This window comes from Synechococcus sp. CBW1107, assembly GCF_015841355.1.
In the GTDB taxonomy this organism is placed as follows: domain Bacteria; phylum Cyanobacteriota; class Cyanobacteriia; order PCC-6307; family Cyanobiaceae; genus Regnicoccus_A.
This window is the reverse complement of record NZ_CP064908.1, coordinates 1,657,932-2,101,705: the sequence shown is the minus strand read 5'-3', so window position 1 is coordinate 2,101,705 and position 443,774 is coordinate 1,657,932. Positions and strand designations below refer to the sequence as shown.

The following is a 443,774-nucleotide window of genomic DNA, read 5'->3' as shown; positions in this document are numbered from 1 at the left end:
CGGAAGTGGCCTGATCCAAGCAGGGGCCGTCTGCCCGGCTGGCTCGCTGAGCAACCTGTCCATTCCTTTCTCTCCCCTGACTTCAACTGTTTTCTCTTTGCCATGCCAGTGATCACCAGACAAGCAACAACTTCAGTGCAAGATTATGCCCATGCACAGATGGTGCTGCGCTCCGCCTACCGCCAGGTCTTCGGCAATGCCCATCTGATGGATGAGGAGCTGGTATCAACTGCTGAAAGTCTCTTCCTCCAAGGGGACCTCGCAGTCCAGGGACTGGTTGCAGCCTTGGCCTGCTCAGACACCTACCGCCGGCTCTTCCTCGACAAGAATGGGCCCTACCGCTTTGTGGAGCTCAATTTCAAGCATCTGCTGGGAAGGGCTCCCCGCGATCAGGCCGAAGTGAGCGAACATGTTCAACGCTTAGCCAACGAGGGCTATGAAGCCGAGATAGCCAGCTATGTTTACTCCCCGGAATACATAGGAGCCTTCGGCTTCGACACGGTGCCTTACTGGCGCACAACTCATACCCAAACCGGGGAAAGCAACCTCACCTATACGCGTTCATTAAAACTCAAGGGGGGAGAAGCTTCCTTTGACGGTAGCTCCTCTTCCAAGCTTCAGGTCAGTCTTGCCACAGGTGACGCCCCTTCCGTTGCCGTTCGCGGCGGCAGAGGCGGCAGCACGAACCGGAATGACAGACGCTTTCGGATCAACTGGACTACCGCCTCGCCTAGCGGACTCAACCGCAGGGCTGTGCAGGTCTCCATTGTTCCGTTTAGCAGTCTCACTTCAACGCTGCAAAGCCTGCAGCGACGTGGAGGTTCCATTGTATCTGTTACAAATGATTAAATGACAACCCCCGCCTCTGGCTAGAATAGATGGTGGCGGCGGCTCTGTGCCCAAGTGCCATGTGAGCATGCAGCTCCGAATCACGCCACCTTCCCCCCCATTCGTGCGCTCAACCTTCTCGCATGGAACAGCAGTTGAATCGCCAGTCAGCCCCTGTAGAGCGACAACCCTCTCACCAAGGTTCTTCCATTGACATGATGATTCATAGCCTGGTGAGCATGGTCCAGGCAGGCAGACCAAAACCTTCCGCAAGTCACGGATCGGGTCTCCTTGTTCATGACCATTGAGCGTTTTTTAACTCGATCGCAAGGCCAGTGGCGGTCGATGCGTTCAGCCCATTCGCTTGCCTTTCGACAGTTTGAAGATGTGCTCAGTCATATCGATATTGTACTGTTATCGGCAGACCATCCAGATGTAAGCGACATCCTAATCCGAGAATCCATAGACCCCGCCACTATCTTCTCTCCATTCCAGATGTCATGGGAGGCAGAATCGGACTGGGAACCAGACGACCCTTCCGCTACATCCAAGGGATCCTGTATTCTGATTCCCATCCCTGAAAATGATCGGGCTGGAAAGCTGATCCGTAGCGTTGGCTATGCTGAAACAGAGAGCGCGGCTTCAACCTATCACTTTCTTGACGACGATACCTTCGTCCTCCACACTGCTTATGGCCAATCCATTGCCGAAGAACGAATCTGGTTTATATCCGAACACGTCCGCTGTCGCTCCTCTGTTCTGCGTACATCAGCCGGGTCTGGAGTGCTGCAAACATCCTTTGCTTCTGAGGTAAGGCGGATAGCAACAGAATGATAGATGCCACACAAGCTGTCCACTTCGTAAAGACTCTCTCAGGCCGATTTAGCAATCATGAACAGGCCCAAGCAGAGCCTACAAAGTTTTCCCACATCAATATTTTTTTTAGGCCCCTTGCTTGGAATCTTTTTCAGGGCCCTTGGTTTTACTCCGAGCAAAGTTACGATTACGATCCTTGGAGGCCATACCGACAAGGGATTCATCACATGGTGGTATCCGCCGATCATATTCTCATGCTCAATTTTGGGCTCCGCAACGGCTTACGTTGTGCTGGCGGTGGTTCAAAACCCGATCTCTTGAATGGGTTAGAACGGGAGGATCTGCTGCCTCGACCCGGCTGCGCGATGGAATTCCGTGCCACGACTAACGATCGTTACTGCGGTGAAGTCGAGCCGGGCTGCCAATGTCTTATTCCGCGAGGAGGTCAAATGACCTATCTTGTGAGTGAAGTTGAGTTTGATGATTACCATTGGATCAGCAGAGATCGCGGCTTCGACCCTGCCACCCATACCTATCGCTGGGGCTCCGAACATGGCCCACTCCGCTTCAAGCGGCTGGAACGTTACGCTGATCATCTCGGCGCTGACTGGCTGAGGGACAATCAAGCTGCTCAAATCGAAACGGCATGAGCAAGCACAGCCCAGAAAAGCAACTTCAAACCTGGATTCGCTCCCAACACTTGATCTGCAATGGCACAGACTTCATTTTTGAAACGGTTGATCAGAGCTTGATTGATCGATTTGAATCGTGCTTGACAGCACTTGGTGGACAGGTCCTGTCTGTCAAGGATGTTGGCCAATGGCCTATGGGCCCACGCCGGAGCTTCAAAATCCTCAGAGCCGTTGCGAGAGTCCCACGGCCTATGTGCAATGAAACTGTCAGCTACTGGGCAAACCATGGAAGCAACAGAACCCGCTATTCAGAGATCAGCCAGTAGCGCACGGACTTGCTTTCTTTTGCTTTCTACGTAGAGATCAGGATCAGGACTCAGGATCATTTCCGCTAAGCCGGAAACGCCATTGACGGATCCCTGCTTGACTAATTCCTGCATAGCCATCAAGGCAGTATATCTACACTCCCAACTGGATTCCTCCTGCGCATCCAACAAATCTGGTAGATGTGATGACAGACGTTCAGGATTTAAACGCAACAGTGAGAGAATAGCGGCAGGACGAGACTTCACAAATTGTGGCCTATAATTTTGAATGGCGCTTTCACAAAGGTCCTCCACTCTATCCTGCGCATCTCCCCAGCCTGCAATCCGCCCGAACAGCCGCAGGAAGAAATAGTGGGCTCCATAATCGTTATGAGCTTCCTCCAGCCAACGCTGTTCTAGGAGATGCCAGAGTGACATCCCAGAATGAGTGCTCACGGCTTGAAGAGCAAGATAGCAACGACTGAAGTCGGTACCAAACAACTCATTGATCAGAAAGGAAATCTCTGGTACTTCGTCATAGCGATGAACAACCTGGACATCTTCCGGCTGATCCAAGAGCAACCTATCCAGCGTTTCCAGAAGCGACAGGCCCTGATGAAGTGGCTCAGCTTCCGGCCAAAGCAGCCGCAGAGCTCGAAGCCGAAAGACTGAGGAGACCGGCGCCTGCAGAACCTGGGGAAGCAGCTCTGCGGCCCTGGAATTGATCACATCCTGGATCGCCGACTGTCGATCCATCTGGTTGGCAAGAAACAAGTGCTCTGCCAGCTCACTGACTCTCTCATGGCTTCCCGAGAGGGTGGCGACGGCCGCCAGAGCAGCCCCACGCACTCCTGGTACTTCATCATCCTGAAGGAGTTCGATCGCCGGAAGGGCCTCAATCACCCCTAAGCCGGCCAGACTCTGAGCCAGTATGCGCCGGTTCTGCCCGGTATCTGACAACAACATGATCATCTGGTTCAGGATATGTTGATCCCGGCAACCCAGTTGTTGCAGGGCCCACGCTGCATTTTCTACCAGATAGTGATCCTCACTCAGGAGACAACTGCCGATGCTTGGAATGGCATCCTTACAGCCAAGGCGCGCCAGCACCTCCACAGCCTTACGCCTGGCCAAACGAGTGGGTTGACTGTCGTCGTCGTCGTCATCAAGTAGATTCAGCAATGCCTGCTCGGAACGCTGACCGGGAAAATTGATCATGTGGGCTGCCGCCATGTAGCGATCGCTGCCTGACTCAAGCTGCTCCACCGGCAAGGCAAGAATGCGCAATGCCTCATCGTGACTGAGGCCGGGATGGAGGTTGTTGAAGCGACCGGAATCGCCCATCATTGTCACCCAGATCTAGCGATACTCCATTGTCCCATTTACGCGTTCCCTTTCCCCGGTTTGTCCCCTAAAGAAGCGTGTTGTATACGATCATTGCGAAAGGAGGAACCAACGAGACTTTTCGGCATGATGCGATCCTCTCGCACAACATGCCATGGGACCATCTCTCACCGACGCACTCGTCGTCACCGTGGCCTATCCGCAGACTGCCCAACGCCTCTCCACCAGAGTTCTGAGGATTCCACTGCAAAGCCTCAGCAGCATGATGAATGGCCTCCACCAGCAAGGTGCCGTCGTCACCCATGTGGGCGCATCCATCGCCGAACATTCGGACTCTGCTCCCACAGCCGCAGAGAACACCCCGGAGGACAGGCCATCACGTAAACGTGCCAGCAACAAGAAGGGGTGAGGGGGGCTCTTCAAGCGAGCCCCTGGCCACTCACAAGCCCTCTGCAGGATCAAGCAGCAGCTCGAAGACACCATCGGCAGGTCGGCCCGCCTTCAGGGCTTGCCAGTTGATGGACGCAAGAAAAGCATCGGCATCCACCGTCTCCACGATGTCAACCCCCCAGGCACCCAGCTCCAGTGGAGATCCGGGTGCAGCTGGCATGTCCTTGCGGCCGCCCAGAGCCAGAATCGTATGGTTCGTATCGTGTCCGTGGTGCTGCCGCAGCAAGGCCCAGCCCTTCAAGAGTTCCCTGGCCAGCGCCGTCGAGTCTGCTGGGCTCTCGATCCTGATCAACCAGTGAGGATGGGACAGAGCCTCGGCCTTGGTGATGCTGGCGCAGTGAAGCGGCAGCCCCTCAGCCAGTTGTTTGGCATCCCATGGCGGCACAGATCCACTCTGAACCTGCAGGTTGTGGGACAGCAGAAATGTGGTCATGGGAGTGCTTGGAAGCTTGGCATGTTACTTGCCACGTCACCAGTCACCACGATGGCTTCCATGCTGAGACAATGACCCATGCTCCTCCCAGAAGCCTTGAGCAGCGAGCCCACCGGCGTTCCAGCCACACCTCCAGCCGTCTTCCTCAGCGAGTCAGAGGCCTCCATGCTGGCCGCAGATCTCAAGAAGCAACTTCGTTCAGGTGAACGCCCCCAAGGCGACGAGATTCTGATCGAAAAAATGGTGGCAGGGCTGGGAGATCCACGTGGCCTGATGCGTCTCACGTTCGCCGAAAGCCTTGGTGCGATCGGCACAGCAGCCGTACCGGCTCTCTGCCACGCACTGCGCACCCATGAGAATGTGACGGTTCGCCGTGCAGCCGCGAAAACCCTCACTCTGATCGCTGATCCTGAAGCTCTGCCTGTTCTGGTTGATGCCCTGCTGAACGATGGGGATCCAGTGGTGCAGGGATCGGCTGTCGGCGCAATGGCCGCCACCGGAGAGTGTGCCGTGGATGCGCTCATTGCTGTTCTCTCCAGCAGCGAGAGTAGCTCCATGCATCTGGGCCTGGCCAGTTGGGGGCTTGCCTTCGTTGGCGCCCAGGCACCCGCTGCCCTGCGACGCGCCGCACGGTCCTCCCACACCGAGGTGAGGATCGCAGCCATTGCTGCTCTTGGTGAGCAAATTCAGTCTCTCAATGACCAGGAAGCCCGAGAGCTGGTGATCGAGGCTCTTGGCGATTCCGCTGAACTCGTACGAGCCGAAGCCGTCATCCTGCTCGGGAAACTCCACGAGCCGACCTGGGCAACTCCTTTACTGAAACCCTTGCTCGGTGACAACTCGGCTCAGGTGCGCAAGAACACGGCCCTCTCTCTGATGAAACTAGGGGCGATTGACGCCCTACCAGATCTGGAGTCAGCTGCAGGCAGCGAAGCCAGCCCTGAAGTGAAACCCATCCTGAACCTCTCTATTCAGCAACTGAGGCAGCATCAAGAGGACAGCAAGGAAGGCTGACGCCCACGCAGATCCTCAACCCTTACCAGTGCGGAGGACACAGACTCCCGTACATACGCGTCGGTGCCCTCACAGGCTGCCAACTGGGTCAGGCAGATCGAAACATCGGGATGATCGATGTTGGCGAGGGCATTCACCGCTGCCACAGCTTGAGCCTCGTTGCTTCCCCGGCAGACTTGGATCAACAGCGGAAGGGCCTGTACCCCTACCTGGCCGAGGGCCATCACTGCTGCAATGGCCACCACAGGGGACTCGTCATCCAGGGCGGTCTTGAGGACAGCCATGGCCTCGCTATGGAATTGAAGGCCGGGGAGATTGGAGGCGATCTGGGCATAGGCCTTCACGCAACTGGCACGAACGGTGCCATCGCAGCTGGTCTGATATTTCTGTGCCAGCGGCAGCATCGCCTTCTCCCCGAAAGCACCCAGGGCTCGCACGGCAGCCCGCCGTCGAACAACGTCCTCATGATCGAGCAGGAGGATAAGACGCGGCAGGGAAGCCTCGGAGTGGTGGCGGACCATGGCCAGGAAGGCCTCGGTCTGCACGTAGGGATTGGGATGCGCGAGATCGACGAACAGCTGATCAAGCGCGGTGGCGCTGGTGGCAGGAGCCATCGAGAGGAGGCGTTGGGAGGAAGGAGTAGCCATAAACAGAAAAAAAGGGAGGCCCAAAGGCCTCCCCACTGCAGATCAGACCGACCTCAGGAGAGGGAGTTGATGGCGTAATCCAGGTAGCTCTTGAGCTCGTTGAGAGCCTGGGGGCTCATGTCGCGGGGGGAGCAGGCGCGGTCACGGGTGTAGGTGAGTGCCTCCACGTAGGCCGAGGTGGGCAGGTTGAGGGTGCGGTACACCTCACGAGCTCCTGCGATGCCCCACTCGTCGAGGGGGCCGGTGCCGCCCACCACGAGGCAGTAGTTGATCAGGCGCAGGTAGTGGCCCAGATCGCGGTAGCACTTGTCGACCTTGGTCTGGGTGCTGCCAGCTTCGCCTTGCTGCTTGAGGTAGGGGTACTTCTTAAAGCAGGCATCGCCGGCTTCACGGGTAACTTTTTCCCAACCATTCGCCAGCTTCTCAGCGGCTTCCAAGCGGGCCGCGGCGCGCTGGATGTTGCCCTGAACGGCCTCGAGGTCGTTCTGGCTGGGGAAGCGACCGGCGGCGTCAGCGGCGGTCACAACGGTGGTGACAACTGATTTCATCGAATGTTTCCTGTGTTGGAGGGTGAAAAAGTGAAAATGGACAACTCAGCCGATCAGGCGAGTGCGCTGGCCACGCGGTCAAAGTAGGAAGCAGCTTCGGCCACCAAGGCGGAGCAGTCACCCTGGATTGTTTCCATCTTGCGGAAACGGGTCTCGTCAGGATTGGTGCCGGTGGTATTGGTCTCGTTGATGTGGGCGGTGGAGGATGCCTTCATGATGGACACGGCACGAGCAGCCGACTGAAGGGGCACACCCAGAGCGATGTAGGTCTCCTTGAGGCCGTTCAGGCAGCGGTCATCCAGCACAGACGGATCACCAGCAAGGAGTGCGTAGCTGATGTAGCGCAGCACGATCTCTCCATCGCGGAGGCAAGCGGCCATGCGACGGTTGGGATAGCAGTTGCCGCCAGCCTGGATCAGACCAGTGTTCTCACAGATCATGCCAGTGACAGCATCAGAGACGATGCAGGAGGCATTGGAGGTGATGGCGTTAACGGCATCAAGCCTCTTGTTGCCCTCGGCAACGTAATTGCGAAGCGTGGCCAGTTCACCGCTGCCGATGGCAGCATTTTTGGCGTCAGCACTGATAACTGTGCGAGAAAAGGCGTCGAGCATGGGGGCAAACCCGGACTAGGGAAAAGTTGGAAGGAGCTTCGTGCATTACTCAAGCGGCTCTGATTGCTACAGGAGAAATCAGGAAACCATTGATCGCGCTAGTCCCGAGGACCGAAGCTCCATGAAGTTACGCGGAGCCCCTGGCAACCCTCCCTATTAAACGCGTCACGCAAGATTTCTTGATGCGAACCAGGCCGGCCATGCGCGCGATGGTGGCAGCCGACAAGACCCCACGCAGGAACAGGGGTCCCCAGAGTCATGACCCTGGTGCCGGGAAGAAGCAGGCCCTCACCGAAGAGCGTATTTCACATTTTCTTCTGCTTCGGATGGCGGCGGCGGGTGATCTGGCGCGCTGGTCATGGCACGCGTCAGCCGGCTTCGTACCCTGATCGGCAGGACTGCGCCACTCCATGTCAGAACCCAGCCTTCAGGAACTGAACGACTCCATCGAGGTCCTTGCCGCCTACAGGGATCGCCTAGTGGCTGATGTCACGGCCATGGGCCAGCGTCTCAAGCTCCCCCAGAAGAAGGTGGATGCCACCCTCGCCTCCCACGCCGAACTGCAGCGCATCGAGGCCGTCCTGACACAACTGCTCAGCCAACGGGACACCAGCTCTTCCACCTGATCCAACCCTGGGCTCAGCCGGCGGTGGCTGGATCAGTCGCGACACATCGCCACCGATTGTTTTCAAGAGTTTCCTTAAGGCCCTCCGGCTGATGGACGTATTCAGGGGGTGGGCACTTGTAGCGTTCAAGACTGCCCTCTTCCGCCTCCCTCCCCATGCCTGTCGCACTTGCTTCCCAATTGAGGGAGGGAACCAAAAAAGCCCACACGATGGCCGAGAACACCGGTTTTGTGAGCTGCTTCCTCAAGGGGGTGGTGGACAAGGCCAGCTACCGCACCCTGGTGGCCGACCTCTGGTATGTGTACAGCGCCATGGAAGAGGCGATCGGCAAGCTCACCTCTCATCCAGTGGTCGGGCCGATCGCCTTCGCCGAGCTCAACCGCCGCGAGGCCCTTGAGCAGGATCTCACCTTTTACTACGGAGGCGACTGGCGCCAGAAGATCCAGGCCACACCTGGAGCTCAGTCCTATGTGGCCCGTCTGCATCAGGTGGCCAAGGACGCCCCAGAGCTGCTGGTGGGCCATCACTACACCCGCTACATCGGCGATCTCTCCGGCGGCATCATTCTCAAGAACATCGCCCAGAAGGCGATGAACCTGAGCGAGCACGACGGCCTGCGCTTCTACGAGTTCGACGCCATCGCCGACGAGAAGGCGTTCAAGACCACCTACCGCGCCACCCTCGACGCACTGCCGATCGACCAGGCCACCGCTGATCGCATCGTGGCCGAGGCCAACGAGGCCTTCCACTGCAACATGAGGATGTTCCAGGAACTGGAAGGCAACCTGGTGGCGGCCATCGGAAAGGTGCTCTTCGGCTTCCTCACCCGTCGCCAGCGGGCCGGCAGCACCGAGGCTGTCGCCGCCTGATTCGATGCAGACCGCACCACCGTTGACCATGGCGGAGTTCCTGGCCGCCAGTGCCGGTACCTGGTTGACGCGCCGCGCCGTTCACCATCTCGATCATCAGGACGATGAAGCCGGCGATTCCAACCTCACAATCGAGCCATTCGAGGCCTCCGATGCGGTGGTTCAGCGGGTCTGCGACAGCCTTGGGCTGGCCTCAGCCCAAGTGGCGGGCGGAGCTCGCTTCTGGTGGGAAAGCAACCTCAAGGAGGGGAGCCGCAGTGACGAGCAGGCGGCCGTGCTGGTCGATGTGGTGGATGACCAGAATCCCCGCCAGGGATTTCTACTGCGCGACAAGGGCTACATCGAGAAGCAGCCGGTGATGAGCACCTACTCCTTTGCCGATGACGGCCTGTTGACGATTACCACCCGCTATGACACAAATGTCGGCGTGGAGCGTTGCTGGTTTGTGACCGAGGGGGTACGAATCCGTGTCAGCAGTGTGCAGTTTCTCGATGGCGTCAGCATGACAACCTATTGCACAGAGCTGCGCTGCCCCAGCACCGATCAGCTGGAAGCCATGTCTGCTAACGCCCAGAGTCGTTTCCACCTCTCCACCCCAGCGACTGGCCACTGAGGCCTGATCCTCCCCATGTTCGACTCCTTCCTCGATGAGCTCCATGCCGGGATCAAAGCCAGGGGGGCAGAGGCTCTGTCGATCCCGGACGGCTTGGCGGAATGCCGCTCTGCCAAAGGCAACAGCGTCATCCGCAGCTGGCTGTGGCACTTGCCCGGCATCCGCCGCTGGCGGGTGACCCGGCTCGATGCAGGGGACAGTCTGCAGGTGCTCAACTCAGTGGCCTATCCCGCCTTCAGCCGCGACCAGCCTCTGCTGGGGATCGATCTGCTCTGGTTCGGCACACGCCAGAAACTGGTGGCCGTGCTCGATTTCCAGCCCCTGCTTCAGACCCCGGACTATCTGGATCGGCACCTCCAGGGGCTGCATCGATTGCACGACCGGTTTCCTGATCTCAGTGGCGAGGAGACCATGCGCTCCTATGACCCGCACCAGTACTTCTCCCCCTGGCTGCTGTTCTGCCGGGGGAACGCTGAACAGGCTCAGGGAGCCTTGCCCGAAGCGTTCGGTGCCTTTCTCTCCCAGTACTGGGCCCTGCACGACAGCCCCGCCACCGGCCTTTCCCTGGAGCCTGAGGAGGTAGCCCGTCTGCAGAACGCTTACGACATCTACAGCGCCGAACGTGATCCAGCTCACGGTCTGTTCACCAGCCATTTCGGCAAGGCCTGGTCGGACCGTTTCCTGCATGAGTTTCTATTCCCCGGGAGCAGCCAGGCACCCGATCCGACCCCCGAGCTAGCCCCATGACTCCTTCCTTGCCGACCCACCCGTGCAGCCTTGATCCAGTCACCCTGCCCGGATGGAGATGGGGGCCTTTCCTGGATCACGCCGTGGAGGCCCTTCAGCCTCTGCGGCCTGAGGCCTACCCGATCGAGCCCCGTTTTCTGCGGCGTGAAGGTGTCACCGGTTCCAAAGCCCACCCCGTCGCTGTGACAACGTCCACCTGGGCGTGCAGAACTGACAAGCTCCGGCAGGTTCGGGCCGCGTGCGTGGAGGCCGGGGTGGCCGCCTCGGTGCTGAATTTCGTGGCCAATCCCTCCAGCAACTTCGATCTTCCCTTCTTCGGAGCCGATCTGGTCACTCTGCCCTCGGGCCATCTGATCGCGCTGGATCTTCAACCCGCACTCAAAAAGGATCAGGCCCACACCATGCAAGTCTGGGAGCGTCTGGTGCCGCTGTGGGAGAACTGGACGAAGCTTCTGCCTTCAGGGGGGCCGATTCCATCGGAAGCGGAGCCCTACTTCTCTCCAGGGTTCCTATGGACGCGCCTTCCCCTCGGCAAGCAAGGAGATGAGCTGATCCGCTCAGCCGTTTTTCCGGCCTTCGTGGCCTACTTCGATCTCTATCTCCAGCTGGTGGCGGAAGCCACTCCTGTGGAGGAGAAGCGCTGCGAAGAACTGCTGGCAGGCCAGCAGCGCTATGTGGCCTACCGGGCCGAGAAGGACCCAGCACGGGGCATGCTCACCCGTTTCCACGGGGCCGAGTGGACTGAGGCCTACATCCACGGGGTGCTCTTCGACCTCTGAGGTCAGCCCTGCCGGCAGAAAGGGGCGGCCGTGTCAGCCCCCACATCCCACCCATGCGATTGCGGGATCGTTTGTCTGGTTCGGGCTCGATCGCTCAATGGCTGCATCCCCGTAGCCCTATCACCGGGACAGGACTTCACTTCGGGCATGCTCCTTGGCCTGATGCACCACCGCCAGGGCATGCCATGAGCCTGTTCGCGGGTCAGGCCACTCCTCGCACCGAAGGGTGCTGGATCATGCGGAGTGGCGGCGAAATCAACTTGGCCGAAGCGCAGCTGCCTGCTCGCCATTCGCGCTTACGCCGGCAGCTCTCGCCTTTGATCAGGATGCTCATGCTGCGGTCCACCAATCGGCAGGCCGGAGCCACCGGCATGGCGCTGACGGGGAGGACGTTGTCTCACTCGCTCAACGGCTGGTTGCTGGGAACCAGCAGGGATTTCCGTCATCAGGAGTCGTGTGAGTGATCAGTGGTGTCAATCGCACCATCAATCTTCGATTCGATAGACGCTGAACTCCTTGGTGACAGACCTGTCTTCGCTGGCTCCAGTTCCTGCAGGGCCCAAGGTCACCTGAAACCACCATTGGCGACAGTCATCGCTGCGCCGCTTCACCTTATAGCTCCGCATCTCCTGGTCCTTGAGGGCCAGAACGAGGGCGTCGCCACTGCAACCTGAACAGGTCACCTGAAGTTCCTCAAGTCCCTCCGCAGTGATCCGGTAGCTGGGCATTGGAACGGCACACCTCAAACCATCATCTCAAGTGAGGCCGACCAGCAGACCACCTGCATGGTGACAAACAGTAGCCTTCGCCACACGTCCTCAACAACTCTAAGCTAAACTTTACGAAATGCAACAGTCGCGTGACTTCCTCTCCAGACCTGGCCTCGCTTTACCAGCTGCTGGCCAAGAAGCAGCGTCCCATCCTGCCCTCAGGTGAGCAAAGGGCCATCCTGGGCTGTGGCTACGTGGGTGAAGCGGTCGCCAAGACCTGGAGGCAGCAGGGACATGAACTCTGGGGAACCACAACCCGTCGTGAACGCTTGAATGAATTGGCTGAACTTGTTGATACGCCGGTTGTTTTTGATTCCTCGGACTCCAGCAGTAGCTTAGATTTTACCAAAAACCTTGATGGAGTACTAGTGTCCTTCGCTCCCTCAAAGAGTGCTCATGTTGACATTAATCAATATCGGAATACGTTCCTTGGAGGTTTAGAATTATTAATTGATGCGTTAAAGCGGCGGTCAAGCGAAACACCGCTTCAATTAGTCCACTTGAGCAGTTGTGGCGTTTATGGAAATCGACGCGGAGCAATGACTGACGAAAACGCCCAGCTCGACTGTCTTCACCCCGTCAATGAGGTTCTGGCAAGAGCCGAAGAAATGATTCAATCAGTCCGCTCAAAGACAGTCAACGTCTGCATTCTAAGACTAGGCGGTATCTATGGCCCAGGCCGTGATATTCCCGGCATGCTCCTTTCAGCCGCTGGCAGCACGATTCAGCGCAATGGCCAGAATGTGCCGTGCTGGGTCCATCTTGATGATATTGTTCGTGGAATAAATTTTGCTTTCGAGCACAAACTCAACGAAATTTACAATTTGGTGAATGATACTCAGTACACCGGTCAGGAGCTTACCGATCGCTTGTGCGAACTGGCTGGCCTGCCTACAGCAAAATGGCTGTCGGTGGACACGACCGATCGAGTGCTCAATGCGAGAGTGAGTAATGCCAAACTCAAGCGACTCGGCTTCACGTTGACTCAACCTTCCATGGTGGGCTGATAACGCCGTTCAACCCAACGAGTCAGCTGATGCTTCTCATCGTATTCAATGATCAGATGTACAAAGCTCTTGGCACTTAACATGCATCCAAAATTCAGATCAAATGGTCCTTGATGCAAGCTTCCTGGCACACTACACATTAGGTTGTCAGCAAAATAGCCGTTGACATCATGCTTTTGAAAGCTTCTGGAAGCGAACCCCGCGATCGGACGTTTTGGAGGTGCGTTCTCAGGCCACTTGCCGGGTCTTAATTCCTGCTCCATACCAGGCCAGCCTGCTATGGCCTGGAATAGATTTTGCTGAGAATCTGGACCGTCCCGAACGGGATCTACACAAGCTCGCTGGCAGCGAAAGGGTGTCGCGGCCAAGGATTGCAAGACCATACCATATTCTTCCTGCCATTGGTACAGAGCAATGATCATGGAGCGGGAGCGGGAGGTAAAAAAATTAATTTCATGCCCTGCACGGCCCGCACTTCCGTCCATTTCCAGACTTGACTGACCAGCTGTATCTTGAAAATGCCAACAGTTGTTGCTTAAGTTGTAATTATGTTTCTGCAAAGGAAACTTGCGTTCCCCGTTAGAAGCAAATCGCAAGCCTGTTCCATGCCAAAGTCCCGTGTTGGCATCTGAAAATGATATTGCATACATCGACCCAGCTGGATCTGATTGTCCACGGGTCAGATCCATTCCAGCGCTCTCTCGCCCGTACCAGGTCGTCACCCCCTGCCAGTCGCCATCGAAGCTGGCTCGCATCAGATCCCACTGATGCTCAGCTCCTGCGTTGCTCTGGTTGGTCGTGCTTGCCATGGTGCTCAGCCCAGAATCAGGATCCCCATCGCCTGATTCTCTCAGGACGCAGGAACGCCCAGCTGAAGGTGGACCTTTGGAGGTGACGTTCGGCACTACCGGCTTGGGGTGGCGGAGCTGCTTCTCATGTCTGAGCAGGCGAGAAGCCCCTTGCTCAGATCAGCCTGCAGTGCCCGTAGACGCAGTTTTTGGAAGGGCTGGGTGGGGCCCACCCGCTGGTGGTCTTAGACAAGAATGGTCATCAGATTATAAAAGGTACTGATTCCGAGTAGGGGGCGCCTAACGCATAAGATGCTCACCAGATCGCTGATAGACCAGGCAATTCAGGAGAAGACTTTGACCTTTCTACCCGCAAGAGCATAAGCCTCGCCAGCAAGCGGAAACACCTATGTTCAGCCAAGTAAGTAGCCACAATACCAAGCCACAATTACAGACGAAGTGCTGTTCTCCACTATGTTTGTCTGCATGGATGTCTTCGCATCAATGGCGATCTGCACCCTCTCCCGGCAGGTGTTGAAGCAGTGCCCCTCGAAGCAGGCGTCTGCTGACCCAGTGGCTGGGAGGGAGAGCATGGGCCTGGAAAAGCCGGATACCGGCGGTTTCTCCCAAGACCCAGCTCCAAAGAAGCGATCCCGCCGCCGAGTGCTCATCAGGGCATGGGGAGATCGGGCCCACCGGGTGGATGCAGTGGCAACATCAAGGGCTCCCCTCTCCACCGTGCGGGCCATGGCTGGCACTGCTGATCTGGATTCCGCCATGGCCACAGCCGGCGAACCCATCTCGGAGGAGGAAGCGTTGCAGCGCCTACGCCAGAGCGAGGATCAATCCCATCAGTACTACGCCGCCTGGTGGCTGGGCCGAATGCGCAGCCGCCATCCAGAGACAGTGCCCCTGCTTCGGGCGGCCTTGCGTCGGCGTCAGCCCCGTGCGGTTTCGTCCGGTGTGGAAGAGAACGCCGTGGCCCGCAATGCTGCCCGGGCGCTGGGGAAGCTGGGGGATCCACAGGCAATCCCCGATCTGCTTGCTGCCCTTGAGGACGAGGACGACGGGCTGAGGGAAGCGGCGGCGCGAGCTCTTGGGGAACTCCGTGCAAGCGAGGCCGTTTCGCCGATCTGTGCCCGCCTGGCCAGCGATCAGGCCGGGCAACCCCTTCCCAGCAGCCTGAGGTTACGAGAACCCTGCGAGGCCCTGATCGAGGCCCTCGGGGACATCGGCGTAGCCGCTGCCGATGTGGTGGCCGCGATCCAGCCTTTCGCCACCCACGAGCGGCCCCTGATCCGCAGCGCCGCCGCGAGGGCCCTGTTCCAGCTCACACAGGATCGGCGCTGGGGAAACAACCTGATCGAACTGCTTGAACATCCCCAGCTGCAGGTCCGACGTTCCGCCCTGATGGACCTGGGCGCCGTGGGTTGGCGAGCGGCGCTCGAGCCGATCCGGGACACCTTTGCGGAAAACAGCCTCAAACTGATCGCCCTGCGGGGGCTGGTGGAACGGGGCCAAGCCCCCCCTGACACCGAGACTGTGCTCCGGGCGATGGACGACTTGCTTTGAGTAAGACAGCAGCCGATGGGCTGGGCTTGATCAGGCCCTGGATCAGAGCCGTGGAGCGCGCCGACAGCGCGGAAGGGTTGCAGAAGGCGACCGAAAATCTGGCTGGAGCCCTCGCTGCTCTGGCGAAGGCAGATCATCAGGGTGAATCGTCCTGCGATCCCGAGGGCCTGGACGCGATTGATTGCCTGCTCCAAGTGCTTGGATTCAACAATCCTGGCGCCGCTGTGGCGGCTGTGGATGGGTTGATCGCGATCGGCCCCCCTGCTGTGGAGCCGCTACTGGGCAGCCTCGATGAACGGAACTACGGAGCTCGGGCCTGGGCGGTGCGTGCCCTCGCAGGTATCGGCGACGTGCGTGGACTCGACCTACTCGAGAGCGCCCTGGCCTGCGACATCGGGACCAGCGTGCGGCGAGCCGCGGCCCGGGGCCTGGGTCAGCTCCGCCTTGAGGCCCTGCCCCAGATCGATCAAATCAACGTAAGGCAGCGTTGCCTCGACGCCCTTCTGGGCGGTCGCGGCGATGGCGAATGGGTGGTCCGCTACGCCGTGGCGGTGGGACTGGAGCGACTGCTGCTCGGCATGGGCAGAGCAGAGCCTGGGCATCGCTCCGGACTGCAGGCCCTGCAGAAGCTGGCCGGCGAGCCCGGGGACGACACCCCGGTGGTGCGACTGCGGGCCGGGCTTGCCCTGAGCCGCCTCGCTGGCGGGGTGGGGGGCTGATGGAGCGCTCCCGTCTGTTGTTCGTCTGCCTGGGCAATATCTGCCGCTCCCCGGCCGCAGAAGGGGTGTTCCTGCACCACCTGCAGCTGCGTGGTCTGGAAAAATCCTTCAGTGTCGATTCGGCCGGCACGGGCAACTGGCATGCCGGTCAGCTGGCCGATGCCCGCATGCGAGCCGCGGCTGCCGGGCGCGGCATCCACCTGCCCAGCCGTGCCCGCCAGATCGTGGTCGCCGACCTTGATCAGTTTGATCACATCCTCACCATGGATGACGACAACCTGGCGGCGGTCCAGGCCATGACCCGGGGCCGTAGATCCAGGGCCCAGATCAGACCGATCACCCAGCACTGCCGCAAGCACCGGGTTCGTGAGGTACCCGATCCCTACTACGGGGGCGCCGCTGGCTTCGAGGGGGTGCTGGATCTGCTCGAGGATGCCTGCACCGGCCTGCTCGACGACCTGCTGGCCACCAGCTCCCCCTCGAAGCCAGCGGAACGATGAGCCGACGGCTGGCTGGAGCCCAGCACCGGTCTCCGCCACTCAGGCTGCTGTGCCCGCCTCCGGTGCTGGCCAGGCCTCCTCGGGAACGCGCTCACGGAACAGATCCACCAGGCTCGTGATCACCTCCTCGATGGTCAGGCCATCGGTGATCAGCTCCACGGCATCCTCGGCCTGGAGCAGGGGGGCCACCTCCCGGGTGGAGTCCTGATGGTCGCGCTCGGCGATCAGGGCCTCCAGCTCCTCCAGGGGCGGCACGGCAAACCCCCTCAGCTCCAGGTCCTGGGCCCGGCGTCGGGCCCGCTCTGCCACCGTGGCGGTGAGGAAGACCTTGAGATCCGCGTCGGGGAACACGGCCGTGCCGATGTCGCGGCCCTCGGCCACCAGCCGGCCCCGGGCGCCGAGGGCCCGCTGCTGCTGGGTGAGCGCCTCGCGCACGCAGGCGTGGGCCGCCACCTGGGACACCTGGGCCGTGACCTCGGGATGACGGATCGCCTGGCTCACGTCGTGGCCATTGACGCTCACCTGTTGATCGCCGCTGGCCTCCAGGTCGAGGTTCAGCTCCAGCCCCTCCAGCAGCGGCTCCACCTCAGCCGCCACGGCTGGATTCGCCCCGTGGTGAAGCACCCACCAGGTCACGGCCCGGTACATGGCGCCGGTGTCGAGATAGATCAGGCCGAGGCGACGGGCCAGGATCCGGGTGACTGTGCTCTTGCCAGCCCCGGCGGGGCCATCGATGGCGACGATCGGGGGACGGGTCATGAGAACGAGGTGATCGATCAGGCGGCTGGGGCCACAGCGGACGGCTGCCGCCAGCAGCAGCGGACCCTTGGATGGCGATGAGGAATCCAGAGGACGCAGCCGCCGGGCCTCCACCATCTCCACATACTCCACTGGCAGATTGGCTCGCTCCAGCTCCGTCTGAACCAACTGTTCCAGGCGGGAGGCATTCCTCTCTCCCTTCTCCCAGGCTCTCCGCCCCAGGGCCAGGGCTGCAGGCAGGGAGGCCGCCCGCCGTCGCTCCGGCCCGGAGAGGTAGCGGTTGCGGGAGCTGGCCGCCAGACCATCGCTCTCCCGCCAGGTGGCGCAACCCTGGACGCGCAGCGGCAGGGCCAGATCCGCCACGATCCGCCTGAGGATCACCAGTTGCTGCCAGTCCTTCTCGCCGAGCAGCAAACGGTCAGGACGGACGAGGGCCAGGAGCCTGGCGACCACCGTCGCCACCCCTTCGAAGTGGCCCGTTCGGGAGCGGGCACAGAGGCCCTGGAGGAGAGCGGGCGGAGGCAGGACCCGGGTCAGCTCGGCTTCACCGCCGGGAAACAGCTCCTCGACGCTGGGGACGAACAGGGCCGATGCTCCTGCCGCAGCAGCGAGAGCAGCATCCGCACCAGGATCGCGGGGGTAGCGCTCGAAGTCTTCCCCTGGGCCGAACTGCAGCGGATTGACGAACACGCTCACCAGCACCCGCGGCTGCGGCCCGGAGGGGAAGAGGGGGGCGAAAGCCCGCTCGATCAGACGGCGGTGGCCCTGATGAAGCGCGCCCATGGTGGGCACGAAGTGAAGAGCCGGGGCCGGAACCCCTGCGGCAGGCCTGCACCAACGCAGCAACTCATCACAGGTGTGCAGCAGCTGCATGGTGGCGGCAGAGGAAAGCCCACCCGGCAGAATGCCGGATGGGCTGAACCTGGTGGACGGGGTGCAGGCCTTCAGCCCTTACTGAACCACTTCCAGGCGGACCTGAGCGACGCCACTGGCGACAAGACCCAGGCTCTGGGCAGCGCCATGGGCCAGGTCGATGATGCGATTGCCGTGGAACGGACCGCGGTCATTGATGCGGACGATGGCACTGCGCCCGTTCCAGAGATTGGTGACCTTCACCTTCGTGCCGAAAGGGAGGGTGCGATGAGCCGCAGTCATGGTGCCGGGGCGGAAGACCTCGCCATTAGCGGTGCGGTTGCCAAAGAAACCGGGGCCGTACCAGCTGGCTTCACCGGTGCCTGCCAGCTTGAAGCGGCGGGGAGTGGGGGCCGGTGCGGTGGGTGCGACGGGTGCCTCCGTGGCCGGTGCCTCGCTTTCCTGCTGGCGGATGGCAACGGACTGGGGAGGCTGAACCGGCTCAGGTGACTGCTGGGCAGACACCGGAGCAGACTGAAGGGCCATGGCCATGCGGGAATCGGACTCCGAGCGAGCCGAGTCGGCAAGCACAGGAACGGCAACGCCGCTGCCAGAAAGCAGGAGGGCAAGGGCCCCCAGGGGGAAAGTGCGACGCATAACAGTCGAAACCCACCACGAGTAGGCAACGGTCTTCGGAATGAAGGGTCGTTACTTGATGGATCGCGCTGACGATTGGAAGAGCTGAAAGCGCGAAACCGGTGGTGGAGTCCCTGATGAAAAATCACGACCCCGGAAACTTACAGGAAGTCCGAGGAAGTGCGATGAGCAGCTTGGGCACAAGAATTGATCAGAAATAGTCATCTACGGAGAAATCCCTGTCAGCCACAGTGCAGAGAACCGCTTGAACCATGGATATTGATCAGTGACACCAATGACTGCCATCAGCAGGACTGATCAAATCTTGTGACAATCGATCAGGCGGCCCCTGCCAGGCCCCCGGTTGGCTGGACGGCGCTTCAGACGGATGGCGGCAGGAACGTCCTCCGGTCGGCTGGCGTCGGAGGATCAGCGGCGATGAGGATCAGCCCAGCAGGAGCATCGCCATGGATTACCGAACGGCCGGAGTGGATGTGGCCGCCGGCAGGGCCTTCGTCGAGCGGATCCGCTCCAGCGTCGAGAGCACCCGCCGGCCGGAGGTGCTCGGAGGCCTGGGGGGATTCGGTGGTCTGTGCCGGCTGCCCGAGGGGTTGCGGCGCCCGTTGCTGGTTGCCGGCAGTGACGGAGTGGGCACCAAGCTGGAGCTGGCCCAGACCTACGGGCGACACCACGCCGTCGGCATCGATCTGGTGGCGATGTGCGTCAACGACGTGATCACCAGCGGAGCCGAACCCCTGTTCTTCCTCGATTACATCGCCACCGGTAGGCTCGCGCCCGAGGCCATGGCCCTGGTGGTGGAAGGCATCGCCGACGGCTGTCGCCAGAGCGGCTGCGCCCTGCTGGGGGGCGAGACGGCGGAGATGCCGGGCTTCTACGCACCCGGCCGCTACGACCTGGCGGGCTTCTGCGTGGCCGTAGTGGAGGAGGAGGACCTGATCGATGGCCGGCTGGTGCAGCCTGGCGACCGGATCCTGGCCGTGGCCAGCAGTGGTGTTCACAGCAATGGGTTCAGCCTGGTGAGGCGGATTCTTGACAGCAGCGGCGCCTCCGAGAGAACACACCTGAACGGCGATGACCGGCCGGTCATTGAGGCGCTGCTGGAACCCACCCGCCTCTACGGCGACCTGGTGAAGGCCCTGCGCCAGCAGGCTGTTCCCCTTCATGCGATGGCCCACATCACCGGCGGCGGACTGCCCGAGAACCTGCCCCGCTGCCTGCCGGCCGGAACCCATGGCCGGATCGAGGCCAGCAGCTGGGAGCGGCCCGAGCTGTTCCGCTGGCTGCAGGAGGAAGGCGAGGTGCCGGAAGCCGATCTCTGGAACACCTTCAACCTGGGGGTCGGCTTCTGCCTGGTGGTGCCGGAGACTGCCGTCTCCCTGGCCCTGGAGGTGTGCGAACGCCTGGCTCATCAGGCCTGGCCCCTTGGGCTGGTGGAGGCCGGCTCCCCCGGAGCGGAGCCCCTGGCGGGTTTGCCGTACTGACCAGCCCATACCCGCTCCTGGCAGATTGCACCAGGCTTCGCTGCCTTGACCGCTGGCAGCGCACCCGGAAATTCATACGTCCCTAACCATGCACACCTCCAGCACCCGCATCACCCGACGGCGCAGTTCAGCGGGTCCCCAGCCGGTTCAGCCGCCGCGGCGGATGAACCTTCCCCCCCAGGGGCGAAACGTGAGTCGGCCCACGTATCTCACGCTGCGCGACCACGGCAAAGTCTTTCTGGCCGATCTGCCCCGGCTGTCCGAGGGTCAGCTCTCGCGGGTGGCCACAGAAGCGAAGGAGGTGCTGGACAGCCTCAACCGGCGTCTGGAGGAGCTGGACCAACTACCCACGCTTCAGCCTGCCGAGCAGGAGACCCAGATCAAGGCCAGCACGAAGCGGGACGTCACCGAACGCTTCCTGCAGGCCATCGAACAGGAGCAGAGCGAGCGGCGCAACAACCCGGCCCTGCTCGCCGCGGCAGGGGAATCGCTGGCCCGGGCCTTCCTGGAAATCTCACGCCATCGCCTGCCGGGTGCCACATTCGACTCTCTCCTGCAGGAAGCCCTGAGCGCCTGCGATGAGCACAGCTCCGGAGCAGACGGCCGTGACACGGATGCCGGAGCCGGCAGCGGATCCAGCGGCTCCCTGAGCGCGACTCCTCCGGTGATGGTGAGCATTCCCGTCATCAGGCCAGGTGCTCTGCCTGTGGTGCTCTCCCCCGACCCCACAGGCGCCTCTGCAGCGGCGAAACCCGCCTGGTCCCCGATCCCTTCTCACGATCCAGCTCCACTCAATCACTGAGAAAGGGGTTGGCGGGCATCCTCACCGCCAGGTCCAGGGCCTGCCGGTCGAGGGCGAGGCGCTCCTGCTCGTCGAGTTGCCAGGCCAGCGCCGCCGCCGCCGCCTCGGCCTGCTCGGGGGTGCGCAGGCCGGGAATCGGCATGGCCCCATGGGCCCTGCACCAGTTCAAGGCCACCTCAGACACCTGGGCGCCGTGCTCGGCCGCGATGTCCCGCATCAGCGCCAGCAACGGCCCGATCCTCGGCCGCAGCCGCCTGAACAGCAGCCCCCGGGGCCCCTTGGGCGAGCCTTGATCGGCCCGGTCGCTCAGCAGACCCAGGGCCAGGGGGCTGTAGGCGATCAGATCCACTCCCAGCTCCCGGCAACTGGCTGCCAGTTCCCCAGTGGTCACCGCCTCGGGAGCCAGCAGCGACACCTGCACCTGGAGGCTGTCCAGACGCACCCCTCGCTCGGCCAGGCGACGCTGCACCTGCCTCAGGCGTCGGGGTCCCATATTCGAGACTCCCAGGCTCTTCACCTCACCGGCCACCACGAGATCCGCCAGCCCTTCCAACAGGGGCCACTCCTGCCAGGGGGCGTAACGGGCCGTACTCCAGTGCAGCTGCACCCGATCGAGTCGGCCGCCCAGTCGCTGGCGGGAAGCCTGGAAGGCACGCTCGTAGCCCCGGCGGCCCAGGCGCCAGGGAAAAGGAGCCAACTTGGTGGCCACGCACAGGTGATCGCGTTGCTGAGGGGACAGGGTCTGAAGAAAACCACCGAGCAACTGTTCGCTGCGGCCGGTGAAGCGGCCGGTGCCATAGGAGTCGGCCGTGTCGAAGAAGCGAAGCCCCAGGGCCACCGCCCTGTTGAAGGTGGCCTCCAGGGCGATGTCGTGGAGATCGGGCCGGTAACCCCAGAGCAACTGGTTACCCCAGGCCCAGGTGCCCACGCCGATCGAGACGGACTGCGCCATGGAATCTCCGGGCTATGGGCGACCTCGCCATGATCGGAGCATGACGACACCGCCGCCCCGGAGCCAGTCGCCGGCACCCGTGACACAACCGGCATCACTGGTGCCGCAGACCACCCCGCCGCCGCAAGCTGATCCGGTGCTGTGCAACCACTGCGGCCGCACCTCCAGCAACGGCATCAGCTGTCAGGGCTTTTGTGTGGCTGATTCGGACTACTGAACCCGCGTCTCCCGGCCGTGGGCTTCAGGGGCCAGACGGTTCCACAATGGAGGGCCTGCGCGTGGGTTCCCTTGGCCGTCAGAACCACTTCCAGCCCATTCAGAAGCCATGCTTGCGTGGGGTCTGGTCCCCCCCACGCGGGCATCGTGCTGGCCGGAGCCCTGCTCAGCCTGCTGATCCCGGCACCAGGCGTGCAGGCGGATCAGAATCAGCCCACCGACTTCGGGCGGATGCATCGCGCCACCCGCAGCTGCGAACGCAACCTCGCTGCGGCCTCCCCAGGTCCCTGCTCGGAGTTGCGCTTCGAGCAGAACCAGAAGGGACTGCTGAACATCCGCTTTGTCGGACCCGGCAGCGGCGAGATCACCAGCAACCTCGTCACCTTCGTGGGGGTGGTCAAGGACGGTGCCCCCGGGCTGCTCTGCCGCGAGGGACACTGCCGCCTGGAGGGTCCGCTCAGCACCGAGATCATCAGCGTGAGTGAAGTGGGCTTCGATCAGCGGGGACTGCCCACCAGCCTGCCCAGCGCCTGGCCCGCCGATGGCACCTGCACGGTGCAGAAGAACGACGTGCGCTGCGAAGCCAAGGCACTCTCAGGCGAGCGCTGGGCAGCCACCGCCGAACTGTGAATGAACCCTCCGGCAGCCCGCCGGCAGGAGGAAGATCAGAGGCGGCACCCAGATTCGAACTGGGGGTAAAGGATTTGCAATCCTCTGCCTTACCACTTGGCCATGCCGCCATGTCAGGGGCGAACCCCCTTGCTGCGGATCGTATCAGCCGTCCTCGACACTCCCGGCTGCTGCTGCTGAGCAATGGCCATGGCGAAGATCTGATCGGTCTGCGCATCCTGCAGGCACTGCACCAGAGGCAACCGCAGTTGCTCCTCAGGGTCCTGCCGCTGGTGGGGGAGGGGGAGACCTACCGGGAGGCGGAGCAGAACGGCTGGCTGCAGCGGGTGGGTCCCCGCCAGAGGCTGCCCAGCGGCGGCTTCAGCAACCAGAGCGTCTCCGCACTCCTGCGCGACCTGGGGGCTGGGCTGGGTGGCCTGAGCTGGCGCCAGTGGCAGCTGGTGCGCCGCTGGGGTGCCGGTGGCGCACCGATCCTGGCGGTAGGGGATCTGCTGCCACTGCTGCTGGCCTGGGCCAGCGGTGCGCCCTACGGCTTCCTGGGCACACCCAAGAGTGATTACACCTGGAGGAGTGGACCCGGCCGCGCCCCCTTCGCCGACCGCTACCACCGCTGCAAGGGCAGCGAATGGGATCCATGGGAGTGGGCCCTGATGGCTGATCGCCGCGCCCGACTGGTGGCGGTGCGCGACGAGCTCACCGCCAGGGGGCTGAGGCGCCATGGGGTGGCGGCGCTGGCGCCGGGCAACCCGATGATGGATCAGCTTGAACGGTTGCCCCTGCCCGAGCCGTTGGGGCAGCGGCGGCGGATCGTGCTGCTCTGCGGCAGCCGTCTGCCGGAAGCCCTCGCCAACGCCCATCGGCTGCTGGCGGCCCTGGCTCTCTTGCCGGCAAGAGAGCCCCAGGTGGTGCTCTGCCCCACCGGCTCCCGCCCCAGCCGCCACGACCTGGAGCCGATCCTGGCCGCCCAGGGCTACCGCGAGGTGGCCCTGCCGGAGGGTTGCGGCGGCAGCTCGGCCTGGCAGCTCCAGCAGCGGCTGCTGCTGCTGGGGACTGGCTGCTTCGATCGTTGGGCCGGCTGGGGGGAGGTGGGCCTGGCCACTGCGGGCACCGCCACCGAGCAACTGGTCGGTCTCGGGGTGCCCGTGCTCTCACTGCCGGGGCCGGGTCCGCAGTTCAAGCGCGGGTTTGCGCGGCGCCAGAGCCGCTTGCTCGGGGGAGCGGTGCGGACCTGCACCTCAACGCAGGCCATGGCCGTCGAACTGGAGCGACTGCTGGGGGATGCCCAGCTCCGCCAGCACCTGGGGGCCATCGGCCGGCGACGGATGGGGCACCCAGGCGGCAGCGAGCGGCTGGCGGCCCTGGTGGACCGGCAGCTGCTGGCCCCGTCCCAGGGATGATGGGGCTTCTCCTCACTCAGGCGCGTCCCCGATGCCAGCACCGATCGACCGGGCCTACGCCACCGTCACCGGTCAGCTGGCCACCCTGCTGGGGGTGAGCATCGCCGCAGCCCGGCGCCGGGTCGACCAGCAGGCTGCCCGGGAAGGGACCCGGGCGCCAGGCGAACGCATCACCATCGCTGAACGCATGATCCAGGAGGCCCAGGGGGGGGCCAGGGCCCAGGGTCAGCTGCTGGATGCGCTTCTGGTCGCCGAAGACGACGAAAGCGGCTTCATGGTCGAGGACTGATCCTCGGCATCACTGATCGCCTGGACCGTCAGCGGGACTGCGAGGAATGCTCGAACACCGAGCCGAAACGACTGCGGTCGAGATCGGCAAACACCGGCAGACAGGCGAAGCAGCGGCGGGCCAGATCAAGGCGCTCCTCCCGCTCGAGGATGGCGGCCAATGCGTGACGAGCGGCCAGCAGGTAGCGGACATCGTTGGCGGCATACACCAGCTGGGCCTCGCCCAGGTCTTCAACCCGCCCCCAATCGCTGCTCTGCGACTGCTTGTCGAGTTCCACCCCCACCAACTCCTGCACCACCTCCTTGAGTCCGTGACGGGAGCTGTAGGTGCGGGCCAGGCGGCTGGCCACCTTGGTGCAGAACAGGGGCGCCACGGCGATGCCGAGGCCTTCCCCCAGAGCCGCCAGATCGAAGCGGGCGAAGTGGAACACCTTCTCGATCGCAGGACTCTCCATCAGTTCGCGCAGACGCGGCGCCTCCTGCTGGCCCCGGGCAATGCGGATGCAGCAGACGTTGTCGAGGTGGTCGGCGATCTGCACCAGGCAGAGACGGTCGCGTCCATGGACCAGCCCCATCGCCTCGGTGTCGACCGCCAGGGCCGGAGCCTGGGCCAGCAGGCTGAGCCATTCGGCGTCGAGATCCCCCTCGAACACTGCAAAACGATGGGGGGTTGAGGCAAGGGCCGGGGGCATGTGCGCAGGAGCAACCAACGCCATCGTGCCGAAAGGGGGAGAATGGGGCGCTTCCGCCCTGGATCGCCCGCGTGCCGTTGCCCCTGTCCCCCGCCCTGGGCTCCACCCTCCTGCTCACCCTGCTGCTGGCCATCGGCCTGGTGTTCTTCCTGCGCGCCGCCAGCAAGGACCGCACCACGGTGGTGGATGTGCAGTCACCGCGGCCGGCCCTGGAGGTGCTTGACGGCCTCAGCCAGTGGTTGAGGCAGCGGGGCTGGCAGGCGGAGGCAGGGGATCCCGAGCGGCGGGTCCTGCGCTTCCGCGGCCAGGTGGGAGCCAGTGGCAGCCTGGCACTGCTGCTCTCGTTTCTGGGAACGGTCGGGGCGGCCTGTCTGGGCCTGGTGCTGCGCCAGCTGCTGCCGGTGCTGGGCTGGTGGCCACTGCTGCTGGCCCTGCTCGGGCCGCTCGCCGGGCTGATCTACCGGCGGAGAGCAGCCCGCCAGGAACTGGTGGAACTGCGTCTGATCAGCGACGATGACGCTCCCCTCAGTCAGCTGCGGCTGCGGGCCCACCGCGACGAGCTGATCGCCCTGGAACTCGAACTCGGGCCCCGCCTGCAACTGGCCAGTGACGGAACCCTGCTGAGTTCCCCCATCTGAACCTGAGACCATGGCGCACCGTATCAACAGCCCATCTTCACAACGGTCCTCGACGCGCCCGCGCCCCCTGGGCTGGGCTCTGCTGGGGCTGGGCCTGGTGCTTGTGCTGGGCAGCACCGCCGAGGCCCCGGCGAGGCTCGCCATCGATCCACTCACCGGGCCCCGCACGCCACTCAACAAGGACTGGATCGGCCGCCGATCGCTGGCACCGGGCACACCGATCCTGGTGATGGCCGGCCACGCCGATTCCCAGGGCATGGCCGGATCAGGCACCAGCGGTGAAGCGGTGGATCGCTTCGGAGCCCAGCCGATGCTGGCCGGCATCCGCGATGAGCTGTACTGGAATCTGCTCACCGCCGAGAGGGTGGTGATGCTCGGACGCCAGCGCGGGTTGCCGATCAGCCTCTATGTGCCGGCCCAGCGCAGCATCGCCGACGGCGATGACCCCCGCACCAACTGGAGCGTTGGCAGGGAGCATGTGCGCCGGGGAGGGTATGCCATGGAGATCCACTACGACGCCTATGGACCTGACGGCTTCGGCTCGGGACTGATTCCGCCGCTGCACCAGGCCCCGAGCCTCCTCGACGAAAGTCTGGCCGCCTCCTTCGGCGCCTTCCCTGTTCAGTTCCGCGGCGGGCTGGGCGCACCTCGCCGGGGCATCGCCATCCTCGAGATCGGCAAGCTGGAGAGTCCACTGGAATCGGCCCTGAGGGATCCAGGCAGCCGGGATGCCGCACTCAACGCCATCGCCGAGCGGGTAGTGCTGGCCCTGGAACAGGGAGTCAGCCCCCGAACAGGACAACTGCCGGCCACCTCCCTGGGCCCTCCCGCAACGCTCCCCTGAGCAACGGGACGGCATTCTCAGGCAGGGGATCCGGGAGTAGTCAGTCGAACGCACCCCGGGATCGGCAGATCTCCTCCAGGGCTGCATCCCCGAACCAGTCCTGGGGCTTGGTGAACACCTCGGTGACCAGGGCTTCGCGGCTGCCGGGCTCGGGGCTGTAGCCGTACTCCCAGCGCACCAGCGGCGGCAGCGACATCAGGATCGACTCGGTGCGGCCGTTGGTCTGCAGACCGAAGATCGTGCCGCGATCAAACACCAGATTGAACTCGACATAGCGGCCACGGCGGTAGAGCTGGAACTGGCGCTCCCGCTCCCCGTAGGCGATGCCATGGCGCTTCTCCACGATGGGCACATAGCTGGGCAGAAAGGCATTGCCGCAAGCGCCTGCCAGCTGAAACAGCTGCTCCCAGGTGCGGGGCACCGCGCCTGTGGCAGCCGCCACGGCCGCGGCCGGGCCGCCGGGGTCCTGACCTTTGTAGAGCGCTCCGGCAGGATCCTGGTAGTCGTAGAAGATGCCGCCGACACCCCGGGTTTCACTCCGGTGCTTCAGAAAGAAGTATTCATCGCACCAGGGCTTGAAGACGGGATACAGCGCAGGATCGACGCTGTCACAGGCCCCCTGCAGGCTGCTGTGAAAGTGGCGGGTATCCACCAGGAAGGGGTAGTAAGGGGTGAGATCGGCGCCGCCGCCGAACCACCAGACCGGCCCCGCCTCGAAATAGCGGTAGTTGAGGTGCACCGTGGGCACATAAGGGTTGCGGGGATGGAGCACCATCGACGTGCCTGTGGCAAACCAGCGCTGGCCGGCGGCCTCAGGCCGCTGGCTGAGGATCGAGGGGGGCAGCTGATCGCCCTCCACCTCGGAGAAATTCACCCCGCCCTGCTCGAAGATCCGGCCGGCCTTCATCACCCGCGAGCGGCCGCCTCCCCCCTCCGGCCGCTCCCAGCTCTCCTCTTGGAACACCCCTTCGCCATCAAGGGCCTGCAGGCCGGCGCAGATGCTGTCCTGGAGACCCATCAGCAGGTTGCGGGCACGGGCGCGGGAGTCGGCCGGAGGATGCTCCAGGAGCCGGGCTCCCCCCGGGCCCTTCTCCCCGTCGGCCACGCCCGTCTGTCCCTGCTCCGCCACTGACGATCACGCCCCGCCGGACGCTCGAAACCTCTCCACCATTCCAGCCCGTCGAACCGGCGCACAACCCCTCGAGAGCCTCTGTCATGGGGGTGGCCCCTAGGATCGACCCTGATGCCGGCACCCACGGATGGCCACAGCTGAACAGGCTCTCGCCGCCCTCGAGCCCCTCTGCGACGCGGGCACGGGACGAAGTCTGCTCGAACTGGGCTGGATCCAGCAGGTGCGTCCCCAGGGGAGCCGCGTGGTCTTCAGCCTGGCGCTTCCGGGCTACGCCACCAGCCAGCGGGAGCGGATCGCCGCCGAAGCCCGCGAGGCGCTGATGGCCCTGGAGAGCATCAACGATGTGCAGATCGAGCTGGCCCAGCCCAGCGGTGGCGGCAGGTCCGAGGGATCACCGATCGGCGGTGCGGGGCACGGTCCCGGTGGCGGCGGCAACCTGCCCGAGCGCCAGGGCATCCCCGGCGTGGGTCGGATCATCGCCGTGAGCAGCGGCAAGGGCGGCGTGGGCAAGAGCACCGTGGCGGTGAACCTGGCCTGCGCCCTGGCCCAGAGCGGCCTGCGGGTGGGACTGCTCGACGCCGACATTTACGGCCCGAATGCCCCGACCATGCTCGGGGTGGCCGATCGCACCCCCGAAGTGCGCGGCAGCGGCAATGAGCAGGTGCTGGTGCCGATCGAGACCTGCGGCATCGGCATGGTGTCGATGGGGCTGCTGATCCAGGAGAACCAGCCTGTGGTCTGGCGGGGGCCGATGCTCAACGGCATCATCCGCCAGTTCCTGTACCAGGCCGACTGGGGTGAGCGAGACGTGCTGGTGGTGGACCTGCCCCCCGGCACCGGTGATGCCCAGCTCACCCTGGCCCAGGCGGTCCCGATGGCTGGCGTGGTGATCGTCACCACCCCCCAGCGGGTGTCGCTGCAGGACGCCCGCCGTGGCCTGGCGATGTTCCTGCAGATGGGGGTTCCTGTGCTGGGCGTGGTCGAGAACATGAGCATCTTCATCCCCCCCGACCGGCCTGACGCCAGTTACGCCATCTTCGGCAGTGGCGGCGGGGCCACCCTGGCGGCCGAGGCCGGAGTGCCCCTGCTGGCCGAGCTGCCCCTGGAGATGGCGGTGGTCGATGGGGGGGACCAGGGCTGCCCGGTGGTGATCGCCAGACCGGAGTCCGCCACGGCCCGCGCCTTCCAGACCCTGGCCCAGCGCATCAGCAGCCTCACCCTGGCCACAACCTGATCGCAATGGCCTTGCTGGGCAGCCGGCGCAGCATGTTCTCGGCGGCGCGGCCGGCCAGGCGGCGCCCGCTCGAAGGGGTGGATCTGGTGCTCTGGGGCATCCCCCTGGCGATGGTGGTGGTGGCTGGGATTCTGATCGCCAGCACCCAGCGCCAGGCCCCTTATGCCGTCTGGTATCAGCACTGGATCACCGCGGCTGTGGGGATGGGCCTCGCCCTGGTGCTGGCCCGGATCCCGCTGGAGCGGTACCAGCCGTTCCGCTGGCTGATCTACGGGGTCATGGTGGCGAGCCTGGTGGCGGTACGGGTGGTGGGGGTCAGCGCACTCGGCGCCCAGAGCTGGATCAACATCGCCGGCTTCAACGTGCAGCCCTCCGAGTTCGCCAAGGTGGCGGCCATCCTGCTGCTGGCGGGTGTGCTCGCCCGCCATCCTGTGGAGCGACCGGTGGACCTGATCCGGCCCGTGGCGATGATCAGCGTGCCCTGGCTGCTGGTGTTCGTGCAGCCCGACCTGGGCACCTCGCTCGTGTTCGGGGCCGTCCTGCTGGTGATGATGTTCTGGTCGGGCATGCCTGGAGCCTGGCTGATGCTCCTGCTGTCGCCACTGTTCACCGCCATCCTGGCGGGCACCATCCCCTGGGCCCTGGTGGCCTGGATTCCGGCCATGGGACTGATCGCCTGGCGTTCCCTGCCCTGGAAGGCCCTGGCCACGTCCTTGACCCTGGCCATTCAGGGCGTCTTCGCTTTGGGCACTCCCTGGCTCTGGTCCCACGGCCTCAAGGACCACCAGCGAGCCCGCCTGACCATGTTTCTCGACCCCTCCCAGGATCCTCTCGGCGGGGGGTATCACCTGCTGCAGAGCACGGTGGGGATCGGCTCGGGTGGGCTCTGGGGCACCGGCCTGATGCAGGGCCATCTCACCCTGCTGCGCTTCATTCCCGAGCAGCACACGGATTTCATCTTCAGCGCTCTGGGAGAGGAAACCGGCTTCATCGGCACCACCCTGGTGGTGGTGGGCTTCGTGGTGCTGATGTGGCGCCTGCTCCAGATCGCCGGACGGGCCCGCACGGATTACGAATCGCTCGTGGTGGTGGGCATCGGCGCGATGCTGATGTTCCAGGTGGTGGTGAACATCAACATGACCATCGGACTGGGGCCGATCACAGGCATTCCGCTTCCCTGGCTGAGCTACGGCCGCTCGGCGATGCTCGTGAACTTCATCTCCCTGGGGCTGTGCGCCTCGGTGTCCCGCCACGGCCGCCCGCCCCAGCGGCGATGGTGAGCCTGGCCGTCCTGAGAGCTCGGCTGGCCGAGGGGGTCCCGGCAGGCCGGAGCGATGAAGACACCGCAAGACGGCAGTGGTGGGCAGCTCTGGCCACCCTTCAGGATGACTTCCTGCCGCCTCTGCAACCACTGCGGGGGGTCTGGCTGGCCTCGCCTCTGCCGGCGCTCTACGAGCCGGAGCTGCTGGAGCCACTGCAGGGCTGGGTCTGGGCGCCTCCGCAGATCGCCGGTGGCCTCAGCCCCTCAGGCCCCCTGCTGCCTGGTACGGGCACAGCCGACACTGACGAGGCCCCAGGCCGCACCAGCCCCTTCGAACGTCTGGCGCTGGAGCCTGAGGACGGCACCGACCCCCTGCTGGTGCTGATCACACCCAGGCTGCAGCTGGCCATGACCCTGGAGGGCAGTCCACAGCAGCGGCAGCTGGTGCTGCGCTTCGATCCCACCACCCTCTCGGAAACGCTGGCTCTGGTGGATGAGCGCCTGCAGGCCACCGCCCCCCAGGCCGCCCTGCGCCTGCGCCAGGCCCTGCAGGCGCTCGGTCCACTGCGCAGTGAGGAGAGCATGGCACTGCAGTTCTGGCCGAAGCTGGCGGAGCGACTGGCGGCGATGGCCCCGAGCCTGACCCTGCAGCCCCTGATTCACGGCCATGAGGGCGACCAGGCGGAGAGCAGCGGCGAACTGGCCCTGCTCGAGGCCCTCACCCACGAGGTGCGCACCCCCCTGGCGACGATCCGCACACTGATCCGTTCGCTGCTGCGGCGCGCTGACCTCCCGGCGGTGGTCCGTCAGCGGCTGGAGCAGATCGACGGGGAATGCAGCGAACAGATCGACCGCTTCGGCCTGATCTTCCATGCGGCCGAGCTCCAGCGGCAGCCAAGGCCGCGCCAGACCCTGGCCCGCACCGACCTGGCCCAGCTGCTGCAGGGATTTGAGGAGCTCTGGCAACGACAGCTGGAACGCCGGGGTCTGAAGCTGCAGCTGGAGATCAGCGCTCAGCTGCCGGCTGTGCTGAGCGACCCGAACCGGCTAGAGACGATGCTGGGTGGCCTGGTGGATCGCTTCATCCGCAGCCTTCCATCGGGCAGCACGGTGCTGATCCGGCTGCAGCCGGCAGGGTCGCGCCTGAAACTGCAACTGCGCTGCGCCAATCCGCCCGGAAGGGAAACGGCGCTCCCCAGCACCCCCGAGGACGACACCGGCGCCGATGTGGGCCCCGTGCTGCGCTGGAATCCGCTCACGGGCAGCCTTCAGTTGAGCCGCCAGGCCACCCAGCGCCTGTTCCACAGTCTGGGGGGGCGTTTCACGGAACGGGCCGGTCAGGGACTGACGGTGTTCTTTCCTGTGGCGGGCCACAACACAGGCGCCGACGGGGACGTTTGTTGACGGGTGTGAAGAGAGCTCTCCGCCAGGGAGGACCCCCCAGATTGCAGTGCTAGCTTCCAGCCGACATGGTCCGCCGACTCACTGATGGGTCCGCCGACTCACCATCCCCAACAGCCATGACAGCAACGGCGCTGAGCGGTCAACTTCCCAAGTCCATCGGCAGCACGGGCGGTCTGCTCAACTCCGCCGAAACCGAGGAGAAGTACGCCATCACCTGGACCAGTGGCAAGGATCAGGTGTTCGAGCTTCCCACCGGTGGAGCTGCAGAGATGAACGAAGGCGAGAACATCATGTACTTCTCCCGGAAGGAGCAGTGCCTTGCGCTCGGCACCCAGCTGCGCACCAAGTTCAAGCCCCGGATCGAGGATTACAAGATCTACCGCATCTTCCCTGGCGGTGACACCGAATACCTGCACCCGAAAGATGGTGTATTCCCCGAGAAAGTGAACGAAGGCCGTCCGATCGTGGGCCACAACCCCCGCAGCATCGGCCAGAACCCCGATCCATCCACCCTCAAGTTCTCCGGACGCAACACCTTCGATTCCTGAGGTTCAGCTCCCGGGAGTCGCACCTGGGACCAGCCTGGAATCCTCTGAGGGAATCAGCTCCTGGGCCTGATTCCTCCAACCTTTAGAAAGGCGGGGCCGGGTGCCCCGTTTTTTTTGCCTGCCCGTTGCCGTGATGCCCTTACCCGATCGCGACGCGTTCCTCGCCCAGGCGGCGGACGGCAGCACCTACGTCCCCCTCTGGAAGCGCTGGCCCGCTGATCTGGAAACCCCGCTCACCACCTGGCTGAAGGTGGGTGCCGACAGCCACCATGGCGTGCTGCTGGAGTCTGTGGAGGGGGGCGAGCGCCTGGGGCGCTGGAGCTTCGTGGTGGCTGATCCGGCCTGGACCCTCACGGTGCGCGGCGAAGACGGCGTTCAATGCTGGCGCGATGGCCGTCAGGCCCAGTTGCGGGGCAACCCCTTCGAGCTGCTGGCCGGCTGCCTGGCCTCGCTTCGGCCCAGCACCATTCCCGGCCTGCCGCCCCTTGGACAGCTCTTCGGCTTCTGGGGCTACGAACTGATCCGCTGGATCGAGCCAAGCGTCCCCGTCCACCCCAGCGACCCGGAAGGCCCGCCGGACGGCTGCTGGATGCTGGCCGACAGCCTCCTGGTGTTCGACCAGGTGAAGCGCCAGATCACAGCCGTGGCCTACGCCGACCTCAGTGGCGATGCCGATCCCCTCAGTGCCTATGCCGAGGCCTGTGCCCGGATCCAGTCGCTGGAGGACCGCATGCACGGCCCGCTGCCGGCCGGCGTCACCCCCCTGCGCTGGGACGCTGAGCCCAGCGTGGACCTGGAGACCCGCAGCAACCGCACCCAGGCCGATTTCGAAGCCGCGGTGGTGGCGGCCCGGGAACACATCGCCGCCGGTGATGTGTTCCAGCTGGTGCTCAGCCAGCGCCTGGAAACCCGCATCCAACGGGATCCCTTCGAGCTGTACCGCAGCCTGCGGATGGTCAACCCCTCGCCCTACATGGCCTTCTTCAACTTCGGTGGCTGGTATCTGATCGGCTCCAGCCCCGAGGTGATGGTCAAGGCGGAGCCGGTGGCCGGCGGTATCCGGGCCTCCCTGCGTCCGATCGCCGGCACCCGCCCACGCGGATCCGATGAAGTCAGCGACCTGGCCCTGGAGCGGGAGCTGCTGGCCGACCCCAAGGAGCGTGCCGAACACGTGATGCTGGTGGATCTGGGCCGCAATGACCTGGGCCGGGTCTGCCGTCCAGGCAGCGTCGAGGTGACCGAACTGATGGTGGTCGAGCGCTATTCCCATGTGATGCACATCGTCAGCCAGGTGGAGGGCCTGCTCGATTCCAGCCACGACGTCTGGGATCTGCTCAAGGCCTCCTTCCCCGCCGGCACGGTCAGCGGCGCGCCCAAGATCCGGGCGATGCAGCTGATCCATGAGCATGAGCCGGATGCCCGAGGCCCCTACTCCGGTGTCTACGGGGCGGTGGATCTGGCCGGCGCTCTCAACACCGCCATCACGATCCGCACCATGGTGGTGCTTCCCGACGGAGAGGGGGGCTGGCGGGTGCAGGTGCAGGCGGGCGCGGGCCTGGTGGCCGACTCCCAGCCGGCCGCGGAATACCAGGAAACTCTCAACAAGGCCCGTGGACTGCTCAAGGCCCTGGCCTGCCTGCAGGGGAGCGGCACATGAGCGATCAACTGTTGCTCAAGGGCTTCGAGGTGGAGCTGTTCACCGGCCGGGCCGATGGCACCGTGGTTGGAGTGGCGGAGCAGGCCGCGGCCCAGCTGGAGGGGTTCGTCACCGAACCGGACCATCGCAACCTGGAATACATCACTCCACCGGATGCCGACTATGCCCACCAGCTGGAGCTGCTGCTGGAGCCGAGGCGACGCCTGCGCCGCTGGCTGGGCGAGCGGCAGCTGACCCTGCTCCCGGGGAGCACCCTCAGCCTGGGGGACAGCCGCCGCTTCGAGCGCTCCGACCCTTCGAACCCGTATCACGGCTTCATCGAGACCACCTATGGGACCCGGGTGGTGACCGCCAGCGTGCACATCAACCTCGGGCTCACCGAGATGGGTGCCCTGTTCGCCGGCTGCAGGCTGTTGCGCTGCGAAGGCGCTCTGCTGCTGGCGCTGAGTGCCAGTTCACCATTCCTCGATGGGGTCGCCACCGGCGCACACTCCCAGCGCTGGCTGCAGTTCCCGCTCACCCCGCCGACCGTGCCGCTGTTTCTCGATCATCAGCACTACATCCACTGGATGGATGCCCAGCTGGCGGCCGGGGCCATGCGCAACGTCCGCCATCTCTGGACCTCCGTGCGGCCCAACGGGGAGAACCGGCCCCACGACCTGAACCGGCTCGAGATCCGGATCTGTGACCTGATCAGCCAGCCCCGTCAGCTTCTGGCCCTGACGGTCTTCGCGGAGCTGCGCCTGCTGCAGCTGCTGGAGGATCCCCAGACCCACGATCCACTGCGAGCCAGCCGGCTGGGGCCGGATCAGCTCGCCGAGCTGGCCGACAGCAACGACCGCGCCGCTGCCCGAAGGAGCCTGAGGGCCACGCTCAGCGACTGGCGTACGGGAGAGGAGATCGAAGCCGGTGTCTGGATTCAGCGGGAGCTGGACGACATGGCGCCGCTCGCCTCCAGACTAGGCCTGAGCTCCTGGCTGGAGCCGATGCACACCATCCTGCGCGAGGGCAATGAGGCGATGCGCTGGCTGGAGCGGCATGACGCCGGAGTGCCGCTGCGCGAGATCCTGGCCGATGGAGCCACAGCCATGCAGCTGGCCGAAGTGGAACCGGCACCACGCAACACAGCGGCTTCTCACCCTTTGGGATGATCATGGAGCCTTCCTCGCCTGCGCCGGCTCCCATGCGGCAGCCCCTGTCCGCCCCATCCGCCGTTCTGGCCCAAGCCCCCCAGGCAGTACCCACGGCTCCAGCCCCCCGCGTCACCCGGCTGCTCGGAGAGCGGCTCGAACTGGTGGAGGATCTCTGGAAAACAGTCCTGCTCAGCGAGTGTCCGCCCGATCAGGCCGAGCGCCTGCTGCGACTCAAGCGGCTGAGCGACCCCCTGGAAGCCGCAGGCGGAGAGATCGACACCACGGCCGCCATCGTGCAGCTGATCCGGGAGATGGACCTCTCGGAGGCGATCGCTGCGGCCCGCGCCTTCTCGCTCTACTTCCAGCTGGTGAACATCCTCGAGCAGCACATCGAGGAAGACAGCTACCTGGCCAGCCTTCAGGAATCCTCCACTCCCGCCAGCCCTGATCCCTTCGCTCCACCGCTGGCCAGTCAGACCGATCCTGCCACCTTCCGTGAGCTGTTCACCCGCCTGCGGGGACTGAACGTTCCCCCCGCCCAGATCGAGAACCTGCTGCGGGAACTCGACATCCGGCTCGTGTTCACGGCCCACCCCACCGAGATCGTGCGCCACACCGTGCGGCACAAACAGCGTCGGGTGGCGGCCCTGATCCACCGCCTGCAGCAGGACAGCCCCACGGAGCTGCAGGACGAACGCAGCCTGCGCCTGCAGCTGGAGGAGGAGATCCGGCTGTGGTGGCGCACCGACGAGCTGCACCAGTTCAAGCCCTCGGTGCTCGATGAGGTCGACTACGCCCTCCATTACTTCCAGCAGGTGCTCTTCGACGCGATGCCCCTGTTGCGGCAGCGCATCATCAATGCCCTCGCCAGCAGTTACCCGGATGTGGAGCCGCCCCGGGATGCCTTCTGCACCTTCGGCTCCTGGGTGGGCTCCGACCGGGATGGCAACCCCTCCGTCACCCCCGACATCACCTGGCGGACCGCCTGTTATCAGCGCCAGCTGATGATCGAGCGCTACATCACGGCCGTGCAGGGACTGCGCGACCAGCTCAGCATCTCGATGCAGTGGTCGCAGGTGAGTGCCCCGCTGCTCGAGTCCCTGGAGATGGACCGGCTGCGCTTCCCGGAGATCTACGAGGAGCGGGCCGCCCGCTACCGACTCGAGCCTTATCGCCTCAAGCTCAGCTACATCGTCGAACGGTTACGCCTCACCCACCAGCGCAATCAGCAGCTGGCGGAGGCCGGCTGGGAATCCCCCTGCGAGAATGCCGGTCCGGCGGTGCTGAGCACGGGCACCGGACCGATGGCGGCCGCCCCGCCCGAACTGCACTACGGCTCGGTGAACGAGCTGCGCCAGGATCTCGAACTCCTGCGCGACAGTCTCCAGACCACGGGACTCAGCTGTGAACCACTGCAGACCCTGCTGAGCCAGGTGCACATCTTCGCGTTCTGCCTGGCCAGCCTCGACATCCGCCAGGAGAGCACCCGCCACAGCGATGCCCTCGATGAACTGACCCGCTACCTGCAGCTCCCCACGCCCTACGGGGAGATGGAGGAGGAGCAGCGCGTGGAATGGTTGCTCCAGGAACTGCAGACCCGCCGGCCCATGCTGCCGCCCGCAGCCCGCTGGAGCCCGGCCACGGACGAAACCTTCGCGGTGTTCCGCATGCTGCAGCGGCTGCAGCAGGAATTCGGCTCCCGGATCTGCCGCAGCTACATCATCTCGATGGCGCACACGGTCTCCGACCTGCTGGAGGTGCTGCTGCTGGCCAAGGAGGCCGGTCTGGTGGACCCCAAGGCGGTCCAGACCCAGTTGCTGGTGGTCCCCCTGTTCGAAACGGTGGAGGATCTGCAGCGGGCGCCGGCGGTGATGCAGCGCCTGTTCTCGGAGCCTTTCTACCGGACCCTGCTGGCCAGCAGCGCCGAAGCCGACAAACCCCTGCAGGAGGTGATGCTCGGCTACTCCGACAGCAACAAGGATTCCGGCTTCCTCTCCAGCAACTGGGAGATCCACAAGGCCCAGATCGCGCTGCAGCGGCTGGCCAGCGAGCACGATGTGGCGTTGTGCATCTTCCACGGCCGGGGCGGCTCGGTGGGACGGGGCGGCGGCCCGGCCTACCAGGCGATCCTGGCCCAGCCCAGTGGCACCCTCAACGGCCGCATCAAGATCACCGAGCAGGGCGAGGTGCTGGCCTCGAAGTACTCCCTGCCGGAGCTGGCGCTCTACAACCTCGAAACGGTCACCACCGCCGTGCTGCAGAACAGCCTGGTGAGCACCAACGTCGATGACACACCCGTCTGGAACGACCTCATGGGCCGCCTGGCGGCCCGCTCCCGGGTGCACTACCGGCGGCTGGTGCATGAAAATCCCGATCTGGTGGCCTTCTTCCAGCAGGTCACACCGATCGAGGAGATCAGCAAGCTGCAGATCTCCAGCCGCCCCGCCCGCCGCAAGAGTGGAGCCAAGGACCTTTCCAGCCTGCGGGCGATCCCCTGGGTGTTCGGCTGGACCCAGAGTCGCTTCCTCCTGCCCAGCTGGTTCGGCGTGGGAGCAGCCCTGCAGGAGGAACTCGACGACGATCCCGGCCAGCTCGAGTTGCTGCGTCTTCTCTACCAGCGCTGGCCCTTCTTCCGGATGCTGATCTCCAAGGTGGAGATGACCCTCTCGAAGGTGGATCTCGACCTGGCTCATCACTATGTGCAGGCCCTGGGTCGCCCCAGCCACCGTGAAGCCTTCGAGGAGATCTTCCAGGTGATCGCGGCCGAGTTCGAGCTCACCCGTGATCTTGTGCTGAAGATCTCGGGCCACGCCCGCCTGCTCGACGGTGATCCGGCCCTGCAGCTCTCGGTCGATCTCCGCAATCAGACGATCGTGCCTCTGGGCTATCTGCAGGTGGCCCTGTTGCGACGCCTGCGCGACCAGAACCGGCAGCCGCCGATGAGCGAAGCCGGCAGCGGTGATGGCCAGGATGGCCGCACCTACAGCCGCAGCGAACTGCTGCGCGGTGCCCTGCTCACCATCAACGGCATCGCCGCTGGCATGCGCAACACCGGTTGAACCCCGCTTGATTCCCTTCCGCAGCCAACCGCCCGCCCCACGCCTGCCCGAGGGCTACCGAACGGAGACCGAGCCCCCCCAGCCCGGGGAGTTGAACGTCCTGCTGATGGCCTGCGGAGAGTCGCGCCGGGATGAGCAGCGCCTGGCTCTGGTGCTGGAGCGCAGCGCCTGGCAGTTCTGCGTGCGTGATCCACAGGGGCGCCTGGTGGGCTTCGTGCGAGCCACCAGCGATCAGGCCCTCAACGCCAATCTCTGGGATCTCTCGGCCTCGCCACGGGATCCGCAGCGATCGACCGTGCTGGCGGTGCTGGTGCACAGTGCCCTCACCCGCCTGCGCCGTGAACTGAGTGGCTGCAGCATCTCGGTGGCGGCACCACCGGAGGCGCTTTCGGCCCTACAGCAGCACGGCTTCATGGTGGACCCAGGCGGAATCCGTGCCATGGGGCTGGTGCTCGCCGCAACCGAGGCGAGCCGGCCGGGGGAGCCGAATGAAACGAGCATGGAGGGACTCGAACCCCCGACATTCAGAACCGGAATCTGACGCTCTATCCAACTGAGCTACATGCCCGAGCGGGGAGGTCATCCCTGTCCCGGTGGTCGTAGCTTACCCGCACGTCGCTCCTGACCCATTCGGCTGCATCGCCTGGAGCTGCTCGATTTTCGCAACTACGCCCAGCTCTCGCTCGAGGTCGCTGAGCCGCGTCTGCTCGTGATCGGCGCCAACGGGGAAGGCAAGTCGAACCTGCTTGAGGCTGTGGAACTTCTCGGCAGCCTGCGCTCCCACCGCAGCGGTCACGACCGGGATCTGATCCGCCATGGCCAGAGCCGGGCGCTGGTGCGTGGCTGGTGCGGCGACGGCGACCCCTCAGGGGGTGGAGCGGCAGCGCCGGGGCCCGATCAGCTGGGACTGGAACTCGAGCTGAGACAGCAGGGGGGACGCCAGGCCCGACGCAACGGCAGGACCCTGGAGCGCCAGCTCGATCTGGTGGGCCCCCTGCGCTGCGTGGGGTTCAGTGCCCTCGACCTGGAGCTGGTGCGGGGGGAGCCGGCCCTGCGGCGCCAGTGGCTCGATCGAGTGGTGCTGCAGCTGGAACCGGTGTATGGGGAACTGCTGGCCCGCTACGGCCGCTTGCTGCGCCAGCGCAGCCAGTTGCTGCGCCGGGGGCTGGGCCAGGGGGAGCAGCAGCTGCACTCACTGCTCGACGCCTTCGATCAGCAGATGGCCCTGATCGGCACGCGCCTGCACCGCCGCCGCCGCCGTGCCCTGGCCCGCCTGCAACCCTTGGCCGCCGCCTGGCAGGAGAGGCTCAGTGGCGGCCGCGAGCAACTGGAGTTGCGCTACCAGGCCGGCAGCCAGCTGGAGGGGGAAGAAGCGGAGGCCCCCTGGCGCGAAGCTCTGCTGGAGCAACTCCAGCGGCAGCGGCCGGAGGAAAGCCGCCTGGGAGCCTGTCAGGTGGGCCCCCAGCGCGACGAGGTGGCACTGCTGCTGGGGGAGGAGCCCGCCCGCCGCTTCGGCTCCGCCGGCCAGCAGCGCACGCTCGTGCTGGCCCTGAAACTGGCGGAACTGGAGCTGGTGCAGCAGCTCTGGGGTGAGCCCCCGTTGCTGCTGCTCGACGACGTTCTGGCAGAGCTCGACCCGAAGCGGCAGGAGTTGCTGCTGGAGGTGGTGGGCACGGGCCACCAGTGCCTGGTGAGCGCCACCCACCTGACGTCGTTCAGCTCCGCCTGGCAAGGGGGGGACTCCCAGGTGGTGCGGATCTGCCAGGGGGAGGTGGTGGATTCGGGCGGTCACCCGTAGGAAACCTGAAGGGATGCGTAGGATGGGGGCTTGTTTGCACGCATTCGATGACCCAGACCCTGCCCTGCCTCCACCCCAACCCGGGATGGAGTGGAGCTCAAAGTCCTCAGAGCCTTCAGAGCCACCCCCCCACGACGACGACCACCGACATGGTGGGGAAACACTGCATTCTCGAGCTTTACAACTGCGATTCAAAGAAGCTCGACGACGAAGCATTTCTCAGGAACGCCATCACGATTGCAGCGAAACGTGCAGGCGCCACCCTCCTCAATCTGATCACCCACCGGTTTGAACCGCAGGGGGTCACGGGTCTCGCTCTGCTGGCTGAGTCCCACATCTCGATCCATACCTGGCCCGAGTCGGGCTACGCGGCCGTTGATGTGTTCACCTGCGGCGACCACACCATGCCGGAGCGGGCCTGTCAGGTACTGGCCGACGAACTCGAGGCGGCCAGCCGCAATCTCAAGAGTTTCCGCCGGGAAACCCCGGATTCGATCAGCGAGCAGATCAGGGAACCACTGGATCTGGCCGCCTGAGGCCGGGTGAAGCCAGTGGCCCCGGCGCTGCTGGCTTCAGGCTCGCCTCACGGTTGAGCCTGCCGCTGATCAACCCCTCCAGATCCAGGCTCACAGCGGCGAAGCCGAGGCTTCTGAACGCCTCCACTAGCTCCTGGCGCGGCAGCCAGCTGAACAGATCGTCGAGTTGCTCGGCAGGGACCTCCACACGAGCCGTCGCCCCCTGACAGCGCACCCGCAGCTGTCTCACTCCGCGCTGACGCAGCCAGTCCTCGGCCGCGGCGACCCGCTGCAGGCGTGAGGCCGTGACCGGCTCGCCGTAGGGAAAACGTGAGGCCAGGCAGGGCTGGGCCGGTTTGTCCCACCAGGGGAAGCCCAGGGCTCTGGAGATCTGGCGCACGGCCGCCTTGTCGATGCCGTGCTCGGCCAGGGGCGAGCGCACACCCCGCTCGCGGGCGGCCTGGATGCCAGGCCGGTGATCGGTGAGATCATCCCGGTTCACCCCGTCCAGCACCTGGCTCACTCCGCCCGTGAGGGATGCGAGCAATCCGTGCAGCTCGCGCTTGCAGGCGTAGCAGCGGTCGGTGGGATTGCTGCTGTAAGCGGGATCCTCCAGTTCGCGGGTCGTCACTTCCCGGTGGCGGATTCCCATCCAGGCCGCCTGGGAGCGGGCTTCCCGCAGCAGATGGGGTGCCAGGGCCGGCGAGACTCCCGTCACGGCTTCGGCGCCGGCGCCGAGTTGCTCAGCGGAGATCGCCGCCACCAGGGCACTGTCGACGCCACCGGAGTAGGCCACCAGAACGGCCCCCAGGTCCCTGACGCTCTGGCGCAGCTGGCCGAGGGCCTGCTCCAGCGGAGCTGGCAGGAATTCCACCAGCGGATGGAGGGCCGGTGGGGTCATGGCCTCGGACAGGGGTCGTTAGGATCCAACGGTAGAAGGCCAGGCCATGGCACCGACCTCAAGCGCGGCCTCCGGTGCGTCGTCCCGGGCGATCGGCATCCGCACGGCCTCCGACAGCCACGAGCGCAGCCACGGCCAGCTGCACGTCTACGACGGCGACGGCAAAGGCAAGAGCCAGGCGGCCCTCGGTGTGGTGCTGCGCACCATCGGCCTGGGGATCTGCGAGCGCAAGCGCACCCGGGTGCTGCTGCTGCGCTTCCTCAAGGGACCCGGCCGCGCTTACGACGAAGACGCGGCAATCGAAGCCCTGCAACAGGGCTTCCCCCACCTGATCGATCAGGTGCGCACCGGTCGGGGCGACTTTTTCAGCGCCCAGGAGGCCACCCGCTTCGATCGCCAGGAAGCCCAGCGAGGCTGGGATATCGCCAAGGGCGCCATCGCCAGTGCCCTGTATTCGGTGGTGGTCCTGGATGAACTCAGCCCGGTGCTCGACCTCGGCCTGCTGGAGGTGGACGAGGTGGTGCGCACCCTCGCCGACAAACCGGCGGGCATGGAAGTGATCGTCACCGGCCGTGGCGCGCCGCGGTCGCTGGTGCAGCTCGCCGATCTGCACTCCGAGATGAGGGCCCACCGGCGCGAGGCCAACGACAGCACCGGCATCGCCGGCATCGAGATCTACACCGGCGAAGGCAAGGGGAAATCCACCAGTGCCCTTGGCAAGGCCCTGCAGGCGATCGGCCGGGGCATCAGCCAGGACAAGAGCCACCGTGTGCTGATCCTGCAGTGGCTCAAGGGCGGAAGCGGTTACACCGAAGATGCGGCAATCGCGGCCCTGCGCGAAAGCTATCCCCACCTGGTGGATCATCTCCGCTCCGGTCGAGATGCCATCGTCTGGAGAGGACAACAGCAGCCTATTGATTATGTCGAAGCGGAGAGGGCCTGGGAAATCGCCAGAGCTGCCATTTCCAGTGGTCTCTATAAAACTGTGATCCTCGATGAGCTCAATCCCACCGTGGATCTGGAGCTGCTGCCCGTTGAACCGATCATGCAGACCCTGCTGCGCAAACCAGCGGAAACGGAGGTGATCATCACCGGACGCTGCAAGAATCCCCCCGCCTATTTCGATCTGGCCAGTGTGCACTCCGAGATGGTCTGCCACAAGCACTACGCCGAGCGGGGCGTCGACCTCAAGCGGGGGGTGGACTACTGAGGGCGTGAATCACCCAGGCACTCAGTAGAGCGGCACGGCAGGGTCCACCTGCTCACTCCACGCCTGAATGCCCCCAGTCACATTCACCCCTTCGATGCCATGGCGTCCCAGGGCCAGCAGGGCCTTGGCGCTGCGCCCGCCCAGCTTGCAGTGCACGTAGAGCCGTTTGCCCTCGGCCAGCCGGCGCACATCCTCGATGGCCTCACCGCTCTCGATCCGGTCGAGAGGCATCAACACGGAACCCGGGATCACGGCGATGTCGGCTTCCGGGGGGTTGCGCACATCCAGCAGCAGGATCTCCTCCAGCTGGCCGTCGATCACGGTCTTGAGTTCGGCCACGGTGATACTGGGCACACTGCCGGCCTCCTCCTGGCCCGGCGCCGTGCCGCCCACTCCGCAGAACTCCTGGTAGTCGATGAGCCTGTCGATCACCGGCCGCTCGGGATTGGGCCGCAGCTTCAGCTCGCGGAACTTCATGGCCAGGGCATCGAAGAGCAGCAGACGGCCGCTGAGGGTGGTGCCGATGCCCGTGATGATCTTCACGGCCTCGGTGGCCTGGATCACGCCGATGATGCCGGGCAGTACCCCGACCACACCGCCTTCGGCGCAGGAGGGCACCATCCCCGGCGGCGGCGGTTCGGGGAAGAGATCGCGGTAGTTGGGACTTTCAGCATCGAGGTTGAAGACCGTGGCCTGCCCCTCGAAGCGGAAAATCGAGCCATAGACATTGGGCTTGCCCAGCAGGACGCAGGCATCGTTGACCAGGTAGCGGGTGGGGAAGTTGTCGGTCCCGTCGCAGACCAGGTCGTAGGGCTCGATGATCTCGAGCGCGTTCTCGCTGGTGAGTGCCGTTTCATAGAGATCCACCTGGCAGTGGGGGTTGATCTCGAGGATGCGCGCCTTCGCCGATTCGATCTTGGGCTTGCCCACCCAGCTGGTGCCGTGGATCACCTGGCGCTGCAGGTTGGAGTGATCCACCACGTCGAAGTCGACGATGCCGAGTCGGCCCACTCCGGCTGCGGCCAGATAAAGCAGGAGTGGGGAACCCAGCCCGCCGGTGCCTACGCAGAGCACGGAGGCGGCCTTGAGACGCTTCTGCCCCGCCATGCCCACTTCCGGCAGGATCAGATGACGGGAAAAACGCGCCACCTCGTCGGGACTGAGGTGAACGCCGCTGATGTCAGGGGGAAGCATGGGCGAGAAGGCCGTGGGCCGCAGAAGGGACCGCGAGCGGCGGCCCTCTCCCTACTCTCCCAAATCCTCGCCCCCCTCTGCTGGAGGGGCAACCGGCGTGATCAGGGCCAGTTCCCGCGCAGCCGGCAGGGCGGAGGGATCAGCGGCCGACTCCGAGATCCACCAGGCCCGCACCTCCCCGGAGGAGCCGAGGATCAGCATCAAGGCCGGAGGGAAGGCCCAGGCGCGATCGGTGACGGAGGGGACCGCCGCCGTACTGGGATGGCTGTGGGCCGAGCCGAGCACCTGCCAGCCACGCCGCCGACCCCACTTCTGGGCCAGCAACTGCTCGCGGGGGTCAATGGCGAAACGCTCGACACGCTGCTCGCTTTCCGGCCAGACGTTCAGGCAAGGCCAGATCAGCCGCAGACGGGCGGGAGCCGGCACTCCGGGGGCCGAGGGCGCGGGGTCCCCCAGAAGCAGAGCACAGCCCTCCTGGGGCGCCACGGCAGCCAGCACGGCCCGCAGAACGGTCAGCTGATGCCAATCAACCGCAAACCTCTCTGGCCAGCCGCTGCCCATGCCGATACCTTGAGCCCTTGACTCTCACACCATCGCCACTCCATTGATGAGCGACGCAACCACCGAACAGGAGCCGACGACCAGCGAGGCCGGCACTTCATGGGCGGAGAGCGAAGCTGGCACCAACTTCAGCGAGCGCTACGGCGAGATCCTCTCCAAGGTCAACACGACCCTGGATCAGGTGGACTGGTCGCAGGTCAGCCGGATCGGCAAGGGTGTCGGCATCCTGCTGGCGGTGATCGTGGCCCAGGTGCTGATCAAGGGGGTGCTCGACACCATCAACCTGCTGCCAGTGGTGCCAGGCCTGCTTGAACTTCTCGGTCTGGTGGTGGTCGGCCAATGGAGCTGGAAGAACCTCAGCACCAGCGAGAAGCGCGCTGGTGTTGTCTCCCAGTTCCAGACCCTGCGTCAGGAATACCTGGGCTGAGAACAGGGGCCCATCCAGGAGACAGGCCGTTCAGGCCACCAGCTCGTCGATCAGGGCCTGGGCCTGTCCCCAGTACCCCCCGCCGAACAGGTTGGCGTGGTTCAGCAGGTGATAGAGGTCGTAGAGGCGGCGACGCCGGGAATGGCCGGCAGGCCTGGGCCATTCCCCCTCGTAGCCGCTGAAGAAGGCAGGCGGGAACCCACCGAAGAGCTGGGCCATGGCCAGATCGACTTCCCTGTCCCCCCGGTAGACCGCTGGATCAAACAGAGCCACCCCTGCCGAGCCCGGGGCGATCGAGCCGGGGGCCATCCGGGCGGCATTGCCACCCCAGAGGTCACCGTGGACCAGACAGGGAACGGCGCCATGGCCATTCAGCCACTGCGGGGTGAACTCCAGCAGCTTCCGGCTTCCCTTCAGACGCCGGCCCGAGCTCTCGGCGAACTTCAGCTGCGGTCCCAGGCGCTGCTCGGCAAAGAAGCGCCCCCAGTCCTGGCTCCAGCGATTGGGCTGAGGGGTGCTGCCGATGTAGTTGTCCCGCGGCCAACCGAAACCCTGGGAGCCGGAGGAGGCACTGCGACGGTGCAAGCGGGCCAGGGCCGCCCCGGCGGCCTCCCAGGCCAGATCAGACTCATCGGCCGCTGCTCCGGCAGCACCTGAGCCGGCTCCACCAGGGTTCAGGTCCAGCCAGTCGATCACCAGCAGGGACTGGGAGCCCGCCAGCGCGCAGTGCAGAGGCCTGGGCACCACCAGCTCCGCTGCGGCTGCCTCGCCCAGGGCCAGCAGGCCCTCCATCTCCGCCTCCAGCACAGGCAGGAGCCGGGCCTGGTTCGTCTTGACAAACACCCGACCGCCACCGGCGAGCTCCAGGGCCCAGGCGCTGTGACTGCAGCCGCCGCCCACGGGCCGGCAGCGCTCCACCTCCTCGCCAAGGGTCTCCTCCAGCCAACGCACCCAGGCTTCGCGCATCGCAGGCCATGCCACGCCTGCCAGCATGCCGGCCGCACCCGCCGCCCAGCGCTTGGCCGTCAGCTCCTCCGCCGCCATCTCCCCTGCCACGGATGCCGCGCGACTGGATGTGACGGTCATCGGCGGCGGCATCGCCGGGCTGAGCGCCGCCGCGCTGCTGGCCCGGGACGGTCTCTCGGTGCAGCTGCTGGAAGCCCACAGCCAGACGGGGGGCTGCGCCGGCACCTTTCGACGTGGGCCCTATGTCTTCGATGTCGGGGCCACCCAGGTGGCGGGGCTGGAGCCTGGTGGCATCCATGACCGACTGTTCCGCCATCTGGGGGTCGAAGCACCGGCGGCCACCCCGCTCGATCCAGGCTGCGTGGTGGATCTCTGCGACGGCCAGGCCCCCGTCCGCCTGTGGCGGGACCCTGAGCGCTGGCGCCAGGAGCGGCAGCGGCAGTTCCCCGGCAGTGAGCCCTTCTGGAGCCTGTGCGCCGCCCTGCATGCGGCCAACTGGTCCTTCGCGGGGCGCCATCCGGTGCTGCCTCCCCGCACCCTCTGGGACCTGGGCCAGCTGCTGAGGGCACTGAGGCCCGCCAATCTCGCCAGCGGGGCCCTGGCCCTCGCCAGCGTGGCCGATCTGCTGCGCTTGAGCGGCTGTGGAGGCAATCCTCGCCTGCGGCGCTTCCTGGATCTCCAACTGCGCCTGTACTCCCAGGAACCGGCCGAGGGAACCGCCGCCCTCTACGGCGCCAGCGTGCTGACCATGGCCCAGGCGCCCCTGGGCCTGTGGCACCTCCAGGGTTCGATGCAAGCCCTCAGCGCCACGCTCGAAACCGCCCTGGCCGCCCGGGGTGGTCACCTGCACCTCCGCCATCGGGTGACGAGTCTTCAACCGGCGCAACCGAAGGGCTGGTGCGTGAGGGGGGAGGGGCCGGACGGGGGAGCCTTCACCAGCCTCAGCCGTGATGTGGTCGTGACACTCCCCCCCCAGGCTCTGGCCGGTCTGCTGGGGGAGGCGATGCCCGAGACCTACCGCGAGCGGGTCAGCGGCTTCCCCGACCCCAGCGGGGCGCTGGTGTTCTATGGCGCAGTCGAGCGCTCCCTGCTGCCAGCGGAGTGTCCGGCCCATCTGCAGATCGACTGGGCGGACCCGGGATCGTTGTTCGTGTCGGTGAGCCGCGAGGGAGATGGGCGGGCGCCGGCGGGTCAGGCCACGGTGATCGCCAGCGTCTTCACCCAGGCACGCCCCTGGCTGGAGCTGGAAAGGGAGGCCTATGCAAAGGCCAAGGCGAAGGCCATGGCCGGGATTCAGGACGGCCTGGAGCGGAACCTGGGGCTCGACACCGCGGCCTGGCGCCACAGGGAACTGGCGACTCCCCGGGGATTCGCCCGCTGGACCGGGCGGCCCTACGGGTTCGTGGGCGGGCTGGGGCAGCATCCCTCCCGCTTCGGCCCCTTCGGCCTGGCCAGTCGCACCCCCCTCCCGGGGCTGTGGCTCTGCGGCGACAGCATCCACCCCGGCGAGGGCACCGCGGGGGTGACCCTTTCAGCATTGATGGCCAGCAGGCAACTGCTGCAGGCTCGTGGCAGAAGCCTGGCCCTGCCCTAGGCCGGGATTCAGAGAAACTCCGGCCGCAGAGCCCGGCAGCTCTCCAGCTCCCTGGCCAGCCCCTCCCAGTCGTGCCGCTCGAGCAGGCCCTCAAGGCCGTCAAGGGCCTGGCGGTACTGCCCGAGGGCCTCGACCACGGCGGCCCTGTTGCTCCGTGCCATCAGGGTGCCCAGCTCGGGATTGCCGCCACCCACCCGGGTGGTGTCCGCGAAGCCGCTGGAGGCCAGAGCACGCACCAGCTGAGGCATGGCCGCCCTGGGTGCCGCCTCCGCGCCCTGCTCCGCAGCCCGCAACAGGGCGGCGCTCACCAGCACCGGCAGGTGGGAGATCAGGGCCACGGCCCGGTCATGGTCCTGGGCGTCGCACTCCAGCCATCGGGCCCCGAGGTCGCGCGCCAGGTCGCGGATCTGTGCCATGGCCTCCGGGTCGGTATGAAGCGTGGGGGTGGCCACCCAGGGGCGGCCGCGAAACAGGTTCGGCTGGCCCGCCTCCACACCGGCCGCGGCTGTGCCGGCCATCGGGTGGGTGGCCACGAAGCGCGGAACAAGCGGCTCCCAGGCCGCCAGCACCGGCGCCTTCACCGAGGCCAGATCAGCGATCACCGCCTGCTTCGGCAAAGCCGCCAGCAGCTCCGGCGAGGGCGCCAGCAGCTGATCGAGCGGCAGGGCCAGCAGCACGAGCGCACAGCCCGTGAGCACCGCCGGATCCGTGCTCACCTGGCGGGCCAGGCCCCGCTGCCGGGCCCGCTCCACCGTGGCCTGGCGGTGAACGAGTCCACGCACATCCACGTCAAGGGCCATCAGGTCAAGCCCGATCGAGCCACCGATCAGGCCCAGACCCACCACTCCCACCGGTCGCTCACGCCAGAGGGTTGTCATCGCTGGTACGGCCCACTGGCCCCACCTTCCTACGATTCCGCGATGTTGGAAGCCCGCGCCCACCAGCAGCTCAAGCAGCTCCTGCTCAAGGAGGGCGGCATCCGCTGGCCGCACCACCTGACCATGAGTCGGCTGGTGGCACGCAGCCTGCGGCGCGCCGATCACACCCTGGTGCGCCTGGCCCCGGGCAGCGACCCCGACTGGCTGGTGGGGCTGCTGGTCCCCCTGGCCCTCGGGGAAGCGGCGATCGCCCTGGTGGTGAGTGACCCCCTGCGCCGCCGCCTGCAGCAGGTGGAGATACCCAGGCTGAAGGCCGTGGGCCTGCAACTGCCCTGCTGGGAAGGATCCACCGGCGCCCCCGCCGAGGCCCCCCTCTGGCTGCTCAATCACGCGGAGCTGGAGCTGGCCTGGCGCCAGGGCCAGCTGGGGGAGCGGCAACTCGTCGTTCCGGAGGCCGAACGGCTGCACCAGCAGTTGCGCCAGGCCCTCGATCGTCCGATCGAGATCGGCGACTGGGAGCGGCTGCGCCGGGTGTTGCCGAGCGCCGAACCCAGCCTGCTGGTCCTGCATGAGCGTATGAGCCGAAGAATCTTCGCTCATCCCGCCACCCCTTCCGGACTGGTGCCGATCAGTCCCGAGGAGGAAGCTCCTCTGCGGCACCTGCTGGCGCTGCTTGGGCCGTTGCCGGAGGTCTGGCAACTCTGGCGGTCAGCCGTCGGACCAGGCTGGGCCAGCTGGGCCAGCGTCGACCGGGAGCTGCTGCAGTGGCGCCTGCACCGCCAGCCACTCGAGCCGCTGGAGGCCATGGAGGGCCTGCTCCACAACCGCGGCGCCGTGCTGGTGGGCCAGTTCGGGCGCAGTGCCGCCCTGGCCGGCATCAACCCTCAGGTGAGCGTGAACCTCTCGGATCCGCCCCTCTCCGATCCGATGCCCCTGTACGCGCCCCTGGGCCAGCCCTTCCCCAACAGTCCGCACTTCGGCACCCATCTGCTCGATCACAGCCGGAGGCTGGTGCTGGGCCAGAGCGGCCTGACGATCGTGCTGGTGGATGAACACTCCCAGCGGCTCAGCCTCGCCAGCTCCCTGGCGGCGGAGTTCGGCCGCCGGGTGGGCCACGAAACCACCGCACCGGAGAGCAATGGGGTGATCTGCTGCGGCTGGCAATGGTGGCTGGATCACCAGGGTCGACTGCCCCTGCCGCGCCAGGTGATCGTCGGTCCACTGCCGATCGCCAGCCTCGAAGACCCGCTCACGGCCGCCCGGGTCAACCGGCTGCGCCAGGCCGGCCGCGACTGGTTCCGGGAGCTGCTTCTGCCGGAGGCCATGACCCGTCTCCAGCTGGCGCTGGCGGGGCTGCGCCGGAGCGGGGGGCGGCTGGCGGTGCTGGACGGACGCCTGCGCAGCCGCAGCTGGGGGCACCAGGTCCTCAGCGCCCTGGAGCCATGGGTGGCCCTGAACAGGTTGCTGCCGCTCTGAGCAACGGCCCGGATCAACCAGCCGAAGGGGAGCCCGTAGCCTGGTTGCCGCCAGGACATCGCCGGGACGCATGGGAGAGGCCAAACGCCGCTCGGACCAGGGATTGCCGCCCCGCGGTCCCCAGAAGAAACCCAGTTCGGCCAAGGATCAGTCTCCGCGGCTGGCCCCCTGGCTGCCCCTGACCCGCCACCAGGCCGACCGCTTCGTTCAGGTCTCCACCCAGGGAGCATGGGTGGGAATCGCAGCCCTGGTGCTGTTCTGGATCACCGTGCGCTTCATCGGGCCGGCCGTCGGCTGGTGGACGCTCTCTGATTGAGCGGGTGGCCGGTGCGCCTTTGACCACACCGGCCTGAAGCCGTGGCAGAAAGTGGAAGAAAACCTTAGGATCAACCCACATTCTGAGCTGGACGATGTTTCCCCGCCTCGCTGAGCAGTACCGCTCCGTGGTGCTGGACCTGGTGATGAGCCTGCAGGCCCTGGCCAACAGTCTGCAGCGCAAAGGCCTCGTGGCCACCTGCTACGTCTGCGGTGATGGCCGTGATGGCCACGGAGCTTCTTTCGTGGCCGACCTCGGGGATGCCCACATGGTGCGCTTTCTGGTCTCCGATTTCGGAATCAGCTGGGTGGAATCACGCAACGGCTGCGAACTGGTGAAACTTGAAGGCGCCGAGGCCATCCAGGAACTTCAGCGGGTCGCCACCTTCCTGCAACAGGCCCAGCCACCCGCGCGAGGTCCTACTGCCCCCGGGCACGAGCCCGAGGCCAGCAGACTGGAAGCGCCTCTGATCTGAGCCCGCTGAGCTGATCTCAGCTGGCGGCAGATTCCAGAGAGGCAGCCTCGGAGTCCAGCACTGACTCGCCTGATTCCGATGCCGACGAAGCGGCGGAACTGCTGGCGGCCAGCTTGGCGGCAGCTGCCGCCAGTGGCTTGAGCGAATTGGCCGTCACATCAGCTCCCTCAGTGAGCCTCCGCCGAACCTCGGCCTCGATCTGCTCCTTCTGCTCCGGGTTCTGCTCCAGCCAGTTGATCGTGTTGTCGCGGCCCTGACCGATGTTGTCCCCGCCGTAGCTGTACCAGGCACCTTTGCGGATCACCACACCGGTTTCCTCCGCCAGATCGATCACACAGCCCAGGGTGCTGATGCCACGACCGAAAAGAATGTCGAACTCAGCGATGCGAAAGGGCGGCGCCACCTTGTTCTTCGCCACCTTGACCTTGGCGCGAATGCCGTATTCCTCTGTGCCGCGCTTGAGGGTCTGAATGCGGCGGATGTCGAGCCGCACCGAGGCATAAAACTTGAGGGCGTTGCCGCCAGTGGTGGTTTCGGGATTGCCGTAGGTGACGCCGATTTTCTGACGCAGCTGGTTGAGGAAGATCACCGTGCAGCCAGACTTGCCGATATTGCCGGTGATCTTGCGCATCGCCTGGCTCATCAGCCGTGCCTGGCTGCCCACCGCAAGGTCCCCCATCTCCCCCTCGATCTCGGCGCGGGGAGTCAGGGCTGCGACCGAGTCGACCACAACGATGTCGACCGCGGCGGAGCGCACCAGCTGATCAACGATCTCCAGGGCCATTTCACCGGTGTCGGGCTGGGAAACCAGCAGGTTCTCCACATCGACCCCCAGAGCCGCGGCGTAGACCGGATCGAGCGCATGCTCGGCATCCACGAAGGCGGCCACACCGCCGCGGCGCTGCGCCTCGGCGATGGCATGGAGGGTGAGGGTGGTCTTGCCGGAACTCTCCGGCCCATAGACCTCCACCACCCGGCCCTTGGGATACCCGCCGCCCAGGGCCAGATCCAGGGTGAGGGCACCGGTGGGCATGGTTTCCACCCGCATCCGGGAGGCATCCCCCAGGCGCATGATGGAGCCCTTGCCGAAGTTGCGCTCGATCTGGCCCAGGACGAGGTTGAGGGCCTTGTCGCGCTCGGCCGCCCCGGCCGCCGTTGCGCTCGAGGAGCGGGGCTGGGCAGCCCTGAGGTCGGTGCTCTTGGAGTCGGCAGGCATGGTCAGAAGAGAACGAAGGAATGGACCGGAAGGGACGGACCCTGGGTGGGGATGTCGCCGTGCGGCCTCAGAGCTACAGGTGCCACCAAAGCCGCTGCATGTATCAAGGCGGTGGCGAAACAGCGGCAGCGCCACCTGGCGCCGGGCAACCCAGAATTAGTACAGGCGTACGCTAGCGGATCAGGGCCACGCCGCCAAGGGGGCCGAGAAGGTCGCCGGCTCCAGCAGGGCCAGGCCCTCGGGCAGGTCGATCAGGTCGTGGGGCCCCAGATAGCCCCAACTCACCAGGAAGCAGCGCACCGCCTCCAGTCCGGCCGTGGCGCGCACCGCCTCGAGGGTGGGTCGGCGGTCCTCGATGAACCAGAGCGGCCGCTGCATGGCACACAGGCGCAGCAGCACCTCGGGCTTGCTCCCATCCTCGTGGCCGTAGGTGTGCAGAGGGGTGAGGCCCTGGGCCTCCAGCAGCTCCCGGGCGAAGGCACCGCCCTTGGTGGTGAGCACGGCCCAGTCGGCCCCCTCGGCCGCCAGGGCCCGCAGCCGCTGCGGGACGTGGGGATAGGGGCGATGCAGGGCCAGCCAGTGGTGACGATCGGCCGCAATGGCCTCCCGACGCACCGCTTCAAGGCCGGCCTGCAAGGTCTCGGGACTCCAGCCCCAGTGCGCCAGCGCCGCAGCCAGGGACTGGTCGTAGGCCACCCCCGGAGCGGTGAGCTGACTGGAGCTGCGGGCCAGCTCCGCGGCCACCAGGACCATCTCCCAGCCCTTGTGGATCAGCGGGCGCAACCGGACGAACGCGGCGGGCGCCTGCTCGGGCAGGTTGAGATCCGGCCGCAGCCTCTGGGCCGCCTGGCGGGCCGCCCACCAGTACTCCGCCATGCCGTCGACGAGGACACCATCAAAATCGAACACCAGCAGAGGGCTGGGGGTCACGCAGGGATCTCTCAGAACTGGGCCGCTAGGATTCGAACCTAGGAATGGCGGGACCAAAACCCGCTGCCTTACCACTTGGCGACGGCCCAAAGCTCCAGCGGCGGCCTACAAACCCAGGCGATCCATGCGGTTGGATCCGGGTTGGTCGGGCGCTTGACCGGTTGCCCTGATAGTTACCCACAGCGGGACGTCCTTCGTCAATCTCTGGGTGGCCGAGGCGAACCGCCTGCCCCCGCTCGGAGCGATTCAGGGGGGAAAGACCCGCAGCCGCTGCTGGTCGCCGCTGCCGAATTCGGCACTGCGCAGCCCGTACCCGTTCACCTGATCGGCCTGGATGCGGCGCACCGACGGACTGCGGGGCAGGAGCTCCACCGGCCGCCCCTGGGGAAGCACCACCTGCTCCACCGCCAGACGGCATTCCTCCATGGCGCCATGGGCGTCATCGGGGGCGCTGGCAGGGCCCGTGGCGCCTGCTTCCCTGTCCCCGTCACCACCGCGACGACGCAACAGTCGCTCCACACCCCGCTGGATCTGGGGAAGGGTGTCGGCCTTGATCACCAGGATGGGCACATGCCGCTCAAGGGCCTGGCTGCGCACCTGGGGTTCACGGCCCAGCTGCTGACGCAGGCTGAGCACCGCATCGGCGTCCTCCACCAGGCTGGCGCGCTCCACCGGCAGCTGGCGGCTGCGCACCACCTGCTCCAGCAACTGGGGGCTGACCCCACAGCAGTAGAGGCGCAGGGGCGGGGCCGCAGGAGCCGGTGGTGCCGAACGGCGATGGGGCGGAAGCAGCTCCGGGTCGGGCAGCGGAACCGGCGCCAGGGACGGCCCTGGGGGAGGCCGATCCCCGGCCGCCACCAGACCACGTCGCGGCATCCGGGGGGAAGCAGGACCGGGCTCGGGATCATTGAGGCGCAGGAGGCCGTCGCTGCCCAGTTCGCGGACCTGAGGTCGGACCGGCTGACCCCGCAGCTGCTGGTCGACAGTGCGGGCCACATCGCGGTGCACCAGCCAGCGGCTGCGGCTGTGCATCTCCACCGCCAGGGGGAAGGTGGGGTCGGAGCAGCGCTCCAGCACCGTCTTCTGGGAGCCGCGCCGGCGGGCCTCCTCATCCCCCAGGGTGACCGACTGAATGCCCCCGATCAGATCCGCCAGGGTGGGATTCTTGATCAGGTTGGCCAGCTCGTTGCCGTGGGCCGTGGCCACCAGCATCACGCCGCGCTCGGCAATGGTGCGGGCGGCCTGGGCCTCGAGTTCGGTGCCGATCTCATCGATCACGATGACCTCGGGCATGTGGTTCTCGACCGCCTCGATCATCACCTGGTGCTGGTGCTCAGGCCGTGCCACCTGCATGCGCCGGGCCCGGCCGATGGCGGGATGGGGGATATCGCCATCCCCGGCGATCTCGTTGCTGGTGTCGATCACCACCACACGGCGCTCCAGGTCATCGGCCAGGACCCGGGCGATCTCCCGCAGGGCCGTGGTCTTGCCCACACCGGGGCGGCCCATCAGCAGCAGTGACTGGCCGCTGTCGAGCAGGTCGCGCACCATCGCCACCGTGCCGAAGACCGCCCGGCCGACCCGGCAGGTGAGTCCGACCACCTCCCCGCCGCGGTTGCGGATCGCACTGATGCGGTGGAGGGTGCGCTCGATGCCGGCCCGGTTATCGCCACCGAAGGACCCGAGCCGTTGCACCACCGCCGCCAGATCGGCCCGGTCAATGGGCCGCTGGTCCAGCAGCTGGGCACGGCCCGGGTAGCGCGCTTCTGGGGCACGGCCCAGGTCGAGCACCACCTCCAGCAGCTGCTCACGGCTGAAGGGGCTCGCCAGCGCTTCACCCACCCGCTCGGGCAGCACTTCCAGCAGACGGTCGAGATCGTCGGTGATCCGCTGGGGCGTGATCGGCCGGGCAGCGTCGGCAATGGAGGCAACGCTTGGACTGGGCATGGACATGGCCCCTCTGCTTCGACGTTCTAGCCATCGGCGGCCAGCCAGGGTGAGACGAGTTCCTGCGCCAGCGCCAGGGCCCTGGGCCAGAGGGCCGGTTCATCGAGCAGACGCCGGCCGCGACTCTCCGCCTCCAGCACCAGGGGGGAGAGCCGGCGGCGGGCCAGGCCACCGAAGGCCACCCCGGCGGCGGCCCTGCGGGCCATCCGGGAGCCGCCGCTGCGCTGGCGCAGCAGCTCCAGGCTGCGGCCGTTGGTACCGCCAGCCAGTTGCAGAGGTCCCGGGGGGGCCTGCTGGCGCAGGGCGAGCAGCAGGTTCACGGCGGCATGGGCCGTGCCATCGCCCACATCCCCGCTCATCGGGCGGCCATCGAGTTGCCAGAGGGGCCGGAAGCGATGGCGGCGCAGCAGGACGAACCGCTGCCAGAGCTCTCTGGCCAGAGCCGCCGGGGTCGCACCGGGGTGGGCCCCGCCAGCACCGGCACCGGCCTCGAGGCCACAACTCACGGCCAGACGCCGCAAGGGCAGGCCCGAGGCCACCACCTGCTCCAGCCTGCGGGCGAAGGCCTCTCCCCGGCCCAGACCGGTGTGGATCTCCACGGCATCCGGGCGCAGGCGGGCGAGAAGCTCCGGTACGGCCGCATCCTCGAGCCCATGGGTCTGGGCCTCGATCAGCCCGTGGGGACAGGCGGGCAGGCAGCGGCCACAGCCATAGCAGCGCTCTCTGATCACGCCGGTTCCGGGCGGGATCGCCTCGGCCGGACAGACGCGGGCGCAGGGCCTGGGGCAGTCCGCCGGACAGCGGCTGGGGTCAAACCAGGCTTTGCGGAAGTGGGGATCCTCGCCGTCACTGAGGCTGAGCATCAGCCAGGGGAGACGCAGCTGAGGGCGCTGAGCGAGGGCCCAGCGCAGACCTCGGCGGGCAGCGGCCACCACGGCTTCATCGGCGGCCATGTCGATGCAGTGGACTCCTGCGAGGGCATAGAGGCCGCAGAGATCTTCGATGGAGGCGAGGTCCTGGTTGCTGGCCCCGCAGATCAACTTGACCCAGCGACCACAGGCCAGAGCCTGCTCAGGCGGCAACCATCTGCTCCAGGGGCGTCCAGCGCAGGCTGCGGGAGCCGCCCAGCTCCGCCACGATCTTCAGCCGGGGCTCGCGCCTGGTGAGCGCGCAGAGCGACTGAAGCTCGGCCGACGAGAGCACCTGAGCTTCCAGCAGCCACAACACCATCGGCCTGACGCCCTCCAGCAGGGCCCCCAACTGGGGCATCACCCGTTGCACCTCGCCAACGGCGGCCCCTCGACCGACACTGTGGTGGCCGAGGTGAGGCGGCCGAACCCCGTGGCTCTGAAACAGGAAGGCCTCGGGGTCGCCCAGACCCCGGGCCGAAGTGATCTGGGCTCCGTAGCCGGCCGCACGCAGGCGCCGCAGCAGACGGGTCTCAGCACCTCCTTCCAGGGGGGCGTAGAGGGCCAGGGCGCCGGCCTTCTCCAGATCCTGACGGAAGCGACGACCGGAGAGCAGCAGAGGCATGGGGCGGCTTCAGAACTGGTGCGGGCAGTCTGACAGGGAGTCAGGGGGGTGGGTGGAGGCCGTGGGGTATGGTGGTCGCTTGTGCATCTGATCTGCGCCCGACCGCTAGCCGGGCCTCCGGACCACTGCACGGGATCGTCGCTGTCGACGATCTCTTCTGGCCGGTGCGGTCAGGCTTGCCGGTTCACTCCGCGCAACGCCCAGCCGCCGGGATACTGCCACCCTGCCCTGCAGGTGCGGACAAGTCCCAGCCAACTGTCTCGCCAACCGCTAGCCCAACCGAAACCGCCCCAGGAGGTCCTGCCTCCCGGTCGATTCGGAGCCAGGTTCCTGGCCCAGCGCGTCTGCACGATTCAGTTTCAAGTGGTTCGCACCCTCGTGCGCGCCTCTGTCCTGCTGGCGTTTCTCCCTCCTATGTCCTTCGGCATCCTTGGGAAGAAACTGGGCATGTCTCAGTTCTTCGACCCCAACGGCAAATCCATCCCGGTCACCGTGATCGAGGCGGGCCCTTGCCGCATCACCCAACTCAAGACTCCCGCCACTGACGGCTACAGCGCCGCTCAGATCGGCTTCGGCGAGACCCGCGACAAGCTCGTGAACAAACCCGCGGCCGGTCACCTGGCCAAGTCCGGGGACGAGCTGTTGCGTCACCTGCAGGAATACCGCCTCGAGTCCCTTGATGGGCTTGAGCTCGGTGCCTCCATCACTGTCGAGGCCTTCGAAGCCGGACAGAAGGTGGACGTGAGCGGCGACACGGTCGGCCGGGGGTTCTCCGGTTACCAGAAGCGTCATGGCTTCAGCCGCGGTCCGATGAGCCACGGCTCCAAGAATCACCGCGAACCCGGTTCCACAGGCGCCGGCACCACGCCTGGCCGCGTCTATCCGGGCAAGCGCATGGCGGGCCGCTACGGCGGCAAGCAGATCACCACCCGCGGCCTCACCATCCTCAAGGTGGACCAAGAGCGCAACCTGCTGGTGGTGAAGGGGTCGGTGCCTGGCAAGCCCGGCACCCTGCTCAGCATCCGACCCGCCCTGCGGGTCGGCGCCAAGGCCGCGAACTGAGGAGAAATCAGATGGTGAATTGTGTTGTTCGCGATTGGCAGGGCAAGGAGGCCGGCAAGGCCAGCCTTGACCTGAAGGTCGCCAAGGAATCCTCCGCAGCCGACCTGGTGCACAGGGCGGTGGTCAGGCAGCTGGCCAACGCCCGCCAGGGCACCGCCAGCACCCTCACCCGGGCCGAGGTCCGCGGTGGTGGTCGCAAGCCCTACAAGCAGAAAGGCACCGGCCGGGCACGGCAGGGCTCGATCCGCACCCCGCTGCGCCCAGGTGGTGGTGTGATCTTCGGGCCCAAGCCCCGCAGCTACACCCTGGCGATGAACCGCAAGGAACGTCGTCTGGCCCTGCGCACCGCGCTGATCAGCCGCGCCGCCGACATCGTGGTGGTGAAGGGCTTCGCCGCCGATCTTGAGGTCCCCAAAACCAAGGAGATCGTGGCGGCCCTCGATCGCTGGGACGTGCCGGCCGGCAGCAAGGTGCTGCTGGTGCTCGATGCCCCCGGCGACGTGGTGCGCCGCTCGGTGCGGAACCTTGAAAAGGTGAAGCTGATCGCCGCTGATCAGCTCAATGTGTTCGACCTGCTCCACGCCAATGTGCTGGTGTTGAGCGAAGAGGCACTGGCGAAGATTCAGGAGATCTACGGCGATGACTGAACGTTTCAATGGCCGGCTCGCGGACGTGATCCGCAAGCCGCTGATTACCGAAAAAGCCACCCGTGCCCTGGAACTCAACCAGTACACGTTCGAAGTGGATCCCCGGGCCGCCAAACCCGACATCAAGGCCGCCGTCGAACATCTGTTCGATGTCCATGTGGTCGGGGTGAGCACCATGAATCCCCCCCGTCGCAGTCGGCGGGTCGGCCGTTTCGCCGGCAAGCGCGCCCAGGTGAAGAAGGCCGTGGTGCGGCTCGCCCCTGGCGATGCCATCCAGTTGTTCCCAGAGGCCTGAGGGGTCTGAATCGTTATGGCAATCCGCAACTACCGCCCCTACACCCCCGGCACCCGCGGCCGCTCCTCCAGCGACTTCAGTGAAGTCACCGAGCGCCGTCCCGAGCGTTCACTGGTGGTGGCCAAACACCGCCAGAAAGGTCGCAACAACCGCGGTGTGATCACCTGCCGCCACCGCGGCGGCGGCCACAAGCGCCTCTACCGGCTCGTCGACTTCCGTCGCGACAAGACCGGGGTGGTCGCCCGCGTGGCCGCCATCCACTACGACCCCCACCGCAATGCGCGGCTGGCCCTGCTCTTCTACACCGACGGTGAGAAGCGCTACATCCTCGCTCCCGCTGGAATCACGGTGGGCCAGACGGTCGTCTCAGGGCCCGAGGCCCCGATCGAAGTGGGCAATGCCCTGCCGCTTTCGGCCATTCCCCTCGGCTCCAGCGTCCACAACGTCGAGCTGTACGCCGGCCGCGGTGGCCAGATGGTGCGCACCGCCGGAGCCAGCGCCCAGGTGATGGCCAAGGAAGGTGACTATGTCGCTCTCAAGCTGCCCTCCACCGAGGTTCGGCTGGTGCGTCGTGAGTGTTTCGCCACCCTGGGCGAAGTGGGCAACGCCGAAGTCCGCAACACCAGCCTCGGCAAGGCCGGCCGCACCCGCTGGCTCGGGCGCCGTCCCCAGGTGCGCGGCAGTGTGATGAACCCCTGCGATCACCCCCACGGTGGTGGTGAAGGCCGGGCTCCGATCGGCCGCTCCGGCCCTGTCACCCCCTGGGGCAAACCCGCTCTGGGCCTGAAAACCCGCAAACGCAACAAGCCCAGCAATCGGTTTGTGCTGCGGAAGCGTCGCCGCACCTCCAAGCGGAGCCGTGGCGGACGGGATTCCTGATGCTCAACACCGCAATGCTGTCTGCCTGATTCGTTATGGGACGTTCACTCAAAAAAGGACCCTTTGTCGCCGACCATCTTCTGCGCAAGGTCGAAGCGCAGAACAGCGCTGGTGACAAGACCGTGATCAAGACCTGGTCACGGGCCTCCACCATCCTGCCGATGATGATCGGCCACACCATTGCCGTTCACAACGGCAAGAGCCACGTGCCGGTCTACGTGACCGAGCAGATGGTGGGCCACAAGCTGGGGGAATTCGCCCCCACCCGCACCTTCCGGGGCCACATCAAAGACAAGAAAGGTGCCCGTTAAGGAGCGAATCACCATGGCCAACACCACCACCCCCAGCCAAGAAGCCCGCGCCCACGGCCGCTACATCCGCGGTTCCGTGTCCAAGGTGCGCCGGGTACTCGATCAGATCCGCGGCCGCACCTACCGCGAGGCGCTGATTCTGCTCGAGTTCATGCCTTACCGCTCGACCGGACCGATCACCAAGGTGCTCCGTTCCGCCGTGGCCAACGCCGAGCACAACATGGGTCTCGACCCAGCGTCACTCGTGATCAGCACCGCCAGCGCCGACATGGGTCCATCCCTGAAGCGCTTCCGGCCACGGGCCCAGGGCCGTGCCTACGCCATCAAAAAGCAAACCTGCCACATCAGCATTGCTGTGGCTCCTTCCGCCTGACCCCCGAGGACACCGCCCGATGGGACACAAGATCCATCCAACCGGCCTGCGCCTGGGGATCACCCAGGAACACCGCTCCCGTTGGTATGCCCCCAGCAAGACCTATCCGACCCTCCTCCAGGAGGACGACCGGATTCGCTGCTTCATTCACAAGAAGTACGCCTCAGCCGGTATCAGCGATGTGCTGATCGCCCGCAAGGCTGATCAGCTGGAGGTCGAGCTCAAGACGGCCCGACCCGGTGTGCTGGTTGGACGCCAGGGCAGCGGCATCGAGGAACTGCGCGCCGGAATTCAGAAAACCGTCGGTGATCGCAACCGCCAGGTACGCATCAATGTGGTGGAAGTGGAGCGGGTCGACGCCGACGCCTTCCTGCTGGCCGAGTACATCGCCCAGCAGCTGGAGAAGCGGGTGGCGTTCCGCCGGGTCATGCGCATGACCGTGCAGCGGGCCCAACGGGCCGGTGTGCTCGGTCTCAAGATCCAGGTGAGCGGGCGTCTCAACGGCGCCGAAATCGCCCGGACCGAATGGACCCGGGAAGGCCGGGTTCCGCTGCACACCCTCCGCGCCGACATCGACTACGCCACCAAGGTGGCCACCACCACCTACGGGGTGCTGGGTATCAAGGTGTGGGTGTTCAAAGGTGAAGTGCTTCCTGGTCAACAGGAAAAACTCCCGGTCGGGGCAGCACCACGGCGCCGTGCCAATCGCCGGCCCCAACAGTTCGAAGACCGCTCCAACGAGGAGTGAGCAGGAAGCCTGAACCATGCTGAGTCCACGTCGCGTCAAATTCCGCAAACAGCAGCGAGGCCGCATGTGCGGTGTCGCCAGCCGGGGCAACACCATTGCCTTCGGTCAGTTTGCGCTGCAGGCCCAGGAATGCGGGTGGATCACCTCCCGCCAGATTGAGGCCAGCCGCCGGGCCATGACCCGCTACGTCAAGCGGGGAGGAAAGATCTGGATCCGGATCTTCCCCGACAAGCCCGTCACCATGCGCCCCGCCGAAACCCGCATGGGTTCCGGTAAGGGCAACCCCGAGTTCTGGGTGGCCGTCATCAAGCCAGGTCGCATTCTCTTTGAAATGGGCGGTGCCGAAATCACCGAAACCATTGCCAAGGAGGCCATGCGCCTGGCCCAGTACAAGCTCCCCATCAAGACCAAGTTCCTGGCCCTTGACGAGCAGGAGAGCGCGGTCGAACCGGAGACCACCGTTCCTGTGGAGTCCTGAACCCATGGCCCGTCCTGACATCGCCGAGGTGCGCAAGCTCACCGACGCCGAAATCAGCGAACAGATCAACGCCTGCCGCCGCGATCTCTTCGATCTGCGCTTCCAGCAGGCCACCCGCCGCCTGGAGCACCCCCACCGCTTCAAGGAAAGCCGCATCAAGCTGGCCCACCTGCTGACGGTGCAGAAGGAGCGTCAGAGCTCCGCCCCCTCCGCCTCCTGATCCCCCCCACACCACCCATGGCACTCAAGGAAAGGGTCGGCGTCGTCGTCAGCGACAAGATGGACAAAACGGTGGTGGTGGCGGTTGAAAACCGCTTCCCCCATCCCATCTACCAGAAGACCGTCAGCCGCACCACCCGTTACAAAGCCCACGACGAAGACAACCGTTGTCGCGTGGGTGATCGGGTCCGCATCACCGAAACCCGTCCCCTCAGCCGCACCAAGCGCTGGGCCGTGGCCGAGGTTTTCACCACATCCGGCGCGAGCTGAGGAGATCCCACCATGATTCAGCAGGAAACTTTCCTCAACGTCGCTGACAACAGCGGGGCCAAGCGCATCCAGTGCATCCGGGTGCTGGGCACCAACCGTCGCTATGCCCACGTGGGTGATGTGATCGTGGCTGCCGTCAAGGACGCCATGCCCAACATGGGTGTCAAGAAGTCGGATGTGGTCAAGGCCGTGGTGGTGCGCACCAGGGCCACCCTGCGACGCGACACCGGCAATGCGATCCGCTTCGACGACAACGCAGCCGTGATCCTGGGTAACGACAACAACCCCAAAGGCACCCGGGTGTTCGGACCCGTTGCCCGCGAACTGCGGGAGCGCAACTTCACCAAAATCGTGTCTCTCGCCCCGGAGGTGATCTGAAATGGCCACAGCCACCCCAAAAGCCAGGCCCGTTCAACGGGTCAAGATGCGCATCCGCAAGGGTGACACCGTCAAGGTGATTGCCGGCAAGGACAGGGGCAAGACCGGTGAGGTCCTGCGCACCCTTCCCGACGAGAACCGCGTGGTGGTGCAGGGCATCAACCTGCGCACGCGCCACATGAAACCCACCCAAGAAGGTGAATCCGGCCGGATCCTCACGGAGGAGGCTTCCATCCACGCCTCCAACGTGATGGTGTTCTCCACCGCCAACAACGTTCCCAGCCGGGTGGAGCTCGTCGTCGAAGCCGACGGCACCAAGAAGCGCCGCCTCAAGAAGACGGGTGAAGTTCTTGCCTGAGGGTAAGGACGACCGCTCCCATCGCTGAACGCAACCCCGTCCGCTTTCTGACAACGCCCAGAAGCGCATTCCCCCATCCCCGCCATGTCACTCAAACAGCGCTATCGGGAGACGATCCAGCCCAAGTTGCTCAAGGATCTCACCCTCTCGAACATCCATGAAGTCCCCAAGGTGGTGAAGGTCACCGTCAACAGGGGACTTGGCGAAGCCGCCCAGAACGCCAAGGCCCTTGAAGCCTCGATCAGCGAGCTGGCCACGATCACCGGACAGAAGGTGGTGGTGACTCGCGCCAAGAAAGCCATCGCCGGCTTCAAGATTCGCCAGGGCATGCCGATCGGCGTGGCCGTCACCCTTCGGGGAGATCGGATGTATGCCTTCCTGGAGCGCCTGATCAACCTGGCCCTGCCACGCATCCGCGACTTCCGAGGGGTCAGCCCCAAGAGCTTCGACGGGCGTGGCAACTACACCCTGGGGGTGCGGGAGCAGATCATCTTCCCCGAGATCTCCTACGACAAGATCGACGCCATCCGTGGCATGGACATCACCATCGTGACCAGCGCCCGCAACGACGAAGAGGGCCGGGCCCTCCTCCGCGAGATGGGAATGCCGTTCCGCAGCAACTGAGCCCTCCCCGGATCCCAACCATGGCCAATCACGACCCGATTTCCGACATGCTCACCCGCATTCGCAATGCGAGTGAGAAGAAGCACCAGACCACCAAGGTGCCCGCTTCACGCCTCTCCCACAGCATCGCCAAGGTGCTGCAGCACGAGGGATTCATTGCCCAGATCAGCGAGGAGGGAGAAGGCGTCGAGCGCTTCCTCGTGCTCGAGCTGAAGTACAGCGGCAAGCATCGTCAGCCCACCATCCGCTCGGTGCAACGGGTGAGCAAGCCTGGCCTGCGCATCTACAAGAACACCCGTCAGCTCCCCAAGGTCCTCGGTGGCCTCGGTGTGGCCATCATCTCCACCTCCAAAGGGGTGATGAGTGACCGCGATGCCCGTAAGCAGGGCGTTGGCGGTGAAGTGCTTTGCTACATCTATTGATCAGGGAGTCGATCCATGTCTCGCATTGGTAAAGCACCGATACCCATTCCCGACAAGGTGAACGTCACCTTGGCCGGTCTGGCGGTCACGGTCAAAGGTCCCAAGGGTGAGCTCAGCCGCACCCTGCCCGATGGCGTGGTGGTCAGCCAGCAGGAGAACACCCTGCTGGTCACCCCCTCCAACGGAAGCCGCCGTTCCCGGGAGCGCCATGGCCTCTGCCGCACCCTCGTCGCCAACATGGTCGAGGGTGTGAGCCAGGGCTTCACCCGTAAGCTCGAGATCATCGGCGTGGGCTACCGCGCCCAGGTCCAGGGCCGCAAGCTCGTGGTCAGCGCCGGCTACAGCCACCCCGTGGAGGTCAACCCTCCCGAGGGCGTCAGCTTCACGGTCGAAGGCACCACCCAGGTGATGGTGTCCGGGGCCGACAAGGAGCTGGTGGGCAACGAAGCCGCCAAGATCCGCGCCATCCGCCCGCCCGAGCCCTACAAGGGCAAGGGCATCAAGTACGCGGGCGAGCGCATCCTGCGCAAGGCCGGCAAGACCGGTAAGAAATGAGGCCTGCCTGAGCGTTCCCACCCTGTACTGCCATGTCCACCCTTTCCAGAAAACAGCAGACCCAGAAGCGTCACCGCCGTCTGCGTCGCCATCTCAACGGAACCTCCGACCGTCCCCGGCTGGCCGTGTTCCGCTCCAACAACCACATCTACGCCCAGGTCATCGACGACGCGGCCCAGACCACACTCTGTGCGGCATCGACCCTCGACAAGGATCTGCGCAGCAGCCTCGAGTCCAGCGCCTGCTGTGACGCCTCCGTCGCCGTTGGTCAGCTGCTGGCCACCCGTGCCATCGCCAAGGGCATCCAGCAGGTGGTCTTCGACCGCGGTGGCAATCTGTACCACGGCCGGGTGAAGGCCCTCGCCGATGCCGCCCGGGAAGCGGGCCTTCAGTTCTGAACCGCCTCCAACCATGACCGAAACCAACGAACAGACCAGATCCAGCGACGTGCCCTCCGCGGCCGTCGGTGTTCCTGCCGCGGCGGAAGGCCAGCAGGAGCGCCGGGGCGGCGGCAACCGCGGGGGCAGCGGTGGTGACCGCCGCGGCGCCGGCGGTGGACGGCGGGGCGACAGCCGCCGCGGCCAGGAGCGCGACTCCGAATGGCAGGAGCGGGTGGTCCAGATCCGCCGCGTCTCCAAGACCGTCAAAGGCGGCAAGAAGATGAGCTTCCGCGCCATCGTCGTGGTCGGCAACGAACGCGGCCAGGTGGGTGTGGGCGTTGGCAAGGCCGGTGATGTGATCGGTGCCGTCCGCAAGGGCGTGGCCGATGGCAAGAAGCACCTGGTCAAGGTGCCCCTGACCCGTACCAGCTCCATCCCCACCGACGGCCGCGGTGTCGACGGTGCCGCCAGCATCCTGATGCGCCCGGCGGCTCCTGGTACAGGAGTGATCGCGGGCGGGTCGATCCGGACGGTGCTGGAGCTGGCCGGGATCAAGAACGTGCTGGCCAAGCGCCTCGGCAGCAAGACCCCCCTCAACAATGCCCGCGCCACAATTCAGGCGCTGCAGTCTCTGCGCACCCACAAGGAGACGGCCAAGGAACGGGGCATCTCCCTCGAGCAGATCTACTCCTGAGCCCCATGACCCTCTCTCTCAGCACCCTCACCCCCCAGACCGGTGCCAGGCGCCGCAAACTGCGCAAAGGCCGCGGCATCGCAGCCGGCCAGGGCGCCAGCTGCGGCTTCGGCATGCGCGGCCAGAAGTCCCGCTCGGGCCGCCCCACCCGCCCGGGCTTCGAGGGCGGTCAGATGCCTCTGTACCGGCGCCTTCCCAAGCTCAAGCATTTTCCCCTGGTCAACCCCAAGCACTTCACCGTGCTGAACGTGGGCCGGTTGGACGGACTCGAGGCCGGGAGCACCGTCACCCTCGACTCCCTGGTGGACGCCGGCCTGGTCACCAGCCCCAAGCACCCCTTGAAGATCCTCGGCAGCGGTGACCTGAGCGTCAAGCTCAGCGTCGAAGCGGCCGCCTTCACCGCCTCGGCCCGCGCCAAGATCGAGGCGGCCGGTGGCACCTGCGAGCTGATCGACTGATCGGCCAAGGCCTGACCCCTGTCCTTCAGGGATCCGCCAGGCAACCAGCCGTCTGCCGCCGTTCTTCGGATGCGCAGGCGGCTTTGCCGTCGTTGCCCCTTCCCCGCCAGTCCGTCCCTCGTCCCTTCTCACCATGCTCGTCAGCCGGGGCCGTAACCCCAGTGCCGCGGAAATCATCACCCAGGTGATCCAGTCCAAAGGACTGAGGGATCGGGTTCTCACCACCCTCGGCCTGCTGCTGCTGGTGCGTCTGGGGATCTACATCCCCGTGCCTGGCATCGATCGGGTGGCCTTCCAGCAGTTCATCCAGCAGGGCGGCCAGCTGATCGGTTTCCTGGACATCTTCACCGGCGGTGGCATCTCCACCCTCGGGGTGTTCGCTCTGGGGATCCTGCCGTTCATCAACGCATCGATCATCCTTCAGCTGCTCACCGCGGCCCTGCCCCAGCTGGAGGACCTCCAGAAGAACGAAGGGGAAGCCGGTCGGCGCAAGATCGCCCAGATCACCCGCTACGTGGCCCTGGGCTGGGGTCTGCTGCAAAGCACCGTTTTCGCACTGATCCTTCGCCAGTACGCCCTCCCAGGGATTCCCGTGCCGGTGTTCGTGATCCAGACCACCCTGGCGCTGGTCACCGGCGCGATGGTGGTGATGTGGATCAGTGAGGTGATCACCGAGCGGGGGATCGGCCAAGGAGCCTCCCTGGTGATCTTCGTGAACATCGTGGCCACCCTTCCCAGGGCGCTCGGCTCCACAGTGAAGCTGGCCGAAAGCGGGGATCGGGCCACCATCGGTGGAATCGTGGTGCTGGTGCTGATCTTCCTGGTCACGATCGTGGGCATCATTTTCGTGCAGGAGGGCAGCCGGCGCATCCCGATCGTCAGTGCCAAGCGACAGGTGGGGCAGGCCAGCCTCGCCAGCCGCCAGAGCTACCTCCCGCTCAAGCTCAACGCCGGCGGCGTGATGCCGATCATCTTCGCTTCGGCCGTGGTCTTCCTGCCCCTGACGATTGCCAACATCACCAGGGCCCCCTGGCTGATCCAGCTGTCCGGCTACCTCAACCCGAACAGCAGCACTCCCTGGCTCTACGCCCTGATCTTCTTCGCGCTGATCTGCGGGTTTTCACTCTTCTACGCGTCCCTCACGATCAATCCGATCGACATCGCCACCAACCTCAAGCGTGGTGGCGTGGCCATCCCCGGCGTCAGGCCCGGCTCCGCCACCGCCCAATACCTGAGCGGGGTGCAGAACCGGCTCACCCTGCTGGGTGGTCTCTTCCTCGGAGCGGTGGCGATCATCCCCTCGGCCGTGGAAGGCGCCACCCAGGTGCGCACCTTCCAGGGTCTGGGGGCCACCTCCTTGCTGATCCTTGTGGGCGTTGCCATCGACACCGCCAAGCAGGTGCAGACCTACGTGATCTCCCAGCGCTACGAAGGCATGGTGCGGGAGTAACCCCAGCCCACTGCCGCGCCCATCCCCGTCACCCCATCCCGCCATGTCCGACCGCCTTCTCTTCCTCGGCCCCCCCGGAGCCGGCAAAGGGACCCAGGCCCAGCTGCTGGCCGCTGAGCGCGATCTTCTCCACCTCTCGACCGGCGACTTGTTGCGGGCCGAAGTGCAGGCAGGCACGGAGCTGGGGGCGCAGGCCAAGGCCGTGATGGCCCGGGGCGAACTGGTGAGCGATGCCCTGGTCCTGGCGATCGTCAAGGCACGCCTGCTCAGCCACGACGGCGGCTGGTTGCTGGATGGCTTCCCGCGCAACCTGGCCCAGGCTGAAGCCCTCGCTGAGTTGCTCGAGGAGCTGAACCAGCCGATCGAGCATGTGGTGCTGCTGGAGCTCGACGACGGCATCCTGTTGCAGAGGCTGCTCAGCCGCGGACGCGACGACGACAACGAAGCGGTGATCCGCAACCGCCTGGAGGTCTACCGAGAGCAGACGGCACCCCTGATCGCCTTCTACCGCCAGCTGGGCCTGATCCGGGAGGTCGAGGCGGAAGGGGCCGTGGAGGCGGTGGCAGGCAGGATCAGCGACCAGCTTGGTCAAGCCCTGTGATACGTTAGCTGTTTGCAAAATGGAGAGCCACCGCCCATGAAGGTGCGTGCCTCAGTCAAGAAGATGTGCGACAAGTGCCGCGTGATTCGTCGCCACGGCCGGGTGATGGTGATCTGCACCAACCCCAAGCACAAGCAACGCCAGGGCTGACCCGCCCAGCGTTCGTCCTCCCCCAGTGCCCTTCGGGGCGCACCGCCCTGCCCTCACTGGCCGGGCTCCCTCTGCCCAACTGAATCGTTTTTTTCGTGGCTCGGATTGCCGGTGTCGATATCCCTCGCGACAAGAGGGTCGAGATTTCTCTCACATACGTCTATGGGATCGGGCTCAACCGGGCCCAGAAGATCCTGGCCAAGGCCGGCGTCAACCCCGACATCCGCGTCAAGGACCTCGACGACGGTGATGTCCAGAAATTGCGGGCAGCGGCAGAAACCTTCACCCTTGAAGGCGACCTGCGCCGTCAGGAGGGCATGGCCCTCAAGCGCCTGCAGGACATCGGTTGCCTCAGAGGCCGTCGCCACCGCATGGGTCTCCCCGTGCGCGGTCAACGCACCCGCACCAATGCCCGTACCCGCCGCGGCGCCCGCAAGACCGTGGCCGGCAAGAAGAAGTAATCCGCCCGCCTGAGCCCGTCTCCGCCGCTCAGCCCCACCATCCCTCCACCCCACCAGGCCCCCGTCCATGGCGAAGCCAGCCAAGAAAACCGGCGCGAAGAAAACCAAGCGCAATGTGCCCAACGGTGTGGCACACATCCAGAGCACCTTCAACAACACCATCGTGTCGATCACCGACACGGCCGGTGAGGTGATCTCCTGGTCGTCGGCCGGCGCCAGCGGCTTCAAGGGAGCTCGCAAGGGCACCCCCTTCGCCGCCCAGACCGCCGCTGAAGCCGCCGGCCGCCGGGCCCTGGAGCAGGGAATGCGTCAGATCGAGGTGCTGGTGCGCGGTCCTGGATCGGGCCGTGAAACCGCTATCCGGGCCCTGCAGGTGGCCGGCCTCGAGATCACCCTGATCCGCGATGTCACCCCCCTGCCCCACAACGGCTGCCGCCGCTCCAAGCGCCGCCGGGTCTGAGCATCCGTTTCCAGCCGCTCCTCGGCGTTCCTCTTCACCACCATCAGGCCGTGCATCAGTATCAGATCGATCGGGTCGAGCATCACATCGCCGACGACCGCTCCCAGACCGGTGTGTTCGTGATCGGGCCTCTGGACCGCGGTCAGGCCATCACCCTCGGCAACGCCCTGCGCAGGGTGCTGATGGGCGGCATGGAGGGCAGTGCCATCACAGCGGTGCGCATCGCCGGCGTGAACCATGAATACGCCACCATCCCGGGTGTGCGCGAAGACGTCCTCGACATTCTCCTGAACTGCAAGGAAGTCGTCGTCAACAGCCGTAACCGTGATCTGGAGATCGGCCGGCTGATCGTGAACGGTCCTGCCAGCGTCACCGCCGCCGACCTTCAGTTCTCCTCTCAGGTCCAGGTGATCGATTTCGATCGCCCGATCGCCACCGTGGCTGAAGGACACTCCCTGGAGCTTGAGGTTCATGTGGAGCGGGGTGTCGGCTATCGGCCGGTGGACCGTCATCACGAAGACACCAGCGCCATCGATCTGCTCCAGATCGATGCTGTGTTCATGCCCGTTCGCCGGGTGAACTACACCGTCGATGAAACGGCCGTGGGCGAAGGTGGGTCAGCCCGTGAACGCCTGCGTCTGGAGATCGTCACCAGTGGCTCGATCACACCCGACGACGCCATGGCCCAGGCCGCGAATCAGCTGATCCAGCTCTTCCAGCCTCTGGCCAGCCTGACCATGGTCGAAGAGCCGGGCCTGGAACCCGAACCCTCGGCTGAGAGCCAGATCCCCCTGGAGGAGCTGAATCTCTCTGTTCGGGCCTACAACTGCCTGAAGAGGGCCCAGGTCAATTCAGTCTCCGACCTGATGGGCTTCAGTTACGAAGATCTCCTCGAGATCAAGAACTTCGGCTCGAAATCAGCCGATGAGGTGATCGAAGCCCTGGAGCGCATCGGCATCTCCCTGCCCCAGAGCCGCACCACCGCCTGAGCGGCACCGTTTCCTCACCATCCCTTTTTCCATCTCCCGGAACCATGCGACACCAGTGCCGCGTCCCTCTGCTCGGACGACCCGCCGACCAACGCAAGGCTCTCCTGCGTGGACTCACCACCCAGTTGATCCGCGAGGGCCGCGTCACGACCACCAAGACCCGCGCCAAGGCCCTGCGTAATGAGGCCGAGCGGATGATCACCCTGGCCAAGGACGGCAGCCTGGCGGCCCGCCGTCGCGCCATCGGCTACATCTTCGACAAGCAGCTGGTGCACTCGCTGTTCGACAAGGCCCAGGAGCGCTACGGCGAGCGCAACGGGGGTTACACCCGCATCATCCGCACCGTCCCCCGCCGGGGTGACAATGCCGAGATGGCCATCATCGAGCTGGTCTGACGACCCACGTCGACACCACCTTGCCCTCGTCCAGCAGGCAGAGACCGGTCCAGAGGATCGCCCTCTGTCTGCAGTACGAGGGTTCTTCGTTTTGTGGCTGGCAACGCCAGCCCCATCAGCCCAGCGTGCAGGAGACCCTGGAGCGGGCCCTGGCCACGCTGGAGCCGCACCGCCCCCTGAAGGTCATGGCCGCAGGCCGCACCGACAGCGGAGTCCACGCGGCCGGCCAGGTGGTGCATTTCGAGGCCAGCGGACCGATTCCCCCCCAGCGCTGGGCAGCGGCCCTCAACGGCCGCCTCCCGGCCTCGATCAGGGTGAGGGCCGCCGCCGCCGTTCCCGGCACCTGGCACGCCTGCTTCTCCGCCAGCTACCGCCGCTATCGATACACGCTCTACAACGGCCGCAGACCCAACCTGTTTCTCGCCCCCTGGAGCTGGCACCGCTACCGACGGCGCCTCGATGAACGCGCCATGGCCACGGCCCTGCGCGGGTTACTGGGCTTCCATGATTTCAGTGCCTTCCAGCGGGCCGGCAGCCGCCGCCCCCACGCCCGCACCAAGGTGCAGGCCGTGAGCCTGGAGCGCCATGGCGACCTGGTGGTGGCCGAGATCCAGGCGAGCGGATTTCTCTACGGGATGGTGCGCCTGATCATGGGTCAGCTGGTGGCGGTGGGTGAAGGCCAGCTGAGCCTCGCCGGCTTCGAGCGGCGCTGGCAGCAGCGGGCCCGCTCGGAGGTGAAGGAAGCGGCCCCGGCCCAGGGGCTTTGCCTGCTGAGGGTGGGCTATCCCTCAGCTCCCTTCCCGCTGTCCGCCTGGTATGATGGCCAACCGCGGCACTGGCTGGAATGCCAGGACCCGCCTGAGCTTCCTACCCTGAGCCCGCCCACGCTGTAACCCAGCGTCATGGCGTGTTCGCCGCTGGATCATCCATCCAGCGGACTCCCGGAGACGGGCCGATGGGTCAAAGGTTAGGCTCAGGAATTGCGCGTCGTTCCGTTGGGATCTTCCCATCGATGCGGCCGTACCGCCCCATGTCCAGCCCCATCCCTCCGGATGGTGCCTTACTCCGATCCGGCCCGCCGGTGCGATGAACAAGACCTCCGTTCCCTCTCTCGATTCCCTCGACCGCCAGTGGTTCCTGGTGGACGCTGAGAATCAGACCCTCGGCCGTCTGGCCAGCGAGGTGGCCAGTGTGCTGCGTGGCAAGAACAAGCCCACCTTCACGCCGCACCTGGACACCGGTGACTTCGTGGTCATCATCAACGCCGACAAGATCCGCATCAGCGGCAACAAGGCCAGCCAGAAGATCTACCGCCGTCATTCCGGCCGTCCAGGCGGCATGAAAACCGAAACCTTCGAGGCCCTGCAGGCTCGCCTGCCCGAGCGGATCGTCGAGAAGGCCATCAAGGGCATGCTTCCCCACAACGCCCTCGGCCGTCAGTTGTTCCGCAAGCTGAAGGTGTACAAGGGCGCCGAGCACCCCCACGCCGCTCAGCAGCCCCAGATCCTGGCTCTCGATCCTTCCGCCTCCGCACAATGAGCACCGCTTCCAACCGTGTCGTCTACTGGGGAACGGGCCGCCGCAAAACGGCCGTCGCCCGCGTGCGTGTCGTCCCAGGCACGGGATCCATCACCATCAACGGCCGCCCCGGCGACAACTACCTCAACTACAACCCCAGTTACCTGAGCGCCGTGAAAGCGCCCCTGGACACCCTGGGCCTCTCCGCCGAGTACGACCTGCTGGTCAACGTCAAGGGCGGTGGTCTCAACGGTCAGGCCGATGCCATCAAACAGGGTGCTGCCCGCGCGCTCTGTGAGCTCTCGCCTGACAACCGCAAGCCGCTCAAGACCGAAGGGCACCTCAGCCGTGATCCCCGGGCCAAGGAACGCCGCAAGTACGGCCTGAAGAAAGCCCGTAAAGCGCCCCAGTTCTCCAAGCGCTGATCCTTCCCTTCCGTATTCAGCCCATTCCAGCCATGCCCAAGGCCGACATCCATCCCACCTGGTATCCCGATGCCAAGGTGATCTGCAACGGAGAGGTGGTGATGACCACCGGCTCCACCCAGCCCGAGCTGCACGTGGACGTGTGGAGTGGCAACCATCCCTTCTACACCGGTACCCAGAAAATCCTCGACACCGAGGGCCGTGTGGACCGCTTCATGCGCAAGTACGGCATGGGCAGCGCCGACAGCGCCACCACCAAGGCCGGGGACAAAGAGGCCAAACCCGAGGTTGAGGCCCAGGCCTGATCCCTTCAGGTTTGTTCTGGAGGCCGGACGCCCGTGGGCGTCCGGCTTTGTGCTGTCAGCCCACCCGTCCCCATGGATCCATCCCTGCTGCGTGAGCGACTCGAGGCCGCCGATCGCACCTTCCACGCGCTGGAGCGTCAGCTGGCCGACCCCGCCGTGGCGGCCGACCCTTCGGAATTGCGCCGCCTCTCCAAGGAACGGGCCCGGCTCGAGCCGCTGGCCACGGGCCTCGGTCACTGGCAGAGCCTGCAGCGGCAACTGAGGGATGCTCAGCAACTGGCCCGCCAAAGCAAGGGGGAGCCCGAGATGGAGGCCCTGATTCAGGAGGAACTCAGGGAGCTGGGAAGCCAGCTCGACGGGCTCGAGCATCAGCTCACCCTCGCCCTGCTCCCCAGTGATCCCCGCGATGAGCGCAGCGTGATGCTGGAGATCCGCGCCGGCACCGGGGGTGATGAAGCGGCTCTGTGGGCGGGCGATCTGGCCAGGATGTACGAGCGGTTCGCACAGACCATGGGTTGGAGCGTGCAGCCTCTGAGTGCCTCGGAATCCGACCTGGGCGGTTTCAAGGAGCTGATCCTGGCCATCCGCGGCGACGGCGTCTACAGCCAGCTCAAGTACGAGGCGGGGGTGCACCGGGTCCAGCGGGTGCCCGCCACGGAGTCCCAGGGGCGGGTGCACACCTCCACGGCGACCGTGGCGGTGATGCCCGAGGCGGATCCGGTGGAAGTCCAGCTCGATCCTGCCGATCTCGACATCAGCACCGCCCGCTCCGGAGGCGCGGGCGGCCAGAACGTCAACAAGGTGGAGACGGCCGTGGATCTGCTGCACAAGCCGACGGGCATCCGCGTGTTCTGCACCCAGGAGCGATCGCAGCTCCAGAACCGTGAACGGGCACTGGAGATCCTGAGGGCCAAGCTGCTGGAGCGGGAGCTGGCAGAGGCCGCCGCCGCTGAGAGTTCTGCCCGCCGAGCCCAGGTGGGCAGCGGCGAGCGCAGCGAAAAGATCCGCACCTACAACGCCAAGGACAACCGGGTCACCGACCACCGGCTGGGGCGCAACTTCGCCCTGGAACCGGTGCTCCAGGGCCAGCTGAACGAGGTGATCGGCGCCTGTGTGGCAGCGGAGCAGAAGACCCGTCTGGAACAGCTGGTGGCAGAAGGCGCAGGCACGGACTGAGGCCCGCTCCAAGACCCCCGAGGACCTGTCTCAGGCCCCGATCACGTATTTGGCCCACTCCTGGCGGCCTGAGCGGATGTGGCGGGTGGCCTCGAAGTAGAGCGTGCTCACCGGCCTCCGCGGCACCCGGGCCAGCGGCATGGCCGCTTCACGGGGGGTCCGGCTCCCCTTGCGCACATTGCAGCGCAGGCAGGCTGTGGTGACATTCTCCCAGGTGTCCGTCCCGCCACGGCTGCGGGGAATCACGTGGTCGATGGAGAGCTGCTCACCCTGGTAGCCGCAGTACTGACAGCTGTGGCCGTCACGCTGGAAGACATTGCGGCGGGTCAGCGGCAGTTGCTTGAAGGGCACCCGCACGAACTGGCGCAGACGGATCACCGATGGCAGCAGCATCTCGCCACGGATGGGATGCTTCGGGTCGTGCTCAAGACCTTCGGCTTTGCCTTTGAGCAGCATCACCGTGGCCCGACGCCAGCTGGTGATGTTCAGAGGCTCATAGGACGCATTCAGGACCAGAACCTGGCTCACGGCGCATGGTCCACGGAAGGGGTGCCAGATCCCCAGATGGCCGCCATGCTAGTGGGTCTGATCCATCAGGCATGAGATTGGACTGACGGTTCACATCAGATTGACTCTGCTGGGATGCCCGACTGAGATGGCCACGATGCTCCAGCCCAGCCAACGACTGCCAGTTGAGGATCCCCAGCGGTTCGTCGGACCCGGGCTGCATCCGCGGCAGAGGGCCTGGGTGGAGGTCGATGAGACAGCCATCGAGCACAACGCCAGAGCCCTGGGCCGGTGGCTGGCTCCGGGCTCATCGCTGATGGCTGTCGTCAAAGCTGATGGCTACGGCCATGGCGCCGCCCCGGTGGCTCGCGCGACCCTGGCCGGTGGTGCCACGTCCCTGGGGGTGGCCACCCTGCAGGAAGGCATCGAGTTGCGCCAGGCGGGCCTGGAGGCACCGGTGCTGGTGATGGGGAATCTGATCCACCCCGAGGAACTGCGCAGCTGCCTGGAGTGGGAGCTCATGCCCACCATCAGCGGCATGCGCGAGGCCCTGCTCTGCCAGAACCTGGCCAGTGGCAGCGGCCGCTCCATGGCCCTGCACCTCAAGCTCGACACCGGCATGGGCCGACTCGGGGTCGACTGGGGCGATGGGGTGAGGCTGCTGCAGGCCCTGCTGGGGCTGGATGCGGTGCGGCTGGCGGGGGTCTACTCCCACCTGGCCGATGCCGATGCCCTCGACCCGGGAGGGGGCGGTCTGACCGCCCTCCAGCAGCAGCGCTTCGAGAGCGTGCTGCGCGGCGCCGGTGAGCTGGGACTGGCCACCGGGGTGCGCCATCTGGCCAATTCCGCCGGCACCCTGCGCTGCCGCCGGCTCCACTACGACCTGGTGCGTGTGGGCCTGGCGCTCTACGGCCATGCCCCCGCCGAGCACCTGAGCCACGCGGTGCCGCTGCAGCCCGCGATGAGCGTGCGGGCAAGGGTGTGCCTGATCCGCGAGGTGCCGGCCGGGGTGGGGGTGAGCTATGGCCACCGCTACACCACCCGGCGTCCGAGTCGGCTGGCGGTAGTCACGATCGGCTACGCCGATGGGGTGCCCAGGCTGCTCAGCAACCAACTGGAGGTGCTCTTCGCCGGGCGCCGGCTGTCCCAGGTGGGGGCGATCACCATGGATCAGCTGCTGATCGATGCCACCGAGGCTCCCCAGCTGGAGGTGGGCTCGGTGGTCACCCTGCTGGGCGACGACGGCGGCGAGCGCATCACCCCCCAGGACTGGGCCCAGGCCAGTGGCACCATCCCCTGGGAAATTCTCTGCGGCTTCAAGCACCGCCTGCTCCGTCTCCGCCTTGGCGAAGGCGCGCGCGATCGCTGATAAGCTCTTGCGGCCCCCTGGAGAGGTGGCTGAGTGGTTGAAAGCGGCTCCCTGCTAAGGAGTTACAGGAGGCAACTTCTGTCGAGGGTTCGAATCCCTCCCTCTCCGTTCCAACAATCTTCAGCCAGCAGCCTGGGCCGCGGATTTCGGCCCGCCCAGGCATCCAGCCCACGGGGGTTCAGCTCTGGGAACTGGCCTCGCTGAGCAGCCGGCTCAGCTCAGGCAGGAGCTGATCATCGGCGGCTCGCTCGGCCCCTTCGCTGAAGATCACCAGCAGGAAAGGCGAGCGGCCCTCGATCTCCACATAGGCCGCGTCATGGCGGGCCTGGCTCATCCAGCCGGCCTTGCTCCACAGCCGGGCAGCGGCGGGCAGGCCGCCCCCGATGAAACCATCCACCTGGTTCTCCGGATCCGCAGCCCGCAGCCCGGGATCGAGGGAGCGGCTCAGGAGCTCCCGCATCCGGGCGCAGGCGGGGGGGGACACCAGAGCCCCCGCCATGATCATGTGCAAGAGCCGGGCGGTGGCATCCGTGCTGAGCCGGTTGCGGTTCTCCAGGGCCGGTCCGTAGAACTGACGCTCCCGTCCGTAGGGACCGTCCCCCCAGGTTTTCTGGCAGACGTTGCAGCCCTCGAACTCGCTCCAGCCCAGGGCGGCATACCACCGGTTCACCAGTTGGCGGCCCTCGATCCAGGCCCGCAGCGGTCGCTCCGGCAGATCGGGACCGCTGGTGGTGCCCGTCAGCCAGTCCACCAGGACGGCGGTGGCGTCATTGCTGGAGTCGCGGATCATGTCCGCCATGGCCCGGCGCAGCTCGACGCCCTCTTCGAGCAACTGGCGCTGGAGCCAGGCTTCGGTGGCCGCCAGATAGAAGAGCTTGACCACGCTGGCCGGATAGCGGGGCCTGGAGCCGGCCCAGGCGGCCCCCACCACGGACCCCAGCCAGGGCCTCGACGACTCCCCAGCCTCAGCCGCACCGATCAGGCTGCCCGGATAGCGCAACCAGGTGATCGAGATCTGGGAGGTGAGACCGGGACGGCCCTGGAACTCCAGGGCCTGGAGGTGGTCTTCGAGGATCGCTCCCATCGCCGCATCGGGGCTGTAGAACGCCATCGGTACCGCCATCTGCCATGGAGAGCGTAGGAACCGGGGTGTACGCCGATGCGTTGCAGGCGGGCCGCTGCTGGCGGCTGAGCGCCGACATCGACGGCCACGCCCGCTCCACGGGCCCGGGGCTGGCCACCCAGGCCCGCCGCGGCCGCGCCTTGCAGTTGCTCGGCCCTGTCGAGGGGACCCGGCTGCGGGCCCGGCTGCTGGAGGATGGCTACCGCTGCTGGATCGAGATCAGCGACCTGCTGGAGCGGGCCATCCCCGGCCAGCCCAGCCGGCCGCGCCCCCTGGGGCCGAGCCGCATCACCGCCAGCCTGCCGGACGTGCTGGCCTTCGCCGAGAGAGCCCGGCAGCAGCCCAACCATTACCTCTGGGGCGGCACGCTCGGCCCCGACTTCGATTGCTCGGGCTTCGTCCAGAGCGCCTTCGCCAGCGCTGGGATCTGGATCCCCCGGGACGCCTACCAGCAGGAGCGCTTCTGTCAGCCGGTGGCTGTGCGCCCGGGGGTGTTCGCTCTGCTGCGACCCGGGGATCTGATCTTCTTCGGCCGCCCCCAGCGCTGCAGCCATGTGGGGCTCTACCTGGGCGGCGGGCGCTACCTGCACAGCTCCGGCAAGGACCATGGCCGTGATGGCCTCGGCATCGACCAGCTGAGCCCCGAGTCCGACCATCCCGTGTCATGTCACTACCGCAGCGAACTGCGCGGAGCCGGGCGGGTGATGCGCAGCCATGACGGCACCACCCTGCCCTGACCCCGGGCTCCCGTAGGTTGCACTCCGATACAGCCCCGCCGTCATGACCGCGACGCACGGCCCCGAGCTCTCGGTCGTGATTCCCCTGTTCAACGAGGAGGAAAGCCTCGGCCCGCTGGTGGAGCAGCTGCTTGCCAGCCTCAGGCCCCTGGGCCGCCGCTTCGAGCTGGTGCTGGTCGATGACGGCTCCAGCGACGGGACCGCGGCAAGGCTGGAGGAACTCGCCGCGGCGACTCCAGAACTGGTGGCGGTGCTGCTGCGGCGGAACTACGGCCAGACTGCGGCGATGGCCGCCGGCTTCGATGCCAGTCACGGGGACGTGATCATCACCCTCGATGGCGACCTGCAGAACGATCCAGCCGACATCCCCCTGCTGCTGGACCGGCTTGAGCAGGGTTACGACCTGGTCAGCGGCTGGCGTCACCAGCGGCAGGATGCGGCGCTGCAGCGCCTGCTCCCCTCCAGGATCGCCAACCGCCTGATCGCCCGGGTCACGGGGGTGCGCCTGCACGATTACGGCTGCTCCCTCAAGGCCTACCGCCGGGAAGTGGTGGCGGACATGAACCTCTACGGCGAACTGCACCGTTTCCTGCCAGCCCTGGCCTTCATCGAGGGGGCGCGAATCACGGAGGTGAAGGTGAATCACCACGCCCGGCGTTTCGGCGAGAGCAAGTACGGCATCGATCGCACCTTCCGGGTGCTGATGGACCTGCTGACGGTCTGGTTCATGAAACGCTTCCTCACCAGGCCGATGCATGTGTTCGGCTTCGGTGGCCTGGCCTGCCTGGCGATCGGCCTGGTGCTGGGTCTGATGCTGCTCGGCGAGAAGATTCTCTTCAACGCCGATGTGGGTGCCCGTCCCCTGTTGATGGTGGCGGTGCTGGCGATCGTGGCCGGCATCCAGCTGTTCTGCTTCGGGCTGCTGGCGGAGCTGCAGATGCGCACGTATCACGAAAGCCAGGGTCGCCCGATCTATCGGGTACGGGCCACGTTGCGCGGCAGCCTGGCGGGCTGAGGCGCCGCCGCCGCCGGCCTCCCGCGGAACGCCGCGATCGCTTCGGCAGCCAGGACCGCCACGCGGGGGTCGGGATCGAAGCGAGCCCTCCTGAGCAGGGGCAGGCAGGCCCGATCACCCCAGGCCAGGCAGGCGGCCAGGGCCGCCAGGCGCTCGCCTGGGCTGCCCGCAGCGGCGGTCCGAAGCTCGGCGAGCAGCTGCCGCCGGCGGTACGGATCCAGGGGTGCACCGGACTCTTGGGCGGCCGGCCAGGACAAGGCCGGGGCCTGCGGGGCCACGGCTGTCGAAGGAAGGGCTGGAACGGCCGGTTCGCCCAGCCGCTCGAGCCGGGCGCGGCTGACGGCGGCGACGGCACGGCCGTCATCACGGCATGACAGGGAACTTGTGCGGCGGCGAAGGAGCCAGAACACCAGCAGGAGAGCCGCGGCGGCGGGAAGGGCCTGCTGCATCGGATTGAACTTTTATGTCGCAACTGCAGGCCGACAAAGCCTGCCCTGCAGTGATCTTTACAGTACCGGCGGTTGCTGTATTGGCCCGCGCCATGACTGGAGAATTCGCCGCCGCCTGGCTGCCGTCGATGTTCGTGCCCCTGGTGGGGATCCTCGGCCCTGCCGTGGCCATGGCCCTGCTGTTCAACGTGATCGAAGCGCGCGACTGAGCGCCTCGCCCGCTTTCTGCCTTCCGTCCCCCCCACGAGCCCGTCCATGACCGTGCATCCCGTGGCCGACCCCACCGTCGGCAATCTGGCCACCCCCGTCAACAGCAGTTACTTCACGAAGGCGTTCCTGAACGCCCTGCCCGCCTACCGACCGGCACTCTCCCCCAACCGCCGCGGCCTGGAAGTGGGAATGGCCCACGGGTTCTTCCTCTACGGACCCTTCGCCATCACCGGCCCCCTCCGGCTCACGGAGTACGCCACCACCGCTGGCCTGCTGGCCACCATCGGCCTGGTGTCGATCCTCACCGTCTGCCTGTCGATCTACGGCACCGCGGGCAACGGCCCGAACGTGCAACCGCCCGACGTCACGATCGACACCCCCCCCGCCGATCTCTTCACCAAGGCCGGATGGGCCGAGTTCGCCAGCGGGTTCTGGCTGGGTGGCTGCGGTGGCGCCGCCTTCGCCTGGTTCCTGGCCGGCACCGCCCTGGTCTCCCCCCTGGTCGACCTCGCCGGTGGCGTCTGGAGTGTCGGCTGAGGCGCACTCTGTAACACCCTCACCCCACAACCCGCAAATCGAACCCGACAGGTTCGCCAGGCCCCGCTGCAGCGGGGCTTTTTTTGGGCGGAATGCCCTCTGATCGAGCCAGGAACCTCCAGCGCCCCTGCCAGGGCGGGCAGACTCCTCGGGCGTGCCCCGAGCTGACGGTTCGATGTCGGTCTCTGATCCTTTCCTTCGCCGACCGGTGCTCACCCTGGTGGTGAGCCTGCTGATCGTGATGGCCGGCCTGCTCAGCCTGCCGGGCCTGCAGGTGGAAAACCTTCCCCCGATCGCACCCGTGCGGGTGAACGTTCGCGCCACCTATCCCGGTGGCGGAGCCCTGGCGGTGGAGCAGGGGGTGACCACTCCACTGGAGCGGCAGCTGAACGGGTTGGATCGGCTGGAGAGCATCCGCTCCACCAGTTCCGCCAATGGCAGCTCGATCACCCTCACCTTCGAAGGGGGCAATCCCGAGCTCAACCAGATCAATGCCCAGAACGAAGCCGTTCTGGTGAACCGGCGGCTGCCACCCGAGGTGGCCCGTCTGGGGGTGCAGGTGCGCCGCAGCTCCGACGACCTGCTGATGGTGATCAGCTTCAGCACTCCGAAGGGCATGTATAGCGACGCCTTCCTGAGCGGCTGGCTGGACCAGCGGCTCAGGGATGAACTTCAGCGGGTGCCTGGAGTCGGCAACGTGGCCGTCGCCGGCGGCAGTGAACTGGCATTCAGGGTCTGGCTGGATCCGGTGGCCCTGGAGCAGCGCAACCTCACCATCACCGACATCGAAGACGCATTGGAGGAGCAGAACGTCCTCGCCGCCCTGGGCCAGGTGGGCGATGCCCCCAGCCCAGCCGGCCAGGAGATCACCCTGCCCCTCGAGATGGAGGGTCGGCTGCGCACCCCCGGCGAACTGGAGGGTCTGGTGGTGAGCCGGGCCAGCAACGGCGGGGTGGTGCAGCTCAGGGACGTGGGGCGGGTCGTGCTCGATGAGGAGAGTTTCGAGAGCACCGCCATGAACCTGGCAGGACAACCCACCCTGGCCGTGCTGATCTTCCAGCGTGACGGCAGCAATGCCCTGGAGGTGAGCAATGCCGTCAACGCAGCACTGAGCCGGCTGGAGCCCGACTTCCCGGTGGGTGTGGAACTGGAGCGCATCGTCGATGTGGCCGACAGTGTGCGCGAGAGCATCCAGCTCACCTGGGGCAGCCTGCGCGACGCCGTGCTGCTGGTGCTGCTGGTGCTGTTGCTGGCGCTGGGGAACAGCCGCCTGGCGGCCATCACCGCCGTGGCCGTGCCCGTGGCCCTGGTGGGAAGCTTCACGATCCTGCGGCTGACGGACAGTTCGATCAACACCCTCAGCCTCTTCGGCATGGTGCTGGCCACAGGCCTGGTGGTGGATGACGCGATCGTGGTCAGCGAAGACATCGGCCGCCGGCTCGAGCTGGGGGAACCACCCTGGCGGGCTGCTCATAACGCCATGCAGGAGCTGGGCAGTGCGGTGATCGCCACTTCGCTGGTGCTGGTGGTGGTCTTCCTGCCGGTGCTGGCGATGCCCGGCAGCGTGGGCCGGCTCTACCAGCCGATCGCGATCACGATCAGCGCCACGATCCTCTTCTCCACCATCAATGCCCTCACCTTCACGCCTGTGGCTTCCAGCTGGCTGCTGCAGCACGGCTGGAAGGAACCTCACTGGCTGCGCCGACTGCTGGATCGGCCCCAACGCTGGATCCATCGGCTCGGAGAGCACTACGGCCGGGCCCTGGATCGCAGTTTTCGCTGGCGGCGCCGCATCCTGCTCGGGCTGCTGGGCGGCCTGATCCTGGCGGGCTGGGGACTGGGGCAACTGCCGACGGCTTTCATTCCCCAGGAAGACGACAGTCAGATCCGCGGAGTGGTGGTCCTGCCTGGCGGGGCATCGATCCAACGCACCGAAGCCGTCATGGAGCAGGTGCGACAGCTGGTGACCAGCGAGCCTCTGGTACGGGTCGGCAACTTCTACTCAGGCCGCTCCTTCGGCGACAGTGCACCGAACCGGGGGATCTTCTTTCTGCGCCTGAAGCCGCTGCAGGAGCGTGGCTCCCGGGCCGAAGACAGCAGTGAAGCGGTGGCCGAGCGGCTCTCCAAACGACTGCGCAGTTCCATCAGCGATGCAACGGTGCTGGTGAGCGTCCCACCGGTGGTGAGGGGCTTCAGCAGTGAGGGGGGACTGGAACTGGAACTGCTGGATCTCAGCGGCGGGCGTCTCAGTCTGAGCGAATTCGAGCAGATCACCCGCGAGTTCATCGCCGCCGCCAACGCCACGGGCGACTTCCAGCGGGTGGGGACACGTTTCAGTGCCGATTCACCGCAACTGCGCCTGCAGCCCGATCGGCTGCGCATGGCGTCGCTGGGTGTGGACCTCGACACGGTGGTGAAGACCCTGGGTGCCAGTTTCGGCAGCAGCTACGTCAACGACACCTTCGAAGGCGAGCGGGTCAGGCGGGTGATCGTGCAACTGGATGGGGCCTTCCGCCGCACGGCCGAGGACGTGCTGGCCCTTGAGGTGCGCAGCCGGGAAGGGAACCTGGTTCCCCTGCGTGAACTGGTGTCGCTGCAGCAGGACAGTGGCCCGACGGTCATCAACCACAGCCGGCTGGCACGATCGATCACCGTGCAGGCTCTGCCCAAGGCAGGTCTGAGCACAGGTCAGGCGATCCAGACGCTGGAGCAGGTGAAGCAAGAGCTGGCCAATCCCGTGATCGCCCTGGAGTGGGTTGGGCTCGCCAAGGAGGAACGCCAGGCGGGAGGACGCACCTGGCAACTGTTCGCCCTGGGGATGGCCGTGGTGTTCCTGGTGCTGGCCGGGCTCTACGAGAGTTTTCTCGACCCACTGATCATCCTGATCACGGTGCCCCTGGCCCTGCTCGGCGCCCTGCTTGGCCTGGCTGGCCGAGGGCTCTTCCTGGACATCTATGCCCAGGTGGGCATGCTCGTGCTGGTGAGCCTGGCCGCCAAGAACGGCATCCTCATCGTTGAGTTCGCCAACCAGCGCCTGAAGGAAGGCCAGGGCCTACGCGAGGCGGTGGAAGAAGCGGCCATCAGCCGCCTGCGCCCGATTCTGCTCACGGCGCTCTCTTCGCTCGCCGGATTCCTGCCCCTGCTGCTGGCCACCGGGGCTGGTGCCGCCAGCCGCATCAGCATCGGCACGGTTGTGTTCTTCGGGCTGCTGGTGTCCACCGGCCTGACGCTGTTCGTCGTGCCGGTGGTGTACCTGGAGGTGAAATTGCTGGAGGGACGCCGCTGGTGGCCCAGGACTAAGGAGCCATGAAAAAACCCCCGGAGAAGCTCCGGGGGCTGGTTGTTTGAGGTGCGTCCCTCGGGGTGGTTGATCGCTGGGATCAGCCGAATTTGCCTGAGGTGGAAGCGATCAGGAAAGCGCCGTAGGTGAGGATGTAGCCCACGGTGAAGTGAGCCAGACCAACCACACGGGCCTGCACGATCGAGAGCGCCACGGGCTTGTCGCGCCAGCCAACCAGGTTGGCGAGCGGGGTGCGCTGGTGTGCCCAGACGATGGTTTCAATCAGCTCCTGCCAGTAACCGCGCCAGGAGATGAGGAACATGAAACCGGTGGCCCACACTAGGTGACCGAAGAGGAACATCCAGGCCCAGACGGCCAGGTTGTTCGAGCCGAACGGGTTGTACCCGTTGATCAGCTGGGAGCTGTTCAGCCAGAGGTAGTCACGGAACCAGCCCATCAGGTAGGTGCTGGATTCGTTGAACTGAGCCACGTTGCCCTGCCAGATGGCGAGGTGCTTCCAGTGCCAGTAGAAGGTGACCCAACCCACGGTGTTCAGGGCCCAGAAGACCGACAGGTAGAAGGCGTCCCAGGCTGAGATGTCGCAGGTGCCACCACGGCCGGGGCCGTCGCAGGGGAAGGAATAGCCGAAGTCCTTTTTGTCGGGCATCAGCTTGGAACCCCGGGCATCCAGGGCACCCTTCACCAGGATCAAGGTGGTGGTGTGCAGTCCAAGGGCGATGGCGTGGTGGACCAGGAAGTCACCAGGGCCGATCTGCAGGAACACATCCGTGCTGCCGTTGATGGCATCCAACCAGAAGTGATCGCCAGGGATGTTGGCCGAAGCCAGGCTGGCGGCACTGGCCGGGTTGGAGAGCAGAACGTCGAAGCCGTAGATGGCCTTGCCGCTCGCGGCCTGCACGAACTGGGCGAAGACCGGCTCCACCAGGATCTGCTTCTCGGGAGTACCGAAGGCAACGACCACATCGTTGTGGACGTAGAGACCAAGGGTGTGGAAACCGAGGAACAGGGAGACCCAGCTCAGGTGGCTGATGATCGCTTCCTTGTGCTCGAGCATCCGGGCCAGGACATTGTCCTTGTTGGCTTCGGGGTCGTAGTCACGGATGAAGAAGATCGCACCGTGGGCGAAGGCACCGCACATCAGGAAGATGGCGATGTACTGGTGGTGGGTGTACAGAGCAGCCTGTGTCGTGTAGTCCTTCGCGATGAAGGCATAGGACGGCAAGGCGTACATGTGCTGCGCCACCAGACTCGTGATCACCCCGAGGCTGGCCAGGGCCAGGCCCAGCTGGAAGTGCAGGGAGTTGTTGACGGTGTCATAGAGACCCTTGTGTCCTGCACCGAGTGCACCGCCGAACGGGGTGCCCTTGGGGGGATTGTGGGCCTCAAGGATTTCGCGGATCGAGTGACCGATCCCGAAATTCGTCCGGTACATGTGACCGGCGATCACGAAGATCACGCCGATCGCCAGGTGGTGGTGGGCGATGTCGGTCAGCCAGAGCGCCTCGGTCTGGGGGTGGAAGCCGCCCAGGAAGGTGAGGATCGCCGTGCCTGAGCCCTCGGAGGTGCCGAACACCTGGTTGAGGGTGTCGGGATTCTCGGCGTAGACGCCCCAGTTGCCGGTGAAGAACGGAGCCAGACCGGCCGGGTGAGGCAGCACATTCAGGAAGTTGTCCCAACCGACGTGCTGACCGCGGGCTTCAGGAATGGCCACGTGAACCAGGTGACCGGTCCAGGCGATGGAGCTGAAGCCGAAGAGAACGGCGAGGTGGTGGTTGAGGCGTGATTCAGCGTTCTTGAACCAGGCCAGGGAAGGCCGGAACCTGGGCTGAAGGTGGAGCCAACCGGCGAACAGCGCCCAGGCCGACAGGATCATCATGAAGATGGAACCCTGATACAGCTCGGCGTTGGTCTTCATGCCGATGGTGTACCACCAGTGGTACAGACCGGAATACGCAATGTTGACCGGGGAGGTGGCTCCCGCCTGGGTGAAGGCGGTGATGGCCCCCTGGCCGAAGTGCGGATCCCAGATCGCGTGAGCGATGGGACGGACGTGCAGTGGATCGGCGACCCACTGTTCGAAGTTGCCCTGCCAGGCGATATGGAACAGGTTGCCCGAAACCCAGAGGCCGATGATCGCCAGATGACCGAAGTGAGTGGAGAAGAGCTTTTGGTAAAGCTTCTCCTCCGTCATTCCGTCGTGGCTCTCGAAGTCGTGAGCCGTGGCGATGCCGTACCAGATACGGCGGGTTGTCGGGTCCTGTGCCAGACCCTGGCTGAACGAAGGAAATTTCGTTGCCATTGGGAAAGGTCAGGTGTGAGGTCAGCCGACCGCGACGAGTCGGGCCAGGAAAAAGGACCAGGTGGTAGCGATACCTCCCAGCAGATAGTGGGCAACGCCTACGGCACGGCCCTGGGTGATGCTCAGCGCACGGGGCTGGATGGCGGGTGCCACCTTCAGCTTGTTGTGAGCCCAGACAATGGACTCGATGAGCTCCTGCCAGTAACCGCGGCCACTGAAGAGGAACATCAGGCTGAAGGCCCAGACGAAGTGGGCGCCGAGGAACATCAGGCCGTAAGCACTGGAGGAGGAGCCGTAGCTGTTGATCACCTGTGCGGCCTGAGCCCAGAGGAAATCACGCAGCCAGCCATTGATGGTGATGGCGCTCTGCGCGAAATTCCCATTCGTGATGTGCTGGACGCTGCCGTCCGCATTCACGGTTCCCCAGACATCGCTCTGCATCTTCCAGCTGAAGTGGAAGATCACGATGGACAGGGAGTTGTACATCCAGAAGAGGCCGAGGAACACGTGGTCCCAGGCCGACACCTGGCAGGTACCGCCACGGCCGGGGCCGTCGCAGGGGAAGCGGAAGCCCAGGTTGGCCTTGTCGGGGATCAGCCTGGAACTGCGGCTGTAGAGGACACCCTTCAGCAGGATCAGCACGGTGACGTGGATCGTGAAGGCGTGGATGTGGTGGACCATGAAGTCGGCCGTTCCCAGGGGGATCGGACCGGCAGCCACCTTGCCGCCGACGGCGACGACGGCACCGTTGAACACTTCGCTCACACCGGCCAGAGCATTCGGTGCGGTGGAACCGGCTGCAGCGGCGTGCAGACCCTGAATCCACTGAGCGAAAACGGGCTTCAGCTGAATGGCGGTGTCACTGAACATGTCCTGGGGACGTCCCAGGGCACGCATGGTGTCGTTGTGGATGTAGAGGCCGAAGCTGTGGAAGCCAAGCCAGATGCACACCCAGTTGAGGTGGCTGATCAGGGCATCACGGGCTTTGAGGACCCGATCCAGCACGTTGTCAACATGCTGGGCAGGGTCGTAATCGCGGATGAGCGCGATGGCCGCGTGGGCACCGGCGCCAACGATGATGAAACCGCCGATCCACATGTGGTGCGTGAAGATCGACAGCTGCGTTGGGTAGTCGATACCGATGTAGGGATAGGGCGGCATCGCATACATGTGATGCGCCACAATGATGCTCAGCGAACCGAGCAACGCCAGGTTCACGGCCAACTGGGCATGCCAGGAGGTGGTCATGAACTCGAACAGGCCATCGTGACCCTTCGGAGCCGGGAACAGCAGGGGATCACCCTTCTGGCCTTCGAGAATCTCCTTGATGCTGTGACCAATACCCCAGTTGGTGCGGTATTGATGTCCGGCGACGATGAACAGGACCGCGATCGCCAGGTGGTGATGGGCGATGTCGGTCATCCAGAGGCTGCCGGTGACAGGATTCAGCCCACCCTTGAAGGTGAGGAAGTCGCTGTAGGCGGCCCAGTTGCCGGTGAAGAAGGCTGAGAGACCCGCTCCGAATCCAGGGAACAACTGGGTCAGCAGATCCAGGTTCAGGAATTCATGGGGCAGGGGGATGTCCGCCACCGAAGCGATGGTCTTGCCGTCGAGCACCAGCGGCTTGCCGGCGTCGATGGCATCCATCAACTGAGTGGTGGGCAGGGACACGTGCAGCAGGTGCCCGGTCCAGGAGAGGGAGCCCAGGCCGAGGAGGCCAGCCAGGTGGTGGTTGAGCATGGACTCAACGTTCTGGAACCACTCGAGCTTGGGAGCTGCCTTGTGATAGTGGAAGACGCCGGCATTCAGCATCAGGCCAGCCATCACCAGGGCACCGATGGCGGTGCAGAGCAGCTGGAACTCACTGGTGAAGCCCCAGGCTCTCCAGACATGGAAGAGGCCTGAGGTGATCTGGATGCCGTGGAAGCCGGCACCCACATCGCCGTTGAGAATTTCCTGGCCGAAGATGGGCCAGACCACCTGGGCACTGGGTTTGACGTGCAGGGGGTCGGCCAGCCAGCCGGTGTAGTTGGAGAAGCGGGCACCGTGGTAGAAGGCGCCGCTCAGCCAGATGAAGATGACGGCCAGGTGGCCGAAGTGAGCGCTGAAGATCTTCCGGGAGACCTCTTCGAGATCGCTCGTGTGGCTGTCGAAGTCGTGAGCGTTGGCGTGGAGGTTCCAAACCCAGGTGGTGGTTTTGGGACCTTTGGCGAGGGTGCGGTCGAAATGGCCGGGCTTGCCGAACAGTTCGAAGGTGGCCGGGTTGTTCACCTGGTCGACCTGGGCCTTCGCCTTTTTCCCACGCTCTGGTGGGCTGATGGTCATCGAGACGTTCCTCGAGGGACGGAGTCGAGGTGGAGGTCCACCCCTCCGGACCGGGCCGAAAGGCCAGGCCGGTGGGCCTCACGGTTCCGCGGGCCGAGGCCCTTGGAACCATGGGCACCAGTGCGGAGTGGCTTCGAAAAAGGCCGAAAGCCGCTGCCAGCACTGGAGCTGGGGCCCCGATGAGGGGACCGCTGGCGGAAGTATAAGGGCGAGTTTCAAGCCCTCTGGGGGGTAAGTAACAAAGGTTCAATCCGGCACCACCCCTGTCTGGAACAGGGCTCTGCCCCAAGCTCCCTATCACTCATCGGCAGCGCGATGCTGCACTTTCTTTATCCAATTCCCGAAGGATTTGGGGATACATTCAGCATCATTTTTTACGGACCCGAAGCCCGCTGGGCAAACTGTCCCCATGGGTCCCGGCACCTGAGCCTGGGGCCGACATCGATCAGGAGCGATGCGCATGCTGGCGGCGGGGCTTCGAGGCCTGGGAGCGGTGCTGCTCTGCCTGGTCGTGTTGCTGAGTGGTGGCTGGAGTCTGCGGCCACGTCCCCAGGAGCCGCAGATCACCAGCACCGGTCCGGCCAGCTCCGGACGACTGAGGGAAGTGCCCCCACCCAAGGGCAGTCAGGCCCTGCGCCTGCGCCTGGCGGAGCATCAGCCCCGGCTGCGCATCCTGGCTCCAGCCGACGACTCCGTGCTCCCTCTCGCCCCCTGGTCGCTGGAGCTGGCCGTCGACGACTGGCCATTGGCCGATGCCGGCTCCCTGGGGCTCGGCGCCCACCTGGTGGTGCAGCTCGATGACCGGGAACCCCTGCGTCTGGGTCCCGAGGTCGCCACGACGCCTCTTACTAAGGACAACAGGCTGAGCCTGGCCATGGATCCCCTCAGGCCGGGCAGTCATCGCCTGACGGTCTATGCGGCCCGCCCCTGGGGTGAAGCGGTGAAGGATCCCGGCGCCGCCGTCCAGATCCGCCTCCACGGCCTGGCCGCCAACCCCCTCAGCCAACCCCGGCGGGGGAGCCCCCAGCTGGTGAGCAGCACCCCCACCGACCTGATCCATCACGAACCCGTCCTGATCGACTGGCTGCTGATTGACGCGCCGCTGCAGCGCCTCGACGGGGACGGGTCGCACTGGCGGCTGCGGGTCACCCTCAATGGAGACAGTTTCCAGGTGGACCGGCAGGAACCGCTGTGGCTCTCCGGTCTGCGCTCCGGCAGCAACCCACTGCAGCTGGAACTCCTCGACGGGTTGGGGGAACCGTTGAATCCACCTTTCAACAGCCTGGTTCAGAACCTGGACATTCGGCCTGAAGCCCCCCGTCCCTGGCAGACGGCAGCCCTCTCTGCGGAGGATCTGGAGCGTCTGCTGGGGGAGCGGCCAGGCGAGCCTTCTCCTGAACCGGAACCCCGGACGGAGCAGGATCTCAGGGATGAGGACGCGACCCGCGAGAGATCTCCAGCCCCCGGGCCACCGGAAGCTGCCAACACTGAGCGACCGACTGAAGAGGCGCCAACCGAACCAGAACCCTCGGACGACGCCGGCACCCTGGAGGAGGAGCCCGTCACGAAGGATCCGGCGGATCCGCCGGACGTTTCTGATTCACCAGAGCCTCTGACCACGCCTGAATCCACGGAACAGCCGACCGTCGCGGAACCGCCCCCGGGCCCATCCCCTGAGGAGGCCTCCTCGGAGGAGTCCTCAGGGGAGTCGGTGGCCGAGCCCGAGATGGCCTCGGAAGCGGAGACCTCGGCGCAGGAGCGGCTGCGTGCCAGGTTCGGGGGATGAGTGATTCCATCTGTTGGGGACTGGCCCTGAGCAGGGCCGGTGCCCCCGTGCTCGAGCGCCTGGATCAGGGCGGGCTGCTGATGGCCCGTGCAGAACCTGGGGCCGGGGCGGCTGAGCTGCTCCGCCGCCACTGGAGCGGCGCGTCGGCCTTTGTGGTGGTGGGGGCCTGCGGGGCGGTGACCCGGCTGGTGGCCCCGCTGCTCCAGGGCAAGGAGCACGACCCTGCGGTGGTGGTGGTGGATCCCCAGGGGCGTTTCGCCATCCCCCTGCTGGGGGGGCATGGGGCCGGGGCCGAGCAGCTCAGCCAGAGGGTGGCCGCCCTGCTGGGGGGCGAAGCGGTGCTCACGGGCGCCAGCAGTGGTGGCGGCAGCCTGGCCCTCGACAGCTTCGGGCTGGCCTGGGGCTGGCGCAGGGGCCTGGGCGACTGGAGCGCGCTGATGAAAGCCGCGGCCCGGGGCGAGCTGATCGCCGTGCGGCAGGAGAGCGGTTGCAGCGACTGGCAGGGGCTGCAGGCCGCCGCAACGCTGCTGCTGCCCGCAGCAGAACCGGCCGAGGAACACACGTCCGCAGAGAGAGCGTCCATGCAGCTGGTGATCAGCCCACGCAGGGGTCCCGGCTGCCGCTGGCATCCCCCCAGCCTCTGGCTGGGCCTCGGCTGCGAGCGCGACACCAGCCTCAGCCTGTTGGAGCGACTGCTGGAGCAGGCCCTCGATGGCACCCAGCTGGCTTCTGAAGCTGTCGCCGGGCTGGCGAGCATCGACCGCAAGGGCGATGAGCCGGCACTGCTGGAGCTGGCCCGCCGCCATCAGTGGCCGCTGCGTCTGTTCAGTGCCGAAGCCCTGGCGGTGGTGCCGGTGCCCAGCCCGTCCGAGGCGGTGCTCCGGGAAATGGGCACCGCCAGCGTGGCTGAAGCGGCCGCTCTGCTGGCCTCCTCCCCCCAGCCGGACCTGCTGCTGGAGAAGCGCATCGAGCGGGCCCGGCCTGGGGAACGGGGAGCCGCCACCCTGGCGGTGGCCCAGGCGGGAGGGCAGTGGGCCCCGCAGCGGGGACGGATCCATCTGGTGGGCAGCGGCCCCGGCCGGCTGGATCTGCTCACCCCTGAAGCTCGCCTCGCCCTGGCCGAGAGCACCGTCTGGGTGGGCTACAGCCTCTACCTGGACCTGCTGGAGCCCCTGCGGCGACCCGACCAGCTGCGCCGCGACGGAAGGCTGACCGAAGAGCGGGACCGCTGCCGGCTCGCCCTGGAGCTGGCCGATGCCGGCCTGAGCGTGGCCCTGGTGTCGTCAGGTGACAGCGGCATCTACGGCATGGCCGGGCTGGCCCTGGAGCTCTGGCTGGAGCGGGCGCCTGCGGAGAGACCCGCGTTCAGCGTGCATCCGGGCCTCTCGGCCCTGCAGGTGGCTGCAGCGCGGGCCGGGGCGCCGCTGATGCACGATTTCTGCACGATCAGCCTGAGCGACCGGCTCACCCCCTGGGCGACGATCGAGAAACGACTGCGGGCGGCCGCCAGCGGGGATTTCGTTGTGGCGCTCTACAACCCCCGCTCGCTGGGGCGCGACTGGCAGCTGGGCCGGGCCAGGGAACTGCTGCTGGAGGGGCGCAGCGCCGAAACCCCCGTGGTGCTGGCACGCCAGCTGGGACGGGCTGAGGAGAGTGTGCACCTGCACAGCCTCGGGGACCTGCCCCTGGATCAGGTGGACATGCTCAGCCTTGTGCTGGTGGGCAACAGCACCTCCCGCCGTCAGGACGGGATGATGGTGACGCCACGGGGCTACCCGGGCGCCGAACTGTGCTGAAGGGCTCCGGGACGCCATCCCTCCCGGAGCTCAGCGATCGGGATGACAGGATTCGAACCTGCGGCCCCTTCGTCCCGAACGAAGTGCGCTACCAAGCTGCGCCACATCCCGCCAGAAGTGACTTTAGGGGATGACCGTCGCCTGATCCGGGCGGAAGAGGGGTTTCTAAAGTCTGGATCCAGCAGCCCTGCCGCGATGGCTCCGGACGCCATGCTCAAACCCGACTGGTTACGGGTCAAGGCGCCGCAGCGTGAGCGGATCGGCGCGGTGGCCGACCTGCTGGTGGACCTGAAGCTCAACACCGTCTGCCAGGAGGCCAGCTGTCCGAACATCGGCGAATGCTTCGCCGGGGGCACCGCCACCTTTCTGATCATGGGTCCGGGCTGCACCCGGGCCTGTCCCTACTGCGACATCGACTTCGACAGGAGCGTGAGGGCCCTCGACCCCAGCGAGCCGGAGCGGCTGGGGGAGGCGGTGGCCCGGATGGGCCTCTCCCACGTGGTCATCACCTCGGTGAACCGCGATGACCTCGAGGACGGGGGCGCCAGCCAGTTCGTGGCCTGCATGGAAGAGGTGCGTCGTCGCTCCGCCGGCACAACGATCGAGCTGCTGATTCCGGATCTCTGCGGGAACTGGGACGCCCTGGCCGCCGTCATGGCGGGGGCTCCGGACGTGCTCAACCACAACATCGAAACGGTGCCGCGGCTGTACCGGCAGGTTCGGCCTCAGGGCCTCTACCCGCGCTCCCTGGAGCTTCTGCGCCGGGTCCACCAGGACTGGCCAAGGACCTACACCAAATCGGGGCTCATGGTGGGCCTGGGTGAAACCGACAGCGAAGTGCTGGAGGTGATGGCGGATCTGCGAGCTCAGGACGTGGACATCGTGACGATCGGTCAGTACCTCTCCCCGGGAGCGAAGCATCTGGCCGTTCAGCGGTTCGTGACCCCCGACCGGTTCGATCACTTCCGCCACGAAGGGGAAAGGCGCCTGGGGTTCCTGCAGGTGGTCAGTTCACCACTCACCCGCAGCAGCTATCACGCCGGAGAAGTGCAGCGGCTGATGCGCACCCATCCGCGCTGAGCGCAGCCAGGACTCAGACGTCCGCTCCGGCCAGGGTCCAGGGTCCTTCCGGCCCCGAAGGTGCATCCAGTCACAGTTCCCCCCTCACCGGACATGGCTCATTCATCCACCAGCGGGATACTTGAGGCTCACTCACGCCGTATTGCAACTCTTCCAATGAAACGCCTCCTTCTGACCCTCGCCGCCCTCGGAGCAACAGCCCTCCTGGTTCCCCTCGACTCCACCGCCGCCAGGGCCGACACCACCATCACCGGCCGCGGCGGTCGCACCATCACCCGCTCCGCCGTGCGCCAGCCCGGCTCCACCAACGCGCGGTGGACCGACCGCCAGGGCCGCACCTACACCCAGACCTCCACCTACGGGGGCGGCAAAGGCAACACCACCATCACCGGCCCCGGCGGTCGCACCGTCACCCGCTCCGCCGAGCGCACACCGGGTTCCACAGAAGCCACGTGGACTGACAGGCAGGGCCGCACTTACACCCAGACCTCCACCTACGGGGATGGGGAAGGCAACACCACCATCACCGGCCCCGGCGGTCGCACCGTCACCCGCTCCGCCGAGCGCTCACCGGATTCCACCGAGGTCGAGTGGACCGATCGCCAGGGTCGCACCACCACCCGGGAAACCACCTACGGCAAGGGCAATCGTTCCACGGTCGTCACGGGTCCGGGCGGACGTTCCACCATGCGTGTCGTCGAGCGCCAGCCTGGATCCACCCAGATCGAATGGACCGGCCAGGGAGGGCGCACCCACAGCCGGAACTCCACCTGGGGAGGCTTCTGACTGAGGTGAGCCGGGGTCCCTGTCCCGTCAGGGGTTGAACGCTTCGCGGCGCAACCGGGCAGGGCATGGGGCCTCGAGCTCCAGCTCCCCACCATCGGGCAGGGGCAGTCTGAGCTGATGGGCATGGAGGCAATAGCCCCCGTCGCCGGGCCGCCTGCCTGGATGGGCGTCTCCACCAGAAAGGAAGAGGGGATCCCCCAGCAACGGGGCACCCACACTGGCCAGATGGATCCGGATCTGATGCGGACGACCCGTGCCGATCGTCACGGCCACCAGGCTGGCATCACCACGCCGCTCCAGCAGGGTGAGACGACTGATCGCCGGCAGCGACCGGCCCCCGCCCGCTGACTCCTGCGTCGCCCAGATCTGGCCCAGGAGCGGATGGGGCCGACGGCCGATCGGCGTGGTGATCTCCAGGCACTCTCCTGGGGCCAGGGCGAGGGGCAGGGGAGCCGTCAGGGCCCTGTAGGTCTTGAGGCAGCTCCGGCAAGGCCAGTCGCGCGGTCGGCCCTGGTCGTGATCACTGCGGATCTCGCCCCCAACCACGCGCAGGGTGTCTGCCGTGCTCTCGCGCAGCAGGGCGCTCAGCCAGGACCGCAGCCGGGGAGAACGGGCACAGACCAGCAGACCGGAGGTGTGCCGGCCGAGCCGGTGCACCGGCCTCGGCACACCGCCATGGGCCAGGCCCCCGCTGCCGGCCTGAGCGAAGCGGCGCTCCAGGAGGTGCAGCACGGTGTGCTCCAGCCAGCCGCCGCCCGGCAGAACCGGCAGGCCGCTGGGCTTGTCGATCACATACAGATCGCCATCGTCGAACACGACCGGCCAGCTTGCCGGTACAGCCTCCTCCAGCCAGGGGGGCCGACGCCAGGCCAGGCGATCACCCTCGGCCAGTGGTCGATCAGCCCGGAGCGCCTCGCCGTTGCACCTGATCTCGCCGGCCTCCAGCCGCCGCATCCACGCCTCCCGATCGGAATGCCGGTAGCGGGCCGCATAGAACGCACTCAGCCAGTGCCCGCGCTCGGAGGGGCCGACCCGGTCGCGGTAGGTCCAGCCCTGGTTGAGTCGGGCCGGCAACCAACCCGTCAGGACGGGGTCCCCAGGTGGCCCGTCAGTCAACCAGGCCGTTCTCGAGGGCGTAGCGCACCAGTTCAGTGCGGCTGGTGGTGCCGGTCTTGGTGAACAGGCGGCTCACGTACTTCTCGACATTGCGGATCGAGGTTTCCAGGCGGCGGGCGATCTCCTTGTTCATCAGTCCTTCGGCCACCAGCTGGAGCACGCTCGCCTCCCTGGGGGTGAAGGAATGGGTGGCCGGTGTGGCGCTCTTGTGGGATCCCGTCTGCTGCAGGAGGGAGCGGATCTCGGTGATCTGCCGCGCCATCTGGCCGATGTCGGCATCGGCGTAGCGGGCCGCCTCGGCCAGCAGCCGCTCCTGTCTGCGCACCACGTTGCGAACCCGGGCCACCAGCTCATCGGGATCGAAGGGCTTGGGGATGTAGTCGTCGACCCCGGCCTGGAAGCCCTCGATCCGGTCGGCCGTCATCCCCTTGGCAGTGAGAAAGATCACCGGAGTGCCCCCCAGCCGCTCGTCGCCCCTCAGTCGCCTGAGCAGTCCATAGCCATCAAGGCGAGGCATCATCACGTCGCTGATCACCAGGTCGGGGATCAGCTCCTGGGCTGCCGTCCAGCCTTCCTCGCCGTCGTTGGCGGTGGTGACATCGAAGCCTTCGTCCTCCAGGTAGGCCTGCACGGCCGTGCGCAGACCGGGCTCGTCATCGACCAGCAGCAGACGGGCCGGGGCCGGCGGGCTGATCGGCTCCTCGGCGCTGTTCTCCTCTTCCGGCCTGCTGGCGGACTCGTGCTGACTCATGAACCGGCTGGCGTTGGGAGGAATCTATCCAGGCCCGCACGGCGGTCAGAGGTTGGAGGCGGGCACCACCTGCTCCCGCTCCACCCGGTTGCCGCTGTAGCCCAGCTGACGGGCCAGGCCGCGCAGGCTGTTGGGGTCCTTGCCGGCCTGCTCCGGGAAACAGGTGGCCCACCAGACCAGATGGTCGATGCGGTTGGCCGGTGTGACCACGCCGCCGGGATTGAGTTCGCGCAGGATCAGGCTGCGGCCATCGTTGGTGACCCGCAGCGGCGCCGAGGGCGAGCACTGGACCGTCTCGGAGCGGACCTTGACATCGTTGGGCAGCTCCTCCCACACCTTGATCCGCCAGACCTGGGGCTGGACGGGATCGGCGGTGATGCCGAACACCCCCAGGGCCTGCTTGCCGTCGGCAATGTCCCGCTCCAGCAGAAGGGCCATCCCGGCGGGGCGATTCTGATCCGGGCGCAGGAAAACGCTCTGGGCGTCGACTGAGGGCATGGAGGTCAGCCCCGCAGGCGCCAGGGTGGCGAGGGCAGCAGCCAGGAGCCGTAGTCGCGAGATGGAAGCCATCGGCTGGTTCATGGCAGCTGGGTTGTCAGCATGGAACGGTTCCGCGGGGATGGGAAGGAGGGATGGCCACCATCTATCTGGACCATCAGGCCACCACACCCTGTGATCCAGCGGTGGTGAGTGCGATGGCGCCCTACTGGAGCGAGCTGTTCGCCAACCCCTCCAGTCGCTCCCACCGTCCTGGCCTGGAGGCGGCCGCGGCGGTGGCGCAGGCCCGCAGCAGCCTGGCCCGGCAGCTGGGTGTGGCCCCGGAGCAGGTGGTGTTCACCAGTGGGGCCACGGAGGCGAACAACCTGGCGATCAAGGGGCTGGTGGAGGCCCGCCGCCAGCGGGGCCGCCACCTGATCACCCTGGCCACGGAGCACCGTGCGGTGCTGGAGCCCCTGCGCTATCTGGCGGGCCACGGATTCGATCTCACCGTGCTGCCGGTGCGGCGCGATGGGCTGGTGGACCTGAATCGCCTCAGCGAGGCCCTGCGTGACGACACGCTGCTGGTGTGCGTGATGGCCGCCAACAACGAGATCGGCGTGCTGCAGCCCCTCGACGCCATCCGGGAGCTCTGCCTTGGGCGGGGCATCGCGCTGCACAGCGATGGAGCCCAGATCTTCGGGAATCGCCCGTTCAGTCCAGGCGAGCTGGGCCTCGACCTGTTCAGCCTCAGCGGACACAAGATCTACGGACCCAAGGGCATCGGTGCCCTGGTGCTCGCTGAAGGGATGATCCTGGCCCCCCAGCAGCACGGCGGTGGCCAGGAAGGGGGCCTGCGGGGTGGGACGCTGCCGGTTCCCCTGATCGTGGGACTGCAGCGAGCGGCGGAGCTGGCCAGCCGCGACCGGGAGGCGCGACTGGAGCGCCTGGGCAAGTTGCGCGACCAGCTGCTGGCGGGTCTGCTGGAGCTGGGAGGGGTGCGGGTGAACGGCAGCCTCGAGCACCGTCTCGCCCACAACCTCAACGTTCATCTGGAGGGGGTGGATGGCAACCAGCTGCACCGGTCCCTGCGGAGGCAGCTGGCGGTGAGCGGAGGCTCGGCCTGCAGCAGCGGCAGCCCCTCACACGTGCTGGCAGCTCTGGGGCTGACCCCAGCCGAAGCGGCGGCCTCGATCCGGTTCGGGCTCGGACGCCCCACCACGTCCGAGGAGATCGACCAGGCGGTTGAGGTGGTGGCCGGGGTCCTGCGAGAGCTGCGGCGCTGACCGGAAAGCCTTCCCTTGCCGGGGCCACCGACGGGCTGCCGGGAGCCCCGCCGGGCGCGAGCCTGCTGCGGCCGCACGGCGTCAACCCGGCAGCAGCAGCCGGCTGAGCAGAACGAACCCCGCCACTCCGGCCAGGGCCAGCAGGAACTGGGCCACCCGGCTCACGAGCATCCCGGTGACCACGGCCAGCCCCACCAGCAGGGAACGGCGCAGCCGCAGCAGGCCCAGGGGCCCGAGCGAGGTGGGAGCCGTCAGAAGTTCACCCAGGGAGGCCCCCAGCAAAGGGCCGAGCAGGGCGCCCAGCAGTGGTCCCCCCACCGGCAGCGCCGGTAACAGCCCCAGCAGACCCACCAGCAAGCCCAGGCCGGCCCCCACATAGGCCCAGCGGGTGGCCTGGAGCCTGGCCGCCCCAAGGGTCACGCCGAGCAGATCCGCTCCCCAGCCCAGCAGCAGGATCAGAGCAGCCAGAAGGAACTCCGGCCAGGTGCCGGCCCAGCCCTCGGCCCAGACCCAGACCGCCGCCCCCAGCGGCAGGAAGATCAGCCCCGGCAGGATGGGCAGCAGCGTTCCGGGGATGGCCATCAGCTGGATGCTGAACGCAATCCACCAGAACAGGTCACTGCGATCCATCAGCGCTGCCCCGGGACAGGGTCCGCCGAACGCCGGCGGGCCATCCTGAACTTCGCTGAACGGCTGCGGGGATTGCGCTCCGCCTCCTGGTCATCGGCCACCAGGGGCCTGCGGGTCAGACGCTCAAGGCGGTCATCGCCCAGGAACGCTGTCTTCACCCGCCGGTCCTCGAGGGAGTGGAAACTGATCACACCGAACAGTCCACCAGGCGTCAGCCAGTCGGGGGCCTCGTGAAGCAGGCGCTCGAGCGACCCGAGTTCGTCGTTCACAGCGATGCGCAGGGCCTGGAAGGTGCGGGTGGCGGCATGGATGCGGCCATGGCGGCCCTTGGGGGGATAGCAGCCGGCCACCAGATAGGCCAGAGCAGCCGTGCCCCGACCCGAGCCCTGCCAGGGACGGGCCTCGACGATACGGCGGGCGATCCGCCGCGACAGCCTCTCCTCGCCATAGGCGTAGATGAGATCGGCCAGGTCCTTCTCCTCCAGACGGTCGATCAGCTCAGCGGCGGACTCGCCCTCAGCGTTGTTCATGCGCATGTCGAGGGGGCCATCCAGGCGGAAGCTGAAGCCCCGCTCAGGCCGATCCAGCTGGGGGCTGCTCACCCCCAGATCGGCCAGCACCCCCACCAGGGGCCCGCTGGGGGTGTAGGTGGCGAAGTTGGAGGCCACCAGGCTGACCCGATCAGCAAAAGGTGCCAGCCGCTCGGCTGCCGCCTCCAGGGCCGAGGGATCCTGATCGAGGCCGATCAGGCGCAATCCCGGATGAGCCGCCAGCAAGAGGGCGCTGTGGCCACCGCCACCCACGGTGGCATCCAGCAGAGTTCCTTCACAGGGCAAGTCGGTAAAGCCGGCTACCACGGCAGCGGCCAGAACCGGCAGGTGATCGAACGTCTGCTGCATGGGTTCCTTCCTAAGATCCGCACGTCCGCTTCCGAGACCTCCGGCCCATGACGCAACTGGAAACGCGCACGGAGCCGATGGTGGTCAACTTCGGGCCCCATCACCCCTCCATGCACGGGGTGCTGCGGCTGGTGGTGACCCTCGATGGCGAAGACGTGGTGGACTGCGAGCCGGTGATCGGCTACCTGCACCGCGGCATGGAGAAGATCGCCGAGAACCGCACGAACGTGATGTTCGTGCCCTATGTGAGCCGCTGGGACTACGCGGCCGGCATGTTCAACGAGGCGATCACGGTCAACGCTCCCGAGAAGCTGGCCAGCATCCAGGTGCCGAAACGCGCCAGCTACATCCGTGTGCTGATGCTGGAGCTGAACCGCATCGCCAACCATCTGCTCTGGCTTGGCCCGTTCCTGGCCGATGTGGGCGCCCAGACCCCCTTCTTCTACATCTTCCGTGAGCGGGAGATGATCTACGACCTCTGGGAAGCTGCCACCGGACAGCGGCTGATCAACAACAACTACTTCCGCATCGGTGGGGTTGCCGCCGATCTGCCCTACGGCTGGCTGGAAAAGTGCCTCGACTTCTGCGATTATTTCGGCCCAAAGATCGACGAATACGAGAAACTGATCACCAATAACCCCATCTTCAAACGCCGCATTGAGGGACTGGGGGTGATCAGCCGTGAGATGGCCATCAACTGGAGCCTTTCGGGCCCGATGCTGCGTGCCTCCGGCGTGCCCTGGGACCTGAGAAAGATCGACAAGTACGAGTGCTACGACGATTTCGAGTGGGACGTGGCCTGGGAGAAGGAGGGCGACTGCTACGCCCGCTATCGGGTGAGGATCGAGGAGATGCGCCAGTCGCTGAAGATCCTGCGCCAGGCCTGCACAGCCATCCCCGGCGGCCCCACCGAAAACCTGGAGGCCCAGAGGATGAACGAGGGCAAGAAGAGCTCCTGGTATGACTTCGACTACCAATATGTGGCCAAGAAAGTGGCCCCAACCTTCAAGATCCCCGGCGGTGAGCTCTACGCCAGGGTGGAATCGGGTAAAGGCGAACTGGGCGTGTTCATCATGGGCAATGATGATGTCACCCCCTGGCGTTGGAAGATCCGGGCTGCCGATTTCAACAATCTGCAGATCCTGCCCCACATCCTCACCGGGGCCAAGGTGGCCGACATCATGGCGATCCTGGGCTCGATCGACGTGATCATGGGCTCGGTGGACCGCTGAGCGCAGACGGCAGTCGGCGGCGGGGACGAGGCCGGCGAAGCCGCTGGCTCAATCAGTTGCGCCGGTGCGGCATCGCTGGACCTGCGTTGCTCACCGGCTACCTCTGGCTGAAGGGCTGGCATCCGGCCCTGCCTGGACTGAGCTGTCCACTGAGGGCACTCACGGGCCTTCCGTGCCCCACCTGCTTCCTGACTCGCGCCACGGCCGCGGCCCTGAATGGCCGGTTCTCGGAGTCGGTGGACCTGCACGCCTTCGGGCCGATCGCCGCTGCCGCCCTGCTGGCATGGTCGGCGCAGGCTCTCTGGACCCGGCGGCTTGTGCCCCAGGAATTGAAGGGCACCCACCTGGGCGTGGTGACACTGCTGCTTCTGCTCTACTGGGCTGGGCGGATGAGCCTCACCTATGGAGTCGGCATTGCCGCCTTCCCAGACACCTGAAACCGACCCCAGCAGAGTTCAGGAATGGGTCAACAGATACTGGCCGTTGCCATTGAATTCACCATCACAGCTGCTGAAGATTGTCCCGAGCAAGAGGAGATAAAAGCGCCATATACGCCGAAATCTTGCATAGTCCATGCCATAGTCCAATTGGCTGACCACATCCTGGGAGGCGTCAAATCGATTCAGCCAGGCAGTGAGCGTCTGGTGGTAGTTGGTTCCATTCATGTACCATTTCTGAATGGTTTTGAGGTCACGATCATGGCTGGGAATAGCGTCATGATTCCAGTAGCGCCCATGAGGGAAAATATACTTGTGGGTGAAGCCCGACGACATATTATTGGGAATCCTAACCGTGATGATATGAATCAATGTCTTCCCACCGGGTTCAAGCAAGCTGGCCAGCTTTCGGAAAGCTCGCGTCAGATTGCCGACATGGCAGAAGACGCCAACGGAGATGATCTTGGTAAACTTTTCGGGTAATTCCACTTCATTGAGATCACCCTCAATCAGGGTGAATCTTCCCGAGCTCAATTGACTGTTCGGGTCCTTCATCTTCCCACGCATGTACGCACATTGCTGCCGACTCAGATTGACTCCCGTGCAGCGCAGATTGGGAAACTTTGAAAGGATGTAATTGGGAACGCAACCCCAGCCACAGCCAAAATCAAGGAGATTGTCTCCATCGACAATACCCAGACGCTCAATCATCTGATCAATCATGTGCCGTTGCGATTCTTCCAGATCCTTGGCGCCATGCTCCCAGAATCCAGTGCTATACTTTGGGTAAATAGGCTCCCAATCGCCCAGCATTCGATTCAGCATCTCTTGGGGGCGATCATACTGAATTTCCATCAGTTCCCTGGATGACTCTGCAATCCGATCCGATTCCTCCAGCACCCAGTCATACGGAGCCAACAGGCCGGGGAAGTGGCGGAACAGAATGGGCATGGAGGCGTGGACCATCCCTCGGAACAGCGAGTCGGGAATTTCCAGACCGTTGATGTAGGCCTCCGCCATGGCCATCTGGGCCTGGTTGAAGGCTCCTGCCATCAGACGGGTTCCTCTGTAGCCGAGGGAGTGACTGGCTTCCCTGGACTGGGGCTCGGTCTGAACCGCCGACAGAGTGCCAGCTGGATCAACAATCGAACGTGTCATCTGTGAACATCCAAAAAGCAGGACTGGACCAGCGACCTCTGCCCGGGAAAGCATGAGTTGCGCATCTGAAACCCCTTGCTGCCTGGGCCGCCGCTTACCGTCTGTTCAAAGCATTGCTCTCAAAAACCGCCTTGACCAGCAAGGCTGAAAAATGACATTTTCTGTCATCATCAGCTTGGGCACCGGGTGCTCCGGAGACGTGGGATCATGGGCTTGAGCAAGACATAACGGGAGACCCAAGTTCAAGGCAAGCCAAGACTTGAATCAAGCGGCAACACCATGACCAGCGATCTCATGGGCAGCGGGCCGGCCCCAATCGATCCCTCCGGGTGGTTGCTGCTTCACCGAAGGGTGCGTTTCGGCGAGACCGATGCCGCCGGAGTGATGCATTTCCACCAACTGCTGCGCTGGTGCCATGAGGCCTATGAGGAGAGCCTCGAAGCCTTCGGGATCTCAGCCGCCGTCATCTTCCCCACCCCCGGCCGGCCCCCTGAGACCCACGACACCGGCGACGCCGGTCCAGCGACAGTGGCTCTGCCGATCGTGCATTGCCGTGCCGACTTCCTGGCACCCCTGGTGTGCGGCGATCCGCTGGCGATCGTCCTCGCTCCACGACGGCTCGCGGCCGGACGTTTCGAGGTGAGCTACAGCTTCACGTGCCTCGCTGGCCCCAGCCGCCCGGTGGCCCGGGGCCTCACCCAGCACGTGGCCATCGAGGCGAGCAGCCGGAGGCGCTGCGCACTGCCGGAGCCGATCGAGCGCTGGCTGGAGGCCTCAGCCGGAGCGGAATGATCTGCTCAGAGGATCGGCGAGCGGCGGGAGAGCGCCCAGAGCAGGGCCGCCATCTGCAACGGCAGCAGGCTGGCGACAAGGCTGAGCGGATGAAAGCCATCCTCCACAGCCACCCCCGCCAGGGAGAAGCTGACCGTGGCGGCCAGGCCGATCAGCAGCGTCAAGCCAAGGCGACCGGACAGTCCCGGTGCACGCAGGTTGAGGACGCCGGCCCGGGGAGGCGTGAGGCCGCGGCCAGCCATCAGAACCACTCCCTCTTGGCGTCGATGTAGGTGGCTTTGAACTCTTCGGGGGTTTTGGTGAGGTAGATGATTCCCTCGATCAGGCCAATCACCCCCATCACGAAGCTGGCAATGCCACAGGTGACCACACCTCCGGCAACGGACACCACCAGCATGATCACGCCCGACGTGGTGTAGCCGAGCACGAACTTGTGGATCCCGAAGGCGCCCAGAAAGATTCCAAGCAGCCCCGCGGCAAGCTTCTTGTTGGAGAGTTCCGGATCAGCGGACGAGGTCATCCAGAAGGTGCGACTGACCAGCTTTAGCGGACTTCTGCAGCCGCGTCATCGGCGCCGGCTGCTCCGTCACAGGTCTGGAGCAGCCAGCCGCTCCAGCGCGCCCGCTCCCACTTGCCAAGGACGTTGGGCGCCAGCTCAGGGCAGGCCAGCCAGCGCTGGGGGCGTTGGGCGGGGGGAAGCCGTTGAGCCAGCCGCTGGCAATCGGCGATCAGGGCCGCGGTGGTGGCGGTTTCCGTCTCAGGCCCTGGCGGACCTGAGACACCGCGGTGACGCACCAGAGCCACCAGGCGCTGGCCCCAGAGGGGATCGGGGCTGGGCAGCAGCAGCACCTGGGCCAGGGGGACCCCCTCCGCCAGGGCCCAGCCCAGCAGCCGGGCCTCCACCTGCTCCGGAAAAACGGTTTCACCGCCGCTGCTGATCGCCCCATCCACCCGTCCCAGAATCTCGAGGCCGGCGGGGCCGACGCGGGCCCCATCGCCACTCCGCCACCAGGCCCCCTCCCGCTCCAGCGGCTGCAGCTGTCCAGCCTCCAGACAGCCGGGGCTGAGCCGTCCGGTGCGCACCAGCAGGGCACCGTCGGGGTCAAGCCGCAGCTGCACATCGGCCAGGGGCTGGCCACAGCCGCCTTCTCCCTCCAGGAAGCGCTCCGGAGGCAGGGCCGCCACCATCGCGGCGGTTTCGCTGGCGCCATAACAGGGCGACAGCCGGATCTCAGCCGCGCGGGCCCGGGCAGCCAACTCAGCAGACAGCGCCGCACCTCCGACCCAGACCACGGCGCAGCTCCGCAGCCAGGCGCAGCCCTCCGCTGCGGCCAGCAGCCGCTCCAGCTGGGTGGGCACCAGGGAGAGCAGCGCCCCGCGGTCGGCTGGGAGGGGACATGCCGCCGCCAGCTCCCGGGGCCGGCGCATCAGCCCCGGGGGCAACCAGCACCTGGGGGTTCCCCAGACCCGGCTCCTCACCAGGGGCATCAGACCGCTGACGTGATGGAGCGGGAGGGGGTTGAGCTGCAGCGTCGCGGAAGGATCGAGCCCGATCGCCTGCAACCACTGCCCGGTGGCGACCGCTGAGGCCTCCAGGTGAGTCAGGGGCTGCAGGCACCAGCGGCGGCGACCGGCGCTGCCACCACTGCCCACCACCACACCGGCCCCGGTCAGGGGCGATCCAACCAGGGCATCCCCAAGCAGCTCCCGCTCCTGCTCGGCGCAGAGGCCCACCAGGCGCTGTTCACGCCAGGCCTGCTCCAGGTCCGCCACCAGGTCCTCGGCCGGCGCGGCGCTGGTGAGCAGCAGAGGGAAAGCCATCAGCGCTGAACCCGGACCTAGGCCGCTCGGGCGCGGCGGGCGGCAATCCCCGCCTCCACCGCCGTGACACCGGCCAGGAGCAGCAGGCCAAGCAGACCCACCAACTGCTGGCGTGGGTCGTCCTGGGCGCCCAGATCGGCCCCGTCCCCCCGGCCCAGCACCAGCCCCAACGCGAACCAGCTGGTGCTCACGGCCGAGGTGATCCAGTAGGCCCGCCAGCGCCGCTGATAGATGTAGCCGGTGCCCAGACCGGGCACCAGGTTGAGGACCACGGCCACCCAGGGGGCCGAGGCCGCGAGGGTGTCCTGTTTGCTGAGGCTCATCGCGGTGGCGGTGTCGTTCCCGCCAACTCTGGCGGCTCCCTCCAGCTGTCGGCGGCCGCGGCCCAGACGCGCTCGGGGTCGGAACCGGCGAGATCCCCGCTGGCCTCCCAGCCCGGGGCCAGGCCCGGCGCCGCGGGGGTGGGTCCTCCCGCCTGAAGAGCGGCCAGGTGGTGCAGCCAGCGGCGGCCGATGCCGGTCTCGAAGCCTGTGCTCAGCATCAGCCGGGGCCTCCCCGCCTGAAGCTGCGCCAGCAGGCGCCGGGGATCTCCCTCCTGGGAGGGCCGTCGCACCTGCCAGCCGCTCCAGCGGTCGCGCAGGCCTGGATCCTGCGCCAGCGACTCATCCAGCGCCACCGGCAGGGCCGGGGGACCAGCGGCCAGGGCGAGCAGACCGGCGTGATCGGCGGGATCCAGCGGCTGCTCCAGCCACTCCAGGCGAGGATCCGTCGCCAGCCGCCGCGCCCAGGCGGCGGCGGTGGTGCGCCCCCAGCCCCCGTTGGCATCGAGGCGGAGTCTGGCCCCGTTCGGAAGCCGTTCCAGCAGCTGCTCGAGCAGCTGGCGCTCCTGAAGGTCGTCGGTGGCCGCCACCTTCCACTTCAACGTGAGAGGAAGACCACCCTGCTGAGCCGGCTGGCTGCGCTGGTGGGTGTCCAGGACCCGCTCCAGGGCCGGCAGCAGCTGAGGACCGGCCGGAAGCAGCCATGCAGGAGCCGGCGGCGGCAGCCACCCCCCGGCAGCGGTCCCCACCAACCTCTGGATCTCGCCCAGGGCGGCTCCGAGGGCAAAGGCCAGAGCCGCCGGCAGGGCCGGCAGACGACCCTCCAGCTCCTGACGATCGACCGTGGAGCCGAGGGCCTCGATGGCCCTGGCGATCCTGGCCAGTTCCGACTCAGCGGCGCCCTGCTGGGCTCCGAGCGCGATCGGTGCCGCCTCACCCCAGCCCCGATCGAGCAGCGGCGCCGACTCGCCCTCGCCCCCGGCCAGCGGCTCGAGCCGCAACAGCCAGCCACGCTTGCTCCTCAGCGTGCCCCGGGCGGTGACCAGGGGAATGGGCAAGGCCAGATCGAAGCGCCTCCAGTGCAGGCGAAGCTTCACCGCAGCGGCAGCCAGGGGCCGATCGCCAGGCCCAGCGCCAGGCCCAGACCATTGAAGGCCTGAAAGCGCAGGGCCAGGAACTTGCTGCCGGCGATCCGCTCAGGAGCGGCATGGTGATCCCGCAGCAACTGGATCAGGGCCCTGGCGGAAGGCAGGCCCACCATCCCCAGCAGGGCCGTCAGCGGCCATCGGCCCAGCAGCACCGGTGCCCACTGCAGAGCCAGGGTCAGGGCGATGAACCAGGGCACCAGGGCCGCGGCGCCGGCGGTGCCCAGCTTCACCACCGGCGAGCGCTTGCCGTGGCTGGCGTCCTGCTCCACCTGATGGAAATGGGAGCAGAACAGCACCAGGGTGGTGGCCAGGGCGGGACCGCTGCCCAGCAGGAGGGCAGCCTTCCAGGGAACAGCGGGGGCGGCCGTGGGCGCCAGGGCCATCAGGGCGGCGGCGGTGGCCAGGGGCCCGAAGGCCAGCCAGCAGAGCGGTTCGCCCAGGCCGCGGTAGCCCAGCCGCAGGGGGGGACCCTGGTAGGCGTAGCCGAGGACGCAACAGCCCAGCACCAGAGCCAGCACCAGGGGGGTGCTGCGGGCCGCCACCAGGGCGAACAGCGCCAGGCCGAGCACCAGGCAGCTATTGGCGAGCTGGGCCACCCGGTCGCGGCGGCCGGTGAGATTGACCAGGGAATGGGGCTTGCCGAGCCGATCCACGCCGGTGTCGGCATCGAAGACATCGTTGGCCAGGTTCTCCCAGCCCAGCAGCAGAACCGCCGCCAGCAGGAAGGCCAGCACCTGATCCAGGCGTGGCACCTGGCCCTGGCCGGCCCACCAGCCCGCAGCCAGAAGCACCGGCATCACCGCCACGGAATACATCGGCCATTTGATCGCCGCCTTCCAGAGGCGGCGGCGGGCCGGGTCGTGGGAGCGATCCCCAGCCGGGAGGCCTCCCGTGGAGTCCCCATCGGCGTAACGGCTTGCGACGACCTGGGGGTCGGACATGGGCAGCAGGGACGGCGAACCGGGAAGGACCCATACATTTGAGCAGCTTCCATGGCCACCGCCGCCGTCGTCCTGGTGCAGGTCGTTCCCTCCTTCACCGAACTGCTCGCCGCCGCCGCCCAGGGGGCCCGGCAGCTGGAGGAGGAGGGCGTGCTCAGCCTGGCGCTGCCCATGCCCTGCCGGGATCCCCTGGCCCTGCTCCCCCACCTCGACGACGGCGGGCACTTCCGCTTTCTCTGGGACGGTGCACCGGGCCTCTGCCTGGCGGCCAGCGGCACCACCCACCACCTGGAGCTGAGCGGACCCAGACGGTTCGAGCTGGCCCAGCGCTTCAGCGCGATGAGCCTCAGCCGCCTGGGGCAACAGCCCCAGAGCGTTCCGCCCCTGGCCAGGCCGAGGGTGCTGCTCGCCTTCTCCTTTTTTGACAGCCCGCTGCAGGAGACCAGCGCTGCGGTCCCGGGGGTGCAGGCGGTGCTGCCACGCTGGCAGCTGAGTCGCCAGGGACGCCACTGCTGGCTGCGGCTGCAGCGCTGCCTCGGCGGTGAGGTCACCCCCCGGAGCGTGGCCGAGGAACTCTGGGAGCGGGCCCGGCTCCTGAGCCGGCTGCCGGCCGAGGGGGAGGGCTGGCTCCCCAGCACCTCCCGGGTGGGCATCACCAGCCGTTCCTGCTGGGAGAGCGACTACCGCGAGGCGGTCCGTCAGGCTCTGGGACTGGTGGAAGGGGGAGCCCTGCGCAAGCTGGTGGTGGCGGTGCGCCAGCAGGTGGGGCTGGATCAGCCACTCGACCCTCTGGAGCTGCTGGCCCGCCTGCGCCGTCACCAGCCGGGCAGCTGCCGCTTCCTCTGGCAGCAGCGCCCCGGCGATGCTCTGATCGGTGCGTCCCCCGAGCGGTTGCTGGCGGTGCGCCAGGGCCAGCTGCGCTGCGATGCCCTGGCGGGCACCGCCCCGCTTGGACCACCGGCCGAGCAGCTCACCCAATCGACCAAGGACCGCCACGAACATGAACTGGTGGTGGAGGCGATCACCCGGGTGCTCTCGGAGGCGGGGCTGACACCCCGGCGGCCCCGCCATCCCCGTCTGGCCCGTCACGGCAAGCTGGTGCATCTGCACACCCCCATCACCGCAGCCCTGACCGAGCACCAGCCCCTGGCCCTGGCCGAGGCCCTGCATCCCACTCCGGCGGTGGCCGGACTGCCGCGGCGCGAGGCGATGGCCTGGTTGCGCAGCCTCGAACCGTTCGAGCGGGGCCACTACGCCGCACCGATCGGCTGGATCGACAGCGCCGGCGATGCCGAGCTGCGGGTGGCGATCCGCAGCGGCCGGCTTCGCGGCCATTGCCTGGAGCTCACCGCCGGCGCCGGGCTGGTGCGGGGGTCCGAGCCTGAGCGGGAACTCCAGGAAGTGGCCCTGAAGCTGGGGGTGCTGCAGCAACAGCTCAACCTGAGCGCCCCGCATCCGCCGCGGATCGCCCCATCGGCCGGCCAGCAGGCGGCCAGCACACTTCACCAGACGGTGGGGTGAACGCCCATGACGCCGGTGGTCGTTGCGGTGCTGCTGCTGGGGGGGCTTGTGGGCCTGGCGCTGCTGCTGTTGCGCTGGCTGGGGCGCCTGCGCCTTTACCGGATCATCTTCGAAGCCGACACTCCGGCTGGCAAGGCGTTCGATGTGGTGCTGCTGCTGGCGATCGCCGCCAGCGTTCTGACGGTGATCCTGGAGAGCGACCCCAGGCTGAAACTGCAGCCCATGATTCCCTTCGAGGCCCTCGAGTGGAGCTTCACCCTGGTGTTCAGCCTGGAATATGTGCTGCGGCTGTTCTGTGTCGAGCGGCCCCTGCGCTACGCCACCAGCTTCTTCGGGCTGGTGGATCTGGTGGCGATCCTGCCCACCTTCGTAGGTCTGATGGTCCCGGGCTCCCAGTCGTTCCTGGTGGTGAGGATCCTGCGGCTGCTCCGGGTCTTCCGGATCCTCAAGCTGGGGGAATACCTGCAGGAAGCCGACCTGCTCTGGCAGGCCCTTGTGGCCAGCCGCCGCAAGATCCTGGTGTTCCTGCTCACGATGGTCACCCTGGTGATCGTGATCGGAGCTCTGATGGTTCTGATCGAGGGTGAAGCCGGCGGCTTCGTGAGCATCCCCGTGGGGATCTACTGGGCTGTGGTCACCATCACCACGGTGGGCTATGGCGATGTCACTCCCGTGACCCCTCTAGGCAGGTTCGCGGCCTCGGCCGTGATGCTGCTGGGGTACAGCATCATCGCCGTCCCCACCGGGATCCTCAGCGTGGGTCTGCAGGAGGCCCAGCGCCAGCGCCGTGAGTCGGCCAGGGACTGCCCGAGCTGTGGCTGCACGCCCCACGACCGTGATGCCCGCCACTGCAAAGCCTGTGGCGCGAAGCTCTGAAGCCTGGCGCCAACAGCTCGGCGCCACCGGAGACGGGCGCCATCCCCGGAGGGGTTCTCCACCCCCGGAGGCGCTGCCCATCGCCGAACGCCATCCATCACACCCCACGGCCCTGAGCCACCGGAACCTCCAGCCGATCGACCGGCTGATCGTGCTGCGGGACGGCACGCTCCCGGCAGCCGCCTGGAACCAGGCGCTGAACGACAAAGCCCACCTCATGCGCCTCTGGCCCAGGGGGCAGGAGCGTCCTGAGAGCCCGGACTGGGACGCGGACCTCAGGCCGGCGCAGGTGATCAACATCCAGCCGGACCGCCGTGGGCATCTGGGGAGGCTGGCCCGCACTGTGCTGCGCCTGCAGACCGTGCTCGTGCTGGGCGGCGGGGGGGCCAGGGGCTTGGCCCCCATCGGAGCCCTGGCGGCCATGGAGGAGGTGGGTCTTGATGAGACCGACGTGGTGATGGGGGTGAGCATCGGCTCCCTCGTGGCCTCCCTGCTGGCATTCGGTCTCTCCAGCGGCGAGATCCTTTCCCAGCTGGAACGGGTGATCATCCGTTCCAGCCCCTACAACCTCACCCTGCCCCGTGACGCCCTCTTCACCCTGGCCAACCCCCGGCGGGAGATGGAACTCTTCTTCGGCCCCACCCGCCTCCAGGACTGCTGGCTGAGACTGCACTGCTTCTCGACGAACCTCTCCCGCAACCGTCTGCAGGCCTGGTGTCTGGGCAGCATCCCCACCGCGGTGATCACCAGCATGTCGATGCCGGGGAGCTTTCCGCCCGTGGAGGACAGCCGGGGGGACCTGCACGTGGATGGGGGCATCCTGAACAACCTGCCGATCGCCGCCGCCCGTGGCCTGAGTGACGGGCGGGTGATCGCCGTGTCGTTGGATGTGGATCCCGATACGGCCGACCAGGACAGCCCGGACCGGAAGCGCCGCCGCTCCTCAATAGCCAGGACCATCATCAGCGCGATGATGTGCACCTCCCACAGCCAATCAAGAGCCCAGGAAAATCTGGCCGATCTGGTGCTCAAACCCGAGATCGGGGCCTATCCCCTCCTCGGCTGGAAGAGCTACCGGGAGATCGTCCTGGCGGACCAGGGTCATGCCCGCTCCCGGCTGGGGGATGGCACCCGCTTCAGACGTGCGGCAACGCCGCGATCGTGAGATCGGCCAGCGGCACGCCGCCCAGCCGCTCGATCTCCCGAACGCCGGTGGGACTGGTGACGTTGATCTCACTCAGGCGATCACCGATGACGTCGATCCCCACGAAGAACAGCCCGGCCGCGCGCAGGGCCGGGGCCAGTTCGGCGCAGATGGTGCGCTCAACATCGGTGAGGGCGGTGGCCTCCGGTTCCCCGCCCACCGCCAGGTTGCTGCGGAACTCTCCGGGCGAGGGGCGACGGTTCACGGCTCCGAGCGGTTCACCATTGACCAGCAGGATGCGCTTGTCGCCCGCCACCACCTCAGGGAGGAAGGCCTGGGCCATCACCGGCAGCCGGCCCTGGTTCGTGACCAGCTCCAGCAGGGCCTGCAACCCCGGCGCCCGCGCCTCAGTGCGCACCACCCCCTGACCGGCACGCCCCCCCAGGGGCTTGAGCACCACCTCGCCATGCTCGGCGGCGAAGTCCGCAAGCTGCTCGATGTTGCCGCTCACCAGGGTGGGGGCCATCAGATGGCTGAAGCGCAGGGCGCCGAGCTTCTCGTTCCAGGCCCGCAGGGATGCCGGCCTGTTGAGCACACGCACGCCCCGGTGCTCGGCCAGCTCGAGCAGATGGGTGGCATAGAGGTAAGCCTCGTCCACGGGCGGATCCTTGCGCATCCACACCCAGGGGAAGGCGTCGAGCGGCAGGCGCTGGGGTTGCCCCAGCTCAACCCAGGGCTCGGGAATCTCCCAGCCCTCGGGCGTGGAACGGATCGCCGCCAGCTGGGCGGACTGGGCGAGCACCGTGGGGCGGTGTCCCGGTTCGGTGGCGCCGGCCCGTTCCCCCTCAACCGCCAGATCGGCCAGAGTGCAGATCCAGACCTGATGGCCGGCACGCTGGGCCGCCTGCATCAGGGCCACACTCGAGTCCTTGCCTGGACGCAGGCGCTGGATCGGGTCGATCACGAAGAGATGGGACGGTCCGCTGGGGGTCGTGCTGCTGGGCACCCTCAGACCCCTTTCAGGAGCTGATCGAGCCGACCGGCCCGCTCCAGGGAATGCAGCTCGTCGCAGCCGCCGATGCCGAGGTCGTTGATGAAGATCTGGGGCAGGCTGCTGCGTCCTCCGGCCCGCTCGGCCATGGCGGAGCGGGCGGCCTGGTCGCCATCGATGGCGTGTTCCTCGTAGACCACTCCCTTGCGATCGAGCAGTGCCTTGGCACGGACACAGAAAGGGCAGAACCGCCAGGTGTAGATCTCGACGTTCACTGCGGTGTCGGCCACCATCGCGGTTTCTGAGCTGAATCAGGATCCTAGAAGCCGTTCCCGGCGCCCAGCCGCGCTGATACGGTCGTGAAAACCGTTGACCAGCCGGTGCTCGACCTCACCGATTTCAAGCGCGACCTCTCCGAACTCACCGACCGCCTGGGCCATGCCCAGGACTGTCTTTGACGTACCGGCCCTGAACGCCCGCCAGCAGGACCTGGAGCAGCTGGCCTCCCAGCCCGACTTCTGGGATGACCAGCAGCAGGCCCAGAAGCAGATGCGCCAGCTGGATGAGGTGAAGGCGCAGCTGGAGCAGCTCAAGCAGTGGCGAACCGCGGTGGACGATGCCCGCGCCACCCTCGAGCTCTACGACCTCGAACCCGATGAGGAGCTGCTGAGCGAGGCCAATGGCGGCCTGCAGAGCCTCAGGGCCGATCTCGACCGCTGGGAACTGGAGCGACTGCTGAGCGGCCCCTACGACAAGGAGGGTGCCGTGATCTCGATCAATGCCGGCGCCGGCGGCACCGACGCCCAGGACTGGGCCCTGATGCTGATGCGGATGTACACCCGCTGGGCCGAGGACCATGGCATGAAGGTGACCGTGGACGAACTCTCGGAAGGGGAGGAGGCCGGCATCAAGAGCTGCACGATCGAGATCGACGGGCGCTATGCCTACGGTTACCTGCGCAACGAAAAGGGCACCCACCGGCTGGTGCGGATCTCACCGTTCAACGCCAACGACAAGCGCCAGACCAGCTTCGCCGGCGTGGAGGTGATGCCCAAGCTCGACGAGGACGTCAAGCTCGACATCCCTGACAAGGACCTGGAGATCACCACCTCCCGCTCCGGCGGGGCGGGCGGCCAGAACGTGAACAAGGTTGAAACGGCGGTGCGCATCCTGCACGTGCCCACCGGCCTGGCGGTGCGCTGCACCCAGGAGCGCTCCCAGCTCCAGAACAAGGAGAAGGCGATGGCACTGCTGATGGCCAAACTGCTGGTGATCGCCCAGGAGCAGCGGGCCTCGGAGATCGCCGACATCCGCGGCGACATCGTCGAGGCCGCCTGGGGCAACCAGATCCGCAACTATGTCTTTCACCCGTATCAGATGGTCAAGGATCTGCGCACCGCCGTGGAGACCACCGATGTGCAGGGGGTGATGGACGGAGACCTCGATCCCTTCATCCAGGCCCTGCTGCGCCAGGGTGTGGAGATCGCCGCCGAAGTGGCCGCCTGAGCCCCACCGATCCTCCAATGACCGACAGCATCAGCCCCAGCGGGCCCGGCACGCCGACTGAGCCCACCGCCAGCACAGAGGTCCCCGCCGGTCCACCTCCCAGCTTCGTCAAGCTGGCCATGCGCAACATGGTGCGCAAGGGCCGCCAGAGCCTGCTGCATTTCGGCCTCACTGCCGTGGGCTTCAGTGCCGTGCTGCTGCTGCTGGCCTGGTTCGGCCGGCCCAGCCTGCCCCAGTGACGCCGGTCCCTCCAGGCCTGGACCTGGCCTTCAGCTGTGACGAGGCGCTCAGCGCCGAACAGCTGGAGGCGGCTGGCCCCCTGGCCGACCCGGCCACGGCCGAAGGGCCGTGGCGCGATCTGCTGGCGGCCTGGCTGGAGCAGATGCAACCCGAGTTGCCCCAGGCCCTGCGGGCGCCCGCCTACAGCCTGGGGCTGAGCCTGGTGGGCGACCGGGAGATGGCCGAGCTCAACGAAAGCTGGCGGAACCAGCAGGGCCCCACCGATGTGCTGGCCTTCGCCGCCCAGGACGAAGGGCTGGAGGGAGCACCGGCCATGCCGAAGCCGCCGGAGCTGGCATCAGATCAGGAGTCACCCGAACAGGGGGAGCCACTGGAGCTGGGCGACATCGTGATTTCCCTGGACACAGCGGTCCGCCAGGCCGAGGCGGCAGGCGTGAGCCTGGCGCGGGAACTGAGCTGGCTGGCCAGCCATGGCCTGCTCCACCTGCTGGGCTGGGATCACCCCGACGACGCCCGGCTGGAGGCCATGCTGCGCCGCCAGGACCAGCTGCTGGAGTGCTGCGCCGGTAGCGACGGCAGCGACCCCCCTGGACGACGGCGGTAACGTTCAGCCCGGACGCGCGAAGCGGCGGAACGTCAGGAGGAGTCAGCATGGTCAACCCGGTCCCCCTCGAGCCGGTTCCTCTTGCGCTGGCGGATCCCATGGCCAACGACTCCTCCCGCCGGGCTCGGGGCCAACGGACCGGGGCGTGGCGTGTGGCCAGCGATCTTCCGCTCAGCTTCCGCTATGCCGCTCAGGGGCTGGCCTATGGCTTCACCAGCCAGCGCAACTTCCGCATCCATGCGATCACCGGCGGCTGCGTCTTTGCCCTGGGACTGTGGCTGCAGCTGAGCACCGAACAGCTGGCACTGCTGGTGCTCACCGTGGCGGCTGTGCTGGTGCTGGAGCTGATCAACACAGCCATCGAGTCGGTGGTGGATCTGGCCATCGGCCGCCGGTTCCACCCCCTGGCCCGCATCGCCAAGGACTGCGCCGCGGCGGCCGTGCTGGTGGCCGCCGCGGCTTCCCTGCTGATCGCCGCGCTTCTGCTTCTGCCCCCCCTGCTGCTGCGCCTGGGCGTTTGAATGGAGTTCTGGCGGCTGGCCTGATGCTCCTGGTTCTCGACAACTACGACAGCTTCACCTTCAACCTGGTGCAGTACCTCGGCGAGCTGGCGGCGGAGCACCCGATCGCCGCCGACCTGCGGGTGGAGCGCAACGATGCCCTGAGCATCGATCAGATCACTGCCCTGCGGCCGGAGGCGATCCTGATCTCACCGGGCCCTGGCGACCCCGACCAGGCCGGGGTCTGCCTCGAGGTGATGCACAAGCTGGGACCGACTGTGCCGATCCTGGGGGTCTGCCTGGGTCACCAGTGCCTGGCCCAGGCGTTCGGTGGCCGTGTGGTGCGAGCCGCAGAGCTGATGCACGGCAAGACATCCCCGGTGCTGCATCGGGGCGCGGGGGTGTTCGCCGGCCTACCCAGCCCGCTCACGGCCACCCGGTACCACAGCCTGATCGCGGAGCGGGCCAGCCTGCCTGAGGAGCTGGAGATCAGCGCGTGGCTGGAGGACGGCACGATCATGGGCCTGCGCCACCGTCATTTTCCGATCGAAGGCGTCCAGTTCCATCCGGAGAGCGTGCTCACCCAGGACGGACACCGGCTGCTGGCCAACTTCCTGCGCCAGGCGGCCCAGCACCATCCCAGCGGCGCCAGACCGCTCACCGGAACCCCCTCCTGAAGGAGGCTGGGGCAACGCTGCTAGGTTCGCGCCACGAACGGCGCCTGCGGGGCGCACCAGCAGGCATGGCCTCCGCATCAGGGCACGCGCACGACGGCCCCTCCAGCATCGTCAGCCGGCCCCTTCGCCGCCAGACCACGCTGCTGAGCGCGGCACTGGTGGCCGGCATCAGCCTGGGTGTGCCCGCAGCCGGGCTGGCCGCCGGTGGCGTCACGGTCACCAGCTACGGCCACAGCGCCCTGCTGATCCAGGGCGGTGGTGCCACGGTGCTGGTGAACCCCTTCAAGGCCGTGGGTTGCGCCGCCGGCCTGAGCGAGCCGCGGGTGCGTGCCGATGTGATCCTGGCCAGCAGCCGGCTCCTGGATGAGGGCGCTCCGGTGGCCTCCGGCCGCATGCTGGTGAGCCCCGGTTCCTACCGGGTGGCGGGCCTGAAGCTGGAAGGAGCCGCCATCCCCCACGACCGCATCGGCGGCCGCCGCTTCGGTCAGGCCACCCTCTGGCGCTGGAAGCAGGGAGGTCTGGAGATCGCCCACCTGGGCGGAACGGCGGCGGCCCTCCGCCCCGAAGACCGGGTGCTGATCGGCAAGCCGGATGTGCTGATCATCGGCGTGGGCGGGGGCGCCAAGGTCTACGACGGCGCCGAGGCCGCCGCCGTGGTTCGCGCGCTCGAACCCCGGCGGGTGATTCCGGTGCAGTACGTGAGTGGCCGCAGCCCGGCCAGCTGCGACCAGGGCAGCATCGAGCCCTTCCTCGAAGCGATGAGCGGCACACCGGTGCAACGGGTGGGTCGGACGGTGAGCTTCAGTGCGCCCCTCAGCGATGGGCCCCAGATCAAGGTGATGCGCTGATCCGGCTCGTTTCGAGCGCCTGGTAGGCGTCCCAGAACCGCGCCATCTGCTCACGGGTGCCCAGACTCACCCGCAGGGAGCCATCGATCAAGGGCTTGCCGGCCATCGAGCGCACCAGGATTCCCGCCTGGCGCAGCTCAGCCTCCACCTCGGCGACCGGCCGAGCGGGCCAGAGCAGCAGGTAGTTGCCTCCGGCGGCGTGGTGGCGTACACCCGCGGCGCGCAACTGCTGCTGCAGCCAGCCGCGCGCCAGAAGCACCTCGGCCACGTAGCCATCCACATAGGCCTGATCCGCCAGGGCGGCGCGGGCGGCGGTGACGGCAAAGCTGTTGATGTCGTAGGGGCCGGTGACGCGGCTGATGCGGTCCACGAGAGCCGGCGCGCCGATCGCGAAGCCGATGCGCAGACCCGCCAGGCCGGCGGTCTTGGCCAGGGAGCGCAGCACCAGCAGGTTGGAATGGGCCGCGAAGGCATCGGCGGCCCCCCGGTTCAGCAGGGGCGGCAGCACGCTGTCGCCGGTGAAGGCCTCATAGAGCTCATCCACCACCACCAGCGTGCGCGGGGCTGCGGCCGCCAGCTCGAGAATGCCCTCAGGCGCCAGGCGGGTGCCGGTGGGGTTGTTGGGGTTGCAGAGCAGCAGGATCCGCGGCGGGTGCCAGTGGCCGCTGGGTTCGCCGGCATCACCTGGACCGAGCAGCGCCGCGCGGATCTCCTCGAGAGGAAAGCCGAACTCAGGCAGCCGGTAGGGCAGCGCCTCGATCGTCATGCCCTGCATGCGGGCGCAGGGGGTGTAGTAGCCGAAGGTGGGGCTGGTGGTGAGCAGGCGATCGCCCGGGGCGCCGTAGGCGTGGAACAGGGCATGGAGGGCGGCATCGACACCGTTGAACAGGCCGATGTGGGCCGGGCTCAGGCCCGTCCCACCCAGAGAGGCCACCACCGCTTCGCGCAGGCCGTCGTACTCGGGATAGATGGCGTAGTGGTCGGCGGGGATGGCACGGATCGCTTCCACCACTTTCGGGCTGGGGCCCACGGTGTTCTCGTTGAAGTCGAGCCGCAGCAGCCCGCGGCGGCCTTCCAGGGGTGCGCTGTAGGCCACCAGGGCCTCCACTTCCGGGCGTGCCAGAGGAACCGCTGTCGGCTCCGAGAACCGGGGATCGCTCACATCCGCTCCAGCGTCGGGATGCCCAGCAGGCCGAGTCCCAGCCTCAGCGTGTCGGCGGTGAGGCGGCAGAGGGCCAGACGAGATCCCCGGGCCGGTTCCTCGGCCTTGAGCACCGGCACCTGATCGTAGAAGCGGTTGAACACCTGGGAGAGCTCGAACAGGTAGGAGCAGAGCCGGTTGGGCAGCAGTTCCTCCTCCACCTCGGCGATCACCGTATCCAGCGCCAGCAGCTGGCGCGCCAGGGCCCATTCCTGGGGTTCGCTGAACACCAGAGGATCGGGGAAGGCCGCGGCCGCATCCCCTTCCCCGGCACCCACGCCCCCCTTGCGGGCGATGCCGGCGATCCGCACCAGGGCATAGAGCAGATAGGGGGCCGTATTGCCGGTCAGGGTCAGCATGCGATCGAAGCTGAACTGGTAGTTGGTGTTCCGGTTGGTGCTCAGGTCGGCGTACTTCACCGCCGCAAGACCCACGGTGGTGGCCACATGGGTGATGAACGCCTCCGATTCCTGACGCTCCTCCTCGGCGAGGCGGCGGCGCAGATCCGCCTCAGCGCGCTCCACCGCCTCATCCAGCAGGTCCTTGAGCCGAACCGTGTCGCCTGAGCGGGTCTTGAGTTTCTTGCCGTCCTCGCCCTGCACCAGGCCGAAGGGCACGTGCTCCAGCCGCCCTCCCTCGGGAACCCAGCCGGCACGGCGGGCCACCTGGAACACGGCGGCGAAGTGACTGGCCTGGCCGGCATCGGTCACGTAGATCAGCCGGCGGGCGCCATCTCCTTCGGGAGGCTCCGCAAAGCGATACCGCAAGGCCGCCAGATCGGTGGTGGCGTAGTTGAAGCCGCCGTCGCTCTTGCGCACGATCAGCGGCAGCGGCCGGCCGTCCTTGCCTTTCACACCGTCGAGGAACACGCACTGGGCGCCGGCATCGGTCACCAGCAGCCCACTGGCCGCCAGATCGGCCACCACCGCCTCCAGATAAGGGTTGTAGAACGACTCCCCCCGCTCGCTCAGAGCGATGTCGAGGCGGTCGTAGATCAGCTGGAATTCGCGCCGCGACTGCTCGCAGAGAAGCTCCCAGGCCCTGCGGCTCACGGGATCGCCGCTCTGCAGCTTCACCACCTCCTCACGGGACGTGGCCTGGAAGGCCTCATCGGCATCGAAGCGCGCCTTGGCCTGGCGGTAGAAGGCCACGAGATCACCCAGATCGACCGCATCGGCGGTGCTGAGGGCCTCGGGGGCCACCTGCTTGAGGTGGGTGATGAGCATGCCGAACTGGGTGCCCCAGTCGCCCACGTGGTTGAGGCGCAGCACCGGATGACCGCGGAACTCCAGCACCCGCGCCAGGGCATCGCCGATGATCGTGGAACGCAGATGCCCCACGTGCATCTCCTTGGCGATGTTGGGGCTGGAGAAGTCCACGATCACCGGGGCCAGCGGCCCTGCGGTGGTGGGCACACCCAGGCGGGGATCCACCAGACACTCCCGCAGCTCCGCTGCCAGCCGCTCGGGGCGCAGGCGCAGGTTGATGAAACCGGGCCCGGCGATCTGGGGTTCACAGCACAGCTGAGTGAAGGCCGGATCGGCCGTCAGTTGCTCCACGACCGCTGTGGCGATCGCCCGCGGCGGCAGGCCCAGCGGCTTGGCCAGGGGCAGGGCGCCGTTGGCCTGGAAATCGCCGAACTCGGGTTTGCTGGCCGGCGCCAGCTGGGGATCCAGGCACCGGCCGGCCGCCTCGGCCTCGGCGGCCGCCTGCGGGAACGCCCGCTCCATCGCCGACCGCAGATGGGTGTCAAGGGTCTGGGCGATGCGGAGCATGGGTGGCGGGTGCGGACGGAGCGCCGGAGCAAGGGGGAGATCCAGCTCCGATCATCCCTCCTGGGGGGGTGGGCGCCCCGGTCCATCCAGACCGCTCAGGCGCTCAATCCCAGCTCCTGCTCCATGCCGGTGAGCACCACATCGGCCACCAGCTGGATGCGGTAGCGGCAGGCCTGGGTGACGCTGCAGGCGAAGGTGCCGTGCTCCCAGTACTTGTTGCTGCCGGCACCACCGCCGCAAAGGCCGAAATAGGCGCAGTCGCGGCGGCAGAGGTCGACACCGGTCGCGATCTCGCGCCACACCCGCTGGAACTTCTCGGTGCCGAGGGCCGCTTCGAGGCTGCCCTGGAGCACGTTGCCGAAGGTGAAATCGCCGTAGTCGGCCGTGGCCACCGCCAGCAGTTCCGGGTCGAAGCTGGAGAAATTGCCCTTGGCGTCCACGTTCACGATCGCGAATGGAGTGTTCATGTCGGTGCTCTCCATCCGGGCCTCACCACAGGCCAGGCTGGTGATGCCATCGAATTCACGCAGGCGCAGCCGACCGGGCTCGGAGCGGATCCGCTGCCAGAAGCGCTCCAGGAAGGCGGCGTAGCGGCGTTCCCCATCGGGACGCTCGAGGGTGGAGCGCAGGTTCTCTCCTTCGGTTTCCTCCATGTTGAAGCCCACGTCGGTGATGCCGGCGCCGCTGAAGAAGTCGTAGAGGGCATCGGCCTGATCGAGGGCATCGGCGGTGAGCACGCAGATCACCTGGAACGGAATGCCGCGGCGCTGCAGGGCGGCGATGCCGCGCATCACGGCCGCATGGGTGGGAAGACCGGTGCGGGTGCAGCGGTGGGCGTCGTGCAGAAAAGCCGGCCCATCCATGCTCACGCCCACATGGATGCCGTTGCGCTCGAAGCAGTCGCACCAGGCGTCGTCGATCACCACGGCGTTGGTCTGAAGCGACTGCACGATCGTCTCGGGCGGCAGTCCATGGCGCTTCAGGGCCTGGCGGATGCGCTCCGAGGCCGCGTCGTAGAACGCGACCGGCATGGTGAGCGGCTCCCCCGCATGCCAGAGCAGGGTGAACCCGCCATCGAGGAATGGACTCTCGAGCACCCGCTCCAGGGCCGCGTCCAGGATCTCCAGCGGCAGCCGGCTGCGGTCATCCCGGCTGGGCAGGTAGCAGTAGTCGCAGTCGAGGTTGCAGAACGGGGTGGGCTGCACCACCAGCAGGCGCAGCGGGCCGGCCTGGAGCTGGGGCGGCAGCTGGGCGGATGCGCTCACCAGTAGTTGCGCCAGCCACCATTGCGGAAACCGCCGTTGCGGAACCCACCGTTGCGGAACCCACCGTTGTAGAAGCCGCCATTGCGGAAGCCCCCGTTGTAGAAGCCGCCGTTGCGGAAGCCGCCATTGCCCCAGCCGACCCCGACATTGGGACCGTTGACGAACACCCGCGCCAGCCGGCCGTCAGACCCGGCCGCCTCCACGCCGGCCTCAGCGTCGTCGTGCTCCCGGACAGCGGCGGCAATGCGTCGCAGGCGTGCCTCGATGGCATCGCCCTGGCGGGGCTGCTCACCGGCTGAGGGAGCTGAGCCTGAGGCCGCAAGGGCCCGGGCCACCCCTGGATCCAGAGGCAGGGAGGCCGCCAGCAACAGAATGCCGAAGAGCCGGGAGCGGGTGAAGAAGGCCATCGGAGCAGGGTGGAAGCGGGGGAGGGGCAGAAGACAACGACGCCCCGGGGGGGGTCGCCTCAGGACATCAGGGAGCCGTGGGCCTGACGGGGGCCGAACCCGCCTGGGCCGGCAGCGGGCGCAGGGCCTCCACCCCCAGCAGCACCGTTTCGAAATAGGTGCGGATCTGATCCGGGGTGCGGTTGAGCGCACTGCCGGGTCCCACCCAGCGATCGACGGAGCCCACGGCCTCGGGCTGACCATCGAGGTAGCCCTGCAGCAGCCGTGCGATCGCCAGATTCACCAGATTGCGGAAGCCGGAATCGTTCTCAGGGACCAGACAGGCCACGGCATAGCGCTCGTAGGGCTCAGAGGGGATCAGTGCCAGCGCGGCACCCTTGTCGCCGGCAGTCAGACCGGCCAGGAGTGAACTGTCACCGATCACCCCCTCCACAGACCCGGCCTTCAGCGCCGCCACGGCCTCGGCCAGACTGGCGAACCCCACGGGCCGGGCGGTCGGCTGGATGCCCCTGAGCTCTGTTTCCGCCAGAGACTTGGCGACGACACCGATGCGCCTCCCGGCCAGCGACTGGGGCGATCCATCCAGCCGACCAGCGGGCGCCAGCAGCCTCAGACCGGAGAGCGCGAAGGGCAGGGAATAATCGAGGGTGATGTCCCGCTCCCACGTGAACGGCACGCCACAGGCGAGATCGGCCTGGCCGCCCACCAGACGCTGGCCCAGAACGGCAGGGTCGGCCACGGCCTCGACGCGGAGCCGCACGGGGCGGCCCACGGCCACGGCCAGCTCAGCCGCGATGCGGTTGCCCACCTCCATCGCGTAGCCCACCGGTTGCCCCTGGGCAGTGAAGGAGAGCAGGGGTGCCTGATCAGGCAGCCCGACCATCACCAGCTCCCCGCTGCGGGCAACCCGGTCGACGACCCCCTCCGCGCGAGCGGATGCCGCCGGCAGAAGGCCCGCGAGCAGGGCCAGGCCAGTCGGCACCATCCAGCGACCCACGCGGGATCGGGACAACGGCAGAACCAGCTGAAGGGGAAAGAGACGTCGCGGCACGGGAGGTCGCCAGGCAGACCATCCACAATCTGTACACGACCGGCGGATTTCGCCAGCTTCAGCGGCGCCGGAGTTCAGATTTGTGACAGTGCCGCAGGCCCGTCGCGCTCGTGATAGCAAAGCGATCTCGGCTCAGGGAGTATAGAATGGCATCAAACGAGAGAGTGAAGAAGCTTTGGTGCAAAAACTACAACAAAAGCAGAACGAGATTCAGATGTCATCCCTGAATGATTCTGCCGCCACCTCCAGCAGCCCCGACAAGACCACCGCCGATCAACTCAACCCCTCTGGCGCCATGCCAAGCGGCGACAGCAATTTTGTCCTCGTCTACCACCGATCGCCCTATGAAGAAACCTTCGACAGCGAAGGAAATCGCCAGTGGGTTGACCAGAAAAGCCCCAACGGCATCATCCCGACTCTTCGCAGTCTCTTTCTGGAGGAACGCTCAGGCACCTGGATCTCCTGGCGCCAGGATGCCACTTGCGCCGCCAATGCCGACGAGCGGCTGGAGCTCACTTCGCCCAGTCCTTTCACCCTCAGGCGACTTCCCTTAACACCAGAGCAGATCTCCAGTTTTTATCACGTCACCTCCAAAGAATCATTCTGGCCAATCCTGCACAGCTTCCCCGGATTGTTCAGCGTCGACAATTCCGACTGGGCCACCTTCGAGGAGGTCAACCGCTCATTTGCCCGTGCCGCCTGCGAGGAAGCAGCCCCTGGCGCCACCATCTGGATTCACGATTACAACCTCTGGCTCACTCCAGCCCTGATCCGCGAGCAGCGCCCGGACGTCCGGATCGCGTTCTTCCACCACACTCCCTTCCCCTCCAGCGACGTCTTCAGCATCCTGCCCTGGCGTGACGAGATTCTCGACAGCCTGCTCAGCTGCGACCTCGTCGGCTTTCACATCCCGTCCTACGCCAACAACTTCACACGCAGCGCCATCAACCTGCGCGGAGTCCAAGGGGCTGACCCTGTTCCCGTGGCCAAGAAATTCCGCCGCTATGGCAGTGCTCTCTCGGAACCCACCGTGGTGCCCTGGATCGATCACAACGGCCGCCGTGTCCACATCCAGGCCTCCCCTGTAGGCACCTCCCCTGAGCTGATCCGTGACCTGGTGGTCACACCGGCTGTGAAGGCCATGGCCAGCACGATCGCCGAACAGCACAAGGGCCGGAAACTGATCCTCTCAGCCTCCAGGGTCGACTACACCAAAGGGAACGAGGAAATGCTGCTGGCCTAAGAGCGGCTGCTGGAGCAGCAGCCGCGCTGGCATGGCGGCGTCGAGCTGTTTCTGGGTTGTGTGGCGGCCGCCAGTGGCATGCGCATCTACGAAGACATCCAGCGTTCGGTGGAGGAGATCGTGGGCCGCATCAACGGCCGCTTCGGACGCATCGACTGGACTCCCGTTCGCCTCTCCACCCGCCGAACGTCCTACGAGGAACTGATGGGCTGGTTCAGCCAGGCCGACGTCTGCTGGATCACTCCGCTGCGGGACGGCCTCAACCTGGTGGCCAAGGAATACGTGGCGGCACGCCAGGGGCTGGGGGGTGTGCTGGTGCTCTCGGAATTCACCGGTGCCTCGGTCGAGCTGGAGGATGCGGTGCTCACCAATCCCTACTCGCACCGCAGCATGGACCGGGCCATCAGCGACGCCCTCGACATGCCCCCGGAGGAGCAGGTGCGGCGGATGGCCTCGATGACTCAGGCCGTGGATGAATTCACGGTTCAGCACTGGGCCGAGCAGCAGCTGGGTGCCCTCAGGTCCCTCTAAGGCGCGGCCCTCGATGTCGACCGACAAGGACCATTGGTGGAACGGCTGCGTGATCTACCAGCTGATGCCGCGTTCCTTTGCCGATGCCAATGGCGATGGGATCGGGGACATCGACGGGATCACCAGCAAGCTCCCTTACCTCCAGTGGCTGGGGGTGGATGCGATCTGGCTGACGCCGATCTATCCCTCACCGCTGAGGGACGGCGGCTACGACATCACCGATTTCACGGCGATTCATCCCGATCTCGGTACCCTCGACGATCTCGCCAGGCTGCTCGATCAGGCCCATGGGCACGGCATCCGGGTGCTGCTCGATCTGGTGCTCAACCACACGAGCGTGCTGCATCCCTGGTTTCAGCGGGCCCGCTGGTCGCCAGCCGGCAGCAGCGAGAGGGAGTTCTACGTGTGGCGCGACGACGACTGCGGCTACCCGGAGGCCCAGGTGCTGTTCCGCCACTTCGAATCCTCCAACTGGCAGTGGGATTCAGTGGCCGGTCAGTATTACCTGCACCGATTCCTGCATCACCAGCCCGACCTGAACTACGACAACCCCGCCGTTGCCGAGGCGATGCTGGAGGTGGTGGACTTCTGGGTGGAGCGCGGCGTCGATGGCTTCCGCCTCGATGCGGTGCCCTTCCTGCATGAGCGCGAAGGCACCCGCTGCGAAGGACTGCCCGAAACCCATGCCTTCCTGAAGCGCCTGCGCGCCCGTGTGGACAAGTCCGGGCGCGACCTGCTGCTGATCGCCGAAGCCATCCAGCCGGTGAAGGAGTCGGCGCCCTACCTGGCGGAAGACGAACTGCATGCCGCCTTCGATTTCGCCCTCACGGCCCAGCTCTTTGCCGCCGTGGCCCAGGGACGCTGCGACAAGCTCCGCGATTGCCTGCAGCACGCCCAGGAGATGGTCCCCGGCTGCCGCTGGGCGCTGCCGCTGCGCAACCACGACGAACTCTGGCTCGGGGATGGCCACCTGGTGGAGGACGAGGTGGTGCAGGCCGTGATGACCGGCTTCCCCGAGGCCAGGGAGCACTGGCTGAACTGGGGCATCAACCGGCGCCTGGCCCCCCTGCTCAACGGCGACCCGCGGCCGAACACGCTGCTGCACGGATTGCTCTACAGCCTGCCAGGCCTGCCCTGCCTCTATTACGGCGACGAACTCGGGATGGGCGACTGGCCGGGCCTGCGGGACCGGGATGCCAACCGCACGCCGATGGCCTGGACGAGTGAACGCAACGGCGGCTTTTCCACGGCCCCGGACCCCCTGCTGGTCCTGCCGCCGATCACCTCCCCCGGCTACGACTACCGGGTGGTGAATGTGGAGGTGCAGCGGCAACTGTCCGGCTCCCTGCTCAACTGGCACCACCGGATGCTCACCAGCAGGCGGCAGCTGCCGGCCCTGCGCCACGGCAGTTTCGAGTTGCTGGAGAGCGCGCACCCCAGCGTGCTCTGTTACGCCCGCCACAGCGATGGAATGACCGTGGTGGTAGCGGCGAATCTGGCGGCAACCGGTGCCTCGAGCTGCCTCGACCTGGGCCAGTGGCAGGGGAGCCGTATGCGCGACACCCTCTGGGGTTGTGAGTTTCCCCCCGCCAGCGACGCCTGGTTCGTGTACCTGCCGGCCTACGGATTCTTCTGGTGGCTGGTGGGCGAGGACTCGAGCGACGCCAGCTCCTGATCCAGCAGAGCCTGCACCTGAGGCCGCAGTCTCTCGGCCTCGGTGCTGTCCACGAAAGCCAGCCGGCATCGCCGGGCCAGCAGATCATCCGCCGTCCGGGCCCACTCGTGGCGCACGCCATGGCGCACCTCGGCAGCCGTGAGCGGGATCACCGCGCTGAGGGGTTCGAGCTCGGACGGGCTGGCCGCACAGGCCAGCACCGCCTCCGCTCCCAGGCCGTGGGCTGCCAGCAGGTGGTCCAGCAGGGCGTGGTCGCCGCAGGCCAGGCGCTGGGACAGGTCCAGGCGCAGACGGTCAAGCCCGGCGACGGTGGCCGCGCCAGTGGCGGCCGCGCCGTGGATCGGTACAGCTGCGGCTTCGGCGGATGGAGCGGGCAGGGGACGACCCAGCAACTGCGCCACGGCCTGGAGTCCATCGAAGGCCATCGGCCGGCAGGTGGTCCACTTGCCTCCCATCACGCTGATCAGACCGCAGGGGAGCGTTTCCACCTGGTGCTCACGCACCACCGTGGCGGTCCCGGCGATGGCCGAGTCGCCATTCCCCAGCAGCAAGGGGCGGCCCCCGGCCCAGCGGCTGCTCACCACCGGCTCCCCGTGGCCCGGGAACCAGCGACGCACATGGTCCAGCAGGTAGGCCTCCTCCGCCTCACTGGGTCGCTCCGCCTCGGCTGAACCACAGGGGGTGTCCGTGGTTCCCACCAGGGTGCGGCCGTGAAACGGGAGCACGAACAGCACCCGGCCGTCGTCGGTGGAGGGGATCAGCAACCCCGTCCCCCCGGGACAGAGAGCGTCGGCCAGCACCAGATGCACGCCGCGGCTCACCTGCAGGGAGGGCGGAAGGTCGTGCTGGGCCAGCTGCCGGATCCGATCGGCACCGATTCCCGTGGCATTGAGCACCACCCGGGCCTCGAGCCGGCTCCGCTGGCCCGTGGCTCTGTGGTGCAGCACGGCGCCGCTGAGCCGGTCGCCCTGACGCAGCAGCTCCACCACCTCGGTTCGCGTGAACACCTCGGCCCCCAGGCGGGCGGCGGTGCGCACGATCAGCAGGTTGAGACGCGCGTCATCGAACTGGCCGTCGCCGTAGGCCACTCCGAGCTGGCCTGCCTTCAGCTCAGGCAGCAGCTGTTGCACCGCCTCACGGCAGAGCCAGCGGCTGGAGCCGATGCCGCGCCGTCCCGCCAGCCGGTCGTACACCGCCAGGCCGAGGCCGTAATAAGCCTGCTGCAGCAGTCCTTCACTGGGCAGCAGCAACTCCAGCCGCCGAGCCAGGAAGGGCACCGCCTCCAGCCAGTGGCCCCGCTCAGCCAGGGCCTCGCGCACCAGCTGCAGCTGCCGCCAGTCGAGGCGGCGGAAGGCCAGCTCCAGGTAGCGGACCCCTCCGTGCAGCAACTTGGTGCTGCGGCTGCTGGTGCCGCCGGCGATGTCGCCGGCTTCGACCAGGGCCACACTCAGGCCCCGCCGTGCCGCCTCCAGAGCCAGGGTGGCCCCGGTGGCACCGGCGCCGATCACGAGCAGGTCCACGCTCATCGCTCTGATTCGGCTGCGCCCACACTGGCGGGCTGTGAATGCCAGTGCAGGCTGCGCTCCACCGCCGAGTGCCAGCGGGCCCGCCAGCGCTGCCGCGACGGCCCGTCGATCCGAGGCGAGAACCGCTGGGGTTCCGGCTCATCAGCCCGCCGCGACCAACTGGCGAGATCGGGCAGCACACCCGCCTGAACACCCGCCAGCAGGGCCACCCCACGGCTGGTGCTCTCCAGATCGGCTCGGCGCAGAACCGGCAACCCCGTGGCATCAGCCTGAGCCTGCAGCAGGAGGTCCGCCGCCGCAGCGCCTCCATCGGCAGCAAGCTCCAGCAGGGGCTGGCCGCGGGCCTCCTCCGCCAGCTCCACCAGGGTGGCCACCGCCAGGGCGATCCCCTCCAGGGCTGCCCTGGCGATCTGGGCCGGCCCGCTGTCGCGCGTGAGACCGATCAGCAGCCCCCGGGCCGTGGGGTCCCAGTGGGGCGTTCCCCAGCCGGTGAAGGCGGGAACCAGCATCACGCCCCCACTGCTGAGGCAGCGCTCCGCCAGATCGTTCACCTGGTCGGAACGCTCGATCAGACCGAGGCCATCGCGCAGCCACTGGATTGCGGTGCCGGCGTTGAAGAGACTGCCCTCCAGGCAGTAGGTGGTCCGGCCGGCGGCATCGCTCCAGCCCACCGTGCTCAGCAGGCCCGCGCTGGAGCGATGGATCGTGGCCCCCGTGTTGATCACCAGGAAGGCGCCGGTGCCGTAGGTGCACTTGCCCTCGCCGGCGGCCAGGCAGCCCTGCCCGAGGGTGGCCGCCTGCTGGTCGCCCAGCATGGCGGTGATCGGCACCCCCGCGAACGGCAAGCCGGGCGCGATGGTGCCGAAGAGGGCGGAACTGGGCAGCAGCTCCGGCAAGGCCGATGGGGGGACCCCAAGGGCCGCGCACAGCTCGGGATCCCAGCGCAGCTGCTCCAGATCCATCAGCAGGGTGCGGCTGGCGTTGCTGTAGTCGGTGGCGTGGCGCCCTCCGGTGCTGAGGTTCTGCAACAGCCAGCTGTCGACGGTGCCGAAGCAGAGCTGGCCCGCGGCGGCGGCGGCGGCGGCGGCGGGCCTCTCCCGCAGCAGCCAGACGATTTTGCTGGCACTGAAGTAAGGATCCACCAGCAGGCCGGTGCGGGCCTGGATCAGAGGCTCCAGCCCGCCCTGTTTCCATTCGGCACAGAGGGCCGCCGTGCGGCCGTCCTGCCAGACGATCACGGGAGCCAGCGGTTCCCCGCTCCCGCGCCGCCAGAGCACCGTGGTTTCGCGCTGGTTGGCGATGCCGCAGGCGGCCACAGCTCGGCGTTGTTCAGGGCTCAGGGCCTGCTCCAGCTCACGCAGGGCCTGCAGCTGGCTGAGCCAGATGGCCCCTGCCGACTGCTCCACCCAGCCATCGGCCGGATAGCGGCTCTCGAGGGGCACCGAGCGGCTCAGCAGGCGGCGGCCTTTCACGTCGTGGACGGCGGCGCGGGAGCTGGTGGTGCCCTGATCGATGCTCAACAACAGGGGGGAGAGCATGAAGCAGCCGCTTTTGCTTGTGCTAGCGCTGGTTGAGGCACGCCTGGGGCAAGCGATGGGATTTGCAACGGCTGCAGCCTCGTCTTCGGCATCGACGGCGGCACCGGCCTGGGTGGCCGAGGCCGTGGTGTATCAGATCTTTCCCGACCGTTTCCGCCGCAGCGGGCGGGTGGCCGCCCAGGACGGGCTTGAGCTGATGCCCTGGGGCAGCGACCCGGCCCTGCAGGGGTTCCAGGGGGGTGATCTCCATGGGGTGATCGAGGGCCTCGACCACCTCCAGGGACTGGGGATCACCTGCCTGTCACTGAATCCGGTGTTCGCCTCAGCCGCCAATCACCGCTACCACGCCTACGACTACCAGCAGGTGGATCCCCTGCTGGGGGGCAACGAGGCCCTCGAAGCCCTGATCGAGGCCGTGCACCGGCGCGGCATGCGCCTGATCCTCGATGGTGTGTTCAACCACTGCGGCCGGGGCTTCTGGGCCTTTCACCATCTGCTGGAAAACGGCCGGACGTCTCCCTACCGCCACTGGTTCCACGTCGAGCACTGGCCGTTGCACCCCTATCCAGCGGCAGGCCAGACCTGCGGCTACCACTGCTGGTGGAATGATCCGGCCCTGCCGAAATTCCGCCACGACCATCCGCCGGTGCGGCGGCACCTGCTGGACGTCGCACGCACCTGGATCGCCGCCGGGGCCGATGGCTGGCGGCTGGATGTCCCCGATGAAGTGCCGGGTGACTTCTGGGACACCTTCCGGCGGACCGTGCGCGCTGAGAACCCGGAGGCCTGGATCGTGGGGGAGATCTGGGGCGATGCCCGCCCCTGGCTGGGGGGGACTCAGTTCGACGGGGTGATGAATTACCCGCTGGCCTGGAGCATCCTCGGCTATTTCGGCGCCGAGAACGTGCCTGGAGAGCTGAAGCTGCCGGCCCTGCCTGAACCTCCGTATCAGCCCCTCGACCGGGCTGGCTTCGAGCACCGCATCAGTGAGGTTCTCGGTCGCTACAGACCAGCGGTGAACCGCTCCATGCTCAACCTGCTCGATGGCCACGACACCCCAAGGGCCCTGCATGTGCTCGGTGGCGATGAGGCTGCCCTGCGTCTCTGCCTGCTGTTCCTTTTCCTGCTGCCAGGGGCCCCGTGCGTGTACTACGGCACTGAGATGGGCCTGGATGGAGGACCGGAACCGGGCTGCCGTGAGGCCTATCCCTGGGACGTCCCCGGCGGTGCGCTGGCCGGCTGGCTGAGAGAGCTGGCCGCCCTGCGCCGGCGCCTGCCGGCATTGCGCTCGGACGCTCTGAGCTTTGGCGGGAGCCACCACGACGACCTGCTGCTGGTCCGGCGCGGCGAGGGCCGGGAGCGCGTGTGGGTGGCGATCAACCGCGGTGATGAACCGCTGCCCCTGACACCCCCATCCCCGGCGACGACACCGCTGTGGGCGAGCGCTCCGGCAGCGGCTGGACACACCACATCCCTGGCCGCACGCTCGGCGCTGATCCTGGCGGACCCCAAGCCATGAACGCCCAGGCAAGGCCACCGGCCCGGAGCAGGATCAGCCCCGCTGAGCTGCTGGATGAGCTCAGCACAGGCAGAACATGGTTGCTGGTGCAGGACCTCGACGGGGTCTGCATGGAGCTGGTGCACGATCCGCGCCGCCGCCGGTTGGATCCCGACTACGTGCGGGCCACCCGGCAACTGGACGGACGCTTCGGGGTGCTGACCAACGGCGAGCATGAGGGCAGCCGCGGCGTGAACCGGCTGGTGGAGCAGGCCCTGGCCGGCACAGCCGACCCAGCCGTCGAGGGGTTGTACCTGCCAGGACTGGGAGCCGGCGGTGTGCAACTGCAGAGCCGCCATGGCCGGCTCACGCACCCGGGGGTGAGCCAGGCGGAACTGTCGTTCCTGGCCTCGGCACCGGCCTGGCTGAGAGCGTCTCTGGGGGAGCGGCTGCCGGCCCTGCTGCCCACGGCGGCCCAGGAGCACAGGGCCGGGCTGATCGAGATGACCGTCCTCGACAACCCCCTCTCCCCCAGCCTCAACCTCAATCCGCTGATGGCGGCGGTGGGGGAGCAGCCCGGCCGGCGGCCGCAACTGCAGGCGCTGGCCCTTGAGCTGATGCAGGCCTTGCTGGAGCAGGCGGCTTCGGCCGGGCTGAAGGAGTCGTTCTTTCTGCATCTGGCCCCCAACCTCGGCCGCGATCTCACCCCTGACGGTGTCCGGGAACGGCTCATGCCGGCGGAACGGAGCAGCTGCGGCACCACGGATTTTCAGCTGATGCTGCGCGGTGGCCTGAAGGAGGTGGGTCTGCTAGTGCTGATCAATCACAGCATCCACCGCCGCACGGGCACGGCACCCCTGGGCCTGGAGTTCCACGGACGCGACGCGCCCCTCGACCATGCCGGACTGCTGGACCTGTGCCGAAGCGCCATCGATCCAGCCCTGATGCCACGGCTGGTGGGGGTGGGTGACACGATCACCTCTCAGCCGGCGGCGGCGGGCGGAGGCTGGCTGCGAGGGGGGAGCGACCGTGGCTTCCTCACCCTGCTCCAGGAACTGGGAGACGCCTTCGGGACCACGAACCGTGTGGTCCTGGTGGACAGCAGCGGAGGCGAAGTGGATCGGCCGTCACTGGCCGATGGCCGCCTGGAGGGCCTCAGTGATCCAGAGGATCCCCTGTGGATCGACACCACCATGCCTGGCGGACCGAGGCAATACATCCGCTGGTTCCGCGACCTGGCAGCACGCCGGTCAACGGAGGCCCTTCAGGCCAGCACCGGGTCGTAGCGCATGCTCAGATCCAGCCAGGGACTGCGGGTGACCGCGGCGCTGGTGGAGATGAGATCGATGCCGGTGACGGCATAGGACCTCAGCTGTGCAGGATCCACCCCGGACGCCTCCAGCACCACCGCTGAACCCCGCCCCAGCGCCTGCCTGCGCAGCTGCGGCACCAGCGCCAGCAGGGCCTCCGGAGTGAAGCCATCGAGCAGCACCCCGTCGGCGCCGGCATCCACGGCCTGAACCGCTTCGGCTGCACTTTCGGCTTCGACGATCACTCGCGCCGTCCAGGGGGCCGTGGCTCGCACCGCAGCAACGGCTCGGGCCACTCCTCCGGCCCAGGCCAGGTGGTTCTCCTTGAGCATGGCGGCATCATCAAGGCCGCAGCGGTGGTTGATGCCGCCACCGCAGCGCACCGCATACTTCTCCATCAGGCGCAGCCCTGGGCTGGTCTTGCGGGTGTCGGCCAGTGCCACGCCCGTGCCGCTCAGCTCAGCCACCAGCGCCGCCGTGGCGGTGGCAATGCCCGAGAGACGCATGGCCAGATTGAGGGCCGTGCGTTCCCCCGCCACAAGGGCCGTCGCCGGACCGGCCAGCTCCAGCAGCCGCTGATCGGGCTCCACCGGCTCCCCGTCCGCCACGAGCAGGCGCACCTCCACCGTGGCATCGAGGAGGCGGAAGAGCGGCTCCACCAGCAGGCCTCCGCAGAAGATCCCACCACTCCGGGCCATCCAGCTGGCCCGGCCCTGCCGGCCCACCAGCGCGGCCGCGCTGAGATCCCCTCGGCCGATGTCCTCCGCCAGCCAGGACCGCAGCAGGGGCTCCAGCCGGGGCTGGCTGAACAGCGAAGCGGCCGGGACGGCACTCTCAGGGATGGCCAACGGCAGCACGGGTGGACCTGGTTCACCATCCTGATGGCCTGGGCGGGCCTACTTGCCGATGCAGAAGCGGGAGAAGACCCGATCGAGCACCGCCTCGTTCACCTCTTCGCCGGTGATCTCTCCGAGGCTGCGGGCGGCCTGGCGCAGGTCGATGGTCCAGAAATCCCAGGGCAGGCCGGCGGAGGCCGCCGCCAGGGAGTCGTCCAGGGCCGTGGCGGCGGCCTCCGCCAGATCCCGCTGGCGGGCATTGAGCGCCACCTCCAGCCCCTGGCCCAGGCTGTGGCCGCAGCGGGACAGCAGGGCCTCGGCCAAGGCCTCGAGGCCGCTGCCCGTGAGGGCACTGATCACCACATCAACCTGGGCCGGGGGTGCTCCTGCGGCCCTGTCAGCTTTGTTGCCCACCACAAGCGACGGCACGCCTGCGGGCATCTGGGCATGGAGCTCCGCGTCGGCTTGTGTCCAGCCCTGAGCGAGGTCCACCAGCAGCAGCACCGCGTCGGCGCTGGCCAGGGCCTGGCGGCTGCGTTCGATGCCCAGCCGCTCCACAGGGTCGTCGGTGGAGCGGATGCCCGCGGTGTCCAGCAGGGTGAGCGGCACCCCCTGCAGCACCAGTTCGCTCTCCAGCAGATCGCGGGTGGTGCCCGGCAGCTCGGTCACGATCGCGCGCTCCCGGCGGCTGAGGGCATTGAGCAGGCTGGATTTGCCCACATTGGGGCGGCCGATGATCGCCACCTTCAGTCCCTCGCGCAGCAGCTGGCCCACGCTCGCCTCCGCCACCAGAACCTTCAGCTCCTGACGCACCGCCTCCAGCTCCACCACCAGGGCCTGCGGATCGAGAGGGGGCAGATCCTCCTCGAAGTCAACCCGGGCCTCCAGCTCCGCCAGCTGATCGAGCAGACGCTCCCGCAGGGTGCCGATCCGCCGCTGCAGGCCGCCATCGAGGCCCGCCAGGGCCAGCTGGGCCGCCCGCCGGCTTCTTGCCGTGATCAGGTCGCTGATCGCTTCGGCGCGAGTGAGGTCGAGCCGGCCGTTGAGGAAGGCCCTCTGGCTGAACTCCCCCGGCCGCGCCCGGCGCGCACCGCTGCGCAGCACCAGGTCCAGCACATGGGACACGGCGATCAGACCCCCGTGGCAGTGCAGCTCCACCACGTCCTCGCGGGTGAAGCTGCGGGGTGCCTTCATCAGCAGCAGCAGGGCCTCATCCAGCCGCTCCCCGCTGCCTGGATCGCGCACATGTCCGTAAAGCACGCGATGACTCCCCCAGGGCTGATCCCCGGGCGCCTCGAAGAGGTCGCGACCGATGGGCTCCGCCTGGGGTCCGGAGATTCTTACGATCGCCACACTTCCCTCTCCGGGCGCCAGCGCCGTGGCAATCGCAGCAATGGTGTCGTCCGAGTCCAAGCAGCCCGATGGCCAGGGTCCCCGCCAGTCTCGGTGGCGTCGATGGTGGACCGGCGCCCTGATCCGATTCCGGCGCTGGATCCGCTGGCTGTGGGAGCAGGAGGGAAGCCACGGCCAGCGGGCCCGCGGGCTGGCGGCAGGGGTGTTCTGCGGCTGCTACCCCTTCTTCGGGCTCCAGACCCTGCTTGGAGTGGCTCTGGCCAGCCTGGTGAGAGGGAACCATCTGCTGGCGGCTGCCGGGACCTGGATCAGCAACCCGCTCACTTATGTGCCCCTCTACTGGTTCAACTACCAGCTGGGCTGCTGGCTGCTGGGACCCGGCCATGGCTGGCCCAGCATGGCCGTGCTGAAGGAACAGGGGATCTGGGAGCTGGGCTGGTCCTTCTCCAGCCGACTGCTGCTGGGCTCGACGATCGTGGGGACCGTCAGCGCATCCATGCTGGGGGTGATCTACTGGCGCTGGCTGGAACGTCAGCCGCCGAACCCAGGGCAGAGCATCAGATCGATGTGACCTCCGCTGGGTTGACGCCATTCACGGAACTCCTCGGCCAGAGCCTTGTGCTCCCTGCGCTTCTGGACTGCATCAAGGGCCTGGAGTCGTTGATGCACCAGATCCAGGGTGTCGTCGATCAGTTGGGCGGCTTGTTCGGAAGTCATGGCAACACATGCCAGAAGGGAATCGGTGAAGGAATTCAGACAGAATCCTGCGCTTGAAGCTGTAGCGCCGAGCACCCGGATCCGGCGCTGTGGCTGGATCCGCACCGGTCCAGCCAGTCATGCAGGGGTTGCCAGTCATCGCGCTCATCGATGCCCGCCCAGATCCTCTCGATGCAGGACCGCACCGGCGGTTCCGGCAGATTCCAGCGCCGCAGGGTGGTGGCGATCGTCGCCTGCCGTTCACTCGAAAGGGCCGAACCGGTGGCCCACCAGGCGTCACGCCAGGCTTGCCAGGTTTAGCGACATGTTGTCGGTGTTGAGCACCCCGTGCGTGAAGCCGGCGGCCATCCACTCCGCCGCCAGCCGTGCCACCCGCTCCACCAGCTCGCCGTAGAAGGCCAGCAGCGCCGGTTCGCTGGTTCCGCCGGACACTTCGGGATGGGCGGCGACGATGCGGGGGTAGTGGTTCGCCACCACATGGCGCAACAGACGCTCGAGGGCTGCGGGCTCTCACCGGTGCAACAGCCGCTCGCAGCTGCCGAAACGCAGGTGGGTGCGGGCCATGCGCACCATCACGGAGCTGCGGGTCGGAGAGGGCTCGTCCCCCCGCCAGAGGTCCTCGCCTGTTTCCACCAGGCTGAGGGTGCGGCTGGTGGTGACACCCAGTCGATGCAGGGGGTGGTGCCGGAGCCCTTGGTTCCCAGGTCCTGCAGGTCCCCCCGGCGATGGCGCAGCTGCCCGTAAAGGAAGCCGCGACCGTCTCCCAGGAAGGGGTTGTCGCTGCCGAACTGAAAGCCGTGGTAGCTCAGCGCCAGCAGAGGGGTGCGCGCCTCGAACCGGCCATAGGCGGCTTCCAGATCCTGATCACGGACGGCGGCCGGATCCAGGCCGAGCTGGGCCAGCAGATCATCGTTGCGGAAGCGCAACCGGGTGAGTGGGAAGCGGGCCGCCTCCACCACGTCCCAGTAGTCAGGGCCGAGACCCTCGAGCGACGACTCGAACGGCAAGGCGAGCAGCGGATTCGGACGCTCGTGCATCACCCGGGTCGCCCTTGGCTGGTCGCACCCTAGAAACGAGGCTCGAGACCAGGTCGACCGTGCTGGAATCACCCTCCGGACCAGCAGCTCGTCAGCCGGTCGGGATCGCCCTCACCGGGCTCTGGCTGCTGATCGCCGCAGGACTGGTCCTGCGGCTCTGGCAGGCACCGACGGCCGCGGGCCACTACGACCTGGATGTGGACACCTACCTCCATCTGGGCAGAAGGCTGCTGCACGGTCGACTGATGTACGAGGAGGGCTTCAACGCCAAGTGGCCGATCATCCAGGTGCTCTATGCACCCTCGGCCTGGCTGGGATCGATCCGGGCCCACCGGATGCTGACCCTGCTGCTCAACCTCGGCGGCGGCCTGCTGCTGGCCCTGGCGATCCGCCAGCTGGCCCGAGGCGGCCTGCTGCCGCTGCGGGATGGCTCGCTGGTGCCGGTCGGCGGCGCCGTTCTGTACGTGACCATGAGCCAGAAGATGCTCGGCGGCCTCTCCGGCCATCTTCACCAGTTCGCGAATGCCTTCCTGGTGGTTGCCCTGGCCGTGCTGGCCCTGCAGTTGCCGAGCACGCGACGGGCCGGCCTGGCAGCCGTGGGCTTCTGCCTGTTCCTGTCGGTGGCCGTGCGTCCCAACCTGCTGCTGCCCCTGCTGCTGGTGACGCTGACGCTGCTGCCCTGGCCGGGATCCTGGAGCCGTCGGCGGCGCCTGAGCGGGCTGGGCTGGCTGACGGCGGGCGCCGGGCTGGGGGCCGTGCTGATGGGGCTTCCCTACCTGGGGATCAGCGATGGACCGGCCCGACTCTGGGCGGGAGCAGTGCTTCTGCCGCTGGAGTGGAGCGCCCAGCGCCCCGGGGACCACCAGGGCCTGGGTGAACTGTTCAGGCAGGTGGCGGGAGCATCGGTGGCGGGGGTGGAGCTCTGGATGCTGCTGGTGATCCCGCTGCTTGGGGTGGTGAGCCTGGCCCGTCAGGCCAGGCGAGGCCGGGGAGGTTCCTCCGCTCGGAGCCTGATGGTGCCGCTGCTGAGCCTGGTGTTCCTGGGGGGGTTGATCCTCTCCTTCAGCTCCACCCACTTCTGGAGGCATTACGTGCTGATGGCGATCGTGCCGGTGGTGCTGATCGTGGCCAGCGGCATGGCCGCCCTGGAGCGGTCCTCCAGCCTCGGACTGCGGCGAACAGGCACCGCCTTCGCCCTTGCGCTCTCGCTGATCCTGGTGAACAACGTCTTCGTGGCGGAGATCCTGGCCGTCGGGGCAGACGCCAGGGCAGCGGATGCGGTGGAGGTCGATCGGGAGCGGTTGATCCAGCAGCTGCGAACCCTGAAGGGAGAGGCTGGCACGTTCACCTCACCCCAGGATTTCTCCCTGCACTGGCAGCTGGATCAGCCGTCCTCCACCGTGGGAGTTCACCCCAGCTGGAGCCTGGATCCCTACGGGATGCGGCGCTCCTGGGCAACCGATCGGATCGGCCTGGCCATCAGCGACGAACAGGCCTGTGCCCAGCTCACCGACCCGCGCCACCGTCACCTGATCTGGACCCGCACCGGGAGGGGAGGTCGCCACAGCGAAGACTTTCTTCTGGAGTGTCTGAACCGCGACGAGCACACCTGGCGGGAGATCACCCAGGACATGGGGCTCACCTCCGGGGCGATCAGGGTCTTCCGCAGAACCCCGTGAGCTGGGGGGGGGCCCATGGCCCCGGTCAAGGGTGGCAGCGCCAAGCAGATTGTGTCCTGACCAGTTCGCCAATGTCTTTCCGGTGCTCGGCGTCTATCTGCTGAGCCTCGCGGCCGATGAACAGGACACGACCTGCAGCCTCAGGCGTTGGCGCCTGCGCGTGGCCGCTGCGAGCTTCGCCCTGCTGGTGGTGGCCCTGCCCCTGGCAGGTCTGCCCATCTGGAGCCTGATCCTGATGCCCGGCGCCGGCCTGCTGCTGATCGCCAGGCGTGCCTGGGGGGCCGGGACGAGACCCCAGGAGCGGCCTGCCTGTGGGCCAGGCCCAGATCTGCGCCCAGCTGCTTCAAGCCTGCGAATCGCCACCTGATCTGGACCCGCACCGACCCTGAGGGGCCCAAGACCGAGGACTTCCTGAGGCAGTGTCTCAAGCCGGACAAGGGTGGCTGGCAGGAGCTCAACGGGGAGCTGGGACTGCGCACCGAAGAGTTCAAACTGTTCCGCCGCGAGGCCTAACCGATGCCGGTGCGGCAGATGTCGAGCACGTCAGCCATCGAGCGGATCTGATCCATGGTGGTGCCCAGCTGACTGGCGCTGGCGAGCTCGACCTTGAGGTCGATCCGGGCGGGTTTGCCGTAGGAGGTGCGCACCCTGGCGTCACTGACGTTGATGCGGCTGTCGGAAAGGCGCGTGAGGATGTCCTTGAGCACGCCGACACGATCCAGCACCTCGATGCGGATCTGCACCGGATAGCGGCGGCGCTGCTGGTCGGCCGCGGGATTCCAGCGCACGGGCAACCGGCGCTCGACCGGGACGGCAGCCACGTTGCTGCAGTCCTGGCGGTGAATGGTGATGCCATGGTTCCCCAGGGCGACACTGCCCACGATCGCCTCGCCGGGGAGGGGACAGCAGCAGCCCCCAAGCCGGTACTCCAGGCCCTCGAGCCCCAGGATCGGGCTGCCGCCGCTCTCCGCAGGAGACGGCGGGGGCAGCATGGGCTGGTCCGAAACGCTGCGGGCCAGATCTTCGTTGCTGAGCACCGGTGCCGCAGCCGCGGTGCTGAGGCGCACCTCCTCACGCAGACGGTTGACCACCTGCTGCAGAGTGACGCCACCGAAGCCGAGGGCGGCCAGCAGGTCCTCGGTGCCCACCAGATTGCAGCGGCGGGCCACCTTGGCGATCGCCTCGCCGTTGAGCAGAGCGTCGAAGCCGTCACGTCCCAGCTCCCGCTCGAGCATGGCGGTCCCCCGCTGGATGTTGTCCTGGCGGTGGCTGCGCTTGTACCACTGACGGATGCGGTTGCGGGCGGTGGGTGTCGCCACGAAGTTGAGCCAGTCGAGGCTCGGATGCGCCGACTTCGCCGTGATGATCTGCACGAAGTCACCGTTGCGCAGCGGCGTGGCCAGCGGGCAGAGACGGTCATTGATGCGCACGCCCTGGCAGTGGTTCCCCACTTCCGAGTGGATGCGGAAGGCAAAATCCACGGCCGTGGAGCCCTTGCGCAACCCCACCACATCCCCCTGGGGCGTGAACACGAAAACCTCCTCGTCGAAGAGGTCTTCCTTGATGGACGCGAGGTAGTCGCTGCTGTCCTCGCCGCCATCATCCTGTTGCCAGTCAACCAGTTGTCGCAGCCAGTTGAAGCGTTCGGCGGCACCGGCCGAGGCCGGTGATCCCCCCTCCTTGTATTTCCAGTGGGCCGCGATTCCGTACTCCGCCACCTGGTGCATCTCGGTGGTGCGGATCTGCACCTCGATCGGCCGGTGGCGGCCGATGACGGCCGTATGCAGGGACTGATAACCGTTGGGCTTGGGCAGTCCGATGTAGTCCTTGAAGCGGCCGGGGATCGGGCGGAAGGTGTCGTGAACCACCGCCAGGGCGCGATAACAGCTCTCGAGGTTGGGCGTCAGGATGCGCAGGGCCGCCACATCGAAGATTTCGTGGAAGGCCTTCTGCTGCATCTGCATCTTGCTCCAGATGCCATAGAGATGCTTGGGCCGGCCACTCACCTCGCAGTCGTGCAGACCTGCGCCCCGAAGCCGTTGCATCAGCAGGGCCACCGTCGCGGCCAGCCGCTCCTCCCGGTCACTGCGCTTGCTGGCCACCTGCTGCTTGATCTCGTTGTAGGCCTCGGGCTCCAGGATCTTGAAGGCGAGGTCTTCGAGTTCCCACTTGAAGCGGCCGATGCCGAGGCGGTTGGCCAGGGGTGCGTAGATCTCGCGGGTTTCGCGGGCGATCCGCTGCTGCTTCTCGGGCTTGAGGGCCCCGAGGGTGCGCATGTTGTGCAGTCGGTCCGCGAGCTTCACCAGCACCACGCGGATGTCACTGGCCATGGCCAGGAACATGCGGCGCAGGTTCTCGGCCTGGGCTTCGGTGTGGTTGGTGAAGTGAATGCCGCCCAGCTTGGTGACCCCCTCCACCAGAGCGCGCACCTCGGCACCGAAATGAACCTCGAGGTCTTCAGGTGTGACATCGGTGTCCTCGACCACGTCGTGCAGGAAACCTGCGGCGATCACCCCAGCGCTGGCGCCGATGTCGCGCAGCAGGTCAGCGACGGCCACCGGATGAATGATGTAGGGCTCGCCTGTGGCTCTCACCTGGCCGTCGTGGAGCTGGAAGGCGAAATCAAAAGCGGCCGCCAGCAGAGCTTCAGGATCGGTGGGGCAGGTCTCCCCATCGGCAGGGGGCACGTGGAGGATGCACTCCCTGAGCCACTCGGGCAGTTTCACCCCGTAGTCGTCGGGGGTGCGGATCGGCCTCCGTCGCAGACCTGGGGCCGGGGACGACTCACCCTCCGGGGGCGGCGGATCATCACAGCCAGCGACCAGCCCCGGGCTCAGTCCGGCAACCAGATCGGTGCCGAAGCTCTCGCCCGCAACGTTGTCCTTGATTCCAACGGCGGTATCGAGCATCACCGGACGCTTCTGCACCCATCGTATGCAGATCACGCAACAAAACCACGGCTGCAGCCGCAGCTCTCCCATGCTGGGCCAGCACGTCCTGATCCGCCGCGTCCCATGGCCGTCATGCGTGCCACCGAGCCGGTGCTGGAGATCAGCGATCTGATCGTGAGCTACCCGGGCAGCAGCGGAGCGCCGACCCTCGATGGCCTCAACCTGCGCCTGGGCTCCGGTGACACCCTCGCGCTGGTGGGTCCATCCGGCTGCGGCAAGAGCACGGTCGCGCGGGCCGTGCTGCAGTTGCTCCCACCCGGCAGCCGCTGCAGCGGCGGCCTGCGGCTGGCCGGCGAGGACCCCCGCGAGCTGAAGCGTCCGGCCCTGCGCCGACTGCGGGGTGAGGCCGTGGGGCTGGTGTTCCAGGACCCGATGACGAGGCTGAACCCGCTGCTGCGCATCGGTGAGCACCTCAGCGACACCCTCTCGGCCCATCGTCCCGACTGGGATCGGGCCAGGGTGCGCCAGCGGGCGCGGCAACTGCTGGAGCGGGTGGGCATCGGCACGGATCGCTATGGGAGCTATCCCCATGAGTTCAGCGGCGGCATGCGCCAGCGGCTGGCGATCGCCCTGGCCATGGCCCTGGAGCCGGCGCTGGTGATCGCCGATGAGCCCACCACCAGCCTGGATGTGGCCGTGGCGGCCCAGGTGATGGCCGAGCTCACCGACCTCTGCCGGGACAGCGGCAGTGCCCTGCTGCTGATCAGCCACGACCTCGCCATGGCGGGGCGCTGGTGCCAGCGCATCGCGGTGCTCGACCATGGTCAGGTGGTGGAGGAGGGCCCGGCCGGCGGCCTGCTGAGCGCTCCGAAGGCACCGCTCAGCCAGCGGCTGGTGGCGGCGGCCCGTGCCCGGGAAGGCAGCCACACCCCGCCCTCGACCGACACGGCACCCCTGCTGGAACTGGAGGAACTGCGCTGCTGGCATCCCCTACCCTCGGCACCCTGGCGACGGCGCTGGCTGAAGGCCGTCGATGGAGTGAGCCTGCGCCTTGGGCCGGGCGAAACCCTCGGGGTGGTGGGAGCATCAGGCTGCGGCAAGAGCACCCTCTGCCGTGCCCTGATGGGTCTGACGCCGGTGCGGGGCGGTCGCGTGAGCCTGGAGGGCCGCGACCTGCTCCGGATGGGCGGGGCCGAGCTGGCCCGGGCCCGCCGCAGCCTGCAGATGGTGTTCCAGGATCCGCTGGCCTGCCTCAATCCGAGCATGACAGTGGGGGAGGCGGTGGCGGATCCGCTGCTGATCCATGGCCTGGCCAGCCGCTCCGAAGCCCGGGCCAGGGCCCGTGACAGGCTGGCCACCGTTGGGCTGGAGCCGCCGGAGCTCTACGAGAACCGCCTGCCGCGTCAGCTCTCCGGCGGCCAGCAGCAACGGGTTGCGATCGCCCGCGCCCTGGTGCTGGAGCCGAAGGTGCTGCTCTGCGATGAGAGCGTGAGCATGCTCGACGCCGAGGTGCAGGCGGAGGTGCTGGCCCTGCTGCGGCAGCTTCAGGGCCGTCTCGGCCTGGGCTTGATCTTCGTGACCCACGACCTGGCTGTGGCCGGCGGCTTCTGCCAGCGGCTGATCGTGCTCGACGGGGGGCGAATCGTGGAGGAAGGGCCCGCCGGAGCGATGCTCGAGCGGCCCCAGGCCGTGATCACGCGCCAGCTGGTGGAGGCCTGCCCCCGGTTGCCGGCACCGGCCTGAGCCATGTCCGTCCAGCCCCCGACACCCCGGCAGAAGATCAGGCACCTGCTGAGGCTGTTCCTGCTGGTCAATGCGATCGGCATCGGTGTCGCCGTGGCGATCTGGGTCTACGGACTGGAGATCCAGACCGTGAATGCCGTGCGCCTGCAGCTGGCCAACCACCTGCCTCGCTGGTTCGTGCTGCCGCTGATGGGCCTGCTGGGGGGCGGCATCGCCGGAGCCCTGATCAGTGGTGTGGAGCCCGGAGCCAAGGGATCGGGGATCGTTCAGGTGATGCTCTGGCTGCGGGGGGTGCCGGTGCCCATGGGCTGGAGGGTGGCGGTGGTGAAGCTACTGGCCAGTGGCGTGGCGATCGGCGGGGGGATCCCGGTGGGGCCCGAGGGGCCGTCGATCCAGATCGGAGCCTCCCTGGCCAGGGAATCCGCCGATCGGCTCTCCAGGAAAGACCCTCAGCAAAGCCTGGCGGTGGCCATCGGCAGTGGCGCCGGGCTGGCGGCCGTGTTCCACTCCCCCCTCGGTGGCGCGATGTACACGATCGAGGAGCTGCTCAAGCGCTCCGACGTCCGCACCAACGCCATCGCCACCTTCGCCACCTTCGCCACGATCGCCTGGACCCGTCTGCTCACAACGGCATCGGTGGGGCCGGCCTGGCTGAGGGAACTGATGCCGATCATCCCCTACCCCAGCCGCCTCGATGATTTCCGTCTGGTGGATGTGCCGATCCTGCTGGTGCTGGGGGCGCTCGCCGGTGGCCTGGCGGTGCTGTACCAGCGGGGGATCCTGCGGCTCCGCCTGACCCTGCGGCCCCTGCGGCTGGCGGCCTGGCAACTGCTGCCGCTGGTGGGTCTGATGATCGGCCTGGGCTGGTCGCTCCTGCCGGACAGCTTCGACAACCCCGACAGCCTCGACTTCGACGCCCTGCTGGGGTTGAGCGCCCCCTCCACCGCCCTGCTGGCGCTGGGGGTCCAGGGGGTGGGCACAGCCGTGGCCGTGGCGGCAGAGGCCCCGGGCGGCTTTCTGGCACCGGCCCTGGTGGTGGGGGCCTCCCTGGGCACCCTGGTGCAGCAGCTCTGCCTGCTGCTGTTCTCCTATGCCCCGGCCACCTTGCTCTTCGCCGGCGGCGGCGCCTTCCTGGGGGCCCTCACGCGCACCCCGCTGACGGCCATCCTGCTCACCTTCGAGCTGAGCAAGAACTACGCCTTGCTGCTGCCGATCGGCTTTGCGGTGCTCACCGCCATCGCCGTGGCCGACCAGCTCGAGCGACTCACCCTGTTCGACGTGATGCTCGAGGAAGCCAGCCCAGGCTCCCGCTGAGTGCACCAGGGCCCCCGTCTGCCGCTCAGACCGTCAGATCCTCGACGCGGTGGGGGTTGAGGCGCTGACGCAGGGAGGTGAGCAGGGCCTCGAACACCGGCGGCAACGGAGCCTCGAAGGCCAGACGCTCACCGCTGATCGGATGATCGAGGCCGAGGGCCACCGCATGCAGGGCCTGGCCAGGAAGCTCCAGCGGCAGCTTGCGGCAGCGGCTGTAGGTGGCATCACCCACGATCGGATGGCCGATGTGGGCGCAGTGGACCCGGATCTGATGGGTGCGGCCGGTGTCGAGCCGGAAGCGCAGCAATGAGTAATCGCCGAGGCGCTCGATCAGGGTCCAGTGGGTGCAGGCGAAGCGCCCCTTCTCCTCGGCCACCACGGCGTACTTCTTGCGATCGGCGGGGTGACGACCGATCGCCCCCACGATCGTTCCACTCCCGAGCGCCGGTGACCCATGCACGACGGCCAGGTATTCCCTTGAGGCCACCCGTTTCTGGATCTGCACCTGCAGCCGCACCAGGGCTTCCTGGCTCTTGGCGACCACGATGCATCCGGTGGTGTCCTTGTCGAGGCGATGCACGATTCCAGGGCGCATCTCGCCGCCGATCCCGGGCAGATCGGGACAGTGGTGCAGCAGACCGTTCACCAGCGTGCCGTCGCGGTTACCCGGAGCCGGATGCACGGTGAGGCCCGCCGGCTTGTTGAGCACGATCAGGTGGGCATCCTCGTAGAGCACATCGAGGGGGATCGGCTGCGGCATCAGGTAGGGCAGTGGCTCAGGCGGCGGCATCCACAGCTCCACCTCGTCGTGGAGTCGCAGGGGAGTCTTGGCCCGCCCCGTGACGCCATTGACCCGCACGTAGCCGGCCTCGATGAACTTCTGGATGCGGGCCCGGCTCTGCTCGGGCCGCTGGGCCACGAGCCAGCGGTCGAGCCGCATCGGCAGCGGCTTCGGGTACTGGAGCGTGAGCAGCTCCCCCTCTCCTTCACCGAAGCCCGTCATGCCGGATCAGGAGGCAGTTCCAGGGCGATCGGGCCGAGAAGGGAGCGGCGGAAGTCGTCAAGCAGGCGCTGGGCCATCCGGGCGGTGTCGCCGCTGGTGTGGCGTGCGGCGGCGGCCTCCAGCCAGTTCCAGCCATCCATCGGGGAGGGCACCGGCACGCTGTAGCGCCCGAGCACGCCTCCGGATGAGATCCCCGCCGCCGGGTGCCGCTGCAGCGACTCGAGCAGGTGCAGGAACGCCACGGCCACGGCCTCGCCGTCATAGGCGGCCTGGCCGATGTCGTCGCAGAGGGCCAGCAGCAGGGCGGCGCGCTGGTCATCGAGGCGTGGCGGCAGGACGCCGGGGGCATCGAGCAGATCCAGCTCCTGGCCCAGGCGCACCCAACGCAGGGTGCGGGTGACCCCGGCACGGCGGGCGCTGTCGACCACCTTCTGGCGCACGAGGCGGTTGATCAGGGCCGATTTGCCCACGTTGGGGAAGCCGAGCATGAGGGCGCGCACCGGCCGCGGCCGCATGCCCCGGCCTGCCCGGCGGGCGTTGAGCTGGGATCCGGCGCGGATCGCAGCCTCCTGCAACTGCTTCACGCCGGTGCCCACCTTGGCGTCGCACCACCAGGGAGTCTCGCCCCGCTCACGCAGCCAGAGGTCCCAGGCCTGGCGGGCCGCTTCGCTGATCATGTCGCGGCGGTTGATCACCAGCAGACGCGGCTTGGCCTTCATCCAGCGCTGCAGGCGGGGATGACCGGTGGCCCGGGGAATGCGGGCATCACGCACCTCGATCACCAGGTCGACCTTGGCGAGCTGGGTGAACAGCTGCCGTTCCGCCTTGGCGATGTGCCCCGGATACCACTGGATTGCGGGAGCCGACTGGCTGAGGCCCTCGCCAGCGGGCGTGGCGATGCCCTCCATCAAGGCACCACCAGCACAGGGCAGGGGGCCAGCTGGATCACCCGCGACGCCGTGCTGGGCTGATCGGCATCGAGGGACAGTCCGCGGGTGCCCATCACGATCAGGTCGGCATCGATCTCATCGGCCACATCTCCGATCACGAAGGCAGGCCGCCCTTCCCGCTCGATGACGTCACAGGCCACACCAGCCTGCTCGAAATGGCTGCGGGCCTGCTCCAGAAGTCGCGCCACGGCAGCGGCATCGTGCATCACGCCCTCTTCGGCCTCCACCACGGAAAGCACCACCAGGCGGCTGCCGTGCTGCTGGGCCAGCTTCAGGGCAAAGGCCGCCGTGTCCATGGTCTGGCGGCTCTGGTCGATCGGAAACAGAACAGTGTTGAACATGGGTTCGCCATCCAGTGGTCGCCATCCCGGCGCAAGGGTCGGACAGAACGCGCCGCCCCACTTGTCCTAGCGCCCGCCTGGGACCCGGGCCGGGGGCCGCAGGTTAATCTCTCCCATCCTCGACCTCCCCAGACCCCATGGCGAAGCGATCCCTGACCAGCCTGTCCGCGGCCGATCTGCAAGGCAAGCGTGTTCTGGTGCGGGTCGACTTCAACGTACCTCTGGATGAGAGCGGTGCCATCACCGATGACACCCGCATCCGTGCGGCCCTGCCCACTATCCACGACCTCATCTCCAAGGGCGCCAGGGTGATCCTGGCCGCCCACTTCGGCCGGCCCAAGGGCGAGGTGAACGACGCGATGCGCCTCACACCGGTGGCCGTCCGTCTGAGCGAGCTTCTGGGCAAGCCGGTCGTCAAGACCGACAGCTGCATCGGCCCCGATGCCGAGGCCAAGGTGGCGGCCATGGCCGACGGGGATGTGGTGCTGCTGGAGAACGTGCGGTTCTTCGCCGAAGAAGAGAAGAACGACACCGAATTCGCCAAAAAGCTGGCGGCCCTGGCCGAGGTGTACGTGAACGACGCTTTCGGCGCCGCCCACCGGGCCCATGCCTCCACCGAAGGGGTGACCGAATACCTCAAGCCGAATGTGGCCGGTCACCTGATGGAGAAGGAGCTGCAGTATCTGCAGGGCGCCATCGATGAGCCCAAGCGTCCCCTGGCGGCGATCGTGGGCGGCTCCAAGGTGAGCAGCAAGATCGGCGTGCTCGAAGCCCTGATCGACAAGTGCGACAAGGTGCTGATCGGCGGCGGCATGATCTTCACCTTTTACAAGGCCCGTGGCCTGGCGGTGGGCAAGAGCCTTGTCGAGGACGACAAGCTCGAGCTGGCCAGGGAGCTGGAGGCCAAGGCCAAGGCCAAGGGCGTGCAGCTGCTGCTGCCCACCGACGTGGTGCTGGCCGACGCCTTCTCACCCGACGCCAAGACGCTCACCACCTCGGTGAACGTGATCCCCGACGGCTGGATGGGTCTGGATATCGGCCCGGATTCGCTCAAGGCTTTCCAGGCTGCCCTGGCCGACTGCAGGACGGTGATCTGGAACGGGCCGATGGGCGTGTTCGAGTTCGACAAGTTCGCCGCCGGCACCAACGGTGTGGCCCACACCCTGGCGGACCTGAGCGCCAAGGGCTGCTGCACCATCATCGGTGGCGGGGATTCGGTGGCGGCGGTGGAAAAGGTGGGTGTGGCCGAGAAGATGAGCCACATCTCCACCGGCGGTGGTGCCAGCCTCGAACTGCTGGAGGGCAAGGTGCTGCCGGGCGTCGCCGCCCTCGACGACGTCTGATCGCCTGATCGGCACAGGCCAGGGACGTGGGGGCAGGCTTGGGCGAAGGAGGAGCCTGCCCCATGAACTCGCCTGTGATCGGATCCTGCCGTCAGCTCTGAAGCTCTCCGTTGACACGATCACGGCCGTTTCCGACACTGACCCAATCCCCATCGAAACTCCGGAAGGTGAATGACAGGGGCTGTTCGACGTACTCGGCAGTGTACTCGGATTTGACCGGAGATCCCACCGCAATCTCCAGGGAAGTCCGCATGAAGTCTTGATATTGACTGGCATCGACTACCCCAATCCATCGGGTTGGGTGCGTTGCGAAGATTGCCAATGAATATGGCTAAAGCATGCCCAAGCTGTCCTATTTCGTCGCTGTTCGGCGCGAGGAAAGCCATGACCTCCTCGCAGAGAATCGCGGAATACGAGATGACCTCAGGCACCGAAGGAGTGGCAGACTCCCCAGATTTTTCGTTCCAAATCCATGCTTGAAGCCCAACAACATCCAAACTTCAACCAGATTTCACAGAGCGGGACGAACAGCCCGGAAGTCCACAGGTAGTTACCCTTATCTCACTCAGCCAATCCCGCCATCCAAAAGCAGGCCTGAGAGCAACTCGACAGCCTGCAGGTTGTGAGGAACACAAGAAAACCCTGACCACGGAAAGGGGCAGGACAACGGTCCGATGAGGCCAGTACACTCTCATCCCCCTGACCGGATTCAGCCGGCTTTGGCCATCCCTTGGATCGAGGAGTGCTGTTCACACGTGGTCCTGGCCTTGACCTCAATGTCCAGCGTTTCCGTCATCCGGCCAGCCGACCGACGCTGCCTCACGTGCCGCGGGCGCCCTTGCCGTCCCGACCGTCGCGGACCGGCAAACCCAGCCGCTGATGCAGGGCCCGTGCCTCCTCCCGGTTCCGGTTCATCAGATCACGCTTGGCCTGGCGTTCCGTCTGGCGGCAGGCGCTGAGTGCCTCCAGGTCCCTGGCTTCGTCGAGACAACGCTGTCCCTTCTGGAGGATGGCGATCATGTCGGCATGGGCCCGCAACGAGAGACTGCGCTGCCCCTTGAACAACTCATTTTTCTGACTGGGGGTCAGCTGGATACGCGTGGGAGATGTCCGGTCACCGGGAGCAGCGCCGGGCTGGGCCTGGCCTGAGCCCACCTGCAGCAGCATCGACAGGGCAGCCGCCGCGGGCGGGATCAGCACAAGCTGGGCATTGCGGATGACGGACATGACGATAAGGATTCCCAAGAACCATGCTCCGGTAGCTGGATGTCCAGGTGCCAACTGAACGGGCAGAACCGATGACCAGATCTTTCCCCGGAGGCCCGGAGCAACCGGGCTGTCAGGGCCATCCAGCCGTGGCCTTCCTCGGACTGGGGGCCCTTGGAGCCCCGATGGCGACCAGGCTGCTGGCGGCCGGCTTCCCCCTCATCGTCCACAACCGCACCAGGACCGCGGAAGAGCCGCTGGCCTCCTCAGGGGCCACCAGGGCCGCCACGGCTGCGGAGGCGGCTGCCTCCGCCGAACTGATCGTCCTCTGCCTCAGTGATGACGCCGCCGTCGAGGAGGTGCTCTTTGCCCCGGCCGGAGTGGCCGAGGCCGTGACTCCAGGCTCCCTGGTGATCGACTTCTCCACGATTGCGGCGGCCACCAGCCAGCGTCTGGCCGCCCGCCTGGGTGAGCTGGGGGTGGGCTATCTCGATGCCCCGGTCACCGGAGGCACGGAGGGGGCGCGTGCCGGCACGCTCTCCCTGCTGGTGGGAGGCGCCAGCGACCAGCTGGAGCGGGCCCGGCCCCTGATGGAGGTGGTCGGCAACCGGATCAGCCACTTCGGTCCTGTGGGCTCGGGTCAGCAGGTGAAGGCGGTCAACCAGATCCTGGTGGCCGGGAGCTATGCCGCCTTGGCCGAAGGACTGGCCCTGGCCAGGGCCCTTGGGCTGCCTCTGCAGCAGGTGTGCAACGCCCTCGAGGGGGGCGCCGCCGGCTCCTGGGCCCTGCAGCACCGCGCCAGCCAGATGATCGAGAACACCTACCCCCTCGGCTTCCGGCTGGCCCTGCACCGCAAGGATCTGGCGATCGCTCTCGAAACGGCCTCCACCGCCGGAGTGACCCTGCCGATCAGCACCAGCGTGGCCGGGATCGAAGATGTCCTGATTGCCGCCGGCCACGGCGATGAGGATGTGTCTGCCCTGGCACGGTGGTTCCAGTCAGACGGGGACCTCGAGGCCCTCAGGGAGTGAGCGCGGCCTTGTCGGCGACCACCCGCACACGCTTGGTGGTGCTGACGATGCCCTTGGGGTGCACCAGCAGCACGGCCCACGTCTGGCTGCCGGGCGTCAGAGGCGCCTGCACCGTCTTGAACAACCCTCCACCACCAAGAGCCGCCAGCTCCAGGTCAGGGGTTTCCAGGGCGCTGATCTGAGCCGGTGTGATCGCGGCGATGCCGCCGGCGGCGACCGCCCCATCCAGCGGTTCATCGAAGACCACGTCCACGTCGTAGCGCTGACCGGTGAGCACCGCATCCGGAATCAGCACGCTGACCGGCAGATTCGCCTCACCGCTGCGCAGTGTGGTGGTTTCGCGGATCAGCTCCTGCCCGTTCAGCCGGGAGCCACTGGCACTGAGGGCCAGGAGCTGCTCCGCCTGGAGGGTGTAGCGGAATGGGCCTTCGGAGCGGCTGCCGCTCACCACAATCGCCACGGTGGGGCGGCCATCCCGCAGTGGAGTGCCTGGACTCACCTGCCAGCGGGCATCCGGGAAGCGGTCGCGCAGGATGGCGTAGCGGGCCTCCAGCCGAGCGGGATCCAGGCCGGGACCAGCTTCCACCAGGGCCGACAGACTGGAGGGCTGACCGCTGTTGAGGGCCGTCTCGAGGCTCTGGAGCAGAGCCGGACTCGGCGGAGCGGCCTTGGCGGCCGGCAGGGCCGCGACCACCGAGGCCGCGAGCAACACGGCGAGAAACGGGCGGGACTGCGGCATCGAGGTCAGCCATGGCGGCCCTTTTAAGTTAGGCGCGCCCCGGTAGCGCGACGCGCGCATCAGCGAAGCTCCATGTCCAGGCTCCTGATCGCGGCCAGCGGCACTGGCGGACATCTGTTCCCTGCCCTGGCGGTGGCCGAGGCCCTGCCCGATGGCTGGCAGGTGCAGTGGCTGGGGGTGCCCAACCGCCTCGAGACCGAGCTCGTGCCCAGGCGCTACCCGCTGCACACGATCCGGGCTGGGGGACTGCAGGGCAAGGGGCTGCAGAAGCTCTGGCAGCTGATACGCCTGATCGGCTCCAGCGTGGCGGTGAGGCGGCTGATCCGCCGGGAGGGCATCAGTCTGGTGTTCAGCACCGGGGGCTATATCGCCGCCCCGGCGATCCTGGCGGCCCGCTGGTGCGGTGTGCCGGTGGTGGTGCATGAATCCAATGCCATCCCGGGAGGGGTCACCCGCCTGCTCGGCCGTCACTGCAGCCGGGTGGCGGTGGGACTGCGGGAAGCGGCGGAGCGGCTGCCCCGCTGCCGCCCCCTGGTCACAGGCACGCCGGTGCGCGCCGACTTCCTGCGGCCGGCCCCTCTGCCCAGCTGGGTGCCAGCGGGCGAAGGCCCCCTGGTGCTGGTGATGGGTGGCAGCCAGGGGGCTGTCGGCCTCAACCGCATGGTGCGTCCCCTGGTGCCGAAGCTGGTGGCCGCCGGCTGCCGCGTGGTGCATCTCACGGGCAGCCATGATCCCGACACCGGCCGTCTGCGGATCCCCGCCTACATCGAGCGGCCCTTCAGCGACGACCTGCCGGGCCTTCTTCAGCACACCCAGCTGGCCATCAGCCGCGCGGGGGCCGGAAGCCTCAGCGAACTGGCCGTCTGCGGCACGCCCACGATCCTGGTGCCGTTCCCGCAGGCCGCCGACCACCACCAGGACGCCAACGCTGAAGCCGCCGCCGCGGCAGGCGCCGCCGTGATCGTGTGGCAGCACGCCCCGGAGCACCAGGCCCTGGAGCAGGCGGTGTGGCGCCTGCTGGGTCCGCGGCTGCGCGGGACCAGTCCTGGCCTCGATCCCCTGAACACCCTGAGGGCGGGCATGGAGCGCCTGGCCGTGCGCGACGCCGATCAACGGCTGGCGGAGCTGCTGATCGAGCTGGCTAGGGGGTGAGCTCCTGCCGCAGGGCCCGCAGCAGGCGACGGTTGTTGCGCCGGTCCTGCAGGGCGATCCGCAACCAGCACTCCCCCAGTCCGTCAAAGGAGCGGCAGTCACGCAGCAGCACACGCTGGTGGCGCTCCAGCCGCTCACGCAGCCCCACCAGGGAGCTCTCGGAGCGCAGCAGCAGGAAGTTGGCGGCCGAAGGCAGTGGCGTGAGACCTGGCAGCTGCGCCAGCCGCTGCCGCAGCCAGGGACCCTCCACCGCCACCCAGCGCTGCACCCGCTCCTGCCAGAGCCGATCGCCCACCACCGCCTCACCCACTGCGGCCGCCAGACCATTCACCGGCCATGGGTCACGCCAGGCGGCCCACCGCCGCAGCCGGGCAGGATCCGCCACGGCATACCCCAGGCGCAGGCCAGCGATCGCCAGCAGCTTGGTGAGGCTGCGGATCACCACCAGGCCGGGGTGACGGGCCACCAGCGGCACCAGGGACTGGCTCTCCCCGCTGGGCACCAGGGGAAGGAAGGCCTCATCGACGATCACCAGCGCGAAGCGCTCGAGCAGTGGCTCAAGCGAAGCCCGGCTCCAGAGCTGGCCGGTGGGGTTGTGGGGATTGGTGACCCACAGCGCCTGGATGGACCCGGCTGGAAGTGATGGCAGGGGCTGGGGCCAGACTGCCGGGCCCGGATCGGGCAGATCCAGCGGCCAGGGACTCCAGGACCCACCCCAGCAGGCCAGGGCCCGGGGGTAGTCGGCGAACCCTGGTGTGGGCAGCAGGCTGGTGCCCACAGCGGCGGCGTCGCGGGCCAGCCAGGTGAACAGCTCCGCCGCCCCGTTACCGGGCAGCACCGACGCCGGATCGAGCTGGTGGCGGGCGGCGATGGCCTGGCGCAGCCGCAACTGCTGGCGGTCGGGATAATCCCTGAGGGGCGAGGGCAACCCGGCCGGCGTGCGCAGCACCGCCTGCAGCAGCCTGCGCACGCCGTTGGAAGGCCCGAAGGGCACCAGGGAAGCGCTGGCATCGAGCAGATCAGCGGGGCGGCAACCCAACCGCCTGGCCACGGCCTCCAGGTTGCCGCCATGGCGCTCGAGGGCCCCACCGTCCATGACAGCTCCAGCAGGGTCCCCAGCGTGAATGCCCATGCGCCCCAGCCTGAACGAGTCAGGATCTCCCCATCGGGCACCACCTGGCTGGAACCGATCCCGCTGGTGGACCGATGGCCGGAATCAGTCTCAGGGACTGGGTCAACGGACTCTGCCTCCAGACCTGCTCAAGCGGACCGCCCCCTGGCTCAGCCGACTGTTCACCGCAATGGCGGATCTGGTGCTCTTGCCGGCGGGCTGTGGATGGATGAAAGTTGGCCGTCGCTGTGCATCGAGCACCGCGATCCAAAGGCCGACGCTGCGGCCACCCGCTGAATCCACCCCGCTTCACTCCCTCCGGCATGGCGCCCCCGCTGCGATCCCATGGCCCTCTCCTGAAGGGCGCCCTGCTGCTGGCCACCGGCGCCCAGCTCCTCGGAGGAGCCGTGCAGGCTGCCGAGGCCGATGACGTGATGCGCCTGCTCGACAGGCGGGCCTGCTCCAGCTGCCGGCTGCAGGACGCGGATCTGGTCCTTGCCGACCTGCGGGACGCCGATCTGAGCAAAGCCCAGCTGCAGCGGGCCAACCTCAGCCGCGCCCAGCTGGATGGCGCCAATCTGCAGGGGGCCAACCTCACGTTCACCTCGCTGCTTGGGGCCTCCCTGCGCGGCGCCGACCTGCGCGGCGCCCAGCTAGAGGGCACGGATCTGCGCGAGGCCGATCTCAGCGGAGCACTGCTCGACGTGAACGCCCTGGCCCGGAGCCACTGGAAGCAAGCGGTGGGAGTGAATCCCAGCGCCAGAAGCTACGCCGATCTGCACAATGCCGGAGTGGAGGCTGCGCTCCAAGGACGAGCCAGCGAGGCCGAGACCTACTTCAATCAGGCGATCCAGAAACAACCCGACGCTCCACTGAGCTGGCTGGCCCGTGGCATCAGCCGGGCGGAGCAGGACAAGCGCGACCTGGCCGCCGCCGACTTCACCTACGCCGCCAGCCTGTATGAGCAGCAGGGCAACAAGCCGGTGGCTCAGCAACTGCGCAAAGGTGCGGAAGACCTGAAAAAGAATCCGGACGGCAAGGACGCAGGCAATGGCTGGGGAGGCCAGTTCCTGCAGGGCGCAGCAGCGATCTTCCAGCAGTTGGCGCCGCTGGCGATCAAATACTTCGCGCCCCTGGCCTTCTGAGCTGAGCGTCAGGGGCTGTAGATCAGGCGGCGAGCATCCCGGCCGGAGGGGTTATAGCCATAGCCGTAGGTGCCTCCCTGCTCATCGTCGATGATCCTCGGCGTCACCAGGATCACGAGTTCACTTTTATTACGTGAGCCGGTGGTCTTGCGGAAGAACTGACCCAGGAGGGGCAGATCACCGAGGATCGGCCACTTGGACACCACCTGGAAATCCTCATCCGAGATGACCCCGGTGAGGATGAGGGTCTGGCCATCGCGGACACGCACGCTGCCGGTGTCCAACCGGCGGAGACGAAGGATGTCGATATCGCCGCAGCCTGGAACCGGCTGACGATCCACCACCCCGGAGATGGCCGGGGACAAGGTGAACGTCACGAAGCCATTGTCGTCGATCTTGGAGACACGGGCACCGAAGGTGAGGCCGGCGGTGCTGAAGGTGGGTTCACAGGTGGTGCCCACATTGGCGGTGTTGGTGACGTCAAAAGCCGTCACCACCTGGCGGCCCACCGTCACAAAGGATTCATTGGCCCGAGTGCGACCGATCGTGGCCGCGCTCAGGCCTGAGGTGTCTCCGGCCTGACCGGAAAGCCCCCCGGCACCGATATCGGCACCCCCTGAAATGGTTTCCGGGTTTTCACTGAGAATCAAGGTGGGGCTGGCCAGCACCTTGGCGTTCTCCGAGACGATCTGAGCCTGAAGGAAGTCGAAGAACTGGTTGTCGGGGTAGTTCAGGCCGGGGTTGCGGCGGATACCGTCCACCAGGGAACTGCCTGTCGAGGTCGCCCCATTGAGTGCCGCTGCCCCAGTGGCGACAAGACCTGGCAGGTTGTCACCAGTCGTGGTGATGGTGCCAGGGGTCGTGCCGGTTCCCGGGGTCAGCTCGACCTCCAGATTATTGGGGACACCCCGCCGGAAGTCATTGGCCGTTGGCGGCAGATTGCGTCCGAAAGCCGCCAACAAACGTCCCCCATCATTCACGATGAAGTTGTTGCCGAAGCGGAAGGCAAAGCTGTTATCTATATCGCTTGTATTTGTAAGATTCACGTCCAGGATCTTCACGGACAACGCCACCTGGCGCTGGCGCAGATCCAGTTGCTTGAGATATTGCTCTCCGATCGCCACCAGCGATGGTTCTCCGACGATCGTGATCGTGCCGAGGCGTGGATCGGTGGTGGCGCGCAGCCCCACCAGTGGACCGGATGAGGCCCCGAAGGCTTCCACGGTCTGCTGGGTGGATGTGGTGCTCTGGGAGGTGGCGGTCAGGCCAGTTCCGGCGGGCTGAGCCCCCAGCGGCACGCCCTGGGACACAGCGGTGGTGATCGTGTTGGTCTTGGTGACCTGGGCGCCGAGGTTGGCCAGATAATCGGCTGCCGAGTTGGGAGACACCTGGTTGAGTCGATAGACCTTCGACATCTGTGGGCCGATCGTCTTGCCCAGCACGTCGGAGCCCACCAGGATCGTGTTGCCCTCCTTGCGGGCCTGCAGCCCGGAAGAGAGCAGAACGAAGTTGAACGCCCGTTCATAAGGCTCGCTCTGGAAGGCCACGGTCACAGGAGACAGGCTCGGCCTGGGGCCCTGGGGATTGCTACCAGCCGTCAAGGCGGGGTCAGAGAAGGCAAAGCCATACCCCCCCATCTGGGCCAGCACCATCAGCACATCGCGGGGATTGGCGCTGCGGGTGGTCAGCGTCACAGGCGGACCGTAAAGGCTGAGATAACCGCGATTGCGGATCGTCATCGTGCCCACGGCGATATCGCCGGAGGGGGGTGCCACGGCACGGGGCCGCAGGGGAGGCACAAAGGACGAGGTGGGCACCCGTGCCGGCGCCCGCAGATCCACACCGGCCGACTGGCTCATCGGCACCTGGGGTGCGTTGAAGCGCACGGTCAGATTTCGGCCATCGCTGCTCACCAACGGCGTGCCCAGATTGCGTCCCGGCATCGGCGTGACTTTCAGCTGGAATTCCGTGCCGGTGCCGTCGAAGGTGATGGAATCCACGCCGGCATCGGTCATCGAGAGCGACTGGGGACCGGCCTTGAGCCCCCGGATCTGCTCGGTGCGCAGCTCACCCACCCACACCTGACCCTGCATCTGCTGGCGAAGGTCGACGCCGGTGCCCGCATCCTGGATCACGAGCTCCAGGGCATCGGGCAGGCGACGCAGCTTCAGCTGCAGGCCGTCCTGGCGGATGGCCGCCTGGGCCTGCACTGGAGCTGGAGTCACTGTCAGAGGTAAGGCTGCCAGCAGGTTGCCGGTGGTGGCCAGCCATAGACCGGCACGGAATCCAAGACCAGCTGGGGCCATCAACGCATCCATCACGTCGGAATGTTATGGGACGTGTTCTGTAAACACCAGATGACCAAATGCGACTGTGCCCCCCCTCCTCACTGGGCTGGGGCCGGAGGTGGTGCGGTGGGCTGGGGGGCTGCCGGAGGTCTTCCCGCCGCTGAATTGGCGGCTGGCGGGGTGGCGGCTGGTGGTGAGGCCTGGGCAACCCTGGCCGATCTGGCACCTGGCCTGGCAGCCGGCCCCTCCCCGTAGAGGGCAAGGTTGAGCTTCAGCACCACCTGGGGGACCCGTTGGGGCTGAGCTCCAGGCCTGTTGGCCACTGGCTGAGCCTGTGCGGGAATGGATTCGAGATCCAGGTTGAGGTCGCTCTGGGCGACCAGCAGGCTGAGACGCTCCAGCCTGCGCATGAACACCAGCAGGTTCGGATAACGGCCACGGGCACTCAGCAGGAGAGTGGTCCTGGTCAGGCCATCGGCTTCAAGGGGATCGGAAGGGGGGGCGGCGTCCTTGTCCTTGGCAGCCCCAGGTGCCGGGGCCGAGGCCGGTTTGCCCCCAGCCGCAGGTGCCTCCACGGGTTCAAACACATCGAGCTGAACCCCGGTGGCCGTCGCCTCCCGGTTGAGCTGGGCGAGGAAGGTGCTGATCTGGCCACTGCCGGCGATCAGCTTCAGCAGGCTGGAGCGCTGTCCATCCACCGTCTTGACCTGATCGAGCTGGCGCACCCTCTGGGCACGCAGCAACGGCAAGCGCTCGCTCATGCCCCGCAGTTCATCGAGCTGAAGCTGGTTGCGGCGGACCTGATTCCAGGGTTGAAACACTCCCAGAAGGGCCACCAGGCCCGCCACCAGCACCCCGGCCGCCACCGGCAGTCCGATCAGCAGACCATTGCGCAGAAGGAGAGACCGGGGCGGAGCGCCCTGCTGAAGATTGGTCATCGCAGCAGGCCCTCCTTCTGCAGAAGCTCCAGGCGACGGGCCATACCCCCGGCACCCAGCTCCTGCAGCTGAGTCAACCGGGCAGAACTGGACGGCGGACGGCTGAAAGCCGCACTGATTTCAAACTCCACCAGGCCGCTCTCAGGGCCCTTGCCGGGCTTGCTCGCGTCGGTGTCGTTGCGGATGGCACGGCCAAGGTTCACGCTGGCCGGATCGATCAGCGGGGAGGATTTCAGGCGCAGAACAAGTGCGTTGATCCGCTCGAACGCTCCTGGATCACCGGTGCGGCCTTTGATCTGAAGATCATCCTTGCCCACCTGCACTGATGTGAGCTGCAAGGCGACCGGAGTGCGGCCTGCCAGGTCGGTCAACAGGGCCGAACCTGATCGCACCGCCACCAGGCCGTTCACCAGCTCGGCATTGCCCTTGCTCTTGAGCTCCAGACCAGCCTTGTCAGCGGCGAGTTCCGCTTCGATCGTCTCCACCTGGGTTCTCACCGGCGCCAGACGGGTGAGCTCCTGCTCCAGCAGCAGTCCCTGGATCTTCAGCACCATGGCGACACCCACGCTGGCCAGCACGATGGCGCCACCGATGGCGGAGCCGATCATCAGCAGTCGCCTGGCATCGGGCGGTCTGGGCGGCTCGGCGCTGAGGCCCAGCTCCAGCCGGCGCTCCCGCAGCAGGTCCAGACCAGGAAGGACTGGGCTCATCGGGCCAGCTCCGCCCGCATCAACCCATACAGGCTGGTGAGGGACCAACCCGGCAGGGAGCCCTCATCGCCGCTGTCAGGGGGCATGGTCATCCAGCCCATCGCCACAGGATCGAGGATCTCGATCGGCCACTCGCGGCCTTGGCTCAGGGTCCCGGCCAGCAGGGGCAGATCGGAGCTGGAGCCGGCCAGCCAGAGACGAACCCCGTTCACGGCGGGATCCAGCCCGCGCCAGTAGGCGATGCACCGCTCGACCTCGTCCTCGGCCATCGCCCCTGTCCACTGCCGCTCGTACTCAGGCACGCCGCGGCGCAGCAAGGTGAGCCGCCCTCCTCGCTCGTCCACCACCAGCAGAGCCTCCAGAAGCCCGGGATCGCCCCCCTCCAGCAAGGAGGCCAGGGCCCGCAGTTCACACACCTGGGGGGCTTCGAGCCGCTCGAGCTCAACCCCGGCGATGTCGAACACTTCAATCCAGCTGAGCACGCGCTGGCGCGGGACAGTCACCAGCAGCGAGGAGCAGTGACCGGAGGCCTGCTGACCTGCACCCTCCAGTGGCATCAGGCCGACGTAAGCCTGGGAGAGGTCGTAGGGAAGCCCCAGGGGGGGATCGATCTGGCGCAGGGCCTCATCCGCCGACTCGGGCCAGTCGTCGAAGGGCCACTCCACCACCCTCCAGGAACAGGCGGCGGCGGGCAGCACCGCCAGCACTTCAGCGCCCACCAGGCCCAGTTCCACCAGCAGATCGCCGATCAGGTCGCCGAGGGCCATCACCTGCAGAGGGTCACCGGCGGAGCAGGCCCCGCGCGGCAGGGGCACCCGCCTCAGCAGTCCCAGCTGTACAGGCTCGCCATGGCCCCTGGTGGTGAGCACCGTGACCGCGTCATCCTCGAGTGCCAGCCAGACCCGGCGAGGAAAAAGACGGGCTGTTAAAGGCTGAAGCTGTTCCTGAACGCCGGCAAGGACCAATCGTCACGTCCTGGAATCCCGATGCAGCGTATCGGCCTCGCGCCGTTTGCGCACATCCCCTGCAGACCCGTCTCGATCGGGAGACAGGGCCAGCGCTCAGCGCCAGGGCAGGCCGCTGCCCACAACCTCACTCAGATGGCTGCAGCCATGGCGGTCCAGCTGGTCGCCGAGGCCCTCGAGAATCGCCGGCACCAGGCCCGGCCCCTGGTAAATCCAGCCTGTATAAACCTGAATCAATGAGGCTCCCGCCGTGATCCGTTCCCAGGCGGCCTCGGGGGAATCGATTCCGCCAACACCGATCAGCGGCAGGGCTGGTCCGGCTGTGGCCCGCAGGCGCCGGATCACCTCCAGAGCCCGGCCGCGCAGGGGAGCGCCGCTCAGCCCCCCCGCCTCCTCCGCCAGGGTCCTCCCGGTCTGGGGCAGGCGACGGTTCTCCAGCCCCAGCCGGTTGACGCTGGTGTTCACGGCGATCACCCCGGCGAGGCCCTCCTCGTAGGCCAGGCGGGCAATCGTGTCGATGGCGTCGTCTTCGAGGTCGGGAGCGATCTTGACCAGCAACGGCGGGCAGGCCGACAGGCGACGCAGCCGCTCCACCAGGCGCCTCAGCTGCACAGCGTCCTGCAGGTCGCGAAGGCCGGGGGTGTTGGGTGAACTGACATTGATGACCACGTAGTCGGCCAGGGGCGAGAGCAGCTCCAGGGAGGAGGCGTAGTCATCGGGGGCCAGCTCCAGGGAGGTGATCCTCGACTTGCCCAGATTGAGGCCCAGCACCGCGGGCCTCTGGCCAGGCGGGGGCAGGTGCTGGCGCTCGATGTTGCGCTTGACGGCCTGGGCACCGTCGTTGTTGAAGCCCATGCGGTTGAGCGCAGCCCGTTCCTGGGCCAGGCGGAACAGCCGCGGCCGTGGATTGCCGGGCTGGGGGTGCCAGGTGATCGTGCCCAGCTCGGCGAAGCCGAAACCGAACAGGTGCCAGATTCCTGCGGCCACCGCGTTCTTGTCGAAGCCGGCAGCCAGTCCCACCGGATTGGCGAAGCGGCAACCGAACAGGGTCTGCTCGAGGCGATGGTCGCGACGTTGCAGCTCGGCCCCAAGGCCCGCCAGGCTGCCCGACACCAGGGGCCAGTCGCGGCGCAGGGAGGCCTGGGCCAGGGCGGCGAGGGTGAGACTGCTGAGCTGCTCGGCATCGGCCCCCTCATCCCTGGCGAGCAGGGGACCCACCCAGCGTCGGTAGAGCGAGCCCGTGCTGGTGCCGGCGGTGGTGCCTGAGGAGGAAGGCTCTGGTCGCTCCAAAATCATGGGGACTCCTGCAGGGAGGGCTCGGCGCGCTCCAGCCGCCAGCGGCCTTCGCTGGCGGGACTCACCCGCCAGTCGCGCCAGATCCAGGGACCCTGCCGCTCCTGCAGACGGGCCAGGGGCTGCTCCACGAGGCGGGCCAGCTCGGCGGCTGTCAGGGCATAACCGCCGCTGGCCAGGCGGTCGGCCACTTCAAGACGGGTGAGCAGCTCGCCCAGGACCGCAGGGGCCGGCTGTTCCAGCCCATCCACCTCAGCCGCTCCAGATTGAGGAGCGTTCCGCTGGCCGCTGGACCCGGGTCCAGTGGCCAGCGGAGGGGAGCCTCCGCGCGAGAAGGCCACGGCGATCTCATCGCAGCGGTCGTTGTCGGGATCACCGCTGTGCCCCTTGACGTGGACCAGGCGCACCCCAGGGAGGCGTGCCCGGTCCAGTTCCTCCCAGAGGTCGCGGTTGAGCACGGGTCCGCCGGAGGCTGTACGCCAGCCCTTGCGCTTCCAGCCCGCCATCCACTTGGTCAGACCATCGATCAGGTAGCGGCTGTCAGACGCAGGTCAGGGTGAAGCGGCAGCTGGCGCAACTCCTCCATCAGGGCCAGGGCAGCGGTGAGTTCCATGCGGTTGTTGGTGGTTGCCGCGGCGGCCCCACCGAGCTCGCGCACGCTGCCGTCCTCGAAACGCAGCAGGCAGCCCCAGCCTCCCGGGCCCGGATTACCCCGGCAGGCGCCATCACAGGCGGCGGCCACCACCCTCACCGGCTCAGCAGCCACTGGGCAATCCGGCCAATGTTCGGTAGACAGTGGTGCCGTAGACCGTGGCGACGATGTTGGAACACAGGAAATCCACCATGCAGCGAACCTACCTGGCCCTCGCGGGGGCTGGTCTGGCCGCCACCACGCTCCAGGCCGTCACAACGCCCCTGGCTGAGGCCGCCGGAGTGTTCGACAGCCAGCCGGTGGAGGCGTCGCAGTTTGCGGTGCTGGCCAAGCCGGTCGGCTTCGCCGACTGGTCGCTGGTGCTGATCGAGCAGACGGCCAACGGCCAGCCCTGCTGGCAGGCCCGGCCCGATGGCCTGGTGGAGGCCTCGATGAATCGCTTCGACTCCCGCGGAATCTGCACCAGCTACGCCGGCAGCAACGCCTACTCCCTGAGGGTGGCGGACCAGGACCTGGCCAGCCGCTACCGACTTCGCCTCAGCCAGGTGGGCGACGAACTGCAGCTGCAGGCCATGAGCCCGGCGGACACCACCCTGCTGCTGGTGGGACGGGGGGAGGTGAGCCGCCGTGACCCTGAGGGATTTGTTCCGATCAAACTCGAGAGCGACTGGCAGCTGAATCGCCGCGTCTTCGGCCAGCAAACCCTCAACCACATCTATTTTGCCGCCAGCACCCCCCTGGAGCAGCTGATCGCCCAGGCCGGTGGGGGCAGCCGCGAGACGGTTCAGCCCATCAGCAGCGGTGGGCCGGGGAGCCTTGGACGTGTCCTGGGAAGCATGGCGAGAGGTGGAGAACTGGAGAGTGGGCCGATCGCCCTGCAGGTGATCCCCTTCCGGGAGTGACAGTCGACACAGCGACCCCCGCCGCGAGCTTCCAACTGATCCAGGCCATATGGTTGTCTTGTGTGAGGAGTGCAGAACGCTCTCCCGGGGTCGAAACGAGGACAGACTCCCGGCATCGTTCCACCTCAAAGGCCTGCCTTCGGCGGGCTTTTTTTTTGGCCGTTTGAACCCAGCAAAAAGCCGGCCCCGAGAGACCGGCTGCGGAGGATGAAGTCGGCGGAGGAGGGGACCCTCCGCCGGGCGGGATCACTTGACGGTGACTTTGCCGCCCACTTCCTCGATGGACTTCTTGAGTGCCTCGGCCTCGTCCTTGCTGATGCCTTCCTTGACGGCCTTGGGAGCCGCCTCGACAAGGGCCTTGGCTTCGCCCAGGCCGAGGCCGGTGGCCTCGCGGACGGCCTTGAGCACCTTGATCTTGGCGGCGGCGTCGAAGCCTTCGAGGATCACATCGAACTCGGTCTGCTCTTCAACCGCCTCAGCGGCGGCTGCGGGAGCGGCGGCCATCACGACGCCGGCGGAAGCGGCGGCGGACACACCGAAAGCCTCTTCGATCTGCTTGACGAGCTCGGAGGCTTCCAGCAGAGAGAGAGTCTTCAGCGACTCGAGAATGTCGTCAGTTTTTGTGGTCATGATTGAGAATCAGCAACAGATCTGTGGTCTTGGACCGGCGGAGCCGGGGGTGATTTCGCTGGGCTCAGGTGGCGTCGCCGCTTTCGGCGTGCTGCTTGAGTGCCCGGGCGAGGCCGGAGGGAACTTCGTTGATGCCAACGGCCAACTTGGTGGCCACCGCATTGATCGCACCGGCGATCTGGGCGATGAGCACCTCCTTGGAGGGCAGCTCGGCAATGGCCTTGATGTCGTTCTGGGAAAGAAGTTTGCCTTCGTAAAGGCCTCCTTTCACATCCGACTTCTTGGTGTCCTTCTGGAAGGACTGAACGGCCTTGACGGCACCACCGACATCGCCCTTGATCAGGACGAACGCGTTGGTGCCGGTGAGCAGGGAATCGAGTTCCGACCAGGCACTGTTGCCATCAATGGCGCGGCGCATCAAGGTGTTCTTGGTCACCTTGCAGATGCCGCTGTTGGCCTGCAGACGGGTCCGCAGATCAGACATCTCCTTGATGGACAAGCCCTTGTAATCAAGGACCAGCGCCATTTCGGCCTCACCGAGGAGCCCCTTGAGCTCTTCGATGATCTGTTGCTTGCTCTCCAGCGTGCGGCCCATGGGTTTGGTACGGAGTTGGGGGAACAAGCCGGGACGCGGCCGCCAACTTCTCTGCCGGGGTGAACCGGAGGGAAGCCTCGAGGCCGCTGAACGGTGATCCGCCCGGAGAATCCGAACCGGAAAAAGTCGCGTGCACCTCGGCAGGATTTACCTGGACTGCATCTTCTTGGACACACCACCGAAGCGGGTGACCCTGAGGACGCAGCACTGACCTGCTGTCTTGGGCCGGGCGCGTGCCCGATTAATGAGTTTACACGGCGGGGTGCTTGAGCACGATCACCCCGCCTCAACTGGGCTCAGCCCTCCAACTTGATGTCCTGCAGGGCGGTGACGTCGACGGGGACGGACGGACCCATGGTGGAGGTGAGGTAGAGACTCCGCCAGTAGCGGCCCTTGGCACCGCTGGGCTTCTGGCGATCGATGGTTTCCTGCAGAGCCTTGAGGTTCTGCAGCAGGTCGTCGACCGAGAAGCTGGCCTTGCCGAAGCGCACATGCACGATGCCGGTGCGATCGGCGCGGAATTCCAGCTTGCCCGCCTTGAATTCGTTGATCGCTCCTGCCAGATCGGTGGCCACAGTGCCGGCCTTCGGATTCGGCATCAGACCGCGTGGACCGAGCACCCGGCCCAGCTTGGCCACCTTCGGCATCATGTCCGGCGTGGCGATCAGCAGGTCGAAATCGATCTGACCGCCGGCGATGGCCTCCACCAGCTCGTCATCACCGGCGAGGTCGGCGCCGGCGGCTTTGGCTTCGGCCACCTTCTCGCCACGGGCGATCACGGCGATGCGGATGGTCTGGCCGGTGCCCTTGGGCAGGGCCACGGTGGTGCGCAGCTGCTGGTCGGTGTACTTGGGATCGATGCCGAGCCGCGCATGGGCTTCGATCGTTTCATCGAACTTGGCGTTGGCGTTGGCCTTCACCAGCTCGAGGGCCTCGAGCGGGGTGTACTCGCGATCCTCGATCGTCTCGAGCAGGGCGGTGAAACGCTTGGATTGTTTGGGCATGGGTTTCAGCGGGGTTCAGGCGACTCTCCGGGCTTGGCCTTGGCTTGTTGGGCCTGGGGCGGCGGCGAGGGTCTCCCCCGGGTGGGGTGAACGGTGGATGAAGCGGGAATGGCGGAGCCGGGCTCCTGCAGGTTCAGTCGCTGATGGCGACGCCCATGTTGCGGGCGGTGCCTTCGATGATGCGCATGGCCGACTCCAGGCTGGAGCAGTTGAGGTCGGGCAGCTTGGTGCTGGCGATCTCCTGGAGCTGGGCACGGCTGATGGCGCCCACACGGCCCTTGGCCGAGGTGGCAGCACCCTTATCGATCCCGGCGGCCTTGGTGATCAGCACCGAAGCCGGCGGAGTCTTGGTGATGAAGGTGAAGCTGCGGTCTTCGAAGACCGAGATCTCCACCGGGATCACATAGCCGGCCTTGTCCTGGGTGCGGGCGTTGTACTCCTTGCAGAAGGCCATGATGTTGACCCCATGCTGACCGAGGGCAGGGCCCACGGGTGGTGCGGGGTTGGCTTTGCCGGCATTGAGCGCCAGCTTGATTACGGCAACGACTTTTTTGGCCATCGGCTGGTCTACGGAGGGAAGCGCTGCGGATCGCCTGACCCTTGGGTCGAGGCGTTGGGCGGCGGCGCCGAAACGGTGCCGCCGGGTTGGGCCGCCCTCCGCAGGGAGGCGGCCCCGTGACCATCAGCTTTGCTTGCTGATCTGGGCGAATTCGAGTTCGACCGGGGTTTCCCGGCCGAAGATCGAGAGCAGGGCCTTGAGCTTGCTGCGCTCGCCCGACACCTCGATCACCTCGCCCTGGAAGTCCTTGAAGGGGCCGGCCGTGACCAGAATCTGATCACCCTCGGCCAGATCGACCTTGACGACGGGCTTCTTCTCGGCGGCGCGCTTGAAGATCCGGTCGACCTCCTGGCGGCTGAGGGGCCTGGGCTTGATGTGACCACGGGCCCGGCCGGTGGACCGGCGCTCCTCCTGGCCGACGAAGTTGATCACGTTCGGGGTGCTCCGCACCGCCATCATCGTGTCTTCATCGAGCATCATCCGCACCAGCACGTAACCGGGGAAGACCTTCTCCTCGGCGGCCTGACGACTGCCGTCCTTCTTGAGCTTCACCGCCGGGGTCTGGGGGATCTCGATCTCAAGGATGCGGCTGTCGACGCCCAGCGTGATGGCTCGCTGCTCCAGAGTGGCTTTCACCTTCTTTTCACAGCTGGACGCCACCTGCACGGCGTACCAGCGGGCCACCATCGGCTTGCCTTCCCGCTCCGCCGGCGCGGGGGGTTCAAGGGCGAGCACGTCAACGGCGGCGTCCTCCTCAGGGGCGCCGTCGGGGCTGGCTGCGGTGACGAGATCGGCTTCGGACACGGGGACGGAGGAGTGGGTGCTCAGAACGAACGGGACGGGGGAAAGTTGAGGTGCCACCGGCTCCTCAGGGGAAGACCTGGGTGGATGCCCAGCTGAAAAAGCGATCGACGGCGGCGATGGTGGCGGCCGAGAGGCTCACCATCAGGATCACCGCCACCGACTCGCTGAAGAGCTGCTGACGGCTGGGCCACACCACCTTGCGCAGCTCCTCCAGGGTGGAGGAGATGAAACCCCCGACACCAGCTGGCTGGGCAGGCTTGACCTCCTGCTCAGGGATGTCGTCGGAGGTGGTGGTGCGGCTTGGAGAATCCACGGGCGCGGGCGCACCGGACGGCGAGGCGTACCGGCAAACGAACACCCTACCGGACACCCTTTCAGGGGGTCACTCCAGGGGCAGGAAGCGCAAAGTGTCGGCACCACCGGGACCGCTGGGATCGCCGAGAGACACGCGCACACCACGGGCGGCGCGGAAGTGGTCCTCCAGCAACTCGGTGGCCAGGGGGTTTTCGATGCGGCGGCGCAACACCCGGCGCAGGGGCCGGGCTCCGAATTCCGGCTCATAGCCCAGCTCCGCCAGGCGGCTCACCACGGCCTCATCGATCTCCAGCTCCAGCCGCTGCTCCTTCAGCAGCGCCGCGAGCTCCGCCACCTGCAGGCGCACGATGCGTTGCAGGTCACTCGGCGCCAGGGGGCGGAAGCGGATCACCTCGTCGATGCGGTTGAGGAACTCAGGCCGGAACTGTCCGGCCAGGGCGCGCTCCACCGCCGCCTCCAGGCCGGAGTCGTCGCCACTGCGGGCACTCTCGAGGATGGCCCGGCTGGCCAGGTTGCTGGTCATCACCACCACGGTGTGGCGGAAATCAACCGTGCGGCCCTGGGAATCCGTCAGGCGTCCGTCATCGAGCACCTGCAGGAGCAGGTTGAACACCTCGGGGTGGGCCTTCTCCACCTCATCGAGCAGCAAGACCGCATAGGGACGGCGGCGCACGGCCTCGGTGAGCTGTCCTCCTTCCTCGTAGCCCACATAGCCGGGGGGAGCCCCCACCAGGCGGGCCACGGCGTTGCGCTCCATGAACTCGCTCATGTCGAGCCGCACCAGAGCGTCCTCCTCATCAAAGAGGGCCGCGGCCAGGGCCTTGGCCAGCTCGGTCTTGCCCACGCCGGTGGGGCCCAGGAACAGGAAGGAGCCCACGGGCCGGCGCGGATCCTGCATGCCGGCCCGGGCCCTCCGGATCGAGGCCGCCACCGCTGCCACCGCCTCGGGCTGGCCGATCACCCGCTCCGCCAGCCGCTGCTCCAGCTCCAGCAGCTTCTGTCGCTCCCCGGCCAGCAGACGCTGGATCGGAATACCGGTCCAACGGGCCACCACATCGGCGATGTCGCCCTCATCCACCTGCTCACGCAGCAGGGAGAGACCGCCGCGCTGATCGTCGAGCAGCTCCTCCTCAAGGGCGGCGCGGCGCTGCTGCACCAGCTGCAGCTGATCCACCTGCAGGCGGGCCGCCTCCTCGAATTCGCCGTCACGCTCGGCCTCGGCGATCGCCAGGCGGAGCTCATCGTCCTGCTGAAGCAGCTCTCTCAGCTCCGCCAGCTGCTCGCGCTCCGCCTGCCAGCGCCGCTGTAGATCCTGCAGGCGCTCCAGGGCGATGCGACGCTGATCCTGAAGGTTCACGCGCTCGTCCTCGGAGGCGGCCTCCGCCCCCAGCAGGGCCAGCTCGATCCGGCGCAGGTCGAGTTCGGCGGCCTCCACCACCTGGGGCTTGGAGGTGACCTCCATGCGCAGCTGGGCGGCGGCCTCATCGATCAGATCGATCGCCTTGTCGGGCAGGCAGCGGTCGGCGATGTAGCGCTCGGCCAGACGCACCGCTGCCTGCAGGGCCCCATCGGTGATGGTGACGCCGTGGTGGAGCTCATAGCGCTCCTTGAGGCCCCGCAGGATCTCAAGGCTCACCTCCTTGCTGGGTTCACGGATCACCACCTGCTGGAAGCGGCGGTTGAGGGCGGGATCCTTCTCCACCGTGCGGCGGTAGTCCTCCGGGGTGGTGGCCCCGATGCAGCGCAGCTCACCCCTGGCCAGGGCCGGTTTGAGGATGCTGCCGGCATCGGCGCTGGAGCGGTCGGCGCTCACCACGGTGTGCAGCTCATCGATGAACAGCACCACACCGCCATCGCCGGCCGCAGCGGCACGTCCCTCCTCCGGATCCTTCACCTCGGCCAGCACGCTGCGCAGCCGTTCCTCGAACTGACCGCGGAACTTGGCGCCGGCGATCAGGGCACCGAGGTCGAGGGCGATCAGGCGCAGGCCTTTGAGGGAGTCGGGCACTTCGCCGCTGACAATGCGCTGGGCCAGCCGCTCGGCGATGGCCGTCTTGCCGACGCCGGGCTCACCGATCAGCACCGGATTGTTCTTGCCGCGGCGGGACAGCACCTGGATCAGCCGGCGGATCTCGGTGTCGCGGCCGATCACCGGATCGAGCAGACCGGCGCGGGCGGCGGCGGTGAGGTCGCGGCCGTACTGCTCGAGGGCGCTGGGCTCGCCCCCCTCAGCCTCCAGCGTCAGCTCCTGATCAGGGGCTCGGACAGGCCTGAGGGGACGGGGCACGGGGGCTGCTGCCGCGGGGGCGGTCAGCGACGGCACCGCGGCGGGCTCCCGGGTGGGGCTGTCGATCCAGTCGTCGGATGGGGCCGGAGGCGCTTCGAAACGGCGGGGACGCCCGGACCCGGCCGACGCAGCCGAGCTGATGCCTGCTGGGCCGGAGACAGGGGCGGCCGCGGGCCGCAGCTGGCGCAGCAACTCCGGCTCGCTCAGCCCCTCCTCCGCCAGCAGCGCAGCTCCCAGGCGAGGTTCATCGAGCAGGGCCAGCAACAGATGGGGGATGTCAAGCAGGCGCGAACCCCAGCTGGAGCGCCGGCGGTCGGCCTCCTCCAGCAGGTCTTCGAGGGCATCACCGATGTAGAGGTCGTCGCCGGGCGACGAGGGCTGCTCGGCGCAGAAGCCCTCCAGCCGATCGAGCAGTCGCTCACGTTCGATCGGCAAGGGATCCACCCAGGCCGCGAAGCGTGAATCCTGCAGAAGCGCCTGGAGCAGGTGCTCCACATCCATCTGGTCATGGCGCCAGCGACGGGCCTGGTCCTGGGAGGCCAGCAGCAGCTCCCAGGCCACCTCGCTGAACCGGTCGGGTTCGCTGGTGAGGCTGAAGGGCTGGGGGGTGCTCAAGCTTGGGGACTCAGGGCGCATCGGACCGCGAGGCCATCGGGATCAGGTCAACCCATCTTCATCCGCCGCTCGCTCGGGGCTGGACGACAACTGAATCAGCTCCACCTTGTAGCCGTCGGGATCTTCCACAAAGGCGATCACCGTGCTGCCGTGCTTCATCGGCCCGGGCGGCCGAACCACCCGCCCTCCCTTGTCGGCGATGGCCTCACAGGTGCTGTGGATGTCCTCCACCCCCAGCGCGATGTGCCCGAAGCCATCACCGATCGCATAGGAGCTGGTGTCCCAGTTGTGGGTGAGCTCCAGCACGGTGGTGTCGCTCTCATCGCCATAGCCCACGAACGCCAGGGTGAAGCGGCCGGAGGGGTAGTCCTTGCGGCGCAGCAGGCGCATGCCCAGCACCTCGGTGTAGAAGGCCAGGGAGCGCTCCAGATCGCCCACCCGGAGCATGGTGTGAAGCAGGCGCATGGAATTCAGCGGGACAGATGACTTTGATTCTGGCGGCCGGGTCCTGCCGCTCAGCTGGGCCGTCGGTACCGACGGTCACATCAGAGCGCCCCGGGGCGACCCATAGGATCCCCGCAAGCCCTGACCGCCTCCAGTTTTCGTGTTCGACTCCCTCGACCTCGTGATCGATTCCATCGTGGCTCGGGAGGTGCTCGACTCCCGCGGCACCCCCACGGTGGAAGCGGAAGTGCGGCTGGAGGGCGGCGCCCAGGGCCACGCCATCGTGCCCAGCGGCGCCAGCACCGGTGCCCATGAGGCCCATGAGTTGCGCGATGGCGGCAGCCGCTACGCCGGCAAGGGCGTGCTCCAGGCGGTGGCCAACATCGAGGAGAAGATCGCGCCGGTGCTCTGCGGTCTCAGCGCCATCGAGCAGGTGGCGGTGGACACCGCCATGATCGAACTTGATGGCAGCGACAACAAATCGGCCCTGGGGGCCAATGCGGTGCTGGCCGTGAGCCTGGCGGTGGCGCGGGCCGCCGCCGAGGGGGTGAGTCTTCCCCTCTACCGCTACCTGGGTGGGCCGATGGCCACCCTGCTGCCGGTGCCGCTGATGAACGTGATCAACGGCGGAGCTCACGCCGCCAACAACCTGGATTTTCAGGAATTCATGCTGGTGCCCCATGGCGCCCCCAGCTTCCGTGAGGCCCTGCGCATGGGCACCGAGGTGTTCCACACCCTCAAGGGCCTGCTCAGCGCCCAGGGCCTCTCCACCGCCGTGGGCGATGAGGGTGGCTTTGCCCCCAACCTGGAGAGCAACGATGCAGCCGGCGCCCTGCTGGTGGCGGCGATCGAGAAGGCCGGCTACAGGCCCGGCGAGGAGATTTCCCTGGCCCTCGATGTGGCCAGCACCGAGTTCTATGCCGATGGCCGCTATGCCTTCGGCGGCGGCAGCTACAGCTCGGCCGAGATGGTGGATCAGCTCGGTGCGCTGGTGAGCCGCTATCCGATCGTCTCGATCGAGGATGGCCTCGCCGAAGACGACTGGGAGGGCTGGGCGCTGATGACCCAGCGCCTGGGCAGCCGGCTCCAGCTGGTGGGCGACGACCTGTTCGTGACCAACACCAGCCGCCTGCAGCGGGGGATCGACGCCGACACCGCCAACTCGATCCTGATCAAGGTGAACCAGATCGGCTCCCTCACGGAAACCCTGCAGGCCATCGATCTGGCCGGCCGCGCCGGCTACACCAGCGTGATCAGCCACCGCAGCGGCGAAACCGAGGACACCACCATCGCCGACCTGGCGGTGGCCACCCGCGCCGGCCAGATCAAGACGGGCTCCCTCAGCCGCAGCGAGCGGGTGGCCAAGTACAACCGGCTGCTGCGCATCGAAGACGAACTGGGCAGCCAGGCGCTCTATGCCGGCGCCGAAGGACGGGGACCCCAGGGCAAGGGCTGATCCAGCCTGCCTGGAGCCCTCGGCTCAGCCCCCGGCTCCCGGCAATTTCTCCAGGCGCGCATCCCGCCGCTGACGGCCCTGGAGCTTGATCCAGCTCAGACCCACCGGCAGACCGGCCACCAGCGGGATCGCCGCCAGAGCCGGCTGGCTGCCGGCCCCCAGCACCGCGGCAGCCACGGCGAAAGCGCCCAGCACGATCGCCAGGCTGGTGCTCTGCTGGGCCAGGGCCAGACGACGCAACAGCCGATCGGTTTCACCGGCGCGGATCTGCACCTGCAGGTCGCCCTGCTCGATGCGCACCAGGCTGTCCTCCAGCCGGCGCGGCAGCCCCAGGGCGCGGCTGCCCACCTCAGCGGCCTGGCGGCTCAGTTCACCGAGGAAGTCGTTGGGGCCGTTCCCGCTCGCAGTCATCAGGGGTAGGAGGTAAGGGCGGGCAATGGCCATCAGGCTAAAGCCGGGATCGAGGCTGCGGCCCACCCCCTCGAAGGTGGAGAGGGCCCGCATCACGAAGATCAGCTCGGCAGGCAAGCGAAAGGGCTGGCCATAGACCAGGTCGTAGAGGTCGCCGGAGAGCTTCTCGATCACGTTGGTGGAAAACGGCGGCGTGAGCGCTTCGGTGAGCATCACCCGCACCAGTCGCCTCACCGGGCCGGGATCCACCTCCCTGGCGATCACCCCCGCCCCCTGCAGCTCCTCCACCAGGCCGGCGGCATCCCGCGCCGCCGCGGCCCGCACCATCCGCCCCAGCCGGCTGCGCAGCCGCGGGGACAGCTGGCCCATCATCCCGAAGTCGTAGTAGATGAGAGAGCCATCGGCGGCCACCGCCAGGTTGCCGGGATGGGGATCGGCGTGGAAGAAACCGAAGCGCACCAGCTGCTGCAGGTAACTGGCGGCCCCCTTCTCCGCCACCGCCGCCGGATCGATGCCCGCCGCCACAAGGGCCGTGCGATCGGTGATCTTGATGCCGGGCAGAAAATCCAGGCAGAGCACCCGGCGGGTGCTGAGCTCCCAGATCACCGAGGGGATGCGGATGCCGGCATCGTCGAGGAACTGCTGACGGAAGCGGGCCGCGTGTTCGGCCTCCAGGCGGAAATCCAGTTCGCGCAACAGCACCCGGCGGCATTCCTGGGCGATCGACACCCAGTCGCGGCCTTCACCCCAGCGCGGATGGCGCTGCATCACGGCCGCCACCTGCTGCATCACCTCCAGATCGAGCCGGAACAACCGCTCCAGCCCGGGCCGCTGGATCTTGAAGACCACCTGCCGGCCACTGCGCAGGCTGGCCCGGTGCACCTGGGCGAGGCTGGCGGAGCCCAGAGGCCGCTCTTCGAGATCGACGATCTCAGCGCAGCGTCCTCCCAGCTCCTCCTCGAGCCGGGCCTGAACCACCGCGAACGGGAAGGAGGGCACCTGATCCTGCAGATGGGAGAGCTCCTCGACGTAGCCCGCCGGCAAAACATCGGGACGGGCGGAGAGCAACTGACCCAGCTTGATGAAGGCCGAGCCCAGCCCCAGCAACTCAGCGGTGAGCCAGCGGGCACGGCGTTGCTGCCTGGCCTCCCGCCGCTCCTGTGTGGAGCCGCCTCGGTAGGTCCAGTCCTTCCCGTCCCACCAGAGCCCCCCCAGCAAGCGCAGCACCGTCCACCAGATGCGCAGCGAGCGGGCGAAGCCCCGCCACCGTTGACGCAAGGCGTCCATCAAGCCTGGTCCTCGAGCTGGCGCGAGAGTGCCGCCACCCGGGCTCGCAGATCATCGATCTGATCCTGTGGAGGTGCGGCAGCCCAGGCCGCAGCCGTGGCGGTGGCATCCCCTCCTCCGGCCTCGGTGCCTGTGCCGCCCCTGCTGGCCTCCGTTTCGAGACGCTGGGCCTCCTGCTCCACTTCACTCCAGAACAGCTCCAGCTCGCGCCTGAGGCGCTCAGGGGCCTCCTGGGCCAGCACGGCCAGGCTGGCTGCCGAATCGGCGAAGCCACTGCCAAGACGGGCCCCCAGCCGATTCAACGCAGCCTGCAGCAGGGATTGGGGGGCATGCATCGAAGGGACCTTCCGCTATGGGCAAACTGTGGCAGATCAGGGCTGGCGCTCGGGAGCCGGTGGCGGCGGCACGTCAAGCGAGGGCGGGCCGGGCTCTGGGACGGGTTCCTGGCTCGGAGCGTCAGCCGCGGAGTCGGTGTCCCTGGAGGACTCCGTCAGGGGCCCGTCCGGGGCGCCACCAGCCTGGGTGCCTCCAGCCGCCGTCGTCTGCTCGGCAGTCTTCTTGGCCTCGCGTTTGGCCTTGGCCGCGGCCTCCTGCTGCCGGCGTTCCAGTTCGATCAGCTCCAGATCACCGCGCAGCTCCTCGCGGTCGGCGCCATAACGCAGTCGCAGGCTTTCCAGCGTGGTGCCAGGGAACGGCTTGACATCAAACCCCTGATCCAGTTTCAGCGGCCCTCCGGCCTGCAGGGCCAGCAGGCGGTCGGTGATGCCGTAGCCCGAGCCGAAGGCGAGACCGGCAACCAGGGGGAGCACCCAGGGTGCCCAGCGCTTCGGCGGCTGGGGTGCTGTCGCCTCCGGGCTGGATCGACGGGATCGGCGCCGGGCTCCGGCCTCGGGCATGGGGGAGCTGGATTCGAGGAAGTCTCCATCCTGCCTCCAGCCGCAAGCCTTCAGGTGGTGTAGTCGGCGTTGATGCGCACGTATTGATCCGAGAGATCACAGCCCCAGGCCAGGCCGGTGCCCGGGCCGGAGCCCACCAGCAGGCGGATGGCCACCGTGTCGTCGTGGAGATAGGCGCCGGCGGCGCGATCGGCCATGTAGCGGGAGGCCGCCGGACGATCGAAGGCCAGGGGCTGCCCAGCGGCCATCAGCTGGTGCTCGCCAAGCCAGAGGGCCACCGCTCCGGGATCGAAGGCCACGCCGGCGCGGCCCGCCGCCGCCACGATCCGGCCCCAGTTGGGGTCACGCCCATGGATGGCGCACTTCACCAGCGAGGAGCCGCAGATGGTGCGGGCGATCGCCCGGGCACCGGGATCATCCGGGGCTCCCTCCACCTGCACCTCGATCAGACAGGTGGCGCCCTCGCCGTCGCGGGCGATCGCCCTGGCCAGGTGCTGCGACACCGCCGTCAGGCCGGCCTCCAGCGCGCCCAGGTGCTCGGGGCTCAGGGGTTCCCCGGCGGCAAAGGCCAGGACCGTGTCGTTGGTGCTGGTGTCTCCGTCCACCGTGATCGCGTTGAAGGAGCGATCCACCGCCCGCCGCACCATGGCCTGCCAGAGCTCGGCCGGCACACCGGCATCGCAGCTGAGGTAGCCGAGCAATGTGGCCATGTCGGGATGGATCATCCCCGAGCCTTTGGCCATGCCGCCGAGGCGCACCCGCCGGCCGCCCAGATCAGCCTCCAGGGCGATCTGCTTGTCGGTCAGGTCGGTGGTGAGGATCGCGGTGGCAGCAGCGTCGCCCCCCTCGAGGCTGAGAGCCTCCACCAGGGGCTCGAGTCCCGCCAGCAGAGTGTCCATCGGGATCGGTACGCCGATCACACCGGTGGAGCAGATCAGCACCTCCTCGGCCGCCAGCCCCAGCCGATCCGCAAGGGCCTGGGTGGCTCGCAGGCTGTCGATCAGGCCGTGGTCACCGGTGCAGGCATTGGCCTGGCCGGAATTGGTCAGCACCGCCCGGGCATGGCCGCCCAAGGCCTGCAGTCGCTCGGCGCAGAGGTCCACGCAGGCGGCCCGCACCAGCGAGGTGGTGAAGGTACCGGCGCACACGGCCCCCTCCGGCGCCAGCAGCAGGGAGAGGTCGGGATTGCCAGAGGGCTTGAGACCGGCCGTGATCCCGGCCGCCAGGAAGCCATCGGGGGCGGTGAGGCCACCGGGGATGGTGTGCCAGAGGGCAGCGAGGGTCACGGCAGCAGGATGAGTGCTGCCATCCTGCCGAGCCGCCATGCCATGGCCCCCACCAACCCCCGGACCGAATCCCCGCTCCCAGCCATGCTGATCCGGCACCGCTGGCGTGGCGGGCAGCGCCGCATCGGTCTCACCGGCGGCATTGCCACGGGCAAGAGCAGCGTGGGGCGGTTCCTCGCCGAGCGCCATGGGTTGCCCGTGCTGGATGCCGACCGCTACGCCCGGGAGGCCCTGGCCCCCTGCAGCCAAGGGGAGCAGGCCGTGTTGGAGCGGTACGGCGACCGGGTGCGCCACGCGACAGGAGGGATCGATCGCGCCGCTCTCGGGCGGATCGTTTTCGCGGATGGGGCGGAGCGGGCCTGGCTGGAGGCACTGATCCATCCGCTGGTGCGAGCCCGCTTCGATGCCGATCTGGCTCGACTGGCCGCGGCCCCCGTGGTGGTGATGATGATCCCGCTTCTGTTCGAGGCGGGGCTGGAGGGACTGTGCAGCGAGGTCTGGCTGGTGGACTGCGACGAGGGCCAGCAACTGAAACGGCTGATAGCCCGCGACCGGCTCAGCGAGGCCGAGGCTCGCGCCCGAGTGGCGACCCAGTGGCCTCTGGAGCGCAAGCGGCAGCTCGCCGACCTGGTCATCGACAACCAGGGGGCCGCCACCTCATTGGCCGAGCGGGTCAAGGAGGCCGTGGAGGTTCAGACCCCATGCAGAGCGGAGACCACCCGATCCACGCAGTCCTCAGGCCCCAGCTGCCCGGAATCCACGGTCAGGTCATAGGTGCAGAAGCCATGCACCACGTCCGCCAGGCCACGAGCCCGGCCAAGGACGCGGTCGCCGCGGGCCCGCTCCCGTGCCTCGAGGATCGCCAGGTCACAGGTGATGCCCACGCTGAACACCCGCAGTCCGGCGAAGGCGGCTGTGCAGCTGTCCATCATCCCCTGATCATGCAGGACATGATCAAAAATCACGGCGTTGCCGCCATCCACCAGTGTGCGTACAACAGGTGCCATGGTCTCGATCAGGCGCTGGAAGACGGGTCCAAACACGGGCCGCACATCCAGTGGCTCCCCTTCTGCGGACACCCGATGCATCTGCACGCCCTCGGCGGTGAACGGATCGGTGTCGCCCTGCCGGGGCGTGTCTGCCCCCCTGTAATAGCGAGGGGCAGCGAAAAAGAGAACGTCGTCGAAACCGAGGCAGAGATAGGGGTGGCCAATCCGCGCCTGCAGCCGTCGACAGAGGGTGGACTTGCCCGCACTGGACGGTCCATTGACAAGGATGACGTCCGGCCAGTCCACGTCTTGAACCTGATCTCCAGCCTTCCGAGGTTATCCCGTGCGCTCTTCGCTTCAGCATCCCCAGCAGGATCCGGGCGGCATCGCTGCAGAGCAGGGACCTGAGCAGGCCTTGCGCGCGCAAGCTCAATGAAGATCTCTGTCGATCAAAGCCCGGCTACCTCCCAGCCTGGTGGCACTCTTGTTCACTCTCTGGGCCTGAGGGAGCCGCCATTGCAGAAGCGTGTCGCCCAGGCCTAATGCACATCCTTCGTATCGCCAGTGATGTTGTCAACGTGCCACACACCGTGCCACTTCACGGAGGTGTCATGGCAGGCCTCCCAGAGTTTCGCCTGCCGGGCGATGGGAACCAGTGATGCAGCGATGACGACAGCGCTGATGGTCGTGGCCAACTGAAGAACGATCCCCGCATGAACCCGGATCATCTCCCGCGGAGACAGTTTCTGGTCGTTGTGGTCGCTCATTGGGGTAACCGGGTGATCAGAGGCCATTTCAGCATTGGTGATCACTTTCAGGCCTCAATGCCACCCTTTGATGCTCTTGCAAGTGCTCGTGTCAGCCGTGAACCTCGCTTGGCGGCTGATCGGTGGCAGCTCCCCCAGTCGTGACAGCTGCTCTCCACACCCAACCAGCGGTTTTCGATAGCTCCAGGAGCAGAGTGCCAACTTCGAGCCGGTGCTCCTCAGCAGGTTGAAAGCTGCGAAGACTGCGTCTGGTGCACCGGCCATCAGTCACCACAGCCAGCTGCTGGCCATGGATTTCCGACTCAAACCTCAGCCCTTCAGCTGCTCGCTGAGGATGCGATTGGCGAGCTTGGGGTCGGCCCGGCCGCCGGTGCGCTTCATCAGCTGGCCCACGAAGAAGCCCTGAAGCTTGGTCTTGCCGCCGCGGAAGGCCTCCACCTCCGCCGGATGGGCGGCAAGCAGGTCCTGCACAACCGCCTGGATGGCGGCGGGATCACTGATCATGCCCAGGCCGCGCTCCGCCACGATCGCCCTGGCGGAGCCGCCCTTCTCCAGCAGCTCCGGCAGGATCTCCTTGGCGATCTTGCCGCTGATCGTGCCATCGTCGATCAGGCCCACCAGCTCCGCCAGTTCCTCGGGTTTCAGGGGCAGTTCGGTGATCGAGAGCTTGCCGGCATTGAGATAGGCGGCGATGTCGCCGGTGACCCAGTTGGCGACCGACTTGGCCTCGGCTCCGGCGGCCACGGCGGCTTCGAAGTATTCGGCCATCGCGCGTTCATCGGTGAGAACCCGGGCGTCGTAGATCGAGAGGCCGAGCTCCTCGGCGTAGCGATGGCGCTTGGCCGCCGGCAACTCGGGCAGCTCCGCGCGCCATCCCTCGCGCCGCTCGGCGGTCACCTCGATCGGGCCCAGATCCGGTTCGGGGAAGTACCGGTAATCGCTGCTCCCCTCCTTGCTGCGCATGCTCTTGGTGAGCTGCTTGCTCTCGTCCCAGAGGCGCGTTTCCTGCCGAATCGGCTCACCGGCCTCGATCGCCTTGACCTGCCGGGCGATCTCGTAATCACAGGCCTTCTGGATCGCCGAGAAGGAGTTCATGTTCTTGATCTCCACCTTCACACCGAACGGCTCATCCGGCCCACGGCGCACCGAGATGTTCACATCGCAGCGCAGGGAACCCTCCTGCATGTTGCCGTCGCTCACGCCCAGATAGCGCATGATCCGGCGGATCTCCGAGGCATACTCCGCCGCCTCACGGCCGGTGCGCAGATCGGGCTTGCTCACGATTTCGGCCAATGCCACGCCGGCCCGGTTGTAATCCACCAGCGAATGGGTGCTGCCGGCGAGGCGATCGCTGCCGGCATGCACCAGCTTGCCGGCGTCTTCCTCCATGTGCAGCCTCTCGATGCCGATCGTCTTGAGGTAGGTGTCCTTGCCCTTCTCGGCCACCTCCACCTCGATCCAGCCGTTCTCCGCGATCGGCTCGTCGTATTGGGAGATCTGGTAGTTCTTGGGGAGATCGGGATAGAAATACTGCTTGCGGTCGAACTTGCTGTGCTCAGCCACCTGCAGATTCAAGGCCAGTGCCGCCTTCACCGCATACTCCAGCACCTTCTCGTTGAGCACCGGCAGGGTGCCTGGGAGCCCCAGCACCACCGGATCGATATGGGTGTTGGGATCGTCGCCGTAGCTGGTGGAGGCCGCCGTGAAGATCTTGCTGGCGGTGCCCAGCTGCACATGGGTCTCGAGGCCGATCACCGCCTCCCATCCCCCTTCTCCGCTCACCCCGGTCATGGCCTTCATCCCGCCTGGGGCGATCCTATGCAGCAGGCCCCGTCCGGCCGCCGCCGCAGGGCGAGGCCATGGCCGAAGCTGAATATCCCCTGCGGACCCCAGAGCCGGCCCCATGAGCGTCCAGAGCGACCCCGTGCTGATCCTCGGTGGCGGCCTGATCGGTCTGGCGGTGGCCCACCAGCTGGCCCGCCGGGGAGAGCTGGTGCAGGTGCTCAGCCGGCGCCGCAGTGAGGCGGCGGGGTTCGTGGCCGCCGGGATGCTGGCCCCCCACGCCGAGGGAATCTCGGGCCCGCTGCTGGGCCTCGGCCAGGCCAGCCTGGAGCGGATTCCGGCCTGGGTGCAGCGGATCGAAGCCGACAGCGGCCTGAGCTGCGGCCTGCGGCCCTGCGGGATCGTGGTGCCCTTTGCCGCCGCCGAGCAGCGCGACGCCTACCCCACCGCCGCCTTCGGGGCGCCCCTGACGCGGGCCGAGCTGGAGCGGGAGATCCCCGGCCTCGGGCCCTCCTGGCAGGCCGGGCTGCTGTTCCCCCAGGACGGGCAGATCGACAACCGCCGGCAGCTGATGCGGGCCCTGGAGCGGGCCTGCGTGGAGCGGGGGGTGGCTTTCGAGGAAGGGGCTGAGGTGCTGGAGCTGGTGTGCCGGCAGGGTGATGCGCTCGAAGCGGTGCGCATCCGCCGTGCCCAGGGGGACGTCGCCACGATCCCCTGCCGGCGGGCGGTGCTGGCCTGCGGCGCCTGGAGCGCCCGGCTGATGCCTGCGCTGCCGGTGGCCCCCATCAAGGGGCAGATGCTCTCGCTGCAGGGGCCCCGGGACGCCTTGAAGCGGGTGCTGTTCGGTCCGGGGATCTACCTGGTGCCCCGGGAGGACGGCCTGCTGGTGGTGGGGGCCACCAGCGAGCCGGAGGCCGGCTTCGCGGAGGGTCTCACTCCCTTCGGGCAACGGGAGCTGCAGGCCGGCATCGAGGCGCTGCTGCCGGAAGCGGCCTGCTGGCCGCCGATGGAGCGCTGGTGGGGCTTCCGGCCCGGCACCCCGGATGAGGCGCCCCTGCTCGGCCCCGGTCCGATCCCGGGGCTCTGGCTGGCCACGGGCCACTACCGCAACGGTGTGCTGCTGGCGGCGATCACCGCGGAGCTGATCGCGGCGGCCATGGCACCGCAGCCAGACCCAGCGACGGCAGGGCTGCTCAAGGACTTCCGCTGGGACCGGTTCCCAGCGTGAACACGGGAATCTCCCCCATCCCCTTGACCGTGACCAGACCCAACGGGCTCACGGGGAATTCCCCACGGACCAGCTCGGCAGTGGCCGCATCGAACACCACCGGCACCTGCAGCGGACGGGTCTGACCCTCCAGGCGGCTGGCGAGGTTCACCGTGTCGCCGATCACGGTGAACTCCAGGCGCTGGGGACTGCCGATCTGACCCACCATCGCCGGACCGCTGGCCAGCCCGATGCCGCTGTTGAGGGGCTCGACCCCTTCGGCCCGCCAGGCGGTGTTGAGTTCCTCGAGGGCACGGCGCATGGCCCGGGCGCAATGGAGGGCCGCCAGGGCCTCCTCGCGCTCACCCCGGCCCAGGGGCGAGCCGAACACCGCCATCACCGCGTCGCCGATGAATTTGTCGATCGTGCCGCCATGGTCGGTGATCACCGCCACCATCGCGCCGAGGTAGCGGTTGAGCTGGCGCACATGCAGTTCGGTCTGCCCTTCCTTGCCGCGCTTCTGGGTGAGCTGGGTGAAGCCGATCAGGTCGGAGAACAGCACGGTCACCGGGCGGACGCGCCCGCGCAGCATGCCCTCGGCAGCGGTGGGGTCGGCCAGGATCTCGGCCACCACGCTGGGGGCCACGTAGCGCTCGAAGGTGCGCCGCAACCGGCGCCGCTCCGACTCCTCCCGCTGATAGGCCTCACCCCCATAGAGCAGGCCCAGCAGCACCAGACCTCCGGCGGGACCCAGCAGCGGCAGCCAGCGGTGGGCCTGCAGCAGGGTGAGCCAGCCCGCCAGGGCCAGGACCAGCAGGCCCGCCGCCACCCAGCCGAGACGCCAGCCCAGGCCTGCGCCCCGCAGGGCCACGGCTGCGACCAGCAGCAGGGGGAGCATGGCCAGCAGGGCCCTCCAGGGGGCGGAAGTGGGCCAGGGGGCCAACCCATCCCCCTGCAGGGAGTTGGCCGTGGCGGTGGCCAGGACTTCGAGGCCGGAAAGGCGTCCGAACGGGGTGGGGTTGCCGGCCTCCCCCTGGGAGACCACGGGTCCGACCAGCACCACGGAACCGTGGACGCGCGCGCGCAGGGGATGCCCCCGCCAACGGTCAGGGTCCAGCACCTCCCAGGCCGGGATGCGCGGGAAGGCGCCCTCAGGGCCATAGACGTTCAGGGCCATGGCGGGGTCGTGCTGACGGCTGCCGCGCCCGGCCAGGCGCAGCGCCGTGGCGGAGAGCGACGGAAACGGCGCGACGCCATTGGCGGGCAGCAGCCCGCGGCCGTAGGCCTCGGGGTGCCGCGGCGGCTCCCCGGGTTCGGCCGGCAGGGTGTTGCCGAGTCCGAGGCGGTCGGGCCCGCCCAGGGCGGTCAGCACCGCCTCCGGCCGGATCAGGGTCAGGCCTGAGGAACCCGTGCGCGCATCCTCCGGCTCCAGCATCTCGGCCGCCAGGGCCACCCGGCCCGGATGGCGGCGCAGCTCAACCGCCAGGGCCCGATCGTCGGCGGGGCCCAGGCTGCTGGGGCCCGCGAAGACCACATTGATGGCCACCACCCTGGCTCCGGCCTCGATCAGCCGGGAGGCCAGCAGCCCATAGGCGGCCCGGGGCCAGGGCAAGGTGCCGGTGCCCACCGCCCAGTCGGGCGGACGCTCCTGCGGCTGGCTCTGGTACCAGTCCCCCTGCTGAAGGGTGGCATCATCGATCGGCACCAGCACCACCTGCCCCGGCGGCGGGCGGCGGCCGCGCAGCACCAGCAGCTGGTCTTCCAGGCCCCGTTCCCAGGCGCGCCAGCGGCCGATGGGCCAGCCGCTGATCGCCCCCGCCAGCAGGGCCACACCAAGGGAGGCCGCCACCAGGGCGCGGGGTCGGCTCATGGCTGGAGGGGCTCCCTGAGCATGGTGGTCACCGCAGCACGCGCATCACCCTGGCCCTCATCGGGTTGGTTGCCCCATCAGAAGAAGCGCGGCAGCGCGAACGACGGAATCGAAGGGGTTGACGGCGCCGAGGGGATCGACACCGAGGGCATGGTGGAGCGCAGGTAGCTCTCGAGGGATCCGAAGGCCGGCAGCGGTGTGGTGAAGCCCTGGAACAGAGGCCCACCGAGAATCGCGTTGTAGTCGCCATTGCTGAGCTTGAGCAGGGTGAGCACCACTCCGGCCGGTGAGAGCTGCAGTTTCTCTCCGGCATTCACGGTGGTGGCCCCCCCGGGGGCAGGTTGTCCTCCGTTGAGAGGCTCCACCTCAACCGAGCCTTCGAGGACGGACAACTCGGTGCCGCCGCTCTCATCGACCGCGAGCAGGTAGTTGGTGCCGCGCACACTCAACCGCGACGAGCGGGTGCATCCCGCCTGTTTCCCGGAGACCAGCACCTGACCCTTGCTGAGCAGGAAGCAATCCTGACCGAGGCGGAGCAGGGAAAAGCGGTTGAGACGTCCGGCGGCCCCTGAGGGAAAACCCAGCTGGGCGCGACTGTTCCTGGTGCTCACCTCCTGGGGGGTGACCGCCTTGTCGTTCACCCTGGCCTGGCGCTCATCGATGAACAGCTCCTTGCCGTCGAGGATCTCCCGCACCGTGGCCGCCTCGGCGGCCCGCAGTGGCGCCGGCCGGAAGGGGATCGCCAGGCAGGCCAGCAGCGCAGCGGGAAGCAGCAGGCGGAGGTGTGCTGCCTGTGGGCGGACTGGCAGGGAGCCAACCACAGCCGGGCGGGGGAGCGGCGACATGGGTGCTGACGACGTGAGTGTTGACGACGTGAACCGTGACAGGTGGCGTGATGGCTCAGAGCCCAGCGGCCGTGAGCCGGAGGTTGCCCCGCAGATTCCTCATTGTGGCGGCGTCTGCCCTGCTCGTCACAGCGGCGCGCCGGCTCCGGATTCATCCGCCACCGGTGCCTCCGGCTCAAGACCCTGCAGGGCGAACACCCTCAGGGGATCGGGCCAGCCCTTGAGCGGATGTGGGCCAAGAGGCTCCACCACCAGCTCCCCCGGCAGCAGCGCCAGCAGATCGCCGCTGATCAGGATCGGATGCTGGGGATAACGACGGGTCAGCCCCTCCAGCCGGCTGGCCACGTTCACGCTGGCGCCCACCACGGTGAACTCGAGCCGCTGGCTGGAGCCGAGGTTGCCGGCGATCACCTCCCCCACATGCAGACCGATGCCATGGCGCAGGGGCGGACGGTTCTTCTCGGCCAACGCTCGATTGAGCGTCTGCAGACCTCGCTGCATCGCCAGAGCCGCACGCACCGCCGCGCGGGCCTCGATCTGGTCGCCGCGGCTGCGTGGCACCCCGAACTCCGCCATCACCGCATCGCCGATGAACTTGTCCAGCAGCCCCTGCTCAGACAGCACCGCCGCCGCCATCACCTCGAAGTAGCGGTTGAGCAGATCGAAGAGCTCCGCCGGCTCCAGGCTGGCACTCAGGGGGGTGAAGTCGACCAGATCGCTGAACAGCAACACACAGCGGCAGCGCACACCCGCGGCCTGGTTCCAGATCGGCGCGGGGTTGCGCAGGATGTCGTGGAGCAGGGTCGGGGAGATGCGGTGGGAGAGCACCTGATGCAGATAGGCCCGCTCCCGCAGCTCCTGCCGGGCCTGCCCGGCCGCGCGCAGGCCGCCCCCCAGCAGGGGAGCCAGCAGCAGCGCCGCGAGGGGCAGATCGAGCTGGGCCCAGAGCCAGAGTCCATAGGTGAGGCCAAGGCCAGCGGCCATCAGAGCCACAGCCACGGCGACCGTGCCCAGGGCCGACGATGGGCGCGCCAGCAGGGTCAGCGCACCGCCTCCCCAGAGGAGGAGCAACAGTCCCGTCGCGGGTCCCGACGCTGAGCGCAGTCCATCCTCCGCCAGCACATTGCCCACAGCGGTGGCCAGCACCTCACTGCCACTCATGGCGCCGAAGGGCGTTTCCAGCTGGTCTCCCAGCTCCGGTGCCGTGGCCCCGATCACCACCGTGCGGTTCTTCCAGATCCCTGTCGGTGCCTGCTGGATCCGCCAGGCCGACAGCGAGGGCAGGGTCCCGGCAGGACCGCGGTAGTTGAGGCCGAGCGGCTCCTCCTCCAGAGCATCCGGCCGCGCCAGGAACGCCATCGGCAGCGGATGGGGGAGGGCGAAGCCAGCCAGCTGCTCCCGCCACCAGCGTCGGCCCGGCACCGCCTCGGCCACGCCCGCCTCGCTCTGCAACAGAGTGGTCAGACCGGAGGGCCCAAGAGCCAGCAACGGACGCCGCAGCTTGATCTGCTCCAGACCCTGCCGCCGCTCCAGGGCATAACCGGTGGCGAGATGCACCCGCTGCCGCCAGGGGGTCAGCAGGGCCTGGGCCGCCGCGTCATCGGCGGGGCCGTATCGGCTGGGCTGGCTGTACTCGATGTTGATCATCACCCGCCGGGCACCACCCCGCAGGGCCGTGGCGGCCAGTTCCGCCTGAAGGGCCCTGGGCCACGGCCAGGGCCCCATGCGGCGCCACAACGGTGAGGCCTGACGTTCGTCGGTCCCGAGCAGATCCGCCAGGCGCAGGGACTCGCCGTCGATGGCCAGGATCAGGGGATCTGCAGGGGCCGTCCGCGGACCTCGCCAGCGGAAGAACTGCCCTCGCGCCTGACCATCGAGCCGTGCCAGGGCTGCACCCGGCGGGGTGAAGCGAAAGGCAGGCAGAGCCACCACCAGGGGCACAGCCAGCGCCAGCCACCAGACTCGTGGCCTCGTCACGGCAGGCGGTCGAGTTGCCGCTCCAGTTCGGGCAGGGTCTCCATCGGTGTGGAGAACCCGTTGAGCAGGGAGCTGGCACGGCGTCGGCGAGCCGCCTCCGCACGGCTCAGTCGACGCGGTGAACTCCAGCCACCGGCGGAATGCACCACTTCCTCACCGGTGTTGAGGGTGAAGCGCTGACCATTGCGGGCCTCCACCTCAACCGGACCTTCCCAGCTGAAGATCCGCAGAAGCGCCGGGCTGGCCTCGATGAACACCGTGGTGCCCGAGATCGAGGCGGTGCCCACCCGGGTCCTGATCCTCAGGGGCGGACCTGCGTTCCGCCCCGGGGTCAGCCAGCCGATGATCTGGCCGCGGCTGAGTTCCACCTCGCGGCGGCCGATCAGGGCGAGGGCGTCTCCCCCCAGGCGGAAGCGGCGTCCATCCGGAAAGGCCACCTGCAGCCTCCCTGGCGTGCGGGTGCGCAGCAGGGTGGCGGGCTCCAGGAGCTGCCCGCTGCGGGCGGCGGCCTCGGTTCCCCTGGGCGGAGTCACGTAAGCGGGCCTGGAGGGCACCTCCACCACCTGGGGCAGGACAGGCATCCCGCCGCGGGCCCCGGCCGGAAGGCCCTCCGCCAGCTGAGCAACACAGCTGAGTGCCAGGGTGCCTCTCAGCACCAGGGGGACGAGGGGAGTGAGGCGGGCCATGATTGCAGGTTGGAGGTTGCGCCAGGCCCCAGCCTGCACACTCAGTCCTCGCAGCGCCACACCTGATCGGCGGGAGTCCAGTCACTGAGTTCGGAGGGCTGGAACCACAGACCGATCTCGAACACGGCGGTTTCGGGCGCATCGGAGCCATGGATCACGTTGCGGCCGATGTTCACCGCCAGATCGCCGCGGATCGTGCCCGGCTCGGCCTCGAGGGGCTTGGTGGCGCCGATCAGCTTGCGGGCACTGGCGATCACCCCCTCCCCTTCCCAGACCATCGCCACCACCGGGCCGCTGGTGATGAACTCGACCAGGCCGGCGAAGAAGGGGCGCTCGCTGTGCACGCCGTAATGGCTTTCGGCCAGCTCACGGCTGGGCACCAGCTGCTTGAGACCCACCAGCTTGAAGCCCTTGCGCTCGAAGCGGCCGAGGATCTCGCCCACCAAGCCGCGCTGCACCCCATCGGGTTTGATGGCGAGAAAAGTGCGTTCGGTGGCCATGGCAGGGGCGCTGGAGGGCGAAGCCATCGTCTGTGCTGAGCCTGCCGCTTGGCAAGCGCGGGGGGGTATCAACAAGTGAACGCTTGCCATGTGCCTCTGAGCGGCTCAACCAACAAGCTCAATCGCGTGACTGCATCGATGGAAGGCTTTGTGGAGCCCGATTTCAGCTTCAAGGGAACAGGCTGGGGATCTCCAGACTTCCGTTCAGGCGAGGGATCAGCAGATCCAGATCAGGCCCGGTGCTGGGCAGCCGGGGCCCAGGAAGTAGATCCGGAGCTGGGGGGTCATCGGCGTCACAGCTGATTGATCCTTGGCCTGTGCGGATGCAACGGGTGCCAACACGCTGCTGTCCCCCGCCACTGGCGGTGTCACAGGTGGTGGTGCCATCACGCCCTCGCACGCAGGTGAAACTGCTGCCGCTGGAGGAGCTGCAGCTGGTGGTTCCGCCACTGCTGGGGGTGCAGACCAGAGTTTCACCGCCATCCCAGCCTTCACAACTGGAGGTGCCATCGGAATTGTTGACGCAATAGATCTCGAACGTTGAAGCGTGGGCGGCAGGGGTGACGGCAGGGGTGGACAGCAAAACAGGGAGCAGCAGCCTGGGGCCTAGCCAACGAAGCAACAGGCGCTCTCTATGCAGAAGACTCCTGAACCAAGCAAGACTCATCAGGCACCTTCTGAGGCTGAGGAAAGCGTTTGGTTAGGGGGGATGGCTGAGAGTGGAGTGGGGGAAGCCCGGGGAGGCATCGGCCTGATCAATCCAGCCTGCCCTGGCAGGGGAGCCGCCTGGCTCGCCGTCGGGGGAAGGGGTTTCTGGCCGATGGGTGTGACACCCCGGCAGATCTCGGCGTAGACACCAGAGAGGGTGGCCACCCGCATCAGTTCCACGCACTTGATGGCTGTGACGAGATTGATGTCGGCTTGGACTTTGTTGGCCTCGATGGTGGCACGCGCCACGTTCGCCATCAAGGCCTGAACCTGAGCCTTGCCGATCTCCTTGCAGATTTCTGCGTTCGCACCGCCGATGGGCAAAGTGAACGTCACGATGCCGCCATAGTTGTTGCTGTTGACTGTGGCGCCGAGCACATCGCCATCACTGGAGCCCTCGCCGTTGCCGCTGAAGCCGGCAACGGCGAGGGTGGGCGTGGGGCAGTTGATGCCGGGGCCAAAGCCATAGAATGTGCTGGTGGGCACCTCGAATAATCAGCACAAATAGGAAATCTTGCGGACATAAAAATGCCGCCATGGAGGCGGCTACGCAAGAAAGCATTATATCAACTATTGACGAGTTTCACTGAACCGTATCACTTCTATGAGTGACTCATGCAACCACTACTACGTGGGCAGAGCGCTGGAGATAGCGCAGTAAATTAAATGTTAGGTTCTTGAGACCCCACCAAGCCTCGTTCCTTTCTAGCCCAATCTTTCTTGTCAGCTTTCCACCCATGGACATGGTCATGCAGCCAAAGACATGCTCGACACAAGCTCTGATCGACGACTTAAGACGATTTAATTCCTTGGCTGCGTCGCTAAGCGGATGATTGCGAGCGCCTTTTTCGTGGATCAGGCTTTCGAAGCCACCGAGACTCAGAAGAGCATCAAAGCATTCGCCGGAATATGCTGAGTCTGCCCAGACATAGTCATGCTCGTTTTCTGGATCAAGCAGAAGTGGAAGCATCTGGCTGTCGTGGATATTGGCAGGAGTGACAGCATATCGGCGTATGAATCCATGGTCGACATCGATGCAAATACTGTTCTTGTAACCGTAGTAACTGAGGCCGTTCTTTTGTGTCCAGCGAGCGTCTAAATCCTTTTGCTGCAAGCGGTCTAGGTTTTCATCCCAGCCCTCTGGCAGCCTTCCGGCTTTGATTTCCTTGTTCTCCTCGCGGGTATTGCGTTGCTTGGGAACAGGGACGAGAGTCGCGTCAATGATCTGACCACCCCGGGCTTGGAGACCCTGAGAGCGCAGGTATTCCTCAAACATCTCAAAGAGTTCCTCGATAACTCCCGCCTTGCGCAGTCGCTCTCTGAAGAAGGCGACTGTGGTGGCATCTGGTATGTCATTCATCACCCCAAGACCAACAAACCCCTCGAAGGAGCGACGGTCATTTACTTGGAATTCGATCTCTTCATCACTTAAATTAAATAGCTGCTGGAGCACCAGCATCTTGAAAAGAATCAGTGGGTCGATTCTCTTGCGTCCAGCATTGCTTTTGCGCTCCTGGCTATAGCCCTTGTCAAGCAAAGGGCGGAAAGATTCCCAGGGAATCGATTCTGCGAGACGGATCAGAACCGGCTTCTTCTCTTGGAGCTTTGCAACTCTTTGTTGTTCGTCCCAGAAACCTCGCTGGCCCATAGAAAGTATGTAATCGGTATGGCCTAGTATAATCTAAATCCGGACGTTATCAAGCGGTCTTACGATTTTTCGAGGTGCCCTGGTGTTAATCTGGGAATTGTTCTGGTTGTTGACCGTGGTACCGGCGGAATTGGCAGCCGAATTGGCACTGGCGCTCTGAGCCTGGCTGGCTCGGGGAGTCAGCCAAGACAATCCGAACAGACCCACAGCAGCCAGCAGGCACAGGAGCAGCTTGGGCGTTAACTGACGATAATTACAAGTCAGGAGGCGGTAATTTAAAAGCATAATTTTGAAAAACAACAATAATGAAGATTTTAAGTGGCAGCCGTTAAGAATTTTAACGGCGCTCAGGTCGGCTGAAATTTAGCCCATAACAGCCTGAGGGAGTGCATTGATCCACTCCCTCAGGCCCCTCAAGGATCAGGGATTGGCGTGGGGCCCGCGCCAGGCGGCGGCGGGAAACCGAGGCTGGTGGCATGGAGTACAAAGCTGATGCGGTTGGAGTAGCCCAGCTTGCGCATCAGATCGCGCACATAGGAGCGCACCGTGGCCAAGGAGTAGTGCAGAGCGTCGGCGATCTCCCGGTTGCTGCGGCCGGCGCAGAGGTGGAGCAGCAGCCGTTCCTCCCGCTCCGACCAGTGCTGGCGCGGCAGGGTGGCGGCGCTGGCGTCGTGGGGTCCCTCAGTCATGAGGGCCTGCATGGCCAGGCATACGGCAGGGCTGCGGTAGGTCTCACCGCCATACGCCGCTTTGATCGCCCGAACCAAGGGGCGGTCCGGCGTGAGCATGTCGCGATCAGCAATGATCCAGTTGGCGCTGCACTGCAGCAGCTGAGGGGAGGCCAGGCTGGCGGGATCCAGCAAAAACAGGCCAATCAACAGATCGGGCCTGAGCTTGTGCGCCTGCTCCACCAGGTCGTATCCGTTCAGGGGGCGTGACAGCTCGCGGCGAACATCGGCCCTGCTGAACCCTTGACGACAGCTTGATTTCCGGTTGCATCTCAGGTAGAGACCCGCCTATGATGACCGCACATCCGGCTGGAATTCCAGAAGCCGACTGGCTGGAAACTCCCGCCAGCGTCAGAGCGCTGATCAACGCCCAGCAGCAGGAGATCGAGCTGTTGCGCGGCCAACTCACCTCCTTGGCCACCGAGTTGGCAAACCTGCGTGAGCGGATCGGACGCAGCTCTCGCAACTCATCCAAACCTCCCTCCAGTGATGGTCTGGGTTTTAAGCCGCCAGAACGGCGCAAGGGCAGTGGCCGCAAGCGGGGCGGCCAGCAGGGCCATCCCGGATCCGGACCAGAGCTGCTGTCGATCGAGCGGGTGGATCAGGTGGTGGATCACCACCCTGATGCCTGCCGCCGCTGTGGCACCTTGCTCCAGGGAGAGGATCTCGATCCCCTGCGCCATCAGGTGATCGAGATCCCGCCGATTACCCCGCTGGTGATCGAGCACCGGCTGCATCGCCTGGTCTGCCCCTGCTGTTCCACCAGCACCTGCGCCTCGTTGCCGGCGGATGTGGAGGCCAGTCACTACGGCCCAAGGCTCAGTGCACTGGTGGGCCTGCTGGGCAGTGCCTTTCCGTTGAGTTTCAGCAAGACCCAGGCCCTGCTCCAGCAGCTGGTAGGAGTGGAGATGAGCCGCGGCGCGATTGGACGGGTCCGCCAGCGCTTGAGTGCAGCACTGGAGCAGCCCATGCAGGAGGCCCTTGCTTTTGCCCGCGTGCAGCCGGTGGCCTACGTAGATGAAACTGGCGCCCCCACCGGCAATGCCGACGGCAACAATCCCACTGGAAAGCGGGGCTGGCAGTGGGTCATGGTCACCGCCGTGGTGACGGTATTTGTGCAAGGGCTGAGTCGATCGACGACCGCTGCCATCGAGCTGCTGGGGAACGCCTTTGGCGGGATTGTGGTGAGCGATCGCTTCTCGGCCTACAACCACCTGCCCACCAAGCAGCGCCAGCTGTGCTGGGCGCACCTGATCCGCGACCTGACGGCCATCGCCGAACGCCCGGGCGCCAGCGCTGAATTCGGAGCCCAGCTGCTGGGCCTGCAGCAGCAGCTGTTTGGCCACTGGCACCGCTACAAGGAGGGAAAGATTGACTGGCCCGCCTTGCAGCAAAGCTGCCGGCCGATCCGCCAGACCTTTGAGACCACGCTGCAGCGGGTAGTAGAGCTCGGCTACCAGCGCGGCGAGCGAACGCCTTGGGCCAGCACAGTGCGCACGTGCCAGCAGCTCCAGAAGGTGACAGGTGGGTTGTGGACCTTCCTGGAGAACGAGGGAATAGAGCCCACCAACAACGCCGCAGAACGTGCCCTGCGCCAATCGGTGATTCAGCGCAAGATCAGTCAAGGAGTCCAATCCCGCCAAGGTGCGATCTGCCGGAGCCGCCTGCTCACGGTCACCACTACCCTCAGGCAACAGGGGCGGGATGTCTGGGAGTTCCTGGAGCAGGCCTGGATCGCCCATCACCGCGATGGGGTGATGCCGTCACTGCTGAGCGATCCCTGAAGGCAGAAGAAAGGACAAGGAAGAGTCTCTGATCGCTCAGCGGTGAGCGATCAGGCTTGCATTCGTGCGGTGGGGCGTCCCGACCCCTGAACGCATACACCAGGTCAAAGCCGTGGATGTCATCGAGGCCATCCTCAAGGATCATGATGTGGCAGGGAACGCTCGTGCGCAGATGCGCTAGCGCGCATGTCCCGCTAGTGGTCATCACCCGGTGCCGATCCGAGAAGGGGAGCAGGCTGTAGATCCCAGCAAGCATCATGCGGCTGCGAAATACCACCAGCCGCTGCTCCTTCCCCCGCAACACCGATCCGATAGAGACAAATAGCCAACGTAGACAGGATTTCTCCAGTGAGGAGAGATCGAGGATCTGGCTGTTTGTTGAATTCACGGGGGGGGGGGGGGGCATTCATCACTGAGAGGAAGCTGGGGCTGATCAATTCGGATCACCCTATCGATAGGGTAGCTTCAAAAACTGTCAATGGTTGGGCCTTTTTCCGCTTAGAACTGCACCCGGCACTAAGGCCCACACTTGGCCCATGTTCTCACGCCGTTCACTCCAATGAATCCCAAGCTCAAGCTCAGCCTCACCGTTGCCGGCGCAGGCCTTGCCGCCATTGGCCAAGGCTCCATGATGTCCGAAGCGCTGGCTGGCCCCAGCCTCACCGGCAACAGCACCCAGACTTTCGAGGCTGGTGCTGATTACAACCTTCAGTACGGCCAGTCGATCGAAGTGCTCGGCAATACCCCGAGCTCGCTCAATCCCTTCCAGGTCACGGCCGTTAACACCGCCCTGTCTGCCACGGGTGTTGGGGTTCTTGAAGGCAATGCCGGCACCTCCACCCTGACGGCTTCTTTCGACCGCAACGGATTCGGCGCCACCACTAACACCGGTAGCACACTGGCAACCCCTTCGTTCGCGGTGCAGGCGGCGATCGTTCCCTTGGGAGGCCAGGGTGGCACCGGTGGCATCACCACCGCTACCTCGTCCATTATCTTCGCCACCCCTACGGCTGTGGTGCTGAACCAATCCTCGGCTGCGGGCATCACCGTCATCGGTGCTGGTACCGATACCGGCGTCGTTGGTGCCAGCATCACAGCAGAGAATCAAGGCGCCAGCGGCGTCACAGGCAGCTTCACCGACAGCCTGACCGTGATCAACTCTCTCACGGCCTTCTGATCGAAGCGCTTGCTTCAACTTGTTTCAGGGCACGGCGAAAGCCGTGCTTTTTTTTGGCTTTGCCGGGCGGAGCCCGCGGGTTCAGCTGCCGCCGCTGGCGCACTGCTGAAGCATCTGCTCGAAGGCCTGCTCCAGGGCACGGCAGAGGGAGGCGCCATCCCAGAGTTCAGAGGCGCGCACCTGCCGATGCAACTGCCGCTTGAGCTGGTTGGGCACACGCTCGCTGCTGGCGGCCAGCTCAGCGGCCTGGGCCGCAAAGGCCGCAGGCTCACGGCTGATCCAGTCTGCGCAGCCCAGGGCGGTGAGGGCGGAGGAGCTCATGCGGCCGCCCATCCAGTCGCTCTGGATCGCCAGGAGCGGCACACCCATGCAGAGCGCCTCGAAGCCGGTGGTGGCACTGGTCATCGGTGTGGTGTCGAAGGCGATGTCCACCCGGTTGTAAAGGTCCATGTGGGCATGCCAGTCGGCCACATGGCCGATGAAACTGAGCCGCTCGGGCGCCACGCCACGGCTCTGCAACTGCCGCCGCACACGGCTCTGCACGGAGGGCTCAAGGGCTTTGCCGTCTTTGATCAGCATCTGGGCCGCCGGCACCGCCTGCAGGGCCGCCGCCCAGAAGTCGGCGCAGCGGTCGGTGAGTTTGAGCAGATTGTTGAAGGATCCGAAGGTGAGCGGCGCGCCTTCCAGGCGGTCAGTCAGGGGTGGCGGCGTGAAGGTGGGGGCATAGGTGGACCAGCAGCGGGGCAGGCTCCAGAGCCGTTCCGTGAACTGGTTCTGCAGCTGGGGCGGCGTCAGCACCGCATCACCGATCATGTAATCCATGCTGGCCAGGCCGGTGCTGCCGCAGAAACCCACGTAGTGGCACTGCACCGGCGCCACCCGGTGGCGCAGCACCGGCAGCCGGTTGTGGGCTGTCCAGCTGCTGGTCTCCATCAGCACGGCACAGCCCTGGCGGCGCAGCAGCGCCACCGCTTCCGCCTCCCCCAGGCCAGTGAGATCCACCACCTCATCCGCCAGCTGCTCCAGGTCTCGGGCGCGGGCTTCGCGGCGGCGGTGGCTGAGGGCCAGCACCAGCTGAAAACGACGGCGATCGAGGCCACGCAACAACGGCTCAAGGAAGCAGCTCACGGCATGGTCGCCGATGTCGCCCGAGAGCAGCAGCAGCCGAATCGGTGCGGCAGCGGCCAGGGCCTGGGCGGCCAGCGCCGCCCGTGGCGGGAAGGGGGCCACGGCAGCGGCTGGGAAGCGGGCCCAGAACTGTTCCGCATCGGCGCGGATGCGCTCGCCCTGCTCGCCGCGGAGAAACAATTCGGTGAAAAACAGCGCACAGCCGGCCTCATAGGAACCAGGCTTCAGCTCCAGCGCCTGCCTGTAGGCGTCGATCGCGGCCTGGGTCTCACCCTCCCCCGCCCGCATCCAGCCGCGGCAGTAATGGGCTTCAGACAAGCTGGGATCAAGCTGCAGCGCTTGATCAAGGGCCGCATGGGCTTCCGCGTAGCGCTTCAGGGTCTCGAGCACAGCGGCCTGGGCAAGGTGGCCCCGGGCATTGTCGGGCTGCAGATGCAGCAGGTCCTCGCTCGCCTCAAGCGCCTCTTCTGGCCGGCGCAGCTCGTCGAGAATCTTGATCCTGCTCCAGTGGATCGGCAGCCAGTCGGGCCGGATCGCCAGCCCCTGCTCCGCCACCAGCAGGCCCTGCTCCAGATCACCGAGCTCCTGCAGGGCCAGAGCCAGGCCGGCGTAGGCGCCGGCCTCATCGGGCTTGCACTGAATAGCCGTGCGGTATGCCGTGATCGCCTCCGGCAGGCGATGGAGCTCGCGCAGCCCATCGCCCAGATGCAGATGGGGTTGCGGCAGGCTGGGGTTGAGCGCGATCGCCTGGCGCTGGCTGGCGAGCCCCGCCTCGCTCTGGCCATCGGCCAGCAGGGCGATGCCGAGGTTGGAGAGGGCTTCGGGATAGGCCGGCTTGAGGCGCAGCGCCTCGCGGAAGGCGGCGATCGCCTCCTGGCGGCAATCACCGCGGCTGCGCAGGGCCACACCCAGGTTCGACCAGGCGGCGGCGTAGGCCGGCCTGAGCCGCAGCGCCTCACGGTGGTGGTCGATCGCCTCCTGCAGCTGGCCGCGGTCTTGTAGGGCCACGCCCAGGCCGGTGTGGGCTTCGGGCAGGGCGGCATTGAGGGCGATTGCCTGGCGGAAGGCGGTGATCGCCTCCTCGGAGCGGCCGCCTGACTGCAGCGCATTGCCGAGGTTGAGCAGGGCCTCGGGATAGGCGGGCTGCAGGGCGATCGCTCGCTCCAGCAGCGGAATCGATTCAGCCGAGCGGCCAGCGATCTGGTGCAGGGCGGCCAGGTTGGTGCACACCTGGGCATCGGCCTGGCCGGAGGCCAGCAGCTGCTCATAGATCTGCTGGGCTTCGCCGTAGCGCTCGGCCCCGATCAGCTCCATGGCCTGCTGCTTGTTCTGTTGCAGCGTGGCTGAAGCAGTGTTTGGTTGCGTGGCCTGCCGTGAAGGCAGCCGATCAGCAGCAGTAGCAGCAGCAGCAGCAGCAGACATCAGTCCAGTGCCAAAACGTTTGCTTACTAGATCGATGCGCCTTTGTATAACCTCCTTGCCAAAACCGAGAAAAGCCAGTCTCTCAAGTCTCGGGACTGCTGATGCACCAGAAAAAAATCCTGAGTAACTGCCAAATCTTTCGGCTGCCGACAACGAAGCAGCTTCAAGCCAGTCATCAATCCTATTTTCGGTATCCACAGTGTCAAAATGTGGGTCGGGGCAGAGGAAAGGTTCATCGTGAAGAACATCCCCGCCAAACTGAACCTCATGGAGCAGCATGTTCACCGCCTGCATTGCGACTTGGCGCATGCCAAGAGCCATCGCCACTCTTGCAAGGCTTGCCCAGCGGGTACTAGGGCATTCTGGTTGGCACTCTTTCTTCAGCAAAGCAAAGCTTTCCGCAAGGGCTACATAACGCCTAGCAATCGGCGAACTGCAATCCTGAGAGGCTCTCCAGAAAGCTAATGCTTGACGAATGGCGCTTTGTTCTGGCTGTGCAGCTGTTCCATCCCATTGAAGTGAAAGGCTACGAACATAAGGTTGATTTTTTACATCACAAATCCACGATTCATAATCAGGTTTTTCATAGACTTGGACTCTCTCTGCATGTTCTAGAAGTTTTCCCGCGGCAGCCAGACGCTTGATCCGCTCCGGTTTGGCTGCGAATAAATTCAGCAGATAACCATCCACGCCATCAGCGGGATCAAAGGGAAGCAGAACATCTAGTCCAGGAACAAGATAAAAACACTGGTAGCCAATCTCTTCAAATCTGGCGACTAGGTCCAAATGCAGCTCTATTCCCGCCTTCACCTCGAACATCACCAACGGGGAAAGGACCTGAAAGAAGCGCACTCCTCCGAGCAGGATGCGTTCCTCCTCTCCTTCAGCGTCAATCTTGAGCAGATCCACATTAGCCCATTTAAATCGCTGCAGGCAGGCGTCAAGTGTGGACACTTGAACATCCTCTCCAGGCCCTACCACCGAGGCAGCGCTTTGGGAATCCAGGCTGGCCAGACTATTCAGTTCAGACTGCCCTGGCGTCTGCAGCCAGGCAATACCTTCGCGATTTGATAGCGCCTTTTGCACCACCTTAAGCCAATTCAAGGCATTGGCTGATGCACTTTCTGCGAGCAACCCTGCTGTATTTGCGGCCGGCTCAAAGGCCCACACCTGCCCAGATGGACCTACTTTCTTTGCCAAAGAGAGGGCGTAGACTCCATAGTTGGCTCCGACATCCACGACGGTATCGCCAGGCTCAATAAGGCCACGAAGAAACTTGATTTCATCTTCAAACCAGTCTCCCTGCTCCTGAAGCACATAAGATGTGATGTGCTCGAGCGAATTAGGCACGACGACCTTGATGCCATCTACCAGCTCAACTGCGATGGTTGACATCTGGCTTGGCATGACTCGAACTGCTTTGGCTTCAGACGATTCTATCAGTGGATTTGGCCCAAAAAGTCTCAGAGGCGGCGGGGGGCGCTGCAACATCGACTGCTTTGCTGAACCCTTGACTTCCTCAGCTTGAATTCTGATTATGTATTCGGCAGAAAATGCATTGCATGAGCAGCCCTGCAGAGCAAATTTTGCAATTGGTCTGGTTGTCGTAGCCGGACGTCACACTCATTGCTCACAGGGGATGTACAGCGATAGGCGGCGCGGGCAAATTGACAACTAGCTAATGCGTCCACCGCTTTCTTCAAAGCATGTCGGCTGGCATTGACCGCTGCAACAATCTAGAAATCAATGAATCGGATTCGGGAACCATGATGCCCACTACCTGGGCGAAATTACTGAGTGATCCTGCGTTGGAATCAAATCGTAAATGAGGTTATCGTGATGAAGATCGGCGATAATAAGTATTCTGCATCCTGATTACCGGTTCATAGCTTGTAAGGGCTAAAGATTGCATCCACCAGATCCTCATAGCCAAGGCTGATCAGGCAGGAATAGTATTGATTGGCGAAGCTGTGCAAAGCAGGCCTGGAGAAATAGCGGGCAAATGCCTGAGTTCCCGGCTGATAGGCAGAAACCTGGGCCTGAGCCTCGCTGGCCTGCCCTTGCTGCTGCTTCTGCAGGCGCAATGCATCGAGCAGCAGAGCCTGATCGCAGCCTAGAAACTCGCTTAAGGGGCTGGCGATGGCCGCAAAGCCGTCGCTGGCGGCTTTCACCAAATGATCTTGGCGCAGCTTCAACACCGGCCTACCACTCACATCATAACTGGAGCCATAGAAGGCCCAGGGGCCAGCCATGGCATGAAAGAAGGGAATCACGGTGCCTGAATTAGAAAATGAGAGCAGGCAGCGATCGAGAATGCCGGCATCGCGCAGTGATTCCAATGTGAACTGCTCCAGGAAAGCCTGCCGATCCTGCGCATAGGCATAGCCTGGTAGCAGGCTTTCCAGGGATCCCGTAATCGCTGGCGGCAGCTGATCAGTTGTGGCGATACTTGCTGAATAGCGCACAAACAGAAGTGCACACAACAGCGCATCAAAAGGATCGCTGAGTGTGAGCACAATCCTGGATACAGATCCGAAATAGATCTGATCCAGTTGCTTGTATCGCAATGGTTCTTGCGTCATGATATTGACACATTCACCAGGCAGGCATGGATTGGGCTCAGGTATCTTCTGCGCTGGAGCCTGTAGGTCGCTTTTGAGCCTGTAAATCTCATGCAGCCTGGCAGAACCAGAATCAGGCTGACCACCGCCATGCAATTCTGCCGCCAAGCAAAGGGCGGCGCTGAGCTGGCTGTTCCCCGATCCAGGATATCCAGCAAAAAGGATGGTGTTCATGGCGTAGCCGCTGTGCTCATGAGACTGGTTGTCAACCCGGCGAAAGGTAAAGCTTGGTGGCGGAGCGCTGAACACGCCCAGTGATCAAACAAGAATTTCAATTGATCCACTGGCTGGCTGGTACAGCCACCTCACGAAACCAACTTTACCCGCTCAGGGGCTGTATCGCAGCAGCGCAGCCTGCCAGCGTTGACCAATGAACGCTCACCGCTGTGGCAGTGAGGGCTGATCTGGTCGTGCTCTAAGGCTGCAAGCCAGATTCAATCTGTTGCAAAGAATGGACGAAGCACGCATTGATCCATCTCGGCCTCTGAGCCCGGAGGGAACGATTCTGTTGGCCTTCCAGAGCGGCGCCAACTCGTCGGTACGTTTGGACCCCACATAGTCAGCACCCCAGTAAAATGACGACAGGAAAGAAATTCAAAACCATGCTTGCGCAACTGGCGTCCATCATTCTTGCCGAAAGCCCTGAGCTAAAGTTCACGATAATGGAAATCGGAGCCTTTCGGAGCCTTACAGATCGAAGGAAACCCTGAGCCATTCTACCCACTGCTAGATCTTTTCCCAGGCTCTCAGATTATCGGCTTTGAAGTCGATGAAGATCTCTGCAACCAGATGAATGCAAAAGCGAAGGCCGGTGTGAGGTATTATCCGAACGCACTTGGCGAAAGGAACGAGCGTCGCGACTTCTATATAACCAATCACCCTATGTGCTGCAGCTTGTACGAGCCGAACCAAGCCTTAATCAGCCTCTACAATAACTTTGAGGTTGCCTATCTCAAGCGCAAGGGCGTGATCGATACAGTCAGCATGGATTATTTTGCTCGCGAGAATGGCATATCCGAAACCGACTTTATCAAGATTGATATTCAAGGTGCAGAGCTAGACGTGTTTAAAGGTGGAATAGAAGCGCTGAAAAGCGTTTTGGCACTCGTCTGTGAGGTGGAGTTCATTTCACATTATGTGGGGCAGCCTCTTTTTGGTGATGTCTGCACATTCCTGGATCAGCATCAATTGATGTTCCATAAGTTTCTTGGCCTCGCAGGCAGGGCGCTCAAGCCCATAGTAATCAACAATGATCCCAATCTGCCTTCTCAACATATCTGGTCAGACGCAGTGTTCATCCGCCATATCCAGGCTATCCAGAATCTAGGTGCTCAGCAACTACTCAAGCTAAGCGTGCTTGCTGCTGTTTATGGCAGTCCAGATCTTTCCTATTACTGCCTGGCTCACCATGATATGAAAAACGGAACAACGCTCGCTCCTGACTTTGTTGAGAATGCCACGAGATAACGATCTGCAGGCTTGCGATATGCGATCCTGTGGCTTTTCGGAGCCCTGCTCAGCGGCCTGCTGGGATTGGCTTAATCCCTGAGACAACTCCTCTAGACTTAAGGAATGAACACCGAATAGCCAAAATCTCTGAATTCACTAATGCCAAAAGTGTTGCTTCGAGATTGTTCACTGCTGGTTCGGGATTGCAAGGCAGAGCCGAACTTTTGATTGGGATCCAGAATGCGATAGGCGAACGTGCCATCAGGACGTTGGATCAGTTCGGTGTTGCCCGGCTCCACCACCACCTGCACACCATCGCTGCTACTCAGTGCTCCGGCCGTACTGCGGTTCTGGCCGCCACGACCGGAGGAAAAGTTGAAACTCCAGCCGGTGATATTGGGAACCCGCTGCCCCCACGCTGGCAAGATCAACAGCGCAGGCAGAAGGGCCAGCAGGCCAGACAGCAGCAGAGAACCGCGAAGGCGAGGCCGGTCTTGTGGCGGCAGCCGGCGGCAAAACGTGGAGTGGATCATGGGCCGAAGACGCTGGTCAGGCTGGGAGGAACTCCAAGCAGCAGATCCTCTTGGCGCTGCTGATTCTCAAAGGGCGATCGCAGCGCTTCCGCCGCCGGGCCGGTGACCTGCACAAAAACCCGCTCCGTGCGAGCGGCCTGGGAGGTTTCCGCCTGAATCGAGGTCTGACGGGTTTCTACCAGTGGATTCTGATCCAGCACGGTGAGCGAGAACGGCTTACCAGGTTCCGAGATCGTCCAGATGGTGTCTTCGTCGTAGATCAAACTGCCGTCCAGCGGCTTGACATTGATGCCAGACACCTCAAAGCGCCGAGTGGTCCGTACACCTTGGCGCTGTTCGCGCGTGCGGCTCTGATTCACGAAGATCGGATTGCGATACCCCACGGTGATCTGGGCAGCGGCATTGCTCGGCCAGCAGGAGACAGCCAGCAAAAGCAGGCTGCCGGCCAGCTGAAACGAACGTTTAACCTGGGTCATCGCAGCACCCCACGGTTGAACACACTAGGCAGCAGATCGGGGAAGATGCTCAATGCTTGACCCCCCACTGATTCAATTCGTTGCGTCTGGACCGTAGCCCCAGCCGCCGTGTAGGTGGCTACCGTGCCGCCGATGCCGAGCACCACCGCCGCCGGTGATTGATCCAGATTCAGCTTCGCATCCTGCAGTTCGGGGCTCAGTACATTCGAGCGCACGGTGCCCAGGGGAAGCGCTTCGGCCACGGGAGCAGGCACGCCATTGAGCAGCTCCTCTCCGTTCAGCACGATGCGCAGGCTGGGGGGATCGGATGAACGGATCGCGTTGAGGGGGCCGCCATAGGAGAGGCTGCCATCACTGACAATCGTGAAGCCCCCCCCATTGGCGAAGCTGGCATTCACGCCGGTGACCCGCACGTCCGTGACTGTGGCACTCTGAGCGAAGGCGGCAGGCAGGCAGGCCAGCGGAAGCAGCCCCATCAGGCAGAGGCCCATTCTCTGAAACAGGACGCGTGCCTGGGATTTGTGTAGCTGGAGCCTGCGGCGTCTCATCAGAACACGGTGAGTGAATTAGTGATGGAAGTGCTCTGCGTGCCGGTAACCTGAATGCTCTCAGTGCCGATGTTGTCGCCGATGATGCTGGCGCCTGTGGGCACACTTTCAGCCAAAGGCGTGGGGCTGGTGGCGGTGGGACAACTGCTGTCAGCTATCGTGCCTTCGATGCAGGGTGATTGCAAGCCAGCCCCCACGTTTGGGCTGCTTGTGAGAATCACGATCGCAGGAACGCCGTTTTGGCTCGAAGGATTCAATACCACACTGTTAATGGATAGTCCGCTAATTTGGGCATTGCCACTGGTGTAGCCTCCCTCGTCGCTGAGGTTCGTCACCGACGCCTTGAACTCGGCTGTACCCGAGTTCGGAAATCTCAGGTGATCCGAGCCTTCCACTTTGGCGAAGGGCTGGATCTGTGCAGAACCATTGGTTGTGGTGAGCTCCCCACCCGTTACAGAGAAGGTCTGAGCCCAGTTGTTGTCGTAGTTCACGACCGAGCCAATGGTGGACGTCTGGGTGGTTTGCAGCGATTGGGCCACAGCCGTAAAGCCACTGAACATCCATCCGGCAAGCGCAAGACAGCTCAGCCAAGCAAACGTTCGAGGTGATACCGTGCCTGAAGCTGACCAATCAAAAATCTGCTTTCCCACAAGAACTCAGCATACTGTCAGATCATATGAAGCCATTCCATAGTTGAATCACGATCAGGGCCCGCAACACGGAATTTCACCCATCGATAGGGTGCCATGGTTGCCAGCTGGACCCCTCAAGCGAAACCACTAGATTTCTACGTCAGCCTTGTCGCCGCATTCGGCTCCGATGGTGGTCGCCAATCCCCCCAAGCCTGAACGGGCCGATGGCACCAGCGCTCCACCGCCCTCGGCCTGGAGCTTGGCCGACAGCAGCCGGCTCTACGGCCTCGATGGCTGGGGGGATCCCTATTTCACCCTGAACGCCCGCGGCCACGTGATGGTGCAGCCGCGGGGGGAGCGGGGCGGCTGCCTGGATCTGGTGGAGCTGGTGCAGGGCCTGCAGGGGCGGGATCTGAGCCTGCCGTTGCTGATCCGCTTCGACGACATCCTCGAAGACCGGCTGGAGCGGCTCCATGCCGCCTTTGAGCGGGCCATCGCCCAGTACGGCTACGCCGGCCGCTATCAGGGCGTCTTTCCGGTGAAATGCAACCAGCAGCGCCACGTGGTGGAGCAGCTGGTGGAGAGCGGCCGCCAGTGGCATTTCGGCCTGGAGGCCGGCAGCAAGGCCGAGCTGCTGATCGCCCTCTCCCTGGTGGACGATCCCGAAGCCCTGCTGATCTGCAACGGCTACAAGGACCAGCGCTACATCGAAACGGCGATCCTGGCCCGCCGGCTGGGCCGCCAACCCGTGGTGGTGATCGAGCAAGCCGACGAGGTGGGGCGGATCATCAGCGCCAGCCGCGAGCTGGGGGCGGCGCCGCTGATCGGTGTGCGCGCCAAGCTTTCGAGCCGCAGCAGTGGCCGCTGGGGCAGCTCGGTGGGGGAGCGCGCCAAGTTCGGGCTGTCGGTGCCGGATCTGCTGGCCACGGTGGAGGCCCTGCGCCAGGCCGATCTGCTCAGCGAGCTGCGCCTGCTGCACTTCCACGTGGGCAGCCAGATCAACGACATCGCCGTGCTCAAGGACGCCCTGCAGGAGGCGGGTCAGATCTACGTGCAACTGGCCGAACTGGGGGCACCGATGGGCTATCTCGATGTGGGCGGTGGCCTGGGGATCGACTACGACGGCAGCCGCACCGCCAGCGCCGCCTCCACCAACTACTCCCTGCAGAACTACGCCAACGACGTGGTGGCCACGGTGCGGGAATGCTGCGAGCCCCGCTCGGTGCCGCTGCCCACCCTGGTGAGCGAGAGCGGTCGGGCGATCGCCAGCCACTTCAGCGTGCTGGTCTTTGATGTGCTCGGCACCGGTGGGGTGCAGGGGGAGGAGCCGGCGCTCCAGGCGGAGGAGCCGCTGATCGTGCGCAACCTGCGCGACACCCTGGCGACGATCCAGGCCACCGCCCTCGATGCACCTGGCCAGGTCGACCACCTGCAGGAGAGCTGGAACGACGCGATCAAGTTCAAGCAGGACGCCCTCTCCGCCTTCCGGCTGGGCTACCTCAGCCTCACCGAGCGGGGAGCGGCCGAGCAGCTCTACTGGGCCTGCTGCCAGGCGATCGCCACGCAGCTGGAGAGCTGGAGCGCGGCCACCCCCATCCCCGACGACCTCAAGGCGCTGCAGGCCTCCCTGGCGGGCACTTACTACGCCAACCTCTCGATCTTCCGCTCCGCTCCCGACACCTGGGCCATCGATCAGCTCTTCCCGGTGATGCCCATCCACCGGCTCGATGAGCGCCCCAGCCGTCTGGGCAGCTTCGCTGATCTCACCTGCGATTCCGACGGCAAGCTGGCCCGCTTCATCGGCCCCGGCCAGGCCAAACCGCTGCTGGAACTCCATGAGCTGCGGGAGGGTGAGCCCTACTGGATCGGCCTGTTTCTCGGCGGCGCCTACCAGGAAGTGATGGGCAACCTGCACAACCTGTTCGGCAGCACCAATGCAGTCCATATCCGTCTGGGTGCCAATGGCCGCTACCGGGTCGACCATGTGGTGCGGGGCAACAGCAACGCGGAGGTGCTCAAAGCGATGGAACACGACCCCGAGACCCTGCTCGAGCGCCTGCGGGTGGCCAGCGAGGCTGCCATTCACCGCGGCACCCTCACGGTGCCCGACGCCGGCCGGCTGATGGCCCATCTGCAGAACAGCCTCCGCCAGAGCACCTACCTGCAGACCTGAGAGGAGCGATCCATGTGGGGCGACGAACCGCAGTTGAAGGTGGTGAGGGAGCGGATGAAACTGCTGCTGGACATCCACCACGACGAACTGGCACCGGTGATCCGCCAGGCCGCCAGCGGCGATCTGGTGATGAGCCAGGGAGCTCCGGCCGACAGCCTGATGCTGCTCACCAAAGGGAAGGTGGCGATTCAGATCCGCCTCACCGAGCCCGAACCCCACACCCTCGCGGTGATCGAGGCCGAGGAATTGCTGGGGGAGATGGGTCTGTTCGGCTCAGGCCAGCACTCCGCGGATGTGCGGGTTGTGGAGGGCCCCGCCGAGCTGGTGGAGGTGAGCGTTGACAACTTCCTCAAGACCCTGCTTTTCGATATCGACCTGGCCATGGAGATGCTGGCGCTGGTGAGCCAGCGCTGCATGCGCAGCAATGAGGTGATCGGCCTGCTGCTCGATGGCATCGCCGCCAGCGAGCGGGGCGACACCGATCAACTGAACCGGCTGGAGTCGGAGTTCAAACCCCTCAATTACTGCCTGAGCAAGGCGATGGATCGGTTGCTGGTGATCGGCCAGGGACGCTCAGGCCCAACACCGGACTCCACAGGCTGATCCCCGCTCAGCGGGGGAAAGCCTGCAGCAACCCACCGGAGCCCACAGGCGCGAGGATCACCAGAATCAGCACCCAGATCAGCTTGCAGGCCATGTGCAGCAATTGATCCACCCCAAGCCCATAGCGGTGGCGGCACTTGCCGTAATCGATCAGGGCGTGAATCCCCCACTCGGCCAGACCGAGCCAGACCACTCCCGTGAGCCAGGTGACGATGAAGGCATGAATGCCGGAATGGGCGAGCAGCCACCAGGGCCAGGAAAGGGTGTGATCCTTCCCCGGACATTTCTCCACGGCCATCCGATCACTCTGGAGGCCGAAGTCGGCAACGAAGTGGCCCATGGCCAGCAAGGCGAAAAGCCCGAGACCAGACATGGCCTGGGCGCCATCCGATGCCATGGGAAAGATCAGCTCAGTACCAGCTTGCCGCCTCAGGGTCCCGCCCTGCGGAGTGATCGGTCACCATGGAACCTGGAGACAGGGTCCCGGTTCAACGGGCACAGAAGCGCACCTGCATGTCGAGCCGATCCATCGGAGGAGGCAACTCGCCCGCCTCGAAGGGTGGGGGAGCGGCATCGGCCACCATGCCTTTGGCCAGCATCGGCCGGAATCCGCCGTCGATCTGCACCTCCAGGGGTGTTGGCATGCCCAGGCCGATGGCCTCGGCCAGCTGCCTGGCCTGAAGCAGCGCATCCTGATAAGCCAGCCGCAGCAACTGGCGGCGCACGGCGGCATCTCCGGCCTGGTCGGCCCTGGGTGATACCGGATTGAGGCGGACGCCGGGCAGCGCCCCCACCTCCCGTACCAGAGCCTGCAGCCGGGCCGGGGCGAGTTCACCGCTCACCTGAAGATTGGCCTCCACGGCCGCCGGGCGCTTCGGGCTTGCGGGCCGCTCCCAGCTGGACGGTGAACTCACCACCAGCTCCCTCACCTGAAGGCGCTGCAGAGCCTGGCGCACCAGTGCCAGCCGCCGCTGCAGCTCGCCCAGGGCTCCATCCGCCGTGGCCGCCTCCGCTGAGAGCGCCAGGGACACCCGGAGAACGTTGATCGTGCGCTTCTGCTCGGCACTGCCCCGGGCTTCGAGCAGAGTGCCATCACAGCGCAACTGCACCTGCTGAGCCTTCACCGGCGGGGTCATCTGGAGCAGGAGCAAGGCCAGGGGCCATACCCCTGCGGCGCGACCAGGGTGAACCATGGGCTGACGGAGGCGAAGAACGGCAGTGACGGCAGGGCGAACGGCCATCGCCTCTATCCTGCTGTGCGGGCTCTCCCGGCCATGCCCGGATGCTCTGCGTCCCATTGAGCGCTGAACTTCAGGATGCTGTTGCTGGAGGTGTGGCTCACAGCCATCGTGACGATGGTCCTGCTGCTGCCCCTGCAGCTCCTGATCCGGCGCCTGCGCCTGCCGAAGCTGCCGATTCAGCTGGCGGCCCTGGCGATTCTGAGCTGGGCGGTGGTGCGCACCCTGCCGCTGATCCTCCTGCCCGCTCACTACCGGGCCTGGATCTCCACCATCGACGAGTTGATGTTCAGTTACCTGGGCATCCGCCTCGCTCTCTGGGGGTTTCTCGAACTTCCGGCAGCCCTGCGTCTGAGGAAAGAACCTGCCCAGATTCTGCTGCAGTTGTTGATGCTGGGTGGAGGCATCGTGGCCACGGTGATCGTGGTGCAGGAGCAGGCCCGCTTCAATCTGGTCAGCCTGGTCACCACCTCGGCCGTGCTCACCGCCATGCTGGGTCTGGCCGCCCAGGAGCCGCTCAAAGACCTCTTTGCGGGCCTGGAACTCCAGTTCGATGATGTCTTTTCCGTGGGAGATTTCCTCGATCTGGGAGATGGCACCCTGGGCGTGGTGGTGTCGATCAACTGGCGTGACACCTGCCTGAAGGATGTCACCGGTGCACTGGTGGTGGTGCCGAACACCAAGGTCACCGAAGTTGTGGTGCGCAACTACGTGGCCTTTGGTGCGATGGGCAACCGCTTCAGCATCGGCCTCGATTACACCCTGCCCCCCTCCAGGGCCCGGCACTTGCTGCTGGAGGTGCTCCATAAACATCCTCGTGTGCTGGAGAATCCCTCTCCTGCCGTGCGGGTGCAGGCCTTCGCCGACAGTGCCATCACCTACGACATCATCGCTTTCCAGCCCCCGGGCAATCTCGGTGACATGCTCGACCTGCGCAGTGAACTGCTGGAGCAGATCTGGTTCAGCCTGGAGCGGACCGGCCAGAGCGTCCCCTATCCGGTGCGTGAACTCCGGGAGAAACGGACCGTCCTTGATGCAGGGCATCCCGACCAGCGCGGCCTTGACCAACGGCGCGCTCTGCTCAGCCGCAACCCGCTCTTCGGGGACCTCAGCGAGGAGGAAATGATCCAGCTGGCCAGGACCACCCGCTGCCTGCGGTTTGCGCCGGGGGAAGTTGTGGTGCGCGAGGGCAACCGAGGTGATTCCCTGTTCCAGGTTGTTCAGGGCATGGTCGAGGTGCTGAAGGACCAGGAGGAGGAGGAGCCCTTCCGGGTGGCCTGCCTGAAACCCGGCGATGTCTTCGGTGAGATGTCGATGCTCGCCGGCAACCGGCGCAGTGCCACCGTCCGGGCACTGGAGGAATGCCTTCTGCTGGAGGTCTCACGCACCAGCCTGGGTCCCTTGCTGATTGAGAACCCGCCGCTGATGGACCGGATGGCCCACCTGGTGAGCAAACGCCGCGGCGAGCTGGAAGGGATGGAGAGGGAGAAGGTGAAGCAGCATGAGAATCAGCTGCTCAAGCGCATGAAGCAGTTGTTCGAGACCCTGACTCTTTGAGGCCTGGAGAAGGCTCAGCTGCCGCTGTAGCACTCCGAGAAGGCGTCCTTGATCTCGGCGCTCTTGCCCAGCTGACTCTGACCGGAGGTGTGCAGGCTCAGCAGAGCCTGGTACTGGCTGCGGCTGAGCTTGCCCTGGCTGACGAATTCGCCGTCGGCGGTGAAGCGGGCCACTTCACAGCGGCAGACATAGGTGGTGTTGCCCGAGGGATCCCCGGCCGCACCCGCTGCTGAACCGGAGGTGGTGGAGTCCTGCTTCTCCTCGTAACCATCTTCAGGGCCCACATACCCCTGCCCCTCCAGCACCACGAAGTCGAACAGTCCGTCATCGGCGCGGGTGAGGACATAGGTGGTGCCTTTCACCCCCAGCACTTTGGTGCCGAGACAGGCCTTCTGGGGTCCACTCACCAGCACCGCGCCCTTGCTGAGGCGGAAGCAGGCATTGCCAAGGGTGATCACGCTCGAGCGACCCAGGAAGCCCGTGGCGCGGGCATCAAACAGAAGCTCAGCGCGACTCTTGCCGGTGCGCACCTGCTGGCCGGAACGGGCCACTTCATTCACCCGGGCGGCCTTGCCGTCGATGTAGACCTCACGACCATCGACAAGCCGCTTGATGGTGGCCTGCTCGAAGGCCGCCGCATGACTCGGGGCGGCTGGCACCATCAACACGGCCTGGAGAAGGCCAACCTGAAGCAGTCCGCCAAACGTTGCAACCAGGCGGTGGTTCATGGAGCTTGAAGATGAGCCATCAAGGTCAGGCTAGCCCTGACTCCGCTCATAATGTTCCCTCGGTTTCATCGTGAAGACCTCCTGGGCTTCCTGGCCGCGGATCTCGAACTCACCCACCCGCTCCAAGTCCCATTCGCGAGAAGCATGCTCAGCCACCACACGGCTGAGGATGATGTCGCGTCCCGACTGCTTGGCCACCCCCTCCAGGCGACTGGCCATGTTGACGGTGTCACCGATCACGGTGTAATCCATCCGAGAGGCGCAGCCGATGTTCCCGCTGATCACAGGCCCGCCGCTCAGGATCATCACCTGCTCCCAGGGGTCCTTTCCCTGGGCGGCCCAGCGCTGGTTGAGGGCCTCCATCTGGTCCTGAAGTTCCAGAATCGCCTCCAGAGCCGACTGAACCTCCACCTCCATCCCCCGGTTCAGGGGCACCCCGAAGACAGCGAGCACAGCATCGCCCATATATTTATCGATGATCGCTCCCTTGCGCTGGAGGGTATCAACAACCACGGCAAAATATTCATTAAGTTGTTGCACCAGTTGAGTGGCCTTACCCTCCTTGCTCATCTTGGTGGTGCGCTGGGTGAAGCCACGCACGTCGCAGATGAACACCACCACCTCCGACACCTTGCCCCCCAGCAGTTCATCGGCCTCCTCAGGCTGGCTGGCGATCTGGGCCGCCACCGCCGGTGAGAGGTAGCGCTCCAGCATCCGGCGCAGTCGCAACCGGTTCCATTGCAGCCTCACCGTGGCATCACCGGCACTCACCAGGCCGGTGGCAAGGATGAGAGCGGAGATCCCCAGCAGACCGATGCCGGCGCCGGTGCTGCTCAGCAGGATCAGCCCCAGAAGCACCATCGCTCCGGCCAGCAGCGCCAGGGCTCCAAGCCGCACCTGCGGCTTCTCCGCCCGGGCGCTGGCCAGGCCGAGAGCCAGCACCAGGAACCCCAGCAAGGGAGCCAGGTACCAGGCGTTGGGGGGGATGTAAAGGGCACGTCCCTCCAGACGGTTGGCGATCTCGGCGGCGTGGATCTCGACGCCGGGCATGCCCTCGGCGCCGGCGAAGGCCGTTCGGTGGATGTCCTGGAGCACGCTGGCGGTGGGACCGATCAGCACCACCTGGTTGCGGAAGGTGCCCTGTTGCTTGAGACGGGCGAAGCTGCCCGACTCGAGCACCTCCCAGATCGGGATCGTGGGGATGGTGCGAGGCGGGCCGTAGGGGTCCACCAGAGGCCGCCAGCTGGCGAGGATCGGCGGTGGCGGAATCTCGGCCACGCGGCCCTTGGCGATCAGCTGGCTGGAGAGGCCCACCGGCACATCCAGCATCCCCGACTGCCGCAGCTGCTCGGCATAGGTGCTGGGTCGCAGGCGGATGTAGCCATCGGGATCCTGGAGGCCATTGAGCAGCCCCGAGCTGCGGGGACCGGCAGCCTCGCTGAGGAAGGGCATGGCGGCACTGAGGGTGAGGCCGCCCACCCGGCCGCGGCTCTCGAACACCTGGGCCCCGAGCACCACCTTGCCGCTGTGGCGGCGCAGGGCGGCGGCCAGGGCCGCGTCATCCTCCGGGCCGTGGCTGCTGGGAGCATCGAAGAGAAGGTCGAAGCCCACCACCCGGGCACCGGCTGAGAAGAGACGATCCAGCACTCGGTCGTAGATCGCGCGGGGCCAGGGCCAGTCAGCAAGGCGGCGCAGGTCCTTGTCCTGGCTGAGGTCGGCGTTCTGACCCTGCACAAGGCTGTAGTCGTCGATGCCGACGATCACCACCCCGGAGGGTGGCTTGCGTGGTCCGCGCAGTTCCTGGGTGCGGGAGGAGAGATCCAGCTGCCAATGCTCGTAGATGTCCGGGAACAGTCCATAGCCGAGGGCACAGGCGCCGGCCCAGACCACGAACACTCCATAGCGCCGCAGCCAGGTGATCGCTCGGGGGGTCATGGACGCAACGGCTTCACAGATGTTCCATCAAGGTGAGCTGGTAGCTGGTGAGAGCAAGCTTGGTGCCCAGATCACGGGTGAGCGCCAGCAACAGCTCCGTGACGGCATCGGGCTCCCACTGGCGCAGGTTATCGAAATCGTGGCGATCGAGCACCCAGCAGCTGCCGTCGAGATCCGCTGTGACATTGGCTGTACGGGGTGTGCCGGAGAGGAAGGCAATCTCCCCAAAGCACATCCCCGGCTCGAAGGTGGCCAATCGGGATGCATAGGACTGCCCGTCATTGCCGCGCAGTTCGACGGTGATGGTGAAACGCCCCTCCCGAACCAGAAAAAGCTCATGGCCGGAATCACCCTTCCTGACCACGTACTCCCCCTTGGCGAAGTTGCGGCATTGCATCAGATCGGCCAGGGTCTGACGGTGGGTGGGTTGCAACATGCCCAGAAAGCCGAGCGTCTGATCGATCTCCGTACTGAAGGGAGGATTCGGATTCTCGTCTTTGGTGGAGTCCAGCAGCAGGTCTTCGGCACATTCCAGGGCCTGATCCAGCTGCTCGAACTGGGGCATCTCCTCGACTCCCCCGGCCACGCTGAGTGATCGGGGAAGGTTGAGATGGCGGGCCCTGGCCATCAGCACGATCACTCCCCGGCGCCGCAGGGAGGTGAGTTCATGCAGGAACAGCCCCCTGGACTCCTCTGGAAGTTCCGTGACATGGGCCACATCCAGCACGAGGATCCAGGCATCAGCCATGATCTCGCTGAGCTCGGAGAGCAGCCTCTCGATCGCGGCGAAATCGAGCACACCCTGGGTATGCACGATGCGGACTGCGTCTCGCCGCTCCTGCAGCAACTTCGCCTGATCCGCCGCGCGCCAGCGCCGCGACTGGCGCTGGGAGCCTTTATAAGAGCGCCGGATGGTGGAACTGGTCTGGGGATATTGGTTGAAGAGACTGAGGCCGAGGCTGTCGGAGAGCTCATTGCAGACCGCAATGCCGCGCACACTGTTGCCGAGCGCATCGAGCGACGGGGAATAGGTGGCGATCCCGAGCCGGCCGGGCACCACCGCGAGCACACCACCACCCACGCCACTCTTGGCCGGCATGCCGACGTCATAGAGCCACTGACCGGCAAAGTCGTAGGTGCCGCAGGTGGCCATCAGGGCCAGCATGCGAACGGTGATCTCTGGCGTGAGTGGCCTGGATCCGGTGAAGGGATTGTGACCCTGACAGGCCAGGGTGGCGGCCATCACCGCGAGATCATGGCAGGTGACCGTGATCGAGCACTGCTTGAAATAGAGGTCGAGAGCGTTTTCCGGATCATCCTCGATGATTCCGAAATTACGCAGCAGGTGACCGATCGCCCGGTTGCGGTGACCAGTGGCACGCTCGGACTGGAACACCGCCTGGTCGATGCTGAGGCGACGCCCGGCCAGCTCACTGAAGAAGTCGAGCATCAGGGCTTCGGCCTGATGCGGATCATGATTCCAGATCTGCGCCGTGGTGGCGATGGCCCCGGCGTTGATCATCGGATTGCGGGGACGGCCCGTCTTCTGATCGAGGCTGATGGCGTTGAAGGCATCTCCAGATGGCTCCACCCCCACCTTCGTGGCCAGGTAGTCGTCCGAGAACAACTTCAGGGCGAGACCATAAGCAAACGGCTTGGAGATCGACTGGATCGTGAATGGCTTGCGGGTGTCGCCCACCTCATAGATGCGTCCATCCACCGTGGTGATGCAGATACCGAAATCCGAGGGATTCGCTTTGGCCAGCTCCGGGATGTAGTCGGCCGGAGCCCCTTCCTCCAGCAGGGAATAACGGCGATGGAGGTCCGCAAGCAGCCCCTGAATCACATCGGCGGTGCTGCTGGGAGTATCCATCATGCGGTCAGGATCCAGCGGGGCATGAAAAGCTGGACAGCAGTGATACCAATCCCCAGCCAGGTCGTCGGTCTGTAGCGGGCGCTACATGAAGCCGATCACGACAGCTGGCTGATCAGGTCGGTGCGGGCCTGGTCCAGGGCCGGGTCGAGGGCGGCGGCATCGCGCCCGCCCGCCTGGGCCAGCTGGGGGCGACCGCCGCCACCGCCGCCGCAACGCTTCGCCACCACGGCGATGAAGCTGCCGGCCTTCGGCCCTGCAGTGATCACCTCGGCGCCAAAGGCCGCCACCAGCACCAGCTTGGCTGGATCTTCAGGAGCGGGCAGGCCGCCCAGCACCACTGCCCCGGCTGATCCCAGTCTCTCCTGGAGTTGCTGGGCGGCCGTCTGCAGGGCGGCTCCCTCCACCCCATCCAGCCGTGCCACCAGCACCCGGAAGGTCCCCATCTCGAGGGCGTCGGCGGCCAGGGCCGATGCCCTGGCGAGGGCCAGTTCGGAGCGGGCCTCAGCCAGCGCCCTGGACGCGGCCCTCAGCTCGTCCTGGAGACTGCTGACCCGCTCGAGGATCTCACCGGGCTGCACCTTGAAGCGATCCCCCAGGGCCCGCACCACCGTGTCCCGTTCCTTGAGATAGTCGAGCACCGCAGGACCGGCCACGGCCTCGATGCGACGGATGCCGGCGGCCACACCGCTCTCGCTGACGATGCGGAACAGTCCGATTTCCGCGGTGTTGGCCACGTGGGTCCCGCCACAGAGCTCCATCGACACCCCTGGCACATCGACGACTCGAACGGTGTCGGCATACTTTTCACCGAACATGGCCACAGCCCCCGCCGAGCGGGCTCGCTCCAGCTCCATCTCGCGCACCTCCAGGGCATGGGCATCGGCGATCCAGCCGTTGATCCGCTCCTCGATCCGCTCCAGATCCTCCGGGCTGATGGCGTGGGGGCAGTGGAAATCGAAGCGCAGCCGCTCGAAATCCACCAGGGAGCCGGCCTGGGCGATCGAGGGATCCACCAGTTGCTTCAGGGCCGCCTGCAGCAGATGGGTGGCGGTGTGGTGGGCCTGGACCCGGCGGCGGCAGGAGCGGTCCACCAGGGCGGTCACGGTGTCACCCAGGGCCAGCTCGCCACGCTCGATCCTGCCGTGGTGGACGATCAGCTTGCGCTGGTGACTGACAGCCTCGATGCGCACGATCACGCCGGTCTCGGGGCCCTGCCCAGGCGCCCCACCCGCCAGCACACCGCGATCACCGATCTGGCCGCCCGATTCGCCATAGAACGGAGTGGAATCCAGCACGATCTGCACCTCATCTCCCGCCAGGGCCTTCTGGGACGCCTGCCCGTTCACCACCAGGGCCATCACCTGGCTGGGGTGCTCCAGGGCCTCGTAACCGCGGAAGTCGGTGGCCGGCAACTGCTCGGCCATGGCCTCGATCGCCCCCTGCAGGGTGAGATCGAGGCGGACCGACGCGGCCTTGGCACGCTGGCGCTGGGCCTCCATCGCCGCCTCGAATCCCGCCAGATCCACTGCCAGCCCGTGCTCCTCGGCGATCTCTTCAGTGAGCTCCAGGGGGAAGCCGTAGGTGTCGTAGAGCTCGAAGGCCTGTTCACCGCTGATCTGGCTTGGCCCCGAGGAGAGCACCTCCGCGAGCAGTTTCTCGCCGCGCTCGAGGGTTTCCAGGAACCTGGCCTCCTCCCGGGCCAGCTCGGCCATGATCGCGTCGCGACGCTCCACCAGCTGGGGATAGGCATCCACCATCAGGGCAATGGCCGCCTCCCCCATCGCCGTGAGGAAGGGGGTGGTGATGCCCAGCAGGCGTCCATGGCGCACCACCCGCCTCAGCAGACGGCGCAGGATGTATCCCCGACCCAGATTGGAGGCGGTCACCCCGTCGGCGATCAGCTGAGTGATGGCGCGGCTGTGGTCCCCGATCACCTTCAGGGAGGTCTGTCCGCGGGCGTCGAGCTGGCTGTAGTTCACTCCCGCCAGGGTGGCGGCGGTTTCGATCAGGGGATAGATGAGGTCGGTTTCATAGTTGTTCGGCACCCCCTGCAGGATCTGGGCCATGCGTTCCAGGCCCAGGCCGGTATCGATGTTCCTGTTCTCCAGCGGCGTGAGGTTGCCCTCAGCGTCGCGGTTGAACTGCATGAAAACCAGGTTGTAGAACTCGATGAACCGGTTGTCATCCTCCAGATCGAGATGGTCGACGCCAAGCTCGGGCTTGAAGTCGTAGTAGATCTCGGAACAGGGGCCGCAGGGTCCTGTCGGGCCCGACACCCAGAAGTTGTCGGCCTCCCCCAGGCGCACGATCCGCCGGGGATCGACCCCCACCACATCACGCCAGATCGCCTCGGCTTCGTCGTCGTCGCGAAAGACGCTCACCACCAGATGCCCCGGTTCCAGGCCGTACACCGTGGTCGCCAGCTCCCAGGCCCAGGTCATCGCTTCGGTCTTGAAGTAGTCGCCGAAGGAAAAGTTGCCCAGCATCTCGAAGAACGTGTGATGCCTGGCCGTGCGGCCCACGTTCTCGATGTCATTGGTGCGGATGCACTTCTGGCTGCTGGTGGCTCGCGGCGCCGGGGGTTGCGTCTGCCCCAGGAACACCGGCTTGAACGGCAGCATCCCGGCGATGGTGAGCAACACCGTGGGGTCGTCGGGCACCAGTGAGGCGCTGGCCATGCGCCGGTGCCCCCTGGCCTCGTAGAAGGCCAGAAAGGCCTCGCGGATCTCGGCACCGCTGTGGGGGCGGGAGCGCCGCCCGGAGCGGCTGGAGGTGGTGGCAGCCATGGCCGGACGAGGCAGATCAACCCTGAAGAGGGCATGATCGCCCAGCACAGGCCCTTACCGATTCGCGCTGTCCCCGTGCCCGCCCTGACGGCCCCAACCGACCATCGCGCCCAGCTGCGGCTGCAGTCGATCGCCTGGGCTTTGCTGGCGGGCGCCACCGCCCTGGCCCTGGCCCTGGTGCTGGGACTGAGACCGGCCCTGCGGGCGGGGGGTTGTGGCTTCTTCTACGGCCTGCTGGCCTTCCACCTGCAGCGGGTCGATCCAGACGACAGCCATTTGCAGGCGGGGCTGGTGGGGGCGGTCTGCGGCATCCGCAGCCTTGGCACCAGTCCCGAGCTGCCGTCCGTCGGGGAGCTTCTGGGCGAGGGGGGGCTGCGCCTGCTGCCGGGGCTGGCTCTGGAGCTGCTGCTGGTCTGGCTGCCGCTCTGGCTGCCCCTGGCGGGCAGTGCCCTCGTGCTTCAGGCCCTGCAGCGCTGGCTGCCGCCTTTGCGGCCTTAGCTGCAGCCTCGGGGCGCACCATCCGGCAGAGTGCCCTGGGAGTCGCTCCGCTCATGCGAGCCGAGGCGATGTCCGTGGTCGATGTCCGTGGTTGCTGCCGGTGTTCACGATGCGACGCCACACCTGGTCTGAGCGGGCTCAGAGGCCATGACCCTGCTGCACGCCACCTGGCTGTCGGCCGAAACGTCCGCCGTGCCCGCCCTGGGGGGCGGCTACCGGCCGGGGCTTCTGCTCTGGGCCGACACCTGGCGTGTGGCGGAACCCCGGACACCGGCCAGCGAGCCGCCCGGGCACCCCCTCAGCCTCGACCAGGACGACCTGGGCGCCTGGTTGGAGGAGACGGACCTGTGGACGGAGGATTTCCGCCCGGCGGGCGCCACCCTCTGCCTGCCCAGCCGCCGCCAGGGGGCCAGGGGGAAAAGGAAAGCCGACAGCAGCAGCTGGAGCGGCCTGCCCCTGCAGGCGGGCGAACCGATCCCGAAATCGGTGGAGTGGTGGCCCTGGCGGGTAGAGGGCTGGTGGCTCGAGCCGGGCGCTGCCACCGTCTGGCTGGGACGACTGCCCCTGTCGGGAGACCATCCCGATCTGGCCGATGACCTGCGCTGGTGGAGCCACCTGCAGCGCTGGTCGCTGAGCCTGCTGGCCCGGGGCCGGCTGCTGCCCCAGGTGGAGGGAGGCCGCGCCCGCTGGCTGCCCTTGATCAACCGTGAAGACGACCGGCGCCGCCTGGAGGATCTGGCCTCGCGTCTGCCCCAGGTGGCGGTGGCGGCCCTGGAACCCGGACAGGGGGAGGCCGGTGTGGCGATGGCGTGCTGGCATCCGGGGTCCGGGCGGCGGCGGCTGGCCTCGATCCTCACGCATCTGGTGGATGCGCGCATGCGTGCGGGCTTCACCCCCAGCCAGGACGGTCTGGATCCGCTGCTGGCGGCCTGGCAGAGGGCCCTCGGCCCCGGTGACGGCCGCCTCGATCTCGGGGACGACGACTGCGAACGCCTGCAGGTGGCCACTCACCACTGGCGCGAAGCGGTGGCTGGCCGGGTCGAGCCGGCCCGGGCCTGTCTTGAGCTCGACACCCCCGACGAGGGTGAGGATCTCTGGCCCCTGCGCTTCAGCCTCCAGGCCGAGGCCGATCCCAGCCTGCTTCTGCCCGCAGCCGGGGTCTGGGCCGCCGGGGCTGGGTGCTTGCAGCTGGGTGAGACCGAACTCCAGCAGCCCGGTGAACTGCTGCTGGAGGGCCTCGGCCGGGCCCTGCAGGTGTTCGAACCGATCGAGCGGGGGCTCGACACCGCCACACCGGAGCGAATGGCCCTCACCCCGGCCGAAGCCTTCGTGCTGGTGCGCACCGCCGCGCTCAAACTGCGCGATGTGGGCGTCGGCGTGGTCCTGCCCCCCAGCCTCAGCGGCGGTCTGGCCAGCCGGCTCGGCCTGGCGATCGAGGCCGACCTGCCCGAGCGCTCCCGGGGCTTCAGCCTCGGCGAAAGTCTGCAGTGGAGCTGGGAGCTGATGATCGGCGGCGTCACGCTCACCCTGCGTGACCTGGAGCGACTGGCTGGCAAGCGCAGCCCGCTGGTGCAGCACAAGGGGGCCTGGATCGAGCTGCGTCCGGGTGATCTGCGCAACGCCGAGAAGTTCTGCGGCCTCGATCCGGTCCTCAGCCTCGATGACGCCCTGCGCCTGACCGGCAACGAGGGGGAGACCCTTCAGAGGCTGCCGGTGCACCGCTTCACGGCCGGCCCGAGGCTGAAGGCGGTGCTGGAGCAGTACCACCAGCAGAAGGCCCCCGATCCCCTGCCGGCCCCCGAGGGCTTCGCTGGTCAGCTGCGGCCCTACCAGGAGCGCGGCCTGGGCTGGCTGGCCTTCCTGCACCGCTTCGATCAGGGGGCCTGCCTGGCCGACGACATGGGTCTGGGCAAGACGATCCAGCTGCTGGCCTTCCTTCAGCACCTCAAGGCGGAGCAGGAACTGAAGCGGCCCGTGCTGCTGGTGGCCCCCACCTCGGTGCTCACCAACTGGCTGCGCGAAGCGAAGGCCTTCACCCCGGAGCTGAGCGTCGTGGAGCACTACGGCCCCCGGCGGCCCTCCACACCCGCCGCCCTGAAAAAAAAGCTGGAAGGGGTGGATCTGGTGCTCACCAGCTACGGACTGCTGCAGCGCGACAGCGAAGTGCTCTGCAGCCTCGACTGGCAGGGGGTGGTGATTGATGAGGCCCAGGCCATCAAGAATTCCTTGGCCCGGCAATCACAGGCAGCCCGCGAGCTGGCCCGGCCCCTCAAGCAGAGCCGCTTCCGCATCGCCCTCACCGGAACGCCGGTGGAGAACCGGGTGAGCGAACTCTGGGCCCTGATGGATTTTCTCAACCCGAAGGTGCTCGGGGAAGAGGAGTTCTTCCGCCAGCGCTACCGCCTGCCGATCGAGCGTTACGGCGACATGGCCTCGGTGCGCGACCTCAAGGCGCGGGTCGGGCCGTTCATCCTGCGCCGGCTCAAGACCGACCGCTCGATCATCTCCGATCTGCCGGAGAAGGTGGAACTGAGCGAGTGGGTGGGGCTCTCCACCGAACAGGCGAAGCTCTACCGCCGCACCGTGGATGAGACCCTCGATGCGATTGCACGGGCACCGCTGGGCCAGAAGCACGGCCAGGTGCTGGGCCTGCTCACCAAACTCAAGCAGGTGTGCAACCATCCGGCCCTGATGCTCAAGGAAACCGAGGTGGGCGATGGCTTCAGCGCCCGCTCGGCCAAGGTGCAGCGCCTCGAGGAAATCGTGGAGGAAGTGATCGACGCGGGCGACCGGGCTCTGCTGTTCACCCAGTTCGCCGAGTGGGGTCACCTGCTGCGGGTCCACCTGCAGAAGCGCTTCCACCAGGAGGTGCCCTTTCTGTATGGCAGCACCAGCAAGGCGGAACGTCAGGCCATGGTGGATCGCTTCCAGGAGGATCCGCGCGGTCCGCAGCTGTTCCTGCTCTCGCTCAAGGCAGGCGGCGTGGGTCTCAATCTCACCCGAGCCAGCCATGTGTTCCACATCGACCGCTGGTGGAACCCGGCGGTGGAGAACCAGGCCACCGACCGCGCGTACCGCATCGGCCAGACCAACCGCGTGATGGTGCACAAGTTCATCACCAGCGGCTCGGTGGAGGAGAAGATCGACCGGATGATCCGCGAAAAGGCCCGCCTGGCCGAGGACATCGTCGGCAGCGGCGAGGAGTGGCTGGGTGGCCTCGACCCCGGTCAGCTGCGCGACCTGGTGGCCCTGGAGGAGTGATCCGGCCATGCCCAACGCCCTGGCCCTGCTGGCCGGCGAAGACCAGCTCAACACCCTGATCAGCTTCCTGGCCAGGCACCAGGCCTCCCTGGCGGGGTTCCCCCTGCTGGCGCCGGCGGAGCTGGCCGATGTGCTGGCACGGGATGGTCGCACCACCTCCCTGGCGGTCAGCCCCCTGGCAGCGCTGGCGGCCGGCGGCGACATCCAGCTCGCGGAGAGGGTTCTCTCCGGCGAGGTGAGCGCTGTGCTGTTCTTCGTGGACCCGGCGGCTCCCCCGGGCCGCACGCCGGATCTGAACCTGCTGCTGCGGGCCTGCAGCCTCACCGACACGGCCCTGGCCCTGAACGCGGCCACCGCGGAGCTGGCCCTGCGCGGGCTGGCCCGCAGCCGCCTGGCCTATCTGATCTTCAACCCGGTGGCCGGTCAGGGGGATCCCAACCAGGATCTGGCCCTGATCCGCACCATCCTCGAGCCTCAGATCCTGCTGCAGGTGGTGCTGACCAGGCCGGACCGCGACCCCGCCGACCAGACCCGGGAACTGGTGGACATCGTTCAGGCCCGGCCTGCCACCGAGATCGGCGAGGTCATGATCCTGGCCTCAGGCGGGGATGGCACCGTCTCGGCCGTGGCGGGTGCGGTGATGGAGGCCGGTATTCCCCTGGGGGTGATCCCCCGCGGCACCGCCAACGCCTTCGCCACGGCCCTGAACATCCCCATCGACCTGGAGGCCGCCTGCCTGACGATCCTGGCCGGGCAGACCCGGGTGGTGGACGCAGCCCGCTGCAACGGCACTCCGATGGTGCTGCTGGCGGGAGTCGGCTTCGAAGCGGGGATGGTGGACCGGGCCACCCGCGACCTCAAGACCATGCTCGGTCCCCTGGCCTACGTGCTGGCCGGCGCGCAGCAGCTGGCCAGCCAGGAACCCTTCCAGGCCAGGCTCGAGATCGATGGCCAGGTGACGGAGCTCCAGACGGGCGCCATCACCGTGGCGAACGTGGCGCCGGCCACCTCGGTGCTGGCCCAGGGCTTCGGCCGGGTGATCCCCGACGACGGCCTGCTCGAGATCACCATCGCCTCCCCCACGAACCGGCTGCAGGGCCTGAACACCTTCGCCTCGCTGGTGGCGTCGGCGGTGGTGCGCTCCCCCACCAACCGGCCCGATCTGCTCTGTCTGCGCGCACGGTCGATCACGATCAGCACCGATCCCCCCCAGAAACTGGTGATTGACGGCGAACTGCTGGAGGCCAATCCGATCAGCATCACCTGCCTGAGCGGGGCCCTCACCGTGTTCGCCCCCCTGCCCGTGAGCTGAGACCCGCGATGACCCTGGCGTCCGAGGCGAGCATTGCCGCCAAGATCGAGCGCATGGATGCCAGGGTGCGGCGGGGCCACCCCGCCCTGAGGCGTCGCGGCATCGACCAGACGCGGCTGGCCATCGCGTCGGCACCCGACGGCGACGAGGCCTTCAGCTTCCTGGCCCTGGGCGACAGCGGCTCCGGCCGCTGCGGACCCGGCAGCCCGCAGCGGCAGGTGGCCGAGCTGCTCCAGGCCCAGCGTGATGGTGTGGGGTTTGTGCTCCACACCGGCGATGTGGTGTACCTGGTGGGCTCCAGCGAGCAGTATCCGCGCAACTTCATCCAGCCCTACAGGGAATGGCTGGTGGGCGGGGACGACTGGCGCAGCCTTCGCTTCGACCGGCTCACCTTTCGCCTGCCGTTCCTGCCGGTGCCCGGCAACCACGATTACTACGACCTGTCGGTGCCGCTTCTCCTCCTGGCCGGGATCTCGAGCCCTGTGCGCCGGCTCCTGCCGAGGATCGACTTCGATGTGGGGCTCCATGGATCGCGCGTGGGCGAGGCCTATGCCCGCGCCTTCCTCGACGGGCTGGCCGCGCTTCCGGAGGAGCGGCTCGGGGGCCACCTGGACCGGCATTACACCGCCACCCACGACGGCCATCGCTGCCTGGACTACCGCCCAGGCCAGTTCACGCGCCTGCCCAACCGCTACTACACGTTCCGCTGGGCGGGCGTCGATGTGCTCGCCCTCGACTCGAACACCTTCGATCGGCCTCCACCCCGGGCCCGGGAGGACTCCGGCGAGGACGCCGCGGACGGCGCGCAACTGGCCTGGCTGCGGGAGACCCTGGTGGCGTCGTGGCTGAATCCACGGGTTCGGGGCCGGATTCTCGTTCTGCACCATCCCCCCTACGCCACCGAGGCCAGCAAGTGGCAGGAACCGCAGACCCTGGCGGTGCGCCGGCATCTGCGCGCCGTGCTGGATCAGGTGGCCGCCCGGGTCGGCCCGGCCACGGCCCGGCGGCCTCTGCTGAATCTGGTGCTCACCGGCCATGCCCACTGCCTGGAACTCCTGCGCAGCGGCTCCACCGGCCATGGCGACAGCCACATTCCCTGGCTGATCTGCGGCGGCGGTGGCTACAGCCTGCGCCGCCAGCGGGCCCAGGGGAGCACGCTGCTGGAAGGCCCACCGGGTGAGGAGCGGATCGTGGCCCACTCCGAGCTGTTCGTGGGGCGCTCGGGCCATGGCAGCAAGCTCCGGCGCCGCTTTTCCGCCCTTCGGGTCGACGTGGCGGCCGGGTCACCGCTGCGGCTCACGCTCACGCCGCTGCTGGCGGAACAGGTGTCGGGGCGCTGGCGCAGCGGCCCCATGGAGCCGATCACCCTCTAGAGAAGAGAGGTCCGCCGTCCGATGCCCTCGGTGTCCCTCGCCATCGCCCTGCTCACGGTCTCGGATCGACGCAGCGCCGATCCGGGCAGCGGTGATCCCTCCGGTGATGCCCTGCTGCAGCGGCTGGAAGCCGCGGGCCATCGCCTCGCCGAGCGGAAGCTCGTCCCCGACAACCGCTACGTCATCCGCGCCGTCGTCAGCGGCTGGATCGCCGATCCCCGCGTGCAGGTGGTGATCAGCAGCGGCGGCACCGGTCTCACGGGCCGGGACGGCACACCGGAAGCGGTGGCACCCCTGCTCGACAAGACGATCGATGGCTTCGGGGAACTGTTCCGGGTGCTCTCGTTCGAGGCGATCGGCACGAGCACACTGCAGAGCCGGTGCCTGGCGGGGGTGGCCAACGCCACGATCCTCTTCGTGCTGCCCGGCTCCCTCGATGCTGTGAGCACCGCCTGGGACCGCCTGATCGGTGCCCAGCTCGAGAGCAGCACCCAGCCCTGCAACCTGGTGCAGCTGCTGCCACGCCTGGGTGAGGACCCGCTGCGTCCGGCCACGGCGCCGAAAGGTGTGGGCTGAACCTCGTCAGGGCGATGCGGCGGCTGGAATGAGCCGTCACTGAAAGTGGGCGCTGAGATGGCGGAGCGACGAGCAGTGCCGCAGATCGAGAAGCCGCCCGTGGGCGAACGGGTGGGGCAGGTGGAGGCCATCTGGCGCTACCCGGTGAAATCGATGCTGGGGGAGCGGCTGCCCACCGCCAGCATCGGCAGGTCAGGCCTCTGCGGCGACCGGGCCTATGCCCTCTGGGACCACGACACCGGCCGCGTGGCCAGCGCCAAGAATCCGCGGCTCTGGAAGGACCTGCTGAGCTGCAGCGCCCGCTACGTGGAACCCCCGCTCTCTGGGAAGGCGCCGCCGGCGGTGGCGATCACGACCCCCGCAGACACCATGCTCAGCAGTGATCCCGAGGTGAGCGCGAGGCTTTCCGACTGGCTGGAGCGCCCGGTCAGCCTGCTGGATCAGCCGCCGGAGGGCGCCAGCCTGGATCAGTACTGGCCTCCGGTACCTCAGAGGGCCTTTCAGGATGTGGTGAATGAACTGGTGCTGCCCAGCGGCACCTTCTTCGATTCCTGCCCCCTGCACGCCATCACCACCGCCACTCTGGAACGGCTTCGGACGCTGGAGCCCGAGCTCGATTTCGCTGTGGAGCGGTTCCGCCCGAACCTGCTGATCCAGCCGGAGAGCGGCGACAGCGGCTTCCTCGAGGAAGCCTGGATCGGCTGCACCCTTCGCCTCGGCCGGGAGCTGCGCCTGCGGGTCGATGACGGCTGTCCGCGCTGCGTGGTCACCACCCTCAGCCAGGGTGATCTTCCAGAAGACCTGGAGATCCTGCGGGCCACGGCACGTCACAACAAGGTGGTAGCCGGCATCCGCCTGAGCGTGGTCACACCTGGTGAGGTCCAGGTGGGTGATCCTGTGGTGCTGGAGAGTGAGACCTGAGCCAGCCTCGGCTTGGTTCAGGCTCTGATCAATTCTCTCTGAATCAATTCTCGCTCAGCCAATAGAACTGTCCACCCTGCAAGGCAATGCAACCCTCGTACTGGGAGGGCCGCACACCACTGAAAAGGTCCACATAATTTCCGCGGGGGTTGATGCCATAACGGCTGTAGCTCTCCAGCTCCAGGCGCTGGGGATGATCATCGAAGTTCGCCACCACGAAGACCTTGTCTGAGGTCCTCAGCGGGTTGAAGCGGAGATAACAGAGGAGATGCTCGTTGTCCGAGTGCAGCAGCTCACGGTTGTTGAAGTCTGCAAAAGCCGAGATCTCCTTTCGAATGGAGATCATCCGCTTCATGGCCGTGAAGATCCTGCATTCCACGGAGCCACGCTGATGCCGAAGCGCTGCCTTCTCCCAGTCGATCTTGGAGCGATGCACCCAGCGACTGTCATTGGCCTTGCTCGGGTCACCGCTGTAGCTGTAGTCGTTGAGCAGGCCCAGAGCATCACCGTTGTAGAGGAGAGGGATCCCGCCGAACGACATGATCACACTGTTGAGCAGCAGGATCTTGCTGATGGCACGGTCGATCCTGGCCTGATCTCCACTCTCGAGGGCAGACTCAAGCCCGGCCAGGGACGCCAGGGACCCACAGATACGCGCATCTCCGGTGAACTCATTGCGCATGAACACCAGCCCCCTGGATGTATCGTCATACTTTCCACTGAAATAATCGATCAGGAACATTCGATGGGAATGAGGCTCATAACCCACAGCCGAAATATCTCGATCATCAAAGCCAAAGCCAATATCGTCATGACAGCGCACATAGGTCAGCCAGGTGGCACGATCCAGCTTGGAAGGAAGGCTCTTGATGCCCTCACGCAACAACTTCGTGTTCTTGGTTGCGATGCCGTCCCAGAGGAGGGCCATCAACGTGGCATTGTAGGCAATTTCACATTCTTTGGCAACAATCGCATCTTCTCCAAAATATTTTGCCAGTTCACCAGGAGCGACAATGGCTTCCGCAATGAAGAGAACGCCAGGAGCCGTGACCTGGCAACAGTCCTTCAGGAGCTGCAGGATCAGATGTGCCTTTCTCTCGTTCTGACAGGTTGATCCCATCTTTTTCCAGAGGAATGCAACGGCGTCAAGGCGCAGAACATCCACGCCTTGATTGGCCCAGAACAGAACGATCGCGAGGATCTCGATGAAGACGTCCGGGTTGCGATAGTCCAGATCCCACTGGTAGTCGTGGAAAACGGTCATCACCCAACGCCCCATCTCCTCATTCCAGGTGAAATTTCCAGGATCCGTTTCAGGGAAAACCTCTGGCATTCCCTGCTCGAAGACGTCGGGGACCGAGCGGTCTTCAAAGGTGAGATAGTAGTTCTGATAGTGAGGGTCACCGGCCTTGGCCTTGAGCGCCCATTCGTGCTCATCCGAGGTATGGTTGAGCACGATATCAAGCACCAACAGGATGTCGTTTTTCCGGAATTGCTCCGATATTTTCTGAAAATCGTTGAGATCACCCACCCTGCCATCAATTTCCCGGAAATTACTGATGGCATAACCGCCATCGCTCTTGCCGATTGGACACTTCAAAATGGGCATGATGTGAACCATGTTCACACCCAGCTCCTGAAAATAGCCAATTTTATTGGCTAGATCAGCCAGGTTTTCAGCAAAGCCGTTGGTGTACAGGGCCATGCCCACCCATTTCTGCGACAGGAACCAGTTGTGGTCCTGCTCGCGACTCATGTCCAGCCGCTCGGACTCCTCTGATCGGTAGATATAGCCTTCGGCCATAGTTTCAACCAGGCGCACCATCTGGGCCTGAAAATCGTCGCGGTCGCCATAAAGAGTGGAGAACAGCGAATGAATAGCATAAAAGTTCGCGCCCAGTCTTGTGTAGAAATGACGGAGGTTCTGTCGCTTGATTTCCGGTCTGAGTTCGTCCAGAATCGAGTTCAACAGTGAATGAGAGATCTGTTCGTACATCAGAGAATCAACAGTTGAACAAAAAGAATCTGGAGGGAGGGCTGGAACCCAACCCGCGCCGGTCGGAGGTGACTTGGCCGCCTGGCGTGACCGGCAGCGAGTTCAGAACCGAGAAGCATCCTCCGAAAAGGATAGAAAGAAGCACCAACAGTTCGTGCGTCTAAGTTCCGAACAGGTGTTACTGAGCGGGCAGAGGAAGCGGGTGGAGCAGGAGGCCGAGGCCGACAGTCGGACAAGCCCCAACCGATGACCATGGGGGCGAAGATCAGGGACGTGGGTCGGGGAAAGAATCCTTCAGAGGTGTTGGCGCACGCCTCGACGAGGGCCCCATGCCTATGAAGGGTCAGGTGATCCAGTCCTTCGTTTCGGGATGATAGTGAACCAGACCTTCCAGAATCCCAGCGCTGTAGTTTCCATTCATGCCCAGGAAGTTACCCTTGGCCAGATACAAGAAGTCTGCTGTACTGCGATCCCGTGAACTGGCTTCAGCCTCTCGAATCACATCCGGATGGGCATTGGCCACCAACACGGAAGGAACTGAACTCACCAGAACCGGCAGGTCATTGCCGCTGTCACCCGCAAATACAGTGTTGGTGGTCGTCACGCCCAGGCTCTGCATCAGGAATTCCACCGCATGAAGCTTGGTGGCCCGCTGAGGCAGGACATCGAGCAGACCCACTTGCGCCTGCTCATCCACGCTGTAGATCAGACTTGAATGAGCCCCCAACTCCTGGAGCCTGGCTCCCATGTCCTGCCGAAGCGTATCAAGATCGAAACCGAGTGGAAGGTAGTAACTCACCTTGTAACGGCTCTGCCGAGCAGGCTCCTGAAGCACAAGGCCATGGATCGAGGTGAGGGCCTCAGCGATCTGCTCGTTGACGAGTCGAGGCCAGTCCAGGGCGATGTCCTCCTCCCAGGCACTGGACTGGATCCAGGTGGTTGGGTCCTTGTTTTGTCCCTGATCATTCCCTTCACCCGCCTCGTTCAACTGATAGAGCTTGCTGCCCACATCGCCGATCACCCAGTCAGGCCTGGGAATGCCGAAGTCCGTGATGGCCTGCTCAACCAGGGCCAGATCCCGGCCCGACACGTAGGCCAGCGTGACCTCCGGGCGGGAGGCCACCGCAGCAAACCGCTCACGGGCGTGCGGCGACTCCTCAAGATCACCGTTGGGCAAAAGGGTGCGATCAAGGTCGGTACAGATCAGGAGCTGGGTCATGAAAAAAGCTGAAGCATGGACTGGAACACTCGTGATTGATCAGGGGACAGCCAAACGACTCATGGCTGGTCAGAAAAAACCATAGTGGCGGATCGCTTCAAGAATTCCCCAGGCATGGGCGCCATTGGCAAAGTAAACCTGTTCATTCTCACTGAGGTTGGAGAGCTCTTCCTGGTGGCGGTTGGCTACAACAACACCGAGCGTATTACCACGTAGCATGTCAGCATCTCCTCCCGATCCACCCGTCACCAAGGTGCGGTCAAGAGGAATATTGTATTGACTGGCGACATAACGTAAAGCCTGACCTTTCGAGGCTCGCGCAGGAACGATATCGAGATACTGGCCGAACGACAACGTCGCATTCACTGAAAGCTCCTGTTGCCTGAGCAAACCCAGAATCTCGTCCAGCGGCGGAGCGATTTGGGCATCATAAAAATACGACACCTTGAAGCGGCTCTGTTCATTCTTGGGCTGTGGTGAAAGCCCTGGCAGGGATTCCAGGGCTCGACGCAGCACCTGGGGTGTCCAGGAGTGATCAATGTGGTAGCTCCAGGCGATGTCGGCAAACAACTCCGAGGTGTAATAGATCTCCGTCCCCAGGCTGGTGATCAGCACATCGGGCGTGGGGATACTGTTGCGTTTGAGGATGGTCAGCACGGAATCCAGGCGCCGGCCCGTGGCGATGCCGAAGAGGAACTGGCGGCGATGGGTTCGCACCACCTTGGCGAACTGCTCCAACGCTTCCGCATCGCCAAGAAGGGTGTTGTCGAGGGCGGTGAACAGCGCCCGATTCCGGTAGCTGCTGAATTGGTGGGTCGACGGAACCTGTGTCAGCGGCTTTCGCTTGGAGACCAGCGGCTGCACCATGGCCAGGTAGGCCTTGGCGTGAGCCTCCCAGGAGTAGAAGCGGGCAATGTTGCGCAGACCATTGCTAGAGAACTCCTGCCAACGCGCCGGCTTCTGAAGAATGGAGAGCAACGCATCAGCGATGGCCTCACGGCTGAGCGGATCCACCAGCAGGCCGTTGCGGCAGTTGCCGATGATGTCGACAGGACCGCCGTTCTCGGTGGCCACCAGGGGCAGTCCGCTGGCGGCGGCCTCCAGGAGGGTGAGTCCGAAAGGCTCGGTCAGGGCGGGATTCACGAAAACTCCCCTGGAGGCCGCCGCCAGGCGGTAGATCTCAGGAACGTTCTCAGCAGAGTGATGCTTGGGGAGGGCTACTTTTCCGTAAAGCTCATAGACATCAATCACCCAGAGCAATTCAGTCAACACCGACTGAGCCCCATCATTGAGCTCGCGGATGTCATCGCGGTTGCCGGCCACGATCACAAGATTGGCCAGCTCCTGCAAGCTCTTGGTCTGGCCATAGGCCTCAAGCAACGAAACAATGTTCTTGCGCTCGTCCGGCCGTGACAGCGCCAGGATCATCGGCTTGGCCGGATCACGCAGAAACAGGTTGAGCGTGTTCTGAAACGCCCGCGATTCAGCAGGCTGGCCCTCGATGGGGGGATGGAACTGCTCGAGATCAGTCCCCGGCGGAATCACCGCCATCTTCTCAGGAGTGTAATAATCATAAAGCTCATATTGACTTTCGATCTCATTGCGGGTGCTGGTGATCACCAATTCAGCACAACTCAATGTATCTTCCTCAGCGCTGATTCGCGCCTGCATGTGATAGCGCTGCTCGATCTGCTCAATGCCCATACCCACGGCAAGAAGGCGACGGTACTTATCGCGACCAAGGGAGTGGCCTGTATGCACCAGTGGCAGTCCTGTGAGATTCGCCAGACGGACTCCTACATATCCGGCATCGGCATAGTGGGTATGGATGACGTCCGGAAGGCGCGACTGCTCACTCAGCCAGGTGTAGAGATGGTCAGCGAAGCTGTCCATGTGTGGCCAGAGCTGCTCCTTCGGTATGTACTCATCTGGTCCGGCCTTGATCCGGACGATCTGAAGATTCTCGGAGAGCTTCTCAACGGGAGCTTTGTAATCAGGGCTGATGGCCTCATCGACGACCAGCCGTGTCACCAGATCAACCCGCTCGACCCCCTCCTGCCTGGACAGAGCCTTGGCGAGCTCCACAACGTATTTTGTTTGTCCCCCCGTATCGGCATCTCGACCGAGCTCGAGATCCTGCCCTCGAATCAATCCATGCACACTGATGAGCAGAATATAGAGACCACTGGTACTGGCCGTATCTACCATGATTGCCCGGAAGAAAGTGATTCAAATAAGCTTGTCAACCGACCGACAAGGACTGCATGGCAGAAACCGCCCTTGTCAATCACCATGAACACTGATGCAAAAATCAAAACTCAGAGAGGGAAGCATGCGGAAAGCACGGGAAACGAAACCATGCAGAGAAGCGTGCAAAAGCAACTTCCCATTGATCAATCCATGAATTGATAATACATATTTCCGGGCATTCCGTCAAGTCTTTATCGCATCATGGGAACTTTCATTCAGAGATAGCAAACCAGCAGGAGTGCGAACGCCCCGGCGTGTCAGTCGCCGGCAGAGGGGTCCCGCCCATCCCCGGGCGCGCTGGACGGGGGCGTGTTGAGGCGAGCCAGCAAGGCCGGTGGACCCAGCTGCTCGAGGGAAAACCGAGGGCCATAACTGGGTGTGGGACGATCGGAATAGAAGCGGGCCTCGCCTGGGGGCCTCCAGCGCGCAAGCGCTGCAGCCAGGACGCTGCGCAGTTTCAGGGCCATCAGCACCAGTCTCTGAACCCAGCTGGGCGCCTCGCTCCAGCCCAGGCTGTCGGTCACCGGGGCCGTGAGCAGACCCATCAGCAGGCGGCGCGCGAGCGGCCGCAGGGGAGCCGGCCAGTCCTCGAGCAACATCGCCAGGGTGGCGTCGGCAATGCGCTGGTTGCTGGCGGTGTAGCGGAAGTGCTGGACCTCCACGCGGCGGTTCCACTCCAGCAGCTCCGTCAGGCTGGGCGGGATCCCCGCGATGCCCATCCGGGTGCCCACCACCGCCCAGAAGCGGAACAGGTGGTCCTGCTCCAGCCGGGTGAGCGGTCTCCAGCCATAACGGGCCATCCAGCGGATCGGTTCCGCCACGAAGGTGGAGAGCACATAGAGAGAGTCGTCGTTGCTGATGGCGAAGTGAGCGTGGATGCGGTTCATCCGCTCGATCACCGCCGCCCCCGCGGTGCTGTCGGGCCCATGCCTGAGCAGCTCCGCCACCATCAATCCGGTGTCGTCATAGCGCTTGCGGGGGCGGGCCTCGAACTCACCGCTGCGTTGCAGCAGGCCGGAGATCGAGGGCAGACAGAAGGTCTTGAGCAGGGCCAGCTCCAGGGAGCGGGTCATGTCCCAGGGGAAGCTGATCCCCGCCAGCCGGTGACAGGTGGCGCTGGCCTCCTGGTTTCCGGCCACCGCCGGGGCCGCTGCATCGAGAGTCAGATCCACCTCCCGGACACCAGTCTCGAGGCTATCGAGTCCGGAAAGCCTCCACCTGCACCTCGTTCCAGCTGGGGCCGCCCAGCCAGCGGCCCATGGCCGCCGCGATGGCCGAAGCCGTGAGCAGCCACGGCAGCAGAACGGCATTGCCCTGGAGGGTGAACACGAACAGGGCGCAGAACAGCGGCGTACGGCAGGCCCCGCTGAAGAGGGCAGCCGCGGCCACTCCCGCCAGAGCCGCCTGCTGCTGCTCGGGCAAGGCGCCGAGCCATGGGGTCACCAGCACAGCCCCGAGGGTCATCGAGTCATGCATCAGTCCTCCGGGGGCCCCGATCGCAATGCTGAGCAGGGGTCCCAGCAGGCGCGGCACAGCCGCCCACCACCCAGTTGCGGGTGCGCCGGCCAGGGCCGGTCCCAGGGCGAGGGAGCCGTCGTTGAGACTGAGCCCTCCGCTTAGCACGGCCAGCAGCGCGAGGCTCAGGGTGATCCCCACAGCGGTGAGCCAGCGGAAGCGGTCGCGCAGTCGCTGGGCCAGCCAGCCGGAGAGGGGGATGAGCAGGCGCACCAGCAGGACTCCCAGCAGAGCCGTGACCAGGGTGATCAGCAACGCCAGCGGCAGCAACCGCAGCTCCAGAGCCGCGCCCATGCCCTCCGCCAGGCGGGCCGGCTGACCCAGCCGCGAGTTGAGTGCCCCGCCGAGCCCCCCAAGGATCAGGGTCGGCACCATCAGCGGCAAGCCATGGACGGCGCTGAGTTCCTCCAGGGCATAGGCGGCTCCCAGCAGGGGAGAGCGGAAGGCCGCCCCAAGGCCGGCGCCACCCCCGATGGCGGCCACCAGGGCCACAGGCAGCTGCTGCAGCACAAGGAAGCGGCGGCGCAGCGCCAGCAGCATGGAGGCGCCCAGGGCCGCGGACGGGGACTCGGTGCCGACACTCAGGCCGGCCAGATGGGTGAGGGCCACCAGCGGCAGGCGTACCAGCTGGCGCCTCAGCTCGAGGCTGGCGCCGGCCCTGGTTCGCTCGGCGTCGCCGCTGGCGTTCTGCAGCACCAGCACCCCGGTGATGCCGCCGCCCCGGCCGGCCGCCAGCGGCCCCCAGGCGAGCACCAGGAACAGGGCCGTGCCCAGCACCAGGGGCAGCAGCAGCCAGGGGCGCTCCGCCGGCCCGCCCGGAGTCCAGAGCGCCTGAAGGCGGAACCCCAGCTCCGAGAGCCACTGATAGGGAAGCTCCACCAGCCCGATGGCGCCCCCCGCCACCAGCAGCGTCTGCGACCAGGCCAGAGCCGCGCGCAGGCCCGGAGCAGGGGATGGACGTGGGCCAGTCACGGGGAGGGGGCCAGGCGCCCGTAGGCACGCACCAGCAGGGCCAGGACCACGCCGAGGGCGAGCAAGGCCCCTGCCAGAGGGACCTGGGTGGTGTCGGGGATCCCAACCGCCAGGGCCACCAGCAGACCGGATCCTTCCTGCTGCAGGAAACCCGTGAGGGCCGAGGCCTGCCCGGCCTGGTCGGGGAAGGCCTGCATCGGCATGGCCAGGCCGATCGGCACCATGAGGCCCGCCCCCAGCGTGACCACAAGCATCGGCACCAGCAGGGAGTCGGCATCGAAGCGTCCCGTCACCCCCAGCGCCAGCATCAGTGCCGCACCGGCCAGCACGGCGCCGAGCCCGCCGCGCAGCAACCGCTCCTGGCCCAGGCCCATCACCCAGCGGCTCAGCACGGCGGCGCCCACCAGATAAGGAATGCTCAGGCTGAGGGAGATGGCACCGAACTGAGACGGGCTGAAGCCCAATCCCTTCTCGAAATCAAATGGACTGACCGCGCTGTAGACCACCATCAGTCCGGTGCCGAAGGTGGCGATCAAGGCGGGCACCAGGAAGCGGGAATCACGGGCCAGGCGGCCATAGCCCAGGGCGATCTCGCCCACGCCCCACCCTGCTCTCCGCTCAGTCGGGGCCGGTCTGCGGGGTTCCCTGAGCCCCCGGGAGAGCACCCCGGCCGTGGCGGCCCCCAACAGCGACAGCAGCAGGAAATCAACGCGCCACGGGGCCACCCGGGCGATCAATCCGCCCAGAAAGGGCGCGAGGCCGAGAGCCAGGGCATAGCTCATGGCCACGAACGACATGGCCCGGGTCAGCAGCCGGTCGCTGAAGACATCGCGCAGGCAGGCCCGTGACACCGAGGTGCCGCAGCCGGCGCCGATGCCCTGGATCAAGCGCATGGTCAGGAATGGAGCAAATCCCGAGACTGCAACCAGCAGCAGACTGGCCAGGCTGAACAGAGCCAGCCCCGTGAGGGCCGTGGGCCGACGGCCCCAGCGATCGGAGAGCGGGCCCCACACCAACTGCGAGAGGCCATAGCCCAACGCATAGGCGGTGATCGACGCCTGGCTGGCGGCGGCGCTCACCTCAAAGTCCCGCGCCAGGAGCGGCAGGGAAGGCAGATCGATGAGAAGCCCAGCCTGGCCAAGGAAAATCCCCGCGCAGCCGTAAAAGACCTGACTTCGGTGCGCGGCGACTGGGGGGATGCCGGATCCTGGAGTTGAGACCTGATCGTATCGGCGGCAACAAGCCGTAACCCTGCGACCGGGCCCCGCGGGCGGTGGGGCACGCCATCCTGAACGGGTGGCCGTAGGAGCGAGCGTCGTGAAGGCAGAACCGCCCGATCCAGGCACCCCCAGCGTGGGCGGCGGCTGGCCCGTGATCGAGGGCTGGGCCAGAGCCACCCTCTCCCCGAAGGGCCCCCTGCTCTGGCAGACGCTGCTGCACAAGAGCGCCTGCCTCTCCTGCGCCTGGGGCACGGGCGGCCAGAACGGCGGCTTCAGCGATGAGCTGGGGGAACCGCTGCAGCGCTGCCTCAAGAGCGTGGAGGCGATCAGCGCCGAACTGCAGCCCGCGGTGCCTCACGAGGTGTTCTCGGGCCGCAGCGTCAGCGCGCTCCAGCGCCTGAGTTCCCTGGAGGCGGATCGCCTCGGCCGGCTCAGCCATCCCCTGATCCTGCGCGAGGGCCGCAGCCACTACGAACGCCTCGCCTGGGACGACGTCTTCGCCATCACCGAAGCCGCCTTCCGGGTGCCGCCGCAACGGCTGGCCTCCTACAGCTCCGGACGATCCTCCAACGAGGCCGCCTACCTGCTGCAACTGCTGCTGCGGGCGCTGGGCTCCAACAACCTTGCCGACTGCTCCGACCTCTGCCATGCCCCCTCCACCGTGGGGCTGAACGCGGTGTTCGGCTCGGGCACCTCGATGGTGAGCCTGGAGAGCCTGCAGCAGGCCGACTGCGTGGTGCTGGTGGGCTCGAACGCGCCGGCCAACCACCCGAGGCTGATGAACGAGCTGATCCGCCTGCGCGAGCGCGGCGGCAGCGTGATCGTGATCAACCCGGTGCTGGAGGTGGGGCTCCTGAAGTTCGGCTCGCCGGCTTTCCCGATCAAGTCGATGCTGCGGGGCTCGGAGATTGCCTCGCTGTTCCTGCAACCGGTGCCGGGCAGCGACACGGCTGTGTTCCTGGGCTTTCAGAAGGCCCTGCTGGAGGCCGGTCAGATTCGCTGGGACTTCCTGAACGCCCACACCGAGGGAGCCGACGCGGTGCTGGAGCAGGCACGCGCCACCCCCTGGGAGGCGATCACCGCCTGCTGCGGCCTCAGCCGCGAGGAGCTCGAGCACGCCGCCGCCGTGATCGCCCGCTCCCGCGGCGTGGTCTTCGCCTGGGCGATGGGGATCACCCACCACGCCAACGGCACCACCAACGTGCAGGCCATCGCCAACACCGCCCTGGTCAGCGGCAACGCCGGCCGCCCTGGTGCGGGCACGATGCCGATCCGCGGCCACTCCAACGTGCAGGGCTTCGGTTCGATGGGCGTGACCGTGAAGCTGCGCGCCGACATGCAGCAGGCCCTCGAGGCGCTGCTGGGCCGGCCCCTCAGCCGCGTGCCCGGCTACGACACCCGCGCCCTGATCGAGGCCGCCGAGGCCGGCACGGTCGACACCCTGCTCTGCCTGGGGGGCAACCTCTGGGGCGCCAATCCGGACTCGACCCAGGCCCGCCATGCCCTCGGCCGCATCGACACCGTGATCTACCTGGCCACCAAGCCCAATCAGGGGCATTTCCACGGTCTCGGTGCCCGCCGGACCCTGGTGCTGCCGGTGTTCAACCGCTTCGAGACGCCCCACCGCACCACCACCGAATCGGGCAACAACTTCGTGAGGCTCAACGAACCCGGCCACACCCACCTCAAGCACGCCGATCTGATCAGCGAGGTGGAATTCCTCGCCGGGCTGGCGACGCGGCTGCTGGGCAGGGAGCCCGTGGACTGGGGCCAGCTCCACGATCCCGTCTACGTGCGCCAGCTGATCGCCCGCACCGTGCCCGGCTACGGCCCGATCGCCGCCATCGATGCCACGAAACGGGAGTTCAGTGTGGAGGGGCGGGTGTTCGAGCAGCCCAGCTTCCCCACGCCGTCAGGCAGAGCACGGATGGAGCCCACACCCCTGCCGGCGCTGGTGCAACCGGAGCCGGCCCACTTCGGCGGCCTGGCGCCGGGGGAGGCCGGCCTGGCGCTCACCCTGATCACCGCCCGCAGCTACTCCCAGCACAACACCGTGGTGTACAAGCCGGGTGACGCCTACCGGGGCATGCCCCACCGCCACACGATCCTGATGAACCGGGCCGATCTGGCCCGCTCAGGCCTGGCGCCCCACCAGACGGTGACGGTGCAGGGGGAAGCCGGCGCCCTGGAGGGTGTGGAGATCATCCCGGGTGAGATCCGCGAAGGCGCCGCGCTGATGTTCTACCCGGAGGTGAACGCCATCATCCGGGTCCCGGTGGACCCGCGCTCGGGAACGCCGGCGTTCAAGCGCGCGCCGGTGCTGGTGCGCTCCGGGCTCAGGCCGGAGGCGGCACCTTCTGCCGTGTCAGCTGGTGCAGAGGCAGGCTGAGCAGGATCAGGCCCAGGGCCCAGGCGCTGTTGGCCGTGTCGTTGCGGATCGCGGCGATCAGGAAGGCCAGCGACCCCAGCCACACGATCGCGGCGCTGAGCGGATAGCCAGGGTCACGGAAGGGCCGCTCCAGAGCGGGCTCACGCCAGCGCAGCAGGAACAGCGCGGTGATGCCGCTCAGGTACAGCAGCACGTAGAGAAAGGAGGCGATGCCCAGCAGGATCGTGAAGTCGCCGAAGCTCACCAGCAGCCCCGCGCCCACGGTGGTGAGCGCCAGGCCGAGCACGGGGGTGCCGCTGGCGCTCACCGTGGCGAACTGCGGCAGGAACAGGCCATCCCGGCTGAGGCCGTAGAGGATGCGCGGCGCGCCCATCACCACGGCATTCACCAGGCCGAAGGAGGAGATCAGGGCCAGCAGCACGATCAGCTGGGAACTCCAGGCCCCGAAGAGCACCTCGGCGGCATCGGCCAGGGGCAGCACCGACCCTGCGATCCGCGGGACCGGCAGGAGCCGCAGCAGGGCCAGATTCACCAGCAGATAGAGGCCGGCCACGCTGAGCACCCCGCCCACCAGGGAGCGGGGCAGATCCCTCGACGGTTCGGCGAACTCCTCGGCGAAGTAGATCGGGCTGTGCCAGCCGTCGTAGGTGGTGATCACCGCCTGCATGGCGAACACCACACCGATGCCGAGGCTGATCCCCCCGGCGGCGGCCGCGCCAGGGGCGGTGGCGGTGGCGGACTCCAGCAGCGGTTCGGCCAACCCCGCCAGCTCCCTCACCGGGGCATGCAGGAAACAGGCCACGATCAGGCCGAGGAACGCCAGGGCCTTGCCCAGGCTGAGAATCTTCTGGCTGAGGCTGCCGGCCTCGACGCCCAGCCGCTGGATCAGCGCGAACCCCAGCAGCACGATCAGGGCCACCACCTTGCCACCCACGGGCAGGGCCGGCAGCAGGCCGATGGTGTAGTCGCCGATGGTCACCGCCACCCAGGCAAGGCCGGCGCAGTGGCCCACCCAGTCGATCCAGCCCACGGAGAAGCCCGCCTGATCACCAAGGGCCCGGCGGGCATAGACGGTCCAGCCACCCGCACGGGGCAGACTGGTGCCCAGTTCCGCCACGGCCAGGGCACCGAGCAGGGCGTAGAGCGCCCCGGCCACCCAGGCGGCCACGATCAGGGGCGCGCTGCCCAGTTGCGCGGCCACAAGCCCCGGCGTGCGCAGAATGCCGGCGCCGATGGTGCCTCCCACCGCGCCGGCGATCCCGAAGCTCACCCCCAGGATGTGGAGCAGGCCGCCCTGGGGCGCCCCGGATGCCGTCGTGTCGGGATCCACGGCCGGCGCAGCAGGAGGCGTGAGCCTAAGGCGGGGCAACAGCAGGCTGGAGCGTCAGCGCGGGGGCTCCAGAAGGCAGCGCAGCTTGCGTCCGCCACTCACCGCGAAGCCCTCACGCTTGTAGAACGCCAGGGTGCGGGCGAAGGCCGGCAACGGCGGCGTGGTCACCTCCAGCCGCGTCCAGCCGCGGGAGACCCCGAAGGCCCGGGCCGCCTGCAGCAGTGTCCGGCCGATACCGCGCCCGCGCCAGGCCGGCACCACGGAGAATTCGGCGATCGTGCCGAAGGCACCCTCCGCATAGAGCGCCAGCGACTCGTAGAGGGTGAGCACCCCGACGGGCTCGTTCCCGAGGCGGGCCAGGAAGGACGCGTAGCCCGGCAGATCCAGGAACCGCCGCAACCGGGTCCGGGTGGTGTCGGGGTCGGCACTGAAGACCCGCTCGCCGAGACCGGCACTGATCTCCTCCAGGAGCGCGACCACCAGGTCCACGATCGGCTCCACGTCGTCGTGGGTGGAGCGATCGATGCGCAGATCCCCGGGTGGCCGGGCGGCGGTCATGCCGGATCGCCGCGACGCGCCGCATCGATCAGCACGGCGGCGGCCTGCCGGGCGGCAGGGCCGGCTCCGGGATCACGGCGCAGGAAAGCCAGCGAGGCGGCCCCTTCGATCAGCAGCTCCAGCTGAGCCGCCAGCGCGATGGGGTGCCGGCACGGCAGCTCGGTGCAGAGACGCTCCAGCAGCGTGCGGCAGGAGGCCTTGAACGCCACGGCGGCCTGCCGCGGCAGATCACCGGGGTGGGGATACTCGCCGGCGGCCTTGGCGAAGAGGCAGCCGTGAAAGGTCGGATCCTGCAGCCAGTCCTCGAGCCAGGCGAACACCGCCAGCAGCCGGGCGCGGGGCTGATCGGCTCCCTCGGGAGGTACGGCGTCGATCCGGGCGCTGATCGCGGTCGTGATCGCTGCGGCCTGCTGCTCCAGGGCCGCGGCGATCAGATCTTCCTTGGAGCGGAAGTGCTTGTAGAGGGTCATCTTGGCGACCCCGGCCCGCTGCAGCAGGGCGTCGATGCCCACGGCGCGGTAGCCCTCGCAGCCGAAGAGTGTCAGAGCGGCATCGATCAGCAGCTCGCGCTTGCTGGGCGCAGGACCGGTGGCGGCAGGTCGGGCCATGGGCGATGCTCGGCAGCAGCACCCTAGCCACCTAGACAGATCGATCTGTTATGGCTCCACGTCCGGAAGAGTTGAGCGCAGCTCGGGCAGTGTGCGGCACCTTCGCAGCACCGCCACCACCGCCGGCAGGGGTTCGGGGTACACCGCCGGATCGGTGCGCTCCCCCGGCAGCCGCGGCGTGTAGGCCAGCGAGGCGGCCTCCAGATCGAAGCGGGTGGTGACTCCCGGCCGGTTGCCCCGGGGATCGAGGGGATGCCAGCGACGTCCGGCCAGCCGCAGCCACACGAAGCCGTGCAGCACGAAGGGGGGGCCGTCGTCGTTCAGCGAGAGGCGCTGGTAGCCGAAAGCGGCCGGGATGCCGTTCGCCCGCAACAGGGCCGCCAGCAGATGGGACTTGGCGAAGCAGATCCCCGTGCGCCGCTCCAGCACCTCCGAGGCGGCGCAGGTCACCGGCCAGGTGGCGGAGGTGGTGTCGGCGGCGATGGCCGTGGCGTCAGCCCAGGAGTCCGTGGGGATGGGGCCTGCAGCGGCGGCATCGAAACTGTGGCTCACGCGGTCCCGGACCCAGAGAAAGCAGCGCTCGGCCACCTGCCGCTGGCTGCCGTCGCCCAGGTGCCGCGCCAGGTCCCGCACGGCGGGGGCGTGCCAGTCGACGACCGCGCTGCTGGTGATGCCGCTGGACAGGTTCACGCTCACAGTCCGGTGAGAGGCCAGGAGCGGGTGGAGGTGATCAGGGCTTCATCGGCGAGGGCGTCACTGCGACGCACCTCCGCCTGGCGCGCCTCCGCCACGGTGCGCTGGAGGGCCTCCCCCATGGCCTCCCGCAGCACAGGGCTGGCCTCGAACGCCCGCACCGCCTCGCCGAGGGTCCGAGGCAGCCTCGGGGCCTCGGCGGGTGGTGCGGCGGCGGGATCCCCGCTCAGCGGTGGCGGCAGGTCGCGGTGGCAGCCCAGCCCCTCCCGCACCACCGCCAGCACCGCGCCCACCAGCAGGTAGGGGTTGGCGCTCAGGTCGGCCACCTTGAGCTCGAGGTGAGCCGGCTCACCCCCGCCGGCAGGGACCAGGCGCAGCGCCGCCTCACGGTTCTCAACCCCCCAGACCCGGAAGGGGGCCGCCCAGCGCCCCGGCGCCAGCCGCCTGTACGACACCGCCAGGGCGCAGGCCAGGGGCATCAGGGCCGGCAGCTGCTCCAGCAGCCCCGCCAGCAGCGCCTCCCCCCGCGCTGTCAATCCGGCCGGGCCCGGGCCGCCGCCCAGCAGCGGCACCCCATGCTCCGCCACGCTGAGATGAAGGTGGCCGCCGTTGCCCACCAGCTCGGCCGTCACCACCGGAGCGAAACTGCAGGTCCAGCCGAAGCGGCGGCTCACCCGCTGGATCACCAGGCGTGCCGCCACCAGGCGATCGGCGGCTTCGAGGGGCTCGGCGGCGGCCAGCGACAGCTCGAACTGACCGGCGCCATATTCAGGATGCAGCTGCAGCCAGGGCAGTTCGGCGGCATCGAGGGCCTCGGCCACGGCCGTGAGGTAATCGAGCCCCTCCACCAGGCGATCGGCGCCGTAGGGGCCACCCGCCACGGCCGGGATCCATCCCCCAGCCGGTTCCGGCAGGCCCAGCATCCACTCGATCTCGAAGCCCAACTGAGCGCTCAGACCGGCTGCCGCCAGGGCCGCCTGCTGCCGGGCGCAGAAGCCCCGTTGATCGAGGGCATAGCCCTCACCGTCGCGCTCGAAGCGCAGGCCGGGAGCCCAGGCCCAGCCGGTGCCGGGGTCAAGGGGGCGCAGGGCCCGGAGATCGGGCTTCAGGCGCAGGTCTCCATCGGGCCGCGCCAGCGACTGCTGCGGATCGATCAGGCCCGTGGCCCCGAACGCATCGGCCACCGGTGAATACCCCACCCCGTGGCGCGCCACCAGCGGCAGGCGCGCCAGCGGCACCCCCTTCACCAGCACCGCCCCGGCGTGGTTCACGAACGTGACCGCCACCCGGCGCAGGCCGCGGTCCAGGAAGTCGGCCGTCAGGGCGGTGGCGGTGGTCAGGTCCGGCACGGGGAAGCAGGCACTCACTCCGAAATCATTGCCCGTTCCTCGGCCGCCGGCCATCGTGGTGGCCGCCGCCACCTCTCTCCTTGGCTCACGCGGCCCTGCTCCTGATCGATGTCCAGAACGGCACCTGCGGCCCCGCCGCCCCCCCAGGCCACGCCGCGGCCACGCTTTCAACACGCCCGCCCGGCTTCGATCAGCACTTTCAGGCGGCCGTCCTGCCCCGGCTGCAACGGGCGCTGGAGCACGCCCGCCAGGCCCGGCTGGAGGTGATCCACACAGTGATCGCCAACCTCACCGCCGATGGCCGCGACCGCAGCCTCGACTACAAACGCTCCGGCCTGGGCTTTGCACCAGGCAGCTGGGAAGCCCGGGTGATCGAGCCCCTCACTCCCTGGCCCGATGAACTGGTGCTGCCGAAGAGTTCCTCCTCCCCCTTCAACTCCACCAGCCTCGATTACCTGCTGCGCAACATCGGCATCACCGAGCTGGTGGTGGCAGGCCTGCTGACCGATCAGTGCATCGATCACACCGTCAAGGACGCCGCCGACCGCGGCTACCTCGTGACCTGCCTGAGCGATGCCTGCATGGCTGAATCAGCCGAGCGCCACCGGGCGGCCCTGCGCTGCTTCCGGGGCTACTGCCGGCAAATGAGCGTGGCCGCGTTCACCGCCTCGCTCGCCGCAGCCCAACCGTCCATCAGCGGGGGGTGAGCGCCTCACCTTCCCCAGCTGGCGAGGTCGTCTCGGGAAGGGCGGGGCAGACGAGATTGGCCCGCCATGAACCCACTCCATTCGCCTGGGCCGTCCAGATGACTCCAGGGCGGCCGTCACGCACCATCGCCCGACACGACCGCTGAACGCCGGTCGGGGTGATCAGCAGGGCATCGCCGGTCTGGCAGCTGTAGCTCTCCGTCATTCCCTTCCCGCTGGCGGCACACCCCACCAGCTCGGAGAACGTCACACGCGATCCATCCTCGATCGATTTCCTGCCGAGATAGATGGCAAAGGAGGTGGGATCTGGCTTGAAGGGAAGGGCCATCGCGGCCAGAGGCGCACTGATCACCGTGATGGCGAGCGCGACCTGAAACGTGTGGCGCATGGACAGGGATGCGAGTGAAGGCTGAGCACCTGGGCGTCAGCTCAATCATCACCCCCCCAGATATGCCATCTCGGCATGGGAGCGCTGAGTTGTGACAGTCCCTGAAGATTGCTCTTCGGCGCGCTCCTCGCTGTACCGGTCGTGGCGTTGGCTCCAGAGGCTGCGCATGGCCCCGCTCAGGGTCTCCCCGACGGTTGAGGGCGCGCGCAGCCAGGGCCTGAGGTCAAGCCCGCTGGAGGCGAACAGACACGTGTAGGCCACCCCATCGGCGGTGACGCGCAGCCGGTCGCAGTCGCCGCAGAACGGGGCGGAAATCGAGGCCACCACAGCCAGATGGCCGGCCCCATCGCCGTAGCGCCAGCGGCTGGCGGTGCCATGGACCTCGCGCCCCAGGGGCACCAGGGGCCAGTGGGCACCGATCCGGCGCACCATCTCGGCCGCAGGCAGCACCAGATCCGGCTGCCAGCCATTGCGGTTGCCCACATCCATGAACTCGATCAACCGCAGCTCGATCCCCCGTTGCCGGGCCAGCTGCGCCAGGGGCAGCAGCTGATGTTCGTTGCGGCCCCTGGCGATCACGGCATTGAGCTTGAGGCCCCCGTTGGCGGGATCGAAACCGGCGGCGCATGCATGGTCAAGGGCAGCGAGCACCTTCTCGAGCACGGCCTCTCCGGCCGCCGCACCACCGGCCAGTCCCGCCATGCGCGCCACGCTCTCGCCGTCGGTGCCGTCGAGGCTCACCGTGATCCGATCCAGGCCGGCCGCCCGCAGATCCTGGGCCCGCTGGGCGCTGAGCAGCACCCCATTGGTGGTGAGAGCGATCTCGCTCAGCCCCCGCGACCCTGGGCCGCCGCCCTGCGGGTGCGGGGCACGCAGGGGCTGCAGGGCGGCCACCAGCTCCTCCAGGCCCCGGTGCAGCAGGGGCTCCCCACCGGTGAGCCGCAACCGGCGGAATCCCAGCTCCGCCGCCGTGCTCACCAGCCGGACCCGCTCCGCCAGGGTGAGCAGCCCCGGAGGGTCATGGCTGTCAGGGCAGCAGTACGGGCAGGCGAGGTTGCAGCGGGCGGTGAGGGAGAGACGCAGCACTCCCCCCGGGCGGCCCAGTTGATCGAGGAGAGGGGACTGAGCTGCCACATCTGCCCGGCCTGGGCGGCCGGCTGCCGGAAGCTCAGCCTGGCGCAGACCCGCTGAAACCGTTGCCCGGCCCAGGACCGCAATCGCCCGGGGTGTTGGCATTGAGCAGCTGGGTGGAATCGAGCTCCACGGCACTGACGCAGCGGGTCTGCTCGAGCCAGCGCAGCAGGCTGCGCCCCCCCCGGCCGGTGAAGGTCTCCGCCGCCGCCCGGTTGGAGGGCGTGGCCGGATAGAGGCCCAGCAGAGGCTGCAGCCGGCGGCCGTCATGGGCCAGATGAATGGTGTCGGGATCGAAGCCGGCCTCGGCGGCATTGAGCAGGGCCCGCAGGCTCTCCAGCCTTAACCGGGGCATGTCGACAGGGGCGAGCAGCAGCCGCTGGCCGGGGTAGAGCGCCATCAGGCGGGTGAGCGCCAGCAGAGGCCCCTCCTGGGGAGGCGGCTCGAGCAGCACCTCGATCTCCAGCCCGAGCCGCTCGTTCAACTGGCGGGCCAGACGGGCATGGGCGCGATGGCGACTCACCAGGGTGAGCGGCACCCCGAGACCGGCCAGCAGCTGCAGGGCCTGCTCCAGCCAGGTGCCGCCGCTGGGGTGGGGCAGCATGGCCTTGTCGGTGCCCATGCGCCGGCTGTCACCACCGCTGAGCAGGCAGGCCCTGAGGGAGGCCGGCTTCGGTCTGGGGTCAAGGAGCGACGGGCCGCCGGTTGATCCGCTCATCCACGAACTGAAGCACGCTGGTAATCACGGCTCCTGCCTCGCAATCCCGGAAGAGCTCATGACCGCTGCGCTCGAACCAGACCACACGCAGCTGCTCCAAGGGCGTTCCCAGCCCGGAGGCGAGCAGATCCGCGGAGGCGGGGGCCACAACGCGGTCGGCGCGGCTGTGGAGAATCAGGACCGGCTGATGCACTTCAGCCAGGCGGCGGCGGACCACCACGCTCAGCTGCAGGAAGGAGAGCAGGGCGTCCATCGGCACCCAGGGATAGCTGGTGTCGCTGGCGGCCAGGGCCGGGTCGGCGTAATCCCCTGGCAGGGGCCAGCTGCGCAGCAGTCGCCCCAGCAGTGGCGTCAGGACCTCGAGAGGGCGTCCAGGCGCCAGGGGGGAGGCCAGCCGGAGCGGGGCCGCCGCCAGAACGAGGCTGTCGATCGCCTCTGGCTGCTCGACGGCCAGAAGTGCCGCGATCAGGGCACCCATGCTGTGACCCAGGACGATCACCGGCCCGGCGAGGGCCCGGAGCTCGGCCAGGGCGATGCTGGCATCGTCCAGCCAGTCCGACCAGGTGACCCCGGCCAGGGCCTGGGGGGAGTCGTGCCCATGGCCGCGCAGCAGCGGTGCCTTCACCACGACTCCAGCCTGAACCAGCTCAGGTTCCAGGTCAGCGAAGGTGGCCGTGCTGCCACTGAAGCCGTGCAGCAGCAGCAGGCCCAGAGGTCCCTGGTGGTGGTCGGAACTCACTGCTGCGTGAAGGGCCCGGATTTCATGCGTGCCGAGACCTTGGCCTCCGGATCCACCCCGGCGAAGGTGGGCGGCAGCCAGACCCTCACCACCATCAGCACGGCCATGGTGATCAGGAACATGCAGACCGCCAGGATCTGGTGCCAGTCGGTCTCAAGGACGCCGTTCACGATCACCTCCCTCAGGACCGAAACGATTGCGATCTCCACGGACACACCGATCGACACCCGCTGCTCCTGCAGATAAATGATCAGGAGGCGGAACAGTTCCACCAGGATCAGGATGAAGAGGATATCGGCGGTGATCGCGTGGAACTGCGGTGCCGAGAGCAGCGTGGAGAAAAGGATGCGCATCTGCAGCACCATCACGCAGAACAGACCCACGCAGAGCGACACCGCGATCAGATCCTGAATCGCCTCGAGCGACTGAACGATCTGGACGCGGCGGAACTGCTGATACCAGCGCACATCCCCGGGGGGAGGGGCACTCGAGCCTGGGGGGACCGGCAACGGCGCGGCCTGGGACGGCGGCCGATCGGCGCTGATCGGCTCGATGGTGGCGGGGATGGCTGGATTCACGGCGTATCAGGCTCCTCGGTTGGGGGTCGGTGCGCGAACCTTAGGCGGCACTTTTCTTATGGGTCAACCACTGTTTGATGAGGTTTGTTGATTGGCGCCATAGGCCCCGGTGCTCACTCCGCCACGGCCCGTCGCCGTCGCAGCCCATGGGCGAGCATGGAGCGCGACTCCCCTTGCACCACCTGCCCAGTGCCCGCTCAAGCCAAGGCTCAATGCCCCTACTGCGGGGTTGGCTGTGGCCTGGAGCTCAAACCCCCGGCGGCGGGCGGCGGCCATGGCTTCTGGTCGGTCCGGGGTGACCGGCAGCATCCCTCCTCCCTCGGCCAGGTGTGCGTGAAGGGAGCCACGGTGGCCGAGACCCTCGACTGCAACCGTCTGAGCACACCCCTGTGGCGCGAGCAGCGCGACCAGCCCTTTGAGGCGATCAGCTGGGAGCGGGCCCTGACGATCCTGGTGGAACGGATCCGGGCCATTCAGGCGGAGCGTGGAGCAGGCGCCATCGCGATGTACGGCTCCGGCCAGTTCCTCACCGAGGATTATTACGTCGCCAACAAACTGATCAAAGGGGCCCTGGGGACCAACAATTTCGATGCCAATTCACGGCTGTGCATGAGCTCAGCGGTGTCTGGCTACAAGCTCAGCCTGGGCTCCGACGGCCCCCCCTGCTGCTACGACGACCTCGACCTTGCCGACACGGTGGTGCTGATCGGCACCAACACCGCCGACTGTCACCCCGTGCTCTTTCAGCGGCTGCTCAAGCGCAAACGCCGTCAGAAGGAGGCGCTGCAGCTGATCGTGGTCGACCCCCGCGCCACCGCCACCAGTGATGCGGCTGACCTGCACCTGGCCATCCGCCCGGGCACGGATCTGGTGCTGCTCCATGGCGTGGGCCATCTGCTGCTGGAACTGGGGGCAGTGGATCCAGGGCGGGTGGCCGCCACCGCCGACGGCTTCCCCGAGCTGGCGGCCCTCTGGCAAGGCTGGACTCCCGAGCGGGTCTGCGCCCTCTGCGGGATCGAGGAGGAGGCGCTGCGGCGTCTGGCCGCAGTGTGGGCCGCCAGCTCCGGGGTGCTCAGCCTCTGGTCGATGGGGGTGAACCAGAGCGTGGAGGGCACGGCCACCGTGGCTGGGATCATCAACCTCCATCTGGCCAGCGGCCAGATCGGCAAACCCGGCGCCGGCCCCTTCTCCCTCACTGGTCAACCCAATGCCATGGGCGGACGGGAAGCCGGAGGCCTGGCCGCGCTGCTGCCCGGATACCGCTCGATCCACGAGGCCAGCCACCGCGCCACGATCGAGCGGCACTGGGGATTTCCCCCCGGCGCGATCTCCGAGCGCGATGGCCTCTCGGTGTGGGAGCAGATCGAGGCGATGGAACGCGGCGAGCTGGGCCTTTGGTGGGTGGCGGCCACCAACCCGCTGGTGAGCCTCCCCTGGCTGGACCGCGTGCGCCAGGCGGTGGCCAGCTGCCCCCTGGTGGTGCTGAACGAGGCCTATGCAGGAACCGAAACCGAAGCGGTGGCCCACCTCGTGCTGCCGGCCGCCCAATGGAGCGAAAAGGAGGGGGTGATGACCAACTCGGAGCGCCGGGTCACCTTGTCGCAGGCCTTCCGCCAGCCCCCCGGTGAGGCCCGCCCCGACTGGTCCATCTTCGCGGAGGTGGGCCGGCGGCTGGGCTTTGTCGAGCAGTTCAGCTACGGCTCCCCAGCTGAGGTCTATGCCGAGTTCGCGGCAATCACCTCCGGGCGGATCTGCGACCACAGCGGGCTCAGCCACGGCCTGCTGGCCGAGCACGGACCCCAGCAATGGCCCTTCCCCTCCGGCACGGCTGCGGGGCACGGCCAGCCACGGCTCCACACTCAGGCCATCTACCCCACCGCCAACGGCAAGGCCCGCCTGGTGGCCCAGCAACCCCTGGGGCTGGGGGAGCCACCGGATGCCAACTTCCCTCTGGTGCTGACGGTGGGGCGGTACCTCGGCCACTGGCACACCATGACCCGCACCATCCATGTGGAGCGGGTGCGCCGCAGCCACCCGGAGCCCCTGCTGGAGATCCACCCAGCGGACGCCGAACGCTGCAACCTCGATGAGGGTGCTCTGGCCCGGGTGAGCTCCCGCCGGGGCGCCGTCAGTGTGAAGGTGCAGATCACCGATCGGATCCGTCCGGGCACGGTGTTTCTGCCGATGCACTGGGGGGCCGCCCAGGAGCAGGCCTGTGAAGCCAACCGGCTGATGCATGCCCTGGGCTGCCCGGTTTCGAAGCAACCGGAACTCAAGGCAGCCGCCGTGCGCGTGGAGCGGGCCTAGGCCCCCCAGCACTCAGCCGATCGGCAGCATCGCCTCCACCAGTTCGGGGGAGAGCCGCAGCACCAGGGGGCCACTGCCGCCGGGAGGGTCTTCGACCAAGCCCGACTGGCGCAGGCGCGAGAACATCTTGGTGACTGTGACGCGCGTGTTGCCGATCAACTCGGCCAGCCGCTCATGGGTGATCCGGATCGGCAGCTCGTACCAGAGGCCATTGCGCCGTCCCAGCCGCTCCACCAGCAGGGCCAGCAGCGCCCTCAGTCGCCTTTCGGTGTCCGGGTGGTGACGGATCATCAGCAGCTCCAGGGTCCAGGTGCTGAGATCGGTGAGATCGCCCACGGCTTCAGTGCGCTCCACCCGCTCGACCTGCACCTGGGTGAGGGCTTCGAGGCCCACCCAGTCACGGCGAAGGGCCAGGGCATCACAGACATCACCCGGCTGCAGGAAACCGATCGTGATCTCCTGGCCCGCGGAGGCCAGCAGAAACACCCTCAGGATGCCGGAGAGGATGCGCATCGGGGAGGTGGCGGCAGCATGACCGCCATCCAGCAGGAGGGTCTGGCCAACGGCCATCGACAGCTGACAGAAGGACTGCTGGACGGGAAGTGCGGTCCTCACGTGTCGTCGTGGGCGAAACGGCGGTAGAGAAAATCGAGGGCTCTGTTGCGGTAGTCGAAATATTCGGGAAGCTCCATCAGCCGGGCGCGATCGCGGGGCTGCGGGAAGGGGAGGTCAAGGATTTCGCCGATCTTCGCCGCCGGTCCGTTGGTCATCATCACCACCCGGTCGGCAAGAAACAGAGCCTCATCGATGTCGTGGGTGATCATCAGCACCGTGATCCTGTGCTCCGACCAGATCTTGAGCAGCTCCTCCTGGAGCTCTTCCCGGGTGATCGGATCAAGAGCCCCGAAAGGTTCATCGAGCACCAGCACCTTGGGTTGCAGGGCCAGAGCCCTGGCGATCGACACCCGCTGCTTCATGCCGCCGGAGAGGCTGCCGGGTTTCTTGGCAGCAGCCTCGGTGAGGCCCACCATGGCCAGGTGTTTGTCCACCAGGGCCCGGGACTGGCCGTTGCGCTTGAGCTCGGGGAACACGTTGTTGACCGCCAGGGCGATGTTGTCGTAGGCCGACAGCCAGGGCAGCAGGCAGTAGTTCTGGAACACCACCATGCGATCGGGGCCGGGCTCCTCGATCGGCTTGGATTCCAGCCGCACCTGGCCGGTGGTGGGCTTGCGGAAGCCGGAGACCATGTCGAGAAGAGTGGACTTGCCGCAACCGGAGTGACCGATCACACAGATGAACTCACCTTCGCGAACTTCGAGGTGAACATCATCGAGAACGGTGTAGGGGCCGTTGGGGGTGGGGTACACCTTCGAGACCCCATCGATCACCAGAAACGGCTCCGATCCCTGGGTGGTGGCTGCGGTGGTCGTGGACGGTAGGGTCTGCATCGGTAGGAAGGAGAGGAGTCTCAGCGAAGCGGCGCAGCCGGCTCGAGGGTGGAGGGTCGCTCGGGCAGCGAAATCGTTTCGTAGCGGATGGCCCTCGAGGTCTCCAGTCGCTTGAGATAAGCCATCGGATCACCAGGATCCAGAGGTTGGTTCTCGAACAGCGGCACGGGCAGCAGCCGGTGGCCGTTGGCGCTCGGCTCAGGGGCCAGATCGGCGCTGGCCTGGGCGAAGAGATCGGGGCGCTGCACGCGCTCGAGCACCTCGCTCCAGTTCTCGGGGAATGCGGTGATCCCCCAGCGGGCCAGCTGGGTGAGGATCCAGAGCCCATCGCGGGTCTGGGGGGCATTGACCTGGGCACCGTGGAACTGGTTGAAGTCCTGGATCAGCTCCGGAGCACCGGTACCGCGGTCATAGGGGTCCACCAACCCAGGGCGGATCGTGTCCAGCTCGGTGCCCACATAGTCCCTGCGGGCGAGCAGTTCGGCCACTTCGGAGCGATTGGCGGGGTCCTGGCAGTAGCGGCAGGCCTCCAGCAGGGCCTTGATCAGGGCCAGGTGGGTGCGGGGATGGGCGGCGGCCCAGTCCTCGCGAACCCCAAGCACCTTTTCGCAGTGTCCGGGCCAGAGGTCGTTGTCGGTGGCGATCACCGTTCCCAGCTGCTGCTGGACAGCCCGGGTGTTCCAGGGCTCCCCGACACAGAACCCATCGATGGTGCCCGCCTTGAGGGTGGCCACCATCTGAGGCGGCGGGATCACGATCAGACTGACGTCACGGTCGGGATCGATGCCGGCCGACGCCAGCCAGGCCCGCAGGATCAGGTTGTGCATCGAGGCTGGGTGCACCATCGCCAGCACCGGCTTGTGCTCGGGGTGAGCGCTGATCCAGGCCTTGAAATCGGCGATGGTGCGCACGCCGGCGTCGTGGAACCGTCGGTGCAGGGTGACGGCGTTGCCGTTGCGGGTGAGGGTGAGCGCCGTGACCATGGCCAGGGGCGGCTTGCCCTGAGCGCCGAGGGTGATGGCCAGGGGCATCCCGGCCACAACCTGACCTCCATCGATCACCCCCTGGCGAAGGTCGGCTTCCAGTGTTTTCCAGTTGGTCTCACGTCTGAGGCTGACCTGCTCCAGGCCGAATCTGGCGAAGAATCCCTTCTCACTGGCCACCACCAGAGGCGCGCAGTCGGTGAGGGGGATGAAGCCGAGGGTGAGGTTCACCTTCTCGAGGCCGTTGGCAGCAACGGCGGCGGAAGGATTCAGCCGCTGCTTACGGGCCTCTTTCTGCTGGGTGAGAAACTGGACCACCTCGCCGCGCAGGCTGTAGTAGCCAGGGTCCTTCACCACCGAGAGATGGGTGCGGGGTCGGGCCAGGGGAACTTCGAGAATCTGACCGATGTAGGCCTCCGGCCCATTGGTCATCAGCACCACCCGATCGGAGAGCAGCAGGGCTTCATCCACATCGTGGGTGACCATCACGGTGGTGACCTGGGCCTCCTCGCAGATGCGCATCAACTGCTCCTGGAGATTGCCGCGGGTGAGGGCATCAAGCGCACCGAAGGGTTCATCCAGCAGCAACAGCTTGGGGCGCAGAGCCAGAGCCCGGGCGATCGCCACCCGCTGCTTCATTCCTCCCGAGATTTCATGGGGAAATTTATCGGCAGCAGCCGTCAGCCCCACCAGCTTGATATTGTAATCAATGATGGCTTCGCGCTCCTCCTTGGAGGAACTACGCATCACATTGTCGACAGCGAGAGCAATATTCTGGCGGACAGACTTCCAGGGGAGAAGGGAATAGTTCTGAAACACCACCATCCGGTCTGGCCCTGGCTCAGTGACTTCCCGACCGTTCATGAGGATTCCGCCCTCACTGGCTTGCGTGAGGCCGGCCAGCAGATTGAGCAGAGTTGATTTGCCGCAACCGGAGTGACCCACCAGGGAGAGGAATTCCCCTTCCGCCACGTTCAGAAAAATATCCTTCAGAGCGACGTAGGTGCCACCATCCTTGAGGGGGAAGGTCTGAGTGACGTTGTCAACGGTGAACAGAGCAGGCATGGTCAGTGTCCTCCACTCACCTTCGAGCCCGCGAAGGCCACAAGGCGGTCAAGTGCCAGCCCCACAATTCCGACATAGACAATCGCGAGAATAATCTGGCTGGCACTGGTGTCTCCACCAGCGTTGTACGCATCCCAGATGAAATAGCCTATTCCACCGTCGGCTTTGAGCATTTCCGCCGCCACGATTGCCAGCCAGGCCAGACCCACAGCGATGCGCAGACCGGTAAACACATAAGGAACTGTGGCTGGAATCACGATCTCCCGGATGTAAGAGCGCTTGCGCAGGCGCAGCACCCTGGCCACATTGGTGTAATCCTGGGGAATCTGACGGATGCCCACGGCCGTGTTGATGATCACAGGCCAGATTGAGGTGATGAAGATCACAAAGACGGCCGATGTATTGGCGTCCTGGAACACCATCAGGGCAATGGGGAACCAGGCCAGAGGCGGCACCGTGCGCAGCACCTGAATCACCGGGTCAAATCCTTTACCGATGAAGCGGTTGAGGCCAAGAAGGCCACCGATGGCGATGCCGACGATGCCCGAGAGCCCGTAGCCGATCGCCACCCGCTGCAGCGAGATCAGAATCTGCCAGCCCAGACCCTTGCTGGTCCCCCCGTTGTCATAGAAGGGATCGCTGATGTAGGGATCCCAGGTATCGACCACCACCTGAATGGGTCCTGGCAGACGGGCTGCTCCAAGGATGCCTGAGAGCAACTGCCAGCTGATCAGAAAGGCCCCGATGCAGATCACATAGGGAACCACTCCTTTGAGAATGGCGAGACTGAATGGGCGGGGGCGCCGCCGGTCGAGGGGAGCAGTGAGAGTCATGTATCGGCGTTGGTGAGTCGGGCCGGATCCCGATCAGGTCAGGGCCTTGAATTTGAGCGAGTCGAGGTAGGCCTTGGGATTCTCGGGATCGAAGACCACACCGTCAAAGAACGTTTCCTTGCCCCGGGAATCGGAGGCAGGGATCGCTTTCTCCTGGCCGATGGCGATAGCGGCTTCCTTCCAGAGATCGGAGCGGTTGACCTTGTCGATCAGGCCCTTGGTATCCGTGGTCTGAGGGAGGTAGCCCCAGCGAATGTCTTCGGTGAGGAACCAGAGATCGTGGCTCTTGTAGGGGAAGGAATGGGAATCGGTCTCCTTCCAGAAGTGCATCCTCAGCGGTGAATCAGTGACACTGCGTCCATCACCGAAGTCGAACGTGCCAGCCAGGCGCGGCTTGATGTCCTCCACATTGCATTTGAAGTACTTGTCCTTCGACGTGATCTCACAGAGTTCCTGGAGATTGGCAGGATCCTGGCACCACATCTGAGCTTCCTGGACCGCCATCAGCATGGCCTTGGTTGCCTTGGGGTTCTTGTCGACCCAGTCGGCGCGCATCGAGAAGGCCTTCTCGGGGTGATCCTTCCAGAGTTCACCGGTGATCGCCCCGGTATAGCCGATCTTCTTGTTGACGGTGCGCTGGTTCCAGGGTTCACCCACGCAGAAGGTGTCCATGGTGCCGGTCTGAAGGTTGGCCACCATCTGGGCCGGGGGCACAACCACCAGATCCGCTTCCGAGACCGGGTTGACACCGTTGGCGGAAAGCCAGTAGCGCATCCAGAGGTCGTGGGTACCGCCGGGGAAGGTCATGGCCGCCTTGAGCAGCTTGCCTTCAGCCTTCTTACGGTCGGCGATCTCCTTGATCTTGGGACTTTGAAGGGTGACCTTTTCCTTCAGGAATTCATTGGAGAGGGAGAGACCCTGGCCGTTCACATTGAGCCGCGCCAGGATATACATCGGCAGCGGCTTGCTGGTCTTGGTGATGGTCCCCGCCGTAAGCAGGTAGGGCATCGGCGTGAGGATATGGGCCCCATCGATGCCACCTCGATCTGCTCCCAGCTCGAGGTTGTCGCGTGTGGCGGCCCACGAGGTCTGCTTCACCACCTTCACGTCGGGCATGCCGTGCTTGGCGAAGAAGCCCTTTTCCTTGGCGATGATCAGCGGAGAGGCGTCCGTGAGGGCAATGAAGCCAAGAGTGGCCCCCTTCACTTCGGTGTCGCTGGCTCCGGCGCCAGCCGGGGCGGTGGTGGTGGCGGCCTTCTTGCCACCGCAGGCACTCAACCAGACAGCGCCGGCGGCTGTGCCGGCAGCGGTGATCAGAAATCTGCGGCGCGAAAGATTGGACATGGAGCCTGGAACGGTTGGTGAATGTGTCGGGCTGCGAAAAAATCGCAATCCGGACGGGCTCCGCAATCAAGCGCACCGAACCGGGGATGTGGCTGGCGCACAAGCTGACCAACGACACTTACAAGATCACGAATGGCTACCCCTCCAGCGTGTTCATTGCTACCAACTGCAGGGTGGTGAGGATTCTCGGGCCTTAAAGGCCGAACTCCTTCAGAGCACGGGGGAGATTGCGATGTTCGTGGCCGGGATGGCTGAGTTTGACCAGCGCAAAGCGCTGCAGCTCATCGAGGGACTGCCATTGGCGGGGTTCCACCAGGGCGCCGAGCTGCGCGCAGGCCGTTCGCAACCGCTCCGGCACGGTTTCACGCTGCTGCCAGTCGAGTCCGGCAGCGGGATCGATCCCGCGGGCTGGACCGTCGGCAAGGCCGGCGGTCCGCCGCTGCAGCCAGAGCCGCAGCTCATCGATGGCCCCAGGGTGATCCGGCCAGGCCAGCAGCTCCGCCCGCTCGTCCGCCGTGAGGGCATGCCAGTGGCTCAGCGGCAGTTTCACACCGGCCAGATCGAGCTTGCGGCGCACCGCCATCGGCAGGCAGCGGAGATCATCCACGAAGTCGGCCTCGAAGGCGAAGCAGCGGTTGTGCAGGCTCATGCGGCAAGCTCCCGCCGCAGTCGCTCGCCACTGCGGGCCGCCAGGAGCGCCCGCGCCTGCACCAGGCCGGCTTCCAGACTGTCGCTGTGGCCGGCCTGCCACCAGTAGACGCCCAGATTCCAGAGCAGCGCGTCCGCCAGGGGGCCCACCCCCACCAGGGCGGCCAGGGCCTGGTCACGCCACACGTCCAGGCTCTGCCAGGCCACTTCCTGGGCCGTGATGCCGTGGTCGCGGGGGTGGAGAAGGATCCGGGTCATCCCCCCATGGCGAAGCCGGGCGGTGATGCCGGCCCGGGTGGTGGGCAGATCAGTGGAACCCTCCAGGCCCTTGACGGTGAAGACATCCGCCTCACCGGCGTGGCCCAGGGCCTCCCAGGCCCGGCTCTCGGTGGGGGGATGCACGAAGCCGCTCACCAGCAGGTGGTCCCCCTGATGGGGCGTCCAGAGCAGCTCGAGGCTCGCGACCGGCGGCCGTTTACCGATGGCGTCCCGCACGGGAAGAAGCCTCTGGGCCTCCGGGAAGTGATCGGCCTGGTGGGTGAGGGCCAGACCATGGCGATCCAGTCGCTGCTGCACCTCGGCCAGGCTGAGGCCCCGCCAGTTGAGCCCGAGGACGGAGAACAGCTCCGCCAGGGTCACGCCGTACTTGACCGGCATCGGATCGCCACCGTGCAGCACCACCGGCTGGTCCGCGGAGGCCAGCACCAGCGCCAGCAACGGCAGGAGCGGCGCCGTGCGGCTGCGGCCGTCGTAGGGAACACCGAAACAGAGGGGTCGTCGTCCGGGGGTCCGCAGGACCGGGCCGTGGCTGCGGTAACTGTCGAGCATCCCGGTGAGCTCGATCGCGGCGGGCCGGCGGATGCGGTGGGCGATGAGGAAAGCCCCCAGCTGGGCATCACCCACCAGCCCCTGCAGCATCAGGTCCATGGCCTCGCGGGCTTCGCCGCGGTTCAGGCCGGTGCTGGTGTGCTCTCCGCTGCCCACCTTGGCGAGAAGCTCCCGGAAGCGGATCGCTTCCGGTGCCATCAACGGACGCCTGGACACCTCCCCCGCGATCCCCCCGGGAACCATGTTTGGTAATGCTTGCAACAGGGGATGGAGGCGCTTGCTGAGAGGCTAAAGGGTCAGACTCAGATGGTTTGGATGCAATCGTGACCACGTCTTCTCCCTCCTCAGATCTGCCTGCAGCCCCGGCTGGCTCCAGCCAGAAACTCAACAAGGTGGAGAAGGCGAAAGCCGAGGCCTGCGGTCTGGATCTGGAGCCCAGACTGGAGGATCTCGGTGCCCAGGGCTGGGACTCCCTCGATGAGGCCACCCTCACCATCCACCTCAAATGGCTGGGCATCTTCTTCCGGCCCGTCACCCCCGGGCGCTTCATGGTGCGGTTGCGGCTGCCCAACGGTGTGATCAGCTCGGAGCAGCTGGAGGTACTTGCCGATGTGGTCGATCGCTGCGGTGAACACGGCAGTGCCGACATCACCACCCGCCAGAACATCCAGTTGCGGGGCCTGCTGCTGGAAGACATGGCCCCCCTGATGCGGGCGCTCGCCTCCGTCGGGCTCACCAGCCGTCAGTCGGGGCACGACAACCCCCGCAACGTCACGGGGAATCCGCTCGCCGGCCTCGACCCCGAGGAATTCCTCGACACCCGGCCCCTGGTGGATGCGATCCAGGAGGCGCTGCTGGGGCCCGAAGGCCCGCGCAACCTGCCCCGCAAATTCAATGTGGCCGTGGGTGGAGCTCCCGACAGCTTTCTGCTGCACAACGATCTGGCCTTCCTGCCGGCCCATCACAACGGTGAGCTGGGCTTCACGGTCATGGTGGGCGGTTTCTTCTCCGCCCAGCGCAACGAACTGGCCATTCCCCTGGGTCTCTGGCTGCGGGGCGATCAGTTGCCTGCCTTCAGCCTGGCGGTGCTGCGCCACTACGAGCGGGAAGGCAACCGCGAGAACCGCAACAAGACCCGGTTGATGTATCTCATCGACGCCCTGGGCCTCGAGGACTACCGCTCCCAGGTGCTGGACACCTTCGCCGAATTCGTGGGAGTGGAGGAAGCCGCCGCCACCCCCGCCCACGACGGCTCCCACCTGGTGTCCCAGGCCCCGCGCGACATCTGCGGCGTCCACGCTCAGAAGCAGAAGGGTCTGCACTGGGTCGGCCTGCACGTGCCGATGGGCCGGCTGGAGGCGGCCAGCATGGTGGAACTCGCCCGTCTGGCCAGGGAGTACGGCAGCGGCGAACTGCGGCTGAGCGAAAGCCAGAACGCGCTGATCGCCAATGTGCCCGAGGGCAGGCTCGATGCCCTGCTGGTGGAACCGCTGCTGGAGCACTTCCAGGTGACCCCTGGACCCCTGCAGGCCGAAGCGGTGAGCTGCACCGGCAACCGCTATTGCAGCTTTGCTCTCATTCCGACCAAGAGCACGGCGCAGGCGGTGGTCGATGAACTGGAGCGGCGCCTGGAGCTGCCCCATGGCGTGCGCACCCACTGGACCGGCTGCCCCAACGCCTGCGGCCAGCCCTACATGGGCCAGATCGGCCTGATGGGCGCCAAGACCCGGGTGGACGGACAGATGGTGGAAGCCGCCAAGATCTTCCTGGGTGGTGCCATGGACGCCAACCCGAAACTGGCGGCGCTGCACGACAAGGGGGTGCCCCTCAGCCAGCTCCCCGACGTGCTGGAGGCGTTGCTGGTGGAGCACTACGGCGCCCGCCCGCGGACGGACGTGAGCTGATCACACCGCGGCGGGGTGCACCGCCACCCCAGCCCCAGCGGAAGCCACGGCGTGGCTCGGCGGCAGGATGAACCTGCTCGGTCCAGCTCGCATCCAGGGCCATCAGGCCCTCGCGGTCGTCGCAGGACTGACCGCCGTAGAGCAGGGCGGTGATGCGGTCAGGATCGATCTCCAGCACCGCCACTTCCTGCCAGAGCCGACGGCTGAGCTCCCGATCGGCACGCACGAACATGGCTTCGGCCAACTGGCGTACCAGGGTGAACACCAGCTGCTGCTGCTTGAGTTCGGCGAAACTGGCCGGGAGCGGAGCCCTGGGCCTGCCGCCGCTGCGGGCACAGGCTCCACGATCCGTCGAGCCTTCGGTGGTGGCGTGGCCCTGGTCCATGGCGTCCTTGTCCTGACAGCTGTGTCTCCTTCCTTGCTAGAGGGAGCGCCGCTGCCCCACCAGGCCCTCCCCATAAAACGTATCAATGGAGACAGTTTTCAATCCAATTCAGCCCAGAGGAGGCGCCTGATGGCGCTGGGGCCCTCCCTGTGACAGCGCTGCCGTCCCAGCTGCCGCCTGAAGGCAGCCTGGAGCGCTGGCCCTGGCTGCAGCGCCTCAGGCGATCGGCCGACGTGGCCACAGGCTCCTGGCTGGACGCCCTGGAGCAGGGGGCGCTGCCTGCGGCCACCGACCTGGTCGCGGTGCTGGTGGAGAAGCTCGATGGAGCCGGATCGGCCCGGCTGCTGCGCTGGTGGCTGAGCCTGCCCGAATCCGGCGAGCCCGCCGCGCTGGCCCTGCGGCTGGAGCTGCTCGATCTGATCGGCCGCCGCCGGGATCCCGCCTGCGCCGCCCTGCTGCGAGCCGCGGTGGCCGAGCGGCCGCGTGCGGCCCTGCTGCCCCTCCTGGGGCACCAACGCGACAGCCAGGACTTTGCCCGTCTCGAACAGATGGCGCGCCAGGCCGGCCCATCTCCGTTGCGCCGCGCCGCCCTGGAGGGCCTGGCGGTGGGGCTGAGCGTCTGGCCCCAGGCAGCCCTGCAGCAGCTGTTACTGGAGCTTTGCAGCGACCTCGACGGCACGCTGGCGTCCCAGGCCGTGGATCTGCTCGCTCGCCTGCCCACTGCCCGAGAGGGGCTTGAGCAGGCCCTGAGCCACCCCCTCGACCCCGGCACGGAAGCCCGTGCCCGGCGTCGGCTGGCGTCCCTGCCCCGCTGCCCGCTGCTGCTGGTGGTTCATGGCCGGGCCGGGGGGGTGATTCCCGAGGAGCTCCAGACCCTGGCCCGCGACCTGGAGCGCCGCAGGCGAGCCCCCGTGCGGCTGCAGACCCTCAGTGGCGACGCGGCTCCCCCCGATCCCGCCGCCCCGGGGGAGAACAGTCCCGAGCTGCCGCTCACCCTGGTGCCGCTGCTGCTGCTGCCCGGCAACCACGTGCGCCACGACATCCCAGCGATCGCGGCGGCCTGGCGCCGCCACGGTCCCCTGCGGCGGCTTCCCTTCCTCGGGGCCTGGCCCAGCTGGCAGGAAGCGCTCGCCGACGAGCTGGCTGAGCTGGCGGCCAGCCACAGCCCGGACCTGCCACCTCTGCTGCTGCACCACCCGCTCGCGCCGGGCGTGGCCGACCGCTACCTGGCCCACCTCGAGCGCCGCTGTTCGGCGTCCTGTCAAGCCGCTCCATACACTGCGACTGATCTTGAGGACCTGACTCTGGCGATCCGCGGCGCTGCCCTGCCCCTGGCCCTGGCCGCGAACCGGCTCACCGAGAGCCTGCCCGCCGCGCTGGGTGCCCCGCTGCTGCAACGCCCGCGCTTCCAGGCGCTGCTGCTCGATCAGCTCGAGGCCCTGCCATGAGTGCTGGCAAGGCGGATCCTGCTGATGCCGCTGGCGACCACCTGGGCACCGTGTATCTGGTGGGGGCGGGGCCTGGCGATCCCGAGCTGATCACCGTCAAGGCCCACCGCCTGCTGCAGTGCTGCGATGCCCTCGTCTACGACTCCCTCGTGCCCACGGCCCTGCTGGAGCTGACCCCGGTGGGCTGCGAGCGACATTTCGTGGGCAAGCGCCGGGGACACCATTCCGTGCCCCAGCCGAGCACCAACGCCGTGCTGGTGGACCTGGCCCGACGCCACCGCACGATCGTGCGCCTGAAGGGCGGCGATCCCTTCCTGTTCGGCCGTGGTGGCGAGGAAGCGGCCCACCTGGCCAGCCATGGGGTCCCGGTGCAGGTGGTGCCGGGCGTGACCGCCGGCATCGCCGCACCCGCCTACGCGGGCATCCCGATCACCCACCGCAAGGCGGGCTCCAGCGTCACCTTCGTGACGGGCCATGAGGAGATCGACAAGGGGCGACCCGGGGTCGACTGGCGCGGCCTGGCCCGCAGCAGCGATGGGCTGGTGATCTACATGGGGCTGCACAACCTGCGCCGCATCTGCGATGAGCTGATCGCCGGAGAGCTGGCACCGGACACCCCCGCAGCGGTGATCCAGCAGGGGACCGTCAGTGGCCAGCGGCAGTTGGTGAGCACCCTCGGGGAACTGGCTGATGCGGCCGAAGCCGAGGGCTACGGGTCACCCTCGATTGTGGTGATCGGCCAGGTGGTGCTGGAGCGGGTGGCGGCCTGTGCGCCCCCGCCGGCGGATGTGGAGATGCCGATCCCGTTCTGAGCAGCCCTGACAGGCCGGGGTGGGCGCTGTACGGCAAGCCGCCCCACGGAAGACCGCTTCCGCTTTGTAACGTAATGCAAAATCACCATGAACGACCCCCTCTCCCTGTCCCGCGAGTTCTCCACGGCTGTCCACTCCAGGGCGATCGACAGCTGCAACGACATCGAGGAGCTGCGCCAGGTGGCCAAGACCCTGCTGCGGGCCTGGCAGATGCAGGCGGCCTTCACGGCCGATTACGGCGCCAAGCTGCTCAACATCAAGCCCCGCTGATCAACCCGCGCCGGCACAGAACCCAGGATCACTCCAGCTGCAGCACTCCACGGGTGCGCTCACGCCGCTGCTGCTCCTGGGCTTCGAAGCTGGCCATGCAGTTGCCTTTGGGCACCAGCAGGCAGCTCACGTAGCTGGAGGCATCGATCAGGGCGGCGCGGATCGCCTTGGCTGCCGGCGTGCGCTGGGCTTCCGAGCTGTTCGAGCCGAAGCGCAGGGTGCCGGCAGCCCCGGTGAGTCCCTGGCCGGTGCGCCCCATGTTGGGAGCGAGGAACAGGGCCAGGCCGGCGGCCGGCAGCAGATTCACGCCGTTCTCCTGAGCAGCGGCGGTGTTGGTGGCCCGGCCCTCCACCGTGCGTTGACCCACCACCTCGCCTGTGGTGCTGTCCACCACCCGCACATCGATCGCCACGTAGTCCTTGGTTTCAGCCTGCTGCTTGCTGGTGCCGAAGCCCAGCAGGCCGAAGTTGCTGCCTGAGGTCTTGCTCTCGACGTTCGACTCGTAGGAGGTGACCGTGCCGAGCACGATGTAGCGGGCCCCGGTCATCTGGCCACGCTGGGCCGCATTGGCGTTGCGGCGCACGATGCCCAGCTCCGCGAGCTCCTGCTCCGAGAGCACCGCCTTGATGTTGTTGCGCTCCACCACCTGGATATCGCCGGTGGCCTGCAGCTCATTGGCGAGCATCGCCGCCAGATCCGTGGCCACGGGTCCCTGCCACCACCAGGTCTGCTGGGTGACGGTGTTCTTGAAATCAGGCACCGAGACCGTGGGCCGGCCCGCCACGGGCCGAGGTTGCGCCTGGACCGGTGCCGCAACCACCCCCAGGCCGAGTCCAGCGGCCAGGAGCAGGGGCATGGAGCGGACCGGCATCCAGGCCAGGAGCGCTGCGGGGAGGCAGTTGGGGCGATCGGACAAGGCGAAGGCTTCCAGGAGACATCCATTCAACCAACGATGGCCAGACCCGTCATGACCGGATCGGCTTCTGTCCGCAGGAGTCCGTTCAGTAGCGTCCTGCACCTTGAAGGGGGCGGCGGCTCTGTTCAATGGAAAGACTTCACACCGTCAGGCCATCAGTGCCGGCGGTTGCCGCCATGGCCGCATCCTTGCTCCGAAACAGCGAACAGAAAGGGCCCAGACCGGCCCCGATGTTCGAACTGATTCCCTACGAGAAGTTCCGTGACACCCCGGCGGTGCGCTTCTTCGACATCACGGTGCCCACGTCCAACGCCCGGGATCTGGTGGTGCACAGCGGCCCGGCGGTGAGCCCCCCCGACGACCCCGAAACCGGCGCCTGGCAGTTCTACCTGCACCCCCACCAGGAGGACAACCTGCTGGCGATGCACGGCGGCCGCACCTTCTTCCTGGTGAACCTGGGCTGGAACTACCCCTTCCACATCGTGCGCCTCGACACCGGCGGTGACATCCTGCGCATCCCCCCAGGCACCTTCCACCGCTCGGTGTCGGATCCCGACGGGTCGCTGGTGCTCAACCAGGCCGTGCGCGAGGAGGGTGTCTCCCTGGTGCGTGAGTTTCATGTGTACAACAGCCATCGCATCCCCCGGCTGTTCGCCGTCACCAGCCAGACAGCACCTCTGCCCAAGTTGCACGGGGTGAGCTGGTGAGCTGACAGACGCCGGGAATGGAGCGCCATGTGCGGTGGGCGGAGTTGCGTAACAGCTCGGTTCGAACTAAGGATTGCAAACTCGAAGTCCCCTGTCGGCCACTAGATGCGCCTCTGAGGCACTTGGGGCAGCTATAGCCTTAAGCGCATACTGCACACATGTGGTGTAGTCATAAAAATTGTACTCATCGAAGATGATGCCGACCAGCCCATCACTGCTGCTGCTGTGATCCAACCAACTACGGACAGGCCAAGACAGCGGGTCCAGACACCAATTTCGGCAATCCAAGCCAAGCACACTCTGCTTGATTGATTCGGCTCAGGGCTGCAGATTCACCTATGCTCGACCCACGGCGGGCAGGGCTTGTCGGCCACTCCTACACGTCCTGGAAAACTGACTTGGTGTTTTCACATCCACAAGTCAACGAGATTAGAGCCCATCCAAAGATGAGGACTCCGGCATACCTCTACTCATTGTTCTTAAATCTCACGACAACTCAGAATCATTTTGCTGACCTCGCCAACAGCTTGTCTAAGCGTCTGCACGATGCGGCAGTGCTGATCCCTGCAGGAGCTCTGGCTCAGAATTTCAGGAGGCCTTGACCGTTACGCCAAAGAACAATGTCAATGGGCATACAACTGCATAAGGAGATGCAACCACACTCCTACTCAAGAATATATTAACACCGCCTGAAATTCTATCGGGAAGTTCAGCGATCATTCTCCATGAAGCGAATAACGGAAATGCCCTCACCGCCACCAGCATGAATGTCAACGTTCAAAAACAGTCCTGGAAGATTAATTTCGCTGTCTCAGCCTTGGACTCTGCTCTCTCCCGCTTCACAGGATTTTGAGGACCCCTAGCACGCCGGTCCAATAGAACTTAGCAGCGCGGGCCTGAAAGAACTGATTGTTGGTATCCGTTCAGGGGGCGTGACAGCTCGCGGCGAACATCGGCCCTGCTGAACCCTTGACGACAGCTTGATTTCCGGTTGCATCTCAGGTAGAGACCCGCCTATGATGACCGCACATCCGGCTGGAATTCCAGAAGCCGACTGGCTGGAAACTCCCGCCAGCGTCAGAGCGCTGATCAACGCCCAGCAGCAGGAGATCGAGCTGTTGCGCGGCCAACTCACCTCCTTGGCCACCGAGTTGGCAAACCTGCGTGAGCGGATCGGACGCAGCTCTCGCAACTCATCCAAACCTCCCTCCAGTGATGGTCTGGGTTTTAAGCCGCCAGAACGGCGCAAGGGCAGTGGCCGCAAGCGGGGCGGCCAGCAGGGCCATCCCGGATCCGGACCAGAGCTGCTGTCGATCGAGCGGGTGGATCAGGTGGTGGATCACCACCCTGATGCCTGCCGCCGCTGTGGCACCTTGCTCCAGGGAGAGGATCTCGATCCCCTGCGCCATCAGGTGATCGAGATCCCGCCGATTACCCCGCTGGTGATCGAGCACCGGCTGCATCGCCTGGTCTGCCCCTGCTGTTCCACCAGCACCTGCGCCTCGTTGCCGGCGGATGTGGAGGCCAGTCACTACGGCCCAAGGCTCAGTGCACTGGTGGGCCTGCTGGGCAGTGCCTTTCCGTTGAGTTTCAGCAAGACCCAGGCCCTGCTCCAGCAGCTGGTAGGAGTGGAGATGAGCCGCGGCGCGATTGGACGGGTCCGCCAGCGCTTGAGTGCAGCACTGGAGCAGCCCATGCAGGAGGCCCTTGCTTTTGCCCGCGTGCAGCCGGTGGCCTACGTAGATGAAACTGGCGCCCCCACCGGCAATGCCGACGGCAACAATCCCACTGGAAAGCGGGGCTGGCAGTGGGTCATGGTCACCGCCGTGGTGACGGTATTTGTGCAAGGGCTGAGTCGATCGACGACCGCTGCCATCGAGCTGCTGGGGAACGCCTTTGGCGGGATTGTGGTGAGCGATCGCTTCTCGGCCTACAACCACCTGCCCACCAAGCAGCGCCAGCTGTGCTGGGCGCACCTGATCCGCGACCTGACGGCCATCGCCGAACGCCCGGGCGCCAGCGCTGAATTCGGAGCCCAGCTGCTGGGCCTGCAGCAGCAGCTGTTTGGCCACTGGCACCGCTACAAGGAGGGAAAGATTGACTGGCCCGCCTTGCAGCAAAGCTGCCGGCCGATCCGCCAGACCTTTGAGACCACGCTGCAGCGGGTAGTAGAGCTCGGCTACCAGCGCGGCGAGCGAACGCCTTGGGCCAGCACAGTGCGCACGTGCCAGCAGCTCCAGAAGGTGACAGGTGGGTTGTGGACCTTCCTGGAGAACGAGGGAATAGAGCCCACCAACAACGCCGCAGAACGTGCCCTGCGCCAATCGGTGATTCAGCGCAAGATCAGTCAAGGAGTCCAATCCCGCCAAGGTGCGATCTGCCGGAGCCGCCTGCTCACGGTCACCACTACCCTCAGGCAACAGGGGCGGGATGTCTGGGAGTTCCTGGAGCAGGCCTGGATCGCCCATCACCGCGATGGGGTGATGCCGTCACTGCTGAGCGATCCCTGAAGGCAGAAGAAAGGACAAGGAAGAGTCTCTGATCGCTCAGCGGTGAGCGATCAGGCTTGCATTCGTGCGGTGGGGCGTCCCGACCCCTGAACGCATACGATTGTTGAGAGGGAGCCTGCATCGCATCCGGATCGATGCTGGTCATCAGTGCCTTGAGGGTGCCGAAGTCGGGATAGGGGCAACCGACGAGGCGGAGATCATCGCGTGGCCCCTTGCCCAGAGGATCGATATCCTCGCAAGGGCAGCTTGGTCACCAGGTCACGATTGCAGGGGCAGAGGCAGACCAGTTCCTGTCCCTGGATGAAACGTGATCTTGATCCCTACTCAAGGCCCTAACGCACCTGAGCACGCGCCTGTGGCAACCGGTCAGCCCGCCTCACCCGACGGCATCACCTGAGATGACTTGGCCAGGGGGGATCAAGGAATTCGTTAAAGAGGCACTTCTATTTGGCAACCAAAAAGGGCATTCATGGAAACAAGACTGGCCTGATTCCGATTATCCATTTTAGAGCTTTACCATACCGGAAGACGAGACGAACTGCAGAACAGAATTTCCCCACACCAACACGAGCATAGTGACGGTACCATCAATTTCTTAATGTTCTGCAGTATCTATACATGGCACAATGGATCACAACAGCAGCCTGCCCGACATGGCGGTCACTCCCGCGCCCACGACAAGCATTCCCCTTGATGCCAAGCTGACCACGATTCAGAACCGCTTGTTCCAGAAGGCTCACGCCGAGCCACTGGAACTCAAATTCCTGGGGATTGCACTCGACAGCCAGGGTAGCGCCCCTCCGAGTGGTGTAACTCAGGAGGTCCTGTGACCCTCTCCGGAGGGTGAACAGGAGCAGTCAGGGGATGACTGCTTGGAAGCTGATTGCGCAGCTCCATTGATCCATTATGAACCCTGATCGCTGAATTGGCAACTCAGCGATCGATGTGTTCTGTGTAGATCGAGGTAGAAGCTGGTGCGCTTCAGCTGATGGTTGCAGCCGGCTGGGCGTTCGGATCTGCATCGGTGAGCTCCAAGGGCTCTTCTGGCTCTGGGATCTTGGCCATGGTGGCCTCAGAGAAGAAGCGGCGACGCTCCAGCTGCCATTCCTCCTGCTGCTCCAGCAGCTGGCTGCCCACCAGGCGCACGATCGCTGGATCATTGGGGAAGATGCCGACCACGTTGGTGCGGCGTTTGATCTCCTTGTTGAGGCGCTCGAGCGGGTTGGTGCTCCAGACCTTGCGCCAGTGCTCCTGGGGGAAGTGCAGGAAGGCCAGCACGTCGTCCCGGGCGGCTTCCATCACGGGCACGGCGCCGGGGAACTGCTTGCGCAGCATCTCGGTGACCCGCTGCCAGTGGGCGCGCACCTGATCTGGAGCCTGGATCACGAACACCGCTTTCATGGCAGCGGCCACCATGTCCTGGCCGGCCTTGGGCACATGGCTCAGCAGGTTGCGCAGGAAGTGCACCCGGCACCTCTGCCAGCTACTGCCCTGGAACATCCGCTTGATCGCTGCCGTCAGGCCCAGGTGGGCATCCGAGATCACCAGGCGGGTGCCGTCGAGGCCACGCTCCTTGAGTGAGCCCAGGAACTGACGCCAGAAGCCCTCCGCCTCGCTGTCGCCCACGGCAATGCCGAGAACTTCGCGGTAGCCGAGGGCATTGATGCCGATCGCCACCACCACCGCCCGCGACACCACCTGCATATTTCGGCCCAGGCGGCCGTGGAGGTAGGTGGCGTCGAGGTAGACGTAGGGAAAGCGGGCATGGTCAAGCGGCCGGCCCAGAAAGGCTTTCACCTGCTCATCGAGCCCCTGGCAGATGCGGCTCACCTCCGATTTGGAGATGCCGCTGGCCCCGCCCAGCGCCTCCACCAGGGCGTCGACCTTGCGGGTGGAGATCCCGCCGGTGTAGGCCTCCATCACCACGGCGTAGAGCGCCTTGTCCACCCGGCGGCGTGGCTCCAGCCAGCTGGGAAAGAAGCTGCCCTGCCGCAACCTGGGAATGGCCAGGCTGAGGTCGCCCACCTGGGTGGTGAGCAGCCGCTCCCGGTAGCCGTTGCGATGGGTGGAGTGCTGATCGGGGCAGCGCTCATGGAGTTGAGCGCCCGTGAGGGCAGAAACCTCGGCTTCCAGCAGGTCCTGGAAACCCCGGCGCACGATCTCTGGGATCAGGGCGCCAGCGGTGGTGCCCTCCATGAGCTGGCTCAGCTCGGAGGCGCCACTATGGGTGAGGGTCATGGTCTGTGTTCGGTTTGGTGGTAGTTCTCCGAACAGGGTCACAGACCGGCCCACCCATTGCCACAGCTGAAATCTGAGGGAGGTGAGCCGTCAGCCCCGGCTACGCCGGGGCTGATCCTCCTGAGTTACACCACTTGCTGGGACGCCGCTACAGCCAGGGAATCGTAGGCGATGCCCTCTACGCAAACCCAAACATCATGCCTTTGCCATTGAGGCGATGTGAATATCTCAAGTCACTCAATCCACGGCAGATCGCCATTCTTACGGCCTGTTATTTCGTAAATTTTTACAAGCTAGTGGCGAACAGTGAATCGCAGACGCTGATTTCCAACATGGCGGCTGCGGACAAGTCATTTGAGCCATATTCTGATGAGTATATGATACTCCATCAGGAAACAAGCGAAGAGATGGACCATATCTGGACTTTCCGCACCGTTTACAGCATGGTTTGTCGGGAAACCGGATCAAAGGAATCCTTTGATGCCCCAGGATTTTTCCGCGGCAAGGTAGGCTTCATTCCCAGGGCTGATGAACAAGCCATCGATACACAGTTCAATCTCACTGAGGAATGCACGCATATCCTGGAATTGATCCGTCAACCAGGGGGCCTACAGGCATTACTGGAGGAGATGATGCGGAAAGGTCGTGGCTACCGCTACCGCACCCTGCACTTCCTGATGGGAGATGCTCCAAGGCTGCTCAGCCCTTCCGAGGTTCAGTCCCTTGGCCTCGGTGGTCTCTGGTTGCTGATCCGCTTTGTTTCAAACGTGGAACTCAAGCAGGCAGAAGCCTACCTATTCGAAAATCCTGAGCTCTACAATTACGAGCCCTTGGCCTTCAAGATCAATGAGGGGCACCTCCATGATGAGGCCAGGCATTACACCACCTCATTCGACATTGGTCTTGCGCTCTACAAGGCAGCCACCTCCGAAGCGCAGCAGTTCATCCGTGAACTGGTACGTCTGACCATGGAGGATTACATCAACGGCACATTTCTACATTTTCCAGAGATGCTGGAGCGATCCATGCATGGCGATCTATGCACCGTGATCGGCCTCGGCCATCAAACCCTTGAGATGGCCCTTTGCCATCCGGAATTCGCCGATAAGCAAGTGGACATCGATGGCCTCTTCACATCCTGGCAAGAGATGGAATGGCAGTATGTTTTGCCCCCCTTCGGCCCGGGCCTGCTCACGCAGAAACGTTGGCGCTATATCGCCCAGCAATTCGAGCGAGCAAGGGAGGCAATGGGATTTGACTATAATGAGGCCAACCTTGACAATCGCTTACAGCGCTATCAAAACATCCTTGCTCTCAAGAACCTCAACGAAGTCTTCAGCCTCGCATGATCTCGAGAGAGATAGGGGTACCCCCTCGCCATGACTTCTACTGAATCCATCACCATCAACTTCGAAGACATCGACCTGGTAGTGACCACAACTGCCGGTCGACCCTTGATGGAGATCTGCGATGAATTCAACACCCCCGTGCTGATGGGCTGTCGCTCCGCGTCCTGCGGCACTTGCTTGGTGCGGATCACTGCTGGCGCTGATCATCTCTCTCCGATCACGGAGAGTGAAGCCATTTTGATTGATGTGCTGGCCGACGGTGATCCCCAGGCTCGCCTGGCCTGCCAATGCAGCGTGCATGGATCGATTTCCTTGCAGAGCTTCTGAAACATGAACCGATGGTTTCCAGCCCAACGAGCCTGCACCAGTGGCAGGCTCTCGTCATGCTGACCAGGGTGGAGTGACGGCCCCCTAGCAGGCCCTGTCTGTCTGACTCTTGTCAGAGCTCCCTGCGATTTCTCGCTGCGGCCTTGCGTGAACCGATCGCGTAGCCCAGCAAGACCCCAAGTCCAAGCACGGCCAGGGCCAGCAGCACGACAGGAAGAGGGTTGCGCCCCATCCTTCGGAACAGTCCCGCGAACAGGAAGCTCGCTGTCGCCAGCTGCATCATCAGAACGGTAGGCATCACCTCGTCCTCAACGCCTGGAAAGTGTGGAACAGGTCGCTGAGGGATCTTACTCGCCTCAGGCCGGCAGACCTCGAACCCACGTCGCCGGATGATTCCGCTGGAGAGGACCCTTGGTTGGCAGCGGCATGCCTGCGTCGATCGTATTCAGGTGCTGAGACGTCCTGATCACGGACAGCTCCGAACATCGCTGATCTCACGGATGTGATGAGTTGAGAGCATGGGCTGGGCTTCAGTTCTGCACGGACAATCCGCTGGGAGCGATGAGCTGGAGCGCCAGACAGGCCTCCAGCAGCTACTGACCGTTGGACGATGAGGTGTCGGAGTTTCATCAACAGCGTTGCCGAAAAACTGGCCAGGAGAGATCGTGCGTGGCTTGTCAAGCCGAAAGCGCTGCTTTGGCAACTCACTGGTGGAAAGACAGTGGTCAACCGTCAGTCAGTATATAGACGAACCTACGGTGATGGCTGAGAAATTGCAAGGAGACCAGCCCGATCTCTATGGCAAAAATAACGCATGAGGCCCCAACTCCTTGGAAGACAGAACTCCCCAAGGAATCCTGGCTGGCACCAAACCCTATTCCTCCCGCCCGGGATTGACGGTGACAGGGGTACAGGACGCCCAAGGGAAGGACGCTCCCGCAATCTTCCTGTCTCAAGTGGCCGAAAGGCCCCACATACCAAGCAGACGCTGAAACGTACAGCTAGAATTATATAAGCCTTGCCAGTGACGCGACGTCATCCGTGATGTGAAATACAGAGTTTCGGGCGATTTTGACATTCTCTCCAGACTGGCGTTGGCGCTGGCCATGGGGATCATGAGCGTACCGGTTCAGGATTGCAGTCCCTGAGAGCTGTGCTGGCTGGAAACCGGCACCACCAACACACCTTCACGCTGGCCAGGAAGGCTTGATGGATCAGTTCATGATCTGGAGACTGTCCGTCTCCTGTTGCATCAAGGAAGCGGTCATCCGGCAGAAGAGGCACAAAAAAAGGTCGTCGGCAGTAACCCCTTTTGCAGCTCACCATCAGGGCATCCGAGGGTGGCGTCAACCGGGTTCAGAGGCCCTGCGATGGATAACCTGTCCCGCCGGCATCCCCAGTCATCGCCGTTTCGTGATCTCCACCGCCTGCAGCTTGATGGACCTGCGACAAACCCTCAGGACGCTGGCCCAGGACTACAGGGATGCCCTGGTGATCGCAATGGTGCCGATGCACACCGAGACGTGTTGCGCGACGATCGGCCCGCTGAGTGCACTCTCATCCCTCCTGGAGCACACCCGACCGGAGCTCGATACCTTCCTGAGGCTGCAGGACGAGGGGATGGAATTCGAGCAGGCCTGCGAGGTCGCCGAAACGGGTCAGGCGCTGATCACTCACGACACCCTCGTCGAATTTGCCACCCTCTCCCAGAAGGGCTTTGCCCGAACCTCCCGTGAACTACTGGTGGTGGCGAAGTGGCCGGATGACGTCAGCGCGTTTCTGGTGTCCTGCCGGCTGCTCCAGTAAGGACCAATCCGTTCCTGCTGGGAGGGTGAAATGACCCTCACGCCGCCTCATCAGCGGCTCCTGCGGGGACCAGACGAATCCCCTTCCTGCCGAGCTTGATCTCGAACTCATTGCCTGGCTCGAGGTCGAGCATGGCGGTGTAGGCCTTGCCCACCAACAGATTGCCGTTGCCTTGCACCCTGGCCACATAGCTGAGTGAACGGTTACCAGGCCCTTTACCCGTTCCGGAACCATCTCCCAGGCTGACACCCTTGGCTTCCAGCAGCGCCTCATAGAAGGCGGTGAAGTTCAGCCGCTCGCTGCCGTCCTTCTTGGTGCTCACATAGCCAGCGGCGCGGACCAGATCGGACTTGGAGGCCTCTCCCAGCTCCTTGACTTTGGCAAGCAGATCAGCACCGGTGAGAGCCATGAGTGCAATAGGTTGATGAACAAAAGCTTACCGCCCAGGCTGATCGTTGCCACAACACTCTGATGTGGCTGGTCACACCTTCATCGGAGGCGTTGGCTGACCTTGCCTTCTTCACCTCTGCCATCCAACTGAGGGTGACCATGGTGCAGCAGCACCTGGCTTTGTTTCCGGAAGACGACCTCCCAGCCTCGATACTTCAGGCCAGCAGGATTCACCACGCGTCGTTTCTTTCAGACAGGAGTGGACCTGAGCACGTCAGGGCCCTGCTGGCCGTGGACGGTGGCGCCATCACCTGAGCCTCTCCGCCCTGACTTCTCAATCGGGAGAGGCACTCGCGTGGTACAGAGTGATCCCCCTTGAAAAGCCTGGTCACACCTTGAGGGCAAAACTTCCAACAAAACCGTGCCAAGGTGGTCGGCGCCAGTGATCCAGCTGCCATTGTGTCCGTGCCTGGAACGGAGCCCTGCCCGCCCCTGTCCCCTGGTTCCTGAGTTGATCACCCCATGCGATTCACGTTCTCCCTGCCGCTGAACACCGCCTCGGTACGCAAGGCCCTCAAGGCTCGCGGCATCGAAGCGGTCCTGGCGCAATGGCCCGAACTGGGCGCTCATCGCTCCCTGCTCAGCCAGGTCCAGATCGAGGAGCAGGAGCGAGAGGCCTACGAACGTCTCAGTCAGGTGGCAGCAGGCCGGGTGGAGCGGTTGCTCCAGCTGCTCAAGCATGAAGTGGAGCGGTAGCCGTTCCCCCTGTCCGGGAAGATGTCCGCTCGCACTGAACCGGCCGCGGCGGCCATGGCAACGACCATGAACAGGCTCGTGACGCCGCCGTGAGGGATGCGCTCCGCCAGCGACAGCACCAGTAGGGTCCCCCGGTTTTGAGGACAAGTCGACAAGGGTCACGCCGTGACCACCAGACTGTCCATCGATGACCGACTCCACCAGATCCCGGCCACTCGGTGCGATCCGGGCCAGTTCCTCCCTCATGCCCACCAGATCCGCCTGATCCAATGCAGTAATCACCTCACCACGCTGCAGCGCCCGCATCCGCGGCGCCACCGAGGGCAGAAACTCCTCCGTCGTGGCCTCACGCAGCACCAGGGTGGTGCCGCTCGAGAGCAGATTCGTGGTGGTGGAACTGAACAACGACAGCTGCAGGGTGTTCCTGCGCAGGTGGGAGAGCGTGCCGAAGTTGCTCTGATACTCATCCCACACCTGGGGCGTGGCCTCGGTTGTCTTAAGCACCTGCGCGCCGCGGAACGCCTCCATCAGAAAGCCCTGATTCCCGGCCGATTCCACGATCAGCCGGCGGGTCTTCTGGCGCAGAGCCGGCAGGAACATCAGATTGGAGCACACCACCACCACGAAGGTCAGCAGCGAAGCCGCCGTGAGGGCCGGGCCGTAGGCGAGCATCCCATTGATGCGGCTGACATTGCTGATCCGGCTCACCACCTCACCGCTGGGGTGGCTGTCGAAGTAGGTCATCGGCAGCCGCAGCAGCTTGTGGCCGTACTCCAGGAGCATCCTGAGCTGCATCCGCTGGGCGAAGTGCCCCACCAAGTGCCCCTGCAACAGGGAGATCAGGTTCCGGAGCAGGAAGAGCAGCAGCATGCCCAGCGCCAGCAGACCGATCACGGCATTGATGGCCTACGCCTGCAGCAGCAGGCCTCGGTAGGGCAGCGCCAGCTGCAGAAAGCGCAGAAACGGAGCGCGGGGGGCCTCCTCCTGCGCGTTCAGTCGGTGAAGATCGGGCTCCAGCAGATGCATCACGCCGTTGCTCCAGCCCGCCAGGAGATCAGCCCGCGGCAGCCAGCGCAAACCCACGGCAGGATCGGCGATCAGGAACCGCTGGCCTTGGCGCCGATGCAACGCCACCCAGTGCGTGCCTTTCCAGTGGAAGATGGCGGGCAAGGGCACGGCATCCAGCTGATCGAGCAGCTCCGCGTCAGCGCGCACCGCCCGGGCATGGAAGACCACGGCATCCGCTCCGCGCCGCAGACCGAGAAGGCTGGTGCCTGTGGAGCCGGTCCCGACGAGTTCCCGGACCCGGGAGAGGGGAAGACGATTCCCGTACCGCCTCGCGACCGTGGCGACGCAGGCGGCTCAGGAGACCTCCTCGGTGTGCTGGATGACGCAGGCGTAACAAGGCATCCACAGGTGATGGGGACTCCCCCCTAAGGATCACACCCAGCCTGGCCAGACGCCGCACACAGGCTGCTGCCGGTACCTGAAGCGGTGACGGGAAAGCCTTCTCAGGCAGACTCACCGACCCGAAGCAAACGCTCAAACAGCTCCATTCGCTCCAGGCCAGCGAGCGAGGCACGTTTGTGCAGCCTAGACATGCAGCCAGGTGCCGTCGACGGCACCTGGCTCGATCCTGAACAACCTCTTCTGAGGCATGATGGAGACGAATTCGGCAGGGCTTAATCAGTGACATGATCCTGAATGGAGCCATGCAGATTGAGACCCCAAATCAAGTGGACGAGAGATCGTCTTGGACCTTGATGACCTGAGATGCGCTCCTCAATCAAGACATAGGAAACCAGAAGGCCGCTGCGCCATCAACGGCCTTGCATAAGAGGTGTTGCTGTGGCCCAATGTGGAGACTTTAGCCGAGACAGAAGCCAACTCAGGGGCCGGGATTGACTTTTGGGATCAGAGATGCCTGCACTCACATGGCACGTCAGCGTGGAAACCGTTGGTGCCCTTTGCATCGCACGGAATGATGCCACTTTGCACATATGCAGGGGTACCATTGACGCCTCCTTCCAGTTGCAAAGTCCCAACATTCAGAAGAGGATCTGCAAATTCAGGAACAAAGTCAGGCGCCTTAACAGATCCCGACGCACCGAGCTGATTCTGCCCTAGCCCTTTGGCGCCACCCCTAATGATCGCAGCCACACCATCTTCAATGGATTCCAGTAAATTCCGTGGTTCGCAGGTCACGACAAGAAATCAACAACAATTCAACTCGAATTGTTGCAGCTACATCGGGCAGGCCCCGAGCCTCATCACACATCGCAACACACCTCTATTTAACGACATCCTTTGAAGTGATCCAACTGCGGCCTAGCCGCAGCGGTGATGCCAAGACTCATGAATTCATGAATCATCTTCAACCGAACAAACCGGTAAGCGTAAACACCTAATCGTCGTCGTGTTTGCCACCTCCACCTTTGTTGTCATAAGGCTTCTGACGGTAGCGACTGCCGTAGGCGTCGTTGTACCAGCTGTCCTGCACGAAATAGACCGGCCTGTTGCAGGCTTGATATCGCTGGCAATGTTTTCTCCAGTTCTTGGCATGCCCAGGCGGCACCCGCAGGTAGATCGGTTGAACAGTCCTACCCGAACCCCAGTTCCAGTAGCCGGGTTGAATGATCACCGGTTGCGGGTAGAGCAACTGATTCAGGCCGATGCCACTGGGATTAATGGGTCCGTAATACCCGGGCTGGCCAAGCTGGAACGTGACTCCCACCTGAGCCTGGGCGGGAACCGCACCCAGGCACGTTGCCAGGCCAGCGAGCAAAGCAATTGGTGCGAGGCTATGTCGTAGGTCTTTCGTGAATCCCCAGCTGCGTCGGTATCAGTTCCATGGTGGCCAGAATCCATGTCTGAGCCATGTACAGATGGTCGGCAGGTTCCACGGGGATGTGACCAGTTCTGACCAAGGCTGTCTGCAGCAGCCTGGATTGAACAGGCAGGAGTTCGAGGAATGGGGGTCCCGAGGATCGAACTCGGCTCAGGCGGATTATGAGCCCGCTGCATTCACCAGATTGCTAGACCCCCAGGTGATCCGCCGGCCTCACCAGAGGCCGCGCACCGGCTGGCGTGAGGGAGCACTCTCGAAGGGCAGGGCCATCGGGTACTCGTTGGCCCCGGGCTGAGCGGCTTCCACCGGCACCGAGATGGGAGCCACCTGCAGGCTCGCGGAGAAAACCGAAGGGAGATCGGCATTGCGCCAGGGCATCGGGGCGCTCTGCTGCTCCAGCAGGGCCGCGGAGGTGTTGCTGATGGCGGAGGAATCCCAGACCATGGCCTGCTCAGGGAAGCCCAGCCCCATCACGCGGTTGCCCTCGGGGCCACCCATGGCGATGCCGAGGATGTCGGTGATCTGATTGGTGAGGCTGACCCCACGGGCAAAGCTGGAGCGCCAGGTGTAGGCGCGCTGCTGAACCAGTTCCGCGGTGGTCTGGATCGGATCACAGCGGGTGACCTCCACCGGGGCACTGAGCGGCCGGGTGCTGTTGCCGGTGCCCGCCAGGGGGGCTTCAAGGGTGGTGGTGCAGATCACCGGCCCCGCATGGGCGGCGAGCGGGGGAAGGAGAGCCAGGGCGCTGCCGGCCAGGGCGCCGATCACCACGGGCACACCAGGGGCGGCCCGCTCAAGCCGGCTGGCAAAGGGAACAGTGGCTGAGGACATGGCTTTGCGGCAGTTGATGGCTCAGGAGGCCGGCAGGGTGAGGATGGGGCATCACACTCCGATCATCGCGCAAACTAGGCGGCAGAGCGGTGTTCTGCCAGGCGCTTTGGCCGGAGCGCCGCCGCCGCCCGCTCTCTCCCTGCTGCAATGCCACTGACCCCCATCCCCGACACAGCACCGGAGCGCCGCCAGGTGCTGCTGGAGCTGCTGGCCACCAAGGCCTACCGCCACGGCCAGTTCACCCTGGCGTCGGGCCGCAGCAGCGACCACTACGTGAACTGCAAGCCGGTGAGCCTCAGCGGCTACGGCCTGGCTCTGCTGGCCAAGGCCCTGCTGGAGCATGTGGAGGAGGGAGCCGCGGCCGTGGCCGGTCTCACCCTCGGGGCTGATCCCCTGGTGAGTGGCGTGGCCATGGCGGCCGCCCAGGCGGGGCTGCCCCTCGACGCCCTGATCGTGCGCAAGCAGGCCAAGGGGCACGGCACCGGCGCCTGGCTGGAGGGTCCCCTGCCCGTCGCGGGAGCCCGCATCACCGTGCTGGAAGACGTGGTGACCACGGGCGGCTCCTCGCTCAAGGCCGTCGAGCAGCTGCGCCAGGCCGGCTACGTGGTGGAGCGGGTGGTCACGATCGTTGACCGCCAGGAAGGAGGACTTGACGCCATGACCGCGGCGGGCCTGGAGCTGCGCAGCCTGTTACTGCTGGACGAGATCGCCACCACGGCACGGACTTTGCAAGGGTGAGCCCAACGCCGAGCCCGTCATGGACCTGAACCGCTCCACCCCCTCAGGCCCCTGGGGCTGGCGGCCCGCCAGTCCCAGCCGCTGGGACCAGTCCGTGAGCCTGATCCGCCTCGACGGGCCAGACAGCCTGCGTTTCCTCCATGGCCAGAGCAGCCAGGATCTGGAGCGGGCCCAGCCCGGCCAGTGCCTGGCCACCTGCTGCCTCACCCCCACCGCCCGCGTGCGCGGCCTGGCCGAGGTGCTGGTCGACGCCTCTGGTGCCTGGCTGGTGATCACCGCCGGCGACGGGGCCGCCATCCATCAGGCCCTTGACCGGGTCCTCTTCCCCGCCGATCAGGTGTCCCTGGGGCCGCCGCTGGCGGGGACGCTGTTCACTCTGGAGGGAGCCGGCACCATGGCAGCACCCGCCGTGGGCTGGCAGCTGCCCGGCCATCGGCTGGTGCTGAGGGATGGGGAGTGCCTCCCCGCTGAGATCGTGGCCATCCCGGCCCTGGGGCCGATCCAGACCGAGCGCTGGCGCCTCAGCCAGGGGCGGCCGCAGGCCCCCAACGAGATCAGCGAGGAGGTGAACCCCTTCGAGCTCGGCCTGGCGGATCGGGTCAGCCTCAGCAAGGGCTGCTACGTGGGCCAGGAAACCCTGGCCAAGCTGGCCACCTATGACGGCGTCAAGCAGCAGCTGCGCCGCTGGTGCTGGCAGGAACCGGCCCCCACCGACGCTCCCGCGGACACCGCCAGCGACGATCAGCGACCGGTGGTGGGGGCGGTGCTGCGCACTCCCGGCGGAGAGCGGGCGGGACGGATCACCTCCAGCCTGCGGCTCAACGCCGGGCCCGATGGCCGCAGCCTCTGGCTGGGGCTGGCCCTGGTGCGGCGTCAGGCGCTGGAGGAGCCGCTGCTGGTGACCGGCGCGGGAACCACCCTGGAGATGTCGGTGCCCACGGGGGTGGTGCCCCCACCTGTGGGGGCGGGCGGCGCGGCGTCCTGAGCCAGCAGCCAGCTGGCCACCGCCCAGGTGGCCAGGCCATCGTCGTGGTTATAGCGAAAGATCCGGCGCAGGCCATGCAGGCTGCCCCGGCCCGCCGGGGTGCCATCCCCCCGCCACTGGCGCCACCAGAGCAGGCAGCGGGCCCCGTCGACCCCCTTCTGGCTCCAGGAGAACCCCAGCCAGCCGGCCACCGCCTTGAGGCCATAGCTGTTCACCGGCAGCAGCCAGTGACGCCGCAGCCGCTGGTGCAGATCCACCAGGCGCCGGCGCAGGTCCGCCAGCTCCCGCTCACTGGCCCCCTGGCGCTGGGCCAGGCGCACCAGGGCAATCGATTCGGTTTCGCCGTAATGAAGAAGGGGCCAGTCGGGGGGGCTGGCCGCCAGCAGCCGGCGCAGGCGCTGCCAGAGCCTGGCCTCGCCGTGCTCATGCAGGGCCAGCAGGGGGCGGTAGCGGCCGACGCTGGCGGCCAGCCCTGCGGGCCAGCGGCCATCGGCCTGCCGCTCGATGCGCAGGAAACCATGCAGAAAGTCGTCGCGGGCGTCGGGGTCGGATTCGATGTCGTACACGAGAACCCCGCTGGCGCTGTCCAGCTCGGGCAGGGCCGTGGCCGCCTGATGGGGCTCCACCGGCAGGCGCAGGGGTTCCCCCCGCTGCTGGACGCGGGCCTGGGCCACCAGCCGCGCGGCCACCTCGCGGTGCTGCTCTCCGTGGACCTCCAGCGCATCGGCCAGAGCCTCTGGATCAGCCGCGGCCAGGGAACTGAGCTGCGGCAGGCCCAGTTCGATCAGCAACTCACGCCGCTTGGCGCCGATGCCGCTCACCTCGCTGAGGTGGCCCTGCGCGGCCGCCTCGCGGTCGCAGAGGCCGCGCCAGGAGCAGAGCACGCATTTCTTGCGATCGCTCACCAGGGGGGGGGGCTGGGGGCGATCCAGATCCGCCGCCAGCCTGGGGAGCGTGTCCTCCAGCTGGCGCTGGAGCCCGTCCCCAAGTGCCAGGCGTTCCCGTTCCAGCCGCCCGGCACCGATCGCCACCACCAGGCCATGGCTGACCGGACCCTGCTGCCACCCCGAAAGCAGCTGTCCCCACAACCCCATCACCAGCCGGTGCTCGCGGGTGAGGCGGCGCCCCTGCCGGGCCATCACGGGCTGGTAGGCGTAGTCCCCCCAGCGGCTCTCCCCGCTGCTGCGGCGCAGGAGCGGGGGATGGGCCTCCAGCTCCAGGCCTGCGGTGCCCCGGCCCCGCAGGCGCACGCCCACCACCGCCGGGGCAGCGGCGGCGCAGGCGGCTTCTCCGGCCAGGGGCCGCTGCTCCAGCAGGCTCACGAAACAGCGTTGCTGATCGTCGAGCTGGAGGGCCCGGTGGGCGCTCCAGAGCCGCTGCCCGGGATCCCCATGGCGATCGAGCCAGGCCCGGCGCCGACAGCGCAGCCAGCTGCGCAGCAACCGGTCGGTCACCAGCCGGTTGGACGGTTCAGCGGGCATGCCAGCAGGCTACGGCGGGCAGTGGTCTGCCGCCAGGCCGGCACCTGCTCCAACCCAGGCCGGCCGGACTGCTGCTACGAGCTACTGAACCCCGCTCCCCCCATGGCTTCTGCCCCCCTGCCCCTGGAGCCCAGTCCCATCCGTTTCGGCACCGACGGCTGGCGCGGCATCCTCGGCGTCGATGTGACCCTGGAGCGCCTGCTGGTGGTGGCCGCGGCCGCGGCCCGCGAACTGGAGCGCGCCGCCCCGCCTGAACTCACGAGCCGCGAGGTGGTGATCGGCTACGACCGCCGCTTTCTGGCACCGGAGCTGGCCGAAGCCATCGCCAGCGCCGTGCGCGGCGCCGATCTCGAGCCGGTGCTCACGGATTCAGCCGTGCCGACACCCGCCTGCAGCTGGGCCGTGGTGGAACGGAACGCCCTCGGGGCCCTGGTGATCACCGCCAGCCACAACCCTCCCGAATGGATCGGCCTGAAGATCAAGGGTCATTTCGGCGGCTCGGTGGAGGAGGCCTTCACCGCCGATGTGGAGAAGCGCCTGGAGGCGGGGGGCATCACCGTGCCGATCCCCGGCGACACCCCACGCTTCGATGGCTGGGGCGGCTACCTGGCGGGCCTGCGCCAGCTGGTCGACACCGGCGCCCTGCGCCGGGGGCTGGAGACCATGGGGCTGCGGGTGATCGTCGATCCCATGCACGGGTCTGCGGCCGGAGGGCTGCCGGCCCTGCTGGGAGTCCCCTCAGGAACCGCTGAAGGAGCCGCTGACGGGTCCGGCGATGCGTGCATCGAGGAGATCCGCTCCTGGCGTGATCCGCTCTTCGGTGGCAACCCGCCCGAGCCCCTGGCTCCCTACCTGGAGGAGCTGATCGACGCGGTGCGGGCCAGCGGCGAGGCCGGCCGGCCGGCGGTGGGGATCGTCTTCGATGGCGACGGCGACCGCATCGCCGCCATCGATGAGCGCGGCCGCTACTGCAGCACCCAGCTGCTGATGCCGCTGCTGATCGATCACCTGGCCAGGGCCCGGGCCCTGCCGGGTGCGGTCGTCAAGACCGTCAGCGGCTCCGACCTGATGCAACTGGTGGCGGAGGGGCTGGGACGGCCGGTGATCGAGAAGCCGGTGGGGTTCAAGTACATCGCCAGCGAGATGCTCGCCGGCGGGGTGCTAGTGGGCGGCGAGGAATCGGGCGGGGTGGGCTTCGGCCTGCACCTGCCCGAGAGGGATGCCCTCTTCGCCGCCCTGCTGGTGCTGGAAGCCCTTGTGGAGGGCGGCCTGCCTCTGGGTGAGCGCCTCGACCGCCTGCAGACCGACCACGGTGGGGGCAGCGCCTACGACCGGCTCGACCTGCGCCTGCGCGACATGGCCAGCCGGCAACGGCTGGAGCGCCAGCTGGCCCAGGAGCCCCCCACCAGCGTGGCCGGCTGGCCGGTGCTGGAGGTGGTGGGCACCGATGGGGTGAAGCTGCGCCTTGGCGACAGCCACTGGCTGATGCTGCGCTTCTCGGGCACCGAACCGCTGCTGCGCCTCTACAGCGAGGCCCCGAGCGGGGAGCGGGTGAGCGAGATCCTGGCGTGGGCCCGCCAGTTCGCGGAAGCGGCATGAACGCCCCCGCCCAGGCGGCCACCCCTAGGGTGCTGGTGATCGCCAGCGGCAACCCCGGCAAGATCAGGGAATTCACGGCCCTGCTGGCCACGGAGGGCCCGGAGCTGGATCTGGAGGTGCGCGGACAGCCCCCGGGCCTGGAGGTGGAGGAGACCGGGGACAGCTTTGCCGCCAACGCCCGTCTCAAAGCCGAAGCCGTGGCACGGATCACGGGGCACTGGGCCCTGGCCGATGATTCGGGGCTGAGTGTGGAGGCCCTCGGCGGTGCCCCCGGCATCCACTCCGCCCGCTATGCCCCCACCGATCCCGAGCGCATCGCCCGGCTGCTGGAGGCCCTGGAGGGGGAATCCAACCGTCGGGCCCGGTTCACGGCAGCCCTGGCCCTGGCTGACCCCAGCGGCCAGACGGTGCTGGAGGTGGAGGGCGTCTGCACGGGTGAGATCCTCAACGCCCCCTGCGGGGAGGGGGGGTTCGGCTACGACCCAGTGTTCCTGGTGCCTGAAGTGGGGCTGAGCTTTGCCCAGATGGCCCCCGAGCTCAAGCGGCGCGTAGGCCATCGCGGCCGTGCCCTGGAAGCCCTGCTGCCGCCCCTGCGGCGGCTGTTCGCGGACGCCGGCAGGAGAACGGTGTGCTGACGCGGGTCCTGACGACGGTTGCTGGAAGCCTGCTGAGCCTGACGATGACGTTCCCTGTGGCGCCCGCCATGGCCAGTCAGGCCTCCACCGCCGGAGCCGCAGAGCCCCTTCCCTCCTGGCGGGACGGTGCCACCCGATCGCGGATCCTGGCTTTCGTCGCCAGCGTCAGCCAGCCGGGAGGGGAGAGCTATCTGCCGCCCGAGGAACGCATCGCCGTCTTCGACAACGACGGCACGCTCTGGTCGGAGCAGCCGATGTACGTGCAGCTGGCCTTCGCGATCGAGCGAGCCCGCGCCATGGTGGCCCAGCAGCCCGGACTCGCGGCCAATCCGGTCATCGCCGCGGCAGCCGCGGCCGGCAACGGGGAGGCCGTGCTCACCATGGGCATCAAGGGTCTGCTGGATCTGGTGGGGATCACCCATGCCGGCATGAGCACGGATGTGTTCCGCGATCTGGTGCGCGAGTGGCTGGACAGCGCCTGTCACCCAACCCTGAAGCGGCCTTACACCGCCCTGACCTACCAACCGATGCGGGAGCTGCTCGAGCATCTGCGCGCCAATGGCTTCCGCACCTACATCGTTTCGGCCGGCGGCGTGGAGTTCATGCGGGTGTTCGCCGAGGAGGCCTACGGAATCCCCCCGGAGCAGGTGATCGGCTCCAGCGTCGTCACCACCTACGCCCTGCGCGGCGGTCTGCCGGTGCTCCTGCGCGAGAGCGAGGTCCAGACGGTCGCCGATCGGGCCATGAAGCCGATCCTGATCGAGCAGCTGATCGGTCGCAGGCCGATCGCCGCTTTCGGCAACTCCGACGGGGATCTGGAGATGCTGGAGTGGACCACCAGCCTGCCGGGCCCACGTCTGGGGGTGATCGTCCACCACGATGACCCCGAACGGGAGGTGGCCTACGACCGCCAGTCCGCCTTCGGCCATCTCGATCGGGCCTTGAGCGAGGCACCCCGGCGGGGCTGGACGGTGGTGAGCATGCGCGACGACTGGGCCAGCGTGTTCACGACCCCTTCTGCGGCAACGGGATCAGCAGGGGGAGTGGTCGACCGCTGCGCCGCGCCGCCGGCCGGCGAACCCAGGGCTGCGGGCGAACGTGGCGCTGGGGAGCTCCCCGAACAACCGGCGGTAATCCCGGGCGAAATGCCCCGGATTGAGGAAGCCCCAGGAGGCCGCCAGCCCTGAGATCGTGGCGTCCCCCGGCTGGGCCTCCAGCAGCCCACGGCGAACGCCATGGAGCCGCTGCAGCTTGAAGTAGGCCATCGGGCCCATGCCCAGGTGCTCCTGGAACCCCTGGATCACGGTGCGGCGGCCGACATACACCTGACGGCAGAGACTCCCCAGGCTGATCGGTTCCAGGGGATTCTCCTCCGCCCAGCGTTGCAACTGCTTGACCAGTTCGATCCGTGCCGGCGGGCGTTCGGGGCAGCCCCGTTGTCTGAGGCCCTGCTCCAGAACGTCCACGAGCAGAGGGACCAGACCGTCTCCACCTCCCTCCGGGTCTGACGACGTCGCGGCCATGACCGGGGATGCGGATGCCTCCGCCTGGAACGACAACTGGTTGAGCAACCAGCGCTGCAGGGGCTCGCGGCTGGTGTCATCGATGGGCAGAACATTGAAGCGGAAGGGCTCCGATTCCAGATCAAGACTCCCCTGACCGCTGCTCCAGCCCGTCAGCATGCCGGGGTTCAGCATCACCACGGCCAGGTCCATCCGCTCGGGAGTGGAGAGGTGGACGTCCTTCTGGGGATCGAGGCCGAACAACACATCGGCACCGATGGCCGTGCCGTGGGCCCGCAGGGGTGGAGCGTTGCGGTCGGGCAACAGGGACAGCGCGATCATCCGCCGGTCCCGTGGTTTGCCGCCCGTCACGTGCAAACAGCGGTTGGCCTGAAGCCGCAGCAACCGCAGCGGCCCAAGCTGGCGGGTGATCAGGTTGCCGCTGAGGCGGCCGTTGGAGAGCTGGAGCAGGCGCAGATCCAGTCCCGCCTCCCGCAGTTGGATTTCCAGCTCTTCGACAGCCTCGAACCTCTGGAGCGGAGCCATCGCCGCTTGCACTTTTTGAGTGGCCCCACCCTGCCATGGGCGCCAGTTTGTAGGTGAGTTCATCAGCGTGCCGGGCCTGGATCCGTCTCCAGCCCCATGCCCGCGTCCTCAACCCCCTCCACCTCTCATGCCCAACGGACAACCCAACATCCTCATCCTCTGGGGAGATGACATCGGCCAGAGCAACCTCAGTTGCTACAGCGATGGGCTGATGGGCTATCAGACCCCCAACATCGACCGCGTCGCCAAGGAGGGCGGCCGCTTCATCCACTACTACGCCGAGCAGAGCTGCACCGCCGGCCGGGCCGCCTTCATCTCCGGCCAGAGCGTGTTCCGCACCGGTCTGAGCAAGGTGGGGCTGCCAGGAGCCGAGCTGGGCTATCGCCCCGAGGACCCCACCATCGCCGAGCTGCTCAAACCGCTGGGTTACCGCACCGGCCAGTTCGGCAAGAACCACTTCGGCGACCGCGACGAGCATCTGCCGACGATGCACGGCTTCGATGAGTTCTTCGGCAACCTGTACCACCTCAATGCCGAGGAGGAGCCGGAGCTGCGTGATTATCCCAAGCCGGAAGACTTCCCCGATTTCAAGAAGAACTTCGGCCCCCGCGGTGTGCTGCACTGCTGGGCCAATGGCGACGGCACCCAGCGCATCGAGAACACCGGCCCGCTCACCAAGAAGCGCATGGAAACCGCTGATGAAGAGTTCATCAAGGAGGCCAAGCGCTTCATTGGCGACGCAGTGGCCTCCGGTGAACCGTTCTTCGTGTGGTTCAACACCACCCACATGCACTTCCGCACCCACGCGCGGCCCCAGGACATCGGCCAGTCGGGGCGATGGCAGTCGGAGTATCACGACGTGATGATCTATCACGACAACTGCATCGGTCAGATGCTCGATCTGCTCGATGAGCTGGGTGTCACCGATGACACGATCGTGATGTACAGCACCGACAACGGGCCGCACATGAACAGCTGGCCCGATGCCGGCATGACCCCCTTCCGCAACGAGAAGAACTCCAACTGGGAAGGGGCCTACCGGGTGCCCGCCCTGGTGCGCTGGCCCGGCAAGATCGCTCCGGGAACTCTGTTCACGGAGATCGTGAGCCATCTCGACTGGCTGCCCACCCTGCTGGCGGCGGCGGGGGAACCGGAGATCAAGGAGAAGTTGCTCACCGGCCATCAGGTGGGACGCAAGACCTTCAAGATCCATCTCGACGGCTACAACATGCTCGACTACTGGACGGGCAAGGCCGACAAGAGCCCACGGATCGAGTTCTTCTACTTCTCCGACGACGGCGACCTCACCGGCCTGCGCTACGACAATTTCAAGGTCGTGTTCATGGAGCAGCGGGCCACCGGCACGCTGCAGGTGTGGGCCGAGCCCTTCACGCCGCTGCGGGTTCCCAAGATCTTCAACCTCAAGACCGACCCCTACGAGCGGGCCGACATCACCTCCAACACCTACTGGGACTGGATGCTGGATCACGCCTTCATGCTGGTGCCGGCCCAGACGATCGTGGGGCGGTTCCTGGCCACGTTCCAGGAGTATCCGCCCCGCCAGAAGGCCGCCAGCTTCTCGCTCGAGGAGGTGATGGAGAAGATGACCGCCGCGGCGAGCGGCGGCGGCTGAGGAACGCATCGCTGCGCAGAGTCGCCATGGCCCTGGATCGCTCACCTGCCCCGGCCCTCCGGCCGGGGCGCCCACCGGCGCGGGACATGGCCTGGATCCCCGGGGGCACGTTCACCATGGGCTCCGACCACCACTACCCGGAGGAGGCTCCGGCCCACCGGGTGGTGGTGGAGGGCTTCTGGATCGACCGCTCACCGGTCACCAATGCCCAGTTCCGCAAGTTCGTGAAGGCCACGGGTCACGTGACCCTGGCCGAGCGGCCGGCGGATCCGGCCGCCTACCCCGATGCCCTGCCGGAGCTTCTGGCTCCGGCCTCGATCGTGTTCGTGCCACCGCCCGGACCGATCGGCACGGGCGACCCCTACCGCTGGTGGCAGTACCTGAGCGGGGCGAACTGGCGCCACCCCGAAGGACCCGGCAGCTCGATCAGGAGCCGCGAGCACCATCCTGTGGTGCATGTGGCCCATGAGGATGCCGTCGCCTACGCCACCTGGGCCGGCAAGCAGCTGCCCAGCGAAGCGGAATGGGAGCGGGCCGCCCGGGGCGGCGTGGAGGGGACTGAGTTCGCCTGGGGGGAGGAGCTCCACCCCGGCGGCCGGCCCATGGCCAACACCTTTCAGGGGGACTTCCCCCATCACAACAGCCTGCTCGACGGCTGGGAGCGCACCTCGCCGGTGGGAGCCTTTCCGCCGAACGGCTACGGCCTGCTCGACATGATCGGCAATGTGTGGGAGTGGACCGACGACTGGTACGCCGGCCACGGCGCCACCGTGGCGGCCCACAAGCAGGCCGGGGGCTGCTGCACAATCGAGTCCCCTCGCGGGGCCTCGCGGCAGGAGAGCATCGACACCGCCTCCCAGCACGGCACCATCCCGCGCAAGGTGGTCAAGGGCGGCTCGTTTCTCTGCGCTCCCAGCTACTGCCGCCGCTACCGCCCTGCCGCCCGCATGGCCCAGGGGATCGACACCTCCACCTGTCACATGGGTTTTCGATGCATCGTGAGGAGCTGAACCATGGCTGTTGAAACCCTGAACAGCTGGCTGGAGGGCATGGCCGGTGGCCTGCGCTTTCTTCTGGAGGGTGTGTCCGTGGTGTGCGTGGCCGTGGGCTTCCTGGCCACCCTGGGCGAATCCCTGCGTCTTCGCGGCAGAGGCCAGCCCCAGGGACAGCGCTTCAACAGCATCCGGCTGCGCTTCGGCAGCTGGCTGTCGATGGCGCTGGAATTCCAGCTGGCCGCCGACATCGTGGCCACCACCACGGCGCCCTCGAATGAGAATCTGATCAAACTGGCGGTGGTGGCCGTGATCCGGACCTTCCTCAATGTCTTCCTGGGCCGGGAGGTTGAGGCGGAACAGAAACTGGAGGATGCCAGGCGCGAGCGGATGGCCCACCTGGCCACCACGGCGGGCTGATGAGAATCCTCAACTGATGGGAAACCTCAACAACGAGCTGGCCAAGGAGCGCAACCGGGCGGCCGCCGAGCGCACGATGATGGCCTGGATCCGCACCTGCCTGTCGCTGATCAGTTTCGGCTTCGGTCTCGACAAGATCATCGGTGCGATCAACCGCAGCCGCTTCGATGGCAGTGGCCATGCCGGCCTGAGCGTGCGTCTGGTGGCGATCGGCTTCGTGCTGATCGGCATCCTGGCGATGGCGGCGGCCACCCGGCAACACCTGCGCACGCTCAAGCTGATCCGCCGCGACGACTTCGTCTATGTCGATCAGCGCTCGATCACGGTCTTCACTGCGATTGCGCTCACCGTCATCGGCATCGTGGCGTTTGCCTTGCTGGTGACCGGCACTCCGGTCGGATGACTCCCATGCCCCAGTCCGCAGCGTTGCTGGTCACGGCCACCATCGTGACCCTGATGTTCAGCCTTGGTCTCGGGCTGAAGAACTACCCGTTCGTGCTGCTCAGGGACCGCCCCGGTTTCCTCTGGCGGGTGATGCTCGGCACCTGCCTTCTGGTGCCTCTGGCCGGACTGGCGCTGGTGTTGCTGCCCTTGCAGGGGGTGCTGACACGGCCTGCGTGGGTGGCCATAGCCCTGATGCTGGCGTGTCCCAGCGCCCCGCTCATTCTGTTCCGGGTGCGCGGCAGTGGCGGCACGGCGGAGCTGGCGGCGCGCCTGCAGATCACGGCGGCGCTGCTGGCCATCGTCTCCATCCCCCTGATGGCGGTCGTGTTCAAGGCCAGCGTCGGCCTGTTCGGCTGGGAGGTCGACGGGTGGGAGATCCACCCGGCCCAGGTGGCGATGCAGGTGCTGCAGGTGCAGGTGCTGCCCGTGATCGCCGGTGTGCTGCTGGGGCAGTGGCAGCCGCAGCTGGCCCAGCGTTGCAGCCGTGCTCTCGGTGCCCTGGCCACTCTGCTGCTGATGCTGATGCTGGTGGCGCTGCTGGGGCTGAGCGGCAGGCAGCTGGTGCCCTTCCTCCAGCAGAACCTGCTGGCCCTGGTCGCGATGGCCGGCCTCAGCGTGTTCAGCCTGGCGATCGGCTACGGGCTGGCCGGACGGGATCCCCTGGAGCGGCGCACGGTGGCCCTGGTGACGGGAATGCGCAACACCGGCCTGGCGGCGCAGCTGGCCCTGACCTACCAACCAGGGATGACTGAGCTGATTCCCGGGATCCTCTCCTATGTGTTGATCACGGTGATCATCTCCACCCTGTTTCTGAAATGGCAGCAGCGTGAGATCGCCGGATCCGCCTGAGTCGTCCCCCCCATGGCTCAGTTCCCTGCGTCTCTTCTGATCAGCGGTTACCGGCGTGAGCTGGGGAAGGCCGATCTGGCAGCCGGACTGACCGCCGCCGCGGTGGTGCTGCCCAAGGCGATGGCCTACGCCACCATTGCCGGACTCCCCGTGCAGGTGGGTCTGTACACGGCCCTGGTGCCGATGGCGGTCTATGCCTTCCTGGGCAGCTCGAGGCCCCTGAGCGTCAGCACCACCACCACGCTGGCGATCCTGGTGGGCAGCGAACTGAACCGGCTGACACCGACCGGCGAGCCCGGCGCCCTGGTGGCGGCCAGCGCCACCCTGGCCCTGCTGGTGGGAGCCATGCTCTGCGGCGCGGCCCTGCTGCGGCTCGGTTTCATCGCCAACTTCATCTCCGAGTCGGTGCTGGTGGGCTTCAAGTCCGGCATCGGCGTGGTGATCGTGGCTGATCAGCTGCCCAAGCTGCTCGGACTCCATGCCGAGAAGGACGGCTTCTTTCGGGACCTGGCGGCCCTGCTGGGGCAGATCTCCCAGGCCTCGGTCGCCACGATCCTGCTCTCGGCGGCTCTGTTCAGCCTGCTCTTCAGCCTCAGGCGGCGATGGCCGTCCGTGCCGGCCCCGCTGGTGGTGGTGGCCGTCGCCATCGCCAGCAGCGCCCTGCTGGGGCTTGATCGCCTCGGCGTGGAGCTGGTGGGCGCGGTGCCCAGGGGCCTGCCCGGCCTCACCTGGCCCCGGCTCGATCTGCTTGGTGGGCTCTGGCCCGGGGCGGCGGGCATCGCCATGATGAGTTTCACGGAAAGCATTGCGGCGGCACGGGCCTTCCGCGCCGGCGACGAGCCCTCTCCGGTTCCCGACCGGGAACTGCTGGCCCTGGGGCTCGCCAACATCGGTGGCGGGTTCTTCGGGGCCATGGCCGCCGGTGGTGGCACCACCCAGACCGCCGTGAACCGCCAGGCCGGCGCCCGCAGCCAGGTGGCCGAGCTGGTGACGGCGGGGACGGCTCTGGCCACGTTGCTGCTGCTGGCCCCCTGGATCGCCTTGATGCCCCAGGCCGCCCTGGCGGTGGTGGTGATCGTGTACTCCTTCGAGCTGATCGCACCCGGCGAATTCCTGGCGATCCGTCGCGTGCGTCACATCGAATTCCGCTGGGCGGTGGTGGCCTTCCTGGGGGTGGTGTTTCTTGGAACCCTCAAAGGCATCCTCGTGGCCGTGATCCTCTCCCTGCTGGCCCTGGTTCAGCAGGAGGTGAACCCACCGGTGTATGCCATCGGCCGCAAGCGCGGCACCGATGTGTTCCGGCCGCTCTCAGCCAGGCACCCCCGCGATGAGACCTGGCCTGGGCTGCTGCTGCTCCGCGCCGAGGGACGCCTGTTCTTCGCCAATGCCCAGGGCGTTCTCAGCAGGATGCGCGCCGAGGTGGATCGACATCAGCCCAGGGTGGTGGTGCTGGATGGCAGCGCCGTGATCGACCTGGAATACTCCGCCCTCAAAACGCTCACCGAAGCGGAGCGGCGTCTCGACGGACAGGGTGTCAGCCTCTGGCTGGCGGGACTGAATCCCACGGTGCTGGACATGATCCGCCGCTCGGAGCTGGGCGCCCGACTGGGGAAGGAGCGGATGCACCGCAACATCGAGCGTGCGGTGGAGCACTACCTCGCCGCGCAGCAGGACGGGATCGGGTGATCAGCTGAGCGATCGAACCGGCTGGGGCGATGGATCAGACTTTGGGAACGGTGCTGGCATTGCCGTTGCGAATGGCGTGGTAGCCCGGCGAGAGGATCTCCACCCCGGCGGCCGCGAAATGGTCCTGCAGCGCCGCCAGCACGTCAGAGAGGGTTTCGCGGTAGGTGTCCGCTCCGATCACGAAGGCATTGAGCTCATAGCTGATATGGAAATCATTCAGGGAGGTCTGAATCACGTAAGGCTCCAGCTCATCACTGATTCCCTTGACACTCTTGGCCGCCGCCAGCATCAGTTCGTGCACACGGCGCCAGGGAACGTCGTAGCCGATGGTGATCGTGGTGGCGATCGCGACGGGCTGCTGGATCTCACGCCGCGAGAAACTGAAATTCACCACCGAGGCGCCGATCACCATGGCGTTGGGAATGCTCACCAGCTCATTTCTTGGCGTGCGGACCCGGGTCACGAGCAACGCCCGTTCCTGCACCACCCCCACCGTGCCGTTGATGTCCACCCGGTCGCCCAGGCGGAACGCACGGGTGTAGATCAGCATCAGCCCGCTGATGATGTTGGTGGCGATGGCGCTGGAGCCGAGGGCTGCCAGCGCACCCACGAACAGGCCGGCCCCCTGGAAGGCCTTGCTGCCGGATCCAGGGATGTAGGGGTAGGCCAGCACCACCCCGATCAGGGCAATGAAGATCGTGGCCAGACGGGCCGTGGGCAGGGCCCATTCCTGGTAGAACCCCGGAATGCGCACCCGGCCCCGCTCGAGGGCTGAGAACCAGGCGTTGCTGGCGCGGATCGCCATCACCGTGACCGCCGCGATCAGCAGGATCGAGACCAGGTTCGGAAGCGCCCCGACCGCCACGTCAAAGGCGCTGCGGATCACCCCCAGAATCTGCTGACGCAGGCCATCGGCAATCCCCTGGGTGGGCGGGAACAACCCCAGCAGCAAGGGAACCAGCAGGTAGCTGATCAGGAGCAGCAGCGACCAGTGGATGACCCGGCGGACCAGCTGCAGGATCTGGCGGATCTGGACGGATTCGAGCAGCTGATTGGAGCCGACGCGCAGGCCCTGAAGCGCACGGTTCTGATCAAGGTCGATCCATCGGGTTGCCCAGCGGTTCAGCTTCGACTGGGTGCGGATCCAGAACAGGTAGATGACGAGCACCAGCAGGGCCAGGGCCGTTCCCTTGATCCAGGCGATCGGCGTGCGGCTGCGCCTGTAGGCGGTGACGGCGCTGACCAGACGGCTGCGGTACGTCTCGGCCAGCTCCTGGCGGCTGATATCGAAGCAGGCCGCCACGCGGTCATCGACGGCCAGGAACCGCTCCGTGCCGCCGTCGGCGCGGGGGCGCAGGAGGAAGGTGTACGGCGGTGCATCCTCGATCATGAGGCGCTCGGGCTGGAACGACGGGCTCTCAGCCAGGCGAGCCAGCTGCTCCGTCGCCCGCCGGGCGAACTCCTCCGGGTCCTGGGCTCCAATGGTCGAGCGGATCTCCAGCACCTTTCGGCCATCAAGGGTGATGAATGGGGGAGACTCGATGCAGTGTTCCTTCTCGGCGGCCGGGCTCGACTCCTTCTGGGCGTGAAGCGGCAGTGGCGAGACCAGCCCCAGCACCAGGGACACCCCCAGGGCCAGCGCCACCAGAACAGCGGAGCGCAATCGGCGGGCCTGGCCACCTGATCGCACCAGGGGAGGCGTCACGGCTGGTTCAATCAGACTGAATGGGGATCATGGTGCACCCTCTCCACACCCACAACCAGTGAATAGGTTGCCCGAAGCCTGGGGAGGAGTCAGCCCATGAATCCGACAGTCCCAGGCCCAGGTGTCGCGGGCCGCAGCTGGCTCCGATCGCGGGGATGGTTCTGGCCGGCCGTGCTGCTGGTGGCGCTGCTGGTGAGCCTGCCGTCGGCGTCACCCGGCCGGGCCGCGGCTGAGGTCCCTGCCGCCCAGGTGGAAGTGGACGGGGCCAGCCTGTTCCAGGTGCGGAGCTCGAAGGACTACAGCGCCGAGCAACGGGCGGACGCGGCCAATGACCTGCTCCAGAGAGCCGCCCGCAACCCCAGGCCAGCTGTGCTCCAGGTGGTGGAGCGCAATGGGCTGCCGGTGATCAGCCTCGATGGCAAGCCCCTGCTGACCGTGACCCGCCTGGACGCGGCGGAGGGCCTGAGTCCGCAGGACCAGGCGGAAACCTGGCGCCGCCGCCTGGGGGAGGCCCTGGAGCAGGGACGCCTGCAACGGCAGCCCGCCTACATCCAGCGGATGGGGCTGCGCTCGCTCGCCCTGCTGCTGGGGGCTTTCCTGTTGCAGCGCCTGCTGGGAAGTCTCTTCCGGCGGGCCTTCCCGCAGGCGTGGCCCCATCCGGGCGCCGATGGTGAGCTGATCCCAGGGAAGGCGGGCAGCGGCTTCCTGATCCGGGCCCTGCTGCGCAGTCTTCAGGTGGCGGTCTGGATCAGCGTGGCCGGCACAGTGGCCGACCTGTTTCCGCTCAGCCGGATGGCCTTGCAGCGGCTGCGTGACGCGCTCTCCGACAGCCTCGCCTCCCCCTTCCTGCCTCTGGGGGAACGCAGCTACTCGGTGCTGGATGTGATCGTGCTGATCACCCTGTTCCTGGCCCTGGCCAAGGGGCTGGGGGTGCTGCAGCGGCTGCTGCGCACCCGCGTGCTGCAGTACACGGGGATCGGTAAAGGCGCCCAGGAAGGGATCGCCTTCGTGGTGCAATACGCCCTGCTGTTCGTCGGCTCACTGGTGCTGCTTCAGCTCTGGGGGCTCGACCTGAGCTCCCTGACCCTCTTCGCCAGCGTGTTCGGTGTGGCCCTTGGCCTTGGACTGCAGGGTATCACCAAGAACTTCATCAGTGGCCTGATCATCATCTTCGAGCGCCCGATCCAGGTGGGTGATTTCGTCGAGATCGGCGAGCTTCAGGGCACGGTGCAGAAGATCAGCCTGCGCAGCACCGAAGTGGTGACCCTCGATCGAATCGCGATCATCGTGCCGAATGCCGAGTTCCTCGAATCCCAGGTGGTGAACTGGAGCCATGGCAGTCCCACGTCCCGGCTGATGCTCCCCATCGGCGTGGCCTACGGCTCGGATTGCACCGCCGTGCGCAATGCCCTGGTCGAAGCCTGCAAAGACTATTCCGGGATTCTCCAGGACCCGAAACCGAAGGTGTTCTTCACCGGCTTCGGCGACAGCTCCCTGAACTTCAGTCTGCTGGTGTGGATCAACCAACCCATGCGTCAGTACGAGATCATCAGCGATCTCAATTTCCGCATCGAGGCCGTTCTGCGTCACCGCGGGATTTCAGTCCCCTTCCCCCAGCGGGATCTGCATCTGCGCAACGACAGCCTGCAGCTGTCCCTGCCCCCCGAACTGAGCGAGGGGCTCAGAGCCCTGCTGGCGGATCGTGGCCAGCCCTCCGCCGCACCGTCCGATCAGGACGGGACGTAGGGAGGTGGCACCGTGCTGGCGCGGCCACTGCGAATGGCGTGATATCCGGGCGAGAGAATCTCCACCTGGGCCAGCGCGAACTGATCCTGGAGAGCCGCCAACAGGTCCGAGAGAGTCTGGCGATAGGTGCTCACATCCCGGACGAATGCATTGAGCTCGTAGCTGATGTGGAAGTCGTTGAGGGAGGTCTGGATCACGTAGGGCCTGAGCTCATCGGTGATCCCCTCAACGCTGTGGGCCGCTGCCAGCATCAGCTCATGCACCCGGCGCCAGGGCACGTCGTAACCGATGGTGATCGTGGTGGCCAGGGCCACGGGTCTGGCGATCTCACGGCGGGAGAAGCTGTAGTTGAGGATCGACGCCGCAATCACGGTGGCATTGGGAATGCTCACGAGTTCGTTCCGCGGGGTCTGAAGGCGTGTCACCAGAAGGGCACGGTCCTGCACCACGCCAATGGTGCCGTTGATCTCGACACGGTCGCCTTCGCGGAAGGCACGGGTGTAGATCAGCATCAGTCCGCTGATGATGTTGGTGGCGATGGCGCTTGATCCCAGAGCCGCCAGCACACCCAGCAACAGGCCGGCCCCCTGGAAGGCCTTGCTGCTGGAGCCGGGGATGTAGGGATAGGCCAGCACCACACTGGCCAGAATGATCAGGATCGTGGCCAGCCGCGCCGTGGGCAGGGCCCACTCCTGATAGAAGCCGGGTATGCGGATGCGGCCGCGATCGATGGCCTGAAACCAGGCATGGCTGCAGCGATTGACCAGCACCGCGATCACCAGGATCACAAGAATCGAGACCAGATTCGGGATCGTGGCCACGATCGCGGCCAGCAGACGGCCCACCAGCGCCAGGATCTGACCGCGCAAGCCTTCGGCGATCCCCTGCGTGGGCGGGAAGAACCCCAGCAGCAGCGGAATCAGCAGATAGCTGATCAGCAGCAGCAGGGCCCAGTGCAGCACCTGAAGCAGCAGCTGCAGCGACGCACGCAGCTGAACGGGATCCAGCAAGTGTCCGCTGCGTTGCTGGACCTCCGCGAACAACCCGGCTTCCTGGGCCCCGATCCAGGTGCGCAGTCTGTTGTGGAGACGCCGCTGAAGACGCACCCACAACACATAGAACCCAAGCACCAGCAGGGCCAGCGCCGTGCCCCTTGCCCAGGCTCCTGCGGTGTGACTGCGGCGGTAGTCCGCCAGCGCCTGACGCAGGCTGTCGCGGTAACGCTCAGCCAGCTGCTGGCGTTTGAGCCCGAAGCAGGCCGCTCCGCGATCGTCCACCGCCAGACTGGCCGTGAAGGATCCGTCCCGCTGGATGCCGATCAGGCTGTAGGGGGGATCGTCGCGGACAACGATCTGCTCAGGGCGGTAGCTGAGGTTGGAGGCCCACAGCTGCAGCGCCCGGCTGCCGCGGCTGGCCAGCGCCGTCCGTTGCTGAGCGCCTGGAGCCGAGCGGATCTCCAGCACCTTCCTGCCATCGAGCTGAACCCACTCCGGGGTGCTGGAGCAGTGTTCAGGCATGCTTTCGGCAGGAAGCACCTTCAGTGGGCTGGCCATGGGCGCGCTGGCCAGCCCTGGCAGCCCCGGCACGAGCAGCACGAGCAGCACGAACTGCACGAGCAGCAGCGCCAGCAGCCGTTGCGGCCGGACGGATCCAGGCCAGAAACGCCGGAAGCCCACACCGCTCACCCTGACCATACCGACATGACGACACCCTCGCCCCATGGCCATCGCCACCATCGCAATCGATGATTCTGAGCGCGTCATGGCCACAGGAGAGGCTCCCCTGGCGATTCTTCATTGAGCATCAGCGCCTTAACTTCTTTCCGGGGCCTTGCCATCGTTGAGGCGTACATCGAGCGGGGGAATCTCCACCAGATGGACCGTGGTGGAAGCGATGCCGATCCGACCCTGACTGGCCTCGAACGCGTCCAGGATGTTGGTGTAGAGCAGATCTTTGGTGATGCGCCTGCGTTTGCAATCCACGATGTAGCGCACGGTGAAGGACAGCCAGTTGTCGGTCACCACCAGACTGACGGCCGGCTCCAGACTGGCGGACTCGAGCAGATAACGCCGGATCAACTGCTGCCAGGCCTGGCGGGAGGCCTGCATCAACTCGTCGGTATAGAGATCGTTCACCGCCTGCTCGAGAATCGTCCGGGCCAGACGATGATCACATCCATGTTTGACCGGCACCTTGATCTCGTCCCAGAGGAAAGGGAAGTCACCGGAGTAGTTGAAGACAGGTTCCTTGAAGACAAAACTGTTGGCGATTCGCACCACCCGACCGCTGTAGAGATCGGAGTCGACCCATTCGCCAAGCTCCATCATGGTGGTCCTGAGAATGCCGATGTCGATGACATCCCCCTTGATGCCGCCGAGCTGGACACGATCTCCTGGCTTGTAGAAACCCCCAAAGGAAATCGCAATCCAGCCGGCGACACTGCCGATCACCTCCTGCAGAGCGAAGGCGATGCCGGCACTGGCCACACCGATCGCCACCGTCAACCCCACCAGCCGGTCGCGGTAGACGAGCGACACCAGCAGGATCGCCGCCAGATAGCCCCCGAAGGTGATCAGCTTGCGGCCGTAGTAGCGGCTGTCCGAATCCTTGAGATTGCGGGTGATGTAGTGCTGGGCCAGGCGCACAGCCAGGACGATCAGCACCAGACCCACCAGGGCCGCCATCAGTTTCTGAATCCCTGGTTCCTGCCACCAGGGAACAGCCAGGACCAGCTGGGGCAACAGCGCTTGCACCGGACGCCGACGACGAGGAGAGCTCCAGCTTCGCCCCTGGACCAACGAATCAGCCTGGAGAATGAGCTTAAGGTGGCCAGTTCTGATCCGCTCAGGCCATCACACCGCTTCTTCCCACGGGTCTGAGCAGCCGAGCGCAACAGCGCCCGGTGCCACGTCAGCGCATGCGGCGGCTGCTCACCGAATTTCAGCAGGACGCCCGGCTGGATCAGGTGTTCGTTGTGCTCACCCTCGGCTCCACCCTGATCGCCACCCTCGGTCTGCTGGCCAACAGTGCCGCGGTGGTGATCGGGGCCATGATCATCGCCCCCTGGATCACGCCGCTGCGGGCCACCGCCTTCGGCATCTTGCGGGGTCGCCTGCCCCAGGTGATCCAGGGGCTGGTGACCCTGTTCGTGGGGGCCGTGATCACTGTCACCCTGTCGCTGCTGCTGGGTAAACTCGCCGGCTTGCCGGATTTCGGCAACGAGGTGCTCTCGCGCACGTCGCCGAACCTGCTGGATCTGGGCATCGCCCTGGTGGCGGGTGGCATCGCCGCCTACGCCAAGGTGCGCAGCGAAGCCGTGTCCTCGCTGGCTGGAACGGCCATCGCCGTGGCCCTGGTGCCACCGGTGTGCGTGATGGGGCTGCTGCTCTCCGCCGACAGGTGGAGCCTGGCCCTGGGCGCGGGCCTGCTCTACCTCACCAACCTGATGGGCATCCTCAGCGGCTGCCTGGTGGTGCTGGCCAAATCAGGGCCCGGGCTGCGTCACCACATGCGCCGCAGCCGGCTCAGCCTGATCAGCCTCGCCCTGACGGCCGTGCTTGTGGTTCCGCTCACCAGCAGCTTCCTTGATCTGGTGCGCCGGGCCCGTCAGCAGACGCTGCAGCGCCAGTTGCAGGACACGATCCAGACCCTGCTGGTGCGCGAGACCGTCACCCTGGGCCAGGAGGCCCAGCTCGATGGGATGACCATCGACTGGAACCAGAATCCCCCCCTGATCCGGGTGGTGGTGAGGGCCAGCCGGCCGGATGTGCCCAGTCCGAAGCAGGTGGCGGCGGTGCAGAAGCTGGTCAACGAGCGTCAGGGGCTGCGCTTTCGCCTGGTGGTCGAGCGCTCGGCTGTGGAAGTGGTGGGTCCTGAGACGGCACCCAATCCCCAGCCCGAGAACGGAAAGTTGCCACTGCCGCCCGCTGGAACGACCGCCCCCGAGCCGCCCAGGCCACCGCCGGCCGCACCTGGAGCGGGCAGCCGGCCCGTGGCGCCGCCGCCGCCGCCGGAGTAGCAAGGAGAGGTACGCACCACCAAAGGCACCACCGATGTCCAAAGCTCAGCTGAGTGCCTTCCTGATCGAAGTGGAAGCCGATGCCGCCCTGCGCCAGCGGGTGGACAGCGCCGCCGATGCCAGCGCCGTGGCCGCCATCGCCCTGGAGAGGGGCCATGTGTTCTCCGCGGCCACCCTCAGCCGCCACCAACGGGGCTGAGACTCAGGCGCAGCGCCTCGAGCCGGCGGGCATTCACACCCAGGTCGGAGTCCCCCAGGCGGGATTCCGAGCGCGCCTGAAGGCTGGACCTGGAGTCATCCAGCGCCAGTTCCAGATCATCGACAAAGCCGAACAGCCGGCTCTCGGCGGTGGCATGCAGATAGCTGAGCTGGGGGGACCCCACCCTGGTTTCGATCTGGACTCCAGGGGTGGTCTCCAGTTCCAGGGCCAGCTGCTGGAGAGCCGCAGCCGGATCAGCCAGGGGCCAGTCCTGGCGAGCGCAGTGCGCCGGGCTGGAGCAGGGCCTGAGCCGACCCTCGTGCAGACCGAGATCCGCGGGCGGCGCACCGGAAACATGCAGCAGAGAAGCCTGAGCCGCGCCGGGGTGGCCCAGCAGCGACAGCCAGACGAGCAGCTGGGCTCCGAGCAGCGCCAGAAGCCTCAGGGGGCGCAAGGGGGCGGTTCTCATGCTGCGGCGGCCGCCCAGCTGCCGTGCAGGCCGTGGGGCAGGGCCAGCGGCATGGGCAGAACCGCCTGCTCCGAGAGGTCGGCGGCGTTGAGGATCACCAGGTCGCTGGCGCAGCGCGCCCCGTTCCAGACCACGCAGAGGATCCAGCCGTCGTCCTCGGCGGGTTGATCGGCTTCCGTCCCCTGCCGGGGGCGCGGCACCATCACGGGCTCGCTCACGAATCCGCGGGGAGCGGCGCTCCAGACACAGCGCTCGCCGCTGCTCAGATCCAGCTTCTCGATGGCCTGCAGGGGAGCATTGCCCCGCTCCTGCTCGGTGACGGCCATCCAGGCGTAGCGGGCCTCAAGACCCACCCGCCGGGGGTTGACCATGGCGAACTCGCAGCAGCTCTCCTCCAGCAGTTCCGTGCTCACCTCACCGCTGGCCAGGTCGATGCGGCAGCGCTTGAGCTGGCCGACCGGCAGGGTGTCGAAATCGACGGCGCGGAAATCAACGCCAGGACCGATCGAGGGGAAATCGTCGTAGAAGATCGAATCCACCACCACCTGGCCGGCCGCACCGGCTGAGGGATCCTCGAAGGCATTGAGGTGGTGGAACACGAAGCCCTCAGGGGCGCTCACCTGCAGTGGCTCGCCCTCGCCGGAGCGGGGGATCAACCAGAACTGACCGCTCTCGCCCGGCTTGGAGTCCAGGCACTGGGCCGCCCCTTTCCAGCCGAGCACGAAACCCAGCGGATTGAAGCTCATGGCGTTCTGCAGAAACACCGCCCAGTTCGCGGTGATGGCGAAATCGTGGAGGAAGGCGAAGCCATTGAAACTGCGCTTCTGATCGGCCACCAGCTGGCCCGCGGTGGCCCCGGGGCTGGCATCGAACTCCATCAGGCGGATGGTGCTGCGCGGGCCGGCCTTGACGCCGAAGGTCACCATGCGTTCCTGGCCGTGGTGGCCGGGATCGAAGCGCGGGTGGGCGCTGAAGGCCTCACCCTCGGCAAGTGCACCGCCGAGGAGTTCGACACCTTCGGTTTCTAGGCTGGTGGGATCGAGGCTGTGGGGCGAGCTGGCCTCCCAGAGGGCCAGCAGCTTCTCGCCCAGCCGCACCACGTGGGTGTTGGCGATGTTCTTGAGCCGCAGGTCGAAGGCATTGGCCAAAGGCCCGCCGGGCTTCTGGCTGCCAAAGACGCCGCGGTAGAGGACCTTGCCGGCCTTCTCCTCCGCCAGCCAGCCCTCCGTGCGCACGAAACGGTTGCTCAGCAGGGCCTCGCCGCCCTCGAAGCGCACGGCGGTGATCATGCCGTCGCCATCAAAGGGGTGATGCACCCAGTGGCCGCCGCGCTCCAGGCGCCCAGGACCGTTGCGGTAGAGGCTGCCGTTGAGCTCCGGCGGGATGCTGCCGCTGGAGGCGGCCAGGGGCACGGAGGTGAGTTCCGTGCCCACATTGCGGAAGGCACTGGCCCAGTCGGCGCGGTCGTAGCCGGGCAGGGAGGCCGCTGCGGCCTTGCCGGGTTCGGGTCGACTGGGGGCGATGGTCATCGCTCACTCGCGCTGGTGTCCCTCCATCATCACGTAACGGAGTGTGACGACGCGAGTCGTGTCAGCCGAGAGCGCCCGCCTGCTCCAGCACGCCCTTGCTGCTGGGCACCTCGCCGGCGCGGCGCGGATCGATCTCCACCGCCTGGCGCAGGGCCCGGGCGAAGGCCTTGAAGCAGGCCTCCACGATGTGGTGGGAATTGAGGCCGTCGAGCTGGCGGATGTGCAGCGTGAGGCCGGAGTTGTTCACCACCGCCACGAAGAACTCGCGCACCAGTTCGGTGTCGTAGGTGCCGATGCGCTGGCCCGGAATCACCAGGCCGTAGCTGAGATGGGGCCGGCCGGAGCAGTCGAGCACCACCTGCACCAGAGCCTCATCCAGGGGCGCAGTGAAGTGCCCGAAGCGGTGGATGCCCTTGCGGCTGCCCAGGGCCTGGGCCAGGGCCTGGCCAACGGCGATGCCCACGTCCTCGTTGGTGTGGTGGTCATCGATGTGGGTGTCACCCTCGGCGCTGATCTCCAGGTCGAGCAGGCCGTGGCTGGCGAGCTGGTGGAGCATGTGATCGAGAAAGGGCACACCGGTGCTCACCCGGCAGCGGCCACGGCCATCGAGGCCCAGGCGCACGCGCACGTCCGTTTCACCGGTCACGCGGTGGACGCTGCCACTGCGGCCGCCGCTGCTGCCGTGATCGAGGTCCGGAAGGGAGGACACGGGGCAACAGGGCGGGACTGTACCAATCATGCCGAAGCCGGAGACCGGAATCGGTCCACAATCGCCGCCACCGATCCGGCCGCTGCTTGAACAACTGTCCCCAGGCGGTGCTCGCCGAACTGCGAGCGGGTCACCGGCGCTTCCTCGACGGTGAATCCCTCCATCCCCACAGCAGCCGCGAACGCATGCTCGAGGTGGAGTCGGGCCAGCACCCCACCGCCGCGGTGCTGGGCTGCGCCGATTCACGGGTGCCGGTGGAACTGCTGTTCGACACGGGCTTCGGCGACCTGTTCGTGGTGCGCAACGCCGGCACCCTCTCCACCACCGCGGCGATCGCCTCGCTGGAGTACGCCGTGGCCCATCTGGGCGTGCCCGTGATCGTGGTGCTCGGCCATGAGCGCTGCGGCGCGGTGGAGGCGGCCCTGAACCCGGCGCTGACGCTCACCCCGAGCCTGGCCCAGGTGGTGGGGCAGCTGCGCATGGAACTGCTCCACCTCGGCGGCCACAACGACCTGGAGCAGGCCTCCCGCCATCACACCCTGAATGCGGCCCGCAACCTCGTCGACTCCAGCGTGCTGCTCACCGATCTGATGCGCGGCGGCCGCCTCCAGGTGGAGGCCGCTTTCTACAACCTCCATACCACCAGCATCGACTGGATGGGATCGGTGATGCCGATGCGCTCGGAGGCCCTGATCACATCCCCGTGATGCAGTAGCCGGCGTCCACGTAGATCACCTGGCCGGTGATGCCGGAGGCCAGGGGGCTGGCCAGGAACGCGGCGGTGGCCCCGACCTCGTCCTGGGTGACGGTGCGCTTGAGCGGAGCCTTCTCCTCCACGTTGTGGATCATCTCGAGAATGCCCCCGATCGCCGAGCTGGCCAGGGTGCGGATCGGACCGGCACTGATCGCATTCACCCGCACCTGCTTCTCGGGGCCCAGCTCGGCGGCCAGATAGCGCACCGACGCCTCGAGGGCCGCCTTGGCCACACCCATGACGTTGTAGTTGGGGATCGCCCGCTCGGCGCCCAGATAGCTGAGGGTGATCACGCTGGCGCCCTCACTGAACAGGGGCTTGGCGTGACGGCAGAGGGGGGCCAGGGAGTAGGCACTCACCTCCAGGGCCCTGGCGAAGCCCTCCGGGCTGATGTCGGAGTAGTTGCCGATCAGCTCGTCCTTGCCGGCGAAGGCGAGGCAGTGCACGAGCACATCGATCGAGCCCCACTGCTCCTTCACCCGCTCGAACACCGCCTCGATCTGGGCCGGCTCCTGCACATTCAGGGGCTCGAACAAGGTGGGGTTCAGCGGCGCGGTGAGGTCACGCACCTTGCCTTCGAAGCGGCCCTTCTCATCGGGCAGATAGGTGACTCCCAGCTCGCAGCCGGCCGCAGCCAGCTGCTGGGCGATCCCCCAGGCGATCGAGCGGTTGTTGGCGATGCCCGTGACGAGGGCTTTCTTGCCGCGCAGATCAAGGAGCATGGGGAAGGCGCCGAGTGCCGGCCAGGAACAGTGGGGCGATTCTCCTCCACCGCTTCCGTCGCCCACAGACCAGCGCCCGCACCCACCGATGACATCAAGCACTCCTCAGCCAGGTCCGACGACTTCTCATCAACCCGGCGCCGCAGTCCTCGCCGGCGTGCCCCTGGGCTGGCCCGGAAGCAGCGACGATCTGCCGCGCCAGTTCCCAGTCCGCGACGCCCTCGTGCGGGAGCTGGCGGCCCGCTTTCCCCAGGCCGGAGGCGGAGCCAGCCCGATCCGGGGGGGCTCGGAGCCGGCGCTGGCGGCGTTGGCGGCCCTCAACCCGGTGCGCTATGCCGCCAGCCGCAACCACCTCGATGGCGCGGTGAGCGGTCTCTCCCCCTACATCCGCCACGGGGTTCTGACCCTGGCTCAGGTGCGTGATGTAGTGCTGGATCGGATGGGCCGTGGGCCCGGGCCCGGGCCCGTGAACGAGAAGCTGCTGCAGGAGCTGGCCTGGCGTGACTACTGGCAGCGGCTCTGGATCCGCCTGGGCGATGGCATCTGGGAGAACCAGGAGCCGCTCAAGACCGGCCACCCCGAAGCGGCCTACGCCTGGGAGCTGCCGGACGACATCCGCGAGGGCCGCAGCGGCCTGGCCTGCATCGATGCCTTCGCGCGCCAGCTGATGGACACCGGCTGGCTGCACAACCACGCCCGGATGTGGCTGGCCGCCTACGTGGTGCACTGGCGGCGGGTCCGCTGGCAGGCGGGGGCCCGCTGGTTCCTGCGCCACCTGGTCGATGGCGATGCCGCCAGCAACAACCTCAGCTGGCAGTGGGTGGCCAGCAGCTTCAGCTCCAAGCCTTACCTGTTCAACCGCGCCAACCTGGAGCGCTTCGGCGCGGGGCGCCATTGCCCGGGCTGTCCGGCCGCGGAGGCCTGTCCCTTCGAGGACAGCTACGAGGCCTTGCAGACCCGCCTGTTCTCCACGCCGCAAGGCGGGGGGCAGGCCAGAGGCAGGTCGGCCAGAGGCGAGACGAGCTGAGCATGGACTGTCCGGTTCTCTGGATCCACGCCGAGGCCCTGGGTCCGGCCAATCCCGCCCTGCTGGCCCATCCGGGCCGGCCGGCCGTGTTCGTCTTCGAGCCGGGGCTGCTGGAGGGCGCCGGCGGACCGATCAGCCTCAAGCGGATCGTCTTCCTCTACGAGTGCCTCCTGGAGCTGCCGGTCACGATCCGCCAGGGCGATGGAGCCGAGGAGGTGCTGGCCTTCGCCGCCCGCCACCAAGCCGATGGGGTGGTGACCAGCGCCTGGGTGGACCCCCAGCTGGGGACCATCGCCGCGACCGTGGCCGCCGCCCTGCCCCTGCAGGTGCTGGAGCCCGAACCCTTCGTGGACCTGCCGCAGGAGGTGGACCTGCGCCGCTTCAGCCGCTACTGGCGATCGGCCGGGCCCCGGCTGCGGCCGGATCCCGCCGGGCCAGATGAGCCCTCGTGATCGAGTCCAGCAACCCCACCGCCCCCGTCGACCCCGACCAGGCCGCGCCGCACCGCCTGGAGCAGCCTGGGCTGCCGGCCACGGTCTGGCTGGCGGGGCTGGCCTGGCTCACCCCCCCGCGGCGGGTGGAGCTGCTGGCACTGCTCTCCAGCGACGAGCATCAGCGGCTGCGGCGCTGGCGTCAGCCCAAGGACCAGGACCGCTTCCTGCTGGGCCGGGGCCTGCTGCGGATGCGGCTGGGACAGGCTCTGGGGCTGGAGCCCGCCCGGTTGCGCTTCTGCCTCGGACCCCAGGGAAAGCCAGCCCTGGAGGGGCTCGGAAGCCAGGACACCCTCCAGTTCAACCTGGCCCATTCGGGCGCTCTGGTGCTGCTGGCCCTCCATCCCGAGCGGCCGGTGGGGGTGGATGTGGAGCGGCAGCGGCCGCTCCCCAACTGGGAGGCGATCGCCCGCCGCCATCTGTCCAGCGGTGACTGTGAAGCCCTGCTGGCGCTGCCACCCGAGGAGCAGCTGGGCGGCTTTCTGCAGCAGTGGTGCCGGCTTGAGGCTGGGCTGAAAGCCACGGGACTCGGCCTCGCCGCAGCCGGCGCCCCGCCACCACCAGGGCTGGAGCTGCACGATCTGCACCTGCCGGAGGGCTACGCCGGCAGCCTCGCCCTGCTCTGAGCCCTGAGCTCAGGGGGTCGCGGCGTCCGCCTCCGGCTTGGTGGCGTTCTTCTGCTCGGGGTCCTGTTCCTGCTGACGGATCGTTTCGGGATCGGTGAGCAGATCCTTCTCCTCCAGCATCGGCAGCTTCTCCACCTTCACCTGGGAGGGATTCAGGGGCGGCTCGATCCACTCCCAGGTGCTGCGCGGGGCGCGGCTGAGGCAGAGGGCTTCCAGCTCCCTGCGCAGGGCCCGGCGCACGTCGCGGCGGGCGACGGCGGCGAAGAACTCCTCGCGGCTGGCCAGACCGGAGCTGAAGGGGTGGCTGCCGTTGCCGTTGAACAGCCGCGCCGGATCCGGCAGCCAGCGCGGACGGCAGACACCCTTACGGCGGGTGTCGGTTTCGAGCCAGATGTGCAGCCCGTAGCCATCGGGCTGGCTCACCACCGCCAGGCCGTCATGAGGCTGCTGCCGCTGCAGGGGAAAGAGGCGCCAGGTGGGGCGGCGGTCGGCGGGGACACAGCCGGCCACGGCGACCAGAGCCCCCAGAGCGAGCAACGCCACCAGAGTTGATGCCGGACGGTGGGGGGGCCGGGCCAAAGGGTGGTTGCGGGTGGGGGGATCCTGCCCCGGGCGCGCCGCGGCCGTGGGAGCGACAATCACTTCAGCGATCCCTGCAGCGAAGGCCGGTCCATGGCACTGACTCCCTCGACGATGCTGCCCCTGGAGCACCCCCTGCCCGCCTTCGCGCTGGAGACCCTGGATGGGGAGGTGGTCAGCAGCACGGGGCTGCCGCCAAGGCCGTTGCTGGTGCTGTTCCTCTGTGCCCACTGCCCCTTCGTGAAGCACATCGAGGCGGAACTGACCCGGATCGATCACGACTACGGCGATCGGGTCACGATCCTGGCGATCGCCAGCAACAGCCTGATCACCCATCCTCAGGACGGGCCGGAGCAACTGGCGGAGCAGCGCCGCCGCTGCGGCTGGAGCTTCCCCTACCTGCTCGACCCGGACCAGAGCGTGGCCCGGGCGTTCAGGGCGGCCTGCACTCCGGATCTGTTTCTGTTCGATGCGGAGCAGCGCCTGGCCTACCGAGGCCAGCTCGATGACAGCCGCCCGGGCGGCACGCAGCCAGCGGATGGCGCCGACCTGCGATCGGCCCTTGATTCCGTGCTGGCGGGACGGCCGCCGGAGCGCGGGCAAAAGCCTGCAATCGGTTGCAACATCAAGTGGCACCCGGGCCTGGAGCCCGACTGGGCCTGACCCTTGGAGGGGCTTAAGGTTGCTGCCATGCAGGTGCCCCCCTTCGATCTCACCGAGCAGCTTCATCAACTGGGTGAGGCCCTCGAAGACGCCGTTCTGCAGGTGTTGCGCAGCGGGCAGTACATCGGGGGCGCCACGATTGCCCGTTTCGAGCAACAGTTCGCCGAGGCCGTGGGCACCCCCCACGCCATCGGCTGCAACAGCGGCACCGACGCCCTGGTGCTGGCCCTGAGGGGTCTGGGCATCGGCGAGGGCGATGAGGTGATCACCAGTTCCTTCAGCTTCTTCGCCACCGCCGAAGCGATCAGCGCCGTGGGGGCCACACCGGTGTTCGTGGATGTGGAGGAGTCCACCTACCTGATCGATCTCGAGCGGGTCGAGGCGGCGATCACGCCCGCCACCAGGGCCCTGATGCCGGTGCACCTGTTCGGGCGCCCGGTGGACATGGAGCGGCTGACGGCGATCGCCGCCGCCCACGGCCTGCTGGTGATCGAAGACTGTGCCCAGGCCACCGGCGCCAGCTGGGCCGGGCGGCCGGTGGGCAGCTGGGGCGATGCGGGCTGCTTCAGCTTCTTCCCCACCAAGAACCTCGGCGGCGCCGGGGACGGCGGGGCGGTCACCTGCCGGGATCCTGAGCTGGCCGCCCGCATCCGCGAGCTGGCGGTGCACGGCATGCCGCGCCGCTACCTGCACACCTCGCTTGGATACAACAGCCGCCTCGACGCGATGCAGGCGGCTGTGCTCTCCGTGAAACTTCCCCACCTGGCCGGCTGGGTGGAGCAGCGAAGGCAGCTGGCGACCAACTACCGCCGCGAGCTGGCTGATCTGCAGGGTCTGAGGCTGCCGGCTGACGGGCCCAGCGGCCACAGCTGGAACCAGTTCGTGGTGCGCGTGCCCCGCTGCCCGTCGGCCGAGGCCGGCTGCGGCGGCGGTTGCGTGCCCTCCAGCGACAGCGCCACCTATGGCCTGCCGGAGAGCTGCTGCCGCGACTGGCTGAAGCAGGCCCTGGCCGAAGCCGGCGTGAACACGATCATCTATTACCCGATTCCGATCCACCGCCAGCCGGCCTACGCGGAGCTGGGCTACGGCCCCGGCAGCCTGCCGATCACCGAGCGGCTCACCGCCGAGGTGCTCAGCCTGCCGATCTTCCCGGAACTGAGCGCCGCCCAGCAGGCCACCGTGACCGCCGTGATGCGGCAGCTGGTGGCTCAGCCCCTCAGCCTGGCCTCCTGAGGCGCAGCCACCGAGGCCGCATGCAGGGCCTTGAAGCGGGCCTGCTGCAGCTTGTGATCGACGATCGGGCCCGGATAGCCCCGGCGCTCCAGGGGAGCGATCTCTCCACGGATCAGATCGGCAGCGGCCACATGTGAGAGCTCGGGCAACCAGCGACGGATGTAGGTGGCCTCGGGATCGAAGCGGGCCGCCTGGGTGTAGGGGTTGAAGATGCGCAGAGGTTTGGGGTCCATGCCGCTGCTGGCGCTCCACTGCCAGCCGCCGTTGTTGGCCGCCAGATCACCGTCCACCAGCAGGCGCATGAACTGGCGTTCACCCCAGCGCCAGTCCACGATCAGATCCTTCACCAGGAAGGAGGCCACGATCATGCGGCAGCGGTTGTGCATCCAGCCGGAGTCACTGAGCTGGCGCATGGCGGCATCCACGATCGGCACGCCCGTGAGGCCATCGCACCAGGCGGCGAAACGGCCCTCGTCGTTCTCCCAGGGGAAGTGGCGCCACTGGGGGCGGTAGGGACCCTCGGCCAGTTCGGGGAAATGGAACAGGGCCTGCTGGTAGAACTCGCGCCAGGCCAGTTCCTGCTCCCAGACCGTGATCGACTGGAGCTCTTCCTCACTGCGGGCCCGCGAGCGCTGCTCCTGGGCGGCGGCCCAGGCCTGACGGGGGCTGAGGGTGCCGAATTTGAGCGCCGCGCTCAGACCTGAGGTGCCAGGCTCCGCCGGCAGGTTGCGGCCCGGCTCGTAGCCCAGAAGGGGTCCGTCGGCGAAGGCGGCCAGCTGGGCGGCGGCGGCGGCCTCCCCGGGGCGGCAGGGGCAGAGATCGGCGCCCGCGAAGGGTGCTCCGGGGAGACCATCGCCGGGGGTGGGCACCGTCTCCAGCCAGCTCAGCTGATCCCAGAGCCGGCGGCGCTCAGGGGGCAGGGCTGCAGGGTCGAGATCGAGAAGGTCCGCCGGAGCGGCAACGGGAGCGCAGGCCTCGGAGCCGGCCTGCTCGATCCGTCGTCGCCAGGAGCGGAAGAAGGGGCCATAGACCCGGTAGGGATCGCCGGCGCCGGTGGCCAGGGCATCGGGGGGCACCAGCAGCTGGTCCCAGTCGGCCAGCAGCTTGCAGCCGCCGGCTCGCAGGGCCTCGGCAACGCGGCGGTCGCGGGCACGGCCGTAGGGCTCCACATCGCGATTCCAGGCCACCACCTCAGCACCGCTGGCCTCGGCCAGCTGCGGCAGGACCACAGCCGGATCCCCGCGCAGCAGCAGCAGACGGGAGCCGGCCTCCCGCCAGCGGCTCTGCAGCTCCCGGAGGCTCTCGCTCAGGAACCAGAGCCTGGCCGGGGAGAGATCGGGGGCCTCCAGCAGGGCCGGATCGAAGACGAACACGCCGGTGACGGCGGCGGTGGCGCGGGCCGCGGCGGCCAGGCCCAGGTTGTCGGCCAGGCGCAGATCGCGGCGATGCCAGAACAGCCAGCGCGGCGGGCTCATCCGAGACCCAGCAGCTGGCGGGCCCGGAACCAGGCGGTGACGCTCTTGCCGTCGAGGGCCTCATCGCCGCTGGCCAGGGCGGCATCGAGGGCGGCGGGCGCGAGCAGCAGCACGTCCAGATCCTCGTCGTCGTCACCCGCGGGTCGGTCGCTGAGGGGGGTGAGATCCCGGGCCAGGAAGAGGTGGATCACCTCATCGGAATAGCCGGGGCAGGGCAGCATCAGACCGAGGGAATCCCAGCGGCTGGCGCTGTAGCCCGCCTCCTCCCCCAGCTCCCGCTGCATCGACTCCAGGGGGTCCTCGCCATCCTCGAGGGTGCCCGCGGGGAACTCGAGGATGCGCCGCTCCACCGCGAACCGGTACTGGCGCAGCAGCACCACGCTCCCGTCGGCCAGCACCGGCACCGCCAGGGACGCGCCGGGATGACGAATGATCCCGTAGGTGCCCTCCACACCCATCGGCAGCATCACCCGGTTGAGCTCGAAGCGCAGCTTGCGGGCCTCGAGGACCGCCGTGGTTTCCAGGTGGGTGGAGGGCTCTGGCGGTGGCAGGGGAGCCATGGGAAGGGCTGGAGCAGGCCCACCAGTGTGACCGCCGGCCGCGGCCGGCGCGGTTCGGAGCGCGCGGTTCAGACCGTCTCGGGCCAGCCCTGCCGGGGGGGCAGGGGCCGCGGTGGCGGCTCGGCGCCGGGGCGGCTCAGCAGCTCGGCCAGCAGGGCGGCGGCGGTCTGGTGGCCACCGGGCAGCACCAGCTGCGCTGCGATCGCCGCCAGGGGGCCGATCACGAAGGCGCGCTGGCGCAGGCGCGGATGGGGAAGCTCCAGCTGGGGACTGCTGCAACGGGCCTCCCCACACCAGAGGAGGTCGAGATCGAGGCTGCGGGGGCCCCAGGGCTCCAGACGCTGGCGGCCGAAGCGTGCCTCCAGGTCCTGCAGACGCCCCAGCAGGGCCTGCGCATCGGGCCAGGGCTCGCGGCCTCCGGCTGCGCGCCCCACCAGCAGGACTCCATTGACGAAGGGCGGCTGCCCCGGCGGCCCCCCGACCGGCGCCGTGCTGAACAGCGGCGACCAGCCCAGCACCAGCTGGGCGGCATCCCCCGCCGCCCAGCTGTGCAGCTCGCGGATCAGCAGGGGGCGCACAGCCGTGAGGGTGGCGAGGGGGTCCCCGAGGTTGCCCCCCAGGGCGATGCACGCACTGGTCGGGGCGGTGATGAGCGGATCACCGAGAAGCATTCAGGGCCGCGAGCTCACGGCTCGCCGAGAAAATCGCGCTTGCCCAGCACCACACCGCTGTGACGCAGGATCGCGTAGGCGGTGGTGGTATGGAAATAGACGTTGGGCAGCACGAACACCGAGAGGAAAGGCCATCCCGCCATGGTGATCGTCTCGCCGCGGCCGATCGGCACGGTGATCTCCCGTTCCTCACTGCCGTCGATCTGATCGGCGCTGAAGCCATCGAGATAGGCGATCGAGCGCTGCAGGCGATCAATCAGCTCGGGGAAGCTGGTTTCCGTGTCCTCCAGCGGCGGCGCTTCCAGGCCGGCCAGACGGGCAACGCCGCGGCGGGCCAGGTCGGAGGCGATCTGCACCTGCCGTGACAGGGGGAACATGTCGGGATAGAGGCGGCTGGTCACCAGCACGGCGGGATCGAACCCCTGGGTCTCGGCATGGACCAGGCCCTTGCCCAGCACCGCGATCAGGTTGGTGAGCGTCCGGCGCAGGGGCGGCACGGAGGCCATGTACATGGTCAGGTCCATGGAGAAGTGCCCCTGCATCCCGGCGGGTCATCAGGCTAGGTCCAGGGGCGCGGCTGGCCGCCTTGAGCAAGGTGAGCGAGCAGTCGCTGACTTCGTTCCGGCCCCGATCACTCGGGGGCTTCAGGGCAGGAAGCCAAGATCCTCGAACCGGGGCACCAGCCAGGAGGGAATGCCGTCCTGGGCCCAGACCCAGAAGTCGCCGCGGCCCAGGTACACCGAATGGCCGGAGCGGTAGGCCTGGGCCAGGGTCGCCAGATCGAGCTCCTCCAGCGCGTCTTCCCGGCTCACTCGCCTGCTGCGGGCTGCTAGGGAGACCCTGGGGGCCATGGCACCTGTGCTGAGGGGAGTCCGCCAGCGTATCGGCGCCTGGAGTGTTGTGCACAGCGCGGAGCGATCCACGGCGGGCTCAGCCCTTCCGGGCGCAGAAGGCCAGCCATTGGGGTGTGCCGCCGGCCCCGGCCGTGGGGCCCGGCAGCTCATGAACCTGAAAGCGATCCGGGGCGAAGCCGGCCTCGAGGGCATAGGAGGCGAAGGCGTGATCAGGGGAGGAGGCCAGATAGGGCTCCGAGTTCACCCAGACCTCCGTGTCACGGACATAGCGGGCCGCCGGTGTCGGCGGGCGCAGGAAGCGGGCGCTGTCGAGGTGCATCATCAGCCCCTGTGGCCTGAGCAGGCGATGGCCTTCGGCGAACAGGCGCCGCCTCGCGGCAGCCGGGATCTCGTGCAGCAGGATGTGGCTCACGATCAGATCGAAGCTGCGATCCCCGAAGCCGGTGCCTTCGGCATCCTGCTGGGCGAAGTGAATCGCGTGATCGAGCAGCCGCGCCCGCGCGCTGGCATAGCGCAGCAGGGAGGCCCCCAGATCGATCCCCCACACCTCGGCCTCGGGGAAGGCGGCCGCATAGGGCAGGGTGCTGTGACCCGCTCCGCAGCCCAGGTCGAGGATCCGCCGCGGCCGCAGGTCGGCGTGATGACGGGCCAGCACCTGCTCGATCACGGTCCTGCCGGGAGCCTCGTTGAGGGGACCGAACCAGCCCTGGCCGTACAGGAACACGCCATGGTCGTAGAGGGCACCGGTGACGACACCGTCTTCCTCCTGGTCGTTGAGGTAGCCCCCCGGCATCCGGTGGATGTCGACCTTGAGCTGGTGGGCGGGGATGGCCAGATCGGCCGTCAGCTGCAGGCTGCCCGGTCCCCGGCGCTGGCTGTGGGCCACCGCCTCCAGGCGCTGGCGGTCGCCCGCGATCGCTGCCCTGACTGTGGCCCAGAGCTGGTCCTGCAGGGCGGCGCGGCGCTGATGGGCGGCCTGGATCAGCGGGCAGGCATCAAGCTGCCGGCGTAGCTCCGGCCAGCGCCGTCCCAGCTCCGGCGCCGGCAGCACCTCCTCGCCTAGGAGCTCGCCGATGCGGCGCTGGAGGAGCTGCTGGAAGGAGGCGCGGAACGTCGTCGCGGCGTCCATCAGAGCCTGTTCAGACTCCGGGGCCCTGGCCCTGGGGATCAGCGGGTGGCGGTGCTGCCGGACAGCCATCAGCGCAGGCGCTCAGGCCAGATCAGGGTGATCGCCAGGCTCACCAGGATGCCGAGGCTGACATCGACGAAGCGGAACCAGGCCAGTCCCCAGACCGGTGAGGTGTGGGGCACGAGGCTGACGATGGTAAGGGCGATGCCGCCGAAGCGGTAGGCGCTCTGGTGCAGGCGCAGCAGGCCGCAGACCAGCCCCAGCAGCAGGACGGCGGCCACGTAGGCGGGGAGCCCCGCGGGCAGCCACTGCACCTGAGCGGCACCGACCACCACGCCCAGGGCCGTGCCCAGCAGCCGGCGGCGTGAGATCAGCCAGGAGTCGACCAGGGTCGACTGGGTGACGATGATCGTGGTGATCGGTGCCCAGTAGGGATCCGGCAGGCGGAGGCCGCTGGCCACGGCCATCGAGACACCGGCCGCGAGGGCCGTGCGCAGGGCATGCAGGCTCCAGAGCCGCCAGCCCAGCTCGCGGGGATCGCGCTCGCGCAACTGAGGAGATCTGGATTCAGCCAAGCCGTTGAACCAGCGCCGCCGCTGCCTCCTCGCCGCTGCGCACCGCCCCCTCGAAGAACCCGGGCCAGCGCTCGGCCACCTCGGTGCCGGCCCAGAACACCCGGCCGTGGGGCCGGCGCATGGCCTCACCGCAGCGGGTCCACAGCCCCGGCGGCATCCAGCCGGCATAGGCGCCAGCCACGAACGGAACCGACGGCCAGTCCTTCTCCACATAGGCCAGGGGCTCGAGGGCCTGGGGTCCCAGGTAGGCGGCCAGATCCGCCAGCACCGCCTGCCGGCGCCCGGCTTCGCCCAGGCCGGCCCAGCACCGGTGACGATGCCCCGCCACGAAAGCGGCCAGGACCCCACAGCCGTTTTCGGGATCGGAGCTGTCGGCGCAGAGTTCCACGACGGGACGATCGCCGATGGCGATCCCCGACAGCCCCTGCTGCCGCCACCAGGGCTTCTCATACACCACCAGCACCTTGGCGCAGGCGCCCATCGCCATCTCCTGGTTGAGCTGCCGGCGGTCGGCGGGCAGCTCCGGCGAGAAGCGCAGCTGGGCCGCCTGCGCCGGCGGCATGGCCACGATCACGGCCCGGCAGGGATAGGTGGCCAGGTCGGTATGCACCCGCACCGGGTGCCTAGCCAGGGCACCGCCATCACCGTTGTGATCTGCATCAGGGAACGCCTGCTCAATGGCCCGCACCGGCTCGCCCAGACGCAGCACCCCCTCCCCCAACTCGCCGCTGAGCAGGGCCGGCAGCTGGCCGGCACCGCCATGGAGCAGGAACTCCTCCGGGCGCTCGCCCTGGGGGGCGGTGCGCTGGCCCCAGAGCACGTGCAGGAGCGAGACCTGCTCCGGCTCAGCAGGGCCGAGGAAGCCGACGGCCCGGCAGAAATAGGCGAAATACCAGGCGGCGAAGGGCGTGTGGGTGGTCTCGTCGATCCAGTCCTGGAAGCTGCGGCGATCGAGCTCGGCGGCGGCGGGATGGTGATGGGGGTGGCCCGCCGGCAGCTGGGCCACCAGGGCCTGGAACCGCTCCAGGGCGGCCATGGCATCGTCCCAGTCGGCGCTGGGCACGGCGGGGGGCTGACCCTCGGGGAAGCCCTGGAAGAAACCGGCGAACGTGCAGCGGCTCGCGCCGAACACCAGCACCGTATCGCCGGCATGGGGAGACTCGAAACGGCGGATGCCGTGGCGGTCGAGAAGGTCCAGCATGCGGGTCTGGCTGGGGCCGACCCACTGGCCGCCGAGGTCGATCCAGGGCTGGCGGCCGCCCTCCAGCTGGAGGCGCTCACCGGTCATCCGACCCCCCACCGTGGCGGCTGCCTCGATCAGCCGCAGTGAGCGGCCCGCCTTCTGCAGAGCACGGGCCGCCACCAGGCCGGAGAGTCCGGCTCCCACCACCACGGCGTCAACGGCTTCGGCGGCAGGGGGACTCATCCAGCCAGCATCGCAAGCGGACAGAGGCGTGGTCTCAGCGATGGCCAGGCCATGGCCCGGCCGGGATCACTGGACCGGAATCTGGACCGGTTCCTCGCTCGGACGGGGGCCCTTGCGGGGCAGGGACACCGTCAGCTGGCCATCGTTGGCCGTGGCGGTCATCGCTGACGCGTCGGCATCGTCGGGGAGGGTGAAACTGCGGCTGAAGCTGCCGTAGGCCCGCTCGACCCGGTGCATGCGCTCAGTGTCCTCCTTGTGCTCCTGTTGGCGCTGACCCTGAATGGTGAGGACACCGTCCTGGAGGGTGACCTTCAGGTCGTCCTTGCGGACTCCGGGGATGTCGGCCCGCACCTCATAGCCCGTGTCGGATTCGGAGATGTCCACACGCGGGTGCCAGTCATGCAGGGGCCCGTTCGCCAGAGCTGAACTGGTGCGGCCGAATGGCCAGGGCAGCCCGAGGGTGTAGCGATCGAACAGATCTTCGACATCCTTGAGCGATTCGCGTTTCATGAGCGCCATGGTGCGACCTCCTGGGTGAAAGGGTGGTGAGGATGTGATCCAGGCCGGTACGGCCGCGCTGATTGCGGAGTTCAGGATGATGCGGGTTCCGGCACCCCCTGAACCACGGTCGGCGACAACCGCCGGGTGGATCCCTCTTGATCTGACTGTCGATCCGCCGGAGACCCTTGAGAAGGTGCGGGAGACCGACCCTCAGCCTCGGTGCGGCAGGGCTGAGGCCTGTTCGATCCTCCAGAGACTCACGCCGATCCAGAGAACCAGCATCGGACTGATCCTGAGCCTGAACATCCAAAGCTGCATTGATCGGAACCTGCACTGATGTGAGCCTGCAGCACTGTGAAACCTTGGCGAATCATCCTGCCGTTGGATCACTCAGAAACCATCCCGTGCCGACTCGAGAGGCCAAGCCACGTGATACCTGGCCGTGGCATACTTCACGCTCCCAGACCATCAGCCTGTGACGAACAACAAAGGCACTGGCGGATCAGTGCTGACTGGCGTCCTGGTCGTCCTGGCTGTCCTTGGCGGCCTGGCGCTGCTGGGCTGGCTCACCATCGTGATGCTCGATCTCAAGCACCTGAACACCTCAGGCTTCACCCTCCCCTGACGGGGTCCCCATGCAGGCCTGATCAGGCGGTCCACACCCGGAAGGAGTCCAGTGTCGAGGGGCCGAAGCTGGTGGTGAGCGCCACATCGGCTGCATCCCGGCCGCGGGCGATCAGGATCCGCCCGATCCGCGGGGTGTTGTTGCGCGGGTCGAAGACGTGCCAGCCATCGTCGAGGTAGGCCTCGAACCAGGCCGAGAAGTCCATGGCCGAGTGGGGCGGTGGCACGCCGATGTCGCTCAGGTAACCGGTGCAGTAGCGGGCCGGGATGTTCATGCAGCGGCAGAAGGCGATCGCGAGATGGGTGAAGTCGCGGCAGACACCCTCCTGGCTCTGGTAGGTGGTCAGGGCTGATTTGGTGGGGCTGGTGCGGCTGTAGTCGAAGCGCACATGGCGGTGCACGGCGTCACAGATCGCCTGCACCCGCCCCCAGCCGGTGGGAGTCTCCGCGAACAGCGACCAGGCCAGATCGGTGAGCAGATCGCTTTCGCAGTAGCGGCTGCTGAGCAGGTAGAGGAGCACTTCGTCCGGCAGGTCGTCCACCGGTCGCTGCTGCAGCTGGGGCAGTACCGGATCGGGCCGGCCCGAATCCGCCACCAGCCCCGTGGCCTGCAACCGCAGCACACCGGCCGGTGCCACCAGCCGCTGGCAGTGGTTGCCGAAGGAATCCACGTAGGAGCGCAGGGGCACCTCGGGGATCGTCTGCAGCGTGTCGGGCTCGAGCAGATCCGCCGCCCGGCTGGCATGCACGCCGAGGGTCACGATCATCGGCGTCGGCTGCGGGCAGCGGAGTGCCAGGTCGAACCCCACGCGGATCTCGACCGCTCCAGACGGCATCGGGGCGGGGTTGTGCTGTGAGTCCATGCATCAGCCTAGGGACGACGGACCGACCTGCAGCGGCGGCAAGGCCTCCGCCAGTGCGGTTTCCAGCACGTCGGCGAGGCGCTCGGCCCACTCCTGCTGCCCCGCCGCCGTGGCCAGCAGGTCCTGGCGGACCTCCAGTTCCACATGGGGAATCCGCCGTTGCTCGCCGTGCACCACCAGTGTGTGGTCGCTGGCATCACTCACCGCATAGGGCTCGTTGTCGCCCACCTGCAGGCCTGGATCCCGCCTGAGTTCCCGCAGCAGCCGTCGGGCCAGGCGCCCGTCACGGCCATGAAGCACACCCACGTGCCAGGGACGCTCCTGGCCGGCATGCACCGGCGTGAAACTGTGCAGAGCCACCAGCACAGTGGGCTGGCCGCGGCGGGAGCGCCCATCGAGCTCAGCGGCGATGCGGCGGTGGTAGGGATCGAAGAGCGCGCTCCGCCGTTGCTCACGCTCGGCAGAGGAGAGCGCGTCATTGGCCGGGATCCGTGTGTGCTCGCTGAGGCTCACGATCGAGTCCGGCGCCCAGGGCGGACGGTTCACGTCGATCACCAGCCGCGAATAGTTGTGCAGGATCAGGAAGGCATCCAGCCGGGCCGCCAGGCGCTCGCCCAGCCCGGCCACCCCCAGATCCCAGGCCACATGGGTATCGAGCACCCCGCGGCCGAGCTGAAGACCGGCCAGGCGGCCGGGAATGGCACGGCCGGCGTGGTCGGCGGTGAGCAGAAGGGCGGAGCGGCCGCCGGAGCCGACGATGCGGAACACGTCCGGATCGCCGGCTCCCAGCAGGGGATCCGGAAGCGGCATGGCAGTCAGATGGGGGGGGCGTGAAGACGAACGGGTGTGAGGCGATCCCAGCGGCAGCGGCGATCCTCAGGGTCTGGCCATCACCACCCGATCGCCTCACGACGGAGAGCACTCGCCGATGCGATGCAGCAGCGGTTCTGCTCAGAACTTTCGCAGTTCCCGGCGCATCTTGAGGGGGTGATGGCCGGCCTGCTGCTGGTGGACGATCACGATCGACGCAGCGGCCAGGATCAGGGTGATGACGGCCACGACACCCCAGGAGATGGCCGGCCGGCCCACGGGAGGACCTCCGGGTCGCCTGGGGGACCCGCGGCGGCGCCGTCCTGATGGCCTGTGGAACCTGTCCATCGTCGATCCTCAGTCTCTGATCCCGACCCCGATCGATGGAGAGGGGTGAAAAGATGCCCAGCATCGCCCCAGCCGGCCTGCCATGGACGTTCCAGCCCTTCTGCTCGCGGCCGGTGGCCACCAGCTCGAAATCGCGGCGGCCGGGGTGTTCGTGATCGTGGCGCTGGTCCTGAGTCGGACCGCCGCCCCCTCCTTCGACTGGCTGCTCGATCGCCTGCAGGCCCCGGGAGAGGTGGTGGTGGCGGCCTTCCTGGTGCTCACGGTGGCCTGCTTCGCCGCCCAGGCCTTCGGCCTGGAGGCGGCCCTGGGGGCCTTCGCCGGCGGCCTGATCCTGAGTTCCTCGCGGCACCGGCATGCGATCGAGGAGGCGGTGAAGCCCCTGGTGGCGCTGTTCGCCACCGTCTTCTTCGTGCTGATCGGCAGCGGCATGGATCTGTCCGTGCTCAATCCCTTCGACGCCGCCAACCACGAAGGGCTGGTGATTGCCGGCTTTCTGCTGGCGGCTGCCGTGGTCAGCAAGGTGGCGGCCGGATGGAGCTACGTCAGCCGGGAGCCCACCAACCGGCTGGCGGTGGGGCTTGGGATGATGCCCCGCGGCGAGGTGGGGTTGATCTTTCTCGGCCTGGGCACCCAGACCGGGGTGCTGGGGTCATCGCTGGAGGCGGCGATCCTGCTGATGGTGATCGGCACCACCTTTCTGGCTCCGGTGCTGCTGCGCCTGGTGCTGGCCGATCCCGGGGCTGCCGCTGAGGTCGCCCCTGGGATCCAGGCTCCCTGACGGCGGCGCCCCCTACTCCTCGGCTGGTTGTCCTGCCGGCAACGGTGGCAGCGCCGGCGGAGGCAGCACCTCCAGCTCGGGGGGATTGGGAGCGGTTTCCGGACCGATCAGGTCCACCGCGGAGCGTTGCACCACCAGCCGGAAGCGCAAGGGGGCCTGGTTCCTGTTGATGAAGTCCTGCACCGCCGCCACCTGTGCTGACGTGGGCAGCGCGGGATCGGTGACCCGCACCTGGGCCCGGATCAGCGGTGGATTCTTCTGCCAGTCGATCGAGATCCCGACCATGTCGATGGCTGGATCAGCGCCCAGGGTGATGGTGCTGCTGCGCAACTGCTGTTCGATCACGGTCTCCAGCTGCTGCGCCTTCGTTTCCAGTCGGTAGCGGTCGACCAGGCGAAAGAAGCTCGTGCCGAGCGGGATCACCAGCAGGGCGGTGAGGGCCACGCTGGTGAGACCGAGGCGGCTGTGGAACAGGCGGCGCCGATACACCCGCTCGAGGGTGGCCAGGGCCGCCATCGCGCCCACCATGATCCCCAGCAGGTTGGTGGTGAAGAGCAGCAGCGCCCCATAGGCCTGGGCCCAGTAGGAGGAGGCCAGCAGGATTCCCACCACGCACATCGGTGGCACCAGGGCCACGGCGATCGCCAGGCCGGCCAGGGCCGAGATCGCGTCCTTCCTGAGCTTGGCGAACATCGCCACCGCTCCGGCCACCAGGGCCACGCCCAGATCCAGCAGGTTGGGGCTGGTGCGGTTCATCACCTCGCTGCCGAAGCTGGGGAAGGCCACCAGATGGCCCACCCCCATCGCCAGCAGCACGCAGATCACCACCCCCAGCAGCAGGGTGCGCAGGGCCCGCAGAAACATCGGCAGCCGCCCCCGCAGGATCTCGAAGGCCATCGCCTGCAGCGGCAGGATCCAGGGGGCGACCACCATGGCGCCGATCACCACACCGGGGCTGTTGGCCAGCAAGCCCAGGCTGGCGATCAGGGTGGCCCCCACCGTGAGCACCACGAACACCAGGTTGAAGCTGGCCTCATGCTCGAACTCCTGGCGCAGGGCCTCGAGGCGGGCATCGTCCGGAGTGCCGAGGGAGACAGTCAACACTGGGCCGGAGACGGTCGGCGGGTGCCCATGATGCCGCCCTGCGCCGACCTTTCCGGCCCGTTGGCGCAGCTCCCCCCATCGATGCAAACCGATTCAGGGCTGGTTCGGTACTTGAGGTGGACCTGTCCGCCGTTGTGATGCCGATTCCCCTGACCGCCCTGCTGCTCGCACTCACCGCCCCTCAGCCCGTCGTCCTGCCTGGATTCACTGAAGCCGGCACCCGGCCAGCGGCCGTGGCTGCCGGCGGATGGGTCGCTCAGACACAGGCTGCCCCCCTGGCCCCTTCCCTGCAGGGCAAACCGGTTGTGGTTGACATCTACGCCAGCTGGTGCGGGGCCTGCCGCACGATCGCCCCCACCCTGCGCTCCCTTGAGCAAGAGCAGGCCGGGAAGGCCACGTTCGTGACATTCGATGTGTCGGATGCCGGCAAGCTGAAGGCCTCGCGTGCCAGGGCCGCGACGCTGGGGCTTGGCGCCTTCCTGGAGGCCAACCGCAGTCAGACCTCGCTGGTGGCCGTGATCAACCCGGCCACCGGCGCCACGGTGCAGACCTTCCGGGCCAGCACCGATGAGCGCGCCTACAGCTCGGCGATCCGGAAGACTCAGGCGCAGCTCAAGCCGTGAACAGTGCTGCTCGCTGGAAGGGCCGTTCCCTGCTGCTGACGCTGGCCGGGCTGGCGCTGCTCGGGGTGCTGGCGCTGCAATGGCTGCCGCGGATCGGCGCGCAGCTCGATCTGGCGATCCTCAGCGTGTCGCAGGCCTACGCCCGGCAGTTCGAGGCCAGGCCCGCTGGCCCCGGAATTCTGCTGCCGCTGGTGGCGTTCGGCGGCGGACTGCTGGCGAGCGTCTCGCCCTGCGTGCTGGCCATGCTGCCGCTGAACCTCAGTTACATCGGCACGCTCGGCACGCTCAGCCGGCGCCAGGCCGCCGTGAGGGTGGGGGGCTTCGTGGCCGGCACCGTCGTTGTGCTCAGCCTGTTCGGGCTGATCGCCTCCTTCGCTTCGGCGATCGTGGTGGACCACCGCGGCCCGGTGCACCTGGCGGTGGGACTGACCATCCTGGTGATGGGCCTGAAGCTGAACGGCTGGGTGCCCCTGCCCCTGCCCCGCCTGCCGGAACTGCCCCCCGCCGGTGGACCGTTCCTGGTGGGGATCGGCTTCGGCCTGATCAGCTCCCCGTGCGCCAGTCCGGTGCTCTTCTCGGTGCTCGCAGCCGCTGCCGGCACGGGCTCCACGGAGCTGTCGGTGGTCACGATGATGAGCTACGCCCTGGGCTACACCGTGGTGATTGCCGCGTCCAGCCTCTGGGTGGGCCTGCTGAGTGCATCCAGGCGGCTGCTCAGCCATAGCGGAATGATCACCCGACTGAGCACCCTGGTGCTGTTGGCGGCAGGGATTTACTACACCGGCCAGGGTCTGATCTGGACCTGGCAGAACTGAGCCGGATTCTGGATTGGGCTGAGCTTGCTCCTGATGACCCGCCCAAACAAGCCTGGGCGGCGGCGATCGCGGCCTCTCGTCAAGGCTGAACAGACAACAGACGGCTCGCGCTGAACGTTGAGCCGTGGGAGCCAGCGGGAGAGCAGAAGTGATGGCTCAGATGGCTCACATCCCAGCCCAGATCACAGTGATTCAGCGATCGCCCCGTTGAGGGTGCCGCCATTGGTGGAGTCGAAGAAGGGGTTCTTTCCGTTGAACCACACATCACCTGAGGGAATCACATCGGCGTTGTGGAAGTGCATGATGGCATCGCCGTCAATGTGTGCGGCAGGCAGGTGCAGGAGGTCGATGGTCTCATCGTCGACATGCAGCTGCAGGCCGGTCTCGAAGGTCAGCACCGGCAGGGCATCGCCGGGAGCAGGCGGGGTCACCTCTGAAACGCCGGGATTCTCGAGCCCTCAGCCAGGCGCTTGCGCACACGTGTGTGGGGCACGATCCCGGCGCCACGGCGGGCAAACCTTGCATCCACCAGCAGGGTTCCCTGTGAACCGGTGAGGGCCCCGATGTTTCCCCCTTCGCCCGTGATCATCGCCACGGAACCCTGCACAGAAACAGCCCGAACGGGCTCGGCCTCAGCGCCAGAAGCGGCGACCATTGGATGACTGATCAGGCCGATCAGCAGGGCCAGCGCAACAACAACCCAGGAAAGAACACCCTGAAAACGATGCAATGAAGACTCAGCAACTGTTGATTCAACGGTCCCATGATCAAGGATCCTGGTGCATCGTCCCATCGTGCATTGTCTCGTCCGATCATTTCCTCTGCCCGACCCCTCAGGTCAGCAGCAGCAGATCGAGAAAGCGTCCCCAGCTCAGGCCAGGGCCGGCGGCGCCACCGGCGAACACCGCCTGGTGTTCCTGCTCCCGGAGGCGGGGCTGCCCGACGCTCACCAGCAGCCGGTCGAGCTCGGCTGGGTCGAGCTCGGCATTGCCGTCGGCATCGGCCGGTTGCAGGTAGGTGAGCAGCTCTGAGCGCCCAGCCTTCAAACGACGAAGACGCAGCATCAGTTCACCGAATTCCTCGGGATCCACCCGGCCATCGCCATCGAGATCCATCCGCTTCAGGATCGACTGAAACAGCAGAAATCGTTGACGGCTGGTGACGTCGGCGCGGTTCACGCTCTGGCGCTGCATGAGCCCCGTGGCAAGCTCCGCCACGCTGAGGCTGCCGCTGCCATCACGGTCGAGTTCCTCGAACAGGTTCTGGAGTTCCTGACGCTGGGCGGCATCGGCCTGTGCCATGAGCATCGGTTGCCTCTCACCGGAGATCGCCCGCTGCAGCTGGCGGCGAAACTGCTTCAGCAGCGATCGGGCGGTGATGAAGCGTTGGCGATGTTCCTCGGGCGTGAGCACCGAGTGCAGGGCCACCGGCAGCAGAGTGGGACGTGCCCGGCGTACCGCCACCATCGTGGCCATGGTGGCCACCACGAACGGAAAGGTGAGCAGGGGCAGCCGGGCTGCGGCAAGGGTCTGGGCCAGAGGCGGTGTCACCAGGCTTGATCCAGCTGCCGCGAGCAAGGCGATCAGCAGGCTCTCACGGGTCGTGGCGTAGAACGTGCCGCCGATCGCGATGGCGGTGAGCACGCCGTTGTAGCTGCCGAGCCCCAGGGCGACGCTACCGGCATCCATGCCCATGGCCAGGGCCGTGAGGCTGGAGACCAGCCCCCCGGCCACACCCAGCAGGGCGGCCAGAGGGCTGCCGGCGGCGACGGCCACCAGAACGAACAGGCCACTGGGCAGTGATGGGCAGAGAAACACCTGTCCGAAACCCCGCACCACCCCCTGCAGCAGGTCCAAGCCGGCAGGGGCCTGGCCTATGGCAGAGCCCGACGCCATCAGGGTCAGGGCCGGATGATTGAGGGCCATCACCAGGGCCAGGACCACCCAGGTGATCAGGCAGAACGGCAGGGTGAGGGGCGGCACGCCGAGATGCCTGATCAGCCAGCCTCCCAGGTTCACGAGCAGCAGCGTGGTGAGGGCTGCCCCAACGGCCACCAACGGCATCCAGGCCAGCAGGCTGAGATGGCCATCCAGGGTGGCGAAGGCGGCTGCGGCACTGCCCACGAGCGCTCCATTGAACCCATAGATGCCGTTGTGGCGTGCACTGCGATCGCCACCGATCACGAGGGATGTGATGTTTGCCGTGGCGATTCCCAGCGCCGCGAAGATCCCCATCGCCGGCGATTGCCAGAGCAGGGCCAGCAGCAGCAACAGGCCACTGATCGGGTTGTTGATGAAGATCACCTGCCCCAGACTGCGCAGGGCACTGGTTAACGAGACAACCGCAGGTTGTCCACCCAGACGATGTCCGAACTGCGGCAGGGTTCCCGCCGTAGGCAGCCAGGGCCTCCGGGGGTGGGGGCTGGGTGGATCCACAAAGTGGGCCAGCAGATCGAAAGCGTGGGTCGGGTTGTGAGGTCCTGCGGAATGGGACATGGGGGAGAGACCAGGATGAGTCTGCAGCAAGTTCTCGAAGACTTCGAGCCAGGACTGATCGACCCTCAGCAACACTTCCACAACAGGATTCAGGCCCTCGCGATGAGGGCCAGTCGCGATGAGAGATGATCGCAAAGATGTCCCGACAATCCACCCGCTGGGCGCACGCGGATTGCCTGGATCATTGTCTGAACATAGGCCTCAGACCACGGCGTGCCACTCTCTATGCAGATCTTGCGTCCAGGATCTCCGCTCCGGTATCACCTCAGCGTCAGGCTGCTGTGGCTTGAGGGAGCTGGCTGCTTGATCCGCGCTCCAGTTCACTGGCGGATCCAGGTTTCTGCCAGGGCCTGCCAGGCCTTGTCCCCCACCACCGCCACGCGACGAACAGCCCGGTGATGGTCCCTGACGAGCGCGAGGTGGCGCCACAGGGCGCCGAGGTCGGGTTCGATCCGGTCATAGACACTGGCCTCGACCGTGCCGATGAGCTGGATCCGGATCAGATCACCGTGCCGCTCCAGGTGCATGGTGCCCAGCGACCCGGCCAACCAACCCCGAGCATCCTCCAGCTCTGCATGGGCGAACACACGCACCGGGCAGGGCATCTCCAGACCTGGGGGCAGCCCACAAAGGCGGGTCCCGGCACGGCGAGACGCTTGAGCCGGTCGTGCTGCTCGAGAGCACGATCCAGCGCCGGTGTGAGCACCCGATCGTCATCGTCAGCGGTGATCTGCTCCCGGAAGGAAAAGCCGAGGGTGCCTTCCGGCAGACCGCTCACGCATTCGATCATGGGAATGTCCTGAGGGAGGGTTCACCCGAACCGCAGCCATCAGGTCGATGAGGGCCCAACCCTGGACTGCTGTCACCCAGATGGCACTGAGGCCAGGGATCTGCCGAGCACGACGACGACTGCTTCTCGGCAGATATGCCCCCACCATGTGGATAATCCTGACGATCATGTTAAGTCCAGAGCAACGGATGTCTCCCATGTCCGCCCAACATGTGCTCAGCCGATGCTTGCCTTCGGATTTGAAGATCACCACGTGAGCGCCTGACGTCACATCGTTCTGACGCCCAGAAACGTGTTCAGATCGAGGCCTGGTCCGTGCAGATCGAGGGACTCCGCTCTGGTGGAGGACCACGACACCGTTCTGGTCAGATTGCTGGACAGGCTGTGCGCCCAGCCTCAGGTGCTCGGCAATGCCGGTCACGGGATCGATGCGATGGCCGATCCCGACGCTCTTGCGGAACAGTTGCTCGACGCAGCCGTGACCGCGGACTCGCCAAGGACGTGCCAGACCCCTGCTGCTCGATCATGAAAGGCCCGCGCCGGCCTGCATCACCCGTGGCCGGATCCGCACGGGCATGCCGTCGGCGGGATAGATCAGCAGGTTCTGCTCCTGGTTCTCCAGGGAGGCCGGGCCGTTGACCAGCTCCCAGTCGTAATGGCGCAGCAGCTGGGCCAGCATCACCGTGGCCTCCAGCATCGCCAGGTGTTCGCCGATGCAGCGGTGGGTCCCTGAGCCGAAGTCGATCATCGGGGGCAAGGGCGCTCCCGCACCGGCCTGGAGCCAGCGTTCCGGCAGGAACTCCAGCGGCCTGGGGTAGGCCTGGGGATCCCGCCCAGCCCCCAGCATCGACCAGATCAGGAAGGTACCCACCGGTAGCTGGCCGATCCCTGCCAAGTCCGTCTGCTTCACCACCTGCAGGGAGGTGGAGCCCGAGGCCACCGAAAACAGGCGGAGTGTTTCCTTGATCACCCCTCGCACCAGATCCAGGGCGCCGATGCACGCCGGCGTCAGGCCGCCATGCCGCTCCCAGGCCTGATCCACCTCCTGCCTGACCCGGGCCAGGACATCGGGATGCAGGGCCAGGGAGCCTGCGGCGAAGGAGAGGGTGTGGGCGGTGGTATCGGTACCGGCGATCAGAAATTCAATGGCCTCGGCAATCAGGGAGTCCTGGTCGTAGCGGGGCTCCTTGGCCGCCATCCGCACCAGCAGCGACTGGCGGAACAGCGGAGCGACGCGCGCCTCATCGCCGGCCTCCCCGTCCCTGAGGCGCAGTGCCAGGGCCACCCGGGTGGCGAGCAGATCGTCCAGCTGCCGGCGGGCTGCCCAGTACTGGCGCGAGGCTCGGATCGGGAGAAACTTCAGCCAACGGCTCTCGCCGGTGGCGAGGCGGAGAAAGCGGTACCCCAGCACGGCCATGGCGTCATAGGTGCGGGCCACATCCAGGGGTGGGCCCTCGGGAGTTGCGGCACCTTCCTCCACGGGAATGCCCAGCATCAGGGCGGCGATGACCCGCATGGCCAGCTCCACGAACAGGGGATCCAGCGCGATGGCCTGCCCGGCCGGTGCCTGCTCGAGCCGCTCCAGAACCTGTGCGCTGGCCTGCTGGAGCAGGGGCAGATGGGCGGCAACGCTGGTGGTGGTGAATTCCGGATTCCAGGCCCTGCGCCGCCACTGCCATGCCGGGCCCTCCTCGCCGATCAGGATCGGGCCGCGCATGTCATTCCAGGCCTGCCGGGTACCGGGGGAGCGGATCAGGCTGCCGGAGCGCATTCCCTGCACGATCGTGTTCTCGATCAGGTCAGGCCGGCTGAGCACCACCACGGGCTTGCCGGCCCAGTACACGAACACCGGCCCATAGGCCTGGCTCCAGGCATGCAGGAGCTGAAAGAAGCGCTTGTGGCGCACGGCGGAGAGCACCGCCGGGATGTTCCCGAGCAGGGGAACACCCGGCGGCGCAGGCAGCTGTCGCAGGGGCGCAAAGTGTCGCCGCCAGCGCCAGACCGCCCAGACCAGGAGGCCCGCCACGGCCACGAGCAACGCGGGCATCAGCCCTGGGGCCTGGATCAGCACGGCAGCCATGCGCATGTCCTGGGGTGACGGCCATCCCACCGGGTGGTGTGGGGGGCATTGGGATCGCGGAAGGAGCCGAAAGGGAAGGCCCAGCCGGCCGAACAGCTCATCGACGATGATCGCCGCGCTCGTGCAGGCTCTCCCGGTTCAGGCCCTGGTCAGGAGGTTTTCACAAAGCGACACCTGCAGGGGTCAACGCAGCAGGGCACCAAGGCCGATCTGCTGCAGGATTCCCTGGCCAGAAACGGCCTCGATCAAGACACCGATCACGAAGCCGAGCATGGCGAGGCGACCGTTGAGGAGCTCGGCACGGCGGTGGAATCCCCAGCCACTGGCGCTCTCCGGACTGGCCCTGTACATCCTCGGTTCGATGACCTTGGGATCGAGCAGTTTCTCACCCTCTGAATCCCACATTCCTCCCTCGGATTCCGCGTAATTCCTGATCTTGGCTGGGGATGTTGAATTGGTCATGACAGTGATCTCCAAAAATAAACTTTTGCCTGATCAATTCAGGCCTGAACAAGGAGAAGACAAACGAAGAAATGAGATCTGGAGCAAGTTTCCATGGCCTCTATTCCCATGGCGATCTCCTGTGAATCCGACGGCTTGTTCCGACAGCCAATGACTGTTGCCGACCATGATGAATTGTGTCTGCTCTGGCATCTTCTCCTTGCTCTCACCTTAGTCGGAATTGTCCGCGGCGACTGAAACCTATCCACCAGAAATCAGTCCGCTACGGATGACCGCCTGCTGCCATCTGCTCCAGCGCCCGTTTCCTGTCTCCTGGGGTACGGAGACCCGTAGCGGGTTCACACTCGGGCGCGATGCTGGCCAGGCCGATCCGGCTACACCACTGAGGGGGGCGCTGCCGGACGGTTGAGCACCAGGAGCAGGACTCCCACCACGATCAGGGCCGGGATGTCTCCGAAGAGGTTGGCCTGCTCCATCGGATCGCGCAGGGCCTGCACCAGCATCACCAGACCATGCACCAGGCTCGACCAGCCGGCGAAGCCGATCAGGCTGCGGTGCTCGGCGGGCGCCCGTGCGGCGAGCAGCAGGAACACACCCAGCACCGCGAAGGTGGCGAGGATCATCTGTTCGTACTCGGCCTGGCGCGGCATCCACATGAAGCCGTCGGGCCAGATCACCGTCAGCGGGTAGAGCCCGAAGGTGTACACGAGGCCCACGGCGATCAGAGCGAACCGCAGGGCTCTGTCCTGGCTCAACTTGTTCATGGGTTCCTGCCTCCTGGAGCAGCCGTCCGCCGGGTGACCCACCCTCTGTACTCACAACAACGCCAGGTGTCAGCGACCCGGGGTGCCGGCCGGTTCGATGGCCTGCTGGCGCAGGGCGGCAGGCCTTCTGCTCCTCCTCGTGGTGCCGGGCCCAGGCCCCGCATTCAGGACTGGCCTGACCACCCGCCGGGGGGGGGGCCTTGAGGGACGCCTTCAGTGGTGCCTCCAGAGGAGTCGTCAGCCCTGGGTTCGGTCATCGCCGCCGCAGGGCATGAGGAGATGTGAACCCCTGCGAGGCCATCGAGAGGCCCTCCCTACGTTTGTGGTGGCTCCTTTGGCCCTCGGTTCAGATCTTTCGCCTCGGCCTGCCCACCATGCGCCCGACTGCGGCTTCCCGTGAAGAGGCACGCCTGGAGGCGCTGAAGGACTACTGCATCCTCGATACGGCCCCCGAGCAGTCGTACGACGACATCACCTTGCTGGCGACGCATCTCTGCGAGGTGCCGATCGCGCTGATCAGCCTGGTGGATGCCGAGCGTCAGTGGTTCAAGTCCAGGGTCGGCGTGGATGTGAGCGAAACGAGCCGGGATGTGTCGTTCTGCGCCCACGCGATTCTCGGCAAGGACACGCTCGTGGTGCGGGATGCCCGCGAAGACGAGCGCTTCCGTGACAACCCGCTGGTCTGCCAGTCGCCCCACATCGTGTTCTATGCGGGGGTCCCGCTCACCACACCGGAAGGCGCGAGGATCGGCACCCTCTGCGTGATCGATCACCGGCCCCGGGACCTCAGCGACCTGCAACTCCGCTCACTGAAGGCGCTGGCCCGGCAGGTGGTGCTGCAGCTGGAACTGAAACGGGTGTCCGATCAGCTCGCCGGCGCCCTCGAGCGCATCGATGTGATGGAGGAGCTGATCCCGATCTGCTCCTACTGCAAGGGCATTCGCAACGACCAGGGCTACTGGGGGAGCGTGGAGGCCTTCATCAAGAGCCACGACAACGTGGAGTTCTCCCACGGCGTGTGTGAGGCCTGCATGGCCAAGCACTTCCCGGAAGTGCCGCCGCTGCCGTGATCCTTGCGGCAGAAATCCGGCCCCTGCTGCTGGCTCTGCTGGCGGCCCCGCTGCTGCCGCTGCAGGGGGTGGCCCGTGCGGCGGAGACTCCATGCAGCGATGCCCAGACCACGGTGGAGTCGACCCGCTGCTTGATCCAGGCACTCGAGGCCGTGGACCGGAGGCTCGAGGCGGCCCTCATGGGCGTCGCCATGCAGGCCGCCGGCGTACCCAGCGACACCTTCCTGAGCCTCTGGCGCGACAACCTCACGAACTTCCATCGCACAAGTGCGGACCCGAAGGAGCAGGCCGAGGCCTTCCGCAGCGAACGCCGCAAGGTATGCGCCTACGCCAAGTCGATGGCTTTCCAGGGCACCGGCTACGGCATCTTCACCACCGCGTGTGAGATCGAGCTCACGGAGACGCTGCTGAAGCAGTTCGAGCCCTGAGCAGCAGGGTCAGGTGCGATCGTCGAGGTTGGTGGTGCGTGATTCGAGGTTGAGGAACACCCGCTCGTCGGCCCACTCGAACAACGGTCCGGCATGCCCGGTGCCCGGATGCAGCACCACCAGGAACCAGGCCGGGCCGTCGATGGCACCCAGCGCCTGGCCCACCAGCCGATGACGGGCGAGCTCTGAAAGCGCGTGGCCGCACGGCGCTCCTGCTTCCCATCGTCAGCGTCGAACGGGGTGGCTGCGGAGATGGCGGCTGATCCCCCTGTCGGCCGGAGGGGGCGACCCCTGCATCCAGCCGAGCGTGCGTGGATCGGAGGAGGACAGCGTCCCAGGGGCGTCCATCCGGGGCCGTGCCGGCCTGGTCCGCACCCGTCTCCGCCGTTGTGGCATGGGCCGGCGGCAGGAGTCGCCGGGGACTCAAGGGTCTGCCGTGGTGGCGCCTCCTGTGTCATCCCAGATGTCTGCGGTGATCACCCGGTCGGCCATGCCACCGCTTCGTGCAGGCATGCTCCTGCTCACTCCTGCTCACAGTCGTGGCTCCCGTCAGTGCTGGGAGCCTGGGGGTGGAGCTGGGGGAACCCGTGCGTTACCGCTGCAGCGGCGGCAGCTGAGGCGGGCCGGATCGATCAGCCGCCCACCACAAAGGCATCCACGATCACGTAGGTCTCCGGGCCGAAGCGGATCACGCTCTGATCGTCGCGGCGGGACACCTTGAAGGACCAGCCGGCCGACCCGTCCGCCTGGGCGCTGTCCGCGCCGTAGGGGGTGGTGCCCCGGAAGAACAGGGTCCGCTTGCGGCCGTCGGGCTTGGTGATCTCCACCAAGGTGGTGCCGTCCTCACCCCACTGGCGCTTCACCCCGGCGGGGCAGGCACCGTTGGGTTCGCCGCCGTCGAAGCCGCAGGCCACCGAGGCGGTGGCGTTGTAGTCGGTGCCCGGCACCAGGGCGTCGCCGACGTTGGCATCGGCGCTGGGGGAGAAAGCCGAGCGGGGGATCGACACCAGGGTGATGCCGTCGACCGTGGCGACCACCTTGCCGCCCAGGGCCGCGGCGGCCTCGGCCGCGGGACAGCCGATCAGCACGGCGCTGTCATCGAGGTAGGAGGAGGTCGCCGCGCTTTCACCGAGGCGCCGGCAGGCATCCCCCGCCGCGGGGTAGCCGTCACCGAACGGAGCCAGGCTGGCGGGGATGGTCGTGGGCGTCGGCGCGGCGGCCGAGGAAGGCCCTTCGCCACCCGATCCGCAGGCCGCCAGCCCGATGGCGACAACCGCCGCGACGGAGGCCCGGGAACAGATGGAGGCCCGGGAACACCTCAGGGGAGCTCTGGAGATCCGTCCCCGTCCTGATCGCTGCATCGCTTCCCTGCGGCATCGTCACCCTGACTGTATGGGCGGCCGATCAGCTCAGGCTGAGGGCAGCGACGCCACGCCGGTGGATCTCGCGGGCGTACTCGGTCCAGAGGCCCTGGCCCCAGTAGCGGAAGCAGCTGGTTTCCAGCAGCAGCAGATGCAGCAGGGCCTGCTGGTAGGCGGGGGTCTGGGTGATGGCGGGGTCCCGGGCCACCAGGGGGTCGAACAGCTGGTGGAAGCGGGCGCTGAGCTGGTTCATCGGCTCCAGCACATTGGCGTAGCCCTCCACCCAGCTGAGGTCGTTGGTCCAGGAGGCGCCGGCCATCGAGAAGGAGGGATCGCTGGCCTGGAGGTCGGCGATGGCCGCGGTGGTGGCCTCAGGGTTGGATCCCTCGCTGGGTGCGCCGCCCAGCCGCTGCCAGAGCCTGTGCTGACCGGCCGCCTGAAGGCTCGGGAGATCCTCCGGGCGCACACCGGCGGCGTCGAGCCACTCGAGATATTCGCTGCCGTTGATCGCCACCGTGGAGGGATCATCTCCCTGGGCGGCGATGGCGTGATGGGCCTGGAGGAAGGCCGGCGGAAACTCGTTCATCATCACGCCACCGTTTTCTCCATCGGCGATCTGGGCGACGAGCGCCGGAACGGTTGTGGCGCCGAGCACCTGCCGACCGAGCCCCAGGGCTTCGTGATAGGGCTGCATCTGACCCACCAGCTTGGTGTCGGAGCCCTGGGTCTTGATGAGAACCGTGATGGACACCTCCTCCCCGCTGGAGCTGCGCGCCACGAGCCGGTTGGGGATGACCTTCTGCTCCTGGCGCAGGCAGGAGCCATCGAGGTTCTCCACGCTGTGTTCCTGCACCAGCATCCAGCGGTAGCCGCACTCCCTGAGGGCCTTCACGAACTCATGCAGCGTGTCGGGATGATTGGGCAGGTGCATCTCCGGGGGTGAGAATCCCTTCACCCGTTGCAGGGCCTCACGGCCGAAGAGGGCCGCGAACTGGTGCTGCCAGGCCAGGATCTGCAGCTTCAGGTCGGGGATGGGGGTGGAGGGAGCCACGGCATGGCTCCAGAAGGTGCCGAGCCACTCCACATGCGGCTGCATGCCTGGATCGCAGGCCAGAAACTTCAGCGCATCGAGGATGTCGTGGCGGCCCATCTGCTCAACGCCCCAGAGCAGATTGCCGGAATAATCCAGCATGATCCGAGGGTTGCAGCCGTCGTGAATCAGCTGGGGAATGATCTCGGCCAGGCGCTTGTAGCACTGGGCGAAGGGTTCGGCGTTATGGTTATCGCCCTCGCCCGGGTGCTCCAGCATGTACTGCAGATGGGAGATCAGTTCTCCATTCGCACCGGCTGGAATCGTGGGCTGGTGCATGTGCAACGCGCAGGCAAAGCCTGAGCGGATCTGTTCCTGCTTCAGATGGGGTTGCGGGAGAAACGCTGGGCCGGCGCGCTGAACCAGGGCGAGGATCTCCTCTTCGAAGCCAGCGATCGGCGGCAGGATGGGGTCGATCATGGCTGTGATGCTGATATGGGCAGATCGAACGGGTGAAGCGCGGTATCCAGACGCATGACTGGCGGATGCAACGTCAGGCGCCAAAGATCATGCGAGACAAGCTTATTGAGAGGCTAACGGACCTGCCTTTGCAACGAGCCTGAGAGTCCTGCTCCGCTCTTGGCTCGAGCTTGGCGGGCCGCGCGCAAGAGAGCCGAACACACGCCATCTGCGGCAGCCATGGGCTGCGGCGAGGGCCTTCAGCTCGGGCTCGAGAGCTGCTGTCAAGCGTCAGCACAGGGCCTCGAGGCAATGCTGAAACTGCTGGTGACGGATTGACGAGGACTGGTCCATCTCACGCTGTGGATCCCCTCGGTGGCCTCGCTGCCCGCCGACGCTCCTGGCGCCATCAGCCTCCTTTCCGGCCGCTGATCAGGACGCCGGGCCAGCGCCTGTGCAGCCTCTGACCAGCCTCAACCGGCCCTGAACCATAACAATGGGGGGCCAGCGGACAGCCCAGCCTGCCGATGAGATGGGAAGCAGATTCCTAGCGAAGATAAGTATCATCATTTCTGTAAAAAAACTGCTTGAGACTCCCTTCCGCCAGTTTTCGCTTGGAACGAAAGGTGCTGGCCTTCAATGCTTCAGCGGATAGCGGAAACGCCGGTGGCGCGGTGATCGATTGACCGGCACCATCTGGATTGACCAGGAGATCGGCATCGAGAAGGACACACTGCGCGTAGGGAGATGCCGGGACCCATTCACCATCATGCTGCACACGCGCCAATTGGAGCGATGAGGCGGAGCGGAGGTTGAACTGATCAACATCTCGGTAGAACTCAGCCAGAGGAGCTGCGTTCTCATCGCCGACCCTCCAGGCACGCACTGAGCCCAGATAGGCATCGATATAGACGAAAAAGATAATGAATGACAAAACCGCGCAAACGACGAAGCGATAGCGGGCCGCTGGCATCCAGACGCGCAGCTGGTCGAAAAAAGCCTGATAGATGCAGGCAGCCACCATGGCCATGAATGGCACAAGAAACATCACCGTATAGTCATGAAAAACAATCAAGTTCCTGAAAAGCACAAGCCACGCCATGCTTGCCAGCAAACACGACCACAGGATGGTCTTGGCGATCCTGGCTTCCCTGTTCGCATGGAATGGATGATCGCTTGAGAGATCAGTGCGCAGGCGAAAACTGGCCCCCCACTGTCAGGAAAGAAGTCCGCTCGGTCTGACCCATCCACCAGGGGGCCAAACCGACGACCATGAAACCGATCTATGACCAGGCCGTGCGGGCTGAAATCCGCAAGCGGATGAGTCCGCCCAATCGGGAGACCGTGGCGGAGATTGCCCGCTCCACCGGCATCACGACACAGACCCTCTACAACTGGCGGGGCCAGTGGCAGAAGCAGGGCCAGCTGGTGCCTGCGACCAGCAGACCGCCGGAGCAGTGGGCGGCTGCCGACAAGCTGGCTGCCGTGATCCAGTCCGCCGCTCTCAGCGGCCCTGAGCTGGGGGCCTTCTGCCGAGAGCGGGGCCTCTACCCCAAACAGCTTGCCCGCTGGCGTCAGGCCGCTGAGGATGCCAATGGCCCCAGCGCTCCGAGCATGGCTGATCAGCGGGAACTGCAGCGGAGGAATCAAGAACTGATTCGTCAGAATCGAAAGCTGGAGCGTGAACTGCAGAAGAAAGAAAAAGCTCTCGCGGAAGCTGCAGCACTGCTGATGCTCTCAAAAAAGCTCGATCAGCTGTGGCCACTGGACGAGGAGCACTGATCTCAGAGGAGAATAGGAGACAGCTGATGGAGTTGTTCCGTGAAGGGCTCAGCAAAGGGGCTCGTGTCAAGGCGATTGCCGATCTGATCGGCATCTGCTCTCGCACACTGCGGCGTTGGGGCATGGCCTACGAGGCTTATGGATTCAGCCAGGACCACCGCAAGGGTTCTCCTCGGGTAGTGGCGCATCGTTTCAGTGAGGAAGAGCGACAGCAAGTGCTTGAAACCGTCAATGACTCGCGGTTTGCAGATCTCACTCCAGCTCAGATCGTGGCCATCCTTGCCGAGGAGAGAATCTATGTGGGTTCAGAGTCCACGATCTATCGCATCATGCGCCAGGAGGGTCTGTTGAACCACCGCGGCAGAACTCGCTTGCCGCGAGAGCCCAGGGAGGTCCCGGTACTGGAGGCAACAGGCATCCATCAAGTGCTGGCCTGGGATATCACCCTGTTGCCTGGTCCTTTCAAGGGGCAGTTCTATTACCTCTATATGGTGATAGATGTGTGGAGCCGGCGCATCCTTGGAATGGAAGTGCACGAGCGAGAATGCAGCGTGCTTGCCAGTGCATTCTTTGATCGCATCTGCCGTGACGAAGGAATTAGCAAGGGCACTGCTGCGGTCTTGCATTCCGACAATGGCGCTCCGATGCGCTCATTCACACTGGCGGCCAAGATGGCGGAGTTGGGCGTGTCACTATCGTTCTCAAGGCCACGCGTGAGCAACGACAATGCCTATGCCGAGTCGTGGTTTCGCACGATGAAATACCACCAGAGTTATCCGCTAAGGCGATTCCGGGATCTGCTTTCGGTAAAAGCCTGGGTGGATGGCTTTGTTGTCTGGTACAACGCTGAGCACCGTCATAGCGGCATCAAGTATGTGACGCCGAATCAGCGGCACTACGGCCAGGCCGATGGGATCTGTGCCATCCGACAGCAGACCTACGAAGAGGCTCGGGAGAAGCATCCGCAGCGCTGGAGTCGTCACATCCGTGACTGGAGCCAGCCACAGGTTGTGAGCATCAACCATCCCCGCCCGCAGCAACCTGTCGCTGCCTGACCCTCAACAATCCAGGCCCCCGTGGCTGTTGCCGATCGCGCCCACCGAGGGGCGCGATCGGCAACAGCCGCGATCAGGGGCCGGCAGCTCCATCCTCAACAACAGTCCCGTATCGAGATGACGACGACGATCGAGCCTCGCGGCCCCTGATCCTTAACCCGCAGTAAGCTCAATCAAGGTGCTCAGCTCAGCACCCCGAGCGGACAACTTTCCTGATAGGTCCCGGGCTGTGAATACGCTGGTGGATCCCGAAAGACGCCCGAGGAGCCCTCCAACCAACAAGATGATGCACAGAAACATCAGCAGGAACACTGGCCAGGCAGGAATCAGGTTGGCGAGCCATTCAACGAGATGGGACACCAAAGATGACCATTCAAGCTTTGGCTTCTGGGCGTCCGGCCATACCGCTGCAAGAAGGCCCAGGCGACGCAGGGAAGACTGGAACACGGAACTCTGCACCAGCCCTGCAACAGGGTTTCCGGCCTCTCCGTTAAGAATTGATTCCACAATTCCCGCATAGAGCGCTGCCGCGCCCACCATTGCGCCTCCAAGAAGGGTGGTCAGCCAGCAGACAAGTCGCAGCCGGACTGATGTCCCCTTGAATTGCTGAAAGATGCTGACTGCAGCCAGAAACAGAACCGAGATGAACGATCTACCAAAGAGACACCCAGACACTGAAAGCAGCAGGAAAGCCAAGGGCCTGCCCCTGGAAGCACGGGCCTCGGGCTGCCAGATGAATGCAGCATAGCTGTATATACAGACAACATATCCCAGTAGACCAGGCTGGTCGAAGTGAAACATTGGCCTGTAATGAAGCCATAAAGGTGATGCGCCAACACTGAATACGCTCAGTATCGACGTCAGCAGCGAGAACCTCATCGTCCGCAAAGATAAATACATCAACCAAACAGTAAGAACGTAAATTAGATTCATCAACTGCTTCGTCGCCAGAAGATAGAGCTGCGTAGACTCCCTGAACAAATCAAGAAACAAATTGCCCGCCACGGGAAATAAAACCGAATATCGATTGAAGTAGTCATAGTTAAATGTGATGGCTCCGTCACCAGCAATCTCCCCAAGCTTGCAGCTATAGCCAACGAATCCTGATGCCAGGCGTGAATGATCAACGATGGAGAGGGTGTGCAATGTGACCCAGTTGAAATGGGAACCCCGTTCCAGGGAGAAAAGTGCGGGCTCCAACATGATGACGGCCACGCAGGCAACCATCGCCACAGCAAAAGAAACCAGCTTTTCCCGCTGGCGCGGAAAGCCTTGCTCAGATTTCGGGAGTGGGGCTCCCTCAGAGCCAGCACTGGCCAGCCGATGGATCATCAACGTCAATACAGACGAAACCAGCCAAGAGTACGCTCGGGCTACCTGAATGAGGGGCAGCAATCAATGCGTTGATGTAATCCGGCGTTGATCGATGCCCCAGCCATGCTCCGCCGCCGGGAGCCCGCCCGCCCGGCACCCGAGCCGCTCCCACAGGTTGAGTCGAAGGGTCCCGGCGTTGATCGGGGCGGAGCGGGCGTCATTCCCATCCAGACGCTGGTGGGTCTGAACCAGAAACGAGTGCCGGTGGCCTGGGGCGCTGCCTGGCCTGGAAGAGGCTTTGGCGGCAGAAGACTCCTAAGATTGACCTGAAAGGATGTCCCTCCAGTGCAGACACTGCCCCTCTGTTTCTTTTCCGGGCTTCTGGCCCTTCCGCTGCTGATTCCCGGCCCGGCCGTGGCTCAGAAGCGGATTCCCAAACTCCCGGGATATGACCAGTGTCCGCTGGGGTATGTGAATGACCTGAAGCAGCATTGCAATTCACCCATCTACTACGAGGTGAAGCCCACCTACGGAAAGCCCTGTGACTCGGGATGGATGAACATCGGGGCGGGCTACTGCAAGAAGAAAACCCTGGGGATTTTCTGACCGCAACAGCGGGACGCTCAGAAAGAGTCTTCCGTCTGGCCAGCGAAGCGGCCGGCGTAGCACTCGCTGCCCTGCAGCTTCTGGAACACAAACTGGCAGATGGCGGTGCCGGGATGCACGGCCAGGGGAGCGGGGCCGAAGTTGCTCATCTCCAGCACCTGCTGACTGTCGATCCCCGGCCCCATGAAGGGGGCGCTGATGTGCACCATCAGGCCCAGCCGCGCGAAACGGCTGCGACCCTCCAGCCAGCCGCACAGACCGGGGCCCAGACGCAGCCGCTCCTGAGTGATGCCGAGCACGGTTTCGCCGGGCATGATCAGGATGTGCTGGCCCTCGGGCACCTCGATCTTCTCGGTGAGCTGCCGGTAGTCGGTGTGCTCGCGCACCTCGATCACGGCGTGCACTTTGCGGAACACCCGGAAGGTGGGGGCGAGGGTGAGGTCGAGCGAGGCGGGACCCAGCCGAGAGGGATCGAACGGGGTGACCGTGATCGAGCCCTGCTGGATCGCCTGCAGGATCGCCTCTCTCCCCAGAACAGTCATGTCTTTCCCTGCGGGTCGGCGAGGTTGGATTGTCTCAGGCGGTGTCGTCTCCAGGCCGAAGTCAGCCTGCGCCAGACCATCGCGGAGGCCAGCCATGGCTCACCAGGGCACGGCCGTGTGGTGAGCCCGCAGTCTTGCCGCGATCGGCGGGTTGGGCCGCCCAAAACCAGACCTGGCCCGGTCGCCCGGCAGCCGCCACCATCACTCCATGGCCTCCAGCCCCTCGGCTGCCTTCCTTCGCCTTCGCACGTTCATCGCCGAGCGGATGCACGCGGTGGGCAAGGCGCTCAGCGGCAACGGCATCACCCGCACTGGCAACGGTGCGACCTCCCTGATCGGCGGCGACGCGTTGAGCGATGGCGAGCGCGAGGCGCTGCTGGAGCTCTGCCGCCATCAGCGCTCAGCCTCAGCCACTTCGTCCAACTGGTCAGCCAGGGCTGGAATGCTCTCGGAAACGATCTGCCAGATGGTCTCCTCTTCCAGGCCGAAGTAGGCATGCGCCAGAACATCGCGGAGGCCAGCAATGCGTCGCCAGGGCACTTGGGGGTGCCGCTCACGGAACGCCGGCGGGATCTGCTTCGCCGCTTCACCCAGCACCTCCAGGTTGCGCAGGACTGCGTCAACCAACATCTCGTCAGCAAGAAATTGCTGCCTGGTGAGCCCCTGGCTGTATCGGAGCACCTTGGAGCAGCACAGTTGCATGTCCTGGAGGAACAGCGACCAATTGCGGGCACTCCCCCTTTCAGGCAAGCGGAATGGCCTCCTGCTCGATCCGCTGCCGTAGTTCAGGGCGAAGACCGCGGCGCGTCACCAGGTCCACCCGAGCGCTGAGCAGGTCTTCCAGGGCCAGCTTGAGGTCCATGTACTGCTCAAAACTGGGGCTGGAGGGGAAATCCACCAGCAGGTCCACGTCGCTCTGCAGCCCTGCCGCCCCGTGGATCACGGAGCCGAAGACGCGAAGATCCCGGCCACCGTGGGCGGCTGTGAGGGCGAGCAGCTCGGGGGCCATCTGCCTTAGCCGCTCAAGAGTGGGTGGCTCTGTGGGATCCATGGATTCCATTCTGCTGCCCGCCACTGGCCCCGGCGCAGGACGTGGCCCGGCGGATCCTGGGAAGCGCATGGTGGGCAAGGTGCTCACCGGCAACGGCATCACCGCCTGTGGCGATGGCCACTACAGCCTGATCAGCGGGTACGAGCTGAGCGACAGCGAGCGCGACGAGCTGCTGCAGCTGTGCCGTCAGGGCCTCGTCACCGATTCGGTGCTCAGCGGTGGCTGAGGAACTCCTCCAGGGTCATGCCAATGTCCTTGGCGATCTGACGAAGCAGCGGAAGAGAACTATCCCGTCCCTTGTGGACGGGAACTGTGGTGCAGCGTCCTCAGAATGTCCGCCACCTCAGAGGACTTGAGAACGGGGGATGAGCCCTCGTTCAGGCCGGCACCACGATCTGCTGCAGGCCCACGAAGTCGCTGTCCAGGGCCGGCTCGCCGTCGTCCAGGAGCATGGCGATCACCTCCTGGAGGTTGGCCTGCAGCTCATCGAGGGTCTCCCCCTGGCTGTGGGCGCCGGGAAAGCCCGGGACGTAGCCCACAAGCAGGCCGGTGTCCGCGCAGCGCTCGATCACAGCGGAGAAGGTACGCACAGCCTCTGCTGCCTGCAGGTGATTCATCGTAGGCGACCCGCCAGGTCTGTCCGAGGGGGTGACGGAGGGCATGGCATCAAGGCTGGGCTATTCCCCCACCAGTGCCACCCCCGTCTCACCCCGGCCAGGATGCCCCCATGCCCCCGTCCCCCTCCGCCGCCTACGAGCGCCTGCGCGAGACCATCGCCAAGTAGATGCGCTTGAGCCCCATCGACCAACCGCTGATGCTCATGGAACTGCTGGGCCACCGCAGCCTGGCCCCAGCGCAGGACGTGGCCCGGCGGATCCTGGGAAGCGGATGGTGGGCCGGGTTCACCTTCAACGGCATCACCCGCTGCGAGAAGGGCACCGTCGCCGTGGTGGGCGGCGAGCAGCTGAGCGCCGCAGAGGGCGGCATCTGCTGGCACTGAACCGTCAGGCCTGCTCACGCCATTGGTTGGATGGGCACGATTGCCGGCAGCACGCTTGCCAAGGCCTGCTTGGCCTGCTTCAGATCATGGCTCCCTTGCATCCTCAGCCAGAAGCCCTCGCTCAGGCCGAAGAAACGGCACAGGCGCAGATCGGTGTCGGCAGTGATCGCCCGCCGCCCTTTGACGATTGCGTTGATGCGGCTCTCCGGTACGCCGATCGCCAGCGCCAACCGGTACTGGCTGATCCCCATGGGCCGCAGAAACTCCTCCAGCAGCACCTCGCCCGGGGGCACGAGCATCACGTCAGTGGTCGTCAACGATCTCGACCTCCTCTGGCCCTGCTTCCGTCCAGACAAAGCAGAGCCGGAACTGGTCGTTGATGCGGATGCTGTGCTGGCCATGGCGGTTCCCCCTGAGTGGCTCCAGGCGATTGCCTGGTGGAACTTGTAAATCGTTGAGGCAGGCGGCCGCATCAAGGATGGCGAGCTTCCGGAAAGCCACGCGAGCGAAGCTTCCAAAGCGGCGCCCAGGCTTGCCTTCAAAGAGTGCCTGGGTGTCGCGGCAACGAAACGACCTGATCACACCGTTACCTTACCCCCGCCGGACGTAGGCACGCCAGGCAGTAGTGCCGGGCGAAGGCGGTCACGCGCTGACATGGCGGCCTGGATTGCCTGTGTTCCTCCTCTTACAAGTGCCACCCCCGTCTCACCCAGCCAGGATGCCCCCATGCCCCCGCCCCCCTCAGCTGCCTTCCTTCGCTTGCGCGCATTCATCGCCGAGCGGATGCGCATGAGCCACATCTACCAACCGCTCATGCTCATGGAGCTGCTGGGGAGGAGCAGCCCGGCCCCGGCGCAGGACGTGGCCCGGCGGATCCTGGGCGAAGACGTGACCCAGATCGAGTACTACACCGAACGGGTGAAGCGCATGGTGGGCCGGGTGCTCACCGGCAACGGCATCACCGCCTATGGCAACGGCGCCTACAGCCTGATCGGCGGCGAAGAGTTGAGCGACGGCGAGCGCGACGAGCTGCTGGAGCTCTGCCGCCAGCGCCTCGATGCCTTCCGCGAGCAGCGCGGCGAAGAGGTGTTTGCCCACCGCAGCCGCCACCGCAGCCCGATCAGCGGCTCGGTGAAATACAGGGTGCTCACACGCGCCCGGGGCCGCTGCGAGTGCTGCGGTGCGCACGAGCACCAGCGGGCCATCGAGGTGGACCACATCATCCCGAAGAACCAGGGCGGCTCAGACGACATCACCAACCTGCAGGCCCTCTGCTTCCGCTGCAACGCCGGAAAGCGCGACACCGACTGCACCGACTTCCGCGGCTTGCAGGCCCGCTACGGCCACCCCGTAGCGGGCTGTGTGTTCTGCGCGCTGGAGGGCAGCGGAGCGGCGTCCCAGCAAGTGGTGTAACTCAGGAGGATCAGCCCCGGCGTAGCCGGGGCTGACGGCTCACCTCCCTCAGATTTCAGCTGTGGCAATGGGTGGGCCGGTCTGTGACCCTGTTCGGAGAACTACCACCAAACCGAACACAGACCATGACCCTCACCCATAGTGGCGCCTCCGAGCTGAGCCAGCTCATGGAGGGCACCACCGCTGGCGCCCTGATCCCAGAGATCGTGCGCCGGGGTTTCCAGGACCTGCTGGAAGCCGAGGTTTCTGCCCTCACGGGCGCTCAACTCCATGAGCGCTGCCCCGATCAGCGCTCCACCCATCGCAACGGCTACCGGGAGCGGCTGCTCACCACCCAGGTGGGCGACCTCAGCCTGGCCATTCCCAGGTTGCGGCAGGGCAGCTTCTTTCCCAGCTGGCTGGAGCCACGCCGCCGGGTGGACAAGGCGCTCTACGCCGTGGTGATGGAGGCCTACACCGGCGGGATCTCCACCCGCAAGGTCGACGCCCTGGTGGAGGCGCTGGGCGGGGCCAGCGGCATCTCCAAATCGGAGGTGAGCCGCATCTGCCAGGGGCTCGATGAGCAGGTGAAAGCCTTTCTGGGCCGGCCGCTTGACCATGCCCGCTTTCCCTACGTCTACCTCGACGCCACCTACCTCCACGGCCGCCTGGGCCGAAATATGCAGGTGGTGTCGCGGGCGGTGGTGGTGGCGATCGGCATCAATGCCCTCGGCTACCGCGAAGTTCTCGGCATTGCCGTGGGCGACAGCGAGGCGGAGGGCTTCTGGCGTCAGTTCCTGGGCTCACTCAAGGAGCGTGGCCTCGACGGCACCCGCCTGGTGATCTCGGATGCCCACCTGGGCCTGACGGCAGCGATCAAGCGGATGTTCCAGGGCAGTAGCTGGCAGAGGTGCCGGGTGCACTTCCTGCGCAACCTGCTGAGCCATGTGCCCAAGGCCGGCCAGGACATGGTGGCCGCTGCCATGAAAGCGGTGTTCGTGATCCAGGCTCCAGATCAGGTGCGCGCCCACTGGCAGCGGGTCACCGAGATGCTGCGCAAGCAGTTCCCCGGCGCCGTGCCCGTGATGGAAGCCGCCCGGGACGACGTGCTGGCCTTCCTGCACTTCCCCCAGGAGCACTGGCGCAAGGTCTGGAGCACCAACCCGCTCGAGCGCCTCAACAAGGAGATCAAACGCCGCACCAACGTGGTCGGCATCTTCCCCAATGATCCAGCGATCGTGCGCCTGGTGGGCAGCCAGCTGCTGGAGCAGCAGGAGGAATGGCAGCTGGAGCGTCGCCGCTTCTTCTCTGAGGCCACCATGGCCAAGATCCCAGAGCCAGAAGAGCCCTTGGAGCTCACCGATGCAGATCCGAACGCCCAGCCGGCTGCAACCATCAGCTGAAGCGCACCAGCTTCTACCTCGATCTACACAGAACACATCGATCGCTGAGTTGCCAATTCAGCGATCAGGGTTCATAATGGATCAATGGAGCTGCGCAATCAGCTTCCAAGCAGTCATCCCCTGACTGCTCCTGTTCACCCTCCGGAGAGGGTCACAGGACCTCCTGAGTTACACCACTCGGAGGGGCGCTACCCTTCTGAAGGATCGCCAGGCAGGACTGACGGTGACGGACGAGGGCATGCGTGTTCGGCGACGATTAGGTAGGCGGGCGCCTACGTAGTTGACACCGGGCAGCATGCGTGAACTCATCGCTTCTCGTCAATCCTGGAGATCGGCCATAGGTCGGCTGTTCATTTCCTGGGCCCAGGCCATGCGCAGTGCAGCAGTTCTGTTCAGTCTGCCCCCTGCGCGATCAACCCCTGGTGCAGCTGGCAGGTCAGCAGCGGGATGCAGTTGGGACCCGCATGGTGGCGAAACCAATGGCAGGCGATGCACACCTTGCGCCTCCGGCTGACCTTCAGCACGTCGTGGTCTAGGTAAATCCACTCTTCACCAGGGTCCTCACGGGCAGTCTGGGGCCTGGAGCGAGAAGCGGGAGGCATCTGCTGCCGGATAGTACACAACTACTGGCTTAAGGGCACCTCGAAAAATCAACAAGCCAATGCAATATGGCCTAATCTGAGCTAGAATTGGATTCACGACATTCTAATTCTGCAGTGGGTCAGAGAGGGTTCTGGGACGAACAGCAAAGAGTCGCAAAGCTCAAGGAGAAGAAGCCGGTTCTTCAGCGACTTTCTGAATCGATCCCTTGGGATTCATTCCGGCCACTGCTTGACAAGGGCTATGTCCAGGAGCGAAAGACCAATGCAGGGCGTAAGAGGATTGATCCGCTGATCCTCTTCAAGATTCTCGTTCTCCAGCAGCTTTTCAACCTCAGCGATGAAGAGCTTGAATTTCAGGTGAATGACAGGCGCTCCTTTGAGGAGTTTGTCGGGCTTGGTGTGATGAACAGCATTCCTGATGCCACCACAGTCGCCTTCTTCAGAGAGCGACTGCGCAAGGCGGAAGTTATCGAGGAGTTCTTTGAGATGTTTGAGGCATACCTCCGCTCCCAGGGCGCTCCAAGCCCGCGGTGGCCAGATCATCGATGCAACTCTTGTTCCGGTTCCCAAGCAACGCAATACCCGCGAGGAGAACAAAGAAGTCAAAGCCGGGAGGCTGCCGGAGCGCTGGGATGAAAACCCAGATCGCTTGCAGCAGAAGGATCTAGATGCTCGCTGGACAAAAAAGAACGTCATCAGTTACTACGGTTACAAGAACAGCATCTGTATCGATGTCGACCATGGATTCATCCTCCGATATACTGTCACTCCTGCCAACATTCACGACAGTCAGATGCTTCCACGCTTGCTGGATCCAGAAAACGAACATGACCATGTTTGGGCAGACTCAGCGTATTCAGGTGAATGCTTTGAGGATCTTCTGAGTCTCGGTGGCTTTGAAAGTCTGATCCATGAAAAAGGCGCTCGCAATCATCCGCTCAGCGACGCAGCCAAGGAACTGAATCGTGTCAAGTCGTCAATCAGAGCTTGTGTGGAGCATGTCTTTGGCTACATGACTATGTCCATGGGTGGAAAACTGACAAGAAAGATTGGGCTAGAAAGGAATGATGCTTGGTGGGGCCTCAAGAACCTGACCTTCAACTTCCTTCGTTATCTCCAGCGCTCTTCCCATATAGCAACTGTCGCATGAATCTCCCAGAGAATCTCCCATAGCTCAGGAGATCGTCAATAGTCGATATAAGATTCTCCTGTTCTGCCGCCTCTTCGGCGGCTTTTTCGTGTCCTCAGAGACCTTGCAAATAGCTGATTATTCGAGGTGCTCTTAAGCCCCCTGGAGGGGCGGCCAGGGGGCTCTCTGGGGGGCAGGAGTGTCTGCCAGACCACAGTGTGTTGGGGGGGGGGCGTCACAACCGTCACAGCTTGGAAATCCTGGTGCTGCAGTGTGTCTGACGGTTGTGACGCTGTGACGCTCTTGGCGGAAGGACTTTGTTCGGCGGGTTCCACCAGCTTTCAGGAACTCGATCTCCAAGCTGGTTGCTTCGGCAGCAGGGTTCGAGCAGGCTCCCGTGCGTGCCGCCACCGCAGTCGCGGGTAGGCCGCTCGGGCCGCCGTGTCCTGACCTACCCAGCACGGCGGCGGCGAGGGGGCTTTGAAACCACGCGAGCGCAAGGGTGCGGGATTGGGCTTCAGTCTTTTGAAATCCGTTGGGTGGCGCGGGGCTAAGTGAGCGTCCCGCACTCGCGTTAGCCCTTGCGCCGCGTGACACCCACAACCCCCGCCGCCGGGTGGTGAGGTTTGTAGCGGGATATCAAGGATCGTCACAAATTTGGCTAACGCTGATTGGACGGATCTGCCTAAACTCCCCCTCACTATCCCTCCTTCCGCATAAGACGAATAAAGGAGCTTGGCTGCACTGAGCAGATCCCTCGCTGGAGCAAGCATCCGGCCTCGGTCGTCAATGCTGGCTGGCACGTTATCCGGACCCGCATAACATCGCCACATCCCAGTCCGATTCCTGGCTGGCGATCCACGGCAAGTTCTGCAGCACAGGCGCCTGGACACCCATGCCCGACCAGGCCCCATCCCCCGGCCTCTACCAGCAGCTCCTTACCGAGGGCCTGGAGGAGCATCTGCGCGACCTGCAGGCAACCCTGGTCGACACCGACAGCCTCGATCCCCAGGAAGCCCCGCGCCTGTTGGCCCGGCACCTGGCGGGTCTGGCCCGCATTGCCCTGGCGCACCTGAGCGGTGGTGCCACCCCTGAGCACCAACTGGCCCTGGTGAACCAACTGGTGGGCCTGCTCCAGAGCCAAGCACCCCGCGCCATCTCCACGGGCGACCTCCTTCACCCCTCCACCCGGCTGCTTTCGGAGATCCGATCCACGGCGCTCCTGCCCGGCCAGGCCGCCACCATCCGCCCGCTCATCCCCCTGGCCGACAGCACCCTGCTGGTGAACGCCAGCGGCGAACCGTCGGTGGGGCAGGCGCTGATCCACGAGATCCCCTCCGCCCAGCGGATCGACCTGCTCTGCGCCTTCATCAAGCACAGCGGCCTGCGCCTGCTCCAGCCTGCGCTGTCTGAGTTCCTGCAGGGCCAGCCCCGCCGCTCGTTGCGGGTGCTCACCACCGTCTACCTGGGCGCCACCGACCGCCGCGCCCTCGATTGGCTGGTGGCCCACGGCGCCGAGGTGCGCGTCAGCTACGACACCCGCCGCACCAGATTGCACGCCAAAGCCTGGCTGTTCCATCGGCCGGGCCTCTCGGGCGCATCCCCTGCCTCAACCGCCTACATCGGCTCCTCCAACCTCTCCACCGCCGCGATGCACGACGGCCTGGAGTGGAACGTGCGCCTCTCCGCCCACGACAACGAGGGTATCCTCGCCAAGTTCCAGGCCGCCTTTGAGAGCTACTGGGAGGAGGGCGAGTTCGAGCCCTACCGGGCCAGCGAACTGGAGCAGCACCGCTTTGATCGGGCTGTGCGCGAGGAGTCGGCGGGGGACTCGGCGGCGGACGCCACACCGGTCAGCTTCTTCGACATCCGCCCCTACGCCTACCAGCAGGAGATCCTCGACAAGCTGTCGGCCGAGCGCAGCCTCCATGGCCGCTGGCGCAACCTAGTGGTGGCCGCCACCGGCACGGGCAAAACCGTGGTCGCCGCCATCGATTACGCCCGCCAGGGCGGTCCGGGGCGCCCGAGCCTGCTGTTCGTGGCCCACCGGCGCGAAATCCTGCAGCAGAGCCTGGCCACCTTCCGCCAGGTGCTGCGCGATGGCTCCTTCGGCGAGCTGCTGGTGGATGGCCAGCGTCCCAGCCAGTGGCGCCATGTGTTCGCCTCCGTTCAGTCGCTCGCGGGGATCGATCCGGCACACCTGGCGCCGGACACGTTTGCCGTGGTGATCGTCGATGAGTTCCACCACGCCGAAGCCCCCAGCTACCAGCGCTGGCTGGCCCACCTGAGGCCGACCCTGCTGCTGGGCCTCACCGCCACCCCCGAGCGCACCGGCGGCGAGGACATCCTCCATTGGTTCGATGGCCGAGTCGCCGCCGAGCTGCGCCTCTGGAGCGCCTTGGAGCAGGGCCTGTTGTGCCCCTTCCACTACTTCGGCCTCCACGACGGCACGGATCTGTCGCGGATCGAATGGCGCCGCAACGGCTACGCCAGCGAGGCCCTGTCCAACCTCTACACCGCCGACGACGCCCGCCTGCGCCTGATCCTGCGCGAACTGGCAGACAAAGTCACCAACCTGGCGGCGATGCGGGCCCTGGGCTTCTGCGTCAGCGTGGAGCACGCCCATTGGATGGCCCGCAAGTTCGTGGCCGCCGGCCTGCGCGCCGCCGCCCTGGATGCCTCCAGCCCCCGCGAGCAGCGCGCCGAGCAGATCCGCCGCCTGCGCTCCGGCGAGCTGCAGATCCTGTTCGCGGTGGATCTGTTCAACGAAGGCCTCGACATCCCCGAGATCGACACGGTGCTGTTCCTGCGGCCCACCGAGAGCGCGATTGTGTTCCTGCAGCAGCTCGGCCGCGGTCTGCGCCTCTGCCGGGGCAAGAGCTGCCTCACGGTGCTGGATTTCATCGGCCAGGCCCACCGGAACTTCCGCTTCGACCTGCGCTACCGCGCCCTGCTCGGCGGCACCCGCGACCAGCTGGAACAGCAGATCAAGGACGGGTTTCCCTTCCTGCCAGCCGGCTGCAGCCTGCAGCTCGATCGGGTGTCGAGCGAGCGGGTGCTGGCGAACCTGCGCGAGTCGCTGCCCAGCCGGCGGCCCCAGCTGCTGGCGGAATGCCGCCGCGTTGGCCGCTGCTCGCTGGCGGGGGTGCTGGAGGGGCTGGGAATGGAGGTGGGGGAGTTTTACAAGGTGGCGGGGTCGTGGGCGTTGTTGCAGCGGGAGCTGGGGTGGTTGGCGGCGGGGGAGCTTTCGGGCCAGCCCATCACCGAGCCCACAGACGATGAGAAGCGCCTGGGCCGGGGCATCGCTGGCGGCCTGCTCCACCTGGATGACCCCGGTCGGCTGCGCCTCTACGCCGAAGCGCTGCAACGTCCCGCACCCCCCGATCTCGCCGGATTCGATGCCGCCAGCGAGCGCCTCTGGCGCATGCTGATGGCCCAGCTCTGGGGCAGCGGCCGGCATCACGTGCCCCTCGCCGAGGCCTTGGTGCGGCTCTGGGCCGCCCCGGCCCTCCGCCCCGAGCTGGTGGAGCTGTTCGAGCTCCTGCTGGAGCGCACCGACCACCTGGTGGCACCGCTCGTCTGGCCAGTCCTGGGCGTCGATGCGTCAGCCCCGCCCGTGCCCCTGCGCCTGCACGGCCGCTACTCCCGCGCCGAGGTGTTCGCCGCCTTCGGCTTGCTGAACGATTCGCGCCCCTTCCCCGGCCGCGAGGGCGTGGTCTTTGATGAGGCCACCCGTTGCGACGTGTTCTTCGTCACCCTCAAGAAGAGTGAGCGGTTGTTCTCCCCCACCACCCGCTACAACGACTACGCCATCTCCCCCCGTGAGTTCCACTGGGAGAGCCAGAGCCTCACCCGCGAATCCTCATCCACGGGGCAGCGTTACATCCACCACCAAGCGCGCGGCAGCCGGGTGCTGCTGTTCGTGCGCGAGGAGAACAAGCGGGGCGGTGTCACTCTGCCGTTTCATTGCCTGGGGTTCGCGGATTACGTGAGCCACGAAGGCGAGCGGCCGATGGCGATTCGCTGGCGGCTGCAGCAGCCGATCCCGGCGGCGTTCTATCCGGAGTTGGCGGTGGCGGTTTGAAAGGGTTGAGGGATTCGTCCTGGCAGAGAGCGATCACGCCATTAGGCTGACCTGATGAACCTTCTGGAACGCATCACCATCGATCCGGCCATTCGCTTCGGCAAGCCGTGCGTTCGGGGAACCCGCCTCACAGTGGGTGATGTGCTGGGATCCCTGGCCAGCGGCCGCAGCGAAGCGGACCTGCTCCAGGACTTCCCCCAGCTCACCCATGAGGATGTGCTGGCCTGTCTGGCCTTTGCCGCAGAGCGGGAACGACGGCTGATGACCACTTGTCCGGCAGCTTGACCCTGCGCCTGCTGCTGGATGAGAACCTCTCCGAGCGGCTGATTCCGTTGCTGGCAGCACGGTTCCCAGAGAGCCAGCACATTCGCCTTCTGGGTCTTGGTGGAGCGAACGATCGGAAACTCTGGGAGCTGGCTCGCCGTGATGGCTACGTGCTCGTCACCAAGGACGAAGATTTCCTGCTTCTAAGCGTCAACCGCGGCTGCCCTCCCAAGGTGGTGTGCCTCGCCATCGGCAATGCCAGCAATGCCGAAACGGCTGCGTTCCTATTGCGTCACGCTGGTGCGATTGAGCGCTTCGCGGTTCACCCAGAGGCTGGATTCCTTCTCCTGGATCGAAGCATTCCGACTTGAGCGGGCAATCGCTGACGTGGGCTTGGTTGCATGGTTGATCACATCTCTATCCCACCAGCTTTGATGCCGCCCGCGAAGGCATGTTTTCCGATGAGGCCACCCGTTGCGACGTGTTCTTCATCACCCTCAAGAAGAGTGAGCGGTTGTTCTCCCCTACCACCCGCACCAACGACGTCGCCATCTCCCCGTTGGAGTTCCACTGGGAGAACCAGAGCCTCACCCGCGAAGCCTCATCCACGGGGCGGTGTCACCCTGCCGTTTCACTGCCTCGGCTTTGCCGATTACGGGAGCCACCAGGGCGAGCGGCATCGGCTCACGACGAACAGCTGTAGTGCGACAGCCCACCGGCGTTGAAGAACTCCCTGGGCTTCAGGCGGTCGTACTGGGCCGCCAGCTCCTCAGACAGCTCGTCGTAGGGATGGCGGAACACCTCCTGAAGTTCCTGGATCAGGGTGGTGTCCCCTTGCGCCGCCTGTTCATAGGCGGGGGCGATCAGCCATTCGCGCCAGGTGATGGCCGGGTTGACGCGTTTCATCGCTGCGGAGGTCTCGCTGAGATCGCCGTTGGCCGTGATCTGATCCCGCCAGCGTTGCAACCACTGAGTCCATTGCGCATCGAGTTCTTCGGAACTCGACACATAGAAGCTCTCTTTCAGAGCTGAGAGATGCTCGGGGAGGTCAGAGAGCCTGCGAAAGAAGATCGTGTAATCCACCTTGGAGCTCACCATCAGCTGCAGCAGCTCGTTCACCAGCGTGGCGTCGTAGGTGAGCAGGCCGAGCTTGCGGGCCCACATGGCCTCCATCTCCTGGTTCATCGCCTCCGCGAAGCCGTCCCGGATCTGATCCAGCCGCGCCAAGGCCTCCGGGTTGCCCTCCAGCAGCAGCCGGATGGCGGCCCAGAACATCTGGTAGTTGGCTTCGGCCGCCACCGGTTGGTTGAAGAAGCAGAAATGCTCGCCGCCGCCGGTCCAGGGCTGGAAGCGGGGATCGAACAGTTCGCAGAAGCCGAAGGGGCCGTAGTCGAGGGTGTAGCCACCGGCGGCGCAGTTGTCGCTGTTGAAATTGCCCTGGCAGTAGCCCACGCGGATCCATTTCGCCACCAGCGCGGTGAGCCGTCCGCGGAACAATTCCGCCAGCTCCACCAGCTGATCGCTGAACTCCAGGCTCGGGTCAATCTCCGGCCGGTAGTTCCGCTCGATCAGGTGCTGAACGATCATCTGCAGCTCGTTGCGCGCCTCCGGATGGGCACCGCTGCGGGCACGACGGGCGAACAGCTCCAGCTGGCCCACCCGCAGAAAGGATGGGGCCACCCGTGTGGTGATCGCGGCCGGGTTGTCCACCAGGATGTCGGGATCAAACGAGCGGGAGTTCGGGGAATACCAGGGCCGGCGGACGGTTTCCGCTCGCGACACGTACAGCGTCAGCGAGCGGGAGGTGGGAACCCCCAGGGCGTGCATGAACTCCTGCGCCAGAAACTCGCGCACGCTGGAGCGGAGCACGGCGCGTCCATCGGCGCCACGGCAGTAGGGCGTGGGGCCGCCGCCTTTCAGTTGCATCTCCCAGCGCCGGCCGTTGAACACGCCTTCGAACACGGAAATGGCCCGGCCATCGCCGTAGCCGTTGCCGGTGCCGAACGGGCACTGCTGGATGTATTCGCTGCCGTAGATCGAGAGGGCATAGCCGGTAGCCCAGCCATATGGCCGCATCGGCCCCTGCGCCGCCGTGATGTCGCCGGAAAACAGACGGCGGAACTGGTCGTCGTGGGCCAGCGCATCGCCCAGGCCCAGGTCATGGAAGAGAGTTCTGCTGTGCGCCACGTAGTCCGGCGCCGGAAGCGGCGTGGGCATCACCGGCACATAGTGACCGGAGAACACCTGGCGGGGCTGGTGATCGTGGCCATCAGCGGTGGCCTGGGGATCCGCCTTCAGGGACTCCAGCAATGAATAGTCGGCCCGTTGGGCAAAGTCCGCGAACGTGGTGATCGGCCCTGTCGTCGGCACTGTGGTCTGCAGTGTGGTCGTCAAAGGTCTCCCGGGTGTTGAGCCGTCTGGGCCTGGCCCTGAGGCTGAGAGCATCATCCTGGCGAGCTTCACCCCGGCCAGCGCCAGGCGCCGCGCTCCAGGGTGGTCTGCCCCTGCACCACCGTCGCCCCCATCTCACGCTGCAGCTGGACGTGGTGGCAGTGGTCCTGAGCGGCCAGCGCGCCGATCAGTTCCGGGGCATGGGCGATCACCCACACCTGAGTCCGTTCCGCCGCTGAACGGATCAGCCGCGCCAGCGGCGCCAGCAGATCGGGGTGGAGGCTGCTCTCCGGTTCGTTGAGCACCAGCAGGGGCGGCAGGCGCGGGCTGAGCAGCGCCACCGTCAGCAGCACGTAGCGCAGCGTGCCGTCCGACAGTTCCGAGGCGTCCAGCGGTCGCAGCAGACCCGGCTGATGGAAGCGCAGCCGGAACAGCCCCGCCTCCGTGGTCACGCTCAGGTGGCAACCGGGGAAGGCATCCGCGATGGCCTGCTGCAACCCGTCGCCGTCGCCGCTCTCCAGGATCGTCTGCACCGCCGCCGGCAGGTCGCCGCCGTCGCCCGCCAGGGCGAAGCAGCGTGTGCCCACCCGCGGTTGCCGCGCCGGCGCGCCGGCATCGGTGCGGAAGCCGTCGTAGAAGCGCCAGCTGAGGATCTGCTCGCGCAGCACATGCACCTCGGGCTGCTCCTGCGGGTCGGCGCCGCTCTGGAACAGGCTCCGGTCGGGATCGTCCTGGCCCCGGGTGCTGCTCAGCACGGCGCGGGGATGAAAGCTGCCACCGGCCCAGATCCATTCGCCCTTCAGGGCCGGATCGAGCGCGAAGGCCGTCTGCCGCTCCTGGGGGTAGCCCAGCTCGATCGCATAGGAGAAGGGATCAGCCGCGAAGCCCAGACGCAGGCGCACCGCCTGCTGGCGAGGGCCGCCCTGCACCCGCCGCTCCCCCTGCCGCATCTCCCGGCTCAGCCTTTCCGGGCCGGCCCACATCACCGCCGGCAGGCCCCCCTCCCGGGCCAGGGCCCCCACCATCTCACCGCGGGCAGCGGCGACGATCAGGTTCAGGGCCCGCTGCAGATTCGACTTGCCGCTGCCGTTGGCCCCCGTCACCAGCGTCAACCGGTCGAGGGGAAGCACCACGTTCTGCAGGGAGCGGTAGCCGCTCAGGGCGAGATGGCGGATCGTCATCGGAAGCGGATGGCAGCCAGGCTGAGGGCTGTCAGAGGCGTCATTGCTTCCGACAGGCCACACTCAATACCGCGCTCAAGCCGGAGACGGCGATCAGGAGGTAGGTGATCGGGACCAGCGCGAATGGCTCATGCAGGATCCCGTTCTCATCAATCCTCTGGCCCTGCAGCCTGTAGGCGCTGCCGGTGGCGATGGCCCCAGCCAGGGCGAGGAGGGCGATCCGCGCGGAGAGGTTCATGAAAACATCATGCCGATCGCGATGCACGCGGGTCTGCTGTTCAAGCTTGCGGTTTGCTGCAGTGCCTGAATCGATGGCAGGGCCTCAGGTCTTTCTGTTCATCCACCTGGCCAGCCCCCACCAGGCAACCCCGGCTGCCGCGATCGCTGGGAAGGCGGCGCCACGGCTGAGATGCTGGCGAAATTCCGCCAGAAAGCCTGGATAGGCGGAGGATCGTTCGTGGATTCACCATCCCTCAGGACCATCAGCGAATCCCGGATCCTCCACAGCATCCAGCAACCCTGTCATGGTCAACCTACCCGGCCCCAAGGGAGCGGTAGCGGTAGGTTAGCGAGGGCTCATTCCCCGTCGCCGAGGAAGATCAGCGACCCGCTGGGCGCCCAGAGCACACGGCCGCTCTGACCGGGGTAGCCCACCCGGCACCAGGTGCCCTGGCTGTTGGAGGTGCACGCGAGCTTGTCGAGCCTCTCGCCCGACACGCCCAAGCCGGCGATCGCGGAGCCGTAGTTCGGCTTGGCCTAGAGGGTCACGGTGGGCTGGCCGTGGCCGCTGAGCTTCACTTTGCTGTGGGCCTGGTGACGCATCGCCGGGGCGCCCTGGCTGCGCACGCGGGACACGGAGATCCGGTTGCCATCGCCGCCCTGTTCGAAGAGCTCGAAGCTGTGGTGGCCGCTCATCAGCCAGAGGCGGCCCTGCTCATCGCGCATCGGCCGCTTGTCGGTGGTGGGAGGACCGGCGGGCACGAAGCGGAAAATCGCACCACGGCTGAAGCTGATCTCGAAGCCCCCCTGGCCCCAGGGTCTGGCCGTGCAGGTCTGCTGGCTGGTGTTCATCCAGCAGTCCACGCTCTGGTCAGCGGCGACCGGGCGCTGGAGAACCAGGGCCCCGGCGAGGCAGCCGGCGCTGAGGGCAGCGACGCCCAGCTAGACAACTGTCAGGCCCCCCAGCCGTCCTGACCATCCGCAAGCCATGAGCCTCGACCTGGCGACCTGCAGCATCGCCGAGCTCCAGGACGCCTTCGAGCAGGGCGCCTGCACCGCCCTGGCGGTGTGCCAGGCCTGCCTCGAGCGCATCACGGCGCTCGATGCCGCGGGGCCCACGCTGCGCGCGGTGATCGAGATCAATCCCGACGCCGAAGCGATCGCCGCCGCCCTGGATCGGGAGCGCCAGGAGCGCGGCCCCCGCGGCCCGCTGCATGGGGTTCCCGTGCTGGTGAAGGACAGCCTCGACACCGCCGACCGGATGATGACCACCGCCGGGTCGCTGGCCCTGGTGGGCAACATCGCGCCGCGGGATGCGGCCGTGGTGGCCCGCCTGCGGCAGGCCGGTGCGGTGCTGCTCGGCAAGACCAACATGAGCGAGTGGGGCTACATGCGCTCCACCCGCGCCTGCAGTGGCTGGAGCAGCCGTGGCGGCCAGGTGCGCAACCCCTACGTGCTCGATCGCAGTCCGCTGGGCTCCAGCTCCGGCTCGGCGGTGGCGGTGGCGGCGGGTTTGTGCACGGCGGCGATCGGTGCGGAGGTGGATGGCTCGATCGTGCGGCCGGCCTCCAGCAACGCCGTGGTGGGGCTCAAACCCACCGTGGGCCTGATCAGCCGCGCCGGGGTGATCGGGGTGGCCGATCCGCAGGACACCGCAGGGCCGATGGCGCGCAGCGTGGCCGAAGTGGCCCTGCTGCTCAACGCGCTGGCCGGCCGCGACCCCGATGACCCCGCCACCGACCCCGCCGATGAGCACCGCCCCCCGGACTACGGCGCCTTCCTCGACCCGGCGGCGTTGCAGGGGGCCCGCCTGGGGGTGGCGCGGGAGTGCTTCGGCCAGCACGAGGGAAGCGATGCGGTGATCGAGCAGGCGATCGCCCAGCTCAAGGATCTGGGTGCCGAGATCATCGATCCGGTGCGCGCCAGCGCGCTGCCCTTCTTCGGCGAGCTGGAGCTGGAACTCTTCCGCTACGGCCTCAAGGCCAACCTCAACAGTTACCTGCAGAGCCATCCGCTGGCACCGGTGCGCTCGCTGGAGGAGCTGATCCGCTTCAACCGCGACCATGCCGCCGCGGTGATGCCGTATTTCCAGCAGGAGTTCCTGGAGCAGGCTCAGACCAAGGGCGACCCAGGCGAGCCGGCCTGCCTTCAGGTGATGGCGGAGCTGCGCCGGCTGAGCCGCACCGATGGCATCGACCGGGCCCTGCGCGAGCACCGGCTCGAGGCGCTGATCGCCCCCACCGAAGGCTCGCCGCCCTTCGTGATCGATCCGCTGGTGGGCGATCACATCCTTCCAGGCGGCTGCTCCACGCCGCCCGCCGTGGCGGGCTACCCCCACATCTCCGTGCCCGCCGGCCAGGTGCAGGGCCTGCCGGTGGGGCTCTCGTTCTTCGCCGGGCCCTGGCAGGAGGGCAAGCTGCTCGGCTACGCCTTTGCCTTCGAGCAGGCCACCCGGCACCGCCGACCGCCCCGGTTCCTGCCCACCCTGGGGGCCGAGCCGCCTCAGCGGGGATCCTTGTAGGCCACCACGGCGCTGGAGGGCCCCTCCAGCGGGATCGTCTCGAAGCGGCTGAAGCCAGCTTCGGAGCACCACAGGCGGAACTCGGCCGCCGTGAAGTCGAAGGCGTCGCCGAACTCGATCAGCATCATCAGCGACATGAACAGCCCGAAGGTGTTGTGGCGGCGGGCGTCGTCGATGAAGGCCTCGATCGCGATCAGCGCCCCCCGCTCCGGCAACGCGTCGTAGGCCTTGCGGATCAGGGTCTGCTTCCGCTCCAGGTTCCAGTCGTGGAGGATCATCCCCATCGTGATCAGCTCCGCCGGCGGCCAGGGGTCCGCGAAGAAATCACCGGACACGGCGTGGATCCGCTCCCCCAGACCGGCCGCGGCGATCCGGCGATCGGCGATCGGCGTGACGGGCGGCAGATCGAAGCTCACGCAGTGGATGGCTGGGTGCACGGCGGCCACCTCACGGCACAGCAGCGCGTCGGCTCCGCCGATGTCGGTGAGCGTGTCGTAGGAGCCGAAGGGGAACGCCCTCGCCAGAGCCTGGAAGTTGCGGATCGAGGAGCCGTTCATGGCGTTCATGAAGGCCTCCAGCCGCTCCGGATCGGCGTTCATCGCCTCGAAGAACGGTGTGCCGGCATGCTTCGCCTCGTTCTGGGGCAGGCCGGTGCGCAGGGCCTCGGTGAGGTCGGCCCAGAAGCGGTAGTCGCGCAGCTCCCAGATCTCCGGCAGCCCACCGATGTAGTCCGGCTGGCCGCGATCCAGAAAACGAGCAGTGGCGTGTGTGTTGCCATAGAGCGACTGGGGCCCGTCTCCCTCACGGGCCAGCATGTCCACCGACACCAGCAGATCGAGAAAGTCGCGGGCTGGCCGGGGCTGCAGTTCGAAGGCGGCAGCGATCGCTTCGCACGTCATCGGCCCGGCCGCCAGCCGCGTGTGCAGTCCGAGCCCAACGGCCGTGAGCAGCGCCTTGGACACGCCATAACCGCTGGCGATGGCCAGGATGGCCGAGGGGTCAGGTTCGCTCACGGGCAGGTTGGGGTAACGGGGGGTGGGCGCCGGATCATGGGCCACTGCAGTGCAGACCACGGCACCGCCGCAAGCCTGCGAATCTGGTCGGCCTTCGAACGGGTGAAGCCGGAGGCCGCAACGATCAGTCGTCGTCCAGCGTGATGGCGATCCCTCCAACCGCGATGGAGCCGTCCGGCAGCGTCAGGGGAAACTTCTGGTCGATCATCAGCTTTCCCCCGGTGGGGAAGTCGAGGCGGATGCGTGTGCGCGCCGGCTTGCCGGTGCGCAGCACCTCCCGATCCGTTTCCCGGATGGCTTCGAACTGCTCGGGAGGAAGGAGATCCCGGTCCGAGCCCCCCAGGAGCTCCGCCTTGGATCGTCCCAGGCAGGCAGCCGTGGCCTCGTTGATGTAGAGGATCCGCCCCTCGGCGTCCACCACGTTGATGTTGACCGGTGCAGCATCCAGCAGCCGCTCGAGAAGGGAATCCATGGGGCGGAAAGCAGCCGGATCATCTGAGCGAAAACTAGTCAGCCCAAAGCGCCCTGGCAGCGCTGGCCACAACGGCCGGATGGCGCGATCTCCATGCCCGGCGGCGGCACCGCGGGGCCTCCTGCGCTCAGGGGTCCCACCGCACCTGCCTGGGGAACTTCAGAGCGTTGTCACCTCTCGTAGCCAGATGCCCAGGCCGTGAACACGATGGGACGATCCACCCCACCCTCCATCGTGAGCATGAGCGGCGCCGCCATCCCCGGGCCCTCGAGCCCAGCCCTCAGGCTCGCCGTGCTCGCCCTGATGGTGGTGTGCTTCGTGGATGTGATGGGCCAGGGGCTGGCCTTCCCGATCTTCGACACGCTGCTGCTCAAGGCCGGCTCGGGTTTCCTGCCGGAGGCCACCTCCCGATCCCAGGCGCAGGTCCTCTAAAGGCATCGCCATCGGCACCTTCTTCCTCACCTGGCTGTTCGGCTCGATCTACGTGGCCCGCCTCTCGGACAGCATCGGCCGCAAGCGGGGCATCCTGATCTGCCTGCTGGGCGCCTTCGCCGGCTACGCCCTGGCCGCCGCCGCGATCCCCCTGCGGAGCTTCCCGTTGCTGGTGGCCTCGCGGGCCATCACCGGCTTCACGGCCGGCACCCAACCGATCGCCGCGGCGGCGATGATCGACCTGGCCCGCAGCGAGGCCGAAAGCACCCGCAACCTCGGCCTGGCCAACGTGGGCGTGAGCGGCGGCCTGGTGATCGGCCCGATCATCGGCGGTGTGTTCTCCGATCCCGCACTCCTGGGCCCATGGGCCTCGCCCACCCTTCCGTTCGTGGTGGGCGGCGCGCTCTGCCTGCTGGCGCTGGTGTTCATCGCCCTCAGCTTCCGCGATGCCCGCCAGGCCCTGGCGCCGCTGCGGCTCAGCCCGCTGGAGGTGTGGCGGTTGCTCGCCCGCGGCCTGGAGCGTCGCGCCGTGCTGCGGGTCACCGCCGTGTACTTCCCCTACATGCTCTGCTTCATGGGGTTCTATGTGTTCTCCGCCGACAGCCTCACGGCACGCTTCGGCTACGGCACCCAGGCGGCCAGCCTGGCCATGTTCCTGCTGGGCGCCGGCCTCGCCCTGGCGAGCGGCCTGCTGGTGGAGCCCCTCAACGCCCGCCTGGCGCCCCGCGCGCTGCTGGGGTGGGTGGCGCTGCTGCTCTGCGGCGTGATCGCGGCCTTCGTGACGGTGCCGTCGGGCCCGCTGGCCCTGGCCCTGCTGCTGCCGGCGGGTGCCCTGCACGGGATCGGTTATCCCACGCTGCTGGCGGCCTACTCACGGGCCGCCTCAGCCGAGGAGCAGGGCTGGGTGATGGGCTTTTCCACAGCGGTGTTCACCCTGGCCGCGGCGATCGTGTCGTTCCTCGGCGGTGAGCTCACGGCTTCCAGTCCGGCGGCGCCCTTCCTGTTCGCTCTGGTGTGCGGCGGTATGGCGCTGCTGGCGGCCCTCACGATCTGGCAGCGCCAGCAGCGGCCTGGGGGGGCCGCGCCATGAGCCCCGATTCCCTGGCGATCGACCTGCGCGGCTACGGCGACGCCCCTCCAGACCCCTGCTGGCCGGGAGGGGCCCGTGTGGCCGTGTCGCTGGTGATGAACCTCGAGGCCGGCGCGGAACTCTCCCTCGCCTACGGCGACGAGACCAACGAAGCCATGTACGAGATCGTGGAGCCGGTGACCGGAGCGCCCAATCCGGCTCTCTCCTCCCACTTCGCCTACGAGAGCCGCGCCGGCTACTGGCGCCTGGTGCGGCTGCTGGAGCGCTTCGGCGCCACCTGCACCGTGAGTGCCGCCGGCCGCACCATGGACCGCGCCCCCTGGCTGGGCCGCGACGCCGCCGGGCGCGGCTATGAGGTGGCCGCCCATGGCTACCGCTGGGAGCGCCATGCCGGCATGACGGTGGAGCGGGAACGGGAGGTGATCGCCGCCGCGGTGGACGCGATCGAGCGGGCCTGTGGCACGCGGCCGCTGGGCTGGCACACCAAGGGGGCGGCCTCACCCCACACGCGCCGCCTGCTGGTGGAGGAGTTCGGCTTCGATTACGACTCCGACGCCTACGACGACGATCTGCCCTATCTGGTGGCGGTGGCGGGCCGCGAGCATGTGGTGCTGCCCTATGCCTTCGACACCAATGACATGCGCTTCATGGCCGGCGGCAGCTTCGTGCAGGGGGACGACTTCGCCACCTACTGCATCGCGGCGTACGACTGGCTGGCGCGGGAGGGTGAACAGCGTCCGTCGATGCTCTCGGTGGGGATCCATCCGCGCCTGATCGGCCGCCCGGGCCGCATCGCCGGACTGGAGCGGTTTCTGGAGCATGTGACCGGCACTGGCAGCGCCTGGATGGCCCGGCGGATCGACATCGCCCGCCACTGGCGTCAGCGCGCGCGGAACACTCCAGCGGGATCACCCCAGAGCGGCTGGATCGGATCAGACAGGCCACCGTGACCTCGTTGATGGCCAGAACCCGCCACTAACCTGAGCGGATGATGGGAGGTCGTTCGATGCCCTCCGTTCCGGCTTGCTTCCGCCCCCCGGTCTCGCTGGCTCTGCTGGCCCTGGCGGCCTCGCTTCTGCCACTGCCGGGCCGGGCCGCCCCGAAGCACGCCTCCTGCCCGTCCTCCCCAGCGGCCCGCCACGTGGTGCTTGAGCAGGGGTGGCGGGGCCAGGGCGCTGATCAGAAGCCCCTGGCCCGGCTTAGGCAGGAGCGCTGGACGGCCGACGGCACGGTCGAGGGCACGGTGTTCGAGCGCAGCGGCCAGACGTTCCTGCAGTTCCGCTACACCGGCACGTGGCGGCCGATCGGGACCTGCCGGGTGCGGCTGGAGCGCATCACGCCGGATGCCGGCCCTACAGGACGCGATGAGGCCGAGGCCGTGCTGGATTCCATCGGCCGCCCCCGCTACAGCCTGAGCCTGGCTGCCGGCAGCACCATCACCGGAATCTGGCGCCAGCAGACAGATGCGGCCTGCACCTCCACAACGCTGGCGGGAACGGTGCTCAGCCAGCAGCAGGGCCTGAGCTGGAACGGCGGCTGGAGGCCCAACGCGGTGGTGCAGCGCGAAACCTGGAGCGGTGGCGCCGTACAGGGCGTGGCCCTGAGCAGCTATGCCGGCAGGGTAGAGACGGCCTCCTACAGCGGCACGATCGAGGTGAACGCCGACTGCCTGGCCATGGTGGTGCAGCGCGACAGCGAAGGGGTTCCCTACAACTACCGGGCCATCGTGATGGCCGATGGCAGCGGCTATCTCTATCTCCAGGAGGATCCGAACGATCTCACGATCGGCTGGCTGGAGCGGGACGGTTGAAGAGATCCAGCGCCAGGGTGGTGAGCGAATCGGTGGCCGTTTCGATCACGGCCTGATAATCCGGCCCCCATTCAGGGCTATGCAGGGACGGCAGCGACGCACCGGTTGAGCGGTGCTTCTGCCACGGCTCGGCGGGCACCCCCCCGACCCAGAAGATCAGACTCTGGATGGACGGATCACTGAGGCGATAGCGGCCGAAGTCTTCACCGGCCATCACCGGATCCACGGCAAGAAGCCTGTCCTTGCCGACCCGGGACACCATCAGCTCCCGGAAGCGCTGCACCAGCTCGGGTGTGTTGTAGGTGGCGGGCGTGGAGTCCTTCGTGATCGTGACCTCCGGCATCCGATCCTCAGCAACGCCGGCGGCGATGGCTTCGCCTCTGGCGATGCGGGCCATGCCCTCCAGCAGCTGCTGCCGGATCTCGGGCTTGTAGCTGCGCACCGTGAGCTGCAGCAGCGCCTCGTCGGGAATGACGTTGCGCTTGGTACCCGCCGTGAAGCTGCCCACGCTCACCACCGCGGGTTCCAGCGGATTGATCTCCCGGCTCACCAGGGTCTGCAGCGCCAGCACGATCCTGGCGCCCAGCACGATCGGGTCGCGCGTGGTGTGGGGATAGGCGCCATGCCCACCCTTCCCCCTCACGCGGATGTCGACGGAATCCACATTGGCCAAGGCATAACCCTCGCTGACCCCGATCACCCCGGCCGGCAGGGAGGCGCTGTTGTGAAACGCCAGCACCACATCCGGCTTCGGAAAGCGCCGGAAGAGGCCATCGTCGAGCATCATCACCGCCCCGCGCCCGAGCTCCTCGGCCGGCTGAGCCACCATCATCAGCGTGCCCGACCATGTGGTCTTCTCCTGGGCAAGGCGTCGCAGCGTGGCCACCCAGGCCGCCATGTGGGTGTCATGCCCGCAGGCATGCATCACTCCGACAGGCTGACCGTCCTGGTTGGTCGATCTCACCGTGGAGGCGAATGTCCAGCCGGTGGCCTCACTCACCGGCAGGGCATCCATGTCGGTGCGGATCATCACCACCGGTCCTGGACCGTTGCGCAGCAGGGCCACCACGCCGGTGCCCCCGACGTTCTCGGTGACCTCGAATCCCGCTGCCCGGGCCTCCGCGGCCATCAGAGAGGCCGTTCGGGTCTCCTGGAGGCTCAGTTCGGGATTGGCATGCAGGTGCCGGTAGAGCTCGAGCACCGAACGCTGCCCTGCCGGCGTCTGTTCACCGGCCAGGCTGCCGCTGGGCAGGGCGATGCAGACGGAGGCCAGCAGGGCCACCCAAGGGCGCGGGGTGGAAGGCACGGTTGGGCATCGCGTTGCTTGGATCATTGGCCCCGCACCAGCTGCCGGTACCGCCCCAGCGCCTCCCGGTGGTCGGTGTCGGCCCTCAGGCCGATGAAGCCGTCGGGCCGCACCGCCAGCAGGGTGAGGGGGCCGAGGCCCAGCCCGGAACTCTCCTCCAGCCGGAGAGACTTCACGGCTTCAACGAGCGGTGAATCCCCAGGGACAACCTCCAGCTCGGCCCGCAGCGCCGTGGGTGCCGCCGGATCGGCCCGGGGGCCGACGAGCAGCAGCAGCGTGTGGCCGCGCCGGTGGGTGAGCTGGTGCAGATGGGCGGCACCGGCCCCGGGCGGCAGGGCGATCGTGGTGGGCAGCCGCTGCCCGGCGCCGAGGGGTGGTTCCGCGGGGCCGGCGGTGATCGCCGAACCCGCGTAGTTCACATTCAGCTCCGCTTCCGCCACGGCCTCCTGCCGGCGGGACGCCGGAGCGGCCAGCATCGCCGCGATCGTCCGGTCGCGTGCGGCGCGCTCGCCGCTCCCCTCGAGCAGCTGGGCCTGGTCAGCGGCATCGCTGGAGCGGGTGACCTGCTCGGCCACCGGCCTGCGCTCCTGCTCGTAGCTGTCGAGCAGGGCCGGGCCCGCCGCACCGTGATGCACCAGGGCCAGCTTCCAGGCCAGGTTGGCGGCATCCTGCAGGCCGCAGTTCAGGCCGTGGCCCTTGGCGGGGGAGCACACGTGGGCAGCATCCCCGGCCACGAACACCGGCCCGGCCCGGAAGACGCTGGCCACGCGGGTGTGGCAGTGGAAGCGGCTGGGGTTCTCCACATCCTGGAAGCGGGCTGAAGGCAGGTAGCGCCTCAGCGCAGCGGTGGCCTCCGACACCAGATCGCTCTGCTCGGTAGCGGGCCGCATGTACACCCGCCAGCGCTGCCCGGGCAGGGCCGTGAGGATCAGCGGCGAGGTGTCGAGGTAGGCCGCGTTGGCCTCGTAGGTATCGGCCCAGCCCTCCACCACGGCATCGAACACGGCCCAGGCACGTGGGATGGCATGGCCCTCGAAGTCGATGCCGCTCAGCTCGCGGGTGGTGCTGCGCAGGCCGTCACAGCCCACCAGCCAGCGGGTGTCCACGGTCTGTTCCTGCTCGCCGCAGGCGATCGTGGCGGTCACGCCGCCGTCATGGGGCTGGAGGCCCTGCAGCCGGCAGGAGCGCTGCACGCTGCCGCCGTGGCGCTCGAGATGGCCCGTGAGAATCGACTCGGTCACCTCCTCCGAGAGGCCCAGGTTGAAGCCATAGCGGCTGCCACTGCCGGCCAGGTCCACCTCCCCCAGCCGACGGCCATCGGCATGGATCAGGATGCGGCGCTGCCGGCAGCCGGCGGTCAGGAAGGCCTCCTCCAGCCCCAGCGCCTCGAACAGCTCCAGAGACAGCGCATGAATCACCGTGGCGCGATCCCAGTGCAGGGCTTCGCTGCGGGCATCAATCAGCAGGGTGGGTACGCCCCGGCGCTGCAGCTCAGCCGCCAGCAGCAGCCCCGTGGGGCCGGCACCCACCACGAGAACAGCGGTCTGGCGGGGTAACGGCGACGACACGGATCGGAGGAATCAGGGAGTCAGGCCAGTCCGGGGAAGGCTTCAGTTCCCGTTCCACCGTGGCGGGGATGTCCACCGCCAGCTGATCGGGGTTGAGGGACTGGCACACCTCGTAACCGGGAATCGTGGCCGACAGCTGCGGTTCTGCTGGCGAGTCCTGAACCCGTGCCCCGCGTCTCAGGCCACCGCGCCCATCACCAGTCCAGGCTCCACGCAGGGATTCTGAGCAGCTTGTGGCGTGAGCGGTGTGTCGCGCCGGGCCTCAGGCCTAGGGGAACGGCAGGCCCTGGGCTTCCATGTACACGGCATACACCGACTGACCGGCCGTGATGAACAGGCGGTTGCGCCGGCGCCCGCCGAAGCAGAGATTGGAGGCCACCTCCGGCAGGTGGATCCGGCCGATCAGCTCCCCCTCGGGGGAGAACACGGCAACGCCATCCAGTTCCGGATCAGCCCAGCCGGAACTCGCCCAAACATTGCCATCCAGATCGCAGGTGAGGCCATCGGCCATGGCGGGCCCCATGTCGCAGAACATCCGCCCATCAGCCAGGCGTGAGCCATCAATCACGTCATACACAAGGATCCGGCGGGGGTGGCCCGGCTTGTGGGATGCCCCTGTATCAGTGATGTACAGCCTGCTGTACTCCGGTGAGAAACACAGTCCGTTGGGTTTCTCGATCCCGTTGGCGACCACGCTCGCCTCGCCGGTGTCCGGATCGAGGCGGTAGACATTGGCTGGCAGCTCGAACGCCGCTCGGTTGCCCTCGTAGTTCACGAGGATGCCGTAGCCCGGATCGCTGAACCAGATGCAGCCATCGGGGTGCACCACCAGGTCGTTGGGGGCGTTCAGCCGCCGGCCCTGGAAGTGATCCATCAGCACGGTGAGCGAGCCGTCGTGCTCGGTGCGGGTCACCCTGCGGGTGGCGTGCTCGCAACTGATCAACCGGCCCAGGCGGTCACGGGTGTGGCCGTTGGCGTAATCCGACGGGATGCGAAAGACACTGACGGCCTCCGTCTCCTCGCACCAGCGCAGCATCCGGTTGTTGGGGATGTCACTCCACAAGAGATAGCGGCCGTCGCCGAACCACACAGGACCCTCCGTCCAGCGGGCACCGGTGTGGATCCGCTCGACGGCGGCATTACCGAGCACGTACCTCTTGAACGCCGGTGCGATCACCTCGATGGCCGGATCCGGATAGTGCACCGGCCCGCCCTGCCAGTCCCTCTCCATCACGGCCTCCCTGCATCGACGCCGTCGTTGGCGCTTCGAGCCCACCGACCGTGCATGAGGCTCGGAGGTCTGACTCCGTTGTAGCCGAGTGCTGGGCCAGGCTGAGGCCGGTGTCCCGACGAGTGAGTCTGCGGATGTTGGTCGAACTCTCCACCTGGGATGCCCTGCTGCGCACCTACGTGGATGGGCACGGCCTCGTGGATTACCGGGCCTGGCTGGCCGAGCAGCCCCGCACCCTCTCCGATTGGCTGGCGCGGCAATCGCCGATCACCCGCGGCCGCCAGGATCACCTGGCCCACTGGATCAACCTCTACAACGCCTTCACGATCCAGGCGGTGCTGAGCCGTTATCCGATCGCCTCGATCCGCCCCACCCTGCTCGGTCTGCCGAACTGGATCGGTTTCCTCCGCTTCTTCACGCAGCCCGTGCATCGCCTCGGCTCGCAGAGCCTCAGCCTCGCCCAGATCGAGAATCAGAGGCTGAGGCAGCACAGCAAGGACCCCCGCATCCACTTCGCGATCGTCTGCGCCTCGCTCGGCTGTCCGCTGCTGCGCGCCGAGGCCTACACCCCGGAGCGTGTGCAGCAGCAGCTCCACGACGACCTGATCCGCTTTGTGAACAACCCCGGCAAAGTGCGCCTCGATGCGGAAGACGGCATCCTGCACTGCAGCCGCATCTTCCAGTGGTACCGGGGCGACTTTCTGGCGACATCTCCCTCGATCGCCGCCTGGATCCTGCCCCATCTCGGAGGCGTCACCGCGCCCAACAGGCCACTTCGACTGGCCTTTCTTCCCTACGACTGGGGCCTTAATCAGCGGATGTCCCCGTAGAACCGCTTCAGGCGGCTCGGCGACACTCCGAGGCCCCAGAGAACCCCGATCACGAGATAGATCAAGGTGGCTTTGCAGACCCCCCAGCGCTGCACCCGCCGATCCGAACTCTCCACCACACGATTGATCAGCACGATGCGCCCCCGGCGCACCAGGCGCAGGCACAGGTCGCCGTCTTCCATGATCGGCAGGTTGGGATCGAATCCGCCGCACAACCAGAAATCGCGGCGGCGGCAGAGCATCACCTGATCGCCGAACAGCAGCCGCAGTCCCCGGATGTAGAGATGGGGACGGAACAGCAGCGGTGCCAGATCGGTCTTCAGCACATTCAGCGCGGAGATGTCCCAGCGGATGGAGGTGCCATCACCCATCAGGGAGATGAAGCCGGCGCCGGCAATCGAGGCATCCGCGAAGGTGCGCTCGGCCACGCTGACCAGATCATCGGGAACCAGGGTGTCCGCATGCAGAAAACAGAGCAGATCGCCCGTGGCCTGCCGGGCACCCTGGTTCATCTGAATGGCCCGGCCCGCCGTCTCGCTGTGGAGCACCGTGATGCCCGCTTCAGCGGCGATCGCCGTGGTGGGATCACTGCTGCCCCCATCCACCACCAGCACCTCCCAGGCGGGTGGATGCAGGGCCTTCACGTGCCGCAGCGTGCGCGCCAGCGTGGTGGCTTCATTCAGGGTGGGAATGATGATCGACAGCCGTGCCATGGCCAGCGTCCTACCGCAGCCTCAGCAGGTCATGGAGGCCAGCACTCAACAGCAGCGAAGTCAGGCCGATCAGCACGAACTTCACGGTCAGGGCCACGGGCAGCGGCACCACCACGAAGGCGATCAGCACGATCAGGGGCTGGTGAAAGAGCACGATCGAAAAGCCCACCCGGTTGCCGTAGCGCAGGAGCGGATGGCTGCGGCCGCGATAGGGCCGGGCCAGGGCCAGCAGGGCCAGCACCCAGCTCCAGCTGTTGAAGCCCCGAAAGGCCTGATGCACCATGTAGGGCGCTGAATAGGCACGCTCCGGCACCATGCCCCTGAGGCTCAGCGCCAGCAGCAACACCATGCTCAGGCCGGCCGTGGCCAGCAGCAGCCGGCGATTCCGGTCCAGGGCACACCACAGCCCGCCGCGGCTGCAGAAGAGCGCGCCATACACGAAGTACAGCAGATAGAGCACCAGATTGGCCCAGTCGTCGTAGAGGTTCTGAAAGCCCGCCCAGTGGGGGCGCAACAGAGCCTCGCTCAGCATCAAGGGCGCAGCCAGAGCGATCAGGGCGCCGAGGCCGTGCATCGCCGGAGGTGTCCGTCTCTCAGCTCGTTCGCCGGTCTCCCGGCTGAGCCTCAGCATCACGGGCAGGCAGGCGATGGAGATCACCAGCAGATAGGCCAGAAACCAGAGATGGGCCCATTCGAAATGACCGGCCGGGCGGATTCCGTCGAAGAAGCGGGGGTAGAACTGCAGGAAAGACCCCTTCTCCTGGCCCGCCTGCAGCTCGTGGATATAAACCTGGGGCGGCACAAGCAGCGGGATTCCAATCAGCAGGGGCACCAGGAGCCGCCGCAGCCGTTGACGCAGATAGGCCAGCGCGGAGCGAGTCTGCAGCGAATACCAGCTGGCCGCACCGGCCAGAAAGAAGAACAGAGGCATGTGCCACTGGTGCACAAACTCGATGAACACGCTCAGACCGGCGCTGCTCTGGGCATCGGCGACATAGAAGCGGCCCAGCTCTCCCTCGTAGAAGACAGCGGCCGAGTGAAAGGGGATCAGCAGCAGGACAGCCAGCAGCCGCAGCCAATCCAGATCAAGCGAACGGGGTGGATGGATGCCGGCCACCATCAGCTTTCCCCGCCCCGGCTGTGGGCTGGCAGCAACCAGCCCCATCCCGGGCGGTAGGGATGCACCAGCAGGGTGGGCTCTCCCTGCCGGATCAGGCTGCGGCCTTCCCAGGCCCACTGAAACAGGCCACCCTCGAGATTGACGACCCGCGTGAACCCGGCTCGCCGCAGCTCCTCCACCCGTGCGGCGCTGCGCACCCCCACCGAGCAGCAGACGACGATCGGCCTGTCCCTGGCCAGCGCCGCCATCGATCCCAGGCCCGCAATCCCGCCACCGGCCTCGATCCGCGCGGCCCCGGGCAGGTGGCTGCACGCAAATTCAGCCGGGCTGCGGGCATCGAGGATCAGCCAGTCGCCCTGCTCCTCTCCAGCCAGGATCCGCTGGAGCTGCTCCGGGGTGATGGAGGTGACGGCCGGATGGCACAGCCGGATCCAGCGCTTCAGGCAGAAGAACGCGACACGCTGAATGGCGCCTGCGGGGTTGACCATCAGCGCATCCTTCCACCGCCGGCGACGCCTTGTGCTCACGCACCGATCCGCAGCACCTTCGCTCCGCGCACCGCGCCGGAACGCAGTTGCTGCAGAGCCGTGTTGGCCTCCGCCAGAGGGAAGGCCTGCACCGTGGGATGGATCCTGGCGGCGGCGGCCAGTGCCAGGAACTCCCGCACGTCCTGACGCGTCACGTTGGCCACCGAGCGGATCTCCTTCTCCATCCACAGGTCGCGGGGATAGTCGAGACGCAGCAGGGCCGCCTTGTCGGCCTCCCGCTTGCCGATCGCATTGATCACCAGCCGTCCCCCCGGGTGGAGGCACTTCAGCGCGGCCACCACCGGCGTCCAGGCCGGCGTGGTGTCGATCACGGCGTGGAGCTTCACCGGCGACTCCGCCTCGGTGGCACCGGCCCAGGCGGCCCCCAGCTCCAGGGCGAAGGCCCGCTCCCGTTCGCTGCGGGCGAACACGAACACCCGCGAGGCCGGAAACCGCTGACGCACCATCGGCAGCACCAGGTGGGCCGACGCACCGAAGCCGGTGAGCCCCAGATCCTGGCCGTCCTCGAGGCCGCTCAGCCGCAGCGACCTGTAGCCGATCGCTCCGGCGCAGAGCATCGGCGCGATCGCCTCTGCCTCCAGATCCGCAGGCAGGGCATGGGCGAAGGCCTCCGGCACGGTCACATAGTCGGCGTAGCCACCATTCACGTCACGGCCCGTGGCCACGAAGGCCGGGCAGAGATTCTCCCGGCCGGAGCGGCAGAAGCCACAGCTGCCGCAGGCCTGGAAGATCCAGGCGATACCCACCGCATCCCCGGGACGGAAGAGTCCGCACTCCGGGCCTGTGTCCACCACCGTGCCCACGATCTGATGCCCCGGGATCACGGGAAACCGAGGGGGTGGCGTGCGCCCCTCGATCTCATCGAGTTCGGTGTGGCACACCCCGCAGACCGACACCTTCACCAGCAATTCACCCGTCCCCGGCACCGGCCGGGGACGGTCCATCAGCACGAGCGGCGATGGATTGCGCTCCATGTCGCAGCAGGTCTCGAGCACCATCGCCTTCATCTCGCCCCCCCCTGCGGCCGGGGATGGACCCAGGCGCGCTCGCTCACCCCAGTCTGCTGCCTGTCGCCCCGGGCCCGCATCGGTGATGGCGAGCGAGACCGGAATCCCTCCTCACCCCTGCACCTTCAGGAACTGCCCCCGGGCGAACCTGGCCAGCAGTTTTGGTGCGATCGTGGACTCAATGGTTCATGCGTGCTGATCCTCAGCGCCAACCAGCCAACACATTGAACGTTCTGCTCGTTTATCCAGAATTTCCAAAAACATTCTGGAGCTACGAAAAAATCCTGGAGCTGGTCAACCGAAAGGTGCTCCTCCCCCCGCTTGGACTGATCACCGTCGCGGCCATTCTACCCCAGGAATGGAACTTCAAGCTGGCCGATGTCAATATCCGGCCGGTTACTGATCAGGAATGGAAGTGGGCTGATCTTGTGATCATGTCAGCGATGATCGTCCAGAAGGACGACATCATTCGTCAGATCAATCTGGCCCGGCACCATGGCAAACCCGTGGCGGTCGGCGGCCCCTATCCCTCCTCCACGCCCGAGGAGCTCGTGGCCGCCGGGGCCGACTACCTGATCCTCGATGAAGGCGAGATCACCCTGCCGATGTTCGTGGAAGCCTGGCAGCGGGGAGAAACAGGTGGGCGCTTCAGCTCCGAAGGCGTCAAGCCGGATGTGACCTCCACCCCCATCCCCCGCTATGACCTGCTCGAGCTGAGTGCCTATGACTCGATGAGCGTGCAGTTCTCGCGCGGCTGTCCGTTTCAGTGCGAGTTCTGCGACATCATCGTGCTCTATGGCCGCAAACCCCGCACCAAGACACCGGAACAGCTGATCGGTGAGTTGAACCGCCTCTACACCATCGGCTGGCGGGGCGGGGTGTTCATGGTCGACGATAACTTCATCGGCAACAAGCGCAACGTCAAGCTGATGCTCACGCAGCTTGAGCACTGGCAGAAACTGCATGGCTATCCTTTCCGTTTCGACACGGAAGCCTCCCTGGATCTCGCTGACGATCAGGAACTCATCGATCAGATGCTGGCCTGCAACTTCGCCGCCGTGTTCATGGGAATCGAAACGCCTGACACCGACAGCCTCGCGGCGACGATGAAGTTCCAGAACACCCGCTCACCCCTGCTCGAATCCGTCGATCGGGTGACCCGCTCAGGGCTGAGGGTGATCGCCGGGTTCATCATCGGCTTCGATGGCGAAAAGGCAGGTGCTGGCCAGAGGATCGTGGCCTTCTCAGAAGCAGCTGGCATTCCCACCACCACCTTCGCCATGCTCCAGGCTCTGCCCCATACAGCGCTCTGGCACAGGCTGGAACGGGAAGGACGGCTGGTCGACAAGGTCGGCAACATCAACCAGACCACCCTGATGAACTTCGTGCCGACCCGGCCGGTGGAAGACATTGCCCAGGAGTATGTGGAAGCCTTCTGCGAGCTGTACGAACCTCACAAGTATCTCGACCGGGTGCATCGCTACTTCCTCAAGCTCGGACCCGCCAGAGTCCGGAGCAGCTTCAAGCTGCCTGATCTGGCGGTCATCCGGGCGCTGCTGATCGTCTGCTGGCGCCAGGGAATCAAACGCTCCACCCGTGTGGCCTTCTGGCACCATCTACTTCACATTCTCTGGGCCAATCCAAAGGTGGCGGAGCAATATCTCGCCGTCTGCGCGCACAACGAGCATTTCATGGAGTATCGGGACATCGTGCGCCTGCAGATCGAAAATCAGCTGGCGGCCTACCACCATGAACAGGCCCGGAAGCCTGCAGCTGAACTGGCGGCGGCCCCATGAACCCGGCGACCTAGGAGAAGCTGTGGAACAGCAACTGCAGCAATCCGAAGCCGGTCAGGCAGGTGGCCGCCAGGAGGGGAATGGTGTGGAGCACGACGGTTCCGTCCGGGGGCCTGCCTGAGGTCTAAACCTCCGGCACCAGGGAAAGAAGGGTGAGGAGGAGCAGATGTTGAATCCTGGAGATACATTCCAAGATGAAGCTTGATGAAGGCGTCTCGCCTGCCGCTAGGGCTCCTCTGCCGCCGGCTCAGTCCCCAGCATCCCCGCGCCGAATTCCTGGCTGAGATCGTTGTCGAACTGATCCGCGGCACTGGCCACGTTCAGCAGCATCTCCATGAACTGTGCCCTGTCGAGCCCGGGCAGACGTCGTTCCGCCGCCACCACCACGATGTCGTTGTCGACCCCGATCGAGCAGCCCACCATCAGTCTGTTGAGCTCCAGGCAGCGGCGGTAGAAGGCCAGCACACGGGTGCTCGGCAGCGTCAGGATCGGTGCGCAGATCTCGATCGTGGGCTCATCCAGGATCTCGTTGTCGTGGATGCCGATCTCGATCTGAGCGCTGCCCACCTGAAACCTCCAGGCGACGCCTTCTTCCGCCTCGTCCCGGGTGTCGCCCAGCCCCAGGGCTTCGAGCACCTCGTCCACCACCGTGATGGTCTGCTCCACCAAGGCGGCCTCCGTCAACGCGGCCTCCATCCGGGCGGGGCGCAGCTTCGCGAGCAGGTCAGCCAGGAAGGTCGTCATCGAGCAGGGGGCTCTAGAGCGTGGCTCCGCAGACCGCACAGTACGCAGCTCCCTCGCTGCAGGCCGCCCCGCAGACGGGGCAGTCCATGACCTCAGATCCCTGCTCGTTCTGATCCTCCGTCTCACCCTCGCCGTTGCCGTTCCCGTCGCTCTCCTCCTCAGCGTCCTCCCTGGCCTTGTCATCCCCTGCCGCGCTCTCCAGCTCCTCCACGGCATCCACGAGCGCCAGCAGTGCCCCGCACCGGTCGCAATAGGCGGGATCCCGGCAGGCCGCACCGCAGACGCAGCAATAGAAGCGGGCACCCTGCTCCCTCTCCTCCAGATAGAGGTTGAACCTGCTGTAGACCTGCTCGGCCGTCACTGCGAAGTTGAGCCCCTGCGATTCGGCGCGGCTGCAGGCCATCAGACCCACCAGCTCCGCCTGCCCGTCGTAGAGGGGGCCGCCACTGTTGCCGGGATTGATGGCGGCATCCACCTGCAGATAGCTTCGGCCCGCGACCTGCCGACCGACCGCACTCACGATGCCCCGGGTCAGGGTGTAAGGGAGGCCCAGGGGATGGCCGATGGCATAGACCGTCTCGCCCACGATCGGCGTACGCCCGGCGGGAGCCCGATCCTGGATCAGCCCGCAGCGCACCCGCTCCACCGCTTCCGGGACCGCCTCCTCAGGAAGCTGGAGGAAGGCCAGATCGGCATCGCGGAAGGAACGCACCACCCGGGCCCGGACCTGCTTGCCGTCGCGAAAGCGGACCAGGGCCGTGCACCAGCCTTCTACCAGGTGCTGGCTGGTGCCGATCAGCCCGGAAGCGCTCAGCATCACACCCGCACCCTGGCCATCCGGCACGTCGATCGTCACCACCGCATCGGCCACCCGCCGGAACACCTCCTCGGCCGGCAGGGCCGGAGGGCGGGCGGCATCGCTTGATTCCACGCGGAGGCGGGGCGAACCCGGAGCACTGCCTGCGATCCTGCTGACCAGGCGAGACGGAAAGGGAGCCGTGCAAACAAAACAGAAGACATGGCCGTCCAGGCTGACTCAGCACTGTTGCGACCGCCGGTCTGGCCACTGATCGGGCCCCTCGCCACCCACCCATTCGTTCACACCGGAATCAAGGAAACCGATGACGCCAGAACCCCTGGCGATGGAGGAGCAGGGAATGAGCTGGCTGGAACCCACCAATCTGCTGCTGCTGGCCTGCGCCCTGATCTACGGCCTGATCGGGGAATGGGTCGATGGCGGCATCCTGCTGCTGTTCGTGGCGGGCATCAGCCTGCTCGATGCCGTCCAGCAGCAGCGCAGCAACCGTGCCCTGGCGGAGCTGGCCCGGCTGTCGGCGCCCCGGGCCCACGTGCGGCGCGATGGTCAGGAGCTGGACCTGCCGGCCGAGCAGGTGCGTGTGGGCGATCGGCTCCGGCTGGAGGAAGGCGACCGGGTGGCGGCCGATGCCGCCACCAGCGAGGCGGTGGGGCTGTGGCTGGATGAGTCCCTGCTCACCGGTGAATCCCTGCCGGTCGAGCGCTCCACGCCCGGGGAGCGGATCCTGGCGGGTTCGCTGGTGGCCGGTGGCCGCGGCTGGGCGGACGTGGTGGCCGTGGCCGACGCCACCGAACTGGGACGGCTCGGCAGCAGCCTGGCCACGGTGCAACCGCCGCCCACCCGGCTGCAGCGTCAGACCCGTCGCCTCACCGGACGTCTCACCGTGCTGGCGCTGGGGCTCTGCGCGGCCCTGGCCGGGATCCAGGGAACGCTCAGCGGCGACTGGCCCCAGGCCCTGCTTGCCGCCCTGGCCCTCGCCCTGGCGGTGCTGCCCAACGAGATTCCCGTGGTGCTGGCCCTGTTCCTGGCCCTCGGTGCCCTGCGCCTGGCCCGGATCGGCGTGCTGGCCCGCTGGCCGGCGGCGGTGGAGAGCCTCGGCAGCGCCACCGTGCTCGCCGTCGACAAGACCGGCACGCTCACCGAGAACCGCATGGGTGTGCAGCGGCTGCTCACCTGGCCGCAGCTGGAGGGCTGGCAGGCGGGCGAGACCCTGGAGGAACCCGTGCATCAGCTGCTCGAGCTGGCGGTGCTCGCCAGCCGCGGTGATCCGGTGGATGCGATGGAACTGGCGATCCAGCGCCTGGCCGCCGACCATCTCGGCGGCACCGAACATCTGCATCCCGACTGGCCCCTGGAGCGCGAATACCCCCTGCAGCGGGATCTGCTGGTGTTCTCCCGTCTCTGGCACGACGGCGACGGCGGCTTGCAGCTGGCCGCCAAGGGGGCGCCCGAGGCGATCGCCGATCTCTGTCACCTCGATGCCGGGGAGACCACCGCCCTGCTGGCGGCCGCCGATGGGCTCGCCGCCAGGGGTCTGCGGGTGCTGGCAGTGGCGCGCGGACTCGATGGCGTGCCGGTGCACGCGGGTCAGCCATCCACAGGCGGTGGCGATCTGCCGGATCACGTGCATGGCTACCTGTTCGAGCCGGTGGGATTCCTGGCCCTGGCGGACCCGCTGCGAGCCGATGTGCCGGCGGCGATCGCCATGGCGCGGAGCGCGGGTGTTCGCGTGGTGATGATCACGGGTGACAGCCCGGTCACGGCCCGCTCGATCGCCGATCAGGCGGGCCTGCCGCCCGGTCCGGTGCTCTCCGGCCCCGAGCTGGAGGCCCTCTCAGCCCAGGAGCTGGCGGCCTCCATCCGGGAGGTGACGGTGTTCGCCCGGGTGATGCCCCAGCAGAAGCTGCAGCTGGTGCGGGCCCTGCAGGCCGCCGGCGAGGTGGTGGCGATGACCGGCGATGGCGTCAATGACGCGCCGGCCCTCAAGGCCGCCGACATCGGCGTGGCCATGGGCAGGCGCGGCACCGCCGTGGCCCGCGAATCCGCCGATCTGGTGCTGCTCGACGACACCTTCGGCGATCTGGTGGCCGCCCTGGAACTGGGCCGGCGCGTCGATGCCAACCTGCACCGGGCCCTGGGGTACACCCTGGCGATTCACCTGCCGATCGCCGCGCTCGGCCTGGTGCCCCTGCTGCTGAGCGGCCAGGCCCTGATCCTGCTGCCGGTGCACATCGCCCTGCTCCACCTGGTGATCGATCCGGCCTGCACGGTGGTGTTCGAGGCACTGCCGGCCACTCCGGGCCTGATGCAGCAGCCCCCCCGCCCGCCGGAGGCCCCCCTCTTCGGGCCCGACACCTGGCGCCGTTCCCTCAGCCAGGGCGTTGTGGTGATGGTGGCCGCCCTGGTGCTGGCCTTCTGGCCCGAGGCCGATGCCGCCACCCACCGCAGCCTGGTGTTCTCGCTGCTGCTGCTCACGGGCGGTGGGCTGGTGTGGCTGAACGGCGACCCCCGCAGCCGCATCACCGCCGCCGGCGCCGGCATCGGCCTGGGGCTGTGGCTGCTGCTGCTCGCCAGTCCCAGGCTGCAGCAGCTGCTCAGCCTGGCGCCGCTGCAACCCTCCGAAATCCTCACCGTGATCATCACCACCGCGCTCGCCCTGCTGCTGGCGGGCCTGCTCAGCCGTCGGCCGGCCTGAAGCCTCCACGGGGTCTCCCCTGCTCCGAGGAAGCGTCAGCGGGTGAGTTCGCTTGGACCTGATCCTCCCAGTCGACCCAATCCACAGCGTGGACCTTCAGATACCTGCTGACGGCCTGGCCGACCGTGGCGAAGAACCGTTCTTCGCCGAATTGTGCGAACAGCCCGAAGCGTTTGAGTTTGTCCTTGACGGGATCCTTCATCTCGGCGAAGCAGAGCAGGATTCCGGCCTTCGCCAGGGTGTGATCCAGTTCATCCAACGTGTCCGCCGAGGTGACATCGATGCTGGTGACGGGTTCAGCCTCCACCACGAGCCAGTTCACCCGGGTCGGTGATGACTCCAGGGCGCTCATCACCCGATCCCGGAAGAATTCGGCATTCGCGAAGAACAGGGGCGCATCCCACCTGAACAGAACCAGTCCCGGGATCAGGCGCGATTGCGGATAACGGCTGATGTCGTGATAGCCCTTGACGCCCTCCACCCGTCCGAGCACGGCGGAGTGAGGACGCCAGCCATCCCAGAGAAACTCGATGACGGCAATGGCGATCGCCAGGCCGATGCCAGGAATGGCGCCGAGGACGGCAACCCCGGCCAGGCAGACCATCGACAACCAGAACTCCCAGCGCTGCATGCGGTAGATGCGTCGCAGGTCAGCCACCTCGATCAAGGCGATCGCCGAGGCGATCACCACTCCTGCCAGGGCGGCGGTGGGCAGGTTCTGCAGCAGGGTCGGCGCCGCCAGCAGCAACGCGGCGACCGTGACGGCTCCGACGACCCCGGTCAACTGGGTCCGTGCCCCCGCCGCCTCGGCAACGGGAGTGCGCGAGCTGCTCGCGCTGATGGGGAGCCCCTGAAACAAACCGGCGGCCAGGTTGGCTGCGCCCAGTCCAACCATCTCCTGATTGGCATCGACCGTGTCCCCCAGCCGTGCGGAATAGGTCCTCGAGAGCACGCTCGTGTCCGCGAACGACACCAGGGCGATGGCGCAGCCTCCCAGCAACACCGGCACGAGGTCGCCCGTGCCGATGGCGGGGATCGTCAGACCGGGCAGGCCTCTGGGAAGTGGACCGAGCACCGTCACCCCGGCGCGGGTCGCCAGATTCAGCACCGAGACGATCACGGTCGAAGCGACGACAGCCAGCAGAACCGCCGGGACTCGCCTGCTGCGCCTCAGCAGCCCGATCATCAGCAAGGTGCCGACGCCGAGGGCCAGCGACACCCCGTTCGTGCTGCCGGCCAGAACCGCGGCGATGAAGGCCCGGGCTTCGATCAGCAGTCCGTCGCCCTGGGTCTTGAAACCGAACAGGGCGGGCAGCTGGCTGACCAGCACGGTCAGCGCGATGCCGTTCATGTAGCCGTAGCGGATCGGCTTGGAGAGCAATTCGGTGATGAACCCCAGCCGGGCGGTTCCCGCAAGCAGGCAGAGGCTGCCGGAGACAAGGGCCAGCATCCCGGCCAGGGCCATGGCGCGCTGGGGATCCCCTGCAGACAGGGGCAGCACGATTCCGAGGACGAGGGTGACGAGCGACGAGTCAGGCCCCAGGACCAGCATCCGGCTGGGGCCGAACAGGGCATAGGCGGAGAGGCCGAAGATGGTGGCGTACAGACCACAGATGGGCGGCACACCGGAAGCGACCGCGTAGGCGATGCCTGCCGGCAGCAGCACCGCCGTCAGCGCCAGGCCAGCCACGATGTCATGCCGGAGCCAGGCGATGTCGTAGTGGCTGATGACGGACAGACCGGGAAGCCAACGCCTCCAGCCGGCGCGGGAGCGGGGCGCCGATGGAGGCGTCGAGGCGCTCATGTCAGAGAAGCCTGCCCCGCCTTGTGCGGGTTCGCTTCCGGTCGAGCCTGCTGAGGATGTAGTAGCTGGCGCAGGCGATCAGGACCATGACGAGCAGGAAGGCCGGATAGGACACCCTCCAGTTGCTGGGACCTGTGATCATCGACCACTCCGACATCCCGCCGATGCCGGCCAGCAGCGTCAACGGCATGAAGATCGTGGTGATCAATGTCAGCCGTTTCACGGTGATATTCGTATCATTGGCAGCCTTGGCCATTTCATTATTCAACATCGAAAGATACATTTCCATCAAACTTGTAACGATGTCCCGGTAGGACTCGGTCAGCTCAAAAAATCTGACCAGGTGGTCGTAGATATCACGATAATTGTAGATGGACCGCTCTGAGATGAATCGACAGTCCCTGCGACAGATCCTGCCAAGGATCTCACGTTCGTGAAAGAGGCTCTTGCGCAGTCTCAGCAGATACCGCCTGAACCGAATCAATTCGGCCGGCTTGAAGCTTGCGGGGTCGGAGATGAGCGCCCCTTCGACATCGTCCAGCTCATCCTCCAGGGCCTCGATGGCCACAAACTTCTGATCCACAACTTCATTCAGAATCAGGTGCATGACCTGGGAAGGCCCCTGCCGCTCCGCCACCCCCTCCAGACCCTTCTCGACCAGTCGCTGAATTCCTTCCAGACCGGGGCGACGGCCTGAGTTGAAGTGACTGATGCTGACCAGGAATTTCTCGCCGATGAACAAATTGATTTCACCCACCTCCAGGTCACTATTGTCATACTCAAACGTATTAAAGAGAATGAACGTATTGCTCGGAAAGTCTTCGATTTTGGGAATCTGATTATCATCAAAGCAATCCTCGATCGACAGCTGATGCAGACCGAGAAGTCCCACCAGCTCCTCGAGCTCCTCCCTGGTGGCCTCGTTGTAGTGCAACCAGGCGAAACCATTCTCCGCCGCTGCCGCCACGGCAGCCCTGGCCGACCTGACGCGCTTCGGAGGGCCGCTGCTGCCGATCTGGTAGAAGCAGGAGTCAGACACGTCGTCCTGATCGGATCCCAGGCGGCAGCGTAGGAACGGACTTGCGGGAGCCGGACCAGGACTTCTGACGCACGTCGGTCAGGGTCAGGATGACCGTCTGAACCCGGCAATCATCGAGCCGCGAGACTCACCGGGAACAACATCACAACCAGGCGGCGATTGCCAGAAATCCAGACTTTCAGGATCTGCGTGTTCTGTGGCCCTGAAGGCAGACGCAGATCTCGGGGCGCTGGCCGCAGGAGCGCCGCTCAGGCCACCAGGAAACCGAAGTGGCGCGAAAGAAAGCCGCGCAGGCCGCTCTCGCTCTGGGCCTCGAGGTCGAGTTCGGCGGCCCATTCCGCTTCGGCGATGTCGGCTTCACTCAGGCCGAGACCGTCGACCAGGCGGCGGTAGGCCACCTTCTCCATCGGGTTGATGCTCGATTCGTCACCGGGCCGCCGGCCGACGCGGACCATCATGTAGCCCAGCTTCAGGGCCAGCTGCCGGTCCTCCTCGGAGCGGAGCCGGGGAATCAGCGCGTCGAGGGCCTCGGGCTGCAGGCTCTGCCCGGCCAGCACCTCAGCCGCCTCGGCGGGCAGCGGCACTCCACCATCCGTCACGATGTAGCGCTCCACCAGCTCCTGCAGCAGTTCGCGCTCCTCCGCGCAGAATTCGCCATCCGACCAGGCCACACAGCAGAGGATGCGCAGCAGGTCGAGGTTGCCGGCGGGCGGGGTGTCGGTGCTGGTCGCCATGACGGGGATCCGGTGGGCATCGCAGCAGCCATTGTGACCGCTTGATCGGGCAGTCCCCACCACCCGCGGGCAGGCCCCCTGTGACCCATCGTCACGCCCTTGACCCCTGACAGCGTCCCTGAGCGTGGCTACAGCGGAAACAGAAGGGCCAACTCCCATGTCCGCCAACACCACCAACGCGCCTGCCAGCCATCAACCCCGCCATGACGGGATGGAGAGCGGGCATCACAGCGATCCCTATCAGCAGCGCCAGAAGCCTTCCGAGCCAAGCACCTGTCCGGATTGCCAGGCCACCTACCACCAGGGGCGCTGGACCTGGGAGGCACCGGCGCCCGGCGCCGCCAGCCACCGCTGTCCGGCCTGTGAGCGGATCCGGGATGGAGTTCCCGCAGGCGAACTGCGGCTCTCGGGCCGTTTCCTGGCCGAGCATGCCGACGAGGTGATGCGGCTGGTGAGCAACACCGAGGAGCACATCCGCCAGGAGCATGCCCTGGAGCGCCTGATCGACAGCGACGGCGATCCCGCCAGCGGCGAGGTGCTGCTGCGCTTCACCGGCATCCACGCCACCCACGGCCTGGGTGAGGCCCTGGTGCATGCCTTCGGTGGAACGCTGGACGCACCCTTCGCGGACGCCGGCTCACCCATGCGCGCCAGCTGGCGGCGGGATTGAGCGAAACGCGCCGACGCCGGATCGCCGGCGCCATAGTGCCTTCACGCCCTGGCAGGACAGTGATGGCCGTGCCGAGCCTCAGGTCCCTGACCCGCCGTGAGCGGGTCGCCGAAGTGATGGATCAGCCGGGAATCGACCCCGCCGAGCACGCCCGTGCCCTGGCGGGGCTCCGGCGCATCAATGCCCTCAGCCGCTGCTCCGCCAGCCTGTTCGCACCGATCCGCGAGCTGGCGGAGCGCCGGCGCGGCACCCCCCTGCGGGTGCTGGATCTGGCCTGCGGAGGTGGTGACACCGCCATCGACCTGGCCCTGATGGCCCGGCGCAGCGGCCTTCCGCTGATCCTCGAAGGCTGCGACATCAGCCCCGGCGCCGTGGCGATCGCCCGGGCCAATGCCGAGCGCCGCGGCGCCGAGGCACGCTTCTTCGGCGCCGATGCCCTGGCCGATCCGCTGCCGTCGGGTCCCGCCGGGGCCGCCCCCGGCGGTTACGACGTGGTGCTCACCTCGCTCTTCCTCCACCACCTCGACGACCGCGACGCCGAGAGGCTGCTGGCCCTGATGGCCCGACGGGCCCGTCAGCTGGTGCTCGTCAACGACCTGATCCGCAGTCCCCTGGGCTACGGGCTGGCCTGGGTCGGCACCCGGCTGCTCAGCCGCTCCTGGATCGTGCACACCGATGGACCGCTGTCGGTGCAGGGGGCCTTCCAGCTCGCTGAGGTGGCCGCCATGGCCGAGCGGGCCGGGCTGGAGGGCGCCACACTGCGGCGCTGCTGGCCGGAGCGGTACCTGCTGAGCTGGTCCCGTGGCTGAGACCCTGCCCGGCGAGTTCTGGGATGTGCTGGTGATCGGAGCCGGTCCGGCCGGTGCCCTGGCCAGCCTGGATCTTGCGCGCCGGGGCCTGCGGGTGCTGCTGGTGGAGAAGCGCCGCTTCCCGCGCTGGAAGGTCTGCGGCGCCTGCTTCAACGGCCAGGCCCAGGCGGCGCTCGCCTCCGTGGGTCAGGGTCACCTGCTCGAGAGTCTGGGCGGGCTGCCGTTACGGCGGCTGCGGCTGGGCCTGGGCGGACGGCAGACGAGCTGTGCGCTGCCACCCGGGTGGGCCGTCTCCCGCAGCCGCTTCGATCAGGCCCTGGTGGAGGCCGCCGTCGGCGCCGGTGCCGTCTTCCGCCCCGAAACCACGGCGCAGCTGGGGCCAGCCGGCGCCCACGCCCGCGACGTCAGCCTGCGCCAGGGGCGGCAGGAGCAGCAGGTGCAGGCGGCCGTGGTGCTGGTGGCGGCGGGACTGGCCCACCGCTGCCTCGAGAACGAGCCCGGCGCCCACACCCGCATCCAGCCCCGTTCGCGGCTGGGGGCCGGCTGCGTGCTGGCGGGTGCGGACCAGCACCACTGGGAGGAGGGCAGCATCCACATGGCCGTGGGCCGGCAGGGCTACGTGGGGCTGGTGCGGGTGGACGACGGCGGCCTCAACGTGGCTGCCGCCTTCGATCGCTCCCTCCTGCAGGAGACCGGCAGCGCCGCGGCCGCCGCCGGGCGGGTGCTGGAGGAAGCCGGCTTCCCGGCCCTGCCCAGGCTGGAGGAGGCCGACTGGCAGAGCACTCCGGCCCTCAGCCGCCGCAGCACACCCCTGGCCGGCCATCGTTTCCTGGTGCTCGGAGATGCCGCCGGCTATGTGGAACCCTTCACCGGAGAAGGCATGGGCTGGGCTCTCACCGCCGCCGCCGCCGCCACGCCGCTGGTGCTGGAGGGGACCGGGGCGTGGGGCCCGGCGCTCGAGCGCCGCTGGTGCCGGACCCACCGGCAGCGGATCGGCCGCCGGCAGCTGGTCTGCCGCGGCCTCGCCCTGGCACTGCGCCATCCGAGCAGCGCCCGTGGCCTGTTCTGGGCCGCCTCGCGCCTGCCATCCCTGCCGCAACGGCTGATGCCATGCCCCTGACGATCCTGGGCCTCGGCACCGCGGTTCCCCGCCACCGGATCAGCCAGGGGGAATCCGCGGCCATGGCCGGGCGCATCTCCGCCTCCACGCCCGAGCGGGCCGCCCTGCTGGCGCGCATCCAGCGGCGCTCCGGGGTGAACGTGCGCCACAGCGTGCTGCTGGAATCGGCCGAGCATGAGGCCGGCATCCAGGGCCGCCTGCCGTTCTATGGCGCCAGCAGCCCGTCCACGGGCGAGCGGATCCGGCGTTTCGAGGCCCATGCCGAACCCCTGGCCCTGGAGGCGGCCCGCGCCGCCCTGGCGGATGCCGGGCTGGCGCCCGGGCGGATCACCCACCTGGTCACGGTGAGCTGCACGGGCTTCCAGGCACCGGGTTTCGATCTTGCCCTGATGGCTCAGCTGCCCCTCCATCCCGATGTGGAGCGCACCCATGTGGGCTTCATGGGCTGCCACGGCGCGCTCAACGGTCTGCGGGTGGCGCGGGCCTTCGTGGAGGCCGATCCCACCGCCTGCGTGCTGCTCTGCGCCGTGGAGCTGTGCAGCCTGCACATGCACTACGGCTGGGATCCGGAGAAGGTGGTGGCCAACGCCCTCTTCGCCGACGGCGCCGGCGCCCTGGTGGCCACCGGTCCTGCCGAAGACAGCGGTCCTGCCTCCGATGCCCCGCCGCTGCAGGTGCTGGGCTCCGGCTCCACGCTCATCTCCGGAACCGCCGATCTGATGTCGTGGACCATCGCCGACCACGGCTTCGAGATGACGCTGTCGTCCAGGGTGCCCGACACCATCGCCGCCAACCTGCGTCCCTGGCTGGAGCGCTGGCTGAACCTCCGGGGCGAGAGCCTGGCCTCGATCGGATCCTGGGCGCTTCACCCCGGCGGGCCGCGCATCCTCGCGGCCGTCGCCGCCGCGGCGGAGCTGCACCCCGGCCAGATCGAGCCTTCGGCGGCCGTGCTGCGCCAGTTCGGCAACATGTCGTCGGCGACGATCCTGTTCATCCTCGAGCGCCTGCGCCGCACGGCAGCTCCGCGCCCCTGGGTGGCCCTGGCCTTCGGACCTGGCCTCTGCGTGGAGGCCAGCCTGCTGGGCTGAGCCTCAGGGCCTGCGGAAGCGCCGCAGCTCCCAGGCCGTGAGCTGCTGCTGGGTGTCGTACGTCAGGCTCACCTGCTGGAAGTGGTCGGCATCGAGGCGGCAGCCCACCTGCAACGCGAAAGCCCCCTCCGGCAGCTGCTCCGGCAGGGAACAGAGCAGGCCATCATCGAAGCCGGCGGTGAGGTCGTTGCTGCTGAAGCGGCTGGCGCAGAAGGGGTCACACGGCTGCGGTTCCGGATCCTCGGCGGGCCAGCGCTGGGGCTCCAGGCGCTCCAGCAGGCCGGGCCAGCCCTCCTGCTCCGCCAGCAGGGCCCGCCAGTCGCTGGCCGCGGGGCGGGGTGGCTCGGGCTCGGGGGCCAGGCCACAGCGGAAGGGAACCACCCCCAGGCTCTGCAGCCGCCAGCCGGAGGACTCGCCCGGGGCCGGCGCCAGCGGTGCGTAGAGGCTGGCGTCCCCGGCAGTGGTGTAAATCCCCAGGGCCTCAGCCCGGCGTAGCCGGGCTGAGCGTCCGCACCTCAGGCGATCGGCTCCACGGCTGACGTTGCAAGGGGTGGGCAGGCCCGTTTCCCTGGTTTGAGAACCACCTCAACCAGACAGACCATGCCCAAGACCCATGCTGCCGTACCTGAGCTGGCCTCGCTACTCGATGGCAGCAGTGCCGGGGAGCTGATCCCTGAACTGGCACGCCACGGCCTGCAGCAGCTGATCGAGCTGGAGCTCGCTGCCTTCCTCGGTGCGGACTGGCACGAGCGCACCGAGGAGCGGCTCGGCCACCGCAACGGCTACCGGCCTCGCACCCTGACCACCCAGGTGGGGGATCTGGCACTGCAGATCCCGAAACTGCGCGCGGGCAGCTTCCTCCCCTCGATCCTCGAACCCCGCCGCCGGGTTGATCAGGCCCTGTACGCGGTGATCATGGAGGCTTACATCGGTGGGGTCTCGACCCGCAAGGTCGATGCCCTGGTGGCGGCGCTCGGCTCCCAGAGCGGCATCTCCAAGTCGCAGGTGAGTCGCATCTGTCAGGAGATCGACCAGCAGGTGCAGGCGTTCCTGGGCCGGCCGCTGGAGAGCAGCGGCTACGCCTACGTCTACCTCGATGCCACCTACCTCAAGGGGCGGCTGGGCAAGGCTCAGCAGGTCTGCTCCCGCGCCGTCGTCGTCGCCATGGGGGTGAACGAGGACGGGCGCCGGGAGTTGCTGGGCCTCAAGGTGGGCGACAGCGAGAGCGAGCCCTTCTGGGCGGAGTTCATCGCCCACCTCAAGGAGCGAGGCCTCGCTGGCGTCAAGCTGGTGATCTCTGACGCCCACAGCGGACTCACCAAGGCCATCCGACGGCAGCTGCAGGGCAGCGTCTGGCAGCGCTGCCGGGTCCACTTTGCCCGCAACCTGCTGCAGTGCGTTCCCAAGGCTCACCAGGGCATGGTCACCGCCGCCCTGCGCAGCGTGTTCGCTCAGGAGAGCGCGGAAGAGATCGAGTCCCGCTGGGATGATCTGGCGGCCTCGCTGGCGGAGCGCTTCCCCAAGGCCGCTGCGCTGATGCATGAGGCCAAGGAGGACGTGCTGGCGTTCCGCCACTTCCCCAAGGACCACTGGCGCAAGATCTGGAGCACCAACCTGCTCGAGCGGGTCAACGAGGAAATCAAACGCCGCACCAGGGTCGTCGGCATCTTCCCCAACGACGCGTCGATCACCCGCCTGGTGGGCGCGGTACTGCTGGAGCAGCACGAGCACTGGCAGCTGGAGGGCCGGCGCATGTTCTCAGCCGAGAGCATGGCGACCATCCCGGAGCTGGATGCCATCCCTGCTCTCCAGGCCCTCAGCACCTGAGAGAGGCAGGACGCAGGCCCCAGGTGATCGAGGCTGCAGCGCCCCCAGAGGGCGCAGCGGCCTTGATCGCAGCCCGGGGGCCGGCCGCTGCCACCTCCAGGCCGCAGAAGTCACTCCAACTCACAACACATCCGCAAGCTGACGAAAGACTTGACAAGTCATTCGTCCTGATTCATCGTGATTGAACGAGGCGCATCTGCACCTCCGGAATGACAGCCCGTCATTCCACCCTGTTCACCCTCTGACTAGGGCATTCGGGCCTCGGGTTTTACACCACGCAAAGGGACGCGGCCTGCGTAGAGCAGCACCAGCATCGAGCGGGAGCGGCCCCGGAACAGATTCAGCTCATGGCCGAATCGCGGCTGCCGCCCGTCCACCGCCAGGCTCGACTGGCCGGCGGCACCGCGGAACTGCCAGCACTGTCCGCCGCTGTTGTAGGTGGCGCGGGAGAGGGGCAGCTGACGGCGACCGTCCGGAGCGAAGCGCAGGCCGCTGCCGTCCCACAGACCGGTGTCGGGGTCGGAGAAGCTGATGGCGTAGCAGGTGCCCTCGATCTCGGCGCTGGGGCGGGTGAGGTCCAGCACACCGGTGTCACTGCGCTCGTACCAGCGGCTCGTGCCACACCAGCGGCCCTCGAAGTTGAGTCTGTTGAGCTCCCACTGGCGGTCGTGACCCGTCATGGCGACTGGAGTGGTGCTGCTGGTGTCAGTGTGGTGGCTTCACGGTGATCGTGGCGCCCTAGCTTTTCGCCAGCCAGCACAGTCTCGATGCGGATCACGATCGTTGGCTGCGGCTATGTGGGCTCCGCCCTGGCGAGCCACTGGCACCAGCAGGGCCGGCACTGGCTGCGGGTCACCACCACCCGTGATGAGCGGCTGGCGGAGCTGGCCCCCCTGGCCGATGCGGTGCAGCGGCTAGAGGCCTCCGACCCGGACCAGCTGCGCCAGGCCCTGGAGACCAGCGAGGCGGCGGTGTTCTGCCTGGCACCCGGCGGCAACCGCCAGGTGGATGCCGCCGGCTACGAGGCCACCTACCTGCGCACGATGGAGGCCGTGGCGGCCGTGGTGTCCCAGCTCCCCGAGCTCCGGCAGCTCGTGTACACCAGCAGCTGCTCGGTCTATGGAGAGGCCACGGGCCTGGTGGAGGAAGACACGCCCCTTCAGCCCCGGGAGCCTCATGCTCGGATCCTGCGCGACGCCGAGGATCTGCTGCTTACCTGCCGCAGCCCCCAGCGCCGCGTCGCGATCGCGCGGCTGGGGGCGATCTATGGCCCCGGGCGCGAGCTGGAGCCCCGCTTCCGCTCCCTCGCGGGCAGCCGCCGCGAAGGGGATGGGTCGTCCCTGATCAGCTGGATCCACCGCGACGATGTGGTGGCGGGCCTGACCTGGGCGGTGGAGCAGGGCTTCGATGGACTCATCAACCTGGTGGATGACGAACCCATCAGCGTGCGCGAGCTGATCGACCGCAGCTGCCGCGCCGCCGGCCTCGAGCCGGTGATCTGGGACGGCGACAACGGCACGACGACCAGCCCGGCCGCCGAGAAGCGAATCTCGAACCGCCGCCTGCGGGAGCTGGGCCTGAGCCTGCTGCATCCCCGCCTGGCGATCCTCGCGACCACTCCCGGCACCGGGCCTGAGCCGCAGCCTGCGACTTAACCTTTCCCCTCCCCTCTGCCGCGCCCGCGATGCGTTCCGTGCCGCTCCACCTCGAGCCCGGCAGTGACCTGCGCCAGGCGCTCGAGCAGTTGGCCGTGGAGCAGAACGCCTCCGGTTTCGTGCTCGGCGTGGTGGGCAACCTCGCCCAGGCCGCCTTCCAGTGCCCCGGCAGGATCGCCCCCACCGTGCTGCGCGGTGAGCTGGAGATCATCACCCTGCAAGGCACCCTCTCCCCCCAGGGCGTGCACCTGCACCTGAGCCTCGCCGATGGCGACTGCCGGGTCTGGGGCGGGCACCTCGAGCCGGGCTCGCGGGTGCTCAAGGGCGCCGACCTGCTGGTGGGCCTGCTGGACACTCCGGGGCAGACGCCGGCCCAGGCAACGGCGCAGGCCTCCAGGCCGGGGGCCGACGAGTCCGGCACCGGCGCGCCCCGGGTGACGATCGCCGTGCGCTCAGGCTGCCCGTTCTCCAGACGTGCGCTGCGCATGCTGCGCACCCTCGGCATTCCCCACCGGCTGATCGAGCCCAGCGCCGAGGGTCCCGTCCCCCAGGTCTTCGTCGATGGGGAACTGATCGGCGGCTACAGCGAACTGGCCGAGCGCCAGGGCCGGGGAGAGCTCGAGGACCTGCGCCAGGGATGAGCCCCCCGGCAGCCGCCACGCTTGAGCTCAGCACGCTGGCGGACTGCGGTCTGGCCATCTCCGGCTACCCGCGTTTCCGCTACGACGCCAGGGGAGGTGGCGGCAGCGGCCGGCTGGGGCAACCGGCCGGGGACGGCAGCCGGCCGCTGAGATTCCAGCCCGACGGACTGCGCATTCCGCCGCTCGACTGGCGCAGCACCCGCGTGCTGGGGGTGCCCCTGCCGCCGGGGCTGAGCATCGGCATCGAAGCCGAGCAACTGGAGGGAGTCCTCGATCCGGCCAGCGGCTCCCTGGCTCTGAACTTCAGGGCGCGCTTTCTCTTTCGTTTGGGCTCGCTCTACAGCGCACCGCCACTGCTGGTGACCACGGAGTTGGTCACGGGCGACATCAGCAGCCAGCGGCACCGGCGCCGCGGCCAGCCCCTCGACAGCGATGGCCTGGCCCTGCTGGTGGGGGTGGCCACGATCCAGCCCAGCGGCGAGCCCTGGCTGGACCGTGTCCTGGGGCTGCCCGATGAGGCCCTGGCGCTGCTGCGCTGCCGCTTCACTCCGGAGCCCGGAGCCGGGTTCCCGTGGGAACCACCTGCAGGCCGATCGGCGCCAGGGCAATCAGCGCCAGCTTGACGTGCTGAATCCCGAAGGGGATGCCGATGATCGTCACGAAGCAGGCCAGGGCCGAGCTGAGGTGGCCGATCGCCAGCCACCAGCCCGCCAGCAGGAACCAGATCACGTTGCCCACCAGCCCCAGGGGGCCGGTGCCGAAATCGTTGCGGCCGGTGAGCTCGCGGCGGCTGATGGCCTCCTTCCCGAACGGCCAGAAGGAGAAGTTGCCGATCACGAAACAGGCCCGCGCCCAGGGAAGACCCACGATCGTGATGGCGGCCACCAGCCCGGCCAGCCACCAGCCCAGGCCCATCACGAAGCCCCCGAGCACGAACCAGAGGACGTTAAGAACGAAGCGGAGCATCTCTCCAGGTTGGCGTAGATCCGAAACTTGAAGGGTCGGCCCTTTCCGGTCGGCCTGGGCTCACCAACGCCGAAGGCACTAGGCAGGATTACTTACCAGCTTCATGGCCCATCGGCTAGAGTCTGTAAATCTCCTTAACAAAAGGGACCAACCGCATATGTTCACGCTCGAGAAGGCCACCCAGATCTTCCCCGACACCCTGTCGGCGGACGTCGTTCCCGCCATCACGGCCCGCTACAAGCTGCTCAGCGCCGAGGACCAGCTTGCACTGATCTGGTACGCCTACCTCGAGATGGGCAAGACCATCACCATCGCCGCCCCCGGCGCGGCCCGTATGCAGTTCGCCGAAGGCGTGCTCAACCAGATCAAGACCATGAGCTTCGCCCAGCAGAGCCAGGTCATGTGTGATCTGGCCAACAGCGCCGACACCGAGATCTGCCGCACGTACTCCGGCTGGTCGGTGAACATCAAGCTCGGCTTCTGGTATCAGCTCGGCGAATGGATGGCCGCCGGCATCGTGGCCCCGATCCCCCAGGGCTACCAGCTCTCCGCCAACGCCGCCTCCGTGCTCAGCTCCCTCAAGAGTGTCGAGCAGGGCCAGCAGATCACATTGCTGCGCAACTTCGTCGTCGACATGGGCTATGACCCCGCCAAGGGCGAGGGCCAGCGCGTCATGGAGCCCGTGGTCGCTCCCACCCCTGAGTCCCAGCGTCAGAAGGTGTCGATCGCCGGAATCGACAACGCCACGGTGAGCGCCTACATGGATCAGCTCAACGCCAACGATTTCGACAACCTGATCGAGCTGTTCCTCCCGGATGGGGCTCTGCAACCTCCCTTCCAGAAACCGATCGTGGGCAAGGAGGCCATCCTGCGCTTCTTCCGCGAGGACTGCCAGAACCTGAAGCTGCTGCCCGAATCCGGCGTTGCCGAACCCACCGACGACGGCTTCACCCAGATCAAGGTGACCGGCAAGGTCCAGACCCCCTGGTTCGGAGCCGGTGTGGGCATGAACGTGGCCTGGCGCTTCCTGCTCAACCCCGAGGGCAAGATCTACTTCGTGGCCATCGACCTGCTGGCCTCACCCGCCGAACTGCTCAAGTTCGCCCGTTGAGCCTCGCCACGGCCACGCCCCCTGCCACCGGCAAGGGCCTGCTGCTGGCCGCCGCCATCCTGCTGGCCTGGATCCTCAGCCTGGTGCTTCTGCTCCCGGCCGATCCGGGCCATTTCCCCTTGCCGTTGCTGCTGCTCGCCGTCGGCCTCCGCTCGGTGCTGCACACCGGCCTGTTCATCGTCGGCCACGACGCCATGCACGGCCTGCTCCTGCCGGGCCAGCCGCGGCTGAATCACCGGCTGGGGCAGTGGGCTCTCGGGCTCTATGCCGGGCTTCCCTATGGCGCCTGCCGCGTCAACCACCTGCGCCACCATCAGGCCCCGGGAACCCCCCGCGATCCCGACCACCGGCCGGCCCGGGGCGGCGGGGTGCTGCGCTGGTACAGCCACTTCATGGCCAGCTATCTCTCCGCCGGCCAGATGCTGCGCCTGCTGGGGGGGTGGGCCCTGCTCACCCTGCTGGCCGCACCCTCCGGCGCCATGGCCCCGGTATCGGTGCTGCTGATCTGCACCCTGCCCCTGCTGATCAGTTCCCTGCAGTTGTTCGTCTTCGGGACGTACCTGCCCCACCGCCATGCGGACACCGAGGGCACTCCTCACCAGGCCCGCAGCCTGGAGCTGCCGGTATGGCTCTCCCTGCTCGCCTGCTTCCACTTCGGCTATCACTGGGAACACCACGAGTTCCCCACCAGCGCCTGGTTCCAGCTGCCTGGGATGCGCCGGTTCCGCCCGTCGGTGGCAACCCAATCGCTGCGGCTCGCGCCCCAGGCCCAGCCGCGATAAGGTCTTGTATCAAGGAAGACATCATGGTTGATTCGGCACTGATCACCTGGAGCGATACCGAGCAGGTCATCGCCGAAGAAGCCTTCAGTTGCGCTTACGGCCGCGCCGTGCAGTCCGTGATCAGCACCGTGCGGCGTGAGGCCGATTCCATCAACAACGCCGAGGCCCTCTGGCGCCTGCACGATTATCTCAGCACCCAGCGCCACGTGATGGAAGGGCGCTTCGATTTCCGTCTCGACGGCATTCTGTTCGTGTTCGCCAGCCTGGTGAAGGAAAACCTTCTGGACCTGCAGGAACTCGACGGCCTCGATGCCGACAAGATCGCCAAGATCAAGGCGATGTCGCGCTTCTAGGTCCAGGCGGTCCATCGGCCAGACTGACGCCTTCCCCCTCGTGGCATCCGCCCCCATGGTCGTCAGCGGGTCTGCAGCCTCCCCGGCGGGTGCCAGAGCGGCGGGCACCAGTTCCTTCCCCCTGGCGGCCATCACCGGCCACGGCACCCTCAAGCTGGCCCTGCTGCTGGCGGCGGTTGATCCGGGTCTGGGTGGGGTGGTGATCGCCGGCGGGCGCGGCACCGGCAAGTCGGTGCTGGCCCGTGGCCTGCATGCTCTGCTGCCTCCGATCGACGTGCTGGCGCTCGGTGAGGCCTGCCGCCGCCTCAACGTGGACCCCCAGCGGCCTGACGACTGGGATGCCACCATTCACGCCCGCATCACCCAGCTGGGCGGTGACCCCACCGGAGCCGACCCCACAGCTCTGCTGCCCACCACGGTGATCCCTGCCCCGTTCATCCAGGTGCCCCTCGGGGTCACGGAAGACCGGCTGGTGGGCTCGGTGGATGTGGCCGCCTCCCTGGCCGCGGGGGCCCCGGTGTTCCAGCCCGGCCTGCTGGCGGAAGCCCACCGGGGTGTGCTCTACGTCGATGAGCTCAACCTGCTCGACGACAGCATCACCAACCTGCTGCTGGCGGCGGTGGGCAGCGGCGAGAACAGGATCGAACGCGAGGGGCTCAGCCTCTCCCATCCCTGCCGCACCCTGCTGATCGCCACCTACAACCCCGAAGAGGGGGCGGTGCGCGACCACCTGCTCGACCGCTTCGCCATTGCCCTCTCGGCCAACCAGCTGCTGGAGATCGAGCAGAGGGTGGAGATCACCGGCTCCGCCCTCGATCACGGCAGCTCCAGCGAAGCCTTCCGCGCCCGCTGGCAGGAGGAGACCGATGCCCTGGCCACCCAGCTGCTGCTGGCCCGCCAGTGGCTGCCCGATGTGACGATCGCCCGCGAGCAGATCGCCTACCTGGTTAACGAGGCCCTGCGCGGCGGCGTGGAGGGGCATCGCTCCGAGCTCTACGCCGTGCGGGTGGCACGGGCCCATGCGGCCCTGAGCGGCCGCGACCGTGTCGACGCCGACGACCTGCAGGTGGCCGTGCGGCTGGTGATCGCCCCGCGGGCCCTGCAGCTGCCGCCGCCCGATCCCGAGCAACCGCTGGAACCACCTCCGCCGCCACCTCCGCCCCAGGGGGAGCAGCCGCCCGAGCCCGAGAGCCCCGAGCCCCCGGAGCCGGACAGCACGGACGACGAGCCGGATGACGGCAACGAGGACGACAGCCCCGAGGACCAGGCGCCGCCCCAGGTGCCCGAGGAGTTCCTGCTCGATCCCGAGGCGATCGCCATCGATCCCGATCTGCTGCTCTTCGCCGCGGCCAAATCGCGCAGCGGCGGCAGCGGCAAGCGCTCCGTGGTGCTCTCCGACTCCCGCGGCCGCTACGTGAAGCCGATGCTCCCCCGCGGACCCGTGCGTCGCATCGCCGTGGACGCCACCCTGCGGGCCGCCGCGCCGTACCAGAAAGCGCGCCGGGCGCGGGAGCCCCACCGCAGCGTGATCGTGGAGGAGGGCGACCTGAGGGCCAAGCAGCTGCAACGCAAGGCCGGTTCCCTGGTGATCTTCCTAGTGGACGCCAGCGGCTCCATGGCCCTCAACCGCATGCAGAGTGCCAAGGGGGCCGTGATCCGCCTGCTGACCGAGGCCTACGAGAACCGCGACGAGGTCGCCCTGATCCCCTTCCGCGGCGAGCAGGCCGAGGTGCTGCTGCCCCCCACCCGCTCGATCACCGCCGCCCGCCGCCGGCTGGAGCAGATGCCCTGCGGCGGCGGCTCACCGCTGGCCCACGGCCTCACCCAGGCGGCCCGGGTGGCCGCCAACGCCCTGGCCACCGGCGATCTCGGCCAGGTGGTGGTGGTGGCGATCACCGATGGCCGCGGCAATGTGCCCCTCTCGCGCTCCCTGGGCCAGCCGCAGCTGGAGGGCGACGAGCCCGTCGACCTCAAGGAGGAGGTGATCCAGGTGGCCGGCCGCTACCGGGCCCTGGGGATCAAGCTGCTGGTGATCGACACCGAGCGCAAATTCATCGGCAGTGGCATGGGCAAGGACCTGGCCCAGGCGGCCGGCGGCAAGTACGTGCAGCTGCCCAAGGCCAGTGATCAGGCGATCGCCGCCATCGCCCTCGACGCCCTCAACGGGGCTTAGGCGCCGCCTTCTTCTGGGCTTCTTTCTCGGCCTTGTCCCTGGCCAGACCCGTCTGGGCGGGATAGAGCTCATCGAAGAGCTGGCCCAGGCCGATCGCCACGCTGCGCACACCGTCCATGAATTCGGCGTCGCTGGTGAGTTTGTTCACGTCACCCCCGACGGCATCGATGCGGGCGGTCAGCCGCTCGGCATTGCCCACGGTGGTCTTGAGCTGGGCGAGGGTCTTGGGATTGTCGAGCGAGGCCGTGACGTTGCGCACATGGCGGCTGGCCGCCGCCGCTTCGGCCGTGGCGGTGTTGAGGTTGGCCAGGATCGGATCGGCCTTGCCCACGGAGCGCTTCAGCTCAGCCACCAGCACCTGCGCACGCTGAAGGAACTGGGTGGCCTCCTTGGAGGTGGCATCGAAGCTGCGGGTGGTGCGGGCCAGCTCCGCCACGACCTGCTTCTCATCCACCTCGGCCAGCAGGCGCTGCATCAGCTCGGTCACGCTGCTGAGGCTGGCGGCCGTGACGCCCTTGAGCTCAGAGCCGGCGCAGACCATCACCGTGTTGTCGCAGGCTTTGTCGCGGGGAAGGGGGGCGTTCCCGGGCAGGGGGTTGCCGGTGCTGATCAGGGCCACCTGGGCATCACCGCCCAGCAGGGAGCCGGTCTGCACCTGGGCCGTGGTGGGGCGCGCCAGCTGCAGGGTGGGATCGCTGATCTCCAGTTCGGCCAGGACTGCGGCGGAGGTGGTCTTGATCTTGCGCACGCTTCCCACCTGCACGCCGCGGAAGATCACCGCCGAGCGGTCCGCCAGGCCAGCGGCGTCCTGGAAGGTCACCTTCAGGGTCCAGTTGTTCTGGCTGAGCGAGATGCCCCGGAGCCAGATCCAGAAACCGACCCCCCCCACCACGGCCGCCAGCAGCGAAAATCCAACGATGGCCTCTCGCACACTGCGACGCATGGGGCTCTAAATCTCCGCCGGTTGCATCGGCCCGCTCAGGCTACCGGTTCGAAACTGCACCACATAGGGATTGTCGGTACGGCCGAAGTCCTGCACGGTGCCCAGCCACTGGAGGTGTCCCTCATAGAGCATCGCCACCCGCTCGGCCGAGCGCACGATTGTGCTCATCACATGGCTGACCACCACCGAGCAGCCCGCCGCCACCTTGGTGCTGGTCACGATCAGGTCCTCGATGCGGGTGCAGGCCACCGGATCGAGCCCCGCCGTGGGTTCGTCGAACAGCAGGATCGGATGCTGACCTTCCGGCTGACCGGGGTCCTGGATCAGGGCGCGGGCGAAGCTCACCCGCTTCTGCATGCCGCCACTGAGTTCCCCGGGGAGCCGTTCCTCGATGCCCGAGAGACCCACGGCCTCCAGGGCCCGGCCGACCCGCTCGCGGATCTCCGCCTCCCGCAGCCTGCTGTGCCGGTAGAGCAGAAAGCCCACGTTCTCGCGCACGGTGAGTGAACCCAGCAGAGCCGGGTTCTGAAACACCAGGCGCACATCCGGCGGATAGCGCTGGTCGAGCCGCAGATAGCGCTGGGGGGTTCCATGCAGGCGTAGCTCCCCGGCGGTGGGCAGCAGCAGTCCCGCGAGGATGCGCAGCACCGTCGATTTGCCGGTGCCCGAGGGTCCCACCACCGCCAGTCGCTCGCCCCGCCCCAGGCTGAGATCGAGGTCGTTGAGCACGATGTTGCTGCCCCAGCGCATACCCACGCCATTGAGCTCCAGCACCGGCCCGTCAGGGGCTTTTGAGGGGGGGTGGTTCATCCCGGCGTTTCATCCGTACAGTTCCTAGTGCTCCGTGCTGTGGCGAAACGCCCCATCGGCTTGACCTCCCAGCGCCCTGCCAAGCCCCGCCGCCCCCGGCAGGTCCGCCGTCCGGGCTGGATGGGCCGGGGCGATCTGCGCCAGCAGGACCTTGTGAGCCGCTCCAAGCGGGCGGTGCGCTGGCTGCAACCAGGGCTGGTGGTGAAGCGCTGGGTGCTCACATCGGGCCTCGGGCTGGTGCTAGCGCTTCTGGGCGCCGCCATCCTGGCGGATCTCAAGCCCATCTACTGGATGCTGGAGTCGCTCACCTGGCTGATCACCAACGTGGCGCGGGTGCTGCCACGAGGCTTCACCGGTCCGCTGGTGCTGATCGCCGGGGCGGCTCTGGTGATCTGGGGCCAGAGCCGCAGCTTCGGCTCGATCCAGCAGGCCCTCGCACCGGAGAAGGACACGGTGCTGGTGGATGCCCTGCTGGCTCAGCGGCGGCTCAACCGCGGCCCGAACATCGTGGCGATCGGCGGAGGCACCGGTCTCTCCACCCTGCTCAGCGGCCTCAAGCGCTACAGCAGCAACATCACGGCCATCGTCACCGTCGCCGATGACGGCGGCAGCAGCGGTGTGCTTCGCCGCGAACTGGGGGTGCAGCCTCCGGGTGACATCCGCAACTGCCTGGCGGCCCTGGCCCGGGAGGAACCGCTGCTCACCCGCCTGTTCCAGTACCGCTTCAAGGCGGGCAACGGGCTGGAGGGCCACAGCTTCGGCAATCTGTTCATCTCGGCCCTCACCGCCATCACCGGCAGCCTGGAGTCGGCGATCACCGCCAGCAGCCGGGTCCTGGCCGTTCAGGGCCAGGTGGTGCCGGCCACCAATGCCGATGTGCGCCTCTGGGCCGAGCTGGAGAACGGCGAGCGCATCGAGGGCGAATCGAAGATCGGCCACTCCACCAGTCCGATCGTGCGCCTCGGCTGCATCCCCGAACGGCCACCGGCCCTGCCCCGGGCGATCGAGGCCATCGCCAATGCCGAGCTGATCATCCTCGGACCCGGCAGCCTCTACACCTCCCTGCTGCCCAACCTGCTGGTGCCGGAACTGGTGCAGGCGATCAGCCGCAGCAAGGCACCGAAGCTCTACATCTGCAACCTGATGACCCAGCCCGGTGAAACCGACCGGCTGGATGTGGCCGGGCACCTGCGGGCGATCGAAGCCCAGCTGGCCAGCCTCGGGATCACCCAGCGGCTGTTTCCGGCGGTGCTCGCGCAGGAACCCTTCCACGACGTCGCCCTGCTGGAGCATTACCGCGCCCGGGGAGCCGAGCCGGTGCTCTGCGATGCGCGTCAGCTGCATGATGCCGGTTACGACGTCATGCTCGCCCCCCTGCAGGGCTCACGCCCGGGAGACACGCTGCGCCACGACTCCCGCAGCCTCGCCCATGCCGTGATGCGCTTCTACCGCAAATCCAGGGGCCACAGATCCAGCAGCGATCTCGACTGGCTCAGCAGCAGCCGAGCCCAGTGAGCACCCACGGCGCAGGATGCCCCGCTCAGTAGGCGTCCTGCATCTCGTAGAAATCGGGCTGCACGTAGTCCTTGCGCAGGGGGAAACCCTTCCAGTCCTCGGGCATCAGCAGGCGCTTGGGATGGGGATGGCCCGAGAAGCTGATGCCGAACATGTCGAAGGTTTCCCGCTCCTGCCAGTCGGCACCCCGGAACAGGCCGTAGAGGGTGGGAATGGTCAGGTCGCCACTGCGCTCCAGGAACACCTTCAGGCGCACCTCATCGGGGGGCTGAGCGGGAGATGAACCCGGCTCCAGCGCCGCCGCCAGCTTCACCAGGTGATAGAAGCTGACCAGACGTCCGCCAGGACCTTCGTCGTAACCGCCCTGGCACTGCAGGTAATCGAAACCCCAGGCCTTGAGGGCGGCGGCCACCACAGGCAGGAACATCGGCTCCACCCCGATGATCTCGACGCCGAGGTGGTCGGCGGGCAGGGGCTGGTGGTCGAAGCCCTGGGCGGTCAGCCACTGGCTGACCGCGCCGACCGGAGCGGGGCTGAGCTCGGTGGAGGGGGTGGGATCAGGCATCGCTGGAAGAGGGTGTGGCTTCGAGGGCTTCGGGTTCCGGGGTGGCCAGGGGAAGCCCGGCCCCTGCCGCGAAGGCGGCCTTCTGCGTTTCCGCCCGCAGATAGGAACCCGTCACGATCGGCTCGACGGGCTTCATGGCGTGCTCGATGGTGAGGTACCGGTGGGTGGGCTGCAGATTGCCCCGCTCGGCGAGGGCCTCGTTGCCCACCTTCTTGCGCAGCTTGATCACCGCATCGAAGATGGCCTCCGGCCGAGGCGGGCAGCCCGGGATGTAGAGGTCCACGGGGATCAACTTGTCGACGCCGCGGACAGCCGTGGTGGAGTCGGCGGAGAACATGCCGCCGGTGATCGTGCAGGCGCCCATGGCGATCACATACTTCGGCTCGGGCATCTGCTCATAGAGCCGCACCAGAGCCGGTGCCATCTTCATCGTCACGGTGCCGGCCGTGATCAGCAGATCCGCCTGGCGCGGGCTGGAGCGGGGCACAAGGCCGAAACGGTCGAAGTCGAAGCGGGAGCCGATCAGGGCCGCGAACTCGATGAAGCAGCAGGCCGTGCCGTAGAGCAGGGGCCAGAGGCTGCTGAGCCGGGCCCAGTTGTGCAGGTCGTCGAGGCTGGTGAGGATCACGTTCTCGGAAAGATCCGAGGTGACCGTGGGGGCGCCCACCGGATTGCAGGTGGCGGCACGCAGATCGCGCAGGGCCTCGATCGAGGGGGCCTCGCTGGTTCCTGGACTGGACGGAGTGAGGGTCATCGTTCGGCTGGTCGGGGTTCCGGTTGGCTGGGAATCAGCTCCACTCGAGGGCACCCTTGCGCCAGGCGTAGGCGAGGGCCACCACGAGGATCGAAATGAAGATGAGGGCTTCGATGAAGGCCAGCAGGCCCAGGCGATGGAACGCCACGGCCCAGGGATAGAGGAAGACGGTCTCGACGTCGAAGATGACGAAGACCAGGGCGAACATGTAATAACGAATGTTGAACTGGATCCAGGCACCGCCGATCGGCTCCATCCCCGATTCGTAGGTGAGGCGACGCTCCCCATCCCTCGACTTGGGAGCTACCAGCTTGTTGGTGACCAGAGCCAGCACGGGAACGGCCGCCGCGATCAGCAGAAAGCCCAGAAAGGCGTCGTAGCCGGGAAGCACGAACATGAAAGGGCCCAACCTGGGGCGCAGTCTGGCATCCGTCGGCAGGGAACGCCTGGATAGAGTCCGATCTGACGGCAGTGGGGCCAGCGCCATGGTCAACGGGCACGACGGCGACGAGGAACGAGCTCCGGACCAGGCCAGCGGCGAGGCTCCAGGCGAGCCCGCGGCTGTGGTGGAGAGCGATCCCGACACCCACCGCTACGAGTGCCGCAGCTGCGGCTTCGTTTATGACCCCGAGGAGGGCATCCGCAAGCTGGCCATCGCGCCGGGCCTTCCCTTCACGGAGCTCGATCCGGTCAGCTTTCGCTGCCCGGTCTGCCGCAGCCGCGTCGGTGCCTTCCGCGACATCGGTCCGCGCAGCAAGCCCAGTGGCTTCGAGGAGAACCTCAACTTCGGCCTCGGCGTGAACAAGCTCACCCCCGGCCAGAAGAACGTGCTGATCTTCGGGGGCTTCGCCCTGGCCTTCGCCTTCTTCCTCTCTCTGTATTCCCTCCGCTGAGTCCCGTGAAACGCCTGTTCTCTTCCCTTCTCGGCCTGGTGCTGGCCGCGGGCCTGGCCTTCGGCCTCGGCGGCTGCGTCACCACCGGTCTGCCCGTGGCCGCCAGCAGCCCCTGGCAGCCCGTCGCCCTCGACACCCGCTCGAATCCCCTCGACCTGGCGTTCACCGATGACAGGCACGGCTTCCTGGTGGGCAGCAACCGCCTGATCCTCGAAACCGAAGACGGCGGCGCCAGCTGGGAGCCGCGCTCCCTCGCCCTGCCTGAAGACGAGAATTTCCGCCTGCTCAGCATCGACTTCACCGGCAAGGAGGGCTGGATCGCCGGCCAGCCCGGCCTGCTGCTGCACAGCACCGATGGGGGTCAGAACTGGGAGCGCCTGCTGCTCGACACCAAGCTGCCCGGCGACCCTTACCTGATCACGGCCCTGTCTCCCGGCAAGGCCGAGCTGGCCACCACCGTTGGCGCCATTTACCGCACCAGTGACGGCGGCGGCAGCTGGCAGGCCGAGGTGAGCGATGCCGCCGGTGCCGTGCGCGACCTGCGGCGTTCGCCCGACGGCCGCTATGTGAGCGTCTCGAGCCTGGGCAACTTCTTCGCGACCTGGGAGCCTGGCCAGGCCACCTGGGAACCCCACCAGCGCATCAGCAGCCAACGGCTGCAGAGCATGGGCTTCCAGCCCGATGGCAAGCTCTGGATGGTCACCCGCGGCGCCCAGCTGCGCTTCAACCCCGATGCTGCCGATGTGGAGGCCTGGAGCAAGCCGGTGATCCCGATCACCAACGGCTATGGCTACCTCGACATGGCCTGGGATCCCAAGGGCGCCATCTGGGCCGGCGGCGGCAGCGGCACCCTGCTGGTGAGTCAGGACGGCGGCTCCAGCTGGCAACGGGATCCCCTGGGGGGCTCCCAGCCCACCAACTTCACCCGGATCGTCTTCGAGGGCGATGACAAGGGCTTCCTGCTGGGCGAGCGGGGCAGCCTGCTGCGCTGGGTGGGCTGAGGCCCTGACGGTCCCACTTGCATCCCTGTGTAACCAACCCGCTGGAGCGCACGTTCCGCCCGACCGCCAAGCCCTAAGATCAACCAGCTGATTTGCCCGCTGCTATGGCTGCCGGCTCCACCGGAGAACGTCCGTTCTTCGAGATTATTACGAGCATCCGTTACTGGGTGATCCACGCCGTCACACTGCCGGCGATCTTTCTGGCGGGCTTCCTGTTCGTCTCCACCGGTCTGGCTTACGACGCCTTCGGCACGCCTCGCCCCGACGCCTACTTCCAGGCCCAAGAAGCCAAGGCACCCGTGGTGAGCAAGCGCTACGAAGGCAAGAGCCAGCTCGACCTGCGCTTGCAATAAGCCATGACCCAGTCACCGAGCACCACGCCCCGCAACTATCCGATCTTCACGGTCCGCTGGTTGTCGTTGCATGCGCTGGGGATCCCCACGGTCTTTTTCCTGGGTGCCCTGGCGGCCATGCAGTTCGTCCGCCGCTGAACACCGCCATGCAGCGCAATCCCAACCCGAACAACCTGCCCGTCGAACTGAACCGCACCAGCCTCTACCTGGGGCTGCTGTTCGTGTTCGTCATCGGTGTGCTGTTCACCAGCTATTTCTTCAACTGATCGGGAGACACAGCCATGAGCGGCAAGAAATCTGGTTTACCTGACGGTCGACTTCCCGACCGCCTTCCCGATGGCCGTCCGGCCGTGGCCTGGAAGAGCCGCTGGACCGAAGGGGTTCTGCCCCTCTGGCTCGTGGCCACGGCCGGCGGCATTGCCGTCATCTTCGTGGTGGGCCTGTTCTTTTACGGCTCCTACGTCGGCGTCGGTTCAGCCTGAGCCTGAGCCTCAACACCAACGATCAGGGGCCCCGATCGGGCCCCTTTTTTTGATGGCGATGAACTCAGACCCCGTGATACTCGCGATACCAGCGGGCGAAATGGCCGATCCCCACCTCCAGCGGGGTGTGGGGCGCGAAGCCCACCCAGGCCTCCAGGGCTGACGTGTCCGCGGCGGTGGCAGCCACATCGCCGGGTTGCATCGGCTCGAACTGAGGGATGGCTTTCACACCGAGAGCGTCTTCGAGCACTTCGATGAAACGCAGCAGGGGAGTGGGCTGGCTGTTGCCGATGTTGAACAACCGGTGCGGAGCCGCCGCCGTGGCGGGGTTGGGATCCAGCGGATCGAAGGAAGGATCCGGGGTGGCGGGCTTGTCGAGGCAGCGGATCACCCCCTCGACGATGTCATCGATGTAGGTGAAGTCACGCAGCATGCGGCCATGGTTGAACACCCGGATCGGTTCTCCCGCGAGGATCGCCTTGGCAAAGAGCATCGGCGCCATATCCGGACGACCCCAGGGGCCATAGACGGTGAAGAAGCGCAGACCCGTGGCCGGCAGCCCGTAGAGGTGGCTGTAGGTGTGGGCCATCAGTTCATTGGCCTTCTTGGTGGCCGCGTACAAGCTCACCGGATGGTTCACCGGATGCTGCTCAGAAAAAGGCATCCGCCGGTTGCCGCCATACACCGAGCTGCTGGAGGCATACACCAGGTGCTCAACTCCGTGGTGGCGGCAGCCCTCGAGGATGTTCCCGAAACCCACCAGGTTGCTCTGGATGTAAGCCGAAGGGTTCTCGATCGAATAGCGAACCCCCGCCTGGGCGGCGAGGTGGATCACCGCGCGGGGGCGCTCGGTCGCGAAGAGCTCCGCCAGAGCGGATCCGTCCTCAAGGGTCAGTTCACGGAAGCGGAAACCACTCCCCTGATCTGAGACCGGCAGGCGCTGCAAACGGCTCAGCCGGGCTCGCTTCAGGGCCGGATCGTAGTAGTCGTTGAGATTGTCGAGACCAACCACGCTGTCGCCACGCCGCAACAGCACCTCGGTGACCGCAGCTCCGACGAAGCCTGCCGCTCCGGTGACCAGCACCGTCATGGCTTCTCAAGGCCCAGCACGGAGCGGAAATGGGCAATCGTGGGGCCGAGGCCATCCTCAAGGGACACCTGCGGTTCCCAGCCCAGTTCAGCGCGGGCAAGATCAATCACGGGTTGGCGCTGAAGGGGGTCATCCTGCGGCAGCGGCAGGTAAGTGAGCGGCAACTCAGGATTGATGCGTTGCAGCACCAGCTCCGCCAGTTGCCGGATCGTGAATTCACCGGGGTTGCCGATATTGATCGGGCCGGTGTGGTTGCCGTTCATCAGCCGGATGAGACCCTCCACCAGATCATCCACATAGCAGAAACTACGAGTCTGACTGCCATCGCCGTAGAGGGTCAAAGGCTGTCCGCGCAGAGCCTGAACGATGAAGTTACTCACCACACGCCCATCATCGGGGAACATGCGCGGACCGTAGGTGTTGAAGATCCTGGCCACACGGATCTCCGTGCCATGCATGCGCATGTAATCGAAGCAGAGGGCTTCGGCAATGCGCTTGCCCTCATCGTAGCAAGAGCGAATCCCGATGGGATTGACACTCCCTCGATAACTCTCAGGCTGGGGATGAACCTCTGGATCACCATACACTTCACTGGTGCTGGCCAACAGCAGCCGTGCGCCCACCCGCCTGGCCATGCCCAGCATGTTGTAAGTCCCGAGAAAGCTCGTTTTCGCTGTCTTGATCGGATTCGACTGGTAGTGCCTCGGTGAAGCCGGACAGGCCAGATGCCAGATCCGATCGACCTCCAGACGGATCGGCTCGGTGACGTCGTGGCGAATCAGCTCAAAATGGGGATGGCCGATCCAGCGGGCCACATTGGCTTTGCTTCCGGTGTAGTAGTTGTCAAGGCAGATCACCTCCTCGCCCGCCTCCATCAGCCGGTCGACGAGGGTGGAGCCCACGAAGCCGGCACCGCCAGTGACGAGATGACGAAGAGGGGATGGAGTCATGGATTCAGCCTTCTCCCACAAGCCAGACCCTAAGACCAGCCGCCTGGGCAGCCTCAGAATCGGTCACCCCGCGCACATCGAACAGCCAGGCAGGTCGGCGCATGCGTTCAGAGATTGCAGGCCAGTCGAGTTCAGCAAAGTGGCGCCATTCCGTGAGCACGATCACCGCGTCGGCACCCTCCACGGCGTCCAGCACCCCGGACGCAGGCTGCCAGCTGCCCTCGTCAGCCAAGCCTAGGCCGGGAGCTGAGGGCCCATGGCCAAGGTCCCTGGCGATCTGGTCGGGTCCTACCTTCGGGTCATGAATCGCCAGGTGCGCACCCTCTTCGAGCAGATCGCGGCAGATGCTGATCGCTGGTGATTCGCGGGTGTCATTGGTGTCGGCCTTGAAGGCGAACCCCAGCACCGCCAGGCGCTTGCCGCTAATGGTGCCGAACAGGCGACTCACCACCAGCCGGGCAATGCGCTGCTGCTGCCAGCTGTTGAGATCCACCACCTGCTCCCAGTACTGGGCCGCCTGCTCCAAGCCGTAGTGACGGCAGAGATACACCAGATTGAGGATGTCCTTGCGAAAGCAACTGCCACCAAAACCCGGACCGGCAGAGAGAAATTTCGGGCCCAGGCGAGAATCAGCACCTATGGCCCGGGCCACCTCCTTGACATCGGCGCCGGTGGCCTCACAGAGGGCACCAATGGCATTGATCGAGGAAATCCTCTGGGCCAGAAAGGCATTGGCCGTGAGCTTGGAGAGTTCACTGCTCCAGAGATTGGTGCGCAGAATCCGCTCAGGGCTGACCCAATGGGAGTAAATCTCTGCCAGGATATCGATGGAGTTCGGATCATCACCACCAATCAACACACGGTCGGGATTTTCCAGGTCGGAGATGGCTGTTCCTTCCGCCAGAAACTCAGGATTGGAGAGCACAGAAAATGTTTTGGCTGCTCCTTCGGAGCCATCCTGAGCCGCGGAAAGGATGACCTGAATCGTTTCGGCGGTGCGCACCGGCAGGGTGCTCTTCTCCACAACGATCGTGTGCCCTCGGGCCTGGGCGGCCACCTGGCGGGCCGAGGCCTCGATCCAGCGCAGATCGGACGCCTGCCCGGCCCCGAGGCCCTTTCTCTTCGTGGGAGTATTCACCGAGAGGAAGATCATATCGGCCGCTGCAATCGCCCCATCCACCTCGGTGGTGAAATGCAGATTGCGACCTCGGCATCGGGCCACCACATCCGCCAGGCCTGGCTCGTAGACGGGAAGCCTGCTCAGATCAGCATCATTCCAGGCGGCAATTCGCTCGGCATTGAGATCGACGAGAGTGACCTGGATGTGAGGGCAGCGGTCGGCAATCACCGCCATGGTGGGTCCACCCACATAACCCGCGCCGATGCAGCAGATGGTCTGAACAGTCTTCACAGGGCGATGACAGGGAAGGGACTCAGGCATGAGAAGCTTCTCATGCTCATTGGCAAAGAAGACGTCTTAGCAGCTCCTGCGGCCCCAGTCGCTCCTCTTCGGGGGTCCTACCGCTGCGGCGCAGGTCCTTGAGCAGCACCACCCCCTGCTCCGCTTCCCCCTCGCCGATCACCACAGCCCAGGGGGCCCCGCAGCGATCGGCCCGCTTGAGCTGCTTGCCGAAGGCGGACCCGGTGAGATCAAGCTCCACCATCTGGCCGGCCTGGCGCAGCTGGCGGGAGAGCACCAGCGCCTGGCGTTCGGCCGCTTCGCCGCGGCTGACCACGTACACATCCGGCACCGGCACCGTAGGGAGCGCTCCCTCTGCCGCGTCCCGTTGGGCGCACAGCAACACCAGCCGCTCGAGGCCGATCGCCCAGCCGATCGCCGCCGTGGGAGCACCGCCCAGTTGCTCGATCAGGCCGTCGTAACGACCGCCGCCGCAGACTGTGCCCTGGGCCCCGAGCTGGCTGCTGGTGATCTCGAAGGCCGTGTGGGTGTAGTAGTCGAGGCCCCGCACCAGGCGGGGGCTGAGCTGGTACGGAATCTCCAGCGCCTCAAGGCAGCGGCGCACCGCCTCGAAGCGCTCACGGCTGGCGTCGCTCAGGCTGTCGATCAGCAGCGGTGCCTCAGCCAGCACGGCCTGGGTGTCAGGGTTCTTGCTGTCGAGGATGCGCAGGGGATTGGTGCTGATCCGCTCCCTGGATTCCGCATCGAGCAGCTCGCGGCGCTCCTCCAGCCAGGCGACCAAGGCCGTGCGGTAGGCGGCACGGTCGGCGGGATCGCCGAGGGAATTGAGCTCCAGCGCCAGGCCGCCGACCCCAAGCTCGCTGAGCAGGTCCCAGGCGATCGCGATCGCTTCGGCATCGCTGCGGGGGTCGGCAAATCCCAGAAACTCGATCCCCACCTGGTGGAACTGGCGCTGCCGCCCGGCCTGGGGACGCTCGTAGCGGAACATCGGCCCCGTGTACCAGAGGCGCTGGGGCCCCTGGCTGAGCAGGCCATGCTGCAGGGCGGCGCGCACCACCGAGGCGGTGCCCTCGGGCCGCAGGGTGCAGCTGCGCTCCCCACGGTCCTGGAAGGTGTACATCTCCTTGCCCACCACATCGGTGGCTTCGCCGATGCCGCGGGCAAACAGCTCGGTGACCTCCAGCAACGGCGTGCGGATCTCCCTCAGACCAGCCCGCTGGAACTGCGAGCGGGCCAGGGCTTCCACGTGCTGCCACAGCGGCATCTGCTCCGGAAGCAGATCGACCATGCCCCGAAGGCTCTGCAGCTTGTCCACGCCCGCGTTGCTCACTCGCTCACAGTTTGCGGGATCACTGAGGCCGGCCTTCAGCGAACGCCCAGCCATTTGTGGCTCTGCAGGCTGAGGCGCCAGGCCGGATGGCGCCGCACGTGCTGGACCGCCAGTTCCTGACCCGCCGCGCTCCCCCAGGAAGGTTGCAGCAACAGCTGGGGCAGCGCTCCCTCCACCGGGCGGGCGGAGCACACGGCGGCAGCCATCGTCTCAGCGAAGGCCAGATCAGCGATCTCGTGGATCACCACCTTGAGCTCATGGCAGGCGGCCAGCAGCTCGGCGGTGGGCGGCCGGTGGCGCTTGGGCGAGAGGGTGATCCATTCGAAGCGGCCGCTGAGCGGGTCGACGCCGCTGGTTTCCAGGTGCAGGGGGAGCTGCGAGGGGCCGACGCCGAATCCTTGCCGCAGGGCCTCACAGAGCGGATCGAGGTTGTGATGCAGGGGTTCACCACCGGTGATCACCACGAAGGCAGCACCCTCGGCTGCCGCCAAGGCGGCGCTCGCCGCCAGATCCTGGAGGTGGCGGTGGGGATGGGCGTCCGCCGGCCAGGAGTGCTTGGTGTCACACCAGCTGCAGCCCACCGAGCAGCCGGCCAGCCGGATGAAGAAGGCGCTGCGGCCAGCGTGAACTCCCTCGCCCTGCAGGGAGTGGAAGGTTTCCACCACCGGGAGTCCGGCTGGGGGCACGGCCACGGCACGACAACACGTCACTTTAAGAAGCGGAGAGCGGACGCTCAGCGGCACAACGCAAGGCTGTACCGCCGACAGCAGCCTTGATCTGATCGAGACAGCAGCTCCGCTCAACCCCCGCTGCGGGCGTCGGCCTGCAGGAGCTCCAGATCGAGCCCCGCCCCGAGGAACTGCCGGAAATCCTGATCCAGCGTGACCATCCGGGTGGAGCCGGTGATCGCGAAAGCCGCCAGGTAGGCGTCCATCCACCTTTTTGGTGCGGCCTCAGCGAGCCCCGCCAAGCGCCACCAGAGCGATTCGATTCCGATCGGCTCGTCCACCAGGTCCACCTGAGGCAGGGCCTGAAAAGACTGAAGGGCAGCCAGAGCATCCAGGTTCGTGATCGCCGCGCTCTGGTAGGCCGTGAAGATCGCTGGGGTGGACGCCAGCCGCAGAAAACTCTGCTGGGTGGCACGGCAGAGCAGGACTGGTGTAGCGGGCGTGGCCTCAAGCAGCACCGATTGGGCGCTGCGATGGGCTGGATGGGCTTCGAAGGCCGCCGCCAGCCACACATTCACATCAAGCAGGGAGGCCAGCACGGCGGCGGTCCTCCTGCTCCAGGCAATCCTGCTCAAGTTGCAATGACGCTGCCAGATCGATCCCCGCTTTGCTGCCGGAGGGCTCACAGCGGAACACCGGAAGTCCCATTCCATCCACTGTCACCAAATCGCTGGTGGGGGGCACAGACCCTGATGCGCCGCCATGGAGCCCCTGACTGATGTAGCCAGCCACTAGCTCCTTGAGCGTGAGGCCCTGCTGCAGGGCCCGCTGCTTGGCCTGGCGCACAAGATGGTCCGGCAGGTCCAAGGTCGTTTTCATCCTTCCACCTTGCTTGCTGGCTACCCAGCTTACTGGGCAGCCAGCAAGCGGGTTAACCCTCACCAATCAGGCGGTTCACGCAGCGGCTACGCCCGCACGGGTGCCTCCTGGGACACGGCTTCCGCCCCCTGCCGCTGCGCCGCAGCGATCAGCCCGCGGAAGAGGGGATGGGGCTTACCTGGCCGGGAGAGGAATTCGGGGTGGTACTGACAGGCGGCGAAGAAGGGGTGATCCTCACGCTCGATCAGCTCCACCAGACGGCCATCGGGGGAGGAGCCACTGATGGTGTAGCCGCCTGCCTGGAAGAGATTCCGGTAGGCGTTGTTGAACTCGTAACGGTGGCGATGACGCTCATAGACCACCTCCTCGCCATACAGACGGGCCGCGAGGGTTCCCGCCGCCAGCCGGCAGGGATAAACCCCCAGGCGCATGGTGCCGCCGAGCTCGATCACATCCTGCTGCTCCGGCAGCAGGTGAATCACGGGGTGCATGCTGTCGGCATCGAGCTCGGCGCTGGTGGCGCCCGCCAGACCGGCCAGATTGCGCGCCCACTCGATCACGGCGCACTGCATGCCCAGGCAGAGCCCGAGGAAGGGCACACGCTCCTCCCGGGCCCAGCGGATCGCCGCCACCTTCCCGTCCACGCCCCGGTGACCGAACCCGCCCGGCACCACCACCGCGTCCATGCCATGCAGCAGAGCCTCGGCGCCCTGGGTCTCGATCTGCTCGGCGGAGATCCAGTGCAGGTCGAGGCTGGCATCCCGGTCGATGCAGGCGTGACGCAGGGCCTCCACCACCGAGAGGTAGGCGTCGTTGAGCTGCACGTACTTGCCCACCAGCGCCACCTTCACCGCCGCACCGGGGTTGCGCAGTTTCTGCACCAGGGCCTCCCAGCGCTCCATGTCACTGTCGCGATCCTCCAGCCCCAGCACATCCAGCACCTGACGGCAGAGCCCCTCCCGCTCCAGGGCAATCGGCACCGCGTAGATGCTGTCGGCATCGCGGGCCGCGATCACCGCTTCGCGCTGGACGCCGCAGAAGCCGCCGATCTTGGCCTTGAGCTCCTCGCTGATCGGCCGGTCGCAGCGGCAGACCAGCAGATCGGGCTGGATGCCGATCGAGCGCAGCTCCTTGACCGAGTGCTGGGTGGGCTTGGTCTTGATCTCCCCGGAGGTGCCGATGTAGGGCAGCAGGGTGACGTGCACGTAGGCCAGATCGTGGCGGCCCACATCCCCGCGGAACTCACGGATGGCCTCCAGGAACGGCAGCGATTCGATGTCACCCACGGTGCCGCCGATCTCGGTGATGACGACATCCACGCCGCTGTCGGCGGCCACCCGGTGGATGCGCTCGCGGATCTCGCCGGTGATGTGGGGGATCACCTGCACCGTGCCGCCGTTGTAATCCCCGCGGCGTTCCTTGTTGATCACCGCCTGGTAGATCGAGCCGGTGGTCACGCTGTTGAGGCGTGACATGGCGGTGTCGGTGAAGCGCTCGTAGTGGCCCAGGTCGAGGTCGGTCTCGGCGCCGTCCTGGGTGACGAACACCTCGCCGTGCTGATACGGGCTCATCGTGCCCGGATCCACATTCAGGTAGGGATCGAGCTTGAGGATCGAAACGCTGTAGCCCCGGGATTTGAGCAGCCGCCCCAGGCTCGCCGCCACAATCCCCTTGCCGATGCTCGAGACCACACCGCCGGTGACGAAGACGAATTTCGCCATGGGCGGTGGGCGGGCATGGGCGGACACATCAATCTATCGAGCCTGCCCGCTCAGGCGTCGAGCAGGCTGCGCAGCATCCAGGCGGTCTTCTCGTGGATCTGCAGCCGCTGGGTGAGCAGATCGGCGGTGGGCTCATCACCGGCTTCCGAGACCAGGGGGAAGAGACTGCGCGCGGTGCGGGCCACGGCTTCATGGCCCATCACCAGCTCGCGCACCATCTCCAGAGCCGGTGGCTGGCCCTGGGTTTCAGGAATCGAGGAGAGGGCCGCGAAGCGGGCACCGCCGAAGGGGGCCGGACAGCCCAGAGCCCGGATCCGTTCGGCGATCACATCGAGGGCCATCCAGAGCTCGGTGTACTGCTCCATGAACATCAGGTGGAGCGTGTTGAACATCGGCCCGGTCACGTTCCAGTGGAAGCCGTGGGTCTTGCCGTAGAGGACGTAGCTGTCGGCCAGCACCCGGCCGAGACCGGCCGCGATCTGCTGGCGCTGGTCATCGGAGATGCCGATGTCGATCGGAGGGGCGGTGATGGGGGGGACGTTGCTCACGGGACCAGGTCGGACTGATTTCGGTTTAGCCCAGCGCCGGGTCAGCCGTCCAGGCTGGCGAGGTAGCCATGCACCCGGCCGCGGCGGGCCGGCTGGCGCAGCTTGTGCAGGGCCCGCGTTTCGATCTGGCGCACCCGCTCCCGTGAGAGCTGCATCCCCTCGCCGATCTGGGCCAGGGTGCGGGGGGTGTCGTCTGTGAGGCCGAAGCGCAGGCGGATCACCTCGGCCTCCCTCTGGCTGAGTTCATCGAGCAGGGCGTCGAGGTCGCTGTGCAGCTGCTGGCGGGTGAGGCACTGCTCGGGGGTGTCGCTGGTGGCCTCCAGCAGATCCCCCAGGGGGGTGTCCTGGTCGCGGCCCACCTTGGCCTCCAGGGAGATCGAGCGGGGCACCCGCAGCAGCGTGAGACGCACGGCCTCCTGACTCCACTGCAGGGCCTCGGCCAGCTCGGCGAGGGTGGCGGTGCGGCCGTGGTCGCTGGCGAACTGGCGCTGGGCCTTCTTGATCCGGTTCAGCTTCTCGGTGACGTGGACCGGCAGGCGAATGGTGCGGCTCTGGGTGGCGATCGCCCGGGTGACGCCCTGGCGGATCCACCAGTAGGCGTAGGTGCTGAAACGGAAGCCGCGGGTGGGGTCGTACTTCTCCACCGCGCGCTCCAGGCCGAGGGTGCCCTCCTGAACCAGATCGAGCAGCTCCACACCCCGTTTCTGGTATTTCTTGGCCACGGCCACCACCAGGCGCAGGTTGGCCTGGATCATGCGGTCGCGGGCCCGGCGGCCGCGCAGCAGCCGTTGCTGGAGATCGCCGAGGCTGAGCCCCAGGCAAGTCGCCCATGTCCTGTGGCCCTCCTGAAGGAGACGCCGCAGCTCAGGCAGGGGCAGGTCGCAGGCTTCCGCCCACTGGCCATGGGAGGGCTGATGGGTGAGGCGGCTGGCCAGCCGCTGGCGCACCAGCTCCAGATCGACCATGGTCTGGAGGATCGGCAGCTCACTGGCCTTCTCCAGCCTGTGGCTCAGCAGCGCCTCACGGGCCCGTACCTGGCGGGCGAGAAGCAACTCCTCCTCCTGGCTGAGCATGTCCACCCGGCCGATGTCCTGGAGGTAGAGCCGCACCAGATCGGCACTGCCACGGCCGGGCAGGCGCGAGCCGTCCCGAACGGCCCGGGTGGAAGCCGAGCCGCTGTCTGGACCGGCCTCGAGATCGCTCGGCTCCTCGAGTTCGGGACTGCCTGGAAGCGCTGGTGTGGACCCTGAGGACACGAACCCTGGTCGGAGTCCCTTCACCATCGTGTTGCCACAAAAAAGCAGCGCGAAACAGAAGGTTTCTCTTCAGGATCAGGCGGGTCTCGCCGCGCTCACTCGGGCTCGACCCAGGTGCTGGCCACGTGCAGGTCGTCCAGTTGCTGGGGGGCGACGCCGGCGGGGGCCTTGGTGAGCAGGCAGCGGGCCTGCTGGGTTTTCGGGAAGGCGATCGTGTCGCGGATCGACTCCTCGCCGGCCAGCAGCATCACGATCCGGTCCACCCCGAAGGCCAGGCCGCCGTGGGGCGGGGCTCCCAGGTCGAGGGCCTCCATCAGGAAACCGAACTGGCGCTCGGCCTCCTCCAGGGGCAGGCCGATGGTCTGCAGCACCTGGCGCTGCAGCTCCGAATCGTGGATGCGCAGGGAACCGCCACCCAGCTCCAGGCCGTTGAGCACAAGGTCGTAGGCCTGGGCGCGGGCCGTGGGCAGGGTGGTGGCCCACTGGGCCGGATCGGCCCCGAGGTCGTCGGTGTTGGGGGCGCAGAAGGGGTGGTGCAGTGCCTCGAGCCGGTTCTCGCCCTCGTTGAACTCGAACATCGGAAAATCCACCACCCAGAGGAAGTTCCAGCTGTCGTTCTCCCGGTCGGGTTTGACCATTCCCAGTTCGCGGGCCAGGAACTGACGCACCCGGTCGAGGGCCTTGTTGACCGTGGCGGTGTCCCCGGCGCCGAACAGCAGCAGCGTGCCGGGCTCCGCGCCTGTGCGTTCCAGCAGCTCGGCCCTGGTCCCGGCACTGAGGTTGTCCTTGATGGCACCGATGGTGTCGATCTCGCCGCCCTCGCGCACGCGGATGAAGGCCAGTCCTCCGGCTCCGGCGGCCTGGGCCTCGCTGAACACATCCCCACCGGGCTTGATGCGCACGTTGGAGAGGGCCTCATTGCCGCCGGGCACGGCGATGCACTTCACCGAGCCGCCGGCCGCCACGGCGCCCGAGAACACCTTGAAACCCATGCCGGCCACCAGGTCGCTGACATCGCTGAGCTCCATGCCGTAGCGGGTGTCGGGCCGGTCGGTGCCGTAGCGCTCCATGGCCTCGTGCCAGGTGAGGCGCGGGAAGGGGCGCGGCAGTTCCACCCCCTTCACCGTTTGCCAGATGGTGGCGATCAGGGCCTCGTTGAGCTCCAGGATCTGCTCCTGGTCCATGAAGCTCATCTCGATGTCCAGCTGGGTGAACTCCGGCTGACGGTCGGCCCTGAGGTCCTCGTCGCGGAAGCAGCGGGCCACCTGGTAGTAACGCTCGATGCCGCCCACCATCAGCAGCTGCTTGAACAGCTGGGGCGACTGGGGCAGGGCGAACCACTCGCCGCCGCACACCCGCGACGGCACCAGGTAGTCGCGGGCCCCCTCGGGGGTGGAGCGGGTGAGCACCGGGGTTTCCACCTCGATGAAGCCCTGCTCCTCCAGGAAGCGACGGGCGGTCTGGATCGCGCGGGCCCGCAGGCGCAGGTTGCCGTTCATGCGCTCGCGGCGCAGGTCCAGGTAGCGGTGTCGCAGCCGCAGCTCTTCGCGGGTGTTCTCCTCGTCGTGCACCGACACGGGGAAGGGCAGGGGCCTGCGCACGGCATTGAGCACCGTCAGCCGGCTGGCGAGCACCTCCACCTCACCGGTGGCCAGGCGGGTGTTGAGCGACTCCTGGGGCCGCAGCCGCACCCGGCCCTGCACCTGGACCACCGTTTCATTGCGGAGGTGTTCGGCCACCGCGAACGCCTCGGGCCCCAGGTCGGGATCGACGGTGATCTGGACGGTGCCGCTGCGGTCGCGCAGATCCACGAAGATCACCCCGCCGTGGTCGCGGCGACGGTCGACCCAACCGCTCAGCTCAACGACCTGATCGACGCTGCTGCTGCGCAGATCGCCGCATCCGTGGCTGCGCATGGAGAAAGGAACTCAATCCGCGAGTGTCCCATGGCGCCCGCCTGGCCAAAGCTCTCAGGCGCGCCGGTAGAAGGGCCGCCTGACCACCACGGCGGGCTCCGCCTTGCCGCGGATCTCCACCGCCAGTTCCGTGCCCACCCGGGCGGCGTCGGCCGGCACGTAGGCCAGGGCGATCGCCTCCCCCAGGGTGGGTGACCAGGTGCCGCTGGTGACCTCCCCCACCACCTGGCCAGCGTGCAGCACCGGATAGCCATGGCGCGCGATCGCCCGGCCCTGCAGCTTCAGGCCCACCAGGCGCCGGTTCACCCCCTCAGCGCTCTGGCGCTCCAGCGCTTCGCGGCCGATGAAGGCCGCCGGCATCTCCAGGTGCACCAGCCAGCCCAGGGAGGCCTCCAACGGGGTGGTGCCGCTGTCCATGTCGCTGCCGTAGAGGTGCATGGCCGCCTCCAGGCGCAGGGTGTCACGGGCGCCGAGACCGCAGGGGGTCACCCCCTCCGCCAGCAGCTGGGTCCAGAGGGCGACGCCGGCGTTGCGATCCAGCAGCAGCTCCACCCCGTCTTCGCCGGTGTAGCCGGTGCGGGCCACGAAGGCGGTGGCGCCGGCGGCTTCAGCCGCCGCGGTGCCAGCCAGCTGGATGCTGCGGTGACCGAAGCGGGGCAGGCCGCCCAGGTCGGCGGCCGCCAGAGCCTCCAGCCGGGCGATCGCCTCGGGGCCCTGCAGGGCCAGCAGCACCCCATCGGCCTTGCGGTCGCTGATCAGCAGACCAGCGGGCTCCAGCTGGCTGCGCAGCCAGGCGGTGTCGGCCTCGGCGCAGCCGGCGTTGATGATCAGCAGCACTTCATCGGCTGGGCCCTCGTTGTCTTCAGGCCGGCCCAGGTCGTAGACGATCAGGTCGTCGCGGATGCCGCCGGCCTCGTTGAGCAACACGGTGTAGGTGGCTTCACCAGGGCCGATCCGGAACAGGTCGCTGGGCACCAGGGCCTGCAGGGCGTCCTTGGCGCCATCACCGCGCAGGCGCAGCACGCCCATGTGGGAGATGTCGAAGACACCGCAGGCCTGACGCACCGCCCTGTGTTCCTGCACAAGGCCCTGGAACTGCACAGGCATCTCCCAGCCCTCGAAGGGCACCAGACGGGCGCCGGCATCGCGGCAGGCCCCATGGAGAGGCGTTCGCTTCAGGGAGTCCGCCATGGGATGGGCTGTCGCGACTGCTGGCGGGATCCTATGGACGCCGGTCCAGGGGACGCAGGCCCAGGACCGCAGATCCTGAACACGCCCTCCGGGCAAAACCGAAGACTTCCGGCAGGTTCGGTTTTTCCTCTGGCCTGATCAAGGCAAGGTCATTACCTTGGGTGCCCTGGATGGGTCGTGCCCATGGGCCAGCGCCCGAACTGTCGTAGCTGCAATCACTGCCAGGCTCCCGAGGCCTCCTTCGGCGGCGCGGAGCAGAGCTGGTGCCAGATGCGACGACTGGCGATCCACCCTGAACTGGCCGCGGATCTGTGGTGCCACCACTGGACCCCCCGTCCCCCCCGGTTGCCCAGCGTCGATCACTCCGTGGTGGCCATCCCGACATCGCCCAACCGCCAGCTCGCTCTCACCGACCTGCTGGTGGCCGCCAGTTGAGCTTCAGCCGGGCGTGGATTGATTTCGCAGCATTTTCGCCGCATCGTGTCATCCAGATAGCCAACTGAAAAGCGCAGTGCGCGCCATGCTGAGCGTTCTGATCCCTGCATGGAGGTAGTTGATTGGTTGCACTCGCACCCGCAACGCCGGTTGAACTGATGGCGTCCCAGGTGGACGGTGAAACCCTCACCCTGCCCACCGGCTCCCATGTCTTTCACCAAGGTGATCTCGCCCGTGCCATCTACGGAGTCCGCAAGGGCATCGTCGAACTGATCGACCCCTCGAGAAATCGCCTCTGCTACCGCCACGGCGAGCTGTTCAGCTACGAAGACATCGCCTGGCGCGGCGGCTACTTCCGCAACGAGGCCATCGCCCGCACCCCGGTGGAACTGGTGAAGCTGGAGCGATTGAACTTCCTCAACCTGCTGCACAACCACCCCACGCTGGCGGTGGTGCTGATCGGGCAGCAGCATGAACGGCTGCGGGAGCAACGGTCCAGCGGCTCCTACTCCTACTGAGCCTGGCCGAGCAGCAGCAGCAGGCTGCGGGTCACCTTCGCCGCCAGCACCGCGCTCACGCCACTGGGATCCAGGCCGGGGGCCAGTTCCACCACATCGGCCGCCACCAGCCGGTGGTGGCGCAGTTCCTCCAGCAGCCCCGCGAAGTGGCCCCAGTGGTAGCCCCCGGGCTCCGGGGTGCCCGTACCGGGCAGGACGGCCGGATCGAACCAGTCGAGGTCAACGGTCAGGTAGATCGGCCGGCCCCGCAGGGGTGCGAGAGCCACCGCCAGCTCCGCCTGAAGCCGCTCGGGCTGCAGCGACAGGCCCGGGCCCTGCCCCACCAGCCGGCCACTGCGGCGCAGCTCCTCGAACTCCTCGCGGGTGCCGCTGCGGATCGCCACCTGCAGCAGATCGCCGGAGGGGAGCACCTCCAGGCAGCGACGCATGGCACAGGCATGGCTGTGGTGGGCGCCCAGCCAGCTCTGGCGCAGATCGGCGTGAGCATCGAGCTGCACCAGGGCCAGGTCGGGATGGCGGGCGGCCACGGCGGCCACGGCGCCGCTGCTGATCGAGTGCTCACCGCCGAGCATCAGCGGCCGCAGCCCCAGCTCCAGCACCGCGCTGGTGGCCTCGCCGACAGCAGCCACCACAGGCTCGGGCGCGCCGAAGGGAATGGCCAGCGCCCCCAGGTCGGCGAAGGCGAGGTCGTCGAGATCGAGATTCAACTGGGGGTCATAGGTTTCCAGCCCGCTGCTCACCTCCCGGATCGCCGCCGGCCCGAAGCGGGTGCCCGGCCTGAAGGAGGTGGTGCCGTCGTAGGGCACCCCGAAGAGGCCCACCCGGCAACCCTCGGGGTCACGTCGTGATCCCATGAAGATGGCGCCGTCGCGATCGAACAGGTCGGACTCGAAACGATCCAGCGCAGCGGACACAGCCATGGGCTCAGGCCTGGGGGTGGTCAAGGGCCCGCTCGATGCCGGCGGGAATGGCGTCGAAGGCACCGCGCTGCCAGCGGGGCGACCAGATCTCACAGCCATCCGCCACCGCCGCGGCCCGCTCGGGCCTGGGCTCCAGATAGCGGCGGCCGTCGACGGCCGCGAAGGTCCAGCTCCACCAGCCGCTGGGGTACATCGGCACCCAGCCATAGAGGGGATCGGCGTGGCCGAACACGTCCCGCAGCAGCCGCACGGTGGCCAGGTGCACCTCACGAAAGGCCTCGGGGGATTCGCTCTGGGTGGCAAACACACCTCCGGACCGCAGCAGGCGGCGGCACTGCTGGAAGAAGGCCCGGTTGAACAGGCCCTCAGCTGGGCCTGCGGGGTCGGAGCCGTCCACGATCACCACGTCGTAACTGGCGGCGGGGGCCGCCGACACCCAGGCGATGCCATCCCCCACGGTGAGCTGAAAGCGTGGGTCGTCCCAGCAGCCTCCACCGAGGGAGGGCAGGTAGCGCCGGGCGCACTCCACCACCAGTCCATCGATCTCCACCAGATCGAGGTGCTGCACGCCGGGGTGGCGCAGGCACTCCCGGGCCGTGCCACCGTCGCCGCCGCCGATCACCAGCACCCGCTCGAGGTTGGCGGCGGCACACAGGGCCGGATGCACCAGCGGTTCGTGGTAGTGACGTTCCTGGCCCTCGGCCGTCATCCAGCAGCCATCGAGCAGCAGCCCTTTGCCGTAGCGCCGGCTCTCGATGATCGTGATCCGCTGGTAGGGGCTGGACTGCTCCAGCAGCACCTGGGCTTCCAGGCCGTAGCGCACGCCCTGGTGAATTTCATCCACCCAGCCAGCGGTTGGATCCATGGCTGCTGACTCCCGGAGCCGCCCTAGCTAAGCCTCCAGAGGAGCACCCTGTCACCCAGGCGTCCCTGAGCCCGCACCATCGATGACTCTGAGCCGATGACCCTGACCCGACGGGAGTGGCTGCAGCGCGCAGGCCTGGCCGCCGGCGCGCTGGCCCTGCCCGGGCTGAGCCCGGCCCGGGCGGAGGCCGGCCCGCTCACCCCTGAACTGGAGCAGAGCCTGGCGGCCTGCTCGCCCCACGACGATCCGCTCGGCAGCCTGCTGCGCCGCAATGGCCAGTTCAGCCGTGCCTGGCAGGCTGCCGCCACGGCCGGCAGCCCCCAGGAGCGCACCGCGGTGATGAACGCCCTCTGGCAGAGCAGCTGTCAGGTGGACCCCAGCGCCATGGCCAGCGGCCAGCGGCCCTGGGCGGCCCTGCTGAGCTGCGCTGATTCCCGGGTCTCTCCGGAGTGGATCTTCGTGTCGGGATCCGGCGAGCTGTTCGATGTGCGCTGCGCGGGCAACACCGCCTTCGACGACGGCGTCGCCTCGCTGGAGTACGCGGTGGCGGAACTGGCGGTGCCGCTGATCCTGGTGATGGGCCACAGCGGGTGCGGCGCCGTCACTGCCGCCCTGGCCGAGGCACCGCTCACCCCCCTGCTGGAGCACCTGGTCACACCGATCCGGGCGGCGCTGGAGCCGGGCGACGACCTCAGCCTGGCGATCCGCCACAACGCCTGCCACTCCGCCCGGGAGCTGAGCCGTCGCAGCGCCCTGCTGCGGGAGGCGGTGAGCGCCGGGCGGCTGAGGATCCAGCCCGCCTGGTTCGACATCGCCAGCGGCACGGTGGCGCTGCTGTGAGTCACCCAGGGGCGATCGATGCCTGACCTGCCTCTGAACGAGCGGCTGGTGATTCCGGCGACCGAGCTGAGCTGGCGCTTCTCACGCTCCTCGGGTCCTGGCGGCCAGGGGGTGAACACCACCGATTCACGGGTGGAGCTGGTGTTCGATCTGGAGGCCACCACGGCGCTGCCGCCTCTGCTCAAGGCCCGGGCCCTGCGGCGGCTGGAGGGGCGCCTGCTGGATGGCGCGCTGGTGCTCACGGCGTCGGAGCACCGGTCCCAGTGGCAGAACCGCCAGGCAGCTCTGCGACGGCTGGCGGAGCTGCTGCGCTCCGCCATCGAACCTCCACCACCGCCCCGCCGGCGCACCAAGCCCACCCGGGGTTCGGTGGAGCGGCGCCTGAGTGCCAAGAAGCAACGGGGTGCGATCAAGGGTCAGCGCCGGTCGCGGCCCCCTCTCCCCGACGACTGAGCCGCTGGGCCGGCAGCTCACGCCGAGGAGTTCCGGCCTCCGGCCTCCGTGCGGATCTGCGCCTTGGCCTGCTGCCAGAGGGCCTCCAGCTCAGAGAGGGTCTGGCCCTCAAGAGTCCCGCCAAGGGCCGCCTCCACTCGGGAGAAACGATCCAGGAAGCGACGGTTGGTGCCCGCCAGGCCGGCCTCCGGATCCAGGCCACACCAGCGGCCCACGTTCACCAGGGTGAAGAGCACATCCCCCAGCTCCTCCTGGGCATGGGCCCTGTCGCCGCTGGCCACGGCCTGCTTGAGCTCATCGAGCTCCTCGTGCACCTTGTCCCACACCCCCTCGATCGACTCCCACTCGAAGCCGGCGGCAGCGGCCTTGCGCGAGATGGTCATGGCCCCGGCCAGGGCGGGCTGGCCCCGAACCTTGCCGGCCAGGCGATCGCTCAGTGGACTGACGGAGGGTTCCCCCGCGTCTGCGGTGGTGGATCCGGAGACGCCGGATCTTGCCCTGGCGCTGGCCTCCCGGGCCTTGATGGCCTCCCAGCTGACCTTCACCGCGGCGCTGTCGCCTGCCACCCCCCGCTCAGAGGCCGTGGCGGAGGCCGAAAACACGTGGGGATGGCGCCGCACCAGCTTGTCGTGAAGGCCACGGCTGATCGCGGTGAGATCGAAGCGGCCCGCCTCGCTGGCGATCTGGGCGTGCAGCAGCACCTGCAACAGCAGATCGCCCAGCTCCTCCGCCAGATGAAGGTCGTCTCCATGGCGAATCGCGTCGGCCACCTCATGGGCCTCCTCCAGCACGTAGGGCACCAGGGAGGCATGGGTCTGCTCGAGATCCCATGGGCACCCGTTTTCGGGATCGCGCAGCCGGGCCACCACCGCGATCAGCCCGGCAAGGGCCTCCAGGGTGGGGTCCTGGTCGGAGGGATCGAGGCGGGAAGCGGGGCCGGTCACAGGCCGCTGAGCCACAGGGCCACCGTCCTAACGCCGGTTGCGCTTCCGCCGCAGCAGCCGGGGCGGGCGCGGCAGCGGATCACCATCCTGGAGCAGATGCAGCCAGCTGCTCGCCTCCACCCCCACCAGCGCCGCCACCAGCAGGGGCCGCTGCTGGCTCCAGAGCCCACGGCCCGCCTCCAGCAGCGACCCGGGGCCAGGGGCTCCCAGGGGGGAGAGCAGCGCACTCAGCGCCATCACCACCACCCCCAGGTAGACCAGCCGGAACGCTGAACCCAGCAGCGGGCTGTGGGAGAGGAGAGAGCGGTGGCGCAGCCCTCGGCGGTAGGGCCACCAGAGCAGGGCGAGCGGGCCCCAGCGCCGGCTGGGGTTGGAGTGGGTGTCGAGGTCGGGGGAAAGCCAGAGCCCACCGGCCAGGAAGCCAGCGGCTGCGCTGGCCACCCCCGCCAGCCCCAGCCATGGCCACCACACCAGTGCGAAAGGCAGGCTCAGCAGCCAGGTGGCACGGTCATGGCTGCGGCCACTGGCCATGGTGGGAGCAGGGTCATGGTGTGGGGGCAGAATGCCGCTAAGCGCGATTAGCTCAGCGGTAGAGCGCCTGCCTTACAAGCAGGATGTCGCTGGTTCGAACCCAGCATCGCGCATCTCATCAAAACCACTCCAGCACAGGTTTTCTCGGCAGATGGCCTGGATGAGCGCGGTAGCACAAAGGGGACTTTGTCAGGGAATTCCTGCGCGAATTTCGGGACTAAAAGCCGGACTCAAGCTCCTCACCGTTCAGTGACTCCGGGAGGAGCAACTATGTCGAAGGGAAGTCCGGCCTCAAGACCGCACCTGGCTCTTCAGCAGCTGTTCCTGCTCCGCCTCCACGGCATTCCGGTAGGCACTGATGAAGTGGTTGGGCCCGATATCGCTACTCATGGGAGGAAACACCCATTGCTCTCCAGCATGAACATAAGTCAACGAGTTAGTCCTTGTCGGTGGAAGCGATGGCACCAGATCACCGAGATTCACGACCCGATAGGTGTTGGGCAGGAGTCGACTGTAGTGCTCAACGAATTCGGGATCGCCCAACCTCGGCCCTGCATAGCTGTAAAGTCGTACATTATCTCTTAAAGCAGGCAGCTTCTGTGCAATGTCAAGGGCTGCAAGCATAGCGAGAGGCGATCCAAGGCTATGGCCAGACACAAAGAGTGGCCTTGACGGATCCAATCGCTGAGCGGCAGCGATGATTGGCTTGGACAACTCAGAATAGATTGTCGAAATCCATAGTGGATTGCACCCTTGAAGTCGAAACGTGGGACAGCCTCCGATCGAACCTGATTGGCGCGCAGCGTTTCCAGCCATTCGTTTGCCCGCTGAGTGCCCCGCAGAATCAGGATATTATGGGTGTCACCACGAAGAACAAATCCCCAGAAGACAGGATAACTCCACTTGATCACCATAGCCTGGCCAGCAAGATGCTGAACAAGATTCTTTAGTCTCGCTGTTCCTGCCACAAGCGGGTCATTCAAGAGATTCCCCTCAACATCGATGGCGCGAGTGGCTGTGACTGTCTCAGGCCCCTTGATGGAAGCAACCTGAATATACTGATCCAAGCGCGGGCTATGGCTCGGCAAACCCGTGATGGAGCCTTGAAAACGCAAGTCAAACTTACCCGTTAAATACTGCTCTGTGGCCAAGCGACTGCATTGGATCAGGATTTTAGAAATAGCACGATCGTAGGGTGCATCTGGCGACTGAATAGTGAGTGATGCGAGAATTTTTTCAATTTCAGCCGATGACTCCAAGTCTCCCTCGATGGCCTGATTCACGGCACTCTGCACATATTTCGGATTATCAAGAAAGGCTTCCGTCAGGCCTTGCTGCTCGACCTCCAGAGCATGACGACGCATCGCCTCATGCATACCGGAAAGCAATCCGCCAACGCCAAGGCCTGCCACCAGAACTTGCCGGCGAGTCAGTTTACTCATGACCACCTACGACATACTCATGCGAGTATTTCCTAATAAAGCCAAGAAAGAAAAACTGGTTGACTGCTGCTCCAAATGTCCACGTGCCGCTCATCAGAGCGCCGGATAGTGAAAAGTGGTCAACAAGTGGAATTGACACACCCAACACGACAAGGATGAGCCAGGTCAGAACAGCCACCACCAAAGCACCCAAGACATTCAAGACCTCTCCACCAATAGTGATCGGGTTAATTACGATTGCGAACTGCCAACACCTGCCGACATGCCAGATCATGGTCAAGAGGAGAGCTGCAGCGATGATTAGAATGGGGGTCAACAACTTTGGAGCAAGGCCCAGGATCCCAAGGCCAATGGCATAATCAACAACCAGCCGTTGTGCGCGCCGATAACGGCGCATCAGCGTCAGCAAACCAGCCTCTGAGGAGCTTGCAGAACGTTCGGTCGCGTTCTTCATGGGAATCTGAGTCTAAGCAGGTCGTGTACTTGCATTGTCTCGAGGACAGTCGTTTGGCTACGTGATTAAGCACATCCGCGCTTAATCACGTAGCCATTGATACTCATCGATGCCGATGATGTGCATTCCTTGGCATGGGGACATTGTCATGGCATGAAAATACCTCGAAAATCTAGAAGTTTCGACTGGGCGGAGAAGCGGAATTCGATCACTGCCATCAAAGCATTGCCCGCGCTCTCAAGCCCGGAATGACTAGCCATCCACTGTTCACCCCTCTCGAAGATCCAGCCGCAGAGAAGATTCATGCAGGCGCCAAGCTTGAGTCTTCCATGAAACAAGCTCTTTGGCTCACCTGCGTATTACCAAGCAAATCTGGTTTTAAGCCAAGGTTCGCTTATCGCCAATGTGTCATTAGCCGTGGCCGCCGGGGGAGCCAGCGGATGGAGCCCCGTAAACCTTTTCAGTGCTCAATACACGGTGCTTAACTCTGAGGGCGAAACAATTACCTCTGACAGTGAAACATTTCAACTCTGATGATTTTGGTGACCGATCCTCCAGGGATGGGTGTATTGATCGACTTCAATTTCAAGTGGTCGCCTGCAGTCTGACGGCAAAACCAGAGTCGATCCTGCAGGTCAACAACTGTCAGGAGGCGACCATACGGCGACGTTCCTGGCTCAGAAGTATCCACGGCCAGTCCCCTCAGCATGGTCGTGTCGAGCCTGGCGTTCCAGCACGGCGAGGACTCCGTCGTCGGTGTTCCCCACCACCGAACCACCACCGTCCACCCGCTCCAAGGCCGTTACGCCTGGACTCACGGCCAGGAGGGCTGCACCGGGGACGGTTTCAACGTGATTCGGCGAGCTGCGCCAACGCTCCATGGTTCTGCTCCCGAGCCTTGGGGCCTGCAGCAGAGATCAGGCTGCGCCGAAACCAGCCCTGGGCCGGCACGGGCTGGAGCAGCAGGGCCAGTACAGCCAGCAGGGCCTTGGGCTCGAATGGGGCCTGACGGCTGGGCCATTCGCCGGATCCCCGGTACAGCAACGCCTGCAGGGCGTCGGTCTGGGAATCACTGAGGGGGCCCCAGCGGCAGCCGATCAGCAACAGACCTCGCTCGTGGCGGCGCTGCTCGGGCCACAGAGGCAGGACGTCCCCAGGGCGCCCGGGCAAGGCCAAGCCCCAGCTGCCAGCGTCAGCGGGGAGTTCGTCGCCAGGGAAGTTGCCGCCAGGTTCGGCCAGAGCGAGTTCCACCCCCTGCTCGCTGATGGCCAGGATCCGGGCAGGCCGTTCCCCGCCGGGTGCATGCAATGGCAGGGTCAGCCCATCGATGCGCAGCCAGGGCACCGGGTTGTCCTGAGTGCGGTCCCAGCAGGTGCGCAGCGCCAGCAGCAGGCTGGTGCTGCCCAGCAGGGACCAGGTGAGGCCAAGGGCCTGGTTGGCGGGAGCGAGGCTGGAGGCTGCGGCACCGATCGCTCCAGCCGTGCCGGGTCCGACGATCAGCAGGGTGAGGTTGAGCAGCTGCAGCCCCAGCAGCCCCAGCAACGGCACCAGCAGTCGCTGCTCAGGACCGGGCCGGGCCCAGCCGCTGATCGCCTTGGGAGTGACCCGGAAGTGCTGGGGCCGGCCCGCCAGGGTGCTGAGCACGGCCCCCACGAGCGGCAGCAGAAAGATCCAGCGGTAGAGCTCCGGCAGCAGGGCGTTGCGGGCGTCGCGGCTGAACCAGCTCACCAGCAGCAGTTGAGACAGGTAGAACGGCAAGGCCATGGTCACCAGGCCTGGTCCCCGCACCAGGATCGGGGCCACTCCCAGCAGCCCCAGGGAGAGCGGCATCAGCAGCAACAGCAGCTGGGGCACCACGTTGAACCAGTGGAGGATGCCCTCCAGGTAGGCGATCCGCTGCAGAGGAGTGAGGCCGGCGATGGTGAAGGGATTGGCGCCCGTGCGCAGGGTCTGCAGGGTTCCGCTGGCCCAGCGACAGCGCTGGCGTGCCATGGCCCCGATCGTGAACGGCGCCAGCCCGGCGCTCAGCTTTGCGTCGAGGTAGAGGTTGCGGTAGCCCGCCGCCGCCAGCCGGATGCCGGTGGCCAGATCTTCGGAGGGGGTTCCGGTCTCGAAGCCACCCACCCGCTCCAGGGCCGAGCGACGCATCACGAACGAGGTACCGGCACAGACCACGGCTCCGACCGCCTGGCGGGTGGGCTCGATCCAGCGGTAGAAGCTCTCCTCATCGGGCATGAGCCAGCGCTCCAGCCGCAGGTTGCGCATCACCGGATCGGCGTTCATGTACGTCTGGGGGGTCTGAACGAACCCCACCCGCGGATCGGTGAACAGGCCCACGCTGCGAGCCAGGAAGGCAGCCCGCGGAACCACATCGGCGTCGAAGACCGCCAACAGCTCACCGTTGAGATGGGGGAGGGCGTGGTTGAGGTTGCCCGCCTTGGCATGGGTGTTGCCGTCACGGCTCAGGTAGCGGCAGCCAAGACGGCGGCAGAGCCGGCTCAGCTCCGGGCGCGCGCTGTCATCGAGAAGCCAGACCTGGTGGCGCGGGTAGTCCATCGCCAGGCAGCCGCTCAGGCAGCGCTCGATCAGGTCGACCGGTTCACCACAGCTGGGCACCAGCACGTCAACCGTCGGAACGCGCCAGGGTTCCCAGGCGATCCGCTGCTGCAGGGTGGACTCGGCGGCGGCGGCCTCCTGTTGAACGGGCGGCTGCCGGGCCCAGGTGAGCCAGAGCTGCAGCAGGCCATTGGCCAGCAGGGTGAGCTCCGCCGCGAGCATCAGCAGACCCAGGCCGGTGCTGATGGGCGTGGCCAGGTTGAGGGTTGCCCCGATCCGCCAGACCAGGTAACGGGCCCCCAGAAGGGTGATCACCACCACGGCCGAGCGCCGGGCGACCAGGGGCAGGGTCTGCTCCGGTCGACAGGTCAGCCAGCCGCACCAGAGCGCCACGACCAGGGCCGGGAGCGGCACGGTCCAGCCGGGCAGCATGGCCGTCGGGCTCACCAGGGCGGCGGTCAGCAGCGGCAGAGCGGCCCAGAGGACGATCTGCATCGGCCGCCGCTGGGTCAGGCCGTTGGGGAGGCGGATCACACGCTCGCTCCAGGGGGAAGGGGCTACTGGTGGACTACCGGGGAACACGCCAAATGGATGGAGCGGCCGTGTGACCTTTGGGGCCAGCAACCTCTGGGCTGTCTCAGGAAGTCCAGGCTCCGCTCAGAATTTAGGGAACAGAACCGGTGGAGCGCGTCCCCCATTCCCCAGGACGTGAAGAGGAACCAGCCACACGCTCCTGCCTCTGGTTCAGTCCCATGTCCGCTGGACCGCCTGGTCAGCAAGGCAAGCCGATCCTCCCCAGCTCCGGCGCCAAAGTGGTTTCCACCGCCCTGAGCCGGAAACGCCATGACCACGACCCTGGAGCAACCCACCGCACTCCGGTGCACTTGCCAGGACTGCACGTGCACGGTGCAGTCCTGCGCAGGCCATGGCTGAACCTGCTCCGACTCCGGCAGGACCGGTTCCTCTGGTGCTGCCCGCCGGCTGCCACCATCTCTGCAGCTGTGGGCGCAGCCGCCACGGCTGGTTCTGCGATGGCGCCCACCTGGGCACCGGGCTGATCGCCCGTGAGCTTCAGCTGCAGGAGTCCACCACCGTTCTGATGTGCGGGTGCGGCCGCTCCCGCCGCTATCCCCTCTGCGACGGTCATCACGAACAACCGCTGCGCCGGGCCTGGTGGCGGCGGTGGAGATGAACGGGTCGATCGTGCTGGCGGCGGATGCTCCCGCTGCTTTGGCGGACTTCTACGCAGGGCTGCTGGGCGTGGAACCGCAGCAGGGGCTGAGTGCCACACACTGGCGCGTGCCCTGGCCCCCAGGCGGATGGCTGGAGATCTATGCCCCGTCGAGCAGCAGGCCCCAGCCCCGGCGGCAGGGGCGGCTGGCCCTCTGCCTGCAGCGCGCCGCCGCCGGAGCGGATCCCATGGCCGAGCTCCACGACTGGCTGGAGTCGGCGACACGAACGGGGGCCTCGGTGCTGGAACCGCCGCGGCAGGAATCCTTCGGGGTGGAGGCCTGGTTAGGCGACCCGGAAGGGAACCGGCTGCTTCTGCTGGTGCAGCGCTGATCCCAGCAGGCAGGGCCGGCTCCTCAGCCCTGAAGCTCCTGGGGTCGCCTCAGAACCCACCGCCGCCGCCACCGCCATCCCCGCCGCCGGAGCTGCCGCCCCCCGAACTGCCGCTGGAGCTGGAACTGCTCGGCGATGACTGCATGGCGCTGCTGGTGCTGTTGCAGCACTGATCGAGGCTGGAGCCGAAACCGACCATGTCAAAGCCGTCGCCGCTGCCGACATACCAGCTCGGCGGCGCCTGCACGATGCCCTGGAAAGCGGCTGCCCAGGCCGTCGTCAGGCCGGCCACCATCGCGTAAGGGAGGAAGCGCTCGAACAGCTCCGGCGTGAGGATCACCTTCTCGAAACGGGGAGCATCGACCCGGCGCAGAAACTCCTGGAACCCCAGGGTCTGGCGCAGCACCTCCACTCCCCGGGGCGTCCGGCTCGGCATGATCCAGGCGAACACGCCGATCAGCACCAGCGTGACCAGCAGGCAGAGGCCCGTGAGCCATGGATCGGCCACCGCCTGCAGCCGGGAGAGATCTTGGGGGAGCAGCACCGTGGCCAGCACCATGGCCACCACCACCGCCACGATGCCGCCCACGAGGGTGACGGCCCGCACCGTGCCGGGCCAGCGCCGGTAGAAACCCTCCGCCAGCACCGTTTCGCGCACCAGCTTCTCGAAACCGGGCACATGAACGTAGAAGTGGTCGCGCAGCTCCTTGGTGTCCACGCTCTCGCCGATCTCACGGGAGGGGAACAAATGCTCGAGCAGGTAGGTCTCGTGGGGTGCCAGGCCCTTCCACTGCCGGGTGGTGGTGAGCAGGGTGAACCGGTAGTGCTTCGCAAGCGGCAGGAACAGCAGGGTGTGCGCCAGCTCCTCGATGCGCAGGTGACCCTTCACCGCCAGGTCCACCAGCGTGGCCCCCAGCGTCACGCTGCCCACGCTCTCCTGCACCAGGCTCCCCAGCACCGCTGCCGGCAGGGCGCCGGGGGGTTCATAGACCACCGGCACCGAACCCAGGGCCGGATCGCGGCCGTACAGCCACCAGACGCGGCCCAGGATCAGCCCGGTGACCAGCGGCAGCAGCAGGGCCAGCCGCCCCTGCAGCCAGGCCAGTGCCCGTTGCGTCGCTGAACGGGGCGTCACCAGCCCCTTGTCGAAGCCCACCGCCAGGGTCAGCCCTTCGCCCGGCTCCAGGCGCCGGGTGCTCACGGCCGTCACCTCCCGCTCGCCGATGACCAGGCGGGCGTCCTGGCCCCTGGCCCCCAACGGGCCCGTGTACACCGAGGCGTGCAGCCCCCGGGCCCCCTCGGGCAGCTGCACGCGGGCACTGACCCGATCGATCGGGATCTCCCACGCATTGCCCGTCACGTTCCAGTTGAGCTCGTCGTGGTCCGGGTAGAAGCGCAGGCCGTTGCGCACCCGGTAGCGCAGCACCACCGTGCGGGTGGCGTCTTCGGCCCCGGGCACGAAGATGCGCAGATCCAGGTCGTTGCCGAGGCGGCGTGTTTCGGTGCGGTAGGCGTGGCCAGCGCCATCGCTGGCCGAGACCAGCGTCAGCCCCAGGGGTTCGAGGCCGTCAGGGCGTCTCGCCAGCACGGGAATCTCGCGGCGCAATCCGTTCCACTTCCCCTGGAAGCGGGCGGTGAGTGTCTCGCTCACCGCCACCGAGCCATCCCGGGCCACGTCGGCCACCATCTGGAAGCCCGTGAGTTCCAGCTGCCGCTCGGCCGCCCCGGCCGCCCAGTCACCGCGCGGCATGAGCAGCAGCAGACTCAGCCCCAGTCCCAGCAGCAGGGTGAGCAACCGCCCACCGCGGCGATGGAGGGGCCGGCGCTCGGGGGCTGAAGCGCCCTCAGCCACCGAAATCGACCCGGGGAACGGCAGCCTCGGAGCGGTCGCTGAGCTCGAAGAACGGGCGCGCACGGATGCCGAAACCGCTGGCCACCAGGTTGGAGGGGAACTGGACGATCGCCGTGTTGAGATCGCGCACGACGGCGTTGTAGTAGCGCCGGGCGTTCTGAAGGGCCTCCTCGATCCTGCCCAGGTCGTCCTGCAGGGCCCTGTAGCTCTCCACCGCCCGCAGGGCCGGGTACGCCTCCGCCAGGGCGAACAGCCGGCCGAGCGAAGCCCCCAGCTGCTGCTCCGCCTGTTGCTGCTGGGCCGGGCCACGCGCGGCGATGGCGGCACTGCGGGCCTCGATCACGGCCCGGAAACTCTCCTTCTCGTGGCTGGCATAGCCCTTCACCGTCTCCACCAGGTTGGGGATCAGGTCATGGCGCCGTTTCAACTGGACGTCGATGTCAGCCCAGGCGTTGTCGGCCTGCACGCCCAGCTGGGCCAGCCGGTTGTAGAGGACGATCAGCCCCAGGGCCAGGGCCACCACCAGGGCCAGCAGCAGCAGGGCCATCACGCCAGCGGCGGAGATGGATCGAGCCTAGGAGTCTGTCGCCCAGGTTCTCCAGGCAGGACTCGAGCGGGTGAGCGGGCCGGGGGTGATTCACCAGTGGATTCACCCAGATGGGTGATGGACAGGACGGGGCGCCCGGACGGAGCGTGAAGAGGTCCAGAGTCTCTTGGGGCACTCCCCACGAGGTCGTCAACCACGCACGAATCACAGGGGTCAGTCAGAGGACCGCCCCCAGGACGGACTGAACATGACCACCATCAAGTTGCAGCTGAACAGACCCGAGTGGCATCTTCAGTACCGCGAAGGCGGGGTGATGCGCTGGATGGCCTTCGACGGAACGATGCCGGAGCATCGCTCCATCGCCGCGATCGATCGCTGCATGACACGAGAGGCGACCGAGCTGATCTGGACAGGTCATGTCAACGATCTTCAGAGCAGTCCCCCGTCCGATCACGTCCTGCGGCTTGCCAAGCAGCGACGCCTGCCGAATCTGGCAGCCTCCATCTACCTGAGAACCGCCAGAAAAGAGCTGCTGGGTCTTGATCAGTATCAGGCCGAAGGCGTCGTGTACATCTGGCTGCCAACCAGTGCGTTCGACTCCCTCTGGACCGGCATGAGCCACAGGCCAGAAGCCGACGAGACCATGACACTCTCCCTGATCACGACATCCCCCGGGAGCGGCCTCAGCGGCACCGGTGATTCCATCAACGGTGAAGCACTGGCCTGGTTGATCGAGGTTGAGAATCCAATCCTGATCCATGACTTGGACGTCTCGATTCACAGGTCCCTGGCGGCCATCCAACTACCCGCCGGCTGAAGGAGGGCGAGGAATTCAAGGGGACGACGGGAGGCTGGGCAGGTCAACTGGTTCCATCCCTTGCCGCTGCCTGATCTGCAGCTCCCGGAATCCGGTGGCCGGATCGATCTCGCGGCGAAACGACCAGTCCGGCAGCACACCCACCACCAGCTCGGCGGTGGTGCGCACGAGTGAGCCGACGCAGAGGTGACCACCGATCACCAGGCCCTGTCCATCGGCGATGCTGAGATGCAGGTGGGCTCCATTCAGCGCAAGCGTTCCTGCCAGCGAGAGGATCTCGAACTCTCCACTCATCCGGGTGGGCTCAAGGCCACCGGCCAGTCGCAGGCACGCCGTCGACAGGCTGCCGATGCCGCTGATCACGCATCCCGCCTGCTCGTCCCGGTCGACCAGAAGCTGCTCAAGGCCAAGGCGCAGATCAGTGCCAGGCCCCAGGCGGATCGGCACCACTCGCATGGGTGCATCTCCCAGACCACAATCCAGGGACTCTGCCAGTCTTGCCTGGGAGAAGGAGCAGCATGTCCTGGTCGAGGACAAGCCCTTCCTCGACGGACTCCATCGTCCATCGGCAATGCGACCATCTGAACTGACCTCCGGCGCTGCTGGGGCAGCCATTCCCCTGCTCGTTCTCTCGGCTCTCTCGGGGGGGATGGCTGCGTCCGGCGCAGAGCGGCTCGAAGCGATCCCACCTGCCTTCCAGGGGGTGTGGATGGCTGAGGAGCGGCACTGTCGCGGCCCGGCCACCGACGAGTCATGGATGCGGATCGAGCCCCGGCGGATCAGCTTCTACGAAAGCAGCGGGCCGGTGCTGGCCGTGGTGAGCCAGGGCCGTCGCTCGATCGGCTTCATCAGCGAGCTCTCCGGTGAGGGGAGCACCTGGCTCCACCTGGGACACCTGCAACTTGAGGAGGCGGGCGACCGGCTGAGCCTGGAGGTGGTGGGGGTGGCCGGCGCGACCCGGCGGGTGCGCTGTTCCGCACCCTGAGTCCCGGCCGCAGGGGTGCAGCATGACGGGTGATCAGGGTGCGCACAGCCTCAGGTCACAGCCCATCCCTGGACCTGCCTGGCGGGACCTGGGTCCGGGAAGGTTCAGTGCGCCGTTGCCGCCGTCGCTCAGGCCGCCAGTGGTCGATCAGCTTCGACGCCGATCTCCAGCTGTTCCCAGACTCTGCGGTAGGCCGCGGTCTGAACTCCGCTCCAGGGATGGGAGGCCGGGTGGCAACGCGCCACCAGCCTGGCCAGGTCCCGGCGGCTTCCGGGCATGGTGTTGAGGCCCAGGACAGCCAGAGCTGCCCAGTAGTCCGCTGACGGTCCCATGGCTGTCATCGATCAAGCAAGGGGAAGCGGATGATCGCAGGCGAGGATTCCGGATCAAGGCGAGAGGCCCAAATCGTCGAGGATCTTGATGGACCCGATGGCAGGACAGCCTTGACACGATCGTTCAGCCAGGCGGTTTCACCTGGTCCACCAGGCCCGGCCAAGGCTTGTTCTTCCCTGATTCATGTTCAACCAACTGCTGTCAGCAACGAAGGCCTCCAAGGCCCTGGTGACACGACTCAACCTGATTCACAACTACAAACACGATGTCTTCCCGCCACAGTTTCGCCGCGACAATCTCATTTTCCTGCCAATCCCAGGCAGCGGCGGCGACCTGTTCCTCGATGCCTATCTTGGATTCCAGATCAACCCGCTCACCGTGGAGCAGTGCTTCAGGTCTGATCGACTGTTCTTCGGCTCCGCTTTCGTCTATGCCTTCGTCCGACATCCCATCGACCGCTTCCTCACGGCGATGCGGCTGGTTGCGGCAGGCCAGGAGCTCCGTGGCCTGAGCGCACTTCGCCATGACCTCAGCCGCCTGGGATCCGGGGTCGAGGCCGTGGCCACCAACCTGCAGGCCGCATCCCCGCTGCTGGAGCATCCACTGCTCCGGCCGCAGCACCAGTTCCTGCGCTACAAAGGTAAGCTCTACGTCGACCGGGTCTTCAAAGCGGAAACCTGGGACATCGATCTTGCCCTGCTGCGGGAGATCACAGGCATCAAACTGCGCACACCCGACCTCCATCAGGTGGAAGCAGCCCTATCAACCGACAACGACAGTTCGGCCCCCCTCAGCCTTGCGGCGAAGGCCAACCTTCAGCGGGTGTACCAGGAGGATTTCGAACTGTTCGGTTACAGCTGAGCCATTGACGCCATTGATCCTGGGGTGGCTCACCACAGGGGCAGGGCGGGTCCTGTGGAATGGGAGCGTTCAACACCACAACCATGGATCAAGCCAGGCTGCAAGCCCTGTTCACCAAGCCGTACGGCACTCCGCCCCCGGGAGACGCGCAGTGGCGCTCCCTCTACGCCGAAGACGTGCATTTTCAGGATCCCACCCAGGAACGGCATGGGCTTGCGGCCTACATCCAGGCACAGGAGGGCCTCGTGAAGCGCTGTGATGACATCTATCTGAAGCCTGGGGCGATCGCGATCGACGGCAAGACCGCCTTCGTGGAGTGGGAGATGGGCCTGAAGATCAAAGGCATCGAGTTCATCTATCCCGGCACGACCCGACTGCTGCTCAACGACGTGGGTCTGATCGTCGACCACCGCGACTACTTCGACTTCGTGGGGCCAACCTTCTCGCCGGTTCCAGTCGTGGGGGGATTTGTGCGCTGGCTGTACAGACGCTTCGTGGACTGAGAGTGGTGGACCACCGACGGACTGATGCCATCAGGGTCCCACCAGTGATGCAGAGGCACCCCGGGAGAAGATCGTCGCCGGAGATGCACCGGTTGGGCCGGGCACGGACTCGATGGCGCTGGGACCTCCTGGCTGTCGCGGCTCAGCTGGACGCCACTGGTGAGGAGCGGCAGGCGGCGGCCTCACGCCCGGCGCAGAGGGTGTCGAGATCGGGGCGGCCGGTGATGCGCAGTCGCAGGCGCGCCCAGAGTCGATAGACCACCTGGGCCAGCGGGCCGATCACGGGCCACTCGACGGGGGCATAGATCCAACCGAGCCCCACCAGGCGGTAGGCCTCCTGGAACACCGCCAGATCGCGCAGCACGCGGCCATCGGCGGTGATCCCGTGAACGCGGCCCATCGCCTCGCGATAGCTGATCCCCTGGAAGGCGTCAGGGTCATAGAGCGGATCATCGACATCAACGAAGCGAATCGCTCCACGGCCGCCATCACGACGGCCGAGACTCTCCACCTCACGCCTGCAGAGTGGACAGGCTCCGTCGTAGAGAAGGATCATCTCGGGGATGGCCATCGAATGACCTTAGGGCCGGATCTTGCCTGAGACAGCTGGAATCACGGCTCGCTCAACGCCGGATTACCGCCCACTCTCCCCCTGCCATCTTCACAGGATCTGGCCCATGACGACGCAGGACACTGACTTGACCGCAACGGCCTGGGATCAGCGTTACCTGGAGGGTCGTGATGGATGGGAACTCGGCCAGGCGGCTCCGCCGTTGCAACAGTTTCTGAACGAGCATCCTCTCTCACCCAAGCCTCCGGGCCGGGTGCTGGTGCCCGGTTGCGGCCGCGGCCATGAAGCGCGGCTGCTGGCTGGCCTCGGCTTCTCGGTGACAGGAATCGACATCAGCACCGAAGCGCTGCGCGAAGCCCGCAGGCTGGATCAGCCCGGCGTGTCCTGTCAGTGGCTGCAGCTGGATGTCCTCGACCCTGTCGCGCTGAACAAGGAGGGATTGGCAGCGGCCAGCATGATCGGTGTGGTGGAGCACACCTGCTTCTGCGCGATCGATCCAGCCCGGCGCGGAGCCTATGCCAGGAGCATGGGGACCCTGGTGGCACCGGGAGGCTGGTTTCTGGGACTGTTCTGGTGCCACTCCCGCAGCGGCGGACCACCGTTCGGCTCTCAACCTGAGCAGGTGAACGGGTTACTGGAGAGCGTCGGCTTTGAAGCCGCAGTGTGGGGGCCCGCTCAGGGCGGGCTGCCCAGCCGGGATAACGAATGGCTCGGTCTCTGGCGGCGGAGAAGCTGAGCGCACCAGGGAAAATCCCTGCAGCCCTCGTTTGAAGGCCGCAGGGCTCAGCGAAGTGATGGCAGAGGCCAACCCCCTGCTGCGGCAAGGCGGTGCCCCGCCGTCACACTGAGACGATCACTCGTCTTCGTCGTCGCCCCCGACAGGAACGAGACGGATCTGCTTGCGGCCGAGCTTGATCTGGAACTCATCGCCGGGCTTGAGGTCGATCAGGGCGGTGTAGGCCTTGCCGATCAGCAGGTTGCCGTTGAACTGAACCTTGGTGACGTAGCTGAGCTTGCGGCCACTCTTGCCGGCACCGGCGCCGCCGCCGGCACCGAGGCTGACGCCCTTGGCCTCCAGCAGCGCTTCGTAGAAGGCCGTGAAGTTAAGCCGCTCACTGCCGTCTTTCTTGGAACTCACGTAGCCGCAGCTGCGCACCAGGTCGGACTTGGAGGCATCACCCATCTCCTTCACCTTGGCGAGCAGGTCAGGTCCGGTGAGCATGACGTTCGTGTCTTGGAACGATCAAATCATAGCAATCGAACAGATGCTTTGACCAGGAAACAGCTCCCAGTTCAGGCCAACAACCTCCGCAAACTGATGACCGAATGCAAGCCGCATGCCGCTTGACGGAAGGCCACATCATCCCCTTGGTTTTCGCGGGGCGGGCTCACCGCCGCGATGGATCTTCTCGGGGGACCGACTCACCACCCCCCCAGCCATCCCGCTGAAGGCCATCACCAGCTCCGGACCTGAGCACAACGAATCTCAGCCAGGATGTGGGCGATCGGGCATCCCAGGGGTCGCCACGTTGGCTGCCAGTCCACCTTTCACGATCCGGCCGATGGCCGAGTCACACCTGCCGCTGGTGACGGAATGGGCCCGTCGGGAAGGTTTCTGCCCTGGTGTGGGCGACACCGGTGTGTATCGCCATACCGATGCCGCTGGTCTCTGGGTGGGCTGCCTGGGGGAGGAGCCGGTGGGATGTATCGCGGGCATTCGTTACGACGAACGCTATGGATTCATCGGCCTGTTCCTTGTGCGGCCGGCCTTCCGCGGCCGCGGCTACGGAGTGGCGCTCTGGCGTCAGGCCCTCGCGCATCTCGATGGGGTGGCCTGCATCGGCCTGGAGGCGGCGCCCGAGCGACTGATCGACTACAGCCACTGGGGCTTCAAGGCGGCTTACAACACCCTCCGCTGGCGCCTGCCATCTGCCAGCCGCGCTCGTTGCAGCGGAGGTCAGCTGCCGGCGGGGTTTGCCGTGGTGGCTGCGGCGGAGCTGGGCGCGGATGCCGGCAGCAACGAACTGGTGCTGACCTATGACGCCCGCCATGAAGCCACTCCGCGCCCCCACTTCCTGGGGGAATGGCTGCGGCAGGACAGCGGCACCGTGGAGCTGGTGCGCGATGAGCTGGGCTGCTGCCGCGGCTTCGGGCGGATCAGACCCTGCCTGCTCCCCGATGACGCCGGCGCCGTGGGCTGGCGGCTGGGCCCCCTGCTGGCGGATGCTCCGCCGCTCGCCGGTGCCTTGCTCGATCGGCTCTGCTCGGAGCGGAGCGGGCCGGTGCTGATCGACGCCCCCGAAGTCAATCCCAGGGCCCATCGACTGCTGGAGCAGCGCGGCTTCCAGATCGCCGGCCGCACCGTGCGCATGTACCGGGGAACCCCTCCCGAGCTGCCACTGGGGGACATCTATGGCCTGGCCTGCCTGGAGCTGGGCTGAGACAACCTTCTGGCTAACCTGACTCTGCCGGCTGGCGATGGTGGAGCCCCCCGATCACCGGCTGGGGGTGCCGTCGGCAACGGAGCGCTCTCCTGCCTCCCCGCTTCCGAACCCATGAGCCCTTTCCGTTCCCTGCGGACCCGACCGAGCCGCCTGCGCCCCGTGCGCCTGCTCAAGCTCGATGGCGTCTACCGCGCCGACAACATCGACAGCCTGATCAGCCAGTGGCGGGAGCCCTACCGGCTGATGCTCAGCGTGCCCTGGCCGGGCTTCCTGCTGCTGATCGCCCTGGCCTACCTGGGCACCAACGTCGTCTTCGCCCTGCTCTATCTGCTGGATGCCCCCGGCATCGGCGGACTGCCCCCGGGCCAGATGGCAGGCTTCAGCGACGCCTTCTTCTTCAGCGTTCAGACCCTGGGCTCGATCGGCTACGGCGTGCTCCATCCCGTCTCGCCGCTGGTGAACGCGCTGGTCACCCTGCAGGCCTTCGTGAGCCTGGTGTTCACCGCCGTGACCACCGGCCTGGTGTTCGCCCGTTTCTCCCGCAGCCGGGCGGAGATCCGCTTCAGCGAGGTGGCCACGGTCCAGCCCTGGGATGGGCGGCCCTGCCTCACCTTCCGCATCGCCAACGTGCACCACAACAATCTGGTCAGCGCGCAGGTGCAGGCCTATCTGGCCATCGATGAACGCAGCGTCGAAGGCGAAACGATGCGCCGCCTGCACCGGCTGGAGCTGGTGCGCGGCCAGGCCTTCCTGTTCCAGCTGATGTGGACGGTGATGCACCCCATCGGTCCCGACAGCCCCCTGCACGGCCTGGGCCAGGCCGAGTTGCGCGCCGCCCACGGGGAGGTGCTGGTGGCGTTCGAGGGCGTCGATGAAACAGTGCGCAGCCCGGTGTTCAAACGCGCCGCGTACACCAGCAGCCAGATCCGCTTCGACGAAACCTTCGTCGATATCGTCAAAGATGACCAGAGCGAGTTCCGCTGTCTTGATTTCAGCCGCTTCAACGACACCCGCCAGCGCTGAAACCGGCACCATCCAGCTGGTGTTTGACGGTGGCTGTCCCTTCTGCAGCGCGTTTGCCGCCATGGGCGAACTGCGTGGGGGTCTGCCTCAGCTGCGGATCATCGATGGCCGCGCCGATCACGCCTTGCGCCGGCAGCTCAAGGCACGGGGTTTCGATCTGGCCAGGGGGGCGGTGCTGATCGAGGGTGAGCACTGCTGGCATGGGGCCGAGGCTGTGCAGCGGCTCTGCGCTCAGTTGCGGCCAAGTTCCACCCTGCTGAGCCTGCTCACAACGGTGTTCGGCGAAGAGGAGCGCAGCCGCAGGCTCTACCCCCTGCTGCTGGCCGCCCGCCGTGGTGCCCTGGCCCTGCGGGGACTGCCGGTCGATCCGGATGACACCGCCCGGCTTAGCCTCTGACGTCAGCGATCGCGGCGCCATGAGCTATCTGCGCGAGATCATGGTCCGGCTGCGGGAGCGCTCCGGTGCCAGCGATTCCGGCCACGAGCCGCTTGCCGTTCCCTACAGCCCCCTGACCGAGCGGGTGCTCGAGGAGCATCTGCAGACCTACCGCGAGCGCCTTCAGGCCTGCAGTGACGCCATGCTCCCCTACGAATGGGCCTGGCTCGAGGACCACCTCGCCACCCTCCAGCTCTCCAGCGGCCAGCAGGCGATGCAGAACGTGCTGGGAGGGCCTCAGCGGGTGGCCGATCTGCTGCGCGAAACCCGCTGCTTCCAGGCTGAAGTGCGCGGGGAACTGAGCCGGCGGGGCCTCGAGCCCGGCAACCGCACGGCGCCACTGGCCGCACAGGAGCATGCCTGGGAACTGAGCAACCCGGCCATCCGCCAGGAGTGGGGCATCGAGCCGGCCGATCCCCTCCCCGGCTGAGGCGAGGCAGGCGGGCGTCCGATGTCCGAGCTGGTGTTCGTCTACGGGAGCCTGAAGCGGGGGGAGCCCAACCACCCCTGGCTCCACGGCAGCCACTTCCTCGGGCGGCGGCGCCTGGTGGGAGCCAGGCTGCACGACCTCGGCCCCTACCCGATGGCGGTGCCTGCCGCCGCTGAGCTGAAACTGGATGAGCCCCGGGAACCACCGGAACCCGCGCTGATCCATGGCGAGCTGTATGCCCTGGAGGGGAGCGTCCTGTCCCGGCTCGATCAGCTTGAAGACGTGCCCCGCGAGTACCAGCGCCAGCGCTGGCAGTTGAGCGACGGCAGCCTGGCCTGGCTGTACCTGGGCCGCCATGAGCAGGTGATCGGCCTGCCGCTGGTGCCCTACGGCGACTGGAGGAGCACCCCGGTGTTCAGCTACGGCTCGAACCTCTGCCCCTCCCAGCTGGCACGGCGCTGTCCGCGCTGGGATGGCAGCGGCCTGGTGGCGCGGCTGGAGGGCTGGCGCTGGGGGATCAACAAACGGCGCCTGGGCCGCGCCCCGGGCGAAGGGGCCGCTGGGCTGGTGCGTCACAGCGGCGCCCACTGCTGGGGAGTGGTGCACCATCACAGCCCGGATGATCGGGCCGCCCTCGACCACTGCGAGGGCGTGGCGGCCGGTCACTACGGCCACCAGAGGGTCCAGGTGATCACCGACAGCGGCGAGCGCCTCGACGCCCTCACCTACGTGCCCACTCCCGCCTGGCGCACCCCAGGGCTGAGCGCCGGCGGCGACTACGCCGCGGCCATCCTGCGGGGAGCCCGCCACTGGCGTCTGCCGGAGGCCTGGCTGGGCCTGCTGGAGGCTGAGCTGCGCTAGGCGAGCCGCCGGCCACTGCCGGATTCGAACCACAGTTCGCGCGCCGCCGGCCAGCCCAGCCCCATGGTTTCGCCCACCTCCACCCGGCCATCGCAGACCATGCGCCAGCGGCCGTGGGGCGTGTCGAGCTGGAGCAGCTGGCTGGCCCCCTGCCACTCACGCAGCAGCACCCGGGCCGGCAGCCCCCCTTCCGTCACGGGCTCCAGGTGTTCCGGGCGGACCGCCCGGATGCGGCCGGCCTCGGCGGGCAGCACATTGATGCGCGGTCGGCCGATGAAGCCGGCCACGAAAAGATTGGCGGGCTCGTCGTAGAGCTCACGGGGGGTGCCGATCTGCTGCAGCCGCCCCTGCTGCAGCACGGCGATGCGGTCGGCCAGGCCCATGGCCTCCTGCTGATCGTGGGTCACATAGACCACAGGCTGGGGGCCGCCGCAGAGCAACAGGCGCAGCTCCGCGCGCAGGTCCTCGCGCAACTGGGCATCGAGATTGCTCATCGGCTCATCGAGCAGAAACAACCGCGGCTTGCGCACCAGAGCCCGGGCCAGGGCCACCCGCTGGCGCTGACCGCCCGAGAGTTCCGCCGGCCGGCGCCGGCGCTGGGGCTCCAGCTGCAACAGCTCCAGCACCGAGCTGATCTGCTCCGCGATCCGATCGCGGGGGAGGCCGCGCAGCTCCATCCCCAGGGAGAGGTTCCGCTCCACCGTGAGGTGGGGGTAGAGGGCATAGCTCTGGAACACCATCCCCACCTGCCTGCGGCTGGGCGGCTGCCGGGTGATGTCGTCGCCATCGAGGCGGATGCTGCCGGCGCTGGGCTGATCGAGCCCGGCGATCAGCCTCAGGGTGGTGGTCTTGCCGCAGCCGCTGGGGCCCAGCAGTGCCAGGCACTCCCCCGGCGCCACGCCGAGGTTGAGGCCGTCGAGCACGAGGGTGCCGCCGACGCGTCTCTCCAGCCCCTCGAGCACCAGGCCCTGCGGCCGCTGAATACCGCTCATTTGACGGCCCCCTGGGTCAGGCCCGCCACGATCGGCTTCTGGAAGATCACCACCAGGGCCAGCAGCGGCAGGCTGCCCAGCACGGTGGCCGCCGCGAAGGCGCCATAGGGAACGGTGTACACGGAGGAACCGGCGATGCGGGCGATGGCGATGGGCAGGGTGAGCAGCTCCTGGCGGCTGATCCAGGTGAGGGCGATCGGGTATTCGTTCCAGCTGAACAGGAACACCAGCAGCCCGGTGCTGGCGCTGGCGGGGGCGATCAGCGGCAGCAGCACCCAGCGCAGCCGCTGCCAGAGGTTGAGGCCCTCCAGCACGGCAGATTCCTCCAGCTCCGGCGGCAGATCCCGGAACGCCGCCCCCAGCAGCAACACCGCCAGAGGCAGGGAGAGGCCGGCGTAGGGCAGGCTCAGCGCCAGCAGATGGTTGGCCAGCCCGAAGCGCCTGGCCAGCTCCAGCAGCGCCAGGAAGAGCAGCACATAGGGGAACACCGCGGCAGCGAGCAGCACGCCACTCAGCGCCACCCGGATTCCGGCCCGCTGCCGCTGGAGGCCGTAGGCGCAGGGGATGGCCAGCAGCAGGGTCAGGGCCGTGGTGGTCAGCCCCACCACTGTGCTGTTGAGCAGGAAGCGCCAGAAGGGTGGATCACCCGAGAGGATCTGCCGGTAGTTGTCGAAGGTCCAGCCCGTGAGGTCCGCCTGAGGATTCACCAGAGCCGCCCCTGTGCGCAGTGAGGTGTAGAGCTGCCAGAACAGAGGCAGCAAGCTCCAGAGCAGCACGAGCAGCACGGCCAGGCGACGGAACCGCATCAGGATCTCCCCCCCGCCAGCCAGCGCCGGCCCAGCAGCAGAGCGGCGGTGAGACCCAGCAGCAGCATGAACATCCCCAGCATCACCGTGGCGCTGTAGCCGAAATCGAGAAAGCGCATGGCTGAGAGATAGGAATAGAGAGCCAGGGTTTCGGTGCTCCCGGCCGGGCCACCGCCGGTGAGGATCTGCACCAGGTCGAACACTCCCAGCGCCTGGGCCAGCCGGAACAGCACGGCAAGGAAGACATAGGGCAGCAGCAGCGGCAGGGTGATCCGGCGCAGAGCCTGAGCGGGTGTGCCGCCCTCCAGGGCGAAGGCCTCGTAGAGGTCCATGGGGATCGACTGCAGTCCGGCCAGCAGCAGCAGAGCCACGAAGGGAGTGGTCTTCCAGACATCCGCGAGCACCACCACCAGCCAGGTGCTGGCGGGGCTGCTCAGAAAGGGCAGCGCCGGCAGTCCCAGCGCCTGCACCAGGGCATTGATCGGTCCGTAGGGATCATTGAAGATCCAGCGCCAGCCCAGAGCCATCACCGCGGTGGGCAGGGCCCAGGGCAGCAGGGTGATCGTGCGCACCGCTGTGCGGCCCCGCCAGCTCTGATGCAGCAGCAAGGCCAGGGCCAGCCCCAGCAGCAGCTCCAGCGACACCGACAGCCCGGTGAAGCGCAGGGTCTGAACGGTGTCCTGCCAGAAGCGCTCGTCCTCGAGCAGGCGCAGCCAGTTGGCACCGCCGTTGGGCACCGGCTGCAGGCCGGTGATCACCGAGTCGGCATGGAAGCTGAGCCAGCCGTAACGCAGCAGGGGCACGGCGAAGACCAGCGCCAGCAGCAGCAGAGCGGGCAGCGTGAGCAGAAGGGTCATGACCGCGCCGCCCCGCCGCTGACCCCCACGCCGCTGGCCCTCAGCAACTGGTTGCTGAGGCTCTGGGCCCGCTCCATGCCCTCGGCGGCCACCCGCTCGCCGGTGATCACCTCGCTGAGCTGCCGCTGCAGGATGTCACTGAGCTGGGCATAGAGCGGGCTGAGCGGACGCAGCACCGTGGCCTCCAGCGCCCGGCGCAGCTCCGGCAGCACCGGGTTCGCCGCCACCAGCTCCGGGTCCTCGAACAGGGCCAAGAGCGTGGGGGTGTAGCCCAGCCGCTGAGCCAGGTCCTTCTGAACCTCCGGCGCCGTGAGGGCGGCGATCACCAGTGCGGCCTCGCGGGGATGGGGGCTCTGGCTCACCAGTGAGAATCCCCAGCTGCCCTGGGTGGCGGCTGGGCGCCCCCCGGGGGCGGCCACCATCGTGGTCACGCCCACCTTCCCCCTGACCTGGCTGCCGGGTTTCTGCAGCTCGGCCCAGGCGTAAGGCCAGTTGCGCATCAGGGCGGCATCGCCGGCCTCGAAGCTCTGCAGCGCCTCCGGTTCGGCGAAATTGGCCACCGCCCGAGGGGTGATGCCCTGAACGATCAGCTGGCGCAACCAGGCGGCCGCGGCCACCCCGGCCGGGCTGCCCAGCTCCACTCGATCACCCGAGGCGGAGAGCCAGGTCCCGCCGAAGCCGTGCAGCACCTCCAGGAGGACACAGCTCAGTCCCTCGTACTGGCGGCCCTGCCAGACGTAGCCCCAGCGCACCCGGCCAGCCCGCTGCAGTGCGCCGGCGGTGGCCATCAGCTCGTCGGGGGTGCGCGGGGGCGTCGCCATCAGATCGGTGCGCCAGTAGAGCAGCCCCATGTCGGCCACCAGGGGGATCCGCCAGAGGTGGCCATCGAAGCGGTTGCCCTCCTGAGCCCCCGGCACCACCCCGGCGAGGGCGTCGTCCCCCAGCAGCGGCTCCAGGGGGGCGAGCCAGCCAGCGGCGGCATACTTCGGCGTCCAGGTGACGTCCATCAGCAGCAGGTCGTAGGGGCTGTCCCCCAGCAGCAGGCTGCTGATCGCCAGATCGGAGATGGCCTCGGTCTCGAAGGGGCCCCGGTTCACCCGCAGCACGATGCCGGGATGGCTGCGGTTGAAGCGCTCCACGATCGGCACGGTGGCCTCCACGAACGGCGCCGGCATCAGCGCCGTGACGACCACAGGTGCCTGGCGTTGCGCCCAGAGGGCTCCGGTGGCGATCAGGCCCACAAGCAGGAGAGCCAGGACGGCGTATCGCAGGGTGCTGCGCAGCCCCATGCTCCTCCTCCTGGAACGGTGCAGCGGGGGCCTGGCGACACCCCTGCGGGTCGGTTCGGCCGCTCGGCATGAACTTGCCGTCACCTTACCGAGCGGGGTCCTGGGAGCCTGTCTGCCTCAGCCGGCCCAGCGCCGGTGGAACCAGCCCTTGGCCAGCTCGGCGCTGGCCACGTAGGCCAGCAGGATCAGCAGCAGAAACTCCAGCGGCAGGGGCACGAACCCGAACAGGCGCCCCAACGGCGTCCAGGGCAGGGGCAGGGTGAGCATGCCCACCGCGATCGTGGCCGCCACCAGTGCCCTTGAAGGGCGACTGTGGAGCAGAGGACCGCGGGTGCGGATCACCAGCACGATCGAGGCGGCCGAGAACACTGATTCCAGAAACCAGCCGCTGCGGAACTGGGCGGCGTCGGCGTGGAGGATCCGGAGCAGCACCAGGAAGGTGAGGACGTCGAAGAGAGAACTCACCAGACCGAAGGTGACCATGAACCGCTTGATGAACGGGATTCTCCAGCGGTGGGGGCTGCTGATCCACTCAGGATCCACCCGGTCGGAGGCGATGGTCATCTCCGGCAGATCGGTGAGCAGATTGGTGAGCAGGATCTGCTTGGGCAGCAGCGGCAGAAAGGGCAGGGCCAGGGACGCCACCGCCATCGAGACCAGGTTGGCGAAGGTGCGCCTTCCCTCGCGGATGCCCGCCAGCAGCACGGCCGGGTCGGGATCCAGCAGCACGATGTCGGCCGCCTCCCGGGCCACGTCCACCGCCCAGGTAGCCCACCACGTGGCCGGAGCGCCGCAGGGCATGGATCAGCCGCTCCTTCTGGCTGGGCTCGATCTCGGCGAACACATCCACCTGCTCGGCCCGCACCGGCAGGGCACTGTCGGAGAGCTGCTGCATCTGGGTGCCGGTGAGCACCTCCGGGTTGCGCAGACCGGCTTCACGGCCCACCCGTGCCGCCACCAGGGCATTGTGGCCGGTGATCATCTTCAGCCGCACCCCGAGACGCGCGAGTTCGGCCACGGTGGCCTTCACGCCGGGCCGGAGCGGATCCGTGAGTGCCAGCAGACCCAGAACGGTCATGCCGGTTACGTCGGTGCGGCTCACCGCGCGGGGCACCCGACACCCCTCGGCGCTCCAGGCGGCATACCGCTCGCGCAGGTCCGCCTCCACGGCCGCCAGCGGCACAACGGCGCCGGCAGCGGTTTCCGCCCGGTCACACACCTCCCGCACCTTGAGAAAGGCCCCCTTGGTGATCAGCACCGGGACGCCCTCCCTGCGGGCCAGCACGCTCAGGCGCTTGCGGTTGAAATCAAAGGGGATCTCATCGAGCTTGGTCCAGGCCGTGAGGTCGATGGCACCGGCCGTTGCAGGATCACGTTGACCGCGAAGATCGTGATCACCAGCACCAGGGTCAGCTCCAGCAGCAGCGCCCCGAAGCGGCGCACACCCCGCTCGAAATCCGTTTCCGGGCTGCGCTGGCGCAGGCGCTCGGCGATGGCCGCGAACTGGGTGGCGGCTCCGGTGAGCAAGCACCCGATGGTGGTGGCGGCCGTCTGAAGCATCCGCGCCACCGCGCCGGCCGCGCCGCGCTCCTGCCAGAACCCCAGCAGCCCGCTGATCAGCACGATCACCAGGATGATCAGGCCATCGGTGGGGGAATCCAGCAGAAACAAGAGCAGGGCCGCGGCCGCCAGGATCAGGATGATCGGGCTGGTGAACTGACGCAGCAGCAGCCCGGCAGCACGGCGACCGGCACGCTCCAGAAGGCCTCGGGGTCTCCAGGGGGGTCAAAGGGCTCCATCGGCCTGGGCGAACTCTCGGTAAACTGATGGGTCTGAACGCCCGGTCAAGACCGGTGCAGAGCTGATCGCCATGGCCACCACCGCCCAGGATCCCCGCCACCAGGCCCTCGTGCTGTCGCTGCGGCAGCGCATGGCCGAAGCGAGGGCCCGTGGCGATGCCAAGGCCCACCAGGCCCTGTTCCGCGAGGCGGTCTACCTCGGCATCCAGCCCAGCCTTCTGGATGTGGAGGATGCCCCGGCCGCACCGGACCACACCAGCGGTCGCTGAGACCGCTCCAAGCTCTCCGCATGGAACGCCGTGGAGGGCATGCAGGCCCTGATCCTGCACAGCCTCTGGGGATTCCAGGGTGGCCTGCAGGAGGCGATTCAGCGGGCCCGCCATCACGGCTTTGATGGACTCGAGGCGAATCTCGACCATCCAGCCCTGGCTGGCGCTGATCCCGGCGCGGTGGTGGCCGAGCTGGGCGCCGCCGGGCTCGCGCTGATCGTGGAGCTGGTCACAGGCAACGGCTACGTGCCCGATCTCGCCATGACAGCCGCCGAGCATCTGCAGCACCTGGCCAGTCAGCTGGAGCGCTGCCGCCGACTCGAGCCACTACGGATCACGGTGATCACCGGCAGCGACAGCTGGAGCCGTGCAGATCAGCACTGGTTCTGGGACCGGGCGCTCGTTCTGGCCGCCGCCGCCCCGGCACCGGTGACGTTCGAAACCCACCGTTCACGCAGCCTGGCGGACCCCTGGCGCATTCAGGACTGGATCAGTCGCTACCCGGATCTGCGGCTCACCGCCGACCTCAGCCACTGGTGCGTGGCCTGCGAGCGGCTGATGACACCGGACCTGGAGCCGATCCAGACCATCGCTGAGCGGGTGGACCACATCCACGCCCGGGTGGGGCATGCCCAGGGGCCCCAGGTGAGTCACCCGTTCGCACCCGAACACACCGAGGCCCTCGTGGCGCATCGGGCCTGCTGGCAGCTGTTTCTCGATCGGGCCCGAGCACGCGGCATGGAGCGCTTCACACTCACTCCGGAGTTCGGCCCCGACGGCTACCTGCCCACCCTTCCCTTCACGAACCAGCCGGTGGCCGATCTGCTGCAGATCAACACGGCCATGGCCGCCTGGCTCAGACGCGAGCTGGAGACGAAGACGGAGTCGGAGTCGGCGGCTCCAGGCCCATGATCCGCGCATAGAGCGCCTGCTGGTGCAGGATCCGCCGCTCCAGCCGATGGGCGGGGCCGGGCGTCAGACCGCTGGCGTAGCCCCGCTGGGCCGACTCCACCAGGGCCCGGTCCTCCTCCAGAAACGCACGCAGTTCCTCGATCCAGGCTTCGCCCCGGGCCTTCTGGGCGGGATCACCCAGCAGCCACACGTGGAGGAGGCAGTGGCCGGGATCACGGGGAGGAAAACTGATCAGGGCCAGGCGCCCATCGGGCCAGGCCAGCAGATGAATCCAGGGCGGAGCCCCGAAGGTCAGGAACTCCGGCGCCTCCGCATCAGCAGCGCTGCCCTGAAGGGCAACCGGGGTGGCCAGCAGGTTGGCGTGATCGGCGAAGCGATGCCGGTAGTGGCGCACCGGCCCCTGCTGGCGGTGCAGGGTGTTGGGGTGCGCGATGGCCACGTGGTAGTCGTCGAGGGTGTTGTCGTGGGCAACCTTCCAGTTGCAGGCCAGTTCCGACTCCAGGCTGGCCAGCAGCACCCTTGGCCGCTCCAGGGCCGGGCCCAGCTCCTGCTCCACCAGATCCAGCTGGTGCTCGAGGGGCAGCGGATCCTGGCCGATCGCCACCCAGAGCATCGAGCCGCGCACCGCGCAGGCCAGTTGGATCAGGGGCCAGTCCTCGCGTGCGAAGGGATCCACGAACTCCGCTTCCCGGGCCGCGGCCCGCAGGCTGCCGCCGAGGTCGTAGGTCCAGCCGTGGTACGGACAGATGAGACGTCGGCAGGGCTGGGCCGCCTGTGCCGGGGGCAGCAGGGCCACCCCGCGATGAGGGCAGCGGTTGAGGAACGCCCGCGGCGGACCGCCGGGGGAATGGGTGAGCAGCAGGGGGCGATCCAGCAACTCGAGAGCCAGGGCTGTTCCTTCCGGCAGGCTGGAGAGTGGTGCCACCGGATGCCAGAAACGGGGGGCGTAAACCTGCCGCTCTCGTTCGGCCACCGGGGCGGAGCGATAGAGCTCCGCCTCCAGAAAGGGGCGCTGGCCGAACTGATCGCCTGACGCGTCCACGGCGGCCGGTTCAGAGGGTGGCGCCATCAAGGGTGCGCAGGGTGTTGACCAGTTCCTCCCGCAGCTCCAGAAACGGAGCGGACACCCTCAGGTGGGCCAGGTTGGAACGATCCAGATCCGCCTCCACCGTCCTGACGATGCGACCCGGACGCGGCGCCATGATGTGCACCCGCTTGGCCAGCAGCAACGCCTCCTCGAGGTCGTGGGTGATCAGCAGAGCCGTGAGCCCGGAGCGCTCCCAGAGCTGATAGAGAAACTCCTGCATCGATTCGCGGATCTGCAGATCCAGGGCGCCGAAGGGTTCATCCAGCAGCACCACCTTGGGATCGGCCGCCAGGGCGCGAGCTATCGCCACCCGCTGCTGCATGCCGCCGGAGAGCTCCCGCGGCAGACGCCGGGCGGCATCCTGCAGACCGACCACCTCCAGGAAGTAGCCCGTGCGCTCCCGGACCAGGGCCTTGGGCAATCCCTGCAGCGTCATGCCGAAGGCCACGTTCTGGGCCGCGGTCATCCAGGGGTAGAGGCTGTACTTCTGGAACACCATGCCCCGGTCGGGGCCGGGCCCGCGCACCGAACGGCCGTCCAGGGCGATCACACCGGCACTGGGGCTCTCCAGGCCGGCGATCAGGCGCATCACCGTGGATTTGCCCGAACCGGAGCTGCCCACCAGGGCGACGAATTCACCGGAATCGATCGAAAAGCTGATGTCGTCGAGCACCAACTTGGCGCGGCGGCCCTCGCCGAAGGTTTTGCTGACGCCGTTGACGGACAGATGCATGTCAGTTGGCCCACGCGCAGCTGCGGCGCAGCAGAAAGCGGAAACCCAGATCGATGAACAGCCCGATCAGGCCGATCACGATCAGGCCCACGAAGATCTCATCGGTGCGCAGGAAGCGCTGGGCCAGGCTGATGCGCTTGCCCAGGCCTTCGTTGGCGGCCACCAGCTCGGCCACGATCACCAGGTTCCAGGCCGAGGCCATGTTGATGCGGTAGGCATCAATCACCTGGGGGGCGATGAAGGGGGCCACCACGCGGGTGAGGATCGGCAGGCCACGGCCTCCAAGGGTGAGGGCCGTCTCGATCAGCTCGGGCGGCACGAACTTCACCGCATCCATGATCATCAGGGTGTTGAAGAAGAAGGTGCCGACGAAGATCAGCAGCACCTTGGGCAACTCCCCCAGACCGAAGTAGATGATCAGCAGGGGGATGAACGCTGGCGCCGGCATGTAGCGGATCAGACCCAGCAGCGGCTCCAGCAGGCGGCAGATCAGCGGATTGCTGCCCATGGCGATCCCCAGGGGCAGGGCCAGGGCCGCGGAGAGGGCGAAGCCCAGGAACACCCGCCGGATGCTGGCGATGGCATCACCCACCAGGATTCCGCCCTGGAACTGATCACTCGCGGCCTGCCAGACCGCCGGCGGGCTCGGCAGAAAGAGGGGATCAACCGCGCCGCTGAGACTGATCAGCGACCAGACCAGCAGCACCGCGCCGATCCCGAGGGGACCGAGCAACCAGGGACTCCTCATGGCGCCGCGTCAACGAAGCGCGCATCGAAGAGCTTGGTGAGATCAGGCGGTGTCTTGGCCAGTCCCACCTCCTGCAGGAAGGTGCTGATCTCGGCCGCGGCAAAGGGGAGCGAAGCCATGGTGCTGCCCGGCTTGAGCGCCTCACGGTTCTGCTCGAGCGTGAAGATCGTGGTGCCGGCGTCGTACTCCTTGTATTCGGCCTCGCTCACCCCAGCCCGGGCTGCCAGGATCGTGAGGCTGGGGCCAGGATTGGCCTTGATCTCCTTGAGGGTGGCGAACCAGGCATTCACCACCTTCTGCAGCTGCTCGGAGTTCTTCTCGACGAACTCCGTGCGGCAGACCAGGTGATCGCTGATGGCACCGGGGAACTCCTTGGAGGACACCAGGGTTGTGCTGCCGGCACGCTTGAGCGCCTGGGTGGTGAAGGGAGCGAACACACCCACGGCATCCACCTTCTCGGCCACGAAAGCTGCTGCGGCCGCCCCCGTTTCCAGCGGCACGAAGTCGATGTCCTTGGATGAGAGGCCCGCTTTCTTGAGGCCCAGCAGCAACAGGTAGTGATCGACCGTGCCCTCCTCCGCAGCCACCTTGCGGCCCTTGAGCTGAGTCACGTCCTTGATGCCCTGGGCGGCGATGATCTGGTCGTTCCCGGTGGAGTTGTCATTGGTGAGCACCACCCGCAGGTCGGCGCCTCCGGCGATCGAACTGATCGTGTCGTTGAGGGTCTGGCTGTTGCAATCGAGCTGGCCGGCGTTGAGCGCATTGATTGAGTCGAGGTAGCCATCGAACCACTGCAGGGTCACCGGCACCCCCGCCGCGGTGAACAGGCCCTTCTCCTCGGTGACCTTCCAGGGAATCCAGCCGGGCCAGGCGCTGTAGCCGATGCGCACGGGGGAGGCACCCGGCTTCGGAGGGCTCTGGCAGCTGGCCAGCAGTCCGCCGCCGAGCAGCGCCGTCAGGCCAAAACCGAGCAGACGTTGAAAGCGCCGGCGCGGATGGGGCGGCCGGTGCTGCTGAGAACGCGAGGGCGCGGCGGCAGGTTTGGCGGTGGAGCCGGGATCGGAGTGCGGATTAGAGATCATTGGTTGAGTGGCGAAGACAGGCTGTAAAGGAATAAAGGACTGGGAGAAACAAAAGCGTGGTGGAGATGGCTCAGAGAAATTCGAGATAACGCGTCAGCTCCCAGTCCGACACGCAGCCGTGATACTCGGCCCATTCGGCTCGTTTGTAGTCGATGAAGGCGTCAGCCATGGCATCACCGAACACCGCGCGGGAAAGTGGATCGGCGGCAAAGGCCTCGATGGCTTCACCCAGGGTTCGTGGCAGAACCTTCAACCCCCTCCCGACCCGCTGCTCGGGGCTGAGCCGGTAGGCGTTGACGAGATTGGGTGAACCAGGATCCAGCTCGTCGCGGATGCCTTCCAGCCCGGCCGCGAGGATCATCGCTGCTCCGAGATAGGGATTACAGGCACTGTCGGCCGCGCGGCATTCCACCCGGCCGCCAGCGGATGGAATCCGCAGCATGTTGGTGCGGTTGTTGTTGCCGTAGCAGATGAACACCGGCGCCCAGGTGAAGCCACTCATGGATCCCTGGGCCACCAGACGCTTGTAGCTGTTCACCGTGGGGGCGATCACGGCGCAGATCGCCGGAGCATGGCGCAGGACCCCGGCGATGAACTGCTCCGCCAATGGGGTGATGCTGCCAGGGGCGTCGCCCGCGAAGAGATTTCGTCCCGTGGCCGGATCCGCCAGCGACATGTTGAAGTGGGCGCCGCTGCCGGTGCGATCACTGAAGGGTTTGGGCATGAAGCTGGCGATCAACCCGTGGCGGTGGGTGATCTCCTTGAGCATCAGCCGGAAGAAGGTGAGGCGGTCTGCCATGGTGAGCGCCTCGGCATAGGCGAAGTCGGTCTCGAACTGCCCATTGCCATCTTCGTGATCGAAGGAATACACCCCCCAGCCGAGATCATTCATCGCCTGCACCAGCTCATCGAGCCAGGGCAGATTGTCGAGCAGGCCGGTGAGGTCGTAACAGGGTTTCTCGAGGGTGTCGCGGGAGCTGGCGGGCCGGAGGGCTCCATCGGCACCACGGCGCAGCACGAAGAATTCGGTCTCGATGCCGAGGTTGAAGCGGAACCCCATCCGCCGGGCTTCAGCGAGGGCACGAATCAGAATGTTGCGGCTGCAGGCCTCGAAGGGCTGCCCGTGCAGATGCAGGCTGCTGGCCAGCCAGACCACATCGCGGCGCCAGGGCAACACCGTGGCGGTGGCCAGGTCGGGGATCGCCGCCACTTCGTCGTCGCTCACGTCCTGGGGGACGCCATCGAGGGCGGCACCGGTGAACAGTTCCGAGCCAGCGAGCATCGCCTCGAAATGATCCAGAGGCACCGCTTTGGCCTTGCTGGTGCCGTGCAGATCCACGAAGCTCGCCAGGGCATAGCTCACCCCCTGACTGAGGAGATCGAGCTTGCGCTGCTGCCAGCTGAGCTGGGGTTCCGTGAGCGGATCGGAGGACGACACCAGGGAATGCAGACTGCTCATCCCACCTCCGCCAGCACGGCCGCGCGGGTGTGCTCCCTGGTGGTGGTCAGCACCCACTGGATCCAGTCCTCGAGCCCGGCGCCGCTGCTGGCCGAGACCTGAAAGACCACAGCCTCAGGGTTGACCGCGCGGATGTGCGCTTCGATGCGGCTCACCTCGACCGACAGGTAGGGGAGCAGATCCACCTTGGTGATCAGCACGCAATCGGCCTCTCGGAACATCACCGGGTACTTGAGTGGCTTGTCGTCGCCTTCGGTGACGCTGAGGAGGGCCACCTTGAGGTGCTCGCCCACCTCGAATTCAGCAGGACAGACCAGGTTGCCCACGTTCTCCACCCAGAGCAGATCGAGAGCGGCCGGGTCGAGCTGAGCCCGGAGCTGGCGCAGGCCACCGCTCACCATCGCCGCATCGAGGTGGCAGGCGCGACCCGTGGTGATCGGCACCACCGGTACCCCCACCGCTTCCAGGCGCTGGGCATCGAGCTGGGTGGTCATGTCGCCCTCCAGCACCGCCATCTCCAGCTGCGGCGCGAGAGCCGTGATCGTGCGCTCCAGCAGGGAGGTCTTGCCGGCGCCGGGGCTGCTCATCACGTTGAGGCAGAGCAGGTTCCAGGCCTCGAAGTGCTCGCGGTTGTGCTCCGCCTGGTGCTGATTGGCGGCCATCAGGTTCAGGCCGAGAGTGTCGCTGAGGGGCATGTGCATGGGGGATCAGCGCGAGGGAACGGCAGCGGGATCTGAGATCTGCTGAGGCAGGCTGTAATCGACGGAGCGGATGCGCAGCTCGCGGCCGCTGACGATCTCCTCCATGGGCCGATCGCAGCAGGGGGAGCGGTAGGCCCGCTCGGGATCGGGGGCGTAGACATCGGAGCAGCCCAGGCAGCGGGCCCTGAGGGGAACGGTGTCGATCTCGAGCGTCGAGCCGTCGAGCCAGGTGCCCTTCACCGCGGCGGCGAAGGTGAACCGCAGCGCCTCCGGTTCCACACAGGTGAAATCACCCACCTGGAGATGCACCGCCGCCACCACCGGCGTCTGGGGCTCCTGCCCACGCTTCCACTCCTGCAGGGAGAGCAGCAGGCACTTGGTCATGTCGACCTCATGCATGGCTCACCTCCACGCCTGATCGACGGCCATGTTGCAGGTGTCATGCAGCCAGGCCGGGCGCTGCCTGCGCGGCAGCTGCCCGCTGACCACCAGATGAGCCATGGTGTCGCAGATCACCCGCGTGGCCATCAGCGAGGTCATGTCGCTGATGTCGTAGGGGGGCGACACCTCCACCACCTCAAGGCCGCAGACCGGCACGTTGCGCACGATCAGCTCCAGCAGCTTGAGCGCTTCGCGCGGCAACAGGCCGCCGGGCTCAGGCCAGCCCGTACCCGGCACGAAGCCGGCATCGATGCAGTCGATGTCGAAGGAGATGTAGACGCAGTCGGTGCCATCGGTGGCGCGCTCGATCGCGAACTGAGCCGCCGCCTCCAGGCCCATGTCGCAGATGTCGGTGACCGTGAGCACGTTGGTGCCCCGCTCCCGGCAGACCTTCACCCCCTCGCGCGGCACCTGCCAGCCGCCGATGCCCAACTGCACCAGGTTCTGGGCCGGGGCGTTGGCCATGTTGGTGGCATGGAACCAGGGGCAGGTGTGCATGCGCTCGTCGAGATCGATCTCCTGGGTGTCGACATGACGATCGAAGTGGATGATGCCGACTTTCTTGTCACCCAGGTGACGGCAGACCCCGCGCACGGTGGGGAAGCCGATCGAATGATCGCCGCCGAGGATGATCGGGAAGGCGCCACTCGCGAACACGTGAGCCACGCCCTTGGAGATCTGATCGAAACTCTTCTCATTGTTGGCGGGGATCGTGAAGATGTCGCCGACATCGCAGAGCCTGATCGACTCGCGCAGATCCACACCCATTTCGTAGTTGTAGGGCGTGTAGAGCGCCGAGATGCGCCGGATGCCCTGGGGGCCGAAGCGGGTGCCGGGACGGTAGGTGGTGCCGGAATCGTGGGGCACGCCCAGGATCGCCACATCGAACTCGCCGACGCGATACACGTCTTCGATGTAGGGCGCCTTCATGAAGGTGTTGATGCCCGCGTAGTGGGGCAGCTCACCGCGGGAGAAGGTGGAGATGCGCCGATCGACGATGCTCTCGGCCGCTTCGAGTCCATAGCGCAGGCCCTGATCCACCTCCTGCTGCCAGCCGGTGAGAGGCAGCCGGGCCTCCTTCTCAAGGGCCTCGGCGCCCTGGCGGCCAGCGGGCGAGGCCTGCATACAACGGTCGAAGGCCCCTTCCGGGCCTGAAGATGCGGTCATGGCACAACACGGAGGTGGGGGGGGGGGTGCGGTCTCCCGGGCTTTTATCCCTCCGTGCAACCGGGTGACCCCGGTGAGCTTCTCTCGGACCAGACGCCGCGCCGGGCTCGCCGAAGCGAACTGACGCCAACCGGAACCCTAGAAGCTGCTTCCGCCTCCGAACCCTCACCCCATCAGGAGCCTGGCGCTGTGATGGTCGCTACCAGGGCGTGAATCCCGGGGCTGGTCGACAGGCCGGAGAATCCCGCCTGTCCGCCCCAGACTCCCTGTCCTGGAAGCGAGTGCCCAAGGGCGGCACCTCAGGGACGAAGTCCATGCCATCCCCGCCCACCCATCGGATGTTGAACAAGACATGGGTCTGGGGGACCGTGTTGGATCACTCCTGATCCTCAGGGCTGAACCCGGAACCCTCGATGAGCTGGTAACGGCAGGCGAGCCGGCAGGTCTGCCCGGGAGGCAGCACCAGCCGCCGCTCACCGCTCACCAGAGCGCCCCGGGGTGCCGTCCAGGGCTCGAGGCAGACCATCGAGCGGGGAGGATCGCTCCAGACCACCGCCAGATCGAAGGGGGCTTCGGCCTGCAGCTCCAACGCCAGGCCCGTCTGCTGATCCAGCAGGCGCACCGGACCAGCGGGCTCGACCAGCAGATCCACCCCCCGCTCGAGCAGCTCCAGCAGCGGGGCGGTAGCAGCGGGCGCCATGGAGCCGTGGTCGAAGCACTCCTCCGGCAGGCCCTGCAGCACCGTCGAGGCCAGGGAGGACACGGCGAAGTAGGGGTGCAATCCGAAGGCGAACGGCAGTGGTTGCGACCCGGAGTTGTGAACCAGCACCGTGATCGCCAGAGCCGCTGGCTCCGGACGCAGCTCAAGTTGCAGCCGGAAGGGGAACGGGAACATCGCCAGGCTGATGGGGCTCTCGCTCAGGCCCAGGCGCACGCCGTCCCCGACCTCCAGCTCCTCGAGCTCCCAGGGCAGATCCCGGGCAAAGCCATGCTGCTTGAGCGTGAAGCTGCCCTGCGGCAGCGGCAGCTGATCAGCGGGGAGGTTGCCGCAGATCGGGAACAGCACCGGCATGCCGCCCCGCACCGAGAGAGACGGATCGGCGAACCGCTCCTCATCGAGATAAAGCAGCTCTCGCCCGTTGCAACGCCAGCCGCTGAGCAGGCCGCCCCTCTCCGGCACCAGCCGCAGGAGATCCCCGCCTGCCCCAGTGCTGAACTCCCAGTGGGGGTAAGGCGTGGTGCGGTGGGTCAGGGGCATGGCAGCTCAGGCATCGGGCAGGCTCGCGAGCCACTCCAGCAGGGCAGCGTTCACCTGCTCGGGCACTTCATCGTGGGGACAGTGACCGGCATCGAGCACCACCTCCCTGGTGCCGGCTGGAGCATGGCGCTGGAAGGCGGCGCGGCGCCCGGCGGCGTTGATCCAGGGGTCGCGGATCCCCCAGAGCAGCAGCAGAGGGGCCTGGAGCTGGGCGAAGAGTTCGTCCAGGGGCTGGCCACGGGGGATGTCAAAGACGGTGCGGAACACGCCGAAGGCCCCAGGATCCAGCGAGGGCCGCCGGATCGCCTCCACCAGCTCCTCATTCACGTTGGTGCGATCGATGTAGACCTGATTGAGGGTGCGCCGGATCGTCGCCGGGCGGCGCAGGTTCTCGAACAGCAGGCGCTGCAGCACTGGACTGCGCAACAGGGCGCCGCCGATCGTGCGCTTGGTGATCGCGCCCCAGCCCTTCGGCTCGGCCTGCTCGTCGCTGAAGGGTCCGGCGGCATTGATCAGCACCACCCCGGCCGCATCGGGGCCCAGGGCCACCCCCGCCGCCAGGGCGGCAAAGCCGCCGAGGGAATTGCCCACCAGCACCGTGGGCCGGCCGATCCGCTCCCGCACGTAGGCCACCAGCTGATCCCGCCAGAGACCTCCTCCATAGGGCAGGCCCTGGGTCTTGGCACTGCGGCCGAAGCCCAGCAGATCGAGGGCATGCACCTCATGGCGCTCGGCCAGCACGGGAATGTTGTAGCGCCAGTGGTCGGTGGAGGCGCCGAAGCCATGCACCAGCAGAACAGCCGGGCCCTCGGGCTGAGCCGGTCGGCTGGCCAGGGCATGGACCCCGTGTCCTCCATGGGTCCAGGGCTCGGAGCGAGGGCCGATCAACGCAGGTGTGGCTTGGTCGTCGATGCTAGGGATCACTTCGGGGGGTTCGCTCCGTGCTCGAGCTGTCCAGCCTGCTGCCGGGAACGGCCCTGTGGGCGCTGGCGTTGTACCTGCCCCTCTCGCTGCCCCTGTCCCGGCTGGAAGAAGCTCTGGCGGAGGGGCCGCTTTCCGATGGGCTGCGTCAGATCGTGCTGCTGCTGAGCAGCGTGCTGCTGGCCTTTGCCGTGGGGGGGATCACCCAGCTGGGGCTGAGCTGGGTGCTGAGCCCCAGCTGGGCCGCCAGCCTGGGGTTGATGGCTGTGCTGGCCGGGGCCTTCTGGACCCTGGCCTCACGGCGCGACGAGAGCTGAGCCGGCGCGGGCCTGGCCGGCTGAAACGGTCGCAGGATCAGGCCAGCTGCTCGGCCAGCTTCTCCTCGCGGCTGAGCACAAGCCGCAGCAGGATCGGTGAGAGGAACGTGGTGCCGATCACCATCAGCAGGATCGCCGCCTCCAGAGCCGGGGTGAGCAGGCCGGCCTGGGTGCCCAGACCGAGGAAGATCAGGCCCACCTCGCCGCGGGGCATCATGCCGATGCCGACCACCAGACGGTTGGTCTTCTCCTTGCTGAAATAGGTCCAGCCTGAGGCCACCTTGCCGATGATCGCGACCACCAGCAGGAAGGCGGCCATCACCAGCCCTGGGCGGTTGGCGGGGTCCATCGGGTTGAGCACGGTGAGGTCCATGCTGGTGCCGATCAGCACGAAGAAGATGGTGGCGAACAGCGACACCAGCGGCTTCACCGTTTCCTGAATCGCGTGGGTGTGGCGGGATCCGCTCAGGATCAGACCGGCGGCGAAGGCCCCGAGGGCCGCCTCCAGACCGATGGCCTGGGCGGCGAAACAGCAGACGCAGAGCACCACAAAGGAGGCCACCACCACCTCGCCGGGGGCTTTGAGCAGATCCAGCAGCCAGTCGAAGGCCGGGGCTGCCGTGCGGCTCAGGAAGAGGGAGACGCCGACGAACAGGGCCGCGGCCAGGAGCAACTTGATGATCGGACCCACCTCGAGGGCACCGCCGCCGGCCACAGCCACGACCACCGCCAGGATCACGATGCCGAGAATGTCATCGAGCACGGCGGCGCCGATCACCGTCTGCCCCTCGCGGGTCTTGAGGTATTTGAGTTCGCCGAAGACACTGGCCGTGATGCCGATGCTGGTGGCGGTCATCGCGGCGCCGGCGAAAATGGCCGGAATCAGCGGCACGTGGAAGAAATAGAGCAGGCCGAAGGTGCCGAGGGCGAAGGGCAGGGCCACGCCCGTGCAGGCCACGGTGGTGGCCTGGGCTCCCACCGCCATCAGCTCATCGAGCTCGCTCTCCAGCCCCGTCAGGAAAAGCAGGGCGAACAGGCCGAGGGTGGCCACCGCCTGCAGGTTGGGGAAGGTCTCGATGTAGATCGACTGGACCGCCTCGGGCGGCAGCGAAGAGAGGGAGGCCACGGTGGACGTGAACCAGTTGCTCAGCTCCGCCCCGGTGTCCGGTGGAAGGATCAGATGCAGGCCCGAGAGACCGATCAGCACGCCCGCCACCAGCTCGCCGAGGATGGTAGGGAGCTGCAGGCGCACCATCAGCTCGGCCAGGGTGCGCGCGGCCAGGAAAATCAGCAGGAAACGGCCCACGCCGATCAGGGTTTCGGCCACCTCCACGTTGTGGTTGCCGATTTCGAGCAGCAGGGTCGGAAAGGTCATGCAGGCCGGTGTCGCGGCACTTGAGTGAAGTTGGCCGCGACGTTAGACGGGATCGGCCGCGGGGATCGGAATCTGTCCAGACGAATCCCTGGCCACCATCAGTGAATCCACACCGAACAGCGGTGGATCCGGCGCCGGCCCAGCGGCCCGCTCCGCCTGCAGGGGCATCGCCCTCGCGACTGGGCCAGACTGGCCAGACGCACGGATCGGACCGGCATCGCGTTTCACCGCCATCCGTTGTTCAGCTTCGCCGCTTCACCCCCTTCGCCCCGCCCCCATGACCGAAGCTCCGCCCAGCCAGCTGAGGCTGCCCACCCCGGGCTGTTTTGCCGACCCTGATCGCAGCGGCCTGACGGCCGATGGTGTCTTCGACGGCATGACCGAGCACCTCTTCTACACACTCGGCAAGCTCGCCCCCACGGCCAGCCATCACGACCTCTACGTGGCCCTCAGCTACGCGGTGCGCGACCGGCTGATGACCCGCTACCTGGCGGGGATCGAAGCGATCTCGGCCACGCCTGCCCGCGTGGTGGCCTACCTCTCAGCCGAATTCCTGATCGGTCCCCAGCTGGACAACAATCTGCTGATGCTCGGCATCAGGGACGAAGCGGCCGAAGCCCTGCGCCGTTTCGGCATCGACTCGCTCGAGGAAATCCTCGACGTGGAGGAGGAACCGGGTCTGGGCAATGGGGGACTCGGCCGCCTGGCCGCCTGCTATCTGGAATCCCTGGCCAGCCTCGAGATCCCTGCCACCGGCTATGGCATCCGCTACGAGTTCGGGATCTTCGATCAGCTGATCCGCGATGGCTGGCAGGTGGAGATCACCGACAAATGGCTCAAGAGCGGCTGGCCCTGGGAACTGCCCCGCCCCGATCAGGCCTGTTTCGTCGGCTTCGGCGGCCGCACCGAGAGCTACCGCGACAACGAGGGGGCCTACCGGGTGCGCTGGATTCCCTCCGAGCACGCCATCGGTGTTCCCCACGACGTGCCGGTGCTGGGCTACAGGGTGAACACCTGCAACCGCCTGCGGCTCTGGCAGGCGGAAGCCTCCGAGAGCTTCGATTTCTACGCCTTCAACATCGGCGACTACTACGGAGCCGTGGAGGAGAAGGTGGGCTCCGAAACCCTCTCGAAGGTGCTCTACCCCAACGACGGCACCGATGAGGGCCGGCGCCTGCGCCTCAAGCAGCAGCACTTCTTCGTCAGTTGTTCCCTGCAGGACATGCTGCGCAGCCTGGAACTGCGTGACCTGCCGATCACCGACTTCCCGGAGCACTGGGCGGTGCAGCTGAACGACACTCACCCGGCCATCGCCGTGGCCGAGCTGATGCGGCTGCTGATCGATCACAAGAACCTCAGCTGGGATGACGCCTGGGACATCACCACCCGTTCGTTGGCCTACACGAACCACACCCTTCTGCCCGAGGCCCTGGAGAAATGGGGCCTGGATCTGTTCGGCTCGCTCCTGCCGCGGCATCTGGAGCTGATCTTCGAGATCAACCGACGCTTCCTGCAGACGGTGCGGCTGAAGCATCCGGGCAACGAGACGATGCTGCGCCGGGTGTCGATCATCGATGAGAACGACGGCAAGGCGGTACGGATGGCCCACCTGGCCACCGTGGCCTCCCACCACGTCAACGGCGTGGCGGCCCTGCACAGCGAACTGGTGCGTACACAGCTCTTCCCGGAATTCGCCTCCCTCTGGCCGGAGAAATTCACCAATGTCACCAACGGCGTCACCCCCCGACGCTGGATCGCCCTTGCCAACCCCCTGCTGAGGGAGCTGCTCGATGAGGTGATCGGCCAGGACTGGGTCCGCAACCTGGACGAGCTGCGCAAGCTGGAGGCCTTCCAGAACGATGCAGGCTTCCTGGAGCGCTGGGGCCAGACCAAGCTGGCGGTGAAGCGTCAGCTGGCCCACTACATCCACCGCCAGAGCGGGCTGCTGGTGGATCCCTCCACGCTCTTCGATGTGCAGGTGAAACGGATCCACGAATACAAGCGCCAGCATCTGAATGCCCTGCAGGTGATCGCCCAGTACCTGCGCATCAAGAACGGCTTGGGCGACACCCTCGCCCCGCGCACCGTGATCTTCGGAGGCAAGGCGGCTCCCGGCTATTACATGGCCAAGCTGATCATCCGCTTCCTCAACGGCATCGCCGAAACGGTCAACGCCGACCCGGACATGGACGGCCGCCTGAGGGTGGTGTTCCTGCCCGACTACAACGTCAGCCTGGGGCAACGGGTGTATCCGGCCTCGGACCTCTCCGAGCAGATCTCCACGGCCGGGCTGGAGGCCTCCGGCACCGGCAACATGAAATTCGCCATGAACGGAGCACTCACCATCGGCACCCTCGATGGCGCCAACGTGGAGATCCGTGAGCAGGTGGGCGCCGAGAATTTCTTCCTCTTCGGGCACACCACCGACGGCA

The 443,774-nt window shown here is 66.7% G+C and carries 458 protein-coding genes, 7 tRNA genes, 8 pseudogenes and 1 riboswitch (3 of these 474 running past the window's edge); of the genes and pseudogenes, 220 read left to right on the top strand and 253 right to left on the bottom strand.

What is annotated here, in order from left to right; genetic code table 11:
- Positions 1–14, top strand: partial view of a phycobilisome rod-core linker polypeptide gene (locus tag I1E95_RS10900; protein WP_197162223.1) — the final stretch only. Its footprint begins 1,516 nt before the window's first position; 14 of the gene's 1,530 nt are visible here — the last part of the coding sequence; its start codon lies off the left edge, out of view; the stop codon is at positions 12–14.
- On the top strand, positions 1–849 hold the 3' portion of the coding sequence (locus tag I1E95_RS10895; protein WP_322782338.1) for a phycobilisome rod-core linker polypeptide. The gene continues 24 nt to the left of window position 1, outside the view; the window shows 849 of its 873 coding nt (coding positions 25–873); the start codon falls outside the window, past its left edge; its stop codon occupies positions 847–849. The genes I1E95_RS10900 and I1E95_RS10895 overlap by 38 nt, the downstream gene beginning before the upstream one ends.
- Before the next feature lie 276 nt (positions 850–1,125).
- Positions 1,126–1,662 carry a phycobiliprotein lyase gene (locus I1E95_RS10890; RefSeq protein ID WP_197162221.1) on the top strand — a complete coding sequence of 179 codons (537 nt, stop codon included), beginning with the start codon at positions 1,126–1,128 and terminating at the stop codon, positions 1,660–1,662.
- Complete coding sequence (locus I1E95_RS10885; protein WP_197162219.1) at positions 1,659–2,294, top strand: chromophore lyase CpcT/CpeT; 636 nt, start codon at positions 1,659–1,661, stop codon at positions 2,292–2,294. Before I1E95_RS10890 ends, I1E95_RS10885 begins: the two co-directional genes overlap by 4 nt.
- Complete coding sequence (locus I1E95_RS16925; protein WP_231594573.1) at positions 2,291–2,602, top strand: CpeR family transcriptional regulator; 312 nt, start codon at positions 2,291–2,293, stop codon at positions 2,600–2,602. The genes I1E95_RS10885 and I1E95_RS16925 overlap by 4 nt, the downstream gene beginning before the upstream one ends.
- Here I1E95_RS16925 and I1E95_RS10880 read toward each other — a convergent pair.
- Entirely contained in the window at positions 2,585–3,928 is a 1,344-nt protein-coding gene (locus I1E95_RS10880; protein ID WP_231594572.1) for a HEAT repeat domain-containing protein, read from the bottom strand. The two genes, I1E95_RS16925 and I1E95_RS10880, sit on opposite strands and share 18 nt — an antisense overlap.
- Positions 3,929–4,079: 151 nt before the next feature.
- Here I1E95_RS10880 and I1E95_RS10875 point away from each other — a divergent pair, with 151 nt between their 5' ends.
- Entirely contained in the window at positions 4,080–4,334 is a 255-nt protein-coding gene (locus I1E95_RS10875) for a hypothetical protein (RefSeq protein ID WP_197162216.1), read from the top strand.
- Between the two features lie 30 nt (positions 4,335–4,364).
- Here the strand turns inward: I1E95_RS10875 and I1E95_RS10870 are convergent, their stop codons facing one another.
- Complete coding sequence (locus I1E95_RS10870) at positions 4,365–4,808, bottom strand: DUF2656 family protein (RefSeq protein WP_197162215.1); 444 nt, start codon at positions 4,806–4,808, stop codon at positions 4,365–4,367.
- A 78-nt stretch (positions 4,809–4,886) separates the two neighbouring features.
- Between I1E95_RS10870 and I1E95_RS10865 the strand changes: the two genes are divergently transcribed.
- Positions 4,887–5,822 (top strand): HEAT repeat domain-containing protein, encoded by a 936-nt coding sequence (locus tag I1E95_RS10865; protein WP_197162214.1) that lies wholly within the window; start codon positions 4,887–4,889, stop codon positions 5,820–5,822.
- On the opposite strand, the gene I1E95_RS10860 is transcribed toward I1E95_RS10865, so the two are convergent.
- The 3 genes from I1E95_RS10860 to cpeB all read right to left on the bottom strand — a co-directional run bounded on the left by I1E95_RS10860 (position 5,798) and on the right by cpeB (position 7,631).
- On the bottom strand, positions 5,798–6,436 hold the full coding sequence (locus tag I1E95_RS10860; RefSeq protein ID WP_197162213.1) for a HEAT repeat domain-containing protein: 639 nt from the start codon (positions 6,434–6,436) through the stop codon (positions 5,798–5,800). The genes I1E95_RS10865 and I1E95_RS10860 overlap by 25 nt on opposite strands.
- A gap of 86 nt (positions 6,437–6,522) precedes the next feature.
- The gene (gene cpeA / locus I1E95_RS10855; protein ID WP_197162212.1) at positions 6,523–7,017 is read right to left on the bottom strand and encodes a class 1 C-phycoerythrin subunit alpha; all 495 of its coding nucleotides are present in this window, start codon (positions 7,015–7,017) and stop codon (positions 6,523–6,525) included.
- A 53-nt stretch (positions 7,018–7,070) separates the two neighbouring features.
- The gene (gene cpeB, locus I1E95_RS10850) at positions 7,071–7,631 is read right to left on the bottom strand and encodes a class 1 C-phycoerythrin subunit beta (protein ID WP_197162211.1); all 561 of its coding nucleotides are present in this window, start codon (positions 7,629–7,631) and stop codon (positions 7,071–7,073) included.
- A 410-nt stretch (positions 7,632–8,041) separates the two neighbouring features.
- Between cpeB and I1E95_RS10845 the strand changes: the two genes are divergently transcribed.
- The 7 genes from I1E95_RS10845 to I1E95_RS10815 all read left to right on the top strand — a co-directional run bounded on the left by I1E95_RS10845 (position 8,042) and on the right by I1E95_RS10815 (position 13,042).
- The gene (locus tag I1E95_RS10845) at positions 8,042–8,257 is read left to right on the top strand and encodes a hypothetical protein (protein ID WP_185464135.1); all 216 of its coding nucleotides are present in this window, start codon (positions 8,042–8,044) and stop codon (positions 8,255–8,257) included.
- A 155-nt stretch (positions 8,258–8,412) separates the two neighbouring features.
- Positions 8,413–9,126, top strand: a complete 714-nt coding sequence (locus tag I1E95_RS10840) for a heme oxygenase (biliverdin-producing) (protein WP_185464136.1) — start codon at positions 8,413–8,415, stop codon at positions 9,124–9,126.
- A gap of 4 nt (positions 9,127–9,130) precedes the next feature.
- Positions 9,131–9,739 carry a phycobiliprotein lyase gene (locus I1E95_RS10835; RefSeq protein WP_231594571.1) on the top strand — a complete coding sequence of 203 codons (609 nt, stop codon included), beginning with the start codon at positions 9,131–9,133 and terminating at the stop codon, positions 9,737–9,739.
- A gap of 15 nt (positions 9,740–9,754) precedes the next feature.
- On the top strand, positions 9,755–10,486 hold the full coding sequence (locus I1E95_RS10830) for a 15,16-dihydrobiliverdin:ferredoxin oxidoreductase (RefSeq protein ID WP_185464137.1): 732 nt from the start codon (positions 9,755–9,757) through the stop codon (positions 10,484–10,486).
- Positions 10,483–11,265 carry a phycoerythrobilin:ferredoxin oxidoreductase gene (locus tag I1E95_RS10825; RefSeq protein WP_197162210.1) on the top strand — a complete coding sequence of 261 codons (783 nt, stop codon included), beginning with the start codon at positions 10,483–10,485 and terminating at the stop codon, positions 11,263–11,265. Before I1E95_RS10830 ends, I1E95_RS10825 begins: the two co-directional genes overlap by 4 nt.
- A 185-nt stretch (positions 11,266–11,450) precedes the next feature.
- Entirely contained in the window at positions 11,451–11,729 is a 279-nt protein-coding gene (locus I1E95_RS10820; protein WP_197162208.1) for a hypothetical protein, read from the top strand.
- A 395-nt stretch (positions 11,730–12,124) separates the two neighbouring features.
- A complete protein-coding gene (locus I1E95_RS10815) occupies positions 12,125–13,042 on the top strand; it encodes an NAD-dependent epimerase/dehydratase family protein (RefSeq protein WP_197162206.1) in 918 nt (305 codons plus the stop codon).
- On the opposite strand, the gene I1E95_RS10810 is transcribed toward I1E95_RS10815, so the two are convergent.
- Positions 13,021–13,851: a hypothetical protein gene (locus I1E95_RS10810; RefSeq protein WP_197162205.1), complete on the bottom strand. Its 831-nt coding sequence runs from the start codon at positions 13,849–13,851 to the stop codon at positions 13,021–13,023. The two genes, I1E95_RS10815 and I1E95_RS10810, sit on opposite strands and share 22 nt — an antisense overlap.
- A 726-nt stretch (positions 13,852–14,577) precedes the next feature.
- Between I1E95_RS10810 and I1E95_RS10805 the strand changes: the two genes are divergently transcribed.
- Genes I1E95_RS10805 through I1E95_RS10795 form a run of 3 tightly spaced genes read left to right on the top strand, consistent with a single transcriptional unit; the run spans position 14,578 to position 16,621 of the window.
- A complete protein-coding gene (locus I1E95_RS10805; RefSeq protein WP_231594570.1) occupies positions 14,578–15,402 on the top strand; it encodes a HEAT repeat domain-containing protein in 825 nt (274 codons plus the stop codon).
- A 50-nt stretch (positions 15,403–15,452) separates the two neighbouring features.
- Complete coding sequence (locus I1E95_RS10800; RefSeq protein WP_322782334.1) at positions 15,453–16,121, top strand: HEAT repeat domain-containing protein; 669 nt, start codon at positions 15,453–15,455, stop codon at positions 16,119–16,121.
- Positions 16,121–16,621, top strand: coding sequence for a low molecular weight protein-tyrosine-phosphatase (locus I1E95_RS10795; protein ID WP_197162203.1), 501 nt, complete (start codon positions 16,121–16,123; stop codon positions 16,619–16,621). The genes I1E95_RS10800 and I1E95_RS10795 overlap by 1 nt, the downstream gene beginning before the upstream one ends.
- 39 nt (positions 16,622–16,660) lie before the next feature.
- Here I1E95_RS10795 and I1E95_RS10790 read toward each other — a convergent pair whose 3' ends face one another.
- Positions 16,661–18,253 (bottom strand): bifunctional pantoate--beta-alanine ligase/(d)CMP kinase, encoded by a 1,593-nt coding sequence (locus I1E95_RS10790; RefSeq protein ID WP_197162201.1) that lies wholly within the window; start codon positions 18,251–18,253, stop codon positions 16,661–16,663.
- A gap of 78 nt (positions 18,254–18,331) precedes the next feature.
- Positions 18,332–18,889: a septal ring lytic transglycosylase RlpA family protein gene (locus I1E95_RS10785; protein ID WP_197162199.1), complete on the bottom strand. Its 558-nt coding sequence runs from the start codon at positions 18,887–18,889 to the stop codon at positions 18,332–18,334.
- Positions 18,890–19,335: 446 nt separating this feature from the next.
- Between I1E95_RS10785 and purM the strand changes: the two genes are divergently transcribed.
- Together purM and I1E95_RS10775 are read left to right on the top strand one after the other, a co-directional pair.
- Positions 19,336–20,370 (top strand): phosphoribosylformylglycinamidine cyclo-ligase, encoded by a 1,035-nt coding sequence (gene purM / locus I1E95_RS10780; RefSeq protein ID WP_197162197.1) that lies wholly within the window; start codon positions 19,336–19,338, stop codon positions 20,368–20,370.
- Between the two features lie 88 nt (positions 20,371–20,458).
- Entirely contained in the window at positions 20,459–21,172 is a 714-nt protein-coding gene (locus I1E95_RS10775; RefSeq protein ID WP_197162195.1) for a hypothetical protein, read from the top strand.
- On the opposite strand, the gene I1E95_RS10770 is transcribed toward I1E95_RS10775, so the two are convergent.
- A complete protein-coding gene (locus I1E95_RS10770; protein WP_197162193.1) occupies positions 21,162–22,124 on the bottom strand; it encodes an aldo/keto reductase in 963 nt (320 codons plus the stop codon). The two genes, I1E95_RS10775 and I1E95_RS10770, sit on opposite strands and share 11 nt — an antisense overlap.
- Positions 22,125–22,457: 333 nt before the next feature.
- Between I1E95_RS10770 and I1E95_RS10765 the strand changes: the two genes are divergently transcribed.
- Positions 22,458–22,970 carry a hypothetical protein gene (locus I1E95_RS10765; protein WP_197162191.1) on the top strand — a complete coding sequence of 171 codons (513 nt, stop codon included), beginning with the start codon at positions 22,458–22,460 and terminating at the stop codon, positions 22,968–22,970.
- A 39-nt stretch (positions 22,971–23,009) separates the two neighbouring features.
- On the opposite strand, the gene I1E95_RS10760 is transcribed toward I1E95_RS10765, so the two are convergent.
- Positions 23,010–23,080 (bottom strand) — tRNA-Cys (locus I1E95_RS10760).
- On the opposite strand from I1E95_RS10760, the gene I1E95_RS10755 reads away from it, so the two are divergent.
- Together I1E95_RS10755 and I1E95_RS10750 are read left to right on the top strand one after the other, a co-directional pair.
- A complete protein-coding gene (locus I1E95_RS10755; RefSeq protein WP_231594569.1) occupies positions 23,081–24,367 on the top strand; it encodes a lipid-A-disaccharide synthase-related protein in 1,287 nt (428 codons plus the stop codon).
- Positions 24,368–24,398: 31 nt separating this feature from the next.
- The gene (locus I1E95_RS10750; protein ID WP_197162189.1) at positions 24,399–24,656 is read left to right on the top strand and encodes a hypothetical protein; all 258 of its coding nucleotides are present in this window, start codon (positions 24,399–24,401) and stop codon (positions 24,654–24,656) included.
- 28 nt (positions 24,657–24,684) lie between these two features.
- Here I1E95_RS10750 and I1E95_RS10745 read toward each other — a convergent pair whose 3' ends face one another.
- Positions 24,685–25,347: a ribonuclease D gene (locus tag I1E95_RS10745; RefSeq protein WP_231594568.1), complete on the bottom strand. Its 663-nt coding sequence runs from the start codon at positions 25,345–25,347 to the stop codon at positions 24,685–24,687.
- An 83-nt stretch (positions 25,348–25,430) separates the two neighbouring features.
- Here I1E95_RS10745 and I1E95_RS10740 point away from each other — a divergent pair, with 83 nt between their 5' ends.
- Together I1E95_RS10740 and I1E95_RS10735 are read left to right on the top strand one after the other, a co-directional pair.
- Positions 25,431–25,985 carry a cofactor assembly of complex C subunit B gene (locus I1E95_RS10740; RefSeq protein WP_197167408.1) on the top strand — a complete coding sequence of 185 codons (555 nt, stop codon included), beginning with the start codon at positions 25,431–25,433 and terminating at the stop codon, positions 25,983–25,985.
- Positions 25,986–25,995: 10 nt separating this feature from the next.
- Positions 25,996–26,829, top strand: a complete 834-nt coding sequence (locus I1E95_RS10735; RefSeq protein ID WP_197162186.1) for a dehydrogenase — start codon at positions 25,996–25,998, stop codon at positions 26,827–26,829.
- Positions 26,830–26,869: 40 nt separating this feature from the next.
- On the opposite strand, the gene hemF is transcribed toward I1E95_RS10735, so the two are convergent.
- Positions 26,870–27,847, bottom strand: a complete 978-nt coding sequence (gene hemF, locus I1E95_RS10730) for an oxygen-dependent coproporphyrinogen oxidase (RefSeq protein WP_231594985.1) — start codon at positions 27,845–27,847, stop codon at positions 26,870–26,872.
- Positions 27,848–28,088: 241 nt separating this feature from the next.
- Here hemF and I1E95_RS10725 point away from each other — a divergent pair, with 241 nt between their 5' ends.
- From I1E95_RS10725 to ppc, 7 genes are all read left to right on the top strand, one after another.
- Positions 28,089–29,195, top strand: coding sequence for an Mrp/NBP35 family ATP-binding protein (locus tag I1E95_RS10725; protein ID WP_197162184.1), 1,107 nt, complete (start codon positions 28,089–28,091; stop codon positions 29,193–29,195).
- A 5-nt stretch (positions 29,196–29,200) separates the two neighbouring features.
- On the top strand, positions 29,201–30,475 hold the full coding sequence (gene rodA / locus I1E95_RS10720) for a rod shape-determining protein RodA (RefSeq protein WP_197162182.1): 1,275 nt from the start codon (positions 29,201–29,203) through the stop codon (positions 30,473–30,475).
- Positions 30,427–31,860 carry a sensor histidine kinase gene (locus I1E95_RS10715; protein ID WP_370594541.1) on the top strand — a complete coding sequence of 478 codons (1,434 nt, stop codon included), beginning with the start codon at positions 30,427–30,429 and terminating at the stop codon, positions 31,858–31,860. The genes rodA and I1E95_RS10715 overlap by 49 nt, the downstream gene beginning before the upstream one ends.
- 116 nt (positions 31,861–31,976) lie before the next feature.
- Complete coding sequence (locus I1E95_RS10710; RefSeq protein WP_197162178.1) at positions 31,977–32,408, top strand: photosystem I reaction center subunit II PsaD; 432 nt, start codon at positions 31,977–31,979, stop codon at positions 32,406–32,408.
- A 133-nt stretch (positions 32,409–32,541) separates the two neighbouring features.
- Positions 32,542–34,065 (top strand): anthranilate synthase component I family protein, encoded by a 1,524-nt coding sequence (locus tag I1E95_RS10705; protein WP_197162176.1) that lies wholly within the window; start codon positions 32,542–32,544, stop codon positions 34,063–34,065.
- Complete coding sequence (gene gshA, locus I1E95_RS10700) at positions 34,062–35,216, top strand: glutamate--cysteine ligase (protein WP_197162174.1); 1,155 nt, start codon at positions 34,062–34,064, stop codon at positions 35,214–35,216. Before I1E95_RS10705 ends, gshA begins: the two co-directional genes overlap by 4 nt.
- A gap of 32 nt (positions 35,217–35,248) precedes the next feature.
- A complete protein-coding gene (ppc, locus tag I1E95_RS10695; protein WP_197162172.1) occupies positions 35,249–38,257 on the top strand; it encodes a phosphoenolpyruvate carboxylase in 3,009 nt (1,002 codons plus the stop codon).
- Between the two features lie 494 nt (positions 38,258–38,751).
- Here ppc and I1E95_RS10690 read toward each other — a convergent pair.
- Positions 38,752–38,825: transfer RNA gene (locus tag I1E95_RS10690), tRNA-Arg, on the bottom strand.
- 81 nt (positions 38,826–38,906) lie between these two features.
- On the opposite strand from I1E95_RS10690, the gene recF reads away from it, so the two are divergent.
- Positions 38,907–40,055, top strand: a complete 1,149-nt coding sequence (gene recF / locus I1E95_RS10685) for a DNA replication/repair protein RecF (protein WP_231594984.1) — start codon at positions 38,907–38,909, stop codon at positions 40,053–40,055.
- 47 nt (positions 40,056–40,102) lie between these two features.
- Entirely contained in the window at positions 40,103–40,591 is a 489-nt protein-coding gene (gene speD, locus I1E95_RS10680; protein ID WP_197162170.1) for an adenosylmethionine decarboxylase, read from the top strand.
- On the opposite strand, the gene larE is transcribed toward speD, so the two are convergent.
- On the bottom strand, positions 40,563–41,471 hold the full coding sequence (larE, locus tag I1E95_RS10675; protein ID WP_197162168.1) for an ATP-dependent sacrificial sulfur transferase LarE: 909 nt from the start codon (positions 41,469–41,471) through the stop codon (positions 40,563–40,565). The genes speD and larE overlap by 29 nt on opposite strands.
- Positions 41,472–41,517: 46 nt before the next feature.
- Here larE and I1E95_RS10670 point away from each other — a divergent pair, with 46 nt between their 5' ends.
- Complete coding sequence (locus I1E95_RS10670; protein WP_197162166.1) at positions 41,518–42,681, top strand: cob(I)yrinic acid a,c-diamide adenosyltransferase; 1,164 nt, start codon at positions 41,518–41,520, stop codon at positions 42,679–42,681.
- A gap of 21 nt (positions 42,682–42,702) precedes the next feature.
- Here the strand turns inward: I1E95_RS10670 and moeB are convergent, their stop codons facing one another.
- Positions 42,703–43,875, bottom strand: coding sequence for a molybdopterin-synthase adenylyltransferase MoeB (moeB, locus tag I1E95_RS10665; protein ID WP_197162165.1), 1,173 nt, complete (start codon positions 43,873–43,875; stop codon positions 42,703–42,705).
- A gap of 51 nt (positions 43,876–43,926) precedes the next feature.
- Positions 43,927–44,436, bottom strand: a complete 510-nt coding sequence (locus tag I1E95_RS10660) for a M67 family metallopeptidase (RefSeq protein WP_197162163.1) — start codon at positions 44,434–44,436, stop codon at positions 43,927–43,929.
- A 46-nt stretch (positions 44,437–44,482) separates the two neighbouring features.
- Between I1E95_RS10660 and I1E95_RS10655 the strand changes: the two genes are divergently transcribed.
- Positions 44,483–44,863, top strand: a complete 381-nt coding sequence (locus tag I1E95_RS10655) for a CAAD domain-containing protein (protein ID WP_197162161.1) — start codon at positions 44,483–44,485, stop codon at positions 44,861–44,863.
- Between the two features lie 30 nt (positions 44,864–44,893).
- Here I1E95_RS10655 and I1E95_RS10650 read toward each other — a convergent pair whose 3' ends face one another.
- On the bottom strand, positions 44,894–45,829 hold the full coding sequence (locus I1E95_RS10650) for a fructosamine kinase family protein (protein ID WP_197162159.1): 936 nt from the start codon (positions 45,827–45,829) through the stop codon (positions 44,894–44,896).
- A gap of 25 nt (positions 45,830–45,854) precedes the next feature.
- Between I1E95_RS10650 and crtD the strand changes: the two genes are divergently transcribed.
- Entirely contained in the window at positions 45,855–47,423 is a 1,569-nt protein-coding gene (gene crtD / locus I1E95_RS10645) for a C-3',4' desaturase CrtD (RefSeq protein ID WP_197162157.1), read from the top strand.
- Positions 47,424–47,431: 8 nt separating this feature from the next.
- Here the strand turns inward: crtD and I1E95_RS10640 are convergent, their stop codons facing one another.
- A complete protein-coding gene (locus tag I1E95_RS10640; RefSeq protein WP_197162155.1) occupies positions 47,432–48,301 on the bottom strand; it encodes a prephenate/arogenate dehydrogenase in 870 nt (289 codons plus the stop codon).
- Positions 48,302–48,343: 42 nt separating this feature from the next.
- On the opposite strand from I1E95_RS10640, the gene I1E95_RS10635 reads away from it, so the two are divergent.
- The 3 genes from I1E95_RS10635 (at position 48,344) to I1E95_RS10625 (ending at position 50,568) form a co-directional block, all read left to right on the top strand.
- Positions 48,344–49,777, top strand: a complete 1,434-nt coding sequence (locus I1E95_RS10635) for a helicase (protein WP_197162153.1) — start codon at positions 48,344–48,346, stop codon at positions 49,775–49,777.
- 70 nt (positions 49,778–49,847) lie between these two features.
- Positions 49,848–50,093 carry a DUF2839 domain-containing protein gene (locus tag I1E95_RS10630; protein ID WP_197162151.1) on the top strand — a complete coding sequence of 82 codons (246 nt, stop codon included), beginning with the start codon at positions 49,848–49,850 and terminating at the stop codon, positions 50,091–50,093.
- A 94-nt stretch (positions 50,094–50,187) separates the two neighbouring features.
- Entirely contained in the window at positions 50,188–50,568 is a 381-nt protein-coding gene (locus I1E95_RS10625) for a DUF1815 family protein (protein ID WP_197162149.1), read from the top strand.
- Between the two features lie 16 nt (positions 50,569–50,584).
- Here the strand turns inward: I1E95_RS10625 and recA are convergent, their stop codons facing one another.
- The 6 genes from recA to I1E95_RS10595 form a co-directional block, all read right to left on the bottom strand.
- On the bottom strand, positions 50,585–51,784 hold the full coding sequence (recA, locus tag I1E95_RS10620) for a recombinase RecA (protein ID WP_197162147.1): 1,200 nt from the start codon (positions 51,782–51,784) through the stop codon (positions 50,585–50,587).
- A gap of 180 nt (positions 51,785–51,964) precedes the next feature.
- Positions 51,965–52,714, bottom strand: coding sequence for an HAD family hydrolase (locus I1E95_RS10615; RefSeq protein WP_197162145.1), 750 nt, complete (start codon positions 52,712–52,714; stop codon positions 51,965–51,967).
- A gap of 17 nt (positions 52,715–52,731) precedes the next feature.
- Positions 52,732–52,803 (bottom strand) — tRNA-Gln (locus tag I1E95_RS10610).
- Between the two features lie 157 nt (positions 52,804–52,960).
- Entirely contained in the window at positions 52,961–54,661 is a 1,701-nt protein-coding gene (locus I1E95_RS10605; protein WP_231594567.1) for an AAA family ATPase, read from the bottom strand.
- A 26-nt stretch (positions 54,662–54,687) separates the two neighbouring features.
- On the bottom strand, positions 54,688–55,743 hold the full coding sequence (locus I1E95_RS10600) for an LdpA C-terminal domain-containing domain (RefSeq protein WP_197162143.1): 1,056 nt from the start codon (positions 55,741–55,743) through the stop codon (positions 54,688–54,690).
- Entirely contained in the window at positions 55,733–56,194 is a 462-nt protein-coding gene (locus I1E95_RS10595; RefSeq protein ID WP_197162141.1) for an NAD(P)H-quinone oxidoreductase subunit N, read from the bottom strand. Before I1E95_RS10595 ends, I1E95_RS10600 begins: the two co-directional genes overlap by 11 nt.
- Before the next feature lie 414 nt (positions 56,195–56,608).
- On the opposite strand from I1E95_RS10595, the gene rplC reads away from it, so the two are divergent.
- The 30 genes from rplC to prfA all read left to right on the top strand — a co-directional run bounded on the left by rplC (position 56,609) and on the right by prfA (position 73,275).
- Complete coding sequence (rplC, locus tag I1E95_RS10590; protein ID WP_197167402.1) at positions 56,609–57,256, top strand: 50S ribosomal protein L3; 648 nt, start codon at positions 56,609–56,611, stop codon at positions 57,254–57,256.
- An 11-nt stretch (positions 57,257–57,267) separates the two neighbouring features.
- Positions 57,268–57,903 carry a 50S ribosomal protein L4 gene (gene rplD / locus I1E95_RS10585; protein WP_197162139.1) on the top strand — a complete coding sequence of 212 codons (636 nt, stop codon included), beginning with the start codon at positions 57,268–57,270 and terminating at the stop codon, positions 57,901–57,903.
- On the top strand, positions 57,896–58,198 hold the full coding sequence (locus I1E95_RS10580; RefSeq protein ID WP_094555099.1) for a 50S ribosomal protein L23: 303 nt from the start codon (positions 57,896–57,898) through the stop codon (positions 58,196–58,198). The genes rplD and I1E95_RS10580 overlap by 8 nt, the downstream gene beginning before the upstream one ends.
- Positions 58,199–58,213: 15 nt before the next feature.
- Complete coding sequence (rplB, locus tag I1E95_RS10575) at positions 58,214–59,077, top strand: 50S ribosomal protein L2 (protein WP_006173353.1); 864 nt, start codon at positions 58,214–58,216, stop codon at positions 59,075–59,077.
- Between the two features lie 35 nt (positions 59,078–59,112).
- Entirely contained in the window at positions 59,113–59,388 is a 276-nt protein-coding gene (gene rpsS, locus I1E95_RS10570) for a 30S ribosomal protein S19 (protein ID WP_006173352.1), read from the top strand.
- A 13-nt stretch (positions 59,389–59,401) separates the two neighbouring features.
- Positions 59,402–59,761: a 50S ribosomal protein L22 gene (gene rplV / locus I1E95_RS10565; RefSeq protein WP_197162137.1), complete on the top strand. Its 360-nt coding sequence runs from the start codon at positions 59,402–59,404 to the stop codon at positions 59,759–59,761.
- 19 nt (positions 59,762–59,780) lie between these two features.
- On the top strand, positions 59,781–60,509 hold the full coding sequence (rpsC, locus tag I1E95_RS10560; protein ID WP_197162129.1) for a 30S ribosomal protein S3: 729 nt from the start codon (positions 59,781–59,783) through the stop codon (positions 60,507–60,509).
- Positions 60,510–60,525: 16 nt separating this feature from the next.
- On the top strand, positions 60,526–60,987 hold the full coding sequence (gene rplP, locus I1E95_RS10555; RefSeq protein ID WP_197162127.1) for a 50S ribosomal protein L16: 462 nt from the start codon (positions 60,526–60,528) through the stop codon (positions 60,985–60,987).
- Between the two features lie 4 nt (positions 60,988–60,991).
- Positions 60,992–61,207: a 50S ribosomal protein L29 gene (rpmC, locus tag I1E95_RS10550; protein WP_006173348.1), complete on the top strand. Its 216-nt coding sequence runs from the start codon at positions 60,992–60,994 to the stop codon at positions 61,205–61,207.
- Between the two features lie 17 nt (positions 61,208–61,224).
- On the top strand, positions 61,225–61,476 hold the full coding sequence (gene rpsQ / locus I1E95_RS10545) for a 30S ribosomal protein S17 (protein ID WP_006173347.1): 252 nt from the start codon (positions 61,225–61,227) through the stop codon (positions 61,474–61,476).
- A gap of 12 nt (positions 61,477–61,488) precedes the next feature.
- Positions 61,489–61,854, top strand: a complete 366-nt coding sequence (gene rplN / locus I1E95_RS10540; protein WP_015109410.1) for a 50S ribosomal protein L14 — start codon at positions 61,489–61,491, stop codon at positions 61,852–61,854.
- Position 61,855: 1 nt separating this feature from the next.
- A complete protein-coding gene (gene rplX / locus I1E95_RS10535) occupies positions 61,856–62,212 on the top strand; it encodes a 50S ribosomal protein L24 (protein ID WP_197162125.1) in 357 nt (118 codons plus the stop codon).
- A gap of 84 nt (positions 62,213–62,296) precedes the next feature.
- Complete coding sequence (rplE, locus tag I1E95_RS10530) at positions 62,297–62,836, top strand: 50S ribosomal protein L5 (protein WP_006173344.1); 540 nt, start codon at positions 62,297–62,299, stop codon at positions 62,834–62,836.
- Between the two features lie 20 nt (positions 62,837–62,856).
- Positions 62,857–63,258, top strand: a complete 402-nt coding sequence (gene rpsH, locus I1E95_RS10525) for a 30S ribosomal protein S8 (protein ID WP_006173343.1) — start codon at positions 62,857–62,859, stop codon at positions 63,256–63,258.
- Positions 63,259–63,273: 15 nt separating this feature from the next.
- Positions 63,274–63,813, top strand: a complete 540-nt coding sequence (gene rplF / locus I1E95_RS10520; protein WP_006173342.1) for a 50S ribosomal protein L6 — start codon at positions 63,274–63,276, stop codon at positions 63,811–63,813.
- A 32-nt stretch (positions 63,814–63,845) separates the two neighbouring features.
- Positions 63,846–64,211 (top strand): 50S ribosomal protein L18, encoded by a 366-nt coding sequence (gene rplR / locus I1E95_RS10515; protein WP_006173341.1) that lies wholly within the window; start codon positions 63,846–63,848, stop codon positions 64,209–64,211.
- Between the two features lie 13 nt (positions 64,212–64,224).
- On the top strand, positions 64,225–64,887 hold the full coding sequence (gene rpsE, locus I1E95_RS10510; RefSeq protein ID WP_197162123.1) for a 30S ribosomal protein S5: 663 nt from the start codon (positions 64,225–64,227) through the stop codon (positions 64,885–64,887).
- A 5-nt stretch (positions 64,888–64,892) separates the two neighbouring features.
- Positions 64,893–65,345, top strand: coding sequence for a 50S ribosomal protein L15 (gene rplO / locus I1E95_RS10505; protein ID WP_197162121.1), 453 nt, complete (start codon positions 64,893–64,895; stop codon positions 65,343–65,345).
- A 133-nt stretch (positions 65,346–65,478) separates the two neighbouring features.
- A complete protein-coding gene (gene secY / locus I1E95_RS10500) occupies positions 65,479–66,795 on the top strand; it encodes a preprotein translocase subunit SecY (RefSeq protein WP_197162119.1) in 1,317 nt (438 codons plus the stop codon).
- Between the two features lie 43 nt (positions 66,796–66,838).
- Positions 66,839–67,396 (top strand): adenylate kinase, encoded by a 558-nt coding sequence (locus tag I1E95_RS10495; protein WP_197162117.1) that lies wholly within the window; start codon positions 66,839–66,841, stop codon positions 67,394–67,396.
- 36 nt (positions 67,397–67,432) lie between these two features.
- Positions 67,433–67,546, top strand: a complete 114-nt coding sequence (gene rpmJ, locus I1E95_RS10490) for a 50S ribosomal protein L36 (protein ID WP_006173336.1) — start codon at positions 67,433–67,435, stop codon at positions 67,544–67,546.
- A gap of 95 nt (positions 67,547–67,641) precedes the next feature.
- Positions 67,642–68,007 (top strand): 30S ribosomal protein S13, encoded by a 366-nt coding sequence (gene rpsM / locus I1E95_RS10485; protein WP_197162115.1) that lies wholly within the window; start codon positions 67,642–67,644, stop codon positions 68,005–68,007.
- A gap of 67 nt (positions 68,008–68,074) precedes the next feature.
- Positions 68,075–68,467 carry a 30S ribosomal protein S11 gene (gene rpsK / locus I1E95_RS10480; protein WP_006173334.1) on the top strand — a complete coding sequence of 131 codons (393 nt, stop codon included), beginning with the start codon at positions 68,075–68,077 and terminating at the stop codon, positions 68,465–68,467.
- A 50-nt stretch (positions 68,468–68,517) separates the two neighbouring features.
- Entirely contained in the window at positions 68,518–69,456 is a 939-nt protein-coding gene (locus I1E95_RS10475) for a DNA-directed RNA polymerase subunit alpha (RefSeq protein ID WP_197162113.1), read from the top strand.
- A gap of 44 nt (positions 69,457–69,500) precedes the next feature.
- Positions 69,501–69,851, top strand: a complete 351-nt coding sequence (rplQ, locus tag I1E95_RS10470; protein WP_006173332.1) for a 50S ribosomal protein L17 — start codon at positions 69,501–69,503, stop codon at positions 69,849–69,851.
- Positions 69,848–70,744, top strand: coding sequence for a tRNA pseudouridine(38-40) synthase TruA (truA, locus tag I1E95_RS10465; RefSeq protein ID WP_231594983.1), 897 nt, complete (start codon positions 69,848–69,850; stop codon positions 70,742–70,744). The genes rplQ and truA overlap by 4 nt, the downstream gene beginning before the upstream one ends.
- A 193-nt stretch (positions 70,745–70,937) precedes the next feature.
- Positions 70,938–71,390, top strand: coding sequence for a 50S ribosomal protein L13 (rplM, locus tag I1E95_RS10460; RefSeq protein WP_197162111.1), 453 nt, complete (start codon positions 70,938–70,940; stop codon positions 71,388–71,390).
- Positions 71,387–71,794 carry a 30S ribosomal protein S9 gene (gene rpsI / locus I1E95_RS10455; protein WP_197162109.1) on the top strand — a complete coding sequence of 136 codons (408 nt, stop codon included), beginning with the start codon at positions 71,387–71,389 and terminating at the stop codon, positions 71,792–71,794. Before rplM ends, rpsI begins: the two co-directional genes overlap by 4 nt.
- Before the next feature lie 32 nt (positions 71,795–71,826).
- Positions 71,827–72,099 carry a 50S ribosomal protein L31 gene (rpmE, locus tag I1E95_RS10450; protein ID WP_197162107.1) on the top strand — a complete coding sequence of 91 codons (273 nt, stop codon included), beginning with the start codon at positions 71,827–71,829 and terminating at the stop codon, positions 72,097–72,099.
- A gap of 72 nt (positions 72,100–72,171) precedes the next feature.
- Positions 72,172–73,275 carry a peptide chain release factor 1 gene (prfA, locus tag I1E95_RS10445; RefSeq protein WP_197162105.1) on the top strand — a complete coding sequence of 368 codons (1,104 nt, stop codon included), beginning with the start codon at positions 72,172–72,174 and terminating at the stop codon, positions 73,273–73,275.
- 30 nt (positions 73,276–73,305) lie between these two features.
- Here prfA and I1E95_RS10440 read toward each other — a convergent pair whose 3' ends face one another.
- The gene (locus I1E95_RS10440; protein WP_197162103.1) at positions 73,306–73,803 is read right to left on the bottom strand and encodes an HNH endonuclease; all 498 of its coding nucleotides are present in this window, start codon (positions 73,801–73,803) and stop codon (positions 73,306–73,308) included.
- A 136-nt stretch (positions 73,804–73,939) separates the two neighbouring features.
- On the opposite strand from I1E95_RS10440, the gene alr reads away from it, so the two are divergent.
- Both alr and I1E95_RS10430 read left to right on the top strand, forming a co-directional pair.
- A complete protein-coding gene (gene alr, locus I1E95_RS10435; protein WP_197167398.1) occupies positions 73,940–75,151 on the top strand; it encodes an alanine racemase in 1,212 nt (403 codons plus the stop codon).
- Positions 75,152–75,170: 19 nt separating this feature from the next.
- Positions 75,171–75,259: transfer RNA gene (locus I1E95_RS10430), tRNA-Ser, on the top strand.
- A gap of 70 nt (positions 75,260–75,329) precedes the next feature.
- Here the strand turns inward: I1E95_RS10430 and I1E95_RS10425 are convergent.
- Positions 75,330–76,262 (bottom strand): serine hydrolase, encoded by a 933-nt coding sequence (locus tag I1E95_RS10425; RefSeq protein ID WP_197162101.1) that lies wholly within the window; start codon positions 76,260–76,262, stop codon positions 75,330–75,332.
- A gap of 17 nt (positions 76,263–76,279) precedes the next feature.
- Here I1E95_RS10425 and I1E95_RS10420 point away from each other — a divergent pair, with 17 nt between their 5' ends.
- Together I1E95_RS10420 and I1E95_RS10415 are read left to right on the top strand one after the other, a co-directional pair.
- Positions 76,280–77,011: a C40 family peptidase gene (locus tag I1E95_RS10420; RefSeq protein WP_197162099.1), complete on the top strand. Its 732-nt coding sequence runs from the start codon at positions 76,280–76,282 to the stop codon at positions 77,009–77,011.
- Between the two features lie 43 nt (positions 77,012–77,054).
- Positions 77,055–78,026, top strand: a complete 972-nt coding sequence (locus I1E95_RS10415; RefSeq protein ID WP_197162097.1) for a glycosyltransferase family 2 protein — start codon at positions 77,055–77,057, stop codon at positions 78,024–78,026.
- Here I1E95_RS10415 and I1E95_RS10410 read toward each other — a convergent pair.
- The gene (locus tag I1E95_RS10410; RefSeq protein WP_197162096.1) at positions 77,984–78,475 is read right to left on the bottom strand and encodes a HEAT repeat domain-containing protein; all 492 of its coding nucleotides are present in this window, start codon (positions 78,473–78,475) and stop codon (positions 77,984–77,986) included. The genes I1E95_RS10415 and I1E95_RS10410 overlap by 43 nt on opposite strands.
- A gap of 92 nt (positions 78,476–78,567) precedes the next feature.
- Between I1E95_RS10410 and I1E95_RS10405 the strand changes: the two genes are divergently transcribed.
- The 3 genes from I1E95_RS10405 (at position 78,568) to I1E95_RS10395 (ending at position 82,532) form a co-directional block, all read left to right on the top strand.
- Positions 78,568–78,684 (top strand): photosystem I reaction center subunit VIII, encoded by a 117-nt coding sequence (locus I1E95_RS10405; protein WP_197162095.1) that lies wholly within the window; start codon positions 78,568–78,570, stop codon positions 78,682–78,684.
- Between the two features lie 46 nt (positions 78,685–78,730).
- On the top strand, positions 78,731–79,222 hold the full coding sequence (locus I1E95_RS10400) for a photosystem I reaction center subunit XI (protein ID WP_197162094.1): 492 nt from the start codon (positions 78,731–78,733) through the stop codon (positions 79,220–79,222).
- Positions 79,223–79,397: 175 nt separating this feature from the next.
- Complete coding sequence (locus I1E95_RS10395) at positions 79,398–82,532, top strand: efflux RND transporter permease subunit (protein WP_197162093.1); 3,135 nt, start codon at positions 79,398–79,400, stop codon at positions 82,530–82,532.
- Positions 82,533–82,602: 70 nt separating this feature from the next.
- On the opposite strand, the gene psaB is transcribed toward I1E95_RS10395, so the two are convergent.
- Both psaB and psaA read right to left on the bottom strand, forming a co-directional pair.
- The gene (gene psaB / locus I1E95_RS10390; RefSeq protein ID WP_197162092.1) at positions 82,603–84,822 is read right to left on the bottom strand and encodes a photosystem I core protein PsaB; all 2,220 of its coding nucleotides are present in this window, start codon (positions 84,820–84,822) and stop codon (positions 82,603–82,605) included.
- Positions 84,823–84,843: 21 nt separating this feature from the next.
- A complete protein-coding gene (gene psaA, locus I1E95_RS10385) occupies positions 84,844–87,147 on the bottom strand; it encodes a photosystem I core protein PsaA (protein WP_197162091.1) in 2,304 nt (767 codons plus the stop codon).
- A 454-nt stretch (positions 87,148–87,601) separates the two neighbouring features.
- Between psaA and I1E95_RS10380 the strand changes: the two genes are divergently transcribed.
- Both I1E95_RS10380 and cobJ read left to right on the top strand, forming a co-directional pair.
- A complete protein-coding gene (locus tag I1E95_RS10380; RefSeq protein ID WP_197162090.1) occupies positions 87,602–88,933 on the top strand; it encodes a hypothetical protein in 1,332 nt (443 codons plus the stop codon).
- Positions 88,930–90,729, top strand: coding sequence for a precorrin-3B C(17)-methyltransferase (gene cobJ / locus I1E95_RS10375; RefSeq protein WP_197162088.1), 1,800 nt, complete (start codon positions 88,930–88,932; stop codon positions 90,727–90,729). The genes I1E95_RS10380 and cobJ overlap by 4 nt, the downstream gene beginning before the upstream one ends.
- A 37-nt stretch (positions 90,730–90,766) precedes the next feature.
- Here cobJ and I1E95_RS10370 read toward each other — a convergent pair.
- Positions 90,767–90,840 (bottom strand) — tRNA-Pro (locus I1E95_RS10370).
- A gap of 99 nt (positions 90,841–90,939) precedes the next feature.
- Here I1E95_RS10370 and lipA point away from each other — a divergent pair.
- Both lipA and I1E95_RS10360 read left to right on the top strand, forming a co-directional pair.
- Positions 90,940–91,809, top strand: coding sequence for a lipoyl synthase (gene lipA / locus I1E95_RS10365; RefSeq protein WP_197167396.1), 870 nt, complete (start codon positions 90,940–90,942; stop codon positions 91,807–91,809).
- Positions 91,810–91,965: 156 nt separating this feature from the next.
- Positions 91,966–92,595 (top strand): hypothetical protein, encoded by a 630-nt coding sequence (locus I1E95_RS10360; RefSeq protein WP_197162086.1) that lies wholly within the window; start codon positions 91,966–91,968, stop codon positions 92,593–92,595.
- A 27-nt stretch (positions 92,596–92,622) separates the two neighbouring features.
- On the opposite strand, the gene I1E95_RS10355 is transcribed toward I1E95_RS10360, so the two are convergent.
- From I1E95_RS10355 to I1E95_RS10345, 3 genes are read right to left on the bottom strand one after another with little or no spacing between them, the layout of a single operon-like run.
- Positions 92,623–93,669, bottom strand: coding sequence for an RluA family pseudouridine synthase (locus I1E95_RS10355; protein ID WP_197162084.1), 1,047 nt, complete (start codon positions 93,667–93,669; stop codon positions 92,623–92,625).
- 34 nt (positions 93,670–93,703) lie between these two features.
- Entirely contained in the window at positions 93,704–94,462 is a 759-nt protein-coding gene (locus I1E95_RS10350) for a response regulator transcription factor (protein WP_231594565.1), read from the bottom strand.
- 45 nt (positions 94,463–94,507) lie between these two features.
- Positions 94,508–95,032 (bottom strand): hypothetical protein, encoded by a 525-nt coding sequence (locus tag I1E95_RS10345; protein WP_231594564.1) that lies wholly within the window; start codon positions 95,030–95,032, stop codon positions 94,508–94,510.
- 62 nt (positions 95,033–95,094) lie between these two features.
- On the opposite strand from I1E95_RS10345, the gene I1E95_RS10340 reads away from it, so the two are divergent.
- Positions 95,095–96,225 carry a cysteine desulfurase family protein gene (locus I1E95_RS10340; protein WP_197162082.1) on the top strand — a complete coding sequence of 377 codons (1,131 nt, stop codon included), beginning with the start codon at positions 95,095–95,097 and terminating at the stop codon, positions 96,223–96,225.
- Between the two features lie 81 nt (positions 96,226–96,306).
- Here the strand turns inward: I1E95_RS10340 and I1E95_RS10335 are convergent, their stop codons facing one another.
- Both I1E95_RS10335 and rsmH read right to left on the bottom strand, forming a co-directional pair.
- Entirely contained in the window at positions 96,307–96,855 is a 549-nt protein-coding gene (locus I1E95_RS10335) for a DUF456 family protein (protein ID WP_006173306.1), read from the bottom strand.
- Complete coding sequence (rsmH, locus tag I1E95_RS10330) at positions 96,855–97,754, bottom strand: 16S rRNA (cytosine(1402)-N(4))-methyltransferase RsmH (RefSeq protein ID WP_197162081.1); 900 nt, start codon at positions 97,752–97,754, stop codon at positions 96,855–96,857. The genes I1E95_RS10335 and rsmH overlap by 1 nt, the downstream gene beginning before the upstream one ends.
- A 47-nt stretch (positions 97,755–97,801) precedes the next feature.
- Here rsmH and I1E95_RS10325 point away from each other — a divergent pair, with 47 nt between their 5' ends.
- Entirely contained in the window at positions 97,802–98,986 is a 1,185-nt protein-coding gene (locus I1E95_RS10325; protein ID WP_197162080.1) for an NAD(P)H-quinone oxidoreductase subunit H, read from the top strand.
- A gap of 86 nt (positions 98,987–99,072) precedes the next feature.
- Positions 99,073–99,423: a DUF2752 domain-containing protein gene (locus tag I1E95_RS10320; protein WP_231594563.1), complete on the top strand. Its 351-nt coding sequence runs from the start codon at positions 99,073–99,075 to the stop codon at positions 99,421–99,423.
- Between the two features lie 18 nt (positions 99,424–99,441).
- Here I1E95_RS10320 and I1E95_RS10315 read toward each other — a convergent pair whose 3' ends face one another.
- Complete coding sequence (locus I1E95_RS10315; RefSeq protein WP_197162078.1) at positions 99,442–100,581, bottom strand: cyclopropane-fatty-acyl-phospholipid synthase family protein; 1,140 nt, start codon at positions 100,579–100,581, stop codon at positions 99,442–99,444.
- Positions 100,582–100,896: 315 nt separating this feature from the next.
- On the opposite strand from I1E95_RS10315, the gene I1E95_RS10310 reads away from it, so the two are divergent.
- Positions 100,897–101,373, top strand: coding sequence for a thioesterase family protein (locus I1E95_RS10310; protein WP_197167392.1), 477 nt, complete (start codon positions 100,897–100,899; stop codon positions 101,371–101,373).
- A 5-nt stretch (positions 101,374–101,378) separates the two neighbouring features.
- Here I1E95_RS10310 and I1E95_RS10305 read toward each other — a convergent pair whose 3' ends face one another.
- Genes I1E95_RS10305 through menA form a run of 6 tightly spaced genes read right to left on the bottom strand, consistent with a single transcriptional unit; the run spans position 101,379 to position 105,603 of the window.
- The gene (locus I1E95_RS10305; protein WP_197167588.1) at positions 101,379–101,615 is read right to left on the bottom strand and encodes a hypothetical protein; all 237 of its coding nucleotides are present in this window, start codon (positions 101,613–101,615) and stop codon (positions 101,379–101,381) included.
- On the bottom strand, positions 101,615–101,893 hold the full coding sequence (locus I1E95_RS10300; protein WP_197162077.1) for a TM2 domain-containing protein: 279 nt from the start codon (positions 101,891–101,893) through the stop codon (positions 101,615–101,617). Before I1E95_RS10300 ends, I1E95_RS10305 begins: the two co-directional genes overlap by 1 nt.
- Positions 101,894–101,916: 23 nt before the next feature.
- Complete coding sequence (locus I1E95_RS10295) at positions 101,917–103,194, bottom strand: AMP-binding protein (RefSeq protein ID WP_197162075.1); 1,278 nt, start codon at positions 103,192–103,194, stop codon at positions 101,917–101,919.
- A gap of 17 nt (positions 103,195–103,211) precedes the next feature.
- Positions 103,212–103,517 carry a hypothetical protein gene (locus tag I1E95_RS10290; RefSeq protein ID WP_197162074.1) on the bottom strand — a complete coding sequence of 102 codons (306 nt, stop codon included), beginning with the start codon at positions 103,515–103,517 and terminating at the stop codon, positions 103,212–103,214.
- The gene (locus I1E95_RS10285) at positions 103,514–104,611 is read right to left on the bottom strand and encodes an enolase C-terminal domain-like protein (RefSeq protein ID WP_197162072.1); all 1,098 of its coding nucleotides are present in this window, start codon (positions 104,609–104,611) and stop codon (positions 103,514–103,516) included. Before I1E95_RS10285 ends, I1E95_RS10290 begins: the two co-directional genes overlap by 4 nt.
- Positions 104,608–105,603 carry a 2-carboxy-1,4-naphthoquinone phytyltransferase gene (gene menA, locus I1E95_RS10280; RefSeq protein WP_197162036.1) on the bottom strand — a complete coding sequence of 332 codons (996 nt, stop codon included), beginning with the start codon at positions 105,601–105,603 and terminating at the stop codon, positions 104,608–104,610. The genes I1E95_RS10285 and menA overlap by 4 nt, the downstream gene beginning before the upstream one ends.
- A 51-nt stretch (positions 105,604–105,654) precedes the next feature.
- On the opposite strand from menA, the gene I1E95_RS10275 reads away from it, so the two are divergent.
- From I1E95_RS10275 to I1E95_RS10265, 3 genes are read left to right on the top strand one after another with little or no spacing between them, the layout of a single operon-like run.
- Positions 105,655–107,124: an isochorismate synthase MenF gene (locus tag I1E95_RS10275; RefSeq protein ID WP_197162034.1), complete on the top strand. Its 1,470-nt coding sequence runs from the start codon at positions 105,655–105,657 to the stop codon at positions 107,122–107,124.
- Positions 107,125–107,130: 6 nt separating this feature from the next.
- Positions 107,131–108,000 (top strand): ion transporter, encoded by an 870-nt coding sequence (locus I1E95_RS10270; protein ID WP_197162031.1) that lies wholly within the window; start codon positions 107,131–107,133, stop codon positions 107,998–108,000.
- Positions 107,963–109,165 carry a patatin-like phospholipase family protein gene (locus I1E95_RS10265; protein ID WP_231594562.1) on the top strand — a complete coding sequence of 401 codons (1,203 nt, stop codon included), beginning with the start codon at positions 107,963–107,965 and terminating at the stop codon, positions 109,163–109,165. Before I1E95_RS10270 ends, I1E95_RS10265 begins: the two co-directional genes overlap by 38 nt.
- Here I1E95_RS10265 and gshB read toward each other — a convergent pair.
- Complete coding sequence (gene gshB / locus I1E95_RS10260; protein ID WP_197162025.1) at positions 109,137–110,150, bottom strand: glutathione synthase; 1,014 nt, start codon at positions 110,148–110,150, stop codon at positions 109,137–109,139. The genes I1E95_RS10265 and gshB overlap by 29 nt on opposite strands.
- A gap of 2 nt (positions 110,151–110,152) precedes the next feature.
- Complete coding sequence (gene grxC, locus I1E95_RS10255; protein WP_197162024.1) at positions 110,153–110,428, bottom strand: glutaredoxin 3; 276 nt, start codon at positions 110,426–110,428, stop codon at positions 110,153–110,155.
- Positions 110,429–110,515: 87 nt separating this feature from the next.
- Here grxC and prfB point away from each other — a divergent pair.
- The 6 genes from prfB to I1E95_RS10225 all read left to right on the top strand — a co-directional run bounded on the left by prfB (position 110,516) and on the right by I1E95_RS10225 (position 114,510).
- Positions 110,516–111,641 (top strand): peptide chain release factor 2 gene (gene prfB / locus I1E95_RS10250; RefSeq protein WP_197167390.1). Its coding sequence is split into 2 segments (ribosomal slippage): positions 110,516–110,590 and positions 110,592–111,641, totalling 1,125 coding nucleotides; the frame shifts between segments, so codons are not numbered across the junction.
- Positions 111,642–111,658: 17 nt separating this feature from the next.
- The gene (locus I1E95_RS10245; RefSeq protein WP_197162021.1) at positions 111,659–111,880 is read left to right on the top strand and encodes a DUF3285 domain-containing protein; all 222 of its coding nucleotides are present in this window, start codon (positions 111,659–111,661) and stop codon (positions 111,878–111,880) included.
- 62 nt (positions 111,881–111,942) lie between these two features.
- A complete protein-coding gene (gene ybeY / locus I1E95_RS10240; RefSeq protein ID WP_370594590.1) occupies positions 111,943–112,485 on the top strand; it encodes an rRNA maturation RNase YbeY in 543 nt (180 codons plus the stop codon).
- Between the two features lie 98 nt (positions 112,486–112,583).
- Positions 112,584–113,006, top strand: coding sequence for a diacylglycerol kinase family protein (locus tag I1E95_RS10235; protein WP_231594982.1), 423 nt, complete (start codon positions 112,584–112,586; stop codon positions 113,004–113,006).
- Positions 113,007–113,029: 23 nt separating this feature from the next.
- Positions 113,030–113,662: an aminodeoxychorismate/anthranilate synthase component II gene (locus I1E95_RS10230; protein ID WP_197162006.1), complete on the top strand. Its 633-nt coding sequence runs from the start codon at positions 113,030–113,032 to the stop codon at positions 113,660–113,662.
- A 65-nt stretch (positions 113,663–113,727) separates the two neighbouring features.
- Complete coding sequence (locus I1E95_RS10225) at positions 113,728–114,510, top strand: MBL fold metallo-hydrolase (protein WP_197162004.1); 783 nt, start codon at positions 113,728–113,730, stop codon at positions 114,508–114,510.
- Here the strand turns inward: I1E95_RS10225 and I1E95_RS10220 are convergent.
- The 5 genes from I1E95_RS10220 to grrP form a co-directional block, all read right to left on the bottom strand.
- Positions 114,494–115,672, bottom strand: coding sequence for a histidinol-phosphate transaminase (locus I1E95_RS10220; protein WP_231594560.1), 1,179 nt, complete (start codon positions 115,670–115,672; stop codon positions 114,494–114,496). The two genes, I1E95_RS10225 and I1E95_RS10220, sit on opposite strands and share 17 nt — an antisense overlap.
- Entirely contained in the window at positions 115,669–117,486 is a 1,818-nt protein-coding gene (argS, locus tag I1E95_RS10215) for an arginine--tRNA ligase (protein ID WP_197162002.1), read from the bottom strand. Before argS ends, I1E95_RS10220 begins: the two co-directional genes overlap by 4 nt.
- A gap of 95 nt (positions 117,487–117,581) precedes the next feature.
- Positions 117,582–118,751, bottom strand: coding sequence for a cyclophane-forming radical SAM/SPASM peptide maturase GrrM/OscB (gene grrM, locus I1E95_RS10210; RefSeq protein WP_231594559.1), 1,170 nt, complete (start codon positions 118,749–118,751; stop codon positions 117,582–117,584).
- Positions 118,748–119,158, bottom strand: coding sequence for a GrrA/OscA1 family cyclophane-containing rSAM-modified RiPP (gene grrA / locus I1E95_RS10205; protein ID WP_197162000.1), 411 nt, complete (start codon positions 119,156–119,158; stop codon positions 118,748–118,750). The genes grrM and grrA overlap by 4 nt, the downstream gene beginning before the upstream one ends.
- A gap of 67 nt (positions 119,159–119,225) precedes the next feature.
- Positions 119,226–120,170 carry an extracellular substrate binding-like orphan protein GrrP gene (gene grrP, locus I1E95_RS10200; RefSeq protein ID WP_231594558.1) on the bottom strand — a complete coding sequence of 315 codons (945 nt, stop codon included), beginning with the start codon at positions 120,168–120,170 and terminating at the stop codon, positions 119,226–119,228.
- Between the two features lie 334 nt (positions 120,171–120,504).
- Here grrP and ggpS point away from each other — a divergent pair.
- Together ggpS and I1E95_RS10190 are read left to right on the top strand one after the other, a co-directional pair.
- A pseudogene (gene ggpS, locus I1E95_RS10195) lies at positions 120,505–121,983 on the top strand (glucosylglycerol-phosphate synthase).
- A gap of 13 nt (positions 121,984–121,996) precedes the next feature.
- On the top strand, positions 121,997–123,658 hold the full coding sequence (locus tag I1E95_RS10190) for an alpha-amylase family protein (protein ID WP_197161998.1): 1,662 nt from the start codon (positions 121,997–121,999) through the stop codon (positions 123,656–123,658).
- Here I1E95_RS10190 and I1E95_RS10185 read toward each other — a convergent pair.
- Complete coding sequence (locus I1E95_RS10185) at positions 123,604–125,184, bottom strand: glycerol-3-phosphate dehydrogenase/oxidase (protein ID WP_197161996.1); 1,581 nt, start codon at positions 125,182–125,184, stop codon at positions 123,604–123,606. The genes I1E95_RS10190 and I1E95_RS10185 overlap by 55 nt on opposite strands.
- Entirely contained in the window at positions 125,181–126,722 is a 1,542-nt protein-coding gene (locus I1E95_RS10180) for a glycerol kinase GlpK (protein ID WP_197161994.1), read from the bottom strand. Before I1E95_RS10180 ends, I1E95_RS10185 begins: the two co-directional genes overlap by 4 nt.
- A 55-nt stretch (positions 126,723–126,777) precedes the next feature.
- Here I1E95_RS10180 and I1E95_RS10175 point away from each other — a divergent pair, with 55 nt between their 5' ends.
- The gene (locus I1E95_RS10175) at positions 126,778–128,241 is read left to right on the top strand and encodes a glycoside hydrolase family 13 protein (protein WP_197161992.1); all 1,464 of its coding nucleotides are present in this window, start codon (positions 126,778–126,780) and stop codon (positions 128,239–128,241) included.
- Positions 128,238–129,506: a glucosylglycerol 3-phosphatase gene (gene stpA / locus I1E95_RS10170; RefSeq protein WP_197161990.1), complete on the top strand. Its 1,269-nt coding sequence runs from the start codon at positions 128,238–128,240 to the stop codon at positions 129,504–129,506. The genes I1E95_RS10175 and stpA overlap by 4 nt, the downstream gene beginning before the upstream one ends.
- Here the strand turns inward: stpA and nadC are convergent.
- On the bottom strand, positions 129,485–130,387 hold the full coding sequence (gene nadC / locus I1E95_RS10165) for a carboxylating nicotinate-nucleotide diphosphorylase (RefSeq protein ID WP_231594557.1): 903 nt from the start codon (positions 130,385–130,387) through the stop codon (positions 129,485–129,487). The two genes, stpA and nadC, sit on opposite strands and share 22 nt — an antisense overlap.
- A 39-nt stretch (positions 130,388–130,426) precedes the next feature.
- Positions 130,427–131,779 (bottom strand): tRNA uridine-5-carboxymethylaminomethyl(34) synthesis GTPase MnmE, encoded by a 1,353-nt coding sequence (gene mnmE, locus I1E95_RS10160; protein ID WP_197161988.1) that lies wholly within the window; start codon positions 131,777–131,779, stop codon positions 130,427–130,429.
- Between mnmE and I1E95_RS10155 the strand changes: the two genes are divergently transcribed.
- Positions 131,760–132,290, top strand: coding sequence for a DUF2062 domain-containing protein (locus I1E95_RS10155; RefSeq protein ID WP_231594556.1), 531 nt, complete (start codon positions 131,760–131,762; stop codon positions 132,288–132,290). The genes mnmE and I1E95_RS10155 overlap by 20 nt on opposite strands.
- Here the strand turns inward: I1E95_RS10155 and I1E95_RS10150 are convergent.
- The 3 genes and pseudogenes from I1E95_RS10150 to I1E95_RS10140 form a co-directional block, all read right to left on the bottom strand.
- Complete coding sequence (locus I1E95_RS10150) at positions 132,251–132,436, bottom strand: hypothetical protein (RefSeq protein WP_197161985.1); 186 nt, start codon at positions 132,434–132,436, stop codon at positions 132,251–132,253. The two genes, I1E95_RS10155 and I1E95_RS10150, sit on opposite strands and share 40 nt — an antisense overlap.
- Positions 132,437–132,471: 35 nt before the next feature.
- A pseudogene (locus I1E95_RS10145) lies at positions 132,472–132,669 on the bottom strand (hypothetical protein); the annotation flags it as partial.
- 64 nt (positions 132,670–132,733) lie between these two features.
- Positions 132,734–133,473, bottom strand: a pseudogene (locus I1E95_RS10140) (protein adenylyltransferase SelO family protein); the annotation flags it as partial.
- 59 nt (positions 133,474–133,532) lie between these two features.
- Here I1E95_RS10140 and I1E95_RS10135 point away from each other — a divergent pair.
- Together I1E95_RS10135 and I1E95_RS10130 are read left to right on the top strand one after the other, a co-directional pair.
- Positions 133,533–135,152, top strand: coding sequence for a hypothetical protein (locus tag I1E95_RS10135; RefSeq protein WP_197161982.1), 1,620 nt, complete (start codon positions 133,533–133,535; stop codon positions 135,150–135,152).
- 49 nt (positions 135,153–135,201) lie between these two features.
- The gene (locus I1E95_RS10130; RefSeq protein WP_197161980.1) at positions 135,202–135,519 is read left to right on the top strand and encodes a hypothetical protein; all 318 of its coding nucleotides are present in this window, start codon (positions 135,202–135,204) and stop codon (positions 135,517–135,519) included.
- 142 nt (positions 135,520–135,661) lie between these two features.
- On the opposite strand, the gene I1E95_RS10125 is transcribed toward I1E95_RS10130, so the two are convergent.
- Positions 135,662–138,061 carry a bifunctional (p)ppGpp synthetase/guanosine-3',5'-bis(diphosphate) 3'-pyrophosphohydrolase gene (locus tag I1E95_RS10125; RefSeq protein ID WP_197167383.1) on the bottom strand — a complete coding sequence of 800 codons (2,400 nt, stop codon included), beginning with the start codon at positions 138,059–138,061 and terminating at the stop codon, positions 135,662–135,664.
- A 105-nt stretch (positions 138,062–138,166) separates the two neighbouring features.
- Between I1E95_RS10125 and I1E95_RS10120 the strand changes: the two genes are divergently transcribed.
- Both I1E95_RS10120 and I1E95_RS10115 read left to right on the top strand, forming a co-directional pair.
- Entirely contained in the window at positions 138,167–139,786 is a 1,620-nt protein-coding gene (locus tag I1E95_RS10120) for an ABC transporter ATP-binding protein (protein WP_197161977.1), read from the top strand.
- Positions 139,787–139,789: 3 nt separating this feature from the next.
- The gene (locus I1E95_RS10115; protein WP_197161974.1) at positions 139,790–141,100 is read left to right on the top strand and encodes a ClC family H(+)/Cl(-) exchange transporter; all 1,311 of its coding nucleotides are present in this window, start codon (positions 139,790–139,792) and stop codon (positions 141,098–141,100) included.
- Positions 141,101–141,125: 25 nt separating this feature from the next.
- Here the strand turns inward: I1E95_RS10115 and I1E95_RS10110 are convergent, their stop codons facing one another.
- From I1E95_RS10110 to I1E95_RS10100, 3 genes are read right to left on the bottom strand one after another with little or no spacing between them, the layout of a single operon-like run.
- Positions 141,126–142,103, bottom strand: coding sequence for an RluA family pseudouridine synthase (locus I1E95_RS10110; RefSeq protein WP_197161971.1), 978 nt, complete (start codon positions 142,101–142,103; stop codon positions 141,126–141,128).
- Positions 142,100–143,011: a ribosome biogenesis GTPase YlqF gene (gene ylqF, locus I1E95_RS10105; protein ID WP_197161969.1), complete on the bottom strand. Its 912-nt coding sequence runs from the start codon at positions 143,009–143,011 to the stop codon at positions 142,100–142,102. Before ylqF ends, I1E95_RS10110 begins: the two co-directional genes overlap by 4 nt.
- Positions 143,011–143,394, bottom strand: a complete 384-nt coding sequence (locus I1E95_RS10100; protein ID WP_197161966.1) for a universal stress protein — start codon at positions 143,392–143,394, stop codon at positions 143,011–143,013. The genes ylqF and I1E95_RS10100 overlap by 1 nt, the downstream gene beginning before the upstream one ends.
- A 137-nt stretch (positions 143,395–143,531) precedes the next feature.
- On the opposite strand from I1E95_RS10100, the gene pgk reads away from it, so the two are divergent.
- A complete protein-coding gene (pgk, locus tag I1E95_RS10095; protein ID WP_197161964.1) occupies positions 143,532–144,737 on the top strand; it encodes a phosphoglycerate kinase in 1,206 nt (401 codons plus the stop codon).
- An 819-nt stretch (positions 144,738–145,556) separates the two neighbouring features.
- Here the strand turns inward: pgk and I1E95_RS10090 are convergent.
- Positions 145,557–145,964, bottom strand: coding sequence for a hypothetical protein (locus I1E95_RS10090; protein ID WP_197161961.1), 408 nt, complete (start codon positions 145,962–145,964; stop codon positions 145,557–145,559).
- 71 nt (positions 145,965–146,035) lie between these two features.
- Here I1E95_RS10090 and I1E95_RS10085 point away from each other — a divergent pair, with 71 nt between their 5' ends.
- Complete coding sequence (locus I1E95_RS10085) at positions 146,036–146,974, top strand: NAD(P)-dependent oxidoreductase (protein WP_197161958.1); 939 nt, start codon at positions 146,036–146,038, stop codon at positions 146,972–146,974.
- On the opposite strand, the gene I1E95_RS10080 is transcribed toward I1E95_RS10085, so the two are convergent.
- Positions 146,964–147,713, bottom strand: coding sequence for a hypothetical protein (locus tag I1E95_RS10080; protein WP_197161955.1), 750 nt, complete (start codon positions 147,711–147,713; stop codon positions 146,964–146,966). The two genes, I1E95_RS10085 and I1E95_RS10080, sit on opposite strands and share 11 nt — an antisense overlap.
- A 72-nt stretch (positions 147,714–147,785) precedes the next feature.
- Here I1E95_RS10080 and I1E95_RS10075 point away from each other — a divergent pair, with 72 nt between their 5' ends.
- Positions 147,786–148,865 (top strand): glycosyltransferase, encoded by a 1,080-nt coding sequence (locus tag I1E95_RS10075; RefSeq protein WP_197161952.1) that lies wholly within the window; start codon positions 147,786–147,788, stop codon positions 148,863–148,865.
- On the opposite strand, the gene I1E95_RS10070 is transcribed toward I1E95_RS10075, so the two are convergent.
- Positions 148,855–149,961 (bottom strand): histidinol-phosphate transaminase, encoded by a 1,107-nt coding sequence (locus tag I1E95_RS10070; RefSeq protein WP_197161949.1) that lies wholly within the window; start codon positions 149,959–149,961, stop codon positions 148,855–148,857. The two genes, I1E95_RS10075 and I1E95_RS10070, sit on opposite strands and share 11 nt — an antisense overlap.
- Before the next feature lie 338 nt (positions 149,962–150,299).
- On the opposite strand from I1E95_RS10070, the gene I1E95_RS10065 reads away from it, so the two are divergent.
- The gene (locus I1E95_RS10065; protein WP_197161946.1) at positions 150,300–151,121 is read left to right on the top strand and encodes a pentapeptide repeat-containing protein; all 822 of its coding nucleotides are present in this window, start codon (positions 150,300–150,302) and stop codon (positions 151,119–151,121) included.
- Positions 151,122–151,129: 8 nt separating this feature from the next.
- Here I1E95_RS10065 and I1E95_RS16915 read toward each other — a convergent pair whose 3' ends face one another.
- The 6 genes and pseudogenes from I1E95_RS16915 to I1E95_RS10035 form a co-directional block, all read right to left on the bottom strand.
- On the bottom strand, positions 151,130–153,427 hold the full coding sequence (locus I1E95_RS16915; protein WP_231594555.1) for a type II secretion system protein GspD: 2,298 nt from the start codon (positions 153,425–153,427) through the stop codon (positions 151,130–151,132).
- Between the two features lie 80 nt (positions 153,428–153,507).
- Positions 153,508–154,347: a hypothetical protein gene (locus tag I1E95_RS10055; RefSeq protein ID WP_197161943.1), complete on the bottom strand. Its 840-nt coding sequence runs from the start codon at positions 154,345–154,347 to the stop codon at positions 153,508–153,510.
- Positions 154,344–155,057 carry a PilN domain-containing protein gene (locus tag I1E95_RS10050; RefSeq protein ID WP_197161940.1) on the bottom strand — a complete coding sequence of 238 codons (714 nt, stop codon included), beginning with the start codon at positions 155,055–155,057 and terminating at the stop codon, positions 154,344–154,346. Before I1E95_RS10050 ends, I1E95_RS10055 begins: the two co-directional genes overlap by 4 nt.
- Positions 155,054–155,926 (bottom strand): type IV pilus biogenesis protein PilM, encoded by an 873-nt coding sequence (gene pilM / locus I1E95_RS10045; RefSeq protein ID WP_231594554.1) that lies wholly within the window; start codon positions 155,924–155,926, stop codon positions 155,054–155,056. Before pilM ends, I1E95_RS10050 begins: the two co-directional genes overlap by 4 nt.
- Positions 155,927–156,118: 192 nt before the next feature.
- Positions 156,119–157,318, bottom strand: a complete 1,200-nt coding sequence (locus I1E95_RS10040; protein ID WP_197161934.1) for a quinone-dependent dihydroorotate dehydrogenase — start codon at positions 157,316–157,318, stop codon at positions 156,119–156,121.
- Positions 157,315–158,081 (bottom strand): annotated as a pseudogene (locus tag I1E95_RS10035) (ribonuclease H). The gene I1E95_RS10040 and the pseudogene I1E95_RS10035 overlap by 4 nt, the downstream one beginning before the upstream one ends.
- Positions 158,082–158,158: 77 nt before the next feature.
- On the opposite strand from I1E95_RS10035, the gene I1E95_RS10030 reads away from it, so the two are divergent.
- A complete protein-coding gene (locus I1E95_RS10030) occupies positions 158,159–158,869 on the top strand; it encodes a DUF3747 domain-containing protein (RefSeq protein ID WP_197161932.1) in 711 nt (236 codons plus the stop codon).
- Positions 158,870–159,115: 246 nt separating this feature from the next.
- On the opposite strand, the gene rplL is transcribed toward I1E95_RS10030, so the two are convergent.
- The 8 genes from rplL to gloA form a co-directional block, all read right to left on the bottom strand.
- A complete protein-coding gene (rplL, locus tag I1E95_RS10025) occupies positions 159,116–159,499 on the bottom strand; it encodes a 50S ribosomal protein L7/L12 (protein ID WP_197161929.1) in 384 nt (127 codons plus the stop codon).
- Between the two features lie 64 nt (positions 159,500–159,563).
- The gene (rplJ, locus tag I1E95_RS10020) at positions 159,564–160,094 is read right to left on the bottom strand and encodes a 50S ribosomal protein L10 (protein WP_197161926.1); all 531 of its coding nucleotides are present in this window, start codon (positions 160,092–160,094) and stop codon (positions 159,564–159,566) included.
- Positions 160,095–160,390: 296 nt separating this feature from the next.
- Positions 160,391–161,098, bottom strand: coding sequence for a 50S ribosomal protein L1 (rplA, locus tag I1E95_RS10015; RefSeq protein WP_197161924.1), 708 nt, complete (start codon positions 161,096–161,098; stop codon positions 160,391–160,393).
- 133 nt (positions 161,099–161,231) lie between these two features.
- Positions 161,232–161,657, bottom strand: coding sequence for a 50S ribosomal protein L11 (gene rplK / locus I1E95_RS10010; RefSeq protein WP_006173231.1), 426 nt, complete (start codon positions 161,655–161,657; stop codon positions 161,232–161,234).
- A 123-nt stretch (positions 161,658–161,780) separates the two neighbouring features.
- A complete protein-coding gene (gene nusG, locus I1E95_RS10005) occupies positions 161,781–162,392 on the bottom strand; it encodes a transcription termination/antitermination protein NusG (protein ID WP_231594981.1) in 612 nt (203 codons plus the stop codon).
- A 133-nt stretch (positions 162,393–162,525) separates the two neighbouring features.
- Entirely contained in the window at positions 162,526–162,774 is a 249-nt protein-coding gene (gene secE, locus I1E95_RS10000) for a preprotein translocase subunit SecE (protein ID WP_197161920.1), read from the bottom strand.
- Between the two features lie 69 nt (positions 162,775–162,843).
- On the bottom strand, positions 162,844–165,699 hold the full coding sequence (locus tag I1E95_RS09995; protein ID WP_197161918.1) for an ATP-dependent Clp protease ATP-binding subunit: 2,856 nt from the start codon (positions 165,697–165,699) through the stop codon (positions 162,844–162,846).
- A gap of 21 nt (positions 165,700–165,720) precedes the next feature.
- Positions 165,721–166,143, bottom strand: a complete 423-nt coding sequence (gloA, locus tag I1E95_RS09990) for a lactoylglutathione lyase (protein ID WP_197161916.1) — start codon at positions 166,141–166,143, stop codon at positions 165,721–165,723.
- A gap of 139 nt (positions 166,144–166,282) precedes the next feature.
- Between gloA and eno the strand changes: the two genes are divergently transcribed.
- A complete protein-coding gene (gene eno, locus I1E95_RS09985; RefSeq protein WP_197161914.1) occupies positions 166,283–167,578 on the top strand; it encodes a phosphopyruvate hydratase in 1,296 nt (431 codons plus the stop codon).
- A 24-nt stretch (positions 167,579–167,602) separates the two neighbouring features.
- Here the strand turns inward: eno and I1E95_RS09980 are convergent, their stop codons facing one another.
- The 4 genes from I1E95_RS09980 to argJ are packed head-to-tail and all read right to left on the bottom strand — an operon-like array spanning position 167,603 to position 171,497.
- Positions 167,603–169,276: an AarF/ABC1/UbiB kinase family protein gene (locus I1E95_RS09980; protein WP_197161912.1), complete on the bottom strand. Its 1,674-nt coding sequence runs from the start codon at positions 169,274–169,276 to the stop codon at positions 167,603–167,605.
- Positions 169,276–169,611 (bottom strand): hypothetical protein, encoded by a 336-nt coding sequence (locus tag I1E95_RS09975; RefSeq protein WP_197161910.1) that lies wholly within the window; start codon positions 169,609–169,611, stop codon positions 169,276–169,278. The genes I1E95_RS09980 and I1E95_RS09975 overlap by 1 nt, the downstream gene beginning before the upstream one ends.
- A 36-nt stretch (positions 169,612–169,647) precedes the next feature.
- Entirely contained in the window at positions 169,648–170,172 is a 525-nt protein-coding gene (locus tag I1E95_RS09970; RefSeq protein WP_197161907.1) for a hypothetical protein, read from the bottom strand.
- Positions 170,173–170,222: 50 nt separating this feature from the next.
- Entirely contained in the window at positions 170,223–171,497 is a 1,275-nt protein-coding gene (gene argJ, locus I1E95_RS09965) for a bifunctional glutamate N-acetyltransferase/amino-acid acetyltransferase ArgJ (RefSeq protein WP_197161904.1), read from the bottom strand.
- A gap of 45 nt (positions 171,498–171,542) precedes the next feature.
- On the opposite strand from argJ, the gene coaE reads away from it, so the two are divergent.
- Positions 171,543–172,232 (top strand): dephospho-CoA kinase, encoded by a 690-nt coding sequence (gene coaE / locus I1E95_RS09960; protein ID WP_197167381.1) that lies wholly within the window; start codon positions 171,543–171,545, stop codon positions 172,230–172,232.
- Here the strand turns inward: coaE and I1E95_RS09955 are convergent.
- From I1E95_RS09955 to gatB, 3 genes are all read right to left on the bottom strand, one after another.
- Positions 172,151–172,753 carry a chloramphenicol phosphotransferase CPT family protein gene (locus I1E95_RS09955; protein ID WP_197161902.1) on the bottom strand — a complete coding sequence of 201 codons (603 nt, stop codon included), beginning with the start codon at positions 172,751–172,753 and terminating at the stop codon, positions 172,151–172,153. The two genes, coaE and I1E95_RS09955, sit on opposite strands and share 82 nt — an antisense overlap.
- 233 nt (positions 172,754–172,986) lie before the next feature.
- Entirely contained in the window at positions 172,987–173,214 is a 228-nt protein-coding gene (locus I1E95_RS09950; protein WP_231594552.1) for a hypothetical protein, read from the bottom strand.
- 309 nt (positions 173,215–173,523) lie between these two features.
- On the bottom strand, positions 173,524–175,014 hold the full coding sequence (gene gatB, locus I1E95_RS09945) for an Asp-tRNA(Asn)/Glu-tRNA(Gln) amidotransferase subunit GatB (protein WP_197161897.1): 1,491 nt from the start codon (positions 175,012–175,014) through the stop codon (positions 173,524–173,526).
- 103 nt (positions 175,015–175,117) lie between these two features.
- Between gatB and I1E95_RS09940 the strand changes: the two genes are divergently transcribed.
- On the top strand, positions 175,118–176,224 hold the full coding sequence (locus I1E95_RS09940) for an FAD-dependent oxidoreductase (RefSeq protein ID WP_197161894.1): 1,107 nt from the start codon (positions 175,118–175,120) through the stop codon (positions 176,222–176,224).
- On the opposite strand, the gene I1E95_RS09935 is transcribed toward I1E95_RS09940, so the two are convergent.
- The 9 genes from I1E95_RS09935 to I1E95_RS09895 all read right to left on the bottom strand — a co-directional run bounded on the left by I1E95_RS09935 (position 176,190) and on the right by I1E95_RS09895 (position 185,348).
- On the bottom strand, positions 176,190–178,073 hold the full coding sequence (locus tag I1E95_RS09935) for an adenylate/guanylate cyclase domain-containing protein (protein ID WP_197161891.1): 1,884 nt from the start codon (positions 178,071–178,073) through the stop codon (positions 176,190–176,192). The genes I1E95_RS09940 and I1E95_RS09935 overlap by 35 nt on opposite strands.
- Positions 178,074–178,150: 77 nt before the next feature.
- Positions 178,151–178,918 (bottom strand): FecR domain-containing protein, encoded by a 768-nt coding sequence (locus tag I1E95_RS09930; protein ID WP_197161888.1) that lies wholly within the window; start codon positions 178,916–178,918, stop codon positions 178,151–178,153.
- A 126-nt stretch (positions 178,919–179,044) separates the two neighbouring features.
- Positions 179,045–180,895, bottom strand: a complete 1,851-nt coding sequence (locus I1E95_RS09925) for an adenylate/guanylate cyclase domain-containing protein (RefSeq protein ID WP_197161885.1) — start codon at positions 180,893–180,895, stop codon at positions 179,045–179,047.
- Complete coding sequence (locus tag I1E95_RS09920; RefSeq protein ID WP_197161883.1) at positions 180,892–181,581, bottom strand: FecR family protein; 690 nt, start codon at positions 181,579–181,581, stop codon at positions 180,892–180,894. The genes I1E95_RS09925 and I1E95_RS09920 overlap by 4 nt, the downstream gene beginning before the upstream one ends.
- A gap of 41 nt (positions 181,582–181,622) precedes the next feature.
- Entirely contained in the window at positions 181,623–182,081 is a 459-nt protein-coding gene (ndk, locus tag I1E95_RS09915) for a nucleoside-diphosphate kinase (RefSeq protein ID WP_197167380.1), read from the bottom strand.
- A gap of 169 nt (positions 182,082–182,250) precedes the next feature.
- Positions 182,251–182,664, bottom strand: coding sequence for a hypothetical protein (locus I1E95_RS09910; protein WP_197161880.1), 414 nt, complete (start codon positions 182,662–182,664; stop codon positions 182,251–182,253).
- A gap of 83 nt (positions 182,665–182,747) precedes the next feature.
- Positions 182,748–183,275: a hypothetical protein gene (locus I1E95_RS09905; RefSeq protein ID WP_197161878.1), complete on the bottom strand. Its 528-nt coding sequence runs from the start codon at positions 183,273–183,275 to the stop codon at positions 182,748–182,750.
- 127 nt (positions 183,276–183,402) lie between these two features.
- On the bottom strand, positions 183,403–184,437 hold the full coding sequence (locus I1E95_RS09900; RefSeq protein ID WP_197161875.1) for an IS5 family transposase: 1,035 nt from the start codon (positions 184,435–184,437) through the stop codon (positions 183,403–183,405).
- 413 nt (positions 184,438–184,850) lie between these two features.
- Positions 184,851–185,348: a LuxR C-terminal-related transcriptional regulator gene (locus tag I1E95_RS09895; RefSeq protein ID WP_197161872.1), complete on the bottom strand. Its 498-nt coding sequence runs from the start codon at positions 185,346–185,348 to the stop codon at positions 184,851–184,853.
- A 107-nt stretch (positions 185,349–185,455) separates the two neighbouring features.
- Between I1E95_RS09895 and I1E95_RS09890 the strand changes: the two genes are divergently transcribed.
- Together I1E95_RS09890 and I1E95_RS09885 are read left to right on the top strand one after the other, a co-directional pair.
- A complete protein-coding gene (locus tag I1E95_RS09890; RefSeq protein ID WP_231594537.1) occupies positions 185,456–186,949 on the top strand; it encodes an IS66 family transposase in 1,494 nt (497 codons plus the stop codon).
- 559 nt (positions 186,950–187,508) lie between these two features.
- A complete protein-coding gene (locus I1E95_RS09885) occupies positions 187,509–188,126 on the top strand; it encodes a hypothetical protein (protein ID WP_231594551.1) in 618 nt (205 codons plus the stop codon).
- An 81-nt stretch (positions 188,127–188,207) separates the two neighbouring features.
- Here I1E95_RS09885 and I1E95_RS16910 read toward each other — a convergent pair whose 3' ends face one another.
- From I1E95_RS16910 to I1E95_RS09875, 3 genes and pseudogenes are all read right to left on the bottom strand, one after another.
- Positions 188,208–190,568, bottom strand: coding sequence for a tetratricopeptide repeat protein (locus tag I1E95_RS16910; RefSeq protein WP_231594550.1), 2,361 nt, complete (start codon positions 190,566–190,568; stop codon positions 188,208–188,210).
- Positions 190,569–191,483: 915 nt separating this feature from the next.
- Positions 191,484–192,071 (bottom strand): annotated as a pseudogene (locus I1E95_RS17255) (FkbM family methyltransferase); the annotation flags it as partial.
- A 488-nt stretch (positions 192,072–192,559) separates the two neighbouring features.
- Positions 192,560–193,471 carry a hypothetical protein gene (locus I1E95_RS09875; RefSeq protein ID WP_197161863.1) on the bottom strand — a complete coding sequence of 304 codons (912 nt, stop codon included), beginning with the start codon at positions 193,469–193,471 and terminating at the stop codon, positions 192,560–192,562.
- A gap of 615 nt (positions 193,472–194,086) precedes the next feature.
- Between I1E95_RS09875 and I1E95_RS09870 the strand changes: the two genes are divergently transcribed.
- Positions 194,087–194,764 (top strand): FkbM family methyltransferase, encoded by a 678-nt coding sequence (locus tag I1E95_RS09870; RefSeq protein WP_231594547.1) that lies wholly within the window; start codon positions 194,087–194,089, stop codon positions 194,762–194,764.
- A 98-nt stretch (positions 194,765–194,862) separates the two neighbouring features.
- Here I1E95_RS09870 and I1E95_RS09865 read toward each other — a convergent pair whose 3' ends face one another.
- The 4 genes from I1E95_RS09865 to I1E95_RS09850 all read right to left on the bottom strand — a co-directional run bounded on the left by I1E95_RS09865 (position 194,863) and on the right by I1E95_RS09850 (position 196,863).
- Positions 194,863–195,279: a hypothetical protein gene (locus I1E95_RS09865; protein ID WP_197161860.1), complete on the bottom strand. Its 417-nt coding sequence runs from the start codon at positions 195,277–195,279 to the stop codon at positions 194,863–194,865.
- On the bottom strand, positions 195,276–195,755 hold the full coding sequence (locus I1E95_RS09860; protein WP_197161857.1) for a hypothetical protein: 480 nt from the start codon (positions 195,753–195,755) through the stop codon (positions 195,276–195,278). The genes I1E95_RS09865 and I1E95_RS09860 overlap by 4 nt, the downstream gene beginning before the upstream one ends.
- Positions 195,752–196,231 (bottom strand): hypothetical protein, encoded by a 480-nt coding sequence (locus tag I1E95_RS09855; protein ID WP_197161854.1) that lies wholly within the window; start codon positions 196,229–196,231, stop codon positions 195,752–195,754. The genes I1E95_RS09860 and I1E95_RS09855 overlap by 4 nt, the downstream gene beginning before the upstream one ends.
- A gap of 71 nt (positions 196,232–196,302) precedes the next feature.
- A complete protein-coding gene (locus tag I1E95_RS09850; protein WP_197161852.1) occupies positions 196,303–196,863 on the bottom strand; it encodes a hypothetical protein in 561 nt (186 codons plus the stop codon).
- A 259-nt stretch (positions 196,864–197,122) separates the two neighbouring features.
- On the opposite strand from I1E95_RS09850, the gene speA reads away from it, so the two are divergent.
- Positions 197,123–199,108, top strand: coding sequence for a biosynthetic arginine decarboxylase (speA, locus tag I1E95_RS09845; RefSeq protein ID WP_231594546.1), 1,986 nt, complete (start codon positions 197,123–197,125; stop codon positions 199,106–199,108).
- Positions 199,109–199,162: 54 nt separating this feature from the next.
- A complete protein-coding gene (locus I1E95_RS09840; protein WP_231594545.1) occupies positions 199,163–199,711 on the top strand; it encodes a cyclic nucleotide-binding domain-containing protein in 549 nt (182 codons plus the stop codon).
- A gap of 7 nt (positions 199,712–199,718) precedes the next feature.
- Here the strand turns inward: I1E95_RS09840 and I1E95_RS09835 are convergent, their stop codons facing one another.
- Both I1E95_RS09835 and I1E95_RS09830 read right to left on the bottom strand, forming a co-directional pair.
- Entirely contained in the window at positions 199,719–200,108 is a 390-nt protein-coding gene (locus tag I1E95_RS09835) for a DUF3307 domain-containing protein (protein WP_197161842.1), read from the bottom strand.
- 91 nt (positions 200,109–200,199) lie between these two features.
- Positions 200,200–200,847 carry an SIMPL domain-containing protein gene (locus I1E95_RS09830; protein ID WP_231594544.1) on the bottom strand — a complete coding sequence of 216 codons (648 nt, stop codon included), beginning with the start codon at positions 200,845–200,847 and terminating at the stop codon, positions 200,200–200,202.
- A 180-nt stretch (positions 200,848–201,027) separates the two neighbouring features.
- Here I1E95_RS09830 and I1E95_RS09825 point away from each other — a divergent pair, with 180 nt between their 5' ends.
- Positions 201,028–202,506, top strand: a complete 1,479-nt coding sequence (locus I1E95_RS09825) for a mechanosensitive ion channel family protein (protein ID WP_197161837.1) — start codon at positions 201,028–201,030, stop codon at positions 202,504–202,506.
- Between the two features lie 14 nt (positions 202,507–202,520).
- On the opposite strand, the gene I1E95_RS09820 is transcribed toward I1E95_RS09825, so the two are convergent.
- The 4 genes from I1E95_RS09820 to alaS form a co-directional block, all read right to left on the bottom strand.
- Positions 202,521–203,168 (bottom strand): hypothetical protein, encoded by a 648-nt coding sequence (locus I1E95_RS09820; protein WP_197161834.1) that lies wholly within the window; start codon positions 203,166–203,168, stop codon positions 202,521–202,523.
- Positions 203,169–203,264: 96 nt separating this feature from the next.
- Positions 203,265–205,169, bottom strand: a complete 1,905-nt coding sequence (locus tag I1E95_RS09815; protein ID WP_197161831.1) for a CHASE2 domain-containing protein — start codon at positions 205,167–205,169, stop codon at positions 203,265–203,267.
- A gap of 13 nt (positions 205,170–205,182) precedes the next feature.
- The gene (glsA, locus tag I1E95_RS09810) at positions 205,183–207,045 is read right to left on the bottom strand and encodes a glutaminase A (protein WP_197161828.1); all 1,863 of its coding nucleotides are present in this window, start codon (positions 207,043–207,045) and stop codon (positions 205,183–205,185) included.
- Between the two features lie 95 nt (positions 207,046–207,140).
- Positions 207,141–209,831, bottom strand: a complete 2,691-nt coding sequence (alaS, locus tag I1E95_RS09805) for an alanine--tRNA ligase (RefSeq protein WP_197161825.1) — start codon at positions 209,829–209,831, stop codon at positions 207,141–207,143.
- A gap of 33 nt (positions 209,832–209,864) precedes the next feature.
- Here alaS and I1E95_RS09800 point away from each other — a divergent pair, with 33 nt between their 5' ends.
- The 6 genes from I1E95_RS09800 (at position 209,865) to I1E95_RS09775 (ending at position 217,772) form a co-directional block, all read left to right on the top strand.
- Positions 209,865–210,329 carry a hypothetical protein gene (locus tag I1E95_RS09800; RefSeq protein WP_197161822.1) on the top strand — a complete coding sequence of 155 codons (465 nt, stop codon included), beginning with the start codon at positions 209,865–209,867 and terminating at the stop codon, positions 210,327–210,329.
- Positions 210,330–210,476: 147 nt separating this feature from the next.
- Entirely contained in the window at positions 210,477–213,590 is a 3,114-nt protein-coding gene (locus I1E95_RS09795) for a DEAD/DEAH box helicase (RefSeq protein ID WP_197161819.1), read from the top strand.
- Positions 213,591–213,597: 7 nt separating this feature from the next.
- Positions 213,598–214,902 (top strand): diacylglycerol kinase family protein, encoded by a 1,305-nt coding sequence (locus I1E95_RS09790; RefSeq protein ID WP_197161816.1) that lies wholly within the window; start codon positions 213,598–213,600, stop codon positions 214,900–214,902.
- Positions 214,903–214,910: 8 nt separating this feature from the next.
- Positions 214,911–216,275, top strand: coding sequence for a metallophosphoesterase (locus tag I1E95_RS09785; RefSeq protein ID WP_197161813.1), 1,365 nt, complete (start codon positions 214,911–214,913; stop codon positions 216,273–216,275).
- 30 nt (positions 216,276–216,305) lie between these two features.
- Positions 216,306–216,851 (top strand): molybdenum cofactor biosynthesis protein B, encoded by a 546-nt coding sequence (gene moaB / locus I1E95_RS09780; RefSeq protein ID WP_197167370.1) that lies wholly within the window; start codon positions 216,306–216,308, stop codon positions 216,849–216,851.
- Positions 216,852–216,908: 57 nt separating this feature from the next.
- On the top strand, positions 216,909–217,772 hold the full coding sequence (locus I1E95_RS09775; protein ID WP_197161810.1) for an MOSC domain-containing protein: 864 nt from the start codon (positions 216,909–216,911) through the stop codon (positions 217,770–217,772).
- Positions 217,773–217,815: 43 nt separating this feature from the next.
- Here I1E95_RS09775 and I1E95_RS09770 read toward each other — a convergent pair whose 3' ends face one another.
- The 6 genes from I1E95_RS09770 to I1E95_RS09745 form a co-directional block, all read right to left on the bottom strand.
- Positions 217,816–219,768 carry an alpha-amylase family glycosyl hydrolase gene (locus I1E95_RS09770; protein ID WP_197161807.1) on the bottom strand — a complete coding sequence of 651 codons (1,953 nt, stop codon included), beginning with the start codon at positions 219,766–219,768 and terminating at the stop codon, positions 217,816–217,818.
- A 343-nt stretch (positions 219,769–220,111) separates the two neighbouring features.
- On the bottom strand, positions 220,112–220,987 hold the full coding sequence (locus I1E95_RS09765) for an HAD-IIB family hydrolase (RefSeq protein ID WP_197161804.1): 876 nt from the start codon (positions 220,985–220,987) through the stop codon (positions 220,112–220,114).
- Between the two features lie 69 nt (positions 220,988–221,056).
- Entirely contained in the window at positions 221,057–223,195 is a 2,139-nt protein-coding gene (locus I1E95_RS09760; protein ID WP_197161801.1) for an HAD-IIB family hydrolase, read from the bottom strand.
- Positions 223,196–223,494: 299 nt separating this feature from the next.
- Complete coding sequence (locus I1E95_RS09755) at positions 223,495–224,409, bottom strand: oxygenase MpaB family protein (protein WP_231594543.1); 915 nt, start codon at positions 224,407–224,409, stop codon at positions 223,495–223,497.
- A gap of 22 nt (positions 224,410–224,431) precedes the next feature.
- Complete coding sequence (locus I1E95_RS09750; RefSeq protein WP_231594542.1) at positions 224,432–225,724, bottom strand: chloride channel protein; 1,293 nt, start codon at positions 225,722–225,724, stop codon at positions 224,432–224,434.
- Positions 225,721–226,803: an MFS transporter gene (locus I1E95_RS09745; protein ID WP_197161796.1), complete on the bottom strand. Its 1,083-nt coding sequence runs from the start codon at positions 226,801–226,803 to the stop codon at positions 225,721–225,723. Before I1E95_RS09745 ends, I1E95_RS09750 begins: the two co-directional genes overlap by 4 nt.
- 238 nt (positions 226,804–227,041) lie before the next feature.
- Between I1E95_RS09745 and I1E95_RS09740 the strand changes: the two genes are divergently transcribed.
- The gene (locus I1E95_RS09740) at positions 227,042–229,333 is read left to right on the top strand and encodes an FdhF/YdeP family oxidoreductase (RefSeq protein ID WP_197161794.1); all 2,292 of its coding nucleotides are present in this window, start codon (positions 227,042–227,044) and stop codon (positions 229,331–229,333) included.
- Here the strand turns inward: I1E95_RS09740 and I1E95_RS09735 are convergent.
- From I1E95_RS09735 to I1E95_RS09715, 5 genes are read right to left on the bottom strand one after another with little or no spacing between them, the layout of a single operon-like run.
- A complete protein-coding gene (locus I1E95_RS09735; RefSeq protein ID WP_231594541.1) occupies positions 229,281–230,663 on the bottom strand; it encodes an APC family permease in 1,383 nt (460 codons plus the stop codon). The genes I1E95_RS09740 and I1E95_RS09735 overlap by 53 nt on opposite strands.
- A gap of 54 nt (positions 230,664–230,717) precedes the next feature.
- Positions 230,718–231,221, bottom strand: coding sequence for a GNAT family N-acetyltransferase (locus I1E95_RS09730; RefSeq protein ID WP_197161792.1), 504 nt, complete (start codon positions 231,219–231,221; stop codon positions 230,718–230,720).
- Complete coding sequence (locus I1E95_RS09725; RefSeq protein ID WP_197161790.1) at positions 231,218–231,829, bottom strand: TetR/AcrR family transcriptional regulator; 612 nt, start codon at positions 231,827–231,829, stop codon at positions 231,218–231,220. The genes I1E95_RS09730 and I1E95_RS09725 overlap by 4 nt, the downstream gene beginning before the upstream one ends.
- Positions 231,830–231,877: 48 nt before the next feature.
- Positions 231,878–232,519, bottom strand: coding sequence for a transglutaminase family protein (locus I1E95_RS09720; RefSeq protein WP_197161788.1), 642 nt, complete (start codon positions 232,517–232,519; stop codon positions 231,878–231,880).
- A 2-nt stretch (positions 232,520–232,521) separates the two neighbouring features.
- Positions 232,522–233,943, bottom strand: a complete 1,422-nt coding sequence (locus I1E95_RS09715; RefSeq protein ID WP_231594540.1) for a glutamine synthetase — start codon at positions 233,941–233,943, stop codon at positions 232,522–232,524.
- Positions 233,944–233,951: 8 nt separating this feature from the next.
- Here I1E95_RS09715 and I1E95_RS09710 point away from each other — a divergent pair, with 8 nt between their 5' ends.
- The gene (locus tag I1E95_RS09710) at positions 233,952–234,578 is read left to right on the top strand and encodes a cysteine hydrolase family protein (protein WP_197161786.1); all 627 of its coding nucleotides are present in this window, start codon (positions 233,952–233,954) and stop codon (positions 234,576–234,578) included.
- On the opposite strand, the gene I1E95_RS09705 is transcribed toward I1E95_RS09710, so the two are convergent.
- The 5 genes from I1E95_RS09705 to I1E95_RS09685 form a co-directional block, all read right to left on the bottom strand.
- Positions 234,565–234,966, bottom strand: coding sequence for a hypothetical protein (locus I1E95_RS09705; RefSeq protein ID WP_197161784.1), 402 nt, complete (start codon positions 234,964–234,966; stop codon positions 234,565–234,567). The genes I1E95_RS09710 and I1E95_RS09705 overlap by 14 nt on opposite strands.
- A gap of 48 nt (positions 234,967–235,014) precedes the next feature.
- Entirely contained in the window at positions 235,015–236,049 is a 1,035-nt protein-coding gene (locus I1E95_RS09700) for a GTP 3',8-cyclase MoaA (protein ID WP_231594979.1), read from the bottom strand.
- Between the two features lie 85 nt (positions 236,050–236,134).
- Positions 236,135–236,815: a molybdenum cofactor guanylyltransferase gene (locus tag I1E95_RS09695; RefSeq protein ID WP_197161779.1), complete on the bottom strand. Its 681-nt coding sequence runs from the start codon at positions 236,813–236,815 to the stop codon at positions 236,135–236,137.
- Positions 236,781–237,554: a carboxylesterase gene (locus I1E95_RS09690; protein ID WP_197161776.1), complete on the bottom strand. Its 774-nt coding sequence runs from the start codon at positions 237,552–237,554 to the stop codon at positions 236,781–236,783. Before I1E95_RS09690 ends, I1E95_RS09695 begins: the two co-directional genes overlap by 35 nt.
- Positions 237,551–238,063, bottom strand: a complete 513-nt coding sequence (locus tag I1E95_RS09685) for a phosphate-starvation-inducible PsiE family protein (RefSeq protein WP_370594589.1) — start codon at positions 238,061–238,063, stop codon at positions 237,551–237,553. Before I1E95_RS09685 ends, I1E95_RS09690 begins: the two co-directional genes overlap by 4 nt.
- 225 nt (positions 238,064–238,288) lie before the next feature.
- On the opposite strand from I1E95_RS09685, the gene I1E95_RS09680 reads away from it, so the two are divergent.
- Positions 238,289–240,439 (top strand): molybdopterin oxidoreductase family protein, encoded by a 2,151-nt coding sequence (locus I1E95_RS09680; RefSeq protein WP_197161770.1) that lies wholly within the window; start codon positions 238,289–238,291, stop codon positions 240,437–240,439.
- Positions 240,440–240,451: 12 nt separating this feature from the next.
- Here the strand turns inward: I1E95_RS09680 and I1E95_RS09675 are convergent, their stop codons facing one another.
- From I1E95_RS09675 to I1E95_RS09645, 7 genes are all read right to left on the bottom strand, one after another.
- A complete protein-coding gene (locus I1E95_RS09675; protein ID WP_197161767.1) occupies positions 240,452–241,009 on the bottom strand; it encodes a Crp/Fnr family transcriptional regulator in 558 nt (185 codons plus the stop codon).
- 41 nt (positions 241,010–241,050) lie between these two features.
- Positions 241,051–241,887, bottom strand: a complete 837-nt coding sequence (locus I1E95_RS09670; protein ID WP_197161764.1) for a nitrate ABC transporter ATP-binding protein — start codon at positions 241,885–241,887, stop codon at positions 241,051–241,053.
- 20 nt (positions 241,888–241,907) lie between these two features.
- Complete coding sequence (locus I1E95_RS09665; protein WP_197161761.1) at positions 241,908–243,935, bottom strand: nitrate ABC transporter ATP-binding protein; 2,028 nt, start codon at positions 243,933–243,935, stop codon at positions 241,908–241,910.
- A 2-nt stretch (positions 243,936–243,937) separates the two neighbouring features.
- On the bottom strand, positions 243,938–244,768 hold the full coding sequence (ntrB, locus tag I1E95_RS09660; protein WP_197161758.1) for a nitrate ABC transporter permease: 831 nt from the start codon (positions 244,766–244,768) through the stop codon (positions 243,938–243,940).
- A 33-nt stretch (positions 244,769–244,801) separates the two neighbouring features.
- Positions 244,802–246,112, bottom strand: a complete 1,311-nt coding sequence (locus I1E95_RS09655; protein ID WP_197161755.1) for a CmpA/NrtA family ABC transporter substrate-binding protein — start codon at positions 246,110–246,112, stop codon at positions 244,802–244,804.
- 193 nt (positions 246,113–246,305) lie between these two features.
- Entirely contained in the window at positions 246,306–246,761 is a 456-nt protein-coding gene (locus I1E95_RS09650) for a nitrate reductase associated protein (RefSeq protein ID WP_197161753.1), read from the bottom strand.
- Complete coding sequence (locus I1E95_RS09645; protein WP_197167355.1) at positions 246,758–247,786, bottom strand: anthranilate phosphoribosyltransferase; 1,029 nt, start codon at positions 247,784–247,786, stop codon at positions 246,758–246,760. Before I1E95_RS09645 ends, I1E95_RS09650 begins: the two co-directional genes overlap by 4 nt.
- A 125-nt stretch (positions 247,787–247,911) precedes the next feature.
- On the opposite strand from I1E95_RS09645, the gene I1E95_RS09640 reads away from it, so the two are divergent.
- Positions 247,912–249,492, top strand: a complete 1,581-nt coding sequence (locus I1E95_RS09640; protein WP_231594539.1) for a ferredoxin--nitrite reductase — start codon at positions 247,912–247,914, stop codon at positions 249,490–249,492.
- On the opposite strand, the gene I1E95_RS09635 is transcribed toward I1E95_RS09640, so the two are convergent.
- Positions 249,416–249,877, bottom strand: coding sequence for a hypothetical protein (locus I1E95_RS09635; RefSeq protein WP_197161752.1), 462 nt, complete (start codon positions 249,875–249,877; stop codon positions 249,416–249,418). The genes I1E95_RS09640 and I1E95_RS09635 overlap by 77 nt on opposite strands.
- 149 nt (positions 249,878–250,026) lie before the next feature.
- On the opposite strand from I1E95_RS09635, the gene I1E95_RS09630 reads away from it, so the two are divergent.
- The 3 genes from I1E95_RS09630 (at position 250,027) to I1E95_RS09620 (ending at position 252,407) form a co-directional block, all read left to right on the top strand.
- On the top strand, positions 250,027–251,325 hold the full coding sequence (locus tag I1E95_RS09630; protein ID WP_197161750.1) for a CbiX/SirB N-terminal domain-containing protein: 1,299 nt from the start codon (positions 250,027–250,029) through the stop codon (positions 251,323–251,325).
- On the top strand, positions 251,322–252,137 hold the full coding sequence (gene cobA / locus I1E95_RS09625; protein WP_197161748.1) for a uroporphyrinogen-III C-methyltransferase: 816 nt from the start codon (positions 251,322–251,324) through the stop codon (positions 252,135–252,137). The genes I1E95_RS09630 and cobA overlap by 4 nt, the downstream gene beginning before the upstream one ends.
- A gap of 87 nt (positions 252,138–252,224) precedes the next feature.
- Positions 252,225–252,407, top strand: coding sequence for a hypothetical protein (locus tag I1E95_RS09620; protein ID WP_197161746.1), 183 nt, complete (start codon positions 252,225–252,227; stop codon positions 252,405–252,407).
- A gap of 28 nt (positions 252,408–252,435) precedes the next feature.
- Here I1E95_RS09620 and I1E95_RS09615 read toward each other — a convergent pair whose 3' ends face one another.
- Positions 252,436–253,323 carry a CsgG/HfaB family protein gene (locus I1E95_RS09615; protein WP_231594538.1) on the bottom strand — a complete coding sequence of 296 codons (888 nt, stop codon included), beginning with the start codon at positions 253,321–253,323 and terminating at the stop codon, positions 252,436–252,438.
- A gap of 230 nt (positions 253,324–253,553) precedes the next feature.
- Here I1E95_RS09615 and I1E95_RS09610 point away from each other — a divergent pair, with 230 nt between their 5' ends.
- The 3 genes from I1E95_RS09610 (at position 253,554) to I1E95_RS09600 (ending at position 257,370) form a co-directional block, all read left to right on the top strand.
- The gene (locus I1E95_RS09610; RefSeq protein WP_006173155.1) at positions 253,554–254,030 is read left to right on the top strand and encodes a hypothetical protein; all 477 of its coding nucleotides are present in this window, start codon (positions 253,554–253,556) and stop codon (positions 254,028–254,030) included.
- Between the two features lie 1,016 nt (positions 254,031–255,046).
- Positions 255,047–256,540 carry an IS66 family transposase gene (locus I1E95_RS09605; RefSeq protein ID WP_231594537.1) on the top strand — a complete coding sequence of 498 codons (1,494 nt, stop codon included), beginning with the start codon at positions 255,047–255,049 and terminating at the stop codon, positions 256,538–256,540.
- Positions 256,541–257,193: 653 nt separating this feature from the next.
- The gene (locus tag I1E95_RS09600; protein WP_231594536.1) at positions 257,194–257,370 is read left to right on the top strand and encodes a hypothetical protein; all 177 of its coding nucleotides are present in this window, start codon (positions 257,194–257,196) and stop codon (positions 257,368–257,370) included.
- Positions 257,371–257,521: 151 nt separating this feature from the next.
- Here the strand turns inward: I1E95_RS09600 and I1E95_RS09595 are convergent, their stop codons facing one another.
- The gene (locus I1E95_RS09595) at positions 257,522–258,778 is read right to left on the bottom strand and encodes an IS256 family transposase (RefSeq protein WP_197161738.1); all 1,257 of its coding nucleotides are present in this window, start codon (positions 258,776–258,778) and stop codon (positions 257,522–257,524) included.
- Positions 258,779–258,912: 134 nt separating this feature from the next.
- Here I1E95_RS09595 and I1E95_RS09590 point away from each other — a divergent pair, with 134 nt between their 5' ends.
- Positions 258,913–260,127 carry a hypothetical protein gene (locus tag I1E95_RS09590; protein WP_197161735.1) on the top strand — a complete coding sequence of 405 codons (1,215 nt, stop codon included), beginning with the start codon at positions 258,913–258,915 and terminating at the stop codon, positions 260,125–260,127.
- Between the two features lie 30 nt (positions 260,128–260,157).
- Positions 260,158–260,454 (top strand): 2Fe-2S iron-sulfur cluster-binding protein, encoded by a 297-nt coding sequence (locus I1E95_RS09585; protein WP_197161733.1) that lies wholly within the window; start codon positions 260,158–260,160, stop codon positions 260,452–260,454.
- A 112-nt stretch (positions 260,455–260,566) separates the two neighbouring features.
- Here I1E95_RS09585 and I1E95_RS09580 read toward each other — a convergent pair whose 3' ends face one another.
- Positions 260,567–260,752, bottom strand: a complete 186-nt coding sequence (locus I1E95_RS09580; protein ID WP_197161730.1) for a hypothetical protein — start codon at positions 260,750–260,752, stop codon at positions 260,567–260,569.
- Between the two features lie 1,139 nt (positions 260,753–261,891).
- On the opposite strand from I1E95_RS09580, the gene I1E95_RS09575 reads away from it, so the two are divergent.
- Positions 261,892–262,260 (top strand): hypothetical protein, encoded by a 369-nt coding sequence (locus I1E95_RS09575; protein WP_231594535.1) that lies wholly within the window; start codon positions 261,892–261,894, stop codon positions 262,258–262,260.
- Positions 262,261–262,297: 37 nt separating this feature from the next.
- On the opposite strand, the gene I1E95_RS09570 is transcribed toward I1E95_RS09575, so the two are convergent.
- The 6 genes and pseudogenes from I1E95_RS09570 to I1E95_RS09545 all read right to left on the bottom strand — a co-directional run bounded on the left by I1E95_RS09570 (position 262,298) and on the right by I1E95_RS09545 (position 267,085).
- Complete coding sequence (locus tag I1E95_RS09570) at positions 262,298–262,669, bottom strand: AbrB family transcriptional regulator (protein ID WP_197161724.1); 372 nt, start codon at positions 262,667–262,669, stop codon at positions 262,298–262,300.
- A gap of 230 nt (positions 262,670–262,899) precedes the next feature.
- Positions 262,900–264,300, bottom strand: coding sequence for an ABC transporter transmembrane domain-containing protein (locus tag I1E95_RS09565; protein ID WP_197161721.1), 1,401 nt, complete (start codon positions 264,298–264,300; stop codon positions 262,900–262,902).
- Positions 264,301–264,312: 12 nt separating this feature from the next.
- Positions 264,313–264,708: pseudogene (locus I1E95_RS09560) on the bottom strand (cysteine peptidase family C39 domain-containing protein); the annotation flags it as partial.
- A 1,102-nt stretch (positions 264,709–265,810) separates the two neighbouring features.
- The gene (locus I1E95_RS09555; RefSeq protein WP_197161718.1) at positions 265,811–266,140 is read right to left on the bottom strand and encodes a hypothetical protein; all 330 of its coding nucleotides are present in this window, start codon (positions 266,138–266,140) and stop codon (positions 265,811–265,813) included.
- 238 nt (positions 266,141–266,378) lie between these two features.
- Positions 266,379–266,451, bottom strand: a tRNA-Ile gene (locus tag I1E95_RS09550).
- 16 nt (positions 266,452–266,467) lie between these two features.
- Positions 266,468–267,085, bottom strand: a complete 618-nt coding sequence (locus I1E95_RS09545; protein WP_231594534.1) for an occludin/ELL family protein — start codon at positions 267,083–267,085, stop codon at positions 266,468–266,470.
- A gap of 147 nt (positions 267,086–267,232) precedes the next feature.
- Between I1E95_RS09545 and pyrE the strand changes: the two genes are divergently transcribed.
- Both pyrE and I1E95_RS09535 read left to right on the top strand, forming a co-directional pair.
- Positions 267,233–267,823 (top strand): orotate phosphoribosyltransferase, encoded by a 591-nt coding sequence (gene pyrE, locus I1E95_RS09540; protein WP_370594540.1) that lies wholly within the window; start codon positions 267,233–267,235, stop codon positions 267,821–267,823.
- Positions 267,824–267,842: 19 nt separating this feature from the next.
- Complete coding sequence (locus tag I1E95_RS09535) at positions 267,843–268,808, top strand: folate-binding protein YgfZ (RefSeq protein ID WP_197161715.1); 966 nt, start codon at positions 267,843–267,845, stop codon at positions 268,806–268,808.
- On the opposite strand, the gene I1E95_RS09530 is transcribed toward I1E95_RS09535, so the two are convergent.
- Positions 268,697–270,289 (bottom strand): TM0106 family RecB-like putative nuclease, encoded by a 1,593-nt coding sequence (locus tag I1E95_RS09530; RefSeq protein ID WP_197161713.1) that lies wholly within the window; start codon positions 270,287–270,289, stop codon positions 268,697–268,699. The two genes, I1E95_RS09535 and I1E95_RS09530, sit on opposite strands and share 112 nt — an antisense overlap.
- 102 nt (positions 270,290–270,391) lie before the next feature.
- On the opposite strand from I1E95_RS09530, the gene I1E95_RS09525 reads away from it, so the two are divergent.
- The 3 genes from I1E95_RS09525 to I1E95_RS09515 are packed head-to-tail and all read left to right on the top strand — an operon-like array spanning position 270,392 to position 273,710.
- Positions 270,392–271,888 (top strand): phosphoglucomutase/phosphomannomutase family protein, encoded by a 1,497-nt coding sequence (locus tag I1E95_RS09525; RefSeq protein WP_197161710.1) that lies wholly within the window; start codon positions 270,392–270,394, stop codon positions 271,886–271,888.
- Positions 271,885–272,523: an RdgB/HAM1 family non-canonical purine NTP pyrophosphatase gene (gene rdgB, locus I1E95_RS09520; RefSeq protein ID WP_197161707.1), complete on the top strand. Its 639-nt coding sequence runs from the start codon at positions 271,885–271,887 to the stop codon at positions 272,521–272,523. The genes I1E95_RS09525 and rdgB overlap by 4 nt, the downstream gene beginning before the upstream one ends.
- A 44-nt stretch (positions 272,524–272,567) precedes the next feature.
- Complete coding sequence (locus I1E95_RS09515; protein ID WP_231594533.1) at positions 272,568–273,710, top strand: HAD family phosphatase; 1,143 nt, start codon at positions 272,568–272,570, stop codon at positions 273,708–273,710.
- Here I1E95_RS09515 and I1E95_RS16900 read toward each other — a convergent pair.
- A pseudogene (locus I1E95_RS16900) lies at positions 273,675–274,046 on the bottom strand (hypothetical protein); the annotation flags it as partial. The gene I1E95_RS09515 and the pseudogene I1E95_RS16900 sit on opposite strands and share 36 nt — an antisense overlap.
- Positions 274,047–274,698: 652 nt before the next feature.
- Here I1E95_RS16900 and I1E95_RS09510 point away from each other — a divergent pair.
- Genes I1E95_RS09510 through I1E95_RS09485 form a run of 6 tightly spaced genes read left to right on the top strand, consistent with a single transcriptional unit; the run spans position 274,699 to position 280,595 of the window.
- Positions 274,699–276,204 (top strand): arylsulfatase, encoded by a 1,506-nt coding sequence (locus I1E95_RS09510; RefSeq protein ID WP_197161701.1) that lies wholly within the window; start codon positions 274,699–274,701, stop codon positions 276,202–276,204.
- A 26-nt stretch (positions 276,205–276,230) separates the two neighbouring features.
- Positions 276,231–277,214 carry a formylglycine-generating enzyme family protein gene (locus I1E95_RS09505; RefSeq protein ID WP_197161699.1) on the top strand — a complete coding sequence of 328 codons (984 nt, stop codon included), beginning with the start codon at positions 276,231–276,233 and terminating at the stop codon, positions 277,212–277,214.
- A gap of 3 nt (positions 277,215–277,217) precedes the next feature.
- Positions 277,218–277,616, top strand: coding sequence for a DUF1622 domain-containing protein (locus tag I1E95_RS09500; RefSeq protein WP_197161696.1), 399 nt, complete (start codon positions 277,218–277,220; stop codon positions 277,614–277,616).
- Positions 277,617–277,632: 16 nt separating this feature from the next.
- Positions 277,633–278,019 carry a YidH family protein gene (locus tag I1E95_RS09495; RefSeq protein WP_197161693.1) on the top strand — a complete coding sequence of 129 codons (387 nt, stop codon included), beginning with the start codon at positions 277,633–277,635 and terminating at the stop codon, positions 278,017–278,019.
- Between the two features lie 5 nt (positions 278,020–278,024).
- Positions 278,025–278,909, top strand: a complete 885-nt coding sequence (locus I1E95_RS09490) for a bile acid:sodium symporter family protein (RefSeq protein ID WP_197161690.1) — start codon at positions 278,025–278,027, stop codon at positions 278,907–278,909.
- A 12-nt stretch (positions 278,910–278,921) separates the two neighbouring features.
- Positions 278,922–280,595 (top strand): SulP family inorganic anion transporter, encoded by a 1,674-nt coding sequence (locus I1E95_RS09485; protein WP_197161688.1) that lies wholly within the window; start codon positions 278,922–278,924, stop codon positions 280,593–280,595.
- 34 nt (positions 280,596–280,629) lie between these two features.
- Here the strand turns inward: I1E95_RS09485 and I1E95_RS09480 are convergent, their stop codons facing one another.
- Positions 280,630–282,300 (bottom strand): mechanosensitive ion channel family protein, encoded by a 1,671-nt coding sequence (locus I1E95_RS09480; protein ID WP_231594532.1) that lies wholly within the window; start codon positions 282,298–282,300, stop codon positions 280,630–280,632.
- Between the two features lie 96 nt (positions 282,301–282,396).
- On the opposite strand from I1E95_RS09480, the gene I1E95_RS09475 reads away from it, so the two are divergent.
- Entirely contained in the window at positions 282,397–284,046 is a 1,650-nt protein-coding gene (locus tag I1E95_RS09475) for a mechanosensitive ion channel family protein (protein WP_197161685.1), read from the top strand.
- Here the strand turns inward: I1E95_RS09475 and I1E95_RS09470 are convergent.
- Both I1E95_RS09470 and I1E95_RS09465 read right to left on the bottom strand, forming a co-directional pair.
- On the bottom strand, positions 284,031–285,809 hold the full coding sequence (locus I1E95_RS09470) for a mechanosensitive ion channel family protein (RefSeq protein ID WP_231594531.1): 1,779 nt from the start codon (positions 285,807–285,809) through the stop codon (positions 284,031–284,033). The genes I1E95_RS09475 and I1E95_RS09470 overlap by 16 nt on opposite strands.
- Before the next feature lie 48 nt (positions 285,810–285,857).
- Positions 285,858–286,799, bottom strand: coding sequence for a mechanosensitive ion channel family protein (locus tag I1E95_RS09465; protein WP_231594530.1), 942 nt, complete (start codon positions 286,797–286,799; stop codon positions 285,858–285,860).
- Positions 286,800–286,948: 149 nt separating this feature from the next.
- Between I1E95_RS09465 and I1E95_RS09460 the strand changes: the two genes are divergently transcribed.
- Together I1E95_RS09460 and I1E95_RS09455 are read left to right on the top strand one after the other, a co-directional pair.
- Positions 286,949–288,064 (top strand): DUF389 domain-containing protein, encoded by a 1,116-nt coding sequence (locus I1E95_RS09460; RefSeq protein WP_322782233.1) that lies wholly within the window; start codon positions 286,949–286,951, stop codon positions 288,062–288,064.
- Between the two features lie 34 nt (positions 288,065–288,098).
- The gene (locus tag I1E95_RS09455) at positions 288,099–288,263 is read left to right on the top strand and encodes a Nif11-like leader peptide family RiPP precursor (RefSeq protein WP_197161682.1); all 165 of its coding nucleotides are present in this window, start codon (positions 288,099–288,101) and stop codon (positions 288,261–288,263) included.
- On the opposite strand, the gene I1E95_RS09450 is transcribed toward I1E95_RS09455, so the two are convergent.
- The 3 genes from I1E95_RS09450 to hisB all read right to left on the bottom strand — a co-directional run bounded on the left by I1E95_RS09450 (position 288,241) and on the right by hisB (position 290,970).
- Positions 288,241–288,732: a DUF1499 domain-containing protein gene (locus I1E95_RS09450; RefSeq protein ID WP_197161679.1), complete on the bottom strand. Its 492-nt coding sequence runs from the start codon at positions 288,730–288,732 to the stop codon at positions 288,241–288,243. The two genes, I1E95_RS09455 and I1E95_RS09450, sit on opposite strands and share 23 nt — an antisense overlap.
- Positions 288,729–290,261, bottom strand: a complete 1,533-nt coding sequence (locus I1E95_RS09445) for a carotenoid oxygenase family protein (protein WP_197161676.1) — start codon at positions 290,259–290,261, stop codon at positions 288,729–288,731. The genes I1E95_RS09450 and I1E95_RS09445 overlap by 4 nt, the downstream gene beginning before the upstream one ends.
- Positions 290,262–290,322: 61 nt before the next feature.
- On the bottom strand, positions 290,323–290,970 hold the full coding sequence (hisB, locus tag I1E95_RS09440) for an imidazoleglycerol-phosphate dehydratase HisB (protein WP_197161673.1): 648 nt from the start codon (positions 290,968–290,970) through the stop codon (positions 290,323–290,325).
- Positions 290,971–291,056: 86 nt separating this feature from the next.
- Here hisB and I1E95_RS09435 point away from each other — a divergent pair, with 86 nt between their 5' ends.
- Positions 291,057–291,677 (top strand): carbonic anhydrase, encoded by a 621-nt coding sequence (locus I1E95_RS09435; RefSeq protein WP_197161670.1) that lies wholly within the window; start codon positions 291,057–291,059, stop codon positions 291,675–291,677.
- Here I1E95_RS09435 and fabI read toward each other — a convergent pair.
- A complete protein-coding gene (fabI, locus tag I1E95_RS09430; RefSeq protein WP_197161667.1) occupies positions 291,664–292,446 on the bottom strand; it encodes an enoyl-ACP reductase FabI in 783 nt (260 codons plus the stop codon). The genes I1E95_RS09435 and fabI overlap by 14 nt on opposite strands.
- 157 nt (positions 292,447–292,603) lie before the next feature.
- On the opposite strand from fabI, the gene I1E95_RS09425 reads away from it, so the two are divergent.
- The 3 genes from I1E95_RS09425 to I1E95_RS09415 are packed head-to-tail and all read left to right on the top strand — an operon-like array spanning position 292,604 to position 294,590.
- A complete protein-coding gene (locus I1E95_RS09425; protein WP_322782231.1) occupies positions 292,604–293,473 on the top strand; it encodes an FAD-binding domain-containing protein in 870 nt (289 codons plus the stop codon).
- A gap of 2 nt (positions 293,474–293,475) precedes the next feature.
- Positions 293,476–293,925, top strand: a complete 450-nt coding sequence (locus I1E95_RS09420) for a hypothetical protein (protein ID WP_197161661.1) — start codon at positions 293,476–293,478, stop codon at positions 293,923–293,925.
- Positions 293,922–294,590 carry a 4'-phosphopantetheinyl transferase superfamily protein gene (locus I1E95_RS09415; RefSeq protein WP_197161658.1) on the top strand — a complete coding sequence of 223 codons (669 nt, stop codon included), beginning with the start codon at positions 293,922–293,924 and terminating at the stop codon, positions 294,588–294,590. Before I1E95_RS09420 ends, I1E95_RS09415 begins: the two co-directional genes overlap by 4 nt.
- 9 nt (positions 294,591–294,599) lie before the next feature.
- Here the strand turns inward: I1E95_RS09415 and I1E95_RS09410 are convergent, their stop codons facing one another.
- Positions 294,600–295,127, bottom strand: a complete 528-nt coding sequence (locus I1E95_RS09410; RefSeq protein WP_231594976.1) for a hypothetical protein — start codon at positions 295,125–295,127, stop codon at positions 294,600–294,602.
- Between the two features lie 135 nt (positions 295,128–295,262).
- On the opposite strand from I1E95_RS09410, the gene I1E95_RS09405 reads away from it, so the two are divergent.
- Both I1E95_RS09405 and I1E95_RS09400 read left to right on the top strand, forming a co-directional pair.
- Positions 295,263–295,832 (top strand): thioredoxin family protein, encoded by a 570-nt coding sequence (locus I1E95_RS09405; protein ID WP_197161656.1) that lies wholly within the window; start codon positions 295,263–295,265, stop codon positions 295,830–295,832.
- Between the two features lie 27 nt (positions 295,833–295,859).
- The gene (locus I1E95_RS09400; RefSeq protein ID WP_197161653.1) at positions 295,860–297,065 is read left to right on the top strand and encodes a DegT/DnrJ/EryC1/StrS aminotransferase family protein; all 1,206 of its coding nucleotides are present in this window, start codon (positions 295,860–295,862) and stop codon (positions 297,063–297,065) included.
- Here the strand turns inward: I1E95_RS09400 and I1E95_RS09395 are convergent.
- The 12 genes from I1E95_RS09395 to I1E95_RS09340 form a co-directional block, all read right to left on the bottom strand.
- Positions 297,041–298,540, bottom strand: a complete 1,500-nt coding sequence (locus I1E95_RS09395; RefSeq protein ID WP_197161651.1) for an FAD-binding domain-containing protein — start codon at positions 298,538–298,540, stop codon at positions 297,041–297,043. The genes I1E95_RS09400 and I1E95_RS09395 overlap by 25 nt on opposite strands.
- On the bottom strand, positions 298,537–299,100 hold the full coding sequence (locus I1E95_RS09390) for an NUDIX domain-containing protein (protein WP_197161648.1): 564 nt from the start codon (positions 299,098–299,100) through the stop codon (positions 298,537–298,539). The genes I1E95_RS09395 and I1E95_RS09390 overlap by 4 nt, the downstream gene beginning before the upstream one ends.
- 68 nt (positions 299,101–299,168) lie before the next feature.
- Positions 299,169–299,771 carry a 2-amino-4-hydroxy-6-hydroxymethyldihydropteridine diphosphokinase gene (gene folK, locus I1E95_RS09385; protein ID WP_197161645.1) on the bottom strand — a complete coding sequence of 201 codons (603 nt, stop codon included), beginning with the start codon at positions 299,769–299,771 and terminating at the stop codon, positions 299,169–299,171.
- A 14-nt stretch (positions 299,772–299,785) separates the two neighbouring features.
- Complete coding sequence (locus I1E95_RS09380) at positions 299,786–300,295, bottom strand: DUF1993 family protein (RefSeq protein ID WP_197161642.1); 510 nt, start codon at positions 300,293–300,295, stop codon at positions 299,786–299,788.
- A gap of 120 nt (positions 300,296–300,415) precedes the next feature.
- Positions 300,416–300,694 (bottom strand): hypothetical protein, encoded by a 279-nt coding sequence (locus tag I1E95_RS09375; RefSeq protein WP_197167587.1) that lies wholly within the window; start codon positions 300,692–300,694, stop codon positions 300,416–300,418.
- A gap of 7 nt (positions 300,695–300,701) precedes the next feature.
- Positions 300,702–301,823, bottom strand: a complete 1,122-nt coding sequence (locus I1E95_RS09370) for a class I SAM-dependent methyltransferase (RefSeq protein WP_197161639.1) — start codon at positions 301,821–301,823, stop codon at positions 300,702–300,704.
- The gene (locus I1E95_RS09365) at positions 301,823–302,329 is read right to left on the bottom strand and encodes an aromatic acid exporter family protein (protein ID WP_197161637.1); all 507 of its coding nucleotides are present in this window, start codon (positions 302,327–302,329) and stop codon (positions 301,823–301,825) included. Before I1E95_RS09365 ends, I1E95_RS09370 begins: the two co-directional genes overlap by 1 nt.
- Positions 302,322–303,755, bottom strand: a complete 1,434-nt coding sequence (locus I1E95_RS09360) for an FAD-dependent oxidoreductase (RefSeq protein WP_197161634.1) — start codon at positions 303,753–303,755, stop codon at positions 302,322–302,324. The genes I1E95_RS09365 and I1E95_RS09360 overlap by 8 nt, the downstream gene beginning before the upstream one ends.
- A 66-nt stretch (positions 303,756–303,821) precedes the next feature.
- Entirely contained in the window at positions 303,822–304,265 is a 444-nt protein-coding gene (locus I1E95_RS09355) for an Hsp20/alpha crystallin family protein (protein WP_231594529.1), read from the bottom strand.
- Positions 304,266–304,903: 638 nt separating this feature from the next.
- On the bottom strand, positions 304,904–305,716 hold the full coding sequence (locus I1E95_RS09350; protein ID WP_231594528.1) for a transglutaminase family protein: 813 nt from the start codon (positions 305,714–305,716) through the stop codon (positions 304,904–304,906).
- Between the two features lie 30 nt (positions 305,717–305,746).
- Positions 305,747–306,553, bottom strand: coding sequence for an N-formylglutamate amidohydrolase (locus tag I1E95_RS09345; protein WP_197161628.1), 807 nt, complete (start codon positions 306,551–306,553; stop codon positions 305,747–305,749).
- Between the two features lie 141 nt (positions 306,554–306,694).
- Entirely contained in the window at positions 306,695–306,901 is a 207-nt protein-coding gene (locus I1E95_RS09340; RefSeq protein ID WP_197161626.1) for a hypothetical protein, read from the bottom strand.
- Between the two features lie 130 nt (positions 306,902–307,031).
- On the opposite strand from I1E95_RS09340, the pseudogene I1E95_RS09335 reads away from it, so the two are divergent.
- Positions 307,032–307,679 (top strand): annotated as a pseudogene (locus tag I1E95_RS09335) (cation:proton antiporter); the annotation flags it as partial.
- A 12-nt stretch (positions 307,680–307,691) separates the two neighbouring features.
- On the opposite strand, the gene I1E95_RS09330 reads toward I1E95_RS09335, so the two are convergent.
- Positions 307,692–308,783, bottom strand: a complete 1,092-nt coding sequence (locus tag I1E95_RS09330) for a DUF389 domain-containing protein (protein ID WP_370594537.1) — start codon at positions 308,781–308,783, stop codon at positions 307,692–307,694.
- 137 nt (positions 308,784–308,920) lie between these two features.
- Between I1E95_RS09330 and I1E95_RS09325 the strand changes: the two genes are divergently transcribed.
- Positions 308,921–309,406 (top strand): thioredoxin family protein, encoded by a 486-nt coding sequence (locus I1E95_RS09325; RefSeq protein ID WP_197161620.1) that lies wholly within the window; start codon positions 308,921–308,923, stop codon positions 309,404–309,406.
- Positions 309,403–310,221 carry a cytochrome c biogenesis protein CcdA gene (locus I1E95_RS09320; RefSeq protein WP_197161617.1) on the top strand — a complete coding sequence of 273 codons (819 nt, stop codon included), beginning with the start codon at positions 309,403–309,405 and terminating at the stop codon, positions 310,219–310,221. Before I1E95_RS09325 ends, I1E95_RS09320 begins: the two co-directional genes overlap by 4 nt.
- Before the next feature lie 182 nt (positions 310,222–310,403).
- Here the strand turns inward: I1E95_RS09320 and I1E95_RS09315 are convergent, their stop codons facing one another.
- From I1E95_RS09315 to I1E95_RS09285, 7 genes are all read right to left on the bottom strand, one after another.
- A complete protein-coding gene (locus I1E95_RS09315; RefSeq protein WP_197161616.1) occupies positions 310,404–310,652 on the bottom strand; it encodes a hypothetical protein in 249 nt (82 codons plus the stop codon).
- Positions 310,649–310,876 (bottom strand): hypothetical protein, encoded by a 228-nt coding sequence (locus I1E95_RS09310; protein WP_197161613.1) that lies wholly within the window; start codon positions 310,874–310,876, stop codon positions 310,649–310,651. The genes I1E95_RS09315 and I1E95_RS09310 overlap by 4 nt, the downstream gene beginning before the upstream one ends.
- Positions 310,877–311,054: 178 nt before the next feature.
- Complete coding sequence (locus I1E95_RS09305; RefSeq protein ID WP_197161610.1) at positions 311,055–312,716, bottom strand: urea transporter; 1,662 nt, start codon at positions 312,714–312,716, stop codon at positions 311,055–311,057.
- A 320-nt stretch (positions 312,717–313,036) separates the two neighbouring features.
- Entirely contained in the window at positions 313,037–313,321 is a 285-nt protein-coding gene (locus tag I1E95_RS09300) for an STAS/SEC14 domain-containing protein (protein WP_197161608.1), read from the bottom strand.
- Positions 313,322–314,029: 708 nt separating this feature from the next.
- Positions 314,030–315,586, bottom strand: a complete 1,557-nt coding sequence (locus I1E95_RS09295) for a cytochrome P450 (protein WP_231594527.1) — start codon at positions 315,584–315,586, stop codon at positions 314,030–314,032.
- A 183-nt stretch (positions 315,587–315,769) separates the two neighbouring features.
- Positions 315,770–315,937 (bottom strand): chlorophyll a/b-binding protein, encoded by a 168-nt coding sequence (locus I1E95_RS09290; protein ID WP_231594975.1) that lies wholly within the window; start codon positions 315,935–315,937, stop codon positions 315,770–315,772.
- Between the two features lie 485 nt (positions 315,938–316,422).
- Positions 316,423–316,812, bottom strand: a complete 390-nt coding sequence (locus I1E95_RS09285; protein WP_197161603.1) for a DUF6632 domain-containing protein — start codon at positions 316,810–316,812, stop codon at positions 316,423–316,425.
- Between the two features lie 374 nt (positions 316,813–317,186).
- Between I1E95_RS09285 and I1E95_RS09280 the strand changes: the two genes are divergently transcribed.
- The gene (locus I1E95_RS09280) at positions 317,187–317,882 is read left to right on the top strand and encodes a GAF domain-containing protein (protein ID WP_197161600.1); all 696 of its coding nucleotides are present in this window, start codon (positions 317,187–317,189) and stop codon (positions 317,880–317,882) included.
- Positions 317,879–318,310, top strand: a complete 432-nt coding sequence (locus I1E95_RS09275) for a lysozyme inhibitor LprI family protein (protein ID WP_197161597.1) — start codon at positions 317,879–317,881, stop codon at positions 318,308–318,310. The genes I1E95_RS09280 and I1E95_RS09275 overlap by 4 nt, the downstream gene beginning before the upstream one ends.
- 9 nt (positions 318,311–318,319) lie before the next feature.
- Here I1E95_RS09275 and I1E95_RS09270 read toward each other — a convergent pair whose 3' ends face one another.
- The 4 genes from I1E95_RS09270 to I1E95_RS09255 form a co-directional block, all read right to left on the bottom strand.
- Positions 318,320–318,475 (bottom strand): hypothetical protein, encoded by a 156-nt coding sequence (locus I1E95_RS09270; RefSeq protein WP_197161594.1) that lies wholly within the window; start codon positions 318,473–318,475, stop codon positions 318,320–318,322.
- A 467-nt stretch (positions 318,476–318,942) separates the two neighbouring features.
- A complete protein-coding gene (locus I1E95_RS09265; RefSeq protein ID WP_197161592.1) occupies positions 318,943–319,671 on the bottom strand; it encodes a hypothetical protein in 729 nt (242 codons plus the stop codon).
- 43 nt (positions 319,672–319,714) lie between these two features.
- A complete protein-coding gene (locus I1E95_RS09260) occupies positions 319,715–321,181 on the bottom strand; it encodes a glycosyl hydrolase family 57 (RefSeq protein ID WP_197161590.1) in 1,467 nt (488 codons plus the stop codon).
- 526 nt (positions 321,182–321,707) lie between these two features.
- Positions 321,708–322,262, bottom strand: a complete 555-nt coding sequence (locus I1E95_RS09255; protein ID WP_197161589.1) for a hypothetical protein — start codon at positions 322,260–322,262, stop codon at positions 321,708–321,710.
- A gap of 170 nt (positions 322,263–322,432) precedes the next feature.
- Here I1E95_RS09255 and I1E95_RS16895 point away from each other — a divergent pair, with 170 nt between their 5' ends.
- Together I1E95_RS16895 and I1E95_RS09250 are read left to right on the top strand one after the other, a co-directional pair.
- Positions 322,433–322,942 carry a transposase gene (locus I1E95_RS16895; protein WP_231594526.1) on the top strand — a complete coding sequence of 170 codons (510 nt, stop codon included), beginning with the start codon at positions 322,433–322,435 and terminating at the stop codon, positions 322,940–322,942.
- Entirely contained in the window at positions 322,918–323,997 is a 1,080-nt protein-coding gene (locus I1E95_RS09250; RefSeq protein ID WP_231594525.1) for an IS3 family transposase, read from the top strand. Before I1E95_RS16895 ends, I1E95_RS09250 begins: the two co-directional genes overlap by 25 nt.
- 153 nt (positions 323,998–324,150) lie before the next feature.
- Here I1E95_RS09250 and I1E95_RS09245 read toward each other — a convergent pair whose 3' ends face one another.
- Positions 324,151–325,329 (bottom strand): hypothetical protein, encoded by a 1,179-nt coding sequence (locus tag I1E95_RS09245; protein WP_231594524.1) that lies wholly within the window; start codon positions 325,327–325,329, stop codon positions 324,151–324,153.
- A gap of 336 nt (positions 325,330–325,665) precedes the next feature.
- Here I1E95_RS09245 and I1E95_RS09240 point away from each other — a divergent pair, with 336 nt between their 5' ends.
- Positions 325,666–325,917: a hypothetical protein gene (locus I1E95_RS09240; protein WP_197167324.1), complete on the top strand. Its 252-nt coding sequence runs from the start codon at positions 325,666–325,668 to the stop codon at positions 325,915–325,917.
- 17 nt (positions 325,918–325,934) lie between these two features.
- Here the strand turns inward: I1E95_RS09240 and dcd are convergent, their stop codons facing one another.
- From dcd to I1E95_RS09220, 4 genes are all read right to left on the bottom strand, one after another.
- Positions 325,935–326,459 carry a dCTP deaminase gene (dcd, locus tag I1E95_RS09235; RefSeq protein ID WP_197161585.1) on the bottom strand — a complete coding sequence of 175 codons (525 nt, stop codon included), beginning with the start codon at positions 326,457–326,459 and terminating at the stop codon, positions 325,935–325,937.
- A gap of 61 nt (positions 326,460–326,520) precedes the next feature.
- On the bottom strand, positions 326,521–326,853 hold the full coding sequence (locus tag I1E95_RS09230; protein ID WP_197161583.1) for a hypothetical protein: 333 nt from the start codon (positions 326,851–326,853) through the stop codon (positions 326,521–326,523).
- A complete protein-coding gene (locus I1E95_RS09225) occupies positions 326,853–327,140 on the bottom strand; it encodes a DUF86 domain-containing protein (protein ID WP_231594523.1) in 288 nt (95 codons plus the stop codon). The genes I1E95_RS09230 and I1E95_RS09225 overlap by 1 nt, the downstream gene beginning before the upstream one ends.
- Positions 327,141–327,201: 61 nt before the next feature.
- The gene (locus I1E95_RS09220; RefSeq protein ID WP_197161579.1) at positions 327,202–327,468 is read right to left on the bottom strand and encodes a nucleotidyltransferase family protein; all 267 of its coding nucleotides are present in this window, start codon (positions 327,466–327,468) and stop codon (positions 327,202–327,204) included.
- 40 nt (positions 327,469–327,508) lie between these two features.
- Here I1E95_RS09220 and I1E95_RS09215 point away from each other — a divergent pair, with 40 nt between their 5' ends.
- Positions 327,509–327,736: a hypothetical protein gene (locus I1E95_RS09215; protein WP_197161576.1), complete on the top strand. Its 228-nt coding sequence runs from the start codon at positions 327,509–327,511 to the stop codon at positions 327,734–327,736.
- Between the two features lie 151 nt (positions 327,737–327,887).
- Here I1E95_RS09215 and I1E95_RS09210 read toward each other — a convergent pair whose 3' ends face one another.
- On the bottom strand, positions 327,888–328,100 hold the full coding sequence (locus I1E95_RS09210; RefSeq protein ID WP_231594522.1) for a type II toxin-antitoxin system HicB family antitoxin: 213 nt from the start codon (positions 328,098–328,100) through the stop codon (positions 327,888–327,890).
- Between the two features lie 200 nt (positions 328,101–328,300).
- On the opposite strand from I1E95_RS09210, the gene I1E95_RS09205 reads away from it, so the two are divergent.
- Positions 328,301–328,510 (top strand): hypothetical protein, encoded by a 210-nt coding sequence (locus I1E95_RS09205; protein WP_197161571.1) that lies wholly within the window; start codon positions 328,301–328,303, stop codon positions 328,508–328,510.
- A gap of 14 nt (positions 328,511–328,524) precedes the next feature.
- On the opposite strand, the gene I1E95_RS09200 is transcribed toward I1E95_RS09205, so the two are convergent.
- Together I1E95_RS09200 and I1E95_RS09195 are read right to left on the bottom strand one after the other, a co-directional pair.
- Positions 328,525–328,809, bottom strand: coding sequence for a HigA family addiction module antitoxin (locus I1E95_RS09200; protein WP_197167322.1), 285 nt, complete (start codon positions 328,807–328,809; stop codon positions 328,525–328,527).
- 4 nt (positions 328,810–328,813) lie between these two features.
- Positions 328,814–329,011: a type II toxin-antitoxin system RelE/ParE family toxin gene (locus I1E95_RS09195; RefSeq protein ID WP_304623240.1), complete on the bottom strand. Its 198-nt coding sequence runs from the start codon at positions 329,009–329,011 to the stop codon at positions 328,814–328,816.
- A 225-nt stretch (positions 329,012–329,236) separates the two neighbouring features.
- On the opposite strand from I1E95_RS09195, the gene I1E95_RS09190 reads away from it, so the two are divergent.
- The 7 genes from I1E95_RS09190 (at position 329,237) to I1E95_RS09165 (ending at position 337,755) form a co-directional block, all read left to right on the top strand.
- Positions 329,237–329,923: an HNH endonuclease gene (locus I1E95_RS09190; protein WP_231594521.1), complete on the top strand. Its 687-nt coding sequence runs from the start codon at positions 329,237–329,239 to the stop codon at positions 329,921–329,923.
- A 125-nt stretch (positions 329,924–330,048) separates the two neighbouring features.
- Positions 330,049–331,305: an IS256 family transposase gene (locus I1E95_RS09185; RefSeq protein WP_197161565.1), complete on the top strand. Its 1,257-nt coding sequence runs from the start codon at positions 330,049–330,051 to the stop codon at positions 331,303–331,305.
- A gap of 716 nt (positions 331,306–332,021) precedes the next feature.
- Complete coding sequence (locus tag I1E95_RS16890; protein ID WP_231594974.1) at positions 332,022–332,543, top strand: transposase; 522 nt, start codon at positions 332,022–332,024, stop codon at positions 332,541–332,543.
- Positions 332,446–333,057: an IS5 family transposase gene (locus I1E95_RS16885; protein ID WP_231594973.1), complete on the top strand. Its 612-nt coding sequence runs from the start codon at positions 332,446–332,448 to the stop codon at positions 333,055–333,057. The genes I1E95_RS16890 and I1E95_RS16885 overlap by 98 nt, the downstream gene beginning before the upstream one ends.
- 874 nt (positions 333,058–333,931) lie before the next feature.
- Positions 333,932–337,120, top strand: coding sequence for a DUF3427 domain-containing protein (locus I1E95_RS09175; RefSeq protein ID WP_197161563.1), 3,189 nt, complete (start codon positions 333,932–333,934; stop codon positions 337,118–337,120).
- 54 nt (positions 337,121–337,174) lie between these two features.
- Entirely contained in the window at positions 337,175–337,405 is a 231-nt protein-coding gene (locus I1E95_RS09170; RefSeq protein WP_197161560.1) for a DUF433 domain-containing protein, read from the top strand.
- On the top strand, positions 337,402–337,755 hold the full coding sequence (locus tag I1E95_RS09165) for a DUF5615 family PIN-like protein (RefSeq protein ID WP_197161557.1): 354 nt from the start codon (positions 337,402–337,404) through the stop codon (positions 337,753–337,755). Before I1E95_RS09170 ends, I1E95_RS09165 begins: the two co-directional genes overlap by 4 nt.
- A 313-nt stretch (positions 337,756–338,068) precedes the next feature.
- Here I1E95_RS09165 and I1E95_RS09160 read toward each other — a convergent pair whose 3' ends face one another.
- From I1E95_RS09160 to I1E95_RS09140, 5 genes are all read right to left on the bottom strand, one after another.
- Positions 338,069–339,832, bottom strand: coding sequence for a YdiU family protein (locus tag I1E95_RS09160; protein ID WP_197167319.1), 1,764 nt, complete (start codon positions 339,830–339,832; stop codon positions 338,069–338,071).
- Between the two features lie 11 nt (positions 339,833–339,843).
- Positions 339,844–340,956 carry an AAA family ATPase gene (locus I1E95_RS09155; RefSeq protein WP_197161555.1) on the bottom strand — a complete coding sequence of 371 codons (1,113 nt, stop codon included), beginning with the start codon at positions 340,954–340,956 and terminating at the stop codon, positions 339,844–339,846.
- A 40-nt stretch (positions 340,957–340,996) separates the two neighbouring features.
- Complete coding sequence (locus I1E95_RS09150) at positions 340,997–341,194, bottom strand: DUF3955 domain-containing protein (protein ID WP_197161553.1); 198 nt, start codon at positions 341,192–341,194, stop codon at positions 340,997–340,999.
- Between the two features lie 338 nt (positions 341,195–341,532).
- Entirely contained in the window at positions 341,533–341,679 is a 147-nt protein-coding gene (locus I1E95_RS09145; protein WP_231594520.1) for a hypothetical protein, read from the bottom strand.
- A gap of 33 nt (positions 341,680–341,712) precedes the next feature.
- On the bottom strand, positions 341,713–342,027 hold the full coding sequence (locus I1E95_RS09140) for a hypothetical protein (RefSeq protein ID WP_197161549.1): 315 nt from the start codon (positions 342,025–342,027) through the stop codon (positions 341,713–341,715).
- Between the two features lie 136 nt (positions 342,028–342,163).
- Here I1E95_RS09140 and I1E95_RS09135 point away from each other — a divergent pair, with 136 nt between their 5' ends.
- Complete coding sequence (locus I1E95_RS09135; protein ID WP_197161548.1) at positions 342,164–343,696, top strand: amidase; 1,533 nt, start codon at positions 342,164–342,166, stop codon at positions 343,694–343,696.
- On the opposite strand, the gene I1E95_RS09130 is transcribed toward I1E95_RS09135, so the two are convergent.
- Both I1E95_RS09130 and I1E95_RS09125 read right to left on the bottom strand, forming a co-directional pair.
- A complete protein-coding gene (locus tag I1E95_RS09130) occupies positions 343,678–344,769 on the bottom strand; it encodes an acetylserotonin O-methyltransferase (protein ID WP_231594519.1) in 1,092 nt (363 codons plus the stop codon). The two genes, I1E95_RS09135 and I1E95_RS09130, sit on opposite strands and share 19 nt — an antisense overlap.
- A 64-nt stretch (positions 344,770–344,833) precedes the next feature.
- Positions 344,834–345,181 (bottom strand): PAS domain-containing protein, encoded by a 348-nt coding sequence (locus I1E95_RS09125; protein WP_197161544.1) that lies wholly within the window; start codon positions 345,179–345,181, stop codon positions 344,834–344,836.
- A gap of 207 nt (positions 345,182–345,388) precedes the next feature.
- On the opposite strand from I1E95_RS09125, the gene I1E95_RS16880 reads away from it, so the two are divergent.
- The 4 genes from I1E95_RS16880 to I1E95_RS09110 are packed head-to-tail and all read left to right on the top strand — an operon-like array spanning position 345,389 to position 348,513.
- The gene (locus I1E95_RS16880) at positions 345,389–345,613 is read left to right on the top strand and encodes a hypothetical protein (protein WP_231594518.1); all 225 of its coding nucleotides are present in this window, start codon (positions 345,389–345,391) and stop codon (positions 345,611–345,613) included.
- A gap of 52 nt (positions 345,614–345,665) precedes the next feature.
- Positions 345,666–346,703 carry an MFS transporter gene (locus I1E95_RS09120; RefSeq protein ID WP_231594517.1) on the top strand — a complete coding sequence of 346 codons (1,038 nt, stop codon included), beginning with the start codon at positions 345,666–345,668 and terminating at the stop codon, positions 346,701–346,703.
- Positions 346,700–347,653 carry a polysaccharide deacetylase family protein gene (locus tag I1E95_RS09115; RefSeq protein ID WP_197161541.1) on the top strand — a complete coding sequence of 318 codons (954 nt, stop codon included), beginning with the start codon at positions 346,700–346,702 and terminating at the stop codon, positions 347,651–347,653. The genes I1E95_RS09120 and I1E95_RS09115 overlap by 4 nt, the downstream gene beginning before the upstream one ends.
- A gap of 56 nt (positions 347,654–347,709) precedes the next feature.
- On the top strand, positions 347,710–348,513 hold the full coding sequence (locus I1E95_RS09110; RefSeq protein ID WP_197161539.1) for a hypothetical protein: 804 nt from the start codon (positions 347,710–347,712) through the stop codon (positions 348,511–348,513).
- On the opposite strand, the gene I1E95_RS09105 is transcribed toward I1E95_RS09110, so the two are convergent.
- The 3 genes from I1E95_RS09105 to I1E95_RS09095 form a co-directional block, all read right to left on the bottom strand.
- Positions 348,482–349,819 carry an amidohydrolase gene (locus I1E95_RS09105; protein ID WP_197161536.1) on the bottom strand — a complete coding sequence of 446 codons (1,338 nt, stop codon included), beginning with the start codon at positions 349,817–349,819 and terminating at the stop codon, positions 348,482–348,484. The genes I1E95_RS09110 and I1E95_RS09105 overlap by 32 nt on opposite strands.
- Before the next feature lie 23 nt (positions 349,820–349,842).
- Positions 349,843–351,387: an FAD-dependent monooxygenase gene (locus I1E95_RS09100; RefSeq protein WP_197161533.1), complete on the bottom strand. Its 1,545-nt coding sequence runs from the start codon at positions 351,385–351,387 to the stop codon at positions 349,843–349,845.
- A gap of 268 nt (positions 351,388–351,655) precedes the next feature.
- A complete protein-coding gene (locus tag I1E95_RS09095) occupies positions 351,656–352,663 on the bottom strand; it encodes an SMP-30/gluconolactonase/LRE family protein (RefSeq protein WP_231594516.1) in 1,008 nt (335 codons plus the stop codon).
- A gap of 89 nt (positions 352,664–352,752) precedes the next feature.
- On the opposite strand from I1E95_RS09095, the gene I1E95_RS09090 reads away from it, so the two are divergent.
- Positions 352,753–353,448, top strand: coding sequence for a DUF547 domain-containing protein (locus I1E95_RS09090; protein WP_231594515.1), 696 nt, complete (start codon positions 352,753–352,755; stop codon positions 353,446–353,448).
- On the opposite strand, the gene I1E95_RS09085 is transcribed toward I1E95_RS09090, so the two are convergent.
- From I1E95_RS09085 to I1E95_RS09070, 4 genes are read right to left on the bottom strand one after another with little or no spacing between them, the layout of a single operon-like run.
- A complete protein-coding gene (locus I1E95_RS09085) occupies positions 353,430–354,161 on the bottom strand; it encodes a TIGR04283 family arsenosugar biosynthesis glycosyltransferase (RefSeq protein WP_197161527.1) in 732 nt (243 codons plus the stop codon). The genes I1E95_RS09090 and I1E95_RS09085 overlap by 19 nt on opposite strands.
- Positions 354,162–354,171: 10 nt before the next feature.
- Positions 354,172–355,281, bottom strand: a complete 1,110-nt coding sequence (locus I1E95_RS09080; protein ID WP_231594514.1) for an acyltransferase family protein — start codon at positions 355,279–355,281, stop codon at positions 354,172–354,174.
- On the bottom strand, positions 355,281–355,769 hold the full coding sequence (locus I1E95_RS09075) for a rhodanese-like domain-containing protein (RefSeq protein WP_197161521.1): 489 nt from the start codon (positions 355,767–355,769) through the stop codon (positions 355,281–355,283). The genes I1E95_RS09080 and I1E95_RS09075 overlap by 1 nt, the downstream gene beginning before the upstream one ends.
- 35 nt (positions 355,770–355,804) lie before the next feature.
- Positions 355,805–356,836 carry a zinc-dependent alcohol dehydrogenase family protein gene (locus I1E95_RS09070; protein ID WP_197161518.1) on the bottom strand — a complete coding sequence of 344 codons (1,032 nt, stop codon included), beginning with the start codon at positions 356,834–356,836 and terminating at the stop codon, positions 355,805–355,807.
- A 224-nt stretch (positions 356,837–357,060) separates the two neighbouring features.
- On the opposite strand from I1E95_RS09070, the gene I1E95_RS09065 reads away from it, so the two are divergent.
- Positions 357,061–358,632 carry a B12-binding domain-containing radical SAM protein gene (locus I1E95_RS09065; protein ID WP_197161515.1) on the top strand — a complete coding sequence of 524 codons (1,572 nt, stop codon included), beginning with the start codon at positions 357,061–357,063 and terminating at the stop codon, positions 358,630–358,632.
- A gap of 225 nt (positions 358,633–358,857) precedes the next feature.
- Here the strand turns inward: I1E95_RS09065 and I1E95_RS09060 are convergent, their stop codons facing one another.
- Entirely contained in the window at positions 358,858–359,376 is a 519-nt protein-coding gene (locus I1E95_RS09060) for a YbjN domain-containing protein (RefSeq protein WP_197161512.1), read from the bottom strand.
- Between the two features lie 13 nt (positions 359,377–359,389).
- Positions 359,390–360,307 (bottom strand): S1C family serine protease, encoded by a 918-nt coding sequence (locus I1E95_RS09055; protein WP_197161510.1) that lies wholly within the window; start codon positions 360,305–360,307, stop codon positions 359,390–359,392.
- Between the two features lie 190 nt (positions 360,308–360,497).
- Between I1E95_RS09055 and I1E95_RS09050 the strand changes: the two genes are divergently transcribed.
- Positions 360,498–362,888, top strand: a complete 2,391-nt coding sequence (locus I1E95_RS09050; protein ID WP_231594513.1) for an HAD-IC family P-type ATPase — start codon at positions 360,498–360,500, stop codon at positions 362,886–362,888.
- Here the strand turns inward: I1E95_RS09050 and I1E95_RS09045 are convergent.
- The 3 genes from I1E95_RS09045 to I1E95_RS09035 form a co-directional block, all read right to left on the bottom strand.
- Entirely contained in the window at positions 362,869–364,692 is a 1,824-nt protein-coding gene (locus I1E95_RS09045; protein ID WP_197161508.1) for a SulP family inorganic anion transporter, read from the bottom strand. The two genes, I1E95_RS09050 and I1E95_RS09045, sit on opposite strands and share 20 nt — an antisense overlap.
- A gap of 1 nt (position 364,693) precedes the next feature.
- On the bottom strand, positions 364,694–365,731 hold the full coding sequence (locus I1E95_RS09040; RefSeq protein WP_197161506.1) for a magnesium transporter CorA family protein: 1,038 nt from the start codon (positions 365,729–365,731) through the stop codon (positions 364,694–364,696).
- A gap of 248 nt (positions 365,732–365,979) precedes the next feature.
- Complete coding sequence (locus tag I1E95_RS09035) at positions 365,980–366,465, bottom strand: TerB family tellurite resistance protein (RefSeq protein ID WP_197161504.1); 486 nt, start codon at positions 366,463–366,465, stop codon at positions 365,980–365,982.
- Between the two features lie 157 nt (positions 366,466–366,622).
- Here I1E95_RS09035 and I1E95_RS09030 point away from each other — a divergent pair, with 157 nt between their 5' ends.
- The 4 genes from I1E95_RS09030 (at position 366,623) to I1E95_RS09015 (ending at position 370,152) form a co-directional block, all read left to right on the top strand.
- Positions 366,623–367,135: a BCAM0308 family protein gene (locus I1E95_RS09030; RefSeq protein WP_197161502.1), complete on the top strand. Its 513-nt coding sequence runs from the start codon at positions 366,623–366,625 to the stop codon at positions 367,133–367,135.
- Positions 367,136–367,197: 62 nt separating this feature from the next.
- Positions 367,198–367,944 (top strand): methyltransferase domain-containing protein, encoded by a 747-nt coding sequence (locus I1E95_RS09025; RefSeq protein WP_197161500.1) that lies wholly within the window; start codon positions 367,198–367,200, stop codon positions 367,942–367,944.
- Entirely contained in the window at positions 367,937–369,064 is a 1,128-nt protein-coding gene (locus tag I1E95_RS09020) for an NAD(P)/FAD-dependent oxidoreductase (protein WP_197161499.1), read from the top strand. The genes I1E95_RS09025 and I1E95_RS09020 overlap by 8 nt, the downstream gene beginning before the upstream one ends.
- Entirely contained in the window at positions 369,055–370,152 is a 1,098-nt protein-coding gene (locus tag I1E95_RS09015; RefSeq protein ID WP_197161497.1) for a type III polyketide synthase, read from the top strand. The genes I1E95_RS09020 and I1E95_RS09015 overlap by 10 nt, the downstream gene beginning before the upstream one ends.
- A gap of 3 nt (positions 370,153–370,155) precedes the next feature.
- Here the strand turns inward: I1E95_RS09015 and I1E95_RS09010 are convergent, their stop codons facing one another.
- Positions 370,156–370,533 (bottom strand): hypothetical protein, encoded by a 378-nt coding sequence (locus I1E95_RS09010; RefSeq protein WP_197161495.1) that lies wholly within the window; start codon positions 370,531–370,533, stop codon positions 370,156–370,158.
- Positions 370,534–370,752: 219 nt separating this feature from the next.
- On the opposite strand from I1E95_RS09010, the gene I1E95_RS09005 reads away from it, so the two are divergent.
- The gene (locus I1E95_RS09005) at positions 370,753–371,979 is read left to right on the top strand and encodes an IS256 family transposase (protein ID WP_197161492.1); all 1,227 of its coding nucleotides are present in this window, start codon (positions 370,753–370,755) and stop codon (positions 371,977–371,979) included.
- A gap of 245 nt (positions 371,980–372,224) precedes the next feature.
- Here the strand turns inward: I1E95_RS09005 and I1E95_RS09000 are convergent, their stop codons facing one another.
- Complete coding sequence (locus I1E95_RS09000; protein ID WP_231594512.1) at positions 372,225–372,659, bottom strand: hypothetical protein; 435 nt, start codon at positions 372,657–372,659, stop codon at positions 372,225–372,227.
- A gap of 87 nt (positions 372,660–372,746) precedes the next feature.
- Between I1E95_RS09000 and I1E95_RS08995 the strand changes: the two genes are divergently transcribed.
- Genes I1E95_RS08995 through I1E95_RS08985 form a run of 3 tightly spaced genes read left to right on the top strand, consistent with a single transcriptional unit; the run spans position 372,747 to position 374,898 of the window.
- A complete protein-coding gene (locus tag I1E95_RS08995; protein ID WP_197161489.1) occupies positions 372,747–373,634 on the top strand; it encodes an NAD-dependent epimerase/dehydratase family protein in 888 nt (295 codons plus the stop codon).
- Between the two features lie 29 nt (positions 373,635–373,663).
- Positions 373,664–374,275: a PCC domain-containing protein gene (locus I1E95_RS08990; RefSeq protein WP_197161486.1), complete on the top strand. Its 612-nt coding sequence runs from the start codon at positions 373,664–373,666 to the stop codon at positions 374,273–374,275.
- Entirely contained in the window at positions 374,272–374,898 is a 627-nt protein-coding gene (locus I1E95_RS08985) for a hypothetical protein (protein WP_197161483.1), read from the top strand. Before I1E95_RS08990 ends, I1E95_RS08985 begins: the two co-directional genes overlap by 4 nt.
- Here I1E95_RS08985 and I1E95_RS08980 read toward each other — a convergent pair.
- The gene (locus I1E95_RS08980; protein ID WP_197161480.1) at positions 374,819–375,241 is read right to left on the bottom strand and encodes a YccF domain-containing protein; all 423 of its coding nucleotides are present in this window, start codon (positions 375,239–375,241) and stop codon (positions 374,819–374,821) included. The two genes, I1E95_RS08985 and I1E95_RS08980, sit on opposite strands and share 80 nt — an antisense overlap.
- Positions 375,242–375,398: 157 nt before the next feature.
- Between I1E95_RS08980 and I1E95_RS08975 the strand changes: the two genes are divergently transcribed.
- Genes I1E95_RS08975 through bchD form a run of 4 tightly spaced genes read left to right on the top strand, consistent with a single transcriptional unit; the run spans position 375,399 to position 379,660 of the window.
- Positions 375,399–376,352 carry an orange carotenoid-binding protein gene (locus I1E95_RS08975; RefSeq protein ID WP_197161477.1) on the top strand — a complete coding sequence of 318 codons (954 nt, stop codon included), beginning with the start codon at positions 375,399–375,401 and terminating at the stop codon, positions 376,350–376,352.
- A complete protein-coding gene (locus I1E95_RS08970; RefSeq protein WP_197161474.1) occupies positions 376,349–377,134 on the top strand; it encodes a fatty acid desaturase in 786 nt (261 codons plus the stop codon). The genes I1E95_RS08975 and I1E95_RS08970 overlap by 4 nt, the downstream gene beginning before the upstream one ends.
- 23 nt (positions 377,135–377,157) lie before the next feature.
- Entirely contained in the window at positions 377,158–377,487 is a 330-nt protein-coding gene (locus I1E95_RS08965) for a hypothetical protein (RefSeq protein ID WP_197161471.1), read from the top strand.
- Positions 377,488–377,542: 55 nt separating this feature from the next.
- The gene (gene bchD, locus I1E95_RS08960; RefSeq protein WP_197167313.1) at positions 377,543–379,660 is read left to right on the top strand and encodes a magnesium chelatase ATPase subunit D; all 2,118 of its coding nucleotides are present in this window, start codon (positions 377,543–377,545) and stop codon (positions 379,658–379,660) included.
- On the opposite strand, the gene I1E95_RS08955 is transcribed toward bchD, so the two are convergent.
- Positions 379,647–380,603 (bottom strand): MlaD family protein, encoded by a 957-nt coding sequence (locus I1E95_RS08955; RefSeq protein ID WP_197161469.1) that lies wholly within the window; start codon positions 380,601–380,603, stop codon positions 379,647–379,649. The two genes, bchD and I1E95_RS08955, sit on opposite strands and share 14 nt — an antisense overlap.
- 6 nt (positions 380,604–380,609) lie before the next feature.
- The gene (locus I1E95_RS08950) at positions 380,610–381,413 is read right to left on the bottom strand and encodes an ABC transporter ATP-binding protein (protein ID WP_197161467.1); all 804 of its coding nucleotides are present in this window, start codon (positions 381,411–381,413) and stop codon (positions 380,610–380,612) included.
- A 120-nt stretch (positions 381,414–381,533) separates the two neighbouring features.
- On the opposite strand from I1E95_RS08950, the gene yvcK reads away from it, so the two are divergent.
- Positions 381,534–382,928: a gluconeogenesis factor YvcK family protein gene (gene yvcK, locus I1E95_RS08945; protein WP_197167311.1), complete on the top strand. Its 1,395-nt coding sequence runs from the start codon at positions 381,534–381,536 to the stop codon at positions 382,926–382,928.
- A gap of 25 nt (positions 382,929–382,953) precedes the next feature.
- Here yvcK and I1E95_RS08940 read toward each other — a convergent pair whose 3' ends face one another.
- The 3 genes from I1E95_RS08940 to I1E95_RS08930 are packed head-to-tail and all read right to left on the bottom strand — an operon-like array spanning position 382,954 to position 384,644.
- A complete protein-coding gene (locus tag I1E95_RS08940; protein ID WP_197161465.1) occupies positions 382,954–383,493 on the bottom strand; it encodes an NAD(P)H-quinone oxidoreductase subunit J in 540 nt (179 codons plus the stop codon).
- Positions 383,486–384,247, bottom strand: a complete 762-nt coding sequence (locus tag I1E95_RS08935; protein WP_197161463.1) for an NADH dehydrogenase subunit K — start codon at positions 384,245–384,247, stop codon at positions 383,486–383,488. Before I1E95_RS08935 ends, I1E95_RS08940 begins: the two co-directional genes overlap by 8 nt.
- A gap of 34 nt (positions 384,248–384,281) precedes the next feature.
- Positions 384,282–384,644: an NAD(P)H-quinone oxidoreductase subunit 3 gene (locus I1E95_RS08930; RefSeq protein WP_094556246.1), complete on the bottom strand. Its 363-nt coding sequence runs from the start codon at positions 384,642–384,644 to the stop codon at positions 384,282–384,284.
- An 88-nt stretch (positions 384,645–384,732) separates the two neighbouring features.
- On the opposite strand from I1E95_RS08930, the gene I1E95_RS08925 reads away from it, so the two are divergent.
- The 6 genes from I1E95_RS08925 to I1E95_RS08900 all read left to right on the top strand — a co-directional run bounded on the left by I1E95_RS08925 (position 384,733) and on the right by I1E95_RS08900 (position 386,976).
- Positions 384,733–385,140, top strand: a complete 408-nt coding sequence (locus I1E95_RS08925; RefSeq protein ID WP_231594511.1) for a rubredoxin — start codon at positions 384,733–384,735, stop codon at positions 385,138–385,140.
- Between the two features lie 5 nt (positions 385,141–385,145).
- On the top strand, positions 385,146–386,141 hold the full coding sequence (locus I1E95_RS08920; protein WP_197161460.1) for a photosynthesis system II assembly factor Ycf48: 996 nt from the start codon (positions 385,146–385,148) through the stop codon (positions 386,139–386,141).
- Between the two features lie 104 nt (positions 386,142–386,245).
- Entirely contained in the window at positions 386,246–386,494 is a 249-nt protein-coding gene (gene psbE / locus I1E95_RS08915) for a cytochrome b559 subunit alpha (RefSeq protein ID WP_006173010.1), read from the top strand.
- A 3-nt stretch (positions 386,495–386,497) separates the two neighbouring features.
- Positions 386,498–386,632 carry a cytochrome b559 subunit beta gene (gene psbF / locus I1E95_RS08910; RefSeq protein ID WP_006173009.1) on the top strand — a complete coding sequence of 45 codons (135 nt, stop codon included), beginning with the start codon at positions 386,498–386,500 and terminating at the stop codon, positions 386,630–386,632.
- Positions 386,633–386,640: 8 nt separating this feature from the next.
- Entirely contained in the window at positions 386,641–386,760 is a 120-nt protein-coding gene (locus I1E95_RS08905; RefSeq protein WP_006173008.1) for a photosystem II reaction center protein L, read from the top strand.
- Positions 386,761–386,775: 15 nt separating this feature from the next.
- Positions 386,776–386,976 (top strand): photosystem II reaction center protein J, encoded by a 201-nt coding sequence (locus I1E95_RS08900; RefSeq protein ID WP_006173007.1) that lies wholly within the window; start codon positions 386,776–386,778, stop codon positions 386,974–386,976.
- 64 nt (positions 386,977–387,040) lie between these two features.
- Here I1E95_RS08900 and I1E95_RS08895 read toward each other — a convergent pair whose 3' ends face one another.
- The 12 genes from I1E95_RS08895 to gcvT form a co-directional block, all read right to left on the bottom strand.
- Positions 387,041–388,066, bottom strand: coding sequence for an NAD-dependent epimerase (locus I1E95_RS08895; RefSeq protein WP_197161458.1), 1,026 nt, complete (start codon positions 388,064–388,066; stop codon positions 387,041–387,043).
- Complete coding sequence (locus tag I1E95_RS08890; protein WP_197161456.1) at positions 388,063–389,016, bottom strand: UDP-glucuronic acid decarboxylase family protein; 954 nt, start codon at positions 389,014–389,016, stop codon at positions 388,063–388,065. The genes I1E95_RS08895 and I1E95_RS08890 overlap by 4 nt, the downstream gene beginning before the upstream one ends.
- 4 nt (positions 389,017–389,020) lie before the next feature.
- Positions 389,021–390,457, bottom strand: a complete 1,437-nt coding sequence (locus I1E95_RS08885; protein ID WP_197161454.1) for a nucleotide sugar dehydrogenase — start codon at positions 390,455–390,457, stop codon at positions 389,021–389,023.
- 16 nt (positions 390,458–390,473) lie between these two features.
- Positions 390,474–391,751: a histidine--tRNA ligase gene (gene hisS / locus I1E95_RS08880; protein ID WP_197167308.1), complete on the bottom strand. Its 1,278-nt coding sequence runs from the start codon at positions 391,749–391,751 to the stop codon at positions 390,474–390,476.
- Positions 391,752–391,801: 50 nt separating this feature from the next.
- Complete coding sequence (locus I1E95_RS08875) at positions 391,802–392,458, bottom strand: 7-carboxy-7-deazaguanine synthase QueE (RefSeq protein ID WP_197161439.1); 657 nt, start codon at positions 392,456–392,458, stop codon at positions 391,802–391,804.
- 107 nt (positions 392,459–392,565) lie between these two features.
- Positions 392,566–393,033, bottom strand: a complete 468-nt coding sequence (locus I1E95_RS08870; protein WP_197161436.1) for a TA system VapC family ribonuclease toxin — start codon at positions 393,031–393,033, stop codon at positions 392,566–392,568.
- Positions 393,014–393,313, bottom strand: a complete 300-nt coding sequence (locus I1E95_RS08865; protein ID WP_197161422.1) for a hypothetical protein — start codon at positions 393,311–393,313, stop codon at positions 393,014–393,016. The genes I1E95_RS08870 and I1E95_RS08865 overlap by 20 nt, the downstream gene beginning before the upstream one ends.
- A gap of 86 nt (positions 393,314–393,399) precedes the next feature.
- Positions 393,400–395,034, bottom strand: a complete 1,635-nt coding sequence (locus I1E95_RS08860; protein WP_197161421.1) for a CTP synthase — start codon at positions 395,032–395,034, stop codon at positions 393,400–393,402.
- Between the two features lie 50 nt (positions 395,035–395,084).
- A complete protein-coding gene (locus I1E95_RS08855; protein ID WP_304623239.1) occupies positions 395,085–395,582 on the bottom strand; it encodes a Dps family protein in 498 nt (165 codons plus the stop codon).
- A 41-nt stretch (positions 395,583–395,623) separates the two neighbouring features.
- Positions 395,624–396,838 (bottom strand): RNA polymerase sigma factor, RpoD/SigA family, encoded by a 1,215-nt coding sequence (locus I1E95_RS08850; RefSeq protein ID WP_370594533.1) that lies wholly within the window; start codon positions 396,836–396,838, stop codon positions 395,624–395,626.
- A 95-nt stretch (positions 396,839–396,933) separates the two neighbouring features.
- Positions 396,934–398,754, bottom strand: coding sequence for an aspartate--tRNA ligase (aspS, locus tag I1E95_RS08845; protein ID WP_197161419.1), 1,821 nt, complete (start codon positions 398,752–398,754; stop codon positions 396,934–396,936).
- 54 nt (positions 398,755–398,808) lie between these two features.
- A complete protein-coding gene (gene gcvT / locus I1E95_RS08840) occupies positions 398,809–399,945 on the bottom strand; it encodes a glycine cleavage system aminomethyltransferase GcvT (protein WP_197161417.1) in 1,137 nt (378 codons plus the stop codon).
- Between the two features lie 183 nt (positions 399,946–400,128).
- Between gcvT and I1E95_RS08835 the strand changes: the two genes are divergently transcribed.
- Both I1E95_RS08835 and I1E95_RS08830 read left to right on the top strand, forming a co-directional pair.
- Positions 400,129–400,380 carry a hypothetical protein gene (locus I1E95_RS08835; RefSeq protein ID WP_197161415.1) on the top strand — a complete coding sequence of 84 codons (252 nt, stop codon included), beginning with the start codon at positions 400,129–400,131 and terminating at the stop codon, positions 400,378–400,380.
- 158 nt (positions 400,381–400,538) lie between these two features.
- Positions 400,539–400,898, top strand: a complete 360-nt coding sequence (locus tag I1E95_RS08830; protein WP_197161413.1) for a cyclic nucleotide-binding domain-containing protein — start codon at positions 400,539–400,541, stop codon at positions 400,896–400,898.
- Here the strand turns inward: I1E95_RS08830 and speB (I1E95_RS08825) are convergent.
- A complete protein-coding gene (speB, locus tag I1E95_RS08825) occupies positions 400,892–401,818 on the bottom strand; it encodes an agmatinase (protein ID WP_197161411.1) in 927 nt (308 codons plus the stop codon). The two genes, I1E95_RS08830 and speB (I1E95_RS08825), sit on opposite strands and share 7 nt — an antisense overlap.
- A 4-nt stretch (positions 401,819–401,822) precedes the next feature.
- Positions 401,823–402,683 carry a polyamine aminopropyltransferase gene (gene speE / locus I1E95_RS08820; protein WP_197161409.1) on the bottom strand — a complete coding sequence of 287 codons (861 nt, stop codon included), beginning with the start codon at positions 402,681–402,683 and terminating at the stop codon, positions 401,823–401,825.
- A gap of 96 nt (positions 402,684–402,779) precedes the next feature.
- Between speE and I1E95_RS08815 the strand changes: the two genes are divergently transcribed.
- Both I1E95_RS08815 and arfB read left to right on the top strand, forming a co-directional pair.
- Positions 402,780–403,523 carry a carbonic anhydrase gene (locus I1E95_RS08815; RefSeq protein WP_197161407.1) on the top strand — a complete coding sequence of 248 codons (744 nt, stop codon included), beginning with the start codon at positions 402,780–402,782 and terminating at the stop codon, positions 403,521–403,523.
- An 18-nt stretch (positions 403,524–403,541) separates the two neighbouring features.
- Positions 403,542–403,976, top strand: coding sequence for an alternative ribosome rescue aminoacyl-tRNA hydrolase ArfB (gene arfB / locus I1E95_RS08810; RefSeq protein ID WP_197161404.1), 435 nt, complete (start codon positions 403,542–403,544; stop codon positions 403,974–403,976).
- A 17-nt stretch (positions 403,977–403,993) separates the two neighbouring features.
- Here arfB and mazG read toward each other — a convergent pair whose 3' ends face one another.
- Both mazG and I1E95_RS08800 read right to left on the bottom strand, forming a co-directional pair.
- The gene (gene mazG, locus I1E95_RS08805) at positions 403,994–404,920 is read right to left on the bottom strand and encodes a nucleoside triphosphate pyrophosphohydrolase (RefSeq protein WP_231594510.1); all 927 of its coding nucleotides are present in this window, start codon (positions 404,918–404,920) and stop codon (positions 403,994–403,996) included.
- Positions 404,921–404,947: 27 nt separating this feature from the next.
- Positions 404,948–405,451: a metal-binding protein gene (locus tag I1E95_RS08800; protein WP_197161399.1), complete on the bottom strand. Its 504-nt coding sequence runs from the start codon at positions 405,449–405,451 to the stop codon at positions 404,948–404,950.
- 41 nt (positions 405,452–405,492) lie between these two features.
- On the opposite strand from I1E95_RS08800, the gene I1E95_RS08795 reads away from it, so the two are divergent.
- A tRNA-Val gene (locus tag I1E95_RS08795) sits at positions 405,493–405,564 on the top strand.
- A 178-nt stretch (positions 405,565–405,742) separates the two neighbouring features.
- Here the strand turns inward: I1E95_RS08795 and I1E95_RS17250 are convergent.
- The 5 genes from I1E95_RS17250 to I1E95_RS08770 all read right to left on the bottom strand — a co-directional run bounded on the left by I1E95_RS17250 (position 405,743) and on the right by I1E95_RS08770 (position 410,437).
- The gene (locus I1E95_RS17250) at positions 405,743–406,108 is read right to left on the bottom strand and encodes a hypothetical protein (protein WP_370594532.1); all 366 of its coding nucleotides are present in this window, start codon (positions 406,106–406,108) and stop codon (positions 405,743–405,745) included.
- Positions 406,033–406,893, bottom strand: a complete 861-nt coding sequence (locus I1E95_RS08790) for a hypothetical protein (RefSeq protein WP_231594509.1) — start codon at positions 406,891–406,893, stop codon at positions 406,033–406,035. The genes I1E95_RS17250 and I1E95_RS08790 overlap by 76 nt, the downstream gene beginning before the upstream one ends.
- The gene (locus tag I1E95_RS08785) at positions 406,886–407,347 is read right to left on the bottom strand and encodes a hypothetical protein (protein ID WP_197161397.1); all 462 of its coding nucleotides are present in this window, start codon (positions 407,345–407,347) and stop codon (positions 406,886–406,888) included. The genes I1E95_RS08790 and I1E95_RS08785 overlap by 8 nt, the downstream gene beginning before the upstream one ends.
- A 677-nt stretch (positions 407,348–408,024) precedes the next feature.
- On the bottom strand, positions 408,025–408,165 hold the full coding sequence (locus tag I1E95_RS08775) for a hypothetical protein (protein ID WP_197161393.1): 141 nt from the start codon (positions 408,163–408,165) through the stop codon (positions 408,025–408,027).
- A 28-nt stretch (positions 408,166–408,193) separates the two neighbouring features.
- Positions 408,194–410,437, bottom strand: coding sequence for a glycosyltransferase (locus tag I1E95_RS08770; protein WP_197161391.1), 2,244 nt, complete (start codon positions 410,435–410,437; stop codon positions 408,194–408,196).
- A gap of 391 nt (positions 410,438–410,828) precedes the next feature.
- On the opposite strand from I1E95_RS08770, the gene I1E95_RS08765 reads away from it, so the two are divergent.
- Both I1E95_RS08765 and I1E95_RS08760 read left to right on the top strand, forming a co-directional pair.
- Positions 410,829–411,095, top strand: a complete 267-nt coding sequence (locus I1E95_RS08765; protein ID WP_197161389.1) for a CDGSH iron-sulfur domain-containing protein — start codon at positions 410,829–410,831, stop codon at positions 411,093–411,095.
- Positions 411,077–411,466 carry a VOC family protein gene (locus tag I1E95_RS08760; protein ID WP_231594508.1) on the top strand — a complete coding sequence of 130 codons (390 nt, stop codon included), beginning with the start codon at positions 411,077–411,079 and terminating at the stop codon, positions 411,464–411,466. Before I1E95_RS08765 ends, I1E95_RS08760 begins: the two co-directional genes overlap by 19 nt.
- A 49-nt stretch (positions 411,467–411,515) precedes the next feature.
- Here the strand turns inward: I1E95_RS08760 and I1E95_RS08755 are convergent, their stop codons facing one another.
- Together I1E95_RS08755 and I1E95_RS08750 are read right to left on the bottom strand one after the other, a co-directional pair.
- The gene (locus I1E95_RS08755) at positions 411,516–413,318 is read right to left on the bottom strand and encodes a DUF2207 domain-containing protein (RefSeq protein ID WP_197161374.1); all 1,803 of its coding nucleotides are present in this window, start codon (positions 413,316–413,318) and stop codon (positions 411,516–411,518) included.
- On the bottom strand, positions 413,311–413,865 hold the full coding sequence (locus tag I1E95_RS08750) for a LemA family protein (protein ID WP_197161372.1): 555 nt from the start codon (positions 413,863–413,865) through the stop codon (positions 413,311–413,313). Before I1E95_RS08750 ends, I1E95_RS08755 begins: the two co-directional genes overlap by 8 nt.
- A 322-nt stretch (positions 413,866–414,187) precedes the next feature.
- Between I1E95_RS08750 and I1E95_RS08745 the strand changes: the two genes are divergently transcribed.
- Positions 414,188–414,682 (top strand): hypothetical protein, encoded by a 495-nt coding sequence (locus I1E95_RS08745; RefSeq protein WP_197161369.1) that lies wholly within the window; start codon positions 414,188–414,190, stop codon positions 414,680–414,682.
- Positions 414,683–414,697: 15 nt separating this feature from the next.
- Here the strand turns inward: I1E95_RS08745 and I1E95_RS08740 are convergent, their stop codons facing one another.
- A complete protein-coding gene (locus tag I1E95_RS08740) occupies positions 414,698–415,138 on the bottom strand; it encodes a PPC domain-containing DNA-binding protein (protein WP_197161366.1) in 441 nt (146 codons plus the stop codon).
- A 193-nt stretch (positions 415,139–415,331) separates the two neighbouring features.
- Between I1E95_RS08740 and I1E95_RS08735 the strand changes: the two genes are divergently transcribed.
- Positions 415,332–415,667 (top strand): hypothetical protein, encoded by a 336-nt coding sequence (locus I1E95_RS08735; RefSeq protein WP_197161364.1) that lies wholly within the window; start codon positions 415,332–415,334, stop codon positions 415,665–415,667.
- A gap of 128 nt (positions 415,668–415,795) precedes the next feature.
- Here I1E95_RS08735 and I1E95_RS08730 read toward each other — a convergent pair whose 3' ends face one another.
- A complete protein-coding gene (locus tag I1E95_RS08730; protein ID WP_197161361.1) occupies positions 415,796–415,999 on the bottom strand; it encodes a hypothetical protein in 204 nt (67 codons plus the stop codon).
- 184 nt (positions 416,000–416,183) lie between these two features.
- On the opposite strand from I1E95_RS08730, the gene I1E95_RS08725 reads away from it, so the two are divergent.
- Entirely contained in the window at positions 416,184–416,861 is a 678-nt protein-coding gene (locus tag I1E95_RS08725) for a sulfotransferase family 2 domain-containing protein (protein WP_197161358.1), read from the top strand.
- Between the two features lie 83 nt (positions 416,862–416,944).
- Positions 416,945–417,364 (top strand): nuclear transport factor 2 family protein, encoded by a 420-nt coding sequence (locus I1E95_RS08720; protein ID WP_197161355.1) that lies wholly within the window; start codon positions 416,945–416,947, stop codon positions 417,362–417,364.
- 142 nt (positions 417,365–417,506) lie between these two features.
- Here the strand turns inward: I1E95_RS08720 and I1E95_RS08715 are convergent, their stop codons facing one another.
- Complete coding sequence (locus tag I1E95_RS08715) at positions 417,507–417,935, bottom strand: thiol-disulfide oxidoreductase DCC family protein (RefSeq protein WP_197161353.1); 429 nt, start codon at positions 417,933–417,935, stop codon at positions 417,507–417,509.
- Between the two features lie 127 nt (positions 417,936–418,062).
- Here I1E95_RS08715 and I1E95_RS08710 point away from each other — a divergent pair, with 127 nt between their 5' ends.
- Positions 418,063–418,671 (top strand): methyltransferase domain-containing protein, encoded by a 609-nt coding sequence (locus I1E95_RS08710; protein ID WP_231594507.1) that lies wholly within the window; start codon positions 418,063–418,065, stop codon positions 418,669–418,671.
- Positions 418,672–418,788: 117 nt separating this feature from the next.
- Here I1E95_RS08710 and I1E95_RS08705 read toward each other — a convergent pair whose 3' ends face one another.
- On the bottom strand, positions 418,789–419,157 hold the full coding sequence (locus tag I1E95_RS08705; RefSeq protein WP_197161348.1) for an AbrB family transcriptional regulator: 369 nt from the start codon (positions 419,155–419,157) through the stop codon (positions 418,789–418,791).
- A gap of 340 nt (positions 419,158–419,497) precedes the next feature.
- On the opposite strand from I1E95_RS08705, the gene I1E95_RS08700 reads away from it, so the two are divergent.
- The 5 genes from I1E95_RS08700 to I1E95_RS08680 all read left to right on the top strand — a co-directional run bounded on the left by I1E95_RS08700 (position 419,498) and on the right by I1E95_RS08680 (position 423,129).
- The gene (locus I1E95_RS08700; RefSeq protein ID WP_197161346.1) at positions 419,498–420,376 is read left to right on the top strand and encodes a GNAT family N-acetyltransferase; all 879 of its coding nucleotides are present in this window, start codon (positions 419,498–419,500) and stop codon (positions 420,374–420,376) included.
- Between the two features lie 114 nt (positions 420,377–420,490).
- Positions 420,491–421,402: an ion channel gene (locus I1E95_RS08695; RefSeq protein ID WP_197161343.1), complete on the top strand. Its 912-nt coding sequence runs from the start codon at positions 420,491–420,493 to the stop codon at positions 421,400–421,402.
- Positions 421,365–421,799: a DCC1-like thiol-disulfide oxidoreductase family protein gene (locus I1E95_RS08690; RefSeq protein ID WP_197161341.1), complete on the top strand. Its 435-nt coding sequence runs from the start codon at positions 421,365–421,367 to the stop codon at positions 421,797–421,799. The genes I1E95_RS08695 and I1E95_RS08690 overlap by 38 nt, the downstream gene beginning before the upstream one ends.
- 19 nt (positions 421,800–421,818) lie before the next feature.
- A complete protein-coding gene (locus tag I1E95_RS08685) occupies positions 421,819–422,268 on the top strand; it encodes a hypothetical protein (protein ID WP_197161338.1) in 450 nt (149 codons plus the stop codon).
- A gap of 21 nt (positions 422,269–422,289) precedes the next feature.
- A complete protein-coding gene (locus I1E95_RS08680) occupies positions 422,290–423,129 on the top strand; it encodes a gamma-glutamylcyclotransferase (protein ID WP_197161335.1) in 840 nt (279 codons plus the stop codon).
- Here the strand turns inward: I1E95_RS08680 and I1E95_RS08675 are convergent.
- From I1E95_RS08675 to I1E95_RS08645, 7 genes are all read right to left on the bottom strand, one after another.
- Positions 423,126–424,121 carry an ABC transporter ATP-binding protein gene (locus I1E95_RS08675; protein WP_197161332.1) on the bottom strand — a complete coding sequence of 332 codons (996 nt, stop codon included), beginning with the start codon at positions 424,119–424,121 and terminating at the stop codon, positions 423,126–423,128. The two genes, I1E95_RS08680 and I1E95_RS08675, sit on opposite strands and share 4 nt — an antisense overlap.
- The gene (locus I1E95_RS08670; protein WP_197161329.1) at positions 424,118–424,927 is read right to left on the bottom strand and encodes a carbohydrate ABC transporter permease; all 810 of its coding nucleotides are present in this window, start codon (positions 424,925–424,927) and stop codon (positions 424,118–424,120) included. The genes I1E95_RS08675 and I1E95_RS08670 overlap by 4 nt, the downstream gene beginning before the upstream one ends.
- Positions 424,927–425,784, bottom strand: coding sequence for a carbohydrate ABC transporter permease (locus I1E95_RS08665; protein ID WP_197161326.1), 858 nt, complete (start codon positions 425,782–425,784; stop codon positions 424,927–424,929). The genes I1E95_RS08670 and I1E95_RS08665 overlap by 1 nt, the downstream gene beginning before the upstream one ends.
- Positions 425,781–427,073 (bottom strand): ABC transporter substrate-binding protein, encoded by a 1,293-nt coding sequence (locus I1E95_RS08660; protein WP_197161323.1) that lies wholly within the window; start codon positions 427,071–427,073, stop codon positions 425,781–425,783. Before I1E95_RS08660 ends, I1E95_RS08665 begins: the two co-directional genes overlap by 4 nt.
- A gap of 117 nt (positions 427,074–427,190) precedes the next feature.
- The gene (locus I1E95_RS08655) at positions 427,191–427,637 is read right to left on the bottom strand and encodes a cation transporting ATPase C-terminal domain-containing protein (protein ID WP_231594506.1); all 447 of its coding nucleotides are present in this window, start codon (positions 427,635–427,637) and stop codon (positions 427,191–427,193) included.
- Positions 427,606–428,358 (bottom strand): HAD family hydrolase, encoded by a 753-nt coding sequence (locus tag I1E95_RS08650; RefSeq protein ID WP_197161319.1) that lies wholly within the window; start codon positions 428,356–428,358, stop codon positions 427,606–427,608. Before I1E95_RS08650 ends, I1E95_RS08655 begins: the two co-directional genes overlap by 32 nt.
- Before the next feature lie 2 nt (positions 428,359–428,360).
- Positions 428,361–428,744: a hypothetical protein gene (locus I1E95_RS08645; RefSeq protein ID WP_197161316.1), complete on the bottom strand. Its 384-nt coding sequence runs from the start codon at positions 428,742–428,744 to the stop codon at positions 428,361–428,363.
- 199 nt (positions 428,745–428,943) lie between these two features.
- Here I1E95_RS08645 and I1E95_RS08640 point away from each other — a divergent pair, with 199 nt between their 5' ends.
- Together I1E95_RS08640 and I1E95_RS08635 are read left to right on the top strand one after the other, a co-directional pair.
- Positions 428,944–429,141, top strand: a complete 198-nt coding sequence (locus tag I1E95_RS08640) for a hypothetical protein (protein WP_197161313.1) — start codon at positions 428,944–428,946, stop codon at positions 429,139–429,141.
- Positions 429,142–429,180: 39 nt separating this feature from the next.
- Entirely contained in the window at positions 429,181–430,053 is an 873-nt protein-coding gene (locus tag I1E95_RS08635) for a sugar phosphate isomerase/epimerase (protein WP_197161310.1), read from the top strand.
- Here I1E95_RS08635 and I1E95_RS08630 read toward each other — a convergent pair.
- The 10 genes from I1E95_RS08630 to I1E95_RS08585 form a co-directional block, all read right to left on the bottom strand.
- Positions 429,998–431,122: an aromatic ring-hydroxylating dioxygenase subunit alpha gene (locus I1E95_RS08630; RefSeq protein WP_197161307.1), complete on the bottom strand. Its 1,125-nt coding sequence runs from the start codon at positions 431,120–431,122 to the stop codon at positions 429,998–430,000. The genes I1E95_RS08635 and I1E95_RS08630 overlap by 56 nt on opposite strands.
- Positions 431,106–431,873 carry an ABC transporter ATP-binding protein gene (locus tag I1E95_RS08625; RefSeq protein ID WP_197161292.1) on the bottom strand — a complete coding sequence of 256 codons (768 nt, stop codon included), beginning with the start codon at positions 431,871–431,873 and terminating at the stop codon, positions 431,106–431,108. Before I1E95_RS08625 ends, I1E95_RS08630 begins: the two co-directional genes overlap by 17 nt.
- 1 nt (position 431,874) lies before the next feature.
- Positions 431,875–432,621 carry an ABC transporter permease gene (locus tag I1E95_RS08620; RefSeq protein ID WP_197161289.1) on the bottom strand — a complete coding sequence of 249 codons (747 nt, stop codon included), beginning with the start codon at positions 432,619–432,621 and terminating at the stop codon, positions 431,875–431,877.
- Positions 432,618–433,703: an ABC transporter substrate-binding protein gene (locus I1E95_RS08615; RefSeq protein ID WP_197161287.1), complete on the bottom strand. Its 1,086-nt coding sequence runs from the start codon at positions 433,701–433,703 to the stop codon at positions 432,618–432,620. The genes I1E95_RS08620 and I1E95_RS08615 overlap by 4 nt, the downstream gene beginning before the upstream one ends.
- A gap of 70 nt (positions 433,704–433,773) precedes the next feature.
- Positions 433,774–435,162, bottom strand: a complete 1,389-nt coding sequence (gene glnT, locus I1E95_RS08610) for a type III glutamate--ammonia ligase (RefSeq protein ID WP_197161284.1) — start codon at positions 435,160–435,162, stop codon at positions 433,774–433,776.
- Entirely contained in the window at positions 435,159–435,863 is a 705-nt protein-coding gene (hypB, locus tag I1E95_RS08605; RefSeq protein ID WP_197161282.1) for a hydrogenase nickel incorporation protein HypB, read from the bottom strand. The genes glnT and hypB overlap by 4 nt, the downstream gene beginning before the upstream one ends.
- A 6-nt stretch (positions 435,864–435,869) precedes the next feature.
- Positions 435,870–436,262, bottom strand: coding sequence for a hydrogenase maturation nickel metallochaperone HypA (locus I1E95_RS08600; RefSeq protein WP_197161280.1), 393 nt, complete (start codon positions 436,260–436,262; stop codon positions 435,870–435,872).
- Between the two features lie 3 nt (positions 436,263–436,265).
- Entirely contained in the window at positions 436,266–437,429 is a 1,164-nt protein-coding gene (gene speB, locus I1E95_RS08595) for an agmatinase (protein WP_231594971.1), read from the bottom strand.
- A 73-nt stretch (positions 437,430–437,502) separates the two neighbouring features.
- Positions 437,503–437,624, bottom strand: a riboswitch (guanidine-I (ykkC/yxkD leader).
- Between the two features lie 223 nt (positions 437,625–437,847).
- On the bottom strand, positions 437,848–438,729 hold the full coding sequence (locus I1E95_RS08590; protein ID WP_197161275.1) for a galactose mutarotase: 882 nt from the start codon (positions 438,727–438,729) through the stop codon (positions 437,848–437,850).
- 6 nt (positions 438,730–438,735) lie between these two features.
- Positions 438,736–439,617, bottom strand: a complete 882-nt coding sequence (locus I1E95_RS08585) for an alpha/beta fold hydrolase (RefSeq protein WP_197161272.1) — start codon at positions 439,615–439,617, stop codon at positions 438,736–438,738.
- 53 nt (positions 439,618–439,670) lie between these two features.
- Between I1E95_RS08585 and I1E95_RS08580 the strand changes: the two genes are divergently transcribed.
- Positions 439,671–439,967: a hypothetical protein gene (locus I1E95_RS08580; RefSeq protein WP_197161270.1), complete on the top strand. Its 297-nt coding sequence runs from the start codon at positions 439,671–439,673 to the stop codon at positions 439,965–439,967.
- A 37-nt stretch (positions 439,968–440,004) separates the two neighbouring features.
- Here the strand turns inward: I1E95_RS08580 and I1E95_RS08575 are convergent, their stop codons facing one another.
- The gene (locus I1E95_RS08575; RefSeq protein WP_197161267.1) at positions 440,005–441,342 is read right to left on the bottom strand and encodes a cation:proton antiporter; all 1,338 of its coding nucleotides are present in this window, start codon (positions 441,340–441,342) and stop codon (positions 440,005–440,007) included.
- 277 nt (positions 441,343–441,619) lie between these two features.
- On the opposite strand from I1E95_RS08575, the gene I1E95_RS08570 reads away from it, so the two are divergent.
- Positions 441,620–443,774 carry the 5' portion of a glycogen/starch/alpha-glucan phosphorylase gene (locus tag I1E95_RS08570; protein WP_197161264.1) on the top strand. 368 nt of this gene lie beyond the right edge of the window, so only the first 2,155 of its 2,523 coding nucleotides appear in the window; it begins with the start codon at positions 441,620–441,622; its stop codon lies beyond the right edge, outside the window.

Bases quoted from the DNA above. Each gene is read 5' to 3' on its own strand.
- I1E95_RS10890 (WP_197162221.1), top strand. From the start codon at position 1,126: ATGACCATTGAGCGTTTTTTAACTCGATCGCAAGGCCAGTGGCGGTCG.
- I1E95_RS10885 (WP_197162219.1), top strand. From the start codon at position 1,659: ATGATAGATGCCACACAAGCTGTCCACTTCGTAAAGACTCTCTCAGGC.
- I1E95_RS16925 (WP_231594573.1), top strand. From the start codon at position 2,291: ATGAGCAAGCACAGCCCAGAAAAGCAACTTCAAACCTGGATTCGCTCC.
- I1E95_RS10880 (WP_231594572.1), bottom strand. From the start codon at position 3,928: ATGATGGGCGATTCCGGTCGCTTCAACAACCTCCATCCCGGCCTCAGT.
- I1E95_RS10875 (WP_197162216.1), top strand. From the start codon at position 4,080: ATGGGACCATCTCTCACCGACGCACTCGTCGTCACCGTGGCCTATCCG.
- I1E95_RS10870 (WP_197162215.1), bottom strand. From the start codon at position 4,808: ATGACCACATTTCTGCTGTCCCACAACCTGCAGGTTCAGAGTGGATCT.
- I1E95_RS10865 (WP_197162214.1), top strand. From the start codon at position 4,887: ATGCTCCTCCCAGAAGCCTTGAGCAGCGAGCCCACCGGCGTTCCAGCC.
- I1E95_RS10860 (WP_197162213.1), bottom strand. From the start codon at position 6,436: ATGGCTCCTGCCACCAGCGCCACCGCGCTTGATCAGCTGTTCGTCGAT.
- cpeA (WP_197162212.1), bottom strand. From the start codon at position 7,017: ATGAAATCAGTTGTCACCACCGTTGTGACCGCCGCTGACGCCGCCGGT.
- cpeB (WP_197162211.1), bottom strand. From the start codon at position 7,631: ATGCTCGACGCCTTTTCTCGCACAGTTATCAGTGCTGACGCCAAAAAT.
- I1E95_RS10845 (WP_185464135.1), top strand. From the start codon at position 8,042: ATGTCAGAACCCAGCCTTCAGGAACTGAACGACTCCATCGAGGTCCTT.
- I1E95_RS10840 (WP_185464136.1), top strand. From the start codon at position 8,413: ATGCCTGTCGCACTTGCTTCCCAATTGAGGGAGGGAACCAAAAAAGCC.
- I1E95_RS10835 (WP_231594571.1), top strand. From the start codon at position 9,131: ATGCAGACCGCACCACCGTTGACCATGGCGGAGTTCCTGGCCGCCAGT.
- I1E95_RS10830 (WP_185464137.1), top strand. From the start codon at position 9,755: ATGTTCGACTCCTTCCTCGATGAGCTCCATGCCGGGATCAAAGCCAGG.
- I1E95_RS10825 (WP_197162210.1), top strand. From the start codon at position 10,483: ATGACTCCTTCCTTGCCGACCCACCCGTGCAGCCTTGATCCAGTCACC.
- I1E95_RS10820 (WP_197162208.1), top strand. From the start codon at position 11,451: ATGAGCCTGTTCGCGGGTCAGGCCACTCCTCGCACCGAAGGGTGCTGG.
- I1E95_RS10810 (WP_197162205.1), bottom strand. From the start codon at position 13,851: ATGGCAAGCACGACCAACCAGAGCAACGCAGGAGCTGAGCATCAGTGG.
- I1E95_RS10805 (WP_231594570.1), top strand. From the start codon at position 14,578: ATGGCTGGCACTGCTGATCTGGATTCCGCCATGGCCACAGCCGGCGAA.
- I1E95_RS10795 (WP_197162203.1), top strand. From the start codon at position 16,121: ATGGAGCGCTCCCGTCTGTTGTTCGTCTGCCTGGGCAATATCTGCCGC.
- I1E95_RS10790 (WP_197162201.1), bottom strand. From the start codon at position 18,253: ATGCAGCTGCTGCACACCTGTGATGAGTTGCTGCGTTGGTGCAGGCCT.
- I1E95_RS10785 (WP_197162199.1), bottom strand. From the start codon at position 18,889: ATGCGTCGCACTTTCCCCCTGGGGGCCCTTGCCCTCCTGCTTTCTGGC.
- purM (WP_197162197.1), top strand. From the start codon at position 19,336: ATGGATTACCGAACGGCCGGAGTGGATGTGGCCGCCGGCAGGGCCTTC.
- I1E95_RS10775 (WP_197162195.1), top strand. From the start codon at position 20,459: ATGCACACCTCCAGCACCCGCATCACCCGACGGCGCAGTTCAGCGGGT.
- I1E95_RS10770 (WP_197162193.1), bottom strand. From the start codon at position 22,124: ATGGCGCAGTCCGTCTCGATCGGCGTGGGCACCTGGGCCTGGGGTAAC.
- I1E95_RS10755 (WP_231594569.1), top strand. From the start codon at position 23,081: ATGTCAGGGGCGAACCCCCTTGCTGCGGATCGTATCAGCCGTCCTCGA.
- I1E95_RS10750 (WP_197162189.1), top strand. From the start codon at position 24,399: ATGCCAGCACCGATCGACCGGGCCTACGCCACCGTCACCGGTCAGCTG.
- I1E95_RS10745 (WP_231594568.1), bottom strand. From the start codon at position 25,347: ATGCCCCCGGCCCTTGCCTCAACCCCCCATCGTTTTGCAGTGTTCGAG.
- I1E95_RS10735 (WP_197162186.1), top strand. From the start codon at position 25,996: ATGGCGCACCGTATCAACAGCCCATCTTCACAACGGTCCTCGACGCGC.
- hemF (WP_231594985.1), bottom strand. From the start codon at position 27,847: ATGGGTCTCCAGGACAGCATCTGCGCCGGCCTGCAGGCCCTTGATGGC.
- I1E95_RS10725 (WP_197162184.1), top strand. From the start codon at position 28,089: ATGGCCACAGCTGAACAGGCTCTCGCCGCCCTCGAGCCCCTCTGCGAC.
- rodA (WP_197162182.1), top strand. From the start codon at position 29,201: ATGGCCTTGCTGGGCAGCCGGCGCAGCATGTTCTCGGCGGCGCGGCCG.
- I1E95_RS10710 (WP_197162178.1), top strand. From the start codon at position 31,977: ATGACAGCAACGGCGCTGAGCGGTCAACTTCCCAAGTCCATCGGCAGC.
- I1E95_RS10705 (WP_197162176.1), top strand. From the start codon at position 32,542: ATGCCCTTACCCGATCGCGACGCGTTCCTCGCCCAGGCGGCGGACGGC.
- gshA (WP_197162174.1), top strand. From the start codon at position 34,062: ATGAGCGATCAACTGTTGCTCAAGGGCTTCGAGGTGGAGCTGTTCACC.
- ppc (WP_197162172.1), top strand. From the start codon at position 35,249: ATGCGGCAGCCCCTGTCCGCCCCATCCGCCGTTCTGGCCCAAGCCCCC.
- speD (WP_197162170.1), top strand. From the start codon at position 40,103: ATGACCCAGACCCTGCCCTGCCTCCACCCCAACCCGGGATGGAGTGGA.
- larE (WP_197162168.1), bottom strand. From the start codon at position 41,471: ATGACCCCACCGGCCCTCCATCCGCTGGTGGAATTCCTGCCAGCTCCG.
- I1E95_RS10670 (WP_197162166.1), top strand. From the start codon at position 41,518: ATGGCACCGACCTCAAGCGCGGCCTCCGGTGCGTCGTCCCGGGCGATC.
- moeB (WP_197162165.1), bottom strand. From the start codon at position 43,875: ATGCTTCCCCCTGACATCAGCGGCGTTCACCTCAGTCCCGACGAGGTG.
- I1E95_RS10660 (WP_197162163.1), bottom strand. From the start codon at position 44,436: ATGGGCAGCGGCTGGCCAGAGAGGTTTGCGGTTGATTGGCATCAGCTG.
- I1E95_RS10655 (WP_197162161.1), top strand. From the start codon at position 44,483: ATGAGCGACGCAACCACCGAACAGGAGCCGACGACCAGCGAGGCCGGC.
- I1E95_RS10650 (WP_197162159.1), bottom strand. From the start codon at position 45,829: ATGCGCGAAGCCTGGGTGCGTTGGCTGGAGGAGACCCTTGGCGAGGAG.
- crtD (WP_197162157.1), top strand. From the start codon at position 45,855: ATGCCGGCCGCACCCGCCGCCCAGCGCTTGGCCGTCAGCTCCTCCGCC.
- I1E95_RS10640 (WP_197162155.1), bottom strand. From the start codon at position 48,301: ATGACAACCCTCTGGCGTGAGCGACCGGTGGGAGTGGTGGGTCTGGGC.
- I1E95_RS10635 (WP_197162153.1), top strand. From the start codon at position 48,344: ATGTTGGAAGCCCGCGCCCACCAGCAGCTCAAGCAGCTCCTGCTCAAG.
- I1E95_RS10630 (WP_197162151.1), top strand. From the start codon at position 49,848: ATGGGAGAGGCCAAACGCCGCTCGGACCAGGGATTGCCGCCCCGCGGT.
- I1E95_RS10625 (WP_197162149.1), top strand. From the start codon at position 50,188: ATGTTTCCCCGCCTCGCTGAGCAGTACCGCTCCGTGGTGCTGGACCTG.
- recA (WP_197162147.1), bottom strand. From the start codon at position 51,784: ATGCCTGCCGACTCCAAGAGCACCGACCTCAGGGCTGCCCAGCCCCGC.
- I1E95_RS10605 (WP_231594567.1), bottom strand. From the start codon at position 54,661: ATGCCCAGTCCAAGCGTTGCCTCCATTGCCGACGCTGCCCGGCCGATC.
- I1E95_RS10595 (WP_197162141.1), bottom strand. From the start codon at position 56,194: ATGCCTCTGCTGCTCTCCGGTCGTCGCTTCCGTCAGGATCTGGAGAAG.
- rplC (WP_197167402.1), top strand. From the start codon at position 56,609: ATGTCCTTCGGCATCCTTGGGAAGAAACTGGGCATGTCTCAGTTCTTC.
- rplD (WP_197162139.1), top strand. From the start codon at position 57,268: ATGGTGAATTGTGTTGTTCGCGATTGGCAGGGCAAGGAGGCCGGCAAG.
- I1E95_RS10580 (WP_094555099.1), top strand. From the start codon at position 57,896: ATGACTGAACGTTTCAATGGCCGGCTCGCGGACGTGATCCGCAAGCCG.
- rplB (WP_006173353.1), top strand. From the start codon at position 58,214: ATGGCAATCCGCAACTACCGCCCCTACACCCCCGGCACCCGCGGCCGC.
- rpsS (WP_006173352.1), top strand. From the start codon at position 59,113: ATGGGACGTTCACTCAAAAAAGGACCCTTTGTCGCCGACCATCTTCTG.
- rplV (WP_197162137.1), top strand. From the start codon at position 59,402: ATGGCCAACACCACCACCCCCAGCCAAGAAGCCCGCGCCCACGGCCGC.
- rpsC (WP_197162129.1), top strand. From the start codon at position 59,781: ATGGGACACAAGATCCATCCAACCGGCCTGCGCCTGGGGATCACCCAG.
- rplP (WP_197162127.1), top strand. From the start codon at position 60,526: ATGCTGAGTCCACGTCGCGTCAAATTCCGCAAACAGCAGCGAGGCCGC.
- rpmC (WP_006173348.1), top strand. From the start codon at position 60,992: ATGGCCCGTCCTGACATCGCCGAGGTGCGCAAGCTCACCGACGCCGAA.
- rpsQ (WP_006173347.1), top strand. From the start codon at position 61,225: ATGGCACTCAAGGAAAGGGTCGGCGTCGTCGTCAGCGACAAGATGGAC.
- rplN (WP_015109410.1), top strand. From the start codon at position 61,489: ATGATTCAGCAGGAAACTTTCCTCAACGTCGCTGACAACAGCGGGGCC.
- rplX (WP_197162125.1), top strand. From the start codon at position 61,856: ATGGCCACAGCCACCCCAAAAGCCAGGCCCGTTCAACGGGTCAAGATG.
- rplE (WP_006173344.1), top strand. From the start codon at position 62,297: ATGTCACTCAAACAGCGCTATCGGGAGACGATCCAGCCCAAGTTGCTC.
- rpsH (WP_006173343.1), top strand. From the start codon at position 62,857: ATGGCCAATCACGACCCGATTTCCGACATGCTCACCCGCATTCGCAAT.
- rplF (WP_006173342.1), top strand. From the start codon at position 63,274: ATGTCTCGCATTGGTAAAGCACCGATACCCATTCCCGACAAGGTGAAC.
- rplR (WP_006173341.1), top strand. From the start codon at position 63,846: ATGTCCACCCTTTCCAGAAAACAGCAGACCCAGAAGCGTCACCGCCGT.
- rpsE (WP_197162123.1), top strand. From the start codon at position 64,225: ATGACCGAAACCAACGAACAGACCAGATCCAGCGACGTGCCCTCCGCG.
- rplO (WP_197162121.1), top strand. From the start codon at position 64,893: ATGACCCTCTCTCTCAGCACCCTCACCCCCCAGACCGGTGCCAGGCGC.
- secY (WP_197162119.1), top strand. From the start codon at position 65,479: ATGCTCGTCAGCCGGGGCCGTAACCCCAGTGCCGCGGAAATCATCACC.
- I1E95_RS10495 (WP_197162117.1), top strand. From the start codon at position 66,839: ATGTCCGACCGCCTTCTCTTCCTCGGCCCCCCCGGAGCCGGCAAAGGG.
- rpmJ (WP_006173336.1), top strand. From the start codon at position 67,433: ATGAAGGTGCGTGCCTCAGTCAAGAAGATGTGCGACAAGTGCCGCGTG.
- rpsK (WP_006173334.1), top strand. From the start codon at position 68,075: ATGGCGAAGCCAGCCAAGAAAACCGGCGCGAAGAAAACCAAGCGCAAT.
- rplQ (WP_006173332.1), top strand. From the start codon at position 69,501: ATGCGACACCAGTGCCGCGTCCCTCTGCTCGGACGACCCGCCGACCAA.
- rplM (WP_197162111.1), top strand. From the start codon at position 70,938: ATGAACAAGACCTCCGTTCCCTCTCTCGATTCCCTCGACCGCCAGTGG.
- rpsI (WP_197162109.1), top strand. From the start codon at position 71,387: ATGAGCACCGCTTCCAACCGTGTCGTCTACTGGGGAACGGGCCGCCGC.
- rpmE (WP_197162107.1), top strand. From the start codon at position 71,827: ATGCCCAAGGCCGACATCCATCCCACCTGGTATCCCGATGCCAAGGTG.
- prfA (WP_197162105.1), top strand. From the start codon at position 72,172: ATGGATCCATCCCTGCTGCGTGAGCGACTCGAGGCCGCCGATCGCACC.
- alr (WP_197167398.1), top strand. From the start codon at position 73,940: ATGCTCCAGCCCAGCCAACGACTGCCAGTTGAGGATCCCCAGCGGTTC.
- I1E95_RS10425 (WP_197162101.1), bottom strand. From the start codon at position 76,262: ATGGCGTTCTACAGCCCCGATGCGGCGATGGGAGCGATCCTCGAAGAC.
- I1E95_RS10420 (WP_197162099.1), top strand. From the start codon at position 76,280: ATGGAGAGCGTAGGAACCGGGGTGTACGCCGATGCGTTGCAGGCGGGC.
- I1E95_RS10415 (WP_197162097.1), top strand. From the start codon at position 77,055: ATGACCGCGACGCACGGCCCCGAGCTCTCGGTCGTGATTCCCCTGTTC.
- I1E95_RS10410 (WP_197162096.1), bottom strand. From the start codon at position 78,475: ATGCAGCAGGCCCTTCCCGCCGCCGCGGCTCTCCTGCTGGTGTTCTGG.
- I1E95_RS10405 (WP_197162095.1), top strand. From the start codon at position 78,568: ATGACTGGAGAATTCGCCGCCGCCTGGCTGCCGTCGATGTTCGTGCCC.
- I1E95_RS10400 (WP_197162094.1), top strand. From the start codon at position 78,731: ATGACCGTGCATCCCGTGGCCGACCCCACCGTCGGCAATCTGGCCACC.
- I1E95_RS10395 (WP_197162093.1), top strand. From the start codon at position 79,398: ATGTCGGTCTCTGATCCTTTCCTTCGCCGACCGGTGCTCACCCTGGTG.
- psaB (WP_197162092.1), bottom strand. From the start codon at position 84,822: ATGGCAACGAAATTTCCTTCGTTCAGCCAGGGTCTGGCACAGGACCCG.
- psaA (WP_197162091.1), bottom strand. From the start codon at position 87,147: ATGACCATCAGCCCACCAGAGCGTGGGAAAAAGGCGAAGGCCCAGGTC.
- I1E95_RS10380 (WP_197162090.1), top strand. From the start codon at position 87,602: ATGCGCATGCTGGCGGCGGGGCTTCGAGGCCTGGGAGCGGTGCTGCTC.
- cobJ (WP_197162088.1), top strand. From the start codon at position 88,930: ATGAGTGATTCCATCTGTTGGGGACTGGCCCTGAGCAGGGCCGGTGCC.
- lipA (WP_197167396.1), top strand. From the start codon at position 90,940: ATGCTCAAACCCGACTGGTTACGGGTCAAGGCGCCGCAGCGTGAGCGG.
- I1E95_RS10360 (WP_197162086.1), top strand. From the start codon at position 91,966: ATGAAACGCCTCCTTCTGACCCTCGCCGCCCTCGGAGCAACAGCCCTC.
- I1E95_RS10350 (WP_231594565.1), bottom strand. From the start codon at position 94,462: ATGAGTCAGCACGAGTCCGCCAGCAGGCCGGAAGAGGAGAACAGCGCC.
- I1E95_RS10345 (WP_231594564.1), bottom strand. From the start codon at position 95,032: ATGGCTTCCATCTCGCGACTACGGCTCCTGGCTGCTGCCCTCGCCACC.
- I1E95_RS10340 (WP_197162082.1), top strand. From the start codon at position 95,095: ATGGCCACCATCTATCTGGACCATCAGGCCACCACACCCTGTGATCCA.
- I1E95_RS10335 (WP_006173306.1), bottom strand. From the start codon at position 96,855: ATGGATCGCAGTGACCTGTTCTGGTGGATTGCGTTCAGCATCCAGCTG.
- rsmH (WP_197162081.1), bottom strand. From the start codon at position 97,754: ATGCAGCAGACGTTCGATCACCTGCCGGTTCTGGCCGCTGCCGTGGTA.
- I1E95_RS10325 (WP_197162080.1), top strand. From the start codon at position 97,802: ATGACGCAACTGGAAACGCGCACGGAGCCGATGGTGGTCAACTTCGGG.
- I1E95_RS10315 (WP_197162078.1), bottom strand. From the start codon at position 100,581: ATGACACGTTCGATTGTTGATCCAGCTGGCACTCTGTCGGCGGTTCAG.
- I1E95_RS10305 (WP_197167588.1), bottom strand. From the start codon at position 101,615: ATGGCTGGCCGCGGCCTCACGCCTCCCCGGGCCGGCGTCCTCAACCTG.
- I1E95_RS10300 (WP_197162077.1), bottom strand. From the start codon at position 101,893: ATGACCTCGTCCGCTGATCCGGAACTCTCCAACAAGAAGCTTGCCGCG.
- I1E95_RS10295 (WP_197162075.1), bottom strand. From the start codon at position 103,194: ATGGCTTTCCCTCTGCTGCTCACCAGCGCCGCGCCGGCCGAGGACCTG.
- I1E95_RS10290 (WP_197162074.1), bottom strand. From the start codon at position 103,517: ATGAGCCTCAGCAAACAGGACACCCTCGCGGCCTCGGCCCCCTGGGTG.
- menA (WP_197162036.1), bottom strand. From the start codon at position 105,603: ATGTCCGACCCCCAGGTCGTCGCAAGCCGTTACGCCGATGGGGACTCC.
- I1E95_RS10275 (WP_197162034.1), top strand. From the start codon at position 105,655: ATGGCCACCGCCGCCGTCGTCCTGGTGCAGGTCGTTCCCTCCTTCACC.
- I1E95_RS10270 (WP_197162031.1), top strand. From the start codon at position 107,131: ATGACGCCGGTGGTCGTTGCGGTGCTGCTGCTGGGGGGGCTTGTGGGC.
- I1E95_RS10265 (WP_231594562.1), top strand. From the start codon at position 107,963: ATGCCCGCCACTGCAAAGCCTGTGGCGCGAAGCTCTGAAGCCTGGCGC.
- grxC (WP_197162024.1), bottom strand. From the start codon at position 110,428: ATGGTGGCCGACACCGCAGTGAACGTCGAGATCTACACCTGGCGGTTC.
- I1E95_RS10245 (WP_197162021.1), top strand. From the start codon at position 111,659: ATGACCGACAGCATCAGCCCCAGCGGGCCCGGCACGCCGACTGAGCCC.
- I1E95_RS10235 (WP_231594982.1), top strand. From the start codon at position 112,584: ATGGCCAACGACTCCTCCCGCCGGGCTCGGGGCCAACGGACCGGGGCG.
- I1E95_RS10230 (WP_197162006.1), top strand. From the start codon at position 113,030: ATGCTCCTGGTTCTCGACAACTACGACAGCTTCACCTTCAACCTGGTG.
- I1E95_RS10225 (WP_197162004.1), top strand. From the start codon at position 113,728: ATGGCCTCCGCATCAGGGCACGCGCACGACGGCCCCTCCAGCATCGTC.
- argS (WP_197162002.1), bottom strand. From the start codon at position 117,486: ATGCTCCGCATCGCCCAGACCCTTGACACCCATCTGCGGTCGGCGATG.
- grrA (WP_197162000.1), bottom strand. From the start codon at position 119,158: ATGGCCTTCTTCACCCGCTCCCGGCTCTTCGGCATTCTGTTGCTGGCG.
- I1E95_RS10190 (WP_197161998.1), top strand. From the start codon at position 121,997: ATGTCGACCGACAAGGACCATTGGTGGAACGGCTGCGTGATCTACCAG.
- I1E95_RS10185 (WP_197161996.1), bottom strand. From the start codon at position 125,184: ATGAGCGTGGACCTGCTCGTGATCGGCGCCGGTGCCACCGGGGCCACC.
- I1E95_RS10180 (WP_197161994.1), bottom strand. From the start codon at position 126,722: ATGCTCTCCCCCCTGTTGTTGAGCATCGATCAGGGCACCACCAGCTCC.
- I1E95_RS10175 (WP_197161992.1), top strand. From the start codon at position 126,778: ATGGGATTTGCAACGGCTGCAGCCTCGTCTTCGGCATCGACGGCGGCA.
- stpA (WP_197161990.1), top strand. From the start codon at position 128,238: ATGAACGCCCAGGCAAGGCCACCGGCCCGGAGCAGGATCAGCCCCGCT.
- I1E95_RS10155 (WP_231594556.1), top strand. From the start codon at position 131,760: ATGGTGTCGTCCGAGTCCAAGCAGCCCGATGGCCAGGGTCCCCGCCAG.
- I1E95_RS10150 (WP_197161985.1), bottom strand. From the start codon at position 132,436: ATGACTTCCGAACAAGCCGCCCAACTGATCGACGACACCCTGGATCTG.
- I1E95_RS10125 (WP_197167383.1), bottom strand. From the start codon at position 138,061: ATGCTCGATACCGCCGTTGGAATCAAGGACAACGTTGCGGGCGAGAGC.
- I1E95_RS10120 (WP_197161977.1), top strand. From the start codon at position 138,167: ATGGCCGTCATGCGTGCCACCGAGCCGGTGCTGGAGATCAGCGATCTG.
- I1E95_RS10115 (WP_197161974.1), top strand. From the start codon at position 139,790: ATGTCCGTCCAGCCCCCGACACCCCGGCAGAAGATCAGGCACCTGCTG.
- I1E95_RS10110 (WP_197161971.1), bottom strand. From the start codon at position 142,103: ATGACGGGCTTCGGTGAAGGAGAGGGGGAGCTGCTCACGCTCCAGTAC.
- ylqF (WP_197161969.1), bottom strand. From the start codon at position 143,011: ATGGAGGGCATCGCCACGCCCGCTGGCGAGGGCCTCAGCCAGTCGGCT.
- I1E95_RS10100 (WP_197161966.1), bottom strand. From the start codon at position 143,394: ATGTTCAACACTGTTCTGTTTCCGATCGACCAGAGCCGCCAGACCATG.
- pgk (WP_197161964.1), top strand. From the start codon at position 143,532: ATGGCGAAGCGATCCCTGACCAGCCTGTCCGCGGCCGATCTGCAAGGC.
- I1E95_RS10090 (WP_197161961.1), bottom strand. From the start codon at position 145,964: ATGTCCGTCATCCGCAATGCCCAGCTTGTGCTGATCCCGCCCGCGGCG.
- I1E95_RS10085 (WP_197161958.1), top strand. From the start codon at position 146,036: ATGACCAGATCTTTCCCCGGAGGCCCGGAGCAACCGGGCTGTCAGGGC.
- I1E95_RS10080 (WP_197161955.1), bottom strand. From the start codon at position 147,713: ATGCCGCAGTCCCGCCCGTTTCTCGCCGTGTTGCTCGCGGCCTCGGTG.
- I1E95_RS10075 (WP_197161952.1), top strand. From the start codon at position 147,786: ATGTCCAGGCTCCTGATCGCGGCCAGCGGCACTGGCGGACATCTGTTC.
- I1E95_RS10070 (WP_197161949.1), bottom strand. From the start codon at position 149,961: ATGGACGGTGGGGCCCTCGAGCGCCATGGCGGCAACCTGGAGGCCGTG.
- I1E95_RS10065 (WP_197161946.1), top strand. From the start codon at position 150,300: ATGGCGCCCCCGCTGCGATCCCATGGCCCTCTCCTGAAGGGCGCCCTG.
- I1E95_RS16915 (WP_231594555.1), bottom strand. From the start codon at position 153,427: ATGGCCCCAGCTGGTCTTGGATTCCGTGCCGGTCTATGGCTGGCCACC.
- I1E95_RS10055 (WP_197161943.1), bottom strand. From the start codon at position 154,347: ATGACCAATCTTCAGCAGGGCGCTCCGCCCCGGTCTCTCCTTCTGCGC.
- I1E95_RS10050 (WP_197161940.1), bottom strand. From the start codon at position 155,057: ATGAGCCCAGTCCTTCCTGGTCTGGACCTGCTGCGGGAGCGCCGGCTG.
- I1E95_RS10040 (WP_197161934.1), bottom strand. From the start codon at position 157,318: ATGATTTTGGAGCGACCAGAGCCTTCCTCCTCAGGCACCACCGCCGGC.
- I1E95_RS10030 (WP_197161932.1), top strand. From the start codon at position 158,159: ATGCAGCGAACCTACCTGGCCCTCGCGGGGGCTGGTCTGGCCGCCACC.
- rplL (WP_197161929.1), bottom strand. From the start codon at position 159,499: ATGACCACAAAAACTGACGACATTCTCGAGTCGCTGAAGACTCTCTCT.
- rplJ (WP_197161926.1), bottom strand. From the start codon at position 160,094: ATGGGCCGCACGCTGGAGAGCAAGCAACAGATCATCGAAGAGCTCAAG.
- rplA (WP_197161924.1), bottom strand. From the start codon at position 161,098: ATGCCCAAACAATCCAAGCGTTTCACCGCCCTGCTCGAGACGATCGAG.
- rplK (WP_006173231.1), bottom strand. From the start codon at position 161,657: ATGGCCAAAAAAGTCGTTGCCGTAATCAAGCTGGCGCTCAATGCCGGC.
- I1E95_RS09995 (WP_197161918.1), bottom strand. From the start codon at position 165,699: ATGCGCCCTGAGTCCCCAAGCTTGAGCACCCCCCAGCCCTTCAGCCTC.
- gloA (WP_197161916.1), bottom strand. From the start codon at position 166,143: ATGCGCCTGCTTCACACCATGCTCCGGGTGGGCGATCTGGAGCGCTCC.
- I1E95_RS09980 (WP_197161912.1), bottom strand. From the start codon at position 169,276: ATGGACGCCTTGCGTCAACGGTGGCGGGGCTTCGCCCGCTCGCTGCGC.
- I1E95_RS09975 (WP_197161910.1), bottom strand. From the start codon at position 169,611: ATGCATGCCCCCCAATCCCTGCTGCAGGCTGCGTTGAATCGGCTGGGG.
- I1E95_RS09970 (WP_197161907.1), bottom strand. From the start codon at position 170,172: ATGCCCGAGGCCGGAGCCCGGCGCCGATCCCGTCGATCCAGCCCGGAG.
- argJ (WP_197161904.1), bottom strand. From the start codon at position 171,497: ATGGCGGCTCGGCAGGATGGCAGCACTCATCCTGCTGCCGTGACCCTC.
- coaE (WP_197167381.1), top strand. From the start codon at position 171,543: ATGCTGATCCGGCACCGCTGGCGTGGCGGGCAGCGCCGCATCGGTCTC.
- I1E95_RS09950 (WP_231594552.1), bottom strand. From the start codon at position 173,214: ATGAGCGACCACAACGACCAGAAACTGTCTCCGCGGGAGATGATCCGG.
- gatB (WP_197161897.1), bottom strand. From the start codon at position 175,014: ATGAAGGCCATGACCGGGGTGAGCGGAGAAGGGGGATGGGAGGCGGTG.
- I1E95_RS09940 (WP_197161894.1), top strand. From the start codon at position 175,118: ATGAGCGTCCAGAGCGACCCCGTGCTGATCCTCGGTGGCGGCCTGATC.
- I1E95_RS09935 (WP_197161891.1), bottom strand. From the start codon at position 178,073: ATGAGCCGACCCCGCGCCCTGGTGGCGGCCTCCCTTGGTGTGGCCCTG.
- I1E95_RS09930 (WP_197161888.1), bottom strand. From the start codon at position 178,918: ATGTCGCCGCTCCCCCGCCCGGCTGTGGTTGGCTCCCTGCCAGTCCGC.
- I1E95_RS09920 (WP_197161883.1), bottom strand. From the start codon at position 181,581: ATGGCCCGCCTCACTCCCCTCGTCCCCCTGGTGCTGAGAGGCACCCTG.
- ndk (WP_197167380.1), bottom strand. From the start codon at position 182,081: ATGGCCACCGAACGCACTTTTCTCGCCATCAAACCCGATGGGGTGCAG.
- I1E95_RS09900 (WP_197161875.1), bottom strand. From the start codon at position 184,437: ATGGGCCAGCGAGGTTTCTGGGACGAACAACAAAGAGTTGCAAAGCTC.
- I1E95_RS09890 (WP_231594537.1), top strand. From the start codon at position 185,456: ATGATGACCGCACATCCGGCTGGAATTCCAGAAGCCGACTGGCTGGAA.
- I1E95_RS09885 (WP_231594551.1), top strand. From the start codon at position 187,509: ATGAATCCCAAGCTCAAGCTCAGCCTCACCGTTGCCGGCGCAGGCCTT.
- I1E95_RS16910 (WP_231594550.1), bottom strand. From the start codon at position 190,568: ATGGAGCTGATCGGGGCCGAGCGCTACGGCGAAGCCCAGCAGATCTAT.
- I1E95_RS09875 (WP_197161863.1), bottom strand. From the start codon at position 193,471: ATGAACACCATCCTTTTTGCTGGATATCCTGGATCGGGGAACAGCCAG.
- I1E95_RS09870 (WP_231594547.1), top strand. From the start codon at position 194,087: ATGAATGCAAAAGCGAAGGCCGGTGTGAGGTATTATCCGAACGCACTT.
- I1E95_RS09865 (WP_197161860.1), bottom strand. From the start codon at position 195,279: ATGATCCACTCCACGTTTTGCCGCCGGCTGCCGCCACAAGACCGGCCT.
- I1E95_RS09860 (WP_197161857.1), bottom strand. From the start codon at position 195,755: ATGACCCAGGTTAAACGTTCGTTTCAGCTGGCCGGCAGCCTGCTTTTG.
- I1E95_RS09855 (WP_197161854.1), bottom strand. From the start codon at position 196,231: ATGGGGCTGCTTCCGCTGGCCTGCCTGCCTGCCGCCTTCGCTCAGAGT.
- I1E95_RS09850 (WP_197161852.1), bottom strand. From the start codon at position 196,863: ATGTTCAGTGGCTTTACGGCTGTGGCCCAATCGCTGCAAACCACCCAG.
- speA (WP_231594546.1), top strand. From the start codon at position 197,123: ATGGTGGTCGCCAATCCCCCCAAGCCTGAACGGGCCGATGGCACCAGC.
- I1E95_RS09840 (WP_231594545.1), top strand. From the start codon at position 199,163: ATGAAACTGCTGCTGGACATCCACCACGACGAACTGGCACCGGTGATC.
- I1E95_RS09835 (WP_197161842.1), bottom strand. From the start codon at position 200,108: ATGGCATCGGATGGCGCCCAGGCCATGTCTGGTCTCGGGCTTTTCGCC.
- I1E95_RS09830 (WP_231594544.1), bottom strand. From the start codon at position 200,847: ATGACCCCGCCGGTGAAGGCTCAGCAGGTGCAGTTGCGCTGTGATGGC.
- I1E95_RS09825 (WP_197161837.1), top strand. From the start codon at position 201,028: ATGCTGTTGCTGGAGGTGTGGCTCACAGCCATCGTGACGATGGTCCTG.
- I1E95_RS09820 (WP_197161834.1), bottom strand. From the start codon at position 203,168: ATGGTGCCAGCCGCCCCGAGTCATGCGGCGGCCTTCGAGCAGGCCACC.
- I1E95_RS09815 (WP_197161831.1), bottom strand. From the start codon at position 205,169: ATGACCCCCCGAGCGATCACCTGGCTGCGGCGCTATGGAGTGTTCGTG.
- glsA (WP_197161828.1), bottom strand. From the start codon at position 207,045: ATGATGGATACTCCCAGCAGCACCGCCGATGTGATTCAGGGGCTGCTT.
- alaS (WP_197161825.1), bottom strand. From the start codon at position 209,831: ATGGCTGCCACCACCTCCAGCCGCTCCGGGCGGCGCTCCCGCCCCCAC.
- I1E95_RS09800 (WP_197161822.1), top strand. From the start codon at position 209,865: ATGATCGCCCAGCACAGGCCCTTACCGATTCGCGCTGTCCCCGTGCCC.
- I1E95_RS09795 (WP_197161819.1), top strand. From the start codon at position 210,477: ATGACCCTGCTGCACGCCACCTGGCTGTCGGCCGAAACGTCCGCCGTG.
- I1E95_RS09790 (WP_197161816.1), top strand. From the start codon at position 213,598: ATGCCCAACGCCCTGGCCCTGCTGGCCGGCGAAGACCAGCTCAACACC.
- I1E95_RS09785 (WP_197161813.1), top strand. From the start codon at position 214,911: ATGACCCTGGCGTCCGAGGCGAGCATTGCCGCCAAGATCGAGCGCATG.
- I1E95_RS09775 (WP_197161810.1), top strand. From the start codon at position 216,909: ATGGCGGAGCGACGAGCAGTGCCGCAGATCGAGAAGCCGCCCGTGGGC.
- I1E95_RS09770 (WP_197161807.1), bottom strand. From the start codon at position 219,768: ATGTACGAACAGATCTCTCATTCACTGTTGAACTCGATTCTGGACGAA.
- I1E95_RS09765 (WP_197161804.1), bottom strand. From the start codon at position 220,987: ATGACCCAGCTCCTGATCTGTACCGACCTTGATCGCACCCTTTTGCCC.
- I1E95_RS09760 (WP_197161801.1), bottom strand. From the start codon at position 223,195: ATGGTAGATACGGCCAGTACCAGTGGTCTCTATATTCTGCTCATCAGT.
- I1E95_RS09730 (WP_197161792.1), bottom strand. From the start codon at position 231,221: ATGACCGCCGCCCGGCCACCCGGGGATCTGCGCATCGATCGCTCCACC.
- I1E95_RS09725 (WP_197161790.1), bottom strand. From the start codon at position 231,829: ATGGCCCGACCTGCCGCCACCGGTCCTGCGCCCAGCAAGCGCGAGCTG.
- I1E95_RS09705 (WP_197161784.1), bottom strand. From the start codon at position 234,966: ATGCGCCACACGTTTCAGGTCGCGCTCGCCATCACGGTGATCAGTGCG.
- I1E95_RS09695 (WP_197161779.1), bottom strand. From the start codon at position 236,815: ATGAGCGGATCAACCGGCGGCCCGTCGCTCCTTGACCCCAGACCGAAG.
- I1E95_RS09680 (WP_197161770.1), top strand. From the start codon at position 238,289: ATGGAGCGCGACTCCCCTTGCACCACCTGCCCAGTGCCCGCTCAAGCC.
- I1E95_RS09675 (WP_197161767.1), bottom strand. From the start codon at position 241,009: ATGGCCGTTGGCCAGACCCTCCTGCTGGATGGCGGTCATGCTGCCGCC.
- I1E95_RS09670 (WP_197161764.1), bottom strand. From the start codon at position 241,887: ATGCAGACCCTACCGTCCACGACCACCGCAGCCACCACCCAGGGATCG.
- I1E95_RS09665 (WP_197161761.1), bottom strand. From the start codon at position 243,935: ATGCCTGCTCTGTTCACCGTTGACAACGTCACTCAGACCTTCCCCCTC.
- ntrB (WP_197161758.1), bottom strand. From the start codon at position 244,768: ATGACTCTCACTGCTCCCCTCGACCGGCGGCGCCCCCGCCCATTCAGT.
- I1E95_RS09655 (WP_197161755.1), bottom strand. From the start codon at position 246,112: ATGTCCAATCTTTCGCGCCGCAGATTTCTGATCACCGCTGCCGGCACA.
- I1E95_RS09650 (WP_197161753.1), bottom strand. From the start codon at position 246,761: ATGAGCCTGCACAACCGCTGCTTCGCCTTCGAGGCCGACTTCGTGGAT.
- I1E95_RS09645 (WP_197167355.1), bottom strand. From the start codon at position 247,786: ATGGCACCGGAAGCGATCCGCTTCCGGGAGCTTCTCGCCAAGGTGGGC.
- I1E95_RS09635 (WP_197161752.1), bottom strand. From the start codon at position 249,877: ATGGACCAGGGCCACGCCACCACCGAAGGCTCGACGGATCGTGGAGCC.
- cobA (WP_197161748.1), top strand. From the start codon at position 251,322: ATGAGTGCTGGCAAGGCGGATCCTGCTGATGCCGCTGGCGACCACCTG.
- I1E95_RS09620 (WP_197161746.1), top strand. From the start codon at position 252,225: ATGAACGACCCCCTCTCCCTGTCCCGCGAGTTCTCCACGGCTGTCCAC.
- I1E95_RS09610 (WP_006173155.1), top strand. From the start codon at position 253,554: ATGTTCGAACTGATTCCCTACGAGAAGTTCCGTGACACCCCGGCGGTG.
- I1E95_RS09605 (WP_231594537.1), top strand. From the start codon at position 255,047: ATGATGACCGCACATCCGGCTGGAATTCCAGAAGCCGACTGGCTGGAA.
- I1E95_RS09600 (WP_231594536.1), top strand. From the start codon at position 257,194: ATGGCGGTCACTCCCGCGCCCACGACAAGCATTCCCCTTGATGCCAAG.
- I1E95_RS09595 (WP_197161738.1), bottom strand. From the start codon at position 258,778: ATGACCCTCACCCATAGTGGCGCCTCCGAGCTGAGCCAGCTCATGGAG.
- I1E95_RS09585 (WP_197161733.1), top strand. From the start codon at position 260,158: ATGACTTCTACTGAATCCATCACCATCAACTTCGAAGACATCGACCTG.
- I1E95_RS09580 (WP_197161730.1), bottom strand. From the start codon at position 260,752: ATGCCTACCGTTCTGATGATGCAGCTGGCGACAGCGAGCTTCCTGTTC.
- I1E95_RS09575 (WP_231594535.1), top strand. From the start codon at position 261,892: ATGGACCTGCGACAAACCCTCAGGACGCTGGCCCAGGACTACAGGGAT.
- I1E95_RS09570 (WP_197161724.1), bottom strand. From the start codon at position 262,669: ATGGCTCTCACCGGTGCTGATCTGCTTGCCAAAGTCAAGGAGCTGGGA.
- I1E95_RS09545 (WP_231594534.1), bottom strand. From the start codon at position 267,085: ATGTCCTCAGCCACTGTTCCCTTTGCCAGCCGGCTTGAGCGGGCCGCC.
- pyrE (WP_370594540.1), top strand. From the start codon at position 267,233: ATGCCACTGACCCCCATCCCCGACACAGCACCGGAGCGCCGCCAGGTG.
- I1E95_RS09535 (WP_197161715.1), top strand. From the start codon at position 267,843: ATGGACCTGAACCGCTCCACCCCCTCAGGCCCCTGGGGCTGGCGGCCC.
- I1E95_RS09530 (WP_197161713.1), bottom strand. From the start codon at position 270,289: ATGCCCGCTGAACCGTCCAACCGGCTGGTGACCGACCGGTTGCTGCGC.
- I1E95_RS09525 (WP_197161710.1), top strand. From the start codon at position 270,392: ATGGCTTCTGCCCCCCTGCCCCTGGAGCCCAGTCCCATCCGTTTCGGC.
- rdgB (WP_197161707.1), top strand. From the start codon at position 271,885: ATGAACGCCCCCGCCCAGGCGGCCACCCCTAGGGTGCTGGTGATCGCC.
- I1E95_RS09515 (WP_231594533.1), top strand. From the start codon at position 272,568: ATGACGTTCCCTGTGGCGCCCGCCATGGCCAGTCAGGCCTCCACCGCC.
- I1E95_RS09510 (WP_197161701.1), top strand. From the start codon at position 274,699: ATGCCCAACGGACAACCCAACATCCTCATCCTCTGGGGAGATGACATC.
- I1E95_RS09505 (WP_197161699.1), top strand. From the start codon at position 276,231: ATGGCCCTGGATCGCTCACCTGCCCCGGCCCTCCGGCCGGGGCGCCCA.
- I1E95_RS09500 (WP_197161696.1), top strand. From the start codon at position 277,218: ATGGCTGTTGAAACCCTGAACAGCTGGCTGGAGGGCATGGCCGGTGGC.
- I1E95_RS09495 (WP_197161693.1), top strand. From the start codon at position 277,633: ATGGGAAACCTCAACAACGAGCTGGCCAAGGAGCGCAACCGGGCGGCC.
- I1E95_RS09490 (WP_197161690.1), top strand. From the start codon at position 278,025: ATGCCCCAGTCCGCAGCGTTGCTGGTCACGGCCACCATCGTGACCCTG.
- I1E95_RS09485 (WP_197161688.1), top strand. From the start codon at position 278,922: ATGGCTCAGTTCCCTGCGTCTCTTCTGATCAGCGGTTACCGGCGTGAG.
- I1E95_RS09475 (WP_197161685.1), top strand. From the start codon at position 282,397: ATGAATCCGACAGTCCCAGGCCCAGGTGTCGCGGGCCGCAGCTGGCTC.
- I1E95_RS09470 (WP_231594531.1), bottom strand. From the start codon at position 285,809: ATGACGCGCTCAGAATCATCGATTGCGATGGTGGCGATGGCCATGGGG.
- I1E95_RS09455 (WP_197161682.1), top strand. From the start codon at position 288,099: ATGTCCAAAGCTCAGCTGAGTGCCTTCCTGATCGAAGTGGAAGCCGAT.
- I1E95_RS09450 (WP_197161679.1), bottom strand. From the start codon at position 288,732: ATGAGAACCGCCCCCTTGCGCCCCCTGAGGCTTCTGGCGCTGCTCGGA.
- I1E95_RS09445 (WP_197161676.1), bottom strand. From the start codon at position 290,261: ATGACCATCGCCCCCAGTCGACCCGAACCCGGCAAGGCCGCAGCGGCC.
- fabI (WP_197161667.1), bottom strand. From the start codon at position 292,446: ATGCTCCTTGATCTGCGCGGCAAGAAAGCCCTCGTCACGGGCATCGCC.
- I1E95_RS09420 (WP_197161661.1), top strand. From the start codon at position 293,476: ATGGACTGTCCGGTTCTCTGGATCCACGCCGAGGCCCTGGGTCCGGCC.
- I1E95_RS09405 (WP_197161656.1), top strand. From the start codon at position 295,263: ATGGCACTGACTCCCTCGACGATGCTGCCCCTGGAGCACCCCCTGCCC.
- I1E95_RS09400 (WP_197161653.1), top strand. From the start codon at position 295,860: ATGCAGGTGCCCCCCTTCGATCTCACCGAGCAGCTTCATCAACTGGGT.
- I1E95_RS09395 (WP_197161651.1), bottom strand. From the start codon at position 298,540: ATGAGCCCGCCGCGCTGGCTGTTCTGGCATCGCCGCGATCTGCGCCTG.
- I1E95_RS09390 (WP_197161648.1), bottom strand. From the start codon at position 299,100: ATGGCTCCCCTGCCACCGCCAGAGCCCTCCACCCACCTGGAAACCACG.
- folK (WP_197161645.1), bottom strand. From the start codon at position 299,771: ATGCTTCTCGGTGATCCGCTCATCACCGCCCCGACCAGTGCGTGCATC.
- I1E95_RS09380 (WP_197161642.1), bottom strand. From the start codon at position 300,295: ATGGACCTGACCATGTACATGGCCTCCGTGCCGCCCCTGCGCCGGACG.
- I1E95_RS09370 (WP_197161639.1), bottom strand. From the start codon at position 301,823: ATGGCTGTCCGGCAGCACCGCCACCCGCTGATCCCCAGGGCCAGGGCC.
- I1E95_RS09360 (WP_197161634.1), bottom strand. From the start codon at position 303,755: ATGAGTCCCCCTGCCGCCGAAGCCGTTGACGCCGTGGTGGTGGGAGCC.
- I1E95_RS09355 (WP_231594529.1), bottom strand. From the start codon at position 304,265: ATGAAACGCGAATCGCTCAAGGATGTCGAAGATCTGTTCGATCGCTAC.
- I1E95_RS09350 (WP_231594528.1), bottom strand. From the start codon at position 305,716: ATGCCGTCTGGAGCGGTCGAGATCCGCGTGGGGTTCGACCTGGCACTC.
- I1E95_RS09345 (WP_197161628.1), bottom strand. From the start codon at position 306,553: ATGCCGCTTCCGGATCCCCTGCTGGGAGCCGGCGATCCGGACGTGTTC.
- I1E95_RS09340 (WP_197161626.1), bottom strand. From the start codon at position 306,901: ATGGACAGGTTCCACAGGCCATCAGGACGGCGCCGCCGCGGGTCCCCC.
- I1E95_RS09325 (WP_197161620.1), top strand. From the start codon at position 308,921: ATGCCGATTCCCCTGACCGCCCTGCTGCTCGCACTCACCGCCCCTCAG.
- I1E95_RS09310 (WP_197161613.1), bottom strand. From the start codon at position 310,876: ATGGTCGCCGCTTCTGGCGCTGAGGCCGAGCCCGTTCGGGCTGTTTCT.
- I1E95_RS09305 (WP_197161610.1), bottom strand. From the start codon at position 312,716: ATGTCCCATTCCGCAGGACCTCACAACCCGACCCACGCTTTCGATCTG.
- I1E95_RS09300 (WP_197161608.1), bottom strand. From the start codon at position 313,321: ATGCCCTGCCCGGTGCGTGTGTTCGCCCATGCAGAGCTGGAGGATGCT.
- I1E95_RS09295 (WP_231594527.1), bottom strand. From the start codon at position 315,586: ATGGCTGCCGTGCTGATCCAGGCCCCAGGGCTGATGCCCGCGTTGCTC.
- I1E95_RS09290 (WP_231594975.1), bottom strand. From the start codon at position 315,937: ATGTACAGGGCCAGTCCGGAGAGCGCCAGTGGCTGGGGATTCCACCGC.
- I1E95_RS09285 (WP_197161603.1), bottom strand. From the start codon at position 316,812: ATGAACAAGTTGAGCCAGGACAGAGCCCTGCGGTTCGCTCTGATCGCC.
- I1E95_RS09280 (WP_197161600.1), top strand. From the start codon at position 317,187: ATGCGCCCGACTGCGGCTTCCCGTGAAGAGGCACGCCTGGAGGCGCTG.
- I1E95_RS09265 (WP_197161592.1), bottom strand. From the start codon at position 319,671: ATGCAGCGATCAGGACGGGGACGGATCTCCAGAGCTCCCCTGAGGTGT.
- I1E95_RS09260 (WP_197161590.1), bottom strand. From the start codon at position 321,181: ATGATCGACCCCATCCTGCCGCCGATCGCTGGCTTCGAAGAGGAGATC.
- I1E95_RS09255 (WP_197161589.1), bottom strand. From the start codon at position 322,262: ATGGCGTGGCTTGTGCTTTTCAGGAACTTGATTGTTTTTCATGACTAT.
- I1E95_RS16895 (WP_231594526.1), top strand. From the start codon at position 322,433: ATGAAACCGATCTATGACCAGGCCGTGCGGGCTGAAATCCGCAAGCGG.
- I1E95_RS09245 (WP_231594524.1), bottom strand. From the start codon at position 325,329: ATGATCCATCGGCTGGCCAGTGCTGGCTCTGAGGGAGCCCCACTCCCG.
- dcd (WP_197161585.1), bottom strand. From the start codon at position 326,459: ATGACTGTTCTGGGGAGAGAGGCGATCCTGCAGGCGATCCAGCAGGGC.
- I1E95_RS09230 (WP_197161583.1), bottom strand. From the start codon at position 326,853: ATGGCGGCAGAGCTCCAGCAGCGCCTCGCGCTCGCCATCGCTCAACGC.
- I1E95_RS09220 (WP_197161579.1), bottom strand. From the start codon at position 327,468: ATGGCCCCCGAGCTGCTCGCCCTCACAGCCGCCCACGGTGGCCGGGAT.
- I1E95_RS09215 (WP_197161576.1), top strand. From the start codon at position 327,509: ATGGATTCCATTCTGCTGCCCGCCACTGGCCCCGGCGCAGGACGTGGC.
- I1E95_RS09200 (WP_197167322.1), bottom strand. From the start codon at position 328,809: ATGCTCGTGCCCCCGGGCGAGGTGCTGCTGGAGGAGTTTCTGCGGCCC.
- I1E95_RS09190 (WP_231594521.1), top strand. From the start codon at position 329,237: ATGCCCCCGCCCCCCTCAGCTGCCTTCCTTCGCTTGCGCGCATTCATC.
- I1E95_RS09185 (WP_197161565.1), top strand. From the start codon at position 330,049: ATGACCCTCACCCATAGTGGCGCCTCCGAGCTGAGCCAGCTCATGGAG.
- I1E95_RS09175 (WP_197161563.1), top strand. From the start codon at position 333,932: ATGCCCGACCAGGCCCCATCCCCCGGCCTCTACCAGCAGCTCCTTACC.
- I1E95_RS09170 (WP_197161560.1), top strand. From the start codon at position 337,175: ATGAACCTTCTGGAACGCATCACCATCGATCCGGCCATTCGCTTCGGC.
- I1E95_RS09160 (WP_197167319.1), bottom strand. From the start codon at position 339,832: ATGATGCTCTCAGCCTCAGGGCCAGGCCCAGACGGCTCAACACCCGGG.
- I1E95_RS09155 (WP_197161555.1), bottom strand. From the start codon at position 340,956: ATGACGATCCGCCATCTCGCCCTGAGCGGCTACCGCTCCCTGCAGAAC.
- I1E95_RS09150 (WP_197161553.1), bottom strand. From the start codon at position 341,194: ATGAACCTCTCCGCGCGGATCGCCCTCCTCGCCCTGGCTGGGGCCATC.
- I1E95_RS09140 (WP_197161549.1), bottom strand. From the start codon at position 342,027: ATGAACACCAGCCAGCAGACCTGCACGGCCAGACCCTGGGGCCAGGGG.
- I1E95_RS09135 (WP_197161548.1), top strand. From the start codon at position 342,164: ATGAGCCTCGACCTGGCGACCTGCAGCATCGCCGAGCTCCAGGACGCC.
- I1E95_RS09125 (WP_197161544.1), bottom strand. From the start codon at position 345,181: ATGGATTCCCTTCTCGAGCGGCTGCTGGATGCTGCACCGGTCAACATC.
- I1E95_RS16880 (WP_231594518.1), top strand. From the start codon at position 345,389: ATGGGACGATCCACCCCACCCTCCATCGTGAGCATGAGCGGCGCCGCC.
- I1E95_RS09115 (WP_197161541.1), top strand. From the start codon at position 346,700: ATGAGCCCCGATTCCCTGGCGATCGACCTGCGCGGCTACGGCGACGCC.
- I1E95_RS09110 (WP_197161539.1), top strand. From the start codon at position 347,710: ATGCCCTCCGTTCCGGCTTGCTTCCGCCCCCCGGTCTCGCTGGCTCTG.
- I1E95_RS09090 (WP_231594515.1), top strand. From the start codon at position 352,753: ATGTTGGTCGAACTCTCCACCTGGGATGCCCTGCTGCGCACCTACGTG.
- I1E95_RS09085 (WP_197161527.1), bottom strand. From the start codon at position 354,161: ATGGCACGGCTGTCGATCATCATTCCCACCCTGAATGAAGCCACCACG.
- I1E95_RS09080 (WP_231594514.1), bottom strand. From the start codon at position 355,281: ATGGTGGCCGGCATCCATCCACCCCGTTCGCTTGATCTGGATTGGCTG.
- I1E95_RS09075 (WP_197161521.1), bottom strand. From the start codon at position 355,769: ATGGTCAACCCCGCAGGCGCCATTCAGCGTGTCGCGTTCTTCTGCCTG.
- I1E95_RS09070 (WP_197161518.1), bottom strand. From the start codon at position 356,836: ATGAAGGCGATGGTGCTCGAGACCTGCTGCGACATGGAGCGCAATCCA.
- I1E95_RS09060 (WP_197161512.1), bottom strand. From the start codon at position 359,376: ATGACGACCTTCCTGGCTGACCTGCTCGCGAAGCTGCGCCCCGCCCGG.
- I1E95_RS09050 (WP_231594513.1), top strand. From the start codon at position 360,498: ATGACGCCAGAACCCCTGGCGATGGAGGAGCAGGGAATGAGCTGGCTG.
- I1E95_RS09045 (WP_197161508.1), bottom strand. From the start codon at position 364,692: ATGAGCGCCTCGACGCCTCCATCGGCGCCCCGCTCCCGCGCCGGCTGG.
- I1E95_RS09035 (WP_197161504.1), bottom strand. From the start codon at position 366,465: ATGGCGACCAGCACCGACACCCCGCCCGCCGGCAACCTCGACCTGCTG.
- I1E95_RS09030 (WP_197161502.1), top strand. From the start codon at position 366,623: ATGTCCGCCAACACCACCAACGCGCCTGCCAGCCATCAACCCCGCCAT.
- I1E95_RS09025 (WP_197161500.1), top strand. From the start codon at position 367,198: ATGGCCGTGCCGAGCCTCAGGTCCCTGACCCGCCGTGAGCGGGTCGCC.
- I1E95_RS09015 (WP_197161497.1), top strand. From the start codon at position 369,055: ATGCCCCTGACGATCCTGGGCCTCGGCACCGCGGTTCCCCGCCACCGG.
- I1E95_RS09005 (WP_197161492.1), top strand. From the start codon at position 370,753: ATGCCCAAGACCCATGCTGCCGTACCTGAGCTGGCCTCGCTACTCGAT.
- I1E95_RS09000 (WP_231594512.1), bottom strand. From the start codon at position 372,659: ATGACGGGTCACGACCGCCAGTGGGAGCTCAACAGACTCAACTTCGAG.
- I1E95_RS08995 (WP_197161489.1), top strand. From the start codon at position 372,747: ATGCGGATCACGATCGTTGGCTGCGGCTATGTGGGCTCCGCCCTGGCG.
- I1E95_RS08990 (WP_197161486.1), top strand. From the start codon at position 373,664: ATGCGTTCCGTGCCGCTCCACCTCGAGCCCGGCAGTGACCTGCGCCAG.
- I1E95_RS08985 (WP_197161483.1), top strand. From the start codon at position 374,272: ATGAGCCCCCCGGCAGCCGCCACGCTTGAGCTCAGCACGCTGGCGGAC.
- I1E95_RS08980 (WP_197161480.1), bottom strand. From the start codon at position 375,241: ATGCTCCGCTTCGTTCTTAACGTCCTCTGGTTCGTGCTCGGGGGCTTC.
- I1E95_RS08975 (WP_197161477.1), top strand. From the start codon at position 375,399: ATGTTCACGCTCGAGAAGGCCACCCAGATCTTCCCCGACACCCTGTCG.
- I1E95_RS08965 (WP_197161471.1), top strand. From the start codon at position 377,158: ATGGTTGATTCGGCACTGATCACCTGGAGCGATACCGAGCAGGTCATC.
- bchD (WP_197167313.1), top strand. From the start codon at position 377,543: ATGGTCGTCAGCGGGTCTGCAGCCTCCCCGGCGGGTGCCAGAGCGGCG.
- I1E95_RS08955 (WP_197161469.1), bottom strand. From the start codon at position 380,603: ATGCGTCGCAGTGTGCGAGAGGCCATCGTTGGATTTTCGCTGCTGGCG.
- I1E95_RS08950 (WP_197161467.1), bottom strand. From the start codon at position 381,413: ATGAACCACCCCCCCTCAAAAGCCCCTGACGGGCCGGTGCTGGAGCTC.
- yvcK (WP_197167311.1), top strand. From the start codon at position 381,534: ATGGGCCGGGGCGATCTGCGCCAGCAGGACCTTGTGAGCCGCTCCAAG.
- I1E95_RS08940 (WP_197161465.1), bottom strand. From the start codon at position 383,493: ATGCCTGATCCCACCCCCTCCACCGAGCTCAGCCCCGCTCCGGTCGGC.
- I1E95_RS08935 (WP_197161463.1), bottom strand. From the start codon at position 384,247: ATGACCCTCACTCCGTCCAGTCCAGGAACCAGCGAGGCCCCCTCGATC.
- I1E95_RS08930 (WP_094556246.1), bottom strand. From the start codon at position 384,644: ATGTTCGTGCTTCCCGGCTACGACGCCTTTCTGGGCTTTCTGCTGATC.
- I1E95_RS08925 (WP_231594511.1), top strand. From the start codon at position 384,733: ATGGTCAACGGGCACGACGGCGACGAGGAACGAGCTCCGGACCAGGCC.
- psbE (WP_006173010.1), top strand. From the start codon at position 386,246: ATGGCTGCCGGCTCCACCGGAGAACGTCCGTTCTTCGAGATTATTACG.
- psbF (WP_006173009.1), top strand. From the start codon at position 386,498: ATGACCCAGTCACCGAGCACCACGCCCCGCAACTATCCGATCTTCACG.
- I1E95_RS08905 (WP_006173008.1), top strand. From the start codon at position 386,641: ATGCAGCGCAATCCCAACCCGAACAACCTGCCCGTCGAACTGAACCGC.
- I1E95_RS08900 (WP_006173007.1), top strand. From the start codon at position 386,776: ATGAGCGGCAAGAAATCTGGTTTACCTGACGGTCGACTTCCCGACCGC.
- I1E95_RS08895 (WP_197161458.1), bottom strand. From the start codon at position 388,066: ATGACGGTGCTGGTCACCGGAGCGGCAGGCTTCGTCGGAGCTGCGGTC.
- I1E95_RS08890 (WP_197161456.1), bottom strand. From the start codon at position 389,016: ATGACTCCATCCCCTCTTCGTCATCTCGTCACTGGCGGTGCCGGCTTC.
- I1E95_RS08885 (WP_197161454.1), bottom strand. From the start codon at position 390,457: ATGCCTGAGTCCCTTCCCTGTCATCGCCCTGTGAAGACTGTTCAGACC.
- I1E95_RS08865 (WP_197161422.1), bottom strand. From the start codon at position 393,313: ATGAAAACGACCTTGGACCTGCCGGACCATCTTGTGCGCCAGGCCAAG.
- I1E95_RS08860 (WP_197161421.1), bottom strand. From the start codon at position 395,034: ATGGCGAAATTCGTCTTCGTCACCGGCGGTGTGGTCTCGAGCATCGGC.
- aspS (WP_197161419.1), bottom strand. From the start codon at position 398,754: ATGCGCAGCCACGGATGCGGCGATCTGCGCAGCAGCAGCGTCGATCAG.
- gcvT (WP_197161417.1), bottom strand. From the start codon at position 399,945: ATGGCGGACTCCCTGAAGCGAACGCCTCTCCATGGGGCCTGCCGCGAT.
- I1E95_RS08835 (WP_197161415.1), top strand. From the start codon at position 400,129: ATGGGCCAGCGCCCGAACTGTCGTAGCTGCAATCACTGCCAGGCTCCC.
- I1E95_RS08830 (WP_197161413.1), top strand. From the start codon at position 400,539: ATGGCGTCCCAGGTGGACGGTGAAACCCTCACCCTGCCCACCGGCTCC.
- speB (WP_197161411.1), bottom strand. From the start codon at position 401,818: ATGGCTGTGTCCGCTGCGCTGGATCGTTTCGAGTCCGACCTGTTCGAT.
- speE (WP_197161409.1), bottom strand. From the start codon at position 402,683: ATGGATCCAACCGCTGGCTGGGTGGATGAAATTCACCAGGGCGTGCGC.
- I1E95_RS08815 (WP_197161407.1), top strand. From the start codon at position 402,780: ATGACCCTGACCCGACGGGAGTGGCTGCAGCGCGCAGGCCTGGCCGCC.
- arfB (WP_197161404.1), top strand. From the start codon at position 403,542: ATGCCTGACCTGCCTCTGAACGAGCGGCTGGTGATTCCGGCGACCGAG.
- I1E95_RS08800 (WP_197161399.1), bottom strand. From the start codon at position 405,451: ATGGCCAGTGGCCGCAGCCATGACCGTGCCACCTGGCTGCTGAGCCTG.
- I1E95_RS08790 (WP_231594509.1), bottom strand. From the start codon at position 406,893: ATGAGTAAACTGACTCGCCGGCAAGTTCTGGTGGCAGGCCTTGGCGTT.
- I1E95_RS08785 (WP_197161397.1), bottom strand. From the start codon at position 407,347: ATGAAGAACGCGACCGAACGTTCTGCAAGCTCCTCAGAGGCTGGTTTG.
- I1E95_RS08765 (WP_197161389.1), top strand. From the start codon at position 410,829: ATGGCTGAACCTGCTCCGACTCCGGCAGGACCGGTTCCTCTGGTGCTG.
- I1E95_RS08750 (WP_197161372.1), bottom strand. From the start codon at position 413,865: ATGGCCCTGCTGCTGCTGGCCCTGGTGGTGGCCCTGGCCCTGGGGCTG.
- I1E95_RS08745 (WP_197161369.1), top strand. From the start codon at position 414,188: ATGGCCTTCGACGGAACGATGCCGGAGCATCGCTCCATCGCCGCGATC.
- I1E95_RS08740 (WP_197161366.1), bottom strand. From the start codon at position 415,138: ATGCGAGTGGTGCCGATCCGCCTGGGGCCTGGCACTGATCTGCGCCTT.
- I1E95_RS08735 (WP_197161364.1), top strand. From the start codon at position 415,332: ATGGCTGCGTCCGGCGCAGAGCGGCTCGAAGCGATCCCACCTGCCTTC.
- I1E95_RS08730 (WP_197161361.1), bottom strand. From the start codon at position 415,999: ATGGGACCGTCAGCGGACTACTGGGCAGCTCTGGCTGTCCTGGGCCTC.
- I1E95_RS08725 (WP_197161358.1), top strand. From the start codon at position 416,184: ATGTTCAACCAACTGCTGTCAGCAACGAAGGCCTCCAAGGCCCTGGTG.
- I1E95_RS08720 (WP_197161355.1), top strand. From the start codon at position 416,945: ATGGATCAAGCCAGGCTGCAAGCCCTGTTCACCAAGCCGTACGGCACT.
- I1E95_RS08715 (WP_197161353.1), bottom strand. From the start codon at position 417,935: ATGGCCATCCCCGAGATGATCCTTCTCTACGACGGAGCCTGTCCACTC.
- I1E95_RS08705 (WP_197161348.1), bottom strand. From the start codon at position 419,157: ATGCTCACCGGACCTGACCTGCTCGCCAAGGTGAAGGAGATGGGTGAT.
- I1E95_RS08700 (WP_197161346.1), top strand. From the start codon at position 419,498: ATGGCCGAGTCACACCTGCCGCTGGTGACGGAATGGGCCCGTCGGGAA.
- I1E95_RS08695 (WP_197161343.1), top strand. From the start codon at position 420,491: ATGAGCCCTTTCCGTTCCCTGCGGACCCGACCGAGCCGCCTGCGCCCC.
- I1E95_RS08685 (WP_197161338.1), top strand. From the start codon at position 421,819: ATGAGCTATCTGCGCGAGATCATGGTCCGGCTGCGGGAGCGCTCCGGT.
- I1E95_RS08680 (WP_197161335.1), top strand. From the start codon at position 422,290: ATGTCCGAGCTGGTGTTCGTCTACGGGAGCCTGAAGCGGGGGGAGCCC.
- I1E95_RS08675 (WP_197161332.1), bottom strand. From the start codon at position 424,121: ATGAGCGGTATTCAGCGGCCGCAGGGCCTGGTGCTCGAGGGGCTGGAG.
- I1E95_RS08670 (WP_197161329.1), bottom strand. From the start codon at position 424,927: ATGCGGTTCCGTCGCCTGGCCGTGCTGCTCGTGCTGCTCTGGAGCTTG.
- I1E95_RS08665 (WP_197161326.1), bottom strand. From the start codon at position 425,784: ATGACCCTTCTGCTCACGCTGCCCGCTCTGCTGCTGCTGGCGCTGGTC.
- I1E95_RS08660 (WP_197161323.1), bottom strand. From the start codon at position 427,073: ATGGGGCTGCGCAGCACCCTGCGATACGCCGTCCTGGCTCTCCTGCTT.
- I1E95_RS08655 (WP_231594506.1), bottom strand. From the start codon at position 427,637: ATGACCATCGCCTCCGACCGGGTGGATCCTGAGTGGATCAGCAGCCCC.
- I1E95_RS08640 (WP_197161313.1), top strand. From the start codon at position 428,944: ATGGCCACCACCGCCCAGGATCCCCGCCACCAGGCCCTCGTGCTGTCG.
- I1E95_RS08635 (WP_197161310.1), top strand. From the start codon at position 429,181: ATGCAGGCCCTGATCCTGCACAGCCTCTGGGGATTCCAGGGTGGCCTG.
- I1E95_RS08630 (WP_197161307.1), bottom strand. From the start codon at position 431,122: ATGGCGCCACCCTCTGAACCGGCCGCCGTGGACGCGTCAGGCGATCAG.
- I1E95_RS08625 (WP_197161292.1), bottom strand. From the start codon at position 431,873: ATGCATCTGTCCGTCAACGGCGTCAGCAAAACCTTCGGCGAGGGCCGC.
- I1E95_RS08620 (WP_197161289.1), bottom strand. From the start codon at position 432,621: ATGAGGAGTCCCTGGTTGCTCGGTCCCCTCGGGATCGGCGCGGTGCTG.
- I1E95_RS08615 (WP_197161287.1), bottom strand. From the start codon at position 433,703: ATGATCTCTAATCCGCACTCCGATCCCGGCTCCACCGCCAAACCTGCC.
- glnT (WP_197161284.1), bottom strand. From the start codon at position 435,162: ATGAGCAGTCTGCATTCCCTGGTGTCGTCCTCCGATCCGCTCACGGAA.
- hypB (WP_197161282.1), bottom strand. From the start codon at position 435,863: ATGCACATGCCCCTCAGCGACACTCTCGGCCTGAACCTGATGGCCGCC.
- I1E95_RS08600 (WP_197161280.1), bottom strand. From the start codon at position 436,262: ATGCATGAGGTCGACATGACCAAGTGCCTGCTGCTCTCCCTGCAGGAG.
- speB (WP_231594971.1), bottom strand. From the start codon at position 437,429: ATGCAGGCCTCGCCCGCTGGCCGCCAGGGCGCCGAGGCCCTTGAGAAG.
- I1E95_RS08590 (WP_197161275.1), bottom strand. From the start codon at position 438,729: ATGCCCCTGACCCACCGCACCACGCCTTACCCCCACTGGGAGTTCAGC.
- I1E95_RS08575 (WP_197161267.1), bottom strand. From the start codon at position 441,342: ATGACCTTTCCGACCCTGCTGCTCGAAATCGGCAACCACAACGTGGAG.